At 71.5% G+C, this 358317-nt stretch carries 319 protein-coding genes, 1 pseudogene and 1 riboswitch (2 of these 321 cut by a window edge); of the genes and pseudogenes, 150 read left to right on the top strand and 170 right to left on the bottom strand.

Going from position 1 to position 358317, the window contains the following annotated elements:
* From AC3IF1_RS03740 to metB, 3 genes are all read left to right on the top strand, one after another.
* Positions 1-1091: the 3' portion of a putative bifunctional diguanylate cyclase/phosphodiesterase gene (locus tag AC3IF1_RS03740; protein ID WP_489215951.1), read on the top strand. It extends 634 nt beyond the left edge of the window; the window shows 1091 of its 1725 coding nt (coding positions 635-1725); its start codon lies beyond the left edge, outside the window; the stop codon is at positions 1089-1091.
* A 24-nt stretch (positions 1092-1115) separates the two neighbouring features.
* Complete coding sequence (locus AC3IF1_RS03735; RefSeq protein ID WP_489215949.1) at positions 1116-1946, top strand: BLUF domain-containing protein; 831 nt, start codon at positions 1116-1118, stop codon at positions 1944-1946.
* Positions 1947-2401: 455 nt separating this feature from the next.
* Entirely contained in the window at positions 2402-3562 is a 1161-nt protein-coding gene (gene metB / locus AC3IF1_RS03730; protein WP_489215947.1) for a cystathionine gamma-synthase, read from the top strand.
* Between the two features lie 72 nt (positions 3563-3634).
* Here the strand turns inward: metB and AC3IF1_RS03725 are convergent, their stop codons facing one another.
* From AC3IF1_RS03725 to AC3IF1_RS03705, 5 genes are all read right to left on the bottom strand, one after another.
* On the bottom strand, positions 3635-4402 hold the full coding sequence (locus AC3IF1_RS03725; RefSeq protein ID WP_489215945.1) for a hypothetical protein: 768 nt from the start codon (positions 4400-4402) through the stop codon (positions 3635-3637).
* Between the two features lie 421 nt (positions 4403-4823).
* Positions 4824-5234 (bottom strand): response regulator, encoded by a 411-nt coding sequence (locus AC3IF1_RS03720; protein WP_489215943.1) that lies wholly within the window; start codon positions 5232-5234, stop codon positions 4824-4826.
* A gap of 66 nt (positions 5235-5300) precedes the next feature.
* A complete protein-coding gene (locus AC3IF1_RS03715) occupies positions 5301-5744 on the bottom strand; it encodes a hypothetical protein (protein ID WP_489215942.1) in 444 nt (147 codons plus the stop codon).
* Positions 5745-5781: 37 nt separating this feature from the next.
* Positions 5782-6276: a hypothetical protein gene (locus tag AC3IF1_RS03710; protein ID WP_243965210.1), complete on the bottom strand. Its 495-nt coding sequence runs from the start codon at positions 6274-6276 to the stop codon at positions 5782-5784.
* Between the two features lie 30 nt (positions 6277-6306).
* Positions 6307-7845 (bottom strand): chromosome partitioning protein ParA, encoded by a 1539-nt coding sequence (locus tag AC3IF1_RS03705; protein ID WP_243965209.1) that lies wholly within the window; start codon positions 7843-7845, stop codon positions 6307-6309.
* Between the two features lie 477 nt (positions 7846-8322).
* Here AC3IF1_RS03705 and AC3IF1_RS03700 point away from each other — a divergent pair, with 477 nt between their 5' ends.
* Positions 8323-8976, top strand: a complete 654-nt coding sequence (locus AC3IF1_RS03700) for a peptidase inhibitor family I36 protein (protein ID WP_489215939.1) — start codon at positions 8323-8325, stop codon at positions 8974-8976.
* Positions 8977-9142: 166 nt separating this feature from the next.
* On the opposite strand, the gene AC3IF1_RS03695 is transcribed toward AC3IF1_RS03700, so the two are convergent.
* Positions 9143-9436 (bottom strand): hypothetical protein, encoded by a 294-nt coding sequence (locus AC3IF1_RS03695; RefSeq protein WP_243965206.1) that lies wholly within the window; start codon positions 9434-9436, stop codon positions 9143-9145.
* 418 nt (positions 9437-9854) lie between these two features.
* On the opposite strand from AC3IF1_RS03695, the gene AC3IF1_RS03690 reads away from it, so the two are divergent.
* Positions 9855-10061, top strand: a complete 207-nt coding sequence (locus tag AC3IF1_RS03690) for a hypothetical protein (protein WP_489215937.1) — start codon at positions 9855-9857, stop codon at positions 10059-10061.
* A 93-nt stretch (positions 10062-10154) separates the two neighbouring features.
* Here the strand turns inward: AC3IF1_RS03690 and AC3IF1_RS03685 are convergent, their stop codons facing one another.
* From AC3IF1_RS03685 to AC3IF1_RS03660, 6 genes are all read right to left on the bottom strand, one after another.
* Positions 10155-10559 carry a response regulator gene (locus tag AC3IF1_RS03685; RefSeq protein ID WP_489215935.1) on the bottom strand — a complete coding sequence of 135 codons (405 nt, stop codon included), beginning with the start codon at positions 10557-10559 and terminating at the stop codon, positions 10155-10157.
* A 135-nt stretch (positions 10560-10694) separates the two neighbouring features.
* Complete coding sequence (gene paoC, locus AC3IF1_RS03680; protein WP_489215933.1) at positions 10695-12914, bottom strand: aldehyde oxidoreductase molybdenum-binding subunit PaoC; 2220 nt, start codon at positions 12912-12914, stop codon at positions 10695-10697.
* A gap of 3 nt (positions 12915-12917) precedes the next feature.
* Positions 12918-13868, bottom strand: a complete 951-nt coding sequence (locus tag AC3IF1_RS03675) for an FAD binding domain-containing protein (RefSeq protein ID WP_489215931.1) — start codon at positions 13866-13868, stop codon at positions 12918-12920.
* A complete protein-coding gene (gene paoA, locus AC3IF1_RS03670) occupies positions 13865-14467 on the bottom strand; it encodes an aldehyde dehydrogenase iron-sulfur subunit PaoA (protein ID WP_489215929.1) in 603 nt (200 codons plus the stop codon). Before paoA ends, AC3IF1_RS03675 begins: the two co-directional genes overlap by 4 nt.
* Positions 14468-14734: 267 nt before the next feature.
* Positions 14735-14935 carry a hypothetical protein gene (locus AC3IF1_RS03665; protein WP_489215927.1) on the bottom strand — a complete coding sequence of 67 codons (201 nt, stop codon included), beginning with the start codon at positions 14933-14935 and terminating at the stop codon, positions 14735-14737.
* Positions 14936-15111: 176 nt separating this feature from the next.
* On the bottom strand, positions 15112-15516 hold the full coding sequence (locus tag AC3IF1_RS03660) for an NUDIX hydrolase (RefSeq protein WP_313900818.1): 405 nt from the start codon (positions 15514-15516) through the stop codon (positions 15112-15114).
* A gap of 299 nt (positions 15517-15815) precedes the next feature.
* Between AC3IF1_RS03660 and AC3IF1_RS03655 the strand changes: the two genes are divergently transcribed.
* Positions 15816-16376 carry a CYTH domain-containing protein gene (locus AC3IF1_RS03655; protein ID WP_489215924.1) on the top strand — a complete coding sequence of 187 codons (561 nt, stop codon included), beginning with the start codon at positions 15816-15818 and terminating at the stop codon, positions 16374-16376.
* A gap of 25 nt (positions 16377-16401) precedes the next feature.
* Here the strand turns inward: AC3IF1_RS03655 and AC3IF1_RS03650 are convergent, their stop codons facing one another.
* Together AC3IF1_RS03650 and AC3IF1_RS03645 are read right to left on the bottom strand one after the other, a co-directional pair.
* A complete protein-coding gene (locus tag AC3IF1_RS03650; RefSeq protein WP_489215922.1) occupies positions 16402-16941 on the bottom strand; it encodes a hypothetical protein in 540 nt (179 codons plus the stop codon).
* Between the two features lie 168 nt (positions 16942-17109).
* Positions 17110-17349 (bottom strand): hypothetical protein, encoded by a 240-nt coding sequence (locus tag AC3IF1_RS03645; protein WP_489215920.1) that lies wholly within the window; start codon positions 17347-17349, stop codon positions 17110-17112.
* Between the two features lie 352 nt (positions 17350-17701).
* On the opposite strand from AC3IF1_RS03645, the gene AC3IF1_RS03640 reads away from it, so the two are divergent.
* Both AC3IF1_RS03640 and AC3IF1_RS03635 read left to right on the top strand, forming a co-directional pair.
* A complete protein-coding gene (locus tag AC3IF1_RS03640) occupies positions 17702-19273 on the top strand; it encodes an ABC transporter substrate-binding protein (protein WP_489215918.1) in 1572 nt (523 codons plus the stop codon).
* 542 nt (positions 19274-19815) lie between these two features.
* Positions 19816-21153, top strand: coding sequence for an MFS transporter (locus tag AC3IF1_RS03635; RefSeq protein WP_489215916.1), 1338 nt, complete (start codon positions 19816-19818; stop codon positions 21151-21153).
* Between the two features lie 233 nt (positions 21154-21386).
* Here the strand turns inward: AC3IF1_RS03635 and AC3IF1_RS03630 are convergent, their stop codons facing one another.
* Positions 21387-22229, bottom strand: coding sequence for an outer membrane protein (locus AC3IF1_RS03630; protein WP_489215914.1), 843 nt, complete (start codon positions 22227-22229; stop codon positions 21387-21389).
* A 427-nt stretch (positions 22230-22656) separates the two neighbouring features.
* Between AC3IF1_RS03630 and AC3IF1_RS03625 the strand changes: the two genes are divergently transcribed.
* The 5 genes from AC3IF1_RS03625 (at position 22657) to AC3IF1_RS03605 (ending at position 25492) form a co-directional block, all read left to right on the top strand.
* Positions 22657-23208: a GAF domain-containing protein gene (locus AC3IF1_RS03625; RefSeq protein WP_489220310.1), complete on the top strand. Its 552-nt coding sequence runs from the start codon at positions 22657-22659 to the stop codon at positions 23206-23208.
* A 93-nt stretch (positions 23209-23301) separates the two neighbouring features.
* A complete protein-coding gene (locus AC3IF1_RS03620) occupies positions 23302-23451 on the top strand; it encodes a hypothetical protein (protein ID WP_243964725.1) in 150 nt (49 codons plus the stop codon).
* A 185-nt stretch (positions 23452-23636) separates the two neighbouring features.
* Positions 23637-24017 (top strand): hypothetical protein, encoded by a 381-nt coding sequence (locus AC3IF1_RS03615; protein WP_243964724.1) that lies wholly within the window; start codon positions 23637-23639, stop codon positions 24015-24017.
* A gap of 147 nt (positions 24018-24164) precedes the next feature.
* Positions 24165-24800, top strand: a complete 636-nt coding sequence (locus tag AC3IF1_RS03610) for a hypothetical protein (protein ID WP_489215911.1) — start codon at positions 24165-24167, stop codon at positions 24798-24800.
* A 206-nt stretch (positions 24801-25006) separates the two neighbouring features.
* Positions 25007-25492 carry a Ros/MucR family transcriptional regulator gene (locus AC3IF1_RS03605; RefSeq protein ID WP_489215909.1) on the top strand — a complete coding sequence of 162 codons (486 nt, stop codon included), beginning with the start codon at positions 25007-25009 and terminating at the stop codon, positions 25490-25492.
* Positions 25493-25561: 69 nt separating this feature from the next.
* Here AC3IF1_RS03605 and AC3IF1_RS03600 read toward each other — a convergent pair whose 3' ends face one another.
* On the bottom strand, positions 25562-25816 hold the full coding sequence (locus tag AC3IF1_RS03600) for a hypothetical protein (RefSeq protein WP_489215907.1): 255 nt from the start codon (positions 25814-25816) through the stop codon (positions 25562-25564).
* Positions 25817-25938: 122 nt separating this feature from the next.
* Between AC3IF1_RS03600 and AC3IF1_RS03595 the strand changes: the two genes are divergently transcribed.
* Positions 25939-26187: a DUF6894 family protein gene (locus tag AC3IF1_RS03595; protein WP_243972885.1), complete on the top strand. Its 249-nt coding sequence runs from the start codon at positions 25939-25941 to the stop codon at positions 26185-26187.
* A 41-nt stretch (positions 26188-26228) separates the two neighbouring features.
* A complete protein-coding gene (locus AC3IF1_RS03590; protein ID WP_243972883.1) occupies positions 26229-26507 on the top strand; it encodes an adenylosuccinate synthase in 279 nt (92 codons plus the stop codon).
* A 9-nt stretch (positions 26508-26516) separates the two neighbouring features.
* Here AC3IF1_RS03590 and AC3IF1_RS03585 read toward each other — a convergent pair whose 3' ends face one another.
* Complete coding sequence (locus tag AC3IF1_RS03585; RefSeq protein WP_279598635.1) at positions 26517-26645, bottom strand: hypothetical protein; 129 nt, start codon at positions 26643-26645, stop codon at positions 26517-26519.
* 328 nt (positions 26646-26973) lie between these two features.
* The gene (locus AC3IF1_RS03580; RefSeq protein ID WP_489215904.1) at positions 26974-32052 is read right to left on the bottom strand and encodes a S8 family serine peptidase; all 5079 of its coding nucleotides are present in this window, start codon (positions 32050-32052) and stop codon (positions 26974-26976) included.
* A 526-nt stretch (positions 32053-32578) separates the two neighbouring features.
* Here AC3IF1_RS03580 and AC3IF1_RS03575 point away from each other — a divergent pair.
* The 6 genes from AC3IF1_RS03575 to AC3IF1_RS03550 all read left to right on the top strand — a co-directional run bounded on the left by AC3IF1_RS03575 (position 32579) and on the right by AC3IF1_RS03550 (position 39035).
* Entirely contained in the window at positions 32579-33505 is a 927-nt protein-coding gene (locus AC3IF1_RS03575) for a cupin domain-containing protein (RefSeq protein ID WP_489215902.1), read from the top strand.
* A gap of 171 nt (positions 33506-33676) precedes the next feature.
* Entirely contained in the window at positions 33677-34921 is a 1245-nt protein-coding gene (locus AC3IF1_RS03570) for a metallophosphoesterase family protein (protein ID WP_489215900.1), read from the top strand.
* Between the two features lie 58 nt (positions 34922-34979).
* Positions 34980-36248 (top strand): arsenic transporter, encoded by a 1269-nt coding sequence (locus AC3IF1_RS03565; protein ID WP_489215898.1) that lies wholly within the window; start codon positions 34980-34982, stop codon positions 36246-36248.
* A gap of 30 nt (positions 36249-36278) precedes the next feature.
* Positions 36279-37199 (top strand): DMT family transporter, encoded by a 921-nt coding sequence (locus AC3IF1_RS03560; RefSeq protein ID WP_489215896.1) that lies wholly within the window; start codon positions 36279-36281, stop codon positions 37197-37199.
* Positions 37200-37211: 12 nt separating this feature from the next.
* A complete protein-coding gene (locus tag AC3IF1_RS03555; RefSeq protein ID WP_489215894.1) occupies positions 37212-38600 on the top strand; it encodes a TAXI family TRAP transporter solute-binding subunit in 1389 nt (462 codons plus the stop codon).
* Positions 38601-38798: 198 nt separating this feature from the next.
* Entirely contained in the window at positions 38799-39035 is a 237-nt protein-coding gene (locus AC3IF1_RS03550; RefSeq protein ID WP_489215892.1) for a hypothetical protein, read from the top strand.
* Positions 39036-39125: 90 nt separating this feature from the next.
* Here AC3IF1_RS03550 and AC3IF1_RS03545 read toward each other — a convergent pair whose 3' ends face one another.
* The 8 genes from AC3IF1_RS03545 to AC3IF1_RS03510 form a co-directional block, all read right to left on the bottom strand.
* Entirely contained in the window at positions 39126-39734 is a 609-nt protein-coding gene (locus AC3IF1_RS03545) for a M15 family metallopeptidase (protein ID WP_489215890.1), read from the bottom strand.
* A 655-nt stretch (positions 39735-40389) separates the two neighbouring features.
* Positions 40390-41529 (bottom strand): amidohydrolase/deacetylase family metallohydrolase, encoded by a 1140-nt coding sequence (locus tag AC3IF1_RS03540; protein ID WP_489215888.1) that lies wholly within the window; start codon positions 41527-41529, stop codon positions 40390-40392.
* A 17-nt stretch (positions 41530-41546) separates the two neighbouring features.
* Positions 41547-42545, bottom strand: coding sequence for an ABC transporter ATP-binding protein (locus tag AC3IF1_RS03535; RefSeq protein ID WP_489215886.1), 999 nt, complete (start codon positions 42543-42545; stop codon positions 41547-41549).
* Positions 42546-42792: 247 nt separating this feature from the next.
* Entirely contained in the window at positions 42793-43803 is a 1011-nt protein-coding gene (locus tag AC3IF1_RS03530; RefSeq protein ID WP_489215884.1) for an ABC transporter ATP-binding protein, read from the bottom strand.
* Positions 43803-44657 carry an ABC transporter permease gene (locus AC3IF1_RS03525; protein ID WP_489220309.1) on the bottom strand — a complete coding sequence of 285 codons (855 nt, stop codon included), beginning with the start codon at positions 44655-44657 and terminating at the stop codon, positions 43803-43805. Before AC3IF1_RS03525 ends, AC3IF1_RS03530 begins: the two co-directional genes overlap by 1 nt.
* Positions 44658-44773: 116 nt before the next feature.
* Positions 44774-45715 (bottom strand): ABC transporter permease, encoded by a 942-nt coding sequence (locus AC3IF1_RS03520; RefSeq protein WP_243972853.1) that lies wholly within the window; start codon positions 45713-45715, stop codon positions 44774-44776.
* 263 nt (positions 45716-45978) lie between these two features.
* Positions 45979-47565 carry an ABC transporter substrate-binding protein gene (locus AC3IF1_RS03515; protein ID WP_489215882.1) on the bottom strand — a complete coding sequence of 529 codons (1587 nt, stop codon included), beginning with the start codon at positions 47563-47565 and terminating at the stop codon, positions 45979-45981.
* A 419-nt stretch (positions 47566-47984) separates the two neighbouring features.
* A complete protein-coding gene (locus tag AC3IF1_RS03510) occupies positions 47985-49262 on the bottom strand; it encodes a polyhydroxyalkanoate depolymerase (protein ID WP_489220308.1) in 1278 nt (425 codons plus the stop codon).
* Between the two features lie 261 nt (positions 49263-49523).
* On the opposite strand from AC3IF1_RS03510, the gene AC3IF1_RS03505 reads away from it, so the two are divergent.
* The 5 genes from AC3IF1_RS03505 to purQ all read left to right on the top strand — a co-directional run bounded on the left by AC3IF1_RS03505 (position 49524) and on the right by purQ (position 52979).
* On the top strand, positions 49524-50909 hold the full coding sequence (locus AC3IF1_RS03505) for an ActS/PrrB/RegB family redox-sensitive histidine kinase (RefSeq protein WP_243972849.1): 1386 nt from the start codon (positions 49524-49526) through the stop codon (positions 50907-50909).
* Positions 50910-50955: 46 nt separating this feature from the next.
* The gene (locus tag AC3IF1_RS03500) at positions 50956-51555 is read left to right on the top strand and encodes an ActR/PrrA/RegA family redox response regulator transcription factor (RefSeq protein WP_243972847.1); all 600 of its coding nucleotides are present in this window, start codon (positions 50956-50958) and stop codon (positions 51553-51555) included.
* A 103-nt stretch (positions 51556-51658) separates the two neighbouring features.
* Complete coding sequence (locus AC3IF1_RS03495; RefSeq protein WP_243972890.1) at positions 51659-51898, top strand: hypothetical protein; 240 nt, start codon at positions 51659-51661, stop codon at positions 51896-51898.
* A 161-nt stretch (positions 51899-52059) separates the two neighbouring features.
* Positions 52060-52299 carry a phosphoribosylformylglycinamidine synthase subunit PurS gene (gene purS, locus AC3IF1_RS03490; protein ID WP_243972845.1) on the top strand — a complete coding sequence of 80 codons (240 nt, stop codon included), beginning with the start codon at positions 52060-52062 and terminating at the stop codon, positions 52297-52299.
* The gene (purQ, locus tag AC3IF1_RS03485) at positions 52299-52979 is read left to right on the top strand and encodes a phosphoribosylformylglycinamidine synthase subunit PurQ (RefSeq protein WP_489215879.1); all 681 of its coding nucleotides are present in this window, start codon (positions 52299-52301) and stop codon (positions 52977-52979) included. The genes purS and purQ overlap by 1 nt, the downstream gene beginning before the upstream one ends.
* A gap of 401 nt (positions 52980-53380) precedes the next feature.
* Here purQ and AC3IF1_RS03480 read toward each other — a convergent pair whose 3' ends face one another.
* From AC3IF1_RS03480 to AC3IF1_RS03460, 5 genes are all read right to left on the bottom strand, one after another.
* Positions 53381-55813, bottom strand: coding sequence for a penicillin-binding protein 1A (locus tag AC3IF1_RS03480; RefSeq protein WP_243972841.1), 2433 nt, complete (start codon positions 55811-55813; stop codon positions 53381-53383).
* A gap of 169 nt (positions 55814-55982) precedes the next feature.
* Positions 55983-57254 carry an N-acetylmuramoyl-L-alanine amidase gene (locus AC3IF1_RS03475; protein WP_489215877.1) on the bottom strand — a complete coding sequence of 424 codons (1272 nt, stop codon included), beginning with the start codon at positions 57252-57254 and terminating at the stop codon, positions 55983-55985.
* Positions 57255-57383: 129 nt separating this feature from the next.
* Positions 57384-57950, bottom strand: a complete 567-nt coding sequence (locus AC3IF1_RS03470) for a hypothetical protein (RefSeq protein ID WP_489215875.1) — start codon at positions 57948-57950, stop codon at positions 57384-57386.
* Between the two features lie 179 nt (positions 57951-58129).
* A complete protein-coding gene (locus AC3IF1_RS03465) occupies positions 58130-58483 on the bottom strand; it encodes a phasin (protein WP_243972837.1) in 354 nt (117 codons plus the stop codon).
* Between the two features lie 314 nt (positions 58484-58797).
* On the bottom strand, positions 58798-60066 hold the full coding sequence (locus AC3IF1_RS03460) for a glycosyltransferase (protein WP_489215873.1): 1269 nt from the start codon (positions 60064-60066) through the stop codon (positions 58798-58800).
* Positions 60067-60183: 117 nt separating this feature from the next.
* Between AC3IF1_RS03460 and AC3IF1_RS03455 the strand changes: the two genes are divergently transcribed.
* Positions 60184-61452 carry a glycosyltransferase family 4 protein gene (locus AC3IF1_RS03455; protein ID WP_489215871.1) on the top strand — a complete coding sequence of 423 codons (1269 nt, stop codon included), beginning with the start codon at positions 60184-60186 and terminating at the stop codon, positions 61450-61452.
* Positions 61453-61552: 100 nt separating this feature from the next.
* Positions 61553-61729 carry a hypothetical protein gene (locus AC3IF1_RS03450; RefSeq protein WP_243972834.1) on the top strand — a complete coding sequence of 59 codons (177 nt, stop codon included), beginning with the start codon at positions 61553-61555 and terminating at the stop codon, positions 61727-61729.
* Positions 61730-61915: 186 nt separating this feature from the next.
* On the opposite strand, the gene AC3IF1_RS03445 is transcribed toward AC3IF1_RS03450, so the two are convergent.
* The 4 genes from AC3IF1_RS03445 to AC3IF1_RS03430 all read right to left on the bottom strand — a co-directional run bounded on the left by AC3IF1_RS03445 (position 61916) and on the right by AC3IF1_RS03430 (position 66839).
* A complete protein-coding gene (locus AC3IF1_RS03445) occupies positions 61916-63598 on the bottom strand; it encodes an acyl-CoA dehydrogenase family protein (protein ID WP_489215869.1) in 1683 nt (560 codons plus the stop codon).
* Between the two features lie 412 nt (positions 63599-64010).
* Positions 64011-64217 (bottom strand): hypothetical protein, encoded by a 207-nt coding sequence (locus AC3IF1_RS03440; RefSeq protein ID WP_243972396.1) that lies wholly within the window; start codon positions 64215-64217, stop codon positions 64011-64013.
* 78 nt (positions 64218-64295) lie between these two features.
* Positions 64296-65846, bottom strand: a complete 1551-nt coding sequence (locus AC3IF1_RS03435; RefSeq protein WP_489215866.1) for an FAD-dependent oxidoreductase — start codon at positions 65844-65846, stop codon at positions 64296-64298.
* 102 nt (positions 65847-65948) lie between these two features.
* Positions 65949-66839 carry a DMT family transporter gene (locus tag AC3IF1_RS03430; RefSeq protein WP_489215864.1) on the bottom strand — a complete coding sequence of 297 codons (891 nt, stop codon included), beginning with the start codon at positions 66837-66839 and terminating at the stop codon, positions 65949-65951.
* Positions 66840-67051: 212 nt separating this feature from the next.
* Between AC3IF1_RS03430 and AC3IF1_RS03425 the strand changes: the two genes are divergently transcribed.
* The 6 genes and pseudogenes from AC3IF1_RS03425 to AC3IF1_RS03400 all read left to right on the top strand — a co-directional run bounded on the left by AC3IF1_RS03425 (position 67052) and on the right by AC3IF1_RS03400 (position 71556).
* The gene (locus AC3IF1_RS03425) at positions 67052-67924 is read left to right on the top strand and encodes a YihY/virulence factor BrkB family protein (RefSeq protein ID WP_243972392.1); all 873 of its coding nucleotides are present in this window, start codon (positions 67052-67054) and stop codon (positions 67922-67924) included.
* Positions 67903-68775 (top strand): alpha/beta fold hydrolase, encoded by an 873-nt coding sequence (locus AC3IF1_RS03420; protein ID WP_489215862.1) that lies wholly within the window; start codon positions 67903-67905, stop codon positions 68773-68775. Before AC3IF1_RS03425 ends, AC3IF1_RS03420 begins: the two co-directional genes overlap by 22 nt.
* A 176-nt stretch (positions 68776-68951) precedes the next feature.
* Positions 68952-69464: an Hsp20 family protein gene (locus AC3IF1_RS03415; protein ID WP_489215860.1), complete on the top strand. Its 513-nt coding sequence runs from the start codon at positions 68952-68954 to the stop codon at positions 69462-69464.
* Positions 69465-69564: 100 nt separating this feature from the next.
* Positions 69565-70086, top strand: a pseudogene (locus AC3IF1_RS03410) (Hsp20/alpha crystallin family protein); the annotation flags it as partial.
* Between the two features lie 586 nt (positions 70087-70672).
* Positions 70673-71017: a hypothetical protein gene (locus AC3IF1_RS03405; protein ID WP_489215858.1), complete on the top strand. Its 345-nt coding sequence runs from the start codon at positions 70673-70675 to the stop codon at positions 71015-71017.
* A 140-nt stretch (positions 71018-71157) separates the two neighbouring features.
* Entirely contained in the window at positions 71158-71556 is a 399-nt protein-coding gene (locus AC3IF1_RS03400) for a hypothetical protein (protein ID WP_489215856.1), read from the top strand.
* A 35-nt stretch (positions 71557-71591) separates the two neighbouring features.
* Here AC3IF1_RS03400 and AC3IF1_RS03395 read toward each other — a convergent pair whose 3' ends face one another.
* The gene (locus tag AC3IF1_RS03395) at positions 71592-72656 is read right to left on the bottom strand and encodes an aldose epimerase family protein (RefSeq protein ID WP_489215854.1); all 1065 of its coding nucleotides are present in this window, start codon (positions 72654-72656) and stop codon (positions 71592-71594) included.
* A gap of 573 nt (positions 72657-73229) precedes the next feature.
* Here AC3IF1_RS03395 and AC3IF1_RS03390 point away from each other — a divergent pair.
* Complete coding sequence (locus AC3IF1_RS03390; protein WP_243972378.1) at positions 73230-74012, top strand: YfdX family protein; 783 nt, start codon at positions 73230-73232, stop codon at positions 74010-74012.
* A gap of 315 nt (positions 74013-74327) precedes the next feature.
* Here AC3IF1_RS03390 and AC3IF1_RS03385 read toward each other — a convergent pair whose 3' ends face one another.
* Positions 74328-75626, bottom strand: coding sequence for a nuclease (locus tag AC3IF1_RS03385; protein WP_489215852.1), 1299 nt, complete (start codon positions 75624-75626; stop codon positions 74328-74330).
* A gap of 177 nt (positions 75627-75803) precedes the next feature.
* Entirely contained in the window at positions 75804-76694 is an 891-nt protein-coding gene (locus AC3IF1_RS03380; RefSeq protein ID WP_489215850.1) for a hypothetical protein, read from the bottom strand.
* 309 nt (positions 76695-77003) lie between these two features.
* On the opposite strand from AC3IF1_RS03380, the gene AC3IF1_RS03375 reads away from it, so the two are divergent.
* The 3 genes from AC3IF1_RS03375 (at position 77004) to AC3IF1_RS03365 (ending at position 79506) form a co-directional block, all read left to right on the top strand.
* Entirely contained in the window at positions 77004-77957 is a 954-nt protein-coding gene (locus AC3IF1_RS03375) for a lipid kinase (protein WP_243972375.1), read from the top strand.
* A complete protein-coding gene (locus tag AC3IF1_RS03370; RefSeq protein WP_489215847.1) occupies positions 77954-78721 on the top strand; it encodes a TerC family protein in 768 nt (255 codons plus the stop codon). The genes AC3IF1_RS03375 and AC3IF1_RS03370 overlap by 4 nt, the downstream gene beginning before the upstream one ends.
* Before the next feature lie 65 nt (positions 78722-78786).
* Positions 78787-79506, top strand: a complete 720-nt coding sequence (locus AC3IF1_RS03365; protein WP_489215845.1) for an ABC transporter substrate-binding protein — start codon at positions 78787-78789, stop codon at positions 79504-79506.
* A 46-nt stretch (positions 79507-79552) separates the two neighbouring features.
* On the opposite strand, the gene AC3IF1_RS03360 is transcribed toward AC3IF1_RS03365, so the two are convergent.
* From AC3IF1_RS03360 to leuS, 3 genes are all read right to left on the bottom strand, one after another.
* Positions 79553-79834 (bottom strand): helix-turn-helix domain-containing protein, encoded by a 282-nt coding sequence (locus AC3IF1_RS03360; protein WP_489215843.1) that lies wholly within the window; start codon positions 79832-79834, stop codon positions 79553-79555.
* A 27-nt stretch (positions 79835-79861) separates the two neighbouring features.
* Positions 79862-80059: a DUF2283 domain-containing protein gene (locus AC3IF1_RS03355; protein WP_313900882.1), complete on the bottom strand. Its 198-nt coding sequence runs from the start codon at positions 80057-80059 to the stop codon at positions 79862-79864.
* A gap of 325 nt (positions 80060-80384) precedes the next feature.
* On the bottom strand, positions 80385-82970 hold the full coding sequence (leuS, locus tag AC3IF1_RS03350; RefSeq protein ID WP_489215841.1) for a leucine--tRNA ligase: 2586 nt from the start codon (positions 82968-82970) through the stop codon (positions 80385-80387).
* 434 nt (positions 82971-83404) lie between these two features.
* Here leuS and AC3IF1_RS03345 point away from each other — a divergent pair, with 434 nt between their 5' ends.
* The 3 genes from AC3IF1_RS03345 (at position 83405) to AC3IF1_RS03335 (ending at position 84903) form a co-directional block, all read left to right on the top strand.
* The gene (locus AC3IF1_RS03345) at positions 83405-84112 is read left to right on the top strand and encodes a YggS family pyridoxal phosphate-dependent enzyme (protein WP_489220307.1); all 708 of its coding nucleotides are present in this window, start codon (positions 83405-83407) and stop codon (positions 84110-84112) included.
* A 108-nt stretch (positions 84113-84220) separates the two neighbouring features.
* Complete coding sequence (locus AC3IF1_RS03340) at positions 84221-84619, top strand: type II toxin-antitoxin system RelE/ParE family toxin (RefSeq protein ID WP_489215839.1); 399 nt, start codon at positions 84221-84223, stop codon at positions 84617-84619.
* Positions 84616-84903, top strand: a complete 288-nt coding sequence (locus AC3IF1_RS03335) for a helix-turn-helix domain-containing protein (protein WP_489215837.1) — start codon at positions 84616-84618, stop codon at positions 84901-84903. The genes AC3IF1_RS03340 and AC3IF1_RS03335 overlap by 4 nt, the downstream gene beginning before the upstream one ends.
* Positions 84904-84912: 9 nt before the next feature.
* Here AC3IF1_RS03335 and AC3IF1_RS03330 read toward each other — a convergent pair whose 3' ends face one another.
* The gene (locus AC3IF1_RS03330) at positions 84913-85479 is read right to left on the bottom strand and encodes a L,D-transpeptidase family protein (protein WP_489215835.1); all 567 of its coding nucleotides are present in this window, start codon (positions 85477-85479) and stop codon (positions 84913-84915) included.
* A gap of 393 nt (positions 85480-85872) precedes the next feature.
* Here AC3IF1_RS03330 and AC3IF1_RS03325 point away from each other — a divergent pair, with 393 nt between their 5' ends.
* From AC3IF1_RS03325 to holA, 10 genes are all read left to right on the top strand, one after another.
* Complete coding sequence (locus tag AC3IF1_RS03325) at positions 85873-86559, top strand: response regulator transcription factor (protein WP_243965259.1); 687 nt, start codon at positions 85873-85875, stop codon at positions 86557-86559.
* A gap of 65 nt (positions 86560-86624) precedes the next feature.
* Positions 86625-87116, top strand: coding sequence for a cyclic nucleotide-binding domain-containing protein (locus AC3IF1_RS03320; protein WP_243965258.1), 492 nt, complete (start codon positions 86625-86627; stop codon positions 87114-87116).
* A gap of 35 nt (positions 87117-87151) precedes the next feature.
* Positions 87152-88027: a 2,3,4,5-tetrahydropyridine-2,6-dicarboxylate N-succinyltransferase gene (gene dapD / locus AC3IF1_RS03315; protein WP_489215832.1), complete on the top strand. Its 876-nt coding sequence runs from the start codon at positions 87152-87154 to the stop codon at positions 88025-88027.
* 88 nt (positions 88028-88115) lie between these two features.
* On the top strand, positions 88116-88970 hold the full coding sequence (locus AC3IF1_RS03310; RefSeq protein ID WP_489220306.1) for an alpha/beta fold hydrolase: 855 nt from the start codon (positions 88116-88118) through the stop codon (positions 88968-88970).
* 406 nt (positions 88971-89376) lie between these two features.
* Positions 89377-89562 carry a hypothetical protein gene (locus AC3IF1_RS03305; protein WP_489215830.1) on the top strand — a complete coding sequence of 62 codons (186 nt, stop codon included), beginning with the start codon at positions 89377-89379 and terminating at the stop codon, positions 89560-89562.
* 69 nt (positions 89563-89631) lie between these two features.
* Positions 89632-90477 (top strand): acid phosphatase, encoded by an 846-nt coding sequence (locus AC3IF1_RS03300; RefSeq protein WP_489215828.1) that lies wholly within the window; start codon positions 89632-89634, stop codon positions 90475-90477.
* Positions 90478-90608: 131 nt separating this feature from the next.
* Positions 90609-92849, top strand: a complete 2241-nt coding sequence (locus AC3IF1_RS03295; protein WP_489215826.1) for a TonB-dependent siderophore receptor — start codon at positions 90609-90611, stop codon at positions 92847-92849.
* Positions 92850-92956: 107 nt separating this feature from the next.
* Positions 92957-93910, top strand: coding sequence for an AEC family transporter (locus AC3IF1_RS03290; protein ID WP_489215824.1), 954 nt, complete (start codon positions 92957-92959; stop codon positions 93908-93910).
* 134 nt (positions 93911-94044) lie between these two features.
* On the top strand, positions 94045-94590 hold the full coding sequence (locus tag AC3IF1_RS03285) for an LPS assembly lipoprotein LptE (RefSeq protein ID WP_243965251.1): 546 nt from the start codon (positions 94045-94047) through the stop codon (positions 94588-94590).
* A gap of 7 nt (positions 94591-94597) precedes the next feature.
* Positions 94598-95641, top strand: a complete 1044-nt coding sequence (gene holA / locus AC3IF1_RS03280) for a DNA polymerase III subunit delta (RefSeq protein WP_489215822.1) — start codon at positions 94598-94600, stop codon at positions 95639-95641.
* Between the two features lie 94 nt (positions 95642-95735).
* On the opposite strand, the gene AC3IF1_RS03275 is transcribed toward holA, so the two are convergent.
* From AC3IF1_RS03275 to mnmG, 4 genes are all read right to left on the bottom strand, one after another.
* Positions 95736-96629, bottom strand: a complete 894-nt coding sequence (locus tag AC3IF1_RS03275; protein WP_243965272.1) for a ParB/RepB/Spo0J family partition protein — start codon at positions 96627-96629, stop codon at positions 95736-95738.
* A 90-nt stretch (positions 96630-96719) separates the two neighbouring features.
* Positions 96720-97577 (bottom strand): ParA family protein, encoded by an 858-nt coding sequence (locus AC3IF1_RS03270; RefSeq protein WP_243965247.1) that lies wholly within the window; start codon positions 97575-97577, stop codon positions 96720-96722.
* Positions 97574-98209, bottom strand: coding sequence for a 16S rRNA (guanine(527)-N(7))-methyltransferase RsmG (gene rsmG, locus AC3IF1_RS03265; RefSeq protein WP_489215819.1), 636 nt, complete (start codon positions 98207-98209; stop codon positions 97574-97576). Before rsmG ends, AC3IF1_RS03270 begins: the two co-directional genes overlap by 4 nt.
* Before the next feature lie 232 nt (positions 98210-98441).
* Positions 98442-100328: a tRNA uridine-5-carboxymethylaminomethyl(34) synthesis enzyme MnmG gene (gene mnmG, locus AC3IF1_RS03260; protein ID WP_489215817.1), complete on the bottom strand. Its 1887-nt coding sequence runs from the start codon at positions 100326-100328 to the stop codon at positions 98442-98444.
* A 373-nt stretch (positions 100329-100701) separates the two neighbouring features.
* On the opposite strand from mnmG, the gene AC3IF1_RS03255 reads away from it, so the two are divergent.
* Entirely contained in the window at positions 100702-100851 is a 150-nt protein-coding gene (locus tag AC3IF1_RS03255; protein WP_243965237.1) for a hypothetical protein, read from the top strand.
* A 15-nt stretch (positions 100852-100866) separates the two neighbouring features.
* Here the strand turns inward: AC3IF1_RS03255 and AC3IF1_RS03250 are convergent, their stop codons facing one another.
* Positions 100867-101088 carry a heavy-metal-associated domain-containing protein gene (locus tag AC3IF1_RS03250; protein WP_243965235.1) on the bottom strand — a complete coding sequence of 74 codons (222 nt, stop codon included), beginning with the start codon at positions 101086-101088 and terminating at the stop codon, positions 100867-100869.
* A gap of 64 nt (positions 101089-101152) precedes the next feature.
* Positions 101153-102025, bottom strand: coding sequence for a MipA/OmpV family protein (locus AC3IF1_RS03245; RefSeq protein ID WP_489215814.1), 873 nt, complete (start codon positions 102023-102025; stop codon positions 101153-101155).
* Positions 102026-102310: 285 nt separating this feature from the next.
* On the opposite strand from AC3IF1_RS03245, the gene AC3IF1_RS03240 reads away from it, so the two are divergent.
* Positions 102311-103726: an EAL domain-containing protein gene (locus tag AC3IF1_RS03240; protein ID WP_489215812.1), complete on the top strand. Its 1416-nt coding sequence runs from the start codon at positions 102311-102313 to the stop codon at positions 103724-103726.
* Between the two features lie 24 nt (positions 103727-103750).
* Here AC3IF1_RS03240 and AC3IF1_RS03235 read toward each other — a convergent pair whose 3' ends face one another.
* The 5 genes from AC3IF1_RS03235 to bla form a co-directional block, all read right to left on the bottom strand.
* Positions 103751-105034, bottom strand: a complete 1284-nt coding sequence (locus AC3IF1_RS03235) for an OprO/OprP family phosphate-selective porin (RefSeq protein WP_489215810.1) — start codon at positions 105032-105034, stop codon at positions 103751-103753.
* A gap of 253 nt (positions 105035-105287) precedes the next feature.
* Positions 105288-106136, bottom strand: coding sequence for a pantoate--beta-alanine ligase (panC, locus tag AC3IF1_RS03230; protein ID WP_313900819.1), 849 nt, complete (start codon positions 106134-106136; stop codon positions 105288-105290).
* An 81-nt stretch (positions 106137-106217) separates the two neighbouring features.
* Positions 106218-106586, bottom strand: a complete 369-nt coding sequence (locus AC3IF1_RS03225) for a hypothetical protein (RefSeq protein WP_489215807.1) — start codon at positions 106584-106586, stop codon at positions 106218-106220.
* Between the two features lie 292 nt (positions 106587-106878).
* A complete protein-coding gene (locus AC3IF1_RS03220; protein ID WP_489215805.1) occupies positions 106879-107367 on the bottom strand; it encodes a YbaK/EbsC family protein in 489 nt (162 codons plus the stop codon).
* A 21-nt stretch (positions 107368-107388) separates the two neighbouring features.
* The gene (gene bla / locus AC3IF1_RS03215; protein ID WP_489215803.1) at positions 107389-108267 is read right to left on the bottom strand and encodes a class A beta-lactamase; all 879 of its coding nucleotides are present in this window, start codon (positions 108265-108267) and stop codon (positions 107389-107391) included.
* Positions 108268-108408: 141 nt separating this feature from the next.
* On the opposite strand from bla, the gene mnmE reads away from it, so the two are divergent.
* Positions 108409-109734 (top strand): tRNA uridine-5-carboxymethylaminomethyl(34) synthesis GTPase MnmE, encoded by a 1326-nt coding sequence (mnmE, locus tag AC3IF1_RS03210; protein WP_489215801.1) that lies wholly within the window; start codon positions 108409-108411, stop codon positions 109732-109734.
* 162 nt (positions 109735-109896) lie between these two features.
* On the opposite strand, the gene AC3IF1_RS03205 is transcribed toward mnmE, so the two are convergent.
* The gene (locus tag AC3IF1_RS03205; RefSeq protein ID WP_489215799.1) at positions 109897-110376 is read right to left on the bottom strand and encodes a hypothetical protein; all 480 of its coding nucleotides are present in this window, start codon (positions 110374-110376) and stop codon (positions 109897-109899) included.
* Positions 110377-110525: 149 nt separating this feature from the next.
* The gene (locus tag AC3IF1_RS03200) at positions 110526-112148 is read right to left on the bottom strand and encodes an ABC-F family ATP-binding cassette domain-containing protein (RefSeq protein ID WP_243965224.1); all 1623 of its coding nucleotides are present in this window, start codon (positions 112146-112148) and stop codon (positions 110526-110528) included.
* Positions 112149-112380: 232 nt separating this feature from the next.
* Here AC3IF1_RS03200 and AC3IF1_RS03195 point away from each other — a divergent pair, with 232 nt between their 5' ends.
* Complete coding sequence (locus AC3IF1_RS03195; protein WP_243965223.1) at positions 112381-112641, top strand: hypothetical protein; 261 nt, start codon at positions 112381-112383, stop codon at positions 112639-112641.
* A 38-nt stretch (positions 112642-112679) separates the two neighbouring features.
* Here the strand turns inward: AC3IF1_RS03195 and AC3IF1_RS03190 are convergent, their stop codons facing one another.
* The 4 genes from AC3IF1_RS03190 to AC3IF1_RS03175 all read right to left on the bottom strand — a co-directional run bounded on the left by AC3IF1_RS03190 (position 112680) and on the right by AC3IF1_RS03175 (position 115455).
* Positions 112680-113078 (bottom strand): type II toxin-antitoxin system VapC family toxin, encoded by a 399-nt coding sequence (locus AC3IF1_RS03190; RefSeq protein ID WP_489215796.1) that lies wholly within the window; start codon positions 113076-113078, stop codon positions 112680-112682.
* Positions 113075-113341, bottom strand: a complete 267-nt coding sequence (locus AC3IF1_RS03185; RefSeq protein ID WP_489215794.1) for an AbrB/MazE/SpoVT family DNA-binding domain-containing protein — start codon at positions 113339-113341, stop codon at positions 113075-113077. Before AC3IF1_RS03185 ends, AC3IF1_RS03190 begins: the two co-directional genes overlap by 4 nt.
* 204 nt (positions 113342-113545) lie before the next feature.
* Entirely contained in the window at positions 113546-114457 is a 912-nt protein-coding gene (ypfJ, locus tag AC3IF1_RS03180; RefSeq protein ID WP_243965266.1) for a KPN_02809 family neutral zinc metallopeptidase, read from the bottom strand.
* A 128-nt stretch (positions 114458-114585) separates the two neighbouring features.
* Complete coding sequence (locus AC3IF1_RS03175; protein ID WP_243965219.1) at positions 114586-115455, bottom strand: uracil-DNA glycosylase; 870 nt, start codon at positions 115453-115455, stop codon at positions 114586-114588.
* A 264-nt stretch (positions 115456-115719) separates the two neighbouring features.
* Here AC3IF1_RS03175 and AC3IF1_RS03170 point away from each other — a divergent pair, with 264 nt between their 5' ends.
* From AC3IF1_RS03170 to AC3IF1_RS03155, 4 genes are all read left to right on the top strand, one after another.
* Entirely contained in the window at positions 115720-117393 is a 1674-nt protein-coding gene (locus tag AC3IF1_RS03170; protein ID WP_243965218.1) for an electron transfer flavoprotein-ubiquinone oxidoreductase, read from the top strand.
* A 102-nt stretch (positions 117394-117495) separates the two neighbouring features.
* Positions 117496-118152, top strand: coding sequence for an antitoxin Xre/MbcA/ParS-like domain-containing protein (locus AC3IF1_RS03165; RefSeq protein ID WP_489215791.1), 657 nt, complete (start codon positions 117496-117498; stop codon positions 118150-118152).
* The gene (locus tag AC3IF1_RS03160; RefSeq protein ID WP_489215789.1) at positions 118139-118735 is read left to right on the top strand and encodes an RES family NAD+ phosphorylase; all 597 of its coding nucleotides are present in this window, start codon (positions 118139-118141) and stop codon (positions 118733-118735) included. The genes AC3IF1_RS03165 and AC3IF1_RS03160 overlap by 14 nt, the downstream gene beginning before the upstream one ends.
* A gap of 143 nt (positions 118736-118878) precedes the next feature.
* On the top strand, positions 118879-120747 hold the full coding sequence (locus AC3IF1_RS03155) for a tetratricopeptide repeat protein (protein ID WP_489215787.1): 1869 nt from the start codon (positions 118879-118881) through the stop codon (positions 120745-120747).
* Positions 120748-120890: 143 nt separating this feature from the next.
* On the opposite strand, the gene AC3IF1_RS03150 is transcribed toward AC3IF1_RS03155, so the two are convergent.
* Positions 120891-121211 (bottom strand): GIY-YIG nuclease family protein, encoded by a 321-nt coding sequence (locus AC3IF1_RS03150; protein ID WP_243967544.1) that lies wholly within the window; start codon positions 121209-121211, stop codon positions 120891-120893.
* Positions 121212-121607: 396 nt separating this feature from the next.
* Between AC3IF1_RS03150 and AC3IF1_RS03145 the strand changes: the two genes are divergently transcribed.
* Entirely contained in the window at positions 121608-123281 is a 1674-nt protein-coding gene (locus AC3IF1_RS03145; protein WP_489215785.1) for a formate--tetrahydrofolate ligase, read from the top strand.
* Positions 123282-123353: 72 nt separating this feature from the next.
* Here AC3IF1_RS03145 and AC3IF1_RS03140 read toward each other — a convergent pair whose 3' ends face one another.
* A complete protein-coding gene (locus tag AC3IF1_RS03140) occupies positions 123354-123566 on the bottom strand; it encodes a hypothetical protein (protein WP_489215783.1) in 213 nt (70 codons plus the stop codon).
* 370 nt (positions 123567-123936) lie between these two features.
* Positions 123937-125301, bottom strand: coding sequence for an 8-oxoguanine deaminase (locus AC3IF1_RS03135; protein ID WP_489215781.1), 1365 nt, complete (start codon positions 125299-125301; stop codon positions 123937-123939).
* A gap of 269 nt (positions 125302-125570) precedes the next feature.
* Here AC3IF1_RS03135 and AC3IF1_RS03130 point away from each other — a divergent pair, with 269 nt between their 5' ends.
* Together AC3IF1_RS03130 and AC3IF1_RS03125 are read left to right on the top strand one after the other, a co-directional pair.
* On the top strand, positions 125571-126095 hold the full coding sequence (locus tag AC3IF1_RS03130) for a MarR family winged helix-turn-helix transcriptional regulator (protein ID WP_489215779.1): 525 nt from the start codon (positions 125571-125573) through the stop codon (positions 126093-126095).
* On the top strand, positions 126092-126799 hold the full coding sequence (locus AC3IF1_RS03125; protein WP_243967540.1) for a response regulator: 708 nt from the start codon (positions 126092-126094) through the stop codon (positions 126797-126799). Before AC3IF1_RS03130 ends, AC3IF1_RS03125 begins: the two co-directional genes overlap by 4 nt.
* A 22-nt stretch (positions 126800-126821) precedes the next feature.
* Here the strand turns inward: AC3IF1_RS03125 and AC3IF1_RS03120 are convergent, their stop codons facing one another.
* From AC3IF1_RS03120 to rho, 10 genes are all read right to left on the bottom strand, one after another.
* Positions 126822-127058 carry a hypothetical protein gene (locus tag AC3IF1_RS03120; RefSeq protein WP_489215777.1) on the bottom strand — a complete coding sequence of 79 codons (237 nt, stop codon included), beginning with the start codon at positions 127056-127058 and terminating at the stop codon, positions 126822-126824.
* Between the two features lie 286 nt (positions 127059-127344).
* Positions 127345-128226 (bottom strand): TIGR01459 family HAD-type hydrolase, encoded by an 882-nt coding sequence (locus AC3IF1_RS03115; protein WP_489215775.1) that lies wholly within the window; start codon positions 128224-128226, stop codon positions 127345-127347.
* 133 nt (positions 128227-128359) lie between these two features.
* Positions 128360-129583, bottom strand: a complete 1224-nt coding sequence (locus AC3IF1_RS03110; protein WP_489215773.1) for an extracellular catalytic domain type 1 short-chain-length polyhydroxyalkanoate depolymerase — start codon at positions 129581-129583, stop codon at positions 128360-128362.
* Positions 129584-129771: 188 nt separating this feature from the next.
* The gene (dnaQ, locus tag AC3IF1_RS03105; RefSeq protein WP_489215771.1) at positions 129772-130494 is read right to left on the bottom strand and encodes a DNA polymerase III subunit epsilon; all 723 of its coding nucleotides are present in this window, start codon (positions 130492-130494) and stop codon (positions 129772-129774) included.
* A 77-nt stretch (positions 130495-130571) separates the two neighbouring features.
* On the bottom strand, positions 130572-130760 hold the full coding sequence (locus tag AC3IF1_RS03100; RefSeq protein ID WP_489215769.1) for a hypothetical protein: 189 nt from the start codon (positions 130758-130760) through the stop codon (positions 130572-130574).
* A gap of 87 nt (positions 130761-130847) precedes the next feature.
* On the bottom strand, positions 130848-131501 hold the full coding sequence (coaE, locus tag AC3IF1_RS03095; RefSeq protein WP_489215767.1) for a dephospho-CoA kinase: 654 nt from the start codon (positions 131499-131501) through the stop codon (positions 130848-130850).
* Entirely contained in the window at positions 131498-132349 is an 852-nt protein-coding gene (locus AC3IF1_RS03090; RefSeq protein ID WP_489215765.1) for a shikimate dehydrogenase, read from the bottom strand. Before AC3IF1_RS03090 ends, coaE begins: the two co-directional genes overlap by 4 nt.
* Positions 132346-133347: a cation diffusion facilitator family transporter gene (locus tag AC3IF1_RS03085; protein WP_489215763.1), complete on the bottom strand. Its 1002-nt coding sequence runs from the start codon at positions 133345-133347 to the stop codon at positions 132346-132348. Before AC3IF1_RS03085 ends, AC3IF1_RS03090 begins: the two co-directional genes overlap by 4 nt.
* Positions 133348-133500: 153 nt before the next feature.
* On the bottom strand, positions 133501-134112 hold the full coding sequence (locus tag AC3IF1_RS03080) for a Maf family nucleotide pyrophosphatase (RefSeq protein ID WP_489215761.1): 612 nt from the start codon (positions 134110-134112) through the stop codon (positions 133501-133503).
* Between the two features lie 499 nt (positions 134113-134611).
* Positions 134612-135964, bottom strand: coding sequence for a transcription termination factor Rho (rho, locus tag AC3IF1_RS03075; RefSeq protein WP_243967529.1), 1353 nt, complete (start codon positions 135962-135964; stop codon positions 134612-134614).
* Between the two features lie 380 nt (positions 135965-136344).
* On the opposite strand from rho, the gene AC3IF1_RS03070 reads away from it, so the two are divergent.
* The gene (locus AC3IF1_RS03070) at positions 136345-136848 is read left to right on the top strand and encodes a DUF3429 domain-containing protein (protein WP_243973004.1); all 504 of its coding nucleotides are present in this window, start codon (positions 136345-136347) and stop codon (positions 136846-136848) included.
* 283 nt (positions 136849-137131) lie between these two features.
* Here AC3IF1_RS03070 and AC3IF1_RS03065 read toward each other — a convergent pair whose 3' ends face one another.
* Positions 137132-137842, bottom strand: coding sequence for an MgtC/SapB family protein (locus AC3IF1_RS03065; protein ID WP_243973005.1), 711 nt, complete (start codon positions 137840-137842; stop codon positions 137132-137134).
* Between the two features lie 300 nt (positions 137843-138142).
* Here AC3IF1_RS03065 and AC3IF1_RS03060 point away from each other — a divergent pair, with 300 nt between their 5' ends.
* From AC3IF1_RS03060 to crcB, 10 genes are all read left to right on the top strand, one after another.
* Positions 138143-139144 (top strand): AAA family ATPase, encoded by a 1002-nt coding sequence (locus AC3IF1_RS03060; protein WP_243973006.1) that lies wholly within the window; start codon positions 138143-138145, stop codon positions 139142-139144.
* Between the two features lie 263 nt (positions 139145-139407).
* Positions 139408-140283, top strand: a complete 876-nt coding sequence (locus AC3IF1_RS03055) for a DUF58 domain-containing protein (protein WP_489220305.1) — start codon at positions 139408-139410, stop codon at positions 140281-140283.
* Between the two features lie 24 nt (positions 140284-140307).
* On the top strand, positions 140308-140784 hold the full coding sequence (locus AC3IF1_RS03050) for a DUF4381 family protein (protein ID WP_489215757.1): 477 nt from the start codon (positions 140308-140310) through the stop codon (positions 140782-140784).
* A 20-nt stretch (positions 140785-140804) separates the two neighbouring features.
* Positions 140805-141821: a VWA domain-containing protein gene (locus tag AC3IF1_RS03045; RefSeq protein ID WP_489220304.1), complete on the top strand. Its 1017-nt coding sequence runs from the start codon at positions 140805-140807 to the stop codon at positions 141819-141821.
* 289 nt (positions 141822-142110) lie between these two features.
* Positions 142111-143040 (top strand): VWA domain-containing protein, encoded by a 930-nt coding sequence (locus AC3IF1_RS03040; protein ID WP_243973008.1) that lies wholly within the window; start codon positions 142111-142113, stop codon positions 143038-143040.
* The gene (locus tag AC3IF1_RS03035; RefSeq protein ID WP_489215755.1) at positions 143040-143960 is read left to right on the top strand and encodes a tetratricopeptide repeat protein; all 921 of its coding nucleotides are present in this window, start codon (positions 143040-143042) and stop codon (positions 143958-143960) included. The genes AC3IF1_RS03040 and AC3IF1_RS03035 overlap by 1 nt, the downstream gene beginning before the upstream one ends.
* A 113-nt stretch (positions 143961-144073) precedes the next feature.
* Positions 144074-145423, top strand: a complete 1350-nt coding sequence (locus AC3IF1_RS03030; RefSeq protein WP_489215753.1) for a hypothetical protein — start codon at positions 144074-144076, stop codon at positions 145421-145423.
* A 94-nt stretch (positions 145424-145517) separates the two neighbouring features.
* Positions 145518-145937 carry a lanmodulin LanM gene (gene lanM, locus AC3IF1_RS03025; protein ID WP_489215751.1) on the top strand — a complete coding sequence of 140 codons (420 nt, stop codon included), beginning with the start codon at positions 145518-145520 and terminating at the stop codon, positions 145935-145937.
* 177 nt (positions 145938-146114) lie between these two features.
* A complete protein-coding gene (locus tag AC3IF1_RS03020; protein WP_489215749.1) occupies positions 146115-146624 on the top strand; it encodes a hypothetical protein in 510 nt (169 codons plus the stop codon).
* Between the two features lie 55 nt (positions 146625-146679).
* Positions 146680-146758: riboswitch (Fluoride riboswitch) on the top strand.
* A gap of 84 nt (positions 146759-146842) precedes the next feature.
* On the top strand, positions 146843-147232 hold the full coding sequence (crcB, locus tag AC3IF1_RS03015) for a fluoride efflux transporter CrcB (RefSeq protein WP_243973022.1): 390 nt from the start codon (positions 146843-146845) through the stop codon (positions 147230-147232).
* A gap of 130 nt (positions 147233-147362) precedes the next feature.
* On the opposite strand, the gene AC3IF1_RS03010 is transcribed toward crcB, so the two are convergent.
* Positions 147363-148193 (bottom strand): pyruvate, water dikinase regulatory protein, encoded by an 831-nt coding sequence (locus AC3IF1_RS03010; RefSeq protein ID WP_243973028.1) that lies wholly within the window; start codon positions 148191-148193, stop codon positions 147363-147365.
* 462 nt (positions 148194-148655) lie between these two features.
* On the opposite strand from AC3IF1_RS03010, the gene AC3IF1_RS03005 reads away from it, so the two are divergent.
* The 3 genes from AC3IF1_RS03005 to AC3IF1_RS02995 all read left to right on the top strand — a co-directional run bounded on the left by AC3IF1_RS03005 (position 148656) and on the right by AC3IF1_RS02995 (position 150657).
* A complete protein-coding gene (locus tag AC3IF1_RS03005) occupies positions 148656-149789 on the top strand; it encodes a uroporphyrinogen decarboxylase (RefSeq protein WP_489215746.1) in 1134 nt (377 codons plus the stop codon).
* 4 nt (positions 149790-149793) lie between these two features.
* Positions 149794-150225 (top strand): protoporphyrinogen oxidase HemJ, encoded by a 432-nt coding sequence (gene hemJ / locus AC3IF1_RS03000; protein ID WP_489215744.1) that lies wholly within the window; start codon positions 149794-149796, stop codon positions 150223-150225.
* An 84-nt stretch (positions 150226-150309) separates the two neighbouring features.
* Positions 150310-150657 (top strand): lysozyme inhibitor LprI family protein, encoded by a 348-nt coding sequence (locus tag AC3IF1_RS02995; RefSeq protein ID WP_489215742.1) that lies wholly within the window; start codon positions 150310-150312, stop codon positions 150655-150657.
* Positions 150658-150664: 7 nt separating this feature from the next.
* Here the strand turns inward: AC3IF1_RS02995 and AC3IF1_RS02990 are convergent, their stop codons facing one another.
* The 3 genes from AC3IF1_RS02990 to AC3IF1_RS02980 all read right to left on the bottom strand — a co-directional run bounded on the left by AC3IF1_RS02990 (position 150665) and on the right by AC3IF1_RS02980 (position 154053).
* Entirely contained in the window at positions 150665-151315 is a 651-nt protein-coding gene (locus AC3IF1_RS02990; RefSeq protein ID WP_489215740.1) for a hypothetical protein, read from the bottom strand.
* 618 nt (positions 151316-151933) lie between these two features.
* Complete coding sequence (hisG, locus tag AC3IF1_RS02985; RefSeq protein ID WP_243973036.1) at positions 151934-152917, bottom strand: ATP phosphoribosyltransferase; 984 nt, start codon at positions 152915-152917, stop codon at positions 151934-151936.
* The gene (locus AC3IF1_RS02980; RefSeq protein ID WP_489215738.1) at positions 152914-154053 is read right to left on the bottom strand and encodes an ATP phosphoribosyltransferase regulatory subunit; all 1140 of its coding nucleotides are present in this window, start codon (positions 154051-154053) and stop codon (positions 152914-152916) included. The genes hisG and AC3IF1_RS02980 overlap by 4 nt, the downstream gene beginning before the upstream one ends.
* A 186-nt stretch (positions 154054-154239) precedes the next feature.
* On the opposite strand from AC3IF1_RS02980, the gene AC3IF1_RS02975 reads away from it, so the two are divergent.
* The gene (locus tag AC3IF1_RS02975) at positions 154240-155928 is read left to right on the top strand and encodes a methyl-accepting chemotaxis protein (RefSeq protein ID WP_489215736.1); all 1689 of its coding nucleotides are present in this window, start codon (positions 154240-154242) and stop codon (positions 155926-155928) included.
* A 48-nt stretch (positions 155929-155976) separates the two neighbouring features.
* A complete protein-coding gene (locus AC3IF1_RS02970; protein WP_489215734.1) occupies positions 155977-157287 on the top strand; it encodes a histidine-type phosphatase in 1311 nt (436 codons plus the stop codon).
* Positions 157288-157439: 152 nt separating this feature from the next.
* Here AC3IF1_RS02970 and AC3IF1_RS02965 read toward each other — a convergent pair whose 3' ends face one another.
* Both AC3IF1_RS02965 and hisS read right to left on the bottom strand, forming a co-directional pair.
* Positions 157440-157694, bottom strand: coding sequence for a hypothetical protein (locus tag AC3IF1_RS02965; RefSeq protein WP_489215732.1), 255 nt, complete (start codon positions 157692-157694; stop codon positions 157440-157442).
* A 68-nt stretch (positions 157695-157762) separates the two neighbouring features.
* Positions 157763-159286 (bottom strand): histidine--tRNA ligase, encoded by a 1524-nt coding sequence (gene hisS / locus AC3IF1_RS02960; RefSeq protein WP_489215730.1) that lies wholly within the window; start codon positions 159284-159286, stop codon positions 157763-157765.
* 494 nt (positions 159287-159780) lie between these two features.
* Between hisS and AC3IF1_RS02955 the strand changes: the two genes are divergently transcribed.
* On the top strand, positions 159781-160467 hold the full coding sequence (locus AC3IF1_RS02955; protein WP_489215728.1) for an SDR family oxidoreductase: 687 nt from the start codon (positions 159781-159783) through the stop codon (positions 160465-160467).
* Between the two features lie 13 nt (positions 160468-160480).
* On the opposite strand, the gene AC3IF1_RS02950 is transcribed toward AC3IF1_RS02955, so the two are convergent.
* Positions 160481-160813, bottom strand: coding sequence for a hypothetical protein (locus AC3IF1_RS02950; protein WP_243973051.1), 333 nt, complete (start codon positions 160811-160813; stop codon positions 160481-160483).
* Positions 160814-161265: 452 nt separating this feature from the next.
* Between AC3IF1_RS02950 and AC3IF1_RS02945 the strand changes: the two genes are divergently transcribed.
* The 4 genes from AC3IF1_RS02945 to rnhA all read left to right on the top strand — a co-directional run bounded on the left by AC3IF1_RS02945 (position 161266) and on the right by rnhA (position 164942).
* Positions 161266-162111: a C40 family peptidase gene (locus tag AC3IF1_RS02945; protein ID WP_489215726.1), complete on the top strand. Its 846-nt coding sequence runs from the start codon at positions 161266-161268 to the stop codon at positions 162109-162111.
* 130 nt (positions 162112-162241) lie between these two features.
* Complete coding sequence (gene ispH / locus AC3IF1_RS02940) at positions 162242-163243, top strand: 4-hydroxy-3-methylbut-2-enyl diphosphate reductase (protein ID WP_489215724.1); 1002 nt, start codon at positions 162242-162244, stop codon at positions 163241-163243.
* Positions 163244-163483: 240 nt separating this feature from the next.
* Complete coding sequence (locus AC3IF1_RS02935) at positions 163484-164449, top strand: homoserine kinase (protein ID WP_489215722.1); 966 nt, start codon at positions 163484-163486, stop codon at positions 164447-164449.
* A 7-nt stretch (positions 164450-164456) separates the two neighbouring features.
* The gene (rnhA, locus tag AC3IF1_RS02930) at positions 164457-164942 is read left to right on the top strand and encodes a ribonuclease HI (RefSeq protein WP_489215720.1); all 486 of its coding nucleotides are present in this window, start codon (positions 164457-164459) and stop codon (positions 164940-164942) included.
* Positions 164943-165303: 361 nt separating this feature from the next.
* On the opposite strand, the gene zwf is transcribed toward rnhA, so the two are convergent.
* From zwf to AC3IF1_RS02895, 7 genes are all read right to left on the bottom strand, one after another.
* Positions 165304-166830: a glucose-6-phosphate dehydrogenase gene (zwf, locus tag AC3IF1_RS02925; RefSeq protein WP_489215718.1), complete on the bottom strand. Its 1527-nt coding sequence runs from the start codon at positions 166828-166830 to the stop codon at positions 165304-165306.
* A gap of 100 nt (positions 166831-166930) precedes the next feature.
* Positions 166931-168481 carry an efflux transporter outer membrane subunit gene (locus AC3IF1_RS02920; protein ID WP_489220303.1) on the bottom strand — a complete coding sequence of 517 codons (1551 nt, stop codon included), beginning with the start codon at positions 168479-168481 and terminating at the stop codon, positions 166931-166933.
* Between the two features lie 176 nt (positions 168482-168657).
* The gene (locus AC3IF1_RS02915) at positions 168658-172122 is read right to left on the bottom strand and encodes an efflux RND transporter permease subunit (RefSeq protein WP_489215716.1); all 3465 of its coding nucleotides are present in this window, start codon (positions 172120-172122) and stop codon (positions 168658-168660) included.
* A complete protein-coding gene (locus tag AC3IF1_RS02910; RefSeq protein ID WP_489215714.1) occupies positions 172119-172754 on the bottom strand; it encodes an endonuclease domain-containing protein in 636 nt (211 codons plus the stop codon). Before AC3IF1_RS02910 ends, AC3IF1_RS02915 begins: the two co-directional genes overlap by 4 nt.
* 224 nt (positions 172755-172978) lie before the next feature.
* Positions 172979-176104, bottom strand: a complete 3126-nt coding sequence (locus AC3IF1_RS02905) for an MdtB/MuxB family multidrug efflux RND transporter permease subunit (RefSeq protein ID WP_489215712.1) — start codon at positions 176102-176104, stop codon at positions 172979-172981.
* A gap of 220 nt (positions 176105-176324) precedes the next feature.
* Entirely contained in the window at positions 176325-177683 is a 1359-nt protein-coding gene (locus AC3IF1_RS02900) for an MdtA/MuxA family multidrug efflux RND transporter periplasmic adaptor subunit (RefSeq protein WP_489215710.1), read from the bottom strand.
* A gap of 324 nt (positions 177684-178007) precedes the next feature.
* The gene (locus AC3IF1_RS02895; protein WP_489215708.1) at positions 178008-178166 is read right to left on the bottom strand and encodes a hypothetical protein; all 159 of its coding nucleotides are present in this window, start codon (positions 178164-178166) and stop codon (positions 178008-178010) included.
* Between the two features lie 558 nt (positions 178167-178724).
* Here AC3IF1_RS02895 and AC3IF1_RS02890 point away from each other — a divergent pair.
* The 3 genes from AC3IF1_RS02890 to AC3IF1_RS02880 all read left to right on the top strand — a co-directional run bounded on the left by AC3IF1_RS02890 (position 178725) and on the right by AC3IF1_RS02880 (position 181496).
* Positions 178725-179219: a DUF4112 domain-containing protein gene (locus AC3IF1_RS02890; protein WP_243973068.1), complete on the top strand. Its 495-nt coding sequence runs from the start codon at positions 178725-178727 to the stop codon at positions 179217-179219.
* Positions 179220-179328: 109 nt separating this feature from the next.
* Positions 179329-180540 carry an ABC transporter permease gene (locus AC3IF1_RS02885; RefSeq protein ID WP_243973070.1) on the top strand — a complete coding sequence of 404 codons (1212 nt, stop codon included), beginning with the start codon at positions 179329-179331 and terminating at the stop codon, positions 180538-180540.
* 431 nt (positions 180541-180971) lie between these two features.
* On the top strand, positions 180972-181496 hold the full coding sequence (locus tag AC3IF1_RS02880; RefSeq protein WP_243973072.1) for a Ros/MucR family transcriptional regulator: 525 nt from the start codon (positions 180972-180974) through the stop codon (positions 181494-181496).
* Positions 181497-181562: 66 nt separating this feature from the next.
* Here AC3IF1_RS02880 and AC3IF1_RS02875 read toward each other — a convergent pair whose 3' ends face one another.
* Positions 181563-182996 carry an FAD-linked oxidase C-terminal domain-containing protein gene (locus AC3IF1_RS02875; protein ID WP_489215704.1) on the bottom strand — a complete coding sequence of 478 codons (1434 nt, stop codon included), beginning with the start codon at positions 182994-182996 and terminating at the stop codon, positions 181563-181565.
* 217 nt (positions 182997-183213) lie between these two features.
* On the opposite strand from AC3IF1_RS02875, the gene AC3IF1_RS02870 reads away from it, so the two are divergent.
* Positions 183214-184239: a KpsF/GutQ family sugar-phosphate isomerase gene (locus AC3IF1_RS02870; protein WP_489215702.1), complete on the top strand. Its 1026-nt coding sequence runs from the start codon at positions 183214-183216 to the stop codon at positions 184237-184239.
* Between the two features lie 82 nt (positions 184240-184321).
* Here the strand turns inward: AC3IF1_RS02870 and AC3IF1_RS02865 are convergent, their stop codons facing one another.
* From AC3IF1_RS02865 to AC3IF1_RS02855, 3 genes are all read right to left on the bottom strand, one after another.
* Complete coding sequence (locus AC3IF1_RS02865) at positions 184322-185071, bottom strand: SHOCT domain-containing protein (protein WP_489215700.1); 750 nt, start codon at positions 185069-185071, stop codon at positions 184322-184324.
* 101 nt (positions 185072-185172) lie between these two features.
* Positions 185173-185772 carry a nitroreductase family protein gene (locus AC3IF1_RS02860; protein ID WP_243973080.1) on the bottom strand — a complete coding sequence of 200 codons (600 nt, stop codon included), beginning with the start codon at positions 185770-185772 and terminating at the stop codon, positions 185173-185175.
* Between the two features lie 74 nt (positions 185773-185846).
* The gene (locus AC3IF1_RS02855; protein ID WP_243973082.1) at positions 185847-186914 is read right to left on the bottom strand and encodes a GSCFA domain-containing protein; all 1068 of its coding nucleotides are present in this window, start codon (positions 186912-186914) and stop codon (positions 185847-185849) included.
* Between the two features lie 73 nt (positions 186915-186987).
* Between AC3IF1_RS02855 and AC3IF1_RS02850 the strand changes: the two genes are divergently transcribed.
* Complete coding sequence (locus tag AC3IF1_RS02850; protein ID WP_489215697.1) at positions 186988-188025, top strand: WcbI family polysaccharide biosynthesis putative acetyltransferase; 1038 nt, start codon at positions 186988-186990, stop codon at positions 188023-188025.
* Positions 188026-188031: 6 nt separating this feature from the next.
* On the opposite strand, the gene AC3IF1_RS02845 is transcribed toward AC3IF1_RS02850, so the two are convergent.
* Positions 188032-188427, bottom strand: coding sequence for a response regulator (locus tag AC3IF1_RS02845; protein WP_243973086.1), 396 nt, complete (start codon positions 188425-188427; stop codon positions 188032-188034).
* 322 nt (positions 188428-188749) lie between these two features.
* Between AC3IF1_RS02845 and pal the strand changes: the two genes are divergently transcribed.
* The 6 genes from pal to glmM all read left to right on the top strand — a co-directional run bounded on the left by pal (position 188750) and on the right by glmM (position 196120).
* Positions 188750-189244, top strand: coding sequence for a peptidoglycan-associated lipoprotein Pal (gene pal / locus AC3IF1_RS02840; protein WP_489215695.1), 495 nt, complete (start codon positions 188750-188752; stop codon positions 189242-189244).
* A 257-nt stretch (positions 189245-189501) separates the two neighbouring features.
* Positions 189502-190548, top strand: a complete 1047-nt coding sequence (gene ybgF / locus AC3IF1_RS02835) for a tol-pal system protein YbgF (protein WP_489215693.1) — start codon at positions 189502-189504, stop codon at positions 190546-190548.
* Complete coding sequence (tilS, locus tag AC3IF1_RS02830; protein ID WP_243973093.1) at positions 190545-191720, top strand: tRNA lysidine(34) synthetase TilS; 1176 nt, start codon at positions 190545-190547, stop codon at positions 191718-191720. Before ybgF ends, tilS begins: the two co-directional genes overlap by 4 nt.
* Before the next feature lie 3 nt (positions 191721-191723).
* Entirely contained in the window at positions 191724-193646 is a 1923-nt protein-coding gene (gene ftsH, locus AC3IF1_RS02825; RefSeq protein WP_243973094.1) for an ATP-dependent zinc metalloprotease FtsH, read from the top strand.
* A 224-nt stretch (positions 193647-193870) separates the two neighbouring features.
* The gene (locus AC3IF1_RS02820) at positions 193871-194617 is read left to right on the top strand and encodes a sulfite exporter TauE/SafE family protein (protein WP_489215690.1); all 747 of its coding nucleotides are present in this window, start codon (positions 193871-193873) and stop codon (positions 194615-194617) included.
* Positions 194618-194779: 162 nt separating this feature from the next.
* On the top strand, positions 194780-196120 hold the full coding sequence (gene glmM, locus AC3IF1_RS02815; RefSeq protein ID WP_243973125.1) for a phosphoglucosamine mutase: 1341 nt from the start codon (positions 194780-194782) through the stop codon (positions 196118-196120).
* 124 nt (positions 196121-196244) lie between these two features.
* On the opposite strand, the gene AC3IF1_RS02810 is transcribed toward glmM, so the two are convergent.
* A complete protein-coding gene (locus tag AC3IF1_RS02810; RefSeq protein ID WP_243973127.1) occupies positions 196245-196577 on the bottom strand; it encodes an MmcQ/YjbR family DNA-binding protein in 333 nt (110 codons plus the stop codon).
* Between the two features lie 288 nt (positions 196578-196865).
* Between AC3IF1_RS02810 and AC3IF1_RS02805 the strand changes: the two genes are divergently transcribed.
* From AC3IF1_RS02805 to AC3IF1_RS02785, 5 genes are all read left to right on the top strand, one after another.
* Positions 196866-197852 (top strand): outer membrane protein, encoded by a 987-nt coding sequence (locus tag AC3IF1_RS02805; RefSeq protein WP_243973096.1) that lies wholly within the window; start codon positions 196866-196868, stop codon positions 197850-197852.
* Positions 197853-198117: 265 nt separating this feature from the next.
* The gene (locus tag AC3IF1_RS02800; RefSeq protein ID WP_243973097.1) at positions 198118-199023 is read left to right on the top strand and encodes an outer membrane protein; all 906 of its coding nucleotides are present in this window, start codon (positions 198118-198120) and stop codon (positions 199021-199023) included.
* 41 nt (positions 199024-199064) lie between these two features.
* Positions 199065-199298: a hypothetical protein gene (locus tag AC3IF1_RS02795; RefSeq protein ID WP_243973098.1), complete on the top strand. Its 234-nt coding sequence runs from the start codon at positions 199065-199067 to the stop codon at positions 199296-199298.
* Positions 199299-199899: 601 nt separating this feature from the next.
* On the top strand, positions 199900-200244 hold the full coding sequence (locus AC3IF1_RS02790) for a type II toxin-antitoxin system Phd/YefM family antitoxin (RefSeq protein ID WP_243973100.1): 345 nt from the start codon (positions 199900-199902) through the stop codon (positions 200242-200244).
* A 2-nt stretch (positions 200245-200246) separates the two neighbouring features.
* Positions 200247-200876 (top strand): hypothetical protein, encoded by a 630-nt coding sequence (locus AC3IF1_RS02785; protein ID WP_489215686.1) that lies wholly within the window; start codon positions 200247-200249, stop codon positions 200874-200876.
* Here AC3IF1_RS02785 and AC3IF1_RS02780 read toward each other — a convergent pair.
* Entirely contained in the window at positions 200873-201088 is a 216-nt protein-coding gene (locus tag AC3IF1_RS02780; protein WP_489215684.1) for a hypothetical protein, read from the bottom strand. The genes AC3IF1_RS02785 and AC3IF1_RS02780 overlap by 4 nt on opposite strands.
* Positions 201089-201259: 171 nt before the next feature.
* On the bottom strand, positions 201260-201808 hold the full coding sequence (locus AC3IF1_RS02775; protein ID WP_243973106.1) for an HNH endonuclease: 549 nt from the start codon (positions 201806-201808) through the stop codon (positions 201260-201262).
* A 541-nt stretch (positions 201809-202349) separates the two neighbouring features.
* On the opposite strand from AC3IF1_RS02775, the gene AC3IF1_RS02770 reads away from it, so the two are divergent.
* Both AC3IF1_RS02770 and AC3IF1_RS02765 read left to right on the top strand, forming a co-directional pair.
* Complete coding sequence (locus AC3IF1_RS02770; RefSeq protein WP_489215681.1) at positions 202350-205094, top strand: DUF3772 domain-containing protein; 2745 nt, start codon at positions 202350-202352, stop codon at positions 205092-205094.
* Positions 205095-205174: 80 nt separating this feature from the next.
* Positions 205175-205684 (top strand): CAP domain-containing protein, encoded by a 510-nt coding sequence (locus AC3IF1_RS02765; protein WP_489215679.1) that lies wholly within the window; start codon positions 205175-205177, stop codon positions 205682-205684.
* Positions 205685-205697: 13 nt separating this feature from the next.
* On the opposite strand, the gene AC3IF1_RS02760 is transcribed toward AC3IF1_RS02765, so the two are convergent.
* Both AC3IF1_RS02760 and AC3IF1_RS02755 read right to left on the bottom strand, forming a co-directional pair.
* Entirely contained in the window at positions 205698-206531 is an 834-nt protein-coding gene (locus tag AC3IF1_RS02760) for an OmpA/MotB family protein (protein WP_243973112.1), read from the bottom strand.
* Between the two features lie 17 nt (positions 206532-206548).
* Positions 206549-207322 carry a motility protein A gene (locus AC3IF1_RS02755; RefSeq protein WP_243973114.1) on the bottom strand — a complete coding sequence of 258 codons (774 nt, stop codon included), beginning with the start codon at positions 207320-207322 and terminating at the stop codon, positions 206549-206551.
* 277 nt (positions 207323-207599) lie between these two features.
* Here AC3IF1_RS02755 and AC3IF1_RS02750 point away from each other — a divergent pair, with 277 nt between their 5' ends.
* A complete protein-coding gene (locus AC3IF1_RS02750; RefSeq protein ID WP_243973116.1) occupies positions 207600-209375 on the top strand; it encodes a glucan ABC transporter ATP-binding protein/ permease in 1776 nt (591 codons plus the stop codon).
* 78 nt (positions 209376-209453) lie between these two features.
* Here AC3IF1_RS02750 and AC3IF1_RS02745 read toward each other — a convergent pair whose 3' ends face one another.
* Positions 209454-212126, bottom strand: a complete 2673-nt coding sequence (locus AC3IF1_RS02745; protein ID WP_489215676.1) for a DNA translocase FtsK — start codon at positions 212124-212126, stop codon at positions 209454-209456.
* A 147-nt stretch (positions 212127-212273) separates the two neighbouring features.
* On the opposite strand from AC3IF1_RS02745, the gene mtnA reads away from it, so the two are divergent.
* A complete protein-coding gene (gene mtnA, locus AC3IF1_RS02740) occupies positions 212274-213371 on the top strand; it encodes an S-methyl-5-thioribose-1-phosphate isomerase (protein WP_243967184.1) in 1098 nt (365 codons plus the stop codon).
* Between the two features lie 257 nt (positions 213372-213628).
* Here the strand turns inward: mtnA and bchE are convergent, their stop codons facing one another.
* The 10 genes from bchE to pth form a co-directional block, all read right to left on the bottom strand.
* Positions 213629-215179 (bottom strand): magnesium-protoporphyrin IX monomethyl ester anaerobic oxidative cyclase, encoded by a 1551-nt coding sequence (gene bchE / locus AC3IF1_RS02735; protein ID WP_489215673.1) that lies wholly within the window; start codon positions 215177-215179, stop codon positions 213629-213631.
* Positions 215180-215382: 203 nt separating this feature from the next.
* Entirely contained in the window at positions 215383-216765 is a 1383-nt protein-coding gene (locus tag AC3IF1_RS02730; RefSeq protein ID WP_489215671.1) for an SDR family NAD(P)-dependent oxidoreductase, read from the bottom strand.
* Positions 216766-216774: 9 nt separating this feature from the next.
* Positions 216775-217059, bottom strand: a complete 285-nt coding sequence (locus tag AC3IF1_RS02725) for an acyl carrier protein (protein ID WP_489215669.1) — start codon at positions 217057-217059, stop codon at positions 216775-216777.
* Positions 217056-218993 (bottom strand): HAD-IIIC family phosphatase, encoded by a 1938-nt coding sequence (locus AC3IF1_RS02720; RefSeq protein WP_489215667.1) that lies wholly within the window; start codon positions 218991-218993, stop codon positions 217056-217058. Before AC3IF1_RS02720 ends, AC3IF1_RS02725 begins: the two co-directional genes overlap by 4 nt.
* A 16-nt stretch (positions 218994-219009) precedes the next feature.
* Entirely contained in the window at positions 219010-219837 is an 828-nt protein-coding gene (locus AC3IF1_RS02715; protein ID WP_489215665.1) for a WcbI family polysaccharide biosynthesis putative acetyltransferase, read from the bottom strand.
* Between the two features lie 306 nt (positions 219838-220143).
* Positions 220144-221133, bottom strand: a complete 990-nt coding sequence (locus AC3IF1_RS02710; protein ID WP_489215663.1) for a MaoC/PaaZ C-terminal domain-containing protein — start codon at positions 221131-221133, stop codon at positions 220144-220146.
* Between the two features lie 21 nt (positions 221134-221154).
* The gene (ychF, locus tag AC3IF1_RS02705) at positions 221155-222252 is read right to left on the bottom strand and encodes a redox-regulated ATPase YchF (RefSeq protein ID WP_489215661.1); all 1098 of its coding nucleotides are present in this window, start codon (positions 222250-222252) and stop codon (positions 221155-221157) included.
* 4 nt (positions 222253-222256) lie between these two features.
* Positions 222257-222712, bottom strand: a complete 456-nt coding sequence (locus AC3IF1_RS02700) for a PIN domain-containing protein (protein WP_489215659.1) — start codon at positions 222710-222712, stop codon at positions 222257-222259.
* Complete coding sequence (locus AC3IF1_RS02695; RefSeq protein WP_489215657.1) at positions 222696-222923, bottom strand: hypothetical protein; 228 nt, start codon at positions 222921-222923, stop codon at positions 222696-222698. Before AC3IF1_RS02695 ends, AC3IF1_RS02700 begins: the two co-directional genes overlap by 17 nt.
* Positions 222924-222968: 45 nt before the next feature.
* Complete coding sequence (gene pth, locus AC3IF1_RS02690) at positions 222969-223577, bottom strand: aminoacyl-tRNA hydrolase (protein WP_243964606.1); 609 nt, start codon at positions 223575-223577, stop codon at positions 222969-222971.
* Between the two features lie 297 nt (positions 223578-223874).
* Between pth and AC3IF1_RS02685 the strand changes: the two genes are divergently transcribed.
* The gene (locus tag AC3IF1_RS02685) at positions 223875-224102 is read left to right on the top strand and encodes a hypothetical protein (RefSeq protein WP_243964607.1); all 228 of its coding nucleotides are present in this window, start codon (positions 223875-223877) and stop codon (positions 224100-224102) included.
* Between the two features lie 55 nt (positions 224103-224157).
* Here AC3IF1_RS02685 and AC3IF1_RS02680 read toward each other — a convergent pair whose 3' ends face one another.
* Positions 224158-226314, bottom strand: coding sequence for an FUSC family protein (locus AC3IF1_RS02680; protein WP_243964609.1), 2157 nt, complete (start codon positions 226312-226314; stop codon positions 224158-224160).
* Positions 226315-226724: 410 nt separating this feature from the next.
* On the opposite strand from AC3IF1_RS02680, the gene AC3IF1_RS02675 reads away from it, so the two are divergent.
* Positions 226725-227489 carry a CDP-diacylglycerol diphosphatase gene (locus tag AC3IF1_RS02675; protein WP_489215654.1) on the top strand — a complete coding sequence of 255 codons (765 nt, stop codon included), beginning with the start codon at positions 226725-226727 and terminating at the stop codon, positions 227487-227489.
* A gap of 19 nt (positions 227490-227508) precedes the next feature.
* Here AC3IF1_RS02675 and AC3IF1_RS02670 read toward each other — a convergent pair whose 3' ends face one another.
* On the bottom strand, positions 227509-228414 hold the full coding sequence (locus AC3IF1_RS02670; RefSeq protein ID WP_243964611.1) for a LysR family transcriptional regulator: 906 nt from the start codon (positions 228412-228414) through the stop codon (positions 227509-227511).
* A gap of 170 nt (positions 228415-228584) precedes the next feature.
* Between AC3IF1_RS02670 and AC3IF1_RS02665 the strand changes: the two genes are divergently transcribed.
* The 6 genes from AC3IF1_RS02665 (at position 228585) to AC3IF1_RS02640 (ending at position 235868) form a co-directional block, all read left to right on the top strand.
* Positions 228585-230117: an ABC transporter substrate-binding protein gene (locus AC3IF1_RS02665; RefSeq protein ID WP_489215652.1), complete on the top strand. Its 1533-nt coding sequence runs from the start codon at positions 228585-228587 to the stop codon at positions 230115-230117.
* 256 nt (positions 230118-230373) lie between these two features.
* The gene (locus AC3IF1_RS02660; RefSeq protein WP_243967710.1) at positions 230374-231291 is read left to right on the top strand and encodes an ABC transporter permease; all 918 of its coding nucleotides are present in this window, start codon (positions 230374-230376) and stop codon (positions 231289-231291) included.
* A 7-nt stretch (positions 231292-231298) separates the two neighbouring features.
* Positions 231299-232234 carry an ABC transporter permease gene (locus AC3IF1_RS02655; protein ID WP_243967709.1) on the top strand — a complete coding sequence of 312 codons (936 nt, stop codon included), beginning with the start codon at positions 231299-231301 and terminating at the stop codon, positions 232232-232234.
* 46 nt (positions 232235-232280) lie between these two features.
* Positions 232281-233702 (top strand): M20 family metallopeptidase, encoded by a 1422-nt coding sequence (locus tag AC3IF1_RS02650; RefSeq protein WP_489215649.1) that lies wholly within the window; start codon positions 232281-232283, stop codon positions 233700-233702.
* A 3-nt stretch (positions 233703-233705) separates the two neighbouring features.
* Positions 233706-235310 (top strand): ABC transporter ATP-binding protein, encoded by a 1605-nt coding sequence (locus AC3IF1_RS02645; protein ID WP_489215647.1) that lies wholly within the window; start codon positions 233706-233708, stop codon positions 235308-235310.
* A 189-nt stretch (positions 235311-235499) separates the two neighbouring features.
* The gene (locus tag AC3IF1_RS02640; RefSeq protein WP_489215645.1) at positions 235500-235868 is read left to right on the top strand and encodes a hypothetical protein; all 369 of its coding nucleotides are present in this window, start codon (positions 235500-235502) and stop codon (positions 235866-235868) included.
* Here AC3IF1_RS02640 and AC3IF1_RS02635 read toward each other — a convergent pair.
* The 3 genes from AC3IF1_RS02635 to AC3IF1_RS02625 form a co-directional block, all read right to left on the bottom strand.
* Entirely contained in the window at positions 235841-236290 is a 450-nt protein-coding gene (locus AC3IF1_RS02635) for a Ros/MucR family transcriptional regulator (RefSeq protein WP_489215643.1), read from the bottom strand. The two genes, AC3IF1_RS02640 and AC3IF1_RS02635, sit on opposite strands and share 28 nt — an antisense overlap.
* A gap of 437 nt (positions 236291-236727) precedes the next feature.
* Positions 236728-237669: an ABC transporter permease gene (locus AC3IF1_RS02630; protein WP_489215641.1), complete on the bottom strand. Its 942-nt coding sequence runs from the start codon at positions 237667-237669 to the stop codon at positions 236728-236730.
* Positions 237662-238432: an ABC transporter ATP-binding protein gene (locus AC3IF1_RS02625; RefSeq protein ID WP_489215639.1), complete on the bottom strand. Its 771-nt coding sequence runs from the start codon at positions 238430-238432 to the stop codon at positions 237662-237664. The genes AC3IF1_RS02630 and AC3IF1_RS02625 overlap by 8 nt, the downstream gene beginning before the upstream one ends.
* 405 nt (positions 238433-238837) lie before the next feature.
* Between AC3IF1_RS02625 and AC3IF1_RS02620 the strand changes: the two genes are divergently transcribed.
* From AC3IF1_RS02620 to AC3IF1_RS02610, 3 genes are all read left to right on the top strand, one after another.
* Positions 238838-240529, top strand: coding sequence for a methyl-accepting chemotaxis protein (locus AC3IF1_RS02620; RefSeq protein ID WP_489215637.1), 1692 nt, complete (start codon positions 238838-238840; stop codon positions 240527-240529).
* A gap of 498 nt (positions 240530-241027) precedes the next feature.
* On the top strand, positions 241028-243064 hold the full coding sequence (locus tag AC3IF1_RS02615; RefSeq protein WP_489215635.1) for a molybdopterin-containing oxidoreductase family protein: 2037 nt from the start codon (positions 241028-241030) through the stop codon (positions 243062-243064).
* A 172-nt stretch (positions 243065-243236) separates the two neighbouring features.
* Complete coding sequence (locus AC3IF1_RS02610) at positions 243237-243455, top strand: hypothetical protein (protein ID WP_489215633.1); 219 nt, start codon at positions 243237-243239, stop codon at positions 243453-243455.
* 38 nt (positions 243456-243493) lie between these two features.
* Here AC3IF1_RS02610 and wrbA read toward each other — a convergent pair whose 3' ends face one another.
* The 3 genes from wrbA to AC3IF1_RS02595 form a co-directional block, all read right to left on the bottom strand.
* A complete protein-coding gene (wrbA, locus tag AC3IF1_RS02605) occupies positions 243494-244159 on the bottom strand; it encodes an NAD(P)H:quinone oxidoreductase (RefSeq protein WP_243965394.1) in 666 nt (221 codons plus the stop codon).
* Positions 244160-244168: 9 nt separating this feature from the next.
* Positions 244169-244462: a flagellar basal body-associated FliL family protein gene (locus tag AC3IF1_RS02600; RefSeq protein WP_243965392.1), complete on the bottom strand. Its 294-nt coding sequence runs from the start codon at positions 244460-244462 to the stop codon at positions 244169-244171.
* A gap of 96 nt (positions 244463-244558) precedes the next feature.
* Positions 244559-245752 (bottom strand): alpha/beta hydrolase, encoded by a 1194-nt coding sequence (locus tag AC3IF1_RS02595; protein ID WP_489215630.1) that lies wholly within the window; start codon positions 245750-245752, stop codon positions 244559-244561.
* Between the two features lie 370 nt (positions 245753-246122).
* Here AC3IF1_RS02595 and AC3IF1_RS02590 point away from each other — a divergent pair, with 370 nt between their 5' ends.
* Positions 246123-246332, top strand: coding sequence for a cold-shock protein (locus AC3IF1_RS02590; protein ID WP_243965387.1), 210 nt, complete (start codon positions 246123-246125; stop codon positions 246330-246332).
* Positions 246333-246516: 184 nt separating this feature from the next.
* Here the strand turns inward: AC3IF1_RS02590 and AC3IF1_RS02585 are convergent, their stop codons facing one another.
* From AC3IF1_RS02585 to tauA, 5 genes are all read right to left on the bottom strand, one after another.
* The gene (locus tag AC3IF1_RS02585) at positions 246517-248925 is read right to left on the bottom strand and encodes a GAF domain-containing protein (protein ID WP_489215628.1); all 2409 of its coding nucleotides are present in this window, start codon (positions 248923-248925) and stop codon (positions 246517-246519) included.
* Entirely contained in the window at positions 248925-249773 is an 849-nt protein-coding gene (locus AC3IF1_RS02580; RefSeq protein ID WP_409564769.1) for a Crp/Fnr family transcriptional regulator, read from the bottom strand. Before AC3IF1_RS02580 ends, AC3IF1_RS02585 begins: the two co-directional genes overlap by 1 nt.
* Before the next feature lie 240 nt (positions 249774-250013).
* A complete protein-coding gene (locus tag AC3IF1_RS02575; protein ID WP_243965385.1) occupies positions 250014-250814 on the bottom strand; it encodes an ABC transporter permease subunit in 801 nt (266 codons plus the stop codon).
* A complete protein-coding gene (locus AC3IF1_RS02570; protein WP_243965382.1) occupies positions 250811-251602 on the bottom strand; it encodes a taurine ABC transporter ATP-binding protein in 792 nt (263 codons plus the stop codon). The genes AC3IF1_RS02575 and AC3IF1_RS02570 overlap by 4 nt, the downstream gene beginning before the upstream one ends.
* Positions 251603-251666: 64 nt before the next feature.
* The gene (gene tauA / locus AC3IF1_RS02565) at positions 251667-252689 is read right to left on the bottom strand and encodes a taurine ABC transporter substrate-binding protein (protein WP_489215624.1); all 1023 of its coding nucleotides are present in this window, start codon (positions 252687-252689) and stop codon (positions 251667-251669) included.
* A 633-nt stretch (positions 252690-253322) separates the two neighbouring features.
* Between tauA and AC3IF1_RS02560 the strand changes: the two genes are divergently transcribed.
* Positions 253323-254327, top strand: coding sequence for a DUF2891 domain-containing protein (locus AC3IF1_RS02560; protein WP_489215622.1), 1005 nt, complete (start codon positions 253323-253325; stop codon positions 254325-254327).
* 697 nt (positions 254328-255024) lie between these two features.
* On the opposite strand, the gene AC3IF1_RS02555 is transcribed toward AC3IF1_RS02560, so the two are convergent.
* On the bottom strand, positions 255025-257835 hold the full coding sequence (locus tag AC3IF1_RS02555; protein WP_489215620.1) for a PAS domain-containing protein: 2811 nt from the start codon (positions 257833-257835) through the stop codon (positions 255025-255027).
* 351 nt (positions 257836-258186) lie between these two features.
* Between AC3IF1_RS02555 and AC3IF1_RS02550 the strand changes: the two genes are divergently transcribed.
* Both AC3IF1_RS02550 and AC3IF1_RS02545 read left to right on the top strand, forming a co-directional pair.
* Positions 258187-261480: a DEAD/DEAH box helicase gene (locus tag AC3IF1_RS02550; RefSeq protein WP_489215618.1), complete on the top strand. Its 3294-nt coding sequence runs from the start codon at positions 258187-258189 to the stop codon at positions 261478-261480.
* 64 nt (positions 261481-261544) lie between these two features.
* The gene (locus AC3IF1_RS02545) at positions 261545-261979 is read left to right on the top strand and encodes a GlcG/HbpS family heme-binding protein (RefSeq protein WP_489215616.1); all 435 of its coding nucleotides are present in this window, start codon (positions 261545-261547) and stop codon (positions 261977-261979) included.
* Between the two features lie 48 nt (positions 261980-262027).
* Here the strand turns inward: AC3IF1_RS02545 and AC3IF1_RS02540 are convergent, their stop codons facing one another.
* Positions 262028-262579 (bottom strand): PAS domain-containing protein, encoded by a 552-nt coding sequence (locus AC3IF1_RS02540; protein ID WP_489215614.1) that lies wholly within the window; start codon positions 262577-262579, stop codon positions 262028-262030.
* A gap of 350 nt (positions 262580-262929) precedes the next feature.
* Between AC3IF1_RS02540 and AC3IF1_RS02535 the strand changes: the two genes are divergently transcribed.
* The 3 genes from AC3IF1_RS02535 (at position 262930) to AC3IF1_RS02525 (ending at position 265067) form a co-directional block, all read left to right on the top strand.
* Positions 262930-264192, top strand: coding sequence for an allantoate amidohydrolase (locus AC3IF1_RS02535; RefSeq protein ID WP_489220302.1), 1263 nt, complete (start codon positions 262930-262932; stop codon positions 264190-264192).
* Between the two features lie 15 nt (positions 264193-264207).
* Positions 264208-264519, top strand: a complete 312-nt coding sequence (locus AC3IF1_RS02530; protein WP_489215612.1) for a hypothetical protein — start codon at positions 264208-264210, stop codon at positions 264517-264519.
* A gap of 92 nt (positions 264520-264611) precedes the next feature.
* On the top strand, positions 264612-265067 hold the full coding sequence (locus AC3IF1_RS02525) for an SRPBCC family protein (protein WP_489215610.1): 456 nt from the start codon (positions 264612-264614) through the stop codon (positions 265065-265067).
* A gap of 36 nt (positions 265068-265103) precedes the next feature.
* On the opposite strand, the gene AC3IF1_RS02520 is transcribed toward AC3IF1_RS02525, so the two are convergent.
* A complete protein-coding gene (locus tag AC3IF1_RS02520; RefSeq protein ID WP_243968946.1) occupies positions 265104-265355 on the bottom strand; it encodes a hypothetical protein in 252 nt (83 codons plus the stop codon).
* Between the two features lie 225 nt (positions 265356-265580).
* On the opposite strand from AC3IF1_RS02520, the gene AC3IF1_RS02515 reads away from it, so the two are divergent.
* The 5 genes from AC3IF1_RS02515 (at position 265581) to AC3IF1_RS02495 (ending at position 275549) form a co-directional block, all read left to right on the top strand.
* Positions 265581-266303: a spermidine synthase gene (locus tag AC3IF1_RS02515; protein WP_243968944.1), complete on the top strand. Its 723-nt coding sequence runs from the start codon at positions 265581-265583 to the stop codon at positions 266301-266303.
* A gap of 67 nt (positions 266304-266370) precedes the next feature.
* On the top strand, positions 266371-266577 hold the full coding sequence (locus tag AC3IF1_RS02510; RefSeq protein ID WP_243968942.1) for a hypothetical protein: 207 nt from the start codon (positions 266371-266373) through the stop codon (positions 266575-266577).
* Between the two features lie 93 nt (positions 266578-266670).
* Positions 266671-269016: an Orn/Lys/Arg family decarboxylase gene (locus AC3IF1_RS02505; protein ID WP_489215607.1), complete on the top strand. Its 2346-nt coding sequence runs from the start codon at positions 266671-266673 to the stop codon at positions 269014-269016.
* The gene (locus AC3IF1_RS02500) at positions 269016-269597 is read left to right on the top strand and encodes a GNAT family N-acetyltransferase (RefSeq protein ID WP_243968938.1); all 582 of its coding nucleotides are present in this window, start codon (positions 269016-269018) and stop codon (positions 269595-269597) included. The genes AC3IF1_RS02505 and AC3IF1_RS02500 overlap by 1 nt, the downstream gene beginning before the upstream one ends.
* A gap of 675 nt (positions 269598-270272) precedes the next feature.
* On the top strand, positions 270273-275549 hold the full coding sequence (locus AC3IF1_RS02495) for a S8 family serine peptidase (protein WP_489215604.1): 5277 nt from the start codon (positions 270273-270275) through the stop codon (positions 275547-275549).
* Positions 275550-275597: 48 nt separating this feature from the next.
* Here the strand turns inward: AC3IF1_RS02495 and AC3IF1_RS02490 are convergent, their stop codons facing one another.
* Positions 275598-276206, bottom strand: a complete 609-nt coding sequence (locus tag AC3IF1_RS02490; RefSeq protein WP_243968936.1) for a YceI family protein — start codon at positions 276204-276206, stop codon at positions 275598-275600.
* 101 nt (positions 276207-276307) lie between these two features.
* Here AC3IF1_RS02490 and AC3IF1_RS02485 point away from each other — a divergent pair, with 101 nt between their 5' ends.
* Positions 276308-277294: a LysR family transcriptional regulator gene (locus AC3IF1_RS02485; protein WP_243968934.1), complete on the top strand. Its 987-nt coding sequence runs from the start codon at positions 276308-276310 to the stop codon at positions 277292-277294.
* A 143-nt stretch (positions 277295-277437) separates the two neighbouring features.
* A complete protein-coding gene (locus AC3IF1_RS02480) occupies positions 277438-277800 on the top strand; it encodes a cupredoxin domain-containing protein (protein ID WP_243968931.1) in 363 nt (120 codons plus the stop codon).
* Between the two features lie 476 nt (positions 277801-278276).
* Here AC3IF1_RS02480 and AC3IF1_RS02475 read toward each other — a convergent pair whose 3' ends face one another.
* On the bottom strand, positions 278277-279269 hold the full coding sequence (locus AC3IF1_RS02475; RefSeq protein WP_243968929.1) for a hydroxyacid dehydrogenase: 993 nt from the start codon (positions 279267-279269) through the stop codon (positions 278277-278279).
* A gap of 510 nt (positions 279270-279779) precedes the next feature.
* On the opposite strand from AC3IF1_RS02475, the gene AC3IF1_RS02470 reads away from it, so the two are divergent.
* On the top strand, positions 279780-281123 hold the full coding sequence (locus tag AC3IF1_RS02470; RefSeq protein ID WP_243968927.1) for an LLM class flavin-dependent oxidoreductase: 1344 nt from the start codon (positions 279780-279782) through the stop codon (positions 281121-281123).
* Positions 281124-281186: 63 nt separating this feature from the next.
* Here AC3IF1_RS02470 and AC3IF1_RS02465 read toward each other — a convergent pair whose 3' ends face one another.
* The 4 genes from AC3IF1_RS02465 to AC3IF1_RS02450 all read right to left on the bottom strand — a co-directional run bounded on the left by AC3IF1_RS02465 (position 281187) and on the right by AC3IF1_RS02450 (position 286041).
* Complete coding sequence (locus AC3IF1_RS02465) at positions 281187-283163, bottom strand: family 2A encapsulin nanocompartment cargo protein cysteine desulfurase (RefSeq protein WP_489215599.1); 1977 nt, start codon at positions 283161-283163, stop codon at positions 281187-281189.
* Positions 283150-284541 carry a family 2B encapsulin nanocompartment shell protein gene (locus AC3IF1_RS02460; RefSeq protein WP_489215597.1) on the bottom strand — a complete coding sequence of 464 codons (1392 nt, stop codon included), beginning with the start codon at positions 284539-284541 and terminating at the stop codon, positions 283150-283152. The genes AC3IF1_RS02465 and AC3IF1_RS02460 overlap by 14 nt, the downstream gene beginning before the upstream one ends.
* 422 nt (positions 284542-284963) lie before the next feature.
* Positions 284964-285809, bottom strand: coding sequence for a serine O-acetyltransferase (gene cysE / locus AC3IF1_RS02455; protein ID WP_489215595.1), 846 nt, complete (start codon positions 285807-285809; stop codon positions 284964-284966).
* 25 nt (positions 285810-285834) lie between these two features.
* Positions 285835-286041, bottom strand: a complete 207-nt coding sequence (locus AC3IF1_RS02450) for a hypothetical protein (protein WP_243968922.1) — start codon at positions 286039-286041, stop codon at positions 285835-285837.
* Between the two features lie 291 nt (positions 286042-286332).
* Here AC3IF1_RS02450 and AC3IF1_RS02445 point away from each other — a divergent pair, with 291 nt between their 5' ends.
* Together AC3IF1_RS02445 and AC3IF1_RS02440 are read left to right on the top strand one after the other, a co-directional pair.
* The gene (locus tag AC3IF1_RS02445; RefSeq protein WP_489215593.1) at positions 286333-286743 is read left to right on the top strand and encodes a YeeE/YedE family protein; all 411 of its coding nucleotides are present in this window, start codon (positions 286333-286335) and stop codon (positions 286741-286743) included.
* Positions 286740-287195 (top strand): DUF6691 family protein, encoded by a 456-nt coding sequence (locus AC3IF1_RS02440; RefSeq protein ID WP_489215591.1) that lies wholly within the window; start codon positions 286740-286742, stop codon positions 287193-287195. Before AC3IF1_RS02445 ends, AC3IF1_RS02440 begins: the two co-directional genes overlap by 4 nt.
* A 25-nt stretch (positions 287196-287220) precedes the next feature.
* On the opposite strand, the gene AC3IF1_RS02435 is transcribed toward AC3IF1_RS02440, so the two are convergent.
* Genes AC3IF1_RS02435 through AC3IF1_RS02425 form a run of 3 tightly spaced genes read right to left on the bottom strand, consistent with a single transcriptional unit; the run spans position 287221 to position 290626 of the window.
* On the bottom strand, positions 287221-288561 hold the full coding sequence (locus AC3IF1_RS02435; RefSeq protein ID WP_489215589.1) for an LLM class flavin-dependent oxidoreductase: 1341 nt from the start codon (positions 288559-288561) through the stop codon (positions 287221-287223).
* A 14-nt stretch (positions 288562-288575) separates the two neighbouring features.
* Complete coding sequence (locus AC3IF1_RS02430; RefSeq protein ID WP_489215587.1) at positions 288576-289622, bottom strand: LLM class flavin-dependent oxidoreductase; 1047 nt, start codon at positions 289620-289622, stop codon at positions 288576-288578.
* Between the two features lie 14 nt (positions 289623-289636).
* The gene (locus AC3IF1_RS02425) at positions 289637-290626 is read right to left on the bottom strand and encodes an ABC transporter substrate-binding protein (protein ID WP_489215585.1); all 990 of its coding nucleotides are present in this window, start codon (positions 290624-290626) and stop codon (positions 289637-289639) included.
* Positions 290627-291121: 495 nt separating this feature from the next.
* Here AC3IF1_RS02425 and AC3IF1_RS02420 point away from each other — a divergent pair, with 495 nt between their 5' ends.
* The 3 genes from AC3IF1_RS02420 (at position 291122) to AC3IF1_RS02410 (ending at position 294344) form a co-directional block, all read left to right on the top strand.
* The gene (locus AC3IF1_RS02420) at positions 291122-292345 is read left to right on the top strand and encodes an acyl-CoA dehydrogenase family protein (protein ID WP_489215583.1); all 1224 of its coding nucleotides are present in this window, start codon (positions 291122-291124) and stop codon (positions 292343-292345) included.
* A gap of 321 nt (positions 292346-292666) precedes the next feature.
* On the top strand, positions 292667-293158 hold the full coding sequence (gene tssJ, locus AC3IF1_RS02415) for a type VI secretion system lipoprotein TssJ (protein WP_489215581.1): 492 nt from the start codon (positions 292667-292669) through the stop codon (positions 293156-293158).
* A gap of 127 nt (positions 293159-293285) precedes the next feature.
* The gene (locus AC3IF1_RS02410) at positions 293286-294344 is read left to right on the top strand and encodes a serine/threonine-protein kinase (protein ID WP_489215579.1); all 1059 of its coding nucleotides are present in this window, start codon (positions 293286-293288) and stop codon (positions 294342-294344) included.
* On the opposite strand, the gene AC3IF1_RS02405 is transcribed toward AC3IF1_RS02410, so the two are convergent.
* The 23 genes from AC3IF1_RS02405 to AC3IF1_RS02295 all read right to left on the bottom strand — a co-directional run bounded on the left by AC3IF1_RS02405 (position 294320) and on the right by AC3IF1_RS02295 (position 326111).
* Entirely contained in the window at positions 294320-295102 is a 783-nt protein-coding gene (locus AC3IF1_RS02405) for a tyrosine-protein kinase family protein (protein WP_489215577.1), read from the bottom strand. The two genes, AC3IF1_RS02410 and AC3IF1_RS02405, sit on opposite strands and share 25 nt — an antisense overlap.
* A 13-nt stretch (positions 295103-295115) precedes the next feature.
* The gene (gene tssK, locus AC3IF1_RS02400) at positions 295116-296450 is read right to left on the bottom strand and encodes a type VI secretion system baseplate subunit TssK (RefSeq protein ID WP_489215575.1); all 1335 of its coding nucleotides are present in this window, start codon (positions 296448-296450) and stop codon (positions 295116-295118) included.
* Positions 296447-297547, bottom strand: a complete 1101-nt coding sequence (locus AC3IF1_RS02395) for an FHA domain-containing protein (protein ID WP_489215573.1) — start codon at positions 297545-297547, stop codon at positions 296447-296449. The genes tssK and AC3IF1_RS02395 overlap by 4 nt, the downstream gene beginning before the upstream one ends.
* Complete coding sequence (locus AC3IF1_RS02390) at positions 297544-298134, bottom strand: DUF6931 family protein (protein WP_489215571.1); 591 nt, start codon at positions 298132-298134, stop codon at positions 297544-297546. The genes AC3IF1_RS02395 and AC3IF1_RS02390 overlap by 4 nt, the downstream gene beginning before the upstream one ends.
* Positions 298135-298142: 8 nt before the next feature.
* Positions 298143-300095, bottom strand: coding sequence for a type VI secretion system Vgr family protein (locus tag AC3IF1_RS02385; protein ID WP_489215569.1), 1953 nt, complete (start codon positions 300093-300095; stop codon positions 298143-298145).
* Positions 300096-300333: 238 nt separating this feature from the next.
* The gene (locus AC3IF1_RS02380) at positions 300334-302454 is read right to left on the bottom strand and encodes a hypothetical protein (protein WP_489215567.1); all 2121 of its coding nucleotides are present in this window, start codon (positions 302452-302454) and stop codon (positions 300334-300336) included.
* Positions 302455-302641: 187 nt separating this feature from the next.
* Complete coding sequence (locus AC3IF1_RS02375; RefSeq protein ID WP_489215565.1) at positions 302642-303118, bottom strand: Hcp family type VI secretion system effector; 477 nt, start codon at positions 303116-303118, stop codon at positions 302642-302644.
* Between the two features lie 369 nt (positions 303119-303487).
* Positions 303488-305038 carry a methyltransferase regulatory domain-containing protein gene (locus AC3IF1_RS02370; protein ID WP_489215563.1) on the bottom strand — a complete coding sequence of 517 codons (1551 nt, stop codon included), beginning with the start codon at positions 305036-305038 and terminating at the stop codon, positions 303488-303490.
* A 13-nt stretch (positions 305039-305051) separates the two neighbouring features.
* Positions 305052-306089, bottom strand: a complete 1038-nt coding sequence (tssG, locus tag AC3IF1_RS02365; RefSeq protein WP_489215561.1) for a type VI secretion system baseplate subunit TssG — start codon at positions 306087-306089, stop codon at positions 305052-305054.
* Entirely contained in the window at positions 306086-307915 is a 1830-nt protein-coding gene (tssF, locus tag AC3IF1_RS02360; RefSeq protein ID WP_489215559.1) for a type VI secretion system baseplate subunit TssF, read from the bottom strand. Before tssF ends, tssG begins: the two co-directional genes overlap by 4 nt.
* Positions 307912-308364: a type VI secretion system baseplate subunit TssE gene (gene tssE, locus AC3IF1_RS02355; protein ID WP_489215557.1), complete on the bottom strand. Its 453-nt coding sequence runs from the start codon at positions 308362-308364 to the stop codon at positions 307912-307914. The genes tssF and tssE overlap by 4 nt, the downstream gene beginning before the upstream one ends.
* Positions 308364-309197: a type VI secretion system accessory protein TagJ gene (locus AC3IF1_RS02350; RefSeq protein WP_489215555.1), complete on the bottom strand. Its 834-nt coding sequence runs from the start codon at positions 309195-309197 to the stop codon at positions 308364-308366. Before AC3IF1_RS02350 ends, tssE begins: the two co-directional genes overlap by 1 nt.
* Positions 309194-310783, bottom strand: coding sequence for a type VI secretion system contractile sheath large subunit (gene tssC, locus AC3IF1_RS02345; RefSeq protein ID WP_489215553.1), 1590 nt, complete (start codon positions 310781-310783; stop codon positions 309194-309196). The genes AC3IF1_RS02350 and tssC (AC3IF1_RS02345) overlap by 4 nt, the downstream gene beginning before the upstream one ends.
* A 181-nt stretch (positions 310784-310964) precedes the next feature.
* A complete protein-coding gene (tssC, locus tag AC3IF1_RS02340; RefSeq protein WP_489215551.1) occupies positions 310965-312452 on the bottom strand; it encodes a type VI secretion system contractile sheath large subunit in 1488 nt (495 codons plus the stop codon).
* Positions 312452-312964 carry a type VI secretion system contractile sheath small subunit gene (gene tssB, locus AC3IF1_RS02335; protein WP_489215549.1) on the bottom strand — a complete coding sequence of 171 codons (513 nt, stop codon included), beginning with the start codon at positions 312962-312964 and terminating at the stop codon, positions 312452-312454. The genes tssC (AC3IF1_RS02340) and tssB overlap by 1 nt, the downstream gene beginning before the upstream one ends.
* A gap of 68 nt (positions 312965-313032) precedes the next feature.
* Positions 313033-314160, bottom strand: a complete 1128-nt coding sequence (gene tssA, locus AC3IF1_RS02330; RefSeq protein ID WP_489215547.1) for a type VI secretion system protein TssA — start codon at positions 314158-314160, stop codon at positions 313033-313035.
* A 127-nt stretch (positions 314161-314287) separates the two neighbouring features.
* Positions 314288-317794 (bottom strand): type VI secretion system membrane subunit TssM, encoded by a 3507-nt coding sequence (gene tssM, locus AC3IF1_RS02325; RefSeq protein WP_489215545.1) that lies wholly within the window; start codon positions 317792-317794, stop codon positions 314288-314290.
* The gene (gene icmH / locus AC3IF1_RS02320) at positions 317791-319293 is read right to left on the bottom strand and encodes a type IVB secretion system protein IcmH/DotU (protein WP_489215543.1); all 1503 of its coding nucleotides are present in this window, start codon (positions 319291-319293) and stop codon (positions 317791-317793) included. The genes tssM and icmH overlap by 4 nt, the downstream gene beginning before the upstream one ends.
* 384 nt (positions 319294-319677) lie before the next feature.
* Positions 319678-320715, bottom strand: coding sequence for a methyltransferase domain-containing protein (locus tag AC3IF1_RS02315; RefSeq protein WP_489215541.1), 1038 nt, complete (start codon positions 320713-320715; stop codon positions 319678-319680).
* A 4-nt stretch (positions 320716-320719) separates the two neighbouring features.
* The gene (locus AC3IF1_RS02310) at positions 320720-321103 is read right to left on the bottom strand and encodes a PAAR domain-containing protein (protein ID WP_489215539.1); all 384 of its coding nucleotides are present in this window, start codon (positions 321101-321103) and stop codon (positions 320720-320722) included.
* A gap of 23 nt (positions 321104-321126) precedes the next feature.
* Positions 321127-323754 (bottom strand): type VI secretion system ATPase TssH, encoded by a 2628-nt coding sequence (gene tssH / locus AC3IF1_RS02305; RefSeq protein WP_489215537.1) that lies wholly within the window; start codon positions 323752-323754, stop codon positions 321127-321129.
* 569 nt (positions 323755-324323) lie between these two features.
* Positions 324324-325724 carry a DUF2254 family protein gene (locus AC3IF1_RS02300; protein WP_489215535.1) on the bottom strand — a complete coding sequence of 467 codons (1401 nt, stop codon included), beginning with the start codon at positions 325722-325724 and terminating at the stop codon, positions 324324-324326.
* Positions 325725-325847: 123 nt separating this feature from the next.
* On the bottom strand, positions 325848-326111 hold the full coding sequence (locus AC3IF1_RS02295) for a hypothetical protein (RefSeq protein ID WP_489215533.1): 264 nt from the start codon (positions 326109-326111) through the stop codon (positions 325848-325850).
* 743 nt (positions 326112-326854) lie between these two features.
* Between AC3IF1_RS02295 and AC3IF1_RS02290 the strand changes: the two genes are divergently transcribed.
* Entirely contained in the window at positions 326855-327670 is an 816-nt protein-coding gene (locus AC3IF1_RS02290) for a DUF3658 domain-containing protein (protein ID WP_489215531.1), read from the top strand.
* Positions 327671-327830: 160 nt separating this feature from the next.
* On the opposite strand, the gene senB is transcribed toward AC3IF1_RS02290, so the two are convergent.
* Entirely contained in the window at positions 327831-328790 is a 960-nt protein-coding gene (gene senB, locus AC3IF1_RS02285) for a selenoneine biosynthesis selenosugar synthase SenB (RefSeq protein ID WP_489215529.1), read from the bottom strand.
* Positions 328791-328817: 27 nt separating this feature from the next.
* Here senB and senA point away from each other — a divergent pair, with 27 nt between their 5' ends.
* Positions 328818-330122, top strand: a complete 1305-nt coding sequence (gene senA / locus AC3IF1_RS02280; RefSeq protein WP_243968896.1) for a selenoneine synthase SenA — start codon at positions 328818-328820, stop codon at positions 330120-330122.
* A 39-nt stretch (positions 330123-330161) separates the two neighbouring features.
* Here the strand turns inward: senA and selD are convergent, their stop codons facing one another.
* A complete protein-coding gene (gene selD / locus AC3IF1_RS02275; RefSeq protein ID WP_489215526.1) occupies positions 330162-331211 on the bottom strand; it encodes a selenide, water dikinase SelD in 1050 nt (349 codons plus the stop codon).
* A 322-nt stretch (positions 331212-331533) separates the two neighbouring features.
* Here selD and AC3IF1_RS02270 point away from each other — a divergent pair, with 322 nt between their 5' ends.
* From AC3IF1_RS02270 to AC3IF1_RS02260, 3 genes are read left to right on the top strand one after another with little or no spacing between them, the layout of a single operon-like run.
* Positions 331534-332421 carry a putative selenate ABC transporter substrate-binding protein gene (locus AC3IF1_RS02270; RefSeq protein WP_489215524.1) on the top strand — a complete coding sequence of 296 codons (888 nt, stop codon included), beginning with the start codon at positions 331534-331536 and terminating at the stop codon, positions 332419-332421.
* Between the two features lie 15 nt (positions 332422-332436).
* On the top strand, positions 332437-333117 hold the full coding sequence (locus AC3IF1_RS02265; RefSeq protein WP_489215522.1) for an ATP-binding cassette domain-containing protein: 681 nt from the start codon (positions 332437-332439) through the stop codon (positions 333115-333117).
* Positions 333114-334673 carry a PhnE/PtxC family ABC transporter permease gene (locus AC3IF1_RS02260; RefSeq protein WP_489215520.1) on the top strand — a complete coding sequence of 520 codons (1560 nt, stop codon included), beginning with the start codon at positions 333114-333116 and terminating at the stop codon, positions 334671-334673. The genes AC3IF1_RS02265 and AC3IF1_RS02260 overlap by 4 nt, the downstream gene beginning before the upstream one ends.
* Before the next feature lie 143 nt (positions 334674-334816).
* Here AC3IF1_RS02260 and pdxA read toward each other — a convergent pair whose 3' ends face one another.
* The 5 genes from pdxA to AC3IF1_RS02235 all read right to left on the bottom strand — a co-directional run bounded on the left by pdxA (position 334817) and on the right by AC3IF1_RS02235 (position 338018).
* Positions 334817-335845 (bottom strand): 4-hydroxythreonine-4-phosphate dehydrogenase PdxA, encoded by a 1029-nt coding sequence (gene pdxA / locus AC3IF1_RS02255; protein WP_489215518.1) that lies wholly within the window; start codon positions 335843-335845, stop codon positions 334817-334819.
* Entirely contained in the window at positions 335842-336945 is a 1104-nt protein-coding gene (locus AC3IF1_RS02250) for a four-carbon acid sugar kinase family protein (protein ID WP_489215516.1), read from the bottom strand. Before AC3IF1_RS02250 ends, pdxA begins: the two co-directional genes overlap by 4 nt.
* A gap of 276 nt (positions 336946-337221) precedes the next feature.
* Positions 337222-337425 (bottom strand): DUF6883 domain-containing protein, encoded by a 204-nt coding sequence (locus AC3IF1_RS02245; protein WP_489215514.1) that lies wholly within the window; start codon positions 337423-337425, stop codon positions 337222-337224.
* 3 nt (positions 337426-337428) lie between these two features.
* Positions 337429-337563 carry a hypothetical protein gene (locus tag AC3IF1_RS02240; RefSeq protein ID WP_489215512.1) on the bottom strand — a complete coding sequence of 45 codons (135 nt, stop codon included), beginning with the start codon at positions 337561-337563 and terminating at the stop codon, positions 337429-337431.
* Positions 337560-338018, bottom strand: coding sequence for a hypothetical protein (locus tag AC3IF1_RS02235; protein WP_489215510.1), 459 nt, complete (start codon positions 338016-338018; stop codon positions 337560-337562). Before AC3IF1_RS02235 ends, AC3IF1_RS02240 begins: the two co-directional genes overlap by 4 nt.
* Positions 338019-338202: 184 nt before the next feature.
* Here AC3IF1_RS02235 and AC3IF1_RS02230 point away from each other — a divergent pair, with 184 nt between their 5' ends.
* From AC3IF1_RS02230 to uraD, 6 genes are all read left to right on the top strand, one after another.
* A complete protein-coding gene (locus AC3IF1_RS02230; RefSeq protein ID WP_489215508.1) occupies positions 338203-339213 on the top strand; it encodes a 2-keto-3-deoxygluconate permease in 1011 nt (336 codons plus the stop codon).
* Between the two features lie 119 nt (positions 339214-339332).
* Entirely contained in the window at positions 339333-339503 is a 171-nt protein-coding gene (locus AC3IF1_RS02225) for a DUF3606 domain-containing protein (protein ID WP_243970073.1), read from the top strand.
* Positions 339504-339597: 94 nt separating this feature from the next.
* Positions 339598-339798, top strand: coding sequence for a DUF2934 domain-containing protein (locus AC3IF1_RS02220; RefSeq protein ID WP_243970075.1), 201 nt, complete (start codon positions 339598-339600; stop codon positions 339796-339798).
* A gap of 197 nt (positions 339799-339995) precedes the next feature.
* Entirely contained in the window at positions 339996-340511 is a 516-nt protein-coding gene (gene uraH, locus AC3IF1_RS02215) for a hydroxyisourate hydrolase (RefSeq protein ID WP_489215505.1), read from the top strand.
* Between the two features lie 32 nt (positions 340512-340543).
* Entirely contained in the window at positions 340544-340897 is a 354-nt protein-coding gene (uraH, locus tag AC3IF1_RS02210; protein WP_243970078.1) for a hydroxyisourate hydrolase, read from the top strand.
* Positions 340898-340901: 4 nt separating this feature from the next.
* Positions 340902-341411 carry a 2-oxo-4-hydroxy-4-carboxy-5-ureidoimidazoline decarboxylase gene (gene uraD / locus AC3IF1_RS02205; protein WP_489215502.1) on the top strand — a complete coding sequence of 170 codons (510 nt, stop codon included), beginning with the start codon at positions 340902-340904 and terminating at the stop codon, positions 341409-341411.
* A gap of 9 nt (positions 341412-341420) precedes the next feature.
* On the opposite strand, the gene AC3IF1_RS02200 is transcribed toward uraD, so the two are convergent.
* The 6 genes from AC3IF1_RS02200 to AC3IF1_RS02175 form a co-directional block, all read right to left on the bottom strand.
* A complete protein-coding gene (locus tag AC3IF1_RS02200; protein ID WP_489215500.1) occupies positions 341421-342674 on the bottom strand; it encodes a methyl-accepting chemotaxis protein in 1254 nt (417 codons plus the stop codon).
* A gap of 161 nt (positions 342675-342835) precedes the next feature.
* Positions 342836-345934, bottom strand: coding sequence for an Rne/Rng family ribonuclease (locus AC3IF1_RS02195; RefSeq protein WP_489215498.1), 3099 nt, complete (start codon positions 345932-345934; stop codon positions 342836-342838).
* A gap of 619 nt (positions 345935-346553) precedes the next feature.
* On the bottom strand, positions 346554-347882 hold the full coding sequence (gene glcF, locus AC3IF1_RS02190) for a glycolate oxidase subunit GlcF (protein ID WP_243970086.1): 1329 nt from the start codon (positions 347880-347882) through the stop codon (positions 346554-346556).
* Between the two features lie 134 nt (positions 347883-348016).
* Complete coding sequence (locus AC3IF1_RS02185; protein WP_489215495.1) at positions 348017-349204, bottom strand: FAD-binding protein; 1188 nt, start codon at positions 349202-349204, stop codon at positions 348017-348019.
* A gap of 137 nt (positions 349205-349341) precedes the next feature.
* Positions 349342-350784, bottom strand: coding sequence for a lipopolysaccharide biosynthesis protein (locus tag AC3IF1_RS02180; RefSeq protein WP_489215493.1), 1443 nt, complete (start codon positions 350782-350784; stop codon positions 349342-349344).
* Positions 350785-350910: 126 nt separating this feature from the next.
* Positions 350911-352974: a methyl-accepting chemotaxis protein gene (locus tag AC3IF1_RS02175; protein ID WP_243970091.1), complete on the bottom strand. Its 2064-nt coding sequence runs from the start codon at positions 352972-352974 to the stop codon at positions 350911-350913.
* Between the two features lie 358 nt (positions 352975-353332).
* Between AC3IF1_RS02175 and AC3IF1_RS02170 the strand changes: the two genes are divergently transcribed.
* Positions 353333-353569 (top strand): hypothetical protein, encoded by a 237-nt coding sequence (locus AC3IF1_RS02170; protein WP_489215490.1) that lies wholly within the window; start codon positions 353333-353335, stop codon positions 353567-353569.
* Here the strand turns inward: AC3IF1_RS02170 and AC3IF1_RS02165 are convergent.
* On the bottom strand, positions 353551-354057 hold the full coding sequence (locus AC3IF1_RS02165) for a GNAT family N-acetyltransferase (protein WP_243970094.1): 507 nt from the start codon (positions 354055-354057) through the stop codon (positions 353551-353553). The genes AC3IF1_RS02170 and AC3IF1_RS02165 overlap by 19 nt on opposite strands.
* Positions 354058-354764: 707 nt before the next feature.
* Here AC3IF1_RS02165 and AC3IF1_RS02160 point away from each other — a divergent pair.
* The 4 genes from AC3IF1_RS02160 to dgcA form a co-directional block, all read left to right on the top strand.
* Entirely contained in the window at positions 354765-355931 is a 1167-nt protein-coding gene (locus AC3IF1_RS02160) for a type III PLP-dependent enzyme (RefSeq protein WP_489215488.1), read from the top strand.
* 226 nt (positions 355932-356157) lie between these two features.
* The gene (locus AC3IF1_RS02155) at positions 356158-356709 is read left to right on the top strand and encodes a GNAT family N-acetyltransferase (RefSeq protein WP_243970098.1); all 552 of its coding nucleotides are present in this window, start codon (positions 356158-356160) and stop codon (positions 356707-356709) included.
* A gap of 203 nt (positions 356710-356912) precedes the next feature.
* Positions 356913-357926, top strand: coding sequence for an N-acetyltransferase DgcN (dgcN, locus tag AC3IF1_RS02150; protein WP_489215485.1), 1014 nt, complete (start codon positions 356913-356915; stop codon positions 357924-357926).
* 1 nt (position 357927) lies between these two features.
* Positions 357928-358317 carry the start of an N-acetyl-D-Glu racemase DgcA gene (gene dgcA / locus AC3IF1_RS02145; protein WP_489215483.1) on the top strand. 594 nt of this gene lie beyond the right edge of the window, so only the first 390 of its 984 coding nucleotides appear in the window; it begins with the start codon at positions 357928-357930; its stop codon lies off the right edge, out of view.

Below are 358317 nucleotides of genomic sequence, written 5' to 3'. Positions count from 1 at the left end.
CCGACCGCCTGCGCTCGACGATCCGCCCCGCCGACACGGTGGCGCGGATCGGCGGCGACGAGTTCGTCATCCTGCAGGCCGGCATCCGCGACGCCGCGGGCACCCAGGCGCTCGCCCGAAGGATCGTCGACCTGATCGGCCGCACCTACATGGTCGAGGGCCATCTCCTGACCATCGGGGCGAGCGTCGGCGTGGCGCTGGCCCCCGCGGACGGGACCGATGCCGACCGGCTCCTGAAGAACGCCGACCTGGCCCTCTACCGGGCCAAGCTCGACGGGCGCGGCACCTACCGGTTCTTCGAGCCGGAGATGGATGCGCGCATGCAGGCCCGGCGGAAGCTCGAACTCGACATGCGCCAGGCCCTGGCCCGCCGCGAATTCCAGCTGCACTACCAGCCGCAATTGCAGCTCCAGAGCGGGACGCTGATCGGCTGCGAGGCCCTGATCCGCTGGCGCCATCCCGACCGGGGGCTGGTCTCCCCCCTCGACTTCATCCCGCTGGCCGAGGAGATCGGGCTGATCGTCCCCATCGGCGAATGGGTCATCCGCCAGGCCTGCCGCGACGCGATGACCTGGCCGGCCCACATGTCGGTGGCGGTGAACGTCTCGCCCGCGCAGTTCAAGAGCGACCGGCTGGTGGAGACGATCATCTCGGCGCTCGCGAGTTCGGGGCTGCCCGCCCGGCGGCTGGAGGTGGAGATCACCGAGGGCGTTCTCCTGCAGGAGAACGAGAAGACGCTCCAGACCCTGCACCGGCTCCGGGAACTCGGCGTGCGCGTCTCGATGGACGATTTCGGCACCGGCTACGCGTCGCTCAGCTACCTGCGCAGCTTCCCCTTCGACAAGATCAAGATCGACCGCTCGTTCGTGAAGGACCTTGCCACCAAGCCCGACGGCGAGGCGATCATCCGCGCCATCGCGGGCCTGGGCAAGAGCCTGGGGATGACCACGGTCGCCGAGGGGGTCGAGACCCCGGAGCAGATGCAGCGCATCCGCCTGGAGGGCTGCACCGACGTGCAGGGCTACTTCATCAGCCGCCCCGTCCCCACCGAGGACCTGCTCCCGATCTTCGCCGCCTATCCGCAGGTCTGATCCCATCCCCCCGGACGCCCCGCCATGACCGATCTGTACCGCCTCGTCTACGCCAGCAAGAACCTGGTCCAGGGCCCCGAGTCCGAGGTGACCGCCCAGGTCCGCCAGATCCTCGACGCCTCCCAGCGCAACAATCGCGATGTCGGCGTCACCGGCGCGCTGATGTTCAACGCGGGGGCCTTCGCGCAGGTGCTGGAAGGCCCCCGCGCCGGGGTCGAGGCGACCTTCGAGCGGATCCAGCGCGACCTGCGCCACAGCGACGTGACGGTCCTGCAATGCGGTCCCGCGGAGAGCCGCGGCTTCGCGACCTGGTCGATGGCCTTCGTGGGCCAGGCTCCCGGCGGGCAGGCCCGGTTCAGCGGCCTCGCCGCCGAGAGCGGGTTCGATCTCAGCCGCCTCGACGGCGACCGGGTCTTCTCCATGCTGCACGATCTGGTGATCGAGGAGGAGGGCATCCCGGTCCCGGCGATCGCGCCGTCGACGGGCGCGGTCGCCGGGCTCGACGTGGTGCAGGTCCGCGCGGAACTCGCCGCATTGCAGCCGGACAGCCCCGCGCCGGTCAGCCCCGCGGGCCGTGCCGCTCCGGCCCGGGGGGCGGCCGAGACCGCCCTCTGCGTGCTCAAGGCGGCGCTGGCGAGCGAGCGGGCACGCACCACCGAATTGCGGGCGGAGATCGACGCCCTCCGGATCGCCCTGGCCTCCGCCGAGGCGCAGGCCGGTGCCCTGCGCGACGCCCGGGACCTCTGGGCCGGGCGGGCGCGGCGCCTCGCGCAGGCGGTGGTGCGGGAGGCCGACGGTCTCGACGCCGACGCGCCGGCCCGGGAGCCGCAGGCGGCGCACCCGGTCGCCGCCTGATCGCGGCCCCGGTCCCCGGATCACGCCTCCGGTCGCGGGGCACCGGCCCACCGGAATCACGATCCTCGGTTGGGGAAACGGACCGTCATCGCCGCGCCTGTCGCGTCGCCCGCGGCGGGCTTGCGGCGTCGCAGAGTCGCGTGCGGATCTCGTCCCCGGTGGCCAATGCCCCGGTTCATGCGCTGGTGCGTGGCCGGTCCCGACCCGCGTGTCCCGTCGAATCGCCGCGGGAAACATCCCTCCGCCCGAGAGGCATGCCTGTAAAACCCCTTGCCGGAGGATCGACCTTACGGTTGGCTGCGCCAGGGGGCCATGACGGCACAACGGGCATCGCCGCCACCGGCGCGGGATGGGCCGGACCCGGAGATCGTTCTCTTGAAAGTCTGATCCGTTCTCCATAAAGAACGCGTCGGGATTCGGCCGGACGATCCGGCACCGGCGCGGAGGGAGAATCGATGTCAGAGGGATTTGCGGCACGCACCGTCGCGGCGGCCAACGGCGTGGCCCAGGACACGTCCTTCGGGGCGGTGATCGCGCCGATCCACCTGTCGACAACCTTCAAGTTCCCCGCCTTCGAGCAGGCCGGGCCCTACGACTATTCACGCCTCGGCAACCCGACCCGCGAGGCGCTCGCCGACACGATCGCCAAGCTCGAGGGCGGTGCCCGCGCCGTCATGGTGGCGAGCGGCATGGCGGCCCTGGACCTCGCCCTGTCGAGCCTGCGGCCCGGCGACCTGCTGGTCGCCCCGCACGATTGCTACGGCGGCACGCATCGCCTGCTCAGCCTCCGCAGCGCCCGGGGCCATTACCGCGTGGCCTTCGTCGACCAGACCGACCCGGCCGCCCTGGCGGCGGCCCTGGCCGAGGGGCCGAAGGTCGTGATGATCGAGACGCCGAGCAACCCGCTGATGCGGGTGGTCGACATCCGGCGGATCACCGCCGACGCGAAGGCCGCTGGGGCGCTCGCGGTCGTCGACAACACCTTCCTGTCGCCCGCCCTGCAGCGGCCGATCGCCCTGGGGGCGGACCTCGTCGTCCACTCCACCACCAAGTTCCTCAACGGCCATTCCGACGTGATCGGCGGGGCCGTGATCGCCGCCGAGGCGGCGGTGGGCGAGGACCTCGCCGCCTGGGCGAACACGATCGGCGTCACCGGCTCGCCGCTGGACGCCTATTTGACGCTCCGGGGCCTGCGCACCCTGTTCGTGCGTGTCGAGCAGCAGCAGCGGACCGCGGGCCGGCTGGCCGCCTTCCTGGAGGGGCACCCGGCGGTGAGCCGCGTCCATTATCCGGGTCTGCCGTCCCATCCCGGCCACGCCCTGGCCAGGACGCAGCAGGCGGGCTTCGGCGCCATGCTGAGCTTCGAACTGGCCGGCGGGCGCGACGCGGTGCGGGCCTTCGTGGAGGTTCTGCGGGTCTTCACCCTGGCCGAGTCCCTGGGCGGGGTCGAGAGCCTGATCGCCCACCCGCCGACCATGACCCATGCGGCGATGGATCCGGAGGCGCGGGCGATCGCCGGCATCACGGACGGGCTGCTGCGTCTCTCGGTCGGCCTGGAAGCCGAGGACGACCTCCTGGCCGACCTGTCCCACGGCCTCGCGGTTCTGGGCGGCTGAACTCTTGGCCGGCTGAACTCCTGGCCGGCTGAACTCCTGGCCGGCTGACTCCTGGGCGGCTGAACCCGCCGCTCAGGCCTCCTCGATCACGCTGAACCCGGATTCGTCCTCGACCACCCGGAACCGGGACAGCCGCAGGGTCTGGGAGCGCTCGGCCGCCTCGTCCCGGCATTTGAGGACATGGGCGGCCCGGTTGACCACCTGCAGGTTCGGCGCCCCCCAATAGGCGAGCAGTTCCGGCCAGGGCCGGGCGCGGTGCTCCCGCCAGACCTGATAGAGCGGCAGCGCGTGATCGACCTCGGCGGTCCGGAGCAGCCGCTTCCCCGAGGCCGCGCAGCGGTGCCGCTGACGGAGCTTCAGGACCCGGATCTGCGCGTGCGGGGCGAGCCAGAACTTCCAGGCGGCAACACAGGCCGCGTGCCAGCCGGCATTGCCGTTGGGCACGCCGCGGCCCCAGAGGTCCCGGTGCCAGCCGAACCGGTAGACCGGCTGGCCGCAGATGCAGCAGGCGCCGCGGCCGCGGGCGAAGGCGGGGTCGCGATAGGGGGCGGGCGGCATCCGGAAGCTGCCGGCGCGGGCCTCACCCGGTCCCTCGGGGCCGATCTGCCAGGTCCAGCCCTCCGGCGTGCCGGAGCGGGCCGCCAGGGCCCGGGCGAGCCGGTCCGCCCGGAGGATGTGGCTGCGCCAGTAGCTCTCGACGGCGCGCCGCGGCGTCGGCGGGATCAGGGCCCGCGCCAGGGCGTGCCGGAGGACCGGCACGGGGAAGACCGGCGGCAGGGCCCGCTCCAGCCGGGCCCGGGCCTTCGCGTTGCGGAGATCGCGCCAGCTCGCTGTCGTCATGCCCCTCCGCTGCTACCAGGCGCGGGCCCGGGCGGCGATGACGCCGCCGCCACAGGGCCGTGCCGTCGTCCCGGGGCGCGCTGTGTTTCCCGTGAAACATCGGCGTTCGGTCCGGCGGCGGACGAGCCCGGTGGGCGTCCCCTGAAGAGCGACCGGATTCACGCCTGTCCGACGAACGAGGGCAGCGGGCCGGACACCGATGCACCTCCCTCACCCCCTCTGGGGGCTACCGGATTCACACGTCTCTGGCTGACACGACCATCTCGAAACGGAGGCGCCGTTCCCCTCCCCGCAAGCGCGCGCGATCCCGGGCAAGCCCGGGACCGCCAGGGGAGGAGAGCGCGTCGCGCCTCGCAGCAAGTGATGCGCGGATCCCTCCGCCGCGGCCGGGCGGGGACCGCCGAAGGGGTCGGGAACGGCCCTACTGACGCAGCGGCTCCGGCTTCTGGCCGTCGGGGAGAATCGCGCGCAGGTGATCGTGGACCATGTCGGCCGTGAACGGCTTGCCGATGAAGCGGGCGCCCTCGGGCATGTCGCCCGGCCCCGGCTGCACCTGTCCGGACGCGACCACGATGGCGATGTGCGGCCATTGGCTGGCGGTCTCGCGCGCGACCGCGAAGCCGTCCCGCGAACCGGGCATCTGCACATCGGTGAACAGCAGCACGATCAGCGCCTGCTCCCGGGCGAGCAGGGCCATCGCCGCATCCCCGTCGCTGGCCTCGAAGGTGCGGAACCCGGCCTCCGCCAGGATGTCCATCGCGTCCATGCGGATGAGGCCGTCATCGTCGACGACGAGGGCGTAGGGTGCCGGCGGCGGGACTGAATCGTTCATCCCCCACCAAGTCCGAACACGCGCGAAAGGTCCGCGGCGCGCCCCGGGGATCGACATCCGCCGGTGTCATTTCGGGTATGCGACCTCGGTGCCCTCGCCGACCCGGGCGAGCAGATCGTCCAGGCGGAACGCGCACATCTCGGCCAGGGAGGCCCTGTGCTCGGCCTGGATGACGCGGAACTCGGCCTCCATGCAGCGCACGACGATCCGTTCGTAATCCGAGGAGATCTCCGCGAGGGCGCGCTCAAGGTCGGCGTTCCGGCGATCCATCCGCGACAGGTGGGATTCGAGCTCCCGGATCGTCTCGTTCTTGAGGGTGCGGTCCTCGTAGACGCGCCGGAACAGCCCGGTCGCCCGCCGCTGGACCATGTCGCGCCACGACCAGAACCCCCGGATCTGATCCCCGGCCTGCTGGATGAGCGCCAGCGTCCGGACCGGATCGACGACGCGGAAGGCGGCGTGCGAACCCTGCGCCTGAGGGATCGCCCCGCCGATCTCGTCGGATTCCATGGTCGTCGGCCGCGCCATCGTCGCAGGGGGACCGCGGCTACTCGGCGTCTTCGGCGGGGCTGGCCACCGGCGCGAGCTTGACGCGGGATCCGAAGGCCTCGACCGCGGCATCGTGGAGACGCACGAGCCATTCCTCGGCCTCCGTCGCCCGCGCCTCCGCCAGCCGGGCCCGCTCCTCGGACCGTGCCAGGTTCTGCGCCCCCGTGGCGATCTCCTGCTCCAGGCGCCGGATCTCGAGATCGGCCTGCGCCACGACCTGGGCCAGCTGCGCCTCCAGCTCGGACGCCCGCTCCTCGCCGACCCGGATCGCCTCGCTGGCCTCGCGGATCAGGTCGACCGCCGAGGCCCATTCGCGGGTGGGGATGCCGACCGCGTTCGGGCTGTCGGTGGTGACGACCGCCCCGTTCCGGCTCTCGAGACCCAGGAAGCTCACCACCTTCTCGGGGGACGCATCCGCCTTCGCCTGCCACGCGCGCATCATCACATTCGGGCTTCCGTTGTAGGACGCGTCGATCGGGGCCCTATCGCTCATCGTTCGAACCTCTCACAGGACCGCATCGGATCAGCCGGCCGTGCCGGGCGATGTGAACGGGTGCACATTGCTCGACGCCTCGGGTTCCGGCTGCGCGGCGAAGTCCTGCCCCGACGGCAGGCCTTCGCCCGCCCCGTCCGGCTTGCGCCATCCGCGACCGGAGCGCTTGAGCGCCTCGTACTGCTTCTGAAGCGTCGTCCGGGTCTCGCGGGCGATGTCGAGGGCGCCCTGGACCAGGGCGCGCTCGGAGCGCTCGTTCTGCAGATCCTCGGAGAGGCGCCGATTGGCGGCCTCGAACTCGATCCGCGCGGCCTCCTGCCGGTGGGTCAGCTGCTCGATCCGCTCGGTCAGGGCGGCGTTGCGGGCCGCCGCCTGCTCCAGGGCGGCGTCCTTGGCAGCGAGCGCCTTGCCGAGCATTTCGCAGCGCGAATCGAGGTCGCTGCGGGCGCGCTGCATCTCGACGAAGCGCTCCGTCTGCCGGGACAGGTCGTCCTGGATGGTCTCGAGCCGCCGCTCCGCCGTGACGCGGGCGATGTTGGTTTCCTTGAAGGTGCGTTCCGCGAGCCGGTGCGCCTCGTCCCGCTCACGCAGCTGCGCCCGGGCCTGGCCGAGCAGCTGCTCGTTCGAATCCGCCCGGTTGGCGGCGGCCTCCAGCTTCATCGCGAGGGCCGAGCGCTCGGTGCGCAGGGCGGTGGCATCTGCCTCGAACTGAGCCTCGATGCGGACGCGGGCCGAGGTCTCGGCGGCGAGCTGGCCTTCGGCGGCGCGCGCCTTCTGGCGCTCGGTCTCGACCGCGGCCTCGACGGTCCGGCACCGGGCCTCCACCTCGCCGAGGCGCAGGGACTGCTCCTCGTTCTGGGCCCGGAGCCGCCGGTTGTCCTGTTCGAAGGCCGCCAGGGTCTCGCGCGCCTCCAGCCGGTCGTGCTCCGAGCGCGTGAGGGCGCTGTCGGCGGCCTGGGCCTCCGCCCGCAGGGCCTTGCCCTCGGCGACCAGGGCCTTGCTCTGCTCGATCTCGGCGGCGAGGCGGCGCTCCAGATTCTCGGAGGCCAGCACCCTGTCCCGCAGCTCGACCCCCTGGGCGGCCAGGGCGGCCTCCCGGGCGTGCAGCAGCTCCTCCGCCCGGGCCACCCGCGCCGTGGCATCGGAGAATTCGTTCGTCAGGATCGAGATGCGGGCCGAGAGTTCGGCGGCCTCCAGCCGGACCGCCTTGCCGGTCTGGAATTCCTGGGCCAGCGAGGTCTCCAGCTCGGCGATGCGCATGCTCGCCCGCGGAAGCTCGTCGCTGATGCTGACGATGGGCTCCAGGATCGAGACGAAGTCGTCCTGGAGGGAGCGGATGTCCTCCAGCCGGTCGACCATGGCGTCGATGCGCTGGCGCAGCATCTCGTCGCGCTTGCCGATCGCGTCGAGGGAGGAATGGGATCGGTCGGCCAGGGAGGCGCGCTGGCCCGGCGCCTCGGCGGTCGTGCGCACCCGCGCCTGGGGCATCGCCGGCTCGGCCGCCGGCGGCAGCGGCTCGGGCGTGCCGTCCGGCGCGGAAAGCATGTTACGGAAAGATGACCACGCCATTAAACAAACTCTCCCGCGCCCTCAATCCGAGGAAATTAACTAATCTTAAACCTGTTAGACTGTCGAGTCGGTTTTTGCATTTTACTTCGTACTGCACAGGGTGAGACTAGAGCATCGTGCCGGTTCCGGTTCCCGGAACCATGGGCTCGGGCGCAACTGCATAGGGATCGCGGGCGGGCGAAGGCCTCCAGCGGGCGGACCGCGCCGCACGATCCGAGAGCCATGCGCCGGGACAGCCGCGGGCGCCTGCGGTTTCGGGAGAAGCTCCAAGGCGCACCACGTCGAGCCTTCCTGATCGCGCAGACCCGGCCCCGGATCGGCCTGTTAACGCGTCATTAACGATTTACCGGACGTTAATAAACCGGTCCATGGCTCGATAACTGAGAAACCGTGGATCGTGGCCGTCCTGTTCAACCGCCGCGCGACGGAACCTGTGTTCAGGGCCACGGGCCGTTCGAAGAGGGGTAGGAGGGTGCGGTGACGGCGATAGTCTTGGCGGCGCTGGCCGCCGAACCCCAGCGCGAGGACCGGCGGCGCTACGCGCCCCAGCTCCTCCTGGCCCTGGGCTGGTTCGGCCTGTTCGCCTATTGCGCCACCTACCTGACCGAGGACATGCCGTTCCGGACTTCGGCGACGCCGGCCATCGGGGAACCGCTGCTGGATCAGCCGGAGGACCTGCCGCGCCGCGTGATCGCCTTCGCTCCGCCGGAACAGCCGGCCAGCGCGCCGTCGACGCTCGCGGCCCCCGCGGCGGCACCGGCGACCGAACCGGCGGCCCCGGCCGTCACAGTGCAGCCCGCCGCGGCGCCGGCATCCCCCCGCCCGGCCCCGGCCGGCGCCGATTATGTCGGGACCTGGGGACCGGCCACCGAGGCCTGCAGCGCCCCGTCGCGCCGCCACGGCTACCTGCAGGCGACGATCACCCCCGAGCGCGCCAGGGCCGGCGACACCGTCTGCAATTTCCGCGACGCACACCGCACCGGCAACGCCTGGTCGATGGCGGCTGATTGCGCGGATCGCGACCGGCGCTGGTCCTCCCATGTCCGTCTCGTGGTCGACGGCGACCGCCTGACCTGGACGAGCGCCTGGGGCACCTCCGCCTATATCCGCTGCAACCGCCGCGCCGGCTGAGGGGCGGCCGGCCCCGCCGGGGCGGCGCCGGCTCCCGTTTTGCGGGCTTGCGGAGTCACCCGCCGCTTCCGGATACAGGCGATGGCCGGACCGTCGCGCGCCGCCAGTCAGGCTCGGACCATGGCCCCGTCGTACGGCCGGCCTGCGCGGGTCCGCCGGATCGCTCTCAGCCGCCGCCGCCGTTACCGCCGGAGCCGCCGCTGCCCGTGGAGCCGACGCGCGACGGCTGATCTTCGTTGCCTGCGGCGGCCGAATCCGTCTCGATCCCGTCGGCGGCGCGGCCGGTGGGCGAGTATGTGAAGGCGTCCTGGTCGCCGGTCGAATTGCTCTGACGCGTCACGATTCCGGGGGCCCCGGGCGGCACGATGACCTGGGTGCTGGTCGGCGTCTCGATGACCTGCGCGAAGGCAGGCGTCGCCAGGGCCGCGAGGGCCGCCGTGGCGAGGATGAATCGGGTCACGCAAATCTCCTGATGCGTCGGACGTGCCGGAAAGCTCCGGATGCCTCGACCAACCCGATCCGGGCACCTCGGATCCGCGGACGGTATGCAAGCGTGTACAGAACGTGCGCCTTCGCACGTGATTTACATATGGATACATCGTGTCCATCGGGGAATTATTGATTTACGTCCAATTTTACGCCCAATCCCCCTTGAAAGATCTTTCTCAACACAGGCCGGGGACGCGGGTTGTTCCAGACGCGCGGCGAAGCTGAGCCATCCCGCCCTGGGACGACCCCGCCGCGGCCCCCGATACGGCCGGCTAACCGGCGGGCGTCATGCTCCGGCCCGGGTCGCCCCGCGGGGCGGCTCATGCGGGTGAAGTCGGACGTCCGCCCTCCTCCGGGCGGGGCGGACGCATGCGTCGAGGAGGCGCCCGATGTCGGATCCGAACGGACAGCAACTCTCGGACGAGGAACTCGACCGGCTGGCACGCAAGCTGTTCGCGGAAGTCCGGGCCGAGAGTCCCGAGGCGAAGGCGGGACGCGCCCTGGAAACCGCCGGTGCGGTGGCCGGCGAGGTGATCCCCGGCCTCCCCGACTGGCTCCTGTCGGCGGGCGGCGACGCGGATGAGACCGACGGCTGATCGAGGCGCGTCTCCCCGGGCGCCCGTCCGGCTAGCCACGAACCAGTCAAGACCCGCGCCGCCGAGCCGGCGCTCATCGGTCAGGACGGTGCGTCAACCGCCCGGACTGTCCAGGCCCCGCGCCGTGAGCACGGACCGGAGGGCCTTCGCGAGCCCGTCCGCGGTGAAGGGCTTGCGCAGAAAGCCCGCCCCCATCGGCATCGCGCCCTCCTCCGGCCACGCCAATCCGGACACGATCAGGATGGCGCGCTCCGGCCAGCGCGCCGCCACGGCCTTGGCCAGGGTGAAGCCGCTCAGCGGCTCGCCCGGAAGGTCGACATCCGCCACTAGGGCGATGAGTTCGGGCCGGGCCACCAAATGGGCTTGCGCGGCCTCGACGGTGGCGGCCTCGGCGACCGCGAAGCCCGCATCGCGCAGGGAAGCGGCCGCCTCCATGAGCTGCACGGGGTCGTCCTCGACCAGCAGCACGGCGGGCTGCGGTGCAAACGCGTCCGCCATTGAGAATCTCCCTGCGACCGGTGCCGCATCAACGCGGCCGGGCCCGATTGGCCCACGCGCGTCCGGTCACGTTGCCGTGGCGGTCCGGCGGACACGGCGCGCCCGAGCCGGGTACGCCGTGCCCGCCCGCGCCGGTCAGGCTGCGTCCGGCATGCGGTCGAGGAGCTTGTCCAGGGTGATCGGATAGTCCCGGACGCGGATGCCGGTGGCGTTGTAGACCGCGTTCGCCACCGCGGCGGCGATCCCCGAGATGCCGAGTTCACCCACGCCCTTCGCCTTCATGGGCGAGGACATCGGATCGACCTCGTCGAGGAAGATCACCTCCTGGTGCGGGATGTCGGCGTGGACCGGCACCTCGTAGCCGGCGAGATCGTGGTTGGCGAAGAAGCCGCGCTTGGCGTCGACCGCCAGCTCCTCCATCAGGGCCGCGCCTGTGCCCATGACCATCCCGCCGATCACCTGGCTGCGGGCCGATTTCGGGTTGAGGATCCGGCCGGCCGCGCAGACCGCCAGCATCCGCCGGACCCGGACCTCCGCGGTATAGAGGTCCACGCCGACCTCGACGAAATGGGCGCCGAAGGTCGATTGCTGCTGCACCTTGGAGATGTCGCCGAACTCGATCGTATCCTCGGCCACCAGCTCGCCGCCGGCGGCGGCCGCGGCGAGCGGGATCGCGCGGTTGCCCGACCGAACCTCGCCGTCCTCGAACACCGCGTCGGTGGCGTTGAAGCCGAGCTTCTGCGCCACCGCCTCCCGGAGCTTCACACAGGCCGCGTAGACGCCGGCGGTGGACGAGTTGGCGCCGAACTGCCCGCCCGAACCGGAGGAGGTCGGGAAGTCCGAATCGCCCAGCCGCGCCACCACCCGGTCGAGGGGCACGCCCATCATCTCGGCGGCGGTCTGGGCGATGATCGTGTAGCTGCCGGTGCCGACATCGGTCATGTCGGTCTCGACCGTGACGGTGCCGCTGGCATCGAGGCGCACCCGGGCGCCCGACTTCATCACCATGTTGTTGCGGAACGCCGCTGCCATGCCGATGCCGACCAGCCACTGCCCGTCTCGCACCTGCCCGGGCTTCGGATTGCGCTTGCCCCAGCCGAACCGCTCCGCGCCGAGCTTGAGACAGCCGACGAGGTCGCGGTGCGAGAAGCGGCGGTCCGGCTGGTTCGGATCGACCTGGGTGTCGTTGCGGATGCGGAACTCCACCGGATCGAGGCCGAGTTTCTCCGCCATCTCGTCCATGGCGATTTCGAGCACCGCCAGGCCCGGGGCCTCGCCGGGGGCCCGCATGGCGTTGCCCTCGGGCAAATCGAGATGGGCGAGCTTCATGGCGGTCAGGCGGTTCGCCCCCGCGTAGAGGAGCTTGGTCTGGTTCACCGCCGTCTCGGGATCGCCGTCGGGCAGGTTGCCCGAAATGCTCTCGTGGGCGATGGCCGTGATGGTGCCGTCCTGCGTGGCGCCGATCCGCACGCGCTGGATCGTGGCCGGCCGGTGGGTGGTGTTGTTGGCGATCAGGGGACGCGTCAGCGCCACCTTCACGGGCCGCCCCGCCGCCTTGGAGGCGAGGGCCGCCAGCACCGCGTCGGCGCGCACGAACAGCTTGCCGCCGAAGCCGCCGCCGACATAGGGCGCATCGAGCCGGACCTTCGCCTTGGGCAGATCCAGCATCTTGGCGATGCTGCCATGCCCCCAGCCGATCATCTGGTTGGCGGTCCAGAGCGTGACCCGGTCGCCGTCCCAGGCCGCCACGGTGGCGTGCGGCTCCATCATCGCGTGGCTCTCGTCGGCGGTCGTGTAGGCCGCGTCGAGGGTCACGGGGGCCTGCGCGAAGGCGCCCTCGAAATCCCCGACCCGCTCCTCGCCGTCGCCGCCGCTGCCCTCGCCGCTCTCGGCCGGGACCGGCTCGGCCCCCGCCGCCTCGGCGGCGAGGTCGAACTTGCCCGCCTCGGGGGCGTACTCGACCTGGACCAGGAAGGACGCCGCCCGGGCCTGCTCGAAGGTCTCGGCCACCACCACGGCGATCGCCTGGTGGTAGTGCTGGATCACGTCGCCGCCGAACAGGTAGGCGACGTTCATGACGCCGCGCTCGACCCGGGGCGTGTCGAGGGTGGTGACGATCGCGATCACGCCGGGGGCCTGCCGGGCCGAAGCGGTGTCGATGCGGCGCACGCGGCCCTTGGCGATGCCGGCGCCGAGCACGTAGCCGTAGGCGGCGTCGGGCGCGACGTCGTGGCGCTCGTAGGCGTAGGGGGCGGTGCCGGTGGTCTTGTACTTGCCGTCGATGCGGTCGGTGGGCTGGCCCACGACCTTGAGCCGGTCGATGGGGTTCTGGCCGGCGGGGGTGTCGAATTTCATGGCTCAGGCCCTCGCTTGGTTGAGCGCGGCGCCGAGGGTTCGCTCGGCGAGCTTCAGCTTGTAGGCGTTCTCGTGGGTAGGCCCAGCCTCGGCGAAGACCCGGTCGGTCACGGCCTTGGCGCCCTTGGGCAGATCGGCCTCGGCCGCCTCGACCCGCCAGGGCTTGGGGGCGACGCCGCCGAAGGCGACGTGACCGCTGCCGTCCTTGCGCAGGATCGCCGCCACCGAGACCAGGGCGTAGGCGTAGGAGGCCCGGTCGCGGACCTTGCGGTAGATATGCGTGCCCGCCACCGGCTCGGGCAAGGTCACCGCGGTGATCAGCTCGCCGGGCTTCAGGGTCGTGTCGCGCTGGGGTTCGTCGCCGGGCAGGCGGTGGAACTCGGCGATTGGGATTTTTCGCGCGGTGCCCTCGGCATCGATGGTCTCGACCGTGGCGTCGAGCACGCGCATGGCCACCGCCATGTCGCCGGGATGCGTGGCGATGCAGGCCGCGCTCCCGCCGATCACCGCGAGCTGGCGGCTCACGCCGTCGAGCGCCGAGCAGCCGGAGCCCGGCTGGCGTTTGTTGCAGGCCTGGGCGGTGTCGTAGAAATACGGGCAGCGCGTGCGCTGGAGCAGGTTGCCGGCGGTGGTCGCCTTGTTGCGCAGCTGCCCCGAGGCGCCCGCGAGCAGCGCCCGGGCGAGCACCCCGTAATCCCGGCGCACCCGCGGATGGGCGGCGAGGTCGGTGTTGCGCACCAGGGCGCCGACGCGCAGGCCGCCCTCCGCGGTCGGCTCGACCGTGTCGAGGCCGAGCCCGTTCACGTCGACGAGGTGGCGCGGGGTCTCGATCTGCAGCTTCATCAGGTCGAGGAGATTCGTGCCCCCGGCGATGAACTTGGCCTCCGGCGTGCCGACGACGGCGGCGGCCGCCGCGGCGGGGGAGTCCGGGCGCTCGTAGGTGAAGGACTTCATGCCGACCTCCCGGCAACCTCGGTCATCGCCTCGACGATGTTGGAATAGGCGCCGCAGCGGCAGATGTTGCCGCTCATGCGCTCGCGGATCTCGGCCTCGGTGACCGTGAGCGCGGCCTCGAGGTCGGCGGTCACGTGGCTCGGGATGCCGGCCCGGATCTCGTCGAGGACGGCCACCCCCGAGCAGATCTGGCCCGGGGTGCAGTAGCCGCACTGGTAGCCGTCGTGCTTCACGAAGGCGGCCTGCATCGGGTGCAGGGCGTCGGGCTGCCCGAGACCCTCGATCGTGGTGATCTCGGCGCCCTGGTGCATGACCGCCAGGGTCAGGCAGGCGTTGATGCGCCGCCCGTCCACGATCATCGTGCAGGCGCCGCACTGGCCGTGGTCGCAGCCCTTCTTGGAGCCGGTCAGGTGCAGGTGCTCGCGCGCCGCGTCGAGCAGGCTGGTGCGGGTGTCGAGTTCGAGGTCCCGGCGCTGGCCGTTCACCGTGAAGGTGACCTTGGCCAGGACCGGCGCGTCGGTCGGTGCAGGTGTCCGTGCGGACGTGTCCGTGGCCCTGGCGCCGGCGCCCTCGGGCGCGGCGGCGGTAGCTCCCAGCATCAAGTCTCTCCGGTTCAGATCGCGATGGCGCGGGCGGCGCAGCTCCCGCACCCGCGCGCAGGGCGGGATGCGCGGGGAAACCCCCGATACCCTGGATTTGCTCCAAGGTAGGGGATACCGGCGCCGCGATCAGGGGTCAGGGTCCGCCTGGGCCCATCCGTCGCGCCCATGATGCGCCGGGCGCAAGGCGGCGCCGGGATGCGCGGCGGCCAAACGAAAGGGGCCGGCCCGAAGGCCGGCCCCGAGGGCGGGATCGCCGGGGGGCGGTTACTCGGCCGCCGTCATCTCGGGGGTGTAGTGGCCGCACCAATCGGCAGAGGCGACCACCGGCCACAGGCCCTTCGACTCGGGCGCGGGCTGGCTGACGGGCGGGTTGAAGCGGCACAGGCCGGCATCGTTCTGAGCGACGCCCCCGTTGCCCTTGTGCTCGTCGAAGAAACGGCAGGTCTCACACTTCGCGTTCATCATCAGGCTCCCGTGAGGCCGGCGGCCTGGGGCCGCCCGGTCCGGCATTCCGAGGACCGCTCTAAATTTAGAAACGATCCAATCTGATCAACCAACGGCGGAACGCACCGCCGGTTCCCAGAGGCCGGTCAGGGCGGGCGGTGGACGGCGTGCCGGGGCGGGAGCGGGCGGGCGGCCGATCAGGCGCGGCCGTCGCAGGGCTCCGCGGCGAAGCCCGCGAGGAGCTGCTGGAGTTCGTCCTCCTGGACGAGGCGGGCCGCGTCCTCCGGAGCGAACCAGCGCAGGGTCCGCTGGTCCTGCTCCGGCCAGCGCGCGTGCTGGGCCTCCACCCGCAGCGGGTAGACGCGCACCTTGCAGGGCAGCGCGCGGCCGTCGGCGAGGCGCTTCTCGTAGCGATACCAGCCGACCGGATCCGCCGCGATCTGCCCGATCAGGCCGGCCTCTTCGAACGCCTCCCGCTCGGCGGCCCGATGCGCCTTGCGGCCGGACATCGGCCAGCCCTTGGGGATGATCCAGCGTCCGGTATCCCGCGAGGTGATCAGCAGCACTTCGATCTGACCGTCCGGACCGACACGGAACGGCAATGCCGCAACCTGCTTGAGCGGTTTGGCCCGCGCCTTCCGGAGCAGCCTTCTCAGACCGGACTGTTTCGATGCCGTCTTCAGCGCGGACCTCAAGGATGTGAACGCGTGGATTTGCTAACGCCGATTGTGCATTCTATCGACGTTTGGCATGTTTACATAGATAAAGATTTTGGCTTTACATCTATGTCCGGTCGTTAGGGAGCCATGTCCGTAACGCCGAGCGCGAAGCCAGGACCGCCCCTTGCCGTGCGGCGGTTTGTCCGCGAAAGCTCTCGCCCCCAACGACACCGAGTCACGGCATGGCTGTCGAGATCGAGCGCAAATTCATCGCGAGTCCGGCCGTCCTGCCGCTCTGCGAGTCGGGAACGCCGTTCGTTCAGGGCTATCTCTTCACCGACGCCGCCAACACCATCCGCATCCGCAAGGCGGGCGAGCGCATGCTGGTCACGTGGAAGAGCCCGCGGCGGGGCGCCTGCCGCGAAGAGGTCGAGTTCGCCATCGCGCCGACGGACGGCGCGACGCTGCTGGCCCGCGTGCCGGCCGACCGGCGCCTGGAGAAGACCCGCTTCCGGGTCGAGCATGCCGGGGCCACCTGGGACGTCGACGTCTTCGGCGGCGCGCTCTCGGGTCTGATCCTGGCGGAGATCGAACTCGAACGCGAGGACCAGCCCGTGGTGCTGCCGCCCTGGGTCGAGCGGGAGGTCACGGGCGACGCACGCTACCGCAACTCGCGCCTGGCCGGGGGCACGATGCCGGACCGGCCGGCCGCCGAGTCTCGAGTGATCGAGTCTCCGGTCATCGAGTCTCCGGCGAGCGAAGAACCCGGCGGCCCCGTTCCGACGGGATGCCGCGGGGCCTGATCACCGGTGATCCGACCGCGTCCGCTCAGCGGGCGTAGGGCGGGAGACGGCGCTTCCAGCGCTCGCCGAGCCTGAGTTCCTTCGTCCGGCGCCAGGGCGCGGGACGCGGCATCAGCTCCTGGGCGGGTCCGGCCGGATCCGTGAGTCCGGGCAGCGCGGCGATCGGGTCGAGCCGGATGGCGGCCGGGCGATCCTCCGGCACCGGCTGCGCCGCGGGGATCTCCCGGGCGGGCTGCGCCAGCGCAGGGGCCTGTTCGCGCCGCGTCCGGGGCCGGCGCGGGCGGGGCGTCGGTTCGACTTCGATCGGCGGTTCGGCCGTGTTCTCGAACATGGGGACGAGGCTCGGCAGGACGCGGCGGGCCGGTGCCTCCGGCTCCTTCGGCTCCGGCCGCGGGGCCGGCGCCGCCTCGAAGGGCGGCCGCACCGGCTTCGTCTCGGCCTGGACCAGTTCGTGCCACAGAACCTTGGCCGGCCGCGTCTGCGGATCGGCGTCGGTCGGTGCTGTGCGTTGGGTCCGGGCGTGCTTGACTTCGACCATAAATGGCCGCGCGCTACGGCGCTTCATGTATAACGATCCTTGGAAGCATTCGAGCCGCGACGTCGGCGGCACGAACACACTTAGGTTAAGCCTGATCTCGGGAGATGTCCAGAAAGACGAATCCGTATCCGTTGGATTTCTTTGTTCGGACAACCAGAGCGGCGGCGGCGGTGGACCGCCGCGCGTCCGGATCGATCAGGCGGCGCGCATCGCCGTCGAATCCGCCCGGGCCTGCACCGGCCCGGGGAGACCGGCGGCGAACAGGGATTGATACAAAGCCGCCGGCGACCGGGCCCGGCCGCTCCCGTCGGTGATCGTCACCTCGGCCATGCCGGCCGCGATCAGACTCATGCCCTGGTCGAGGGCGTTGAGGACGGAGGCGTGCTGATAGGCGAACCGGCGCGCGGCGAGGCGTGCGGAGACCGTGAAATTCATGGCGCTGCGTGATCCTGGGAACCCCGTCCGGTCACCGGACCGGATGGCAGCGGCGATTTGCCGGCCGGGATCGCGTCCGAGGGACGTCCAGACCGTCGGGCTCGACCGCTCCGACCCCATGAGCGCAAATAAAGTCTTTCTGTTGACAAAACATTGTCCTAACCGCCAACGGCGCGCGAAAGTCGATCTTATCGGGACCAATAAAGTGTTTGTGTTCTTCCGACCGGCCGCACGGGGCACGGGCCGCGGCGGAGGGGGGTCGTCGCGATGCGACACCGTGTACCGTGGGGCGCGTCCCCTGGCCCGGTGCGTGCTACGATCCGGCGGACCTCACCGGGGCGGACAGGCGGGCATGCTCAACAGACGATCCTTCATGGCCCTGTCGGGCGCGGCGCTGGCCGCCCCGGCGCTGGCGCAGGGCACGGCCGCGCGGGTGCTCAAGTTCATCCCGCAGGCCGATCTGACGGTGCTCGATCCGATCTGGACCACCGCCTACGTGACCCGGAACCACGGGCTCGCGGTGTTCGACACGCTCTACGGCACGGATGCCGCCTACGCGGCCCAGCCGCAGATGGTCGCCGGCCACACGGTCGAGACCGACGGCCGGCTCTGGCGCCTGACGCTGCGGCCCGGGCTGATCTTCCACGACGGCACCCCCGTGCTCGCCCGGGACTGCGTGGCCAGCATCGCCCGCTGGGGCAAGCGCGACGCCATGGGCCAGACGCTCATGGCCTATACGGACGAACTCTCGGCCCCCGACGACCGGACGATCCAGTTCCGGCTCAAGAAGCCCTTCGCGCTGCTGCCGGACGCGCTCGGCAAGATCGGCTCCTCGATCTGCGCCATCATGCCGGAGCGGCTGGCCAGGACCGACCCGTTCACCCAGGTGACCGAGATGGTCGGCAGCGGCCCGTTCCGCTTCAAGGCCGACGAGCGGGTGGTCGGCGCCCGGGTCGTCTACGAGCGCTTCGACAAATACGTCCCCCGCGAGGGCGGCACGCCGCAATGGACCTCCGGCCCCAAGCGCGCCTTCGTCGACCGGGTCGAGTGGCAGGTCATCCCCGACCAGGCCACCGCCGCCTCGGCCATGCAGACCGGCGAGATGGACTGGTGGGAGCAGCCGCCGGCCGATCTCGTGCCCACCCTCGGGAGCCTGACGACGCGCATCATCGATCCGACCGGCCTGATCGGCTGCCTGCGGATGAACCAGCTCCAGCCGCCCTTCGACAATCCGGCGATCCGGCAGGTGCTGCTGAAGGTGCTCGACCAGACCGACTTCATGCAGGCGGTGACCGGCACCGACCCCAAGCTGATCCACGTGCCGACCGGCTTCTTCTGCCCCCGGCTGCCGATGGCGAGCGAGGTCGGCCTCGACGCGCTGACGCGCCCGCGCGACGACGCGGCCGCCAAGGCGGCGCTCGCGGCGGCCGGCTACAAGGGCGAGAAGGTGGTGCTGATGGGCGCCTCCGACTTCCCGAGCCTGAAGGCGCTCGCCGACGTGGCGGACGACATGCTCACCCGGGCCGGCTTCAACGTCGACTACCAGATCATGGATTGGGGCTCGGTGGTGCAGCGGCGCGCCAAGAGGGACCCGGTCGCCCAGGGCGGCTGGAGCGCCTTCTGCACCTTCTGGGCGGGGCTCGACCAGGCCAACCCGGCGGTGAGCGCCTTCCTGCGCGGCACCGGCGCGAGCGCCGCGATCGGCTGGCCGACCAGCGCGACGATCGAGGCGCTGCGGGACCGGTGGCTCGACGCCCCCGACACCGCCGCGCGCAAGGCCCTCGCCGACGACCTGCAGCGTCAGGCCTTCGCCGACCTGCCCTACCTGCCGCTCGGGCAGTACTTCAACCAGACCTCGTACAAGCCGTCGCTGACCGGGGTGCTCGACGGCGTGCCGGTGTTCTGGAACGTGAAGAAGGGCTGAGGTGGGACGGCCCGGGCGTCCATCCGGGATCGGACGATCCCGGTGGCGAGGGGCCCGTGACGTCTTACGGGCGTAGGGGGGCCTATAGACGCTCAGGTCAGCCTCGAAACGGCTCGGAAACGCCGCGCGCCCGATGACGGGGCGGGGCGGGGGCGGACAGGTCGAGCGCCGAACACCGTGAGAGGGCTGGGCATGCCGCCCTCTGGACACCCACGATCGCGCGTCGATGGGTGACGGTGTCCGCGTGGGGACCCGATAAGCGGCGCGCGCGTCGTCGACGGTGATGTCGGCGCTCGAAGACGCCGCATCGGACCGGAAGCGTCTCACGGGACTCCCGCCGCGCGCTTCCCAGCCACACCGGGACCGGGTTAAGCAGGACCGGCACAGGTCACCGCCAGAGCTGACCGGCCCGCGAGGAAGCCCCAGACGGGCCCGCCGCTCCCGCCGTCTCCGCGGTGGTGGTGGGCACCCTCCGAGCCTGCGCGGGCCCGGCCGTGATCTGGATCGGTCCGGACCCACCACGCGCGACGAGGACAGGCCCCATGACCGGCCCCATCACAGGCTCCCTGGACGAGACCGCCCTGGAACGCGCGGCGATGCGCCGGATCGGCTGGCGGCTCGTGCCGTTCCTGATCCTCGCCTACTTCGTCTCCTTCCTGGACCGGGTGAATGTCGGCTTCGCGGCGATCCAGATGAACCACGCGGTCGGCCTGACGGCCACGGTGTTCGGCTGGGGCGCCGGGATCTTCTTCCTCGGCTATTTCCTGATGGAGATCCCCAGCAACCTGATGCTGGAGCGCTTCGGGGCGCGGCTCTGGATCGCCCGGATCATGGCGACCTGGGGGGTGATCTCCGCCGCCATGGCCCTGGTGCAGGGCCCGTGGTCCTTCGTCGGCCTGCGCTTCCTGCTCGGCGTGGCCGAGGCCGGGTTCTTCCCCGGCGTGATCCTCTACCTGACCTACTGGTTCCCCTCCGCCTACCGGGCGCGGATCATCGGGATCTTCATGATCTCGATCCCGATCTCGTCGTTCCTCGGCTCGCCGATTTCCGGGGCGCTGCTCAACGTCAACGGTCTGGGTCTCGCCGGCTGGCAGTGGCTGTTCATCCTCGAAGGCGTTCCGGCGTTGCTGATGGCCGTCGCGGTCCTGCGGCTGCTGCCGGACGGGCCGCGGGACGCGGCCTGGCTCCCGGCCGAGGAGCGCGACTGGCTGGAGCGGCGGCTCCAGGCCGAGGCGGCGCGCAACACCCGGGACGGACAGGCGGCGAAGCCACCGCTCCGGGAGGTGCTCCGCGACCGGCGGCTCGCCCTGTTCGCGGCGATCTATTTCGGATCGACGGCGAGCAGCTACGGGCTGTCGTTCTGGACGCCGCAGATCGTGAAGAGCTTCGGCCTCGGCAATGTCGAGACCGGCCTCCTGAACAGCATCCCGTACGGCTTCGCCTCGGTGGCCATGATCCTCTGGGGCCGCCACAGCGACAAGACGGCCGAGCGGCGCTGGCACCTCGCCGTCTCGTTCCTGATCCTGGCGCTGGGGCTCGCGGGCGGCACTTTCCTCACGGGGCTCGGCCCGGTGGTGGCGGCGCTGACCGTGGCGGCGGTCGGCGTCTACATGCTCAAGGGTCCGTTCTGGGCATTGGCCACGGAGCAGATGCCGCCCGCCACGGCGGCGGCGAGCATCGCGGCGATCAACGCGGTCGGCAATCTCGGCGGTTTCCTCGGCCCCTACCTGATCGGCGCGATCAAGGACGGGACCGGCAGCTTCACCCTGAGCCTCCTGCCCCTGGTGGTGTTCGCCCTGCTCTCCGCCGGCCTGTCGCTGGTGCCCGGCCGTACCGCCCGGCCGGAGGAGCCCGGCCTGCGGCGCCCGTCGGCCGCCTGACCGGTCGCGCCGGGCCGCAACCGGACAGGATCCGGCCGGAACGCGCCCTCGCCCCTCTGCGGGGGAGGACAGCCGCGGTGTCTCCGACGTGACGTCTCGAATGCGAAGCTTGAATCCGGAGGCCCAATAGCAGCGCGGCCGCCCCCTCTCGGGAACGGCCGCGCTGACGGTCACGTCGATCGGGGGCCCGACGGGGCGGAGGAGATCCGCCCCGTCGGGCCGTCCGGATGCCCTTAGTACGAGCCGAACTTGTAGTTCAGGCCGGCGCGGACGACGGCGAACTCGTCGGAGCGGCGGCCGATGCCGCTGCTGTAGACGGCGGGGAAGTTGCTGGCGGCATTGATGACGAACGCGCCCTGGTTGCGGGTGTTGCGGTCGAGGTTGACGTACAGGCCTTCGACCTTGAGCGTCACGGCCGAGGAGCGGAAGAAGTTCAGGAACGAGTCGGTGGGGAGCGCGTACTCGACGCCGCCGCCGACCGCGTAGCCGGTGCGGAAGCTGTCGTTGCCGGCGTAGCCGCCGAAGGAGCGGTCGGCGCTGCCCGAGCCGTAGGCGAAGCCGCCGGTGCCGTACACGAGGGTGCGGTCGAAGGCGTAGCCGAGGCGGCCGCGCACGGTGCCGAAGTAGTCGAGGCTCGACAGGCCGCGCGGGTCGGTGACGTAGTAGCCGGGGGCGAGGGCGCCGTTGATGAAGGCGTTGTTCCGGCTGCGGCCGAAGTCGAGGTACTGGGCATCGGCCTCGATGCCGACGACCACGCCCGAGCCCGGGGTGAACTGGTAGTTGTAGCCGATCTGGGCGCCGCCGGAGAAGCCGTCCTGGCTGCGGTTGCCGAAGGTGGCGGTGGTGCCGGCGGCGGCGTAGGGGGCCGGGACGCCGAAGGTGGAGTTGTTGTTGCTGCGGCTGGAGGCGTCGAACGCGTAGCCGGCGTTGATACCGAAGTAGGCGCCCGTCCAGGTGAACACCGGCACGGGGGTGAACACCGGCGGCGGGGCGGCGCGGCGGGGCAGGTCGGCGGCCGAGGCGGCACCGGTCAGGAGGGCCGTGGCGGCGCTCGCGAGAAGAAGCTTCTTGATCATCTGGTCCTCTGTCTCCCGTTTGACGGGATGTGTGCCGGACGACAGGACGTCAGGACGCCATCTGGCGATAGTGCAAGGATGCAACAGCCCCTGCGGAGGTCCGGAACCCCACAGCAGGAAGGTGCGCTAGAACACATCTTCACGTCGTTCTGATTGGTCCATCGGGAACTATTAAGGAATCTCTGCTGCGGCACTCTGTCTTTATAGGCAGTCAATATGCCGGGGCGCGCAATCACCTGACGGCGCCGGTCCGATACCGGAGCCGAACGGGGCACGGCCTGGTGAACCCTATTGCAAGTTGTCGCGACCGCCAGTTCTGACGCGCAGAGCGGGAATCCTCCGGCACCGTCGCCCGCCATCCGCGGGCACCCCGTCGCGCGAAGGCGGCGTCGTGGACGCAGGACGGCGCGTCCGCTATCCCGGCGGCATGGCCGAGACGCATTTTCGCCCCGAGCCGGGCCTGGCGCTGGCCATCGACTCGCTGGAGGCCGCCGCCTCCCTGGAGGCCGCCGCCTCCCTGGAGGAGGTCGTGTCCGTCCTCCGCAGATCCGCGCGGGCGATCGTCGGCTCCGACGGGATCGCGGTGATCCTGCGCGAGGGCGACAGCGCCTACTACGCCGCCGAGGACGCCATCGAGCCGCTCTGGCGGGGACGCCGGTTCCGGCTGACCGAGTGCGTCTCGGGCTGGGCCATGCTCCACGGACAGGCCGCCATCGTGCCGGACATCGAGGACGATCCCCGGGTGCCGGTCGCAGCCTACCGGACCACTTCGATGCGCAGCCTCGTGGTGGTGCCGATCGGCGCGCCTGTCCCGGTCGCCGCGCTCGGCGCCTATTGGTGCGCGTCCGTCATCCCGGATGACGCGACCGTCCGCAGGCTCGAGGCGCTGGCCCGGCGGGCCGCAGCGGCTCTGGCGCGGGTGCGGCGTCCGGCCGAGGCGGCCCGGTCCCGGGAGCCGGCGCAGCCCTCCGGGCGGTGACGGTCGCGGCCGCCGGTGGAATCGCCGGGGATCGATCCGCCGCTTCGGCGGTTCCTCGGCCTCCGCGCTTCCATTGGAAACCCCTGCCTCCTCATGAAGCGCTCCCTCCTCGTCGGCATCTTCGTCGCCCTGCTGGGCGCCATCATCCTGATCGCGGCCACATGGTCGAAGGTCACCCCCGTGAGTCCGGCCGTGTCCCCGGACACCGCAGCGACGCCCAATCCCACCAGCCAGCGGAAGTGACGCTGGACAGCCGTAGGGGACGGCACGGGATCGATCGGCCGGCGGCGCGCACCGGGCCGGCATCATCGAGAGAACAATCTCGACTATAAGCCGGCGAATAAGCCGAGCATTACAAATTCTTGAATTTTGGAACGTACTGCTCCGACAAAAGATTGTGGTTCCGCAACGATCGACGGAGCCCAATCATGCGTATATCTCTCGCTCTTGTCCTCGCGACCCTGCTCGGATCGAGCGCCGTCGCTCAGACCACGGTCACGGGCACACCGGCCGCCCCTGACGCCAAGACGAGCCAGAAATCCGGCGGTCAGGACAGCGTGACGCGGCCGAACACCGACAAGATGACGCCGAACGGCACCGGCACCGTCACGGGCGGCACCGTCCAGCTCGAGAAGGGCGCCAACAGCTTCACGGAGGGCGAGGTCCGCTCGCGTCTCGCGAAGGCCGGCTACGCCGACGCCAAGGATCTCAAGAAGGATCCCGACGGCATCTGGCGCGGCACCGCCATGCACGGGGGCCAGTCCGTCGCCGTCGGCCTCGATTTCAAGGGCAACGTCGCGGCGCGGTAAGCCGTCGGACGCTGACCAGATCCCGCTGATCCCGACCCTCGGTCGGGCCCAGCGAGATCCGGCGGACCAATGCCGCCGCGCCATCGCGCGGGCGGACCTCGATCGCGTCACGCTCATCGCGGTCCGGTATCAAACAGGAGACATCTCATGGCCCAGCAGACCATTACGGCCCTCTACGACCGCTACGAGGAGGCCAGCGCCGCCGTTAGCGAGCTCGAGGGCAACGGCATCCCGCACGGCGACGTGAGCCTCGTGAGCAACAACGAGAAGGACCAGCATGCCGGCCTCCTCGGGGGCGGACATGCGAGCACCGACACCCGCGAGAAGGCCAAGGACGGCACCGGTGCGGGGGCGACCCTCGGTACCCTGGCGGGCGGCGCCGCTGGTCTCCTGGCCGGGCTCGGGCTGATCGCGATCCCCGGGGTCGGGCCGGTGGTGGCCGCCGGCTGGCTCGTCGCCACCCTGACGGGGGCCGGGATCGGGGCCGCCGCGGGCGGCCTCGCCGGAGCACTGACGGGCGCCGGCGTCAGCGAGGGCGACGCGCATACCTACGGCGAGGGCGTGCGGCGGGGCGGGACCCTCGTCACGGTCCGCATCGATCCGGCGCGGACCGGTCTGGCCGAGACGGTGACGGCGGTGCTGGAGCGGCACGGCGCGGTCGACCTCGACGAGAAGGCCAGCGCCTGGCGCGCGGATGGCTGGACGGCCCCGCAGGCGACTGTCGCCGGGACCGCCGCGGGACAGGGCCGGGTCCGGACCTATCCCACGACCACCGGCCTGTGATCGATCGGCGCCCGGCAGATGCGCGTTCCGTGCAGGCCGGCCGGGCGCCTGTCCAGGACTGACGAAGTGGTTCGCCGCGCCTCGCCGAGGGTGAGGCGCGGGCGAAACCGAGCCTATTCGTTAAGTGTTCTGCTTAAATTTACTTCGTTTAAACCCTTGAAGGCTCCAAACGATAAGGAGACGAAGCGCGATCTGAAGGACCCCTCATGAACGACACATACGACAAGGCCGCCGATACCTTCGCCGTGGTCACGGCCGGGCTCGTCGCCGCCTACGTGTCGAACAACCCCGTGCCGGCCGCGGAGCTGCCGGCCCTGATCGCGCGGGTGCACGGAGCCGTCGCCGGCCTCGCCGCGGGTACCCTGCGGCCGGAGACGGGAGCGGCCGCCCAGCAGGCCGATCCGGACCGGCCGAGCGCGGCCCAGATCCGCAAGTCGGTCCGGCCCGACGGGATCGTCAGCTTCATCGACGGCAAGACCTACAAGACGCTCAAGCGCCACCTGACCAGCCACGGGCTCGATCCGCGCGGCTACCGCGACCGCTACGGCCTGCCGGCCGATTACCCCATGGTCGCCCCGAGCTACGCCGAGCAGCGCTCCGCCCTGGCCAAGGCGATCGGCCTCGGACAGCCCGGCGCCATGGCCGAGCGCGAGATCGCCGCGCGCGCCCGAAAGGGTCACGGCACCGCCTGAACGGGATTTCTCCGGCCTGGGCCGGCGGCGGCGAGATCCGGAACGCGGGCCTCCCGACCACCGCCGCCCCTATGGCCGATCCGGACGGGGCGGCACCGCGGCCCCACCCGCCCCCGTCCAGCCGCGGGCATAGCCGCGGGAGATCAAGTCGTCCTGCCGGGCCATGCGCCGCTCCGCCGCATCGAGATCGGCGAGGGCATCCGCGATGGCGGCCACGAGGGCCTCCCAGGCGTTGCCCCGGGCGGCCCGGTGATAGGCGTAGGCGATCACCTCCGCCTCCCGGGGACGGATCTCCACAGGCACCTCGTTAGGATCTGCGTGCATCGCGGTTCGATTCCATCTAGAACATTCCATGAACAAAGCGCATCGGCCGGCCCGGTTCAACCCTCGGTCGGTGGTGGTTCCGGATTGCGGTGGAACGCTGTGGATGGATCGGGGAAACGCCAATGCCGATGCGGCTTTACCGCTTCCACTGCACGGACGGCCACGCGCTGGTGACCGATCTCGGGGGCAGCCGGCTCCCGAACGCCGCGCAGATGCGGGTCCAGGCCGAACGCGTGGCGCTCGCCCTGATGGAGCGGGTCGTCGAGCGGTTCGACTGGTCGCGCTGGCAGGTCGAGGTCTACGACGCGCGGGGGCGGCGGGTCTGGATCAAGGCCTTCTCCGACGTGAACGTCGATGCGCGGGCCGCGTGAGCGGCGCGGCCGCTGGGCCGGGACAGAGAGGGACGAGCAGAATGGCCTTCACGCCGAAATCCGCCGCGCAGACGAAAGCGCGGGATCTGGGCCTCGCCCTCGCCCGGATCGCCGAGGGCGAGGGATTGCCGGCGGTCATCGCGGTAGACCGGCTGCGGCAGGCGAGCCCGCGTCTGACACCGCTCGCGGTCGGCCAGATGGTCCGCAAGGAGCGGGAGACCGTCGCGGCGACCCTGGCCGAACGCGGCCTGACCCTCGCCGACTATTCCGACCACGGCCCGGGCCGCGGCATGACCTTCACGATCGACGCGTCGGAGTGAGCGTTCCGATCAGGCGGCGGCCGGGCGGCTGCGCAGCAGGCGCGCGGCGAGGCGGAACGGCATGAGCGGCAGCTTGAACAGGGCCGTGACCATCAGGACCGCGAGGACCGTCAGGAGGGCCAGGAAGGAGTTGATCATGGGGTCTTCGCCTGCAACCGGGTTGCCCCCGTGGGGCTGATGGCGCCAGGGGGCGCTTGGAACACGGCGAGACTATGAACGTGGCCGGTCCGTCCGGTCGCAGGGGGGGCCGGACGCGCGCTCGACCGCATCGATGGTTCGCCGAAGAAACCGTGCGCATCCCGTCATCTCGGATCGGGACATTCTGGTTTCAGAAGGTCCGTGACCCTGCCGTCGCGCGGGATTGGCTCAGGCGCGCTGATCCCGCGACCCGCGCTCGGCCCAACCCCTTGAAGGGGCCGGGCTCGCAGCCCCTTGGAAACCCAGGACCCGGCGTCGCCGGCTTCCGTCACCAGCGCGCCTGCAACCCGGCGGAGACCACCTGTGCGGTGGCGCCGGGGCGCAGGTCACCCGTGTAGCTCAGCGACAGCATCACGTCCTCGGCCACCGGACCGGTCAGGCTCGCGCCCAGCACCGCCCCGTCCCGGCCCAGCGCGCTGGTCCGACCCGCGAACGGCACGCCGAACAGGCTGGAGCGCACAGGGGCGCCGGTATCGGCCAGCTCGTGCGCCCAGTAGGCCCGGCCCTCCAGGCGCAGGCCCGCCGTGCCGTCCAGCGCCAGGCTCGCCAGCCGCCCGCCCAGGAGGAGGCGCGCCGCATCGAGGGCGCCCGTGGCGAAGCCCTGGCTCGCCAGGCCGCCGCGCTCGGTCGCCCGGGTCCGGGTCAGCCGGTCGTAGCTGAACCCGACCTCCGGCACGAACTCCACCGGCAGCCCCGTTGCCAGCGCGCTGCCGGCGAAGCCCGACACCCCGGCGTCCCAGCCCGAGGCCAGCCCGCTCGCCCGCGACAATGCGGAGCCCAGCGCCACAGTCCGGTCGATCCGCCCGTCCGCGTAGGAGCCGCCCGCCGTACCCCGCAGGATCACGGCACCGAGCCGCGCGCCGGCGTAGAGGGTGCCGCCGTAGCTGTCGGTGGTCGAGCGGCCGAGGCCGAAGCCCGCCCCCCGCGACGCGCCGGTCTCGCGCAGGTAGCTGAACGCCCCGCCCACCCGCGTGTCGGCTCCGACCTGCCGGTCGACGCCGAGCAGCAGCCCGCCCGCGTCGAGATCCGCCCCCGCGGCCGCCCGGTCGCCGGCGCGCGACCCGAACCCGTAGAGCGCGTCCGCCCAGATCCGGCCCTCGCCCGCGGCCAGCGGCTGGTCCGGGCCCCCCGCGCCCCCGCGCAGCTGCAGCGCCGAGCGGTTCGGGCCGAGCCCCGGATCACCGGCGCTGAACGCCGCCGCCCCGCCGCCCTGCCCGCGCAGATGCCGGTCGATCGTGTCGGCGACCAGGCGGCGGGCCGCGAGATCCGCCATCACGGCGTCGCCGTAGGCCTGGCCCGACAGGCTCGCCAGCCCCCCCGGCAGGGAGGCCGGGCCGGCCGCGTAGAGCGGGTCGAACACCCGCGCCCGGGTCGCGTCCGGCCGGGTGCCGGCGGCCGGACGGGCGACGTCCAGGGCCGCGCCCACCGCCCGGGCGTTGCCGGTCTGGGACAGGCCGAGGCCGGCGAGGGTGCCGTAGGCGGCCGGCGTGACCACGAGGTCGAGGCCGGTCGGGGCATAGAGCGCGTCGAAGCGTGTGCCGGCCGCCAGGCCGGAGGCCGGCTGGGCGAGCCCGGCGAAGGCGCCGGTCAGCCCGGCCTGCGCGGTGAGCACGGCGAAGCGCTGGCCCAGAGCCGGGGTGAAGCGGTTGCCGGCATTGCCGGTGATGCCGCGCAACTCCGGTACCAGGGTGCCGTCGGCCGCGACGCCGCCGCTCGGGCCGAGCGCCAGCAGGCGGGCGTAGCTGCCCGCGCCGGTGCCGATGCCGGGCCCGTCGATGTCGAGCCCGAAGCGGCTCCCGGGGGCGAAGGCGACCGGGCCGAGCACCGTGAGCGTGCCGGGGGAATTGCCCGGCCGCAGGGCGCCCGCCACCGTCACCGGCGCGGCCACGGTGCCGATGCCGCGCAGCGTCCCGGCGGCCGCCACCGTCACGGGCGAGGCCCAGAATCCGTTGAGCGCGAGCGTGCCGGCCTGGACCGTGGTCGGCCCGGAGAAGCGGCCGGGGCCCGTGAGCAGGAGGCTGCCGGATCCGGCCTTGGTCAGGCTGGTGGGGCTGGCGCTCTCCAGGATCGCGCCCGCATAGGTCGCGCTGGCCGAGCCCGTGACCGTGATCGAACCGTTGCCGATCACGCCGCCGGCCGGCCCCGAGAGGCTGGCGACCGTGAGCGCGCCGCCGCCAAGGTCGAGCGGGCCGGCATTGGTCAGGCTGGTCAGCCCGGCGAGCGGTCCGGTGACCTGAAGCGATCCGGCGTTGATCAGAGCGCCGTTGAGCTGGCCGGAGAGGCGCGCGGTGCCGGCGTTGGTCAGGTCGGTGTCGAGGACGCCGTCGCTGGCGACCAGCCCGGCATTGGCGAGGCCCGCGGGGGCCGCGAGGCGGGCGGTCTGGGCGACCGCGACGGTCCCGGCATTGGTCAGCGGCCCGGCGAGGCTGTAGGCGCCCGCGCCGGTGACCGCCAGGGTGGCGCCCGCCGCGTTGGCGAGGGGGCCGTCGCTGGCGACCGGCCCGGAGACCGCGAGGGTCCCGGCCTGGTTGCGGATGGTGCCGTCGATCCGGCCGGCGCCGGCCAGCACGGTACCGGTGTTGGTCAGCCCGCCCGCGATCGTCCCGCCGGTGATCAGGCTGCCGGTGATCAGGCTGCCGGTGTTGCTCGCCCCGCCCGTGATGGCGCCGCCGTTGAACGCCAGCCCGGCATTGGCGAGGCCGCCCGCGATCGTCCCGCTCGTCACCAGCGTGCCGGCGTTCGACACCCCGCCCGCGATCGTCCCGCCGGTGATCAGGCTGCCGGTGTTGCTCGCCCCGCCCGTGATGGCGCCGCCGTTGAACGCCAGCCCGGCATTGGCGAGGCTGCCGGAGATCGTCCCGCGCGTCGTCAGTGCGCCGGTATTGGTCACGGCACCGGTGATCGTGCCGCCATTGGTCAGGAGGCCGGCATTGCTCAGGCCCGCCGGGGCCGAGAGGCCGGCGGTCTGGGCCACCGCGACGGTCCCGGCATTGGTCAACACGCCGGCGAGGCTGTAGCGGCCGGTCCCCGTCACTGCCAGGACGGCGCCCGGCGCGTTGGCCAGGGTGCCGCCGCTGGCCACCGGCCCGGAGACGGCGAGGAGCCCGGCCTGGTTGCTAACGGACCCGTCGATCCGGCCGGCGATGGCCAGCACGGTTCCGGCGTTGGTCAGGCCACCCGTGATGGTGCCGCTGGTGGTCAGGCTGCCGGTGTTGATCGCCCCGCCCGCGATGGCGCCGCCGTTGAACGCCAGCCCGGCATTGGCCAGGCCGCCCGCGATGGCGCCGCTGCTGGTCAGGGTGCCGCGGTTGTCCACGCCGCCGGCGGCGAGGCCGGCATTGGCGAAGGTGGCGGTGGAGCCGACGAAGACCGGCGCGACGAGGCTGCCGGTCGCGGTCAGCGCCAGGGTACCGCCCGTCACGCGGGTGCCGCCCGTATAGGTGTTGGCCGCCGACAGGATCGCGGTGCCGGATCCGGACTTCTCCAGCGTCCCGGACTGGGCGCCGTCGGCCATTGCGCCCGCGAAGGTCGCGCGCCCCTGGTCGATGCCGAGCCTGCCGAGGCCGTCCAGGGTGACCGGCCGCCCGGTGGTGAATCCGTCGGCCAGGACCCGCAGGCCGCCACCGTTGCCGAGGGTGAGCCCGGTGCCCGCCGCGCCGAGATTGGCGTCGCGCGACACCGCCAGGGCGCCGCCGTAGACCGCGGTGCCGCCGGTGTAGGTGTTGGCCGCCGTGAGTGCGAGGGTGCCGGGGCCGGTCTTCCAAAGCGTACCGGACCGGGCGCCGTCGGCGACCAGGCCCGAGACGGTCGCCGTGCCCTGGTCGATGCCGAGCACGCCCAGGCCGTCCAGGGTGACCGGCCGCGCGGTCGCGAACCCGTCCTGCCGCACCCGCAGCCGGCCGCCATCCCCGAGGGTGAGCCCGGTGCCGTCCGCGCCGAGATTGGTGTCGCGCCACACCACCAGGGTCCCGCCATAGACCGCGGTGCCGCCCTGGTAGCTGTTGGTGCCGGTGAGTTCGAGGGTGCCGAGCCCGGTCTTGGTCAGGCCGCCGACGCCGGAGATGGCGTTGGCGAAGACACCGTAAGAGGCTTGGCCGTCGGAGGTGGTGTTGACCGTCCAGGTCGCGGTGAACTGACCCGGACCGTCGATCGCCTTGCCGAGGTTCAGGAGGCCCCAGCCGTAGGTCGCGTTCGGGGCGTCGGCGGGACCGTCACCGAGATGGGTGGCGGTGGTGAACATCGTCTGGGCGATCTGCGGCGCGGTCAGGAACGGGAGGGCTTGGCGCAGCACCGCGGCCGCACCGGCCACGTGCGGTGCCGCCATCGACGTGCCGCTGATCGTATAATAGCCGTCCGTTGTCTGACGGCGCGGATGGAGGTTTCGAGGCCAGGTCGAATAGATGTCCGTACCCGGAGCGGCAATGCACCAGGACGCCGCGACGCCGCACAGGTTACTCGAATCGTTTGGATCATTGTCTTGGTCGATATTCACCACCGCGACGACGTAACCTGACACGGACGAAAAATCTGCCTCCCGCCGCTCGATGCCGTTCTGGTCGATGAGCCGATAAACATTCCGATCGGCATTCTCAGGGCGCATATAGGGAATCAGCGAGGAGCTTGAAGCGTTATTCCAATTGTAAAGATTTCGAGAAACGTGGTTGTTGCCGGAAGCGAAGACCAGGAGCGTATCCTTGTCGGCCGCCCGCTTGATCGCCTCGTACTCCGCGTCGAGTGCCTCGTAGCTGTACGTTTGATAAACGTTCGAGTCCCTGAAAGAATACCCGTAACTTCCATTGATGACGCGCGCGCCGTGCTGAACGGCGTAATCGATTGCCGCATGGGTATTGCCGATGAGTTGGGTCGTGGGCTCATTATAGGTGTTGCTATCGCTCGTCCCGACGATAGACCGAAGGGCCAGGATCGTGCTCTCGAACGCGACACCCATCATGCCCCTGGGATCACCGTCGCGCGCAGCGCCGATGGTCCCGGATACGTGCGTGCCATGGCCATCCCTGTCCACGATGGAGGGCATGGCGAACGGAACAGGCGTTTGTGGGAGCCAAGCGTAAAAGTCGGCCGAGTCCGGGGAGATCCGCGTTCCACCGGGGTTCGCCAGGTCGCGGAACTCCGGATGTCCGGCATCGATGCCGGTGTCGACCACACCCACCAGGATGCCGCGTCCGGTGAAGCCCCGGGCGTAGGCGGTCGCGGCGTTGATCGCCCCGAGGCCCCAATCGTTCCGGTACTCGGGCGTCTCGAAGTCCTGTTGCGTCAGACCGACCGTCGAGGGCGAGTGCAGCGGCGCCAGATCCTCGGCCAGCGCCGGCCCCAGGGCCGCGACCAACGCGACGAGCGAGCAGCCGATACATAAAGTCCTACGCGCCGATTCCGCTCGATTTGTTCCGTAACTATCGTTTTCAGGCAAATTCCAAAATTTATTGGGACAATCCGCGATATTGTGTCGATTAATCATCGGATCGCCCTCGATCTTTGCTCTGGCGCTATTGAATTTTGCTCTAGGCGAGTCGCATTCAACCGTCTGTTACCTTGCCGCAACAGACAGCTCGGCGGTCGTCCATTTGGACGACGATCCCCCTTTCTGGAACGGATGGACCCCTCGCTCAGCGGGACCGCAGGGTCGCGCGACGCCGCGCTTCGATATTGTCCGCGCAGAAACGCACGCCGCCGGCACCGGGAAGGGTATCGATTCGGTCTTCGCCGGGGCGCAGTCGCCGACAATGCACATCGCCCCGACCGCCATAGGGCCCCAACGATCCCGCCGCAGACTACCGCCTCGATGTTCTACAGGATCTCGGCGCTATACTGTGTTTATCATCGATCGAAACTGGGACGCGCGTCAGGCTCCAGCCATGTCTTCTGATCAGAGAGCGCCGAACTCCGATGCGCGCCCGCCCGTCGGCGGGGTCGCCTGCCTGCGCTTCGGACCGCCGCAGGATCCGGACTCGGTGGGCCGGGCCCGGCAGGACCATCTCGCGGCGATCTTCGCCGTGAGCTTCCGGCCCGAGACCGACCTGACGGTCCCGATCGCCATGCGCAGCTACCACCTCGGCGACCTGCTGGTCGGCGACGTGATCGCCCCGGCCCACGCCCTGGGGCGGTCGCCGCAGATGGTCAGCCAGCAGGGCCTCGACCACATCCTGCTGCAGTTCTACCGCCGGGGGCAGAGCCGCGTGGAGACCGACCAGGGCCCCGGCACCGGCGCCGCGGTCCAGTGCGTCGTGTTCGACCTGGCCCAGCCCGTGCGCATCGTCGCGGGGCCGGTCGACGCCACCAACGTCGTGATCCCCCGCGCCCAGCTGGAGCGGCAGGGCTGCCACCCGGACGCCCTGCACGGCCGCGCCCTCGACCATGACGGCGATCCGTTCGGGCGCCGGGTCCACAATTTCGTGGCAAACGTCGTCGCCTGCGGCGACCTCCTCGACCGGCGCGAGGCCCTCGCGGCCTCGGCGGCGATCACCCAGCTCTGCGCGAGCTGGCTGCGCGGGCAGGCGGGGGCCGGGCCGGTCCGACGCACCGCACCGCCCGGATCACACCCCCGGCGCGGTCCTGCATCGCTGGATCGAGAGTCTCTGACCGGCCGGATTCTGCCGCGCCCGCCGCGACAGGGCCCTGGGCCGAGGACCGGCAATCCTCGTGGCGCCGCGGCAAGCATCGGCCGACCGGGCCCTGTCGTCCCGACGGCCGGGCATGTGTCCACCAAGCAGACACAAGGCGTCCGATTTCACGACACTTTGCGGGATCTATCCGGGGCGCCGACGGCGATCACGAAAAATTAGGTTCCCCCGCGGCCACGCTCGGGCCCGATGCCGGAACTCGGCCGCATCCGGGGCGTCGGGCCGGTCACGACTGTCGCGGTGGATGGTCGGGGCCCATCCGGAGAGTGCGATGGCGGACGGGACATTCAGGGTGATCGGACGGGGGGCGGGCCGCCGCCACGCGGGCGCCCCATGAGCGGGGTCCGCGACGTGTTCGCCTTCGCGCATATCGGCGACCTGCACCTGGAATGCGCGGGCGACCGCAACGCCGAGGACCTGCGGGCGATCCTGCGTGAGGTCGACGGCCTCCACGGGCGGGGTCTCGTCGACTTCGCCTATCTGCCGGGGGACCTCGCCGAGGACGGGAAGGCGGAGCAGTACGCGATCCTGACGGAGGCCCTGGCGGCGCATCCGGACCTCCCGATCCGCCTGATCCCCGGCGACCACGACCGCCAGCACGGCGCGATGGCGGCCTTCGACGCGCTGTTCGCCGCGGTGGCGCAGGGCGCGCGGGGCGGCGCGCACGTGCCACGGCACCACGACCTGCCCCGCCCCGAGCAGCCGACCCGGATCGCGCATTACTACTTCGCCGAGACGATCGCGGGGGTGCGCTGCATGTTCCTCGACATGGTCAGCCCCGGCTACGGCCGGAAGGGATTCGGCCTCGACTTCCGGCTCGGGCCCTTCCAGCTCGCCTGGTTCGAGGAGGAACTCGCGGACGCCACCCGGAACGGCCTGCCCTGCGCGGTCTTCATCCACACCTATCCGGACGACCTGCAGCACCACGCGGAGAAAACGGCCCTCGCCGGCCTGATCCGGGGGCACGCGGTGCGCCTCGTCGAGATGGGCCACACCCACTACAACGAACTCGCCCATGACGGGCGCACGCTCTACGCCTCGGCCCGCTCGGTCGGCCAGAACGAGGACGGCTCTGTGGGCTACGCGGTCGCGGCGATCGACGGCGCGGTGACGAGTTGGCGCTTCAAGCCCCTCGACCGGGCCCTGCCCTTCGCGATGATCACGGGCCCCGCCGACCGGCGCCTCGCCACCGCGGCCCTCGACGCCGCGGACGGGGCGATCACGGTGCGGGCCCTGGTGCTCTCGGACGCCCCCCAGGCGGAGTGGCGCTGCCACGCCCGCGTCGACCACGGGCCGCCGCACCCGATGAACCCGGCCGGCCCGCGCATCGTCGAGGCGCGGATCCCCTGGCCGGACGGGTCGCGCCGCCTCTCGGTCACGGTGACGGACGGCACGCTGGACCCCCGCACGGGTGCGGCGAACGCCGACACCGACACGATCGAGCCGGTGGCGCGCGGCTTCACGCCGCCCCCCGCCCCGGACCGCCCCGGCAGCGACGCGCTCCGGACATCGGCCTGGCCGGAGAAGGGCATCCGCGGCGACCAGCTCGGCCCCAACCGCTTCGGCCGGCACTGGTAACCGGCTCTCTACCCGAGCCAGACCTTCGAACTTCACGACCTGAGGAAGACCGGACCCGATGGGCGCGCTGACGCTGACACCCAACCTCGCCACCTGGGCCATCGCGGCGCTCGCGACCCTCGGGGTGATCGTGCGGCCCTTCTCCTGGCCGGAGGCGATCTGGGCCGTGCTCGGCGCCGGCGCCCTGGTCGCCCTCGGGCTGCTCGCCCCCGCCACCGCCTGGGAGGGCGTGCTCAAGGGCACCGACGTCTACCTGTTCCTGGTCGGCATGATGCTGATGTCGGAGGTGGCCCGGAAGGAGGGCCTGTTCGACTGGCTCGCCTCGATCGCCGTGCGGGCCGCCAAGGGCTCGGCCACGCGGCTGTTCACCCTGGTCTACCTCGTCGGCACCGTCGTCACGGTGTTCCTGTCGAACGACGCCTGCGCGGTGGTGCTGACGCCGGCCGTCTACGCGGCCACCAAGGCCGCCAAGGTGGAGAACCCCCTCCCCTACCTGTTCATCTGCGCCTTCATCGCCAACGCGGCGAGCTTCGTGCTGCCGATCTCGAACCCGGCCAACCTCGTGGTCTTCGCCGAGCACATGCCGCCGCTCGTGCGCTGGCTCGGCCTGTTCGCCCTGCCCTCGCTGCTCGCCATCGCCACCACCTACGCGGTGCTGCGCCTGACCCAGGCCGGGACGCTGCGCGGCCAGAGCGTGGCCACCGATGTCGAGGCGGCGACCCTGTCGCGCACCGGCCTCGTGGCGGGGATCGGCATCGTGGCCACCGGCGGCGTGCTGATCGGGGCCTCGGCGCTCGGCCTCGATCTCGGCCTGCCGACCTTCGTGGCGGGGCTCGCCACCACCCTGGTGGTGCTGCTGCTCAAGCGCGGCGGCTTCGTCGAGGTCGCCAAGGACGTGTCGTGGAGCGTGCTGCCCCTGGTCGCCGGCCTGTTCGTGCTGGTGCAGGCCCTGGAAAAGACCGGCGTGCTGGCCACGCTGGCGGACCTCCTCAAGGGCTACGCCCACGCCGCCCCGACGGAGACCGCCTGGGGCGCGGGCGCGCTCGTCGCGGTGCTGTGCAACCTCGTCAACAACCTGCCAGCCGGCCTGATCGCGGGCGCCGCCGTGCACGCGGCGGATGTCCCCGAGAAGGTGGCGGGCGCGATCCTGATCGGCGTCGATCTGGGCCCGAACCTCTCGGTGACGGGCTCGCTCGCCACGATCCTGTGGCTCACCGCCATCCGCCGCGAGGGCCAGGATGTCGGCGCCTGGACCTTCCTGAAGCTCGGCCTGCTGGTGATGCCGCCGGCCCTGGTGCTGGCGCTCGCCAGCCTGCTCCTCGTCTGATCCCTTCCCGGAAACCCAAGGTCTGCGCGCGTGACGGCTGCCCTCCTCTATCCCTTCATCCTCGTGGCGGGCGCGCTGCAGGCCCTCGGCAACGCCATGAACGCGCAGCTGCGCGGCAGGCTGGTCAATCCCTGGCTCGCCGCGACCGTGTCGTTCCTGCCGATCGTCTTCGTGTTCACGACCCTGTTCTTCACGATGCCGACGCCGCTGCCGAGCCTCGACTCCCTGAGCAAGATGCCCTGGTACGCGCCGCTCGGGGGCGTCGCCGGCGCGGTGGCGGTGTTCGGCGGCCTCGCCTTCATCGACAAGGTCGGCGCCGGGCCGTTCAACGGCCTGACGCTCACCGCCAACATCCTCACCTCCCTGGCGATGGACGCGCTCGGCCTGTTCGGCCTGCAGGCCGCGGGCTTCAAGCCGATGCCCTGGCTCGGCGGCCTGCTGATGGCGGTCGGCGTGACCTTCATCGCCCGGTCCGGCGGCAAGAGCGAGGGCGGCGAGGCGGGCGTCGGCGGCAAGCTGCTCTATCCGTTCATCCTCGTGGCCGGCGCCCTCATGGCGATCGGCGTGGTCTGGAACGCGCAGCTGCGCGGCGCCCTGGAGAATCCCTGGCTCGCCGCGGCGGTGTCGTTCGTGCCCGTCGTGTTCGTGTTCGCGCTGGTGTTCCTGCTGCGGCCCTCGCCCCTGCCGAGCCGGGCGGACATCGCGGGCGTCCGCTGGTGGATGCCGCTCGCCGGGATCACCGGGGCGGTGGCGGTGTTCGCCGGGCTGCTGTTCGTCGACAAGGTCGGGGCCGGGGCCTTCAACGGCCTCTTGATCACCGCCAACCTGATCACCTCGGTGGCGCTCGACCATTTCGGCTGGTTCGGCATGAAGCAGGTCAAGGCCGGTCCGCCGCGCCTGATCGGCGCCGCCCTGATGGTCGGCGGCATCGTCCTGATCTCGCTGTTCTGAGCGTCCGGGGCGATGTGGAGCCTCCCCGCCTGGCTGCTGCGTCGGGAGGTTCTGCTCCTGGCGGGCGCCGCCCTCCTGGGCGCGGGCGGGGTCGCGGCGTGGTACCTCCTGCAGGCGACCGTCCTGACCATCGCGGTGGCCCCCCGCGACGGCACCGAGCCGGAGCTGATCAAAGCCTATGCCGACGCCCTGGAGGCCGGCCGCGGCAACGTCCGGCTGAAGATCCTGCCCTTCGACGACGTGCGCGAGAGCGCCGCCGCCCTGCAGGACGGGCGCGCCGACCTCGCGGTGGTCCGCCCCGACGTGCTGCTGCCGACCAACGGGCTCACCCTGGCGATCCTGCGCGATCAGGCGATGATCATCGCCTCGCCGGACCCGGGCGGGATCACCAGCTTCCCGAAGCTCGCCGGCAGGCGGCTCGGCATCGCGGCCCACCGGGACGCCGATCTCTGGCTGCTGCGCAACCTCCTCGGCTATTACGGCCTCACCCTGGAGGAGACGGCCGGGCCGGGCCGGGACTCCGCGGTCCTGCTGGTCCCGGTCGATCAGGAGGCGGTGGCAGAGGCATTCCGCGCCAAGCGGATCGACGCCTTCGTGAGCATCATCGCCCCCTCCGCCCCCAAGGCGCTGGCCCTGGTCGGGGCCGTGCAGTCGGTCGCCCGCGGCGGCAAGGTCGCCTTCGTCGCCGTGGAGGACGACGATGCGGTGATCGAGCGCTTCCCGCGGCTCCAGGCGGTGACCGTCCCGGCGGGCCTGTTCGGCGGTCGCCCGAAGCTGCCGGCCGAGGACGTCAAGACGGTCGGCGCCTCCTACCGCCTGATGGCGCGCGCCTCCCTGAGCCGCGTGGTGGCGGCCGACGTGGCCCAGCTGCTGTTCGAGAAGCGCACCGCCGCCGCGCAGGTGACGGACGCCGCCGAATACGTCCAGGCCCCGGCCTACGACACGACCGTGGCGGCCACCAGCGCCCGCATCCCGATCCATCCCGGGGCGATCGACTATTTCGAGCGCGACCAGCACGGCTTCATCGAGCGCTACGGCGACACGCTCTATCTCCTGGGCGCCCTCGCCGGCGGCCTCGTCTCGGTCCTGGCCTGGATCCGGCAGCGTCTCGCCAGCCTGCGCCGGGAGCGCATCGACGAGATCATGGACCGGCTCCTGGAGATCGCCGGGCAGGCCCGGGCGCTGCAGGATCCGGCGGCGATCGACGCCCTCACCGTCGAGGTCGACGCGCTGGCCATGGACGTGGTCCGCTACGCCCGGGAGCGGGAGCCGGATCAGCGGACCCTGGCGGCGGCCGCCGTGGCGATCGATACGGCCCGGGCGACCCTTGCGGATGACCGCATGCGTGCGGCGGATGCCGGCGCCCGGATCGGGCGACCGGTCCGGCTGCAGGGCGGCTGAGGGGACGCCCAGGCGGGTCCGGCGGAGGATCACCCCCAGCGCCGGGACGGAGATTCGCCGCGCTTCGGCCTCGGCCCGACCGATGAGAAGAAGCTGTTCGTCTCGCCACGCAGGGAGAGAACAAGAGTCTCTTGGCCCAGGGAAATACGAAAGACGCGTCCATTGCGGACGGGGCGCCCGGAGGCAACATTCCACCCTATGCGTACCGCCCCGGAAACCCAGCCGACAGCCTTCGATCCGTTCGGCGAACCCGTCGCGGACGGCGTCGCGCGCGCCTGCCCGGAGGCCGCCGGCGACCGGACGGCCCGCCGCTTCGCCGGCGCCGTGTTCTGGACCCTCGCCCTGGCGATCCTGGCCGGGCGGATCTATACCTACGACCTGCCGGCAGTGCACGACGTCGCCGCCCACGCGGTCCAGGTTCTGGCCCTGCGCTAGAACCCCGACCCGCTTCTGGTTCCCGGGAGGCCGTTTGCCCACCGTCGAGCCGCCGGCGATGGCCGGGCTCGCGCGGGGCGATCGGCCGCGTTAGGCGACCAGATCGACGTCCTGGTAGCCCATCTCCGCGATGTAGTCGGCCGCGGCCACCAGCTCTCCGCCCGGGGGAGGTCCGACATCGATCTGATCGATGACGTTCCAGCTCACCTCGAAGTGCATCGCATCCTTCTTGCCGGAAAATCCCGCCCCCCAATACCAGCCAGCGGCCCTGAACGTCTCGTAGATGTACAGGAATCCGAGCTGTGTCTTGTTCACTCCGAACGGCACGACATCGGCCCCGAAATACAGGTCGATCGCGCAGCCCCAGCTGTGGTTCGAGAATTTCGACGGATCGGACTTGTTTTCCCGGACACACAGCATTCCGGCGGTATGGATCTGGGCGTACACGTCCGGATGATCCCCTCCAATGCCGGCGAAAATCTTCGTCAGGGAATCGATCGCGAAGTTCATCCCGGTCGCTCGGAAGGGGCCGACCGATGCAGTCTTGATCAAGCTCTTTCTGGGTCCCGTATAGGGCGAACACTTTGCGGCCAGATTACCCGGACTGCCGAATTTCTGCATCAGCACCGACGCCGGACAAGCGGTCAGACCAGCATTAAGACCGGCCGGAATATCGACGACATCCGAAAGAGAGGCCATGGCGCATCTCCCTATTCGCACCGAATCAATTAATATCAATATTATATGTTTTTGTCCACAAACTTCAGATCTGTGATCGAAAATTGAATACATTCAATATTCTAAGGATTTAACCCAGCGTCTTCACGCGGAGGACCAGATGTTCTCAAGGTGGAGACGCTCCGAATCGAGCATCCCCGCCGGTGGCCCAAGGACATCCGACGTCGAGAGGCAATCGTCCCGTTGGGTAGAGGCGCGGACCACCATCCGGGTCGATGCGGCGGCCGACGGCGCCCGATACGGCTTCTCCACGCAGTCCGCGACATGCGGGCGGCGCAGGTCCGGATTCTGGCTGAAGCGTGATCGTGGAACAGGCTCGCTCATGGACGGCACGGCGTCTCGATGGCGCGGCGTGGCCAAGAAACCGGACGGTCGACGCTGAAGCCTGTTCGTTGGTCCTTCCGCGCTCAACCACATCCTGGGGCGCTGAAGCGGAGCGTAGGCCTCCTTCGCGATTGCTGCGCAGCACCTCAGGATGCGGAGAAGATCGGGATACGCGTCAGTCAAAACCGTCACGCGGCGGCAATGGCGCCGTCAAACCGGCGCTCATGGGCGAGCAGCCATGTGTTGCAGTCTTAGACAGCCACGGGCGGTTGCGTGTCCCGGTCCCGCACCCTCACATCGGGTGCCACCACTTTCCCCGCAGCACCACGCCCTCGGCAAGGATCCGCTGGGCGCCGGTCATGTGCTCGCCCCGCGTGTCGACATAGTCGAACGCCCCGTCCCGGACGGCCAGCACGGTGGCGTCGCCGAGCGACCCGACCTTCAGGCTCCCGTATTCCATCCGCTTCACCGCCACGGCGGCGTTCACCGTGGACGCCGCGATGACGTCGCGGAGGCTCATGCCGAGGCAGAGCATCTTCGACATCGTGGTGACCTGATCGAAGGCCGGCCCGTCAATGCAGAGCTGGTGGACATCGGACGAGATCGTATCCGGCAAAAAACCGCCCGCCATCATGGCCCGGGCGGTCTTGAACGCGAACGAGCCCTTGCCGTGGCCGATGTCGAACAGCACGCCCCGGGCCCGGGCCTCGCGCAGGGCCGGCTTCACCGCACCCTGGGCGGTCACGGGGGAATTGGGGAACGGCCGGAAGGCATGGGTCAGCACGTCGCCGGGGCGGAGCATCGCCAGCACCTCCTCGTAGCTCGGCGGCGGCTCGTCGATATGGGCCATCAGCGGCAGGCCGGTCTCCTCCGCCACCTGAAGCGCGATGCCGAGCGGCGCGGTGCCCTGGTCCCCGGAGGAATTGCGCCCGACCCGGACCTTGATGCCGATGATCACGTCCCGGTTGGCCTCGGCGACCTCCACGGCCTCGCGGGGCGCCATCAGCCGCGGATCCTGGCTCTCGCCGACCATGATCGTCTTGGAGAAGGCGTAGATGCCGGCGAACGACACGTGGAGATAGGCGAGGATCCGCGCCTCTGATCGGTCGATGACGTGCTTGCGGAATCCGGCAAAGTTGCCGGGCCCGGCGCTGCCGGTATCGACCGACGTGGTCACCCCGGAGGTCCGGCAGAATTCGTCGGCGTCGATGCCGATCGAGGTGCCGCCCCAGTAGACGTGGGTGTGCAGGTCGATCAGGCCCGGGGTCACGATCGCGCCAGCCATGTCGCGCACCTGCGTGCCCGGGCCGACGGGCAGGTCGCGGCCGAAGCCCGAGACCCGGCCCTCCGCGAAGGCGACGTCGCAGATCCCGTCATGGTCCTGCGACGGGTCGATGACCCGCGCGCCCTTCAGGAGGAGGTCGTGCTGCACAGCTGTCTCCGGATCGGTCAGGCCGCGACCGCCGGTGCGGCGGCGTCGTTGAGGTGGCAGGCGGCGAAGTGGCCGGCGCCGACGCGGTCGAGCCCGGGCACCTCGACCCGGCAGCGGTCGAAGGCCTGCGGGCAGCGGGTGTGGAAGCGGCAGCCCGCGGGCGGGTTGATCGGGCTCGGCACGTCGCCCTTGAGCACGATGCGGGTGCGCCCGGCCCCGGGCTCGGGGATCGGCACCGCCGAGAGCAGCGCCTGGGTGTAGGGGTGCTTGGGCGCCAGGAACAGGTCGCGGCGGGGGCCGATCTCGACGATCTTGCCGAGATACATCACCGCCACCCGGTGGGTCATGTGCTCGACGATGGCGAGGTCGTGGGAGATGAACAGCATCGCGAGGTCGAGCTCGCGCTGGAGATCGCGCAGCAGGTTGACGATCTGCGCCTTCACGGAGACGTCGAGCGCCGAGACCGCCTCGTCGCAGATGATCAGGTCCGGCTCGGCGGCGAGCGCCCGGGCGATGCCGATGCGCTGGCGCTGGCCGCCCGAGAATTCGTGGGGCCAGCGTCCCAGCGCCTCCCGGGGCAGGCCGACCCGCTCCATCAGGGAGGCGAGCTTCGCCTCGAGATCGGCCGAGCCCCTGGCCAGCCCGAAATTGCGGATCGGCTCGGCCAGGATCGCCCGCACCCGCATCCGCGGGTTGAGCGACGAGAACGGGTCCTGGAACACCATCTGGATGTGGCGCCGCAGGGGCCGGAGCGCCCCGGCCGAGAGGTCGTCGATCCGCCGGCCGTCGAGCACCACCTGGCCGGCGGTGGGGGCGTAGAGGCGCATCAGCGCCTTGGCGACCGTGGACTTGCCGCAGCCGGATTCGCCGACGAGCGACAGGGTCTCGCCCCGGGCGACCGTGAAGGACAGGCCGTCCACCGCCTTGAGCACGCGGTTCGACCGGCCGAACAGGCCGCCGCCGAGGGCGAAGTGCTTCTTGAGGTCGTTGACCTCCAGCAGGGTGCGGCCGGTCACGGGCACAGCTCCGTATGAAGGTTGAGCGCGGCGATGCCCGCGTCCTCCCTCCCCCCTCTGCGGGGGAGGGTGGCCCCCGAAGGGGGTCGGGAGAGGGGAACGCGGCTTCCGAAAAGGACGCGACCGTCATGAGGGCCGAGCCGATATCTGCACCGGCGCTCCCCTCTCCCCCCCTGCTGCGCAGGGTACCCTCCCCCGCAGAGGGGGGAGGGAGGGCGTGTGGGTTTGCCGGTCCGTCCCAAAAGACTCATGCCGCCAGCGCCTCCTTCGGCGCGTAGTGGCAGGCGGCGAGGTGGCCCGGCGCCTTCGGCTCGAGCGCCGGGGCGTAGGTGCGGCACACATCGGTCACGTCCGGGCAGCGCCCGGCGAAGACGCAGCCCTCGATCCGGCCCTTCAGGCTCGGGACCATGCCGGGAATCTCGGCGAGCCGCGCGTCGCCGCCGTGCTCCAGGGCGCCGAGCTTGGGCACCGCCCCCATCAGGCCCCGCGTGTAGGGATGGCGCGGCGCCCGGAACAGGTCGCGGACCGACGCTTCCTCGACCTTGCGGCCGGCATACATCACCACCACCCGGTCGGCGACCTCGGCCACCACCCCGAGATCGTGGGTGATCAGCATGATCGCGGCGCCGACCCGGGCCTTCAGGTCGCGCATCAGGTCGAGGATCTGGGCCTGGATGGTCACGTCGAGCGCCGTGGTCGGCTCGTCGGCGATCAGGAGCTTGGGCGAGCAGGCGAGCGCGATGGCGATCATGACCCGCTGGCGCATGCCCCCCGAGAGCTGGTGCGGGTATTCCCGGACCCGGCGCCGCGGCTCGGGGATGCCGACCAGCGTCAGCATCTCCACCGCCCGGTCCTCGGCGGCGCGCCGGCTCAGGCCCTGGTGCAGGCGCAGCGTCTCGCCGATCTGGCGGCCCACCGTCAGCACCGGGTTCAGGCTGGTCATCGGCTCCTGGAAGATCACGCTGATGTCGTTGCCGCGGATCTTGCGCATGGCGCCGTTGGGCAGGTCGAGGAGGTTTTTGCCCTCGAACTTGATCGCGCCGGCGATGCGGGCCGGCGGCTCGGGCAGGAGCCGCAGGATCGACATGGAGGTCACCGACTTGCCGCAGCCGGATTCGCCGACGATCGCCAGGGTCTCGCCGGACTGGATCGCGAACGAGACCCCGTCGACCGCCCGGTTGACCCCGTCGGGGGTGCGGAAATGGACCTGCAGGTTCTCGATCGACAGGAGGGGTGTGCCGCTCATGCCGGTGCTCATCAGACGTCTTTCGCCATGCGGGGGTCGAGGGCGTCGCGCAGGCCGTCGCCGACGAGGTTCACCGCCAGAACGGTCATCGACAGGAAGACCGCCGGGAACAGGATGATGTAGAACTTCACCTGCCAGAGCGCCCGGCCCTCGGCCATGATGTTGCCCCAGGAGGGAGTGGCCGGCGGCACGCCCGCGCCGATGAACGACAGGATCGCCTCGGTGATCATCGCGGAGGCGCAGATATAGGTCGCCTGCACGGTCATGGGCGCCAGCGTGTTGGGCAGGATGTGGCGCCAGATGATCGCCGGCATGCGCGTGCCCGTGGTCACCGCCGCCTCGACATAGGGCTGCTCGCGCAGGGACAGGACCACGCCGCGCACGAGGCGCGCCACGCGCGGGATCTCCGCGATGGTGATCGCCACGATCACGTTCTGGACGGAGCCGCGGGTCAGCGCCATCAGCGCGATGGCGAGCAGGATCGGCGGGATCGACATCATGCCGTCGACGACCCGCATGACGATCCCGTCGAGCCAGCGGACCATGCCGGAGACGAGCCCGACCGCGAGGCCGGCGATCGAGGCGAGGAACGCCACCGAGAAGCCGACCAGCAGCGACACCCGGGCGCCGTAGACGACCCGCGAATAGACGTCGCGGCCGAGCATGTCGGTGCCGAACCAATACTGGGCGGAGGGCACCCGGGTGCGCTTGGCCGGCGCCAGGGCGGTCGGGTCGACGGTGCCGAGCCAGGGCGCCAGCAGCGCCATCAGGAACACGACGAGGAGCAGGACGCCGCCGGCCACGATGGTCGGGTTGCGGCGCATGTAGGTCCAGACCGGGCCGCGGTGCTTGCGGGCCGGGATCACGTCCGGCAGGGGCGCCGCGACGGCGAGGCCGGGGGGCGGCGCTGCCTTGGGGACGGCCTCCTCGGGCGGGAGCCCGGCGGGCGGGGCGTGATCGGGGAAGGGCGCGACGGTCGCGGTCAATAGCGGATCCTCGGGTCGAGCACGGTGTAGAAGAGGTCGATGGCGAGGTTCACAAGCACGTAGACGAAGCTGAACAGCAGCACGACGCCCTGGATCACCGGATAGTCGCGCCGCAGGATCGCATCGACGGTGAGGCGCCCGAGGCCGGGTATCGCGAAGACCGTCTCGGTCACCACCGCGCCGCCGATCAGCAGGGCGATGCCGATGCCGATCACGGTGACGATCGGCACCGCGGCGTTCTTGAGGGCGTGGATGAACAGCACCGGCCCCTGCGACAGGCCCTTCGCCCGGGCGGTGCGGATGTAATCCTGCTGCAGCACGTCGAGCATGGTCGCCCGGGTCACCCGGGCGATCAGCGCGATGTAGACGAGGCCCAGCGTCACCGCCGGCAGGATCAGGTTGGACAGCCAGGGCCACAGCCCCTGCTCGATCGGCGTGTAGCCCTGCACCGGCAGCCAGCCGAGTTCGAGGGCGAAGACGTAGGCGAGCACGTAGCCGACCACGAAGACCGGCACCGAGAAGCCCAGCACGGCGATCCCCATGACCAGCCGGTCGATCAGGCTGCCGGCCTTCCAGGCCGCGACGACGCCGAGGGGCACCGCCACCACGATGGCGAAGATCAGGGTGACCAGCATCAGCGAGACGGTGGGCTGGACCCGCTGGCCGATCATGGTGGTGACCGGCAGGTTGGTGAAGATCGAGGTGCCGAGATCCCCGTGGAGGATCTGCCAGGACCATTCCCCGAACCGGACCAGGAACGGCCGGTCGAGGCCCAGCGAGGCGCGGATCCGGGCGACGTCGTCGGGGGTCGCCTGGTCGCCCGCGATGATCGCCGCCGGATCGCCGGGGGCGAAGTAGAGGAGGCTGAAGACGAACAACCCGACCACCGCCATGACCGGGATGGTGGCCAGGATGCGCCTGCCGATATAGCCGAGCATGGGGCCTCGCTATGCGGTGGGCCGGAGGGCGCGGCCGGCGCCGCGGATCCCCCTCCCCCCTCTGCGGGGGAGGGTGGCCCCTGCGTCAGCAGGGGTCGGGAGAGGGGAGCCCGGGTTCAGGATAGGGTAGAACAAATGTGACGGACTCAGCCTCGTTCTGTACCGTCGCTCCCCTCTCCCGACCCCCTTCGGGGGCCACCCTCCCCCGCAGAGGGGGGAGGGAGCGCGTGCGGCGCGTACCGGCATGATGACCACCCGCTCCATCACGCCTTCGAAACCCCCCAGGTGAAGGGGATCGGCCCCTTCACGATGCCCGAGACATTCTTGCGCCACGCCTGGTAGCCCAGGAAGAACCCGGTCGGGACGTAGACCACGCCCGCGCAGGCCGCCGCGTTGACCTTGTCGATGGCGGCCTTCTCGGCAGCCGGGTCGGCGGCGTCGAACCACTCGGCGATGGCGGTCTCCACCGGCGGGATGTTCGGCCAGCCGAACCAGGCCGTGTCGCCGCTCGCCCGCACCGCCGGATAGCCCGCCGGGTTGATGGTGTCGGCCCCCGCGTGCCAGGTGTGGAACATGTTCCAGCCGCCCTGGGCAGGGGGCGCCTTGGAGGCCCGACGGGTGCCGGTGGTGCCCCAGTCGGTGGCGACGAAATCGACGTCGAAGCCCATCTGCTTCAGCAGGTCGGCGGTGATGTCCCCCTGGGCCTTGGTGATCGCCTGGTCCTGGGCGACGACGCAGACCACCTTCTCGCCCTTGTAGCCCGCCTCCTTGAGCAGCTTCTGGCCGAGCTTGATGTCGCCCGTGCCGACCTTGCCCCCGCCGGCCTCGCTGTAGAGGGGTGTCCCGGGGGTAAAGAAGCCCGGCAGCTTCTTCCACAGGCCATCGTCGTCCCCGACGATCGCCCGCATGTAATCCTCCTGGCTCATCGCGGTCATGACCGCCTGGCGGATCTTCGGGTTGTCGAAGGGCGGATACAGGTGGTTCATCCGGAACGACCCGATGTTGCCCAGCGGGTCGGCGATGTCGACGGTGAGGCTCGCGTTCTTGCGCAGGAGCGGCACGAGGTCGGAGATCGGGTTCTCCCACCAGTCGACCTCGCCGTTCTGCAGCGCCGCCGAGGCGGTGGCCGCATCCGGCATGATCACCCACTCGACCCGGTCGACCAGGATGCGCTTGCCGCCGGCGAGCCAGGAATTCGGCTCGTCGCGGGGCTTGTAGCCGGCAAATTTCTCGAACACCGCCCGGGCGCCCGGCACCCACTCGTTCCGGACGAATTTCATCGGGCCGGAGCCAACATACTCGGTGATCTGCGTGAACGGGTCGGTCTTGGCGATCCGTTCCGGCATGATCAGCGCCATCGGGGCGTTGGTCTTGCCGAGGGCGAACAGCAGCTTCGGGAACGGCTTCTTCAGGCGCCAGCGGAAGGTCCTGTCGTCGGTCGCGGCCAGCTCGTCCTGGATCCCGCGGATCATCACGCCCATCGGGTCCCGGGCCATCCAGCGGGTGAGGCTCGCCACCACGTCCTTGGCCCGCACCGGCTCGCCGTCGTGGAAGGTCAGGCCGGGGCGGAGCCGGAAGGTCCAGGTCAGGTGGTCGCCCGAGACCTCCTCGGACTCGACCATCTGGCGCTGCGGCTTCAATTGCTGATCGACGCCGTAGAGCATGTCCCAGACGAGGGTGCCGGCGTTGCGCACCACGTACTGGGTCCCCCAGATCGGGTCGAAATTGGCGAGGTTGGCCTGGGGCACGAAGCGCAGCACCTTGGCGCCCTGCGCCAGGGCCGGCCTCGCGATCTGCGGGGCGGCCAGCCCGAGCGCGGCCGAGCCCTTGAGGAAGGTCCTGCGGTCCATCGTGATCTCCCTGGCGGCGCGGATCTCAGGCCCGAAGTGTCGGCCTACACCCTGTGGGCGAGTTTGCGCGGTTCTCGAGCAACGACGCAATGGCCCGGCGTGACACCGGGGCACGGGCCGGCACGCCCCTGGCCGCCGGGCGCGGCGCGGGGGGACGGAGGCAGGCGGGATCGGCGCTGATCGAACTCACGCCCAGCGCCTCGCAAGCCCCGCGCCAGCCCGGCCGGAGATGCGTTATGTATTCAGAATCTGGGGGGTCTCACCGGGGCGGGCCGGCCGGCCTGTACGGGATCCGGTCGACGGGTATGGCAGTCGGAGCCGCCGCGCGCGCTTCCTCCCCTCTCTGCGGGGGCGGGCGGGCGGGCGGGCGGCGGCGGCGAGACCGGATCGGTCCCGTCCAGCCCCCGGATCCGGGCGTCTCAGCCCACCTGCCGCAGGTGGCCGCCGCGTGTGCCCGGGACCGCCCGCATGGCGCGGATGAAGGCCGCGATCCGCGGAGCGATCACCGCCCGGTAGCGGGAGCCGTTGAACACGCCGTAATGCCCGACCCCCGCCTGGAGGTGATAGGCCTTGCGCGCGTCGGGCAGGTTCGGCGTCAGGTCGAGCGCCGCCTTGGTCTGCCCGACCCCGGAGATGTCGTCGTTCTCGCCCTCGACCGCCAGGATCGCGCAGCGGCGGATCGCCCCGAGATCGACCGGCGTGCCGCGGTGCGCCATCCGGCCCTGCGGCAGGGCGTGATCGACGAACACGGTCTGCACCGTCTGGAGGTAGTACTCGGCGGTGAGGTCCATCACCGCGAGATACTCGTCGTAGAACTCCCGGTGCTTCTCGGCCGAGTCGCCGTCGCCCTTCACCAGGTGGTCGAACATGTCGGTATGCGCGGTGACGTGCCGGTCCAGGTTCATCGCCATGAAGCCCGAGAGCTGCAGGAAGCCCGGATAGACCCGGCGCCACGCCCCCGGATAGAGCGGCGGCACCAGGCTGATCGTGTTGCGCTCGAACCAGGTCTGGCCGCGCTCCTGCGCCAGGCAGTTCACCGCGGTGGGCGAGCGGCGCGTGTCGATCGGGCCACCCATCAGGGTCATCGAGGCCGGGACCGCCGGCTCGTCGGCCGCCTCCATCAGCGCCACCGCGGCGATCACCGGCACCGCCGGCTGGCACACGGCCATGACGTGCAGGTCCGGGCCGAGGACGGCGAAGATCTCCTGGAGGTAGTCGATGTAGTCGTCGAGGTCGAAGCGCCCGGCGAGCAGCGGCACCATCCGCGCGTCGGTCCAGTCGGTGACGAACACCCGGTGGTTCGGCAGCATCGCCTCCACGGTGCCGCGCAGCAGCGTCGCGTAATGCCCCGACATCGGCGCGACGATGAGCAGCTTCGGCTGCGGCTCGGCGGGCGGGGTCCCGAAGGCCCGATCGAAGGCGACCAGGCGGCAGAACGGCCGCTCCCAGACCACCCGCTCGGTGACCGGCACGGACACGCCGTCGACCACCGTCTCGCCGAACCCGAAGGCGGGCTTGCCGTACTGGCGGGTGGCGCGCTCAAACATCTCGCAGCCGGCGCTGACCGCCCGCGCGTAGGGGCCGTAGGCCAGGGGATTGCCGGGGATCTGGAGCCCGTAGCGGGTGAGGTCGGCGGCGATCCGGGCCGGCGTCATCAGGGCGCGGGCGCCCTCGTATAGCGAGTAGGCCAGGAGCATCGTCACCTCACGGATCCCCATCCGGCCGCCGACGCTCCAGCGTCTGCCGGCATGGAACTCTCAACGCATCGCGTTGCCAGGATAATGGTCTTCCCTGAACGATAATGGAACATCCCCCATTCAGGCGGACTTGCCTGTGACCACATCGCCCGCGACGATTCGGCCCGGACCGCTTGCCGGCCCCCCTGCCTCCGCGCCATCGCCGGGGCTCCGCGAAAAGCCGCCCGGGCCGATCTCTCCGGCGGCCCAATGAAGCAGCGCATGCCCGATACCGACCTCAGCGGCCTCGGCCGCGACGCCCGACACCTGCGGCTCGACACCTTCGTGCGCCTGCGCTGGCTCGCGATCACCGGCCAGAGCGCCGCCGTGGTCGGGGCGCAGTTCGGCCTCGGCCTGCCCCTGCCCTTCGGCTGGTGCTTCCTGGTGATCGCCACCTCGTCCTGGCTGAACCTGGCGCTGCGCATCCGCTTCCCGGCGAGCTACCGGCTGAGCGACGATTCCGCCGCCCTGCTGCTCGCCTTCGACATCGTGCAGCTCGCCGCCCTGCTGTTCCTCACCGGCGGCCTCCAGAACCCGTTCTCGCTGCTGTTCCTCGCCCCCGTGCTGATCTCGGCCACCGCGCTGCCGCCCGAGCGGACGCTGGCGCTCGGGCTGCTGGCGGTGGGACTCGCGACCCTGCTGGCCCTGGTCCACCGCCCCCTGCCCTGGTTCGCCGACGGGCGGATCGAGCTGCCGTTCCTGTACGTGTCGGGGGTCTGGACCGCGATCCTGCTCGGCACCGCCTTCACGGGCGTCTACGCGTGGCGGGTGGCGGAGGAGACCCGGCTGCTCGCCCAGGCGCTCGCCGCCACCGAGCTGGTGCTCGCCCGGGAGCAGCACCTGTCACAGCTCGACGGGCTCGCGGCCGCGGCGGCCCACGAATTGGGCACGCCCCTCGGCACCATCATGGTGGTCACCAAGGAGCTGATCCGCCAGCTCGGGCCCACCGCGTCCCCCGCCGTGGCGGAGGATCTCACCCTGCTGCGCGAGCAGGTCGACCGCTGCCGCGGCATCCTCGGCAAGCTCACCTCGCTGGACGGGGACGGCGCGGGCTTCCTGGAGACGGTGACGTTCAGCCACCTCGTCGAGGAGCTGGTGGCGCCGCAGCGGGCGCTGGGCACCGCCCTCGACATCAGCAGCCTCGGGGACGGCCCCGAACCGGCCTGCCGCCGCAACCCGGGGGTGATGTTCGGGCTCGCCAACATCCTCGACAACGCCGTCGACTTCGCCGAGGCGCGGGTCTCGATCGAGGGGCGCTGGAACCCGGAGCGGGTCTGGATCGAGATCCGCGACGACGGCCCGGGCTTTTCCAGCGAGGTGCTGCTGCGGGCGGGCGAGCCCTACGTGACCACCCGCAGCCAGGATCGGCCGCAATCGGGCGGGACCGTGGGGGCCGGGCTCGGCCTCGGCCTGTTCATCGCCAAGACCCTGATCGAGCGCTCGGGCGCCCAGCTCGTCCTGATGAACGTGCCCATCCCGGACTCCCACGGGGCGGTCGTGCGCGTCTCCTGGGCCCGGCACATCTTCGAACGGGGGGCGGTGCCGCGCCATTCGCCGGAATTCAATATCCGCCACCCCCTGCCGCCGCGCGATGTCGTCCCTATATGAAAGACAGATCAAGAACCCGACCCCGAAAACTCGAAAGGAAAGCCGGATGCTGACGCAGCCCGGGACCACGCCGGCGACCGACGCTGCCGTGATCAACGACGCCGATCCGCTCGCCGCCTTCTCCGACCGCAGCCTGCTGATCGTGGACGACGACAAGCCCTTCCAGACGCGCCTCGCCCGCGCCATGGAGAGCCGCGGCTACCATGTGCAGGTCGCCGACAGCGTCGCGGACGGTGTCTCCGCCGTCGAGGCGCGGGCCCCCGCCTTCGCGGTGATCGACATGCGCCTCGGCGACGGCAACGGCCTCGACGTGATCGCCCGGCTCAAGGAGCGCCGCCCCGAGGCCCGGGGCGTGATCCTGACCGGCTATGGCAACATCGCCACCGCGGTCACCGCAGTGAAGCTCGGCGCCTTCGACTACCTCGCCAAGCCCGCCGACGCCGACGAGATCCACGGCACGCTCATGGCCCAGCCCGGCGAGCGGGCCGACCCGCCGGAGAACCCGATGTCGGCGGACCGGGTCCGCTGGGAGCATATCCAGCGGGTCTACGAACTGTGCAGCCGCAACGTCAGCGAGACCGCCCGGCGCCTGAACATGCACCGGCGCACGCTGCAGCGGATCCTGGCCAAGCGCGCGCCGCGCTGAACCGTTTCCATGCGGTCGGTTGCCTAGGCTGGCCCCGGTGGGCTAGCAGCACGGGTCTCGGACGGTTCCGTCCGAGACCCGAATCGTTTCGAGGGTGGATCTCGTGAACGGGCGCAACGCCATCACCATCGTGAGCATGATGGTCCTCGTCGGCACCGAGGTGTTCGCCGTGGCCATCGCGGCCGGCTGGGCCCTGGCGGGCCTGTTCGATCTCGGGGATCGGGTCGGCCACGTCTTGATGGGCCTCTTCAGCCTGTTCGCGGCCTGGATCATGCTCCAGTTGTGGCGCCGGGCGACCAGCATCGAGCCCCTGCGCGCCGGGTCCCCCGCCGCCCATCGGTGAACGGCGTGGCCGGTGCGCTTGCGCTCCACGCGGGTCGGCCCGTACTCCGGGTTCCGGCGTTAGACAGGCCGGTTCCCCGCCTGCTAACAACGACCCGCGGCGTGCGTGACGACGCCGCAGGCGATATCCCCGATCCGGCCGCGCACGAGACCTGAAGATCCATGAAAGCCCGTATCATCGTCACCCTGAAACCCGGCGTGCTGGACCCGCAGGGCAAGGCGATAGAAGCCGCGCTCAAGTCGCTCGCCGTCGACGGGGTCGAGGGTGTCCGGCAGGGCAAGGTCTTCGACATCGAGATGGCGACCACCGACGGCGCCGTCGCCGAGGTGACGTTGCGCACGGCCTGCGAGAAGCTCCTGGCCAACACGGTGGTCGAGAACTACGCGATCGAGATCCTCTGATGCACGCCGCGGTCGTCGTCTTCCCCGGCTCCAACCGCGAGACCGACGTGGTGCGGGCCCTGCGCCGCTCGGGGGCGCGGGTCAGCCTCGTCTGGCACGCGGACCACGACCTCCCGGCCGGGACTGACCTCGCCGTCCTCCCGGGGGGCTTCTCCTACGGCGACTACCTCCGCTGCGGCGCGATCGCCGGGCGGGCGGCCGCCATGGACGCGGTGCGGGCCCATGCGGCGCGGGGCGGCCTCGTGCTCGGCATCTGCAACGGCTTCCAGATCCTGTGCGAATCCGGCCTGCTGCCCGGCGTGCTGATGCGCAACGTCGACCGCCGCTTCCTATGCCACCGGCAGACGCTCCGGGTCGAGCGCACCGACACACGCTTCACCAGCGCCTACAGGCCGGGTCAGGTCATCGACGTCTGCATCGCCCACGGGGAGGGCAACTACTTCGCCGATCCCGAGACCCTGGCGCGGATCGAGGCCGAGGGCCGGGTGGCCTTCCGCTACTGCGACGCGGACGGCGCCGTGACCGTGGAGGCCAACCGCAACGGCTCCCTCAACGCGATCGCGGGCATCCTGTCGGAGACCCGCACCGTGCTCGGCATGATGCCGCACCCGGAAAACTTCGTCGAGGATCTGATCGGCGGGACCGACGGGCGCGGGCTGTTCGACAGCCTGGCGGCGTGATCGTTTGCGAAGACTGTATTTACTGACCGTTAAGGTTCTTGAGTCATAAAGAGGCATCCAGAGATCTGGATGTGGAGTTGGATCTTCTCGTCCGCTCTGTTTGATGCCTCCCTGAAGACTCCTCGAAGCCGCTCCCTCCGGGGCGGCTTTTTTCTGTCGCGGCGCTGGGAAACGGATTCGCGACGACCCCTCCCCCTCTGCGGGGGAGGGTGGCCCCTGCGTCAGCAGGGGTCGGGAGAGGGGAGCGACGCTTCAGGCAAGGGCGCGGCGCCTTCACACAGCCCAGAGCTTCGTTCTGCACCGTCGCTCCCCTCTCCCGACCCCCTTCGGGGGCCACCCTCCCCCGCAGAGGGGGGAGGGAGGGCGCGGATCCTGTTCTCCGTCTCGTGGGAGAAGCCGAATCAGTACAGCCCGCCGGCCTGCGCGGCCCGGTCGGCATCGGGCGGCACGGCCGCCGCCGCGGGGGCCGGCGCCTGGCCGCCGCCAGACGGCGCCACGTAGGAATCCGGCGGCGCGGTGCCGGGCTTGAACGCCTCCAGGATCGTTCCGGCGCCCTCCCCCGAACCGGCGCGGGTGCCGCTGGCCAGGTTGATGCGGATCAGCTTGATCCCCGGCGGCACCCGGAACGGGGTCGGCGGCTTGTCCTTGAGGGCGGTCTTCAGGAACTCCAGGGCGATCGGCGCCGCCAGCCCGCCGCCGGTGGCCCGGTCGCCGAGCGAGCGCGGCTTGTCGAAGCCCATATAGATCCCGACCGCGAGGTCCGGCGAGAAGCCCACGAACCACGCGTCCTTGGCGTCGTTGGTCGTGCCGGTCTTGCCGGCCAGCGGCTTGCCGATCTGCTTGAGCAGGGTCGCGGTGCCGCGCTGGACCACGCCCTCCATGATCGAGACCATCTGGTAGGCGGTGAGCGGATCGAGCACCTGCTCGGAATCGTCCACCAGCTTCGGCTCGTCCTGGCCCGACCACTTCTCGGCGTCGCAGCCGATGCACTTGCGGTTGTCGTGGCGGTAGATCGTCTCGCCGGTGCGGTCCTGGATCCGGTCGATCAGGGTCGGCCGGATGCGCCGGCCGCCATTGGCCAGCATCGAGTAGGCGGTGACCATGCGCATCACCGTGGTCTCGCCGGCGCCGAGCGACATCGGCAGCACCGGCAGCATGTCGTCGTAGACGCCGAAGCGGCGGGCGTACTCGGCGATGAGCGGCATGCCGACATCCTTGGCGAGCCGGACCGTCATCAGGTTCTTCGAGTGCTCGATCCCGTAGCGCAGGGTGTGCGGGCCGCCGGACTTGCCGTCGTAGTTCGAGGGCGTCCAGGCTTCCTGGCCGGGGCCGGCCTCGATGGTGATCGGGGTGTCCTGGATGATCGAGGCCGGGGTGTAGCCGTTGTCCAGCGCCGCCGAGTAGACGATCGGCTTGAACGACGAGCCGGGCTGGCGCATCGCCTGGGTGGCGCGGTTGAACTCGGATTCGTCGTAGGAGAAGCCGCCGACCATGGCGTGGACGCGGCCCGTATTCGGGTCCATGGCCACGATGGCGCCCGAGACCTCGGGCTTCTGGCGCAGGCGGAACTGACCCTTCCCGCCCTCGCTCGCCTCGACATAGACCATGTCGCCCGCCTGGAGGTTCGGGCGTCCGGCCCAGCGCATCCCGTCCGGGGTGATCACGCCGGTCTCGCGGTCCTTGCCCACCTGCCCCGAGGCCTCGCGCCTCGGCTGGAGGCCGACCTGCACGCCGCCGGCGCCGTTGCCCAGCACCACGGCGAGCCGCCAGGGCGCCACGTCGCCGAGCGCCGGAACCTCGGAGGCCGCCATGCCCCAGTCGCGGCCGGTCAGGTCGACCTTGGTGACGGGCCCGCGCCAGCCATGGGCCTGGTCGTAGCGCACGAGGCCGTCGACCAGCGCCTTGCGGGCCCAGCCCTGCATCTTCGGATCGAGGGTGGCGCGCACCGAGAGGCCGCCCTCGTAGAGCTTCTTCTCGCCGTAGCGCTCGGAGATCTCGCGGCGGACCTCCTCGGTGAAGTAGTTGGCGTTGGCGGCGTTCGGGAAGGCGACCCGCGGGTTGACCCCGAGCGGCATCTTCTTGGCGGCCTCCGCCTCCTCCTTGGTGATGTAGCCGTTCTCCGCCATCAGGCGGATGATCTCGTTGCGGCGGTCCAAAGCCGCCTGAGTCTTGCGGTAGGGGTGGTAGTTGTTCGGCCCCTTCGGCAGGGCGGCGAGATAGGCCGCCTCGTTGATGGTCAGCTCGTGGACCGACTTGCCGAAATAATCGAGCGCGGCTGCCGCGACCCCGTGCAGGTTACGCCCGGGGACGATCGTGCCCAAGAAGATCTCGTTGAGATAGAGTTCGAGGATCTTGTCCTTGGAGTAGGCCGCCTCGATGCGCAGCGCCAGCAGCGCCTCCTTGATCTTGCGGTCATAGGTCTGCTCGGACGACAGCAGGAAATTCTTGGCGACCTGCTGGGTGATGGTCGAGGCGCCCTGGCGCTTGCCCGACTTGGCGTTGGTCAGGAAGGCGCGCACGATCCCCTCGGGGTCGATGCCGCCGTGCTTGTAGAAGTTCTTGTCCTCGGCCGACAGGAAGGCCGCGACCACGATCTTGGGCATCGCCTGGATCGGCAGGTACAGCCGGCGCTCGCGGGCATATTCGGCGAGCAGCGAGCCGTCGGCCGCGTGGACGCGGGTCATCACCGGCGGCTCGTAGGTGGCGAGCGCCGCGTGGTCGGGCAGGTCCTGGCTGTACTTCCAGTAGAAGTAGCCGCCCGCCGCCGCCCCGATCACGAACAGCACCGCGGCGGCGCTGAACAGGATCCCGAAGAAACGAAGGATCAGACGCATCCGGTGTTCCGCTCGTCGCTGGCCCGGCCGATGCCGGAATCGGCTCACCCGGCGCGTGGGTCCGCTCTCGATGCGGTCGGCCCCCGGATGTTCCCGTGAGGCCCCCTCGGATTGCCGGTTTCGACGGCGGTGCGACGGGGCGTTCGGATGCCCCGTATCGACACGTACTCTATGGTAAAACTGGGGCGACGGCGGCCGAACGGCGCGTCGGGGCCGGTCGGCTCAGGGTCGCACGATTGGTAAAGAACAGATCGATGGCCTTGGCCATGGATCCGGTGACGCCGGCGCGCCACTCCGGCGATTGCAGCATCTCCAGGTCGTGCTTGCTCGACAGGTAACCCAGCTCGACCAGCACGCTCGGCACGTCGGGGGAGCGCAGCACCACGAAGCGGGCCTCGCGGTGCGGCTTCCCGCTCATCTCCATCACGGGGCTAAGCTGGCCCATCAGGGTCCGGGCGAAGCCCGAGGAGAAGCCGCGCGTCTCCCGCAGGGTCAGCTCCTGCAGGATGTCGGCGATGTCCGGGGGCGCCTCGGCGGCGTCGACCCCGGCGGCGGCATCGGCCCGGTTCTCGCGCTCGGCGAGCTTGGCGGATTCGACGTCGGTGGCCTTTTCGGAATTGGTGTAGATCGTGGCGCCGCGCACCTGGGGGGCGGCCGAGATCGAATCCGCGTGGATCGATACGAACAGGTCGGCCTTGGCCTCGCGGGCGAGGCGCACGCGGTCGGCCAGCGGCACGAACACGTCCCGGTCGCGGGTCATCCGGACCCGGTAGCGGCCGCCCGCTTCGAGCTTCTCCACCAGGGCCTGGGCGAAGCCGAACACGATGTCCTTCTCGAACACGCCGCCCACCGCGATGGCGCCGGGATCGGTCCCGCCATGGCCGGCATCGACCATGATCAGCGGGCGCTGGTCGGCGGGTTCGGGCGGGGTGCTGCGGGCCTGGGCCGGGGCGGGGTCAGCGGTGGCGGCGGCCTTGCGGAACGCCTCGCGGTCGGCGCGCTGGAGCGGGACCGTGAGCAGCACGGCACCGTCGCGGGGCCGCGTCACCGTCTCGATCCGCCCGATCGTCGCCGGCGCCCCGAGATCGATGACGATGCGGGAGCGGCCGGGGGCGAACAGGCCGTAGCGGAAGGATTGCACGAGGCCGTCCCGGCGGCTGCCGGTCCCGGATTCGAGCTGGAAGTTGACCTCGGGCAGGTCGATCACCGCCCGGTCGGGCCGCTCCATCACGAAGCCGCGGGCCTCCACCGGCCGGGACAGGGTCAGGGTGAGGCGGGTGGTGCCGCCCTGGCTGGCGAGGTCCGCCCCGATGGCGACAGCGGGCCCGGCAGCGGGCTTGTCGCCGGTCTGCGCGGGCGCGGGCAGACCCGCCAGCGCCGGGACGAGCGCCAGGGCGAGGCGAAGACAGGCGGAACGGATCAGGCGCGCGCAGCTCGGCATCGGTCCGGTGTCGTTTCCCGTCCCCTCCGTCAAGGGATGCCGCCGGCATGGTTAACGGAGCGTTGTCGCCGGTTCGTTCCGGGCGCCCGTCTTGTCAAGGGGCGACACCGGGTGCCCGGTGCCCCGGCGTCAGCGGAACGCGACGAGGCGGCTCGCCTTGCCGAGCACCGTGACCCAGCAGGACAGGGAGGCGTCTGCGGCGCGCTGGACCTCGCCGACCTGCAGGCGGATCAGATCGGCCGGCGTGCGCGCGTCCGTCAGGGCCCGGACATGGGCCAAGGCGGCCTCGCCCTCGCCGCGCATGTAGCGGGCGATGGTCGAGCCGATCTCGACCATGTCGAAGCGGTCGGGCGCCAACGCGACGGGATCCTGCATCGGCGCAGGGACTTCCTGGCGATCCGGCTCGACCGTCGCGGTCGTCGGCGCCGGTGCGCGGATCTCGGCCGGCGCGGGGGCCGGATCGTCCGACGGCGCGGCGACGGACACGTGCGATATGATGTCCGAGGCGATGGCTTCGACCCCCGCCGGGGCCGGGACGACGTCCGGCATTTCGGCCGGCACCTGGGCCGGGATCGCGTTCGGGGTCTCGACCGACGGCGTCACGAGGGCGTCCGACAGGGCGGTCCCCTCCGGATCCAGCGGCGGTCTCGCTTCCCAGGCCGGGCGATCCCCGCGCGGTCGACGCTGCTTTCCCATGGCGCGCTCTCCTCCTGTCCGCGTCCACCCATCCCGGCGCGGTTCGCCCGCTTGCCGTATCGGGATCGGACCTGTGCGACGCCCGGGCGTCGGATCGTGGGGACCGGCCCGCCTGGTGCGGCCGGATCCCGGGGGCGGCGTCCCGCGATCCGCGCGGATCGGGGGACGGGCGGTCGACCTCAGCGGGCGACGGTCTGGGCGAAGGCGCCGTAATCCTTGGCCTGGGCCTGGAGCGCGGCGAACTGGCTGCGGACGAACTCGGACTGGAGCTCGAACGCCTCGCGCAGGTCCTTCGTGCGCACCAGCTTCTGGGCGAAGTCGAAGGTCGCGTTGGCGTTGGCCTGGGCGTGGTCGAACCCCTTCGCGATCACCGCGCTGAAGGTCGACTGGAAGGTCTGGCCGGAAGCCTGGGCCTGCTCGGCGGCCTTGACGGCGTTCGTCATCATGGTGCCGACGGCGGTCCGGGCCTGGTCGACGCTCTTCTCGGCGAAATCGCGCATCTCGGTCGGCATCTCGAAATTCGGGTTCTGCATGGCTGTCTCCAGGATGATCCTTCGCGCGGGACGCCGGCTGCGTCCGCCGTGACGCGGCTCTATATGTTGCACTGCAACAAGAAGTCAAGTGCAGAATCCGGTGCGAGACCGGGCCAGAAATCCTCGATAAAATGCCGATTCCATGATCTCGGACAGTCACCGCTCACGGGCTATCGGATTCGGCAGGCTCGTTACCAAGCTAAGCCGTTTATCCAGGTCGCTTCGACCGCTACAGGCGATGGCCGGGGAGGTGACAAAATTTCTTTCCGTTGTCCAGGGGGCCCCGCGCGACGGATAAAATCTATTTTGCATCCTCAGGACGGCTCCAGCCCCGATCCGTGCGCTCCGCCCCTCGGATATTGCAACGCAACAGAGGCGGATCCGAGCAGCCCGGCATAGAGCGCCCGAAGCGCGGCCGCGTGGGCCGCGAGGCTCATGGGCCGGGCGTGGAACTCGGCCCGGGCCCGGGCCCCGAGCTGTCCGGCCAGGGCGTCGTCCCGCAGGGCCGTGAAGGCCGCCGCCAGCGGCCCGACCTCCGGGGCGACCACGAAGCCGGTCTGCCCGTGGCGGACCTTCTCGGCGGCCCCGGACCGTTCGGAGGCCACCACCGGGATCCCGGCCGCCAGCGCCTCGTAGACGGTGAGCGGACCGGTCTCGTACCAGCGCGACGGCGCGGCCAGCGCCCGGGCCCGGGTCCGCAGCAACGCCCAGACGGCCTCGGGCGCCTGCCAGCCGATCACCGTGACGCCGTCCCGGGCGCGCAGCTCCGCCTCCAGGGGGCCGGCGCCGATGAACAGGGCGGGCAGGCCGGCGGCGCGGGCGGCCTCGGCCACGAGGTCGGCGCCCTTCTCCCGGGTCAGGCGCCCGACATAGGCGATCGCGTCGCCGCGGGCGGGCTCCGCCGCGGGCCCGCCCGCCACCCGGACGGGGTTGTCGATCCGGTGGTGCGTGACGCCGGGGCCGCCGAGCCGGTCGCCCAGGCGCCGCCGGCTGGCGTCGCAGACATGGACGAGGTGGAGCGGCCGCCCCCGCAGCGCCTGCCGCAGGGACAGGCTGCGGGCGACGCGCACGAGCTTGTGCGCGCGGCTGCGGGGATCGCAGGGCGCCGCGATGCAGGCCGCCGACAGGGGCGCGAGCCCGCAGGGCTCGGCCCGGTCGAAGCGGTAGTAGACGCCGTTCGGGCAGGCCAGGGCGTAGTCGTGCAGGGTCACGACCAGGGGCACGCCGACCCTCGACAGGACCGGGAAGACCGAAGGCGACAGGGCGCGGGTCCATTGGTGCAGATGGAGGCAGTCCGGCGGCTCCGGGAGGGCGGCCAAGGCCGCCGCGAGCCGGCGCGCCGCGGCGGCGTGCCAGATCCCCGCCGCCGCCGCCCTGGCGCCCCCCAGGGTCCAGATGTCGGGCAGGCCGAGCACGACCCGCCGGATCCGGCCATGGTCGAGCAACGGGTCGACCGGGCCCGGGACCGCCTGGATGTAGGTGACGGCGAGGCCGGCCTCGGCGAGGCCGCGGGCCGATTCCAGCGCGACCTTCTCGGCCCCGCCGCTGGCGGCCGCGAACTCGGCCAGGATGACGACATGCATGGACGGGATCTCGGGGCGCGCCTCACGCCGACGAGGATGACGGAAACCGGTTTACGCGGGATCAACCGGGGACGGGTACAGATCGCCGTCCCGGATCGGAGCGGCGGAGTTCCTGACGTGCACGTCGTCCTCGTCGCAGACCACGCCGCGATCAACGGCGGCCAGGCCAAGGTTGCGATCGAATCCGCCCTGGGCCTCGCCGCCCGCGGATTCCGCGTGAGCCTGTTCGCCGCCGTCGGCCCGGTGGATCCGCGGCTGGAGGCCGCCGGCATCCGCGTCGTCTGCCTGGGGCAGGACGACGTCTCCACGGCGCGCAGCAAGCTGGCCTTCGCCGCCCAGGCGATCTGGAACCGGACGGCGGCCCGGGCGCTCGCCCGGGAACTCGCCGCCTGCGATCCCCACGACACCCTGGTCCACGTCCACGCCTTCGCCAAGGCACTGTCGCCGTCGATCGGCCCGGCGCTCCGGGCCTCGGGCCTGCCCTGCCTCTACACGATGCACGAGTTCTTCCTGGTCTGCCCGACCGGCGGCTTCTACGCCTACCCGGAGCAGGCAATCTGCCACCGCACGCCGATGTCGGCCGCCTGCATCGTGGCGAATTGCGACGCGCGCAGCTACCCGCGCAAGGTCGCCCGGATGGTCCGCCATGTCGGGCTCGCGCAGGTGGCCCGGCTGCCGGACCTGTTCGCCCACGTCATCACGATCAGCGACCTCCAGGAGGGCGTCGTGCGGCCGCTGATGCCCCAGGGAACCGTCTTTCACCGGGTCGACAACCCGATCGCGGTGGCGCAGGCGCCGCTGCACGACGGCGCGCCGGGCGACTTCCTGTTCGTCGGGCGGATCTCCACCGAGAAGGGCGCGCCGATCTTCGCCGAGGCGGCGCGGCTTGCGGGGGCGCGGGCGGTCTTCGTCGGCGACGGGCCCGAGCGGGCCGAACTCGCGGCGCGCTACCCGGAGGCCGTCATGCTCGGCTGGCGCGAGGCCGCCGCCGTGCAGGCGCTGATGCGGCAGGCGCGCGCGCTGGTCTTCCCGAGCGTCTGGTACGAGGGCCAGCCGCTCACCGTCTACGAGGCGCTGGCCTGCGGCACCCCGGTGATCGTCAGCGACGCTTGCGCGGGGCGCGAGGCGGTGGTGGACGGCGCGACCGGGTTCTGGTTCCGCTCCGGCGATCCGGAGGCGCTCGCCGTGCATCTGCGCCGCCTGTCCGACGACGGGCTCGCCGCCCGGATGGGCCAGGCCGCCTACGACCGCTACTGGGCGGCACCGCTGAGCCTGGACGCGCATCTCGACCGCCTCGGAGGAGTCTACGAGACGGTCATGCGCGGGGCCGATGCCCGCGGGCCGGTCGCCGCGGCGGCCGGGCACCCGGTCGCGACCGCCGGGTGACGCGGGGGCCGCGCGCGGAAAGATCGGAAACACCCGCCCTCCCTCGCGTTGATCCGCATCGGCACCTTCAGCGTGCCTCCGTCACGGACGAGCGAGCGACATGGCCGACGAGCAGAAGCAGAACGCGACCAAGCCGGGCTTCCAGCAGGGCAGCGCCAAGCCGGGCGATGACAAGCACCCCGAGAACAAGCAGGAGAAGCTCAGCGAGCGCCTGGACGACGCCCTGGAGGAGACTTTTCCGTCGAGCGATCCGGTCTCGGTGAAGATCACCAAGTAGATATCCGGTCGGGAAAACCCGCGGGGCGGTGTCCGTGCTTCGGAACCGCGCTCTCCCTCCCCCCTCTGCGGGGGAGGGAGAGCGTGTGGGAGATCTGGACTGCTAAACCGATCGACCGGACAACGATCCCGAACCCGATTGTCAACCCGCAAGCCTCTGCGGGCGGCCTTCAGCCGCCCGGTCGTCTCACGCGGCTTCGAGCAGCCGCCGGGCGATCACCTGGGCCTGGATCTCGGCCGCGCCCTCGAAGATCGACAGGATGCGGGCGTCGCACAGGATCCGGCTCACCGGGTATTCCAGCGCGAAGCCGTTGCCGCCGTGGATCTGGAGGGCGTTGTCGGCGGCCGACCAGGCGACGCGGGCGCCCAGCAGCTTGGCCATCCCGGCCTCCAGGTCGCAGCGCTTGCCGGCATCCTTCTCGCGGGCCGAGAAGTAGGTGAGCTGGCGGGCGATGTTGATCTCCACCGCCATCATGGCGAGCTTGTCGGCGACCCGGGGGAAGCTGACCAGCGGCTTGCCGAACTGGACCCGCTCCTCGGCGTAGCGCAGGCCGACATCGAGGGCCGACTGGGCGACGCCGATGGCCCGCGCGGCGGTCTGAATGCGGGCCGATTCGAAGGTCTGCATGAGCTGGGCGAAGCCCTTGCCCTCGACCTCGCCGAGGAGGTTCGCGGCCGGCACCTCGAAGCCCTCGAAGGCGAGCTCGTATTCCTTCATGCCCCGGTAGCCGAGCACCTCGATCTCGCCGCCCGACAGGCCCTGGACCGGGAACGGCTCTTCATCGGTGCCGCGGGGCTTCTCGGCGATCAGCATCGAGAGGCCGCGATGGCCCTTCTCCTCGGGCTTGGTCCGGACCAGCACGGTCATGATGTCGGCCCGGACCGGATGGGTGATCCAGGTCTTGTTGCCGGTTATTTTCCACACATCGCCGTCCTTGACGGCCTTTGTGCGCAGGCTCGCGAGGTCGGACCCTGTGTTCGGCTCAGTGAAGACGGCGGTCGGCAAAATGTCGCCGCTGGCGATCTTGGGCAGGAAGCGGTGCTTCTGCTCCTCGGTGCCGCCGCACAGGATCAGCTCCGCGGCGATCTCCGAGCGGGTGCCGAGCGAGCCGACGCCGATATAGGCCCGGGACAATTCCTCCGAGACCACGCACATGGCGGTCTTGGGCAGGCCCATGCCGCCGTATTCCTCGGGGATCGTCAGGCCGAAGACGCCGAGCTCGGCCATCTTGGTGACGATCTCCATCGGGATATAGGCGTTCTGCAGGTGCCATTCGTGCGCCTGCTCGACCACCTCGGCCTTGCCGAAGCGGCGCATCTCGGAGCGGATCGCCTCCATGTCCTCGTCGAGGCCCGAGGCGCCGACCGTGGCCGAGCCGCCGCCGTCGCGCATCAGCGCCACCAGGGCGGCGCGGTTCTCGGGGGTGTTGCCCTCGGCGATCAGGGTCTCGACCGCGTCGGTGCGGTATTGTGCCACCTCCTTGGCGGTGAGGCCGAGGGAGCCGGTGAGGCGGACCATCTCGCCCTGGCTCATCGGGATGCCGGAGAACAGCTGGTCGAGATACTCGCCGGCGCCGATCCGGACGAGGAGCGCCTCGGTCTCGCCGAACCGGCCCTCGGCCTGGAGGCGCTCGGCATAGCCGCCGAGTTCGCTGACCGCCTCGGCGTAGGTGGCCAACCACGCGAGCCCGTGGGCGGCGTGCTGCTGGCCCTCGAGCTTGCCCGCGTCGATCCGCCCGTCCGCGCCGAGGATCCGTGTCCGCACCCGGCGGGTGGCATCGGCCACGAGGGCCTTGGCGATCTCGCCGACGGCCCTGGCGAGGGCGGCGATATCCTGCGGCTCGGTCTGGATGGCGGGGGATGCGGACATGGTTCTGACTCGCCTGGCGTTTTCTTGGATCGTGCCTTTTAACCTGTCCGCGGCGCAAGCCGAAGCAGATTTCGTTTGCGGCGTCTTGAACTCAAGTTGAAGACCGGGGACGTGGCAGACGTCGGCTCGACTTGGAATGCCGGATCACATCTGGATTCGAGCGTCCGTTCTCGGGCAACGCTATTTGCCCGAGCGGCGCGTATCCCTCCCCCCTCTGCGGGGGAGGGTGGCCCCTGCGTCAGCAGGGGTCGGGAGAGGGGAGCGACGGTGCAGAACAGGGCGTAGGCCTTCATGGAGCCTGAGACCAATCCGGAAGCCGGGTTCCCCTCTCCCGACCCCCTTCGGGGGCCACCCTCCCCCGCAGAGGGGGGAGGGAGCCCCGCGGAACCGCTTGCGGGCGCGCTCTACAACCTCAGTGCTTCTGCTCGCAGCGGGTCTTCACGTAGGCGCCGTCCTCGCCCCGGAAGCCGGAATTGGCCGCGAGGACCGGCCCCTGGATCAGGCATTCCTGCAAGGTGTGGGCGGGGCCGGTGACCACGTCGATGGCGGTGTCGCGGGAGCAGTCCGGGGCCTGGACCGAGGCGGCGCAGATGAGGGCGACGACGAGGATCTGGTTCATGGGGCCTCCCGGAGCGGCCCGGCTTCTCGGAGGGCGGGCACCAGCAAGCGAAAGGCGCGGGTGCCTGTCAGGGTTCCATCACGCCAGTGCGGCAAGGTCGGCACCGCCCTCGATCGCCTCCGGGCTCGGCACCCGGCCCTCGCCGAGGAGGTGCAGGAACGCCGTGAACGGCGCGTTGCGGCCGATGCTGCAGGCCGCCACCGCGCGGCCCTCCCGGACGTAATAGGCGATGAAGTCCAGCGCCTCCGGATCGCCCTGCACGATGATCCGCTCGAAATCCGGCGCGTAGCCGCCGTAATCGAGGCGTTTGTCGCCCTGGTTGCTCCAGAAGAACGGCGCGCCGGAGAAATCGCCTGCGCCGCCGAGTATCGCCCGGGCGACGTGCGTCCCGTGCTGCTGGGCCAGGCGCCAGTGCTCGATCCGGGCGGTGACCCCGCTGCCGTGCTCCGGGAAGGCCGCGATGTCGCCGGCAATCCAAACGCGGTCGGCGAGCCGCAGGTCGGCCCCCACGGGGATCCCTCCGGTCTCGTCCGGTTCCACGCCGGCGACGATCCCGGTCTCCGGCGCAGCCCCGGCGCCGATCAGGACGAGATCGGCCGGCAGGCTCCCGCCCGCCTCGGTCTCGACGGCGGCGACCCGGCCAGTCCCGGCGATCCGGGCGACGCTCCCGGTCACGAAGGTCACGCCGTTGCCGGCATGGTAGCGCTTCAGGGCCGCCCCCACGGCCTCGCCGAAGCGCTTGGCGAAGGGGATGTCCTCCCGGGACAGGACCGTCACGGCGAGGCCGCGCTTGGTCAGGAAGGCCGCGGCCTCCAGGCCGATGAAGCCCGCCCCGATCACCACCACGCGCTTGGCGGACTCGGCGGCCGCGCTGAGCCGCACGGCGTCGTCGAGGCTGCGGAGGGTCATCACGCCGTCGAGGTCCTTGCCCTCGAAATCCGGCACCACGGCGCGGCTGCCGGTGGCGATCAGCAGGGCATCGCCCGTGATCGTGCGCCCGTCCGCCAGGGTGACGCGGCGGGCGTCCGGCTCGATCCGGGTGGCCTCGGCCGCGATCCGCTCCACCCCGTGGGCCGCGGAAAAGTCCGGCTCCAGCAGGGTCTTCTCCGCCGGGGTGGGCTTGGCCAGGAACTGCTTGGACAGCTTGGTCCGGTCGTAGGGCGGGTGGGCCTCGCGGCCGACCATAGTGATCGCCCCGGAAAACCCCTCGCGCCGCAGCGTGGTGACGCAGGCGACCGCGGCCGCGCCGGTGCCGACGATGAGGACGCGGGCGACGGGCGTGTCGGCGCGCTTGGCCGGCGCGGGCTCCGGGGTCAGGGTCGCCACGGCCTCGCCGCCCTCGATCCGGACGGGATAGCGCGTGAGCCCGTCCAGCGCCGGCGGCTCCTCCAGGCTGCCGTCGGCGACCGCGAAGGCCGCCTTGTGCCAGGGGCAGTAGAGCCGGCCGCCGCAGATCTCGCCCTTGGCAAGCGGCGCCCCCAGATGCGGGCACTTGGCCTGGAAGGCGCGCACGCCGTCGGCGTCGCGCACGAACAGGACCGCGTCCTCGCCCGCCTTGCCCTCGGCCTTGCCGCCGAGGGGGATGGCATCGAGGGCGATCCGGATCTCGCGGGGCTTGTCCTGGTCCATGCTCGCCTCGCTCGATGCCCGCCCGGGCCGCCGCGGCCCCGCGCACCAAACCGCGAGGCCGCCCGGGGTTTCCGGGGCGCGGGGTCGCAGGCCGGCGCGGGCTCAGCCCCGGTTGGCCACCGCGACCCCGAGGGCGGCCAGCGCCATCCCGGCGCCCTGGAGCGGCGTCAGCACCTCGCCGAACAGCAGGTAGCCGAGCACGGCCGCCACCGGCGGCACCAGGAAGAACAGGGCCGCCACCCCCGCCACCGCGCCCCGCCGGATCAGCGCCAGGAGCAGCAGGATGCCGGCCACCGAATTGACCAGGACCGCCCAGGCGAGCCCCAGCCACAGGGGCGCCACCGGCTCGAACGACGCGCGGCCGAAGGCGAGCGCCAGGGGAATCGCGCAGGCCATGCCGCCGACGAACTGGAGCGTCGCCCCGGCGAGCAGATCGATCCGGCCGCCGGTACGCTTCTGCCAGAGGGTGCCGAGCGTCAGCGCCAGGACCGCCAGGAGGCTGACGGCGAGGGCCCAGGGCGGGATCCCGGACGGGTCGGTGGCGCCGAGTTTCGGGGCGAGCACCAGCCCGGCCCCGGCGAAACCCATCAGGATGCCGAGGGCCCGCCGGCCGCTGACCCGCTCGCCGAGCAGCGGCCGCGCCAGCAGCGCGGTCAGGAGCGGCTGGAGGCTGCCGACCAGCGCGGCGATCCCGGCGGGCAGCCCGTGGCTCACCGCCCAGAACACCCCCGACAGGTAGATCCCCTGCATCAGGAAGCCCGCGACGAAGGGATCGCGCCAGCCGGCCCAATCCCCCGGCCAGCGCACCCGGGAAACCGCGGCGATCCCGGCCAGCACCAGGGCGACGGCGGTGAACCGGAGTGCCGTGAAGGCCAGCGGATCGGCGTGCGGCACCACCGCCCGGGCGGAGACGAAGCCCGTCGCCCAGATCGGCACGAACAGGGCCGGAAGGGCGCCGGCGGCGCGCGTCGAGGGTCGCGGAGCGTTAAGCATGGCCGTATCTTAAGGCGCCTCCGGGCCGCGAGTCGCAACGGCGATCCGATGCGCCGGTCCGGCGTGGCGCGGGCGCGTCACCGCTTCGTGTTCGGGACCGGATCGCGTCGTCCGCGTTGACGGGCCGGCCCCGGCACCGTTCATCGGCGTGCCGCGCCGTTCCCGAGGATCGTTGTACACCCGTGAAACCTCTCCGCAGCGGATTACAGGTCATGGGCGTCGCCGCGCAGCGCTTCGTCTCCCATGACGGCTGGGCGATCGCCAGCCACATCGCGCTCTCGACCCTGACCTCCCTGTTCCCGTTCCTGATCCTGCTCGCGGCGCTCGCCGGCCTGTTCGGCACGCAGTCGCTCGCCGACGAGGCCGGGGTGCTGATCTTCGACGCCTGGCCCCGGGAGATCGCCAAGCCGATCGTCGGCGAGGTCCACCGGGTGCTCACCGAGCAGCGCAGCGGCGTGCTGACGCTGGGCGCCCTGTTCGCCCTGTACTTCTCGTCCTCGGGGGTCGAGAGCCTGCGGGTCGGGCTGAACCGGGCCTACGGGCTGCGCGAGAGCCGGCCCTGGTGGCTGACCCGGCTCGAATCGATCGGCTACGTGGTCTGCGGCGCCTTCGCCATGCTGGCCTTCGCGCTGCTCGTGGTGCTGGGCCCGCTGATCTGGCGCAACGTCGTGCTGGTGGCGCCGGGGCTGGAACCCCTGAGCCTGACGGTGGCGATCGGGCGGATCGCGGTCACGGCCCTGCTGCTGAGCGTGATCCTGGTCATCGCCCACAAGTTCGTGGCCGCCGGGCGCCGCTCGATCCTGTCGGTGCTGCCGGGGATCGGGGTGACGCTGGTCCTGTGGTTCTTCGCGGGCCTCGGCTTCGGCTTCTACCTCGACCGGTTCTCGAACGCCTACGCGTCGACCTACGGGGGCTTGGCCACCGCGATGGTGTTCCTGGTGTTCCTGTACTGGCTCGCCGCCATGTTCCTGTTCGGCGGCGAGATCAACGGCACGGTGATCGCCGCCCGCCGCAGCCGCCTGCAGGCGAAGATGCTGGCGCGGCGCGCCGAGATGGAGGGACGATGGACGGGATCGAGCACCTGAGGATCCGCGCGAACGGCGCGGACCTGCACGTCGCGCGCTGCGGCACGGGGGCGCCGCTGCTGCTGCTCCACGGCTGGCCGGAATTCTGGCTGACCTGGGAGCCCGTGATGGAACGGCTCGCGGCCCGCCACACCCTGATCGCCCCGGACCTGCGCGGCTTCGGCGACAGCGACAAGCCCGAAGGCCCGTTCGGGGCGGCCGATCAGGCCGCCGACATGGTCGCCCTGCTCGACGCCCTCGGGATCGCGCGCGCCGGCATCGTCGGCCACGATGTCGGCGGGGCGGTGATCCAGGCGCTCGCCCGCGCCCATCCGGAGCGCTGCGCCGGCCTGGTCCTGTTCGACTTCGTCTATCCGGGCATCGGCCCCCGCCTCGGGGCACCCGACCGCCTGAACGAGATCTGGTACCAGTCCTTCAACCAGATGGACCTGGCGGTGCAGCTGGTCGGCGCCAGCCGGGCGAGTTGCGCCGCCTATATCGGCCATTTCCTGCGGCATTGGTCGCACCGGAAGGACGCGTTCGACGGGGTGCTCGACGCCTTCGTGGACAATTTCCGGAAACCCGGAAACCTCGCGGGCGGCTTCGCGCATTACCGGGCGGCCCATGCCGGCCGGATCGCGATGCTCGAGGGCGAGGCCCCGCCCCTGCCGCCGATCCCCGTGCCAACCTGCGTGCGCTGGGCCGAGCACGACCCGATCTTCCCCTCCGCCTGGACCGACCGGCTGGGCGAGACCTTCTCAGATCTCGATCTGGCGCTGTTCCCCGGCGTCGGCCACTTCCCCCACCGGGAGGATCCGGACCGGGCGGCGGAGGCGATCGCGGGGTTCTTCGCGCGGATCGGGTGGGTGTGAGGCATCGCGCGTCCCGGCCGCGCCCCGAAGGCCCCAAAACATCTCCGTTCGCCGCGGAACCCGGCCGCAATCGGGACGTTACGCGCGGGCGAGGCCCGGAAACGGGCTCGCGGGAGGGCGCCGGGCACGGTGTCCGGCGTCGCTTGTAGTCACGTTGCTCATCGGAGGATGTGGTTATGAGGACTTACGACGTTTCGCCCCTGTTCCGGTCGTCCGTCGGGTTCGACCGGCTGTTCGAGTTGCTCAACCAGGCCGAGCGGGTCGAGCCTTCGGCCGCCTGGCCGCCCTACAACATCGAGAAGGTCGCCGAGGACCAGTACCGCATCACCATGGCGGTGGCGGGCTTCACCCCCGACGAGATCGAGCTGACGCAGCAGGACACCACGCTCCTGGTCACCGGCCAGAAGGCGGCCCCGGAGGGCGAGAAGCACTATCTCCACCGCGGGATCGCGGCGCGCGGCTTCCGGCAGACGTTCAACCTGGCCGAGCACGTGAAGGTGGTGGGCGCGACCCTGGAGAACGGGCTGCTCACCGTCGCGCTGCGGCGCGCGGTGCCGGAGGCCCTGAAGCCCCGGCGCATCGCCATCGGCGGCGTCTCGACGCCCTCCGGGCAGGACAATGCCCCGGCGCAGATCGCACCCGAGCGGCCGGTTCACGGCGAAGCCCGCCGCGACGCCAAGGCGGCCTGATCCCGGTCACCTCCTGGACCGGGAAACGACACCTCCGCGCGGGTCCCCGGACCCCGGGGCCCGCTTCCGCAACGGCACCCCTTGCGATGGCGTGACAACCATGAGCGTGAGAGATCTGATTCCCTGGACCCGCAGCACCGGCGCCCCGGCAGCGGGCGGGTTGGCATCGGGCGGGTTGGCATCGGGCGGGTTGGCATCGGGCGGCTTGGCACCGGGCGGCTTGGCGACCGAGCCGGCGAGCCCGTTCCTGACGCTGCACCGCGAAATGAGCCGCCTGTTCGACGACGTGTTCGGCGGGTTCGGCGGCGCCCCGAGCCTGCCCGGCCGGAGCTTCGGCTGGCCGAATCTCGCGGTGGCGGACGCGGAGGGCGCGCTGCGCGTCTCCGCCGAGCTGCTGGGCCTCGACGAGACCGACGTCGAGCTCCTCATCGCGGACGGCGTGCTCACCCTGAGGGGCGGGAAGCGCGCCGAAACCTTCGACACGGCGCGCGGCTGCTCGGAGCACAGCGACGGCCGCTTCGAGCGGTCGATCGCCCTGCCCGTCGCGGTGCAGGAGGACAAAGCCGAGGCGACCTTCCGCAACGGCGTCCTCACCGTGACACTGCCCCGCGCGGCCGCGGCGCCGCATCCCGATCAACGGCACCGGCGGCGCGACGGCGACGCACTGAGCGCCAGAGCTCCGGCCGGCTTCGGGCCGAACGCAGGACGCGGCGGCCGGCGCGGACCGACGGACCGTGCCGGCCGCCCCAACCTTTGCGCGAATGTGGAGGATTCCATGCAGCAGAGCGACACCACTTCCACCCGGTCCGGCCGGGTCCGGCCCGGGATCGAGCGCCTCGGCCCGATGGCGGCGGCCCATCTCCGGGCGGCCGCGGTCGACCCCTTCGCGGCCTTCGTGGCGCCGGGCGACGTCTTCCGGCACCCCTGCGAGGTGCTGGCCTATCCCGGCCTGTCGCCCGGCGAGAAGCGGGCGATCCTGGCCTCCTGGGCCTCCGACGCCCGGGCGATCGAGGCCTGCCCGACCCTGCGCTGCCTGCCGGGCTGCCGGGCCGAGCCCGTCCCGGTCGACGCGGTCCTGGCGGCGCTCCAGGCCCTGGACCAGGGCCCGGCCGCGCCGGCCCCGCGCCGGCCATCAATCCGGGCGGCCGTCACCCGCCGCGGGCGGACGGCGCCCGAACCCGTCCTGAACTGAACCCGGAGGGCCTTCGATGACGACATTCGACCTGAAGGATCGGCACCCCGTCCCGAGCCACCTGTGGCGGGCCTGGGCCCGCGCCCCGGCGGGCGAGACGAACCGGACCGTGCTGGGCGGCTGGCTCCTGTCCGCCCTGCTGTGCCTGGCCCTGGCGGCGCCCTGCCCGCCGCCGGCCCTGCCCTGGGTCGCGGCAGGATTGCTGAGCCTGTCGGGCTTGGCGTGGCTCGCCGTCGCCCTCGTCCGGGGCGGGCCGCCGGCGGCGTCCCCGAACCTGACCGCCTGGGACGCCGCCCTGCTGTCCTTCGCGGCGAGCTTCGGCGTGCAGGCGGCCGCGCGGCTCGGGCTCCTCGGCGCCTGACCCGCGCCGGCAAATCCCCAAGACACACCGCGCCCCGGAACGCGCGCACCGGCTCCCGGGACGAGGCCGAGCCGGGGCTCGGGCGCACCGGCCCGGCTCCGGTTTCCGATACGAGGCCGAGATCGGTTTGGGAGGTCCCCATGGAGGAACGGACAATCGGATTGGACCACAACACCCGCCCCCGGCACCCGGTCCCCCGGATCGCCGGAACCGGACGGCCGGGGCGGGCGGGCCCGCCGGATCTGCCGGACCTGGAGCGGGCCCTGGTCAACCCGGCGGCGGTGTTCGCCTCCCCCGCGGAGGTGCTCGCCCGTCGGCGGCTGCTGCGCGCCTGCAAGCGGGAAATCCTGCGGCGCTGGGCCTGGGACGAGTACCTCAAGGAGGTGGCCGCCGCCGAGGGCATGGCAGAGGGCGAGCCGTCGCTGCTCGACGCCGTGAAGGCCGCCCTCCTGGCGCTCGGCGAGACCGGGCACCCCCACCCCGCGGCCCCGGCCGCGGCGATCCCCGCATCCTGGGAGGCCGCGCGCGCCGCCGCGTGAGGGATGGTGAAAGGTCTGGGCCCGCGCCCGGGCCGTCAGCCCCCGGTTCCGGGCTCCGGGGCGGGGCACGAGAACCGGAACTCCGTGGCCGCCGTGAAGGTCTCCCCTGGCCGGAGCACCGCCGAGGGGAAGTCCGGCTGGTTCGGGGCGTCGGGAAACGCCTGCGTCTCGAAGCAGACCCCGTCGCCGGAGCGGTAGAGGCGTCCGGACGGGCCGGTCAGCGTGCCGTCGAGGTTGTTGCCGCTGTAGAGCTGCAGCGCCGGCTGCGTGGTCCACACGTCGAGCCGGCGCCCGCTGCCGGGATCCAGGCAGGTGGCGGCCGGCCGCAGGGTCCCGGCGGGCCCGCGCAGGGCGAAGGTGTGGTCGTAGCCCTTGGCGTAGGCGAGTTGCGGATCCCCGTCGCGGATCCGCGCCTCCAGGGGGCGCGGCGTGCGGAAATCGAACGGGGTGCCGTCCACCGGCCGGAGCGCGCCGGTGGGGATCTGGGTCGCGTCCGTGGGCGCGAACGCATCCGCCTCGACCTGCACGACGTGGCCGAGGACGCTGCCCGCCCCCTCCCCGGCGAGGTTGAAATAGCTGTGGTTGGTGAGGTTCAGGACCGTCGGCCGGTCGGTCACGGCGGCGTAATCGATCCGCAGCACGCCGTCCCCCGGCAGGCTGTAGGTCACGCGGACGTCGAGGGTGCCCGGAAACCCCGCCTCCCCGTCCGGGGAGCGGCGACTCAGGACGAGGCGCGTCGCGTCGGACGATTCCACCCGCCACAGGCGCCGGCCGAAATTCTCCGGGCCGCCGTGCAGGGTGTTGGGCCCCTCGTTGATCGGGAGCCGGTAGCTGTGCCCGTCGAGGCTGAAGCGCCCGCCGGCGATGCGGTTGGCGTAGCGGCCGACGATCGCGCCGAAGCTCGGACTCACGGTCTCATAGCCCGCCAGGGTGTCGAGGCCGAGGACGACGTTGGCCGAACGGCCGGCCCGGTCCGGCACCTCGATCGCCGTGACGACCGCGCCGAACGCGATCACGGCGACGCGCAGGCTCTCCCGCACCAGCACGTGCCGGTCGACCGCCTGCCCGTCCGCTGTGCGCCCGAAACATTCACCCGCCATGCGGTCTCCTCCACGCTCCACCCGCGCTGAACGACCCGCCGCCGCGGCGCAGACCGGTCCGGCGTGACGGCTGTATCAAGGATTTGCAGCCGTTGCCGAATGCACCGGGATCGGCGACGCGCCGAGGATGTAGACCTCGATGACCCAGTTCCTCCGTCGAGAGGCGGCTCGCGACCCGTTGCGGGCCCCGGGAATGTCGGCTGAAAGACAATGGCAAATCGGCTGCGCCCAACTCGGAAGCTGACGTTGAGCGATCGAGTTCTTATCGAAGCTCGGCCTGCGCTGGTCGAGGTGCTTCGGTTTTTTCGATGTCTACGAGTCATACGCCAATCATACGGGATGATTTTTAGATCACCTGTTTAGCGGTGTTGGCTAATGGCGCAGTCACCCTCGAGCCTCGCAGGTGAGACCGCTGCGCCTCTCCTGCCTTTGATGCGGCGCCATTGTCTCCATTGCTGATTTTTAATCAAGCAGTCATGAGATAAAAAGACCCAAACTATATTATAGGCACATGGGATTGATCGTACCAATAAGGTCAAAGATCCCACTTCTAGCTCAAATGGAACAATACCGATGGCTCACCAGAGATCACTCGCCGCGGCACTCGTGCTCACGACCCTCCTCGGTGGCACCGCATTCGCTGCCGAGCAAGCGGCCCAGGCGAACGCCGCGCAGACCAGTATGGTCGGCAAGGATGTCGGCAAGCTCTCGAAGGACGGCGCGCAGGGCTTCAGAGACCTCCAGCTCACGCGCCTCGCCATCTTCGAGGCGAACCCCGCCCAGGCCAAGGACTTGATCGGCAAGACGCAGGCGGCCTTCGCCAAAGCGAAGACCGACGATGCGCAGTTCAACAAGGCGGAGGCCGATCTCAGGACACAAGCCGACCTCGCGGGCCACAAGGCCACGACCCCGGCCACGACCCCGGCCACGACGACCGAGGCCAAGCCGGCCTCTCAGGAACAGATCGCCTGGGTGCCGGTCGATGCACAGTTGACCCTGGGTGACGACTTCGTTGCCACGCCCGAGAAGGCCTCTGCGGTGACCGAAGCGAATAAGAACCTCGCCCAGGGCGACCAGAAGGGCGCACTGGAGAAGCTCAAGCTCGCCCATGTCGACGTGAACTTCACGATGGCCGTCCTGCCGCTGAACAAGACCATCTCCGATGTCGATCAGGCGGCCACGCTGATCGGCCAGGGCAAGTATTACGAAGCCAACGCAGTCCTGAAGACGGCCCAGGACAGAGTCCGCTTCGATATGATCGATGCCATCGCGCTCCCGCAGAAGGGTAACGCCGCCGCGAACACCGACGCGTCGCAGGCGCATGGCTCCGCCGCGGGCGCTAAAGCCGGCAAGTAGCAGCATTCTGGTCGTCCGGCGCATCGCAGGGTGCGCCGGTCGGTCCGCCTACGGGGCGCTGCCAACCTGCCTGCACCTTCGCGGCGCCGACCTTCCGATCCACCCCTCCGCCGGGCCTCAGAGCAGAGGCGGGCGCGAGGCTGCATGTCGGTTTCCGAGCAGCCACTCAGGACGGCTTTCGGGAAGTGCTGATAGCGGCCGGCGTGTCCGACAGGGTTCGGATCCGGAATGCCCGCATCAGGGCGATGGATCAGGGTCCGCTCTCCACCCCAACCCGCCCCCGCGCGTGAGCCCTCACGCGCCGTCGTGCGACAGCTACCGCTTCCACACGCCGAGCCGCTCGCTCCGGGCGTGGTCCTCGGCCGCGACCAGTTCGGGACTCGCCTCCGGGGAGGCGCGGCCGCCGCCGTTGAACAGCACCACCTCGGAGATGTCGCGCCCGTCGACGAGGCAGTTCAGGGTCGCGCTGCCCGGCGCCGGCTGACAGGTCACCGGCCGGGTACCGATGTAGCGGGCCAGCTCGTCCGCCTGGCCGCCCCGCACCCACTCGACGCCGAACAGGTGCACGACCTTGCCGCCGACCTTGAGGGTCGCGGTGTCGATCACCTGGGCCTGCCCGGTCACCGCGTTCGGCGGCAGCGGCGCGTCGGGCTCGGGATCGCCGGCGGTCTCGGGGGGCGGCGTCACGGTATCGGGGGCGGCAGGGGCAGGCGAGGCAGGGGCAGGTGAGGCGGTGGGCGGCACGCTCGGGGCGGCACCGTTCGCCGTGTCCGTCCGGGCCGGAGCCGCAGGGCGCGCGGAGTCGGGGGTTTGGCCCTCCAGGACGAGCCCCGCGGCGATCACCGCCGCCAGGGTGCCCGCGCCCGCGCCCAGGAGCCAGCGGCGCTGCCGGCGCGCGCCGTCGTCCATCGGGGCCCCGCCGAAGCCGAGCCGATCGCGCAGGTGGTCCAGGCCGTCGCGGACCGTCTCCCCGAACCGGCCGGGCCCGGCATTCCAGGCCGCCGCCGGATCCGGCTCTCGGGGGGCTCCTTGGGGACTTTCCTGGGGCGCGCCGCCGGCCGCGTCGGCGCTGGCGGGGGGGCGGCCGAACCGGCCGCGCAGGCGCGTCCCCAGGGTCGCGAACCGGCCGGCGGCGCTCTGGGCCAGCACCCGGCCCTGCTCGGAGGAGCGCTCCGCGAGGGAGCGGGCCCGCTCGGACTGGGTCCCGACGAACCGCGCGGTGGCGGCCGTCATCTCGTAGGCGCCGCTCAGCAGGGCCGAATCCCGGGCCTCCTCGGCGGTGGCCGGAACCGGCTCCGCCTCGGGGGGCAGGAACAGGGCGGGATGCCGCTCGCGCAGCTCCGCGACCAGATCGGCCAGGGTCATCGGCTCGGCGGTGTCACCCCGCAGGCGCACGGCGCCCTGCCGGTCGAGCACGCGGATACCGGTGCCCGCCGCATCGGGGACGCTCGCGGCCTCGGCCAGGAGTTCGAGGGTCCGGATGGCCACGGGGCGCGGACGGGCATGGGCAACCGCGGCCCGGATCGCCGCGCGCAGGGCGCTCCGGTCGGGACCGTCGAGCACCGGACGGGCCGGGTCCGCCTCCTGTTTCGCCACAACCGTTGAAGACGTCATGCACCCGATCCCGGCCTCACCGGCGCGCGGCCCGGAGCCCGCCCGACGGGGCCCAACCGGGAGCGCCTCACGCAACGTCCGAGCGCCGGGATCTATCCCTTAGCGCATCGTCCCGGACGCCGGAACCGGGGGCGGCTCCGGCCCGTCCCGCGGCGGCGGGATGGTGCCGGGGGACTCTCACGCCTTGCCGGGGGAGGCGGCCAGGGTCCCGGCCTGGATGCTCCGCCGCAGGACGCGCCCGGTCTCGCCCAGGATGTAGGGCCGCGTCCCCGCGAAGCCCACCTCCAGGATCAGCTCGGCCTCGCCGCTGGAGACGGCGCCGCGCCCCGGATTGGCCGTGCGGAAGGCGACGAGGGTGCGGATCGTGCAGGTCTCGGCATCGCAGGCGGTGCGCATCGCCCGCGGCTCGTAGCGCCGCTCGGGCCAGCGCTGGACGAAGCTGCGCTTCTCGGCCACGAGCGCCGCCGTCGTGACCGGCCGGCCGTAGAAGCGCACGCGGGTCGCGTAGAACTGGGTCGCGGCGCCGACCATGGTGTCGTTGGAACCCGAGACGGTGGCGAGGTAGCTCGCCGTCAGCGCCCGGGCCGCGGCGGCGCGCTCGGCGGACGCCCCCGGCGCCGGGGCGAAGGCGGCCGGCGTCTCCGCGAGCCGGTGCGGATGACCGGCATGGCGGCGCAGGGTCTCCCGGACCGGCGGACGCTCCAGGGCGGCGGCCCGCCTCGGACCCGGCGCCCGCGTCGCCGCGGCCTTCGGCAGGGCGTCCTCGGACGGTTCCGGCGTGGCGGCCTGACGGACCGGCCCGGCCCGGCCCGGACCCTCGGTCTGGGCCTTCACCGGCGCCCTGCCGGAATCCGGCGGATTGGCCGCCGCCTTCATCGGCTCCCGTGCGGGTTCCTGCGCGGGCCCCTGCGCGGCACCCGGCGCCGGCGCGGCGGCCCGGGGCGGCGGGTCGACCCAGGCCGCCCGGGGCGCCGTGCCCTGCTGGGCCGCGGCGGCGCCGGCAAAGGCGAGCGGCAGGACCAGGCCGAGGGCCAGGGCCGGGGTTCGGGCGGGGCGTGTGGCGGACATCGGTGTCTTCCTGGCGGCCGGGGCGGGCCTCATCGGGAACGCGCCCGTGTGGGGGAGGGGTTCCACGATCGTCCCGGGCGCGCCACACATCCTGCCAGATTGCGCGGCGGCGACCAGCCCTGGATTGCGGGGATGATGGGGTTGCGTTCGCGCGTTTGGGTACCAAGTCGGGGACAAATCCGGCCTTGGCCGTCTGGCCTGGGCCGCACGCAGGTTCCCATCCCGCCCGCCCCCGCCGCCGCGCCCCGAGGATCCTGTGGCCCGATCCGAACTCCAGGCCCGCCCGACCCCGCGATCCGGGGGCCCCCGATGAGCGCCGCACCGCGCCGGGCCCTGCTGATCTGCAACGCCAAGGCCCGCAACGGCGGCCTCGACCTCGAGGCCGTGCGCGCGATTCTGCGCGCGGGCGGGATCGAGCCGGAAGAGCCGCCGCCGGACGCCGATTGCCGCGATACGATCCGCAACCGGGCCGGTTCGGTCGATCTGGTCATCCTCGGCGGCGGCGACGGCACCATGAATTTCGCCGCCCCGGCCCTGGTGGAGAGCGGCCTGCCGCTGGCCATCCTGCCGCTCGGCACGGCCAACGATCTCGCCCGCTCCCTCGACCTGCCCCTCGATCCCCTGGCGGCGGCCCGCTTCATCCCGACCGCTGCGGCGCGGCCGGTGGATCTCGGCTGGGTCAACGGCCATTATTATTTCAACGTGGCGAGCGTCGGCTTCTCGGCCGAACTCGCGGGGGAGCTCACGGCCAAATCGAAGAAGACCTGGGGGGTGCTCGGCTACGCGGTGGCGGCGGTGCGGGTGCTGCGCCGGGTCCGGCCCTTCACGGTGACGATCGAGCACGACGGCACGGTGGAGAAGGTCACGACCATCCAGGTGTCGGTGGGCAACGGCCGGCACTACGGCGGCGGCATGACCGTGGCCGAGACCGCGGCGGTGGATGACGGCAAGCTCGACTTCTACAGCCTGGAGATCGACCATTGGTGGCGGCTGATCGCCCTGCTGCCGGCCCTCCGGCGCGGCACCCATGGCCGGGCCGCCGACGTGCGCGCCTTCCACGCCCAGGAGATCCGGATCTCGACCCGCAGGCCCCGGCCGGTGAACACCGACGGCGAATTGACCACCCACACGCCGGCCCATTTCAAGGTCGTCCCGAAGATCCTGCAGGTCTTCGCACCGGAGCCCGTGCGCCGCGCCCCCGGCTTCGACCTCGCCGCCCTCGGCGACCGCCTGTTCCCGACCAGCGAGGCCCCCAAGCCGTGACCGACCTGATCCACCTCGCCAGTCAGCCCGCGATCTGGGCCGCCCTCGCGACCCTCGTGGTGATGGAGGTGGTGCTCGGCATCGACAACCTGATCTTCATCTCGATCCTGACCAACAGGCTGCCGCCCGAACAGCAGACCCGGGCGCGGCGGATCGGGATCGGCCTGGCGCTGGTGCTGCGGCTGGGGCTCCTCGGCACCGTGGCGTTCATCGTGCACCTGACCGAGCCGGTCGTCTCGGTCCTCGGCCAGGACTTCTCCTGGCGCGACCTGATCCTGATCGGCGGCGGCCTGTTCCTGCTGTGGAAGGCCACCAAGGAGATCCACCACAGCGTCGATCCCGAGCCCGAGGCGGAGGAATCCGGCGGCGGCCTCGGCTTCGGCGCGGCGATCGGCCAGATCCTGCTCCTCGACCTCGTCTTCTCGATCGACTCGATCATCACGGCGGTGGGCATGACCGCGCACGTGCCGGTGATGATGGTGGCGGTGATCGTCGCCGTGACGGTGATGCTGGTCGCCGCCGAGCCGCTCTCGGCCTTCATCGCCCGGAACCCCACGGTGGTGATGCTGGCGCTGGGCTTCCTGATCATGATCGGCATGGTGTTGATCGCCGAGGGGTTCGGGGCGCACGTGCCGAAGGGCTACATCTACACGGCCATGGCGTTCTCGGCCGGCGTCGAGGGGCTCAACATGCTGGCCCGGCGGCGGCGGCGGGGCGCCAGGGGCGAGGCTCGGGCGCAGGCCAGTCAGGTCGGGCGTGCCTGATGCGGATCCGCGCGGCGCTCTGCCTGCTCGTCCTGTCCGCCCCGGCGCGTGCGGAGCCGCAACCGATGCCCCCCGATCCCACGATCCTGCACGACCTCGCCCCCACCGGCACGCTCCGGGCGGCGATCAATCTCGGCAACCCGGTGCTGGCGCAGGGCGGCGCGGAGGCTCCGGCGGGCGTGTCGGTCGACCTGGCCCGGGCGCTGGCGCAGAAACTCGGCGTGCCGGTGGCGTTCGTGACCTTCCCGGGGGCGGGGGCCGTCTCGGGCTCGGCGGGGTCCGGCACCTGGGACATCTGCTTCCTGGCGATCGACCCGAAACGGGCCGAGGGCATCGCCTTCACGGACCCCTACGTGCTGATCACCGGCCGCTACCTCGTGCCGGCCGCCTCGCCGATCCGGACCCTGGAGGCGGTCGACCGCCCGGGCGTGCGGGTCTCGGTCGGCCGCGGCAGCGCCTACGACCTGTTCCTGAGCCGGAGCCTGCAACACGCGACCCTGGTGCGGGCGCCGACCTCGGCCGAGGCGGTCACGGCCTTCGCGCGGGACGGGCTGGAGGTGGCGGCCGGGGTCGCGCAGCCGCTCGCCGCCTACGCCGCCAGCCATCCGGAGGTGCGGCTGCTGCCCGGGGATTTCATGGCCATCCCGCAGGCGATGGGCCTGCCGGTCGGGCGCCCCGCCGGGGCGGCCTACCTTGCGGATTTCCTGGCCCAGGCCAAGCGCGACGGGCTCGTCCGGCAGGGCCTGGAGGCCAGCGGGCAGGATCCGGGGCTGGCGGCGCCGTAGGTCGGGGCTGGCGCATCATCCTGAGAGTCGGATGCGGGCTTTCCCGTCACGCCGCCTCGATCAGCTGGATTCGCACCGTGAAGCCGGCCGGACCGGCGATGTTCACGAGGGCATCCAGCGAGAATTTGTCGAGTTTTCCGCGCATCAAGTCGTTGAGGCGCGGACGCGTCAGGCCGAGCTGAGCAGCCGCTCGGTCCTGCGATATATTCCATGTTCGAACCCGCTCGCGGATCGCGAGCATCAGGTCGGCACGGGCCGTCATGTTGGCAGCCTCAATGGGCGTATCGGTCAAAGCTTCGAACACGCTGACGAAGGTTTGTGCGGTCATGTCCGAGCGTTCCAATGCCTGCGGGCTTCAGGCGGCGGCCAAATGTGCCAAATCCGCGCCCGCCGAGAGACGCTCCTTGGTATCGAGAATCTCGATGGCAACAACGCGGCCCTCTACGTCGAAATCTAGAATGATGCCGGGTCGGACCTCCTCACTCTCACGCACCACAGTATCGGCGAAGCGGAGATACAGGGCGTCAGCCTCTAGATCGTATCGACCTTTCACATCTGCGCCTTCAGCCGCGATCGAGGAAGAGCGAGCGCGTGCGAGACGTCAACGCCGGTTTTTCCAACATGCGCCCTGCGCTGAGCCCTCACCACCGAGGCACCCCTGCCATTTCCAATCCTCCACCTCATCCTGAGGTGCCGAAGCGCAGCGGAGGCCTCGAAGGAGCCCTCCAGGGATCGCAGCGCCTTCTGGAGCCCTCCTTCGAGGCCCGCTTCGCGGGCACCTCAGGATGAGGCCGAGGATTGGAGAAACGCTTTCTGAACGGCTCTCTGAGTCGGCACGGAGCGGACTCCTGCATCGAACCTCGGCCGGGGTAGAATCTTCAAACCACCAGATTCACGATCCGCCCCGGCACCACGATCACCTTCCGCGGCGCCTTGCCCTCCAGCACCCGCTGGACCGCCTCCAGGGCCAGCGTCGCCGCCTCGACGGCCTTGGCGTCGGCGTCGCGCGGCACGGTCACGTCCGCCCGCTTCTTGCCGTTGATCTGGACCGGCAGGGTGATCTCGTCCTCGACGAGCAGCCCGGCCTCCGCCTCCGGCCAGGGCGCCTGCGCGGCGAGCCCCGGGCGCCCCAGAACCAGCCAGCACTCCTCCGCCAGATGCGGCATCATCGGCGCGATGAGCTGGACCAGGATGCCGGCCGCCTCCCGGGCCGCAGCCGGCGAGACCGGGCCGCGCAGGCCATCCTCCAGGGCGTTGGCCAGGGTGTAGATGTGGGCGACGCACCGGTTGAAGCGCAGGCGCTCGATATCGTCCTGCACGGAGGCCAAGGCCCGGTGGGCGGCCTTGCGCAGGGGCAGATCGGCGGCGCCGTCTCCCGTCGCCTGTCCGGCGGCGTTCACCAACCGCCAGACCTTCTGGACGAACCGGGCGGCGCCCTGCACCCCCTCCTCGGTCCAGATCACGTCGCGCTCCGGCGGCGAATCGGACAGCATGAACCAGCGCGCCGTGTCGGCCCCGTAGCTCGCGATGATGTCGTCCGGGTCGACCACGTTCTTCTTGGACTTCGACATCTTCTCGATCGGGCCGATCGCGATCGGCGCCTGAGTTTTCACGTGAAACGCGCGGCGCTCGCCCTCCTCGGTGGTGAAGCGGATCTCGGCCGGGGGCACCCAGGCGCCGGCGGCGTCCTTGTAGGTCTCGTGGACGACCATCCCTTGCGTGAACAGCCCGGCGAAGGGCTCGGACACCCCGGACCAGCCGGTCTCGCGCATCGCCCGCATGAAGAACCGGGCGTAGAGCAGGTGCAGGATCGCGTGCTCGATGCCGCCGATATACTGGTCCACCGCCAGCCAATGGTCGACCACGGCCCGGTCGGTGGGGGCGTCGGTGAGCCAGGGCGCGGTGAAGCGGGCATAGTACCAGGACGAATCGACGAACGTGTCCATCGTGTCGGTCTCGCGCCGGGCCGGGGCGCCGCAACGCGGGCAGGGCACGTCGCGCCAGGCCCGGTCGCGCTCCAGCGGATTGCCGGGCTGGTCGAAGGAGACTTCGTCCGGCAGCTTCACCGGCAGGTCGGCCACCGGCACCGGCACCGGGCCGCAGGACTCGCAATGGATGATCGGGATCGGGCAGCCCCAGTAGCGCTGGCGCGAGACGCCCCAGTCGCGCAGGCGGAACTGGACCTTGCGGGTCGCGACCCCCTCCCCTTCGAGCCGCCGGGCCACGGCCTCGAAGGCCTCGTCGGTGCTCAAGCCATCGAGGAAGCGCGAATGGATCATCCGCCCATCCTCGACATAGGCGGTGTCAGTGATGACGAACGTCGCCGGGTCCTGGCCCTCGGGGCAGACCACCGGGGTGTTGCCGAGCCCGTACTTGTTGGCGAAGTCGAGGTCGCGCTGGTCGTGGGCCGGGCAGCCGAACACCGCGCCGGTGCCGTATTCCATCAGCACGAAATTCGCCACGTAGACCGGCAGCTCCCAGGACGGGTCGAGGGGGTGGCGGACGGTCAGGCCGGTGTCGAAGCCGTGCTTCTCGGCGGTGTCGATCGCGGCCTGCGCGGTGCCGGTGCGGCGGCATTCCTCAATGAAGGCCTGGAGCGCCGGACGATCCGCGGCGAGCGCGGCGGCGAGCGGGTGGTCGGCGGCGATCGCCAGGAACTTGGCGCCGAACAGCGTGTCGGGCCGGGTCGTGTAGACGGTGACCGAATCGGAGGCGCCGGCCACCGGACGGGCCAGGGCGAACCGGACTTCCAGCCCCTCGGAGCGGCCGATCCAGTTCTTCTGCATCAGCCGGACCTTTTCCGGCCAGCGGTCTAGACCGTCGAGGGCGGTCAGCAGATCCTCGGCGAAGTCGGTGATCCTGAAGAACCACTGGGTCAGCTCGCGCTGCTCGACCAGGGCGCCGGAGCGCCAGCCGCGCCCGTCGATCACCTGCTCGTTGGCCAGCACCGTGTGGTCCACCGGGTCCCAATTCACCTTAGCGGTGCGGCGGGTGACGAGGCCCTTGTCCAGGAAGTCCAGGAACATGCGCTGCTGGTGCTTGTAATAGTCGGGGTCGCAGGTGGCGATCTCCCGGCTCCAGTCCAGCGACAGGCCCATGGCCTTCAGCTGGTCGCGCATCGACGCGATGTTGGCGTAGGTCCAGTCCCGCGGGTTGACCTTGCGCTCCATGGCGGCGTTCTCGGCCGGCAGGCCGAAGGCGTCCCAGCCCATCGGGTGGAGCACGTTGAAGCCCCGGGCGCGCTTGTAGCGGGCGACCACGTCGCCCATGGCGTAGTTTCGGACATGGCCCATGTGGATGCGCCCCGACGGGTAGGGGAACATCTCCAGCACGTAGTATTTCGGCCGGCCGTCGGCATTGTCGGTCTCGAACAGGCGCCGCTCGGCCCAGGCCTCCTGCCAGCGCGGCTCGGCATCCTTGGCGTTGTAGCGCTCGACGGGCTGGGGGGCGGCAGTGCTGGTCATGGATCCGGCGGAATGAGGGGCTCGTCGGTCATTCCGGGGAACACCGACGGCACGGTGGAGCCGCGATAGCATATCTGCGCCGGAGCCGGTCAACGCAGGGCGCGATTCGGGCTTGCGCGGGGCGCGCCAGCGCATAGGTCGATGAATAACACGATACACGAGGGCGGCCGTCTCCGGCCTGTTCCAACCCAACCCCCCTCATCCTGAGGTGCCCGCGAAGCGGGCCTCGAAGGAGCCCTCCAGGGATCGCGCAGCTGGCTGGAGGGCTCCTTCGAGGCCTCCGCTACGCTCCGGCACCTCAGGATGAGGGGATGGGTTGGACAGCTGGTCGCGGGAGGGCGCCGCATCGTCATCGTGTCGGCTTCCGGCAGCGTTAGGACAAACCCATCATGGACGACGCGATCACCGCCCCGAACGCCCTGCCCACGGACGGGATGGGTCACCCGACCGAGAAACTCCCGGTGGGACAGGCCGACGTGGCGGCCGGGCTCGCCGAGGTGCGGGCCGCCATCGCCCAGGCGGCCGAGGATTCGGAACGCGACCCGGCGACGGTGCAGCTGGTCGCCGTCTCCAAGACCGTGCCGGCCGCGGGCATCCTGCCGGCGCTCGAGGCGGGGCAGCGGGTCTTCGGGGAGAATTACGTCCAGGAATCCACCGCGAAATGGCCCGACCTGCGGGCCCGCTACCCGGATGTCGAGCTGCATCTCGTCGGCCCCTTGCAATCCAACAAGGCCCGGGAGGCGGTCGCCCTGTTCGACGTGATCCACGCCCTCGACCGCCCGTCGCTGGCCGCCGCCCTCGCCAAGGAGATCGCCCGGTCCGGCCGCACGCCGAAGCTGCTGATCCAGGTCAATACCGGCGCCGAGCCGCAGAAGGGCGGCGTCCTGCCCGACCAGCTCGCCACCCTGCTGTCCGAATGCCGCGAGACCCACGGGCTGGCCATCCAGGGCCTGATGTGCATCCCCCCGGCGGAGGACCCGCCCTCGGCCCATTTCGCCCTGCTGGCCCGGCTCGCGCAGGCGCACGACCTGCCGATCCTCTCGATGGGCATGAGCGCGGATTTCCCGGCGGCGATCCAGCTCGGCGCGACCCATGTCCGGGTCGGCACCGCGATCTTCGGCGCGCGGACCCGGAAGGCCTGAGGGTCACCCGATTCGGGCGATAGGCTGCCGACGTGCCGACCGGGCTATCCGATGCCGTGATCCGTGATATGCTTTTTCACGCATATCTTGAGTCGCGATCGGACACCGATGGGCTCCAGCAAGAAGCCGCCACAAGGTGCGGTATCGCGTATTGCGGACGATCCCCAGGGGGCGTGGTCGGTATCGTTTCTCGACGCGACTGTCGTCAATGAGGTCGATGCCTGGCCGGTCAGGCTGCGCGCCGCCTTGGACCGCATCGTCGCGCGGATCGAAACACGCGGCCTGATGAGTCTCACCGAGGAGCATGCCAAGCACATACGCGGGCGGATCTGGGAACTGAGACCCCGGACCGACAGCATGGCCGGCCGAGCCCTCTATGTCACGGTGACCGGCCGGCGTGTGATCATCGTTCTCTGCGCGATCAAGAAGACACAGGCGACGCCCAAGAGATGGATCGATCTGGCCGAAGCTCGGGCTCGCAACATCGACACAGGAGAAACGGCATGACGATTCCTTTCAAGGCCGTCCGGGAACGGTGGAACGCGGATCCCGCCTATCGCGCGGCGCACGCGGCGATCGGACCCGAGATGGAAATCGGCTTCTCCATGGGCGAGGCGCGGGCGCGGGCAAAGCTGACCCAGGAAGAGGTCGCCCAGCGCATGCAGACGTCCCAGGGACAGATCGCCCGGTGGGAGCGCGGCCAGGTCATGCCGTCGACGGCCTCGCTACGGCGCTACGCCGAGGCCGTCGGCGCCCGTCTGCGGATCCAGTTCGAGGCCGCGGAGACCTGACGGCCGCGCTCATCCGATCCGCAGATAGGTCCGCGGCCCGAGCCGCCGGAGCAGGCGCAGCAGGTCGGCCCGGGCCAGGGCGACGCAGCCCTCCGTGGGGCGGTAGCCGTCCCGGGCGACGTGCAGGAAGATCGCCGAGCCCCGCCCCTTCCGGATCGGCGCGCGGTTGTAGTCGAGGTCGATCACGACGTCGTAGAGCCCGTCGCCCCGCCACAGCGCCTCGGCGCTCACGCCGGGGGCCGGGAGGCGGATCGGCCGGTTGTAGCGGCGGTCCCGGCGATCGTCGCACCAGCCGTCGTCGGGCCGGGTCGGGCGCAGGGGCAGCGCGGTGCGCGGACGGATGCCGAGATGGTCGGGCCGGTAGGCGCCGCCGCGCAGTCGGAACCGCCCGCGGGGCGAGCCGCCGTCGCCCTCGCGCTTGTCGCTGACGATGCCCCCGGCCCCGAGGGCGCAGGGGATGACCGCCGGCCCGACCAGCAGCTGGCCCCGGCATCGGTCGCCGACCACCGCCCGTACCCGGATCTCCCGGACCGACTGCCGGACACCATCAGCCTGCCCGCTCGGCCGTCGCCCCATCGTCGCCCTCCCCCTTCGCCGCGGACCGGACGGGCCGGCGCGGCGCGATTTATGCCCGATCTCCGCACCCGGTCCGATAAAAATTGCGCACAAGGCAATTTCCGGCCACAAAGGCTGCCCTATCCTTGGCCGGAACCCGGGCAGCCAAGCCGGGATTCGGGGGGATCGGCCCGGCGCCCGCGCCGTGGCGACGGAGGCCTTCGAATTCCAGCGCGTCCCGCCCCGTAGCAGCCCCCTTCGCCGGGGCGGTCCCCGCTCCGGCGGGGACAATGATGTGGAAACGAAAGCCTCCGCAGAATCGCCGCGCGATCCTGCCAACAACCGCGAGTCATCGCACGCCGCCGCCCGGGAGGATCACCCTCCCCGCCGGCAGCCTGCCCTGGGACCTGGACGATGCCGAATGCCTACCGCCTGCTGATCTGCGACGACGACGCGATCCTGCGCGACACCCTCACCGAGCAGCTCGATCACGACGAGGAATTCTCGGTGCTCACCGAGGCGAACGCCGCCGACGCGATCCGGCGGGTGGCCGCCGAGCGCATCGACCTCGCGGTGATGGATGTCGGCCTGCCCGATCTCGACGGGCGCGAGGCCGTGCGCCGGATGCGGGCCGGGGGGTTCCGCGGCCCGGTGATCATGCTCACCGCCCAGGATTCCGAGGCGGACCATGTCGAGGGCCTGGAGGCCGGCGCCAACGACTACGTCACCAAGCCGTTCAAGTTCGGCATCCTGCTGGCCCGGATCCGCGCGCACCTGCGCAGCCACGAGGCTTCCGAGGACGCGGTGTTCCAGATCGGCCCCTACACGTTCCGGCCCGGCGCCAAGCTGCTGGTCGGCGAGCGCGGCTCGAAGCTCAAGCTCACCGAGAAGGAGACCGCGATCCTGCGCTTCCTCTACCGGGCGGGCCGGGCGGTGGTGAACCGGGACACGCTGCTGGCCGAGGTCTGGGGCTACAACGCCCACGTCACCACCCACACCCTGGAGACGCATATCTACCGGCTGCGCCAGAAGATCGAGCCGAACCCCGCCACCGCCGCGATCCTCGTCACGGAGGGCGGCGGATACAAGTTGCTGCCCTGACGAAAAGAAGTTTTACGTATAGGCGAACCGGTGGGTTCGCGTATGCGCAGGGTGGTGAGGCGTTCTTGGGGCTCGACGACGATATCGCGATCCTCGCGGCCGCGCCGCTGTTCGGCTTCCTCGACCGGGACGCCCTGCGCCTGCTGACCTTCGCGGCCGAGCGGCGGGACCTCGCGGAGGGCGACCTGCTGTTCGACCGCGGCGATCCGGCCGATGGCGGCTTCGTCGTGATGGCCGGGACGATCCGGCTCGAACCCCGGGACGCCAGGACCGAGCCGGTGCGGGCCGGCCGCTCCGCTCTGATCGGACAGCTCGCCCTGTTCGTGCGCGGCACCCGGCCGACCGCGGCCCGGGCCGTGGAGGATGCCGCGGTCATGCGGATCACCCCGACGCTGATGCGCCGGGTGCTGGAGGAGTTCCCCGAGGCCGCCCAGGCCGTCCACGACACCCTGGCCGACGACCTCGCCGGCCTGGTGGCCGATCTCGATCACGTGCGCGGGCTTCTCGACGTCATCGACGGCATCTCCTCAGGTGACAGCCCCGGTGGCCGCTTGTAAGCACGGGCCTCCCGCCACGAGAGTTCCGATCCTTCATGTCCCAGGCCGGCACGCCTCCTTCCGATCCCGCCCAGTCCGATCTTGCCCGTACCATCGAGGCCGCCTGGGAGGACCGCGCCGGCATCTCGACCGCCACACGGGGTGCCGTGCGCGAGGCGGTGGAGGCGGCCCTGGAGCTGCTCGATTCCGGCAAGGCCCGGGTCGCCGAGAAGAGCGGCAACCACGATTGGGTGGTCAACCAGTGGCTCAAGAAGGCGGTGCTGCTGTCCTTCCGCCTCAACGACATGGCGGCGATCGAGGGCGGCCCCGGCGGCGCGCCCTGGTGGGACAAGGTCGCGTCGAAATTCGCCGGCTGGGGCGAGGCCGAGTTCCGGGCCGCCGGCCTGCGCGCCGTGCCGGGCTGCTTCGTCCGCCGCGGCGCCTACATCGCGCCGGGCGCCGTGCTCATGCCGAGCTTCGTCAATCTCGGCGCCCATGTCGGTGCGGGCACGATGGTCGACACCTGGGTGACGATCGGCTCCTGCGCGCAGGTGGGCAAGAACTGCCACATCTCCGGCGGCGCCGGCATCGCGGGCGTGCTGGAGCCGCTCCAGGCCAACCCGGTGATCATCGAGGACGATTGCTTCATCGGCGCCCGCGCCGAGGTGGCCGAGGGCGTGATCGTCGGCCAGGGCAGCGTCCTGTCGATGGGCGTCTATATCGGCGCCTCCACCAAGATCGTCGACCGCACCACCGGCGAGGTGATGTACGGTCGCGTGCCGCCCTACTCGGTGGTGGTCTCCGGCACGATGCCCGGCAAGGCCCTGCCCGACGGCTCCCCCGGCCCGGGCCTGTACTGCGCGGTGATCGTCAAGCGCGTCGATGCCGGCACCCGGTCCAAGACCGCCATCAACGAGCTGCTGCGCACCTGAAGCGCCGTCTGCTGCGCGCCAGGGCTTTGCCCTGGCAACCCACCAAGGGGCATGGCCCTTTGGGATCCCCGATCGGGTGGACCGCCGGATGGACACGCAGGCGCTGAACCTCACGGTGGCGGGCCGGCCGGTGCCGACCCCGTGTGACCTGATCGGGCAGGGGCCGGAGGCGCTGCTGCTCCCGGCCCTGTCGACCATCTCGGCGCGGGCCGAGATGCAGGCCCTCGCCCGCGCCCTCGGGTCCGACTATCGCTGCCGCATCCCCGACTGGCCGGGCTTCGGCGCCCGGCCGCGGGCGCGGATGCCGCTGGAACCCGCGACCTTCCACGCCTTCCTCGACGCACTGCTCGACGCCGCCCCGGGCCCCTACGCCCTCGGGGTCGCGGCCGGCCACGCCGCCGGCTATCTGGTCGCGGCGGCGCGGCGCCACCCCAAAACCTTCGCCCGGCTGGTTCTGGTGGCGCCGACCTGGCGGGGGCCGCTGCCCACCGCGATGCCGGGCCGTGCCCACTGGTTCCCGCGCATCCGCCGGGCCGTGGAGGCGCCGCTCCTCGGCGAGGCGCTCTACCGGATCAACATCAGCCCGCCGATCATCGGCCGGATGATGCGCGCCCATGTCTATGCCGATGCCGGCCGGGTGACCCCGGCCCTGATCCGCGACAAGCACGCGATCACCCGCCAGCGCAACGGCCGGTTCGGCACCGCCGCCTTCGTCACCGGCGGCCTCGACCCGGTGGGGAGCCGCGCGGCGTTCCTGGCCCTGTTCGACGACGGCCTGCCGCCGACCCTGGTGCTGCGGCCCGGGAACGCCCCGCGCCGCTCCGGCGCCGAGATGGACGCGCTGATCGCCGGCGGCCGGGTGACGGGCGCCGCGATCCCGGGGGCGCTCAGTCCGCACGAGGAATTCCCCGCCGCGGTCGCGGCGGCGATCCAGGGAGGTTAGCCGGCGAAGTTATGGTTTCACGAGGTCCGTGACCGTTTGCGGGTGCAGGGCGAGCCTTGCTGCCGCGCGGCGCCGTCCGCTCCGACAGGGCCAGCCCTTGGGACGCCCGGGTTCAATGCGCCGGGGCGGGGCGCTGCGGGCATCGTGATCACGCCGCGGTGGTCGGGGAAGCGGGCGCGCTGAAGCGGATCCGGCCCGGTGAAGTGCAGCCGCGTCCGGAACGACACCGGGCTGACGCAGGGCAGGTCGCCCCGCAGGGCCCTGTCGTCGGGCACGAACAGGGCGGTGGCGAGACAGCGGCTCTCGGCCCGGATCCAGAGGGGGATCGGCAGGCCCCAGCGCCGGGCCAGAAGCGCCCCGGCATCAGCGCACCGCCGCCGTAGGGGGCGAGTTCGACGAAACGCCCGTGCTCGGCGCGGTCGGCGCCGAGCGCATCGAGGGCCTCGCGGAGGCGGTCGCGGTCGAGCGGCTGAGCCATGCCCGGTTGGGCGGGACGCGGACACGCGGCGTTCGCGCGGTTGGGCCCCCGGTCAACGCCACCGCACAGGCAGGGCGCCCCCTGGACAGCGCGGAGGGCCTGTGCACGGACTGAACCGGCCGGCCGTGCCGTTCGTCTTTGGAGGCGGGGCCCGTCCCTCCGTTCGAAACCGCCACGGATCCGATGCTGCGCACCCTGTCCCTGTCGGCCCTCGCCGTCCTACTCGCCGCCGCGCCGGTGCGCGCCGAGGATCCGCCCCCCGCCGCGCCGTCCCTCGGGTCCGACACGCTCAAGCCCGGCAGGCCGGCGGTGAAGCCCTATCTGGCGGACACCGCGCTCCCCGACGCCGTCCGGATCCTGCCGCCGCCGCCGGCCCACAACGCCCCCCTCGACATGGCCGACCGGGCGGCCTTCGCCAACACCCGCGCCCTCAAGGGCAGCCCGCGCTGGGAGATCGCCGCCAACGACGTGGCCGAGGGGGCGGCCGCGGTGCTGGAGAACTTCGCCTGCGTGCTCGGCACCCGGATCGACCAGGCCCGGGTGCCGGCGGTGATCGCCCTGCTGGAGCGCGCCCGGCTCGACCTCGCCCACGCGACCCGGGGCCCGAAGGTCCATTACCGCCGGCTGCGCCCGTTCGTGGGCAACGAGGCGCCGATCTGCGTCCAGCGGACCCAGGCGCTCGCCGACAGCTTCAGCTACCCGTCCGGCCACGCGACCCAGGGCTGGGCCTACGCGCTGATCCTGGCGTCCCTGGTTCCCGAGAAGGCGACCGCGATCCTGGCGCGGGGCCGGGCCTATGGCGAGAGCCGGGTCGTGTGCGGGGTCCATTGGCTCAGCGACGTGGCGGCCGGGCGCCTCACCGGCACGACGGTCTTCGCCGCGCTGATGGGCGATCCGGGCTTCCGGGCCGATCTCGACAGGGCGCGGGCCGAGCTCCGGGGGGCCCTGTCGGGGGGCGGCTCAGCCCCCGACCAAGCCGTCTGCACCCGGGAGTCCGAGGCCCTGCGGGAGCCGCCGCTGGAGTTCTGAATCTCGAACAATTCCAGGTTTGAACACTTCTAAGTGTGTGATTTGCAACACGTTTTCGGCTTGATCAAGACCTCGTGAACGGACGATCCTGAGGTTGCGCGCCACCGTCGCGATGCATCCGAGGATTCGACATGTCCCCACGTTCCACCCCCCTCGGGCCGCTTCTCGCCGCCGCGGCCCTGTCTGCCGCCGCCGCGCCGCACGCCGCCGCGCAGGGCGCGCGCGTACAGCTCGACCAGATCTCCGTGGAGGCCGCCGGCCCCGGACCCGCGATCCCGGCCGGTTCCGGCCTGGGGGGCGCCAATGTCAGCGGCGGCGACGGCGGCACGTCGGCCACCAGCGGCGGCGGCGGCGGCCCCTCGGGGATCACCGGCTACGTCGCCCGCGTCAGCCCCACCGCCACCAAGACCAACACGGCGCTGATCGAGGCGCCGCAATCGATCTCCGTGGTCACCCGGGAGCAGCTCAACGACCGCAACGTCCAGAGCCTCAACGAGGCGCTGGCCTACACGCCGGGGGTGTCGAGTAACGTGTTCGGCTTCGACCCGCGCGCGGACTCGTTCTACATCCGCGGCTTCGCCGAGACCTACGACGGTATCTACCGCGATGGCCTGCGGCAGACGGGCGTCGGCTTCGCTGTCCCCCGTATTGAGCCCTACGGTGCCGAGGCACTCACCATCCTGCGCGGGCCGGCCTCCGGCCTCTACGGCCTGGGTTCCCCGGGCGGCATCGTCGACGTGACCAGCAAGCGTCCGGTGTTCGCCCAGTTCGGTGAGGTCTGGTTCCAGGGTGGCAGCTTCGACCGCTACCAGGGCAATTTCGACATCGGCGGCCCGGTCGAGGGATCGGACGGGACGATGGCCTACCGGCTCACCGGCGTCGCGCGCCAGTCCGACACGTTCCTGCCCGGACCCGGCGTCCGGGATGATCGGTTCACCATCGCCCCCGCCTTCACGTGGCGGCCCTCGGCGGACACGACCTTCACGCTGCTCACCGAATTCCAGGAGTCGAACGTCCCGGGCAATGCCAGCTTCTACAACTTCCCGGGCTTCCGCGTGTCACGGATCTATTCGGGCGACGGCGCGCTCAACACCTATCGGACAGATCAGCACCGGGTCGGCTACGCCTTCGAGCACGTGTTCTCGCCGGACCTGATCCTGCGGCAGAACTTCCGCTATTCGGCCGCCGACGCCAACTTCTCGTATACGCAGATCGACTCGGTGACGGGCCTCAGCGCGCAGCGGTCCACCGGCCTGTTCAAGCAGTCTCTCGCCTCCGTTGCGGTCGATACCCAGCTTGAGGGTCACCTCCAGACCGGACCGATCGCTCACACGCTGCTGACTGGCGTTGACTATTATCACTACGACTTCTCGAGCATCGCGGGTTTCGGCGTGGCGCCCGACCTCAACCTGCTCACCTTGAACTATGGCCGCCAACCGATCACCCGGCCGACCATCGACCGCTCGTCGCGTCAGGCTCAGGATCAGGTCGGCATCTATGTCCAGGAACAGGCGAAGTGGGGCAAATTCGTCCTGACGCTGACCGGACGGCAGGACTGGGTCGCCTCCGACACGGCGAGCGTGACCCGGGGCGTCGTCGCCGGGCCGCAGAGCCAGAACGACAGCGCCTTCACGTACCGCGCCGGCCTGAACTACGAGCTCGCGCCCGGCCTCGTACCCTACGCGAGCTACGCCACGACCTTTACCCCACAGGTCGGTGTCAATGTCGTCACTGGCCGTCCCTACAAGGCCGCCACCGGCGATCAGATCGAAGCCGGCGTGAAGTACCTGATCCCGGGTACCAACATCAGCGCCGCCATCGCGGGCTTCGATATCAACCAGACCAGCATCCTGCGCCAGGATCCCACGAACTTCGCCAACCAAGTGGCGACCGGTGAGGTCAACTCGCGCGGCTTCGAGATGGAGGCGACGGCGAACTTCGCGCCGGGGACCAACCTGACCGTCGCCTACACCCACCTCGACTTCCGCTTCGTCAAGCAGACCTCGGTCGTCACCGGTGCGCCGATCGACGGGAATCGCCTCTCGGGTATCCCGGGCGACACCTTCGCGTCGTTCCTGACCTACCTCTTCCCGTCCTCCTCCGCCCTGCGCGGATTGACGCTCGGCGGCGGCATCCGGTTCAACGCCAACAGCTTCGCCGACGACGAGAATACGGTGCGCAACCCGACTGTCACCCTCTTCGACGCGCTGGTGGCCTACGACTTCGCGGCGCTGGATCCGAAGTACAAAGGCGTCCGGGCGCAGATCAACGCGTTCAACATCTTCAACCGGGATTACGCCACCTGCCAGGCGGGCTTCTGCTACCGCGGCGCCCCGGCGACCGTGATCGGCAGCCTGATCTACCGCTGGTAGCGGGCCCCCGGGGTCGGGGGAGCATGGCAGGCCCCCGCCCCCGGCACTGGAGGTCGGCGCGCAATCCGTCCTAAGGCCGGGGCCTCCTCGTCCGACCCGGGCCGCCCATGCTCTCGACCCTCCCGGTCGTGCTGCCGATCTTCGCGCTGATCCTCGCGGGCTGGCTGGCCCGGCGGATCGGCGTGCTCGGCGCCGCCGCGACCACGGAACTCAACCGCTTCGTGGTCTTCCTGGCCCTGCCGGCCCTGCTGTTCGACGTCACCGCCCACGCCCATTGGAGTGCCCTCTGGAAGCCCGGCTTCATCGGCGCCTTCGGGTTGAGCAGCCTCGCGGTCTTCGCACTCACCGTCCTGCTCCGGTGCGGGGCCGGGCGCCCCCTGGCCGACGCCGCCGTGGACGGGCTCAATGCCGGCTACGCCAATACCGGCTTCATGGGCTTCCCCCTGGCGCTCGCCGCCTTCGGGCCGGAGGCGCTCGCCCCCACCACGGTGGCGGTGATCCTCACGGTCTGCGCGGTGTTCGCGGTGGCGATCGTGCTGATCGAGACCGGGCTCCGGCGGGGGGCGGCGGCGGGCGGGCCGGACGGTCCGCGCGTGCCCGTCTGGCTCGCGGTCGGCCGCTCGCTGGTGCGCAACCCGCTCCTGGTGGCGCCCGCCCTGGGGGCCCTGGTGCCGAGCCTCGGCCTCACCCTGCCGGCGCCCGTGGAGACGTTCCTCAAGCTCCTCGGGGGCGCGGCCTCGCCCTGCGCCCTGGTGGCGCTCGGCCTGTTCCTGGCGCAGACGCGTCGGCGCCGGGAGGCGCAGGGGCGGATCGCCGCGCTGCTGGTCGGGCTGAAGCTCGCCGCCCATCCCCTGCTCGCCTACGGGCTCGGCCGCTACGTGTTCGCCCTGCCGCCGCTCCTGCTCCACCTCGCCGTACTGATGGCCGCGCTGCCCACCGGCACCGGCCCGTTCATGCTGGCGGAGTTCTACCGGCGCGAGGCCGATCTCACCGCCACGGTGGTCCTGGTCTCCACCGTGCTGGCGGTGCTGACGGTCTCGGGCTACCTGGCGACACTCTGAGAAACCGGGCGACCATGCTCCCGCCGCAGAGACCCTGTTAACCGGAAATCGGAACACGCGGCCTCGCGCGTCGTGGCGCCGCACGCCATGTCCGCGCTAGAACAGGTCGGTGAAGCGGGGCGGAACGACGGCTGATGGTGGGTTCGGGCGTATCGGTTGTGGGGCGGATCGCACGCCTCGCCTGCGTGGGCGGTCTGGGCTTGAGCCTGTCGGCCTGTTTCCGCCCGCTCTACGGGCCGACCGCCTCCGGCGTGCCGGTCCAGGCGCTGCTGGCCTCCGTGCAGGTCGACGACGTGGCGATGGCCCAGGGCCAGGAGCGGCTCGGGCATTACCTGCGCAGCGAATTGGTCTTCGACCTCGACGGGTCGGGCCAGCCGGCGACCAAGACCTACCGGCTGAAGCTCTCGGGCTCCGAGATCGTGCAGACCCCGATCGTGTCCTCGACCACGGGCCGGGCCGAGGCGGGCACGCTGGTGGCCAACATCAAGTACAGCCTGGAGGACATGGCGGGCACCAAGGTCTACAGCGAGGGGGTCGCCACCTCGACCGCGACCTACGACCGCTCGGTCCAGCGCTTCGCCAGCCAGCGGGCGGCCCGGGACGCCGAGATCCGGCTCGCCAGCGTGCTCTCTGACCAGATCAAGGGCCGCCTCGCCGCCGTCCTCTCGACCAAGCCGTGAGCCGGCCTTGACGGCCGTCAAGGCGGGCGAGATCGAGGGGCTGATCCGGCGCGGGCCCGATCCGCGCATCCCGGTGATCCTGGTCTACGGTCCCGATACCGGCCTCGTGACCGAGCGGGCCCGCAAGCTCGCCGAGGATTTCGTCCCCGACCCGGCCGATCCCTTCGCCCTGGTGCGGATCGATGGCGACGCCCTGGCGTCCGATCCGGGCCGCCTCTGCGACGAAGCCGGGACGATGGGCCTGTTCGGCGGGCGCCGGTCGATCTGGGTCCGGCCCGGGACGCGCAACTACGCGCCGGCCGTCGAGGCGGTGCTCGGCGCCGCGATCGCCGATGCGCGCATCGTCGTGGAGGGCGGCGACCTCGCCAAGAACAATCCGCTGCGCACCCTGTGCGAGCGCTCGACCCGGGCGCTGGCGATCCCCTGCTACGCGGACGACGAGCGGACGCTCGCCGAGCTGATCGACCGCACCCTCCAGGAGCGGGGCCTGCGGATCGACCGCGCCGCCCGGGAGGTCCTGGCCCGCAGCCTCGGCGGCGACCGCCGGGCGAGCCTGATGGAGATCGAGAAGCTCGCCCTCTACGCGGCCGGGGCGGGGCAGGGGGACACGGTCGTGACGCTGGATCACGTGGAGGCCATCACCAGCGATGTGGCCGCGAGCGTGCTCAACACCTTGATCGACGCCGCCTTCGACGGCCGCCGCGACGTGGTGGAGCGGGATTACCGGCGCTTCCGGCACGAGGGGCTGGACCCGGGCGTGGTGCTCGGATCGGCCCTGCGGCACGCCCTGACCCTGCTGACGACCCGCCTGGACAATCCCGAGAAGACGCCGGCCCTGATGGTGGCGACGTGGCGGGGCTTGCATTTCAAGCGCAGGGCGAGCCTGGAGGGGCAGCTCGGCACCTGGGGGCCCGGCACCCTGCGTCAGGCCGTGGCGGCCCTCCAGGAGGCGATCCTCGCCTGCCGGCGGGCCGAGCCGGACCTGGCCCACGCGCTGGCCTCCGCGGCTCTGCTGCGGGTCGCGGAGGCGGGGGCGCGCCGGCGGCGGTAAGAGGTCCGGATCCGCGCGTCTCCCTCCCCCCTCTGCGGGGGAGGGAGAGACTCGGAACGGGCTTCCTACTTTCCTTTGGGAACCCCGACTTCGCTCAGCCGTCCGACACCTTGAACCGGTTGAGCAGACCCTGCAGCTCGTCCGGGGTCTCGTAGCGGATCCGGATCTCGCCGGAGGCCTCGTCCTTGGGCCGGTAGGACACCTCGACGCCCAGGGCGCGGCGGATCCGCAATTCCAGGTCGCGGACCGGCGCGGCGCGCTCGGCCGAGAGGCGCGGGCGGCCGGGGCGGGGGGTGTCGGCGGGCTCGGCCTCGGCCGACGCGATCGCCTCCACCTGCCGCACCGACAGGCCCTCGACCACCACCCGGCGGGCCAGGGCCTCCGGATCCTTCACCGGCAGCAGCGCCCGGGCGTGGCCGGCGGTGAGTTCGCCCGCCGACAGCCGGTCCTGCACGGAGGGCGGCAGGTTGAGCAGGCGCAGGGTGTTGGCGAGATGGCTACGGCTCTTGCCTAGGATCTCGGCTAGGTCCTTCTGGGTGTAGGCGAAATCCTGCATCAGGCGCTCGTAGCCCGTCGCCTCCTCGATCGGGTTGAGGTCGCTGCGCTGGACATTCTCCAGGATGGCGAATTCCAGGGAGGCCCGGTCGTCGATCTCGACCACCACCACCGGCACCTCGTCGAGCCCGGCCCGCTGGGCCGCCCGCCAGCGGCGCTCGCCGGCGACGATCTCGAACGTCCCCGGCACGTCGCCGATCGGGCGGACCACGATCGGCTGGATCAGGCCGCGCTGGGTGATCGAGGTCGCCAGTTCCGCCAGTTCCACCTCGCCAAAGCTGCGCCGCGGGTTGCGCGGGTTCGGCCGCAGGAACTCGATGGCGACCTTGCGCTGTCCCTCGACCTTGGCCGGAGCCGGCCCGGCATCGCCGAAATCGCCGATCAGCGCGGCGAGACCGCGCCCCAGCCGGGGTCTTGCCCCCTCCTCCGCCATGCTTGCCACCCGTGTCACGCTCCACACTCACCCCCCGCTCCGGGGGGCTCACCGGGGACCGCCGAACCGCGTTCGGCGCCCCATTCAGGCTCAGGCCGCCGCCGGCACCCGGCCCTCGCGCTGGATCACCTCGGAGGCCAGGCGCAGATAGGCCTGGCTGCCGGCGCATTTCAGGTCGTACAGCAGGGCCGGCTTGCCGTGCGAGGGCGCCTCGGAGATCCGGACGTTGCGCGGAATCACCGTCTCGTAGACCTTGTCGCCCATGAAGCCGCGGACATCCGCCACCACCTGGGCGGAGAGGTTGTTGCGCGGATCGTACATGGTCAGCACGATCCCCTGGATCGTCAGCTTCGGGTTGAGCGCCCCGCGGACCTGCTCGACGGTGCGCAGGAGCTGGCTCAAGCCCTCCAGGGCGAAGAACTCGCATTGCAGCGGCACCAGCACCGCGTCGGCTGCCGCCAGGGCGTTGATGGTCAGCAGGTTGAGCGAGGGCGGGCAGTCGATCAGCACGTAGCTGATCCGGCTCAGGCTCGGGGCCTGGGTCAGGCTCTTGAGCATGCTGCGCAGCCGGTGCGCCCGGTCGGGCAGGGTGGCCAGCTCCAGCTCCAGCCCGAGGAGATCCATGGTCGAGGGCGCGATCGACAGCCGCGGCACCGCCGTGGGGATCACCGCCTGGGCGAGGGACGCCTCCCCGGCCATGACCTCGTAGGTGGAGACCCGCCGGTTCGCCCGGTCGATCCCCAGCCCCGTGGAGGCGTTGCCCTGCGGATCGAGATCGATGACCAGAACGTCCTCGCCGATCGCCGCGAGCGCGGTGCCGAGGTTGATCGCCGTCGTAGTCTTGCCGACGCCGCCCTTCTGGTTGGCGAGCGCCAGCACGCGCAGGGGACGACGCACGGACGAGTCCAGGGACCGGTCGGCAGGCTCGCCGAGGAGGGCTTCGCTCATCGATGACTCGGGGCGGCGAGGGCGGTGACGCGCACGATTCGGGCTTCGGAATCGGTCCGGCTCGGCACGAGGTCGTTAACGACTCTCCACTGCGCGGCCGCCTGGGTCAATTCGGCTTGCGCGTCCCTGCCCTTCGGAAACAAGCCGGTGGTGCCCGTTTTCAACAGCGGCTCGGTCCAGGCGAGGAGCTGGGCGAGGGGCGCCAGGGCCCGGGCGCAGACGATCTCGGTCCCCGCATAGTCGCCGATCACCGCCTCGATCCGGGCGTTGCGCACCCGGACCGGGGCGCCGGTGAGCCGGGCGGTCTCGGTGAGGAAGGCGCATTTGCGCGCGTTGCTCTCCACCAGATCGACCCGGATGCCCCGCTCCGCCCCGGCGATGGCGAGGATCAGCCCCGGGATCCCGGCCCCGGAACCCAGATCAAGCCAGGTCCGGGCGTCCGGCGCCAGATCGAGGAGCTGGAGGGCGTCGTCGACGTGCCGGCTCCAGACCTCCGCCAGGGTGGCCGGGCCGACGAGGTTCTTGATCGGTTGCCAGCGCCGGAGCTGGGCCACGTAGAGGTCGAGGCGCTCGGCTGTTTCACGTGAAACATTCGCGGCCGCGAGGACACGCGCGCGGTCGGGGTCGGTCATGGGTGGGTTGAGACCTTGGCCATGCCGACTATCGTCCCGGGCGATCCCATCCTCGACCTCATCCTGAGGTGCGGCGAAGCCGCCTCGAAGGAGGGCTCCAGGGATCGCAGTGGTTTCTGGAGGGCTCCTTCGAGGCCTCCGCTCCGCTCCGGCACCTGAGGATAAGGTAGAGGGTGGGATGACGCGGACCTAGTTCCGGGGTCGGCGGGTATCCCCGCCCTGCTCAACCGCATCACCGGCCCACCGTGGCAACGCGCTCGCCCCGCCTTGCATGCGCAGCCAGCAGCGTCAGCGCGGCGGGCGTCACGCCCTCGATCCGCGCCGCCTGCCCCAGGGTGCCGGGACGCACGGTCTCCAGCTTCGTGCGCATCTCGTTCGACAGGCCGCTGATCGCCGCGTAGTCCAGGCCCGCCGGCAGGCGCACGGCCTCGTCCCGGCGGAAGGTCGCGATGTCGGCGTTCTGCCGGTCGAGATAGACCGCGTAGGTCGCGTCGGTCTTGAGCCGGTCGGCGATGCGCGGCGCCACGGATGCGAGATCCGGCCAGATCGCCGCGAGGTCCCGCCATTCGATCTCCGGATAGGCGAGCAGCTGGAACGCCGTCCGGCGGATGCCGTCGCGGTTCAGGCTGATCCCGTGCCCGGCCGCCTGGCTCGGCGTCAGGGTCAGGGCGTCCAGCCGGGCGCGGGCCCCGGCGAGCGCCCCGTGGGACGCGGCGAAATGGGCCGCGCGGGCCGAGCCGACACAGCCCAGATCAATCCCGCGCGGGGTCAGCCGGGCATCGGCGTTGTCGACCCGCAGGGACAGCCGGTACTCCGAGCGCGAGGTGAACATCCGGTAGGGCTCGCTGACCCCGTGAGTCACGAGGTCGTCGATCATGACGCCGAGATAGGATTCGGCCCGGTCGAAGGTCGCGACGTCGAGGCCGCCGGCGTGGCGCGCGGCGTTCAGGCCCGCCACCAGCCCCTGCCCCGCCGCCTCCTCGTAGCCGGTGGTGCCGTTGATCTGCCCGGCCAGGAACAGGCCGGGCCGGCGCTTCACCTGCAGGCCCGTGTCGAGTTCCCGGGGGTCGACGTAATCGTACTCGATGGCGTAGCCCGGCCGCAGGATCTCGACCCGTTCCAGGCCCGGGATCAGCCGGACGAGGTCGTGCTGCACCGCCTCGGGCAGGGCCGTGGAGATGCCGTTCGGGTAGATGGTGGGATCCTCGAGTCCTTCCGGTTCCAAGAAGATCTGGTGGCCCTCCCGGTCGCCGAAGCGCACCACCTTGTCCTCGATCGACGGGCAATAGCGCGGCCCCCGGCTGGCGATGCCGCCGGAATACATCGGCGAGCGGTGCAGGTTAGCGCGGATCAGGTCGTGGACCGCCCGGGTGGTCCGGGTGATGCCGCAGCGGATCTGTGGATTGGTGATCGCCTCGGTGAGCGTCGAGAACGGCACCGGCTCGGCATCGGCCTCCTGCATCTCCAGCCCGGCCCAGTCGATGGTCCGGCCGTCGAGGCGCGGCGGCGTCCCGGTCTTCAGGCGCCCGAGGCGCAGGTCGAGGCGGTCGAGGGTCCGGGCCAGCCCGAGGGCGGGCGCCTCGCCGACCCGGCCGGCCGGGATCTGGCGCTCGCCGATATGGATCAGGCCGCGCAGGAAGGTGCCGGTGGTCAGCACCACCGCGCCGCAGGCGAGGCTGCGCCCATCCGCCAGGACGAGGCCCCGGATGTGTCCCTCCGCATCCAGGGCGAGATCCTCGCAGGCGCCCGCCACCACGGTCAGGCCCGCGGTCCCGGCGACGGCGGCCTGCATGGCAGCGGCGTAGAGCTTCCGGTCCGCCTGGGTCCGGGGCCCGCGCACGGCCGGGCCCTTCCGGCGGTTGAGCAGGCGGAACTGGATGCCGGCGGCGTCCGCGACCCGGCCCATCAGCCCGTCCAGGGCATCGACCTCGCGCACCAGGTGGCCCTTGCCGAGCCCCCCGATGGCGGGGTTGCACGACATCGCCCCGATCGTCGCCGGATCGTGCGTGACCAGCACGGTGCGGGCGCCGCAGCGCGCCGCGGCGGCGGCGGCCTCGACGCCGGCATGGCCGCCACCGACGACCGCGACGTCGAACCGGTCGGGGGAGGGAATGGGCATCGGGTGACGAACAGCCTCGGGCAGGGGGTGCCGCGCCGAGCCGGCGGGCGGGGTAGGGCAGGGTGCGGGCCGGTCTAGCGCATCGCCCCGGAAACCGGAACCGGGCCGATGCGCGGGCGCCACGGCATCCCCGGGCGCCCCGCCTCGCCGGCGAAGACAGTCTTTTCCGCGATCGAGACCTGCGGCCGGGTCATGCGCCGCCGCTATACTGTCCTCGGGCGGGTGAGGACTTGCGGGACCGCGCTTGCCAGCCGGTTCGCCCCGTGCAAATCTTGCGCTGTCCCCGATTCCTGCGCGGACGCCGGTGTTCGGCAGGCACCCGGGAGACCTCGCTTCGCGGCGTCGCAGGGCGGCGCGCGATGGGGAGACCACGATGTCGTCGCTCGCCATCGGCCTGGGCGCCACCTGTTGCGCGGCCGGCGCCGCCGCCCATTTCCTCGACACCACCCGGCGCCAGGAGGGCCTGTTCGGCCTCGCGGGTTTCGGCCTGCTGCTGACCGGGATGTACCTGACCCGCGCCTAGGGCCGGGCGCCCGTATCAGCCGGTCATGGCCGTGGCCGTGTAGCCCGCCCTGGTCAGGGCCTCGGCGACGACGAGCGCCTGCGCGTCCGTGCGGATCGCCACGCGCCCCGCATCCCGATCCACCTGAATCTCGGCCCCGGGATCGAGGCGCTTCACCGTGCGGGTCACCGCGGCGGCACAGCCGTCGCAGGTCATGCCCTCGACCCGCATCAGCAGATCGGCGCGCGTCGTATCCATTCGAGCCTCCGTGAACCGTGTGGCCGGAATGTCGGGGCCCGGTGCGACCCGCGCAAGTCGCGGCTCAGAACAGGGCCGGCATCCGGAACGCGTAGTCGATCCGCAGGCCGAACTGATACTGGTTCGGATCGCCGAACGGCCGGCGCACCAGCGGGCTGTTGCCGGAGGCGCCGAGGATCCGGTTGTAGCCGGCATAGGCCGTGTAGGCCCAGGTCTCGCTCTGCGTGTAGGTCACGGCGCCGAGCACGCCCGCCGAATAGAAGCTGCGCGGGTCGTAGGCGGTGACACGCCCGTTCAGCGTCGCCTCGACCGGGGAGACGCCGAAATACTTCCGGGCGTAGCTGCCGTCGCCGATGTTGAACCGCGGCCCCAGGGAGAACAGGAACTTCTCCGTCGGGATCAGGTAATCGGCCGCCAGGGAGCTCACCGTGCCGTGATGCCCGTAGACGCCCTGCCGGACCTCCACGCGGGTGCGGATGAAGGAGACCGGGTAGAACTCCACGAACACCCCGGGCTCGACCGCGAAGCGCGCGTCGCGGAAGCCGAACAGGTGGCGCCGGTCGTCGCTGTAGTAGCGCCCCGGCACGAAGCGCGCGGTCGGTCCGATCCGGAACATCTCGTTGTCGTAGAGGGCCAGGCTGAAGCCGTCATCCGGCGTCGAGAAGCGGCGCGGCTCGCCGACCTTGCGGATGTCGATCGAGGGATAGCCCACCGCCGTGTAGTCGCTGGCCCCGGGATAGCGCGGGATCGCCTGGATCGAGGCGCCCAGCGTGACGATCCAGGTGGTGGGATCGACCATCGCGAAGGTCGGGGTCTGGCGGGGAAGATCAGGGGTGAGATCCGCCGCCCGGGATGCGGTCGTGCCGCCGACGGCGAGGAGCGCACCTGCGGCGAGAACGGCGCGGAGACGGAGATTACGCGGGGGTACGGGCGTCATGGCCCCGCTTTATGGCGCCTTTTGCTTGCCGGCGCATTTGCAAGACGCGCAACCCGCCCCGGACCAGCGCGCAAACGGGCGGGCCGTGACGATTCAGCAACGTTTCGGGCGGCGGCGGCGTCACACTCCGCGGAATTCACACGGGTCGGGCCGCCATCGCCTTTCCTCAGCCTTGCCGCGCCGGTCGCACCGGGCCAATGATCCGAGGATTCGGATCGCGCCCGGCGGGGCTTCGCCCGGGACCTCCCCGGCGACCGGTGCGTGACCCCGGCAGGTGTTCAGACGATGGTCCCGGTCCTCGGCCGGTACGCGGGGCTGTTGACGGTCGCCCTCCTCGGGCTCGTCGTGTTCGGGCCGCTCGCCGTGTTCCTGCCGCTCTGGAGCGCCCTGACCCTCGGCGCCGTGGCGGCCGGGGTGTCCGGCCTCGCCCTCACGCGCATCGCCACCCTGAAGGCACGCTGCGAGAAGCTGTCGGGCGAGGTCGATCTCCTGTCCCGGCGCCTGCTCAAGGTCGAGACCACCGCCGTGCCCGCGCCGCCGCTTTCCGAGCCGGGCGAGACGGCGGCGCTCCGGGCCCAGTTCGAGGAGCTGAGCGTCGAGCTCGGCCTCCTCAGCGGTATCGTGCGCGACCTCACCGGGGTGGTGAGCACGCAGGATGCCGAGATCGCGGGCCTGAAAGCCCGGCCGGCGCCGCCCCCCCCGGCGGTACCGGTCGCAGCGGCGCTGGAGCCGGTTCCGCCGCGGGTGGCGGCGACGCCCCCGCCCGTCCCCGGGCCGCCGGCGGCCGCGCCGATCCCGGCGCGCCCGATCCCCCCGGTCCCAAGTCAGCCCCGGCCGATCCCCCCCACGCCGCCCAGATGGGACCCGGAGAGCGAGGCCGCGATCCTCCGGGCGTTCGAGGGGGAGGGGCTGGAGATCCACCTGCAGCCGGTCGTCAGCCTGCCCCAGCGCAAGGTCGTGGCCTACGAGGCGCTGGCCCGGTTGCGGATCGGTGACCCCGGCGCTCCGGCGGTGGAGCCCGAGGCGTTCCTCCCGGTGCTGGAGCGGTACGGCCGCACCACCGAACTCGACCGCCGCATGCTCCAGCGGGCCGCCCTCGTGGTCCGCCACCTCGCCCGCCGGGGCAGCGACACCATGCTCACCTACGGCCTCTCGCCGCTGTCGCTGTTCGAGCCCGGCCTGCTGCGCGAGCTGGCCCGCACGGCCGCGGACGATCCGGCGCTGGCCGGGCTGGTGATCGCCCTGCCCCAGGCGAGCTGGCGGAGCCTCGACGCCGGCCAGCGCGGCCTTCTGGCGCCGCTGCGCGGCCGGATCGGGTTCAGCCTCGACCGCCCGGACGATCTGCGCTTCGACCCGGCGGACTGCGCCGCCCTCGGCATCGGCCAGGTCAAGGTCCCGGTCGAGATGCTGCTGCGGCCGGACGCCGCCGGGGGCAGCCTCTCGGATATCGCCGTAGAGGACACGGCACCGGCCCTGGCGCGGGCCGGGATCCGCCTCGTCGCCACCGGCGTCTCGGACGAGGCGGACGTCCCCGACCTGATCGACCTCGACGTGCCCTTCGCCCAGGGCGGGGCCTTCGCGACGCCGCGCCCCGTGCGGGCCGAGGTCCTGGCCGCCCTGCCGCCCGACACGCCCGCGCCCCCCACCGAGCCGGCCCCCGAGCGGCGCCCGTTCCGCTCCGTCCTGCGCCGGGCCGTCTGACCGCCCGGGGCGGCCGGCCTCCGTTCACCAGTAGATCTGCAGGCGCCCCACGACGGTGTCGACCGAGAACGGCGCCGTGCCGAAGGCCGCGGCCTGGGACTCGCCCGGCCGGACCCGTCCGTGGACGTAGTTCGCGATGAGGCGGAGATTCGGCTCCGGGTACCAGCTCAGGCCGAGGGTCGCGTCCTGCTCGGTGCCGCCGCGGAAGCCCCGGGCGTTCAGGTCGATGGCACTGTAGCGGGCGGCCAGCTCGAACACGCCGGCGCCCCCCCGGGAGACGCGCTGCCCCTCCGCCACCTGCACCCCCTTGAAGGTCGCGTAGGTGGTGCCGCCCTGGGGCGTCAGCGCGTAGGCGCGGCCCTCCCCGTTCAGCACCCAGGCGGCCTCCACGTAGCCGCCCTGGAAGCCGAGGCCGGCGGCGGGCACGCCGGGCCCGCCGAACGGCTGGAGCTCGGTGCGGAGATATTCCGCCTGGAGCAGGAACGGGCCGGTCCGGTAGGCGAATTCGGCCCCGATCCGGGTGACACTCGCCGCGTCGGGGAGATCGCCGGTATCGACCAAGGGCCGCGCGAACAGGGCCGTGCCCGCCGGGCTGGAGAAGCTGAACGGGCCGTCGTCCCGGGACCGGCGGCGATAGATCGCCGCGAGCCCCAGATGCAGGGTCTCGCGCTCCTCCAGGATCGGCGCCAGGGTGGCGCGGGCCGCCACCGCAACGCCGTCCCCCGCGATGCCGTTGCTGGCGGCGTTGCCGAACACCCCGGCCACGGCGGTCCAGTCCTGCCCGTGCCGCCCGATCGCGGCGCCGAACCGGCGCTCCGGCACGAGGGCGTTGGCCACCGAGCGCTCGACGAACAGGGTGTTGTTGTTGCTCTGCAGCCATTCCAGGCTGAACGGCACCTTCATGTTGCCGAGCGTCACGATCGTGTCCGGCACCCCCTTCCAGGCGACGAAGGCGTCGTTGATCGGCAGCATGGGATCGCTGAAATCGTACTGGAAGGCGATCACCCAGTCCCGGCCGATCGTCAGCGTCGGCTCGATCCAGGCGCGGCGCACCGCGACGGTGTCGGGAAACGCGCGGGACAGGTCGAGCCCGCCGGCCGAGGCCCCGCCGGCATCGATGTGGAGCCGCCCCCCGATCTGCAGGGTCACGTCGGGTTCGGGAAAGGTCAGGCTCAGACCCTTGGCGTCGTAGCGCAGGCGCTCCCCGTAGGGCCCGGCCATGCCCTCGAACCCGTCATCCCCGGCGCTGGCCGGGGCCGACAGGGCGAGGGAGGCGGCGAGGAGGGCCGGGGCACGGGTTCTGATCACCGGGGCAGCAGAGAGCAGGTTCGCGCCGAGACGCCAGCATCCTGGATCAGCCGAGCCCGAAAATCCCGGGGGCGTGATCCGGCCGCCACGGCTTTGGATCATGCGGGTTTCGGAAGGTCCGGGACCGTTCGCGGGGCAGGGCGCCCCCTGCGAGATCCCCGGGGCTCCGCCCCGGGACCCCGCCAGAGGGATGATCCCTCTGGGATCCACCCGATGGCGTCGCCGTGCGATCCTGCGCGGCAACGGGCGCGCTTCAGACCGGGAGATTGTCGATGAGCCGGGTCCGGCCCAGATAGGCGGCGGCGAGGACCCGGGCGGGGCCCTCGACCCGCTCGACCGGCGCCAGGGTCCGGGCATCGCAGACGGTGAGGTACTGAACCCGGAAGCCCGCCGCCTCCAGGGCGGCCCGCCCGGCGGCGATCCGCCCGGCGACGCCGGTGCCGTTGCGCGAGGCGAGGGCGATATCGGCCAGCACCGCGTGGAGTTTTGGCGCGGCGGCGCGCTCCTCCGGCGTCAGGTAGCGGTTGCGCGACGACAGGGCGAGGCCGTCAGGGTCGCGCAGGGTCGGAACGCCGCGGATCTCCACCGGGAGGTCGAGGTCGGCCACCGCCTGCTGGATCACCCGGAGCTGCTGGAAATCCTTCTCGCCGAACAGCGCGACGTCCGGCCGAACCTGGTTGAGCAGCTTGGTCACCACGGTGGCGACCCCGGCGAAGTGGCCGGGCCGGAACGGGCCGCACAGCCCCTCGGACAGCCCCGCCACCTCGATCCGCGTGGCGAAGCCCGGCGGGTACATGGTCTCGACATCGGGCGTCCAGGCGGCATCGGCCCCGGCCTCGGCCAGCAGGGCCAGGTCGGCCTCCAGATCCCGCGGGTACCGGGCGAAATCCTCGTTGGGTCCGAACTGGGTCGGATTCACGAAGATGCTCGCCACGACGCGCCGGCCGATCCGCCGGGCCTCCGCCAGCAGGGCGAGATGCCCGGCATGCAGGGCCCCCATGGTCGGGACCAGGACGACGCGCTCGCCCGCCGCGCGCCACCCGGCCACGCACCGGTGCAGGGCAGCGCGATCGCTGAAGCGCTGAGGGACCGAATCGGACACGGGACGGGCTCCGGAGGGGCGGGACCGTCCGTCTAGAACATGGGGCGGGGGAGGGGAATCCGGGTCCCGGGGGATGGCGGCTCAGGGACAATAGGGCAGCAGGGAGCGCCCGTTGGGATCGTCCACCCCCAGGGGCGGCGTGAACCCGTAATAGCTCGGATGCGACAGGCCGTATTCGGAGCCGACATAGCTGGGATCGTCCGGCGCGTTGGTGGGCACGGGCACCCGCCTCGGCGTGCATCCCGCCGGCACCGGGCGGGTCCGGATGGCGTAGACCGGGGGGCGGTCGACGCCGTCGCTGCGCGGGAAGAAGCGCAGGCGGGCACTGACCTCCGGTCCGTAGGGGCCGGGGACGGGGCCGCGTACGGCGAGGTCGGCGGCCGCGCCGGGGCCGGCGAGCAGCAGGGCGAACCCGAGCGCCATCGTCCCCCTGCGCCCGATCATCCGCATGCCGTTCCCATTTCCGTCGCAGGCCAGCACCGTGGCGAAGCAAGGTAAACGGGGGCTTACCTGGCGGCTTGAGCCACATCCGATCGCGTCCCCGGCGGAACGGCGCTGTGGGGCGGCCTTTTCGGATGATCCCATCCCATTCCCTCATCCTGAGGTGACCGCGTCAGCGGACCTCGAAGGAGAGCTCCAGGAATCGCGCGGCTGGCTGGAGGGCTCCTTCGAGGCGGCTCCCGCCGCACCTCAGGATGAGGGGGTTGGATGGGAAGTCCGTTCGACATGATGCTTTCGGCCCTCAGGTCAGCGGCACGACCAGCGCCTTCAGCACGGCGACGAGATCCCCCTCGATCAGGCGGATCTGCAGGCCCCGTCCGCCGCCGTTGACGTGGATCTCGGCCCCCGGATCGCCGAGGGAGCCGGCGTCGATCGCGGTCGGAACGGGGCGCTTCTGGCCCAGCGGGCTGATGCCGCCGACATGGTAGCCGGTCAGCCGCTCGGCGTCGGCGGGCTTGAGCATCGCGGCGGCCTTGCCCGAGAAGGCGGCCGCGACCCGCTTCATCGAGACCTCCCGGTCGGAGGCGACCAGCAGGCAGACCGTGCGCCCATCGACCGCCGCCATCAGGGTCTTCAGCACGCGGCCGGGCGGCACGCCCAGCGCCTCCGCGGCCTGGAGGCCGATGCGCGGGGCATCGGGATCGTAATCGTAGGCGTGAAGGCTGTAGCGCAGGCCGGCCTGGTCGAGGGCGTGGGTCGCCCGGGTGGTCTTCGGGGCTGATTTGGCCATGGCGTCGTCGGGGAATCGGCCTCAGGCGGTGACCCGCGCGGCGATGAGGCGGCCGATCTCGGCATGGGCCGATTCGATCGCCGCCGCGGGCATCGGGGAGCCGGTGATGTACACGGCCGCGATCACCGGCGCACGCCCCGGCGGCCGCAGGATCGCCACGTCGTTGACTGTGCCGTTGACGCCGGTTCCGGTCTTGTCGCCGACGGTCCAGTCCTGGGGCAGGCCCGCCCGGAGCCGCTTCAACCCGGTCTGGCCCCCGACCATCCAGCCCTCCAGCCGTTCGCGGGACGGCGGTGTCAGGACCGAGCCGAGCAGGATCCGGCCGAGGGTCGCGTGCATCGCCGCAGGGGTTATGGTGTCGCGCGGGTCGCCGGGGCGGGCGCTGTTCAGGTCCGGTTCGTTGCGATCGAGCCGGGTGGTGGGATCGCCGATGCGCCGCAGCCATGCGGTCAGGCCTTCGGGACCGCCGAGGCGCGCGAGCAGCAGGTTGGCCGCTGTGTTGTCGCTCCATTCGACCGCTGCGGCGCAGAGGTCGTTCATGGAGAGCCGCCCGGTGCCGCGGCTCGCCTCCAGGGCCTTCCGGGTCACCGGGGCGTAGCTCAAGAGGTCGCCCGCGCCGTACGACACCATCGCGGCGAGGGTCTCGGTGCCGGCCTCGACCCGCGCCAGCACCGCCGCGACGGCCAGAACCTTGAAGGTGCTGCACATCGGGAAGCGCTCATCCGCCCGGTGGCGCAGCAGGATCCGATCCGCCGATCCGGCCGCGACGCCGATCCGGCCGCCGACGCGGTGCTCGATTGTCCCGATCTCCGGTTCGGCCCCGGCCAGCGCGCTCCGCCTCGGCAGGATCAACGGGGCGGCGAGCAGGCTGCGGCAGAGCGTGCGGCGCGTCGGGTGCATCCTGGCCTCCATCGGCTTTCGACGGTTCTGCGTCCAACGGGATCGGCCCGGCCTCGGGATGGGGTATAGGGGGCCGGCCTGTTTCACGTGAAACACCCGCCCGCGACCTGAAAAAGGCAGAGCTTGCGCGACGCTGCAGCCATGACCGAAACCGAAACCCTGTTCGCCCCCGCCACCGGCTTCGGCCGGGCGGCCGTCGCGGTGATCCGCATCAGCGGACCGGCCGCGCGGGATGTCGTGACGACCCTGTGCGGCGGCCTGCCGTCCCCCCGCCGGCTGTCCCTGCGGACGCTCCGGGATCCGGTCGACGGGACCGAGCTCGACCGGGCGCTCGTCGCCTGGTTCCCCGGGCTGGACACCTATAGCGGCGAGGACATGGCCGAGCTGCACCTGCATGGCGGCGTGGCAGTCCGGATGGGCGTGCTCGCCGCCCTCGCCCGGATGCCGGGGTGCCGGGCGGCCGGTCCGGGCGCCTTCACCCGCCGGGCGGTGCTCAACGGCCGGATGGACCTGGCCGAGGCCGAGGCGGTGGCCGACCTGATCGACGCCGAGACCGAGGGCCAGCGCCGCCAAGCCCTGCGCCAGCTCGACGGCACTTTGAGCCGCCAGGTCGCGGCGTGGCGGGCCGAGGCGATCGACTGCCTCGCCGCCGCCGAGGCCGCCCTCGACTTCGCCGATGAGGGCGATGTCGACGAGGCCGGGCTCGACGCGGCCCTGTTCGACCGGGCGGCGGCCCTGCACCGGGACATCGCCACGGCACTCCACGACGGCCGCCGGGGCGAGCGCCTGCGCGAGGGGTTCGTCGTGGTCCTGGCCGGCGCGCCCAATGCCGGCAAGTCCACCTTGCTTAACGCCCTGAGCCGCCGGGAGGTCGCTATCGTGTCGGACGTGCCCGGCACCACCCGGGACGCCCTCGAAGTGCGGCTCGATCTCGGCGGCCTGCCGGTCCTCCTGGTGGATACCGCGGGCCTGCGCGCCACCGCCGAACCGGTCGAGGCCGAGGGGATCCTGCGCAGCCGTGCGCGGATCGCGGCGGCGGATCTCGTCCTGGCCCTGGTGCCCCCGGATGGGACCGGGCCGGATCTCGGCGAGTCCGGGATCCGGACCCTGACCGTGCTCACGAAGGCCGATCTGTTTGCCGGCTCCTTATCGAGAGTCCCCCCCGGCGCGCTGGCGGTCTCCGCCCGGACCGGGGCCGGCCTGGACGCGCTCGTCGACGCGATCCAGGGCGCAGCGGAAGCCGGCCTCGGCGTCGGCGACGCCCTGATCACCCGGGCGCGCCATCGGGCCGCGCTGGAGGCCTGCCTGGCTCATCTCGACCGGCTGCTCGCGGGGGTCGGGGTCCTGCCGGAACTCGCCGCGGAGGATCTCCGGCTGGCCGTCCGGTCCCTGGGCGAAGTCGGCGGCCATGTCGGCGTCGAGGACGTGCTCGACAGGCTGTTCGCCGGGTTCTGCATCGGCAAATAGTTTCGTTAGCCGGCGCATTGATGAGACGAAGACGGGCATCGGCGACACGGGTGAGGCAGGCTTCCGTGGCGCAGAGGGCACCGTCACGCGCGATCCTGCACACCCCCACCCCTGGTCCCCGCAGAGGGAAGACGCCCTCGACCGAGCGCCACGAACCCTGCCTTAGGTCGGGATCCGCAAGACCCGCGGCCGCCAGATCCCCAGCGCGACGTTGGCGGCGGAGACGGCGAGCAGGACCCAGAGCGTCCCGCGCTCCCCGGGCAGCGAGACCGCCAGCACGGCGGGATCGACCAGGCCGGCGAGCGCCCGGGCGCTCTGTTCGGCCTCCCGCCGCATCGGCCCCTGCACGTAGACCAGCCCGCCCTCGAACATCAGCACGCCGGTGGCGAGCTTGATCCAGGCCCAGCCGGCGCCCACGAAGGCGCGGTTGAGCGCCATGGCCAGCAGGCCGGACATCAGGCACAGGGCGAGGGACGGCAGGAACACCCAGGTGGCGACGGCCCCCATGGCGCCCCGCACGGCCGCGTAGCCGGGCAGGGCCGCCGGTGCCGGGGCGACGCCGAGCATGGCCACCAGGGCCGCCATCGCCCCCAGCACGCCCGCCGCGCCCATCGTGTGGAGGAATTTCAGCAGGCGTCGCACGACGTCTCACGCAGGGCCGTTTCGGCGCAGCCTAGCGCGGGCCCATGCCCGGCGATAGCGGCATGCCCGCCGCAGGGCGTCCGGTCGGGGGACGCCGCGCGCGCCCGGCGCAGCGACAGCGATGCGGATCCAGCCGGGACCGGGAATCCTCAGCTGCGCAGGCCCGGCGCCTCCTGGCCGGTGCGGGCCACGTACTCGGTGTAGCCGCCGCCGTACTGGTGGATGCCCTCCGGGGTCACCTCCAGCACCCGGTTCGACAGGGCCGCGAGGAAATGCCGATCGTGGGAGACGAACAGCATCGTGCCCTCGTAGGCGCCCAGCGCCGCGATCAGCATCTCCTTGGTGCCCATGTCGAGGTGGTTGGTCGGCTCGTCGAGCACCAGGAAATTCGGCGGGTCGTAGAGCATCAGGGCCATGACCAGCCGGGCCTTCTCGCCGCCCGAGAGCACCCGGCAGCGCTTCTCGACGTCGTCGCCCGAGAAGCCGAAGCAGCCGGCCAGCGCCCGCAGCGAGCCCTGGCCCGCCTGCGGGAACGCCTCCTCCAGGGTCTGGAACACCGTGCGGTCGCCGTCGAGCAGGTCCATGGCGTGCTGGGCGAAGTAGCCGAGCTTGACGCTGCCGCCGACCGTGACCGAGCCGTCATCCGGCGCGGTGGTGCCGGTGACGAGCTTCAGGAGCGTCGACTTGCCGGCGCCGTTGATGCCCATCACGCACCAGCGCTCCCGGCGGCGCACCGAGAAGTCGAGGCCTTCGTAGATCGTGCGGCTGCCGTAGCGCTTGTGCACGCCCTTCAGCATCACGACGTCGTCGCCGGAGCGCGGCGCCGGCTGGAACTCGAAGGCCACGGATTGCCGCCGCCGGGGCGGCTCGACGCGCTCGATCTTGTCGAGCTTCTTCACCCGGCTCTGGACCTGGGCGGCGTGGGAGGCCCGGGCCTTGAACCGCTCGATGAAGGCGATCTCCTTGGCGAGCATCGCCTGCTGGCGATCGAACTGCGCCTGGGCTTGCGCCTCGTTGAGCTTCCGCTGGCCCTCGTAGAAGGCGTAGTCGCCCGAGAAGGTGGTGAGCGCGCCGCCGTCGATCTCGATCACCTTGGTGACGATCCGGTTCATGAACTCGCGGTCGTGCGAGGTCATCAGCAGGGCGCCGTCATAGGCCTTCAGGAACGATTCGAGCCAGATCAGGCTCTCGAGATCCAGGTGGTTGGACGGCTCGTCCAGCAGCATCACGTCCGGGCGCATCAGCAGGATGCGGGCCAGCGCCACGCGCATCTTCCAGCCCCCCGAGAGGGCGCCGACATCGCCCTCCATCATCGCCTGGCTGAAGCTGAGGCCGTCGAGCACCTCCCGGGCCCGGCCCTCCAGGGCGTAGCCGTCGAGCTCCTCGAACCGGGCCTGGACCTCGCCGTAGCGCTCGATCAGCGCCTCCATCTCGTCGGCCCGGTCCGGGTCGGCCAGCGCCGCGCCGAGTTCGGCGAGTTCCGCCGCCACCGCGCTCACCGGCCCGGCACCGTCCATCACCTCGGTGACGACGCTGCGGCCGGCCATCTCGCCGACATCCTGGCTGAAATACCCGATGGTGATGCCCCGGTCGGCGGAGACCTGGCCCTCGTCGGGCTGCTCCTGGCCGATTATCATCCGGAACAGGGTGGTCTTGCCGGCCCCGTTGGGACCCACGAGCCCGATCTTCTCGCCCCGCTGGAGGGCGGCCGAGGCCTCGATGAAGACGAGCTGCCGCCCGTTCTGCTTGGTGATCTTGTCCAGGCGTATCATGAAGGCCGTATCCGGGGGAGGTCGCTCCGGGCCGCTTACGGCATGGACCGAGACGGCGCAAAGACGAAGCCGGGGTCGGACGGCCGGATGCCTCACGCAAGCGTGGTCGGCTCTCGGGAGCCAAGTCCAGGCTGCGCCGTTGTGCCCCGCGCTACGCCTTTGGTTGGGCATCATCTTTTTCTAAATGAAGGCGCATACCTTTCGGGCCGATGCCCTTGGGACGAGGACCACGATGCTGTTCGGTTGGTGGAAGACGAGCCTCGACATGGCCATGCTGGGCTTCGAGGCCCAGGGGGTGATCGTCCAGCGCATGGCGATGTTCGCGGTGGGCGGCCCGGCCGCGCAGATCGAGGCGCAGCGCATGGTGACGGAGAAGATCATGGCGGCGAGCGAGGCGGCCCTGATGGTCGCCTCGGGCGCCTCGAACGGCAAGGTGATCCGCAACTACCGCCGGAAGGTCCAGGCCAACGCCAAGCGGCTGAGCAGGGGCTGATCTCTCCCAGGTCGGAGGTTCTCCGACCGGCTCCGCACTCAGGAAAGAAGCCGCGCCGCTTCTCCTTGCCGAGACAGCAGCACTACAGCCGCCCGGTCGAACGAGACAAAGGTCTCGCCGCCGAGACAGCGGCCTTCATGGGCGATGACACCGTCGGCGAAGTCGCCGCCGGCCTCGAGCAACCCGAGCCCGGCTTCTACGGCGGGCCGGTTCATGGTGAGGTTCCCGGTCTCGAGCAACGCGCGCAGCGCGGATGCCACATCCGCGGTCGCGAGCTCGGCCCCGCGCCGGAGGATCCAGACCAGCTCGCACAGGCACGGCAACGGGATCGCGATCGTGGTCGCATCCGTGAGCAGCTTCCGCGCCGTGCGGCCCTGCTCAGGATCGTCCATCAGAATCGCCCGGGCCAACAGGTTGGTATCGACGGCGATGTTCATGCGTCGTCCGGCGCGCCGGACCAGCCCGCTTCAGCAATGGCGTTCATCGCCTCGATCGTCAGCGGCTTATCCAGCGTCACTTTTCCATCGAGGGCATGGAGGAACTTGTCGATCGTGCCGGACGGTCGGGCCGCCCGCACGCGCAACTCACCACCGGGCAGTTTCTCGAAGTCGATTCGCTCCCCGGGCTTGATGCCGAGGTGTCGTAGCAGGTCACGTTTCAGGGTGACCTGTCCTTTCGCCGTCACGGCGAGGGACGCCATCGCGCACTCCATGAGTCGGACTGGATCGAACGGGAATGCGAAATGACATGCCCGTCAAGCCGGCAGCCCTGTCGCCAGGATGCCGGAGGGGGGCCAGAAGGTTCCGGCCGAGCCCTTCGCTGGAGCCGCTGGTGAAAGATGACGCTGGACGGGGAGCTTTTGCCGTCCTCGCTTCGCTACGCTCGCGGAAGCCCTGAGCCAGCCTCAGTTGTCCGCCGTCCGGAACGTGTCGCAGGCCTTGGTCTGGCCGCTCTTGTAGCCGGCCGAGAACCAGCGCTGGCGCTGGGCCGAGGAGCCGTGGGTGAAGGAATCCGGCACCACGTAACCCTGGGACCGCTTCTGCAACGCGTCGTCGCCGATCTGGGCGGCGGCGTTCAGGGCCTCGTCGATGTCGCCCTGGTCGAGTTCGGCGTATTTGTCGTTGGAGTTCTTGGCCCAGACGCCGGCGAGGCAATCGGCCATCAATTCGATCCGCACCGACAGGGCGTTCGCCTCGGTCTTGCTCGACGCCTGCTGCTGGCGGGCCTGGACCTTGCCGAGGATGCCGAGCACGTCCTGGACGTGGTGGCCGACCTCGTGGGCGATCACGTAGGCATAGGCGAAATCGCCCTTCACGCCGAACTTCGAGGCCATCTCCTTGAAGAAGCCGGTGTCGAGATAGACCTTCTTGTCGAGCGGGCAGTAGAACGGGCCCATCGCGGCCTGGGCCGAGCCGCAGCCCGAGCGGGTGCCGCCGGTGTAGAGCACGAGCGTCGTCGGGGTGTATTGCTTGCCGGTCTGCTGCGGCAGGATCTGGCTCCAGACGTCCTCGGTGTTGCCCAGGATCTTGGAGGCGAACTTGCCGCTCTCGTCGGTGGGCGCCTGGCGGCGCCGGGCCTGGCTCTGCGGATCCGCCGGCTGCTCCTGCTGGCCGCCGCCACCGCCGATCCGCTCGGCGCCGCCGATCAGGATCGCCGGGTTGATGCCCGTGAAGTAGCTGACGATCAGCAGCACCACGATGGTGCCGATGCCGAGGCCTCCGGCGCCGCCGCCGGGAAAGCCCATGCCGCCCCCGCCGCCGCCCTCGCCCCGGCGATCCTCGACATTGTCGGAGCTGCGTAGATCTTCCCAGCGCATGGTCGGGCCCGCCATCGGTGCTGCGCCGGCCGTCACGGGCCGGCGAGAATCTGCTGTGCGTCGCTCTGTCCCGCCGGCGGGACCGAAGCTCTAATGGCGGGAGGGGAGAGCCGGTTCCGCGTCCGCGGTCAAGCTTTCCCGTCGAGCAGGGCGCGCAGGGCGCGGAAATCCCGCCAGGCCAGGCGCTTCTGCACCGGCTGGCGCAGCAGGAAGGCCGGGTGGAGGGTGGCGAGGAGCTTCACCTCGCGGGTCGGCAGCGTGTACGGGAACAGCCGCCCGCGGGTCCGCAGGATGCCGTCCTTGGTGCCGGTGAGCGTCTGGGTCGCGGGCGCGCCGAGGCAGACGATGATGTCCGGGTCAACCAGCTCGATCTGGCGCTCCACGAAGGGCCGGCACACCGCGACCTCCTGGGGGGTCGGGTTGCGGTTGCCCGGGGGCCGCCAGGGCACGATGTTGCCGATATAGGCGCTCGACCGGTCGAGCCCGACCGCCTTCATCATCTTGTCGAGGAGTTGGCCCGAGCGGCCCATGAACGGCTTGCCGATCCGGTCCTCGTCGGCCCCCGGCGCCTCCCCGAGAAACATCACCCGGGCCTCCGGATTGCCGTCGGCGAAGACCAGGTTCTTGGCGGTGAAGCGCAGCGGGCAGGCGTCGAACTCCGCCAGGATCTTTTCGAGCTCGTCGAGGCTCCGGGCCCCGCGCGCCCGGGCCCGGGCATCGCTCGCCGCCTCGTCGGGCTGGGCGCTGGCGGCCCGGCCGAAGGTCCGCGGCGCCACGGCGGGGGGCGGCGAACCGGGGGGCGGCACCAGCGGCCTGGGCTGGTCGTCCGGCCGGGGTGCGGGCGCCGGGCGCGCCACCCTGCGCAGGGTCGGCGCCGGCGCGTCGGCCTCGCCGAAGCGGTCATGCGGCCGCTCGTCCAGAACCGCGTCGGCCCCGGCCTCCACGTGGAAATCGAGATAGGCGATCAGGTCGGCTTGCGCGTCGGTGGGGCTCGGCATGGGGACACTCATGTGGGGTGGCCGGGCCCTGTGGACAACTCTCGAAACGCCCCGGCCGCCAAGGACTTGCGTGACCGAACGGCGCGGTGCCGGCGTCCCCGGACACGGATCGTCCCATCCACCCCTCCGGTGCGGCAAAGGGAACTTTGCCGTAAGTCTGCGCGTCGGCAACTTGCCTTTCCAGCTTGGAATCGCTTGAGACGGCAGCACGAAAGCCGGCCCGACGGAAGATCGGGCGCGTGGAGAAGAAAAGGAGAGGCGCGGATGGCGCTGCCCGAACGCGAGAGCATGGATTTCGACGTGGTCGTGGTCGGTGCCGGCCCGGCCGGCCTCGCCACCGCGATCCGCCTGAAGCAGCGCGCCGCCGAGATCGGCGAGGAGATCGCCGTCGTCGTGGTGGAAAAGGGCTCGGAGGTCGGCGCCCACATCCTGTCGGGCGCGGTGATCGACCCGAGCGGCCTCGACCGGCTGCTGCCGGATTGGCGCGCGGATCCGGAGCGGCCGCTCAAGACCGAGGTCCGACGCGACGAGTTCATGATGCTCACCAAGAACAGCGGCATCACCCTGCCGAACGTGTTCTTCCCGCGTCTCATGTCGAACCACGGCAATTTCGTCGGCTCGCTCTCGAACGTGTGCAAATACCTGGGCGCCCAGGCCGAGGCGCTGGGCGTCGAGATCTATCCGGGCTTCCCGGCCTCCGAGGTGCTGTTCGACGATAACGGTGCGGTGGCGGGCATCGCCACGGGGGATCTCGGCATCGGCCGGTCGGGGGAGCCGCGGGAGGACTACACCCGCGGCATGGAGCTGCGGGCCAAGTATACGGTGTTCGGCGAGGGCGCGCGCGGCAACCTGACCAAGGGGCTGATCCAGCGGTTCTCGCTCAACCGGCACAGCGACCACTTCAAGTACGGGCTCGGCGTGAAGGAGCTCTGGCAATTGCCGGATTCGACCTTCGAGCCGGGGCTGGTGCGCCACACCATGGGCTGGCCCCTGCCCAACAAGGCCGGGGGCGGCTCCTGGCTCTACCATTTCGACGACAACCTGCTCTCGGTCGGCTTCGTCACCCACCTGAACTACGAGAACCCGACCCTGTCGCCGTTCGAGGAGTTCCAGCGCTTCAAGACCCATCCGCTGATCGCCGAGACCTTCGCGGGGGCCAAGCGGATCGGCTACGGGGCGCGGGCCATCATGGAGGGCGGCTGGCAATCGGTGCCCAAGCTGGTCTTCCCGGGCGGCTGCCTGGTCGGTTGCGCGGCGGGGTTCGTGAACGTGCCGCGGATCAAGGGCTCGCACAACGCGGTGCTGTCCGGGATGCAGGCGGCCGACGCCATCGCGGACGCCCTGAAGGCGGGCCGGGCCGGGGACGAGCTCACCGCCTACGAGGTTGGCTGGCGCGACAGCCCGATCGGGCAGGACCTGAAGGCGGTGCGCAACGTCAAGCCGCTCTGGTCCAGATACGGCACCCTGGTGGGCGTCGGCCTCGGCGGCATCGACATGTGGGCGACGAGCCTGCTCGGTGCCTCGCCGTTCGGGACGCTCGGCCACGGCAAGCCCGACCATGCCTGCCTCAAGCCGCTCTCCGAGGTGACGCCGATCACCTACCCGAAACCCGACGGCAAGCTGACCTTCGACCGGCTCTCCTCGGTCTACCTGTCGAACACCAACCATGAGGAGGACCAGCCGCCCCACCTGAAGGTCCGGGACCTGGAACTCCAGAAGCACTCCGAGCACGACGTCTACGGCGGCCCCTCGTCCCGCTACTGCCCGGCCGGCGTCTACGAATGGGTGGCGGACGCGGCCGCCTCGGACGGGGTGCGCTACCAGATCAACGCGCAGAACTGCGTCCACTGCAAGACCTGCGATATCAAGGACCCGAACCAGAACATCGACTGGGTGACGCCGGAGGGGCCGGGCGGGCCGAATTATCCGAACATGTGAGGGGGATCGTCTCGACCGATCTGGACAATCCGCACAATCCGCACGAGATTGTGCGGATCGGGGGCTGCCGCCCTGACACGGGACTCCGCGACCGGCTGGGACATGCTCGACATCCGGTCCGACGACCTGCTGGCCGTGCTTCAGAGGCGCAATCCGGCGGCGGAGCCGGCCACGTTGGAGCACGCGGCGGGTGTCATGGCTGCCGTCGGCCGGGCGGTCGAGCAGGGCGATGCCGTCCGGGCCATGCACGCCCTGCTGGACCATCTGGAGGCCGAAGGTCCGCGTTCGGGATCGGCCGGCGCCGCGCCGCCACGCGCGATCATCCTGAACCCGTGTAGCCCTGTCGAAGTGAGCCACGGCGCGGCGACGGGCGGGACCATCGATCGCCAGCACGGCTTGAAGCGGCTGGCGGCCTCTGTCCGTCCCCTGACGCTGGAAGACTGGGCCGGCCCCCTCGCGGGCGCGGGCGAACTCGCCGCCCGCCTCGGGATCGCGCGATCCACCCTCCAGGATTGGCGGCGCAGCGGCGCGGTCGTGGGCCTCCTGACGGGGACGCGCAAGCACCTGTTCCCCCTCGCCCAGTTCGTCGACGGTCGGCCGGCCGCCGGGCTCGCCGCGGTGCTGGCGATCATCGGCGAGCCGCGCACCGCCTGGCTCTGGCTGGTCGAGCCGTATGCGCGCGGCGGATCGCCGCTCGACGACCTGAAACGGGGACGGGTCGCGTCCGTCATCGACGCGGCCCGCGATGACTTCGCGTGAGCTGCGTCTGGACTTGGCGGTCCTCGCCAGCCTGGCGATCGCCTTTCAGCCGGTCGGCTACCACCGCGTGACGCCCCTGGCCTACCGCTCGACGCCCCTCGGCATGGGGTTCGGCCGGTCGCGCTTCTCCAGTCCCGACGACGGTTTCAAAGTCCTCTACCTCGCCGTGGACCTGGCGACGGGCATAGCCGAGACGCTGATCCGCGACCGGTTCGAGAATCGCCGCCGGCGCCGGATCGGCGCGGCGGAGATCGCGCGCTGGGGCGTGACGCGGGTGAGCGCGGCCCGGCCGTTGACCGTGATCGACCTGCGGACCACCGGCCTCCTCCGCCTCGGCATCTCCACGGATGCCGGCCGCGCCAAGGTCCATCGCGACGGTCCGCGTCTCAGCCGCGCAATCCACGCGACGAGCGATGCCAACGGCATCCTGTACGGCTCGCGGTTGACCGGTGCGGCCTGCTGCGCCGTCTATGACCGGGCGGTCGCGACGCTGCGGGCGGAGCCCGTCACGGAAGTGCTGCAGGAGGCGTCCCTGGCGAGCGTGCTCGGCAGCCTGGCCGTCGAGCTGGTGATCTCCGCCTGAGACCGGGCGGCCCCCGCGCCATCCTTTCGCCTTGCGGGGCTGGCGGGATGGGTTCAGTGTCCCCAGCGATTTTTCGGGGACGCCCCGCCATTCCCGCGCCCGGCCCTCGGAGGGGCCCGGCGCCCAGGAGCCGCGATCGGTTCATGATGACAACACGCGCCCGCCGGAGCGTCTCGGCGCTCGCCCTGCTGCTCGCCGCAGGGCTCCCGCAGATCGCGCTCGCCGCCCAGCCGCGGGAATCGAGCCCGGTGCTCGATTACGAGCCCGCGGATTCGCTCGAGGGCAACTTCCTCTCCGCCTACATCGCGGGCGCCGCCCGGGACACGGCGGCGGCGGCGACCTTCTACCGCGAGGCGGTCAAGGCCGATCCGCGCAACGCCGAGCTGGTCGAGCGCGCCTTCATTTCGCTGCTCGCCGACGGCGCCCTGCCGGACGCGTTCCGGGCCGCCGAGAAGCTGATCGCCCGCGATCCGACCAACGGGCTCGCCAACCTCTCCCTCGGGGTGCGCCAGATCAAGGCCGGCCAATGGGCCGCCGCCCGCCAGAACTTCTCCCGCAGCGGCCGGGGCGCGGCGACCGACCTCACCGCGACCCTGCTCACCGCCTGGTCGTATGCCGGGGCCGGCGACGGCAAGAAGGCGCTGGAGACGGTCAACAAGCTCCGGGGCGAGCGCTACTACAACACGTTCCGCGATTACCACGCGGGCCTGATCGCGTCGGTCACCGGCGACAATGCCGAGGCCGAGCGACGCCTCAAGGCCGCCTACGAGGCCGACCGCAACACCCTGCGCATCGTCGACGCCTATGCCCGGATGGAGGCGAGCCTCGGCCGCACCGACCTGGCGATCCAAGCCTATTCCGACTTCGACCAGCTCTCGCCCCGGCACCCGCTGGTCCGCGACGCCCTGGACAAGCTCAAGGACGGCAAGCCGCTGGCCCGGCTGATCGGCAACGCCCAGGAGGGCGCCGCCGAGGTGCTGTACGGGCTGGGCTCGGCGGGCTCGACGCAGGGCGACGAATTGCCCGCGGTGATCTACCTGCGGCTGGCGCTCTACCTCGCCCCCGACCACGCCCTCGCCCGGCTGACGCTCGCCGATACCCTCGACCGGATGAAGCAGCCGGAGCGCGCCAACGAGGCCTACGCGCAGATCCCGGCCAGTTCCCCGCTCAAGCTCAACGCCGACATCCAGATCGGCCTGAACCTGGAGCAGATGGGCAAGGCCGACGAGGCGCTGGCGCATCTCGACGCGACCATGAAGGCCCATCCGGACGACATCGACGTGATCACGGCACTGGGCAACGTCCAGCGGGCGCGCAAGAAGTACGAGGAGGCCGCCGCCACCTATACCCGCGCCATCGACCTGATCGGCGACCGGCCGCAGGCGAATTACTGGACGACCTACTACTTCCGCGGCACCGCCTACGAGCGCGCCAAGCAATGGCCGAAGGCCGAGGCCGACCTGAAGAAGGCCCTCGCCCTGGTGCCGGCCAGCCAGCCGGCCGCCAAGGCCCAGGTGATGAACTACCTCGGCTATTCCTGGGTCGACCAGAACACCAACATCGACGCGGCGTTCAAGCTGCTGCAGCAGGCGGTCGACGCCAGCCCGCGCGACGGCATGATCGTCGACAGCTTGGGGTGGGCCTATTACCGCCTCGGCCGCTGGGACGACGCGGTGCGCGAATTGGAGAAGGCGGTCGAGCTGAAGCCCGGCGACCCGACCATCAACGACCACCTGGGCGACGCCTACTGGCGCGCGGGCCGGCGGCTGGAGGGCAAGTTCCAGTGGCAGCACGCCAAGGACCTGAACCCCGAGCCGGACGACCTCGCGCAGATCAACGCGAAGCTCAAGGACGGGCTGCCGGAGATCGAGAAGCCCACCGCCACCGCCGAGACCACGCCGGCCCCGGTGGCCGCCCCGCACAACGCCGAGAACCCGGAACTGCCCAAGGGCGCGCCCCAGCCGCACGAGGCGCCGGGTGCGGCCGATAAGGCCAAGAAGTCGGGGGGGTGAGAGCCCCGGTCGCGCGACGGGCGATCATCCAAACAATCGCCCTCATCCTGAGGTGCCCGCGTCAGCGGGCCTCGAAGGCGCCCTCCAGAAGACACTGTGACCTCTAGAGGTCTCCTTCGAGGCCTCCGCTACGCTCCGGCACCTCAGGATGAGGGGGATTGTTTGGATGGCGGCTGCGCGGTCGGGCGTTTCGCCAGCTGCTGCAAGGCGTCCCAATCCTCTCGGATCAACGCCTCCTTCTTGGCCCGGCCCCAGCCCTTAATGCGCCGCTCGGCCGCGATGGCATCGGTGATGCGGTCGAACTGTTCAGCATAGACCAGCGTCACAGGCCGGCGCCGACTGGTATAACCGGGATACATGCCGGCCTGATGCTCGCTCAGCCGCTTGTCCAGGCTCTCGCCGCGAGCAGAACCGACATAGTAACTGCCGTCGGAGCAGCGCAACATATACACAAAGGCTGCCACGACCCGATTCGTCCCGGCGGAGGAGGAAAAGCCTAGCAGGATCGAAGATCCAGCGCTCACTCCTCATCCTGAGGTGCCGGAGCGCAGCGGAGGCCTCGAAGGAGACCTCCAGCCGGCCGCGCGATCCCTGGAGGCCTCCTTGAGGCCCGCTGACGCGGGCACCTCAGGATGAGGGTAAGGGAAGGAAAGCCAGTCCGGCACCGCCCTGCGGGCCCACTGCGAAGCTGCGAACCAAAAAACTTGTTTTGTCCGCCACCTCATAAAAATCGACGCGCTTTTCCCCTCCGTTTGACGCACACTGCGCAGCCGTTCGCGGGCGGCCGCCTGCAGGGCTGGACATCCGCACGGCAACAGCCGGCGGCGGGCCGAGAGCCCGTGACTCAGGGAGGAACGCCCATGCCGTCAGATATCGAGATCGCCCGCGCCGCGACCCTGAAGCCAATCGCGCAGGTCGCCGAGACGCTCGGCATCCCGGATGACGCGCTCCACAATTACGGCAAGCACATCGCCAAGCTCGACCACGGCTACATCGCCGGGCTCGAGGGCAGGACACCCGGCAAGCTCGTGCTGGTGACGGCGATCTCCCCGACGCCGGCGGGCGAGGGCAAGACCACCACCACGGTGGGCCTGGGCGACGCCCTGAACCGCATCGGCCAGAAGACCATGATCTGCCTGCGCGAGCCGTCCCTCGGGCCGTGCTTCGGCATGAAGGGCGGGGCGGCCGGCGGCGGCAAGGCGCAGGTCGTGCCGATGGAGCAGATCAACCTGCACTTCACCGGCGACTTCCACGCCATCACGTCGGCCCACAGCCTCGCGGCCGCGCTGATCGACAACCACGTCTACTGGGCCAACGAACTCAACATCGACGTGCGCCGGATCCACTGGCGCCGGGTGGTCGACATGAACGACCGGGCCCTGCGCCAGATCACGCAGTCGCTCGGCGGCGTCGCCAACGGGTTTCCGCGGGAGGACGGGTTCGACATCACGGTGGCCTCCGAGGTGATGGCGGTGTTCTGCCTGGCCAAGGACCTCGCCGACCTGGAGGAGCGCCTCGGCCGGATCGTCATCGCCGAGACCCGGGACCGCAAGCTCGTCACCCTCAAGGACGTGAAGGCGACCGGCGCCATGACGGTGCTGCTCAAGGACGCCCTGCAGCCCAACCTCGTGCAGACCCTGGAGGGCAACCCGGCCCTGATCCACGGCGGCCCCTTCGCCAACATCGCCCATGGCTGCAACTCGGTGATCGCCACCCGGGCGGGCCTGCGGCTGGCCGACTACACGGTGACGGAGGCCGGCTTCGGCGCCGATCTCGGCGCGGAGAAGTTTTTGGACATCAAGTGCCGGCAGGCGGGCCTGACCCCCTCGGCGGTGGTGGTGGTGGCGACGATCCGCGCCCTCAAGATGCATGGCGGCGTCGACAAGAAGAGCCTCGGATCCGAGAACATCGGCGCCCTGGAGAAGGGTTTTGCGAATCTCGCCCGGCACGTCACCAACCTGCGCGGTTTCGGCCTGCCGGTGGTGGTCGGCGTCAACCATTTCTACGCCGACACCGATGCTGAGCATGCCAGGCTCAAGGAGCTGTGCCGCGAAAAGCTCGACGTGGAGGCGATCACCTGCCGCCACTGGGCCGAGGGCGGCGCCGGCGCCGAGGAGCTGGCCCGCGCCGTGGTGACGCTCAGCGAGGCCGAGCCGGCGCCGATCCGCCACGCCTACGAGACCGAGGCGCCGCTCGCGGAAAAGATCCGGGCCATCGCCACCAAGCTCTACGGCGCCGCCGACATCCAGATCGAGACCAAGGCGGCCCAGAAGCTCGCCGCCTTCGAGAAGGATGGCTACGGCAACCTGCCGATCTGCATGGCCAAGACCCAGTACTCGTTCTCCACGGATCCCGGCCTGATGGGTGCGCCCGAGGGGCATATCGTGGGGGTGCGCGACGTCCGGCTCTCCGCCGGGGCCGGGTTCGTGGTGGCGATCTGCGGGGAGATCATGACCATGCCGGGCCTCCCCCGGGTGCCCGCCGCCGACACGATCCGGCTGGACGCCGACGGGCAGATCGACGGGCTGTTCTGAGGATCAGCGGGCGGCCGCGAGCCGCCTTCCTCCGAAGGCCAGATCAAGGCTGCGCGGAGGCGTCCCAGGGGGTCAGGACAGATCGGCCGCCCTGGGCCGATCGCTGGAACGCGGAAACGTGATCTCGACATCTTCGACGCCGGCCGGCAACCCCAAGGCCTCCACGAGGCCGTGCAGGCCGTGGCCAGGCTTGCCGCTATCCGTGATGCACACAGGTGCCGCTGCCGTCTTGGCGCGTCCGATATCCTGATCGGGCTCCGGGCCGGTGAGTCTGGTGATCGTCATGCTCGAAATCCCTTATCGGATTCGGATGTCTTGCCCAACCGTCCGCAGGGCTCTGCCCGGCACCCGCAAAAGGTCACAGACCAGCCCTTTCAAGGTGTTTGATCGGGTCGCGATCGGGACGTTTTGCCAAGCGGATTCATACGGCTTCACGTGACGCCAACGCTTTAAAAAAATCGGCGCTTTCCCCTCCCCCGTGCGGGGAGGGGTCAGGGGTGGGGGTGGTCCAGGATGAGGCGTACCGGTGCCGTCTGAACCACCCCCACCTCCAACTCCTCCCCGCAAGGGGGGAGGAGAGCGCGGCCCGTCTCACCCAAATCGCTGCGCCGAACACCTTAAAAGGGCTGGGTCCCGGACCTTTTGAAACCGGGACCTACGCGTCCCCGAACAGCTCCGTCGCCAGCCGCGAATGATCTTCCCGCAGGCGGCCGAGATCGACCCCGAGCGGCTGCCCGTCGATCACCCGCCAGCGTCCCGCCACCATCACCCGGTCGGCCCGGGTGGCGCCGCACAGGACCAGCGCCGCCAGCGGGTCGTGGGCGCCGGAGAAGCGCAGCTCCTCCAGGGTGAACAGGGCGAGGTCGGCCTCCCGGCCCGGTTCGATCCGGCCGATATCGGTGCGGCCGAGGCAGGCGGCCGAACCCTCCGTGGCCCAGCGCAGCGCGTCGCGATGCGTCACCGCCTCAGCCCCGTAGGTGAGCCGGCTCAGCATCAGCGCGTGGCGCACTCCCTCCATCAGGTTCGAGCTGTCGTTCGAGGCCGAGCCGTCGACCCCGAGCCCCACGGGGGAGCCCGCCGCCTCCAGCTCGCAGGTGCGGCAGCGCCCCGACGCCAGGGTCATGTTCGAGGTCGGGCAATGGCACACGCCGACCCCCGCCTTGCCCAGCCGGGCGACCTCGGCGTCGTTGAAATGGATGCCGTGGGCGAGCCAGACCCGGTCGTTCAGCCAGCCGACCTGTTCCAGATACTCCACCGGCCGGCAGCCGAACATCGACAGGCAATAGGCGTCCTCGTCGAGCGTCTCGCCGAGATGGGTGTGCAGGCGGCAGCCGTGGCGGGCGGCGAGGGTCGCGCTCTCGCGCATCAGGCGCTGGGTCACCGCGAAGGGCGAGCAGGGGGCCAGCCCGATCTGGACCATCGCCCCCGGGGCCGGATCGTGGAACAGGTTCAGCACCCGCTCGCAATCCGCAAGGATCGTGTCGTCGTCCTGCGTCAGCGCCGCGGGGGGCAGGCCGCCCTCCCGGTCGGACAGGCTCATGGAGCCGCGGGTGATCGCCGCGCGGATTCCGAGCGCCCGGGCCTCGTCGACCTGGACGTCGACCGAATCCTCCAGCCCCTTCGGGAACAGGTAATGGTGGTCGCCCGCCGTGGTGCAGCCGGAGAGCAGCAGCTCGGTATAGGCGACCCGGGTGGCGAGCCGGAACGCCTCGGGGGTGATCCGCCCCCAGATCGTGTAGAGCGCCTTCAGCCAGGGGAAGAGCGGTTTGTTGATCGCGATCGGATGGGCGCGGGTCAGGGTCTGGAAGGCGTGGTGATGGGTGTTGATCAGCCCGGGGATGACCACGTGGCGCGCGGCGTCGAAGGTCTCGTCCACCGGGGCGGCCGGCCGGGCGCCCGCCGCCACGAGCTCGACGATCCGGCTGCCCGCCACGACGATCCCGCCCCCCGCGCCCGCCGCCAGGATGGCGCGCGGATCGCGGATCCAGAGGCGGCGTCCCGATTCGACTGCTTCGGCCATGTCTTCCACCGCTCCCTCTGCCCGACCCGGGATGCGTAGCGGAGCGGTCGGACGGTCCGCAAGCGGGCCGGTCCGGGGAGCACCGTCCCGGGGACCGCGCGGACCGGGGGCGGTACGAACAGGCTCCGTTCCGTCGCGGCGGGTCCGGGCCCTGGCCCCGACGGCGGCCGGGTGGCGGGCCCGGGTTGACCGGACAGGGTTGACGGGCCTCGGCCCGCTTGGGAAACGTCACGGGGACTGACCTATCACCCGTTGGGAGCGGCCGCGCCGTGACACGGACAGCCCCGGGCGCGGAAACCTTCGCGGCGCCCCCCGTCCCGGCCACCCTCGGCAGCGACGACCTGATCGAACTCCTGTTCTTCGCCTATCGCGATTTCGTGGGCGATCCCGACCGGATCCTGGCGGCCTACGGCTTCGGCCGGGCGCATCACCGGGTGCTGCACTTCGTCGACCGCTATCCGGGCCTGACCATCGCCGAACTCCTCGACATCCTGCGCATCACCAAGCAGAGCCTCAACCGGGTGCTCAAGGACCTGATCGGCCAGGGCTACGTCGCCCAGAAGCCCGGCCCGAGCGACCGGCGCCAGCGCCTGCTCTACTGCACGCCGTCCGGCGCGGAGCTGGCCGCCGACCTGACCCGGGTCCAGGCGCGCCGCCTCGCCCGGGCGCTGGCCGCGCCGGACGCGCGGGGCTCGCCGGAGGATTTCTTGATGGCGATGATCGAGCCGGAGGACAGGGCGGCGGTCCGGAGCCTGATGGCCCGGCGCGTGGCCCATGCGGGCGGCGGCGCGTGACGGCGGCTCCCCGGGCCGACCTGCCCGACGAGGCGCCGCACGTCCTGGTGGTCGACGACGACCGCCGCCTGCGCGAACTCCTCGCCCGCTACCTCACCGACCAGGGGTTTCGCGTCACCGCGGCGGCGAGCGCCGCCGAGGCCCGGGCCCGGGCCCAGAGCGTCGTGTTCGACGCGATGGTGCTCGACGTGATGATGCCCGGCGAGAACGGCTTCGATTACGCCCGGAGCGTGCGCGAGACCTCCCGGGTGCCGATCCTGATGCTCACCGCGCGCTCCAACCCCAACGACCGGGTGATGGGCCTGGAGATCGGCGCGGACGACTACCTGCCCAAGCCGTTCGAGCCGCGGGAGCTGACGCTGCGGCTCACCAACATCATCAAGCGCAGCCCGCGCCCCCGGGAGGCCGCGGCCGAGGCCGTGACCTTTGGGCCGTTCGCGTTCCGGATCGACCGGGGCGAGCTGCGCCGGGACGACGCGCTGATCCGCATCACCGAGCGCGAGCGCGAGATCCTGACGATCCTGGCCATGGCCGGCGGCGCCAACGTGGAGCGCGAGCAGCTCGCCGGACCCGGGGGCGCCGCGGCGGAGCGGACCGTCGACGTGCAGATCAACCGCCTGCGCCGCAAGACGGAGGTCGATCCGGCCAACCCGGTCTTCCTGCAGACCGTCCGGGGCGTCGGCTACCGGCTCGCGGTGGATTGACGGGCTTGGCGGCCGATCCGCGTCACACCGGGCGCGGCTCGTCGGGCTTCAGCTTGAGGGCCTTCGCCACCCGGGTGGACAGGCTGCCCACGAGGGCGACGGAAGCCGGCGCCTCGGCCAGGTTGCGCACCGCCGCCAGGGCCTCCTCGGCGCTGGACTTCATCACCGCGTAGACCCGGGGGCTCGACGCCTTGCCGGACCGCTCCGGCGTTACGGAGACGAGGAAGGTCGTGTAGCGTCTCCGCGCGCGTCCGGGCATGGTTTTGCATGTGACAGGGCGGCTAACTATCGCCAAGGCCTGAATTCCGCCCCGGGTCCGGGACGAGGCCCGCGACCGGCGCGATCACCCGTCCCGGCCGCATCGGCTCCGCGCCGCGTGGCGGGGTGATCGTTAGCCGACACATCAACGCGGTGACCGAACCGCCACACATGCTCTTTCCGTATCCACACGCGTCCCCCTTTCCCCTCTGCGCGAGAGGGAGGGCGCGCGGCAGCACGAACGGATCCGTCTGTCCAGCCGGACCATCGGCGGCGGCCCGGGCGCGCTACCAGACCAGCCGCTCGATCACCGCGTCGGGATGCACCGCCTGCCGGCTGAGCCAGTCCGCCACGTCGCCCAGCCGGTGGTGCTCGGCCGTGACGCCGAGTTCCTCCGCGTGGATGCCCCGGGCGACCAGCAGGCTCGCGAGGCCGAAGCCGCGGGCGCCGGCGATGTCGGTGCGGATCGCGTCGCCGATCGCCAGGACCCGGGCCGGGTCCACCGGGGCGCCGGTGAGGGCGGCACCCTTGGCCAGGGCCGCCGCGTAGACCGGCCGGTGCGGCTTGCCGGCATAGACCACGGCGCCGCCGAGCTCCGCATAGGCCGCCGCCAGCAGGCCCGCGCAGGGGATCAGGCGGTTGCCGCTCTCGACCACGAGGTCGGGATTGGCGCAGATCAGGGTCAGCCCGCGGGCGGCGAGGCGCGTCAGTTCGGGCCGGTAATCGTCCGCGGTCTCGCTGCGGTCGTCGAACAGGCCCGTGCAGACGACGAGATCGGCCTCCGCCTCCGGGACGAGGCTGAGGTCGAGCCCCTGGAAGATGCCGAGGTCCCGCTCCGGCCCGAGGTGGCGGATCCGGGCGCCGGGGCGCGCCGCGATGAGGTCGCGGGTGAGGTCGCCCGAGGTCAGGATCGCGTCGTAGGCCGCCCGCGGCACGCCGAACCGGTCGAGGATGCGGCCCACCCCGTCCCCGGGCCGGGGGGCGTTCGACACCAGGACCACCCGGCGCGGCCGCGGTCCCGGCAGGTCGCGGAAGCGGATCAGCGCCGCGCCGGCGGCGGCGTGGGCCGTCTGGCCGTCGTGCAGGACGCCCCAGACATCGCAGAGGATCAGGTCGTAGCGCTCCGCCACCTGGGCGAGGCCGTCGAGGGTCGGGATCGATGCAGGCATGGAAAGTCCTGGTTTCAGAAGGTCCGGGACCTTTTGCGGGTGCAGGGCAGGGCCCTGCAAGCGGGCGGAGCCCGTCTCGGGCCGGGGCTCCGCCCTGGCGACCCGCCAAAGGGCACAGCCCTTTGGGAACCCCTTACCGGCCTTGCGGGCCGAGCCGGTGCTCGGCGAAGAAGTCGAGCATCGCCCGGGAGGCATCGGGACCCTCGCGATCCGTGTAGCTGCCCTCGGGGCGGCCGCCCGACCAGGCGTGGCCGGCGCCGCGCACCCGCCAATCCTCCACCACCACCCGGCCGGACCCGTCCCGGTAGCGGGTGCGGGTGAAGGGATGGCCGCGGCCCTCGATGGTCTCGGACCGCCCGGTCAGCCCCGCCACGTTGGCCTGCGCCAGCACCTGATCGGCGTTGCGCACGCTCACCGTCCCGTCATCCTCGCCGTGGAAGACGATCGTGGGCACGCGCGTCGCCGGGGCGGGTGCCCCGAACGGCGTCGTGGTGCCGAGGCCCGGCGCGCCGACCTGCATGGCCATCAGGGCCGAGCCGAGGTCGCGGGCGCAGCCGGCCGCGAGGCCCGAATGCACGCCCACGGCGGCGAACAGGTCCGGATAGGCCCGGGCGATGTTCAGGGCGGCCGCGCCCCCCGCCGACAGGCCGGCGATGTAGACCCGGGCCGGGTCGATGGGATGGTCGGCCATCACCGCCCGGGTGAGACCGGCGATGATCGCCGGCTCGCCGGATCCGCGGGCCTGGTCGCGGGGGTCGTACCAGTTCCAGCAGCGCTGGGCATGGGCCTGACGGCTCTGTGCCGGATAGGCGACGAACACGCCCGCCCGCTCGGCCAGGGCGTTCATGCCGGTCCCGGCGGCGAAATCGTCCGGGTTCTGCGTACAGCCGTGCAGCATGACGACCAGAGGCGCGGGGGTCTCCGGACGGCTCGGGACGAACAGCCTGTAGTCGCGGCTGCCGGCGGCCTCCGCGTGGCTCAGGGACAGGAAGCTGCCCCCCGCCGGGGTACCGGGCTGATCGGGGGGCGGTGCGGGCTGCCGCAGGGGCTTGCCCAGCCCTTTCAGCACGGGGCCGAGGCCGCGCATGACCTGACCGACCACCTCGCGCACCCGCGTGACGGATTCGGCTGCCGGATCCTGCGCTGTCCCGGGCCCGGCCGCATCCGGGCGCGGGGGCGAATCGCCCCGGGGCGGCGCCGCGGCGTCCGCGCCGCGGAAGCTGCGCTGGATCAGCGCGGTGGCCTCGTCCAGGCGGCCGAGCCCGGTCAGCCGGGTGGCCTCGATCATGTCGGCGAAGGGCGAGGCGCCGATCCTGGGGTCGCGCTCCCCGTCGCGGCGGCCGGGATCGTCGGTCATGCCTGCGCGCCTCACTGCCTCAGCGTTGCTGTCGCGGCCGGGAGCTGTGCGCCGATGCCACCGCATGGACCATCCTCACCACCGGACCCGATGGAACGCCGACCTCGATTGTGCATCGCAATAAACGCCGCTGTGCGCCGCGGCAACACCCGGCACCGCGGGTCAGCCCGGCGCACGGGACCGGCGGGTCAGGCCGGCTCGTCCGTCCCGATGTACTCGGCCCAGATCGCGGCAGGACCGAGGCTCGCCCGGAAGCCGTCATGGCGGGCGCGCTCCGCGTCGGTCAGGCGGCTGCGGTAGGGCCGGGGCGCCGCCGGGACGGCCGCGGGGGCGCGCGGCCCGGCGCCCGGCGCGGCGGTCCCCGCATCCAGCAATCCCAGGCTGGTCTGCTTGCCGCCGAGCAGCTCGACATAGACCTCGGCCAGGATCTGCGCGTCGAGGAGCGCCCCGTGCTTGGTGCGCTTGGTGTTGTCGATGCCGTAGCGGGCGCAGAGGGCGTCGAGGTTGTTGGCCGCCCCCGGGTGCTTGCGCCGGGCCATGGGCAGGGTGTCGACCACCTCCTCCAGCCGGATCGGCGGCGGGGCGTCGGCCCCGAGCCGGGCGTATTCCATGTTGAGGAAGCCGACATCGAAGGGCGCGTTGTGGATCACGAGGCGCCCGTCGCCCAGGAAGGCCAGCAGCTCGCCGACGATCCCGGCGAAGAGCGGCTTGTCGGCGAGGAACGCGTCCGACAGGCCGTGGACCTTGAAGGCGCCCTCGGAGACCGCCCGCTGCGGGTTGCAGTAGCGGTGGAAGCTGCGCCCGGTGGGGATGTGGTTGAGCAGCTCGACCGCGCCGATCTCGATCAGCCGGTCGCCGCCCTTCGCCTCCGTGCCGGTGGTCTCGGTGTCGAGGACGATCTCGCGCAGCATGGGGCGACTCGGCATGTTTTAGGGGACCGGACCCTAACGGGATAAGCCGGCGCGGTTAACCTGCCGTACCCGACTGCCTAGCGCGACATGTTGCGGTAGACGCAGACACGCCCCTGGTCCTCGTACCCGCCCGGGCAGGCGGTGACGCAGGCGCCGGCCGCGATCTTCTTCGGGGGCGGGCAGGCGGCGGCGTCCTGGGCCCGGGCCGGCATGGCAGCCGCCCCCAGCAGGGTGAGCACCGTCACGGCCAGGATTCGTCCGGTCATTGCGAGATACCGCACCATCACGTCCACCAAGCGGCCGGAACGCCCCGGGGAGAGCTGCAACCACAGATATGCAGCGGCGCGGATGCGTCACCCTCCGGCCCGGTGTGGCGGCGCACGCCCCTCGGTGAGCCGGGCCACGATCCGCGCCACCTCGGCCTCGGCCGCCGGAAAACCCCCGCCCGTGTCGATCACGAAATCCGCCCGGGCGCGCTTCTCGGCATCGGGCATCTGCTTGGCCAGGATCGCCGCGAAAGCCGCCTCATTCATGCCGGGGCGGGCGAGCACCCGGGCGCGCTGGACCTCCGGGGGGGCGCTGACCACCGCGACCGCGTCGCAGCGGGTCTCGCCCCCGGTCTCGTAGAGGAGCGGGATGTCGAGGACGACCAGCGGCGCCGCCGCGTGCCGCGCCAGGAAGGCGGTGCTGGCCGCCCGGACCAGCGGGTGGACGAGGGCCTCGAGGGCGGCCATCCGATCGGGATCGCCCAGCACCGCGTCGCGCAGGCGGGCGCGGTCGACGCCGCCGCGCGGATCGCGCACCCCCGGAAAGGCCGCCCCGATCGCCGCGGCCGCCTCGCCGCCGGGCCCGTAGAGGGCGTGGACGGCGGCGTCGGCGTCGTGGACCGGGACGCCGAGCGCCGCGAACATCCCGGCGGTGGCCGACTTGCCCATGCCGATCGAGCCGGTCAGGCCCAAGATGATGGGACCGATGACGGGACCGCTGACGGGACCGCCCGGCCTCATCCGGCGAGGTCCGCCACGATCTTGGCGCGCAACGCGGGGGTGACGGTGGGGCGCGGGCCGAACCAGGCCTCGAAGCCCGGCACCGCCTGGTGCAGCAGCATGCCGAGCCCGTCCACCGCCGCGAGCCCGCGCCGGCGTGCCGCCGCCAGCAGCGCCGTCTCCAGCGGGGCGTAGACGATGTCGGCCACCGCCGCGGAGGCCGGCAGCGGCGCGAGGTCGAGGTCGAGGGGCGGCTGGCCCCGCATGCCCAGCGAGGTGGTGTTGACCAGGAGCCCCGCCCCGGCAAGCGCCGCCGGCAGATCGTCCCAGGCGAGGGCCGCGCCGATGCCCGGCGCCAGGGCGGCCACGCCCTCGGCCCGGGCCGGGGTGCGGTTGGCCACGAGGATCCGGCGCAGGCCCCGCTCGGCCAGCCCGACCACGATCGCCCGGGCCGCGCCGCCGGCGCCCAGCACCACGGCGGTCCCGCCCGCGCGCCCCGGCCAGCCTTCGCCCAGGCTGTGGTCCAGATGGGCGCAGAAGCCCGGCGCGTCGGTGTTGTCGCCGCCGATCCGGCCGTCCGGCCCGACCACCAGGGTGTTGACCGCGCCGATCTTTTCCGCCCGCGGCGTGAGGGTGTCGGCCAGCGCGAAGGCCGCCTCCTTGTGGGGGATCGTGACGTTGCCGCCCCGGAAGCCCGAGTCCGGCAGCGAACGGAGGAAGGCCGGAAACGCCGCCGGCGCCACGTCCAGGCGCTCGTAGGAGCCCGGGAGGCCGTGGGCGGCCAGCCAGTGGCCGTGGATCAGCGGCGAGCGCGAATGGGCGATCGGGTGTCCGACCACGAAGGCCCGGGGGATCGGGGCTCCGGTCACGCCGCGCACGCCTCGGCGAGGCGGCAGGCCGGGCCGCCGGCCGCCTCGATCTGCAGGGTGGCGTGGCCGATGCCGAAGCGGGCGCGCAGGCCCTCGGCGGTCTCGGTGAGGAAGCCGTTGCCGGGTGTCCGATGCTCCGGATGGTCCTCGGCGATCACCAGATGGACCGTGAGGGCGACGCTGGTGGTGCTCATGGGCCAGATGTGCAGGTCGTGCAGATCGACCACCCCGGGCCGGTCGCGCAGGAAGCCGGTCACCGCATCCGGGGAGATCTCCGGGGGCACGGCGTCGAGGGACATGGCCACGCTGTCGCGCAGGAGGCCCCAGGTCGCCCAGACCACCAGGGCCGCGATGACGAGGCTGACCGCGGGATCGAGCCAGGCATAGCCGGTGAGCTGGATCACGAGGCCCGCGACCACGACCCCGGCCGAGACGGCGGCGTCGGCCGCCATGTGCAGGAAGGCGCCACGGATGTTGATGTCGCCCTTGGCGCCGCTGGCGAACAGCCACGCGGTCAGGCCGTTGACCAGGATCCCGACGGCCGCCACCACCATCACGATGGTCCCGGCGACCGGTTCCGGATGGACCAAGCGGACCAGCGCCTCCCAGATCACCGCCCCCATGGCGATCAGCAGGAACACGGCGTTGAACAGGGCGGCCAGGATCGAGGAGCCGCGATACCCGTAGGTGAAGCGGGCGCTGGCGCGGCGGCGCACCAGGATGGCGGCGATCCAGGCGGCCGCGAGGCCCAGAACGTCCGAGAGGTTGTGGCCAGCATCGGCCACGAGCGACATGGAGTTGGCGAGATAGCCGTAGGCCGCCTCGATCACCACGAATCCGGTGTTGAGCACGATGCCGATGGCGAAGGCCGGCCCGAAATTTTTTGGCGCATGGGCGTGGCCGCCATGACCTCCGTGCCCGTGACCTCCGTGCCCGTGACCTCCGTGCCCATGGCCACCATGCGCGTGGGATCCGTGGGAATGATCGTGCCCGGCCAAGACGATGCTCCGTTCGATCGTTGGGACAAGTCAGGGTTTCAAGAGGTCCGGGACCTTTTGCGGGTCCAGGGCGGAGCCCGGGTGTCTCGGACGTGGCTCCGGCCCCCAGAAGGGCTGAGCCCTCCGGACACCCGTTCCTTCCGCCCGGCGCCGTCAGAAGTCCAGGCAACCGGTGGCGCGCAGGCGGGCGAGGAGCGGCAGCAGCGGCAGGCCCAGCACGGTACTGTGGTCGCCGACGACCGATTCGAACAGGTGGATCCCCGGCCCTTCGAGCTGGTAGCCGCCGACGCTCGCCCGTACCCGTTCCGCGCCCGCGCAGTCCACATAGGCCGCGATCGCCCGGTCATCGAGGGGCCGCAGGGTCAGCCGGGCGGTCTCCACGAAGGCGTCCTCCACGGTTCCGGCCAGCACGACGGCGGCATGCAGGGCGTGGGTGCGGCCGGCGAGCCGGGCGAGCTGCGCCCGGGCCGCGGCGGCATCGGCGGGCTTGTGGAACACCGTGCCGTCGAGGTCGAGCACCTGATCGGCGCCGATGACGAGCCGCCCGGGGAACCGGGCCGCCACCGAAGCCGCCTTGGCGCGGGCGAGCGTCAGGGCGAGGTCGGGGGGGGACAGGGTCCGGCTCGCCGCCTCCAGGGCGCGCTCGTCCACGTCGGGGGCGGCGGTCTCGACCGGCAGGGCGGCGCTCTCCAGCAGGAGGCGCCGTGTCGGGCTGGTCGAGGCGAGGAGGAGCGGGTCCGGACGGAGCCAGGGCGAGCGCGGCATCGCGCCAGTGTCACGGATCCGGGGGCGGGCGCAAGGCAGCCCGCAAAACAGCCCGCACACGGGGGGCTGCGACGAGCCCCGCCGCCGGGATGAACCGGCCGGCGGGGCTGTCGCGGGGCCGATACGCAACCTGGCGCCCGATGCAGACCTTGGCAGGGATCGGTTAGGGGAAGGTCAACGGCCCGGTTGCGCGGTCTGGCCTATCCGTGCCGTGGCGGGACAGGGCGGATGGCGCGATGGCATCCGGAAGCGTCTCTCCCTCCCCCTTGCGGCGACGGGCGACACAGGTTCAAGGCACGCGGATCACGACCCAGCGCGACAGGGCCCCCTCTCACGCACGGGAGAGGGGGGCCGAGCCCCGCCGATCTGACCGGCGAGCTCGCTGAGACCTCAAACCTGTGTCGCCCGTCGCCCCTTGCGGGGCGGAGAGCGCGCCTCGGCCAGAGATGAGTGAATACAGGAGTCCGAGAGGGGGAAGGGAGACGCGCCCGGACGCGCCTCAGGTGTTCATCGAGTCGAAGAAGTCGCCGTTGCTCTTGGTCTGGCGGAGCTTGTCCATCAGGAACTCGATCGCGTCGGTGACGCCCATCGGGTTGAGGATGCGGCGCAGCACGTAGGTCTTCTTGAGGGCGTCCGGCGGGACCAGCAGCTCCTCCTTGCGGGTGCCGGAGCGGGTGATGTCGATCGCCGGGAAGATGCGCTTGTCCGAGACCTTGCGGTCCAGGATGATCTCCGAGTTGCCGGTGCCCTTGAACTCCTCGAAGATCACCTCGTCCATGCGCGAGCCGGTGTCGATCAGCGCGGTGGCGATGATCGAGAGCGAGCCGCCCTCCTCGATGTTGCGGGCGGCGCCGAAGAAGCGCTTGGGCCGCTGCAGGGCGTTGGCGTCGACGCCGCCGGTGAGCACCTTGCCGGAGGACGGCACCACGGTGTTGTAGGCGCGGCCGAGCCGGGTGATCGAATCGAGCAGGATCACGACGTCGCGGCCGTGCTCCACGAGGCGCTTGGCCTTCTCGATCACCATCTCGGCGACCTGCACGTGGCGGGTGGCCGGCTCGTCGAAGGTCGAGGCGATGACCTCGCCCTTCACCGAGCGCTGCATGTCGGTGACCTCCTCGGGCCGCTCGTCGATGAGCAGCACGATCAGGTAGCACTCGGGGTGGTTGAGGGTGATCGACTGGGCGATGTTCTGCATCAGCACGGTCTTGCCCGTGCGCGGCGGCGCCACGATCAGGGCGCGCTGGCCCTTGCCGATCGGCGCCACGATGTCGATGATCCGCGGCGAGAAATCCTTCTTGGTCGGGTTGTCCAGTTCGAGCTTGAAGCGCTTCGTCGGGAAGAGCGGCGTCAGGTTGTCGAAATGGACCTTGTGCTTGATCTTTTCCGGGTTCTCGAAGTTGATGGTGTTGACTTTGAGAAGAGCAAAATAACGCTCGCCGTCCTTGGGGCCGCGGATCGGGCCCTCGACGGTGTCGCCGGTGCGCAGGCCGAAGCGGCGGATCTGGGTCGGCGAGATGTAGATGTCGTCGGGGCCCGGCAGGTAGTTCGAGTCGGAGGAGCGCAGGAAGCCGAAGCCGTCCTGCAGCACCTCGACGGTGCCCGAGCCGATGATCTCGACCTCCTTGGCAGCGAGCTGCTTCAGGATCGCGAACATCAACTCCTGCTTGCGCATGGTCGAGGCGTTCTCGACCTCGACCTCCTCGGCGAAGGCCGTCAGATCGGTCGGCGTCTTCGACTTGAGGTCCTGGAGCTTGACCTCGCGGACGCCTTCGAGGGCGGCGGGCATGGTCGGCAGATCATCGGCCGGCTCCGCGGTCTCGAGATCGGCGAGGGCGTCGGGATGTGGCGTCATGGGGTGTCTTGCAACCGACGGAGAAGGTGGGAGGGCCGGTTCTGTGCCAAGCACCCGGGGGACGGGCGCCGAAGGGCGGGCCGCGCTGCGGCGAGGGGCCCGTGGATCAGGGTGGCGAAACCGTTTTGGCAGGACCCTCGCGGCTCACGGGCGCGCTGTGGCGCTGACCTTGTGACGAGGGCGATGAAGAGATAACGCGTTTCGCCCCCGCACTCAAGGCCCCCATTCGAGGCCCCCATTCAAGGCCCTCGCGGACGGGACGCGCCGGGGTTAGAGAGGCGGCGCGGCGGACCGGCCCGGAACCGGGCCCGCACGGGAGGGTTCACCGTCCCGGCGCTGCGGTGCAGCAGATCCCCAACCCGAGAGCCCCTCTGACCGCCATGCGCGACGACGCCACCGGACGCACCCTCACCGCGCACGAGCCGCGCCGGATCCCGTGGCTCGACCTCGTCTTCGGCTTCGGCCCGATGGTGCCGATCGCCGTCGGCGCCGCCGCGGCGTGGTGGCTGAACGGCCAGCCCCTCGACTACCTCGTGGCCCTGTTCACCCTGCTCTACGCCGCCTCGATCCTGCTGTTCCTGGCCGGCGTGCACCGGGGCGTCAGCTTCCGGACCGAGGGCGGCCCGCGCCTGTCGCAATTGGTCACGATGCTGGTTCTGTACGGGCTGGGGCTGTTCAGCCTGTTCGCCGCCGTGATGGGCAAGGCGGTGCCGGCGCTGGCGATGCTGATCCTCGGCTACGCCCTCGTGGGGATCCTCGATCCGATCGCGGCGCGCACCGGCGCAGTGCCCCTGGCGCATGCCCGCCTGCGCCCGATCCAGATGCCGATCGCCGTGGTGAGCCTCGCGGTCCTGCTCTGGCTCAAGCTGACGGCGCCGTACTGAGCCGTCGTCTTGCCTGTGCTCACGCCTGTCGCCGCGCAGGACCGCACGGCGACCCGATCCCGCGGATTCCCAAGGGATCATCCCTTGGGCGGGGTCCTGGGGCGGAGCCCCGAGGATCTCGCAAGCGGCGCCCTGCACCCGTAAAAGGTCCCGGACCCTTCGAAACCATCACCGGTCAGCGACGGGATCCGTCCGTCAGGATCGAAGGATCAGGATCACGCCAGAACAGGCCCTGGCGCATCGTCGTCTCCGAAAGCCGGCAGCCCCCTCGCGGGCGGATGCGCTAGTCGGCGGTCTGGATCGACCAGGTGGCGTGGCGGATGCCCGGGAGGCGGGCGAGGTCGTTGGTCACGGCGTCGAGTTCCTCCGCCTTCACGGCGCTCGCCGTCAGCGTCGCCACCACGTCGACTGCGCTCTCGCCGCGTTCCTCCACCTCGACGTTGCTGACCGGATAATTGGCCGCCTCCAGGCGCTCCACCAGCAGGTCCTGCGCCGGGCCGGCCTCGCCGGGCGCGGTGGTCACCTGGACCTCGTAGGTCGCCTCGGTGGCCGATTCACGGATCGGCGCGCGGTTGATGGCGTTCACCAGCGGCCGCAGCGCCGTGTTGCAGGCCAGCACCGTCACCATCACGAAGACCGCCTCCAGGGGCAGGTCGGCGCCGCAGAACGCCCCCACGGCGGCCGAGCACCACAGGGTGGCGGCGGTGTTGAGGCCGCGGACGTTCATCCCCTCCTTCATGATCACGCCGGCCCCGAGGAAGCCGATGCCGGAGATCACGTAGGCCACGGTGCGGACCCCCCCGTCCGGGCCGGTCAGCCGCATGCCGAGATCCACGAACGCGCAGGCGCCCACCGCCACCAGCACCGCCGTGCGCAGGCCCGCGGTGCGCTGCCGGTACTGGCGCTCGGCCCCAATCACCGTGCCCAGCACGAAGGCCACGAGCAGGCCCAGGGCGGATTTCAACTCCTCGGGGAGGGACGCGTAGGTGGTCATCGGCGGTCCTCGGTCATCGGCAGTCCTTGGGCGGGGCGGTTCTCGGGCGGGGCCGTTCTCGGGCGGGGCGGTCCTTGGGCGGGGCGGTCCTTGGGCGCGCGTGGTGACGAAACCGTGACACCGTGGACCGGCCGCGACCCCGGCGCGGGCCGGGACCGGGATTGACGGCCGCACCGGGCAACGGGCACACCGGCAAGAGACTGAGGATCCCTTAAGAATTCGGGACCCGGCCGAGGAGACGGACAGGATGCAGGACAGGGCCCACGCGGCGGAATCGGTCCGCGCCGGAATTTTCCCCGCATGAGCGGCGCCCTCGCCGAACGCCGGCCCGACATCGTCCCGGACGAGGGCCTGCACGGCCGCGTCATGGCGCTCCGCGCGGGGCTGGAGCGCGGCCTGATCGGCAGCGCCGGCCTGGTCGAGCGCCTGCTGATCGGGCTCCTGACCGGCGGCCACCTGCTGATCGAGGGCGCCCCGGGCCTCGCCAAGACCCGCGCGGTCAAGCGCCTCGCCGACGGCCTCGACGGCTCCTTCGCGCGCATCCAATGCACCCCGGACCTGATGCCGGCCGATCTCACCGGCACCACCGTGTGGCGCCAGGACAGCGGCACCTTCGAATTCCTGCACGGTCCCCTGTTCCACGCCCTGGTGCTGGTGGACGAGGTCAACCGCGCGCCCCCGAAGGTGCAGTCGGCGCTCCTCGAATCCATGGCCGAGGGGCAGGTCACGGTCTCGGGGACCACGCACGCCCTGTCCGACCCGTTCATGGTCGTGGCGACCCAGAACCCGATCGAGCATGCCGGGACCTTCCCGCTGCCGGAGGCGCAGCTCGACCGCTTCCTCCTGCACGTCGTGGTCGACATGCCCGACGAGGCCACCGAGCGGGCGATCCTCGATCTCGTGGAGGGCGAGATCACCCACCACGTCGAGGCGATGCCCGTGCGCCTGTCGCTGGCGGATGTCCGGGCCGCCCGGGAGGCGGCGCTGGCCACCTACGTGTCGCCGGCGCTCAAGGACTACCTCGTCCGGCTGGTGGCGGCGACCCGCACCGACGCGGCCGCCCCGGACCTGCGCGCGCTGATCGAGCACCCGGCCTCGCCGCGGGGTACGCTCGCGCTGATGATGGCCGGCAAGGCCCGGGCCTGGCTGCACGGCCGGGACCACGTCACCCCCGAGGACATCACCGCGCTGGCCCGGGACGCCCTGTCCCACCGCATCGGCCTGACCTGGCGGGCCGCCGCCGAGGGCAGGACCGCCCGCGGGCTCGTGGGCGAGCTCGTGCAGCGGGTGCGGGCCCTCTGACGATGTTCGGGTTCGCGCGGCGCAGATTCCCTCCCCCCTCTGCGGGGGCGGGTGGCCCCCGGAGGGGGTCGGGAGAGGGGCGCGACGGTGCAGGATCGAACGCCGGCCTTCAGGACGGTCGCGCCGCTTCCGGAAGCCGGGTTCCCCTCTTGCGGGACTACATCCCGACCCGATCCCTGCTGACGCAGGGGCCTCCCGCCCCCGCAGAGGGGGGCGGGAGGGGCGGTGCCGACAGCGGCATCCACCTCTCGGGCGAGGCCCTGATGGGCCTGCGCCACCTCGCCCGGCGGGGCTCGGCGCCAGGGACCCGGACGCTGGCGGGCCTGCCCGGCGGCATCGTCACGCGGCGGCGCGGGCGCGGCTCCGAGCCGGAGGACGTCCGGCTCTGGTCGGAGGGCGACGACCGCCGCTTCATCGACCGCAACGCCACCGCGCGCACCGGGCAGCTGCATGTCCGCACCCACCACGACGAGCGCGACCGGGCCGTGGTGCTGCTCGCCGATTTCCGACCCGCGATGCTGTTCGGAACCCGCCGGACCCTGCGCTCCGTGGCGGCCGCCGAGGCCCTGGCGCTGCTCGGCTGGCGGGTCGCGGCCGATGGCGGCCGGGTCGGCCTCGCGGTGGCGTCCGCCGGGGCCCCCACGGTGCTGCGGCCCGCGGGCGGGGAGCGCGCCATGATCGCCGTGACCGGCGCCCTCGCCCAGGCCCACGCGCAGGCCCTGGAGGCCCTGCCCGGAATCCGGTCCGAGGCGGAGCCGCCGCTGGAGGCGACGCTGGGCCTCGCCCGCAGCCTGCTGCCCGCCGGCGGCCACCTCGTCGTCGCCAGCGCCCTCGACGCCCCGGGCCCGGGCTTCGACGAGCTCCTGACCCTGCTGGCCGAGCGGATCGCCATCCGGCTGATCCTGGTGAGCGACGCCTTCGAGCGCGCCCGGCCGCCGGGCTACTATCCCTTCGCCCTGGCGGATGGGAGCCGCGGCACCGCGCTGCCGACGGCGAGGCCGGCCGGCGGGTCGGACGGGTCCGCCGAGGCGCGGCTCGCCGATTACGCCCGCCGCGGCATCACGGGTGTGCGCCTCGACGTCGAGGCGGGACCCGAGGCCTACGCGCCGCTGATGGAGCGCCTCGATGCGGTGCTGTGAGGCCGGGCCCGGCGGGGTGCCGCGATGATGCCCGCCGAGACCGCGCTCGGCCTGGACCAGCTCCGCGGCCTGCACCTGCCCGGGGGCGCCGCCGGCGCCGTGCAGGGCGAGATCCTCGCGGCCGCTCTCCTGGGCTTCCTGGCCGCCCTGCTGGTCGGGCTCGCGCGCGCCCTGCGCGGCCGGTCCCGGGCCGGCCTCCGCCGGGCGGCGCTGGCCGAACTCGCCCGCAGCCGCGGCCTCGATCCGCAGGCGCGGCTCGTGGCCCAGGCCCGGCTGCTGCGCCGCCTCGACCGGACGCTGGGCGGCGATTCCGGGCCCCGGACCGCGGGCGCGGATTGGGGCCGGCGCCTCGACGCCCTCTTCCGGACCGACTTCTTCACCCGGGGGGCGGGCCGCGTCCTCGCCGACGGGCTGTACCGCCGCCAGGCTCCAGATCTCGACGCCCTGGACGCCGAACTCGGCCGCCTGATCGGACGGGTGCGGAGCGGGGCGCGCTCGTGAGCGGTCTGGTGAGCGACCTCCTGCCCGCCTGGCTCAGCGCGCTCCTGTCGGCCTTCGACCTCGCCGCACCCTGGGCGCTGCTGGCCCTGCCCCTGCCCCTGCTCGCCGGCCGCCTGATCCCGGCCGAGCCGGAGGGCGGCAGCGGTGCCCTCCGGGTGCCCGGCACCCTGGTCGGCGCGGGCCGGGCCGGCGCGGACCGCGCGGCCCGCGGGCGCCGCCGGACCGCCCTCGCCTGGACGCTCTGGCTCGCCCTGGTGGTCGCCCTCGCCGGGCCCCGCCTGGTCATGCCGGCCGCCGCGCTCCCCGCCTCCGGCCGCGAGATCATGATCGCCATGGACCTGTCGGGCTCCATGGAGCGGCGCGACTTCGCCCTCGACGGCGAGACCGTGACCCGGCTCGCCGCGGTCAAGCGCGTCGGCGCCGACTTCATCCGGCGCCGGGCCGGGGACCGAATCGGCCTCGTGATCTTCGCCGACCAGGCCTACGTGGCGGCGGCGCCGAGCTTCGACACCGCCGCGGTCGCCCGGGCGCTGGACGAGGCGACGATCGGCATCAGCGGCCGCTCCACCGGCATCGGCGACGGCCTCGGGCTGGCCCTGCGCCGCCTGGACCCCCGGGATGCCGGGGCCGCGGCCGAACCCGGCGCCGCGAAACCCGCGAAGGCCGTGATCCTGCTCTCGGACGGCGCCAACAATGCCGGCCAGACCGCCCCCAAGGACGTGGCGGAGCTCGCCAAGGACCTGGGCATCCGGATCTACACGATCGCGCTCGGCCCCCGGGACATGGCCGACGCCGACGGCGAGCAGGACGTGGTCGACACCGAGACCCTGCGCGACATGGCGCAGACGAGCGGCGGCGAGGCATTCCGGGTGCGCACCACCGCGGATCTGGTCCGGGTCGCCGAGGCCATCGACCGGCTGGAGGGCGGCCGCGCCCTGGCGCCGCCCCTGCCGCTGCGCCGGGACCTCTGGCCCTGGCCGGGCGCCCTGGCGCTGCTGGCCGCCGCCGCGTTGCTCGCCAGCCGGAGGGGGGCGTGATGGGTGCGGTGTCTGAGGTCTCGGCCCCAACGCGTCGCTGGATGGATAAGGGCGGCGATCCAAGCCGCGCGCCCCTCCTCCCCCCCTCTGCGGGGGAGGGGGCCCCAAGGGGCGCCCCCTGCGTCAGCGGGGGCCGGGAGAGGGGGGCGCGGCGTCCGAAAAGGGCTGAGCCGACGGGCCGGCCAACGCCTTATCCTGCACCGTCGCGCCCCTCTCCCCCCCTGCTTCGCAGGGTATTCTCCCCCGCAGGGGGGGGAGGGAGAGCGTGCGCCCTCTCCGGTTCAGCCCGATGAGCGCCCTCGACGCCGTCGCCCTCCTGCGCCCCTGGTGGTTCCTGGCGATCCCGGTCATCGCCCTCCTGGCCCTGCGCGCCGCGTGGCGCTCGGCCCCCCTCGGCGACTGGGCCCGGGCGGTGGATCCGGCGCTGATGGCCCACCTCGCCCGGGCCGGCGCGGTGCTCGGCGGACGGCGGCAGGCGAATCTCGCCGCCGCCCTGGCGGCCGGGCTGATCGCCCTTGCGCTGACCGGCCCCGCCGTGGAGCGGGCGGACGGGCGGACGTTCCGCAATCTCGACGAGACGGTGATCGTCCTCGACCTCTCCCGCTCGGTCACCGAGGGGGGCAACCTCCAGGGGGTCCGCCAGGCCGCCGCCGCCGTGGCCGAGGCCGCCGGCACCCGGGCCGTGGCGCTGGTGGTCTACGCGGGGGACGCCTATCTGGCCGCCTCCCCCACCACCGACCGCGACAGCCTCGGCACCACCCTGTTCGCCCTCGACGCCGACACGGTGCCCGACCGCGGCTCCCATCCCGAGCGGGGCCTGGCGCTCGCCCGCCGCACCCTGGCGGAGGCGGACGTGGTCGCCGCCGACGTGGTGCTGATCAGCGACGGCGACGGCGTCGGCGAGGCCGCGACCCGTGAGGCCGGGGCGATCGCCCGGCAGGGCTGGCGCCTGCAGGCCCTGTTCGTCCCCGCCGAAAGGCCGCTCCCGCCCGGCGCGCCGAGGCCCGACCGGGCGGCCCTCGACGCCCTGGCCCGGGCCGGGGGCGGCACCGCCGCCGACATCGCGGCCCCCGGGCCGGTGCTCGACGCGGTCGGCGCCGGGCTCAGTCAGCACCTTGCGGCGGGGGGCTACGGGGTGCTGGCCTACGCGGATCTCGGGCGCTGGCTGCTGCTGCTGGCGGCCCTGCCGGCCCTGGTCCTGTTCCGCAGGAGCGCGTGATGCGGCTGAGCCTGCCGGATACGGGTCTCGCCGCGCCGCTCCGGGCCGGCCTGCCGCCGCGCTGGCGGCGCCGCGCCCGGCTCGCCGGCCTCGCGCTGGCGGGCGCGGGCCTGCTGGCGCTGCTCGCGGTCTCGCAGCCCCGCACCGGGTTCGGGCGGCTGCTGATGGGCCTCGGCCTGCCGGGTCTGGCCGCCGACGTCTTCGCCGATCCGGCCTGGCGCGCCGCCGCCCTCTACGAGGCCGGCCGCTACGACGCGGCGATCGCCCTGTTCCGCGCCGGCGGCCGCCGGGCGAGCTACAATCTCGGCAACGCCCTGGCGCGCGCCGGCGACCTCCCCGGCGCGCTCGCGGCCTACGACGAGGCCCTGCGCTTCGACCCCCGGGACGCCGACGCCCAGGCCAACCGCTCGCTGATCGCCCGGATGCAGGCCGAGGTGATCGACCGCGGCCCCGGCGGCGGCATCGCCAACGGCACCGCCCAGTACGGCGCCCGCTACAACAACACCGCCAATCAGGACCAGACCGACGAGATCAACGCCGCCTCCAGTGGCGAGGGTCTGGCCGGCAACAAGGAATCCAACGCCAGCGCGTCGCTGCCCGGCAACAGCAAGGTCGCCCGCCGGGGCAGGGCCGAGCAGCAGTCGATCGACGCCGGCAAGGGCCAAGCCCGGGGCTCGGCCGGCGACGCCGCGGGCCGCGGGCGCATGGGCGGCGGCGCCGCCATGGTGGCCGAGGCCCCCGAGCGCGAGGTCCGCCGGGTGACCAAGAGCTTTGAGGCCCACGAGATCCGCCCGGACCGGCTCTGGCTCCAGACCCTGCCGGACGATCCGGGCCGCTATCTCAAGCTGCGCCTGCGCGCCGAGCAGACCCGCCGGATCGAGGCCGGCACCGCGATACCCGCCGGGAGCAACCCGTGGTGATGCTCTTGAGTCTTCCGCGATGCGCGATTGCCCGCCCCCCTCTGCGGGGGCGGGCGGCCCCCGGAGGGGGGCGGGGGAGGGGAGCCCGGCCTCCGGAGCGGGCTGAGCCCGTCATGGCGGGCGCGACCCTGCTTGAAGCGGCGCTCCCCTCTCCCCCCCTGCTCCGCGGGGTACCCGCCCCCGCAGCGGGGGGAGGGCGGGGGCGCATCCGGGCGGCCCTTGTTGTCACCCTCCTCGCCCCTCTGCTCACCCCTCTCCCCGCCCGGGCCGAGATCGAGCCCGGCGACCTCACCCTGACGGTGACGGCGGACTTCAACGGCCACAGCGCCCCCTTCGCCCGTGAGATGGTGCTGCTGAAGATCCACGGGGTCTACAAGCAGCCGATCCTGCTGGAGGAGGTGGTCCAGCCCTCGCTGGCGAACTTTTCCTGGACGCAGCTCGGCCGCGACCATTGGAGCAAGGCCAAGCTCCCGGACGGCCAGAGCGCCATCGCGTTCGACCGCACCGTGGCGGTCTTCCCGCACCATGCCGGGCCGTTCACCATCGAGCCGTTCACCCACAAGCTGACGGTCAACGATGTCGGCGAGCGCCGGACCGTCGAGGTGCGCTCAGCCCCGATCCCCTTCCCCGTCGAACCATGGACCGCCGCCACCGGCGGCCCCGACGCCAAGGAGCCCTGGTGGCTGCCCGCCCGGGACGTCACCATCACGGATTCCTGGAGCCCGGACCCCGAGACCATCAAGGTCGGCGAGACCGCCCGGCGGATCGTCACCCTGGAGGCGCAGGGCATGGTCGCCGAGGGCCTGCCGCCCCGGCCGGTGATGCGCACCCGCGGCATCATCACCTTCGCGGGCCCGGTCACCCGCGAGACCCTGCTGACGCCCTCCGGTCCCGTGGCCCGGGCCACCTACCAGTGGGACGTGAAGCCCGGCGTGCCGGAGATCATCCCCCTCGACGCCATCGCGATCCCGTGGTTCGACACCGGAACCCGCACGATGCGCGAGGCCGAGATCCCGGCCCGGCAGATCGGCGGCGGCCTGCCCGACCGGGAGACCGACCGGGCGCCCCCGCCGGTCCCCGCGCCGCTCGCGGCCGCCGCCGCGGCGCTCGCCGCCTTCGGGCTCGGGCTGGCCCTGATCGGCTTCGGCCTCGGGCGGCCGCGCCTGCGCCTCTCCGGCCCTTCCCGGCGCGCCCTGCGCGCGGCGGCCCGGACGGGCGATCCGGCCCGGTTCCACACGGCCCTGGAGGCGGCGCTGCGGGAGGCGCCGGATCTGGCCCGGATCTGGCGGTCCCGGCCCGCGCTCGTCGACGCCTTCGCGGCCCTCGACCGGTCGGTGTTCGGGCCCCCGGGCGCGGCCGGGCCGGACCTGCCGGGGCTCGCCCGCGCCCTGTCGCGCCCCGAACCGGTCGCCGCCGCGCCCGGGCCGGACCGTCTGGCACCCCTCGACGGCCCGGCCCGCTGACCCGCGGCGGGGGATGATCGTCGCCTTGTGAAGGAACGGCCCGCGCGGCCGCGGCTTGGGCTGCCGGCACCGATCGCCACCGGAGACGTCATCCATGCCCGCAACCCTGACCCGAACCGCCCTCGCCGCGCCGCTCGCCGCCGCCCTTCTCCTGCCGGCGACGCTCCCGGCCGCCGCGCGCTCCGCCGGCACCGAGCGCACGCTGAAGATGGTCGACACCGACAAGGACGGCACCATCGATCTGGCCGAGGCCCAGGCCGCCGCCGGCAAGACCTTCGACGCCGCCGAGACGGACAAGGACGGCACCGTCGACGCCAAGGAGCTGAAGGGCCGGATCAGCAAGAAGGACCTGAAGGCCGCCGACGCCGATTCCGACGGCACCCTCGACCGCAAGGAATACCTCGCCCTGGTGGAGAGCCGCTTCAAGGCGGCCGATCCCGACGGCGACGGCAAGCTCGACGCCAAGGAGCTCAAGACCCCGGCCGGCCGGAGCCTGCTGCAGCTCCTGAAGTAACGGCGGATCCCGGTCCGTCGCCGTTGCACAGTCGATAAGCAAGTATTATTCCTGTGCAACGGCTCAAGATCTGAGCAGGCATCAATATGTTGCACGATCTTGCAGCATTCGAATCGGTCTCGTAGGCTCCTTCCACCGAGCGACACAGCGTCGGATCGACATCCAGGGAGGAGCGCGATGGCCCGCGCGAACGACGTCAAGGACAGGTTCCGCACCCGGCTTCAGGAGGCCGATGCCCGGAGCAACGACTTCCGCAGGAAGCTCCTGGCGGAGGGCGCCCGGGCGCTGGAGCCGGTCGTCGGCGTCCTGAACCTCATGGCCGAGGTGCTCAACGAGGCGGACAACGTCCACGGCAGCATCACCGGCCTCGAAGCCAGGATCGATCAGGACAACTTCATCAGCCTCTGCGCGCAGCTGCGCGGGACCGAGGCGGAGCAGAAGATCAAGATCACCTACGGGCCGGAACTCGGCGGCAGCAACTTCATCGCGGTCTCGGGCCTCAACCAGCGCTACAACGAGCGCCTGGTCCCCGGGGCGGCGCGCGGCGCCAGCGGCCGGACGGTGGGCAGCGACATCCAGCTCGACGAGAACCGGGGCGGCGAGCTGGCCGAGGTGGTCCGCGAGGTCGTCGAGGATTTCTACGCCGCCCAGATCGAGCAGCGCAGCCACTTCGCCTCCGCCCGCTGACCCGCAGGGGCGTTCGAAAACCCGATTCCCCCACGCGCCGTCCTGCGCTAAGCTTCTCCCCGATGGGGATGGAGCTCCCCGACAACCGCCCGGCATCGTGACCGCCATGCCGGGCTGATGGCTCCTACCGAACGGGCGCGCCTTTCGCCGTCCGCGGTGGGGCCCTGCGCCGAAGCCGCGACGCGGGGAGGCCGCCCGACCGAACAGGAAGGGCAGGCATGATCAACACCCTCATCGTCATCCTCGGGGCCGGGCTCGGGGGGGGCGCCCGGCACGGCGTCAACGTCGCGGTGTCGCGGCTGCTGCCGGGCCTCGGCTTTCCCCTGGCCACCCTGATCATCAACGTGCTGGGCTCGTTCCTGATGGGCGTGCTCGCCGAGGGTTTCGCCCTGCGCGGCGCGGCGGGCCACCCGGCCCGGCTGTTCCTGACCACCGGTGTGCTCGGGGGCTTCACCACCTTCTCGACCTTCTCGCTCGACGCGATCAGCCTGTACGAGCGGGGCGAGACGGGCCTGGCCGCCCTCTACGTGCTGGGCTCGGTCGCGGCCGGGCTCGTGGGCCTGCTGGCGGGCCTCGCCCTGGTGCGGGCGGTCCTGAGCGGAAGCTGAACGTCACGGTTTTGAAAGGTCTTCGACCGTTCGCGGGTCCAGGGCGGAGCCCTGGTGTCGGGCGAGGCCCGCGTCTCAGGGGCTCCGCCCCTGAACCCCGCCAAAGGGCTCGCCCTTTGGGAACCCCGTTTCAATCCGCGATGAACTTCAGGCGGTGGTCGCGGTAGAGGTCGACGATCGCGGCCGCGGTCTCCTCGATGGAGCGGCGGGTCACGTCGATGGTCGGCCAGCGGTTCTTGGTGAACAGCCGCCGCGAGGCCGTGATCTCGTCGGCCACCGCCGAGCGGTCGACATACATCGAGGATTCGTCGGCGTTCAGGCTCGACAGCCGGTTCTGGCGGATCTGCACGATCCGCTCGGGCGAGGCGAACAGGCCGACCACCAGGGGTTTCCGGGCGCGCTCGATCGCCGGCGGCAGCGGCATGCCCGGCACCAGGGGCAGGTTGGTGGTCTTGAGGCCGCGATTGGCGAGGTAGATCGAGGTCGGCGTCTTCGAGGTCCGGCTGACCCCGAGCAGGATCACGTCGGCATCCTCCAGGTCCTCCGGCAGGTTGCCGTCGTCGTGGGCCAGCGTGAAGTTCATCGCGTCGATGCGCTTGAAGTACTCGGCGTTGAGCATGTGCTGGGCGCCCGGCCGGGCGGTCGTCTCGGCGCCGAGATAGGCGCGCAGCAGGTCGTGGACCGGCCGCAGCACCGACAGGCAGGGGGAGCCGGTCTCCCGGGCGACCTCCTCCAGCCGCTCGCCGAGGTCACCGCCCACCAGGGTGTAGAGCACGAGGCCCGGCGCCGCCCGGATCTCGGAGATCACCCGGTCGAGCTGCGCTGCCGAGCGCACCAGCGGATAGACGTGCTCGATCGCCGAGACGCCCTCGTACTGGGCGGCCGCCGCCCGGCCGACATTGATCAGCGTCTCGCCGGTGGAGTCGGAGACGAGGTGAAGGTGGAAGTAGCTGCGGCCCATCCTGTCGCCTTCGTCTCGCCGGGCGTTATCCACCGCCGGCCGCCAGGGGAGTCGATCAGTGTGGATAGGATGCGGCTTCGGGCAGGTCCAGGGCGCGGAGGCCCCGTCTTATCGACTCCGCCGTTCACAGCTACGCCATCGGGACGCGCGGAATCCGGGCGCCTGGGAGAATCCGGGACGCACGAGGAGTGCGTACCGGACTCGGCGTTCGCAAGCCGCTGTCGGACTTGGCCGTTCTCGCAACATGGAGCGAATCCTTTAAAGCCTCGTTAACGGCGCGGCGTCGGGGACGGCCTGTGGACCCGCTTGCGACCCCGAACTTCGCCCCCCCAAGAGAAAAAACAGAGTCTTAGAATCTCTCTTTTCTTTTCGAAGGGGCCTGTGTGGGGATCGGCGCGTCGCGACTCGACAGGAGCAGCGCCGACGGGCATGCGGAAGGGGCTAAGCGGGGTGGGAGCGCAGATGACGACGGGGACACCGCCGGTGAAACGCACGATGCTGCGTGTCCTCGAAGGGGAGGCGATCGGGCCGCCCCCCGCCTGGATGATGCGCCAGGCCGGCCGCTACCTGCCGGAATACCGGGCGACCCGGGCCGAGGCCGGCTCGTTCCTCGACCTCTGCTACAGCCCGGACTTCGCCGTCGAGGTGACGCTCCAGCCGATCCGCCGGTTCGGCTTCGACGCCGCGATCCTGTTCTCCGACATCCTCGTCGTGCCCCACGCGCTCGGCCAAGACGTGCGCTTCGTGGAGGGCGAGGGACCCCGCCTCGACCCGCTTGACGGCCGGGATGCGTTTTCGCGCCTGCGCAAGGCCGGCGACCCGGCGGTCATGACGCACCTCGCCCCGGTCTTCGAGGCGGTGACGCGGCTGCGCGCCGAACTGCCGGACGCGACGACGCTGCTCGGCTTCTGCGGCGCCCCCTGGACGGTGGCGAGCTACATGATCGGCGGCCGCGGCACCCCCGACCTCGCCCCGGCCCGGGCGCTCGCGGAGGGCGACACGGCCCTGGTCGACACCCTGATCGACCGCCTCGTCACCGTGCAGACCGACTACCTCGTGCGCCAGCTCGAGGCCGGCGCCGACGCCGTGCAGATCTTCGAATCCCATGCCGGCACCCTGCCGGCGGCGTTACCGCCCTCGGCCGGCCTCGTGGAGCCGGTGGGCGACGTGGCCGAGAGCGCTTTGCCCGACGGGACGGCCATGGACGCGCTGACCCGCTGGTCCCTGCGCCCGATCGCCCGGATGATCGCGGGGGTCCGCGAACGGGTGCCCCACGCGAAGATCATCGTGTTCGCCCGCGGCTCGGGGCTCGACGGCCATGCCCGGGTCGTGCCCGAGACCGGCGCCGACGCGGTCGGGGTCGATTGGGGGGTGGACCTCAAGGCCCTGCGCGCCCGGGTCCCGGCCGCGACGGTCACGCAGGGCAACCTGCATCCGGAAACGCTGATCGCGGGCGGCGCGGCCCTCGACGCGGCGGTGGACGGGGTGCTGGCGGCGACCACGGGCCTGCCGCACATCTTCAACCTCGGCCACGGCATCACGCCGCAGACGCCGGTCGCCCATGTCGAGCGCATGCTCGCGCGGCTGCGCGGGTAGGCCCGTGCTCTACGACTGGATCAAGGCCGGGCACGTCGTCAGCCTGATCGCCTGGATGGCCGGCATGCTCTACTTGCCCCGGCTGTTCGTCTACCACGCGGGCCTGGAGCCGGGCTCGGGGGCGCAGGCCGCCACCTTCAAGGTGATGGAGCGCCGCCTGCTCAAGGCGATCATGACCCCCGCCATGATCGCCACCTGGGCGTTCGGTCTGACGCTCGCCTGGATGAGCGGGTTCTACGCAAGCCCCTGGCTGCAGGCGAAATTCGCGCTGGTGCTGGCGATGTCGGGCATCCACGGCTGGCTCGCCCGGATGGTCAAGGATTTCGCCGCCGACCGGAACACCCGCGCGCCCCGGTTCTACCGGGTGCTCAACGAGGTGCCGACGCTGCTGATGATCGGCATCGTCATCCTGGCGATCGTCAAGCCGGGCCTCTGATCCCGGGATCCTGTGATCCCGGGCGAGGTTTACCGGGCCGCCATGCCGGGCGGAGCCTTTCGCCCGCCGGCTCGTTCTCCGGCCATGTCCAAGTCGTTCCCCGCCGCTTTGGTCCTGGCCACCCTGGCGCTCGGCCCCTCCGCCCACGCGGCGAGCTTCCCCTGCGAGAAGGCCGAGGCCCCCGACGAGACGGCGATCTGCGCGCATCTCGCCCTCAACGACAGGGATGTCGAGATGGCGACCCGGTTCGAGATCCTGAAGGCGGTGCTGCCGATGGGCGGCCAGACCAAGCTCCGCGACGACCAGGAAGCGTGGCTGCAGGAACGCCGGACCTGCGGCGCCGACGTCGCCTGCCTGCGCGCCGCCTACGACACCCGCCTCACCGTGCTGCGCGGGGTTTTGGGGGAGTTCGCCAAGCAGGGACCGCAGTAGAGTATGCCTATTTCGGTACAAAGCATGGATTCATAGCGATTAAAATGTCGATAATCTTGTAACGACTAACCTTATTCCTAAGGGCGGCATCATCCACGTTTGTCCCGTGACTTCCTAGCGAGAGATAGTAATATTTTTTGCTATCTTCCTTCTCGAAGACAATCCATTCACCAGTAAGCTCGTTCCGATCGCTGCGATCACGATACGCATCGATTGTGAGGTTATATGCCAAGAAACCAGAAAAATCTTCTACTTTTAACGCCAAGTGTTTCTTGATTGCCTTATCGAACGAGTGTCTGAGTTCGTTCTTGAGATTTTTTCCCATAAAACACGGCTGAAAGTGATGTTTATGCCATAGCCCAAGCAAGGGCGGTTTTTTGAATGGCTTTGCTTCCTTTGTACGGCTCGGCCGTGGATCGGTTCCCTCCAGAATACCGATCTCGCCGTAGATGATATGAACGTGGTAGAGACGGGCTGCCATATGATAGGCGAGTTCGAATGCCAAGCCGAACGTGTAGCGCCCGGTGCCCATCTTCAAATCAAGCCAGTCACAGACATCCTGTATGATCTCGGGTGTGACGGCTACTTGTCGGGGGTGCCGTTTCTGTCCTTCTCCGTCACTCGACATCTGACTTCCCTGCGTAGCAAGCGCGGTCAAGATTGGCGGACCTCGACGACAGCATGGATTTCGAGCATCTGCTGGGCCTACACACCGGCTTGTGCCGTGAGCCACTTCCGATCGCCGACATTGATCCCGTCATAGCCCAAGCACTTGGTGCTCAGACGCGCCGTGTTCTTCTATCGGCTGAAACGATCCAAAAACAATTGCGGCGGCATGCAGACTTGCCGATCAGCGCCTATCGCTGCGCAGGACCTTGTCTCAGACGGGGTTCGTATCGACAGGATAGCCCTCGGTCTGCAGTAGTCCTGTACACGGATCAGAGCATCTTCGGCGCCCATTTTCGGGCCTACATCAAGGCGACGCAGGCCGGACACGAACTCTACCTCGTCTCGTTCCTGATGATGCGCGAACGGTACCTCCGGCGAGAGCTGCGGAAGCCCTACCCGGTCCTTCAGCCTGGGTTCTGAAAATGCGAAAGGAGGCCGGAGCCTCCTGACGCTGTGGGGCGGGGCCTGCCGGAACCCCGCATGGCGCTCCCGTCATCCGCGAGGGACGACAGTGCTACGGCAGGCAGAATGTCACCGTGTCGCCCACACCGGAGAAGATACACCTTGGCCCGGAAGTTTTCCAGCTTTCCGGCATCGGGGCGCCCCCTCACAGCCGCGCCAGCAGCCGCTCCGCCAGCGGATTTTCCGCCGCGAAGGCGTAGTCGACCCGCCGCACCGTCACGGCCCGCGCCCCGGCCTGGACCAGGGCGTCGGCCAGCTCGAACACCGCGCCCTCCGGGCAGCGCAGGACGATCTCGCCCTCCGGTCCAAGCGGGGCGCCGTAGGGCAGTTCGGCCTCGTGCAGGCCCGCCAGGGTGGCGAGGTCGATCGCGCCGCTCTCCGGCAGGGCGGCGCGGACCTCGCGGGTGGTGCGGGCGCGCTCCTCGGCGGCGATCCGGCCGAGCACCGTGCGCAAGGCCGCCCGCTGGCCCGCGCCCCACGGGGCCTTCAGCGAGGCCACCAAGTTGGCCTCGGAGCGCAGGATGATCCCGTCCTCCAGCACCTTCAGGGCGTTGGCGGAGAGCGTCGCCCCCGTGGTGGTGATGTCGACCACGATCTCGGCCGAGCCCGCGGCGGGCGCGCCCTCGGTGGCGCCGAGGCTCTCGACGATCCGGTAATCGGCGACGCCCTTCTCGGCGAAGAACCGGCGGGTCAGGTTCACGTATTTGGTGGCCACCCGCAGGCGCCGGCCATGGCGGGCGCGCATCCCGGCCGCGACCTCGTCGAGGTCGGACATGTCCCGGACGTCGATCCAGGCCTGGGGCACCGCCACCACCACGGTGGCGTTGCCGAAGCCCAGCGGCGTCAGCAGCTCCACCTGGCCGCGCACGTCCGGCAGGGTCTCGCGGATCAGGTCCTCGCCGGTGATGCCGAGATGGGCCGCGCCGGAGGCGAGCTGCGCGGCGATCTCCGAGGCCGAGAGGTAGCGCACCTCGACGTCGGGGACGCCGACGAGCCGGCCCCGGTAATCGCGGGCGCCCGCTCCCTGAGCGAGCTTCAGCCCGGCCCGGCCGAAGAACGCGCTGGCGTTCTCCTGCAGGCGGCCCTTGGACGGGACGGCGAGGATCAGCATGGTCTCGGAAGCGCTCATCGTCCGGCTCCCGCCACGCGCTCGATCCAGAAGGTGCAGCCGACCGCGGGCAGCGGGACCGGGCTGCCGAGATGGCCGAGCAGGCCGTCGTAGCGGCCGCCGCCGACCAGGATCGGACCGTCGCCCTCGGTCACCTCGAAGATGAAGCCGGTGTAGTAGTCGAGGTTGCGGGCGAAGCCGCCCTGGAAGCGGAACCGCTCGATCGGCAGGCCGCGGGCCGCGATGAAGCCGATGCGCTCCTCGAACAGGTCGAGGGCGGCCGCGAGGGCGTCGTGGCGGACCTGCGCGTCGGCGACGAGCGCCCGCAGGTCGCGGGCCGCCGCGTCCGGATGGCCGGCGATCGCCCGGTAGCGGTCGAGCACGGCGCGGTTCTCGGCGTTGAGCCCGGCCCCGCCATGGGCCTGGGCTGCCGCCTTGGCGAGGAAGCGCTCGGCGATCTCCCCGGCGCTGCGGCCGCCCACCGCCGAGATCCCGGCGATGGCCAGCACGTCCTCCACGAAGGCGCGCACGCCCCGCGGGTCCTGGCCCTGGATCGCCGCCAGCAGGCCGGCATGGGGATCCTCGGGGCGCGCCCCCGCGCCGTTGGTCACGGCATCGAGGGACCGCCCGGCGGCGAGCGCCCGGAGCGTCCGCCTTTTGGCCGCCGGCGGGACCGCGAGGCCGTCGAGGAGCGCCACGGTCAGGCCCATGTCGCCGAGCCGCACGGCCGGATCGGAGCGGCCGAACAGGGCCAGCCCCTCGAGCGCGAGGCCCAGCACCTCGGCATCGGCCGCGGGCGTGTCGGTGCGCCCGATCGACTCGATCCCGGCCTGGAAGAACTCGTCGGGCTCGTCGGCGGCCAGCCGGAAGACCGGGCCGCAATAGCTGTAATCGGCCGCCTGCCCGTCGGCCTGCGCCCGGTGCAGGCGGCAGACGGGAATGGTGAATTCCGGCCGCAGGCACAGTTCGGCCCCGCCCGCGTCCTGGGTCACGAAGATCCGGCGGCGGATATCCTCGCCCGACAGTTCCAGGAACGGCTCCAGCGGCTGCAGCACCGGCGGCGTCACCGGCCGGTAGCCCGCCGCCGCCAGATGGGCGGAGAGCCGCGTGCGCGCCGCGTCCCCCGCCCCCGTCTCACCCGCCTCCGGTCGTGTCATCGTATCCACCTCGCGGGCGCTCTGTAGCAACCGCGCCCGGGCTTGGCGACAGCGGGCGCGGGCGTGCCGGCCCGATGCGCCCCGCAGGATCGCGCGCGGCGCGGTCCGAGGCGCGATAACCTTTACGGACCTGCAACAGCCATCGGATACACCTGCCGCTCCCGGCCCGTCATCGGTGAACGACCCGTGCATCTCCCCTTCCGCCTCAGAACCCAGTTCCTGGTGCTCGCCGGCCTCAGCGGGATGATCGTCATCGCGGTCGGCACCCAGGCCGCCCTGCGCGTCTGGCAGAGCACCGCGACCACCGAGGAGATCGGCGACCGGCTGTTGCCGGCCGTCGACCTCCTGGGCGATCTGCGCGCGACCATGACCCGCGTGCGCCTGGGGGCGACCCGGGTGCTCGACGAGACCGAACCCGGCGCCCTCGCCCAGGCCCGGGACCGCAACGACGCCCGGATCGCCGAGATGCAGGGCCTGATCCGGGACGTCGCCGCCCTGCTGTCGGCGAGCCCCGACACGGCCGCATCCATGACCGCCTTCACCGGGCAATGGCAGGCCTATCTGGAGGCGCAGCGCGGGGCCTTCGCCCTGGCGGCCGGAGGCGAGGCCGCCCGGGCCCGGGCGGCCTTCAACGGTCCGGCCAACCGGCTGTACGACACCGCCTGGAAGAGCCTCGATGGCCTGAAGGGATCCGCGAGCCGGGCGGCCCGGGCTGCCACCGGGGCGGCCCGGGCCGCCAGCGCGACGGCGGTGACGACGATCCTGGCGGGCACCGGCCTCGGCACGGTCCTGGCGCTGGCCCTGATGGCGTGGCTCGCCCGGGACATCGCCGGGCGCGCCCTGCGGGTCGCCGCCGCCATGACGGAACTGGCCGCCGGCAACGCCGCGGTCGCCGTGCCCTGCACCGAGCGGCGCGACGAGATCGCCGAGATCGCCCGGGCCGCCCTCGGTTTCCGGGCGAGCCTGGAGCGCAACCAAGCCCTCGAGGCCGAGACCGTGCTGGCCCGGGCGGGCGCGGAGGCCCAGCGCCGGGCGGCGATGCAGAGCATGGCCGTGGCCTTCGAGGGCAGCGTCGGCGGGGTGATCGTCGCGGTGACGGACGCCGTCGCCCAGCTCCAGACCACGGCCGGAGGCATGAGCGCGATCGCCGCCCGGGCCTCGGCCCGGTCGGGGGGCGTTGCCCGGGCGGCCGAGGACGCCGCCGGCAATGTCGGCACGGTGGCGGCCGCCGCCGAGCAGCTCGGCGCCTCGGTCCAGGAGATCGGCCGGCAGGTCCAGGCTTCGGCCAGCATGGCGCAGGGGGCGGTCGCGGAATCCGGCCAGACCGCGGCCCTCGTGGAGGACCTCAGCGCCGCCGCGTCCCGGATCGGCGACGTGGTCGCGCTCATCTCCGGCATCGCGGCCCAGACCAACCTCCTGGCCCTCAACGCGACCATCGAGGCGGCCCGGGCCGGGTCCGCCGGCCGGGGCTTCGCCGTGGTCGCCTCCGAGGTGAAGGCGCTCGCCGAGCAGACCACCCGGGCCACCGCGGAGATCACCGGCCAGATCGGCCGGATCCAGGCCTCCACCGGCCAGGCCGTCGGGGCGATCGGCTCGATCACCGCCCGCATCCAGGAGATCAGCGGCGTGGCGACCTCGATCGCCGCCGCCGTGGAGCAGCAGGGTGCGGCCACCCAGGAAATCGTCCGCAACGTGTCGGAGGCCGCGGCCGGGACCAGCGCGGTGACCGGCAACGTCGCGGGCCTGGCGGGCGCCGCCGACGAGACCGGTGCCGCCGCCGCCCAGGTCCTGGCCTCGGCGCAGGCCCTGTCGCGGGAATCGGGGCAGCTCGGCGCCGCCGTGGGGCAGTTCCTGTCCGGCCTGCGGGCGGCCTGAGCCCGGGCCGCCGCGGATCATGCCAGGCGGGGACGGGCGCGAACCGTGATGGCGCGGAGGATCCCGCAGGCGCCCGGCCGGGGGCGGGGCCCGAGCGGCGCATTCCTGTGCACCGTGTCCGTTTGCGTCGCCCTCGCGATCCTCCTGTCGGCGCAGGCTCCCCTCCGGGCCGAGCCCCGGCTGGAGCGGGTGGTGACGGTCTCCCGCCACGGGGTGCGTGCACCGACCGCCGCGCCGGCCGCGCTGGAGGCTCGGACCGGCCGGCCCTGGCCGGCCTTTCCCGTCGAGCCGGGCGAAATGACGCCGCACGGCGCCGAGGCGCTGTCCCGGATGGGGGCCTACCTGCGGAGCGTCTATGCCCGGGCGGAGCTTCTGCCCGAGACCGGTTGCCCGCCGCCCAACGCCGTGCAGGTCTGGGCGGACGGCGCCACGAACCGCACCCTCCGGAGCGGGCAGGTCCTGGCCGAGGCCGTCGCGCCGGGTTGCGGCCTCGTCGCCCGTCACGGGCCGGTGGGCGCCTCCGATCCGGTGTTCGACGGCGGTCGCGTCTGTCTTTTGGATCCGGCCGCGGCCCTGGCGGCGGTGCAGGCGCGGACGGCCGGGGGGACCGCCGTGACCGACAGGGCGTCCGAGAAGGCCATCGCGGCGCTGAAGCGGATCCTGGGACCTGCTGCCTGCAAGGCGGTCCCGGCGGCCTGCCTCGACGGCCCGAGCACGCTGGGGGCCACGCCCACCGGGCCGAAGATCGAGGGTCCGCTGGCGCTGGCCGCCGCCGTGTCGGAGAACCTGCTCCTGGAATACGCCCAGGGCCTGCCGGCCGATCAGGTGGCCTGGGGGCAGGGCACGCCCGAGACCCTGGCGGCACTGCTGCCCGCGCATCGGCGGGCAGCCGATCTCCTGCACCGGACACCCGGGATCGCCGCGTTCCACGGGGCGACGCTGCTGCGGATGCTCGCGGACCTGCTGCAGGGCGTGGCGCCCCGGGGACTCGGCGTGCCGCAGCTCGGGGCGAGCGCGCGCCTCGTCGTGCTGGCCGGCCACGACACCACCCTGTCGACCCTGTCGGGCGCCCTCGGCCTCGGCTGGTCGCTCCCGGGGCAGCCGGACCCGACGGCCCCCGGCGCCACCCTCGCCTTCGAGGTCTGGCGCAGTCCGGAGACCGGCGGGCGGACGATCCGGGTCCGGATCTACGCCCAGACCCTCGACCAGCTGCGCTCGGCCCGGCCGCTCGGTCCCCTCGACCCGCCGGTCTCGCTGCCGCTGACGATCGGGATCTGCCCGGCGCGGGACGGCGGCTGCGATCTGGAGACGTTCGTCGCCAAGGTCCGCGCCGCGCTGCCGCCCGTGTGCGTCCGGTAACGCATCGTCCGGGTTTCGAAAGGGCGAGTCCTTTCGCAGGTCCAGGGCAGGGCCCTGGTCTCGGGCGAAGCCCGAATTTCAGGGGCTCCGCCCCCGAACCCCTGCCCACGGGCTCGCCCTTGGGAAACCCCGGATCTTCGCCGGCCCGACTTTCAGAGCGGGCGGATGCTTCCGAGCCGCGCTCCGCGGGGCCGACGGCCGGGCTTGCGCCGGGTCAGCGCGCTGAGCGCGGGGCCGGCGGCGACGCCGGTGCTGAGGATGGGGGCGCTGCCGGTCCCCGGCGTCGCAACCGCCACGGCGCTGGGCAGCGGGTCAGGGGTCGGGCGGGCCGCCGAGGCCGGCGCCGCGCAGGCGATGAGCAGGGCGGCCGACAGGATCAGGGGCTTGACCGTCGTCTTGGCACGCATCCCCGGGGTCTCCCTGCCGACAGGGTCGCGGCATCGACAGGGAACAACGCCGTCGAAGCTCGGGCGTTTCAACCCGTGGTCGAGGGAAAGTGCCGAGCCAGCACGGCGCGGACCTGCGCCACCAGATCGGCCTCCGGGCAGGAGACCTGAGCCGGCCGGGCCGCCTTCCACTCGGCGTTGCTGGCGATGGACTCCGCCGCCCGGGCGCCCTCGATCAGGTCCTTGATCTGGACCTCGCCGGCCAGCCGCTCGTTCGAGCCCTGGATGACCGCCACCGGGGCGCGGCGGCGGTCGGCGTATTTCATCTGCGCCTTCATGCCGGCGGCGCCGAGATAGAGCTCGGCCCGGATCCCGTCCGCCCGCAGGAGCGCCACCAGCCGCTGGTAATCGGCCATGTTCTCCCGGTCGAGGACCAGCACCACCACCGGCCCGGGGGTCTCGGCGCCGGCGAGCAGGGGGCTGCCCACCAGCTGCAGGGCCGAGAACAGGCGCGAGACCCCGATCGAGAAGCCGGCGGCCGGCACCGGCTCGGCCCGGAAGCGGCCGACCAGCCCGTCGTAGCGTCCGCCGCCCGCCACCGAGCCGAAGCGCACGGTCTGGCCGTCCTCGTTGGTGACCGGGAAGGTCAGCTCGGCCTCGTAGACCGGGCCCGTGTAGTATTCGAGCCCGCGCACCACGCTCGGATCGGCCCGGATCACCTCGTGCCCGTAGCCGGCGGCGGCGCAGAGGCGCATGATCGCGTGCAGCTCGGCGATGCCCTCCCGGCCAGTCTCCGAATCGCCGACCGCGTCGTGCCAGCCCGCGAAGAACTTTTCCCAGAACGCCACCTTGTCGGCGCCGTCCCCGGCATCGGCCTGGAACGACACGTAGGCCAGGATCCGCCCGATCGCCGCCGCGTCGAGGCCCGCGCCCCTGGTGAAGTCGCCGCTCTCGTCCTTGCGGCCGGCGCCGAGCAGGTCGCGCACCCCGTCGACGCCCAGCCGGTCGAGCTTGTCGATCGCCCGCAGCACGGTCAGGCGCTGGCCGGCGCGGTCGTCGCCCGCGAGCCCCGCGGCCTCCATCACGCCGTCGAGCACCTTGCGGTTGTTGACCTTGACCACGTACCGGCCGCCGAGCCCGAGCCGGTCGAGGGTGTCGGCCATCAGCATGCAGATCTCGGCATCGGCCGCGACGCTGCCGGCGCCGACGATGTCGGCGTCGAACTGCATGAACTGGCGGAAGCGGCCCGGCCCCGGCTTCTCGTTGCGGAACACGTAGCCGGCCCGGAAGCTGCGGTAGGGTTTCGGCAGGGCGTCGAAATGCTCGGCCACGAACCGGGCCAGCGGCGCCGTGAGGTCGTAGCGGAGCGACAGCCACGCCTCGTCGTCGTCCTGGAACGAGAACACCCCCGCGTTCGGGCGATCGAGATCGGGCAGGAACTTGCCGAGCGCCTCGGTGTACTCGACGAAGGGGGTCTCCAGGGCCTCGAACCCGTAGAGCTCGAAGCTCTTGCGGATCGTCTCCAGCATCCGGTGCTGCGCGGCGATCTCGTCGGCGCGCCGGTCGACGAAGCCGCGCGGCAGGCGGGGTTTCAGGGTCTCAGGCTTGGACATGGGATCGTGTTCGCTTCCCGTGGACCCGGAGCCCGGATCCGGTGTGAGTCGTCCCCGGCACGGCGGAGATCCTGGGGCCGGGCTCTACAGCATCGGGCCGGATACCGGAACCGGCACCGGGCGCTAGCTTTTTGACGGACATCGTCTTTTTCCGAAGGCCGGCAGCCACCGTGCGGGACGAGGTGCCGGAGCGTGTTTCCGCGTGTTCCCGGTCCTTCGATCAGGACGGATCCTGTCCTTAGCCAGTGATCCTCGGCCCGTGATGGTTTCGAACGGTCCCGGACATTTCGCGGGTGCGGGGCGCAAACCCTGCGAAAGCCTCGGGGCTCTGCCCCGGGACCCCGCCAAAGGGATGATCCCTCTGGAATCCACGGGGTTGGGTCGACGTGCAAGCCTGGCCGGCCGGCTATCGCGCTCCCCGCCCTCGTCCTTGGGGGATTGGGCGAACCTTCGCGGGCGCGGCCGGTTGATCCGGCCGGATCGTCGAGGACACCATGAACCCATCGCAGAAGAGCGCGCTGATCGTCGGGGCCTCCCGGGGCCTGGGGCTCGGCCTCGTCGAGACCTTCCTGGGGCGCGGCTGGCGGGTCACCGCCACCCAGCGCACGCCGTCCCCCGACTTGGCGCGGCTGGATTCCGAGGCGCTGCGCGTCGAGACCGCTGATATCGACGACGATGCCGGCGTCGCCGCCCTGCACGACCGCCTGGCCTCGGAGCGCTTCGACCTGATCTTCGTGGTGGCCGGCGTCGCCACGCAGGCCCACGACCCGCTGCACGCGGTGCCCCGGGATGTCGCCGCGCAGGTCTATCTCACGAATGCCGTCAGCCCGATCCGCTTCGCGGAGGCGTTCCGCGACCGCCTCGCCCCCGGCGGCAGCCTCGCCCTGATGAGCTCGATCCTCGGCAGCGTCAGCCTGAACGAGACGGGCGGCTGGGAGACGTACCGGGCCAGCAAGGCGGCGCTGAACACCCTTGCGCGCAGCTTCGAGATCCGCCACCGGGCCGAGAACCTGTCGGTGCTGATCCTGCACCCCGGCTGGGTCCGCACCGAGATGGGCGGGACGGAGGCCGATCTCGACGTGGCCACGAGCGTCACCGGCCTCGCCGACGTGATCGCGGCGGCGCTCGGCCGGCCGGGCGCCCACTATCTCGACTACCGGGGCGAGACACTGCCCTGGTGAGGACCGGATCGGCTCAGCGGCGCGGGTCCATCGGGCGGATGCGCCGCTCGATCACCACGGTCGGCCGGGTGCGCCGCTCGACCACGACGGTGCGCGGCGCCCGGCTCGGGCTCGCATGCGTCAGGATCCGCTCCGGCACGCGCTCCGGCTTCGCCGTCTTGGCTGCCAGGACGTGGGGGCGGACCTCATCGGCCGGGAGGCCGATCAGGCCCGCGGCGATCTCGACCTGCTGCTCGACATCGTCGGCGAGGTCCTGGGCGGCCGCGACCGCCTCGTTGATCGTGGGCGGCTCGCGGCGCACCCGGATCGGTGGCAGGTCGGCGAAGCTCTTCTGCGTCTTCTTCACGGGGCGACTCGCAGTCTTCATGGGACAGACATAGCGCCTTCCGGGTCGGTTGTGCAGTGCATCAAAAGCCTGTGACCGGCATTCCGGGCACATGGCTGACGGACCGTTGCCGCCGCGATGGGCACCGGGGCGCCGCCGCTGTCGAGCCCGTGGGCACGATCGCGCCGAATCGCCCCGGCGGGGGGCGGTTGCGACATAGGAGCGCAGGGCCAGCGGCGCAACGGTTCCGCCCTGCGACGGCGATCTCCCGAGGGATCCCGCAGGCCCCCCCGGGGTCCGGCCTCCCGCCCGGACCAGGGCTATCGGCCTCCGGGACGAGACGATGCGCCCCGGAGATTGAGCGTATCGTCCGGTTCCCGGGTCGAGAACGACGCCCGCGGCCTCCGGCGCGCATCGACTTTTTTTCCGGACGGCGGACACCAGCATTCAGGATGATGCCCTAGGATGGCCGCATGCCAGAGACCCTCGATCCCCGCCTGACGCCGGCCCGGGCCGACATCGCCGCCCTGCACCTGCGCGGCCGGGTCACCGCGGAGCGCTTCGTCGCCGGCACGCCGCGCCGGGTCATCGCCCCCGCGGCCCCCCTGCGGCGCGCCCCCGCCCCGGACGCCGGGCTGGACACCGAGGCGCTGCTCGGCGACGCCGTCGACCTCTACGCCGCGGCGGACGGCTTCGCCTTCGTGCAGCTCGCCCGCGACGGCTATGTCGGCTACCTGCCCGCCGACAGCCTCGGGCCGGCGGGGCCGGAGCCGACCCACCGGGTCACGGCGCTGCGCACCTTCCTGTACCCGGAGCCCGACCTGAAACGGCCGATCCGCGCCCATCTGAGCCTCGGGGCGCGGCTGGTGGTGACCGGCGAGGCGGGGGCGTATCTGGAGACCCCCGGCGGCTACGTGTTCGCCCGCCACTGCGCCCCGGTCGAGGAGCGCGCGCCCGACTATGCGGCCACGGCCCTGCGCCTGGTGGGCACCCCGTATCTCTGGGGCGGCCGGACGACGCTGGGGCTCGACTGTTCCGGCCTCGTGCAGCTCTGCCTCGACGCCGCGGGGCTCGCCTGCCCGCGCGACGCCGACCTGCAGGCGCGGGATCTCGGGCAGGCCCTGCCCCTCGACGACGCGGCCCTGCGCCGGGGCGATCTCGTGTTCTGGCGCGGCCATGTCGGCCTGATGCTCGACCCCGAGACCCTGATCCATGCCAACGGCCACCACATGGCGGTGGCGGTGGAGCCCCTGGCCGAGGCGGTCGCCCGGATCCAGGCCCACAGCTTCGGCCCGGTGACCGGCCTCCGGCGCCTCTGAGGGGCCGGGTCCAAACCCGCGGCAATCGTGCTACAGGAGGGCCCCGCCGCGACCGTCCGGCCCGGTTCCTGGACCTGTTCCGGGACTTGGCCTGTTGACAGGACGGCCCCGCCCTCGCCACATCCCCCGCATGACCGTCGAACCCGCGCCCCTCGAGCCCGCCCAGGGCAATGCCGGCAAGCCGCCGCTGGAAATCCTGCTCTGCGCCCCCCGGGGCTTCTGCGCCGGCGTGGTGCGGGCCATCGACGTGGTCGAGCGGGCGCTCGCCCTCTACGGACCGCCCGTCTACGTCCGTCACGAGATCGTGCACAACAAGTACGTGGTCGAGAGCCTGAAGCGGAAGGGCGCCGTGTTCGTGCGCGAGCTCGACGAGGTGCCCGACGGGGCCGCCCCGGTGATTTTCTCCGCCCACGGCGTCGCCAAGACGGTCCCGGCCAACGCCGATTCGCGCGGCCTCACCACCATTGACGCCACCTGCCCGCTGGTGACCAAGGTCCACCGCGAGGCCGAGATCCACCACAAGCGCGGCCGCCACGTGCTGCTGGTCGGCCATTCCGGCCATCCCGAGGTGGTCGGCACCATGGGCCAATTGCCCAAGGGCTCGATCACCCTGGTGGAGGATCTCGACCAGATCCAGGCCCTGACCCCCGAGAACCCCGACAACCTCGCCTGGGTCACCCAGACGACCCTGTCGGTGGACGACACCCGCCACATCGTCGAGGCACTCAAGAAGAAGTTCCCGACCATCACCGGGCCGCACAAGGACGACATCTGCTACGCCACCACCAACCGCCAGGAGGCGGTGAAGCAGGTGGCGCCGCTGGTCGACGCCCTGATCGTGGTCGGCTCCTCCAACTCCTCGAACTCCCAGCGCCTGCGCGAGGTCGCCGAGCGGGTCGGCTGCCCGATCACCCGCCTCGTGCTGCGCGCCGAGGAGATCGACTGGCCGGCCTTCGAGGGGATCCGCAAGCTCGGACTCACCGCCGGCGCCTCGGCCCCCGAGGTGCTGGTCGAGGAGATCATCGAGGCCTTCGCGGCCCGCTACGACGTGATCGTCGACACGGTCTCGACGGTGGTGGAGGACATGGTCTTCCCGCTGCCGCGCGAATTGCGCAGCGAAGCCGCCGAGTAGGCCGCTCGGGATCCAGCCTCCGACGAGAGGGACCCAATCCCGTCCAAACCCCTCATCCGGAGGGGCCGAAGCGCAGCGCAGGCCTCGAAGGCGCCCTCCGGGGACCGCTGCGATATCCGGAGGCCTCCCTCGCGGCCGCTGCGCAGCACCTCAGGATGAGGGGGTGGGTCGGAAGACCGGGACCGTCCGGCTCATCGGCGATCCCAAATCCCAGAAGAACCCCAACCCGAGCGCGAACACGTGGCCGTCTACACCGAGGTATCCGACGCGGCGCTCGCTGAGTTCCTGTCCGCCTACGCGATCGGCGGCCTGCTCTCCTACAAGGGCATCGCCGAGGGCGTCGAGAACTCGAACTTCTTCCTGCACACCACCCAGGGTTCCTACATCCTGACCCTCTACGAGAAGCGGGTCCGGGAGCAGGACCTGCCGTTCTTCATCGGGCTGATGGAGCACCTCTCGGCCCGCGGCCTCGCCTGCCCGCAGCCGGTGCGCGACCGGGCCGGCACGGCGCTGGGACGCCTGTGCGGCCGGCCCGCCGCGATCGTCAGCTTCCTGGAGGGCGTCTCGGTCAAGGCACCCGGCGTCGAGCATTGCCGGGAACTCGGCCGGGCCCTGGCCGAGCTCCACGCCGCCGGCCGGGATTTCGCGATGGTGCGGGAGAACAGCCTCTCGGTGTCGTCCTGGCGCCCGCTCTTCGCCCAGGCCGAGGCCCAGGCCGATTCCGTCGCCCCGGGGCTGGCGGCGCGCACCCGAGCCGACCTCGCCTTCCTCGAGACGCACTGGCCCCGGACGCTGCCGGGCGGGGTGATCCACGCCGACCTGTTCACCGACAACGTGTTCTTCATCGGCGACGCCCTGTCGGGCCTGATCGACTTCTACTTCGCCTGCACGGACGCCTTCGCGTACGACCTCGCGGTGTGCCTCAATGCGTGGTGCTTCGACCCGGACGGCACCGTCCACCGGGACATGGCGGCGGCCCTGATCGCCGGCTACGAGGCCGTGCGCCCCCTGGCGCCGGACGAGGTCGCGGCCCTGCCGATCCTGTGCCGGGGCGCCGCGCTCCGCTTCATGCTGACCCGGCTGGTCGACTGGCTGAACGTGCCCCCGGGGGCGCTGGTCAAGCCGAAGGACCCGCGGGAATTCGATCGCCGGCTCACCTTCCACCGGCAGGCGCGGGACGCCCGGGATTACGGGCGGCAGGGTTGAGGGCCGGATGAGCACCGACGTGACCGGCCCCGCCGGCGAGGCCGCGGCCGCGCCGATGCGGGTGAAGATCTATACGGACGGCGCCTGCTCGGGGAATCCCGGGCCGGGGGGCTGGGGGGCGATCCTGATCTTTGGCGAGACGCGGAAGGAGCTCTCGGGGGGCGAGGCGCATACCACCAACAACCGGATGGAGATCCTGGCGGCGATCGAGGCCCTGGAGGCGCTCACGCGCCCCTGCCGGGTCGATCTGTTCACGGACTCGCAGTATCTGCGCCAGGGCATCACCGCCTGGATCCACAATTGGAAGGCGCGGGGCTGGCGCACCGCCGACAAGAAGCCGGTGAAGAACGAGGACCTCTGGCGCCGCATCGACGTCGCCCGCGACCGCCACGAGGTCGCTTGGCACTGGGTCAAGGGCCATGCCAGCGACCCGCTCAACAACCGGGTCGACGCGCTGGCGGTAGCGGCGATGCTGCCGTTCAAGCGGCGCTGAGCGGGAATCCGTGACTGTGTGACCTCGGTTCCGCGCCGGTCGCACCGATCGGACAACCAACCCTGGCCCGCATCCTGAGGCGCCGAAGCGTAGCGGAGGCCTCGAAGGAGCCCTCCAGCCGGCCGCGCGATCCCGGGAGCCCGCCTTCGCGGCGGCTTCGCCGCAGCTCAGGATGAGGGGGTGGATTGGGGCGATCGGGACATCTCGGCCTTGAGCGTCGCGCCGCCGTCGCGGCTCGGTACGCTTGGCTGCGAACCGAGCCGCGACCAATTCCGTGCCGAGCAGGCGGCCGGCTCGCGCCCCATCGCGTCCCGTTCAGGGTCGGGGATGAAACCGTCTGGTCGTTCGATCGCCCGGGCTCTCAATCCGTCTCGCCGTCGAGGCCCAGCCAGTGGCGGCCGTCCCGGGCCAGGAGATCGTCCGCCGCCTTCGGCCCGGCGCTTCCGGCCGGGTAGGGGGCCACGTCCTGCTGCGGCCAGCCCTGGAGCAGCGGGTCGACCGCGGCCCAGCCCGCCTCGATATTGTCGGCCCGCTGGAACAGGGTCGCGTCGCCGGTCATGCAATCGTAGAGCAGCGTCTCGTAGCCGACATTCGGCGTGTCGGCGAAGAAATCCTTGTAGCGGAAGCCCGAGCGGACCCGGCCGATCTTCATCTGCGGCCCCGGCACCTTCACGTTGAACTCGCTGCTGACCCCGTGATCCGGATCGATCAGGATCCGCATCACGGTCGGCCCGAGATTGGCGTTGGGCGTGTCCTCGAACATCTTGAACGGGGCCGGCTTGAACAGGACCGCGATCTCGGTGCGCCGCCCGGTCATGCGCTTGCCGGTGCGGATGTAGAACGGCACCCCGGCCCAGCGCCAGTTCTCGATATGGAGCTTCAGGGCGATGTAGGTTTCGGTGACCGAATCCTTGGCGACGTGCGGCTCGTCCCGGTAGGCCGGGACATCGCGGCCCTCCGAGGTGCCGGCCGTGTACTGGCCGCGCACCGCATCCTCCGGCGGGATCGGCCGCACCGCCTCGGCGAGCTTGGCCTTCTCGGTGCGCACGGCCTCCGCCGCGAAGGAGTTCGGCGGCTCCATGCCGACCATGCACAGGAGCTGGAACATGTGGTTCGGCACCATGTCGCGCAGCGCCCCGGTGGGTTCGTAGAACCCGCCGCGCTCCTCGACGCCGACCGTCTCGGCCGCCGTGATCTGGATGCTGTCGATGTATTCCCGCCGCCAGACCGGCTCCAGCAGCCCGTTGGCGAAGCGGAACGCCATGATCGACTGGACCGTGTCCTTCCCCAGGAAGTGATCGATCCGGTAGAACTGGCTCTCGTCGGCCTGCTTCAGGATCCGGGCGTTGAGTTCCCGGGCCGAGGCCAGGTCCGAACCGAACGGCTTCTCGATCACGACCCGGCGGAAATCGCCGTTCTCCTGCTTGAGCAGGCCGGCCTGGCCGAGGCCGTCCACGATCGTCCCGAAGAACCGGGCCGCCACCGCACAGTAGAACACCGCGCTGCCGGTGATCCGGCTGCCGATCGCGGAAAACGTCTCGGGCTTCTCGAAATCGCCCTTCAGGTAGTGCAGCCGGTCGCGAATGAAGCCCCAGCTCGTGGCGTCGATATGGTCGGCGTGGAACTCCGAGGTCGGGTCCTTGCTGAACGCCTCCAGAGTCTTGGTGAGGGTGTCGCGCAGGGACTCGTCCGTGCCGTCGGAATGGTCGACGCCCAGGATCGAGAACCCTTCGGGCAGGAGCCCCGCCCCGGCGAGGTTGTAGAGGGAGGGCATCAGCAGGCGCTTAGTCAGGTCGCCCCCGGCGCCGAAGATCACCAGCGTGCAGGGCGGCGCCGGCTCGGTGCCGCAGGCGGCGTCGTCCTTGAGGGCTGTCTTCTGCTCGACCATTCCCGATTCCCGTCCGATTGCGGCGCAGCAAGCCGCCTGACAACCCGCCGCACCGGGGGGCCGTTCCGGCGCCCGCGCACGCGGCCGGGCGGCGCGCCTCCTACTCGTCCGGGCGGACCGCCTGGCCGCCCCGGTCGATCGGCAGGCTCGGGCCCTTCAGCTCGGAATCGCTCGGCAGGGAGCGCACGTCCCAGCCGCCGCCCAGCGCCCGGATCAGCGTCACCGCCGCGGTGAAGCGGCTGAGCCGCACCTGGAGGGCATTGATCTCGTTGGTCACGAGCAGCCCCTGCGCGGTCACCACGGTGGTGAAGTTCTGGGTGCCGGCCCGGTACTCGTTCAAGGTGATCTCCACCGCCTTGCGCGACAGGTCGACCGCCTTGTCCTGGGCCCCCTGCTGCTGGGCGAGGATGCGCAAGGCCGCCATCTGGTTCTCGACCTCGGCGAAGGCGGCGAGAACCACCTGCCGGTAATTGGCCACCTGGGCGTCGTAGCCGGCCTCGGCCGAGCGGACGGCCGCCGTGCGGGCGCCGCCGTCGAATAGGGTCTCGCTGCCGGAGGCCGCCACCGACCAGACCTGGTTGGCCGCCGAGAACAGGCCGTTGCGGGTCAGCCCCGAGACGCCGCCCTGCGCCGAGATCGTGACCGTGGGGAAGAAGGCCGCCACCGCCACGCCGATGCGCTCGCTCTGCGCCTGGACGAGGCGCTCGGCCTGGGCCACGTCCGGCCGCCGTTCCAGCAGGTCGCCGGGGATTCCCACCGGCACGCCCGGGGGATTCTTGGCGATGCCGGAGACCGGGATCGACACCTCCGACGGGGGGCGCCCGATCAGGGTGGCGATGGCGTTGACGTATTGCACCCGGGTCAGCCGCACCGCGATGGCCTGGGCCTCGATGGTCTGGACCTGCGTCTGCGCGGTGATGACGTCCGACCGGGCCGCGACGCCCGCGGCGTACTGGTTCTCGGTGATCGCCGCGGTCTTCTTGAAGTTCTCGATATTCTCGTCGAGCACCTTCTGGAGCGAATCGGCGTAGCGCACGGTCAGGTAATCGGCCGCGACCTCGGCCTGGATGGTCAGGCGGGTCAGCGCGATCGTGGCGGCGTCGGATTGGGCGAGCGCCGCCTCGCTCTCGATGGTCCGGCGGGTACCGCCGAACAGGTCGAGTTGCCAGCTGGCTTCGCCGAGGAGCGCCGCGCTGGTGCGCACGGTCCCGGTGCTGCCGCCGCCGCTGCCGGTGCGGGTGATGCTCGGCGCGCCGATCACCGTCGGGTACAGGGCGGCCTGCGCGGAGGCGACCAGCGCCCGGGCCTGCCGGTAATTGGCCACCGCCTGCCGGAGCGACTGGTTGTCGACATCGACGAGGCGGATCAGCCGGTCGAGGGTCGGGTCCTTGAACACCCGCCACCAGTCGCCGCGCTCGACGGCATCGTTGGGCCGGGCCTCGCGAAACCCCGTCTTCCGCGCGGCGACATAGGCCGGGCTGTCCTCCCGGACGCCACCGTTCCTGTAGCCGAGCGGCGTTTCCACGGAGGGCCGGGAGTAATCGGGGCCGACCACGCAGCCGGTCATGAGGGGGGCGGCGAAGAGGAGGGCCGCGAGCGTGCGGGACGCTCTCCCGCCCCCCGCTGCGGGGGAGGGTGGCCCCTGCGTCAGCAGGGGTCGGGAGAGGGGAGCGACGGTGCCGGAGATGTCGCGACGATCGCTCCATCCTGAATCGTCGCGCTGCCCCTCTCCCCCCCTGCTGTGCAGGGTACCCTCCCCCGCAGAGGGGAGAGGGCGTGTCGCGCGCACGACCGCGGCCGCCGATGTTTCACGTGAAACCTTAACCATCACTCTCCGGCCGGCAGCGCCGCTTCTCCGCCCCGCCCGGCGCGCCTGCGGCGGTCGAGCACCCTGTGCCGGAGGCGATCCAGGGTGAGGTAGACGACGGGGGTGGTGTAGAGGGTCAGGATCTGGCTCACGATCAATCCGCCCACGATGGCGATGCCCAGGGGCCGGCGCAGCTCCGCGCCCTCGCCGTTGGCGAGGATCAGCGGCACGGCGCCGAGCATCGCCGCCAGCGTCGTCATCATGATCGGCCGGAAGCGCAGGAGACAGGCCTCCCGGATCGCGTCCACGGGATTCGCGCCCCGGGTCCGCTCCGCGTCGATCGCCACGTCGATCATCATGATGGCGTTCTTCTTCACGATGCCGATCAGCAGGAACACCGCGATCAGCGCGATGATCGTGAAGTCGGTGCCGGTGACCAGCAGGGCCAGCACCGCGCCGACGCCGGCCGAGGGCAGGGTCGAGAGGATCGTCAGCGGGTGGACGAAGCTCTCGTACAGGATTCCCAGCACCGCGTAGACCGCCAGGATGGCGGCCAGGATCAGCAGCGGCTGGCGCGAGGCCGAGGCGACGTAGTTCTTGGCCGCCCCGGCATATTCGCCGTGGATCGTCGCCGGCAGGTGCAGGGACGCCATGGCCCGGTCGATGGCGTCGGTGGCGTCCGACAGGCTCTTGCCCGGGGCGAGGTTGAACGAGATCGTGGTGGCCACGAACAGGCCCTGATGGCTCACCTGGACCGGGGCGCTGCCGGGCTCGATCCGGGCGAAGGCCGAGAGCGGCACCATCGTTTCCTTGGCGGCCGAGACCGGGGCGCTGGACGAGGCGCCGCCCTTCGAGGCCGCGATGGCGTTGGACGAGGCGTTGCGGGCCGAATCGGACGCGATGGCGGCGGCGTTCGAGGCGGTGTCGGCCGTGCTGGCCGAGGCGGCGGCCGCCGCGACCGCGCCGGTGCTGCCCGTGCTGCCGCCCACCGCCCCGGTGCCGGCGGCGGCGCCGGTCGCGGTCGACGCGGCGGACGCGCTGCCCGGGCTGCTGGTGCCGGTCGCCGCGTTGGTGTTGACGCCCCCCGCCGCCGCCACGGTGCCGGCCACCGCATTGGTGGTGGCCGAGCCGGCCGCGTTGCCCCCGGAGGTGGAGACGTAGATCTGCTTGAGCGTCTCCGGCGTCTCCAGGTAGCGCGGGGCGATCTCCATCACGACGTGGTACTGGTTCAGCGGGTTGTAGATGGTCGAGACCTGGCGCTGGCCGAAGGCGTCGTAGAGGGTGTTGTCGATCTTGTTCGGGGTGATGCCGTAGCGGAAGGCCGTGTTGCGGTCGATCACCACCCGGCTCTCCAGCCCGCCCTCCTGCTGGTCGGAGGTGACGTCCGCGAAGACCGGGTCCTTCTGCAGGGCCGTCACCAGCTTCGGCGCGGCGGAAAACAGCTCCTCGGCGGTGTCCCCCTGGAGGGTGTACTGGTACTGGGCGAAGCTCTGGCGGCCGCCCATCTGGAGGTCCTGCCGGGGGAAGACGTAGAGGCGCGCCCCCGCCACCTGGGCGAGCTTCGGCCGCAGCCGCGCCATCACGGCGGAGATCGGCGCCCGCGTGTTGAGCGGCTTCAGGCCCACGAACACGTTGGCCGAGTTGGTGCCGCGCCCCCCGGTGAAGCCGACGACGCTCTCCACCGCCGGATCGGCGCCGACGATCGCCGTCGCCTGCTTGAGCTTCTGCTCCATGGACTGGAACGAGATGCGCTGGTCGGCCTGGATGCCGCCCATCATCTGGCCGGTATCCTGCTCGGGGAAGAAGCCCTTCGGGACGATCACGTAGAGGTAGACGTTGAGCCCGACCGTGGCGAGGAGGCTCAGCAGCACGATCCGCGGATGGGCGAGCGCCACCGCCAGCGTCCGCGCGTAGGCGTCGAGCAGCCGGGAGAAGCCCCCCTCCAGGATCCGGATCACCCAGTTCGGCTGGCGCCCGGGGGCCGGTCCCCCGTCGGGGCCATGGCCCTCGGCCCGGAGCAGCCGGGCGCACATCATCGGCGTGGTCGTGAGCGACAACACCAGGGATATCAGGATCGACAGGGACAGGGTGACGGAGAATTCCTGGAAGATCCGGCCGACGAGGCCGCCCATCAGCAGGATAGGCAGGAACACCGCGATCAGCGACAGGCTCATCGAGATCACCGTGAACCCGACCTCCCGGGCGCCAATCAGCGCCGCCTGGAGCCGGGACTTGCCGTCCTCGATGTGCCGTTGGACGTTCTCCAGCACCACGATGGCGTCGTCGACCACGAAGCCGGTGCCGATGATCAGCGCGGTCAGCGACAGGATGTTGAGCGAGTAGTTCAGCAGGTACATCGCCGAGAAGGTGCCGATGATCGAGATCGGCACGGCGACCGCCGGGATCAGGGTGGCCCGCCAGGAGCGCAGGAAGCCGAACACCACCAGGATCACGAGGCCGACCGCCACCAGCAGCGTCTCCTCGGTGGCCTCCAGGGAGGCGCGGATCGTGGCGCTGCGGTCGCCGGTGAGCTTGATGTCGATGCCCCCGGGGAGCGCCGCGATGATCTGCGGCAGGGCGTCCTTCACGGCCTGGATGGTCTCGACCACGTTGGCGCCGGGCTGCTTGTAGACGAACAGCAGCACGCCAGACTGGCCGTTGACGATGCCGAGGTTGCGCTTGTCCTCGACGCCGTCGAGCACCTGGCCGACATCGGTGAGCTTCACCGCGGCGCCGTTGCGGTAGGCCACGATGATGTCGCGGTAATCGGCGGCCTTGTTGCCCTGGTCGTTGGCGTAGAGCTGGTAGCGGCGTCCGCCGGCGTCGATCTCGCCCTTGGGCGAGTTGGCGTTGGCCGAGGCCAAAGCCGCCCGGATGCCCTCCAGGCCGATGCCGTAGTTGAACAGGGCGGTGGGATCGAGCTCCACCCGCACCGCCGGCAGGGACGAGCCGCCGATATCGACATTGCCGACGCCCGGCAGCTGCGACAGCTTCTGCTGCACCACCGTGGCGGCGGAATCGTAGACCTGGCCACGGGTGAGCGTGTCCGAGATCATGCCGAGGATGATGATCGGCGTGTCGGCGGGGTTGAACTTCCGGTAGGTCGGGTTCTGCCGGAGCGCGGTCGGCAGGTCGGCGCGGGCCGCGTTGATCGCCGCCTGGACGTCGCGGGCCGCGCCGTCGATGTCCCGGTTCAGGCCGAACAGCAGCACGATCCGGGTGGAGCCGAGCGCGTTCGTGGAGGTCATCTCGTTGACGTCCGCGATGGCGCCGAGCCGCCGTTCGAGGGGCGCCGCCACGGTGGTGGCCATGGTCTCCGGCGAGGCGCCGGGCATCTGCGCCTGGACCAGGATGACCGGGAAGTCGATCTGCGGCAGCGGCGCCACCGGCAGCCTCAGGAACGCGAACAGGCCGGCCAGCAGCACGCCGATCGTGAGCAGCGTGGTCGCGACCGGCCGCCGGATAAACGGCTCGGAAATGTTCACGGGCTGGCGCTCCCGTGGTCTTCCAACGAGGCGCAGCCGGATCCGCTTCTCTCCCTCCCCCCTCTGCGGGGGAGGGTGGCTCCTGCGTCAGCAGGGGTCGGGCCGGGACGTAGTCCCGCAAGAGGGGACGCGGGTTCCGGATAAGGCGCGACTGACGGGACGGGCAATGCCTCATCCTGCGCCGTCGCTCCCCTCTCCCCCCCTGCTGCGCAGGGTACCCTCCCCCGCAGAGGGGGGAGGGGGGAGCCATGTCCGGATTGCGTCGCGATGGCTGCTTTCACCGTATTGAGCACAGCGTCCAGATTGCTCAACACACGCTCGTTCGGGAAGCGCAGAACCGTGAAGCCCTGGCTCTTCAGCCAAGCATCGCGCTTCGCATCGCGCAGTCGCCGGGCCTCGGTCTCGTGCGGCTCACCGTCGAGCTCGACGATCAGGCGCGCGGAGGCACAGAGGAAATCCGCGATGTACGGCGGGATCGGAACCTGCCGCCGGAACTTCAGCCCGTGGACGCGTCCGCCGCGCACCTGCTGCCAGACGGCGTCCTCGGCGCGCGTGTAGGACCGCCGCTGCTCGCGGGCGAAGGCGCGCAGGCGTGGATCGGGCCTGCCAGGATGCCGGTCGTTCCGAGGCATGCCTGAGCCGGAACTGCCATGCGCTCTCCCTCCCCCCTCTGCGGGGGAGGGTGGCCCCCGAAGGGGGTCGGGAGAGGGGAACCCGGCTTCCGGAAGGGGCGCAGCCCTCATGAAGGTCACCGCCTCGTCCTGCACCGGCGCTCCCCTCTCCCGACCCCTGCTGACGCAGGGGCCACCCTCCCCCGCAGAGGGGGGAGGGGGTGCGTTGGGATCGTCCCGCCGCATCATGGCAGGACCTCGCCGCTCTCAAGCTCAGGCCCCCGCCGCCCCGCGATCCGCCGCTCCAGACGGTCGAACGCCAGGTAGATCACCGGGGTCGTGAACAGGGTCAGCACCTGGCTGACGATCAACCCGCCGGCGATGCAGATGCCCAGCGGCTGGCGCAGCTCCGACCCCTCGCCGGTGCCGAGGATCAGCGGCACCGCGGCGAAGAGCGCCGCCAGCGTCGTCATCAGGATCGGCCGGAAGCGCAGCAGGCAGGCCTGGAAGATGGCCTCCCGGGGCTCCAGCCCGTCCTCGCGCTCGGCCTGGAGCGCGAAGTCGATCATCATGATCGCGTTCTTCTTCACGATGCCGATCAGGAGCACGATGCCGATCACCGCGATGATGTCGAGCGACAGCCCGAACAGCATCAGGCCGAGCAGCGCCCCGATCCCCGCGGACGGCAACGTCGAGAGGATGGTGATCGGGTGGATGAAACTCTCGTAGAGCACGCCGAGCACGATGTAGACGGTGACGATCGCCGCCAGCACCAGGAACAGCTCGTTGCTGAGCGCCGCCTGGAAGGCGAAGACCGAGCCCTGCGGCACCACCCGGAACGAGGCCGGCAGGCCGATCGCGGCCTTGGCCTGGTCGATCGCCTCCACCGCCTGGCCCAGCGCCGCGCCGGGGGCGAGGTTGAACGACACGGTGGTGGCCGGGAACTGGCCGAGATGCGAGATCAGCAGCGGCGCCCGCCGCTCGCTGATCCGCGCCACCGCGGAGAGCGGCACCTGCCCGTTGGTGGCCGTGGAGGAGGGCAGGTAGATCGTCTCCAGGCTGCGCAGGGTCGTGTGCAGGCTCGGGTCCGCCTCCAGGATCACCCGGTACTGGTTGGACTGGGTGAAGATCGTCGAGATGATCCGCTGGCCGAAGGCGTCGTAGAGGGCGTTGTCGATGGTGGCCGGGGTGATGCCGTAGCGGCCGGCGGTGGGCCGGTCGATGGTCACGTAGGCGGCGAGCCCCTGGCCCTGGTGATCGCTGGCCACGTCCCTGACCACGGGCGATTTGGCCAGCGCCTCGGTGAAGCGCGGCACCCAGGTCTCGAAATCGTCGATGTTCGGGCTCTCCAGGATGACCTGGTACTGGGTCGCCGAGACCGCGGTGTCGATGGTCAGGTCCTGGACCGGCTGCATGTAGAGCCGCGTGCCGGGCTCCCCCGCGGCCGCCGCCGAGATCCGCCGGATGATCGCGCTGGCGGAATCGGTCCGCGCCTCCCGGGGTTTCAGGTTGATCAGCATCCGGCCGGAATTGAGGGTGACGTTCTGGCCGTCGACCCCGATGAACGACGACAGGCTGGCGACATCCGGGTCCTTCAGGACGATCTCGGCCATCCGCTGCTGGCGCTCGGCCATGGCCGCAAAGGAGACCGACTGCTCGGCCTGGGTGATGCCCTGGATCACGCCGGTGTCCTGGACCGGGAAGAAGCCCTTGGGGATGACCACGAACAGGTAGGCGGTGAGCGCCAGCGTCCCCAGGGCCACCAGCAGGGTCAGGCCCTGATGGTCGAGGACGACCCGCAGGGCGCGGCCGTAGGCCTCGATCGTGCCGTCGATGGCGCGCCGGCCGAGGCGGGACAGGGCGCCCTCCCGGCGGCGGACCTGCGATTCCGGCACGTGCTTCAGGAGCCGGGCGCACAGCATCGGCACCAGGGTCAGCGACACCACCGCCGAGATCACGATCGTGGCCGCCAGCGTGATGGCGAATTCGTGGAACAGGCGCCCGACCACGTCGCCCATGAACAGGAGCGGGATCAGCACCGCGATCAGCGAGACGGTGAGCGAGATGATGGTGAAGCCGATCTCGCGGGAGCCCTTGAGCGCCGCCTCGAGGGGCGAATCGCCGGCCTCGACGTGCCGGGCGATGTTCTCGATCACCACGATGGCGTCGTCGACCACGAAGCCGGTGGCGATGGTCAGCGCCATCAGCGACAGGTTGTCGAGGGAGAAGCCGTAGAGGTCCATCACCGACAGGGCGCCGACCAGCGACAGGGGCACCGACAGGCTCGGGATCAGGGTCGCCGACAGGCTGCGCAGGAACAGGAAGATCACCAGCACCACCAGGGCGATGGCGAGGCCGAGCTCGAACTGCACGTCGTCCACGGAGGCGCGGATCGTGGTGGTGCGGTCGGTGAGCGGCGCCACCGCGACGGCGGCCGGCAGGCTCGCCTGGAGCTGCGGCAGCAGGGATTTGATCTTGTCGACGGTGGCGATGACGTTGGCGCCCGGCTGGCGCTGGATGTTGAGGATCACCGCCGGCGTCGTGTCGGCCCAGGCGCCGAGCTTGGTGTTCTCCGGCCCCTCGACCACGTCGGCCACCTCCGAGAGCATCACCGGGGCGCCGTTGCGATAGGCGATGATCGCCGCGTTGTAGGCCTTGGGATCGCGGATCTGGTCGTTGGCGTCGATCGCGTAGGACTGCTTCGGCCCGTCGATCGTGCCCTTGGGCGTGTTGACGTTCAGGTTGGTGATGGTCGTGCGCAGGTCGTCGATGTTGAGCCCGTAGGCGGCGAGCGCCCGGGCGTTGAACCGCACCCGCACGGAGGGGCGCTGCCCCCCTGAGATGCTCACGAGGCCGACGCCCGCCACCTGGCTGATCTTCTGGGCCAGGCGCGACTCGGCGAGGTCGCGCACCTGGGTCAGTGGCAGGGTTTTCGATGTCAGCGCCAGGGTCAGGACCGGGGCATCGGCCGGGTTGACCTTGGCGTAGATCGGCGGCGCCGGCAGGTCCGAAGGCAACAGGTTGCCGGCGGCGTTGATCGCCGCCTGGACCTGCTGCTCGGCGATGTCCAGCGACAGGTCCAGGCTGAACTGCAGGGTGATGACCGAGGCCCCCGCGGAGGATTGCGAGGTCATCTGGTTGAGGTTGGCGAGCTGCCCGAACTGCCGCTCCAGGGGCGCGGTCACCGAGGAGGTCATCACCTCGGGGCTGGCACCGGGATAGAAGGTCTGGATCTGGATCGTCGGATAGTCGACGGCCGGCAGCGCCGAGACCGGCAGGTTCAGGTACGAGACGCCGCCGACGATCAGGATCGCCAGCATCAAGAGCGTCGTGGCGACCGGGCGCAGGATGAACAGGCGGGACGGGTTCATGACGCGCGCGCCTTCTCCCTCCCCCCTCTGCGGGGGAGGGTACCCTGCGAAGCAGGGGGGGAGAGGGGAGCGACGGTGCAGGAGAGAGCGCTGGCCCTCATGAAGGCTGCGACCAATTCGGAAGCGTCGCGCCCCTCACCCGACCCCTGCTGACGCAGGGGCCACCCTCCCCCGCAGAGGGGGGAGGGGGTGAAGCGGCTGTCGCCCGCCAACCCCGAACTCACTGCGCCTGACGGCGCCGGTGCCGACGACCGCCCTCCGCTGTCCCCTGGGCGTCCGCCGCCGCAGCCTCGGCCGGCTTCGCCTCCGCGGCCTTGCCGTCGCCCGCGGCCGCCTGCGCGCCCTCGGTGATCCGGACCGGGGCGCCGTCCTTCAGCCGGTCGGTGCCGTCGGTGACGACCCGGTCCCCCGGGTTCAGCCCGGAGGCCACGACGGTGTTGGTCCCGTCGGTCTCGCCGGTCTTGATCGGCCGGACCGTGACCTTGTTGTCCCCGTCCATCAGGTAGACGTAGGTGCCGGGCGTGCCCTGGAGCAGGCTCGCGTTCGGCACCAGGGTGGCGTTCCGCACCGTGTCGACGGTCAGCTTGGCGTTGACGAACTGGTTCGGGAACAGCTCCTCGTCGCCGTTGTCGAACAGGGCGCGCAGCTTCACCGTGCCGGTGGTCGTGTCGATCTGGTTGTCGACCGTGTCGAGGGTGCCGGTGGCGATCTGGTGGGCGTCGCCGCGGTCGTAGGCGCGCACGGCGAGCTTGGCGCCGGCCCGGACCTGGCGCATCACCCGGGCCACGTCGTCCTCCGGCAGGGTGAAGATCACCGAGATCGGGTGGAGCTGGGTCACCACCACGATCGCCGTCGAGGCGGCCGAGATGTAGTTGCCCTGATCGACCTGCCGCAGGCCGACCCGTCCGTCCACGGGCGAGGTGATGTGGGTGTAAGCGATGTTGAGCTTCTGCTGGTCGACCAGCGCCTGGTCGGCCGCGACCGTGCCCTCGTTCTGCTTCACCAGGGCGGCCTGGGTGTCGACGTTCTGCTTCGAGATCGAATCCTGCCGGTTCAGGGTCTGGTAGCGCTGCAGGTCGAGCTTCGAGTTCTGCAGCAGCGCCTGGTCGCGGGCGAGCTGGCCCTGGTACTGGGCCAGCAGCGCCTCGTAGGGGCGGGAATCGATCTCGGCGAGTTCGTCGCCCGCCTTCACGGCCTGGCCCTCGCGGAACTTCACCAGGGTGAGATAGCCGCTGATCTGCGATTTCACCGTCACGGTGGCCAGCGGCGTCACCGTGCCGAGGCCCTGGAGCACCACCGGCATGTCGCCGGTGGTCGCGGTGGCGATGCCCACCGCCTGGGGCATGTCGCCGCCGCCGCCGTGCCGGCCGCCGCCCCGATGCGCCGTCGCGGGCTCGGCCGCCTTGTCGGTGCGCGCCTCGTACCAGCGATGGCCGATCGCCCCGGCGCCGGCGAGCAGCACCAGGATCACGAGCCAGCGGATCGGCCGGAACCGCCGCGTGCGGACCTCGCGTGCGGGCGCCTCGCCGGGCTGATAGGCGCGGGCAGTGTCGGTCCGGATCGGTGAACTCTCGTTCATGCCTGATTAGAGCCCATGCCGGCCGCCTGCGCGACCGCCGGTGCCCTATCCTTTCGCTGTCCAAACCCCCCGACCGGTCCCGGAGGTGCCGCATCCCGCCGCGCCCCGGAGACCGCCGCCGGAGATCGATGCCGTGCCGTGACACGGCGGCCTCGACTCCCGCATGCGCGAGCGTAAGCCCATAAAGCTCTCCGGGGCCAGAACGGCTCCTTGCCGCGGCGATAGGGTTCATCGCGGCGCCATGACGAGCGCGGCGACAGGGCCGTCGCGCCGGCAGGGCCTACAGGTGACCGGCCAATGCGCCGTCACTAGGGCGGCGACGTTTCATTCGTGTTGCTGGTCTTCCCCGGCGCCGGGGCCCGGGGTCGCGTAGGCCCGCAGGACGGTGTGGAACGCGGCATCCACGGGGGTGACCGGCAGGGCGCGGCGCAGGGTCAGGCCGAGGCCCGCGATCAGCAGGGCCAAGAGGAGGCAGCGCGTCATCGTCCGCATCGTCGCATCCGAGGTCGCCCGGTCCCGGACATGACGAAAGGGCCACCGACCCGCAAGTCGATGGCCCTTCGAGAGGACCGGAGCGGCACCCCGCTGACGGGGCGAGGGGGCAAAGCCCCACCGGCGTGAGCGCCGCTCCAGCCGTGATGGCAACCTACGATACGAGTGATGAAAGTCAACATTCGTCAGTCGGTTGTTTCGGGCGCGGAACCGGGTCTGTGCGGCCGCGCACATTCCGCACCGGTCCGGAGCCGTGCTACAGGCGGACATGCCCCGACGCCCGCCCGCCCCAACCGCGGTCCGCCCCGCATGAACCCGGTCCTCGCCGCGCCGGGGCGACCGCATTCCTCGTCCCCGCGACCCGCGGCCTGGCGGCGACCCCGGTGAGCGCAGTCTGCCGCGACGCGTCCCGACGCCCCTGCTTCGCCGGGCCCGCCGGGACGGATCTCGCCGGGACGGCTGGCGTGAGACGCGCGGGCGCAAGGCCGGCCGGGATCCGGCCGGGGGGGCACGCCGTTGTGGAGGATGTCCTCCCCACGGATCCCGACCATGACTGTCACCCAGGCTTCCCCGGCCGGGCGCTTCGCCCGCGCCGAGACCTTTCCCGGCGGCGAGGCCCGTCCCGGCGGCCGGCCGCAATTCCTGTCGGCGGATCTCGGCCCCGAGGCGAGCCTCGCCCGGCTGGAGACGCTGGCCCACCTGATGGACACGGCCTTCGTGATCCCGGGGATCAACCGGCGGGTCGGGTTCGACGCGCTGATCGGCCTCGTCCCGGTGATCGGCGACGTGGCCGGCATGGTGATCTCCTCCTACATCGTCTACGAGGCCCGGCGCCTCGGGGCGCCGCGCTGGCTGGTGACCCGGATGGGGCTCAACGTCGCCTTCGACGGGCTGATCGGGGCGGTGCCGGTGGCGGGCGACCTGTTCGACGCCGCCTTCAAGGCCAACCGCCGGAACGTGCGCCTGCTGCGCCGCTGGATGGAGCGCAGCGGCGGCCTGCGCCCGGCCGAGATCGACGGCACCGCGACCCGGATCGACGGCTGAACGCCCCCGGGGCGGCCGAGCCCGGACGCCGCCTGCGCGCCAGCCCCCTGGCGCGGCGGGCGGCGGGGCCGGGATCCCCACCGCCGGTCCGCCGCGGGAGGGTGCTGCGATGAACGAGGTCGCCCGTCCCGGCGAAAGCGAGGTCGTGCCCGCGCCGATGCCCGGCGCCCAGCCGATCGTCCTGCGGCCGGACGAGGGGGCGCCCCCGCCGCCCGTCCCGGCCCAGCGCCGGGGCTTGTCGCCGCTCAACCGCCGCCGCCTCGACAATTTCCGCCGCAACCGGCTCGGCTACGGGTCGTTCCTGATCTTCACGATCCTGTTCGTCACCAGCCTCTTTGCCGAGTTCATCGCCAACGACCGGCCGATCCTCCTGTCCTACAAGGGGGATTGGCTGGTGCCGGTGCTGGTCGATTATCCGGAGGAGACGTTCGGGGGCTTCCTCGCCCAGACCGACTACCGTTCCCCCGAGATCCGCCGGGAGATCGCGCAGAACGGCTGGGCGCTCTGGCCGCCGATCCCGTTCTCCTACGACACGATCAACGAGGACCTGCCGACCCCCTCGCCGTCGCCCCCGACCTGGATGCTATCGGATGCCCAGTGCCGGCCGGTGGCGGAAAAGCTCGGCGGCACGACCTGCGCCGACATCCCCTGGCACTGGCTCGGCACCGACAACACCACCCGGGACGTGCTGGCGCGGGTGATCTACGGGTTCCGCATCTCGGTGCTGTTCGGCCTGATCCTGGCGGCGATCTCCTCGGCCATCGGCGTCGTGGCCGGGGCCGTGCAGGGCTATTTCGGCGGCTGGGTCGACCTCGCCTTCCAGCGCTTCATCGAGGTCTGGGGCGGCATCCCGACCCTCTACCTGATCATCATCATCTCGGCCTTCATCGCCCCCGGCTTCTTCGTGCTGCTCGGGATCATGCTGCTGTTCTCCTGGGTGTCGCTGGTGAGCGTGGTCCGGGCCGAGTTCCTGCGCGCCCGGAACTTCGAATACGTCCGCGCCGCCCGGGCGCTGGGCCTGTCGAATATTCGGATCATGACCGTCCACCTGCTGCCGAACGCCATGGTGGCGACGCTGACCTTCCTGCCGTTCATCCTGAACGGGTCGATCACGACGCTGACCTCCCTGGACTTCCTCGGCTTCGGCCTGCCGCCGGGCTCGCCCTCGCTCGGCGAACTCCTCGCCCAGGGCAAGGACAACCTGACGGCGCCCTGGCTCGGGCTGACCGGCTTCCTGGTCATCGCCGTGATGCTGAGCCTGCTCGTCTTCGCCGGCGAGGCGGTGCGCGACGCGTTCGACCCGCGCAAGACCTTCGCCTGACGGGAACCTGAGGTTTTCAGGTGCCGCCTGAGCCTCCGGAGCCGCGCCGCGGGCCCCGGACATCCGGCCGAGTCGCGAAAACTTTCGCAAACCGTGCGCGAATTTTTCGCAACGCCGACGAACGGGGATGAACCGCCGTCGAGGACGGTCCAAGACGGCCACTCATCTCGGGTGTAAAGGTCTCTGTTCTCTACGAAAACCCGTCTTGCGGATCGGCGCAGCATTCACAGGTCAGGGTGCGGTAAAGAGCTCCGCAAGTGCCCTCCAAATGCCGCCAATGCAACCTGACCCTGTAGCCATCACGGGTTGATGCATACTTAGACTTTTGGCTGATCACAGAGAACGAAGTCGATCGCCTTGCTTTTTTTGGCTGGTGTCTTAACTCGCGAACAGAGGAGACCTCATCAAGCTTCGAAGCAAGGAAAGAGAGAATGTCTGACGCTGCGCCGACATCGCAACTGGATTACATCGAACGGACCGTGGACGTCGTCGCGGCCTACGTCTCCAACAACTCGCTCCCGTCGGCTGAATTGCCGGCGCTGATCGCGAGCATCCACGATGCGCTGAACACCATCGGTTCCGGCCCGTCGGCGCCGGCCACCGAGACTGTCGAGCGGCCGACGCCGGCCCAGATCCGCAAGTCGATCCGCCCCGACGGCCTGGTCAGCTTCATCGACGGCAAGTCGTACAAGACGCTGAAGCGCCACCTGACCAAGCACGGGATGGATCCGCAGAGCTACCGCGAGCGCTACGGTCTGCCGGCCGATTACCCGACCACCTCGGCGAATTACTCCGCGCAGCGCTCGGCCCTCGCCAAGAGCCTGGGCCTCGGTCAGCCCGGCCGCGCCCAGCAGGCCGAGGCCGAGGCCGCCGAGGAGCCGGCTCCGAGCCGCGCCCAGGGTCGCCGCAAGGGGGCAGCCACCGCCGGCAAGGGCCGCAAGGTCGAAGCCGCCTGAACGGACCGGCCTCGACCGACCGGGGACGGTGGCGCACCGTTCCCGGTCAGGGGCTCGCGGCCCCGGTCAGGCCGCGAGCCGCCCGTCCAGGGGGAAGACCTTGGCGGGGTTCAGCATCCAGTCCGGATCGAACACCGCCTTGACCCGCATCTGCTGCTCGAGATCGACCTGATCGTACTGGAAGCGCATCAACTCGCGCTTCTCGATGCCGACCCCGTGCTCGCCGGTCAGGCAGCCGCCGACCTCGACGCAGAGCTTCAGGATCTCGTCGCCCGCCGCCTCGGCCTTCTGCAATTCGCCGGGCTTGTTGATGTCGAACAGGATCAGCGGGTGCAGGTTGCCGTCGCCGGCATGAAACACGTTGGCGACCCGCAGGCCCTGCTCGGCGCAGATCGCCCCGATCCGCTCCAGCACCGGGCCGAGCTGCCCGGTGGGGATCGTGCCGTCCATGCAGATGTAGTCGGAGATCCGGCCCGTGGCGCCGAAGGCCGATTTGCGGCCCTTCCAGATCGCGGCGGATTCCGCCTCCGAGCGCGAGACCCGCAGGCTGGTCGGCCGGAAGTCCCGGGCGATCGCCTCGATCCGCGCCAGCATCCCGTCGCACTCGGCGTCCGAGCCCTCGACCTCGATGATCAGCATCGCCTCGGCGTCGCGGGGATAGCCGGCTTTCGCGAAGTCCTCGGTGATCAGGATCGCCTCGCGGTCCATGTACTCGATCGCCACCGGGATGATGCCGGCCGCGATGATCGCCGCGACGCAGTCGCCCGCATCCTCAACCTTCGAGAAGCCGACCAGCACCGGGCGCGCGCCTTCGGCCGCCCGCAGGATCCGCACCGTCGCCTCGGTGACGATGCCGAGCTGCCCCTCCGAGCCGCAGACGAGGCCGAGCAGGTCGTAGCCGGGGCTGTCGAGGTGCTGGCCGCCGATCTCCACCACGGTGCCGTCGTTGAGCACCAGGGTGACGCCCAGGAGGTTGTTGGTGGTCACGCCGTATTTCAGGCAGTGCGCGCCGCCGGAATTCATCGCGATGTTGCCCGCGATGGTGCAGGCGAGCTGACTCGACGGGTCGGGGGCGTAGAAGAAGCCCTCGTGGGTCACCGCCCCGGAGATCGCCAGGTTGGTGATGCCGCTCTGGACCCGGGCGGTGCGGTTGGCGAAATCGAGGTCGAGCACCTTGGTCATCTTGCCGACGCCCAGGATGATCGCGTCGGCCTGCGCGATGGCGCCCCCGGCCAGCGAGGTCCCGGCGCCGCGCGGGACCACCCGGACGCCGTTGGCGTGGCAATAGGCCATCACGGCGGCCACCTCCGCGGTGGTGGAGGGCAGGACCACGGCGAGCGGCATCTGCCGGTAGGCGGTGAGCCCGTCGGTCTCGAAGGCCCGGCGCTCGTCCTCGCTCACCACCAGCGCCTCCGGCGCCACGAGCGGCGCGAGGCCGGCCAGGATTGCCTCGCGCCGGGCGAGGATGGCGGGATCGGGATCGGGGAAGCGGATGGTCATGGGGCTTAAGCCCTCCTTCGGACCCGCAGCGCGGGCTGGCGTCAGACCAGCATGGACCCGCGCGGGCGCGGCTTCAACCGGGGCCGCGCCGACCACGCTGCGTCGCTGCGTCGTCCCCGCGTCACATTTCAACCATGACGGCTGCCTAGCGTCGCCGGACCTGCGCCGCGCCGCCGTCCGGCCCGCGGATCCGGCCGGACGGTCCAGAACGGAAACGATGAACGCTCCCGCCTCCAGCGCCCTGCGCGACGACCGCTACGAAGCGCCGTCGGCGCACCTCGCAACCACCCGGGACCTCGGGATGCGCAGCCTGCAACTGGGCATCGCCGCCCTTCAGGAGACGAGCGCGGCGTTCCAGGGCCGGCTCGGCGCGGCCTTCGAGGAGGCGGTGCAGACGATCCTGCAGAGCAAGGGCCGGGTCATCGTCAGCGGCATCGGCAAGAGCGGCCATGTCGGGCGCAAGATCGCCGCGACCCTGGCCTCCACCGGCACCCACGCCTTCTTCGTCCATCCCACCGAGGCGAGCCACGGCGACCTCGGGATGATCGCCCGGGACGACGTGATCGTCGCCCTGTCGTGGTCGGGGGAGACCGCCGAGCTGTCCGACCTCGTCGGCTTCAGCCGCCGGTTCTCGATCCCCCTGGTGGCCATCACCCGCAACGGCGAGAGCACGCTCGGCCGCGCCGCCGACGTGCTGCTGGAGCTGCCCCGGGTGCGGGAATCCTGCCCGCACGACCTCGCGCCGACCTCCTCCAGCCTGATCCAGCTGGCGCTCGGCGACGCCCTGGCGGTGGCGCTGCTGGAGCGGCGCGGCTTCACCTCGGCCCGGTTCCACACCCTGCATCCCGGCGGCACGCTGGCCGCCCGGCTCAAGACCGTGCAGCAGGTGATGCACGGCCCCCAGGACATGCCGCTGGTCCACGAGACCGCGCTGATGTCCGAGGTGCTGATCGAGATCGCGGCCCGGCGCTACGGCTGCGTTGGGGTGACCGACGGGGCCGGGCGCCTCGTCGGCATCGTCACGGACGGCGACCTGCGCCGCCACATGGGCCCGGCGCTGCTCGACACGCCGGTCTCGGCGGTGATGACCCGGGACCCGGTCACCGTGGAGCCGCACAAGCTCGCCCAGGCCGCCCTGGAGGTGATGAACCGCCGGCTCATCACCGCGGTCTTCGCCGTCACGGACGGACGGCCCGTGGGCATCGTGCACGTCCACGACCTGCTGCGGGCCGGCATCGCCTGAGCGGCCAGGGGCCGGTCGGCGGCGGGGAAAACTTCGCCCCCTCGCCCGCATCCCCTCAGGGAGGCCGGCAGCCCTGGGAAAATCACAGCCGCGCCAGCAGCTCCGCCTTCTTGTCGGAGAATTCCCGCTCCGTGAGCACGCCCCGGGCGTGCAGCTCCGCCAGCCGCTCGATCGTCGCCAGCACGTCGGTCGCGGGTGAGGGCGCCGGTGCGGCTGGCGTTTCGGCCGGATCGGCCTGCCGTGGAGCCGCCGTCTCCGCCTCGATCCGGCGCAGGCGGTCGAGGGCGACGGCGCCCCGCGGGCCGGTGAAGTCGAGGCTGCCATTCGCCTGCGACACCCCGGAGATGTGGTGCTCGCCGGTATCGTAGAGGGCGACGCCGGAGCCCGATTCGACGGCCAGCCGCCGCGTCTCCGGGAAATAGGCGTAGCGCAGCCCGTTCTGCGAGCCGGTGCTGGCCGGGGATCCGAGGCCGGCGGGCCACCACGCGCCGCCGCTCCCATGGGATACGGGTTCCGATCCGGAAAAACCCCCCGCCGGCAGCGCCGACGCCAGCTCGGTGCAGAGGCCGCCGACCCGCGCCTTCAGCGCGTCGTCGAACATCCGGCCGACCATCACCATGCCGCCGGAGAACCATTGGCCCATCCCGCCGAGATCGGGATGGTCGAACTGCGCCATGGTGCCGTGGCCGCGCTCCAGCGCCCGCATGAGGTGGCGCACCGCCTCGAGGCTGACCCCGTGGCGGTCGGCGACGCTCTGCAGCCCTGAGGCGTGGTCGAACCGTCCGTCATCGAGGAACCCGGCGGCCGCTTCGGCCTTGTCGGACGGATCCATGAGCCAGCTCCCGATTCGTCGCAGGGCGGACCGGATCGATCCGGGACCGGCGTTGCGCTGCGGACACAATCCCCGGTCGAAGGCGCCGGTTCCGCGTCGCCTCAACCTGCGGCGGCCGGGAACGGCCCCGCGAGGGTGAAGTCGGTGATCGGCCGGCGGCCGTTCGGCGTCTCGCGGGGCCGCTGCTCCTCGGCGAGTTCCGCCTCGGGTGTCTTGCGCCCCACCGCGAAGGCGGCCTCGATCCGGTGGTTCTCGGGCAGGCGCAGCACCTCCGGGGCCCGGACATGGTCGAACCCGACCATGCCGTGGGCGTGCCAGCCCTGGTGGATCGCCTGGAGCTGGAATGCGAGCGAGGCGCTGCCGGCATCGAAGGAGTGGCTGTAGGACGGTTTCAGCGCGTCGCCGACCTTCATGAGCCCGTTCGAGACCAGGAACAGGATCGCGCCGGTGCCCGAGGCCCAGGTCTGGTTGGCGGATACCAGCAGGCCAAGGAAGGTGTCCCAGTGGGCGTCGCCCCGGAGCGCGTAGAGGAAGCGCCAGGGCTGCGAGTTGTAGGCCGAGGGCGACCAGCGCGCCGCCTCGATCATCCGCATCAGCTCGGATTCGGGCACGGCCTCGCCCGTGAAGGCGCGGGGCGAGTGCCGCGCGACGAAGACCGGATCGATGGCGTGATCGGCGTGGCGGGGCGGGGGCAGGCTCAAGGGATTCGTCTCCGGAATAGCGCGTGTGGCCGAGCTTGCCCGAAACGCCCGCCCGAAGGCAAACCTGACCGGACCTACGCCACGCTGCGCTCGATCTCCTCCTCGTCGCAGATCACGCCGGCATTGCCCTCGAACTCCGCCGCGAGGTCCACGGGGGCGTGGGTCGGGGCCGCAGCGGCCCGGTCGCGGGCGAAGGTCGCCAGGAACAGGCGCATCACGTGGCGCACGCCCGCGTCGTTGATGGTGCGCTGGTCCTCGTTGTAGTAGCGCCCGGCATTCACATTGCTCGTGACGATGTCGTAGGCCGGGAAATACACCGCCCGCGGATCGCCCCGGCCGACCACCTCGCCGGCCGCCACCCGCAGCACCGACTTGGAATAGCTGTTCGATTCCATCACGTGCCGGTCCATGTAGGTGGCGATCATCGGCACCGGCGAGACCGTGAAGATCACCCGGGCCTTGGGGTTCACGCTCCAGAGCCGGTCGAGGAAGCCGTTGAGGTCGCCCAGCACCTCGCCGGCGCCGGCATTGACGCACTCATACAGATCCGGATCGAAGGTGCCGCCCGCGACCCCGGGGGCCAGCGGCAGGGCGGCACCGTCGGCCCGCCAGCGCCAGCCCTCGGTGAGGCCCAAGGTCAGCACGAACACGTCCAGGGTCTCGAACAGGCGGCGCACCTCGGCCAGATGCGCGTCGCGGGCCGCGATCACCTCGGCCTCGCTGGCGAATCCGGCCGGCTCGACGGTGGGGCGGAACGGATCGACGTAGCGGCCGTCGTCGCGCAGCCACGCCTTCAGCTCCGGCTCGAACCGGCCGTAGGCCCGGTCGAACAGCTGCACGAACTGGCGCGTGTAGTAGAGATTGCCGTACCGGGCCGAGAAGGTGCCGAACTGGCGGGCATTGGCCTCCTCGGCGCTCATCCCGGGGGTCGGCGGCTCGGTCAGGTAGTAGTTGAACCCGGCGCCGCGCACCGCCTCGGCCACCCGTTGCGCGAAGCAGGAGCCGCCGGTGGCGACCTTGTCGGTCGGCGCGATCACGAACGTGTCCTTCGGGTGCGGATTGACCGCGAAGGGCGGCACGTTGGTCACGACCTTGCGCCAGAATCGCTCGGCCGGTAGACCCGTATACGGATTCAACGCCATCCTCGAACCCTCTTCTTCACGACGGCGACCGCCCTCGGGGGCGTCGCGCCGTCCGCGGACACCGGCACGCGACGTGGCCCTGAACGACCTGCCCCGGCGCGCCCGCAGCGCGTTTTCCCTGTCGACGCCCAGTTGGGCGACACCATGGCGGAACCGGTCGCGCGCGGCCACCACCCGCGACGGGCCGTCCATCGCGGTGCTGGGCAATTGCCAGGCCCGGGGGGTCGCCCAGGCGATGCGCCTGCTCGCGCCGAAGAGTCCCGTGCGCTACCTGCCCATGGGCTCGCTGAAGCGCGACCACGGCCATGTCGACGGCCTGATCAGGACGCTGCGCACCCACGACCACGTCTTCTCGCAGACCTTCCCGGCCGGTTTGATCCCGGGGGGCGATGCCGCCACCCTGCGCGCCGCCGACCCCCGTCTCAGGCTGTTTCCGTCGATCGTGTTCTCGGCCTTCCATCCCGACATGATCTATGCCGGCCAGGCCTCGGACCTCGCCGCGCTGAAGCTCGCGCCCTCGCCCCTGGGGCAGTACCACTCGGCGATCGCGCTGACTGCCCACCGGCTCGGCCTCGCCATCGGGCACACCGCCGGCCTGTTCCGCGAGGACGTGTTCCGGCGGCTCGGCTATCTCGACCATTGGGATCCGGCCGTGCGCGAGCTGGTCTCGTCCGCCGAGGCCCTGGGCTTCGGCCTGGAGCGGGAGCTGACCCGCTGGGCGCGCCGCGGCGCCTTCATGCACCTGATGAACCACCCGAAGGTGCACGTCATCGGCGACATCGCCCGCCGCCTGCTCACGGAGAGCGGCCTCACCCCGGAGCCCGTGGCGATCGAGGATTACCTCGGCGACGCGCTGACCCAGGACGTGATCTGGCCGATCTACCCCCCGATCGCCGAGCTGTTCGGGCTGACCGGCTCGTACCTGTTCAAGAGCAAGGCGTTCAAGTCCAAGGTGCTGGGCGACGAGTTCCCGGTGCTCTACGACCTGCCGGGCTTCATCGCGGCGAGCTTTTCCCTCTACGACGCGATGCCCGCCGGCGACCTCACCGCGTCGCGGGTCGAATCCTGGCTCGCCGCCCCGGAGATCGCGGCCCTGTTCCGGGCGGGCTGAACCCCCTCAGCCCGCCGCGCTGAGCGGCATCGCCGCGCCGGGGCCCTCGACCATCATCCGGACCAGCCGGTTGACCTCCTGCACCTGGAACGGCTTGCGCAGGAACAGGCTGCCGGGCACGCCGCCGCGCCGGTTCGCATCGGTCGAGGTGTAGACCACCGGCCGGTCGGCGTGGAGCGCCCGGTAGGCGTGCGCCACCGTCCAGCCGTCGATCAGCCCGGGCAGATGGATGTCGGTGAACAGCCAGTCGATCTCGCCGCCCCGGGCCCGCAGGAGCGTCAGCGCCGCCTCGCCGCTCGACGCCTCGATGACCCGGATGCCCTGCGCTTCGCACAGGCTCGCGATGATCTCGAGCAGCAGATAGCTGTCCTCGACGATGAGAACACACGGGGCGGGGCGCATGAACGATATCCGGTGGTCGGCACGACCATTCAAGGATCGATAGGGTTGACGATATCTTAAAGACCGGCCCGGGACGCATCCCTGTGGCATCGCCGCAACCGGCGCGGCGGAAATCGCCTGCTCGGACGGGCCGCCCCGCCGCCGCCGCATTCCGGGTGCGACAGCGCACGCCACCGCCCGGCACGGGCCGTCACCACGGCCCCGCCCCGCGCGGCGGAACCGTCGCTTAACCATCCGCGCCTACGAACGGCATCCAGGACGACGCGGACCCGCCTCGAAGACCCGCAGCCGGCCTTCGGCACCGCTCGAGGAGTTTGAACCCATGCCCCAGCGTTTCCGCGCCGCCGCCCTCGGCCTCGCATTCGTCGCCGCCCTCGGTCTCGGCGCCTGCAGCAACGACAAGGACCTCGCCGACGCTTCCGCGTTCGGTGCGGGCGCCGCGACCCCGGGCAGCGCGCAGGACTTCGTCGTTAATATCGGCGACCGGGTCTTCTTCGAGTCGGATTCCACCGACCTGACCCCCACCGCCACCGCGACCCTCGACAAGCAGGCCGCGTGGCTGCAGCGCTACCCGCGCTACACCTTCATCATCGAGGGCCATGCCGACGAGCGCGGCACCCGCGAGTACAACTTCTCCCTGGGCGCCCGCCGGGCTCAGTCGGTCAACGACTACCTGGCCACCCGGGGCATCGCGGCCAACCGGATGCGCACGGTCTCCTACGGCAAGGAGCGGCCGGTGGCGGTGTGCAACGACATCTCCTGCTGGTCGCAGAACCGCCGGGCGGTGATCGTGCTCGACCGCGGCGCCGGGGCGTAAGGCTCCGCCGGTCCGGGCGGCCGTTGCGGCCCGGGCGACGCGGAGTCACGCATCGCGTCCGGACACAGGCAATGGCCGGTCCCAGGCACGTCTCCCTCCCCCTCTGCGGGGGAGGGGGCGGGTATGGCAGGCCTCGGCTACCGTCGTGGAACGGCCGCGCAGCCCGCACGGGACGGGATCCGCCGCCCCGCCGCAGTTTTGCCGCGGACCGGCGCATCTGATAGGGGCTCGCGCCGCCACTGGACCGCAGCCGCCTCATGCCCGCCCGCCTTCGCACCCGCCTCGCGCTCGTCACCGCCCTGGCCACCGCGCTCCTCGGCCATCCGGCCGTGGCGCAGGATGCCTCCGAGCTGGTGGTGCGCCTCGGGCGCATCGAGAACCAGTCCCGGATGATGGCCGGGCAGATCGAGACCCTCCAGTACGAGAACCGCCAGCTCAAGGAGCAGCTGCGCAAGTTCCAGGAGGATGTCGAGTTCCGGCTGAGCGAGGGCAAAGGTGAGGGCAAGGGTGGCGGCAGGCCTGCGCCCGCGGCCGCGCCGCCCGCCGCGGGTCCGGCCGGCGGCGTCAACGGCGTCAATCCGGGCTCCGGACGGCCGGGCAAGCGCGGCGACGCCTTCGACCCCGGGCAGGCCCCCGGGGCGCCGGGCGCGCCGATGCAGCTCGGCAGCACCCAGCCCTCCGCGCCGCTGCCGCCCCGGGAGGCCGTCGAGACGGCCGCGCCCCGGCCGCAGCGCCTGCCCCAAGGGGCGATCAACGGGGCGCTCGACGGGGTGACCGAGGGGGCGACCGAGGACGAGGATGCGGACACCGCCGCCCCCGGCTCCGACGAGCCGGTGGACCTGCGACCGCCGGCCCGGACCGGCGCGATCCCGGCCCGGCCCTCCGAGAGCGAGAGCGTCGCCGCCACCCGGCCCGGCGACCCGGCGGCGGATTACGACGCCGCGGTGGAGCTGTTCCGCGCCAAGCAGTACGAGCAGGCCGAGATGGGCCTGCGCCAGTTCATCCAGTCCCATCCCCGCGACAACCGCGTCGCCGGCGCCACCTACTGGCTCGGGGAGAGCTACCTCGCCCGCGGCCGCAACCGCGAGGCCGCCGAGCAGTTCTTGAAAGTCTCCACCGACTACGCCCGCTCCGCCCAGGCCCCCGACGCCATGCTCAAGCTCGGCGTCACCCTCGCCGCCCTGGGCGCCCGCGAGCAGGCCTGCGCGACCCTGGCCGAGCTCGACCGGAAGTTCCCGAATGCCGGGACGGGCGTCCGCCAGGGCGTGGCGCGCGAGCAGAAGCGCGTCCGCTGCGGCGCTTGAGCGGATCGGACGACCCGGTCCGCGACGCCCTCGCGCCCTGGCTCGACCGCGCCGTGCGCGATGGCTGCGGCCTCCTCCTCGCCGTCTCGGGCGGACCCGATTCGACCAGCCTGATGCACGCCACCGCGCACCTAGCTGCGCACCTGCGTGCGGGGCGCGGCGCCCCGGCCGTGCAGGTCGCCACGGTGGATCACGGCCTGCGCCCGGAGTCCCGCGCGGAGGCCGAGGCGGTCGGCCGCGCGGCCCGGGCCCTCGGCCTGCCGCACGCGATCCTCGCCTGGGCGGGGCCGAAGCCCGGGACCGGCCTGCAGGCGGCGGCCCGGGCCGCCCGCTACGGGCTGCTCACCGCCGAGGCCCGGCGGGTCGGCGCCGGCCTCGTGCTCACCGGCCATACCCGGGACGATCAGGCCGAGACGGTGCTGATGCGCCTCGCCGCCGGCAGCGGCCCCGCGGGGCTCGCCGGCATGCGGGCCGCGCGGGCGCTGGCGCCCGGGATCGGGCTGGGGCGGCCGTTCCTGACCCTGCCGAAATCCGCCCTGGTGGCGTGGTGCGAGGCCCGCGGCATCCCCTACCTGCGCGACCCCGGCAACGCCGACCCGCGCTTCGCCCGCGGGCGCCTGCGCGCGGCCTGGCCGATCCTGGAGCGGGAGGGCCTGACCCCGGCGCGCCTCGCCCGCCTCGCCGCGCGCGCCGCCCGCGACGGGGCCGCGCTGCGAATCGCCGCCGCGCAGGCCCTCGACGCGGTGCGGCTGCCGGAGACCGAGGGACGCATCCGCCTCGACGGGACCGCGCTCGCGGCCCTGCCGGAGGCCGTGGCCCTGCGGTGCGTCGACCTCGCCCTGACCCGGGCGGGCGCGGCGCCCCGCCGCCTCGAACGCCTCGAAGCCCTCGTCCTCGAATCGCTGCTGCCGGCCCTGCGCGGCCGCTCGGCGATCCGGCGCACGCTGGCGGGGATTCTGGTCTCCACCGACGGGGCCGCCACCCTGTGTCTCGCCCCCGCACCCCCGCGCCGGCGGGCGGCGGATCGGGCCCCGGATGCTGCCCTCGCCGCAGGGGCCCCCGAATTACTTGGCAAGGGAGAGCCCCCCGCCTACATTGGCGGGGTGTGCACGGATGGACCGGAACTGCCGAGGGACGCGTCCGTCTTGGGGGTCGCACACGCCAAGGATTGATCGATGAACCCGAATTTTCGCAACTTTGCCTTGTGGGTCGTCATCTTCCTGCTGGTGCTGGCCCTCGTCACCCTGTTCCAAAACCCCGGCCACCGGGGCGGCGGCAGCGAGATCGCCTACAGCCAGCTCCTCAACGACGCCGATTCCGGCAAGATCCAATCGGTGGTGATTTCCGGGCAGGACGTGTCCGGCACCTATGTCGGCGGCGGCAACTTCACGAGCTACGCCCCCAACGACCCGAGCCTGGTCTCCAAGCTCCAGGGCAAGGGCGTGCAGATCACCGCCCGTCCGCCGTCGGACAACACCCCCTGGTTCATCCAGCTGCTCGTGAGCTGGCTGCCGATCCTCGTCTTCATCGGCGCCTGGATCTTCCTGTCGCGCCAGATGCAATCCGGTGCCGGCCGGGCCATGGGCTTCGGCAAGTCGAAGGCGAAGCTCCTGAACGAGGCCCACGGGCGCGTCTCCTTCGATGACGTCGCCGGCGTCGAGGAGGCCAAGGAAGACCTCCAGGAGATCGTGGAATTCCTCCGCGACCCGCAGAAATTCCAGCGGCTCGGCGGCCGGATCCCCCGCGGCGTGCTGCTCGTCGGCCCGCCCGGCACCGGTAAGACCCTGATCGCCCGGGCGGTCGCGGGCGAGGCCAACGTGCCGTTCTTCACCATCTCGGGCTCCGACTTCGTGGAGATGTTCGTGGGCGTCGGCGCCAGCCGCGTGCGCGACATGTTCGAGCAGGCCAAGAAGAACGCCCCCTGCATCATCTTCATCGACGAGATCGACGCGGTCGGCCGCCATCGCGGCGCCGGGCTCGGCGGCGGCAACGACGAGCGCGAGCAGACCCTCAACCAGCTCCTCGTCGAGATGGACGGGTTCGAGGCCAACGAGGGCGTCATCATCATCGCGGCGACCAACCGCCCCGACGTGCTCGACCCGGCGCTGCTGCGTCCGGGCCGGTTCGACCGCCAGATCATGGTGCCGAACCCGGACGTCACTGGCCGCGAGCGGATCCTGCGGGTCCACGTCCGCAAGGTGCCGCTGGCCCCCGATGTCGATCTCAAGGTGATCGCCCGCGGCACCCCCGGCTTCTCGGGCGCCGACCTGATGAACCTCGTGAACGAATCCGCGCTGCTGGCCGCCCGTCGCGGCAAGCGCATCGTGACGATGCACGAGTTCGAGGACGCCAAGGACAAGGTCATGATGGGCGCCGAGCGGCGCACCCTGGTGATGACCGAGGACGAGAAGCGGCTCACCGCCTATCACGAGGGCGGCCACGCCATCGTGGCGTTCAACGTCCCGGCCACCGACCCGGTGCACAAGGCGACGATCATCCCCCGCGGCCGGGCGCTCGGCATGGTCATGCAGCTGCCCGAGCGCGACAAGCTGTCCATGAGCTTCGAGCAGATGACCTCCCGGCTGGCGATCATGATGGGCGGCCGCATCGCCGAGGAGATGACCTTCGGCCAGGACAAGGTGACCTCGGGGGCGCAGTCGGACATCGAGCAGGCGACCCGGCTCGCCAAGATGATGGTGACCCGCTGGGGCTTCTCCCCCGAGCTCGGCACCGTGGCCTATGGCGAGAACAACGACGAGGTCTTCCTCGGCATGTCGATGGGCCGGCAGCAATCGGTCTCGGAATCGACCGCCCAAAAGATCGACGCCGAGGTCCGCCGCCTGGTCGAGACCGGCCTGGAGGAGGCCCGCCGCATCCTGGCCGAGCACAAGGACGATCTGGAGGCCCTGGCCCAGGGGCTCCTCGAATACGAGACCCTCTCGGGCGAGGAGATCCGCAACCTCCTGAAGGGCCAGCCGCCGATCCGCGACGGCGGCGACGTGCCCCCGACCCCCGCCCGGGGCTCCTCGGTCCCCTCGGCCGGCCGCGGCCGGCCGAAGGAGAGCGACGGCGGGCTTGAGCCGCAGCCGCAGGCGTGAATTCAGGCAACGCAACGAGAAGGGCGCCGCGAGGCGCCCTTTTTTGTTGGGTTCTACGCGCCGGGCCTGTTTCGGAATGCATTGGCTAAGCCGAGCCTCCCGCTGGCCAGCATGACAATCCGCCCCGCCTGTCCGTGAACACCGCGCGAAAGCTCGGCCGGAGGCTCGGATCGGGCGAGCGAATTGGAAAGACCAGGGTTGGATCTCTTCGAGCCACGTCACTGATGCCGTTGTCCGTGTATCTCGTCGTCGGCCTCGGGGCCGCGGTCGCCGGGTTCGTGCAGGGACTGTCGGGCTTCGCCTTCGGCCTCGTGGCCCTGTCGTTCTGGGCCTGGGTGATCGACCCGCAACTGGCCGCGATCCTGGCGGTGGCCGGATCCCTGACCGGGCAGATCGTCGCCGCCGTCACGGTCCGGCGCGGCTTCGACCGGGCCCGCCTCGCCCCGTTCCTGCTGGGCGGGCTGGCCGGTGTCCCCCTGGGGGTGCTCCTGCTGCCGCATCTCAACGCCGATTGGTTCAAGCTGGTGCTGGGCGCCCTGCTGGTCCTGTGGTGCCCGGCCATGCTGCTGGCCAGGGACCTGCCGCGCATCGATGCGGGCGGGCGGCTGGCGGATGCCGCGGTCGGCCTGAGCGGCGGCCTGCTCGGCGGTCTCGGCGGCTTCACCGGCGCGCTGCCGACCCTGTGGTGCGTCCTGCGCGGCTACGAGCGCGACACGCAGCGCGCGATCATCCAGAACTTCAACCTCGCGATGCTGGCCGTCACGATGACCGTCTATCTCGGCTCCGGCCTGGTCACCCGGGCCGCGCTGCCGATGCTGGCCGTGGTGCTGCCCGCCATGCTGATCCCGGTCCTGCTGGGCACCCGGGCCTATGTCGGCCTGAGCGAGACGGGCTTCCGCCGGCTGGTGCTCGGCCTCCTGACCGTCTCGGGGATCACCCTGCTGGCGGCGGCACTGCCGCGGCTGCTGTAGGGCCCGGGTCGGACGGCGCCGCATTTCGACCGCCTTTGTCGCGGAGCACCCGGGTCACCCCGCCGGCGCGAGCCCCCGGCAACTGCCCAATCTGCTAAGTTCTGTCGGGCTAGACTGTCGGTATGTCGGCCGGCGGCGAGCCCGGCACCGGAGATCGTGATGGTGCGCAAGTATTTCGGAACCGACGGCATCCGCGGCCGGGCCAACGGGGTGATCACCCCGGAACTCGCCCTCAAGGTGGGCCAAGCGGCGGGCCTCGTGTTCCAGCGCGGCGACCACCGCCACCGGGTGGTGATCGGCAAGGACACCCGCCTCTCCGGCTACATGATCGAGACCGCCCTGGTGGCGGGCTTCACCTCGGTGGGCATGGACGTGCTGCTGCTCGGGCCGGTGCCGACGCCCGCGGTGGCGATGCTGACCCGGTCCATGCGGGCCGATCTCGGGGTGATGATCTCGGCCTCGCACAACCCGTTCGAGGATAATGGCATCAAGCTGTTCGGCCCCGACGGGTTCAAGCTCAACGACGCGATCGAGCACGAGATCGAGGGGCTGATCGACGCCGACATGCACAAGCGCCTGTCCGCCTCGAACGATCTCGGCCGGGCCAAGCGCATCGAGAGCGTGCATGCCCGCTACATCGAGTTCGCCAAGCGCACCCTGCCGCGGCACGTGACGCTCGACGGGCTGCGCGTGGTGGTCGACTGCGCCAACGGCGCCGCCTATCGGGTCGCCCCCGAGACCCTGTGGGAACTCGGCGCCGAGGTGATCGCCATCGGCACCGAGCCGGACGGGTTCAACATCAACCGCGATGTCGGCTCAACCGCCCCGGCGGCGCTGATCGCGAAGGTGCGCGAGCGCCGGGCCGATATCGGCATCGCGCTGGACGGCGACGCCGACCGGGTGCTGATCGTCGACGAGAAGGGCCACGTGGTCGACGGCGACCAGCTGATGGCGGTGGTGGCGCGGTCCTGGCAGGAGGACGAGCGCCTCACCCAGCCGGGGCTGGTCGCCACGATCATGTCGAATCTCGGCCTGGAGCGCTACCTCGGCGGCCTCGGGCTGACGCTCGCCCGCACCGCGGTGGGCGACCGCTACGTCCTCGAGCACATGCGCGAGCACGGCTACAATCTCGGCGGCGAGCAGTCCGGCCACATCATCATGTCGGACTACACCACCACCGGGGACGGCCTCGTGGCGGCGCTCCAGCTGCTCAGCGTCGTGCAGCGGCAGGAGCGGCCGGTGAGCGAGGTCTGCCACTGTTTCGAGCCGCTGCCGCAGATCCTCAAGAACGTCCGCTACAGGACCGGCGAGCCGCTCCGCCAGGACAGCGTGGTCAGCGCCATCGCGCATGCCCGCCAGCGGCTGGGCAATGGCGGCCGCCTGGTGATCCGCCCCTCCGGCACCGAGCCGGTGATCCGCGTGATGGCCGAGGGCGACGACCGCAGCCTCGTCAACGACGTGGTCGACGAGGTGGTCGACGCCGTCACCCGCGCCGCGGCCTAAAGTTCGGGATTCCAAAGGGCGAGCCCTTTGGCGGGGTTCGGGGGCGGAGCCCCTGATATCTCCACCAGGGCTCCGCCCTGGACCCGCGAAAGGTCTCGACCTTTCGAAACCAGGACCTGGGCGCTCAGTCGTAGGCGGCGCGCAGGTCCGGCGGCGCCGTCATCCGCCACGCCGCCAGGAGGGCGGTGCGAAGCACCTCCTCCTCGCAGGGGTCGAGGTCGAGATTGGTCCAACCGCGCCGGCCCCAGGCCCCGTCGAGGGGCGTGAACAGGTCCGGCTCGGCCGCGCACAGGTCGGCCTGATCCGCGGGGGCGAGCCGCAGCACGACCCGCGCCTCCTCGACCCACAGGGTCGCGAACACCCGGCCGCCGACGCGGAAATCCGGGTTGCCGCTATGGGCGCCCGAGACCGCCTCGGGCAGCATCAGCGCCAGGATGCGCACGTCCTCGGGCAGCATCGGCTCACGCCGCCGCGCCGGGCCGGAACCGGCCACGCGGGGATGCGCGGAGCGGGCGGCTCATGCAGTCTTCCTCACGTACGGTTCGATCCTCGGGGGCGTGGAGACGCTCCGCATTGGACAGGGACCAATATTTGCGGAGCAACGGTTTGCGCAGGCCAGGCGAAAACATGCAAGCCTAAGACTTAACGTTAAGCCGGATTTAAGACGTTGCCCGCATTCTTCACAGGGTAAACCAAGAGCACGCACGCCGAGCGTCGGGCTCACGAATCCAGTAAAGGAATTCTTATGGCCCGCTCCAAGCTCAACGCTTTGGTGCGTAGCCTGACGCTCGCGGCGAGCGTCGGCGCGCCCTGCCTCGCCGTTGCGGCGGATCTGCTGCCTCCGCCCCCGCCGCCGCCCGAACCGATCGAGGTCGGCGGCGGCTGGTACCTGCGCGGCGACGTGGGCGCCAGCGTCTACAACCGCCCGAAATACAGCACGGCCTACGACTACACCGGCTACCCGGACGCCAACCGCTCCTTCGGCAACGAGATCGGCGGCGGCGGCTTCGCGGGCGTCGGCGTCGGCTACCAGTTCACCCCGTTCTTCCGCGGCGACATCACCGGCGAGTACCGCTACGCCACCGGCCTGCGCGGCAGCGAATACTACCGCGGCCCGGATTACGACGACGGCCTCGGCTCCTACGGGGTCAACAAGTCGAGCGGCAACTTCGATTCCGCGGTGGTGCTCGCCAACGCGTATTTCGATCTCGGCACGTGGTACGGCATCACGCCGTTCATCGGCGGCGGCGTCGGCTACGCCTTCAACCACATCTCGTCCTACTCGACCAACCAGCAGTTCACCAGCCCGACCTACGGCTACGATTACGGCAACCCGAACTACGATTGCAGCTGCGGCCAGGCGTCCTACAACTACAAGCCGGTCTACGACTCGAACGGCAACCCGGTCTACAACACCAACAGCGGCAGCAAGTTCTACAAGGACAAGTCCTACGGCAGCTTCGCCTGGGCGCTCCATGCTGGTCTCGCCTACAACGTGACCGACGCGCTGAAGATCGAGCTGGCCTACCGCTACCTGAACCTCGGCAAGGCCGAGACCGGCGCCGGCTACGTGCCGTGCTGCACCGGCAGCCTGCAGGCGATCAAGGTGAAGGACATCGAGGCGCACGACGTGAAGATCGGCCTGCGCTACTACCTCGGCGGCGTCGTGTCGGCCCCCCTGCCGCCGCTGATGCCGGAGCCGGTCCCCGGCCCGCTGGTGCGCAAGTACTGATCGCACCCCGATCTCACCACCGGACGGCGACGGCGCGGATGACCTCCGCGCCGTTTCGCGTTCCGGGGCCGCCGCGCGAGCACCGGATGCAACCGGAGACATCTTCGATCACGATCGATGTCATCCGAGCGAGGGTCGAAAACAGCGCTTGAGCAGCATTGCGACATGGAAATTCATATCGGGCAACGGATGATTAAGGTTACTCGACTATCACTGAGTCGAGGCTCGATCCGCCGTTCGTCACGTCAGTCCCAGGACGATCCCGATGCGTACCGTCACCTTTCCGCTGCTGGCGGTTCTCGGTCTCTGCGGCGCCAACACCGCCCGGGCCGCCGACCTGGACTACGATTATCTGCGCGGCGCCGAGTACGATCCGGTCCCGGCTTCGGTTCGGGTGATCGACTGGAGCGGCGTGTATGTCGGCGGTCACGGCGGCTACACCTCGGCGACGCTGGGCACCAAGGGTGCGCTGCAGCCCCTGATCTATCGGGACTCGCACGATACGACGGGCGAGTCCGACTTCAGGGCCTCGACCCTCCTCAACCCGTCGTCGAAGCGTGTCGGCGATGTGAGCTTCGGCGCCTTCGCGGGCTACAACGTCCAGTTCGACCAGTTCGTCTTCGGCGTCGAGGCCGATTACACCTATTTCGGCCGGATGGGTGTTTCGAGCGACGGGCTCGGCCGCAGCCAGACCAGTGCCGCCGGCACCTACGAAGTCGTGAGCCTGAACGGGTCCACCGCCACCCGGGTCAACGATTACGGCACGCTGCGCGCGCGGATCGGCTACGCGTTCGAGAACTTCATGCCCTACGTGACCGGCGGCGTGGCGATCGGGCGGGCGCGCATCGCCGATTCGACATCCTACCAGAATTACGGGTTCAACCTGACCGCCTACAACGCCAACTTGGGCGGGACGCCGACCTACGTGAACAATTTCGGCTATACGGCCTTCAACCCCAGCGCGCCCTATAACGGGACACCGTTCACCGCGCTCCAGGCGCAGTCGAAGACCAAGGTCGTCGCCGGCGCGGCGGCGGGGGCCGGCATCGAGTACGCGATCACCCCGAACATCCTGCTCCGCGCCGAATACCAATATGTCCTGTTCAGCGACTTCGACGGGCACAAGGTCAACCTGAACACCGTCCGCGCCGGCGCGGCGATCAAGTTCTGATGCGGCACGGTCCGATATTGCCTGCCGGCGGGAGCCTGTCCATGCGCGTTCGTCGCTGTCTCGCAGTCGCCGCGGCCCTGCTCGCCGCGGGGCCCGTCCTGGCGTCCCCCGCGCCCTGGCCCGGGGACCGGCCCGAGCCGCGCGTCATCCGCCACAGGGGTCTGGTGCGGATCGTCCCGTTCGTCCCGCCGCCCGTGCTGGTGCGGGACTACCTGCCGCGCAACCACAACGTCCCGATGTACAACGCGCCGCCGCGCTCCGCGCCGGCTTGGTGAGGATTCCACCCCATCCGGCCCTGCGCGTCGATCAGGTTCGCGGCCTCCGTGGTTGCCGCCGCGTGTCCCGGTAGAGATCGCCGACCCTGCACGAGCGGCCAGCCGACGGGATCTCCAGCGCGTCGTCGGGACCCGTCAAGGCTTGGACCACCGCACGCTGGACGCGAGGTCGCCGCGGTGCCGCGCCCACATAGCGTCCTGGTGCGCGCGCTCCGGCTCAGAGATGCCCGTGTGGCGCACCCCATAAAGACGGACTCGCGGACTGCTCAGTGACTGATCGGCGGCAGGTGTCGGCCTCGTAAGGGCGTGTCGTTCCACCCGGTAAGCACGTCATGTCCAGGGGGGCGCAGCCCCATAAGGGTGTTACGGTCATCTCAGGGGCCTGGACTCGCGACCCTGCAGACCGCTGCATCCGCCCGAGGCCCCCATCCCGATGCCGTAATGGGCTGGGGCGAGAGGACTCCTGTGCGTAGCGACCGACCATCGCCATGGCACGGTCGCCGCACGGTCTCCTGCAGTAGAGGAGGAAGCGGGGCACATCCTGATTGCACAATCACGTAAAACACGTGATTGTGTATCTTGGCCTCCGAGAGGTTCTTCGATGCAAGCCTTTACATCCCTCGATCTGCAGCAGCGGACGGGCGACGTTCAGCGCGCAGCCGCATCGGACGTCGTCGTTATCACCAGCCATGGAAAGCCGCGTTCCGTGATGATGTCGGTCGACGAGTTCGTCCGGCTCAAACGTGCGTCGGGGGAACCGGTGTCATTGCCCAGGAGCCGTCCGGTCGTGCGCCGCGGACTTCCCGTCGATCCACTGGGATACGACACGTCCGACCTACGAGCCTGTGCGCTCGCCATGGCCGACGATGCGTTGAACAACCGTAACCAAGACGCGGTCGAGGCCGAGATCCGCGCCGTGGAGAGGCGTTTCGGGTCTCGTTCATGAGGGTGGGCGCTGAGCATCGTGACGAGCGCGTCCCACGCCTCCTCATCCCGGATAACACGCCCCTCTCGCTGTTGGGTTGGATCGGCGGCGATGCCTTGGATTGGTTGTTCGTCGTCGGCGCGGAAGTCTGGGTAACCGACATGGTGAAGGAGGAAGCCTTGCGCGATCCTGATCCCGGGGACGACCCCCGATCAGGACATCGCGCTGGCATCGCGGCATGGTTCGAACGAAACGCGTACCGCATCCATGTCCAGCCGACCGGGGTAGGAACGGCCTATAGGAACGCCATGGACCTCTGGGAGCTCTCGGGCCGTCCGCCGGACAAGAAGCCAGTTTGGAAGGATCTCGGAGAACAGAGCATCCTACAGGTGCTCGATGGAGTGGAAGCCGTCGTCGGGGACGGACAAGCTGTCGTGACCATCGTGGACGACAGGAAAGCGCGGGCGGCTATCCAACTGGTCGAGCATATCGACATTGACCTGATGGGTACGCGGTCCTTCCTGTTGTGGGTCGAGCGGCAATTTGGCGTGAAACAGGCGGCGACCGCTTGGATGACCATCACGATGGCCGCCGCAGGAAACGTCCCGAAAGACGCCGTGGAAGATCCGATCTATGTCAGGTCGCCTTTCTAGAGATCGCCTTGCGGGCCGTGGGCGAGGCCGTTCATGCCAGCAGGGGCGCGCTCACGCGAACCGCTGCGGTGCACGGCGTTCGCCAGGCGGTGATCAGGGCCGCAATCGACTGCGTCGAACCCGCGTTCGGCGGCCAGGCCTTCTCTGCTGTGCGCGTCCGACGGGCAGGCGACCTTTCCGCTGCCGCCCTCACGTTTCAACGGATCGGACACCGCCTGATCCCAGAATGAAAGGCGGTGATGCCGACTGATGCCGGCAAGCCTGGAAAAGAAACGCCCTCGGGCGATCAGGAAAACCCGGCCTCCCGAGGGACGTGACGCGCTTATAGCGGTGTTTTACGTGCTTATCGGGTCCACGACAGCCCGGTATGCGATGCGCCGGCCTCAGCTCTCCAGCTCGCTATCCCAGTACAGGTAGTCGAGCCAGGTGTGGTGGTACTGGCGGTGGTCGAATTCGGGCTGCCGGTGGTGCAGCTCGTAGCGGGTCGGCCGGCGCGGCTCGGTCATGAGGGGCATGTCCGCCTCGGCCGGGGTCCGGTTGGCCTTGCGCAGGTTGCAGGGCGAGCAGGCCGCCACGACGTTCTCCCAGCTCGACAGGCCGCCCCGGGAGCGCGGCACCACGTGGTCGAAGGTCAGGCCGCCCGCGGGCAGCCGCAGGCCGCAATATTGGCAGCTGAATCCGTCGCGCAGGTAGATGTTGTAGCGGGTGAAGGCCGGGCTGCGGGCGAGGGCCACGTAGTTCTTCAGCGCCACGACGCTGGGCACCCGCAGGGAGCGCGAGGGCGAGCGCGCCTCGACGTCGTAGCTCGCCACCAGGGTGACCCGGTCGAGGAACAGAGCCGTGAAGGCGTCCTTCCAGGACCAGAGGGAGAGCGGATTATAGGAGAGCGGCCGATAATCCGCGTTGAGGACGAGGGTTTGAAGATCCATCATCGGCGCGACTCTTCAGACTGACTCTGACGCGGATAACGCGCGGGACCAGGCCGACGCCGCACGGGCCCGTCCGAACCGGCCCGGGGCCGATGCGGGCCGGGGCGCGGGGCGTCGGCCTGGGGGGAGAGGCGGAGGAACAACAGGGCTGCGGGCCGGCGCGCGGGGGCGCCAGTCGAGGCGGTCAGATCCGGAACGCGGCCGGGCCGGGCCGGCGCGATCACCGGCCATACCCTTCCGCGTGATGACGAAAAGGCCCTGTCCATAGGATGTTCATCTAATCCCAGCGTGACACCCTTGTGAAGCTTTTCCGGCCGGGCCCAGAGACGCACCCACAGGACGCACCCACAGGACGCACCCACAGGATGCCGCCCCGGGCGGAGGCCGCGCCGAATCCGGCACGGGATGGGCAGGAGCACGGTTTCGCCCCATTGCTCGCCCAGAGCGCCGGGTCTCCAGGAGGCCCGCCCGGTCCCCTGTCGCCGCCGATTCGCCGATGCCGGAGCCCGACCGCGCGTCCGGCACGCCCGACGAGAGGTCGCCCATGACTCGTGCGCAGATCCATGCGCAAGCGCGCAGCCGGAAGCCGGAGGGCGGCGCGCGCCGGTCGCGCCTCCCCGCCCTGCTCGCCGCGCTGATGCTCGGCCTCCCGGCGGCCGCGCCCCTGTCGGCCTTCGCCCAGGCGCCGGTCCAAGCCCCGGTCCAAGCCCCGGCCCAAGTCCCGGTCCAGGCGCCCGCGCAAAACCATGCCCCGGCCCCGGCAGGCAAACCCGCCGAGAGCAAGCCTGCGGAGACCAAGGCCGCCCCGGCGCAGGCTGAGCTCCCCGAGCAGTTCAAGGCGGTGCGGGCCAAGCTCGACGCCGCCAAGGCCGAGCTCGACGCCCGCGAGAAGCAGCTCGGGCATACCGACCTGACCGTGACCGACCTCACCGCCATCCGCGACAGCGCCGCCACGGTCACCGACGAGATCCGCACCCTGGTGACGCGGCTCGACGCGCCCCTCGAGGCCGCCCGCGAGCGGCTGGCCCAGCTCGGGCCGAAGCCCAAGGACACCCAGGAGAGCGCCGACGTCGCCGAGCAGCGCGCCGAGCGCGAGGCCGCCGTCACCCGGATCGACGAGACCCAGCGCCTGGCCCGCTCCCTGGTGGTCCAGGGCGACCAGATCGTCGACCGGGTCTCGAACCGCCGGCGCGAATCCTTCACCCGCGACCTGTTCCAGCGCTCCCAGCCGCTGATCGGCCCGGGCCTCTGGGCCAAGGTGATGGCCGACATCCCCCGGGACACGCGCGCCCTGCAGAGCGCGGTCTCCGATATCGGCCTGCTGTTCTCCCGCAACGGCAGCCTCGCCAACCTGCTGTTCCTGGGGCTCGCCTTCGGGATCTCGATCGCGCTGTATTTCGGGCGGCGCAACATCGCCCCCCGGGGCGCCCGCCGGGATTCCGGCCGGACCGACCCGTCGCGGCGGGCCACGCTGCTCGCCGCCTGGCGGGTGATCCTGCTCGGCACGGTGCCGGCGGTGGCCGGGTCCTACGCGGTCTACTACGCGCTGGACGCCACCAACCTCCTGCCGTCCCGGCTCCTGCCGGTGGCCGCCGCGATCGCCGGGGGGCTCGCCTTCATCGCCTTCGTGGAGGCGCTCTGCGACGGGCTGCTCAGCCCCGAGAAGCCCGCCTGGCGCCCCGCCCCCGTCGGTGACGCCGCGGCCACGCGCCTGACCCGGCTGGCGGTCGGCATCGCCACGGTGATCACCGTGGTGAAGTCCGTGGAGGCGCTCAATTCCGGGATCTCGGCCGCCCTGCCGATCTCCATCGCCACCCGGGGGCTGGGCGCCGTGGCGACCGCCCTGATCCTGGCGGTCGGCCTGCACCGCTTCGCCGACACCGAGCAGGAGGAGGAGGCCTGCTTCGGCCCCTACGTGCCAACCAAGTCGACCACGGGCATCGGCGGGCCGGCCCGCCTCATCGGCTGGGCCGCCGTGGCGGTGATCGGGCTGGGGGCGCTGGTCGGCTACGTCGCCTTCGCGACCTTCCTGATCGACCAGCTGATCTGGGCCGGGGGCGTGCTGGTGCTGCTCTACCTGCTGGTCCAGAGCGTCGACATCTTCGTGGGCCGCGCGCTGAGCGACGAGACCCGGCTCGCCACCGCGCTCCAGGCCAATACCGGCCTGCGCAAGCGCTCGCTGAACCAGATCTCGGTCCTGGCGACCGGCGCCGCCCGGGTCGTCCTGTTCCTCGTGGCCGCGCTCCTGGTGCTGGCGCCCTGGGGGCTCGATTCCACCGACATCGTGTCGTCGGTCCGCCAGGCCTTCTTCGGCTTCAAGGTCGGCGACGTGACAATCTCGCTGTCGAGCATCGCGCTGGGGATCGGCATCCTGGTGCTCGGCGTGTTCATCACCCGCGGGGTGCAGCGCTGGCTGGAGAACACCTACCTGCCGGCCACCGACCTCGATGCCGGCCTGCGCAACTCGATCACCACGGTGGCGGGCTATTGCGGCTTCCTGCTCGCCCTGGCGCTGGCCTTCTCGTATCTGGGCTTGAGCCTCGAAAAACTCACCCTCGTGGCCGGCGCCCTGTCGGTGGGGATCGGGTTCGGCCTGCAATCGATCGTCAACAACTTCGTCTCCGGCCTGCTGCTCCTGTGGGAGCGCCCGATCCGGGTCGGCGACCAGGTGGTGATCGGCGATTCCGAGGGGATCGTGAAGCGGATCTCGGTGCGCTCCACGGAGATCCAGACCTTCGACCGCTCGGCCGTGATCGTGCCGAACTCGAACCTGATCTCCGGGGTGGTCAAGAACCGGGTGCGGGGCGACCGCACCGGCCGGGTGAGCATCACGGTCAGCGTCCTGCGCAACCAGGACCCGGTGCGGGCCGCCGAGATGATCACGGCCTGCGCGCAGGCCCATCCCGACGTGCTGAAGGAGCCGCCGCCCCGGGTGGTGTTCAGGAAGATCGGCGACCCGTTCCTCGAATTCGAGCTGCTCGTCTGGATCGTCGATGTCAGCCTCGGCCTCAAGGTGCAGACCGACCTGAACTTCTCCGTGTTCTCGACCCTGTCGGGGGCGGGGTTCATCCCGCCGCTCGGCCCCGGCGCCAGCATCGTCACCGTGCAGGGCCTCGATACGATGCAGAGCGCCATGGGCGAGATCGCCAGCCGCTTCGGGCTGTCGGCGCCGGCCCCCGATGCCAAGGCCCCGGAAGCCAAGGCCCCCGAAGCCCCGGCCTCCGCGGAGTCCGCGGCGCCCCCGGTCCAGCCGCAGCGCGACCGCGGCCTGCGCAGCGCGGGGGGGTGAGGCAGCCCATGCGAACCGGCCCGGCCGCACCTATATGCCGAGGCATCCAAGCCGGTTGTCGCAGCAGGGACCTCAGAGACGTGGGCGGACGAAACGCGAGACGGGGTCTGCGGCTGGCAGGCACATTCCTGGTTCCGGCCCTGCTCGGCGCCTGCGCCGCCCAGGCGCCGGCCCCGACCGGGCTGCCGAGCATCTACCTGCCGCTGGCGAGCAACAACGCCCATATCGACGTCGATGCGGCCCGCGACATGATCTCGGCCTACCGCCGCAACCGCGGCGCGCCGCCGCTGGCGGTCGATCCGGAGCTGCAGCGGCTGGCGGAGGCCGAGGCCGCCGCGATGGCGCTGGCCGACCGGCCGAGCCAGGCGCAGACCGTCAAGGCCGCGGTCCAGCGGCTCGGCTACGCGGACGTGAACGCCAACCTCTCGGCCGGCTACCACACCCTGGCCGAAGCCTTCTCCGGCTGGCGCGAGAGCGCGCCGCACGATGCCGCGATGGTCGATCCCCGGGCGACCAAGATGGGCATCGCCACCGCCTACGCGCCGGGCTCGAAGTACAAGGTCTACTGGGCGCTGCTCACCGCGCGGTAGGGGTGCGGGGCCCCTACGGCAGCCCCTTCACGTTCGGCACCGGCGGCGCCTCCCTGAGCAGCGTGATGGTCACCCGGCGGTTGGCCGGCATGTAGGGGTTGTCGGGGAACATCGGCTGGGTGTCGGCCTTGCCGGTGACCGAGGCGAACCGGTCGTCCGGGATCCCCGAACGGGCCAGGATCTCCCGGACGCTGACGGCCCGGCCCGACGACAGCTCCCAGGGCGGCGCCGCCGGGCGCTGGCCGGGCCGGTCGGTGGCGGTGAAGCCGGTGACGGCGATGCGGTTCGGCATCTGGCGGAGCGCCGGACCGAGCCGCTCCAGGAGGCGCCGCGTGCGCTCGTTCGGGCGGGTCGAGCCCTCCGGGAACATCGAGCGCCCGTCCTGGTCGACGACCGACACGTCGAGGCCCTGCTCGGTCCGGGCGATGACGATGTTCTTCGACAGTTCGGCGAAGTCCGGCATGCTCTGCAGGGCCTGCCGCAGGGAGGCCGCCGCGAGGCCGAAATTCTCCGGTTCGCCCATGTCGGGCATGCCGAACGCGCTGCTCTTGTCGAGCTGCGGCGGCGTGGTCCGGTCGGTGGCCTCATCCGGGGGAATGTCGCGCCGGAACTTCACGTGGTCGGCGGCCGGCAGGCCCTCCGATTCGATGATGCCGGCGAACTTCGAGTCCTTGTTGACGCCGAAGGCGTCGCGCATGGAGCCCGCCACCAGCTGCATCTTCTTCTGGTCCTGCGTCGAATACGCCGCGACCATCACGAAGAAGCTCATCAGCAGGGCCATCAGGTCGGCGAAGGTCACGAACCAGCCGTGACCGCCATGGGCGCCGCCGCGCTTCCGCCGAGCCATCTCAAGATTTCGCCATCTCAGGCCGCCTGCTCCATCAGCGCGTCGCGATGGTTGTGCGGCAGGTAGGCGACCAGCATCTCGCGCACGAGGGTCGGGCTCTTCTGGTCGCGGATCATCAGGATGCCGTCGATGATCAGCGAGCGGGACACGTCCTCCTCCTCGAGCTTCACGTGCAGCTTGTCGGCGAGCGGCAGGGTGATCAGGTTGGCGATCACGGCGCCGTACAGGGTGGCGAGCAGCGCGGTCGCCATGGCCGGCCCGAGCTTCGAGGGATCGGACATGTTGGCGAACATCGCCACCATGCCGAGGATGGTGCCGATCATGCCCCAGGCCGGGGCGCAGTCGCCGTAGGCCCGGTAGACCTTCGAGCCCTCGTCGAGATGCATCAGGAAGTTGTCGCGGTCCCGCTCCATCGTGTCGCGGATGAACTCGCGGTCGTAGCCGTCGGCGATGTAGCGCGCGCCCTGCGCCAGGAACGGGTCGGAGATCTCCATGTTCTCCAGCGCGATCGGCCCGCTCTTGCGGACCACGTCGGCGATCTTGGTGATCTCCTCGATCAGTTCCTGGGGCTTCACCGAGCGCATCATGAAGGCGAAGCGCAGGCCCATGGGCAGGCCGTGCATGATCACCGAGAACGGGAAGCGGATCATCGTGGCCGCGGTGGCGCCGCCGAACACCACGACCAGGGCGTGCTCGGACAGGTAGGCGCCGAAATGGCCGCCATCGAGCATGATCAGCCCGATCACGACCCCGAGGCCCGAGAGCAGGCCGAGTGCGGTGGCGAGATCCATGAGGCGGGTGCCCGATGCCGAATCGTTCTAGGGAACCCGGGGGCCGCAAACGGCTGGGTAGCCCACAGGGTTAGGAAACCCGGCTGAACGAACGGTAAAGACGCCCGTTTCCGGCCTGTGTCGGCCCGTCATCGCCCGTTCAGGCGGAGCCTGGCATAGCCCTGTCGTATGAGGGGTTTGCGGGGAATCGGCGAGGGCGCCGGCCGCGCCGGCCCCTGAGGTCGAGGCGCAGGACCCGGGTCACACGGGCCGCGCCAGGGGTGGCGGAGCGGTCGTGATGGTTCGTCTGTACGGGCGGGTCCTGGGTTTCCTGAAGGCGGAGCGGCGGCTGGCCATCGGCTTGGCGCTGACCAACGTCGTGCTGGCGGTGGCGGCCTTCGCCGAGCCCCTGCTGATGGGCCGGATCATCGACCAGCTCACCCATCTCAAGCGCGGCGGCGACGCCATGACCACCATGCTGCCCCTGCTGGCGGCCTGGGTGGCGTTCGGCTTCTTCACCATCGCGGCGGGCGTGTTCATCGCGCTCCACGCCGACCGGCTGGCCCACCGCAACCGCCTGTCGTCGATGGCGAGCTACTTCGAGCACGTCCTCGACCTGCCGCTCGCCTTCCACTCGGCCAACCATTCCGGCCGCGTCCTGAAGGCGATGCTGGAGGGCACCAACGGCATGGCCTGGCTGTGGCTCGGCTTCTTCCGGGACCACCTCGTCGCCCTGGTCTCGCTGGTCGTGCTCCTGCCGATGACCCTGTTCATCAACTGGCAGCTCGGCTCGATCCTGGTGGTGCTGGTGCTCGCCTTCACGGTTCTGACCACCTTCGTGATGCGCCGGACCGAGGCGCTCCAGGGCCAGGTCGAGGAATTCAATTCGGGGCTGGCCGCCCACGCGTCCGACGCCCTCGGCAACGTCGCGGTGATCCAGTCCTTCACCCGCGCCAAGGCCGAGAAGGACGCGATGCGCGGCATCATCACCAACCTGCTCGCCGCGCAGATCCCGGTCCTGTCCTGGTGGGCGCTGGCCAACGTGGCGACCCGGGCCTCGGCGACCATCACCATGACGGCGATCTTCGTCACCGGCATCTGGCTCTACCAGGCCGGCACCACCACGGTGGGCGAGGTCGTGGCCTTCATGAGCCTGGCCACCGCCTTCGTGGCGCGCCTCGACCACGTGGTCGGCTTCGTCAACGGCCTGTTCCAGCAGGCGCCCAAGATCGCCGAGTTCTTCGAGATCTACGACACCGTCCCGTCGGTGGCCGACCGGCCGCACGCCCGTCAGGTCGCGCGGTTCGAAGGCGAGGTCACCTTCGAGGATGTCGCCTTCTCGTATGATGGCCGGCGCAAGGCGCTGGACGGCGTCTCGTTCTCGGCCCGTCCGGGCGAGACGATCGCCCTGGTCGGCACCACCGGCTCGGGCAAGTCCACGACGCTGGGCCTCCTGCACCGCAGCTTCGATCCGGCCTCCGGGTCGATCCGGATCGACGACATCGACGTGCGCGACATCGGCCTCTCCTCGCTGCGCCACAACATCGGCGTGGTGTTCCAGGAACCGATGCTGTTCGCCCGCTCGATCCGCGAGAACCTCCAGGTCGGCCGCCCCGACGCCACCGATGCCGAGATGCTCGACGCCCTGGAGCGGGCCCAGGCCGGCTGCTTCATGGCGCGCCAGCCGGACGGGCTCGACACGGTGATCGGCGAGCGCGGCCGGTCGCTCTCCGGCGGCGAGCGCCAGCGGCTCTCGATCGCCCGGGCGCTCCTGAAGAACCCGCCGATCCTGATCCTCGACGAGGCGACCTCGGCGCTGGACGCCGCCACCGAGCGCAAGCTCCAGGGCGCCCTCGAAGCCGTCATGGAGGGGCGGACCACCTTCGTGATCGCCCACCGGCTCGCCACGATCCGCGACGCCGACCGCATCCTGGTCTTCCACGAGGGCCGGATCGTCGAGGCCGGCACCTTCGACGCGCTGGTCGCCCAGAACGGCCGCTTCGCCGAACTCGCCCGGGCCCAGTTCATGGCGGCCGAGGCCGACGCGGAGGAGGGGCTGGCGCTGGCGGCGTGAGGGGCTGCCGAGCGTATCTCGCACGGTTCGGGAGGATGCGCGGGCCTCTGCGGGGGCGGGGACCCTGGAGAGCCCCCGTCAGCCGACCGCATCCTCCACCAGGATCTCGCGCTTGCCGGCGTGGTTGGCCGGACCGACGATCCCCTCGACCTCCATCCGCTCCATGAGCGAGGCGGCGCGGTTGTAGCCGATCTGCAGGCGGCGCTGGATGTAGCTGGTCGAGGCCTTCTGGTCGCGCAGGACCACCTGCACGGCCTGCTCGTAGAGGTCGCCGCTGGCCTCGCCGAAGGAGCCCTGGTCGAACACCGCGCCGTCGAGTTCCAGTTCCGCCGCGCCGGCCTTGCCCTTCCCGCCCTTCTCGGGCGCGCCCTCCTCGTCGTCCGCCGTGACGGCGTCGAGGTAGCTGGGGCGGCCCTGGCGCTTGAGATGGGCGACCACGGTCTCGACCTCGCTGTCCGAGCAGAACGGCCCGTGCACCCGGGTCGTGCGCCCGCCCCCGGCCATGAACAGCATGTCGCCCTGACCGAGCAGCTGCTCGGCGCCCATCTCGCCCAGGATCGTGCGCGAGTCGATCTTGCTGGTCACCTGGAAGCTGATCCGGGTCGGGAAGTTCGCCTTGATCGTGCCGGTGATCACGTCCACCGACGGGCGCTGGGTCGCCATGATCAGGTGGATGCCGGCCGCCCGGGCCATCTGGGCGAGCCGCTGGATCGCCCCCTCGATGTCCTTGCCGGCCACCATCATCAGGTCGGCCATCTCGTCGACCACGATCACGATGTAGGGGAGGGGGGCGAGGTCCATGGCCTCGTCCTCGTAGACCGCCTCGCCGGTGTGCCGGTCGAAGCCGGTCTGCACGGTCCGGGTCAGCACCTCGCCGCGGGCGGCGGCCTCGGCGACCCGGGCGTTGTAGCCGTCGATGTTGCGCACCGCGATCTTGGCCATCTTCTTGTAGCGCTCCTCCATCTCGCGCACGGCCCATTTGAGGGCGATCACCGCCTTCTTCGGGTCGGTGACCACGGGGGAGAGCAGGTGCGGGATGCCGTCGTACACGGACAGCTCCAGCATCTTCGGGTCGACCATGATCAGGCGGCATTCTTCCGGCTTCAGCCGGTAGAGCAGGCTGAGGATCATGGTGTTGATCGCCACCGACTTGCCCGAGCCGGTGGTGCCGGCGACCAGCAGGTGCGGCATGCGCGCGAGGTCGGCGATGATCGGCTCACCGCCGATATTCTTGCCCAGGCACAGGGCCAGCTTGTGCTTGCTCTCGACGAAGTCCGTGGAGGCCAGGAGCTCGCGCAGGTACACGGTCTCGCGCTTGGCGTTCGGCAGTTCGATGCCGATGGCATTGCGGCCGGGCACCACGGCGACGCGGGCCGAGACCGCCGACATCGACCGGGCGATGTCGTCGGCGAGCGCGATCACGCGGCTCGATTTGGTGCCGGGGGCGGGCTCGAGCTCGTAGAGGGTCACGACCGGACCGGGCCGCACCGCCAGGATGTCGCCGCGCACGCCGAAATCGCCGAGCGTCGCTTCGAGCATCGTGGCGTTCTGCTCCAGGGCGTCCGCCGAGACCAGGCTCGCCTGGGACGGCCCGCGGGGGGCCGCGAGCAGGTCGAGGGCCGGCAGGGCGTAATCCTCGGGCCGGATCGGGGCCGCCGGCGTCCGGCGGGCGGCCACGGGCGCGGCGGCCGGCGGCGCGACCCGGGACGCGGCCGGCTCGGGCTGCGCCGGCAGGGGCCGCGGCGCCGGGGTGCGCGGGGGCAGGGGGGACTCGGGGACCTCGAATCCCTCGGCCGAGTCCTGCGGCATCCCCGGATGGGCGGGGGCGTCCGGGTCCGGGGCCTCGTCCTGCAGGTCGAAGACGGGCTCGCGCCGGCCCGGGCCCGGCTGGGCGCCCTCGGGCAGATGGTCGGCCCAGGGCAGGTCCGCATCCGTGAAGGCGCGCCGGGCCGCCAGGGCCGGCGAGGCGCCGTCGAAGGGCTCGGCCCGGCCCGACCGCCAGGAGGCCAGCCGGTCGGCCGCCGCGAGGCGGAGCCGCATCAGGCCCTGCGCCAGGGCGCCGACGCCCACGAGGCCCAGGCCCGGCTCGTCGGCATCCTCGCGCTCGTCGCGGCCGGACGCGTGCCCCCGCATCGGCGGGCGCCGGGCGGGATAGGGCTCGTCGTAGGCCGGCTCCTCCTCGACGGCGCCGAACCGGCAGGCCCCGGTGAGGCTGAGGATCGCCACGGCGGCGTAGACGAACCCGACCAGGTGGGCGGCGGCCGACGAGACCGCCCCGACGATCACCCGCGCCAGGGACAGGAGCCCGTCGCCGGCGACGCCGCCGAGCCCGGTGGGCAGCGGCCAGCGCGCCGTGGGCGGCAGGGCGCTCGCTACCGCGCTCGCCGCGCAGAAGCCGATGATCCAGAGGGCGATGCGCAGGCCGCCCTCGGGCAGGTCGCGCTCGCGCATCAGCCGCACCCCCCAGAGGGCCGGGGGCAGCACGAAGGCCAGGGATCCGAGGCCGAGGATCTGCATGGCGAGGTCGGCCACCACGGCGCCCGGCTGGCCGAGCACGTTGTGGGCGGGATGGTCGGTGGCGTGGTTCAGGCTCGGGTCGTCGATCGACCACGTGGCCAGGGCCACGGTCAGCGCCACGGCGCCGGTAAACAGCACGAACCCGCCGAGTTCCGTCAGGCGCTTGCCCAGGAACGGGCGGACGCTGTCGACGAAGGTGTCGTAGGGCGATGCGGGACGGCGAAGCGAGCGCATGCGGGACCGGACGCAGAACGGGGACTCTCGCCCGAGGCTAGGCATGGCGCCCTTAACGAGCCGCTAAGGTTGAGGAAGGCTCACCGCCGCCCGGCCGCTCCGCTCGGGAGGGTGCAAAATCCGCTCCGCTGTGGCACAGGACCGGCCATGAATATCGACGGCCAGCCCTACCGCACGATCTTCCCGGACCCGGACGGCGTCAGCGTCCAGGTGATCGACCAGACCCGCCTGCCCTTCGCCTTCGTGCTGACGCGTCTCGCCACGCTGGAGGACGCCGCCCTGGCGATCCGCACCATGATCGTGCGCGGGGCGCCGCTGATCGGCGTCACCGCGGCCTACGGGCTGGCGCTGGCTATGCGGGCGGATCCGTCGACGGCGGGGATCGACCGGGCGGTGGCCACCCTCGCCGCGACGCGGCCCACGGCGATCAACCTGCGCTGGGCGCTGGACCGGGTCGCCGCCAACCTGCGGCAGGTTCAGCCGGAGGAGCGCTTCGCCCGCGCCTACGCGGAGGCCGGCCGCATCGCCGAGGAGGACGTGGCGAGCTGCCGCGCCATCGGCGTCCATGGCGGCCGGATCATCGCCGACCGGCACGCCGCGACCGGGCGGCCGGTCACGGTGCTGACCCATTGCAACGCCGGGTGGCTCGCCACGGTGGATTGGGGCACGGCGCTGGCGCCGATCTACGCCGCCCACGCGCAGGGCGTGCCGGTGCATGTCCTGGTCGACGAGACCCGCCCGCGCAACCAGGGCGCGGCGCTCACCGCCTTCGAACTCCACGGCCACGGCGTGCCCCACACGGTGATCGCCGACAATGCCGGCGGGCACCTGATGCAGCACGGGACGGTCGACCTGTGCATCGTCGGCTCGGACCGGACCACGGCGCGCGGGGACGTGTGCAACAAGATCGGCACCTACCTGAAGGCGCTGGCGGCCCACGACAACCGCGTGCCGTTCTACGCGGCGCTGCCGTTCTCGACCATCGACTGGACGCTGGACGACGGCGTGCGCGAGATCCCGATCGAGGAGCGCGACGGCCGCGAGGTCACCCACATGACCGGGCGGCTCGCCGACGGCGGCTTCGCCACGATCGAGGTGGTCTCCCCCGGCAGCCCGGTGGCCAACCCCGCCTTCGACGTGACCCCGGCCCGGCTGGTGACCGGCATCATCACCGAGCGCGGTGTCTGCACGGCGAGCGCCGAGGGACTGTACGGGCTCTATCCGGAGCGCCGAACCGCGGCGTGAGGGCGCGCCGGGGAGCCCCTGCGCGAACCGGGCGAACGGTGGTCACCGGCTTTCAGACACGGACGCTGCGCGCCTGACGAGGACGGCCTGAACGCGATCGGCTGGACCGGGATCAGGTCGGCGACGGGTGGATTTCAGCTGGTCTGCTCTCGGAGAAGCGATCTAAAAAAGCAGTCATCTATTTCTGTAGGCGAACGCGCCGATCTATCCCCCTCAATGGCGTGAGCAAGACGAATTTGCCAACACGTTGGGCTTGATCAAGGGGCACCGACAGCGCTTCGCATTGTGGTATCGCCCAGATTACGCTTCGACGAGCGGGCCAAACTCAAAGCCTCTTCTTCATGGTCCTGTGCTGCTCCGAGATGGTCAAGCACTGTTTGACCGTCAGCACGTACACGGTCGTGTAATATAAAATTGCAAATTTCGTGGATCCATACTCGGCGTCCCATGCGATAGTACCAGCGGATCGCATGCCGTATTTTCGGATCTGCATGCCAGATCCACCGCATGAGCGCCTTCGGGCGAAGCTGCGCAGCTGCCTCAATCAGCTTGACCCAAACAAAGAGACGGATTGGTGACATCCGAGTCATTCCCAAGACTTGGTGTTTGTAATCCCACTTCGTTGGATCTTGCTGTACAACAAGGCGGCCTTTGGCGAGCCTGTAGTACGGCGTCCAGCGATGTGGCGTTACATACAATGCCTGGATCTGATCTGCGTCGTAAGAGATTAGCTGGCGAAGCCCGCGCAAAAGATCTGAGTCGGTCTGATCATCGAAGCCTGCGACCCACGTTGCCATCGAAAGGATGCCATGCTGCCGCAGGAGGCGAATGGCCTCGCGGTCACTGGCTATTGCGCCACCCTTCCGGATCAGTCTCAGTGTCGCCTCATCGGTATTTTCCATGCCCATGAGGAAGCGTTCAAAACCGGCCTTCTTATAAAGATGGAGAATGTCGGCATCACGTACGATGTCGTCGGCGCGGGTAGAGCCTACCAAAGTGATAGAGATATTTTCTTCTATCAGGGCTTCGAGGAAGGCACGCCAGGGCTTGCGACCGGCGCTTGGATTTTCATCGGCGAAATTAAAAACCTCGACACCATATTCACGATGCAGGCGCGCTATTTCTTTCGCAAGCCGCACAGGGTCGCGATGACGCCAACGCGTCCAGAAGCCACGTTGACCACAGTAGTTGCATAGATGCGGACAGCCGCGAGAAAACTGGATTACAACGGCGCGCTTGCCACCCCAATAGCTATAATTCGCATGATCTATGAGCTCCCATCCGATCCGATAGGCATCAAGGTCGGTGATGACGCTTGCAGCACGGGTCGCAACAGGCTCTCCGTCGCAGATGTACGCGATACCATCGATGTCATACAGATCATGACCTAGATCAATAGCTCTTATGAGACGTCTTATAGTCTCTTCGCCTTCTCCTCGTACGATTGCACACACATGTGGCTCGCGCGTGAGGATCTCTCGCCAAAAATAGGTCGGATGAACGCCGCCGTAGATGATCGCGACATCGGGCAGAGCTTGAGCAACAATTGCGGAAATTTGAGCGATGATAGGGTGGCCCGACGACGAACCCGAATGACCGAACAAGACCGCATCCGGTCTGCGCGCGATAATCGTCGCGGTGAGGTCCTCCAGAGCCATCGGACCCAGCTCCGCATCGATCAGCTCAACAGCGTGGCCGTCATCTATCAGTGGGCCACCGACGCAGAGTAGGCCTAATGGAGGTAGCTGCTCCTTGGGGATGCGGCTGCCGGTGGCCGGATGTGGCACGTTTGCCAGGACGATCTTCAAGCTTGGGCCCTTTGGCAGACTCCGTCGATCGACCATCGACGATGAACCGGAAAGAAAGGGCAAACGGTCCGCAACACGCACCTCTCAGCCCTGTCATAGGGGGTGGGCGAGCGGCTGCTTTCGGAATTTCCCACAAGCCCAGTGAGCGTCCGACTTGGGTCGAAACCAGCCGCCTGACGCGCGCACTGATCGAGTCCACGCCCCTAGCGCAGCGTCCCGGGTCCGATATCCGGCGCAGTCGGCTGGACGCTGTGGATCGCCGCCAGCATCTCGTCGATCGCCGATCCGGTCTCCACCGGCTGCACGCTGGCCGTCTGGTCCGTCTGCAGGCGCGGCAGGCGCCGGACATGGGCCCGCACGCCCTTGAGCAGCCGCGGCAGGTCGGCGCACAGCACCTCGCCGGCGGCCTTGGCCATCGCGTACTCGGTGAGACCGGCCGGCCGCGCCGCGACGGCGACGCTCGACGGGTAGAACACGTCGATGGCGTGCGGCCCGGTATCGCGCAGGGCGGCGCAGGTCTCGTAGAAGGCGTGGACGTAGAACGCCGTCATCGTGTCGAGCAGGGCGGCGTCGAGCGCCCTGCCTCGCTTGCCGAAGATGGACGGCGTCGCGAAATAGTAGAGCTGGTCGAAGACCCGGCCCGCGGGCAAGTGTCCGGCGATGGGCCGCTGCCGCACGTCGAGCCTGAGAACCTCGCAGCGGCCGCCGGCCGCGCGGATCTCCTCGGCGACGCGGCCGGCCTCGCCGTCGCCGACCGCGTAGGTGATCGTCACGGCGGCCCCGCCGAGCGCCAGCAGCTTCGCGGTCAGTTCCCCGAGGCCGCGCGAACCGCCGACCACCAGGGCCCGGCGCCCGGCGAACGCCTCCGGCTGGACGCGCCCGCGCAGGGCGTCGATGCCGGGCTGAGCCGTCGGCGGCGGGCGCCGGAACGCGTCGACCTGCCCGCTCAGGCCGGTGCCGTCCACCCGCAGGCTGACGAGGTTGAAGCGCGTGTCGTCGCGCAGCACGGAAAACCGCATCTCGGCGCCGACCGCCGCCCCCGCCCCGCGGGCCACCGAGAAGCCGCGGAAGATCGAGTGCAGGCCCGGGCAGACCATCCCGACGAGCTTCGACAGCCCGACGAGGTCGACCAGGGTGGCGAGGCCGAGCGCGGCCGCGGCGCGGGGGAACGCCGCCGCGACCTCGGCCCCGCGCGGCTCCAGGGCCAATGTCCGCGCGTCGGACGAAGCGGGCGGCGGCGGCCGGTCGGCTGCGGGCAAGAGGCCGATGCGGGTGACCGCGACATCGTCGACGACGATCTCCAGATGCGTGCCCTCGGCGCCCCGTCGGCCGCGCCGGAGCCGGCACAGGTCGCCGACATAGATCATCCGGTCGAACTGCACCGTCAGGGCCTCGGCCCCGGCCGGCAGTTCGGCGGCGGCCTCGATCGCCCACAGCACCGCATGGATTCCATGCACCACCGGCCGCCCGGCCTGCAGGCGCCGCGCCGCCTGGGCGTCCATGTGCATCGGGTTGTGGTCGCCCGACATCGCCGCGAAGGCGCGCTGGTCGTCGGGGGTGAAGCGGCGCTCGGCCAGGCTGTCCAAGGCGGCCCCTCAGCTCTGTGCGACCTTGGCCTGGGTCTTGGCTTGAGTCTTCGCCTGGGTTTTGGCCTGGATCAGGTCGGCGAGGGCGCCGACGCGCGTCAGCCTCTCGATCTCGGCGCTCGACATCCGGATGCCGAAATGCTCCTCGGCCGCCAGGAGGATGTTGATGTGGCTCGCGGAATCCCACCCCTCGACGTCGTCGGCGGTGGTCTCGGGGTGCAACTCGATCCCGTCGTCGGCCAGGACGTCCCGGAAGATCTGCGTCAGCCCGGCATAGATGGCGTCCTGGGTCATCGGATGGTCTCCACAATCGTCAGGGGAAGCTCGGGCCGCCCGGGACCCGGCAGGTCGAGGCGCCAGCGCGTCGCGCCGCCCTCCCCGACGCCGTCCGGCATGAACCCGAGCTGCCGGTAATGGTCGGCGACCATCCCGTTCTTCGGGGTCGGCCGGTACGTGCCGACGAGGGCCCGGGCCCCCAGGCGGGCGGCCTCGGCGGCGAGCACGTCCAGCGTCGCCTCCTCGACCCGGCGCTTCAGGACCCGGCAGCTCATCAGCCAGGTGTCGATCACGAGGTCGGTGCCGCGCCGGAGACCGATGACGACCGCGATGAGGCCGTTGTCGCCGAAGCGGTCCCGGAGGCGCAGGTGCAGCCCGACCGCGCCCGGATCGGCCATGAGTGCGCGGATCTCGTCCTCGGCGTAGCGCGTCGTCGTCAGGTTGAACTGGTTGGTCTTGTTGATCAGCTGCACGATCCGCGGCAGGTTGGTCGCGTCGAACCGCGACCAGTCCAGGACCATCTGCAGGCCCCGGAGATACGATCCCAGGTCGGTCGCGCCCGCGAGGGCGGCGTCCCGTTCCGCGTTCTGCCGGTACTGCGTGGCGCGGTTGCGATCGTCGGCGGTGAGGACGACCCCCTCGAAATAGCCCGCCTCCGCCAAGCTCTGCGGGACCAGCGCGGGATCCTCCGGCAGCTCCGGGACCGCGACCATCGGCAGCTCGGTCCGGACGAGGTCGCGCTCGAACGGGTTGTCGTCGACGAAGACGAGGCTGTCGAGGCCGATATTGAGCTGCCGGGCGATCGCCCGGAGGTTGGTGGCCTTGTCGTCCCAGTTGGCGACGAAGCAGGCGATGTCCTTCGACCGCAGGAGCATGTCGGGGTGGCTCTCGAACGGCGCGCGGGCGTTGGCCGGGTCGTTCTTGGAGCAGACCGCCAGCAGGATGCCGCGCCGGGCCTGATCGAGCCCGAACTGCTGGACGGCCAGGAAGGCCTCGCCCTGGGCGTCGCCGTGGCCGAGGACGATGCCGTCGAGGCCGTCATCCCCGATCACGCCGCCCCAGAGGGTGTTGTCGAGGTCGAACACCAGGCCCTTGGCCGTCAGGCCCTGCCGGGCGGCCAGGACCCGGGCCACCAGCTCGCCGTAGAGCGGCGACACCGTCGGCGAGACCTCCTGCTTGGCGCGGTGCCACAGCACGGGGTTGTGCCAGGCGCCGATCCCGTGCCGTGCGGCGGCATCATCGACGGCGACCAGGTCGACCCCGGCGGCGTCGGCACGCGCGCGGAGCCCCGCGTTCAGGCGCGCGACGAACCGGTGCCGGGAGCCGGGCATGCGGTGCTCGTTGCTGCCGAACAGGGCCGGGAAGACCGGCAGCACCGTCTGCTGCAGGACCCGGCAGCCGAGCCGCTCCTGCGCCGCCGTCCAGCAGCCCGCCAGCCGGTCCGCCAGCCGGTCCGCCAGCCGGTCGACGGCCGCGTCGGCTTCCCGGAGGTCGGCCAGGTCCCGCGCGCCCTGGGTGAGGTGGTGGGCGTCGAGGGCGAACAGGACGGTGTCGGCCCCGAACGCGCGCAGCTCCGGGCCCGGCGCCTCGAGTTCCTGCAGGTACTGGCCGTAGCCGGGCTCGTGCAGCCCCAGCCAGATGCCGCGGCGCAGGGCCGCGACCCGGAGGGCCGCGAACAGATGCGTCTGCGTCGCCGAGCCGAGCACGGCGAGGCGCACCGGCTTCGTCGTCAGGTGCGCGGGCGGCCCGTCGGGGAAGCGCCGGGACAGGCCGGCCTGGACGCGGGTGGTCTGCACGAAGTCGAGATTCGTCCGGGCCAGGGCGGTGAGGCTCGCCCAGGCGCCGGCCGGATCCGGATCGGCCAGGGCCCCCGCGAGGCGCTCGCGCCAGTCATCGGGCGGCGCGGGGAGCCACGGGAGGCCGGGGGCCTTCGGGAGGTCCGGAGATGTCACGCCGCTCTCCTTCCGCTCAGCCGAGATGCCGGATGTAGGCCCGCGTGAACGCCTCCCAGGTGACCTGGCCCATCGGCGCGTAGTGGTATGTCCGACCGGGCTGGGCCCATTCCAGGCCGAGCTGCTCGGCCACCGCCGGATGCACCGGCACCTGCATGGTGCCCCAGGCATCGAGGGCGGAGGGGTCCGGGAGCTCGGGCGCGATGCCGAGCTTCCCGCAGCAATAGGCCATCAACTCCCGATAGAGGATGCCGCTCGGGTGGCCGAGCCAGTGGAAGAGCTGCCGCGTTCTGTCGTTGTCGTGGATGAACGCCCCGAGATCGCAGCGATAGGTCGCGTCGAGCGCGCCGAGGGTCTCGTTCTCCATCTCGAGGAAGCGGGCGAAGTTCTTGACGAGGCCGGGCACCGCGAGGTCGCGATAGGCGGCGAACCGCGCCTCGGGATCCGGGACGTCGTCGCGCAGCCTGGCCAGGAGGCCGTCCGGGAAGCGCACGAGGCCACCCTGGGCGGCATCCGCCTCGGCCAGCCTGTCCCGGCCGTAGATGAGGCCGTCGAACGGCCAGAACGCACGCCGCAGCAGGTTCGGATATCCGAGCCGGGCGACACCCGGCGGAACCGATTCCCGCTCGTACCGCTCGGCTTCGGCGATGCCCTGGATGAAGACGGCGTGGGCGCTGTCGACGATCGCCTGCACGTCAGGGGACGGGGTCGGGGTGATGTGGAGGGCGAGCGGGTGAAATTCGAAATCGTCCTTCAAGGACGTTATTTGAGAAAAGAACGAAACCAGATCGGTAGCATTGCAATTCCCGACGAATACGATATTTTTTATTTGAGATGCTGACATCAATATCTCGCGCCCCGCAACGCGTGCGACACCCAGTCGATCGATCGGGTTGTCTTATATCGCGGCTACCGATCCGTCGATGGCTCCGGAACGCGAGCCCTATCCGCGGCTTCATCCGCAGAGTTTTCACGAGGGGCAAAATTGAAGAGCAATTAAATTTTTTCTGCTTATCAATATAAGATGTATTTATAAATCCGGAAGAATTTGTCCTTCAAAGTCAGTATTCATCGATGTGGGGTGCCCACGTGCTGCGTTCTCCCGGATCCGTGGGCCCGGTCCGGGCAGCATCCTCTGGAGCCGCCGCGCTCACGGCTCCCAGCGGTGGAACACGGCGCTGTCGAAGGAAAAGACCGGCTCGCCGCGCTGGTTCACCCCCGTATTGCGGGCGAAGGCCAGCCCCCAGCCGGGGCGGGACGCGGAGGCGCGCTTGTCGGTGAGCCTGGCGCTGAACCGGACGATGTCGCCCGCGTAGACGGGCTTGAGCCAGCGCAGGTTCTTGAAGCCCGGCGAGGGGCCCGCCTCGGGGACCGGGCCGCGGGTCGCCGTGTAGGCGGCGTCGCGGGCGCGGGTCGTGAGCAGCCGGTTCATGTAGGCGGCGGCCGTGTGCCAGCCGGAGGCGCAGAGCCCGCCGAAATGGCTGCGCCGCGCCGCCTCGGGGTCGAGGTGGAAGGCCTGCGGATCGTAGGCGCGCGCGAAGGCGACGATCGCCTCGGCGCTGAACGCGTAGGCGCCCAGCTCGCGCACGGCACCGATCGCGGCGTCGCGCAGGAACGGCAGGATCTCGGCATCCTCCGGCTCGGCGACGGGCCCCGGCACGCCGGTCTCCACGGGCCGCGGGGGCAGGGGATCGGTGCCGCGCCGGGCCAGCATGAAGGTGAAGCGCTGGGTCAGCACCGTTTCGCCGCGCGGGTTGTCGAGGGCGACCTCGGCGGTGACGAAGCCGAGCCCCGGCTTGGACGCCGAATCCCGGATCCCGACCACCCGGAAGGTCAGCGTCAGGGCATCCCCCGGCAGGACCGGCACGAGCCAGCGCAATTCGTCGATCCCCGGCGCCCCGAGGGACGAGCCGCCCCGGAACGGCCCCTGCTGCAGCATCCGCATGCCCAGCGCCGCTGTGTGCCAGCCCGAGCCGATCAGCCGGCCCGCGAAGGTCGCCTCCGCCGCCGCCGCGTCGAGGTGGAAGGGCTGGAAGTCGAACTGCCTGGCGAAATCCACGATGGCGTCGCGGGTGACGACCAAAGGCGCGCCGACGATCACGTCGCCGACCGTGAAATCCTCGAGGGCGGGATCCGGCATGGCGGGCTCGTCCGGGGTCGATCAGTTGGCGAAGCGGAAATGCAGCACGTCGCCGTCCTGCACGACGTAGTCCTTGCCCTCCAGCCGCAGCTTGCCGGCGTCCCGGGCCCCGGCCTCGCCGTTGAGCGTGGTGTAGTCCGTGAACGCGATGGTCTCGGCGCGGATGAAGCCCTTCTCGAAATCCGAGTGGATCACGCCGGCGGCCCCCGGCGCGCGGGTGCCCTTGGTGATCGTCCAGGCCCGGGCCTCCTTGGGGCCGACCGTGAAGTAGGTGACGAGGCCGAGCAGGTCGTAGCCTGCACGGATCACCCGGTTGAGGCCGGGCTCTGTGAGCCCCACGGCGTCCAGGAACTCGGCCTGGTCGGCGTCCGCCATCACGGCGATCTCGCTCTCGATCTTGGCCGAGACCACCACCGCGATGGCGCCCTCCGCCTTGGCGCGGGCGAAGACCGCCTCCGAATAGGCGTTGCCCTTGTCGGCATCGCTCTCGTCGACGTTGCAGACGTAGAGCACCGGCTTGGCGGTCATCAGCCCGAGGGACTGGAACAGTTTTTCCTCCTCGGGCTTGCGCTCGACCAGCCGCGCCGGCTTGCCCTCGCGCAGGAGCGGCAGGGCGCGGTTGACGAGGTCGAGGCTCTCCTTGGCCTCCTTGTCGGCACCCTTGGCCTTCTTCTCCAGGGCCACAGCCCGGCGCTCCAGGCTGTCGAGATCGGCCAGCATCAGCTCGGTCTCGATCGTCTCGATGTCGGCCGCCGGATCGACCTTGCCCTCGACATGGGTGACGTCGCCGTCCGTGAAGCAGCGGACCACGTGGGCGATGGCGTCGACCTCGCGGATATTGGCCAGGAACTGGTTACCCAGGCCCTCGCCCTTGGAGGCGCCGCGCACCAGCCCGGCGATGTCCACGAAGGTCAGCCGCGTCGGGATTTTTTCCTTCGAGCTCGCGATCCGGACGAGGTCGTCCAGGCGTGGATCCGGCACCGCCACCTCGCCGACATTCGGCTCGATGGTGCAGAACGGATAGTTCGCCGCCTGCGCGGCCGCCGTCTGCGTCAGCGCGTTGAACAGGGTCGACTTGCCGACGTTCGGCAGGCCGACGATGCCGCATTTGAAGCCCATGGACTCAGTTCCGTTGAAGCACGTCGCCGGGCGACGCGCGGAAAGGGTTGATGAGGGTCAGGCCCTCGAACACGGCGCCGTGTGCCATATCCTCGGTCAGGAAGTATCGGCATCCGGCGAGCTGGGCCGCGGCCACGAGGAGGCAGTCGAACCACTGATAGCCGAGATTCTTGCGGACGAGCCATGCCAGTTCGGTGTCATCTTGATCGATCGGGCGCGCTCCCCAGGCTCCGATCGTCTCGACTTCATCCTGAACGTCGCGCAGCGAGCGTCCCGACTCGTTCTTGAGGATCCAGCGCGTCAGTTCGTTGAGGACCTGCAGATTGGTGCGAGCGCAGTCCAAATCGGTGATGGCAGCCAGCCACGCACGTGCGCGCTCGCGCTTATCGGCGTTTCGTTCGTCGCGTGCGTAGATCAGCACATTCGTGTCGATGAAGATCGGCTCAATCGTAAAGTTCATCGCGCGACGGTGCTTTGCCGTTCTCGTCCGTCAGATTCATGAGAGGACCGGCCAGGAAGCGTTCGAGCGCCTCCCGCTGCGTCAGCGGCCGGCCGACGCGCTGCTCCACGGCTTCGGCGACGAAACGCGACAGGCTCTTGCCGTCGCGCGCGGCGGCGACGCGCGCCCGCTGCAGCAAAGTCTCGCTCATCGTCACAGTGACGTTCTTCATGGCGGCCTCCGAGGCCGATCTATATCGTGTCCTCGTGTTTTCGTGTCAATTTCGGGCGCCCAGCGTCTTCACGTCGTCCCAGCCGCGGCCCGCCATGGCGAGGTGGACCTTGTTCTGGAAGCTCGCATCCTCGCCCGCCGCCAGCAGCGCGGCGTGGTCGGCGACCGCGTGGCAGAGATCCTCGACCCAGGGCTGCTCGGCCTTGCCGAAATCGTTGAGCACGTAGGCGTGCACCAGGGCCTTGTCGCCGGGATGACCGATGCCGAGGCGGACCCGGCGATAGTCGTTGCCGCATTGGGCGGTGATCGAGCGCAGGCCGTTATGGCCGGCATTGCCGCCGCCGAGCTTCACCCGGAGCTTGGCCGGGGCGAGGTCGAGTTCGTCGTGGAGCACGATCACGTCGGCGAGCGGGATCTTGTAGAAGCGCTGCGCCTCCGCGACCGCGCGGCCGGACTCATTCATGAAGGTCGAGGGCTTGAGCAGGATCGCCCGCTCGGTGCCCAGCACCAATTCGGCGGCCTCGCCCTGGAACCGGTGCCGGAACGGGCTCGCCCGGTGTTGCCGGGCGATCGCGTCAACGGCCAGGAAGCCGATATTGTGCCGGTTGTTCGCGTAGCGCGAACCCGGGTTTCCGAGGCCGACGATCAGCCGCATGGTGGTGCATCCCTTTCAGGCCGCGGTCTGTGGCACGCTTCCGCGCAGGACGCATCCCCGCCCGCGCCGGACCGTCCCGCCCGGGGCCGCGGCGTTCCGGGCCGCACCCCGTGCGCCAGCGCACGGCATCGGCCGAACCGGAGGCAGAGTATCCCGGTTGAGAGATCACATTCGGCCAAGCAAAGCCGGAGTGATCGAGACCGCCGACCCGTATACCGTGCCGACGATCGTCCTTACCCGACTCGGTTGACCGGATGACGTCCCGTCGACGTCATACCAAGACACCAGGAGATCATCATGACGATCCGTATCCTCGCCGCCGCCGCCCTCCTCGCCGCCGCCACGCCCGCCCTCGCCCAGGGCCTGGATTCGAAGCATTCGCCCTATCCGGCCTCGGCCTATTCGGGCTGGGTCGGCCACGGCCCCCTCCTGCGGCAGGACGATGTCCGCGCCGAGCGGGCGCCCGCCTATCGCTACAGCGGACCGCATGCCGGCGGCCCGGCGAACGCCCTGGCGCGGTTCTGACGCGGGCCGGGGCCCCGGGCGATCCGGGGCCCCGCATCGACTCCGCTATCGCGCCTCAGGGCGCCGGGACGGACAGGCCGAGCCCGGGATCCACGTCCCCGGTCGGCGGCACCGCCCGGATCTCCCCCGGGCGCAGGGTTCCGACCAGGAGATCGACCTGGCTCACGAGCCGGATGAGCGATTGCCCCCGGTCGAGGGCGGGTCGCTCCGGCAGCGGCCGGTCCTCGGCCAAAGCCGCCAGGGTGGCGGCGATCCAGCCCCGCCAGGTCTCGGCCCTCGGATCCACCGCCTCGGGGGCGTGGCGCAGCACCGTGAGCCGGGCGCTGATCCGGCGCAGGGTCGCGTCCGCCACCAGGGCGGATTCCACCTCGGGATGATGGCCGGCCCGGGGCTGCTGCAGGGCGCGCGACAGGGCCGCCTCCAGGTCGTTGAGGGCGAGGCCGGCGGCGCGGTTCTGCGCCAGGATCGCGGCCTCGCGGGCCTCGCCGGGGGGGCCGAGCAGCACCGCCTCGGCGAGGCCGGCATGGCCCTTGAGCGCGCGGCGCAGCTCCTGGCGGACCTGATCCGGCTCCCAGATCGGCCACAGCACCAGGCAGCTCGCCACCGCGATCAGCCCGCCCAGCACCGTGAAGCCGCCGCGCATGGCGACGATCTCCCAGGAACTGTGGCCGGGCTCCAGCAGCTCGACCAGCAGCACCACGAGGGGCGTCAGGCAGGCGACGAAGAAGCCGTAGGAGATCTGGCGGGCCGCGAAGCCGACGATGCTGAGCACCAGGATCAGCCCGGCCTCGCTGAGCGGGGTCGTGGCGTAGTAGGCGAGCACCGCCCCCGCCAGGCCGCCCAGCACCGTCCCGCCGATCCGCTCCAGCGCCCGCTGCCAGGTCGCCGCGTAGAAGGGCTGCATGGTCAGCACCACGGTCATCACCAGCCAATGCGTGAAGGCGCCCGCATAGGTCAGGGTCGCGGCCAGCGCCGGGGCCGAGACCGCGCTCGCCCGCAGGGCGTGCCGCAGGTTCGGCGAGGCCAGGGTGAAGTTCTGCCGCAGCGGCCCGGCATAGCGGGTCCAGCGGTCGAGGCGGCCCCCCTCCGTGAGGGTGCCCCCGGGGCGGTAGCCCTCCGGGGTCGACAGCTTGGCGCCGATCCGCACCCGCCCGACGATCCGCTCGGCCAGGCGCGCCAGGGTCGGATCCTCCGCCAGGCCCTCAGCCGTCCGGGCGATCGAGTGCTCCAGGCGGGCGAGGTCGAGGTCGACATCGTCGCGGATCGCCCGGGCGATGGTCACCAGCAGGGGGCGCAGGCGGCGCAGGAACAGTTTTGCGAGGGCGCGGCGGCGGGCGTCGGGCCGGCTGTCGATCAGCTCGCCCACGGCGATCAAAGCCGAAAAAATCTGCTCGGCGCTCTCCAGGCGCAGCAGCGCCTGGGCGGTGCGGTCCGAGACCCGCTCGCGGGAGCGGGCGAGGTCGAGGATCATGGTCCGGGCGGTCTCGATGCTCGCCCGCACGCCGCGCCGGTGACCCCTGGCATGGCCGTCGAAGGCCTCGGCGTCGGGCTCCGGCAGGGCGACGAGCCGCTCCAGGTCGCCGCAGAGCCGCGCGAGGTCGCGCCAGACCTCCGCCACCGCCCGGTGGGCCGGCCGGTAGGGATGCAGCCGCCAGATCACGAGGGCCAGGAAGGTCGCCCAGAGACCGCCCGCGGCGAACATCAGCACGGTGACGGCCGCCTGCTCGGGGCTCAGGGGCCGGTCGAGGGCGATGCACAGGACGACCACCAGCACGTTGCCGGCCGATTGCGCCTGCACGCTCCAGACCCGCGCGTAGGAGCAGGCGAAGATCAGCGCGCAGGCCACCGGGACGACCACCGGGAGCCCCAGGGGCTGGATCAGGCCGAGCCCGCCCCAGAGCAGGCCACCGAGGATCGAGAAGGCGGTGAGCACCCGCAGGCGCGCCCGCATCGGGCCGCCATTGTCGCAGAAACAGGCGAGGTTGGCGGCGAGCGCCATGGTCAGCAGCGGCGGCCACTGCACCCAGAGGTTGATCAGGATGACGACGCCGAACGCGAAGGCGGCGCGCACGCCCTCCACGAGGCGCACGTTCCGGAGGTCGAGGCCGGTCGGCAGCCGCCGGAGATCCGCGCCGGGCCGGTTCAGGCTGCCCCGGCCCGCGGCGATGCGGCGGCGCGCGGGCGGCGGTGCTGTGGGACTCGGCGCGGGCAAGCTCGGTCTCCGGACGGGGCGCGGCGCCCCGGCATGAACCGGAACCCGGCCTGTCCGGATCCGCCCGGCTGCGCAAGTCCTTTCGGGTTCGCAAGTCCTCTCGGATTCGCGGGGGCGTTCCGCGCGCGGCCGCGCGGGGCGGTCCGGAGCGGTGCCGGCGACGCATCCGGTTGATCGCGTTCGGATCTTTCGCGCGGCGGTTCATGCCTCGGCTCTCGCGGTGGTGCGGGCACCCCCGCGCCGCGTCCGGAGATGTGGAACCATCGTCGCCCGCAGAGGGGGGGAGGGCGCGCCAGCGCTGGCGGGCGCCGGACCGGCCGTCAGGGCCGCCGGACCTTTGCCGGGGCGGGGGGCGATCGGCTATCGCGGAGGCGTGGGCCGCCGCCCCGATGGCCCGCCCGGGAGCCTCCATGCGCCGCACGTTGCTCGCCGCCCTCCTCGTCGCCGTCGCGATGCCGGCCCCGACGGGCGCCTCGGCCGCGTCCGATCCCAGCCGCGACGTCCTGTGGGCGGCGCTGAAGACCTGCGTCCTCGCCAAGCGGCTCGCCAACCGGACCTTCCCGTGCCTGTCGGTCGATCTGGGCGACGGGGAGCGGCCCGGCTCGGCGGTCCTGCGCGCGCCGGGTGAGCCGACCCACAGCGTGGTCATGCCCACCGACACCGTGGCGGGCCTCGAAGCGCCGATCCTGCGCGGCCCGCGCGGGGCCGCCTACTGGCGGGCGGCGCTCGCGGCGCGGCCCCTCGTGTCGGAGGCGCTACAGGGGAAACTGCCGCCCGAGGCCGTGGGCCTGGCGGTGAACTCGGCCCGGGGCCGCAGCCAGGACCAGCTCCACATCCATCTCGACTGCCTCAAGCCGAGCGTGCTCGCGGCCCTGCGGGCCCATGGCCGCCAGATCCGCAGGACCTGGACCCGCTTCCCGCAGCCGCTCGCCGGCGACCGCTATTCCGCCCTGCGCGTGCCGGAGGCGGAGGCCGCGCGGTTCAACCCGTTCGCCGCCCTGCGCACCCTGCCGGGCGCCCGGCCGGACCTGCACCGGACGAGCTTCGCCGCGGTGGCGACGCCGCCGGGGGATCCCGAGCCGGGCTTCATCCTGCTGGCCTACCGGGCGCCGAGCGCAAGCGCCGAGGACGTTCTGGACCACAGCTGCGCCGCCGCGTCGGGCCGGGGCCTGTGAGCGGGCCCCGGGCGCGACCCTATCGGTCCGCCAGCGGCGGCGGCAGCGCGTCGAGCAGCCGGCGCAGGAACGCCCGCACCGCCCGGGGCAGGCGCCGGTCGCGCATGGCCTGGACCTGGATGCCGCGGGCGAGGCTCGCCCGGGAGCGGATCGGCAGGCTGACCAGCTCGTTCAGGCGCAGGGGCGTCGTCACCGAGAGCGCCGACATCAGCGCCAGCCCGCGCGAGCGCCGCACGAAGGGCAGGAGCGCCGAGAGCGTGTTGGCGGTCAGCACCGGCTCGACCGCGATGCCCTCCTGCGCGCAGGCGGCATCGAAGACGTGCCGCAGGGTCGTGTCCCGGGTCGGCAGGGCGACCGGGTAGGCGCGCAGGTCAACGAGGGTCAGGGCCGGCGCCCGGGCCAGGGGATGGTCGGGGGCGGCGAGTGCCAGCATGTCCACCTCCCCGGCGTACAAGGTCTCGACCTGCGTGGCCGGCGTCAGCGCGAAGGTGATGCCGAGATCGACATCCCCCACCGCCACCGTCTGGGTCACGAGGGCGGGGGGCAGCACCGTCACCTCGAAGCGGATCCCGGGATGATCCCCGTGGAAGGCCGCGATGGTGTTGGGGACGATGTCGAGGGCGAAACCCTCCGAACAGGCCACCCGGATCAGCCCCCGGGCCAGGCCTTCGAGCTCCCGGATCTCCGTCACCACCTGCTCGGAGCGGATCAGGACCTGCTGGGCGTGCTGGGCCAGCAGCTCCCCGGCCGGGCTCGGCACCATGCCCCGGGGGCGCCGCTCGAACAGCACGCAGTCGAGCTCGGCCTCCAGATTGGCGATCTGCCGGCTGATCGCCGAGGCCGCCACGTTGAGCTGGGCCGAGGCCGCCGCGATCGAGCCGGTGCGGGCCACGGCCAGGAAGTAGCGCAGGCTCGTCGTCTGCAATATCGTGCCTCGGTCCGCTTATTCTGCGCTCTCCGTTGCCGAAACGGCAAGGCACCGCTCGCCAAATTCTACTTGTTGCGATCCCAGATGCACAACATCATCGCAGGGTGAAAAAGGCGGCAGTCGCGGAACCATCCGCCGGGCTCGTCCGCCGCGCCGTCGGAGCCTGCATGCCGCTACGGACCCTCACCCTGGGCGCCACCTTGGCCGCCGCGTTCGCGACCCTGATCGCCGCGCCCCCGGCGCTCGCCGGCAAGGCCGACGACACCCTGGTCTACGCCTCCGACAGCGAGCCCGAGAACGTCAGCCCGTATCACAACAGCGCCCGGGAGGGCGTGATCCTGGCCCGGAACTGCTGGGACACGCTGCTGTACCGGGACCCCAAGGACGGCACCTACAAGCCGATGCTGGCGACCGCCTGGACCTGGGCGGACGACACGACCCTCGACCTGACGATCCGCGAGGGCGTGACCTTCCACAACGGCGACCCGCTCGGGCCCGAGGACGTGGCCTTCACCTTCAACTACGTGCTGACGCCGGAGGCCCGCACGGTCACCCGCCAGAACGTCGACTGGATGAAGTCGGTGGAGGTGACCGGCCCGCATAGCGTCCGCATCCACCTCAAGGCGCCGTTTCCGGCGGCGCTGGAATACCTCGCCGGCCCGACCCCGATCTTCCCGGCGGCCTACTTCAAAAAGGTCGGGCTCGACGGCTTCGCCCGGGCGCCGGTCGGCAGCGGACCGTACAGAATCACCAAGGTCGACAGCGGCCGCGGCGTCTCCATGGAGCGGTTCGACAAGTACTGGGCGGGCAGCCCACTCGGAAAACCGAAGATCGGCAAGCTGCAATTCCGGGTCATTCCGGACGGCGAGAGTCGGATGGCCGAATTGATGACCGGCGGCGTCGACTGGATCTGGCGGGTGCCGAGCGACCAGGCCGACCAGCTGCGCGCCGCGCCCAATATCACGGTGCTCAACGCCGAGACGATGCGGGTCGGCTTCCTGCAGTTCGATACCCTGGGCCGGGCGAAGGAGAACTCGCCGCTCAAGGACGTGCGCGTCCGGCAGGCGATCAGCTACGCCATCGACCGCAAGGCGATGGTCGACAACCTCGTGCGCGGCGCCTCCCGGGTGATGAACGCGCTTTGCTTCGTCGACCAGTTCGGCTGCACCGACCAGGGGGTGATGCGCTACCCCTACGATCCGGCCAAGGCCAGGGCCCTGCTCAAGGAAGCCGGCTACGGAAACGGCTTCGAGATCGACCTCGGCGCCTATCGCGAGCGGGACTACGCCGAGGCGGTGATCGGCTATCTGGGCGCCGTCGGCATCAAGGTGCGGCTCAACTACCTGCGCTACGCGGCCTTCCGGGATTCCCTGCGGGCCGGCAAGATCTCGATCGGCTACCAGACCTGGGGCTCGTTCTCGGTCCTGGACGTCTCGGCCTTCGACGGGGTGTATTTCCGCGGCGGCGAGGAGGATCTGACCAAGGACCCGCAGGTGATCGCCGACCTCCAGGCGGGCGACGGCTCCACCGATCCGGAGACGCGCAAGGCCGCCTATGCCCGGGCGCTCCAGCGGATCGCGGCCCAGGCCTACGCCCTGCCGATGTTCTCCTACGCGACCAACTACGCCTTCACGGCGGACCTGAACTTCACCGCCCAGCCCGACGAGGTCGCGCGGTTCTATGCGGCGTCGTGGAAGTGACTGCGGTGACCGTGGCGCGAGCGTCCCCTCCCCCCTCTGCGGGGGAGGGTAGCCCCTGCGTCAGCAGGGGTCGGGCCGGGACGAAGTCCCGCAAGAGGGGAGCGCGGCTTCAGGATCGGGCGCGACCGTCATGAAGACCATCGGTTTATCCTGCACCGTCGCTCCCCTCTCCCGACCCCCTTCGGGGGCCACCCTCCCCCGCAGAGGGGGGAGGGAGAGCCGGCGCGATCTGCCTCGCCAGGAAGGAGCCTGACGCATGCTGACCTTCACCCTCCGGCGCGTCCTGGTCGCCCTGGCGGTGGCCTTCACGGTCTCGGTGGCGAGCTTCCTGCTCCTCCACCTCTCGGGCGACCTCGCCACCGCCATCGCCGGCCCCGAATCCACGGGCCCGCAGATCGAGGCGATCCGGCGGGAATACGGCCTGGACCAGCCCCTGCTCACCCAGTTCCTCACCTGGGCCTGGCGGGCGCTGCACCTCGATTTCGGCAATTCCTTCTACTTCCGCGAGCGGGTGATCGACCTGCTGGCCGCCCGCCTGCCGATCACGCTGTATCTCGGGTTCATCGCGCTCGGCGTGGCCCTGTTCGTGGCGATCCCGCTCGGCGTCATCGCCGCCGTGAAGCGCGACACCTGGATCGACCGGCTGGCGCTCGCCGTCTCGGTGCTCGGCCAGGCGATGCCGAGCTTCTGGTTCGGCCTGACCCTGATCCTGGTTTTTTCCGTCAACCTCCGCTGGCTGCCGGTCTCGGGCAACGCCACCTGGAAGAACTTCGTCCTGCCCGCGGTGGCGCTCGGCTACTACGCGATGCCCGCCGTGATGCGGCTGACCCGCAATGGCATGCTGGAGGTGCTGGCCTCCGACTACGTCCGCACCGCCCGGGCCAAGGGGCTGCCGCCCCGCAAGATCCTGGTGCGGCATGCCCTGCGCAACGCCGTGATCCCGGTGATCGCCCTGTCGGCGGTCCAGTTCGGCTTCATGCTCGGCGGCTCGATCGTGATCGAGGCGGTGTTCTCGCTCCAGGGACTCGGGCAACTCGCCTGGGAATCCATCGCCCGCAACGACTTCCCCGTCGTCCAGGCGATCGTGCTGGTGCTGGCCATGATCTATATCGGCCTGACGCTGGCGGCCGATCTGCTGAACGCCTTCCTCGATCCGCGCCTGCGCCAAGCCTGAGGTCGCGATGAGCCTGCCCCCCGACACGGCGGCGCTCGCCGCCCCCGCCCTCCCGCCGGACGCGCCGATCGCCCTGGCGCCGGTCCCGTCCCCCACAGGGATCGTCCTGCGGCGGGGCCTGCGCCACGGCGGGTTCCTGATCGGCGCCGGAATCCTCGGCCTGATCGTGCTGGCGTCCCTCGCCGCGCCGCTGATCGCCCCGCACGACCCCTACGCGCAGGACGTCTCCCGCCGCCTGATCCCGCCGATCTGGCAGGCCAAGGGGAGCTGGGACCATATCCTCGGCACCGACAAGCTCGGGCGCGACTACCTCAGCCGCCTGCTCTACGGCGGCCAGATCTCCCTGCTGATCGGGGTCTCGGCGGCGCTGATCTCCGGGTTGATCGGCACCGTTCTCGGATTGTGTGCCGGCTATTTCGGCGGCTGGGTCGACGCGGTGGTGAGCTACGTGGTGACCACCCGGCTGGCCATGCCGGTGGTGCTGGTGGCGCTGGCCATGGCGGCCCTGGTCGGCGGCTCCCTGAAGGTCGTGGTTCTGGTCCTGGGCTTCCTGCTCTGGGACCGCTTCGCCGTGGTGACCCGGGCCGCCACTCAGCAGATCCGCGACCGGGATTTCGTCAGTGCGGCCCGCGCCGCCGGGCTCACCGACCTGCGCATCGTCCTGCAGGAGATCCTGCCCAACATCATGAACGCGCTGATCGTGGTGGCGACCCTGGAGATGGCCCACGCGATCCTGCTGGAGGCGGCCCTGTCGTTCCTCGGCCTCGGGGTCCAGCCGCCCCTGCCGTCCTGGGGCCTGATGATCGCCGAGGGCAAGCAGTACATGTTCTTCCAGCCCTGGGTGATCACCATCCCGGGCGTGGCGCTGCTCCTCCTCGTGCTAGCGATCAATCTCCTAGGGGATGGCCTGCGGGACATCACCGCCCCCGAGGCGCGTCACTGACGTGGCCGGCCGGCACGGCACCAAAATGTTTCACGGGAAACACACCATGACGCGAGACGCCGCCATCGCGCGCGCCACTGAGGCCTTCGACTCGGGCGCGTTCCTCGCGCTCCTGCGGGAGGCGGTGGCGATGCCCACCGAGAGCCAGGCCCCCGGGCAGGAGGCGGCTTTGCGCGCCTATCTCGACGCCTTCGTCACGCCCTTGGTAGAACGCCTGGGCTTCGAGCCCCCGAAAACATTCGACAACCCGGACGGGGTGCACGGGCCGTTCCTGATCGCCGAGCGGCACGAGGGTTCGGGCCTGCCCACCGTCCTGATCTACGGCCACGGCGACACGGTGCGGGGCTATCCCGAGCAGTGGCGCGCGGGGCTCGGCCCCTGGGAGATCGTGGTCGAGGGCGACCGCTGGTACGGCCGCGGCACCGCCGACAACAAGGGTCAGCACGTCCTCAACCTCGCCGCCCTGGAGCAGGTGATCGCGGCCCGCGACGGCCGCCTCGGCTTCAACGTCAAGCTGCTGATCGAGATGGGCGAGGAATCCGGATCCCCGGGCCTGCGGCCGTTCTGCCGGGCGCAGGCCGAGGCCCTCCGCGCCGACGTGCTGATCGCCTCGGACGGGCCGCGGCTCAATGCCGAGCGTCCGACCCTGTTCCTGGGGTCCCGCGGCGCCTACAATTTCGAACTGTCGCTGAACCTGCGCGAGGGCCCCCACCATTCCGGCAATTGGGGCGGGCTGCTGCGCAACCCCGGCACGGTGCTGGCCTCGGCCATCGCCTCGATGGTGGATGCAAGCGGCGCCATCCGGGTGGAGGCCCTGCGGCCGCCGCCGATCCCCGAGGGCGTGCGCGCGGCGCTTCGTGACATCCGGGTCGGCGAGGACCCGAGCGCACCGACGATCGATGCCGACTGGGGCGAGCCGGGGCTGACCCCCGCCGAGCGGGTCTTCGCCTGGAACACCCTGGAGGTGCTGGCCTTCAAGACCGGCGATCCGGACGGGCCGCTCAACGCCGTGCCGCCCCACGCCAAGGCGACCCTGCAGCTGCGCTTCGTGGTCGGCACCGACTGGCAGAACCTCATCGCGAACGTGCGCGCCCATCTCGACGCGCACGGCTTCCCAATGATCGCGGTCCGGCCGGCCCGCGCCGCGGAGGTCTTCCAGGCGACGCGGCTGCCCGTTGAGGATCCGTGGGTCGAATGGGCCCTGGAGTCGATCGAGGCAAGTTCCGGAAAAAAGCCGGCGCTGCTGCCCAATCTCGGCGGCTCGCTGCCGAACGACGCCTTCTCGGAGATCCTGGGCCTGCCGACCCTCTGGGTGCCGCATTCCTACCCGGCCTGCCGCCAACACGGGCCGGACGAGCACATGCTCGCCGCCAGCACCCGCGAGGGTCTGGCGATCATGGCCGGGCTGTTCTGGGATCTCGGTGAGGCCGGGCCCGACATCCTCCGCCGCCGCACCGCGAGGGCCTGAACCATGAGCGAGCCGGTCGTCCGCATCCGCGATCTGACGATCGCGCTCCCGAAAGGTGCCGACCGGCCCCACGCGGTCGAGGGCCTGAACCTCGACCTGGAAGCCGGAAAGATCCTCTGCGTGGTCGGGGAATCGGGCTCGGGCAAGTCGATGAGCGCCTACGCGCTCACCGGCCTCCTGCCCCGGGCCCTGAAGCCGACCGCCGGTTCGATCCTGTTCGAGGGCCGGGACCTCCTGACCCTCGACGAGCCCGCCTGGCGGCGCCTACGGGGCCGGCGCATCGCCATGGTGTTCCAGGAGCCGATGACGGCCCTGAACCCGGTGATGCGGATCGGCGACCAGATCGCCGAGATGTTCGAGGCGCACAACCTGCTCACCCGGGCCGAGCGGCAGGCCAAGGCGGTGGCGCTCGCCACCGAGGTCGGGCTGCCGAACCCCGCGGAGGCTGTGCGGGCCTACCCGCACCAGCTCTCCGGCGGGCAGCGGCAGCGGGCGATGATCGCCATGGCGCTGGCCCTGGAGCCCTCCGTCCTGGTCGCCGACGAACCGACCACGGCGCTCGACGTCACCACCCAGGCCCAGATCCTCCGGCTGATCCGCGACCTGCAGCGCGAGCGCGGGATGAGCGTCCTGTTCATCACCCACGATTTCGGCGTGGTCGCCGAGATCGCCGACCACGTGGCGGTGCTCCAGCGCGGACGCCTCGTAGAATCGGGCCCCGCAGACTCGGTGCTGCGCGACCCGCAGGCGCCCTACACGCGGGCGCTGCTCACCGCGGTCCCGAGCCTGACCCCGCCGCCGCGGCCGCCCCTGGGGGAGGCCCCCGTCGCCCTGTCGGTGCGCGGCCTCGCCAAGACCTATTCCACGAAGGGCCGCCTGTTCGGCAAGCCGCGGGTCGTGGCGGCGGTCCAGGATGTCACCTTCGACGTGCGCCGGGGCGAGACCCTGGGGCTGGTGGGGGAATCGGGCTCGGGCAAGTCGACCACCGCGCGGCTGGCGATCCGCCTGATCGAGCCCGATGGCGGCACGGTCCGGCTGGGGGCGCTCGACTACACGGCCCTCGGGAAGGCCGCGCTGCGGGACAAGCGCAGCCGCATCCAGATGATCTTCCAGGACCCGTTCGCGTCCCTGAACCCCCGGCGCACCGTCGAGCAGATCATCACGGCGGGCCCGATCGCCCACGGGGTGCCGGCCGCGGAGGCCCGGGCGCGGGCGCGAAACCTCCTCGACCTCGTCGGCCTCGATCCCAAGGCCGCCGCCCGCTACCCGAACGCCTTCTCGGGCGGCCAGCGCCAGCGCATCGGCATCGCCCGGGCGCTGGCCATGGAGCCGGACGTGCTGGTGGCCGACGAGGCGGTCTCGGCGCTCGACGTCTCGGTCCAGCGGCAGGTGCTGGACCTGCTGGAGGACCTGAAGCAGCGCTTGTCGCTCGCCATGCTGTTCATCACCCACGACCTGCGGGTGGCGGCCACGATCTGCGACCGGATCGCCGTGATGCACCGGGGGGCCGTCGTGGAGATCCGGGGCACCGCCGAGCTGTTCGCCGCGCCGGAGCACGCCTACACGCGCAGCCTGCTGGCGGCGGTGCCCGGCGCCGGCGTCGCCTGACGGCGGCCCGGGCCTGGATCGGGCGCATCTGGGACGCTGAGACAAGTTTTTTGGACGGACTTGCCCTGTCCCGCTTCGGACGTTTCGGTAGGATGCGCCGTGTCGAGGGTCGAGCACCCCGGCGGATCCACGGCTGAACCCGCTATCCGTCCTCGCTCGCAGCTCGAACGCGGACGGGAATATTGCAGCGTGTCGATCTCAGACCAGCCCGACGATATCCGGCGCAACGCCAAGCGCTCCGTGCCGACGGTGACGCCGGCGCAGCGCCGCGGGCCCGAGAAGCGGATCGCGCGCTGGATCGGCGCGAGCCAGCGCAAGCCGGGTCGGCCCGGCGCCGACGCCGCGTTCGGGGTCCCGGCGGGCGAGGGTCCGGCGGGCCAAGTGATCAAGCTGAGCTGGGCCGATACCTTCGGCCGGCCCGCACGCCCCGATCTCGGGGGCTCGCTCCGAACCGCGCCGGAGACCGCGCAGGTGCTGCCGTTCCAGGGCCCCGCGGACCGGACAGCGTCCGCGCCGCGCCGCGGCGGCGATCAGCCGTCCGTGCCGGTCCTGCGCTGATCGACCCGGCCGCCGGGGACGCCGAGGCCGATCGCCTTGGCGAGCGCCGAGCGTTGCGCGGCGTAGCCCGGGGCCGTCATCGGGTAATCCTCCGGTAGGCCGTAGCGCTCGCGATACTGATCCGGCGACAGGCCGTGGGCGGTGAGGTGCCGCTTCAGGGTCTTGTAGGACCGGCCGTCGATGAAGCTGACGATGCCGTCCTGCTGGACCGACTTGCGGATCTGCGCCGGCGTCGGCTGCTCGACCGGCGGCGCGGCCTCGACCGGGGGCGTCCCGTCCAGATTGTTCAGCGCCGAATGGACGCCCGCCATCAGCTCCGGCAGGGCGGCCGGGGGGACGGAGTTGTTCGCGACGTAGGCAGCGACGATCTCTGCCGCCAGCTTGACGCGCTCGAGGGCGCGCTCTGGATTTTTTTCGGGCACTGGGCGAGTCCACTCAAAGCTTTCGAGGATGGCGTCGTCGGTTCCAAAGCAAAAACCATCCAGGTGTCAAGATGGTTTTCGCGGCGCGTCGCGTCTGAAAAGCGCATTTTGATGCAGACTGGCCGAGGATCGGCTCCGGACGGGGCCGTTCACCTGCACACGAGCGCCGGTTCGCCGAGGTTTACAGGGTTCACAGGGTACAAGGTGCGGTCAATACCGCGCCGCGCGCCGCGCTGATCGATGCCGGAAGCGCGGGGATTGCCCGTGGCGCGAGCCGGTCGCAGGGCGGCGGGCCGGTGCGGCGAATCAGCGGCCGATCGGTGCGGAGGGCGGCCGCGCCGGGATGCGCGCCGGGTCGGATCGGCTCCCCGGGCGCGCAGGATGCGGAGGATCACCGCCCGGAGCCGAGGGATCGCCGCCTAGCCCGGCCGACGGTGTCAGGTCTGCATGCCCCAGCGCTGGATGGTGCGGCGCTCGATGGTCTGGAAGATGAGGTTCTCGACGACGAGGCCGATCAGGATGACGGTGAGCAGGCCGGCGAAGACGTTGGGGATGTCGAGCATGTTCTTGTTCTCGAAGATGAACCAGCCCAGGCCCCCCGAGCCCGACGACACCCCGAACACCAGCTCGGCCGCGATCAGGGTCCGCCACGCGAACGCCCAGCCGACCTTCAGGCCGGTCAGGATCGCCGGGAAGGCGGCCGGGATCAGGATCTGCGCGATCAGGCGCGGGCCCGACAGGCCGTAATTGCGCCCGACCATGGTCAGGGTGCGGCTCACCGACAGGAAGCCCGAATGGGTGTTGAGCGCGATCGCCCAGGTCACCGAGTGGACCAGCACGAAGATCAGGCTGCCGTTGCCCAGGCCGAACCAGATCAGCGCCAGCGGCAGGAGCGCGATCGCCGGCAGCGGGTTGAACATCGCGGTCAGCGTCTCGAGCACGTCCGTGCCCACCCGCGAGGCGATGGCCACGCCGGTGAGCAGGCTCGCCAGCCCGACCCCGGCGGCGTAGCCCATCAGCAGCACCTTCAGCGAGGCCCAGGCCCGGGCCGGCAGCGTGCCGTCGGCGATCCCGCGGGCGAAGGCCGCCACGGTGTCCGAGAAGGTCGGGAACAGCAGGTCGTTGTCGAGGTAGCGCCCGTAGGCCTCCCAGAGCCCGGCCAGCACCAGCAGGATCACGAGCTTGCGCAGCCAGGCCTGGTTGTAGAGCCGCTCGGCCACCGACAGCGGCTTCTCCACCACCGGAGCGGCCGCCGCGTCCCGGGCCCGGCCGGTGTCGTGCACGATCTCCGGGCGGCCCGGCGGGGCTTCCGCACGGGATGCGCCGACCGGCGGGTGGCCGCGCGTGGAGCTGTCGGTCAGGGCTGGGGCGCTAGACATTCTCGGCCTCCCGGATCTCTTCCGCGAACAGCATCTGCTGGATGCGGCTCTCCAGGCGCAGCGCCGCCTCCGGCGTGGCGGCGCTGTCGAGTTCGGCCTTGACCTCGCCCGGATGGGGCGAGAGCAGCAGGATGCGCGTGCCGACCTTGATCGCCTCGGGGATCGAGTGGGTGACGAACAGGACCGTGAAGTGCGTCTCCTCCCAGAGCATCAGCAGCTCGTCCTGCATGCGCCGGCGCGTCAGCGCGTCGAGCGCCGCGAACGGCTCGTCCATCAGCAGGATGTCGGGCTCCATGGCCATGCCGCGGGCGATGGCCACCCGCTGCTTCATGCCCCCCGAGAGCGTGTGCGGGTAGCTGTCGGCGAACCGCGTCAGGTTGACCTTGTCGATGTACAGGTCCGCCCGCTCGCGCGCCGCCCGGCCCTTGAGCCGGCCCGAGGCCTCCAGGGCGAAGACCACGTTCTGGCGGACCGTCTTCCAGGGCAGGAGCTGGTCGAACTCCTGGAACACCATCATCCGGTCCGGCCCCGGCTGGGTCACGGGCCGGCCCTTCAGGCGGATCTCCCCCTCGGTGGGGGCCATGTAGCCGCCCACCGCCTTCAGCAGCGTCGACTTCCCGCAGCCCGACGGGCCGAGCAGCACGAACCGGTCCCCCGGCCAGACCCGCAAGCTCACCCGGTAGGTCGCCGTCACCAGATGCGCCGGCGTCTTGTACCGGAGCGTGACGCCGTCCACCTCCAGCAGAGGCTGACCCGTATCCATCCATCCTCCCCGCGCCGCGGCTTGGGCCGCGTTCGCCGACGGCCCGGAGATGGTCCGGACTTCACGGGAAAGTGTAGGGCCGCCGCAGGGCGGCTGTAAAGAACCGTCTGGGCGGCGCTTCAGGATTTAAGTCCTTCCGACGATTGGCTATACAAGTGCGCGGGGAAATATCGATGCCGCAATACGATGGTTCCGGCTGTGATGTTCTGCGAATATAAATATCCGTATAAGAAGTCTGATACAGATCTCGATCGGCGAATAGTCAGATCCGAGGCTCGCGGAATCGTGTGAATTGAGGAATCGCTTCGGTGATTTCCTTAACCGCGCCGAAACAAGACGCGGCGATGAGATATGGGCCGGTCATTTACTTGGCCGGTCGTATCCCTGGCCTCCGGAGCTGTCCAAATGCGGTTGCCTCTTTCCATCAAGGCCGCGTTGATGGGCGCTTTCGGCTGCTTTGCCCTCATCGCCGCCGGGCAGGGCGCGCTGTCCCTGATCAAGCTCAGAGACATCCGGCACGCGGTCCATGAAGTCGCCACGAACTGGCTGCCCTCCGTGGTGATCCTCGACGCGATCCGGACCGACGTCGCCGACGTCCGCATCAAGCAGTTCCGCCTGGTCTCCCTGTCCGACACGCCGGAGCAGCACGCGGCCAACGCGGCGCAGTATACCGCTGCCCGCGCCAAGGTCGCGGCGGACCGGAAGATCTACGAGCCGATGATCGCCTTCCCGGAGGAGCAGGCGCTCTACGACGGCTTCGCCACGCTCTGGACCGCCTATGAGGCCTCCGGGAGCGAGGCCGCGCGGCTGGTCTCGGCCGGCCGGGCCTCGGAAGGCCTGGCCCTGATCGGCAGCCGGGACGAACTCGCACTCTACACCCGGATGGGCGAAACCCTGGCGCGCGATGCGGACCTGAACAGTCGTTCCGCGCAGCAGGAGGCCGAGACCGCCCTGACCTTGGCGGATTCGGCCGTCCTTGCCACCGAGGCGGCGGTGCTCCTCGCCGTCGCGGCGGCGCTGGCCGCCTCCGTCTTCGGGTTCCTGCGGATCTCGCGGCCGATCCAGCGGATGACCGCGGCGATGGCGGTCCTGGCCGGCGGCGACGCCGGGGCGGAGGTGCCGTTCCGGGATCGCCGCGACGAGGTCGGCGCGATGGCGGGCGCCGTGCAGGTGTTCAAGGACAACCTGCTCCGCAGCCGCGCGCTGGAGGCCGAAACGGCCCTCGCCCGCGCCTCGGCCGAGGCGCAGCGCCGCGCCGGCATGCAGCATATGGCGGACCGGTTCGAGGCCGCGGTCGGCGGCATCGTCGGGCAGGTCTCGGCCTCCGCCACCGAATTGCAGGCCACGGCCGGGGCGATGTCGTCCATGGCCAGCCAGACCTCCGCCCAGTCCACCGCCGTGGCCGCCGCCGCCGAGGAGGCCTCCAGCAACGTCAACACAGTCGCGGCGGCGGCCGAGGAGCTCGGCACCTCGGTCCGGGAGATCGGCCGTCAGGTCGAGGGTTCGGCGGACCTCGCGAAGGCCGCGGCCGACCAGGTCGACCAGACCGGCGCCCTGGTGCAGGAGCTGAACAGCGCCGTCAGCCGGATCGGCGACGTGGTCGGGCTGATCTCGTCGATCGCCGGCCAGACCAACCTGCTGGCGCTCAACGCCACGATCGAGGCGGCCCGCGCCGGCGCGGCGGGCCGCGGCTTCGCGGTGGTCGCCTCCGAGGTGAAGGCGCTGGCCGAGCAGACCGCCAAGGCCACCGGGGAGATCTCCGGCCAGATCGGCCGGGTCCAGGCGTCCACGGGTCAGGCGGTCACCGCGATCCGCACGATCACCGTGCGCATCCGCGAGATCGACACCGTGGCGACCTCGATCGCGGCGGCGGTGGAGGAGCAGGGCGCGGCCACCCAGGAGATCGTGCGCAACGTCGGCCAGGCGGCGCAGGGCACCGGCGCGGTGACCAGCAACATCGTGGGCGTCGCCGGGACCGCCGAGGAGACCGGCCGGGCGGCGGGCCAGGTCCTCGACGCCGCCTCGGCGCTGTCGCGCCAGTCCGAGTACCTCACCGCCGAGATCGGCCGCTTCCTGGCCAACATCCGGGCCGCCTGAATTGACAGATCGCCGCCGAAGGAAGGCAATGGCCGGCCCCGGGCGTCTCCCCCCTCTGCGGGCTCCGATGTTCACGTATCGCCTGCTGCACGGCGCGACGCGCGCTCCTCCCCTGGCGATCCCGGGCTTGCCGGGGATCGCTCGCGCCTGCGGGGAGGGGAAAAGCGCCTTCCTCTCAAGATGTTGGTCTCAGCCTGAGACGTGTGAATCCGGGAACCCCGCAGAGCGGGGAGGGAGGGCGTGTGGCCGTTTCGGACGGCCTGCCCGTCAACCCGGCGACGATCTCGAACGCGATCTCTGAATCCGCGAGCCCGCACGGCAGGGGCGGCCCGGACCTCGTTCCGCGAAGCCGGCATCATCGTCGCGCGAGTCAGATCGGCGCGAACCGGGCCGATCGCACGATCCCCGGAAGCCTCCAGGACCCCGTCCGCCCGCGCCGGCGCCTCAAAAACGCACGGCCTTTGCATCATCCTGGCCGGCGCCACGGGAGTTCGTCGCTTGGTCCGCACCGTCTGCCCACACGATTGCCCCTCCGCCTGCAGCCTCGACGTGCAGGTGGCGGACGGCCGCGTCGTCTCGGTCCGCGGGGGCGACAACCCCTACACGGCGGGGGTGATCTGCGCGAAGGTCAGCCGCTACGGGGCGCGCGTCCACCACCCGGACCGGATCCTCCACCCGTTGGAGCGGGTCGGCCCGAAGGGCAGCGGACAGTGGCGGCGGATCGCCTGGGACGCGGCCCTCGACCGGGTGGCCGCGTCCTTCTCGGAGGCGGCGGAGCGCTGGGGCCCGGAGGCGGTCTGGCCGTACAATTCGGGCGGGACCATGGGCCTCGTCCAGCGCGACGGCATCCACCGCCTGACGCATGTGATGGGCTACTCCCGGCGCGCGCGCACCATCTGCACGGCGGTGGCGACCGCCGGCTGGAGCGCCGGGGTCGGCCGGATCGCCGGGCCGGATCCCCGCGAGATGGCGCTCTCCGACCTGATCGTGGTCTGGGGCGGCAACCCGGTGAGCACCCAGGTCAACGCGATGGGCCATATCAGCCGTGCCCGAAAGACGCGGGGCGCCAAGCTGGTGGTGATCGACCCCTACCGGACCGGCACCGCGGCGGCGGCCGACCTGCACCTCGCGCCCCGGCCGGGCACCGACGGGGCCCTGGCCTGCGCCGTCCTCCACGTCCTGTTCCGCGACGGCCACGCGGACCGGGCCTATCTCGCCGCACACGCCGAGGACACGGCGGCGCTGGAGGCCCATCTCGCGGCGCGCACCCCGGACTGGGCGGCGGCGATCACCGGCCTCGACCCCGCTTCGATCGAGGCCTTCGCGACCCTCTACGGCACGACGGCGCGCAGCTACATCCGCTGCGGCTTCGGCTTCACCCGCACCCGCAACGGCGCCGTCAATCTCCACGCGGTCACCTGCCTGCCGACCGTCACCGGCGCCTGGCAGCACGAGGGCGGCGGCGCCCTCTGGCAGCACGCGGCGATCTTCAACTGGGACAAGACCCTGACGGAGGGGCTCGACGCCAGGGCGCCGGGGGTGCGTGCCCTCGACATGAGCCGGATCGGCGCCGTGCTGGCCGACGATCCCGACGCCCTGCAGGGCGGTCCGCCGGTCCGCGCCATGCTGATCCAGTCGGCCAATCCCGCCGTCTCCGCCCCCGACAGCACCCGGGTGCGCGCCGGCCTGGCGCGGCCGGACGTGTTCGTGGCGGTCCACGAGCAGTTCATGACCGAGACCGCCGCCCTCGCCGATATCGTGCTGCCGGCCACCACCTTCCTGGAGCACGACGACATCTACGGGGCCGGCGGCCACAGCCACATCCAGGCGGGGCCCGCGATCCTGGAGCCGCCGGGGGAATGCCGGTCGAACCACGCGCTGCTCGGGGCCCTCGCCGGCCGCCTCGGCGCCGACCATGCGGGCTTCCGCCTGAGCGCCCGGGAACTGGCCGACGCCACCCTGGCCCGCTCGGGCTGGGGCGGCCTCGACCGGCTGGAGGCCGCGGGCTGGATCGACGCGCAGCCGGACTTCGCCGAGAGCCACTTCCTGAACGGGTTCGGCCATCCGGACGGGCGCTTCCGCTTCGCCCCCGATTGGGCGTCGCTCGGCCCCCGCGCGGCCGGGATGCCGGGCCTGCCCGACCATTGGCCGGTGGCCGAGCCCGCTGCGGCGGAGCACCCGTTCCGCATGATCGCCCCGCCGGCCCGCCAGTTCCTGAACACGACCTTCAACAACCAGCCCGAGTCGCTCCGCCGCGAGGGGCGGCCGACCTGCCTGATCCATCCGGCGGACGGGGCCCGGCTCGGGATCGGCACCGGCGATGCGGTGGAGATCGGGAACGACCGCGGCCGGGTGCGGCTGCACGCCCACCTCGCCGAGGGGCAGCAGCGGGGCGTCGTCGTGGTCGAGGGGCTGTGGCCGAGCGCGGCGTTCGGCGGCGGCCAGGGGATCAACGCGCTGATCGGCGCCGCGCCGGCGGCGCCCAACGGTGGCGCCGCCTTCCACGACACCGCGGTGTGGGTGCGGGCCGCCTAGGACCCGCCCCTGCACCGGACCGCCGCACCGGGGGATGACACGCCGCCCGGATCGCGGCGGACCGCCCCCGCCCGGCCGCGCGCGGTGCGGTCCCCCATTCGCGGGATGCGCCGCCGGCGGGCGGGCTCTAGCCTTCCCACCGGCGCCCCCCGCGCCGCTCGGGAGAACACCGATGGCCGCTGCCCTGCTCCCCGCGCTCCGGCGCAACCTCGGGCTTTTCGTTCTCGCCCTCGCCGCCGCCAGCCTGGCGTTCGGCACCGTCATGCTGACGGCGCCACCGACCAGCCAGGCCGCCGGCCCGAGCCTCACGGACGACGGCATCCTCCCGCCGGTCACCGATTGCGAGGTCCTGCCGACCGGCGACGTCAACAGCTGCACCGTCTACCGGTGAGCGCGCGGCCCAGCCGCACCGAGCCGGGCCGCCGGGGGTCATCCCGCCACGGCCGCGGCCTTCCTCCGGCTCGGCATCTCGCCGGCCGCGATCAGGGCGCCAGCGATGGCCACCATCCGCCGGCCCTGATGGCGCGCCGCGTCGAGATCCTCCGTCCGCGGCGGCCGGTTCTCCGCCCCGACGATCGCGGACGCCCCATAGGGTGAGCCCGCTTCGAGCATCGCGGGATCGGTGTAGCCAGTCGGCAGGATCACCATGCCCAGATGCGCCATCGGGGCATACAGCGCGAGCGTGACGACCTCGGAACCGCCATGGGGCCAGGACGCCGTCGCGAAGGCGCCGCCGACCTTGCCCGCCAGGGCGCCCCGCTTCCACTGCGGACCGAGCTGGTCGACGAAGTTCTTCAGCTCGGTCGCCATGGCGCCGAAGTAGCAGGGCGTGCCGAACAGGATCGCGTCGGCCCATTCCGCGTCGTCGTGCGAGGGCGCCGCGTACAGGGCGTTCTGCCGGGCCGCGCCCTCGGTCCAGCCCTCGACCTTCGCCATGGCGGCGGCGTCGACGACCTCGCGGGGCCGGCGCATCCGGACCTCCGCGCCCGCCTCCCGGGCGGCCTCGGCGGCGGCACCCGCGAGGCGTTCGACGCTGCCGCTGCGCGAGTAGTAGACGATCAGCAGGCGGGTCGGATCGGATGTGCGGTCGGCCACGGCGTCCCCCTACGGATTGGCGCTGCGGGCCGCCGGCTGCGGGTAGGACGGGTTGCCGCCCGGGACGGCGGTGCTGTTGGACGACGACGTCGCGCCGCCCTGACCGCTCTCGGTTCCCGTGATCTGCTTGCGCGATGCGGCCTGGCTCTGGCTCGCGTAATCGGGCGGCGCGCTTCCGCCCTGCCAGACCATCAGCCCGGCGAACGCGGCCAGCATCAGGCCGACGCTGACAATGAGGACGTAGAGCGCCGGCTTGCCGCGCTTGCCTTGCCGCCCGTCCTGCCCGGAGAGTTGTTCCGCCACCGCTAAACCTCGCTCGCCCGCGGGTGCAGACGTGAACCGGCAACGGGCTGTCGGTCCGATCGCTCCAGCCCTGTGGCGCTATGGCTCTCGGGTCCTTCACCGCGGCGCGGCGCGCGTCGTCGCTTCGATCCAGGCGATGATCGCATCGGCGACCTGAGCGTTGTTCGCCTCCAGCATCATCATGTGGCCGTTGCCGTGGATGCCGTGCTCGGCCAGCCTCAACCGGTCGGGCTTGGCCCCGGCCTGGTCCAGGAAGGCGCCGGTGCAATCGTCCATGGTGGCCCGGAACGAGGCCTCGCCGGTGACGATCACCGCGGGCACCCGGGCGAGGTTCGGGAGCTTGCGCGCTGGTTCGGCCTGAAGCCAGCAGCGGATCTGGCCCTCCCGCAGCGGCTTGTCGGCCTGGGCCACGGTCAGGTCGGCGGGCGTCGCCACCGGCGGCTCGAAATGCAGCGGCACCCGGGTGAGACCGTAGGGCCGGGCCCGCGCCTCGCCGACGCGCTCGTACCAGTCGGCGCCGCCCTTGAAGCGGATGTCGTAGAACGTCGGGCCGTTCGGCTCCACGGCGACATGGGCCTTCACGAGGTCGGGGCGCTGGTCCGACACCGCCCAGCCGAACACGCCGGCCTGCGAGTGCGTCAGCAGGATCGCGGGCCCGATCTTCTCCAGGAGGGCGACCAGCGCCGGGTCGACGAGTTCCTCGGTCCGGACCCCGCTGGCGATGTAGGGCACCTGCGAGAGGTAGAACTGATCGAAGGCGGCATTGCCGCGGACACCCGGTCCCCCCGGCCACTGCGTGTGCAGCTTCGCCTCGGGATAGAGCCCGGCGGTCTCCTGCCCCGTATAGACGGTCTCCAGCTCCCCCGGAGTGATCCGCGCGTAGGGGCCGTAGGCCTCCGGATCCGGCCCGGAGCGTCCCCGCCCGACCTGATCGACGACGTAGACGACGAAGCCCTTCTCGACGAAGCGGGCGGCCCAGCCCGGACGGCCGTCGGGGGTGCCGAGGAAGTTGGTGCCGGTCTGTGCGGTGCCGTGCACCATCACGACGGGATAGGGCTGGGTGACCTGGGCCGGGGCCCGATACGCGACGAACATCTGCCCGGCGGCGGCCTCCTTCCCGGCCACGGTCGCGTAGCCGCCGCCGACGAAGAAGTAGCCCTCGGGCCGCGCGGGCCTGAAGACGGCCGCCGCTTCGCTGGCGGCCGGGGGCGTTTCCCCGGCGGCCGGGGGCGCCGCGCCCGCGATCAGACACAGGAGCGCGCAAGCGCCGGTCCCGCCGAGCTTCGTCATGGTCGTCCTCCCGAACAGCGTCTGGTGCGCTTGGTCGGGAGCGTAGCGCATCGTCCCAGGAACCGGAATCGGCACGCCGTCACGAGCGCACGGATGCGCATCGCCCTGTTTCGAAGGCCGGCCGCCCCCGTTCGGGACGATGCGCGCGACCGGATTGCGGATGCCCGTCCGGTCGGGGACATCCGCCTGCGCGGTGCCAGGACCGTCCCCGGCGCCGGGTGCGCCGCATCCGAATCGGGCCGCGTCAGGCCCCTCCGGGCGACCGGCTCGGATCGGGTTGAGCGGCTTTTTTGGAACAGCTGGCTGTGTTCCCCGTTCGAGCTGGGCGGCTCGCCGTTTCAGCGATGCCGGCTACGTTCGGGACATTCCTATGGCTACAGGTACTGTGAAGTGGTTCAACGAGACCAAGGGTTACGGCTTCATCCAGCCGGATGACGGCGGCAAGGACGTGTTCGTCCACATCTCGGCCGTCGAGCGCGCCGGGATGCGCAACCTCGTCGAGGGGCAGAAGATCTCCTACGACGTCGAGGCCGACCGCCGCAGCGGCAAGGAGAGCGCCGGCAATCTGAAGGGCGCCTGAGCCTCTTTCAGGGCCGAGGCGGGCGCGCGTCGTCCTGCCTCGGCGCAGGGTACCGGCGCCCCGGCGTCGGCGCCCCTCCGCAGGGCAGAGGGCTGCCCCGGCCCGCCCGCGCGACGGCGCGGCGGCCTTCGCCCGCCGGACCTCGCCGATCGCGACCATGGGTCGGGGTCGGCGGGACATGGTCCTACGCGGGAACCTCGAACCCTTTGAGGGGCGCGATCAGCTCGCAGACCGCCCCCTCGACCGGGTAGCCCAGCCGAACCGCGCCGCCGACCGCGCCGGCCAGGCCCCGTTCGATCAGGCGTGAGCCGAATCCCTTCCGGCTCGGCGCGGCCACCGGCGGTCCGCCGCTCTCGCGCCACCCCAATCGGACGGTCTCGGCCCCGGCGGCGCCCGTGATCGACCAATCGATCCGCACCGTCCCGTGCGGCGTGCTCAGGGCGCCGTACTTGATGGCGTTGGTCGCCAGCTCGTGCACCATCAGCGACAGCGACAGGGCCGCCTTCTCGTTGATGCGCAGGGGCGGACCGTCCAGGTGGAACCGCCGCTGCTGCTGATCCTCGTGCAGCTGCAGGGCCCCGTCCACGACGGCGCGCAGGTCGGCGCTCTCCCCCTGTCCGGTCAGCAGGATGTCGTGCGCCTTGCCGAGGGCGATCAGCCGCGCGCTGAGCGCCTCCTTGGCGGCCTCGATGTCGGGCGCGTTGCGCATGGTCTGGGTGGCAATGGCCTGGACGATCGCCAGGGTGTTCTTCATCCGGTGGCTGAGCTCCCGGTTGAGGATCGCCTGATGCTCGGCGGCCCGGACCCGCTCGGTGATGTTGTTGAGCAGGATGGCCACCTGTCGCCGCTCGACGGGCTCGACCCGGTTGGCGGTGACCTCGATGTATCCGCCCGCGCGGCCGAACGCGCGCTCCACGTGCACCGGCTGTCCCGTGCGCAGCACCTCCCCGTAGAGCGCCACCCAACCGTCCGCCTCGTCGGGGGCCACCGCGCGGATCGTCCGCCCGACGACGTCCGCGAGGCCGGTCTGGCGCGCGTAGGCCGGGTTGGCCTCGACGTGCCGATAGTCGCTGAGCGGACCCTCCGGCCCGTCGAAGAACTCGATGACGCAGAAGCCCTCGTCGATGGTCTCGAACAGGGAGCGGTAGCGCGCCTCGCTCTCGGCCAGCCGCTCGCCCGCCACGCGCTGCTCGGTGCGGTCGCGCAGGATCTTCACGAAGCCGATGACCCCGCCCGCATCCCCGCGCAGGGCCATCATCTCGCCGTTGGCCCAGAAGTGCTCGCCGCTCTTGCGCAGGTGCCAGCGCTCGTCGACCCCCCGCCCCGCGGTCAGGGCGCCGCGCATCTCCTGCGCCGGGATCGCCGCGGCGCGGTCCGCGGCCGTGAAGAACATGTCGGCCGGCTTGCCGATCACCTCGTCGGGCGTCCAGCCGAGGATGCGCGTGGCCCCCGCGTTCCAGTTCGTGATCAGGCCGCCGAGATCCATCACCACGATGGCGTAGTCGGTCGCGCTCTCGAAGATCGCCCGGTAGCGGATCTCGCTCGTCTGGATGGCGCGCTGGGCGGCGGCCTCGCGGGCCTCGGTCAGGCCGGTCGAGGCGGCGCCCGCGAACAGGCGCGCCGCCTGCAGGTTCATCTCGGTGAACGCGCCGGGCCGGCTCGATTGCAGCTTCAGCACGCCGATGGTCCGGCGGCCGCGGAAGACCGGGACGGTCACGCACGCGCGCAGCTTCATCCGCGCGGCGAGGGCCTGGTTGACGCGCCTGTCGCCCCGCACGTCCGACACCATCATCGGCGCGCCGGACCGGAAGCACGCGCCCGACAGGCTTCCCTTGAGGGCGACCCGCCGTCCGGCGAAGGCGTCCAGGGTGCCGGCGACCGCCCGGTATTCCAGCTCCCCGTCGGCGATCAGCTCGATGGCGCAGCCGTCCGCCTCCGGCGTCGCCTCCATGGCCCCGGCCACGATGGTGTTCAGGATGACGCCGAGGTCGCCCTGGGCTTCCGAGATCGCGCCCTGGACGCAGTGGAGCGCGTCGCGGGCGCGCTGCATCCCGTCCTGATCGGCCAGCAGCGCGTCGCGCCCGGCCAGGGCCCGCTTGAGTTCGAGCTGGCTCATCACCTGGCGGGCGAGCGCCCGCAGGTTGCCGGCCTGATCGGCCGTCAGACCCTCGGGCCGCGGCACCAGATCGATGACGCACAGGCTGCCGATGACCTCCGCCCCGGACGTGCGCAGCGGCGCACCGGCATAGAAGCGGATATGGGGATCGCCCGTGACGAGCGGGTTCGCCCGGGTGCGGGGATCGGCCGTGAGATCCGGGATGACCAGCAGGTCCGGCGCCGACAGGGCGTGGGCGCAGACCGAGGCGTTCAGATCGGTCGCGCAGAGCGGAAACCCGATCCGCGCCTTGAACCACTGGCGGTCGGCGGTCACGAGGCTGATCAGCGCCACCGGCGCCCGGCACAGCTGGGACGCCAGCAGCACGATGTCGTCGAAGCCCTCTTCGGGGGGCGTATCGAGGATCCCGTAGCGCTCGAGGGCCGCGAGCCGGTGCGCGTCGGCCGCCGCGGCCGGGATGTCGGAGGGCTTGCGCATCACGGCTCGGGGATCTTGGGAGACGGCGCCGCCTTCAGGGACGCCGCGAGGGTGGGCGGCTGCAGGCTCCCCGGGCGCCCTGCGCCGAGCGCCACGATCTCGCCCGAGCGCCCGTAGACGGCCCCCAGCACCTCCTGGAAATGCCGCCGCACGCTGGCGTGGCACTCGCAGGCGGCCCGTTCGGCGCGGGTGCGATCGATGAACTTGAGCCGACCGCGGCCGATGCGGATCAGCCCGTCGCGCTGCATCTCGCCCAGCACCTTGGTCAGGTAGGCGCGGCGCACGCCCATCATCTCGGCGAGCATCTCGTGCGTGACCGGCAGATCGTCGGTTCCCAGGCGATCCTGCATCGTCAGCAGCCAGCGCAGGCAGCGCTGCTCGATCGGATGGACCGCGTTGCAGGCGACCGATTGCAGCAATTGCGCGATCAGGCAATCGGCATAGCGCACGAAGAGATCGTGGATCGCGGGCGACGCCTGCTTGGCCTCGTTCAGGCGTTCCGCCTCGATGCGCAGGACGGATCCGCCGACTTGGACCACCGCCTGGCTGAAGGCGGGCAGGTAGCCGTGGCTGACCACGCCGCCGATCGCGCCCTCGTGGCCGACGGTGGCGGTCTCGACCGATTTGCCCTCGCGCAGGGGCAGAACGAAGGTGATGACGGTCCGGCTCAGGGGAAAGGTGACGTGCGAGACGTCGTCGCCGACACGGAACAGGATGTCGCCGCGCAGGAACGCGGCGGGCTGGAGATACGGGGCGACGCGCGCGCGGTCGCTTTCGGTCAGGGCCTGGAGCAGCAGATTACTGGCGAACGGAACCTGCGCGGCCAGCGCAGGAGCTGGCATGGTCATCGCGGCCTCCTGACGGAAACTGCTTAGCCTACAGACCGGCGAATGTCAGTCCATTAGCTGACAGAGACGGCGATTTCTGCGGTTCTTGCAGCAGGTTGATGAGCGTGCGCCGGATCCTGGGTTTCCAGAGGGCTCGGCCCTTTGGCGGGGTCCGGGGGCGCCGCCCCTGAGACGCGGCAGGGGTCCATCCTGCACCCGCACACGGTCCCGGACCTTTTGAAGCACCGTCGATCAGTAACGCTACTGTTTGCCCTTCCAGGGCACCAGCGCACGTTCGAGCCGGCGCAGGGCGAACTCGAACAGGGTCGCGAACAGGCCGATCAGCAGGATTCCCATCACCACCACGTCGGTGCGCAGGAAGTTGGAGGCGTTGAGGACGAGCTGGCCAAGCCCGGCCTGGGCCGCCACCATCTCGGCGGCCACCAGGGTGGTCCAGCCCACGCCCATGCCGATCCGCAGGCCGATCAGGATCTCCGGCAGTGCCGCCGGCAGAACCACGTAGCGGAGCACCTGCCCGCGGCTCGCCCCGAGGGCGCGGGCCGCGTTGATCTGGTCGGCGGAGGCCGAAAGCACCCCCGAGCGGGTCGCCAGCGCCACCGGGGCGAAGCAGGCGAGGACGATCAGCAGCACCTTCGACAGCTCGCCGATCCCGAACCAGATGATCATCAGCGGCAGGTAGGCCAAAGGCGGCAGCGGCCGGTAGAACTCGATCAGCGGGTCGAGGATGCCGCGGGCGATCCGGCTGGTCCCCATGGCGAGCCCCGCCGGGATCCCGGCGGCGGCGGCCAGGAGGAAGGCGCCCAGCACCCGCAGGAGGCTGTCCCGGACGTGGATGCCCAGGGGGGCGCCGTCGAGCTCGCCGGTCCAGGCCTGCCCGAAGGCGGTCAGGATCGCCTCGGGCGGCGGCAGGAACAGCGGCTTGATCCAGCCGCTCCGGGTCGCGGCCGCCCAGAGGCCGAGGCAGGCCAGGACGGTCGCGGCGCTGACGACCGGCACCAGGGCCCCGCCGCGGCGCGACCTGGCGCGGGGGCGGCCGCTCATCGGAGCGCCCCGGGGGCCGGTTCGGAGCGGTGATGGATCCGCCCGAGCACGCGCTCGCGCACGGCGATGAAGGCGGGATCCGACTTGACCGCGCGGGCCTCGCGCCCGGCCACGACCGCGCGCGAGAACGGCAGGTCGATCGCCTCGACGATGCGGCCCGGGCGCGGGCTCATGATCAGGAGCCGGGTGGCGAGGAACACCGCCTCCTCGACGTCGTGGGTGATGAAGAAGGCCATCTTGCCGGTCCGGTGCCAGATCCGGAGGATCAGCTCCTGGACCTGCGCGCGGGTGAAGGCGTCGAGGGCGCCCAGCGGCTCGTCCATCAGCAGGGCGCGCGGGTCGCCGGCCAGCGCCCGGGCGAGGCCGACCCGCTGCTGCATGCCGCCGGAGAGCTCGTAGACCTTCCGGTCGGCGAACTCGGCGAGGCCGACGAGGTCCAGCATGTCCAGGGCGATCCGGCGCCGCTCCGCCCTGGGGACGCCGCGCATCTTGGGACCGAAGGCCACGTTCTCGGCGACATCCAGCCAGGGCATCAGGGCGTGGCGCTGGAACACCACCCCCCTGTCGGCCCCCGGCCCCCGGACCGGCGCCCCGTCCAGCAGGATGCTGCCCTCGGTCGGTTCGAGGAAGCCCGCGATGGCCGAGAGCAGGGTGGTTTTGCCGCAGCCGGAGGCGCCGAGCGCCACCACGAACTCCCCGGGCCGGATCGTCAGGTTCACCTGCGACAGGGCGACGATCCCGGCCTCGCCCTCCCCGTAATGGACGCTGAGGTTGCGGATCTCGATCATGGGCCTCTCCGAAGGCGCCGCCGGCTTTTATCGCGCGCCGCAGGCTTTTTTCGCGCGCCGCCGGCTATTTCCGGGCCGCCGCCACGTAATCCCCGGTGACGAAGCGGCCGTAATCCGGCGCCAGCGCCTGCACCCGCCCCTGCGCCTTCAGGAAGTCGGCGGTCTCGGTCAGGGCCTTGGCGGCGCCGCCGCCGAGCCAGGCCGGGGAGGCCTGCGCGTCGAGGGTCGGGAAGCGGTAGGCCGCCAGGCTCGCCGGCACCTCCGCGGGGGCCGAACCGGTGATCCGGGCCACCGCCGTCACCTCCGGCGCATCGGGCGCCCAGGGCCTGGCCGCGTAGGCGGCGTCCTGGGCGGCGATCAGCTTCACCAGCGTGACCAGGAAATCCCGGTTCTGCGCCGCCCAGGCCCGGTCCACCACGAGGCCGTCGAAGGTCGCCTTGCCCTGGCGGGCGATGTCGCCGGCCGAGATCACCACCGTGCCGGATTTCTTCACCCGGGCCAGCACCGGATCCCAGATGAAAGTCGCGTCGATGTCGCCGCGCTCCCAGGCGGCGGCGATCTCAGGCGGCCGCATGTTGAGGATGGTCACGTCCCTCTGGCTCAGCCCGGCCGCCGCCAGGGCGGCGATCAGCTGGTAATGCGACGTCGAGACGAACGGCACCGCCACGGTCTTGCCGCGCAGGTGGGCCACGCTTTTGATGCCGCTGCCGTTGCGGGCGACGAGCTGCTCGGCATCGGCGATCGCGTCCAGGATCCAGAACAGCTGGATGTCGAGCCCCTGCGAGGCCGCCGCGGCGATCGGGCTCGATCCCGCCTCCCCGATCTGGACGTTGCCCGACGCCATGGCGCGGATCACGTCGCCGCCGCCGCCGAACTTGCGCCAGGTCACCGTGTAGCCGGTGGCCTTCTCGATCGCCCCCGAGGCCATCAGCGCCCGGAACGGCACCACCATGTCCTGGTGGGCGAAGGTGACCGACCTCTCGGCGGCGCGGACCCGGCCGGGCGCGGGGATTCCGAGGACGAGCGGCGCCAGGGCGGCCAGCGTCGCCAGGGCGGTCCGCCGAGACCGTGATCGGGATCCTGTCATGATTCTCGTCCCCCTCCGGCATCCCGAATCGGTTCCGATCGGCGTGCCGGTACCATGGTCCGACACGGCATGCGCCCTGCACAAGGGGGCAGGCCGGGACGAACCGGTCCGGCCGGCTCCGCTGGGATCCGCGGGGGCTACGGCCGAAGGCAGGGGCGCGTCCCAGCAGAGACGACCATGTTCACCGATCTCCGGACGCAGCGCGGGTCCCGTCTGCCCGCAGGCGGGGCGGGGGGATGCCCGCATCAACGCACGAACCGAAGCCTAGCGCATCGTACCGGATACCGGGACCGGCACGATGCGCTCGCTGTCGGATCAGCCTCGTCTTTTTCCGAGAGCCGGAGGCCACGGTTCGGGACGATGCCCTAGGCCGCCGCTCAGAAGGTCCGAAGGCGATCCGTGAATCCGCCGGCCCCTGCGGGGGAGGGCGCGTGGCCGCACTGGAGCGGGCCCCCTAGCCGCGGACGATCTGGAGATCGATGTGGGAATCCGGTAGCCCGCAGAGGGGGAGGGATGCGCTCGTCCCGGACAGTCCCGTCCCCCTCACCCTCTCTCCAGGAGCGGGAATCCGAGCCACGTCCTGCGAAGCCGGCATCCGTGGCGTATCCTAGGTTTCGGAACCGGAGCCCCGCGATGGCGCCCGCACTCACCCCGGACATGGCCGCCCGCTTCGCGGCGGTCGCCCTCGGTCACGTCACCCGCCCATACCCGAACAAGCCGGGGCACGTGCTGGCGGGGCCGGAGGACGCCCGCACCCCCGTCGACCTGCATCCGGTCTTCCACGGCAGCTACGATTGGCATTCCTGCGTCCACGCCTACTGGCTGCTCGCCCGGATCCTGCGGTCGTTCCCGGACGGCCGGGAGGCCGGGGCGATCCGCGCCCGGTTCGACGCGCAGCTGACGCCCGGGAAGGTCGCGGGGGAATGCGCCTATTTCCGCCAGCCGACCGCCCGGGGCTTCGAGCGGCCCTACGGCTGGGGCTGGCTCCTGAAGCTCGCCGACGAACTCGCCCGCCTGCCGGAGCCCCGCTGGTCCGAGGCCCTGGCGCCGCTCGCCGGGATCGTGGTCCGGCGGTTCCGGGACTTCCTGCCCCTGGCCGCCTATCCCGTGCGGGTCGGGACCCATTTCAACACCGCCTTCGCGCTGCGGCTCGCGACCGACTACGCCGAGGGGGCGGGGGATGCGGCGCTCCGGGCCCTGCTGCAGCAGAAGGCGGAGCGCTGGTACGAGGCGGATGCGGATTGTCCCGCCTGGGGCGAGCCGGGCGGGGACGACTTCCTGTCCTCCACGCTGATCGAGGCCGAGTGCATGCGCCGCCTCCTGCCGCCGGAGCGGTTCCGGCCCTGGTTCGACCGGTTCCTGCCCGATCTCGCCGCGGGCCAGCCCGCCACCCTGTTCCGCCCCGCCGCGGTCACCGATCGCAGCGACGGCAAGATCGCCCATCTCGACGGCCTGAACCTCAGCCGCGCCTGGTGCTTCCGGGCGCTCGCCGCCGCCCTCGGTCCGGCCGACCCCCGCCGGCCGCTCCTCGTGGCGGCCGCGGAGGTCCACCTCGCCGCCGGGCTCCCGCACGTGACCGGCGACTACATGGGCGAGCACTGGCTCGCGACCTTCGCCCTGCTCGCCCTCGACGCGTGAGCCGGGTCTCGGCGTCCCAAGACGAATAAGCGTCTTCCGAGAACGTGTCGGCGCGGGCCGCGTTGACCGCGGCAGGCCAAAAAAAAGGACCGCCCTCAAGGAGCGGTCCGAAGTCTTGGGAGGAAACGCCCACGAAGGGCATGCCGCACAGCGACGCCGTCGCCGTGCTGCACTGCATCAACCCGAGCGGGTGGACCTTGTTCCGGGAACTCCCCGGGGCGGCGGCGCGGTCATGCCGTGGGTGCAGAAGGCGAGCGGCGCCTGTCCCGGGCGGGCTTGCGGATGCACAGATCGCGGTGTGATCCCTCGCCCGGCCGACGGGTCCGGCTGTCCAGAACGGCCATGCGCCCACCCGCCCCCCTCTGCGGGCTCCGAATGTTCACACATCTCCTGCTGCACGGGGCGACGCGCGCTCCGCCCCTGGCGATCCCGGGCTGGCCCGGGAGCGCTCGCGCTTGCGGGGCGGCGTTGCAGGTGGTGCAGGATCGAACGGTGCGGTGCCGTCTGCACCACCCCCAACCCTGACCCCTCCCCGCAAGGGGGAGGGGAAAGCGCCTCCCTTTCAAGATGGGGGTGTCAGCCCGAGGCGTGTGAATCCGGTAGCCGCTGCGGGGGAGGGGGACGCGCGCCCTCGCTGGAGGGGGCAGGCCGTCCCAAACAGCTCCGATCGGGATGCCGGCGGTCCGATCGAGGGCCGTCAATCCAGGACCGCACCATAGTCCGGCCGGCCGCGCCGCTTGGCCGTCTCGTAGAGCACCTGGGCGAGCTGCTCGGCCGAGTAGGGCTTGCGCACCAGGGCGAATCCGTGCGCGTCGTCCGTGGCCAGGACGTGGCTGTAGCCGGAGGTCAGCACCACCGGCAGGTCGGGGCGGGTGACCTGCAGGTGGCGCGCGAGGGCGAAGCCGCCCATGCCCGGCATGACCACGTCCGAGAAGACCACGTCGAACCGGTTCGGCGTGCTGTCGAGTTCGGCCAGCGCCTCCTCGGCGGATTTCGCCCACACGGGGGCATGGCCCAGATCCTCCAGGATCTGCGTGCAGAAGCGGCCGACCCCGAGATTGTCCTCCACGACCAGGATGCACAGGCCCCGCTGCGGCGCCGGTGCCCGCTGCGCGTCGCGGCCGGCCTCGGCCGCCGCGGCGGGCGCCGCGACCTGCGGCAGGTAGAGGGTGAAGGTGGTGCCGCCGCCCAGCGCGCTCGCCACGTCGATGTCGCCGCCCGATTGCTTGGCGAAGCCGATCACCTGGCTGAGGCCGAGCCCGGTCCCCTTGCCGACCTCCTTGGTGGTGAAGAACGGCTCGAAGATCCGCCCCAGGTCCGGGGCCGGGATGCCGGCGCCCGTGTCGGAGACCCGCACGGCCACGAACGGCCCCCGCGCGCCGGCATGCCCGCGGATCGCCGGCATCGGGCTGTCGCCGTCGAGGCGCAGGGTCAGGCCGCCTTCCCCGTCCATCGCGTCCCGGGCGTTGACCGCCATGTTGATCAGCGCCGTCTCGAACTGGCTCTCGTCCGCGCGCACGAACCGGGGCGTGTCCGGCAGGTCGATGGCGACGCGGATCCGCGCGCCGGTGACCGAATCGAGCATGTCGGCGATGCTGCGCAGCCGCGCGCAGACGTCGAAGACCTGCGGCGTGAGCGCCTGGCGCCGGGCGAAGGCGAGGAGCTGTCCGGTGAGCTTGGCCGCGCGGTCGACCGTGTCGGAGACCGCGTCGAGGTAGCGCCGCCGGCGCTCCTCCGCGAGCTCGGGCCGGCGCAGGAACTCGACCGAGGAGCGGATGATCGTCAGCAGGTTGTTGAAGTCGTGCGCCACGCCGCCGGTGAGCTGGCCGATCGCCTCGAGCTTCTGCGATTGCCGCAGGGCCTCCTCGGCCTGGCGCTGCTCGGTGATGTCGCGCCCGAACCCGTAGAACATCCCGTCCTCCGGGACGACGGTCCAGAGCACGCGCCGCTGGTCGCCGGCACGGGTCACGCAGGACAGCTCCACATCCTCGACCCGCCGGTCCTCGCAGAGCGGCCGGAGGGCGGCCTGCGCCGCCGCACGCTCCGGGGCCGCCACGAATTCCAGGGCGGTCCGGCCCAGGGTCTCCGCCTCGGACCAGCCGAGCGCCCGGCTCCAGGAGGGGTTCACCGCCTGGACCTGCCCGTCCCGGTCCGCGACGAGCTTCAGCACCGGCGAGAGCGTCCAGACCCGGTCGCGGTCCCGGGTCTGCGCGGCGACCTGCGCCTCCAGGTGCTCCGCCCGCGACCGGAGGAGTTCCTCGATCCGCTTCCGCTCGGAGATGTCGTGCGCGAAGACGTAGAACCCGTCGACCGCGCCGTCCGGCCCGCGCCGGGGCAGGTAGCGGGTGTCGGCGGTCCGGCTCTCGCCGTTGGGGAAGGTCCAGGTCCATTCGTGCCGGGCCTCCTCCCCGGCAAGCGTCCGCGCGATGGCGTGGCGCCGGGCCTCGAAGGCCTCGGGACCGAGGAGGTCGGCCACGGTCCGCCCCACGACATCGGCGGCGGAGAGGCCCGTCCAGGTCTCGTAGGCGGCGTTGGCGAACTGGTAGACGAGGTTCCGGTCGATGAAGGCGATCAGCACCGGCATCGCGTCCGCGACGAGGCGCAGCTCGGCCTCCCGCGCCAGGAGCGCCATCTCGCTCCGGCGGCGCTCGGTGATGTCGTTGAACAGGATGGCGACGCGGTTCCGCATCGGCCCGTCGACCCGGTAGGCGTGCACATCGTACCAGCGCCCGAGGCCCGCGGCCGGCTGCTCGAACCGGACCGGCTCCCCGGTCCGCGCGACCTGGCCGTAGAGGTCGAACCAGCGCTGCTCGTGGTCGGGCACGAGCTCGCGCATCCGCCGTCCGACCACCTCCGTCAGGCCGGTCTGCCGCTCGAAGGCGGCGTTGACCTCCAGGAAGCGGTAATCGACCGCGCGCCCGCCCTCCGCGAAGATCGGCTCCACGAGGCAGAAACCGGCATCGATAAACGCGAACAGCGAGCGGCAGCGCTCCTCGTTCCGGCGCAGGGCGGCCTCGGTGCAGCGGGACTCGAGCTGCGTCATCACCGCCCGGGCGAGCGCCTCGAGGACGAAGACCTGCTGGTCGGTGAGCGTGCGCGGCGCGTGGTCGAGGACGCACAGGGTCCCGACGACCCAGCCGTCGGGCGTCACCAGGGCGACGCCCGCGTAGAAGCGCAGGTGCGGCGGTCCGCCGACGAGGGCGTTGGCGGCGCGGTCCGGCTCCGCCGCCAGGTCCGGCAGGATCAGGACGCCGTCCGCACCCATGGCCTCGGTGCAGAACCCGAGATCGAGGGGCATCACCCGCGCCGTGTGGCCCACCGCGGCCTTGATCCATTGCCGGTCGGCGTCGATGAAGTTGATATGCGCCATCGGCGTGCCGCAGGCCTGGGCGGCCATCTCGGCGATCTCGTCGAAGGCGCGCTCCGGGGGCGTGTCGAGGATGGCGTAGGCGTGCAGGGCGGCCAGCCGCCGGGGATGCTCTGACTCGAAACCCGACCGGCGGGGCATTGTCTGGTTCGGCGACACGGGGCCGTCATAGCCTACGCCTTCGACCCCCCCAAGGGGTTCGATGCGACGGCGCGCCCCCGACAGGGCCAACGACGGGTTGCCGGGACCGCCCGCTCGCGCGGCGGGCGGCTATCTGCAATTGCAGATTGCACGCTCAGGTCCGCATCGCCGGCGGCATCCCCGGCCGGTCCTGCGGCGCTCGGGGGGCGATCACGAGTTCGTGTTCCGGTCCGTTCCGCGAGGGGTCGCGCCGGCGGGGCGGATCAGGGCTGTGGATTGGATCGCCGCGCCAGGGAGCCGCGGCGGCCCATGCCGCGTTGGCCAGCGCTGAGGACACGGATTCGGACGGGCATGGCCAATCGCAGGTTGAAGCCGGGTACACAGCCGGGCGTCGAGGACGCGCCGCTGATGCCCACGGGGGCGCTGGCGGTGGCACTCCTGGGCTTCGCCGCGGGCGCCGGCCCCGTGGTCCACGTCGCCCGGGACGGCCGCCGCCTGGAGGATCTCGCCGCGACCCTTCGGGCCCTCGACCCCGAGATCCGGGTCGCGGTCTTCCCGGAATGGGACTGCCTGCCCTTCGACCACGCCTCGCCGTCCCGGGCCACGATGGGGGCCCGGGCCGCCGTGATGCGCTGGCTGACCGACCGCGCCGCCCTGCCGGATTTCGTGCTGACCACGGCGCCGGCCCTGGTCCAGCGGGTGCCCCCGCCGGAGACCTGGGCCTCGGCCCGGGTGACCCTGCGGGTCGGCGACCCGCTCGACGTCGCCGCGGCGACCGCCGACCTCAAGCGCCTCGGCTACATCCTCGACGAGCGCGTCGACGAGCCCGGCGAGATCGCCGTCCGCGGGCGGACCGTGGAGGTGTTCCCCGCCGCCGCGCCGCGCCCCTGCCGGATCGAGCACGCGGAGGGCCGCGTCGCCGCGATCCGCTCCTACGATCCGATCTCGCAGCGCTCGGTGGCGGAGGCGGACGAACTGGTGATCGATCCCGCCACCGAGATCGTCCTGGAACCGGGCTCCGGACAGAGTTTCGAGCCCTTCACGGGCCAGGAGCACCGGCTGGACCGCTACTATCCGCGCCTCGTCACGCTCCTCGACTACCTGCCCGAGCCGCGCCTCGTGGTCGAGGACGGCACGGAGGCCCGGATCGACGCCTTCTTCGAGCAGATGGAGGAGGCGCGGGGCCGGTTGAAGGCCCGCGACGGAAGGGGCACGGCGGGGGCGGGCCTCTACCTCACCCCTGCGGGATGGCGGGAGATCGTGGCCGAACGGGGCCAGCTCGCCGCCACAGAGGCGGCCGGCGAGCCGCTGACGCTCCCGTCCTTCGCCCGGGAGCGCCGGCCGGGGACGGCCTTCGCCAAGGCGCTGCGCGCGCGGCTGAAGGCCGGCGACATCGTCGTCCTGGCAGGCACCCGCCAGCCCCTGCGGCGCCTCGTGCGCCAGGCCGGCCGGACCGCCGAGCGCCCGATCCGCCTGATCGACGCCTGGTCCGACGTCGCCGCGGCGGCACCGGGCGACGTCCTGGCCCTGGAGGCGCCGCTGGCGGCCGGGTTCCGGGTGCCCGGCCAGGGCGCCACCGTGATCGCCGCCGCGGACCTGTTCGGACCGGAGGCCGCGGTGGCCGGGGGCGTCCGGGCGATCCTGCCGATGGGCGAGGTCGACCTGCGCCCGGGCGACGTCGCCGTCGACCGCGACCGCGGCCTGTGCGTGTTCGAGGGGCTCGAGCCCGTCGCCACGCCGGGCGGCGAGCCCTCCGAGGCCCTGCGCCTGCGCTTTGCCGGCGGCGGGATCCTGATGGTGCCGGTGGCCCAGGCGGACCGGATCTGGCGCTACGGGCCGGAGCCCGACGCGGTCACCCTGGACAAGCTCGACGGCGGCACCTGGCCCCGGCGCCGGCTGGAGGCCGAGGCCACGATGGCCCGGACCGCCCGACTCATGCTGGAGGCCGCCCGGGCCCGCCGGGAGACCGAGGCGCCGGTGCTGGCGCCCCCGCCCCAGGACATGGAGCGCTTCGCCGCCGGCTTCGGCTTCGCGCCGACCCCGGATCAGGCCGCCGCCGTCGACGCGCTGATGGCCGATCTCGCCTCCGGCCGGCCGATGGACCGGCTCGTCTGCGGCGATGTCGGCTTCGGCAAGACCGAGGTGGCCCTGCGCGCCCTGGCGGCCACGATCTTCTCGGGGAAGCAGGCCGCGCTGATCGCCCCCACCACCGTCCTGGCGCGCCAGCACGCCGAGACCCTGCGCCGCCGCTTCGGCCGCTTCGGCGTGGAGGTGGCGCAGCTCTCGCGCCTGGTGGCCCCGGCCGAGGCCCGGCGGGTCAAGGCGGGGCTCGCCGACGGCACGATCCGGCTCGTGGTCGGCACCCATGCGCTGGCCGGCAGCAGCGTGCGCTTCGCCGATCTCGGCCTGACGGTGATCGACGAGGAGCAGCGCTTCGGCGCCCGGATGAAGGCCGACCTGCGCCGCCTCTCGGCGGGCGGCCACGTGCTGACGCTCACCGCCACGCCGATCCCGCGCACCCTCCAGGCGGCCCTGGTCGGGCTCCAGAGCCTCAGCGTGCTGGCCACGCCCCCGGCGCTCCGCCAGCCGGTCCGAACCGTGGTGGCGCCCTTCGACGCCGAGGCGGTCCGCGAGGCCCTGATCCGCGAGCACCGGCGGGGCGGCCAGAGCTTCGTGGTCTGCCCGCGCATCGAGGACATCGCCCCCATGGCCGAGCGCCTGCGCGGCCTTGTGCCGGGCCTCGACGTGCTGGTGGCGCACGGGGACCTGAAGCCCGCGGCCATGGACGAGGTCATGGTCCGGTTCGCCGACGGGGACGGCGACATCCTGCTGGCCACCGCCATCGTGGAGAGCGGGCTCGACGTGCCCCGGGCCAACACCATGCTGGTCTGGGAGGCCGCCCGGTTCGGCCTGGCGCAGCTCCACCAGCTGCGCGGCCGGGTCGGCCGCGGCCAGCGGCGCGGCGTCGTCCACCTGCTCAGCGACCCGGCCGCGCCGCCCCCGCCGGCAGCCCTGCAGCGCCTGCGCGCCCTGGAGGCCCTGGACCGGCTCGGCGCCGGCTTCGCGGTCAGCGCCCGGGACCTCGACCTGCGCGGCGCCGGCGACCTCGTCGGCGAGGACCAGGCCGGCCACGCCAAGCTGGTCGGGCTCGGCCTCTATCAGCACCTGCTGCAACTGGCGCTGACCGCCGCCAAGGGCGGCCGCGCCGAGGATTGGAGCCCGGAGATCGAGCTCGGGCTTCCGAGCCGGATCCCCGAGGATTACGTGCCGGAGCCTGAGATCCGCCTGAGCCTCTACACGCGCCTCCTGCGCCTGCGTGAGGCCGAGGCGATCGAGGCGCTGGCCGGCGAGGTCGAGGACCGGTTCGGGGCGCCGCCGGCGCCGATGCTCGCCCTGTTCGATCTCGCGCGGCTACGCGCGGCCTGCTGTGAGCTCGGCGTAGCCCGGCTCCGGGGCGGGCCGCAGGGCGTCGCGGCCGATCTGAGGCCGGACCGTCCGCTCGCCGCGATGGCGGTGGCGGACGGGATCGTCCTGCGCGAGGGCCGCGTCGTCTGGAAGCGGCCCTGTCCCGATGCGGCGGCCTGCGCGGCCCTGGCGGCCGACCTCCTCGACCGCGTCCGCGCCGCCCGGGAGCGGGCCGGCTGAGCTTGCGCCGGACGCTTCAAAGGGTCACAGGCGGTCGCGCAGGCAACGCGAGAGGGAATGTCCCATGCATGTCACGATTGAGCAGGCCGACCGCGCCATCGCCGCCGCCCGGGCGAAGGCGGTGGAACTCGGCACCCAGATGTGCATCGCGGTGGTCGATTCCGGTGGCAACCTGAAGGCGTTCCACCGCATGGACGACGCCTGGGTCGGCTCCATCGACATCGCCCAGAAGAAGGCCAAAACGTCGGTGTTCTTCGGCATGATGACCGGCCAGATCGGCCAGCTGTCGCAGCCCGGCGGCCCGCTCTATGGAATCGAGCACTCGAACGACGGGCTGATCACCTTCCCGGGCGGGATCCCGATCGTCGATGCCGAGGGCGTGATGTCGGGGGCGATCGGCGTCAGCGGCTCCACCGTGGAGAACGACCACACGGTCGCGGAGGCCGGCGCCAAGGCCATCGGCCGCACCGAATTGCCGGCCCATCCCTGGCGGACCTGAGCCGACGGCCTCGTCCCAGCGGGCGGCCGCCGCGCCGGGGACGGGGGCTCAGGAGGCGCGCCGCGCCAGGGCGCGGCCGATGCCGAGCAGCAGCATCCCCGAGAGCAGGTGCAGGGCGGCGTCGCCGTGGTGCCCCAGGGCGGTATGGACCTCCATGCAATGATCGGCCGCCGCGTCGAGATGCTCCAGCGGCGCCGGACGGCCCTCCCGCCGCGGCGCCGACGCGCCGTGCAGGTCGGTGATGTCGATATAGGCGCCGCGCCCGTGCAGGTTGCCGGTCTCGTCGGGTGCCAGCAGACCCCGGTTGAGGATCCAGCGGGTCTCGCCCGCCCCGGTCAGGATGCGGAACTCGAGGGAGACCGGTCCGCCCGTCCGCCGGAGGTTCCGGATCGTATCGAAGACCCAGGCGCGATCCTCCGGATGGATCCGCCCGAGGGCCACGGCGAGGGGCACGGGCTTGCCCGCCAGCTCGGAATCGCCCGCGAGCAGGGATGCGGCGCCCCGGTCGAGCACGGATCGGCTGGCGGCGACATCCGTATCCCAAGTGCCGACGAACCCCGCGGCCTGCAGGGCCGTGGCTGTCGTGGAAGCCAGAAGCATCGGAACTCCTCAAACCCGCATTCGGCCGACGATCGCTCCGCGGTTCGAGCAACCATCCGACCGGCGGTCTGTGACGTCAATGTCCGGACACGGCAGGCGCAGCAGACCTTTCGAGGTACCGAACACGGTGTCACGAAATACTACATGAATCAAATTTCGATCCGATTCCGGAAATTGCGGGACCTGTCAGGACGTCGGAAGATCCGGATCGGCCGAGGCGGTCGACTGTTCCAGCGATACGCCGGGGCGTGCGGCGGGTCGATGCCCGGGGCCGGATTCCAGGGCCGCCGCGTCCCTGGTGCGGATCCCGATCGCGGCCTAACCTCGTGCCTTCCGCAAAGGGGCATCGCATCGTGGATCGCACCAACCTCCCGCTCTCGCAGGATCGGCTCTGGGACAGCCTCATGGAACTCGCCCGGATCGGGGCGCTGCCCAACGGCGGCAACGATCGCCAGACCCTGACCGACCGCGACGCCGAGGGCCGCGCCCTGTTCCGGCGCTGGGGCGAGGCGGTGGGGCTGACCCTCACCGTGGACAGGATCGGCAACATGATCTTCCGCCGGCCCGGGCGGGATCCGGACGCGGCCCCCGTGGCCATCGGCAGCCACCTCGACACGCAGCCCACCGGGGGCAAGTTCGACGGGCCGCTCGGCGTGCTCGCCGGCCTGGAGATCATGCGCGCCCTGCACGAGGCCGGGATCGAGACCGAGGCGCCGCTCCTGCTGATCAACTGGTGCAACGAGGAGGGCGCGCGCTTCGCGCCGCCCATGAGCGGCAGCGGCGTCGCCATGGGCATCGTCCCGGAGGCCGACGTGATGGCGACCCGGGACCTCGCCGGCGCCGTCTTCGGCGACGAGCTCCGGCGGATCGGCTGGCAGGGCGCGGCGGATCCGGCGGCCCTACGCGGGCTCGGCGCCTATTTCGAGCTGCATATCGAGCAGGGCAAGCGCCTGGAGGATGCGGGCCTGACCATCGGGGTGGTCGACCGGGCGCTGGCCCAGATCTGGTACGAGATCACCGTTTTGGGCGAGGAGGCCCATGCCGGCAGCCCCATGGCCGGGCGCCGCGACGCCATGATGGCCGCGGCGGCACTGATCGCGTCGCTCGAAGCGATCGCCCACGACGCGGTCGGCGAGGGCGGCGAGCGCGGCCGGGCCACCGTGGGGGTCCTGACCGCGGAGCCTTCGAGCCGCAACATCACCCCGGGCCGGGTCTGGTTCAGCCTCGACACGCGCCACGGCGACACGGCGCAGCTCGAAGCGATGCGGGCGCGGATCCTGGCCCGGGCCGACGCGCTGGCGGCGGAGCGCGGCGTGACGATCCGCGTCGCGGAGTTCTGGCGCGCGCCGCCGACCGCCTTCGATCCGGTTCTGATCGACCGGGTCCAGGCGGCCGCCGAGACGCGGGGCCATGCCTGGACGCGCATGCCGACGGCGATCTACCACGACGCCGTCTATTGCGCCCGCGCGGTCCCCGCGGCCCTGGTGTTCTGCCCCTGCCACGGCGGCATCAGCCACAACGAGGCCGAGAGCATCACGCCGGCCTGGGCCGGAGCCGGGATGGAGGTTCTGGCCGACGCGGTTCTGGCCACCGCCCGGATCGTGCGCAGCTGAGGGAACGGTTCCGCCATGCCCGACGACAACGTCATCCGCCCGGCCTTCGGGGCCGTGCGCCGGCCCGCGCCGGCCGGCCAGGCCGAGGCCGACCCGCCGCCCCTGCGCGTCTTCGGCACGGGGGCCGGCCACCGGGTCGGCCTGATCCGGGACCGGGCGGCCGCGGAGGGCGACGTGTTCCGGATCGTGGTCGGGCCGGAGGACGCGCCGTTCGTCGAGACCGTGGCGCTGCTGCCGGCCACCGCCGAGGCGGAGGCGGAGGCCGAGGCCGAGCGGATCGGCTTCGCGATCCTCCGGACCCTGGAGGTGGTCGAGGGCGCGCCCTAGCCGCAGCCGGTCCCCGCGGCGGCGGTCTGCGCGGGGGGCAGGACGGGATGCCAGCCGGGCCCGGACGGGCACCGGCGCGCCGGGAGGGACGCATGCGTGAGGGCAGGGTCAGCAGCACGGAGATCGCGATCCCGGCCCGGGCCGGGATGGTCTGGTCGGTGCTGACCGACCTGGACGCCTACCCGGCCTGGAACCCGTTCATCCGCCGGGCGGAGGGCCCGCTGCGGGCGGGCGCGCGCTGGCGCCTGGAGCTGACCCTGAACGGCCGCACCTACCGGACGGTGCGGGTGCAGGTCACCGCTTGGGAGCCCGGCCGGCGGCTGACCTGGCGCGGTGGCATCCCGATGCCGCCGCTGATCACCGGCACGCACGATTTCCGGATCACCGAGACCCGGCAGGGCGTCGGCCTTGTCCAGGCGGAGACCTTCGCGGGCTGGCTCGCCCCCGTCCTGTTCCCGTGGCTGCGGGCCCGCACGCAGGCCCGGTTCGCCGAGATGAACGCCGCCCTGCGGGACGAGGTCGCCCGCCGGCTGGCCGAGACCGCCTGACCGCGCCCCGTCCGCCCCGGACGGGGCGCGGTCCGGTCACTCGATCGGCTTGGGCTTGATCACGGGCGAGCGGGTCAGGCTCTGGATCTCGCGGCCCGGCCGCCCGGACTTGCGGGCGATCTCCTCCTCCTGCTCGGCGATGAGCTGGCGGGCCGGCTCGTCACCGTCCAGGCCGCCCAGGATCTCGACCGGCACCCGCCGATTCGAGGCCCGGGAGCCATCGGTGTAGACGATATCGAACAGAACAAAGCCCCGCTCCTGCGGTCTCGACTTGATGCGCTTGGCCATAGGTGCTGATACGCCGCCGGAATCGGTCGCGGCAAGCCGCAGCGGCGGGCGGGGGTTGCGCGGTGCGCACATGCCGCGCCCGGTGCGCCCTGGCCGATCCGCAGTGATCCCCCGCGCCGTCCCGCACGAAGGCCGCCGGCCTTCGGTTCGGGACGGCGCGGCCCAGAAAACCGGAATCCCGGCCCCGATCCGGGCCGGGCCCCAAGCCAACCGAGGACGCCGTCCGTGATACCCTGGGTTCATCTCGATACCGGATCCGTGCCCGGCGGCGGCACCGACCTGCGCCTGATGCGGCGCGGCGAGGAGTTCGCGATCCTGGCCGACACGATCGAGCTGATGAACAACCGCCGCAGCGGCTCCGAGGTGGCGCTCGCGGCGCTGACCTGCGCGCGGCTGGCGGACCGGCCCCGGGCCCGGATCCTGATCGGCGGCCTCGGCATGGGCTTCACCCTGCGGGCGGCCCTGGAGAATCTCGGCCCCGAGGCGCGGGTGGTGGTGGCCGAGCTGGTACCGGCGGTGATCGCCTGGGCCCGGGGCCCGCTGGCCCACGTCTTCGCCGGCTGCCTGGACGATCCCCGGGTCGACCTGCAGGAGGCCGACGTGAACCGCCTGATCCAGGCGGCGCCGGCGCGCTACGACGCGATCCTGCTCGACGTCGACAACGGCCCGGAGGGCCTGATGCGCCGCTCCAACGACCGGCTCTACGACAGCTGGGGCCTCAAGCGGGCCCATTGGGCGCTGCGGCCGGGGGGCATCCTGGGGGTCTGGTCGGGGGCCCCGGACCGGAAGTTCAAGAGCCGGATGCAGCGCTCCGGCTTCGACGTGGACGAGCGGCGCGTCCATGCCAGCGGCCGCGGCAGCGGTCCCAAGCACGTGGTCTGGCTCGGGACGCGGGGCGCGGCGCCGGGGGCTCCGGCCGTCCCCGGCCGGCCGGAGAAAACCCGCTGATCCGGCGCGCTGCCGCTCACGGTCGCACCCCCTATCCCGGCACCGCGAGGTTCCGCACATTCCCCCCATGGGTGCGAATGACGGGCCTCTCTACACGGTCGAGGTCAGGCCGAGCCGGCACGATCCGGGCCGCTTCACCTGGGCGATCCGCGACCGCGGCAAGCTGGTCCGGGGGTCGTACCGCCCGCACGCCTCCGAGCACGCCGCCCGCGCCGTCGCCCTGGCCGAAGTCGAGCGGCTGATCGGGCATGACGGGCGGTCGGGGAGCGCCTGACACCCCCGCGCCCGTCCCGGCCCGGGCGCTGTCATCCAATCGTCGCAGACGGGCCAGAAAGGCACTCGCTGCAGCCGAGGCAGAGAGGGCTCCATGGACTTCCACCGTCGCTTCACGGTCCTGATGTGCGCCCCGGCCTTCGATCCGGACGACCTGGAGGGCGCGCGCGTCGCCCAGATCGTGGCGGCGGTCGAGCATCGCGGCTTCGAGGTGGTGCGCGCCCGGCGGGTCGAGGACGCGGCCATCGCCGTGCAGACCGACGCGGCGGTGGGCTGCCTCGTGGTCGACTGGGGCAAGCGCGGCCTCGACGGCAAGGCCGCCGCGCTGATCGACATGATGCGCAAGCGCGGCCTGGAGATGCCGATCGTCATCATGGTCCGCCGCAAGCGGCTGGAGGACATCCCGGTCGAATTGCTCGACTTCATCGACGGCTACATCTTCCTGGCGGAAGAGACCCCCGAATTCATCGCCCGCGGCCTGGTCAGCCGGGTCACGCAATACGCCCAGACCCTGAAGACGCCGTTCTTCGGCGCGCTGGTCGACTATGCCGAGAAGGGCAACCAGCTCTGGACCTGCCCGGGCCACAACGGCGGCATCTTCTACAACCGGTCGCCGATCGGCCGGATCTTCGTCGAGCATCTCGGCGAGGCGATCTTTCGCGACGACCTCGACAATTCGGTTCTGGATCTCGGCGACCTGCTGACCCACGAGGGTCCGGCGCTCAAGGCCCAGAAGGAGGCCGCCAAGATCTTCGGGGCCGAAAAAACCTACTTCGTCCTCAACGGCACCTCGGCCTCCAACAAGATCGTGCTGTCCTCCCTGGTGGCCGAGGACGACCTGGTCCTGTTCGACCGCAACAACCACAAGGCGGCCCATCACGGCGCCCTGTTCCTCGGCGGCGGCATCCCGATTTTTTTGGAAACGGACCGGAACGCCTACGGCTTGATCGGTCCGATCTATCATGAGGCCCTGGACGAGACGCGTATCCGCGAGAAGATCCGCCGCAACCCGCTGGTGACCGACCCGGAGGCCTGGCGCCGGGAGCGGCCGTTCCGGGTCGCGGTGATCGAGCAATGCACCTACGACGGCACGATCTACGACGCGCAGGTGATCCTGGAGAAGATCGGCCACCTCTGCGACTACATCCTGTTCGACGAGGCCTGGGCGGGCTTCATGAAGTTCCACCCGCTCTACGCAAGGCGCTTCGCCATGGGGCTGACCGGCCTCGACGAGACCTCGCCGGGCATCGTCGCCACGCAATCGACCCACAAGCAGCTCGCGAGCTTCTCCCAGGCCTCGCAGATCCACACGCGGGACGGGCATATCCGCGGCCAGACCCGGCGGGTCGAGCACAAGCGGCTCAACGAGAGTTTTCTGGTCCACGCCTCGACCTCGCCGTTCTACCCGCTCTTCGCCTCCCTCGATGTCGGCGCCCAGATGATGAAGGGGCGCTCGGGCATGATCCTGTGGGACGACACGATCCGGCTCGGGATCGAGTGGCGCAAGAAGGTCCGGGCGATCCGGCGGGAATTCGAGGAGCACGAGCGCGACCCGGCCCGGCGCTGGTTCTTCGACCCGTTCGTGCCGGACGTGACCGTGAACGCCGACGGGGCCGAGGTGCCCTGGGAGAGCGTGGCGACCGACGAGCTCGCCGCCACCCCCCGGCACTGGGAGCTGAAGCCGGGCGCGCGCTGGCACGGCTTCACCCACGTGGCCCCGGGCTACGCCATCACCGACCCGAACAAGCTGACCGTGCTGACCCCGGGCTTCGACCGGAAGACCGGCGCCTATGCCGATCACGGCGTGCCGGCGCCGATCGTGGCCCAGTACCTGCGTGAGAACCGGATCGTCGCCGAGAAGAACGACCTGAACTCGCTGCTCTTCCTGCTGACCCCGGGGGTCGAATCCTCCAAGGCCGGCACGCTGATCTCGGGCCTCGTCGCCTTCAAGCGGCTCCACGACGACAACGTCCCGCTGGAGGAGGCCATGCCCGAATTCGTGGCGCGCCGGCCGAACCGCTACCGCGGGGTGCGCCTGCGCGAGCTCTGCGGCGAGTTCCACGCCTTCCACCGGGAGGCCGGCACCTCGGCGCTGCAGCGGCGCCAATTCGCCCCCGAGCACCTGCCCGAGATGGTGATGGCGCCCAAGCGCGCCGCCCAGATGCTGACCCGCAACAAAGTCGATTACGTGCCGATCGCCGAGGCCGAGGGGCGGATCGCCACCACCCTGATGCTGGTCTACCCCCCGGGCATCGGCACGGTCCTGCCCGGCGAGCGCCTGGACGAGCGGGCCAAGCCGATGCTCGACTATTTCAAGATGTTCGAGGCCTCCGCCAACCTGTTCCCGGGCTTCGAGGCCGAGATCCAGGGCGTCTACCGGGAGGTCGACCCGGACGGGCGGATCCGCTTTCACACCTACGTGGTCCGAGAGGGCGCCTGATGGAGATCGAGGTCGAGACCCCCGGCCCGCCGGTCGCGCAACCCTGCCCGGACATCGTCATCCGCGCCTCCTCGGACGCCGATGTCGAGGCGATGGTGGCGATCTACGAGCACCACATCAGCAAGGGCGTGAGCGATGTCGGCGTCGCCGAGGAGGACCGCCTGCTCCCCGACGATCTGAAGCGGCGGCGCAAGACCATGCGCAAGAAGCGCCTGCCCCACCTCGTGGCCGAGCGCGCCGGCCAGGTCGCGGGCTACGCCTACGCGGTGCCGTTCCGGAAGCGCCCGGCCTACCGTTACACCCTCAAGCACTCGATCTACGTGCATCCCGACCACCTGCACGCCGGGATCGGGCGCCGCCTCCTGCCGGCCCTGATCGAGGCCTGCGCGGCCGGCGGCTACCGCCAGATGATCGGCTACATCGACGCCGAGAACGCCGCCTCCCTGCGCCTCCACGAGGCCTGCGGCTTCGTCCAGGCGGGCTATCTGCGGGCGGTGGCGTTCAAGTACGGCCACTGGTCGGACAGCGTGATGGTCCAGCGGGCGCTCGGCACGGGATCCGAGGACCGGCCCGGGGCGTAGCCCACCGGCGCCCGGCCTGCCCGGAAAGCGGGCAGATGCGGCTTGGTTCGACACACGCGATAACGGCCGCGCGCGACGGAGCGCAGGGCCGATGTCGGGCGCCACAACAGGTGTCCGCTTCCTGAGTCGCGCCCACCCGGCAGCCGCCGGGGACGAGGCCCTTTCCCGGGCCGGAGACCCGGTCCCCGGATCCCTCGCGGAACGTCCGCTGCCGCGTGTCGCCGCCGAAGGCGGGCTTCCGTCGATCGGGCGTCTCGCGGCAATCCCCCATCGGTTCACGGCCCGATCGGGCGCGTTGCGTAAATGCAACGGCGTCGGCGGAATCGTGCGCGTCGAGGGCGGTGGAAGCGGCCGGCGCCCGGCAGAGCACACGATAAGATATGCAAGGAATATGCCATTTAAAAGGATTGCCGGCTGCAAGTCCAGATCCGGTACGGGCCCGGGCAGACAATACTTATTCTCAGTCGAAAACATTGTTCGAGTAAAACAGAAATCTTTCTGCTGACGTTTGTCGTTGATTCCGGAAAAACATCCGCGCACGCTCCAGCCTGTGGTGTTCAGGCCGGCACTTTTTGTACCGGCCATGCCTCGATCCTGTCGGGCAATACGGACACAGGTCAGAGGCAGCGGATCCCGGGGCGAAACATCGTGCGCAGACCAGATCGTCGCGAAAATATGGCCCGGACCGGTGCGAGCCCGCGGAAAGCATCCGTCGCACGGTGGTCGACCCTCGGGCTGGCCGCACTAAGCGCGAGTATCTCGCATCATGCCCTCGCCCAGAGTCTCGCGCGGACCGATCCCGCCTCTTGGCGCAGCCAGGAATACCAAGCCGATTGGGGCCTCGAGGCCATACGCGCCGCCGACGCCTACGCGGCCGGCTACACCGGTCTGGGGGTCACTGTCGGCGTCGTCGATTCAGGTATCGACAGCGCGCACCCGGAATTCGCGGACGGCCGCGTCAAGCCGCTCACCATCACCGGAACCTACGGATCGGATGGGTTCTATCTGATGGATTCGTCCGGCAATCCGGAAGCCGGCTCTCCGTCGTGGAGCTTCTTCAGCAAAGGCCAGTCTTATACGATCCCGGGAACGTACAATCCGATCTACAACGATCCGCACGGCACCCACGTCAGCGGGACGATCGCGGCCGCGCGCGATGGCAGCGGCATGCACGGCGTCGCGTTCGACGCCAATGCCTATGTCGTCGATACCGGCAGCATCGATTTCTCGAGGCACGGGGCCAATATCGACTACAGTTATTTCAAGAACGCCTACGAAACCCTGGTACGCGCCGGGGTGCGTGCGATCAACACATCCTGGGGCGATCCACCGTTGCAGGACAATTACAACAGTGTCGGCGGCATGATGACCGCCTACGCGACGTTCTCGGGAAAGAAGACGCTCCTCGACGCAATGGATGAGGTGACGCGGAAGTACGACGTCATCCAGGTCGTGATTGCCGGCAACACGGGTTTCAACAACTCCGACATGCGGGCGTCGCTACCGTATTTCCGGCCCGATTTAGAGAAGCGCTGGCTCGCCGTCGGTGCCGCGGCCCAGACGGATTCTCATGATTATAGTCCAGACAGCCTAATGTTGGACAGCTATTCCAACCGCGCGGGTGTCGACAAATACTGGTATGTTGTTGCGCCCGGAAGCAAGATTTTCAGCGCCGTGCCGCCGTACACACCAGGCGCGCCCTGGGATCCGGGGGACTGGCAGATCGATCCCAATAATCAGACGGGATACACACTCGTGTCCGGCACCTCGATGGCGGCCCCGCATGCCACGGGGGCGCTGGCCGTAATCATGCAGCGCTATCCCTACATGACCAACGAGCAGGCGCGGGACGTCCTGCTCACCACCGCCTATCACCGCAACGCGGTCGACGGCGTCGCGGATGCCAACCCCAACGCCCCCAACGCCGTCTGGGGCTGGGGCGTGATCGACCTCGCCAAGGCCATGCGGGGACCGGGGCAGTTCCTCGGTCCCGTCGCGGCGAACCTCCCGACCGGCACGAACGACACCTGGTCCAACGACATCTCCGAGGACGCCCTGGTCCAGCGCAAGCGGGAGAACGACGCCGAGGCTGCGGCATGGCCGACCCTCAAGGCTGCGCAGGCCCGACAACTCACCGCCGCCGGCGCCCAGGAGGCCGAATCGACCGTGAGGCAGGTCTTGAACGATCTGCTGACCGGTCTGAACACCAGCGATTATCGGGCCGCGGTGGAGGCGGCTTGGCGCGCCGCGGACCAGAACCTGATCGTGAGTTCGATCCTGACAAGGCTCACGTCGGAAAACCCATATTGGGGCTATATTTCCGACGATGGGTACAGGCCATATGCAATCTCCGCCCTGAATCAGCAGATCGCCGCTCTCGACGCGGCGAGCATCGCGCAAGCGCAGGCGGCGGCCAGCGCCGTGTGGCCGGACTATGTGGCCGTCAACGAAACCCGCATCGCCGCCTTCGCCGGCATCCCGACCCGGGGCAGCCTGATCAAGCTGGGCGCGGGCACGCTGACGCTGGCCGGGACCAACAGCTATTCCGGCGGCACGACCGTGGCGGGCGGGACCCTGTCGGTGTCGCGCGAGGCCAATCTCGGCGCCGCCGGGGCGCCCCTGACCTTCGACGGCGGCGTCCTCCAGATCACCGGCACCGGCTTCACCGCCACGGCGCGGCCGATCACCTGGGGCCGGAACGGCGGCGGCCTCGATATCGCCGACCCGGCCAACAGCTTCACCCTCGCCCAGGCGCTCGCCGGATCGGGCGGGCTGGCCAAGCTCGGGGCCGGCACCCTCACGCTCGCCGGCACCAACACCTACACGGGCGCCACCACCGTCGCGGCCGGGACCCTCCTGGCCCGCGGCGGCCAGGCGATCGGCGATCGCAGCGCCGTCACGGTCGCGTCCGGCGCGACCCTGGCGCTGGCCGACGCCGAGACCGTCGGCTCGCTCGCCGGGCAGGGCCGCGTCGCCCTCGGCGCCGCCCGCCTCACCGCCGGCGGCGACGACAGCTCCACCACCTTCGCCGGCACGCTGGACGGCACCGGCGGCCTGACCAAGGCCGGGGCCGGGACCCTGACGCTCGCCGGGGCCAACGCCTATACCGGCGGCACCACCATCGCGGCCGGGACCCTCCAGGTCGGGGCCGGCGGCACCGCGGGCAGCCTCACGGGCGACGTCGCCGATGCCGGGATCCTGGCGTTCGACCGGGCCGACGACACCACCTTCGCGGGAGCCGTCTCCGGGCCCGGGGCCGTGATCAAGCGCGGCGCCGGGACCCTGACGCTCACCGCCGCCCACGGCTTCACCGGCCCGGCCACCGTCGCGGCCGGCGGCCTCGCCCTCACCGCCTCCGCCAGCCTGGCCGCGCCGGTGGTCACCCTGGCCGGCACCACGCTCACCCAGGCCGGGACGCTGTCGGGCGGCCTGACCAATGCCGGCACCGCCATCGCCAGCGGCGCGATCGCCGGCGGCCTGACCAACACCGGCACGGCCATCACCAGCGGCACGGTCGCCGGCGGGGTGACCAACACCGGAGCGCTCACCGCCACGGCGGGCGCCCTCAACGGGCCGATCCGCAACGCCGGGCAAGTCGCCGTCACCGGGCCGGTCTCCTCCGATGCCGGCTTCGCCAACGCCGCCCAGGCCAGCCTGACCGTCACCGGCCGCTACGGCCTCGCCGGGGGGCTCGACAATGCCGGCACCGTCGCGGTCGCGGAGGGCGGCCGCCTCCTGGCCGGGCGCATCGCCAATGCCGGGCTGCTCACCGTCGCCGCCCAGGGCAGCGTCGTCGACGACCTCGTCAACACCGGCCGCCTGGTCAATGCCGGCGCCTACACGGCCGACGCCGTCAACGCCGCCGGGGCGACGCTCGTCAACACCGGCACGTTCGCCACCGTCTCGGCGCCCTTCGCCAACGCCGGCACCCTGGTCACCACCGGCAGCCTCACCGGCGGGCTGACCAATACCGGCTTCGTCCAGGCCGCGGGCGTGCTCGCCGGGCCGGTCGCCAACGCCCCGGGGGCGATGGTCGCGCTCACGGGCCCGACCGCCGGCCTCACCCGGCTGACCAACGACGGCGCGTTCGACCTCGGCGGCACCGCGCTCACCGTCGGCGCGCTCGCCGGCACGACGGCGGCCGCGACCCTCGGCAACGGCCAGCTCACGGTCGGCACCGACGGCAGCTCGACCGGCTACGCCGGGCAGATCGTCGACGGCGCCGGCCCGACCAGCCTGACCAAGCTCGGCGCCGGCACCCTGACGCTCACGGGCGCCAACAGCCTCTCCGGCCCGGTCAGCGTGTACGGCGGCGAACTCGCCGTCACCGGCGGCCTGCCCAACGCCGCCGTGTCGCTCGGCGCCGGCAGCCGGCTCACCGGCGCGGGCTGGTTCGGCAGCCTCGCCCTGGGCGCGGGCAGCGCCCTCGCCCCGGGGGCCGGGCCGGGGGCGCTCGGCCGGATCGCCGTCGCCGGCAGCCTGACCCTGGCGCCGGGATCGGTCTACCGGGTCGACGCCACCCCGGACGGCCGCTCCGACCGGGTCGCGGTCGGCGGCACCGCCACGGTGGCGGGCGCCCGGGTCGAGGCGGTGGCCGGCAGCGGGCTCTACGCGCCGCGCACGCGCTACACGATCCTGAGTGCCGCCGGCGGCGTGCAGGGCCGGTTCGCCGGGGTGTCGAGCACCTTCGCGTTCCTGACCCCGTTCCTGGCCTACGCCCCGGACGCGGTCGTCCTGACGCTGGCGCGCAACGACCTGGACTTCGCCGCGGTGGCGCGGACCCGCGACCAGCGCGCGGCCGCCGGGGCGGTTCAGGCCGGGGCGGTCGGCTCGGTCCTCTACGACGCGGTGGCGGTGCTGTCGGCGCCCCAGGCCCGGGCGGCGTTCGCGGCCCTGTCGGGGGACGGCCATGCCAGCCTGGCCGCGACCGCCTTCGCCGGGGCCGGGCTGGTGCGCGAGGCGGTGCTCGACCGGCTGCGCTGGGACGGCGCCCCGGCGGCGCGGGAGTACGGCAGCCTGCCGGCGACCGACGCGGCCGACCGGCCCGGGCCGCCGGTGCCGGGGGTGGTCCCGGTGCGGCGCGCGCAACCGGAGCCGGTGAGCCTGTGGGGCCAGGGGCTGGGCAGCCTCGGCCACGCCCGGGCCGACGGCAACGCCGCCGGGCTGTCGCGCCAGAGCGCGGGCTTCGTGATCGGGGTCGACGCCCGCCTGGACGGGCTGGGCGCCGACGGCCTGGGCTCCGAGGGCCTGCGGCTGGGGGCGGTCGGGGGCCATGTCGAGACCAGCTTCGCCAGCCCCGGCCAGGTCCAGACCGGGACGCTGGCGAGCACGTTCGGGGGCGTCTACGGCAGCCTCGGGGCGGGCCCGGCGGTGCTGCGGTTCGGGGCCCTGGCGGCGGACGAGCCGGCGCGGCTGCGGCGGGTGGTGGCGTTCCCGGGGTTGACCGACACGCCGACCGCCCGCACCGGCGGGCGCAGCGTCCAGGGCTTCGGCGAGGCCGGCTACCGGATCGCGCTCGGCGCCGGGGCGGCGCTGGAGCCGTTCGTGGGCGCCGGCGCGGTGGCGCTGGGCCGCGACCGCTTCGCCGAGCAGGGCGGGGCGGCCGCGCTGACGGGGGCGGCACGCGGGAGCCTGCTGCCGACCGCCACCGCGGGCCTGCGCGCCGAGGCCCGGCTCGATCCGGAGGCGGCGCTGCCGGTGTCGGTGCACGCGCTGGCCGGCTACCGGCGGACCTTCGGCGACGGGGTTCCCGCGGCGGCGCTGGCGTTCCGGGGCACCGGCGCCCGGTTCGTGAGCGCCGGCCTGCCGATCGACCGCGACGCGCTGGTCGCCGAGGCCGGCCTGGCGGTGCTGATCTCCCCCGCCGCCTCGCTGGGCCTGTCCTACACCGGCCAGATCGGCGCCCGTGCCCAGGACCACGCCGCACAGGGCTCCTTCACGTACAGGTTCTGAACGGGCGCGGGCCGTACCGATCTCCCGGCACGGCCCGTACCGGTCCGGTCAGTCCCGGCGCTCGAAGGCGCCCGCGATGGTGAGGTGCAGGTCGTCGCCGATTAGCGGCTCGTAGGTCGTCACCCCGAACGCGGAGCGCTTGAGCGTGCCGGTGGCGTCGAAGCCGACCGTGACCTTCTTGCTCAGCGGGTTGACGCCGGCCCCGACCAGGGTGACGTCGAGCGTCACCGGCTTGGTCACGCCGTGGAACGTGAGGTTGCCGGTCACCTTCGCCCTGTCCTTGCCCTCGGGGGCGACCTTGGTCGAGACGAAGGTGATGTCGGGGAACTTGGCCGCGTCGAGCCATTGGTCGCCCTTCAGCTCGGCGGTGAGCTTGGCGCTGGTGGTGGCCACCGAGGCGACCGGGATCCTGATCGAGAGCTTGGCGGCCGTCAGGTCCTTCGGCTGCAGGTCGAGGGTGCCGGACACGTCCGAGAAGCCGCCGGCATAGTTCGAGAAGCCCATATGGGAGACCCGCCAGCCGACCTGGGTGTGGTCGGGATCGGCCACGTAGGCGCCGGCCTGGACCTGGGCCGGATCGCGGGTCGCGGGGGTCTGGGCCAGGGCCGGGTCGGCGACGAGGAGGGCCAGAAGGCCGGAGGCGAGAAGCGACTTCACTGCAAACTCCCATGGGCGCGGCGGTACGGGCCGATTCGGCACGCCGCAGGGCTCCTGTAGCGCCGTTCACGGCCACGGTTGAGCCTGCTATCCGGAACCCCATGGTTGCGAGAACGGAAACCTTCCGGGGCGGACTCGACGACGTGCGCGCCTTCTGCGCGGTCGTCGATCTCGGCACGGTCACGGCCGCCGCGGCGAGCCTGCGGCAGACGAAGGGCAGCGTCAGCCGGCGGGTCTCCCGCCTGGAGCGGGCGCTCGGCGCCCGGCTGATGGCGCGCACCTCGCGGGCCGTCTCGCCGACCGCGGAGGGGCTCGCCTTCTACGCCAAGGCGCAGGAGAGCCTGGCGCTCCTCGACGAGGCCGCCGAGACCGTCCGCGATGCGCAGACGGTGCCGGCCGGGCACCTGCGGATCACCACCTCCATCGATTTCGGCATCGAGGTGATGCCCGAGATCGTCGCGAGCTTCCGGACCGCCTATCCGCAGATCACCGTGGAGATGCTGAACACCGACGCGCGCCTCGACCTGGCGGCCAACCGGATCGACCTCGCCCTGCGGCTCGGCGGCGCCGAGGAGACCGGCTACCACGCCGCGGTCCTGGCGACCCTGGCGGTGGGCCTCTACGCCGCCCCGGCCTACCTGCGGCGGCGGCCGGCCCCGGCGACCGTCACCGCGCTGCGCGACCACGACCTGATCCTCGCCCGCGAGCGATTCGGTGCGGCGGCGCTGGCCCTGACCGACGGCAGGGGCCGCACCGAGCCCCTGTCGGTGACCCCGGCGATCCGGGTCAGCGACTTCGCGACCGCGCACCGGCTGACCCTGGCGGGGGCCGGGATCGGCCATCTTCCCACCCTGGTCGCCGCCCGGGCGGTGGAGTCGGGCCAGCTCCAGCGCGTGCTGGCGCCCTGGGCGACCCGCGGCGCGGCCCTGCGCGCCGTCACGCTGGCCGGGCGCGTGTTGCCGGCCCGGGTCCAGGTGTTCCGCGCGCATGTGCGCGACGCGCTGGCGGCCCGCGACGGTGCGCACGAGGCTGAGGATTTAGAGGCGAATACAGTTGAAATTCAGATGGTTGCAGTAGATCGATCGTAGATATTGCCAGATCGATAAAATTCTAACGCGCTGCTTATCGATCCGGTGAGGGGCCTCGGCCACGATGCGGTGCAGCAGATCCTGGACCGCCCGGCGACCGATCCCGGTGGTCCGGGACGCGTCGAACCCGTGTGGACGCCGTCATGCCCCCTCGCAGCAGGAGCCTGCGCTCCCTTCTCCTCATCGGGACGCTCGCGCTGGTCGGGTCGGGGGCCGCGCTGGAGACGGCCCGGGCGACGCTGTCGAGCGGGGCCCGGATCGTGCTGCAGAAGGGGCGCCAGTACCTGCCCACCGACCTGTACCTGCGCCGGGGCGACACGGTCACCCTGCGCAACGGCGACGAGAGCCTGACCCACCACGCCTTCATCGAGGCGGACCGGTTCGCGTTCGATGCCGGCGACCAGGAGCCCGGCACCGAGACGCGGCTGACGCTGGCCGAGCCGGGGGATTTCGTGATCCAGTGCGGCATTCACCCGAAGATGAAGCTGACCCTCCACGTCGAGTAGGCGCCGGGTCCCGACGGGAAAACCGGGGCGTCGACGCCGCGCCGCCGGCCCCACCGCCCGCGGCACCGCGAGATCGCGCGGTTCCGTGCAGGTCGGATCCGCCGCCGCGGCCATGCCGGACAGACAACCTGCCGAAAGAAAAAAGGCCACTCCCGAAGGAGCGGCCCGAAGTCTAGGGAGGAAACGCCCAAGAAGGGCAACGGGATCGCGACGCCATCGCCATCCCGCAACGCACAGATAGGATATCGCATTGCGGCACGCAACGGTCTGAAGGCCGTTCAGGCATGCATAGGTGGCGGATCTATAGCCATAACCCATGTCTTCATCGCATGGCACTGCGGCCGTCCGCGGGATCGGCATCGGAACGTCCGGTACGCGGGCCGTGCTTCGGGCCGCGCCCTCTCCGACGGTGTCCGCTGCGGTGCAGCAGGACGGGCCGGCCGGTGTTTCGGGCCGTGGCCGTTCCGGTCCCGCGTTCATCGCGCGCCTGACGGCCCGCGCCGGTGCGGCCAGACCTCCGGATTGACCAGCCCGCCCGGCTGCCGGCCGGCCAGGACATCGACGACGCGGCCCGCGGCGGTCTCGGCGGTGCGGATCAGGGCCGCCTCGGTGGAGCCGCCGACATGGGGCGTCAGGATCGCGCGCTCCTGGCGGGCCAGGGGGTGGCCGGACGGCAGCGGCTCCTGCGCGAAGACGTCGAGCCCCGCCCCCGCGATCGTGCCGGCCTCCAGGGCCTCCACCAGGGCGGCCTCGTCGATGAGCCCGCCGCGGCTGGTGTTGATCAGGAACGCGCCCCGCTTCATCCGGGCGAGCTGGTCCCGGCCGATCAGGCCGCGGGTGCCCTGGGTCAGCGGCAGGTGCAGCGAGACGATGTCGGCCTCCGCCAGGAGGGCGTCGACCGAGGCGGTGCGCAGGGCGCCGGCCTCGGTGAAATCGGTCTCCGGGCGGCTCGGCCCGTAGGCCAGCACCCGCAGGCCCAAAGCGGCGCCGAGCCGGGCGGTCGCCTGACCGATTGCCCCGAAGCCGATCAGGCCGAGCGTCAGCCCGGCGAGCTCGATCAGCCGGGTGGTGAACTTGAAGCTGTCGTCACCCCGCCGGACCGACCGGTCGGCGGCGGGCAGGGCTTTCGCCAGGGCGAAGATCAGCGCCAGCGTCTGCTCGGCCACCGAGACGGCGTTGGCCCCGGGCGTGTTGACCACCACGATCCCCGCCTCGGTCGCCGCCGCCTTGGCCACGTGGTCGGTGCCGGTCCCGTGCACGCCGATCACCCGCAGGTCCGGCGCCGCCGCGATGGCCTGGGCCGGGAAACCGGTGTTGCGGGTGATGACGGCGACGCAGCCGGCGACGTCGCGGGCCAGGCTCTCGGCGTCGGTGCCGCCGGCCGGGCGCGGCTCCAGCCCGGCCGCGCGCAGCCGGTCGAGGCCCGCCGCGTGGATCGGCTGAACGATGAGGCAGGGACCGGTGATCACGGGAGAGGCAGCCTCTGCGGACGGGCGAGCGGGGGACGGCAAGTCGTTTGCCGCGCGCGTCTTGGGCGCTCCGCGCCGGGGTGGCAACCGGTTCGATGGCAGTGGATCTCCGAGCCGCCGCGCGCCGACGGGGCAAACCCATCCGCGGGGCGCGGGGCCGGACGCGAGAGGCCGGGAGCACCGTGATCCTCTCGGAGGGGAAGCCCGGTCCGATCCGCGCGTCTCCCTCCCCGCGGAGGGGGAGGGCGCGTGACGGTTCCGGACCGCCACACCCGTCGACCGGGCGACGATCGCAAACGCCGATAAGCAGCGCTTTCGCCGACCGAGCGCGGACGCGTTACATTCCGCCCCCCCCGATCCGGAGACGAAGGTTCTCATTCCCGGGGCCGTGCCCAGCTTGCGGTTGCGTCCCGCCGTCCAGCCTGTTTCACATCATCGAATCCGCGACAGCGGGACCACGGGGCCGGTGCGCGTCCTGCCGGTCCCGCCCGCCACGAGTGCCATCGGTCCATGAGACACGACACCCTGCGCCTCGGCGCCTTCTTCTACGCCACCGGGCACCATGTGGCCGGCTGGCGCCACCCGTCGAGCGAGGCGGATGGCGGCCTCGTGCTCGACCGCTATGTCGACTGGGCGCGCAAAGCCGAGGCGGCGAAGTTCGACCTCGTGTTCCTGGAGGACGGGACCGGCATCCGCGACGGCAACCTGCGCTCCAGCGAGCGGACGGCCCGCTCGACCCATTTCGAGCCGGTGACCCTGCTCTCGGCGCTCGCGGCCGTGACCCGCCGGATCGGGCTGGTGGCGACGACCTCCACGAGCTTCAACGAGCCCTACAACGTCGCCCGCCGCTTCGCCTCCCTCGATCACCTCAGCGGCGGCCGCGCCGGCTGGAACCTCGTGACCTCGACCACGGACGCGGAGGCCGCCAATTTCGGCGCCGACGCGATCGCCCGGCACGGCGACCGCTACGCGCGCGCGGAAGAATTCGTCGACGTCGTCCTCGGCCTGTGGAACACCTGGGACGACGGGGCGGTGATCATCGACAAGGCCTCCGGCCAGTTCTCGAAGCCGGACGGTTTTCGCCCGCTGAACCATCGCGGCACGCATTTCGAGGTGCGGGGCCCGCTCAACATCTCGCGCACGCCGCAGGGCCAGCCGGTGCTGGTCCAGGCCGGCGCCTCGGGGCCCGGCAAGGACCTCGCGGCGCGCACCGCCGAGATCGTGTTCACCGCCAACCAGACGCTCGCCGAGGCGACCGAATTCTACGGCGACCTGAAGGACCGGATGGGCCGCTTCGGGCGCGACCGCGACGACCTGAAGGTGATGCCCGGCCTCTTCCCGGTCGTGGGGCACAGCGAGGCGGAGGCGCGGGCGAAGTTCGAGGCGCTCCAGGACCTGATCGACCCGGTGGTCGGCCTCGCCCTGCTGGAGCGGATGATCGGCGGCTTCGACCTGTCGGGCTACGATCCGGACGGGCCCGTGCCGGAACTGCCCGAGGCCAACGGCGCCAAGTCCCGCCAGCAGCTGATGTTCGACCTCGCCCGTCGGGAGGGTCTGACCCTGCGCCAGCTCTACCTGCGGATCGCGGGCGCCCGGGGCCATTCGCAGATCGTCGGGACCCCCGCCCAGATCGCCGACGAGATGGAGGAGCGGTTCCGGGCGCAGGGCGCCGACGGGTTCAACATCATGCCGGCGACCCTGCCCGGCGGCCTCGACGACTTCATCGCCCTGGTGCTGCCGGAACTGCGCCGCCGGGGCCTGGTCCGCGACGATTACGCGGGGTCGACCCTGCGCGCGAATCTCGGCACCCGCCCCCCGCCCCGGAATGCGGCCCGGCCGTCGCCCGAGGCGTGACGCGGCAACCGGGATGGGACCGGCCGGTTTCCCGCCCGTGTCCCATCCCGATCGTCCGGGCCCTCAGGGCCGCGGCAGCGTGTGCAGCGCCCGGAGGAAGGTGTCGACCTCCGCGCGGGTGTTGTAGAAGGCGAGCGAGGCCCGGACCGACTGATCGACCCCGAAGCGGCGCAGGGCCGGCAGGGCGCAGTGATGGCCCGAGCGCACTGCGATGCCGTGGCAATCGAGGTGGCGGGCGACCGCCGCGTTCTCCTGGCCCGCGAGGGTGAAGGACATCACGCTCGCCTTCTCCCGCGCCGTGCCGATCAGGCGCAGGCCCTTCACCTCGGCCAAGCCCGCCTGCGCGTAGTCCAGCAGGTCGTGCTCGTAGGCGGCGATCGCCGGCAGGCCGATGCGCTCCAGGTAGTCGAGGGCCGCCCCCAGGCCGACCGCGCCCGCGATGTCCGGCGTGCCCGCCTCGAACTTCTCCGGGGCGCCCTTGTAGACCGTCCGGGTGAAGGTGACGTCCTCGATCATGTGGCCGCCGCCCTGCCAGGGCGGCATCGCTTCGAGCAGGGCGGTCTTGCCGTAGAGGGCGCCGATTCCCGTCGGCCCGAACACCTTGTGGCCGGAGAAGACCAGGAAGTCGGCGTCGAGCGCCTGCACGTCGAGGGGCATGTGCGGCGAGGATTGCGCCGCATCGACCAGCACCGGCACCCCGTAGGCGTGGGCGAGCGCGATGATCTCCCGCACCGGGTTCACCGTCCCGATGGCGTTGGCGACATGCGTCACCGAGACGATCTTGGTGCGGCCCGAGAGCAGGGCCGCGTATTGCTCGAAGATGATCTCGCCGCGATCGTTGACCGGGATCACCCGGATCGTCGCCCCGGTGGCCTGGGCGAGCAATTGCCAGGGCACGATGTTGGCGTGGTGCTCGATGGTCGAGAGGATGATCTCGTCGCCCGGGCCGATATGGGCCCGCCCGTAGGAATTGGCGACGAGGTTGATCGCCTCCGTGGTGCCGCGCAGGAAGACGATGTCGTCCTTCGAGGACGCGTTGAGGAAGCGGCGCACGGCCTCGCGGCCGCCCTCGAACAGGTCGGTGGCGCGCGCCGCCAGGGTGTGGGCGGCCCGGTGGATGTTCGAGTTGTGCCGCCCGTAGAACGCACTCGTCGCGTCGATCACGGCCTGCGGCTTGTGGGTGGTGGCGGCGTTGTCGAGCCAGACCAGCGGGTGGCCGTTGACGCTCTGGTGCAGGGCCGGGAAGTCCCGGCGGATATGCTCCACGTCGAACGGCGCCTCCACCGGGCTCGACCCCTGCGCGGTGAGCCGCGGCGGCGGGCCCGGCTGGCGGGCCGGCTCGACCCGGGGGTGCGCCGGCGCCCGGCAGGCCGGGACGCCGAGGTTCAGGAAGTAGTAGTCGCCCGCCGGCGCCTCATCCCCGCCGGCCTTCGACGGGGCGGCGGGGACGTGATGCGGGGCCAGCGCCTGCGCGAAGGCGTTGGCGCGGGGATGGTCCGCGGCGATCTGCCGGTGCAGCTCCGGACCGCCCGGGAGGAAGGCCGCCGGCGCCGGGGCGCCGGGGAAGGCGAAGTCCGGCAGGACGGGGCGCGGACTCGCCGGGTGGACCGGCGGGATCGCCGCGACATCGGCGAAGGCCGGGCTCGCAGGACGGTGTGACTGGGCGAGGTTCGGGACGGTCGGGCCGGTGAGGCCCGGCGCGCCGACCGGCGGTGCCCCGAACGACCGGGCGCCGAGGGCCGCGACGTCGGGTTGGTAGCCGTAGGGCAGTCCACCGGTCGGCGCCGAGGGGACGCCGATGGAACCGCTCGGCAGCGGCGCGCCGCCGGGACCCTGCGGCAGCCCCTCGACGCCCTGCGGCCCCGCCGGGATCGTCGGCGCGAAGGGCCGGCTCGCCGCCTGCCCCGGCCCGTAGATCTCGCGGGCGAGCCGCCCGACGAGATCCGCGTGGGCGAACTCGGGATGGGCGAACTCGGGATGGGCGAACTCGGCCGGGTTCGCCGCGGGCGTTCCGAAGGCCGGCGCCTCACGCGTAGTCATGGTAATTGCCGAGCAGGACGTTATCGAGGCGGGCGATCGCGTCCTCGACCAGCACGGCGGCCGAGAAGTAGCGGGTCACGAGGTGCGAGGCGATCGAATGGTCGTTGGTGCCCATGTAGCGCACCGACAGGCCGGGCTCGATCTCGCCGGTCACCCCGGATTTCTGGAGGCCGACCACGCCCTGCTCGCCCTCGCCGACGCGCAGGAGCAGGATCGCGGTGGTCTGGGCGCCGGTCACCGGATCGATGTCGATCGGCAGCTTGTCGCTCGGCACCAGCGGCACGCCCCGCCAGGTGATGAACGGCGCGCCGAACAGGTGCACCACCACCGGCGGCACGCCCCGGCGGGTCGCCTCCCGGCCGAAGGCCGCGATGGCGCGCGGGTGCGCCACGAAGAAGGCGGGCTTCTTCCAGACCAGGGTCAGCAGCTCGTCGAGATCGTCCGGGGTCGGCGGGCCGCCGCGGGTCGGGATGCGCTGGCGCGGGCCGACCTCGCCCAGCAGGCCGAACTGCGAATTGTTCAGGAGCTCCCACTCCTCGCGCTCCTTCACCGCGTCGACGGTGAGGCGGATCTGCTCGCGGAGCTGGTCGATCTCGTTGGAGTAGAGGTCGGTGACGCGGGTATGGGTGTTGAGGATCGTCTGGATGGTCGAGAGGTGGTACTCGCGCGGATCGACCTCGTAATCCACGAAGGTCGTCGGCAGGCGCGGCTCGCCGGCATGCACCGCCAGGAGCTCGATGCCCTGCTCGCCGTAGGCATTGGAGTGGCCCTTCAGCCGGTCGCGCTCCTCCCGGTCCTGACCGATCCGGGTGCGGATCGCCTCGTCCTCGATCGCGGCGCGGTCGAGGGTTAGCAGGGTCACCGCCGAGAGCGCCTTCACCGCCGGAGCGGGCGCGGCCTCGTCCGCGAGGTCGCCGTCGCCGAAATAGTCGCCCTTCGTGGCGAGCCCCTGGCGCAGGCGGCCCTTGTAGGGGCCGGAGAGGGTCAGTTCGACGGTGCCGTCGGCGACCACGACGAGGCTGCGCTCGGCCGCGCCTTCCTCGCGGATGACCTCGCCGGCCTGGTGCCGGCTCTCGGTGAACTTGCCCGCGAGCGTGGCGAGCTCGCCGTCGCCGAGCCGGCTGAACAGCGGCACCGCGCGCAGGGAGGCGGCCCGGATCGCCCGGCCCTCGGCCTCGGCGGCGAACTCGACCCGGCCGGGGCGCGCCAGCACCACGGCGCGGCGGTTGACCCGGTAGACGCCGCCGGCAACGTCGACGAACGGCAGGAGCCGCAGGAGCCAGCGCGGGGTGTTGGCCGCGTTCTGGACCGATGTGACGGTGGCGGTCGCTAGATTGCGTGCCGCCGTCGCGCTGACGCTCAAACCCGGTCCGCTCATCGGTCATCGTCTCCCAAGCCAAGATTTCGGGCACGCCGCATCCACCCGCGCCACGGCGGGCTGTCCCGCGGCCATGGCGGGTGCGGCGCAAGTGTTCACAAGATCGGATCGGCCATTATCGCCGGGTCCGGTCGCATCGGATCAAGTTTTTTCGCGGTGATCCACGATCAGGAGCCGCGACCGTGCCGGACTCGATTGCGAGTCCCTTCGGCACGATCTGAGTAAGCTTGGCGTCCGGCCTCGGTCAATAAAAAGATCTTCTCTTTATCTTGATGTCAAAGAAGACCGTGTCGCCGTGCTGACCATCCGTAGAACAAGATGATGCGCACGGCCGCCGCACGGAGAAGATCGTTCCCCGAGCCCGGACCCAGGCGGGCGCCGGTCGACGGCATTGTTTTGAAGGACGGATTTTTCAGCCCGGCCTAGATCCCGTCGCCGTGCCCGAAGGACTGGTCCATGCTCTGCGCCGGCTCCTCCTCCGGGCGCAGGCGCGAGACGACCCGGGCGGGCACGCCCGCCACGGTGGTGTGCGGGGGCACGTCGGACAGGACCACCGCGGCGGCGGCGACCTTGGCGCCCTCGCCGACGCGGACGTTGCCGAGCACCTTGGCGCCGACGCTGAGCAGCACGCCGCGCTCGATCTTGGGATGGCGGTCGCCGCTCTGCTTGCCGTTGCCGCCCAGCGTCACGGACTGGAGGATCGACACGTCGTCGGCCACCACCGTGGTCTCGCCGATCACCACCCCGGTGGCGTGGTCGATGAACACCCCCGAGCCGATTCGCGCGGCCGGGTGGATGTCGCAGCCGAACACCTCGGAGATCCGGCTCTGGACGTGCAGCGCCAGGGTCGCCCGCCCCCGGTGCCACAGCCAGTGGCCGGCCCGGTAGGCCTCGAGCGCCGCGAAGCCCTTGTAGAACAGGAAGGGGTCCAGATAGCGCCGGCAGGTCGGGTCGCGCTCGCGGATGGCGACGAGGTCGCGCACGGCGTGGGCGCCCGCCTTCGGATCCGCCTCGAAGGCGGAGAGGCAGAGGTCGCGCATCGACAGGCGGGCGAGGTCGCCGTCGCCGAGCCGGTGGGCGAGGCGGTAGGCCAGCGCCTGGGCGAGGCTGCGCTGGTCGAGGATCGTCGCCTGGATGATGCCGGCGTAGAGCGGCTCCTCGATCAGGGCGGCTTCGGCCTCGGCCCGCAGATCCGTCCAGACCTCGTCCTCCGCGGTGCTGCGGCTGAGGGCGCGCAGGGGCGGTTGAAGGGTGGCGAGGGCCGTCATGGCCGGCGTGTCCGCGGGATCGCCATCACTGCACCCGCCGGAACAGGTCCGGCAGGTAATGCCGCAGCGTCTCGTGGCCCTCGAACTTCACGTCGATCGTGGCCGGCCGGCCGCCCCGGCCGTGGATGTCGACGATTCGCCCCCGGGCGTTGCGCCAGATCCCGAGGGCCTCGGCGAGGTCGAGCCGTTCGAACACCACCTGATCGCCCCGCCTGATCGTTGCCGAACCCATCGCGTCCTCCTCATGGCGCGGGCCGATTCCGCCGGCCCGATTCCGCGCTCCGGACCCGCTGTGCCGGGCCGGCGCCCCATCCCGGGAAAGCCCTTCTGCCGCCCCCGGAACGGGAGAGAACGTTTGGTTCGCGGCGGGCCCGGAAAGGAGCATGTTTTTCACTAAGCCATTGACGTAGCTTAATAATTATAGACGGGGCGGCGTTTGGCAAGGCTTGTCCCCGCCGGCCGCCGGCGATATCCCGGTCGCGGTTAGCCCGGCGCCGGGGCCGTTGCAGCGGGGACACCATCGATGGACGCGTATCTTCAGGCCCTCGGGGGCGGCCTGCTGATCGGCCTGTCCGCGGCGACGCTGCTGCTGCTCAACGGCCGCATCGCCGGCATCAGCGGGCTCGTCGCCGGGCTCGGCAGGCCCGGGGCGCGGCGGCGCGCCGATGCCGCCTTCCTGCTCGGTCTCGTCCTCGGGCCGCCGCTCTTCACGGCGCTGGCCGGGCACGGGCCCCGGATGCGGATCGAGGCGGGGCTGCCGGTCCTGGCGCTGGCCGGGCTGCTCGTCGGCTTCGGCACGCGGCTCGGCTCCGGCTGCACCTCGGGCCACGGGGTCTGCGGGCTCGCCCGGCTCTCGCCACGCTCGATCGTCGCGGTTTTGGTGTTCCTCGCCACCGGCATGCTGACGGTGGCCCTGGTCCGGGTGGCGTCGTGACCGGCTCGGCGCGCGTCCTCGCGGCGCTGACCGCGGGGCTCCTCTTCGGGCTCGGCCTCAGCCTGTCGGGGATGCTCGATCCGGCCCGCGTGCGCGGCTTCCTCGACGTCGCCGGGGCCTGGGACCCGAGCCTCGTCTTCGTCCTCGGCGGGGCCGTGACGGTGTCGGGCCTCGGCTACGCCCTGTCCCGCCGGTTCGGCCACCCGGTCCTGGCCGACAGGTTCGACCTGCCGCAGCGGCGGCGGATCGATGCCCCTCTGGTGCTCGGCGCGGCCCTGTTCGGGATCGGCTGGGGCCTGTCGGGCTTCTGCCCCGGGCCGGCGGTGGCGGCGCTCTCCACCGGCGCGCGGCCGGTTCTCGTCTTCGTCGCCGCCCTGCTGGTCGGCATGGCGGCCCACGACCTTCTGCGCAACCGCGAAGGCGCCGGGACCGAAGCGCCCGCGGAGCCTTGAAGGCTCACCGGCCCCGGGGCCGGCCTCAGGCGGAGCGCGAGGCCCGCGGCGGGGCGGCGTAGCGGCTGGGGGGCCGCGCCAGGCCGAGATGGTCGCGCAGGGTGGCACCCGCATAGGCGCGCCGGAACAGGCCGCGCCGCTGGAGGAGCGGCACGACCGCGTCCACGAAGGTCTCCAGCCCGTCCGGGAGCACGTCCGGCATCAGGTTGAAGCCGTCCGCGGCCCCGGCCCGGAACCAGGCTTCGATGTCGTCGGCGATCGCCTCCGGGGTGCCCGCGACGATCCGGTGGCCGACCCCGCCGCCCAGCGCCCGCAGGAGCTGGCGCACCGTCAGCCCGTCCCGGCGGGCGAGGGCGACCGTGCCCAGGAACATCGTGTGGTTGGCGTCCGGCGGCAGGGGCAGCGGGTCCGGCAGCGGCTTGTCGAAGTCGAGGCGGGCGGGGTCGATCCGCAGCGTCCCGGCGAGGCGGGCGAGGCTGTAGTCCAGCGGGACGAGGTCCCAGAGTTCGTCCTGACGGCGGCGCGCCTCGGCCTCGGTGGAGCCGATCACCGTGGCGAGGCCCGGCAGGATGACCAGGGCGTCCGGCCCGCGCCCGTAACGCGCCGCCCGCGCCCGCAGGTCCCGGGCATAGGCCACCCCGTCGTCGATGGTCTGGGCCAGGGAGAACACCGCGTCGGCGGTGGCGGCGGCGAGCTCGCGCCCGTCCTCGGAGCCGCCGGCCTGGAAGGTCACCGGACGGCCCTGCGGCCCCCGCGGCACCGTGAGCGGCCCCGCCACGGAATAGTACGCGCCGCGATGGTCGACCGCGTGGACCTTGCCCGTGTCGACGAACCGCCCGCTCGCCTTGTCGCCCAGGAAGGCGTCGTCCTCCCAACTGTCCCACAGGGCGTGGACCACGTCTGTGAATTCCCGGGCCCGGGCGTAGCGCCCCCCGTGCTCGGCGGCGCCCACGAAGCCGAAATTGCGCCCGGCGGCGGCATCGGCGGTGGTCACCACGTTCCAGCCGGCCCGGCCGCGGCTGACGAGGTCGAGGGTCGCGAACCGGCGGGCCAGGTTGTAGGGCTCGTTGTAGGTGGTCGAGGCGGTGGCGATCAGGCCGATATGGCGCGTCACCGCCGCCACGCTGGCCAGCACGACCGTCGGTTCGAGGGCGTTGAACGGCCGGTAGTCGATCCGGTCGTTGATCGCCGGGGTGTCGGCCAGGAAGATCGCGTCGAGCTTGCCGCGCTCGGCGACGCGGGCGACGCGCACGACATGGTCGATGTCGATGAACGCGTCCGGCCGGCTGTCCGGCAGCCGCCACGCCGACGGGTAGACCCCGGAATGCAGCAGGTTGACGTTGAGATGCAGGGTGCGGCTGCTCATCGAACGCCTCCGGATCAGCGCACGCGCGGCACGATCTGCGCGGCGAAGCGGCGCATCTCGGCCTCGAACGGCTGGAACTGCAGCATGAACAGGTCGATGCCGGCCGCGTGGAAGGCGCGGATCCGCGCCGCCACGGTGTCGTAGCTGCCGACCAATCCGGCCGCGGTGCCGCCGTTGGTGCCGACATGCCGGGCGGCCGCCGCGTCGGTCTTAGCGAACATCACGCTGGCCTGGTCGGTGCGGGCGCGGGTGTCGGCGCGCAGGTCCGCGTCCCGCCGCGCCAGGGCGAGCAGCCGGGCGTGCTCCCCGTGCGCCTCCGCGTCGGTGGCGCGGGCGATCACGAAGGCCGAGAGACCGTAGCGCAGCGGGCCGTGGGCGGCGGGGCGACGGGACACGTCGGCGATCAGGGCGGCGACGTCCTCCAGCGGCTGGCCGTTGATGAACCAGACATCGGCATGGTCGGCGGCCAGCGCCCGGGCCGGCTCCGACTCGCCGCCGAGATAGATCCTCGGCCGCGGCCGGAACGTGCCGGCGGGGCGGAGCCGGTACTCCGCGACCTGGAAATGCGCCCCCGCGACGGTCACGGTCTCCCCGCGCATCAGCCGTTCCACGAGGGCGATCCATTCCCGGCCGTAGGCGTAGCGGTCGTCATGCGCCGGGAAGGGCAGGCCGGCCTGCTCGAACTCGGCCCGGTTCCAGGCATTCACGAGGTTCAGGGCGAAGCGGCCGCCGCTGATATGCTCGATCTGGAGCGCCATCTTGGCCAGTACCACCGGGTGGTAGAGCCCCGGCTTGATCGCCGCGATGATCTCGATGCGCCGGGTCAGCGCCGCCAGCGCCGCCGCCCCCGTCCAGGCCTCGAGCTGGTCGCGCTCCGGGTCGTAGGGGTTCATCGTGTGCTGGGCGACCAGCACCGAATCGAAGCCCAGGGCCTCGGCCTCCAGCACCAGGGCGCGGTTGCGCGCCCAGGTCGCGTCGTCCGGCTCGTCGGGGTCGTGATGGGCGGCCCGGGAGCCGTGGACGGCGGCCCAGATGCCGAAGCGGGGCGGTGCGGCGGCCATGGCCTCAGCCCCGCTCAACCCCGCCCCGCCGGCGGCTGCCAGATCGGGACGTCGGTGGCGTCGATCCGGCGTGGGATCAGCTTGGCCTCGTAGAACACGTCGGCGATGGCCTGCTGCTCGCCGAGCTGGCCGCGCTCCACCGGCTCGACCGCGTAGGTCCGGCGGCTGTTGGCGGCGGCCACGACCGCGGGGGGCAGGTCGCCCCAGATCGGGGCCAGCAGCGCCACGGCCTCCTCCGGGTTCGCCTTCACCCAGGCCCCGGCCTCCACGAGGGCGCGATACACGGTCGCCACCACCTCCGGCTGCGCGGCGACGAAGCTGTCGTTGACCAGGTAGTAGCGGTGGTAGCTGGTCAGGCCGCTGCCGTCGGCGATGACCCGCACCGGGCGCTTGGCCTCGGCGAAGGCCAGGAACGGGTCCCAGATCGACCACGCGTCCAGGCTGCCCTGCTCGAAGGCGGCCGCGCCCTCCGGCGCCTGGAGATAGGCCGGCTTGATGTCGGCGAAGGTCAGCCCGGCGCGCTTCAGGGCGGCGGCGAGCACGTAGTGGCTGCCCGAGCCCCGGGACACGCCGACCGTGCGGCCCTTCAGATCCGCGACGGTGCGGACCGGCGACTCGGCCGGCACGATGATCGCCTCCGCGGCCGGCGCCCCGCGCTCGCGGGCGTAGAAGGTCAGGGGCGCCCGGGCGGCCTGCGTGAAGATCGGCACCGCGTCGGCGACATCGGCGTGGATGTCGACCGCGCCCGCCGTCATGGGCTCGAGCACGCTGGTGAACAGGTGCCAGGTCGGGGCGAAGCCGAGCGGGGCGAGGCGCTCGGCGAGGGTGCCCTTCACCTTCAGCACGGTGAACAGCACCGACGAGCGCTGCATGCTGATCGTCACCGTGCGCGGGGCCGCGCGCACGGCCGGCGCGCCGAGCGCCACGGCGGCGGCCCCGCCGAGGCCTGCCCGCAGGAGGCTGCGGCGGCTCGGGGCCGTCCGGCCCACGCTATCGTCGATCATCGCGCTCTCCGGATCGTGCGGCCGGCCCGACGGCCGGCCGTCGGCGCGGCGACGGTCCTTCAAGGACTCGCGCCGCCTGTCATCGCGGTCTCTATTGAAGGCCAAAGTCGATCGCGGGATCAAGGAAACGGTCTTCCGATCTCGCCGACCCGCGTGAAAGTCCATTCTTCGCAGCGGCGCGATATCGGGGATCCTGTTCCTGTCTCTCCGGCGCGGAGCGGCCCGCACCGCCGCCGCGCGCGCCCACCGTTCCGATGCGCGGCCGGGCGGCGCGGGGTATGGACCGGGTGCAGGCGGCATCGCGCGGGTTTCGGCGCGAAATGGTCTTTCGCGTCGGGCCTGTCTCGCGGGATGAACCTGTTCTCGTTGCGGCTTCTTCGAAACGAGACTTCCAAAGGATCGGAGATCTCGCCGTTTCGGCTTGAGATCAGGGTACAACTCCTCGATTCCAGGCGATGCCCTCGGGGCGATGGCCGGGATCGGGGATTCGAAACCATGTCGCAGGTGGATGCGGGCTGGGGCGCGGGCCCGAGCGAACGCTACGAGGCTCTGGCGGATCGCTTCCGCCCGGTCTTCGCCGAGATCCGCGCCACGGCGGTCGCGCGGGACCGCACCCGCGGCCTGCCCCATGCCGAGATCGGCTGGCTGCGCGAGGCCACTTTCACCACCCTGCGCCTCGCACCCGACGAGGGCGGCCACGGCGCCAGCCTGCCCGAGCTGTTCGCGCTGCTGATCGAGCTGTCCCAGGCCGATTCCAACGTCACCAATGCGCTGCGCGCGCATTTCGGCTTCACCGAGGACGCGCTCTGCGCATCGTCGGCCGAATGGCGCGCCCAGTGGATCGCTCGGATCGGCGCCGGCGCGACGATCGGCAGCGGCGTCTCGGAGACCGGGCCGGCCAAGGTCGGCGCCTTCGACACGGTGGTGCGCCGCCGCGACGGGGACCTGGTGGTCGAGGGCCGGAAATTCTACACCACCGGCTCATTGTTTGCCGACTACATTCACCTCTCGGCCGAGGACGAGGCGGGCGGGGCGGTGACGGCGGCGGTGCCGGTCCGGGCACCGGGCGTGACCATCGTCGACGATTGGGACGGGTTCGGGCAGGAGCTGACCGCCAGCGGCACCGCGACCTTCGAGGGCGTGGTGCTGGATCCCGCGCTGATCAAGCCCGATCCGGCCCGCTTCCCCTACGCCATGGCGTTCTTCCAGCTCGTGCATCTCGCGACGCTGGCCGGCATCGGCCGGGCGGCGGCCGAGGACGTGGCCCGGCTGGTGGCCGCGCGCACCCGGGTCTACAGCCACGGCAATGCCGGCCGCACCGCGGAGGATCCGCAGATCCTGGCGGTGGTGGGCCGGGTGCGCGGCAACGCCTACGCGGCCGGCGCGGTGGTGCTCAAGGCGGCCGAGGCGCTCCAGCGGGCCTATGCGGCCCATCGGGCCGGCGACGGAGCGGCGGCGGACCGGGCCACGACGCTCGCCGATGTCGAGGTCAACCAGGCGGTGAGCGTGGTCACCGACCTCGTGCTGGAGGCGACCACGAACCTGTTCGACGCGCTCGGCGCCTCCGCGGTGAAGGCGGATCTCGGCCTCGACCGGTACTGGCGCAACGCCCGCACCATCGCGTCCCACAACCCGCGGATCTACCGGGACCGGATCGTCGGGGCCTTCGCGGTCACAGGCGCCCCGCCGCCCCGGCAGTACCGCGTCGGATCGGCGTGAGGCGGCGGCCCGGCCGCGGTGCCGGGCGCCCTGTCCGACGTCGTTCGTCGTCAGTCACGGCGCGCCACGTGCGGCGTAAATCGAGTATAGATGCACGATGATTCTGATTTAGGTGCAATAAAATATAGCATAATCCGGCAGTCTGTCCCGTAATAATAACTTTCGATGGATGAAAATCCCCCGGGTTGTCCGGGGTCGCACGTGTTATGGTTTTTTCACGACCTTGCTGTTCTAGTGGTTGACGGTCGTCGCGTGACCGAACGACTTTGAAACGGTGGCGCCGTGACATCGAGACCCGTGTTGTCGACAGGATCGCTCGGATTGCGCAGTCCGGTCAGCCGGAGGGGGGCACTGATCGCCGGCCTGTCGACGCTCGCCGGCTGCACCACGCTGTTGCCGCCCAAGGAGACGAAGCTCACCGTGAAGATCGGGACTGCGGCGACCGTGAATCCGTCGGCCGCGGATGTGTCGTCGCCGCTGCTGTTTCGCGTCTACACCCTGCGGGCCGATACCAAGTTCCTTCAGAGCGATACCCAGTCCCTCTACGATGCGGATGCCGCCACCCTCGGCACCGATCTGCTGAGCAAGCACGAATTCCTGCTGGCGCCCTCCGCCGAGGACGGCTTCACCGCGACGGTGCCGGCCGAGGCCGCCTTCGTCGCCGTGGTGGCCGGCTTCCGGCAGCTCGACGTGGCGCAGTGGCGGGCCGCGGCGCCGATCAAGGTCGCCCAGATCAACACCGCGTTGATCTGGGCAACCGGTCTCGACATGACGCTCACCGTCCAGGCGGAGCCCAAGGCCTGGCCCCTGTGACCGCGGGGTGCCGCGACGTTCGGAGCGATGCCCCCCCGCGGGGGAGCACGCCGTCCGATCGCCGGCCGACCGCGTCGTCGCGCGTTTCGCCTCCGGCCACCTCTCCTTCGCGGACGCCGCGCGGGCGTTGAGGAGCGGGGAACCGCCGGTCCGGGCGGACGCCGCGCTGGCGGCGCTGCAGCGCGCCATCGACGGCCGCCTGCTGCCTTTTCGGCTCGCGTGCCTGCTGTACGACGCGGTCGCGGCGCCGGCCCCCGCCGCCGACCGAGGCGCGATCGCGGACCGCATCGGCGCGGCCGATCTCGACCGCCTGATCGCGCGGCTGCGGGCGCAGCTGTCCCCGCCCGGAGCCCCCGCCGGGCGGGGAGGGCCCCGCATCGGTCAGGTGTTGCGCGACCGCTTCGTCCTGGATGCCGAGATCGGGCAGGGCGGCATGGGTGCGGTCTACCGCGCCATCGATCGCCGCCGCCAGGAGCTCGACACGCTGTCGCCCTTCGTGGCGATCAAGATGCTGGCGCCCCGCTGGGCGGGGGACAGGACGGCGATGCGGGCGCTGGAGGCGGAGGCACGCCATACGCAGGCGCTGCGGCATCCCAACATCGTCGCGGTCCACGACTTCGACCGCGACGGCGCCGACGCCTTCATCGTGATGGAAAACCTCGTCGGCCACGCGCTCGACGTGATGCTGGACCGCTATCCGGGCTTCGCCGGCAGCGCGCTGGCCCGGGCGACCCTGACCCAGCTCCTGGACGGCCTGGCCGCGGCGCATGCCCGCGGCGTCATCCACGCGGACCTGAAACCCTCCAACCTGTTCATCTGCACCGACGGGGACCTGAAGATCCTGGATTTCGGCATCGCGGCGATCCTGTGGGAGGGCGGCGCCGACAGCGCGATCGGGCGGGCCATCACCCCGGCCTATGCGAGCCCCGAGCGCCTGTCCGGCCAGCCCCAGACCCTGCGCGACGATGTCTATGCCCTGGGCTGCCTGATCCATCTGTTCCTGACCGGTCGGCATCCCTTCGCCCGCCTCGACGCGCGCGAGGCGCGGCGGAGGGGGTGCGTGCCCATGCCGATCACGGGCGTGTCCGACGCCATCAACGCCCTCGTGGCGCGCGCCCTGTCCTTCGATCCGGCCGCGCGGCCCATCAACGCGTGCGAGGTTCAGGCCGGCATCCGCTTCCCGTGAGACCCGGCCGACGGCCGCCCCTCCGTGATGAGGGCCGCGATCCGGTGCAGGCCGGCGGCGAAGGCGGTCCAGGCGGGGGACTGGCCCGGGCGCGGGCTGCGGCCCGGCGGCCCGATCCCGTCGCAGCGGGGCAGGATGGCGGCGACCGGCCGGCGGCAGGACGCCGCCATCGCGTCGGCGCAGGCCTGGACGTCGAGCCCCGGCTCGGCCTGATTGCCGACGATCAGCATCCGGGCGGGTTCGAGCCGCTCCAGCAGCGTCAGGTCCAGGCCGGCGTGCCGCTGCGGCTCGGTGGGCAGCAGGACGAGCAGGCAATCGGCCAGGGCGGCGGCCAGAACGGCGTCGTCACCGAACCCCGCCGGCGCGTCGAGGATCAGCAGGTCGAGGGCCAGCACCTCCACCGCCTGGCGCAGGCCGCGGGCGAGCCGGCCGGGATCGAGTCCGTCGTTCAGCAGGCGGGCGATCTCCCCGGGGGCCGGGCTGGCCGGCAGCAGGTACAACCCGGCCCCGGCCGGCAGCGGCCCGGACAGGTCGCCCCCGAGGTCCAGGGCCGCCTCGGCGATCCCGCAGCGGTGCCAGAGGAAGTCGTTGAGGCAGGCCGTGGCGGCCACGCCGAACAGCGCGTGCAGGTCCGGCGCCCGCAGGCAGCAATCCGCGACGCCGACCCGCCGCCCGCCGCGGGCCGCCTGCACCGCGAGATGGCCGGCGAGCGTGGTCGTGCCGACGCCGCCGCGCGGGCTGTGGACGGTGACGATCACCGGCCCGGAATCCTCAGCGCCGGATCGCCCAGAGTTCCATATGCGCGTCCGGGAAGTCCCCCGACAGATGGACGGCGACGCCGCCGGAGGTGGCGAGACTCGCCCAGAGCGGACTGTCCGGCTTGAGCTCGAAATAGACCGCGCCGGAATGGTAGGGGAGCTGGCGCGGCGCCACCGCCAGCGGCTGTACCGGGATGCCGGGCAATTGCACGTTGACCAGCTCGCGGATCTGCTCCACCGGGCCGATCTTGATCAGCGCCGGCAGCGCCCGGCGGATCGTTTCCTCCGGCAGGGCCGCCTTCACCACCAGCACGAAGCCCGCGGTGGTCAGCAGGGTCTTGTCCGGGATGAGTCCGACGCGGATGCCGTATTTGCGGTCCTGCAGCGGGATCTGGATCGCCGATTGCTCGATCACGGCGCTGAGCGAGCGCCGCAGCGCCAGCATCACACCGGCGAAGACGTGCTCCAGATCCTCGTGCTGATAGGCGACGAATTCGTCCGGGCGCTTGCGCGGCGCGGTGAACGTCGCGAGGTCGCCCGCGAGGTCGAGGAAGGTGGCGTAGAGCCGCTCCGGATGCATGGTCGGCAGCCGGGCCAGATGGGCCAGCACGGGCTCGGCCCGGTTCACGACCTGGAGCAGCAGGAAGTCCGCGATCTCGGCGACGCCGTGACTCGCGGCGCCGCTCACCCGCGGCGCCAGGGCCTCGCCGCGGTGATGCAGCATCGCCAGCACCTCCCTGGCGAAGCCGGTCAGCGCGTCGGAGGCCGCCATCGCCATCACCGGCGGGATGTAATCCGGGTCGAGCCGCGCCCGCTTGTCGGCGCCGACCTCGGCGATGCGGGCGAGGCCGAGGCTGTGATAGCCGCTGCGGTCGTCGCTCCCGAGCATCAGGCTCAGCCGCAGGCTCGCGGCGCGGATACGGGCGCTCGCTTGCGAGCCGTTGATCGTGTCGACCACCTCGATGTCGCCCGCCGCGTAACGGGCCGAGGAGGCGAAGGCGCTCCCGATCTCGATCTCCGCCGCGCCGGGATGCTGCACCGGCAGGCAGAGGTAGATCACCGTCTCGGTCAGCCCGACCGGGAGATCGAGCGGGCCCGGATGCGGCAGGTCCACCGGGATGTCGAACGGCGTGCCGTCCTCGAACACGCCGCCGCACCGCTCGATCGAGACCTTGCCGAGGTCGAGCAGGGCCCGGTTGAGGGTCAGGTGGCGCAGGCCCCAGGGGAACGGGGCGAGGCCCTCGGCCCGCTGGCGCACGAGGCGCTCGGTGTAGCGGTCCTGCTGCTGGAAATGCTGCGGCCGCAGGAACATGCCCTCGGACCAGACGACCTTGCCGGTGGTGCTCATGCGTCGTGATCTCGCGGCGGCGCGGTATCGGCGCAGGCCTGCGGACCCGCCGTCCGATCCTGCGAGGCGTCTGGCGATGGCGCCCGGGACGGCACCTCGATGCGTTCCGCCGCCCGCTCGGCGATCAACGTGATGGCGCGCTGGGCCAGGGCCGGCTCGGTCGCGCGCAGGCGCCGCAAGGTCGTCTCGGGCGGACCCTGCATCAGGCCCGAATCCGGTCCGAGGAGCGCGCGCTCGATTCGCGCGAGGGCCGTGACCAGGGCGAGCACGAGGGCGTCGTCGCCGGGCAGGGCCGGCCGCGGGACGCCCGGGCTCGGCAGATCCGGCGACCGGTCGACCCAGTCGGGGGGGATCACCGGGTCCGTGCCGATCCCGGGCGGCGCCTCGAGATCCCAATCGTCGGGGATCACCGGCGGACCCGGCAGCGCGGTGGGGAAGGCCTGATGCTCGGGCTCGCTCCGGTCGCCCTGCGCCAGGCGCGACCAGGGGAGCGGGGCCGCTGCCCCGGCTGCAGGATCGAGCCGCGGTCCCTCGGCCCAGGAGAAGGGGCCGCCGTCGAGGGCGGAGGCCGCGAGGTTCAGGGACGCGAAGGACGCGGCCTCGAACGGCGCGCTTCCCCCGGTGGCCTCGGGCAGGGCGATGTCGTCGAGCAGGTTCGCCCCCCATGGCCCCGCGGGCCGGTCGTCGCGGGGCGCGCCGCCGCCGGCCGCCGGCGGGGCGGTGTCCTGCCGCGGCGGCAGGACCGCCCGGAACGCGTCGTGGGCGTCGCGGTCCTCGGCCAGGGCGACCGCGAGGGTCAGGCCCGGGAAGCGCAGGCGGTCGCCGTCGCTGAGGATGCGGCTGTTGCCCCGGCCGATCGGCTGGGCCGCATCGTTGTGGAACACGCCGTTGGCCGAGGTATCGATGACGACGTAGACGCCGCCCCGGAACGCGATGGTGCAATGGTGGCGCGACATCCGCCGCGCGGCGTCGGTGAGGATCCAGTCGTTGTCGTCCTCGCGCCCGATGCGCAGGGCGGTTCCGGTGACCGCGCGGACCCGGTCGCGCGCGGGGATGTCGTCCGGTTCGGTGACGGTCAGGCGCAGCGTCGGGGTCACGATGCGGCATCCGTGAGGCCGCTGCCGCCCCGGGCGATGTCGAAGCCGGCCTCCAGGGCCAGCCTGTGCCGGTCGGCGATGGTTCTGGCCTCCCCCGGCACGCAGCAGAACATCACCGCGGCGCCGACCGCGCTGCCGGAGAGCCCGTCCCCCGGCGGGATGTGCTGGCCCGTCTCCGGCGGCGCGAGGCTGCCGCCGGACCAGAACGCGGCGAGCGCCGCGTAGGCGCCCGCGGTCTCGAACTTCAGCCCCTCGGCATGGCCGTAGGTCGCCTGCCGGTTCGGCTCGCTGGGCTCGTAGACCCAGGCCTCCACCGCCCGCCAGGCCGCCTGCTCCGGCTCGGTCTCGGCGGCGGGCAGCCTGCGGCGCGCGGCGCAGGCCCACCAGACCGCCTCCCGGTGCGGCAGCGCGACCGCGAGGTAGCGGATCGCGTCGACCAGCAGCCCGGACGCCGTCAGGGCCGCGATATACGCCGCCGCGCCCGGGTGCGGCTCGGCGACCGCGCCGGCCTCCTCGCCGGGCGCCAGAACGGCGTGGAGTTCCTCAGTGGCGCCGAAGCGGAGCTTGGGGAAGGAGACGGACACCATGGGTCTTCTCAGTTGATCGTCACCAGGCCGCCCGTGACCTTCACGATGCCGCTGCCGTCGACGTTCACCATCGCGCCGTTGGCCTGGATCTTCGCGTCGGCCTTCAGGGTGATCTGCAGCGCGGTCAGCTTGATCCCGCTCTGGTCGACCGTGATGGCGTTGCCGCCGACCTTGAGGGTGATCGACTTGGCCGCTTGAAGGGTGATGCTGCCGGCCTCGCACTGATGCGTCGCATTGCCGGCGCTCAGTTTGACCGTGTAGTTGCCGCGCGTGACCTCGGTCGTGTCGTTCCCGTCGACCGTGAGCGTGCGGTTCCCCTTCGAGACCGTGACCTTCTCGTTGCCGTCCTGGACCGTCTCGGTGCGATTGTTCTTGATGGTCAGGGTCTGATCATGCTGCACGGTGAGCGTGTCGTCGTTCACCACCGCGCGGGTGAAGTCCTTCTGGGCGTGCATGTAGACCAGCTCGCTGCCCTTCTTGTCCTCGAAGCGCAGCTCGTTGAAGGTCTTCGCGCTGCCCTGGCTGCTGGAGCGGGTCTTGATCCCGCTCTGGGTCTTGTTGTCGGGCAGCGTGTAGGGCGGCATGTTCTGGCCGTTATAGACCGTGCCGACGACGAGCGGCCGGTCGGGGTCGCCGTCGAGGAACACGACGATCACCTCCATGCCGACCCGGGGGACGAACTGGCTGCCCCAGGTGGCGCCGGCGATCCACTGGCCGACCCGGATCCAGCAGGAACTGGTCTCGTCGTTCTTGCCGAGCCGGTCCCAGGGGAACTGGACCCGGATGCGGCCGTACTTGTCGCAGTAGATCTCCTCGCCCGAGGGGCCGACGACGGTGGCGGTCTGCGGCCCCGGGATCAGCGGCCGGCGCAGCACCGGGGGCGGCCGGAACGGGGTGGCGGCGGGCAGGGCCGTGAACCGGTTGCGGTAGAAGGCGGGCTGCTCCTGCCGCCCGAGATGAGTCCGGTCCTCGGCCTCGTGATGCACCTGCGCCAGCACGTAGGACTGGCCCTGCTCGGCGGCGACCTCGTGCTTGGCCATGGTGATCTTGGTGCCGGGCATGAAGCCGCGATAGGTCGCGCGGCCCTCCGCCAGCCTGTAGCGGGCCTCCACCTCCTCCATGCGGGTGCGCGACAGCGTCGTGCCGTCGCCCTTCCGGATGTAGTCGCCCGGATAGTCGAACAGCTCCCACGCCTTAAAGGCGGCGTTGCTCAGCACCGTGGTGGTGGTGGCGGTGAGATCGGTGGTCGGCTGCTCGAAATTGGTGTCGCGCAGGGTGACCTTGCCCGACGAGAAATGGTCGGCGACGCGCCATTGCTGCACGGCGATCGTGTCGGAGGCGTCGGGGGGCGCGTGCTGCACCGCCTTGTCGAGGCAGTCGCCATAGCCCGCGGTGCTGTCGCTGAGGACCAGCGTGTGCTGACCATCCTGGTGCTCGAAGTAGAAGTAGATACCCTCCTCCGCCCACAGCCGGGCGAGGAAATCGCAATCGGTCTCGCGGTACTGGACGCAGTAGTCCCGGGCGGAATGCGTACCGTTCAGGCCGCGCTTCTTGATGTCCGTGACGCCGCCCTCCGACAGCAGGGTGTCGGCGATCTGCGGCACGGTCTGGTTCTGGAAGATCCGGCAATCGATGGTGCGGGTGAGCAGCCACAGCTTCGGCCGCAGCACCAGCCGGTAGCGCCGCATCCCGTCCACCGTCCGGTCCCCGGCCGCGAAGGCGGCGACGATCCCGTTGACGATCCGCGGATCCGCGTCCGGGCGCCGGATCTTCAGCGTCACGCCCTTGCCGAGCAGCCGGTCCGCGGCGAGGCCGGTGTCGGTCGAGACCGCCTCGAGGGTGAAGGCGAACAGCTCCGAGAGCCCCTCCGTGCCCTCCAGCGCCGTCGGGATCAGCACGTCCTTCCCGAGGGGCGTCGTCAGCGACAACAGGCGGCCGGTCTGGACGGGGGCGGTGCTCATCGGCGGCCGGATCCTGGCGAGGTTCTGTGCGCGCGGCTGTCAGTCATCGGCCGGGACACCGTCATCGATCCGCGCGCCCGCGCAGCGCTTGCGTCACGACGGCTCTTTAATCCCGTCCGTGCAGAAAAGACATCTCTGCCCAATGTTGATCCGAGGCGTTGTGATTTTACGAGATAGAACCGCGACAGAGTAAAAACTTTACCGATAATCTGTCTGCTGCGCGAGTTGACAAATAAAATCATGCCCATGCCGTGGAAGATATAGTCATGCAGACTTTTCTAAGATCTTTCACCGTTTCCTGCCAGCTGTAGAATCCCAGCGAAATTTTGCCGACGTCCAACGTGAACGCCACCACGGTGCAGAATGTGATCAGCATGGCGCGTTCGGTGTTGGACGGGCTGAAGGACCAGCGCATCTTGCCTGTGCCAGCAAGATCCCTTTTCTTCTCGACGGTTACCTGACCGAGCCAGTCGCCCCTGTACCGCTGGATAAATTCGGCGTCCTCGATGAGTTTGACGTAGTAATCCGGGATCTCCGTTGCGTCCGTCGTCGGTTTGATATTGCGAAAGAATTTCCGGACGCTGCTGCTCTGAATTTTTATCTTGGAATCATTCAGCGCGTGATTGACGATCAATTGCGAGCCGATAAAAAGCTTCCACATCTGCTCGAAATCTCGGTCGGAGAGAAACCCATTGTTGCCCTTCACCATGGCGGTCTCGATATCGGCCGTCAGTGCGCTCTTGAGGGCGAGGAAATAGTTCTCCGCTTTGGCGACAAACGTCGGAAGCTTTTGAAGATCGTCCAGAGCGCCAAAGTTTTTGATCAAAACACCCCGTTTGGACGTCATGCTCCGTGCGACATCGAGAGCCGTGCGCGCGCTCGTACCCAGCTGGTCAACCGGCAGGGTAGAAAGCCCGGTCTTGGTCCGTAACAGACCCAGCATTTGCTTGTTGCGTTGGATGTCGCCTTCCGTTGTGCGCATATCATTCTGTATGCGTTCGATGACGTCGAATTTTTTCAGGAGTTCGGGATCTCTGGTTATATCGCCGCCGTAAAAGTGATCCCAGGTGCGCATGCCTGTACTGCGCAGGGCGACCTCCAGATTTCTGCTCTGCCGAAGGTGTGCCTGCTCGGATCGATCGAGATCGGCTTCGTGCCGACTGATATCGCTCGCACGTTGCGTCGCCCGGCTGTCGTCCCAGTCCTTGGAATAGAAGTAACCCAGTATCAGCAGGGCAATTTTTTGATGCTTGGTGTGGAATGCCGGCGTCCTGAGCCGCGCTATCGGTTCTTCAAAGGAGCCAATCAGGCCAGAATTCATAATTTTGACCAGCATAGAGTAAAAATCTCTAAACATATCTGCGGTCATCGTCTTGAAGGTTTCGAGCGTCGCCTCCTCACGAAGGTATTTTTCCGTACGATTTGGATCGGCGGCCAGCGATCTGGGCATCTCGATGTTGAGCCGCCCGAGCGAATTGATGCAGCTCGCGGCGACCTGATTCTGGCTGAAGGTCGTGCCGCCTATCAGTTTAGCGAACGACTTATCAGTGCTGTCCGCCATCTTGAGGATCTTGTCGTCGTTCTTCCTGATCGCGATCTTGAGGCCGGTGACGATCAGGCTCGCCACGCCCTTCTGGGCGGCTAGCTTGGCGAAGGTTCCCTTCGGATCGGCGACGGCCATCGCACCCGCGATGCCGCTGCCGACGGCCTTACCGGTGTTCACGGCCGCATCGGCCCGATCCTGCCGCGCCGCGTCGGAGTTGATCGTGGTTTTCTGTTGGGCTTTCATGTCGGCATTGCCGCCGACGAACAACAGCGAGTTGTCCCCGAGCCCGATCGCCGCGCCCGTCATCGCGCCGGTGGCCAATGTGCTGAGCGCGCTGCCGATACCTTGGGACAGGGGAACGAGAAACGGACCCGCGACTGGGATGAACGACAACCCCGCCGTGATCGACATGTCGGCGACGGCGAGAAGGACACCTTCTATCTTGTTCGGGGGCTCTTTCACCCCCGCAAGAACCCTGCCGAGGCTGCTTCCGAAGTTGTCCTTGAGGTGGCAAAGCGCCCCCATGGAACTGACCGCCCCGTTGGTCGCGTCCAGCGGAACGGCGGCAATTCTGTCGGACAGCTGTTGCACGGCGGCTAAGAATTTATCGTCTCCGCTGTATTGATCGTACAGATCCTGTGCTTTTTTCTGTGCCCGTTCCTTCAGGATTTTGTTTGTCAACGGGCCGTAGAGTTCGCTAAGCTGTGTCGACGGGCGCGACAGGCAGGCGGTGAGTTGGTCCATGCCGCCGGCTGCGGTGGCAGCCTTCCGCATGGTGTTTTCGAGAAGAGCCGTAAATTCTTCAACGGTCATGCCGCCCTCCGCCGCACGCTCCGCGCGGTGTCCTCGAAGCGTTGTGCTGTAAAGTCGATCGCTTGCGCGCCGGTCGACGCTGCAAGTGCAATGAAGCCGTGCTCAAGGACCTGCGGAGGCTTTGATCCGACGGACCTCGTGAGCCGGTGGCGTGGGCGATGCGCAGCGCCGCCGGTTCCACAAAGGCTTACGCGCTCTTGGTCGTCGAGAGATCGTACGAGACCGTGACCGGGGTGCCGGCCTTGTTCTTGTCGTCGTAAGGCGTGAACTTGAATTCGAGCTTGGTGAAGCTGATCGAGACCGATTCGGTCGGGCGGTCGCCGCCGGTGGAGACCGAGTAGGACGAGATCAGGGCGTTGGTCAGCGTGTAGGTGCAGTAGGTCGCGCCTGGGCTTCCGGTGGTCGTCAGGTCGATCTTGACGGTCTTGCCGGCATTGCCCGTGCAGGCCTCGGTGAACAGCTTGGGCGAACTGCTGTCGAACGCCTTGACGATCGAGACCTCGCTCACCGACGGCTCGGAGGCCTCGCGGTTGTTGGTCGACCCCGACACCGTCGAGATCCCGCGGCCCACACCCCAGGACAGCGACATCACGTCGATCCACTTGGTGTGATTCTGCTGCGTCGCTTCGCCCGGGATCCCATCATAATTGAGATAAATTGCCATTCAACTTCTCCATCCGTCCGATAGTCTGCAACCAGTGCCGTTACAGACTTTGACGGAGCGCGCATTATAGGCGACGCGTCATCGATTGAAATAACAAAACGATGAAATTTCAAAAATTTGCATACAAGCAGCGGTGACGGCTGAAGAATTCAAATTTGTACAACAATGGTCTGATTGATATTCGAGATGCGCGCGTTTTATTCGACGCCATCGTCGGCGGTTGCTTCCAATGTTCAGGCATCGGTAGGGGGGCGATCGGCCGTGCCGATCGTGTCGGCCCTGCGGCCGATGCGTCCGCCGGATGCGCGAACGGGCCCCCGTGAATCGGCGGCCCCCGTCATCGGGAGGCCGGTCCGGCCCGGCGCATCCTCACAGGATACCGAGCCGGCGCCAGAGCGGCAGGCGATGGGCGAGACACCAGGCGACGCCCTCATCGACACGGTGGCGCAACGCCTCCGGGCTGCCGATCGGCGCGCCGTCGTCCCCCACCAGGGCGTCCGGCGGCAGGCTTCCGTCGAGATGCGCGGTCAGGGCGTCGCGCTCCGCCGCGATACCGTCGGCGAGGGCGGCGTAGATCAGCGCCTCCAGGGTCGTGAGGGTCATGCCCGAGCCGGAACCGGGCGCCGCCACGAAGGCCGTCGCCGCATGACGGTTCACCACCGGCGCGACCGCGGCGCGGTTCAGGGCGCGGGCCCCGGGCGCCGCCTTTTGATCGAGGCCCCAGGGGAGGGGCAGCGCCTGGCCGCTGCCGACCAGGATGCTGGCGATCTCGACCATCGAAGGGGCCCCCGCCAGCGTGCGCAGGGCTGGCAGGGCGGCGAGTTCGCCGAGGGTGTGCGGGCGCTCCGCCAGGGCGTCGAAGATCGGCCGGTAATGGTGCTCCGGCAGCGCCGCCTTGCCGGCCGGCACGTCGAGTTCGAATCGCACTTCGGGCCGCGGCACGCTCAGCGCCAGGCCGATCCCGGCGAGATGGCGGTCGCGGTCGCGGTCGGGCATCCCCCGCCGGCCACGGACGAACACGTCGCGGCGGAACGGCCGGGGCGCCAGGAAGTCCTTCAGCGTCTCCCGGTGCGGGCCGGCCGGCACCTCGGCCAGCAGGTCGCGCTGTGCCGGGTTCAGCTGCAGGTCGGGGAAGTTGTCCGTCAGCGTCGCCGAGCCGGCATAGGTCAGCTTGGCGCCGGAGAGGAGCCGGGCCGTGTCGGCGTGATAGAGCGGCTGCCAGTTCTCGTTGAGGTACTCGTGCGCGAGGTAGACCGCCCGATCGCCGGTGCCGGCCTTGCCGCCGGCCAGCAGCCGGTCGAGCAGGGCCCCGTCGCCCAGCACGCCGGAGCCCGCCGCCTGCATCCGCCGGACGAAGGCCAAGCCCTGAAGGACCCGCTCGTCGCTCCGGCCGTGGCCGAGGCGCGCCTGCTCCAGCAGCAGGCGCTGCAGTGGGATCATCGCGGTCCAGCCCGGCATGGCGTTGTAGCTGACCGCCGCGAGGCCCCCGGGCCGAAGCGCCCGGGCGAGGAACCCCGTGATGTCGAGCCGGTCCTTGTGGGCGATCCACGACCACACGCCGTGCAGCGACACCATGTCGAAGTCGCACAGGCCCGGCTCGCCCGCGAGGTCGGCGAAGCTGCGTTCGCGGAACTCGACGTTGGTCACCCCCGCCTCCGCCGCGTCGCGACGCGCCCGGGCGATGTGGGCCGGGTTGAAGTCGATCGCCACCACATGGGCGCGCGGGTTGGCGGCGGCGATCACCGCCGCGGTGACCCCCTGGCCGCAGCCGAGTTCGCAGTAGCGGAACGCCGCGCCGCATTCCGGCGGCTCGACGCCGTTGACCAGGCAGGCGAGCAGCAGATGCCCCGGCGTCTGCTCCAGGTGGAAGCCCGGGAGATACGCGACGTCGCTGACGTAGCCGTCGGACCAGAGGGACATGGGATCGGACACCTTATGAGGGGGCGAGGGCGAACAGAGCCTCGTCCCGGTCGATCGGGCTGGACGCGGTGAGAAGCCAGGCGGTCACGCCGAGCCGCACGGCGCCCGCATCGTCCCCGGCCGGGGCGAGGCGCGCGCGCGGGACCGCGGCGGCCTGGATCACGAGATTGAGGTCGACCTCGTATTCGAGGCCGCCATACAGGCCGACGAGGTCGGCGACCTTCACGGCGTCGTGCCCGCCCGGCAGCAGCGGCCCGATCCGCTCGGCGCCGATCGGGCCGACCACGACGCGGACGTTGCTCTGCACGCTCCAGGTGCGCGTCCCGACCACGGCGCTGGCCCCGAGCACGGCGTGCTGGCCCGGGCCGCGCTGACCCGCGCCGCCGCCGATGCGGGTCTGCTCGCTGTCGACCAGCGTCAGCCAGCGGCCGATCAGGGGCACGACCCGGACCGGCGCGTCCAGGGCATCGGCCAGGATGGTCTCCAGCCCGGCGACGGTGCGCGCCTTGCTGGCGAACAGACCGGCGAAGTGGAGGATGGTCTCGTCCGGCACTTCGAGCCGTCCCCGCAGGGATGGGAGGCCGAGGCCGGTCAGGTGCGCGAGGGCTTCGCCGTAGCGGTCGACCGCGCCCCGCAGCTTCCGGTCGTAGTTGATGACAATGCGGTACTTGCTCGCGGCGCCGTAGAACAGCGTCACGGCCCGGTGCTGGAAGAGATCGAGGAAGGCCTTCAGCCCCGGATTGTTGGCGTGCAGGCTGTCCGCCACCAGGGCGGTGTAGCTGTAGGGCAGCACGCCGACCGGACCCAGCAGGCCGAATCCCGAGACCGTGACACGCAGGACCGCGCCGTCGAAGCGGGCCGCCGTCAGGGTGGCGTGGGGATAGCGCAGGCGCGTCTCGGTCACGAAGCGCGCGCTCGGCCGCCCGCCGCCCGGGTGGGCGTCCCCGGGCGCGGCGGGATCCGCCTGGCCGAGGCCGAACCTCGCCTCGATGAGGCGCAGCGCCTGAACGAAATCGAAGGCGTGCGGCCGCTCGGTCAGATGCGCGATCACAGGACCTGCCGGTCGCCGGCGCGGGCCGGCCATGCGCGGAGGATCCCCGGCTGCCCCCGCACGGTCGCGGTCAGCCGGGTGAAGGCATTGATGCTCGCGTACAGGGCCAGGAAGTGGTCGAGCACCAGGGCGAACAGGAACAGGCTGCCGCCGACGAAATGCGCCGGATCGAAGGTGACGCCGACGTCGATGCCCCGGCAGAGGGCGTCGGCCCAGGGCGGATCCGACGGTCGTCTCGGGGCCCGCGCCGTGCCGCGCCGGGCGGACAGGCCGACGAGGCCGTCGATTTGGCGCAGGGTCTCGGCCGAGTTGCGGAAGTCGTAGAGCCGCAGGATGTCCTTGAGCGCCTCCAGGCCCCGCTCACCGGTGAGCGACAGGTGGTTGAGGCTCAGGTGGCAGAGCAGGCTCCAGCGATGACTGTCCGGGGGGCGGGTGTGGAGCGGTGCCGTCGGCGGCACCACGCAGTCGAGGCCCGCGACGGCGCTCGATCCGTCGATCAGGCTCAGCCGCGGGTGGCCGCCCCCGTAGGGCAGCCGGGTCGGCAGGTCGCGGTTGCAGCACAGGGTGTCGAGGGTCACCGTCCATTCCGCATAGGCGGCCGTGGCATCGGTCAGGTCGCTCCCCGTGAAGGAGAGGAACAGGTCGGTCCCGCGCCGGCCCCCCTGGGCCGGACGGCGCGCCCCGTGCCAGAACAGGCCCGGGGCGTTCGCGGCCCGGCGATTGGCGTAGAAGGGCAGGACGTCCCGCTGCTGGCCGGCGGCGTTGCTCACCGACGCGGCGACGACGGAATGCACCTCCAGGACGCTCTCGCGTCGACAATCCGGGACGAGCCTGTGCTCGAAGCGGTTGGCCGCCATCAGGATCGGCTCAGCCCGCTGGGGGAACAGGTTGACGACCGGCGTGCAGCCGAGGGCGAACAGGCTCTTCGTCACCGCCCGTTCGAGGCTGGCGTCGCGCGTCCGGAAATAGAGGACGATGCGCAGCTCGCGCCCGGCCCGGGCCAGGACCTTCTGGAGGATCTCCACGTCGAAGAACAGGAACTTCTCTGGGAAGACGAAGAACTCGGTGAGGATGCGGTAGGCCCCCTGCGAGCGGGCCGGATAGGGCAGCAGCGCCTCGTCCGGGGCGAAGCCCACGGCCGTCACCGCGCCGGGCGGCACGATCACCGGATGCGGATCGGTGGCGCTGTCGGCCAGGGCCACCGAGACGGTGTCGTTCAGGATCATCTGGTGCAGGGTGTAGACCTGGGAGGCAGGCCCGCGCAGGTAGAAGCGCAGCCGCTCCGGCTGCAGCTCCGAGAAGGTCATCCCGTCCGGCAGGCAGCGCAGCGTCAGGCTGAGCGCGGCGCTGGCCCCCTCGGCCTCCGGGTTGGCCGGCGCCGCCAGCGGCTGGCCGAGCATGGCGGCCTCGGTCAGCTCGATCGGCCAGAGGGTCACCGGGTAACAGGTGCGGAACCGGCAGGCCTCGCCCTCGACCGTCTCGGTCTCCAGCATGCTGCCGCTCGGGATCAGGTGCGGCCCGGTCACCTCGGCCGCGGGCCTGAACCGCACCACCGACATCGACGGGATCGGCGCGAGGTAGTGCGGGTAGAGCACCTCCAGCAGCGTGTCGACGAGTTCGGGGAACTCGTCGTCGAGCTTGCGGGCGGTGCGGGCATTGAGGAACGCCACGCCCTGCATCAGCCGGAGGACGTGGGGATCGTCCATCGCGTCGCCGCTGAGCCGCAGATGCCCGGCGATCCGCGGATGGGCGGCCGCGAAGTCCTGCGACATCCGGCGGAGGACTTCGAGCTCGCGGTTGTAATACGGGAGCAGCTCGTCGCTCATCGCGCGTTGACCAGGGCCACGGTGTTGGTGAGCGGATCGATGATGGTGTCGAAGACCATGGGCTCGGGCGACGGTTCGAGCAGGATCGACGCCTCGATCCGGATGCGCAGCGCCCGGTCGGTGGGATCGGCGTTGGGCAGGGCGACGGCGTGCAGGTTGGCGAGGCGCGGCTCCCATTCGCGCACGATCTCGCCGATGATCGTCACCACCGCCGCGCGCCGCTCTTCGGTCGCGAGATTGACGGTGGCGAGATCCATGATGCCGAAGCTCAAGAGCGAATGATCCAGCTCGGTCAGGTGGGCGGGCCATCGGCGCACCCGGGGATTGGCGTTCAGCAGATCCTCGAGATCCCGGCGCAGGCCGTCGCGCAGCACCGTGAGGGCGCTCTGCTCGGGGGCGAGCAGCCGGTCGAGGATCGACAGGCGGATCCCCCGGCCCGTCGGGCCCATCACGGGGCCTCGAACGACAGCGTGCCGAGATCGTGGATCGCCACGCTCGCGTCCCCGACCAGGAAGCAGCGCAGGCCGCGACCGCTGACCCATCCGCCCGGCCGCTCGATCCAGTCGGTCCTGCGGCCGATCCGGATCGCGTCGTCCGCCTCCCGATCCGCCGCCTCGCCCGCCGCCTCGTCCGCCTCCGCCGGGGCGGGGTAGATCGCCGGCACCACGACCTGACCGGCCGGGCCGTCCTTGACGGACAGCTCCAGGGTGCACCAGGCGGCGTCGATCGGACGGCGGGGCGGCTCCACGGCGAGCTCGAACACCTGCTCCAGCGCCACCCAGAAATACTTGCCGGTCGGGGTCATCACCTCGAGCACGCCGCCGATCAGGTCGTCCATGTCGCGCCAATCGTCGAAGGGCTGCCCATCGCGGGTGCCCGCCACCGCGGGCCGCGCCGCCTCGGCCTCGGCGAGGCGCAGGGCCGCCCGCTCGGCCTCGCCCCGGCGCAGGTCGACCAGCGCCTCCAGGCGCAGGCGGAGGTGATCGGGGGCCGGGCCGACCAGCTCGGGGGCGCGGCCGTTCCGCCAGACCTCGCGGCGGGCGAGGCCGGCCCGCACGAACTGGCGCAACGCGCTCACCCGCGGCGCCGTCATCGGGGCCTGGGTCGCGATCGTGTCGAACTGCCGTTCGGCCCGCTCCAGCGCGTCGGCGAGGCACAGGAACTCGGCGAGTTCGCTGCGCAGCCGGATGTCCTGCGGGGCGGCCTTGACCTGCTCGGTCGCGACCGCCAGCGCCGCCTCCAGGCGGCCGGCCGCGAACAGCGTGAGGGCGGTGTCGGTCATGATCGGCTCCCGAAGGTCGGACCCTGGGCCGGCGCGCGGCCTGTGAGCGATAGGTCGGTGACCAGCTTGAAGGTGGTCGAGATCCGGTCGAGCTGGAAATGCGGCCGCAACTGCATGATGCAGGCGTAGGCGCCCGGGCGGCCCGGGATCTCCCGCACCTCGACCCGCGCCTCGCGCAGGGGATAGCGGGCCTTCACCTCGGGCGCGGCATCGTCGTTGCCGATGGAGTAGGCGTGCAGCCAGAGCTGGAGGGCGGCTTCGCAGGCCTTGGGCGTGGCGTAGCTGCCGACCCGATCGCGCACCTGCACTTTGACGTAATGGGCGAAGCGCGACACGCACAGCATGTACCGCAGCATCGCCGAGACCCGGGCGTTGACCACCGCCGGGGTGGGGGCGCCCTGGGGCACCGCCCCGATCGAGACGCCCGAGCGGAAGATCAGGTAGGGCGTGTCCTTGCAGGCATTCAGGTTTATCAGACCGAGCTGCCAGAGGTCGGCCTCGACAGGGGCCGGGATCACGATCTCGCAGCCGAGACGCTGGACCACCTCCGGCGCGTCCGGCTCGGTCGACGGGGCGGGGACGCCGGTGACGAGGCCGTGGTCGATCTCGTCCGGACGGGCGCCGCAGATGTCGGCGAACCACCCGTGCTGATCGAAGGCGCGGATCAGCACCTCGCCGAAGGCATAGACCGCGTTGCCCCAGCACAGGTCGTCCCGGTCGAGGCCGCGGCGATCCTCGCGGTAGCGGAACGGCATCGGCACGTCCGCATAGGGGGCCCGCATCAGGATGCGCGGCAGCACGAGGGCGAGGAAACGGGTATCCTCCTGCTGCCGCAGCCGCTCGTAGCGGTGGTATTCGTCGCCGCGAAACAGCTGCGCGAGGCCGTGCAGGCGGTCGAGGTCGGCGAAATCGTCGAGGCCCAGGAGGTGCGGCGACGCCCCCAGCACCGCGGGCGCGAAGGCCGCCGCGGCGACGCCCGCGAGGCTGGCCAGCACCGAGATGTCGTCGGTCGGGTGGGACGGCAGGGGCCGGTGGCGGATCTCGTAGTCGCACAGCAGCACGCCGTAGGGCTGACCGCCGGGCATGCCGAACTCGGCATTGTAGATCTTCTCGAACAGCGCGCTCCGTTCGACGTCCTCCGCCCGTTCGAAGTCATGGGCGAGGTCCGTCCAGCTGACGTTGAGCGCCTTGATCCTGACGGCGGGCGCGGAGGCGCCGCAGCGGCAGAGGTAATCGAGGCCGCGCCAGGACGCCTCCAGCGCCCGGAAGCGGGGATGATGCAGGATGGCGTTGAGCTGGTCGGTCAGCATCGTGTCGAGCATCGCGATGTCGCGGTCGAGGGCGTCGGCGACCGACCGGGCCCCGAGGCGCGCCAGATCGTCCCCGAACCACGCGCGCAGCGCCGAGATCGGGTCGGCGGCGGCCTGGAAGCGGTCGAGCGTGTCCGCCGGCAGCCGTCCCAGCGCCAGGTCGGCGGCGCGCCGCCGCAGCGGCGCGGGGCCGGTGGCCGTCCCTGCGGGGCCGGTGGCCGTCCCCGCGGGGACGGGGGCCGCCTCTGCGCGGACGGCGCCCGGGGCAGCGGACATGCCGACGGATGTCGGGGATGGGATCGACACGGGGTCCTTCGGACAGCGCGGGGTATCGGGTGGGGGAACGGTGTCCGCGGCGCGGCACGGCGGGGCGCGCTCCGTCGCCGAAGCGCGCGGCCGTCCCGGCCCGCTCGATCGAGACCGAACGGGCCGGCGAATGTGGATCAGGCCGCGGTGCTCACGAGGCGCTCGGGATCCGGGCGACCATCCGCATCGAGGTCGTCAGCTCCTCGAGCTGGAGCCAGGGCCGCAGCCAGGCGACGGCGTTGTAGGAGCCCGGCCGCCCGGGGATCTCCCGAACCTCGATCTTCGCCTCGGCGAGCGGATACTTCGCCTTCATGTCCTGGCCGGCATCCGGGTTGCCGTTGACGTAGTTGATGATCCACCGGTTGAGCCAGTCCTCGCAATCCTTCGCCTCCATGAAGGAGCCGATCTTGTCGCGGGCCATGATCTTGAGGAAATGGGCGAAGCGGGCCGTGGCCATCATGTACGGCAGGCGGGCCGAGATCGCCGCGTTGGCGGTCGCCTCCGGACGATCGTACTTCTTGGGTTTCTGGGTGGTCTGGGCGCCGAAGAACACGGCGTAATCGGTGCCTTTGTAATGGCACAGCGGCAGGAAGCCGAGCTTGGACAGTTCCGCCTCGCGCCGGTCGGTGATGCCGATCTCGGTCGGGCATTGCTGGTCGGTGTCGCCGTCGTCGGAGACGAAGACGTGGCTCGGCAGGTTCTCGACCTTGCCGCCGCCCTCCGCGCCCCGGATGGCGGTGCACCAGCCGTGCTGGGCGAAGGCGTCGGTCAGACGCGCGCCCAGCACGTAGGCGGAGTTCATCCAGCAATATTCGTCGTGGACCATCCCGTGGGCGACGCCGTCCTGGATGTTGCCTTCCTCGTAGTCGAATTCCTCGATCGGCTTGGTCGCGGCCCCGTAGGGGAGGCGGGCCAGGGTCCGGGGCAGCGTCAGGGTGATGAAGCGGCTGTCCTCGGATTCGCGGAAGCTGCGCCACTTGGCGTACTCGACCGTATCGAAGATCTTCTCGAGGTCGCGCGGCTTCGAGAGTTCGGTATAGCCGTCGAAACCGAACAGCTTCGGGCTGGCGGCGGCGATGAACGGCGCGAAGGACGCCGCCGCCACGTTCGACATGAGGCTCAAGAGCTCCACGTCTTCGGGATGGTTCGTGAACTCGTAGTCGCCGATCAGGCACCCATAGGGTTCGCCGCCGGCGCTGCCGAATTCCGACTCGTAGATCTTCTTGAAGATGGTGCTCTGATCGAATTCGGAGGCCTTCGTCAGGCTCTTGTAGAGTTCGCGCTTGGTGCAGTTCAGGGCCCGGATCCGCAGGCTGGTGCCCGTCTCCGAGTTCATCACGAGATGGTTCAGCCCGCGCCAGGTCCCCTCCAGCTTCTGGAAGTCCGGGTGATGGAGGATGGCGTTGAGCTGGGTCGAGAGCTTCTGGTCGATGCTCGTGATCGCGGCGGTGATGGTCTGCGTCAGGTTCTTCGAATAGGTGACGGTGCCCGACATGGCCTCGCGGGTCAGGGTCCGCAGCAGCTCGGTGGTCCGGTCGGGATCGGTCTGCTTGGTGGCGGCGATGGCCTGGTCGAGGAACGACAGGTCGGCGGTGCCGGCTTGCGCCTCGGCGGTCTCGGGCGCGGCTTCCGTGCTCATCAGTGGGCGTCCTCTTCCGTGCCGACGCCGAGCTGTTCGCCCAGCGACTTCAGATCGGTCTCGTTCGATAGGATCTGTTCGAGCAGGGTCTCCAGATCCTCCGACCGGTCGGCTTTCGACAGGAGGTCGCGGAGCTGGTTGCGCGCCTCGAGCAGCTTGCGCAGCGGCTCGACGCGCGCCACGACGGCGGCCGGATCGAAGTCGGACATCGACTTGAAGGCGAGTTCGACCGACATCTGACTGCCGTCATTGGTCAGCGTGTTCTCGACCTTCATCTTCAGGCCGGGGGTCATGCGCGCCAGGACCTGATCGAAATTGTCCCGGTCGATCTGAATGAACTTGCGGTCGTTGAGCGGTTTGAGCGGCTCGCTCGGATCGGCCGAGAAGTCGCCGAGCACGCCGACGACGAACGGAAGCTCCTTCTGGACGACGGCCCCCTCGGTCTCGACGTCGTAGGTGATGTGCACCCGCGGTTTGCGGACCCGGTTCAGCTTTTCGTGGATACTTGCCATGGATCAACACCTCGAAGATTGATATTTTGCGATTCGCATCGGCGCGCGCCGAGCCTGCGTCGGTGACGTCACTCCACCTCTTCTTTGGGCTTCACCCCCGACGCGATGAAGAAGAACCGGCGTGCGTCGGGATCCATGATCAACTCGTCGAGCAGTTGCGGCAGCGGCAGCCGGCCGCGGCGGACCACGTCCTCGAGCGAGTATGAAATCGGCGAGTGCGGCTCGGTCGCGCGGAAGAAGGCCGCGATCTGCAGCAGCTGGCGGAACGCGTCCTCGCGCCCGGCCGGTTTGCCGGGCGCCGGGACCCTGCCGTCCGGGGCACCGGCTTCGTCCGCGGAGGCCGCGGCCCCGCCGCCCGGCATCTCCGCGGTGGCGACCGCGCCCGGATCGGGGGGCGCCTGGAGCAGCTTGTCGGCCGCGGCGACGCGCACGGCGTCCTCCAGGTCCTGCAGGATCCCGCGCAGGCCGCCGGCGGGGGGCGCCTCGCGTCCGACCCGGGCCGCGAAGGCGTCCGAGAGGGCGTCGAGGGATCGGCGTGCCTCGGCGACGTCGTCGAGGAGGTTGGCGTAGAAGGCGGCCGGGGTCTCCCGAAGCGCCTCCAGGAACTCCTCCATGCTCAGGGCGCCGCCCGCGAGGCGGCTCGCCCGCTTGCCCTCGTCGGCGAGGGCCTCGATCTCCCGCGCCTGCTCGTACTGCCACAGGGCGTAGCCGGCGCCCCCCGTCAGGGGCAGCTTGCGCAGCGCCTGGGTCAGCGTTCCGTCGCCGCCGCTGCCGTTGAGGGCGATGAACGGCGAGAGACGCGGCTCCTGGCCTTCCTCGTCGGGCCGCGGATGCACCTCGTCCCAGAACTGCTCGACCAGCCCCTGGGCCACCGTCAGGCCGGTGAACAGGCCGGGCAGGCCGTCGAGCCGCAGCAGGGCCTCGATGAGCCAGGCGGCGATCTCCAGATCCTTGCCGTCCTCGGACAGCACGAGGCAGGCGTTCTGCGCGACCTCCGACCAGTCCTCCGTCGGCGGAGCCGCGTCGGCGTCGATGTCGAGGGCCCGCTCCTTCCGGCGCGCGCTGGCCCGGGCGTCCTTGATCAGCAGAAAGCGCGAGGCCGGCGACAGGTCGGCCCGCGGATCCTGTCCGGCCGGGCTCGCGCCGTCGAACGGGGCGAGCAGGGTCTGCGGGTCGAGGGTCGGTGGACTGATCATCGCGGCTCCGGTCGGCAGCGTCCCGAGGCCCGGAGGCCGCAAGGCCGGCGCATCCGGGCTTCCCCCGGGAACAGGTCGGGCGCCGTGCCGCGCTCCGTCGCGCCCGGTCCCGTGTCGCGGCGGGGCGTCATGACGACGAGGACCCGGAGACCAGCGACGGCAGGCACCGGAAGCCGCTCATCAGGTTCGTGCCGAAGGGATTGTCGACCGTGGCGGGCTGCAGCGAGAAACCGGCGGTCCGGCTGCCGAGCTGGACGGTGAAGCTGAAGCTGTTGCCCCCGGTCACCCGGAGGGATCGGTCCGCGAGGAAGCGGAACAGCGCCCAGGGCCCTTTGACGGTGATGAAGGACGGCTCGCCCGGATCGTTCACCCCGAAGCCCACCCGCACGCCGCTGTGCGTGCCGGGCCACTGCATGGCGACGCTCTGCTGCGGCCCGTACTGGTACGTGAGCGACTGTCCGTCGATGTCGAGGGTCACGCGCATCGCGCCGGGATCGAGATCGGTCGGCGTCACCGCGAACGGGACGAGCGGGGCCGCCGCCCCGCCGGGGAAGAACACGGTGCGGATCCGGCTCGCCTGCTCGAACAGGCGCAGGGCCTCCGGGGTGACGTCGAGCCGGGCGCCGGCGATGGCCGGGAGCTTCCACGGGCTCGCGCTGGTGTCGACGAAGGGCTTGAGCTGGCGGGTGAAGAACTGATCCAGCAGGCCGCCGGGGGCGAACATCCGCCTGAAATCCGCCAGCGCCACGTCGGCCGCGGCGGTGTCGAACGGATAGCGCCCGCCGATGGCGGATTGGCAGAACGGCAGCACCTGCGCCTTCCAGGCGGCGTCGAGATCGGACCGGACACTGGTGTTGGCGATCGCCGAGGTCCGGCGCACCAGGGTGCGGATCGAATCGGACACCGGCGGCGGTGCGCTCATCACGCTGAGCTGGAGCTGGCTCAGGGTCTGGGCGAAGGCCGGATTGGACGTCATCTCGGTGGCCAGGGCCGGAACCGCGCGACCCGCGCTGGCCACCGGGCCGAGCAGGGCCCGGAGCTGGTTGATCTGGGCCAGCAGCCCGTCGAGGGCGCTCGGCGCGCCCGCGACGAAGCGGTGCAGCACGGCGAAATGATCGGTGACGGCCTGAGCCGGGGCCACCGAAGCGGCGGGCGCCGCGCTCAGATCCTGCTTGACGCCGTCGGGCGTCGGCTCGCCGCCCGGCGGCTTCTGGCCGGCCAGGGCGGTGTTCTGCGCCACCGCCTGCAGGAGGGCGGCGTAGGGCGAGGGCGGTCCCGAGAGGGCCTGGAGCACCCCGAAGGCATCGGTGAAGTTCGCGAAGGGCGCGATGTCGATGGCGTTGAGCAACTGCTCCCAGCGCGAGACGTACTCGCCGATGTAGAGATCGACGATCTCCCGATACAGATTGTCGATCAGGATGGGATTGCGGCCGCGTTCGGACTTCGGATAGCGGACCCAATCCGCGTTGATGACGCGCTTGGCGACCTCGCCGATCTTCGGCAGCACCGCCGTCGCGAAGGCGGCACGGGTGTAGAGACCCGGGATCGTTTCGCTCAACTGTTGGCCGGACGAGCGCCGGACGAGACCGTAGGAGGCGAGCGGCCCGGTGACGTTCGTCAGCTGCCAGGGCGGCAGGCTCGTGATCTCGTCCGCCGCCTTGAGCAGGGCCAGGCCATACAGGGCCGGGGACAGGGCGTTGAGGGCGGTGCGGGCCTGGGCCACCAGGGCGGCGTTCAGCGCGATCGGCTCGAACCCGACCTCGAGGAGGTTCTGCACCTGGCCCTGGAAGTCGCCGCAGAGCTGGTTGTGCAACGGTTCGGGATAGAGCGCGCGGCACCGCTGGTTCATCCAGCCCAGGACGACGTCGTCCTCGACCGCGTGCTCGCCGCCGAGCATCAGATAGACCATCAGGGCGCCGTAGAGGTCGTTCGGCCTGTTCAGGCTGGCCTGGATCCGCGTCTCGAGCTTCAGGGCGAGGCGGGGCAGGAAGATCTGCTGCAGGGCCTGCACATACTCGCCGCGGGTCGCCGCGGCGATCACGCCGTGCTGGGACAGGCCCCCCTGCTCCTCGAGCGGCACCGCGTCGGACCGGGAATTCCAGCCCTCCGGCAGGGCCTGGAGCCGCTTCAGGGCCGCCAGCAACGACGCGAGGTCGACCGCCGTGTTCGCGCGGCCTTCGGTGTCGGCGATCAGGGCGAGGCTCGAGCGGACCTTGGGCACCTGGGCGCGGACCGTGTCGATCAGCCGTGCGTTGCCGAGGAAGCTCACCGACCACCACGCCACCAGGGCGACGGCCGCCGCGGTGGTGGTCCCGAGGAGGGCGGCGCGCAGGGTCAGGGCGGTCCGGCTCGCCCTGGCGTTGAGGCCGGCGAGGCCGGATTCGGGCAGGATCACCTTGTCGATCAGGTCGCGGATGAACAGGCCGGGTTCCGCCGCCGGCCCCGCCGCCGGCCCCGCCGCCGGCCTCCCCGCCGGCCCCTCGGCCGGCCCTCCCGGCAGCGCGAGGTGGCCGGCATCGGGCCGCGCGCTGGTGAAATAGACGCCGCGCAGGAGCAGCGGCTCCTCGAACTGGCTCGGCCTGAACACCTCGGCGATGACATCGCCCAGCCGGGACTTCAGGGCGGCGAATTCCGGCAGGAACATGAAGGCGTCGAACCGCGACGCCGCCTCGCCCTCCGCGTTCATCAGCTCCAGGGTCCGCGGCGTGTGCCACTGCACCAGTTCGTCGAAGCCGCGGCCGAACACGGTGGCCACGTCGTCGGGATCGGCGCCCCCGTGCGACCCGTCGAGGAGCGGCAGGGTGAAGCCGAGGACGCCGTCGCGGGGGAAGGCCGATGCCCCGCCGAAGAAGGCGCGAAAGCCCGGCAGCGCGTCGAGCTTGGTGAAGACGAGATAGACCGGCAGCCGCACGCCGAGGCGGCTCACCATCTCGCCGAGCTGGTGACGGAGATCGTCGCCCAGGGCCAGGGTCTGGGCGGGAACGGCCGCGCGGAACTCCGGCAGGCTCAGGGTCAGGATCACGCCGTTGGCCGGCTGCTGGCGGCGGAACCGCTTCAGCAGGCCGAGGAAGTAGCTCCAGCCGCGCCGGTCGAGCTGGCTGCCGAGGGCGCTCGCGCTGTCCACGAACACCGCCCGGTCCGTCAGCGACAGGGTGTAGGCGGGGCCTGCCGCGACGGTGTTGCTCTGTCGGTCGCCGCCGCCGAACCGCAGGCCCGAAGCCTGGACCAGGGCGGTCTTGCCGGCGCCCGCGGGGCCGGTGACGAGGTACCAGGGCAGGGCGTAGGCATGGGAGCGGCCGCGCCAGCCGGTCCCGGGCAGCTGGCGCAGCATCCGCATCATCCGCTGCATCGAGCGGTCGAGGGCCCGGCTCTGCCGGCCGTAATCGTCGGCCGCCGGGGTCTCGGCGGAGGCCCGGGCCGGACCCCGGCGCAGGAGCAGCGCCAGGGCCGCGATGACCCCGAGCAGGAGGATGACCAGCGTCACGAACAGCCGCAGGGCCGGGTCGGCCAGCATCGGCTGATTGCCGATCCTGAGGTCGGGACCGAGGAACCACGTCGCCGCCGCCAGGCCGAAGCAGGCGATCGCCAGCAGCAGCCACGGCCAATAGGCGAGGATCTGCTTCGGACGCGTCATCGCTCGCCCCGCGGCGCGGGCGCGGGCGCGGGGGCGCTGGGCCGGGGCGCCCGCGCCGGGCTCGGCGGGGGCGTGAACCGGACTTCGACCCGCCGGTTGGCCCTGCGCCCCTGCGGCGTCGTGTTGGGGGCGATCGGGTCCGCCGCGCCGAGGCCCGTGAAGGCGACGCGGCTTGGATCCGTGAGATTCGCCATGAGCTGGTCGGCCACGACCTCGGCCCGGGCCCGCGACAGGCTGACGTTGTCCGGATACGCGGCGGTGCGGATCGGGACGCTGTCCGTGTAGCCGACGACCTGGATGAGTCCGGGCCTGGATTCGAGCGCCCCGGCGATCGCCTGGATCGTCTCGGGATAGGGGTCGCGCAGGACGATCGAGCCCGAGGCGAACAGGTCGCGCGTCGTGGTGACGACCGTGGCGTCGCCGCGCTCGGACACGGTCAGCAGGCCGGCCTGCTCCTGCGGCGCCAGAAGGCTCGCGATGCTCGGCGGCGGCGGAGGCGGGGTGACGATGGCCGGCGCGACCGGCGGGGCCGGGGGCGGCGGGGCCGGGACGGGATCGGGCGGGGTGAGCACCAGCGTGCTGATCTCGTCGGCCGCCCGCGTGGCGTTCCGGTGCAGCAGGGTGCTCAGGACGATGAAGATGCAGGCCGCCGCCAGGACGATGCCCAGGCCGGCGAGCCAGTACGGCATCAGGCCGCGGAACCGGTCGCGCGCCACGACCAGGCCCCGCCAGGCCGGCGACAGGTCGGCCGGCGGCGCGCCACGCAGCTCGCGCAGGAACAGGTACAATTCCTCGCGGATCCGCCCGCGCTCCGCCGCGCCCTGCGGCTCCAACCGGTAGCGCCCCTCGAACCCGAACTGCAGGCAGTGGTAATAGACTTCGATCTCGCGCGCGAACGAGCGCGACGTCGCCATCATCTGGCTCAGCAGCACGTAGAACCGCTCACCGCCCCAGGTTTCGCGGAAGAACATCGAGATCATGCTCTTGTGGGCCCAGGGGCTGTCGCCACCCCAGGCGGTCTTGAGCACGATGTCGTCGACCGTGGCGGCGAGCCCGTAGAGCAGGATCCTGATATGGACCGGCGTGAGGCCGCGATGGGCGGCCTGAACCTCGAAATTCTTGAGCGCCGCGACCAGATATTGGTGCAGCGAATCGACATCGATCTCTGTGGCGTACTGAATCCTGAACAGCCAATCGAAGATCGGCGCCGCGAGGGCGAGTCCGACATTGTCGCCGTAGACGTCGACGACCGTCGGGAGGCCGGCGCTGTGCTCGGACAGGGGCAGCGTGGTCCGGACCATGTCGGTTCCGGTCCGCAGCGGCGGTTCGACCGCGGACGACCGCGGCGGCCGCAGGGCGCTCGGGGCTGCATCCGGCAGCGGCGCGACGCGGGCTGGCGGCTCGCTCGCGATCGGCCTCATCCGGGACGACGGGATGGTCTGGCCGCCGGGCGAAAAAATCGTGGGGTCGTTGTGAGCCGTCGCAGTGCTCGAGGCCATCGTATATTCCCCAATCGATCGACTTATTTGATAATAAATCTCCCGAATAAGACATCCGGAGTCTGTGATTTATATCGACTCGTATGTTGAGTTATGATGTCCAGCGCGGCCCGTGGACCATAGGGAAAGACTTTAAAAAAGCAATGCGATTTTCCGAGAGTGAGAATAATTTTCTGTGAACTCTTTAGTCTGCAAAGATTCAAGATCCATCTTCGTCGTTCCGTCGACTCGATCCCTGAGATCTTAAGCTTCATATCGTCGAAGACGACGTATTGAAACTCTATGCCGCGCCAGAACTATTACTGCGCGGGAATACGTGCGCTTTCGCGGGAGGGACTCGAAGTGCGGCTGCGAGGCGCGGACCCATCGGCGTCGACGACGCGCTCAACCGGCCGCGGCCGTCAGGGTCACCAACCGGGATCGATAGGTGACGGTGGCGTTGTCGTGCAGCCGGACGGACCAGGGCAGGTCGAGGGGCGGTCCGGTCGGCACCAGGGGCTTGGCGTCGGGGACGCCCCGATCGGCCAGCGCGATCATCGCCGCGAGGGCCTCCGGGCTGTCGAGCCAGGCGGCGGACGGGGTGGCGTGGGAGGCCCAGTCGAGGGGCGTCGCGACGGCGACGTCACCCCCCGGCCGCGTCACCCGGCCGATCTCGGCGACGAGGCGCGCCGGGTCCGGCACGCAGTCGAGCACGTTCAGCGCCAGGACGCGCTGGAACGTGTCTCCGGCGAAGGGCAGGGACAGGGCGTCGGCGATCCAGAAATCCACCCGCTTGGCCTCCGGCGGGGAGAAGGGGGTTTCCCGGCGCTCGTAGCGGTTGCCGAGACGCCGGAGCGGGTAACGCAGCAGGCCGCGATCGAGGATGCCCCGGCCGATGCGGAGCAGGGGCCAGTTCAGGTCGATGCCGAGCACGGGTTCGTCGCACTGCGCCGCCAGGTCGAGGCTGGTCCGCCCGGCGGCGCAGCCGATATCGAGCCGCGGGCCGCCGCCCCCGGCGCCCAGGCGCCGCAGGGCCTGATCCAGGCAGCGGCGCACGCTGCCGGGCGGCGTCGTGGCGTCCGGCTCCCCCGCGAACAGGTCGCCGTAGTGATCGTGGGCGTAACTCGATTGCTGGTGCCGGGCGATGCTGAAGGCCGAATCCGGCCCGACCGCGGCCCCGATCACGGCCTCCACCGCCGCGTCCTCGACGTCGCCCGCCAGGACGAGGTGGAGATTCGCCGCCAGCCATCCGGCGAGGTCCGGGACCAGTACCGGAACGCCCGCGATGATCGGGAAGCGCTGGCCGCACGCCGCGTCGCAGCAGCGCAAGACCCCGAACACGATCGCGTCGCCCGTCGCCTCCGCCCCCGGCTCCGGGATCAGGCGGCCCCGGCGGCAGGCCGGGCAGAGGGGCTTCAGGGCGTCGAAATGCAGACGGCGCATCCGGTCACCCGCCAATGATCACGGTGGCGCAGCCCGGCGGCAGAATCTTGCCGGACGGACTGGGAATCGGTGCCACGCAACTCGCGTGGAGGGTCGCGTCGCCGGCGCGCGCCGCCGGCATCTTGCCGATCAGCACCGTGGACGAACCCTTGGCGATCATGCCGGGACCGGCCGGAACGCAGCCGATCAGGAGGCAGGGCATGGTCGTGTCGGTGGCCCGTGCCGCCGGCATCTTGCCGATCAGGACCGTCGGGCAGCCCTTGATGATGGCGAGCGGCATGGCCGGATGCGGCACCGGCGTCGGCACCGGGGCGGGGGGGTGGATCGGCGCGTGACAATGGGGCGCCGTCTGCAGGACGAGGTCCCCGATGCGAGCGGCCGGCGGCATGGGCGGGGCTCCGGTCGGCGCGTTCAGCGCACCGTGTAGACGAAGCCGCCATCGCGATCGATGCCGGCATGGACATGCTGGATGGGCGCGCCGCCGGCCAGATGTTCGAGGACGCGGACCGAGAGCTCGGGGAGCAGGGTCCGCGACAGGATGTTCTCGACGTTGCGGGCCCCCGACGCGCTCTCGGTGCAGCGTTTGGCGATGGTCTCGATCAGGTCGGGATCGTAGTCGAACGTCGCCTTCTGCGTGTCGGCAAAGCGCCGGCGGATCCGCTCCAGCTGCAGCACGACGATGCGGCGCAGGGTCTCGTCGCTGAGCGGCAGGTACGGCACCAGGGTGACCCGGCCGAGGAACGCGTCCTTGAAGACCTTGCCGAGTTCCGGCCGCAGGGCCGCCGCCAGGGCGGCCGGATCCGGCATCGTCTCCGGGTCGGCGCAGAGCTTGGCGATCAGATCGGAGGCCGCGTTCGAGGTCATGATGATGACCGTGTTCTTGAAGTCGATGTCGCGGCCCTCGCCGTCCCGCATCTGGCCCTTGTCGAACACTTGGTAGAACACGTCCTGGACGCCGGGATGGGCCTTCTCCATCTCGTCGAGCAGGATCACGCTGTAGGGCCGGCGCCGGACCGCCTCGGTCAGGATGCCGCCCTCGCCGTACCCGACATAGCCGGGCGGGCTGCCCATCAGCAGGCTGACCTTATGCTCCTCCTTGAACTCGGTCATCGTGAGGGTGGTGAGGCTCTGCGCGCCGCCATAGAGCAGGTCGGTGAGGGTCAGGGCGGTCTCGGTCTTGCCGACGCCCGAGGGGCCGACCATCAGGAACACGCCGAGGGGCTTGCGCGGGTCGGTCAGGCCGGCCCGGGACGTGACGATCGCCTGCACCACGGCCTCGAGCGCGTGATTCTGGCCGATGACCCGCTCCGCCATCGCGGCCCGCAGGGTCAGGACCGAGCGGATCTCCGTCGACTGCATGCGTCCGGCGGGGATGCCGGTCCAGTTCTGGACCACTTCGGCGATGGCCTGCGCGTCGACCAGCGGGAAGACCAGCGGCGCCTCGCCCTGGAGCGCCCTCAGTTCGTCCGAGGCGGCCGTGAACGCCGCCGACAGGTCCGCCGATGGATCGTCGCTCTCCGCCGCCTCGATCTCCGCCCGCAGCGCGCCCAGGCGGGCGACCAGCGCCTTTTCCCGATCCCAGCGCGTCGTCAGGGCGTCGAGCTCCCCGGCGAGGACGGCCCGCTCCTGCGCCAGGGTGGCGAGGCGCGCCCCGCCCTGACCGTCGGTCCGCGTCTCGCGCGTCAGCATCGCCGTCTCGGTCTCGATCGCGTCGAGCCGGTGCCGGCGGTCCTCGATCGCGCCGGGCAACGTCGTCTGGCTCACCGCCACGCGCGCGCAGGCGGTGTCCAGCAGGGAGACGGATTTGTCGGGGAGCTGGCGCGCGGGGATGAAGCGCGCGGCGAGCCGCACCGAGGCCCCCACCGCCTCGTCGAGGATGCGGACCTTGTGGTAACGCTCCAGGGTCGCCACGAGGCCGCGCATCATGGTGATCGCGACGGGCTCGGACGGCTCGTCGATCTTGACGATCTGGAAGCGGCGCGTCAGCGCCGCGTCGCTCTCGAAATACTTCTTGTACTCGGCCCAGGTGGTGGCCGCGACGGTGCGCAGCTCGCCGCGCGCCAGGGCGGGCTTGAGCAGGTTTGCGGCATCGCCCTTGCCGGCGGCGGCCCCCGCCCCGACGAGGGTGTGGGCCTCGTCGATGAACAGGATGATCGGCTTGGGCGACGCCTTCACCGAGTCGATGACCTCGCGCAGCCGGCGCTCGAACTCGCCGCGCATGCTGGCGCCGGCCTGGAGCAGGCCGAGGTCCAGGGAGCGCAGGGTGACGTCCTTCAGGGCCGGGGGCACGTCGCCGGCGACGATCCGGAGGGCGAGACCCTCCACCACCGCGGTCTTGCCGACGCCGGCCTCGCCCGCCAGGATCGGGTTGTTCTGGCGCCGGCGGATCAGGATGTCGATGCAGCGCCGGATCTCCGCGTCGCGACCGAGAATCGGGTCGATCTTCCCCGCGCGGGCCTGCGCGGTCAGATCGACGGTGAACTGCTCCAGGGCCCCGCCGGGCCCCGGCGGGAGGCCCCCGGCCGAATCGGGGGCCGCGCTGCCCTGCGCGGTCGGCGCGGCCTCGGCGCTCGCCGCCGTCAGGGCGGCGAAGTCCCGCTTCACACCCTCGGCCGACAGGCGATGGAGGTCGTCCGCGATCTGCCCGAGGCGCCGCGCCGACGCCTCGTCGGCCAGCATCGCCCACAGGATGTGGCCGGAGCGGACCGAGGTCGCGCCGGCCTCGACCGACGCCAGGAGCCAGGCCTGCTTGATCAGCGCCACCACGTCCGGGGCGAAGCCCGGCGGCCGGCCGTTGCCGCTGCGCAGCCCGTCGAGGATGCGGTCGAGACCGGCGATCAGGCGCCCCCGATCGATGCCGACCTGATCCAGCATCATGGCCACGTCCGACCGGGGATGCTCCACGAGGCGGCGCAGCCAGTGCTCGATCTCGATGTTGTAGTGCGCGCGGGTCAGCGCGAGACCGGCCGCAGCCTCGAGCTCCTGTCGGCACACGTCGTTCAGGCGGCGAACGAGCAGACGCAAATCAACCGACACCATCTGAACGCTTCCTGTGGCCGCCTGGTCGCACCCTCTAAGCTTAACTTTGCGGATTGGCGAGTGTTCATTGTCAAAAAACCCGCTTCGCGAGGTCTGGGGATTATAGAAGCCGACAAAAAGATCGAAGTTAAAGGCGTAAATAGGGAAAATTATTATAGAGATGCTCGATTTTAAAAAGTATTTTTCGTTACGTTCTAGATTCATAATTCATATTGACTGCCTTTCGCGGAAAGGATCTGGGCGGCGTCAGCGCGGACCGGTCGCGAGGCCCGAGCGGCAGGGCCTGGGAGCGTCCAGCCGCAGGAGCCGGCCCTGTTCGCGCCGGAACGCGTCCCGAAGCGCGACATCGGACGCGATGCAGGCACGTTCCACGGCTTCCCGGTCTTGCACCGCCGGGCTTCGAGATTGGCCGCCGGCACCGTCCGGCTGAAAGCTGGGGCGCTGTCCCGGGCGGGCGGGGGACCGCGGCGAGGCGGTTCGAGGCCGCCGCTGCGCTCCGGCACGTGAGGATGAGGGCCCGGGTGGGTGGTTCTCCGCCGAGCGGCGTTTCATCGATCCTGCGACGGTTCTCAGGCCGCCGTGGGCACGCGGGTCCCGCGCGAGTTCAGGACGCCGATACTCGCCGCCAGCCCATCGGCCGCCTCCTGGATCGCTCCGGCGACCTGAGCTTCGCCCCGGCCGGTCAGGGCGCGCCGGCATCGGCCCAGCTCCTGTTCCAGATCGGAGGTCAGCACATGGTCGCCGAGGGACGACAGCAGCCGGCGGACCGTGTCCGTCAAGGCCGGCAATTGCGCGGCGGGCACATCGGCGATCAGCGTCGCGAGGGTCCGCCAGACTTCGGCGGCGAGGGTGTTCTGCATGCTCTCCGACGCGACGACACCGATCGCGGCGATCGCCAGGATCGCGTCGTCCACCGCCTTGTCCCGGTAGATGACCCGTGACGCGGCGCGTTCCGGGATCGGCCCGGCGCAGCTCCAGCGCGCGATGATGTCCCGCAGGCCGTGGCAGACCAGAATCGCCGGCTGCGGGTTCTGCTTCGATGTCGACGCGGTGGTCCAGGCGATCGAGGAGAGCTGCTCGATGCCGAAGCCGGCATCCCTGTCGATGGTCCGCCGGGATTCGATCCTGATGGCCGCGCCGACCGCCTCTTCGAGGGCAGCCCGGGCGTCCGCCGTCAGGGGCCGGGGGGCATGCAGGCGGTAGAGGGGATCCCGGAAGGCCACGTGGGTTCCGATCCGGGCGATGATCTCGATGTCGGTGTCGTGATGCGCCGCGGACAGCTCGATGGCCGGCACGTCCAGGTCGCAGACCACGCCATAGGCGTCTGTGCGGACGATCTGCGACCACGGCAGGCCCTCGCGCGGCGTCCGGCGCGTGGCCTCGATCAGGGGCCGCTCCGCCGCGCGGGCCTTCAACGTGTGGCCATGGATCGCGGTGACGACCGAGTGGGGCCGCATCTGATCGATGGTGCTGTAGATCAGGATGACCACCAGGCACAGCGCGGCCCCGGTCATCAGGAGCGACAGCAGGGCCCCGAAGATCGGTTTGTGCTCGGGGCTGGCGCTGCCCAGCGTCAGCAGGACGAACACGCTGAGCCCGACGAAGAAGCCGAAGCTGACCTTGTTCGAGCGCCGCTGAATGAACTGGTCGTAGACATCCGTGGAGAGCGTCGCGGCTGTCTGCTGCACGGCGATCAGCAGGAGCGAGAAGGTGATCGAGGTCACCGTGATCATGCCGGACGCGACCGTGCCGAGGAGGCTCGCGATCGCGGCAGTGTCGCCGAGCAGGTGAGCCAGCCACGGCAACGGGGCGGGACCGGGCCCGCCCCAGAGGATGTCATCGAGGACGTAGGTCAGCGCGAAGAGGCCGAAGAACCCGGCGATGACGATGAGCGGCAGGCCGATGAACTCGCGCAGCGACCGCCTTGCGAGCGCCAGGAGCCGATCGACGACGTGGCTTGCGATCCTCATCGGGCGACGGCGGGCAGGCTTCCGGATCGGTGTGTCACGCCGATGCCCCGGTCGGGACCGCGCGGTGCGGGCCGGTCCCGACCAGCGCCGCTCGACGCTCGACCGCGTGCACCGGCCACCCGATCAGCGACGCATGTCCGTGGGCAGGTGCTGGATCGGATCGACCGTGCCGCCGTTTCCCGCGCCCTGCACCGACCCCCCCGACGTCATCACATCGGTGGACGAACTGATGGCGCTGGGCGGCGCGACGCGACCCGTCGACTGGTCGGCCGGCGCCACCGGACTGTCGGACCGATGGGTCCCCGGAGGAAGGGTCGCGGGCGTGGGTTGGTCGATCCGGCTCCCCGCCGACTGCGCTTGCACCGCGCTCGACATCGCCAGGATCATGAGTCCGAGACCGCCGACGGTTCCCAGACAGGCCGAAAAGGCACGCGCAGATCGCTTGAACAATGGAGTGTCCTTGAAGGAGTAAGCCTCGGTCCCCGGCCGTGCGCGGCGAGCCGCGCGTGGCCGGGGTTGCGGATGGCCGATGCGCGGTCGAGCCGCTCCGGCGCCGCGCTCGACCGGACTTGCGCGCCCTACTTGACGCCGCTCGGCTGGCCGGTTGGCCCCATACCGATTCCGCGGCCGTTCGGCGCCGACGCGGAGGCCGTCCCAGCCCCCTTCCGCATCATGTGCCGCCGATGCGTCGTCGCGCGGTTCCGGGTCATCCGAGCCCAGCTTGTCGGAGCGCCGTTCAATCCCGCGACCCGATCGCCGCCGCGAGCGGTCGCCGGTGTGGCCAGGCTCGTGGCAACGATCATGAAGCCTGCGGCCAATCCCATGAACCTGAGTGACATGATCGTTACACCCCTCCTGGAATTATAGAAACAATCTGGAAACAGAGATCCGAACTCTAGGTGGGCTGAATAGTTCCGCGGCCAGAGACGCGTCATCCATTCCGCGAAACGATCCCCGGGCGGAACGACCGCTCTCAAGCGCAGCCCCGACAGGCGTCACGGCAGCGTCGGGCCAGACGCGGGGCGACCGCCCGGCCTGATCCCGCCTCGGACCGATCCGCTCGGGGATACGGGCATCGGTGCCGCTGCCCGGGAGACGTCGCAGGGGAGACAGCGCAGGGGAGACGTCGCATGACGGAAGGTGCCCGGATCGTCCATGTCGTGTTCGGCCGGTCGGTCGCCGCCACGCTGCGCGACGCCCTGGCGTCGCTCGGCATCCCGGAGCCCGTGATCGGCCTGCCCGACAGCCTCAGCGTCGGTTCCATCGACCCGGCCGATGCGGATACCCGGCAGGCCTGGGACAGGTCCGTCCTGCGGTCGGGGTCCGCGCTGCGGGATGAACGCGACGACGACCTGATCGACGCGGAACAGGCCTGGGCCACAGCGACCGCGCCCGGCACCGCGCCGGTGTTCTGGGCGTGCCTGCGCGCGCCGGCGGAGCACGCCTGCTTTCTGGCCTTCGCCGCCCGGATGCACGGGAGGCCCTTCGATTTCGTCGACGCGACCGACCTCGACATCACGACGGCGGACGGGATCCGGAGCCCCTGGTCCCTCGGTATGCTGCGGCGGCAGGACATCGTCGCGTCCAACCTCTACGCGCGCCGGCGTCCGCTCTCGCCCGACGCGCGTCGGGCGGCGTCGGATGCGTGGTCGCGCCTGCAGCGCGAGAACGCGCCGTTCCGGATCGTGCGGGCCGGGCGCTTGGTGTCGGCACCGCTCACGCATTACGACGCCCTGCTGGTCGGGCAGGCCGGCCCGGACCGGGAGATCGCCGCGCGCCTGATCGGCCGGGCGATGGCGACGTTCTGGGACGCGCCGAGCGGCGACGGCACGGGGGACGCCGTCCTGTTCGGGCGCATGCTGGCGCTGGGGGAGGCCGGCGCCCTCGAGATCGCCGGTCCCGGACCGGGCCTGCGCGCCTATCAGGTCCGCCGTCCGGCCGGGTGAGAGGCGACCCGACGGGATGCGGTGCCCGCACCCCATCCCGGGCGATCCGACCTGCTGTCCGGCCATGCCGGCGCGCTTGCCGCGCCCGATCCGCTGCGCCAGCGGGGGCCGGCGCCCGGCAAACCTGTCGCCGGCCGGCAGGCCGTGCCGGGGCGGCGTGCTACGCCCTGCAGCGCGCGACGACCTGGCGGAGGGACTCGCGCTCCTGGGCCGGCGCGAAGCGATCCGCGCGCTCTGTACAGAAGGCGCCGAGGGCGCTCAGGAACCCGGGCTCCTCTTCGGCCCGCAGGAGCAGGTCGGCCAGGGCCGCGTCGTCGCCGACCGGGAAATAGCCGGGATAGGTCGGTCCCAGCAGGCCGCGGGTGCCCGGAATGTCGGAGGCGATCACCGGCAGGCCGGCCACGACGGCCTCCGACACCACGTTGGCCCCGCCCTCCTGGTGGGAACTGAGGACCATGACACGCCCGCGGGTCAGCCAGCGCCGCACCAGGGATCCGGGCCGGTCCCCGAGCCACAGGTAGCGCGGATTCTCGGCCATCTCGGCGTGCGCCCGGGCCGCCCAGACCGCCTCGTGGGCCCCGCCGAGATGGACGACGCGCAAGCGCGACCGGGCCGGAAGCCGCCGGGCGGCGCGGGCGGCGCGGAACGGGTCCTTCTCGGCGCGCAGGTGCCCGACGACCAGGACCTCGAATGCCTCCGCGGAGGCCGGCCAGCGCTGGCGACGGGGCAGGGCGGACTGGAACACGACATCGACCTTGGCGCGGTGACGCTCCGGAAGGGCGGCGGGGATCAGGTCGTGCAGGCCGATCAGCCGGTCGGCCAGGTCGAGCGAGCGCAGCGTCGGCTCCGGGTCGGCCGCGAGATAGTGGTAGACGTCGGTGCCGGTCAGGGCGACGATGAGCGGCCGCTCCGGGTGGCGCGCCTTGAACCGCGCGATGGACGCGGCGCTGCGCCAGGCGTGCAGCGCCAGCATCAGGTCGGCCTCGCTCTCCGGATCGTAGGTCGTCGCCACGTCGACTTGATGGCCGAGATCGCCGAGGATGCGGGCCCAGCGCATCGCCGTCGTCCGGTTCCCAGCGCGCGACCGCTTCGCCGCCGGCGTGATGAGGCTGATCTTCATGATTGCGACAGGCTTCCAGGACGTCTGATGACCGCACAGGTTTCCGCCGCCGATCTCGTGGCGATGCTGCAGGACTCCCGGGCGCGAACGCTCGAACTCGTGGCAGGCCTCGACCGTGCGCAACGCATGGGGCCACAGCACGACATCGTGAACCCCCTCCTCTGGGAAATTGGGCATCTCGCCTGGTTCCACGAACAATTCATCCTGCGCGGCCCCGACGGACATCCGCCCCTGATGGACGGGGCCGATGCGCTCTACGATTCCGCGCGGGTGCCCCACGCGACGCGCTGGTCGATCCCGCTGCCGGCGCTGCCCGAGACCCTCGCCTACATGGCCCGCGTCCACGCGGCCCTGATCCGGCGTCTCGCCGATCGCGAGCCCACACCCGAGGAGGCCGACCTCTACCAGCTCGTGATCTTCCACGAGGACATGCACGACGAGGCCTTCACCTACACGCGCCAGACCCTCGGCTACCCCGCGCCCGCCTTCGCCGCATCGGCCTCCGCCCGGCCTGCGGGAACCGGTCCCTGGCCCGGCGACGTCGCCGTGGGCGGCGGGACCTGGCGGCTCGGGGCGGAGCCCGGCGGCGGCTTCGTCTTCGACAACGAGAAATGGGCGCATCCCGTCTCCGTCGCGCCGTTCCGCATCGCCCGCGCGCCGGTGACCAACGCCGAGTTCGCGGCCTTCGTGGCGGATGGCGGCTACCGGGAGGCCGCCTACTGGGACGCGGAGGGCGCGCGCTGGCGCGACGGCTGCGGCGCCGAGCACCCAATCTACTGGACGCGTCGCGGCACGCGGGACTGGACCGTTCGCAGGTTCGACCGGGACGCGCCGCTGGCCCCCGACCAGCCGGTCGTCCACGTCAGCTGGCATGAGGCCAACGCCTATTGCCGCTGGGCGGGACGGCGCCTGCCCACGGAGGCGGAGTGGGAGGCCGCCGCCGCCGGTGCCCCGGCCCGCGACGGGACCCTCGACACGGCCAAGCGCCCCTACCCCTGGGGCGAGGCGGCGCCCACCCCCGAGCGCGCCAATCTCGACGGCGGCCATCTCGGCTGCGTCGACGTCGCCGCCTACCCCGCGGGCGACAGCGCCTGGGGCTGCCGGCAGATGCTCGGCAACGTCTGGGAATGGACGGCGAGCCCGTTCCTGCCCTTCCCCGGCTTCGCGCCCGATGCCTACAAGGAGTATTCGGAGCCCGCCTTCGGGACCCGCAAGGTGCTGCGCGGCGGCGCCTGGGCGACCCGCGCGCGCATGGTCGACACCGCCTATCGCAACTTCTTCGGCCCGGACCGCCGCGACGTCTTCGCCGGCTTCCGCACCGTGGCGCTCTAGCCGCGCGCAGCAGGCGCACGAGGCGGGATCGAACCCGCCTCAGGCCTCGACCCGGATGCCGGGGGGGCCGGCCTCGAACCGACCGACGATGGCGGCCTGCGCGAAGCCCGCGGCGCGGACCTGGGCCAGGATCGCCGCGGCCCGACCGGGCGCGCAGGTCACGAGCAGGCCGCCGGAGGTCTGGGGATCGGTCAGGATGTGGCGGCGCCAGTCCGGCAGACCCTCGGGCAGGGTCACGTGGTCGCCGAAGCTCGCCCAGTTGCGGTGCGAGGCCCCGGTGACGAAGCCGTCCCGCGCGAGCGCCTCGGCCCGGGGCAGGAGCGGGATCGCGCCGCCCGCGACGACGAAGGTCAGGCCGGCGCCGCGCGCGAGTTCGAGGCCGTGGCCGAGGAGGCCGAAGCCGGTGATGTCGGTGATGGCGTGGACCTCCGCGTCGCCCGCGAGATCCGCCCCGACCCTGTTGAGGCGCGTCGTGGTGGCGACGAAATCGGCATAGCCCGCGGCATCGAGGGCCTCGCGCTTGATCGCGGCGGAGTAGATCCCGACGCCGAGGGGCTTGGTCAGGATGGCCACGTCGCCGGCCCGGGCGTCGGCGTTGCGCCGGACGCGGGCCCGGTCGCACAGGCCGATCACCGCGAGGCCGTAGATCGGCTCCGGCGTGTCGATGGAGTGGCCGCCCGCGATGGGGATGCCCGCCTCCGCGCAGGTCGCGGCGCCGCCCTTCAGGATCCGGGCGACGACCTCGGGGGCGATCTTGCCCACCGGCATGCCCAGGATGGCGAGCGCGAGGATCGGCTTGCCGCCCATGGCGTAGACGTCGGAGATCGCGTTGGTGGCGGCGATCCGGCCGAAATCGTGGGGATCGTCCACCATCGGCGTGAAGAAGTCCGTGGTGGCGATCAGGCAGGTCCCGTCATCCAGCGCCCAGACCGCCGCGTCGTCGGCCGTCTCGTTGCCGACGAGCAGGCGCTCGAACGGGCCGGCCACCGGCTGGTCGGCCAGCAGCGTGCGCAGCACCGCGGGGTCGAGCTTGCAGCCGCATCCCCCGCCATGGGCGAGGCTGGTGAGGCGAACCGGGGGCGTGTCCATGGCTGATTCCTGTGGCATCGGGGGCTGTGACGGGCGCGGGTTGGGCCGGTCCTACCAGACAAGGGCCCGCTGCCGCGATCGCGCGGCATCGCCCGGCGAAATCCATCCGCGACACGGGGTCGCCCGGCGTGGCGAACCCGCGCCGGCACGCGCGCATCGTCCCGGGAGGCGGGTTCCGGCTTTCGGGAAAAGACGATGCGGATCAGAAAATTAGCGTCGCGTCCCGGTTCCGGTTTCCGCGACGATGCGCTAGCCGTCAAGGGACGGGTCCATCGGCCTCTGCCTGCGGGCGTCGAATGTCGGAACACGGCTGGGAGCGGCGATGCTGAGACGGACGTTGAACGGTGCGTTGCTGGCGGGGCTGGGAAGTCTCGTCGTGTCCGGTCCCGCGGGCGCGCAGGAGCGCGCCAAGCCGGCCTTCGTCTTCACCGGCATTCCCGACCAGGACGAGAGCCGCCTCGTGGAGCGCTTCGGCAAGGTCGCGACCTATCTCGAGGACAAGCTCGGCGTGCCCGTGACGTACATCCCCGTGAAGAGCTACCCGGCGGCGGTGACGGCCTTCACCAACGGCCAGGTCCAGCTCGCGTGGTTCGGCGGATTCACCGGGGTGCAGGCGCGCAAGGCCTCCCCCGGCGCGCAGGCGATCGCGCAGGGCGCGGAGGACGCGGCCTTCAAGACCTACCTCATCGCCAACACCAAGACCGGCCTGACGAAGGCGGCCGACTTCCCGAAGGCGATCGCCGGCAGGACGTTCACGTTCGGCTCCCGCGCCTCGACCTCGGGGCGCCTGATGCCGGAATACTTCATCCGCGAGGCGTTCCCGGGCAAGACTCCGGACGAGGTGTTCGCCCGCGTGGGCTTCTCCGGGGACCACAGCCGCACCATCCAGCTCGTCCAGTCCGGGGCCTTCGAGGTCGGGGCGGTCGACTACTCGGTCTGGGACCTCGACAGCAAGGCCGGCAAGGTCGATCCGAAGGACGTCGGCATCATCTGGGAGAGCCCGCCCTTTCCCGACTACCAGTGGACCGTGCGGGGCGATGTCGACGCGATCTACGGCGCCGGCTTCACGGACAAGCTGAGGGCGGCGCTCGTCGGCATCACCGATCCGGCCATCCTCGCGCCCTTCGCCCGCTCGAAGTTCATCCCCGTGACCAATGCCGCCTACGCGCCGATCGAGCGGGTGGCGAAATCCACGGGCCTGCTGGACTGACGCGGGCGCAGCGCGGTGACCGTACCCCGACCCGAGCCGGAGATCGTCCTGTCGGGCGCCCGGGCGGCCTATGACGGCAAGCCCGTCCTGTTCGGGGTCGACCTGACCATCCGGGCCGGCGAGCGGGTCGCCCTGATGGGACGCTCGGGGGCGGGGAAGTCGACCCTGCTCGGGTTGATCCACGCCCAGGCGCGGGCCCGCACCGCGCTGATCCCCCAGGCGGCGGCCCTGGTGCGGACCCTGTCGGTCTTCCACAACGTCTATATGGGCCGGCTCGACCGGCGCTCGACCCTGCACAACCTGCGCACCCTGGCGTTCCCGGCCCGGGCCGACCTGTCGGAGATCCGGGACGTGCTCGGGGAGGTCGGGCTCGCCGGCGAGCTGCGCGCCAAGGCCGGCGCCCTGTCGGGGGGGCAGCAGCAGCGCGTCTCCGTGGCGCGCGCGCTCTATGACGGGCGCCCGATCCTGATCGGCGACGAACCGGTCTCAGCCCTGGACCGCGCGCAGGGCGGCCGCGTCCTGGAGCGGCTCTCCGCCCGCCACGAGACCCTGGTGCTGGCCCTCCACGACATCGCCCTGGCGCTCGCGCATACCGACCGGATCGTCGTCCTCGATGCCGGGCGCATCGTGCTCGACGCCCCCGCCCGCGATCTCGACGAAGCGGCCCTGGTCCCGTTCTACGGGCAGGCGGCGTGAGCGTCCTCCGCCGGATCCCGGGCTGGGGCTACGCGGCGGTGACGCGCTGGTTCGCGGCCGGCGCGCTGGCCGCGCTCCTGGCGGCCGATCTCGCCGTCACCAGCCTCCATCCCTGGGCCGACCTGCGGCGCCTGCTCGGCGGCCTGCTCCATCCGGACTTCCCGGCGGTGGAGGTCTGGAGCGTCGTCTACACCGTCGCCTTCGCGATCCTCGGGGTGACGCTGGGGGCCGGGGCCGGCTTCGTCCTCGCCATACCCTTCGCCCGGGCCCGGAGCGTGCGCCTCGTCTGCGCCGGCCTGCGCTCCGTGCACGAGCTGTTCTGGGCGCTGCTCCTGATGCAGGTGTTCGGCCTGTCGGCCACCACCGGCATCCTCGCCATCGCGCTGCCCTATGCGGGCATCTGCGCCAAGGTCTATTCCGAGATCATGGAGGAGGCCGACCTCGCGGCCCTGCGGGTGCTGCCCGCGGGAACCGGTGCCGTCTCGGCCTTCGTCTACGGCCGCCTGCCGGATGTAGCCGCCGCCTTCCGGCACTACACGCTCTACCGGTTCGAATGCGCCATGCGCTCGACCCTGGTGCTCGGCTTCATCGGCCTGCCGACCATGGGCTTCTACCTCGAATCCGCCTTCCGGCAGGGCCGCTACACCGAGGCCGGGGCCCTGCTCCTCGTGTTCTACGCCCTGATCGGTTCGCGCCGGCTGTGGATGCGGCTCGCGACCCTGCCGGTCCTCCTCGTCGCCAGCGTCCTCGCCCTGCCGCGGACCGTCGGGACGACGCACTGGCTCGCGAGCCTGGGACGGTTCGTGACGCACGACATCGTCCCGAGCCCGCTCCGGTCCGGCGCGCTCCTCGACCCGACGACCTGGAGCCGGCTCGGGCTCTGGTTCCAGCCGATCCTCACCCAGCAGATCCTGCCCGGCGCGGTCCAGACCCTGGTGCTCGCTCAGGTCGCGCTGGTCGCCACCGCGCTGGGCGCCCTGCTCCTGTTCCCCCTGGCCTCCCGCCGGTTCGCCGGTCCGATCGGCCAGCCATTCGGGCGCGTCCTCCTCGTCGTCGTGCGCTCGACGCCGGAATACATGCTCGCCTACGTGCTGCTGCAGCTGCTCGGACCCTCGATGCTGCCGGCGATCCTGGCGCTGACGATCCACAATGCCGGCATCGTCGGCTATCTGATGGGGCGCCATGCCGACGATCTCCCCTACCGGGCCGACGCCCCGACGGGCTTGAACCTCTACAGCTACGAGACGGTGCCGCGGCTCTACGGGCAGTTCCTGGCCTACCTGCTCTACCGCTGGGAACTGATCCTGCGCGAGAGCGCGATCTTCGGCATCCTCGGCGTCGCGACGCTGGGCTTCTACGTCGACGCCGCGATCTCGGAGCTGCGCCTGGACGTCGCCGTGCTGCTGATCGGGGCGACCGCCCTCCTGACCATGCTGGTGGACGCCCTGTCACGGACCCTGCGCCGATCCCTGCGCCTCACCGAGCTGCCGATCCGCCTGTCCGAGCCCCGGCACGGATCCGCCCCGAACCCGCCCCTCCGGACGGCCTGCTCCTGACGGGCCCGCGCCCCTTCACCGACCCGTGGCTGTGCCCGTGGCGTCCAGTCCGATCTGCGAGCTCTCCGGGCGAGGGGCCGGGCGAGGCGCGGGACGCGTGCGGGTGAGATCCGGACCGCGGTCGCCTCGCGGCTCGGCCGCGCTCACGCGGCCTGGCGGTTGGCGGCGAGCCGCTCGGCATACTCGATCGCCTCGATCAGGCTGCGCTCGTTGGCGATCCCCTGGCCGGCGATGTCGAAGGCGGTGCCGTGATCGACCGAGGTGCGGATGATCGGCAGCCCGAGGGTGATGTTCACCCCCGACAGGTCCATCCACTTGCCGGTGGCGGGATCGATCTCGAACCCCAGGAGCTTCACCGGGATGTGCCCCTGGTCGTGGTACATCGCGACCACCGCGTCGTATTGGCCGGCGCGCAGCTTCACGAACACCGTATCGCCTGGCACCGGGCCGTGGATGTTCAGCCCGTCGGCATTGGCCTGCGCGATCACCGGGGTGCTGACATCGATGTCCTGGCGCCCGAACAGGCCGCCCTCGCCGGCATGGGGGTTCAGCGCGGCGACCGCGATCTTGGGCGCGGCGAAGCCCAGGCCCTTCAGGGCTTTGTCGGTGAGGTCGATCACGAGGCGCAGGCGCTCCGGCGTCAGGCGCTTGGGCACGTCCTCCAAGGCGACGTGGGTGGTGACGTGGGAGACCCGCATGTTGCCGTGGGCCAGCATCATCACCGAGCCGCGAACCCCGGTGAGTTCAGCCAGCATCTCGGTGTGGCCGGCATAGTGGTAGCCGGCCTTGTTCAGCGCTTCCTTGTTGAGCGGCGCCGTGACGATGCCGCCGATCCGGCCCGCCAGGGCGAGGCGCACCCCGGATTCGATCGCCTTGTAGGCGAAGCGACCGCCATCGGCCGAGAGCCGGCCGGGCTCGATCGGGGCGCCCTCGGCGTCCGCCTGGAGGCAGCAGAGGGCCGGCCAGGCGCCGTCCTCGGTCACCTCCGGGATCGGCTCGGGCAGGAGGCCGAGCGCCGCCTCGGCCCGGTGCAGGGCCGGATTGCTGCCGATCACGACAAGCCGCAGATCACCGACAGCGATCCGGTCCTTCAGCCGGGCGGCGGCCTTGACGATGATCTCCGGGCCGATCCCGGCCGGATCGCCCATGGTGATCGCGAGGTGGGGGGTCATGGGTCGCTCCTGTCGGGCGTGAAGCCGTTCCGATGAAGTAGATCCCGCCAGACGCCCTCCGTTCCGAAGGCGCCGGATTTCGACACCACCGCGAGCCCGTCCCAGCGGCCGCCCCGCAGGGTCGAGCGGGGCAGGCCCGGGGCGATCTGGCCGGTGACGTCGAGGCGTTCGACCTGCAGGGCGAGGCAGAGCGCCTTCAGGGTCTCGCCGCCCGCCACCAGCAGCGTGCCGGGCTGCGGGATCCGGTCGACGAGACCCGCGAAGGCCCCGGCGATCCGCGCGGCGGCGGCCTCCCGGGCGGTGCCCTCCGGGAGCGCCAGGCTCGCCAGGGCGACGCCGTCCCGATCGAGGCGCGCGCTCACCGATCCGGCATGGTCGGTATCGTCCGGTGCCAGGACCAGCCGGTGGCGGCCGCAGGCCGCGAGCTGCGCAGCGGTCTCGGGCCGGTCGGAGCCGAACAGGCCGAGCACCGGCCCGACGAGGCGGTCGTCGCCCGGCGCCGCCGTGCCCCGCGCCAGCGCCGCCGCGAGGCCGCCGCTGCCGCACCACAGGACCGGGCCGCCGCGGCCGAGATCCGCGACCCGGGCGAGATCGGCGTCTGACGCCGCGTCGTAGACCGCCACGCCGGGCACGGGGCCCTCCGCCACGGCGGCCCGCCGCGCCGGCAGCCCGGCGGCCCGCAGCGCCGCGGCGATGTCGCCGGAGACCGGCCCCCAGCCCCCGTCGCCCCGGGCGTGCTGGCGCCCGTCCACCGTGCGGCGCCCCTGGTAGGGGAAGGCCGGCGCGACGATGCAGCGGTCCCAGGCGCCGATCCGCATCACCGCCGCGAGCTCCGCCGCCCAGGGGCCGCGCAGCAGGCTGTCGACCTTCTTGAAGGCGATGTCGGCCCCGCGGAGGCGGGGCGCCACGGCCCCGACGGTCCGCTCGGCCGGCGCGGCCGCCCGTTCGCGGGTGCCGGAATCGATCGCCAGGCACCCGGACCCGGCGTCGGTCAGGATCTCCGGCCACGCCACCGGGATCGGCCCGCACAGGCCGGTGAAGCCGGCCGCGGTGTCGAGGGTGCCGGTCAGGTCGTCGGCGATGAGGCGCAGGCGGGTCATGGCAGGCGGGTCATGGCAGGCGGGTCATGGCAGGCGGGTCATGGCAGGCGGGTCATGGCAGGCGCGTCTTGGCAGGGGCGAGGCGCTCACGGCGTTTGCCCGATGGCGGCGTGGTCGCCGCCAGCACCGGCGCGCCGCGCGCGAAGGCCTGCTCCGGCGCTCATCCCTGGCTTTCCCGCGATCGGCAACCACAGCGTGTTGTGACGGTGTCCGCCGGATACGCCCGTCCTGCGCGGCGGGTCAAGGAATGCCGCGGAGACGGCGCGGAGCGGTTCCTCACCGTGTCCGCGGGATGGCGGTGATGAGACGCCACGCAACGCCGTCGGAGAGCTGCCACACCGTTCGCACGGTCGGGCTGCGCCCGTCGGGGGCGACGATCGGGCCCTCGCAGATCAGGCGTCTTCGTCCCGCGACGTCCGTTTCCTGAATCCGCAGGCCGGTCGCGGTCCGCTGGGCCAGCAGCGCCTCCGCCAACTGCATGGGTCAGGACGGATCGAAGCCGAAGGTCAGGAAAGACCGGGCTTTTGGACCGTCTTTCGGATGGTTCACGTTCAGCAGGTAATGGACGATCTTGTCTTCGGGAACCTCGAAAAGCGGTTCCCGATCCCGGTCGATCAAGGCACCGAGCGCCCGATCCGCGCGATGCACGCCGCTTCCACCGTCGCCAGAGCGCCCATCGGTTCCGGAAACTCGACCTCGAACGCGTCACCCAAACCCCAGACGGCGACCACCGTCCCCTCGCGACCGGCGGGGATCGTGTCCCCATCGAGGGTCACGACGTCCGAAAGCAGGCGCACGTCGTCGAGCTCCCGGATGGCGCAGCCGGGCTGGTCCTTCCTCAACAGATACACGGCTTCGACCGACATGCCCGCATTCTGCCGCGCCTTCGACCGGGCCGCAAGGCATCCCCGGGGCCTCTCGCGGCCGGTGAGATCGTACTCGCTGGGCAGGCGCGCCTGCGCCGCGTCGGTCCCGTCGGCGATTCCCGTGCGGGCCGCGTGGTAGATGCCGTCGGCCGAGGCGCTGACGGGGGTCTCCGCCGGACCGGCAGGCGCCTCGGCCGGGCCGGACAAGGCTGACGACATCCGGTACCGCCTTCGCGCGCAACAACGGCCAAGTCGGCGATTGGGCAGCCGGGTTGTCGACACGTTGGCGGTTCACCCCTGTGTTGCACGCACTTATCGAAAGGTTGTAGCTGGCGCCGGGGGGATGTGCGGGTGCCGGCCTCGGGACAGGGGCCGCACCGGAGGGCGGCCCATGCAGATTCCGATCAAGCGCGCGCTGGAGCGCGTCCCCGGCGGCCTGATGGTGGTGCCGCTCTTCCTCGGGGCGATCCTCCACACGCTGTTCCCGAACACCGCGACCTTCTTCGGCTCGTTCACCGGGGCGCTGTTCAACGGCGCGCTGCCGATCCTGGCCGTGTTCTTCGTCTGCATGGGCGCGGGCATCGACTTCCGCGCCACCCCGGCGATCGCCCGCAAGGGCGGCGTCCTGCTGGCCACCAAGGTCGGCGTCGCGGCGATCCTGGGCGTGGTCTTCGGCCAAGTCCTGGGTGAGGCGCCCATCGTGGGCGGGGCCTTCGCGGGGCTCTCGACCCTGGCGATCGTCGCCGCCATGAACGACACCAATGGCGGGCTGTACCTCGCCCTGATGGGCCAGTTCGGCCGCCCGAAGGACGCGGGCGCCTACGCGATCATGAGCCTCGAATCCGGCCCGTTCCTGACCATGGTGACCCTCGGGCTCGCGGGCCTCTCCGCCTTCCCGTGGCCGACGCTGGTGGGCAGCATCCTGCCGCTGGTGGTCGGCATGGTGCTGGGCAACCTCGACCGCGACATGCGCGCCTTCCTGTCGGGGGCCGCCCCGGTGATGATCCCGTTCTTCGCCTTCGCGCTCGGGTTCGGGCTGGACCTCGGCAAGATCTGGCAGGCGGGCCTGCTCGGGATCGGCCTCGGCGCGGCGGTGGTCGCGGTCACGGGCGCGGTCCTGTTCGTCGCCGACCGGCTCACCGGGGGCAACGGGGTCGCCGGGGTGGCGGCCGCCTCCACGGCCGGCAACGCCGCCGCGGTGCCGGCGATCATCGCGGCCGCCAACCCCGCCTACGCGGAGGCCGCCGGCCCCGCCACCGTGCTGGTGGCGGCGAGCGTCGTCGTCTCGGCGCTGCTGGTGCCGCTGCTGACCGCCTTCGTGGCCGCCCGGGTCGGGCCGGAGGCGGAGCCGTCCGAGCCCCGGCGCGCGCCCGTCCCGCGGCCGGCGACGCCCGGGCCCTGATCCGTCCACAGGCCCGCATCGACCCGGGCCCGGCTCGGCAACCGAAGGCGGTGACGCTCGGTTGTCTCAGCAGATGGCCCGGCACCGCCGCGGCGCAGGCACAGATCAGGACGCGCAGCATGTCCACCGAACCCAGAGGCAAGACGCATATCGACATCTACGACCGCGCCATGCGCGAGGCCTGGGCCCAGCGCTTCGGCGTGAGCGAGGAGCGCCTGCGCAAGGCCGTCACGATGGTCGGGAGCCGGATCACCAGCGTGGCCGCCTATCTCGACAAGCCGGCCATGTGAGGAGGCCGGCGGCGTCGCCGTGACGTCCGACGTTCATCCGCCTCCGGGGCCCTCGGCTCCGGAGCACCCGCCTCACGCCTCGGGTTCATCGTCCGTGTCCGACGACAAGACCGCGTCTCCCCCGGCCCCGGCGCCGGACACCATCCCCTTCGAGCAGATCCGCGAGCGCGCCTACGAATTGTGGGAGCGCAACCACCGGCCGGAGGGATTCGAGATCGAGTTCTGGCTCCTGGCCGAGCGGGAACTGCGCAAGGAGCGCGCGCGGCGCGCCGCCGCGAACGGGCCGGGGGCTTAGGGCTACGCCGTATCGCGGGGCCAGCCCGAACCCTTGTTCCGGGCGGTTGCACGTCCCGCGATGCCGTGACCCGTGACCTGCGATGCGCCCCCCCCAAGATCCGCCCCCTGGCGCCGTGCCGATCCTGGCGTGTCCCTTGCCTCCCGGAGCTCCGTGAGCGATCGTCGGCGCGGCCGGCGGCGTGACGGGAGCCCGCCGTGGAGACACCTGCTCTGACACGCCGCCACTTCGCCGGCCTCGGCCTCGGAGGGGCCGCGGCCGCCGCGTCCGGCGGCGCGCTGGCCCAGGCCGGCCCGGCGCCCGCGTCTCCGGGCCAGCCCGGCCCGCTCGCCGTCGCGCCGGTCTCGCAGGCCGGTCTCGGCCCGCGCCTGACGCTGCACGCCATCGACAATTTCCACGGGACGCCGGCCGCCGGCATGGTCTGCGACCTCGCCTGGCGGGAGGGCGACACCCTCACGCCGATCAAGAGCGTGGTCACGGGCGCCAACGGCCGGCCGGCGGAGCCGCTCCTCGCCGATGCCGCGCTGCGGGTCGGCCAGTACGAGGTGCTGATGCATGTCGCGGCCTATTTCGCCGCCCGCGGCGTGAGCCTGCCGAGCCCGAACTTCCTCGACCGCGTGCCGATCCGCTTCCGGATCCGCGACGCGGGCCAGCGCCACCATCTGCCGGTGCTGTTCACGCCCTGGGGCTATTCCTACTATCGCGGCAGCTGACCTCGATCCCCCGACCGTCAGGACATCGACTTATGGCCGGCATCTCGACCCACGTCCTCGACACCGATCGCGGCCGCCCCGCCGCGGGGATCCGCATCGATTTCTCCGTCCTGGAGGGCGAGACGTGGCGGCTCGTGAAGAGCGTCGTGACGAACGCGGACGGCCGCACCGACCAGCCGATCCTGGCGCCCGAGGAGGCCCGGGTCGGCCAGTATCAGCTGGCCTTCCACGTCGAGGATTATTTCCGGCGCCGGCCCGGCACCGCGCAGGCCGACATCTTCATCGACGACCCCGTGGTGCGCTTCGCGATCTTCGACCCGGCCCAGCATTACCATGTGCCGATGCTGTGCGCGCCCGGGAGCTTCACCACCTATCGCGGCAGCTGAGGCCGTGATCGACCTCGCCGCCGTCAACCGGATGGATGCGGGCGCCTTCGAAGCCCGCCTCGGGGGCGTGTTCGAGCACGCGGCCTGGGTGGCGCGGGACGCCTGGGCCGCGCGGCCCTTCGCCAGCGTCGCCGACCTGCACGCGGCGATGATGCGGGCGGTGCGGTCCGCCCCCGCGGCGGCGCAGCTCGCCTTCCTCAACGGCCATCCGGAACTCGCCGGCCCGGAGGCGCGGGCACGCAGCCTGACGGACGACTCGGCGCGCGAGCAGGACGGCGCCGGCCTCGCCCGGATGAGCGAGGCCGAGGCGGCGGCCTTCGACCGCCTGAACGCCGCCTATCGCGCCCGGTTCGGCATCCCGTTCATCATCGCGGTGCGCGGGCGCGGACGGGCCGAGATCCTGGCCGCGTTCGAGGCCCGCCTCGGCCGGGATCGGGCGGCCGAGATGGAGACCGCCCTGGAGGAGGTCGCGCAGATCACCCGCCTGCGGCTCGATCGCCTGATCGACGGCTGAGCTGCCGCGTCAGGCCGCGGCGACCGCTTTCCCCACGTCCTTGATGGCCGCCTCGAAGGCGATGAAGGCCGCGGTCGCCTCGTCCCAGGCTTGGGCGCGCACGTGGCGGATCATCGCCGCGGCCTGCTCCCGGGCCTGCGCCAGGGGCACCTCCACGGCGGCCGGCCGGGCCGGATCGGCGGGAACGGCCGCCGGCGGCGTGTCCGCCGGGCGCATCCCCACCAGGGTCGCCGCGATGGCGCGGCGCCACAGGGCGCAGTCGGCCGGGAGGCGGATCACGCGCGCCTCCGTCCCTTGCTCCGCCCCTTGCCGGGTCTGCTGATCGAGCAGGGTGCGGCCGAGATCCTCGATCTGCTCGAGCTGGCCGAGGGCGTCGCCGATCTCCCGGCGCGCCTTGTCGGTGCCCTCCGCGATCTGGCCGACGGTGCGGGCGATGTCGCCGGTGGCCTGGATCTGCTGGTTCAGGATCTCGGCGGCCTCGCGCATCTGCGCCGCGACGTTGGCGACGGCGCCGCTCTCGGCCTCGACGCGGGCATTGGCCCGCATCATGGCGCCGGACCCGGCCTCGACCGCGTTGCGGCTGCGGGTGACCGCGGCCTGCATCGCCGCCATCTCCTCGCGCAGGCCGGCCACGCGGGCGCGGATCTCGTCGGTCGCGCGGGCCGTCTGCGCCGACAGCGTCTTCACCTCGGCGGCGACCACGGCAAAGCCCCGCCCGGCCTCGCCCGCCCGGGCCGCCTCGATCGTGGCGTTCAGCGCCAGCAGGTTGGTCTGGGCCGAGATCGCCGCGATGGTGCCGGCCATCTCCTCGATCCGCAGGGCCGCGGTCGAGAAGCTGTCGAGCCGGCTGCCGATCTCCTCGGTGCCTTCCTCGATGCCGCGCATCCCCTCGGTGGCGCGCTGCAGGTCGCCGACGCAGGTGGCGATGCCGGCGCGGGCCGTCTCGGCGGTCTCGGCGGCCGAGGTGGAGCGGGCGGCGATCTCCCCCGTGGTGGCGGCGAGTTCCTCGCTCGCGGCCGCGATCAGCCGCGTCTGCTCGGCGGTGCCGGTGGCATCGTTGGTCATCCAGCCGATCGAGGTCCCGGCATCCGAGGCCGCGGCCGACATCCGCGCCAGGAGGGCCTGCCAGTCCCGACTCACGGAGAACTCCGGTTCCGGGCGCGGATCCGGCGCGGCCGGCGCCGCGGCGACGATCACCGCCGGGCCGGCCTCCGCTACGGCAGGAAGCCCCGCACCTCGGCGTTTGAGGCGCAAATTGAACATGAAACGCGCTCCGGCAATCGAATCGGTGCGCAGAATGGCATCAAATCTTCAAATTGGCCTTAAGATTATCGGGTCGGCTGGCGCTGCGGCGCGCCTGTCCGGCGCCGAAGTCGGCCCGGTGCCGCGCCCCCGGACCGAAACCGATCCGGGGGCGCGGGTGCTCATTCGCCCGTCAGCGCGGCCTTGGTGCGGGACCACCAGCCGGCGCGCTTGGGCCGGTCCGGGTCGGCCGGCGGCGTCAGCACGACCGCGACCGGCTCGGGCGCGTATTCAACCGCGGCCTCGGGGGCCGGCTCGGCGGCCCCGTTCGCCGCAGGGTGTTCGGCGGCGTCCGGCTCCGGCGCCGCGGCCACCGGCAGATCCACCGCGGTCTCGCCGCGGGCGGCTGCGGGCGCGGCCTCCACGACCTCGGCCACGGCCCGGTCGCTCACCGGCTCCTCCGCCGACAGGGCGACGACGTCCTCGGCGGAGGTCGGGGCGTCCTCCGTCTCGGCGGCCTCGCGGGTGCGGCCCTCGCCGCGCCCGCGTCCGCCCCGGCGTCCGCGGCGACGGCGACGGCCGCCCTCGTCCTCGGCCGGGACGGCCTCGTCCTGGCCCGCGGCGGTCTCGTCGGCGGTCCCGCTCCCGGCCGCGACGGCGGCCTCGGCCGTCTCGCCGACGGGCTCCTCGGTCCGGGCCGGCTCTTCGCCGTCCCAGTCCTCGTCCCGGCCGTCCTCGTCCGGACGCGCCCCGTCCTGTTGCTCCTCCTCGGACCGGCCGTCCTCCGCGCGGCCGTCCGCGCGGCCGCCACGCCGGCGGCGGCGGCGACGGCGGCGGCGGCCGTCCCCCTCGTCGCGGGTCCCGTCCTCCCGCGCCTCGGTGCGGCCCTCCTCGGCGTCGCCCTCGGGCTCCGCCTCGGCCTCGACCCCGACCTCGGCCTCGGCCTCGTCGATCTCCTCTTCCTCGTCCTCGAGCTCCGTCGTGGGCGAGATCGCCTGGGCGCGCACCCCCGTGACGGGGCCCTCCGCCCGCTGGGCCGTCTCCCCCCGGTCGAGCTGGAACGCCGCGGTGGCGGCCAACCGCTCGTCGGCCGCGATCGTGATGGTCACGCCGAAGCGGACCTCAAGCTCACGCAGGTGCCCGCGCTTCTGGTTGAGGATGTAGAGGGCGACCTCGGTGCGGGTGCGCAGCACGAGGTTGTGCGAGGCCGACTTGAGCAGCGCCTCCTCGATCGAGCGCAGGATGTGCAACGCCACCGAGGCGGTGGCGCGCACGTAGCCCGAGCCGCCGCAATGCACGCACGGGATCGAGGACGATTCGAGCACGCCGGTGCGGATGCGCTGGCGGCTCATCTCCATCAGGCCGAAGGGCGAGATCCGGCCGACCTGGATGCGGGCGCGGTCGTTCTTCAGGCAGTCGTTGAGCTTCTTCTCGACGGCGCGGTTGTTGCGCTTCTCCTCCATGTCGATGAAGTCGATGACGATCAGGCCCGCGAGGTCGCGCAGGCGCAGCTGGCGGGCGACCTCCTCGGCCGCCTCCAGGTTCGTCCGCAGCGCGGTGTCCTCGATGTCGTGCTCGCGGGTCGAGCGGCCCGAGTTCACGTCGATCGAGACCAGCGCCTCGGTCGGGTTGATCACCAGGTAGCCGCCGGATTTCAGCGAGACGTGGGTCGAGAACATCGCGTCGAGCTGCTGCTCGACCCCGAAGCGGGCGAAGATCGGGGTCGAATCGCGATAGGGCTTCACGACCTTGGACTGGCCGGGCATCAGCATCCGCATGAAGTCCTTGGCCTCGGCGTAGGCCTCCTCGCCGGCGACCAGAACCTCATCCAGATCCTTGTTGAACAGATCGCGGATCGCCCGCTTGATCAGCGAGCCCTCCTCGTAGACCAGGGCGGGGGCCATCGAGGTGAGCGTCAGCTCCCGGACCGATTCCCACAGGCGCATCAGGTACTCGAAGTCCCGGGCGATCTCGGGCTTGGAGCGCGAGGCGCCGGCGGTGCGCAGGATCACGCCCATCCCCTCCGGCACCTCCAGGTCCGCCACGACCTCCTTGAGGCGCTTGCGGTCGGCCGCCGAGGTGATCTTGCGGGAGATGCCGCCGCCCCGGCCGGTATTGGGCATCAGCACCGAGTAGCGGCCGGCCAGCGACAGGTAGGTGGTGAGCGCCGCGCCCTTCGTGCCGCGCTCCTCCTTGACGACCTGCACCAGGATGATCTGGCGGCGCTTGATCACCTCCTGGATCTTGTACTGGCGGCGGTAGTGGCGGGGCCGCTCGGGGATCTCGGCCAGCGCATCGCCGTTGCCGCCGATCTGGGCGATCCGCGGCTCGGCGTCGGGATCGTCCGACTCCTCGTCAGACTCCTCGTCCGAATCCTCATCCTCGTCGGACTCGTCCTCGTCGTCCTCCGAGTCGTCCTCGTCCTCGTCGTCTTCGTCCTCCTCGGGCTCGTCCTCGTCGGACAGCTCGTCGGCCTCGCCGGTGGCCGGACCGCTGCGGCCCGACGCCTCCGCGGCATCCTCCGCCACGGTCTCGGCCGGCGCGTCGGCCACGGTCAGCGCCTCCGCGACGGCGATCCGGGCCTCGGGCTCGACCGCGTCGTCGGGCTCGGCCGCGGAGTGCTCGGGCCGCGCTTCGGCGGCCGGATCGGCGGCGTGCTCCGCCCGTGTCTCCGGGAGGTCCCCGGCCTCGGTCTCAGAGGCGAGCGCCTCCTGCACCGCCTCGGGGTTCTCGGCGAGGGCGTCGGGCATGCCGGCGGGGGCGATCCCGGCCTCGGCGGGGGTCTCGGCGGGGGTCTCGGAATGGTCCGCCCCGTGATCCGCGTCATGACCCTGGCCGTGATCCGCCCCGTGATCCTCGGCCGGATGCGCCGCGTGCGGATCCTCGGCACTCACCGTCTCGTCGGTGCCGCGGACGCGGGCCTCCGCGCGGCGGCCCCGGGAGCGGCGCGGCGACCGGCGGCGGCGCTCCTCGCGCTCGCGGTGCTCCTCGGCGTCGCGCGCCTCCTCCTCCAGCAGCGCCTGCCGGTCGGCGAGGGGGATCTGGTAGTAGTCGGGGTGGATCTCGTTGAAGGCCAGGAAGCCGTGGCGGTTGCCGCCATACTCCACGAAGGCCGCCTGGAGCGACGGCTCCACGCGGGTGACCTTGGCGAGATAGATGTTGCCGCGCAGCTGGCGCCGGTTGGCGGCCTCGAAGTCGAATTCCTCGACCCTAGACCCTTGGACCGTGACGACCCGGGTCTCTTCCGGGTGCATCGCGTCGATCAGCATTTTGTTGGCCATGTCGGACTCTCGGCATGGCGGCCGACGTCGTTCTCCGTGCCCGTGGTCCCGGCGGCGCCTCGCACGACCGGAATGCGGTCGCCGATGGCGCCGGCCTCGTCGCCGAGGCGGCTGGGTTCGAGGGGAAATTGCCGTCAACCGCCGTTCGGCGCCCTGGGCGCCTGGGGTTGAAACAGGCCGGGTGGGCGGACGGACCGGTGCGACGCAGGTCCTGCGCCTCCGGGGCACGCGCAGCGCCATGCTGGGCCGTGCTTCCGTCCATCCTGGTTCCGACCTCGCGAAACAATCTCGGCCGGATCGGGACCGGCCGTGAATTCCTGGGGTGCGACGGAGGATCTCCGCCGCGTCGTGCGACACCTGCCCGATCGGGGGCGAGACCCGTCGCCGCCAGACGGGACGACAGGGCCCGCCGCGACGCCGCGGCCGTTTTCGCGAGGAATTCGGCCACGTCCGCGGGCCGTTGCGGCGACCGGCGGGACCGGAGAGGGGTCGGTATCATTACAGACCGCCGCGCGGATTTGGCAAGGGTCAAGCGTGAATAGATGTCACGGGGCTGTCACGGGCGATGGGCCCGCGCGGAGGTGGGCTTAGGTCGGCGCGCGCGTCGTTCGCCGATGCGTTACTCCGCCGCCGCGAGCCGCGGCGCCACCCCGGCGAGCGCCGCCGGCTTCGGGCCGCCGGTCGCCCAGTCGAGCAGTTCCACCGTGTGGACGATCGGGATGCCGGTACCCTTCCCGATCTGCGTGGCGCAGCCGATATTGCCGGTGGCGATCACGTCGGGGCGGATGCGCTCGATGTTGGCGACCTTGCGGGCGCGCAGCTTCCCGGCGAGTTCCGGCTGCAGGATGTTGTAGGTCCCGGCCGAGCCGCAGCAGATATGGCCCTCCGGCACGTCCTTCACGGTGAAGCCGGCGCGCTTGAGCAGGGTCTTGGGCTCCAGGCGGATGCCCTGGCCGTGCTGCATCGAGCAGGCCGAGTGGTAGGCAACCACGAGGTCGTTCTCGACGACCGGCGCGAGGTCGAGCAGGGCCACGTACTCGGTGACGTCCTTGGCCAGCGCCGAGACCCGCCGCGCCTTCTCGGCATAGGCCGGGTCGTCGCGGAACATGAAGCCGTAATCCTTGATGGTCGTGCCGCAGCCCGAGGCCGTGACCAGGATCGCGTCGAGGCCCTTGGCGATCTCCGCGTCCCAGGCGTCGATCGTCTGCTTGGCGTGGGCGTGGGCCGAGGCCTCCTTGCCCATGTGGTGGGTCAGCGCCCCGCAGCAGCCCTCCTGGGCATGGACCACCTCGATCCCGTGGCGGTTGAGCAGGCGGATCGCCGCCGCGTTGAAGTCCGGCCGCAGCACGCTCTGGGCGCAGCCGCGCAGCAGGGCGACGCGCCGTCCCGCCGTCCCGGTCGTCGCCGGGAACCGGCCGGGCCGGTTGGTCGGCTCCCGGGGCGGCCTCCCGGCCGGGGCGAGGTCGAGCATGGCGGCGAGCCGGTTGCCGACCCGGGGCAGCCGCGCCACGAGACCACGGAACGGGGCGCCGAGCTTGGCGGCGATCAGCGCCAGGCGGAATCGCCCCGGGTAGGGCAGGACCTGCGCCAGCACGGCGCGCAGGAACCGGTCATCCGCCGGGCGCGCGAAGGTCGTCTCGATATGGGCGCGGGCATGGTCGACCAGGTGCATGTAATGCACCCCCGACGGGCAGGTGGTCATGCAGGACAGGCAGGAGAGGCAGCGGTCGACATGCTTGACCACCTCCTGCGAGGCGGGCTTGCCGCCCTCCAGCATGTCCTTGATCAGGTAGATCCGGCCCCGCGGGGAATCGAGCTCGTCGCCGAGCAGCAGGTAGGTCGGGCAGGTGGCCGTGCAGAAGCCGCAATGCACGCAGGTCCGCAGGATTTTTTCCGAGGCCGCCATGGCGGGGTCGGCGAGCTGGGCGGGGGCGAAGTTGGTTTGCACGGTCTCTTCCTGCCTGCTCTCCTCCCCCTTGCGGGGAGGAGTGGGAGGTGGGGGTGGCTCAGGATCGAGCGCTGCGGTGCCTCCTGCACCACCCCCACCCCTGGCCCCTCCCCGCAGGGGGGAGGGGATGAACCTCACACCTGCGCGTACATCCGGCCCGGGTTGAGCACGCCGGCGGGATCGTGCGCGGCCTTGATCCCCGCGCCGAGCCGCATCAACGGCTCGGCGAGCGGCTGGAACACCGGCACGGCGGCGCGCACCGCGTCGGGGGCGCGCACCAGCGTGGCGTGGCCGCCCTGGGCCTGCACCGCCTTCCGCACCGGCCCGGCGCCGGCATCGCCGTCGGCGCCGGTGGCGAGCCAGATCAGGCCGCCGCCCCAGTCGTAGAACCAGCGCGCGTCCCGCTCGGCCGCGACCGCCGCCGCCAGGGTCGGCCCGCGCGTCGGCGCCGTCGAGATCCGCCACAGGGCGGCGTCCCGGGGCTCGGCGAGCGGGTCGACGTCGCGCACGGAGCGCCAGAGGGCGGCGCCGGCCGCGCCGTCCACGATCTCCGGCTGGCCGTAGCGCTTGAGCAGGCGGCGCAGCTCCCCCGTCCGGTACGCGATGGAGTCGGAAAACCCCTCGCAGCGCATCAGCGTCCGCGCCTCCGGGGCGCCGATCCCCGCGGGCAGGTGCGCCGCCCCGGTCAGCTCGAAGGGCGAGCCCAGCGCCTCCGACAGCGCCGTCACCGCGCGGGTATCGTCGAGGCCGGAGAACACCAGGGTGGCGACCCGCTCGCTCACCGGCAGGACCTTGAAGGTCACCTCGGTGAGCAGCCCCAGCGTCCCGTGGGCGCCGGCCATCAGCTTCACGAGGTCGAGCCCGGTGACGTTCTTCATCACCCGCCCGCCCGACTTGATCGCCTCGCCCCGGCCGTTGACGAAGCGCACGCCGATCAGGCTGTCCCGGGCCGCCCCGGCATTGATCCGGCGCGGGCCGGCATTGTTGATCGCCGCCACGGCGCCGAGGGTCGGTTCGCCGCCGGTGCCGTAGAGGCCGCGAAAATCCATAGGCTCGAACGGCAGCATCTGGCCCCGGGAGGCGAGCAGCGCCTCGACCTCGGCGAGGGGCGTCCCGGCGCGGGCGGCCACCACCATCTCGGCGGGCTCGTAGAGCGTGACGCCGGTCAGCGCCCGGGCGGAGAGGGTGTCGCTGTCCTGCGCGGGCCGGCCGAGCCCCGCCGCGGTGCCGCCGCCTTCGAGCCGCAGGCGCGCGCCCCGCCCGGCGGCGTCGCGCACGATCGCCCCGGCCTGCGCCTCGGTCTCGGGCTCGTAGACGCCCATCGTTTCCGTCCCGGTGCTGTTTGTATCCGTTCCAGGACGGGTGTCGCCGGAACGGCGACCGGATTCAAGCGGGGGCGGCGTCGCGGGGCCGGCCGGGGCTTTCAGCGGCGGGCTTTTCTCCGCGGCGGCCGGGACGGCTATTCCGCCGCCACCGCCCGCGCCGGATGCAGGCGCGCGCCGACCTGGCGGCGCAGGCCCGCGATGTCGAAGATCCAGACCAGCGCCCCGTAGAGGGCCATCCCAGCCGGGACCAGCACCGCCAGGGCGGTGGCCGGGGGCAGGTGGCGGAACGGCGCTAGCGTCAGGCCCATCGCGGCGCAGGCCAGCGACGCCGCCCCGATCCCGCCCCAGGGCAGGCGGATGCGCTGCGGGCCCGTGAGCGCCCGCCCGCCGAGCCAAAGCGCGGCGGCGGCGAGGCCGGCGGTCTGCGCCAGGGCGACCCCGATCCCGCCCATCCGGTCGGGCAGGACCAGCAGGCCGGCGCCGTTGACCGCGAGCCCGACCAGGGCCGCGGCGATCACCGGCAGGGTCCGGCGGCGGATCTGGAAGACCGGGTTGAGGGCGTAGAACATCATCGTCAGGCAGAACAGGCCCGGCATCAGCGCGACGCTGTAGCTCTCGAACGGGCCGCGATAGGCGTCCGGCACCACCAGCGCCTGGAGCGCCGGGAGCACGGCCCAGAAGCCGACCGCGCAGGGCGCCAGCAGCGCGAACACCATGCCGGCATTCCCGGCGACCTGCGCCTCGGCGGCGGCGCGCCCGTGCCGCTCCTCGGCCTGGACGGCGAGCTGGAACAGCAGCAGGTCGAGGGCGGTGCCGAGCGTCATAAGGGCGCGGGCGGTGACGTCGGCCGCCAGGGCGAAGTAGCCGGCCTCCGCGAAGCCGGCCTGGCCCGCGACGGCGCCCCGGTTGACGAAGGCGAGGCACTGATAGGCGGTGTTGGCGGCGATCAGCGGCAGGCCGTAGCGGGCGAAGACCCCCCAGGTCGCCGACAGGCGCGGCCGCTCGAACGGCGTGCGCGGGTCGCGCAGCGGGTGGCGCAGCAGGAGAACCGCGAGGAACTGGCTGAGCCCGGCCGCGGCCAGCACCCAGGCGGGCTGCGGCAGCCACCATGCGGCCGCCGCCATCAGGGCGAAGGCGAGGACGTTCTTGACCGCGACGAGGCCGAGATAGAGCTTCCCGTCGAACCGCGCCCGGGCGAGGGCCGCGTGATAGTCGAAGACGCCGATGCCGAGGGCGGCCAGCCCGGTGCCGCACAGCACCGCCGCGTGCCCGTCCGCGCCGTCGCCGAGACCGAGGGCCCCGCACAGGGCGGCGGCGGCGAAGAGCAGCAGGCCGATGCGCAGATAGGCCCGGTCGAGCCCGTGGCGGATCCAGGGCTCGTCGACCCGCACCCGCCCCGAGTAGAAGCGCGTCGCCGAGAGCCGCAGCCACTCGAACAGCACCGTGTTGAGCACGGTCGCCCCGGTGGTCGCCAGGGCGAACCGGCCGAAATCGGCCGGCCCGAGCAGCTTGGCGATCAGCAGGCCGAGGACGAAGTTGAGCCCGGCATTGATGATGAAGGCGGCGATCACGGCCATGGACGGCAACTCATGAGCGTCGAGGGGCTTCGGGACGGTGTCGGCACGGTAGGGCCGGACGTGTAAGACTCCTTTAACGGGGCGGGAACGGGGCGGGGGCCGGTCGGCCCGGCGCCCGCGTGCCGGTCAGGCGGCCCGGACGGTGTCGAGGAAGCGGGCGACCTCGGCCTCGAGGTGCTCGGACTGGCGCGACAGCGCCGAGGCGGCGTCGAGGACCTGGCCCGCCGCCCGGCCGGTCTCCTCGGCGGTCCCGGCGACGCCCACGATGGTGCTGGTCACCGCGCCGGTGCCCTGCGCCGCCTGGCCGACGTTGCGCACGATCTCCTGGGTGGCCGCGCCCTGCTCCTCCACCGCCGCCGCGATCGAGGTCGCCACGCCGTTGATCTCCTGGATGCGGGTCGTGATCGCGCCGATCGCCGACACGGCCTGGGCCGTCGAGCCCTGGACCCGGGCGATCTGCCCGGCGATCTCCCCGGTGGCCTTGGCGGTCTGCTCGGCCAGCGCCTTCACCTCGGAGGCGACCACCGCGAAGCCGCGGCCCGCCGCGCCGGCGCGGGCCGCCTCGATCGTGGCGTTGAGCGCCAGCAGGTTGGTCTGGCCGGCGATCGACGAGATCAGCCCGACCACGTCGCCGATCCGGCTGACGGCGCTGTTCAGCTCCTGCACCAGGGCGCCGGTCTGGTCGACCTGGTCGGCCGCGGCCTTCGCGAGGTCCGCCGAACCCTCGACCTGACGGCCGATCTCCCGGACCGAGGTGCCGAGCTCCTCGGCCGCCGCCGCGACTGTGTTGACGTTGCTGGAGGCTTGCTCGGCGGCGGCCGCCACCGTGGTGGACCGGCTGGCGGTCTCGGCCGCGACGCCGCTCATGGTCCGCGCCGTCGCCTGCAGCGCGGTGGCCGCGTCGGCGACGCGGCCGATGATGCTCCCGATCGTCCGCTGAAAGCCCTCGGCCATCTCGCGCATCCCGGCCTTGCGCTGCGCGTCGGTGGCCCGCCGCGCCTGCTCGGCCTGCGCCTCCAGGGCACGGGTGCGAAGCAGGTTGTCCTTGAAGACCTGGACGGCCGCGGCCATCGCGCCGATCTCGTCGCGGCGGTCCCGGAAGGGCACCTCGGCGGTGGCGTCCCCGTCCGCCAGCGCCCGCATCGTCGCGGTCATCCGTCCGATCGGCCGCAGAACCCCGCGGAAGACCGCGAGCAGGCCCAGGCCGACGAGCAGGAGCGAGGCGAGCAACGCCCCGGCATTGCGCAGCAGCGCCGCTTCGGCCTGGCCTTGGAGCGTGCCGGCGCGGGTGATCAGCTCGTCGAGGGCGACAGAGGCGAGGTCCACGATCGTCTGCTGGTCGGCGGTGTTGCGCGTCCGCGATTCCAAGAGGGTGATGCCGGGCGGCGTGTGCTGACTGAACGCATCGAACAAGGCCTGACGGCGCGCCAGGGTCGGCCCCTCGAAATTATGGGCCTTGGCGCTCTGCATCGCGGCCCGGACGGTCTCGGAGATCTCCGACGCACTTGCGGCCACGCGCTGCCACGCCGCCTCCATCCGGCCGAGTTCCCTGGACGCGGCCATGGACTCGGCCAGGGACCACGACGTGCCGGCCGCGAGGGTCGACTGGATGCGCGTGCCGACATCCCCGCTCGCCATGCGCAGCGCCCAGGCGGCGCGCTTGATCGTGAGGTTCCGGCGCAGGACCGGGTCGGACAGGGGAATCGCGGCATCGACGGCGTCGGCGGTGGCGCCGAGGGCGTCGAGCATCGCCTGCCAGGCCGTCCGGGTATCGGCCGGCAGGGCCGCCGCGCGCTGCGCCTTGGGGAGGCGGATGCCCTGGGCGAGGCGGGGGCGCAGGGCCGCGAGCGCCGCCCGGGCCGCCTGGAGCTCGCCGAGCGGTACCGTGACGGAGGGCAGATCCTGGTCCCGCAGGAGCGTCGCGATGTGCACGACGGCGCTGTCGACCCGCTGGTCATTCGTCTCGAAGTCGGACACCGACGCGGCATCGAGGGGCGTTTCGCTGGCGTTGCCCTGAAGGGCGATGCCGCGCGCGAGGCGCGTCGCCAGCAGACCCTGGAGCGCGGTGCGGCTCACCTGCGTCAGGGTCCCGACCCTGGCCGCCTCCCGGGCTTGTCCATGCACCTCCATCAGCGCGATCGTCGCGTAGCTCAGCACGATGAGGCCCATCGCGCTCAGGACGAGGCACATCGTCGTGCGGATCGAAACTCCTTTTGGAAGACGCATGTTCAGACCTCGACGCAAGGGCGCATTGAAATTGAATTCGGCACTCTGTTAGCACACAGTGGTTGTCGCTTCGTTCATATTGTGCAAAGAGTTGAAATACCAGCGTAGCACGATGTCTAAACAAAGCATAGCGTTTTGCGTTCTGATCGTAAATTGCAGTACATACTTCAAGTATCCGGAATTTATATTGATATCCAGCAATTGAGATCAGTATTATTGATCCAAAGCCCTTTGCATCCGTAAGGCGGCGGATGTTCCGCCCTTCCGCGGATGAACAATCCTGCAGCGTCCGTGCCGCGCCGTGGTGGCGGCCGAGGTGAAGATGCTGGCCGAACAGACCGCGAAGGCCACGCACGACAGCGCCGCCCGGGTCGCCGGGATCCGGGAGGGCACGCGGCGCGCGGTCGGCGCCAACGAGACGGTGTCCGGCCTGATGGCGGCGATCCTGACGGCGGCCGCCGGCGCGATCGCCCGCAGCGGGCTCGCCATTGCGCGCACTGTGCGTTCCCAGGCGCCGGAGATCGACGCGCGGACCCGGTGCTACAGCGCGCGCTCGTAGCGCCACGCCTCCATGCCGTCCTCGTAATAGTCGGGACGCACCGCGAAGCGGACATAGCCCCGGCGCTCGTAGAGGCGGATGCCGGCGCCGTTGTCGGCCCGTACTTCCAGCCGCAGGCGGTCGCAGCCATGGGCCCGGGCCTGCGCCTCGGCGGCGTCGAGGATCTTTCCGCCGAGCCCGAGGCCGCCGCGGTTCGGCGCGACCGCGATCGAGGCCAGGCGGGCGATGCGGCTGCCGCGCCGCCGCTCCAGCACCGCGGCGCCGACGAGCACCGGATCCGGGGCGCCGTCCGGCACGTCGAGCAGGGCCGCCAGGACGTCCATGGTCGGCGACAGGATCGCGTGGCGGATCGCCCGGCGCTCGGCCCGGTCGGTGGCGAAGGCGGCGTGTTCCAGGGCGACGAGGGCGTCGAGGTCGGCGAGCGTGGCGGCGCGGATCACCGGCTCCGGGAGATCGACGGCGACCGCGTGGCGGATCGGGGCGCTCACGCCCGCGCCGTCGCGGTGGATCTGCTCGCCCCGCCCATCGCTCACCCGCCTGCATACGCCACGCTCGCCGTCAGATGCCCGCTTCCGCCCCGCTTGGGAAGCCCGCCCGGCCCCCCGGGATGCGCCGTTTTTGCAACGGGCGGCCCGGGGGGTGGATTTCCGGCTGAAAAGCGGCTGCTGCAGGTTGTATTGCCCTTGCCGATACGGGGGCGGCCCCGTATATGCCGCTTGCCCAATTTCGCACGTGCCTGTGGCCGCGTGTCGGTTGGTGGGCATCCGGTCAACTGCCGGACAGCCGCCAGGGGTCTTAAAGGATCGATGGTCGCAAGGGTGGATCCCTACGGCCGGCATCCAGGTGGCAACACCGGACCCCGACAACAACCGGCAGCCGGAGGCGAAACCGGCGAACCCCGCTCTCCACGGGGGACGCAGCTTAAAGCAACGACGAACGGGCTTTTTTGGTCTCGTCGGCCCTCCAAAGGCCGGCACCGAAGAGGCTTGTTTCTCTTTGCCCGGCGTGCGGTGGGGGTCCTCCCTTCCAATCCACGGCAGCTTCCGGGTGCCCTGCGCCCGCACGGATGCACGCGTCTCCACACCGCGTGAGTCTGCGCGACGCTTCGCCCCCTGACGCCGGCGGCCTGTCAGGCCGTCACCTTCGACAGCGCGCCCCGCGAAGGGCGCACGCGAACCCGTGCCGGGAGACGACCATGACCGACCGCATCCGTGACTACCTGCGCGTGCGCCGCGACCTCGGTCAGGACGAGGGGCCCGTGATGGTCCTCGACCTCGATGTCGTGCGCGACAACTACACCGCCTTCGCCCGCGCCCTGCCGGATACCCGCGTGTTCTACGCCGTGAAGGCGAACCCGGCCCCCGAGGTGCTGCGCCTGCTCGCCGAGATGGGCTCCTGCTTCGACACCGCCTCGGTGGCCGAGATGGAGATGGTGCTCGCCGCCGGCGCCACCGCCGACCGGATCTCCTTCGGCAACACCATCAAGAAGGAGCGCTGCATCGGCCGCGCCCTCGCGCTCGGCATCCGCCTGTTCGCGGTCGATTGCCAGGCCGAGGTCGAGAAGATCGCCCGGGCCGCCGAGACCGTGGGCGTGCCGGCCGCCGAGGTGCGGGTGTTCTGCCGCATCCTGTGCGACGGCGCCGGCGCCGACTGGCCGCTGTCGCGCAAGTTCGGCTGCGTGCCCGAGATGGCCGCGGACGTGCTGGAGCACGCCCATCGCCAGGGGCTCGAGGCCTACGGCATCTCGTTCCACGTCGGCTCGCAGCAGGGCAACACCGAGGCCTGGGACGGGGCGCTCGGCTCCGCGGCGGCGGTGTTCCACGAGTGCGCGGAGCGCGGCATCGGCCTGTCGATGGTCAATCTCGGCGGCGGCTTCCCCACCCAGTATCTCAAGGCGGTCCCGGGGGTGGAGAGCTACGGCGAGGCGATCTTCCGCGGCCTGACCAAGCATTTCGGCAACCGGATCCCCGAGACGATCATCGAGCCGGGCCGCGGCATGGTCGGCAATGCCGGCCTGATCGAGGCCGAGGTGGTGCTGGTGTCGAAGAAGTCCGCGCAGGCCGACGAGGTGCGCTGGGTCTATCTCGACATCGGCAAGTTCGGCGGGCTGGCCGAGACCATGGACGAGGCGATCCGCTACCCGATCCGCACCGCGCGGGACGGGGAGCAGACCGAGCCCTGCGTCATCGCCGGGCCGACCTGCGACTCGGTGGACGTGCTCTACGAGCGGCAGCTCTACCCGCTGCCGGTCTCGCTCTCGATCGGCGACAAGGTGCTGATCGAGGGGGCAGGCGCCTACACCACCACCTACGCGGCGGTGGCCTTCAACGGCTTCCCGCCCCTCCAGCAGATCGTGATCTGATCGCGCCGGCCGCCCGGGATGCTCCGGGCGGCCTCCATCCAGGACCGTTCCCGGTGGGTGGGCCGCGGCAGGGTGTGGACGCACGGATTCCGTTCGTCCGGAACCATCCTGCGGTCATGCGGCGTTAAGGGCCGCCGTCGCTTCTCAGGACGCGACGGCCAGGCCCGATGGCCTGCCGAGACGATCCATCGCTTCTCCCGCATGCCGGCCCGGGGAGGGCACAGCCATGATCGAGATCCGCGCGGAGCACGGCCACGACGTCCCGGCGCGTGAGCGCCTGCTCGACGCGTGCTTTGCCGGCAATCGACGTGCCAAGACTTCGGAGCGTCTGCGCGAGGGACGGCTGCCGGCCCGCGGCCTCGCCTTCGCGGCGACCCGCGCCGGCCGGCTCGTCGGCACCCTGCGGCTGTGGCATGTCGAGGCCGGGCTCGCCCGGCCGGCGCTGCTGCTCGGGCCGCTCGCGGTCGATCCGGCGATCCAGGGCCAGGGGCTCGGCTCGGTGATGATGCAGGCCGCGCTGGGCCGGGCGGAGGCCCTCGGCCACGGCGCCGTGCTGCTGGTCGGCGATGCGCCCTACTACGCCCGCTTCGGCTTCGCGGGGGCGCTGGCGGAGGCGCTGACCCTGCCGGGGCCGTTCGAGCGCGCGCGCTTCCTCGGGCTCGAACTGCGTCCGGGTGCGCTGGCGGGGGCCGAGGGCATGGTCCGGCCGACGGGCGTCCTCGCCCCGGTCGAGCGGGTGGCGGACGAGGCCGCGGCCGGGCGACGACGCGCCGCCTGAGCGAGGCGTCCGCCTGCCGCCGGGATGAGGGCGGTCCGCCCGAGCGCGACCGCATCCCCAGCGGGGTCTCCGGCTCGGGCGCGGTGCCGGCATGCGCCGAATGGCGGCCCGGTCCACCGTCCTGGCCGCCATCGTGCATTGCGCCGGACGGGCCAGATCCCGCATAGACGGGGCGCCGGCCTCCCGAGAAGGTGTCCCGTCCGATGCAGATCGCCACGCCCTACCTGATGTTCCTGGGTGACGTGCCCGACACGCTGGCGGCCAAGACCGCCTACGGCATCAAGGACTGGCGCCCGGACTGGTGCATCGGCCAGATGCGGCTCCCGGGCTGCGCCGCCGATCTCGGCATCCCCGACATGACCCTGCCGGAGGCCCTGGCCAAGGGCTGCCGGACCCTGGTGATCGGCGTCGTCAACGCCGGCGGCGTGCTGCCCGACCATTGGGTAAAGGAGATCGTCGCGGCGATCGAGGCCGGCCTCGACGTGGCGAGCGGCCTGCACGTCAAGCTCGGCGCGGTGCCGGCCATCGCCGAGGCGGCGGCCCGGCGCGGCCGCCAGCTCCACGACGTGCGCCACACCGACGAGCGCTTCCCCACCGGCAAGGGCACGAAACGCGCGGGCCGGCGCCTGCTGACCGTGGGCACCGACTGCTCGGTGGGCAAGAAATACACCGTGCTGGCCCTGGAGCGGGGCATGCGCGAGCGCGGCCTCGACGCGGATTTCCGCGCCACCGGCCAGACCGGCGTGTTCATCTCCGGCCGGGGCGTGGCCATCGATGCCGTGGTGGCCGACTTCATCTCCGGCGCGGTCGAGACGATCTCGCCGGAGGCCGCCCCGCATCACTGGGACCTGATCGAGGGGCAGGGCTCGCTGTTCCACCCGTCCTTCGCGGGCGTGAGTCTCGGCCTGCTGCACGGCGCCCAGGCCGACGCCTTCGTGGTCTGCCACGAGCCGACCCGCACGACGATGCGCGGCGTGCAGCATCCGCTGCCGACGATCCGGCAGGTCATCGACCTCACCGTGCAGCTCGGCAGCCTGACCAACCCGGGGATCAAGCCGGTGGGCATCGCGGTGAACACGCAGGCGCTCGCCGAGGACGAGGCCCGGGCCCTCCTGGACACGCTCGGGTCCGAGCACGGCCTGCCCGCCACCGACCCGGTGCGCTTCGGCGTCGCCGGGCTGGTCGACCGGATCGTCGCCGACTTCCCGGAGGCCTGACATGGGCCGCCGCCTGAGCCTCTCGGTGGAGCGTTTCCCGATCGCCGGCGCCTTCACGATCTCCCGCGGCAGCCGCACCGAGATCGCCGTGGTGGTGGCCACCATCACGGACGAGAACGGCGTCGGGCGCGGGGAATGCGTGCCCTATCCCCGCTATGGCGAGAGCGTCGAGAGCGTGGTCGCGCTGATCGAGGGGCAGGGGGAAGCCATCGCGGCCGGGATCGGCCGGGACGAGCTGATGACGCGGATGAAGGCGGGGGCGGCGCGCAACGCCCTCGACTGCGCGCTGTTCGACCTGGAAGCCAAGCTCCAGGGCCGCCCGGCCTGGGCCATCGCCGGGCTGCCCGAACCCCGGCCGGCGATCACCGCCTACACGCTGAGCCTCGGCACG

The sequence above is a fragment of the Methylobacterium sp. E-012 genome (genome assembly GCF_057836545.1).
This window is presented reverse-complemented; position numbering and strand designations above follow the sequence as displayed.

Bases quoted from the DNA above. Each gene is read 5' to 3' on its own strand.
- AC3IF1_RS03735 (WP_489215949.1), top strand. From the start codon at position 1,116: ATGACCGATCTGTACCGCCTCGTCTACGCCAGCAAGAACCTGGTCCAG.
- metB (WP_489215947.1), top strand. From the start codon at position 2,402: ATGTCAGAGGGATTTGCGGCACGCACCGTCGCGGCGGCCAACGGCGTG.
- AC3IF1_RS03725 (WP_489215945.1), bottom strand. From the start codon at position 4,402: ATGACGACAGCGAGCTGGCGCGATCTCCGCAACGCGAAGGCCCGGGCC.
- AC3IF1_RS03720 (WP_489215943.1), bottom strand. From the start codon at position 5,234: ATGAACGATTCAGTCCCGCCGCCGGCACCCTACGCCCTCGTCGTCGAC.
- AC3IF1_RS03715 (WP_489215942.1), bottom strand. From the start codon at position 5,744: ATGGAATCCGACGAGATCGGCGGGGCGATCCCTCAGGCGCAGGGTTCG.
- AC3IF1_RS03710 (WP_243965210.1), bottom strand. From the start codon at position 6,276: ATGAGCGATAGGGCCCCGATCGACGCGTCCTACAACGGAAGCCCGAAT.
- AC3IF1_RS03705 (WP_243965209.1), bottom strand. From the start codon at position 7,845: ATGGCGTGGTCATCTTTCCGTAACATGCTTTCCGCGCCGGACGGCACG.
- AC3IF1_RS03690 (WP_489215937.1), top strand. From the start codon at position 9,855: ATGTCGGATCCGAACGGACAGCAACTCTCGGACGAGGAACTCGACCGG.
- AC3IF1_RS03685 (WP_489215935.1), bottom strand. From the start codon at position 10,559: ATGGCGGACGCGTTTGCACCGCAGCCCGCCGTGCTGCTGGTCGAGGAC.
- paoC (WP_489215933.1), bottom strand. From the start codon at position 12,914: ATGAAATTCGACACCCCCGCCGGCCAGAACCCCATCGACCGGCTCAAG.
- AC3IF1_RS03675 (WP_489215931.1), bottom strand. From the start codon at position 13,868: ATGAAGTCCTTCACCTACGAGCGCCCGGACTCCCCCGCCGCGGCGGCC.
- paoA (WP_489215929.1), bottom strand. From the start codon at position 14,467: ATGCTGGGAGCTACCGCCGCCGCGCCCGAGGGCGCCGGCGCCAGGGCC.
- AC3IF1_RS03665 (WP_489215927.1), bottom strand. From the start codon at position 14,935: ATGATGAACGCGAAGTGTGAGACCTGCCGTTTCTTCGACGAGCACAAG.
- AC3IF1_RS03655 (WP_489215924.1), top strand. From the start codon at position 15,816: ATGGCTGTCGAGATCGAGCGCAAATTCATCGCGAGTCCGGCCGTCCTG.
- AC3IF1_RS03650 (WP_489215922.1), bottom strand. From the start codon at position 16,941: ATGAAGCGCCGTAGCGCGCGGCCATTTATGGTCGAAGTCAAGCACGCC.
- AC3IF1_RS03645 (WP_489215920.1), bottom strand. From the start codon at position 17,349: ATGAATTTCACGGTCTCCGCACGCCTCGCCGCGCGCCGGTTCGCCTAT.
- AC3IF1_RS03640 (WP_489215918.1), top strand. From the start codon at position 17,702: ATGCTCAACAGACGATCCTTCATGGCCCTGTCGGGCGCGGCGCTGGCC.
- AC3IF1_RS03635 (WP_489215916.1), top strand. From the start codon at position 19,816: ATGACCGGCCCCATCACAGGCTCCCTGGACGAGACCGCCCTGGAACGC.
- AC3IF1_RS03630 (WP_489215914.1), bottom strand. From the start codon at position 22,229: ATGATCAAGAAGCTTCTTCTCGCGAGCGCCGCCACGGCCCTCCTGACC.
- AC3IF1_RS03625 (WP_489220310.1), top strand. From the start codon at position 22,657: ATGGCCGAGACGCATTTTCGCCCCGAGCCGGGCCTGGCGCTGGCCATC.
- AC3IF1_RS03620 (WP_243964725.1), top strand. From the start codon at position 23,302: ATGAAGCGCTCCCTCCTCGTCGGCATCTTCGTCGCCCTGCTGGGCGCC.
- AC3IF1_RS03615 (WP_243964724.1), top strand. From the start codon at position 23,637: ATGCGTATATCTCTCGCTCTTGTCCTCGCGACCCTGCTCGGATCGAGC.
- AC3IF1_RS03610 (WP_489215911.1), top strand. From the start codon at position 24,165: ATGGCCCAGCAGACCATTACGGCCCTCTACGACCGCTACGAGGAGGCC.
- AC3IF1_RS03605 (WP_489215909.1), top strand. From the start codon at position 25,007: ATGAACGACACATACGACAAGGCCGCCGATACCTTCGCCGTGGTCACG.
- AC3IF1_RS03600 (WP_489215907.1), bottom strand. From the start codon at position 25,816: ATGCACGCAGATCCTAACGAGGTGCCTGTGGAGATCCGTCCCCGGGAG.
- AC3IF1_RS03595 (WP_243972885.1), top strand. From the start codon at position 25,939: ATGCCGATGCGGCTTTACCGCTTCCACTGCACGGACGGCCACGCGCTG.
- AC3IF1_RS03590 (WP_243972883.1), top strand. From the start codon at position 26,229: ATGGCCTTCACGCCGAAATCCGCCGCGCAGACGAAAGCGCGGGATCTG.
- AC3IF1_RS03585 (WP_279598635.1), bottom strand. From the start codon at position 26,645: ATGATCAACTCCTTCCTGGCCCTCCTGACGGTCCTCGCGGTCCTGATG.
- AC3IF1_RS03575 (WP_489215902.1), top strand. From the start codon at position 32,579: ATGTCTTCTGATCAGAGAGCGCCGAACTCCGATGCGCGCCCGCCCGTC.
- AC3IF1_RS03570 (WP_489215900.1), top strand. From the start codon at position 33,677: ATGAGCGGGGTCCGCGACGTGTTCGCCTTCGCGCATATCGGCGACCTG.
- AC3IF1_RS03565 (WP_489215898.1), top strand. From the start codon at position 34,980: ATGGGCGCGCTGACGCTGACACCCAACCTCGCCACCTGGGCCATCGCG.
- AC3IF1_RS03555 (WP_489215894.1), top strand. From the start codon at position 37,212: ATGTGGAGCCTCCCCGCCTGGCTGCTGCGTCGGGAGGTTCTGCTCCTG.
- AC3IF1_RS03550 (WP_489215892.1), top strand. From the start codon at position 38,799: ATGCGTACCGCCCCGGAAACCCAGCCGACAGCCTTCGATCCGTTCGGC.
- AC3IF1_RS03545 (WP_489215890.1), bottom strand. From the start codon at position 39,734: ATGGCCTCTCTTTCGGATGTCGTCGATATTCCGGCCGGTCTTAATGCT.
- AC3IF1_RS03530 (WP_489215884.1), bottom strand. From the start codon at position 43,803: ATGAGCACCGGCATGAGCGGCACACCCCTCCTGTCGATCGAGAACCTG.
- AC3IF1_RS03520 (WP_243972853.1), bottom strand. From the start codon at position 45,715: ATGCTCGGCTATATCGGCAGGCGCATCCTGGCCACCATCCCGGTCATG.
- AC3IF1_RS03515 (WP_489215882.1), bottom strand. From the start codon at position 47,565: ATGGACCGCAGGACCTTCCTCAAGGGCTCGGCCGCGCTCGGGCTGGCC.
- AC3IF1_RS03510 (WP_489220308.1), bottom strand. From the start codon at position 49,262: ATGCTCCTGGCCTACTCGCTATACGAGGGCGCCCGCGCCCTGATGACG.
- AC3IF1_RS03505 (WP_243972849.1), top strand. From the start codon at position 49,524: ATGCCCGATACCGACCTCAGCGGCCTCGGCCGCGACGCCCGACACCTG.
- AC3IF1_RS03500 (WP_243972847.1), top strand. From the start codon at position 50,956: ATGCTGACGCAGCCCGGGACCACGCCGGCGACCGACGCTGCCGTGATC.
- purS (WP_243972845.1), top strand. From the start codon at position 52,060: ATGAAAGCCCGTATCATCGTCACCCTGAAACCCGGCGTGCTGGACCCG.
- purQ (WP_489215879.1), top strand. From the start codon at position 52,299: ATGCACGCCGCGGTCGTCGTCTTCCCCGGCTCCAACCGCGAGACCGAC.
- AC3IF1_RS03480 (WP_243972841.1), bottom strand. From the start codon at position 55,813: ATGCGTCTGATCCTTCGTTTCTTCGGGATCCTGTTCAGCGCCGCCGCG.
- AC3IF1_RS03475 (WP_489215877.1), bottom strand. From the start codon at position 57,254: ATGCCGAGCTGCGCGCGCCTGATCCGTTCCGCCTGTCTTCGCCTCGCC.
- AC3IF1_RS03470 (WP_489215875.1), bottom strand. From the start codon at position 57,950: ATGGGAAAGCAGCGTCGACCGCGCGGGGATCGCCCGGCCTGGGAAGCG.
- AC3IF1_RS03465 (WP_243972837.1), bottom strand. From the start codon at position 58,483: ATGCAGAACCCGAATTTCGAGATGCCGACCGAGATGCGCGATTTCGCC.
- AC3IF1_RS03460 (WP_489215873.1), bottom strand. From the start codon at position 60,066: ATGCATGTCGTCATCCTGGCCGAGTTCGCGGCCGCCAGCGGCGGGGCC.
- AC3IF1_RS03450 (WP_243972834.1), top strand. From the start codon at position 61,553: ATGGCCGACGAGCAGAAGCAGAACGCGACCAAGCCGGGCTTCCAGCAG.
- AC3IF1_RS03445 (WP_489215869.1), bottom strand. From the start codon at position 63,598: ATGTCCGCATCCCCCGCCATCCAGACCGAGCCGCAGGATATCGCCGCC.
- AC3IF1_RS03440 (WP_243972396.1), bottom strand. From the start codon at position 64,217: ATGAACCAGATCCTCGTCGTCGCCCTCATCTGCGCCGCCTCGGTCCAG.
- AC3IF1_RS03435 (WP_489215866.1), bottom strand. From the start codon at position 65,846: ATGGACCAGGACAAGCCCCGCGAGATCCGGATCGCCCTCGATGCCATC.
- AC3IF1_RS03430 (WP_489215864.1), bottom strand. From the start codon at position 66,839: ATGCTTAACGCTCCGCGACCCTCGACGCGCGCCGCCGGCGCCCTTCCG.
- AC3IF1_RS03425 (WP_243972392.1), top strand. From the start codon at position 67,052: ATGGGCGTCGCCGCGCAGCGCTTCGTCTCCCATGACGGCTGGGCGATC.
- AC3IF1_RS03420 (WP_489215862.1), top strand. From the start codon at position 67,903: ATGGACGGGATCGAGCACCTGAGGATCCGCGCGAACGGCGCGGACCTG.
- AC3IF1_RS03415 (WP_489215860.1), top strand. From the start codon at position 68,952: ATGAGGACTTACGACGTTTCGCCCCTGTTCCGGTCGTCCGTCGGGTTC.
- AC3IF1_RS03405 (WP_489215858.1), top strand. From the start codon at position 70,673: ATGACGACATTCGACCTGAAGGATCGGCACCCCGTCCCGAGCCACCTG.
- AC3IF1_RS03400 (WP_489215856.1), top strand. From the start codon at position 71,158: ATGGAGGAACGGACAATCGGATTGGACCACAACACCCGCCCCCGGCAC.
- AC3IF1_RS03395 (WP_489215854.1), bottom strand. From the start codon at position 72,656: ATGGCGGGTGAATGTTTCGGGCGCACAGCGGACGGGCAGGCGGTCGAC.
- AC3IF1_RS03390 (WP_243972378.1), top strand. From the start codon at position 73,230: ATGGCTCACCAGAGATCACTCGCCGCGGCACTCGTGCTCACGACCCTC.
- AC3IF1_RS03385 (WP_489215852.1), bottom strand. From the start codon at position 75,626: ATGACGTCTTCAACGGTTGTGGCGAAACAGGAGGCGGACCCGGCCCGT.
- AC3IF1_RS03380 (WP_489215850.1), bottom strand. From the start codon at position 76,694: ATGTCCGCCACACGCCCCGCCCGAACCCCGGCCCTGGCCCTCGGCCTG.
- AC3IF1_RS03375 (WP_243972375.1), top strand. From the start codon at position 77,004: ATGAGCGCCGCACCGCGCCGGGCCCTGCTGATCTGCAACGCCAAGGCC.
- AC3IF1_RS03365 (WP_489215845.1), top strand. From the start codon at position 78,787: ATGCCCCCCGATCCCACGATCCTGCACGACCTCGCCCCCACCGGCACG.
- AC3IF1_RS03360 (WP_489215843.1), bottom strand. From the start codon at position 79,834: ATGACCGCACAAACCTTCGTCAGCGTGTTCGAAGCTTTGACCGATACG.
- leuS (WP_489215841.1), bottom strand. From the start codon at position 82,970: ATGACCAGCACTGCCGCCCCCCAGCCCGTCGAGCGCTACAACGCCAAG.
- AC3IF1_RS03345 (WP_489220307.1), top strand. From the start codon at position 83,405: ATGGGTCACCCGACCGAGAAACTCCCGGTGGGACAGGCCGACGTGGCG.
- AC3IF1_RS03340 (WP_489215839.1), top strand. From the start codon at position 84,221: ATGGGCTCCAGCAAGAAGCCGCCACAAGGTGCGGTATCGCGTATTGCG.
- AC3IF1_RS03335 (WP_489215837.1), top strand. From the start codon at position 84,616: ATGACGATTCCTTTCAAGGCCGTCCGGGAACGGTGGAACGCGGATCCC.
- AC3IF1_RS03330 (WP_489215835.1), bottom strand. From the start codon at position 85,479: ATGGGGCGACGGCCGAGCGGGCAGGCTGATGGTGTCCGGCAGTCGGTC.
- AC3IF1_RS03325 (WP_243965259.1), top strand. From the start codon at position 85,873: ATGCCGAATGCCTACCGCCTGCTGATCTGCGACGACGACGCGATCCTG.
- dapD (WP_489215832.1), top strand. From the start codon at position 87,152: ATGTCCCAGGCCGGCACGCCTCCTTCCGATCCCGCCCAGTCCGATCTT.
- AC3IF1_RS03310 (WP_489220306.1), top strand. From the start codon at position 88,116: ATGGACACGCAGGCGCTGAACCTCACGGTGGCGGGCCGGCCGGTGCCG.
- AC3IF1_RS03300 (WP_489215828.1), top strand. From the start codon at position 89,632: ATGCTGCGCACCCTGTCCCTGTCGGCCCTCGCCGTCCTACTCGCCGCC.
- AC3IF1_RS03295 (WP_489215826.1), top strand. From the start codon at position 90,609: ATGTCCCCACGTTCCACCCCCCTCGGGCCGCTTCTCGCCGCCGCGGCC.
- AC3IF1_RS03290 (WP_489215824.1), top strand. From the start codon at position 92,957: ATGCTCTCGACCCTCCCGGTCGTGCTGCCGATCTTCGCGCTGATCCTC.
- AC3IF1_RS03285 (WP_243965251.1), top strand. From the start codon at position 94,045: ATGGTGGGTTCGGGCGTATCGGTTGTGGGGCGGATCGCACGCCTCGCC.
- AC3IF1_RS03275 (WP_243965272.1), bottom strand. From the start codon at position 96,629: ATGGCGGAGGAGGGGGCAAGACCCCGGCTGGGGCGCGGTCTCGCCGCG.
- AC3IF1_RS03270 (WP_243965247.1), bottom strand. From the start codon at position 97,577: ATGAGCGAAGCCCTCCTCGGCGAGCCTGCCGACCGGTCCCTGGACTCG.
- rsmG (WP_489215819.1), bottom strand. From the start codon at position 98,209: ATGACCGACCCCGACCGCGCGCGTGTCCTCGCGGCCGCGAATGTTTCA.
- mnmG (WP_489215817.1), bottom strand. From the start codon at position 100,328: ATGCCCATTCCCTCCCCCGACCGGTTCGACGTCGCGGTCGTCGGTGGC.
- AC3IF1_RS03255 (WP_243965237.1), top strand. From the start codon at position 100,702: ATGTCGTCGCTCGCCATCGGCCTGGGCGCCACCTGTTGCGCGGCCGGC.
- AC3IF1_RS03250 (WP_243965235.1), bottom strand. From the start codon at position 101,088: ATGGATACGACGCGCGCCGATCTGCTGATGCGGGTCGAGGGCATGACC.
- AC3IF1_RS03245 (WP_489215814.1), bottom strand. From the start codon at position 102,025: ATGACGCCCGTACCCCCGCGTAATCTCCGTCTCCGCGCCGTTCTCGCC.
- AC3IF1_RS03240 (WP_489215812.1), top strand. From the start codon at position 102,311: ATGGTCCCGGTCCTCGGCCGGTACGCGGGGCTGTTGACGGTCGCCCTC.
- AC3IF1_RS03225 (WP_489215807.1), bottom strand. From the start codon at position 106,586: ATGCGGATGATCGGGCGCAGGGGGACGATGGCGCTCGGGTTCGCCCTG.
- AC3IF1_RS03220 (WP_489215805.1), bottom strand. From the start codon at position 107,367: ATGGCCAAATCAGCCCCGAAGACCACCCGGGCGACCCACGCCCTCGAC.
- bla (WP_489215803.1), bottom strand. From the start codon at position 108,267: ATGCACCCGACGCGCCGCACGCTCTGCCGCAGCCTGCTCGCCGCCCCG.
- mnmE (WP_489215801.1), top strand. From the start codon at position 108,409: ATGACCGAAACCGAAACCCTGTTCGCCCCCGCCACCGGCTTCGGCCGG.
- AC3IF1_RS03200 (WP_243965224.1), bottom strand. From the start codon at position 112,148: ATGATACGCCTGGACAAGATCACCAAGCAGAACGGGCGGCAGCTCGTC.
- AC3IF1_RS03195 (WP_243965223.1), top strand. From the start codon at position 112,381: ATGCTGTTCGGTTGGTGGAAGACGAGCCTCGACATGGCCATGCTGGGC.
- AC3IF1_RS03190 (WP_489215796.1), bottom strand. From the start codon at position 113,078: ATGAACATCGCCGTCGATACCAACCTGTTGGCCCGGGCGATTCTGATG.
- AC3IF1_RS03185 (WP_489215794.1), bottom strand. From the start codon at position 113,341: ATGGCGTCCCTCGCCGTGACGGCGAAAGGACAGGTCACCCTGAAACGT.
- ypfJ (WP_243965266.1), bottom strand. From the start codon at position 114,457: ATGCGCTGGGAAGATCTACGCAGCTCCGACAATGTCGAGGATCGCCGG.
- AC3IF1_RS03175 (WP_243965219.1), bottom strand. From the start codon at position 115,455: ATGCCGAGCCCCACCGACGCGCAAGCCGACCTGATCGCCTATCTCGAT.
- AC3IF1_RS03170 (WP_243965218.1), top strand. From the start codon at position 115,720: ATGGCGCTGCCCGAACGCGAGAGCATGGATTTCGACGTGGTCGTGGTC.
- AC3IF1_RS03165 (WP_489215791.1), top strand. From the start codon at position 117,496: ATGCTCGACATCCGGTCCGACGACCTGCTGGCCGTGCTTCAGAGGCGC.
- AC3IF1_RS03160 (WP_489215789.1), top strand. From the start codon at position 118,139: ATGACTTCGCGTGAGCTGCGTCTGGACTTGGCGGTCCTCGCCAGCCTG.
- AC3IF1_RS03155 (WP_489215787.1), top strand. From the start codon at position 118,879: ATGATGACAACACGCGCCCGCCGGAGCGTCTCGGCGCTCGCCCTGCTG.
- AC3IF1_RS03145 (WP_489215785.1), top strand. From the start codon at position 121,608: ATGCCGTCAGATATCGAGATCGCCCGCGCCGCGACCCTGAAGCCAATC.
- AC3IF1_RS03140 (WP_489215783.1), bottom strand. From the start codon at position 123,566: ATGACGATCACCAGACTCACCGGCCCGGAGCCCGATCAGGATATCGGA.
- AC3IF1_RS03135 (WP_489215781.1), bottom strand. From the start codon at position 125,301: ATGGCCGAAGCAGTCGAATCGGGACGCCGCCTCTGGATCCGCGATCCG.
- AC3IF1_RS03120 (WP_489215777.1), bottom strand. From the start codon at position 127,058: ATGCCCGGACGCGCGCGGAGACGCTACACGACCTTCCTCGTCTCCGTA.
- AC3IF1_RS03115 (WP_489215775.1), bottom strand. From the start codon at position 128,226: ATGCCTGCATCGATCCCGACCCTCGACGGCCTCGCCCAGGTGGCGGAG.
- AC3IF1_RS03110 (WP_489215773.1), bottom strand. From the start codon at position 129,583: ATGACCGACGATCCCGGCCGCCGCGACGGGGAGCGCGACCCCAGGATC.
- dnaQ (WP_489215771.1), bottom strand. From the start codon at position 130,494: ATGCTGCGCGAGATCGTCCTCGACACCGAGACCACCGGCACGGAGGCG.
- AC3IF1_RS03100 (WP_489215769.1), bottom strand. From the start codon at position 130,760: ATGACCGGACGAATCCTGGCCGTGACGGTGCTCACCCTGCTGGGGGCG.
- coaE (WP_489215767.1), bottom strand. From the start codon at position 131,501: ATGAGGCCGGGCGGTCCCGTCAGCGGTCCCGTCATCGGTCCCATCATC.
- AC3IF1_RS03080 (WP_489215761.1), bottom strand. From the start codon at position 134,112: ATGCCGCGCTCGCCCTGGCTCCGTCCGGACCCGCTCCTCCTCGCCTCG.
- rho (WP_243967529.1), bottom strand. From the start codon at position 135,964: ATGACGCCACATCCCGACGCCCTCGCCGATCTCGAGACCGCGGAGCCG.
- AC3IF1_RS03070 (WP_243973004.1), top strand. From the start codon at position 136,345: ATGCGCGACGACGCCACCGGACGCACCCTCACCGCGCACGAGCCGCGC.
- AC3IF1_RS03065 (WP_243973005.1), bottom strand. From the start codon at position 137,842: ATGACCACCTACGCGTCCCTCCCCGAGGAGTTGAAATCCGCCCTGGGC.
- AC3IF1_RS03060 (WP_243973006.1), top strand. From the start codon at position 138,143: ATGAGCGGCGCCCTCGCCGAACGCCGGCCCGACATCGTCCCGGACGAG.
- AC3IF1_RS03055 (WP_489220305.1), top strand. From the start codon at position 139,408: ATGGGCCTGCGCCACCTCGCCCGGCGGGGCTCGGCGCCAGGGACCCGG.
- AC3IF1_RS03050 (WP_489215757.1), top strand. From the start codon at position 140,308: ATGATGCCCGCCGAGACCGCGCTCGGCCTGGACCAGCTCCGCGGCCTG.
- AC3IF1_RS03040 (WP_243973008.1), top strand. From the start codon at position 142,111: ATGAGCGCCCTCGACGCCGTCGCCCTCCTGCGCCCCTGGTGGTTCCTG.
- AC3IF1_RS03035 (WP_489215755.1), top strand. From the start codon at position 143,040: ATGCGGCTGAGCCTGCCGGATACGGGTCTCGCCGCGCCGCTCCGGGCC.
- AC3IF1_RS03030 (WP_489215753.1), top strand. From the start codon at position 144,074: ATGGCGGGCGCGACCCTGCTTGAAGCGGCGCTCCCCTCTCCCCCCCTG.
- lanM (WP_489215751.1), top strand. From the start codon at position 145,518: ATGCCCGCAACCCTGACCCGAACCGCCCTCGCCGCGCCGCTCGCCGCC.
- AC3IF1_RS03020 (WP_489215749.1), top strand. From the start codon at position 146,115: ATGGCCCGCGCGAACGACGTCAAGGACAGGTTCCGCACCCGGCTTCAG.
- crcB (WP_243973022.1), top strand. From the start codon at position 146,843: ATGATCAACACCCTCATCGTCATCCTCGGGGCCGGGCTCGGGGGGGGC.
- AC3IF1_RS03010 (WP_243973028.1), bottom strand. From the start codon at position 148,193: ATGGGCCGCAGCTACTTCCACCTTCACCTCGTCTCCGACTCCACCGGC.
- AC3IF1_RS03005 (WP_489215746.1), top strand. From the start codon at position 148,656: ATGACGACGGGGACACCGCCGGTGAAACGCACGATGCTGCGTGTCCTC.
- AC3IF1_RS02995 (WP_489215742.1), top strand. From the start codon at position 150,310: ATGTCCAAGTCGTTCCCCGCCGCTTTGGTCCTGGCCACCCTGGCGCTC.
- hisG (WP_243973036.1), bottom strand. From the start codon at position 152,917: ATGAGCGCTTCCGAGACCATGCTGATCCTCGCCGTCCCGTCCAAGGGC.
- AC3IF1_RS02980 (WP_489215738.1), bottom strand. From the start codon at position 154,053: ATGACACGACCGGAGGCGGGTGAGACGGGGGCGGGGGACGCGGCGCGC.
- AC3IF1_RS02970 (WP_489215734.1), top strand. From the start codon at position 155,977: ATGGCGCGGAGGATCCCGCAGGCGCCCGGCCGGGGGCGGGGCCCGAGC.
- AC3IF1_RS02965 (WP_489215732.1), bottom strand. From the start codon at position 157,694: ATGCGTGCCAAGACGACGGTCAAGCCCCTGATCCTGTCGGCCGCCCTG.
- hisS (WP_489215730.1), bottom strand. From the start codon at position 159,286: ATGTCCAAGCCTGAGACCCTGAAACCCCGCCTGCCGCGCGGCTTCGTC.
- AC3IF1_RS02955 (WP_489215728.1), top strand. From the start codon at position 159,781: ATGAACCCATCGCAGAAGAGCGCGCTGATCGTCGGGGCCTCCCGGGGC.
- AC3IF1_RS02945 (WP_489215726.1), top strand. From the start codon at position 161,266: ATGCCAGAGACCCTCGATCCCCGCCTGACGCCGGCCCGGGCCGACATC.
- ispH (WP_489215724.1), top strand. From the start codon at position 162,242: ATGACCGTCGAACCCGCGCCCCTCGAGCCCGCCCAGGGCAATGCCGGC.
- rnhA (WP_489215720.1), top strand. From the start codon at position 164,457: ATGAGCACCGACGTGACCGGCCCCGCCGGCGAGGCCGCGGCCGCGCCG.
- zwf (WP_489215718.1), bottom strand. From the start codon at position 166,830: ATGGTCGAGCAGAAGACAGCCCTCAAGGACGACGCCGCCTGCGGCACC.
- AC3IF1_RS02910 (WP_489215714.1), bottom strand. From the start codon at position 172,754: ATGCCTCGGAACGACCGGCATCCTGGCAGGCCCGATCCACGCCTGCGC.
- AC3IF1_RS02905 (WP_489215712.1), bottom strand. From the start codon at position 176,104: ATGAACCCGTCCCGCCTGTTCATCCTGCGCCCGGTCGCCACGACGCTC.
- AC3IF1_RS02900 (WP_489215710.1), bottom strand. From the start codon at position 177,683: ATGAACGAGAGTTCACCGATCCGGACCGACACTGCCCGCGCCTATCAG.
- AC3IF1_RS02895 (WP_489215708.1), bottom strand. From the start codon at position 178,166: ATGACGCGCTGCCTCCTCTTGGCCCTGCTGATCGCGGGCCTCGGCCTG.
- AC3IF1_RS02890 (WP_243973068.1), top strand. From the start codon at position 178,725: ATGACTGTCACCCAGGCTTCCCCGGCCGGGCGCTTCGCCCGCGCCGAG.
- AC3IF1_RS02885 (WP_243973070.1), top strand. From the start codon at position 179,329: ATGAACGAGGTCGCCCGTCCCGGCGAAAGCGAGGTCGTGCCCGCGCCG.
- AC3IF1_RS02880 (WP_243973072.1), top strand. From the start codon at position 180,972: ATGTCTGACGCTGCGCCGACATCGCAACTGGATTACATCGAACGGACC.
- AC3IF1_RS02875 (WP_489215704.1), bottom strand. From the start codon at position 182,996: ATGACCATCCGCTTCCCCGATCCCGATCCCGCCATCCTCGCCCGGCGC.
- AC3IF1_RS02870 (WP_489215702.1), top strand. From the start codon at position 183,214: ATGAACGCTCCCGCCTCCAGCGCCCTGCGCGACGACCGCTACGAAGCG.
- AC3IF1_RS02865 (WP_489215700.1), bottom strand. From the start codon at position 185,071: ATGGATCCGTCCGACAAGGCCGAAGCGGCCGCCGGGTTCCTCGATGAC.
- AC3IF1_RS02855 (WP_243973082.1), bottom strand. From the start codon at position 186,914: ATGGCGTTGAATCCGTATACGGGTCTACCGGCCGAGCGATTCTGGCGC.
- AC3IF1_RS02845 (WP_243973086.1), bottom strand. From the start codon at position 188,427: ATGCGCCCCGCCCCGTGTGTTCTCATCGTCGAGGACAGCTATCTGCTG.
- pal (WP_489215695.1), top strand. From the start codon at position 188,750: ATGCCCCAGCGTTTCCGCGCCGCCGCCCTCGGCCTCGCATTCGTCGCC.
- ybgF (WP_489215693.1), top strand. From the start codon at position 189,502: ATGCCCGCCCGCCTTCGCACCCGCCTCGCGCTCGTCACCGCCCTGGCC.
- ftsH (WP_243973094.1), top strand. From the start codon at position 191,724: ATGAACCCGAATTTTCGCAACTTTGCCTTGTGGGTCGTCATCTTCCTG.
- AC3IF1_RS02820 (WP_489215690.1), top strand. From the start codon at position 193,871: ATGCCGTTGTCCGTGTATCTCGTCGTCGGCCTCGGGGCCGCGGTCGCC.
- AC3IF1_RS02810 (WP_243973127.1), bottom strand. From the start codon at position 196,577: ATGCTGCCCGAGGACGTGCGCATCCTGGCGCTGATGCTGCCCGAGGCG.
- AC3IF1_RS02805 (WP_243973096.1), top strand. From the start codon at position 196,866: ATGGCCCGCTCCAAGCTCAACGCTTTGGTGCGTAGCCTGACGCTCGCG.
- AC3IF1_RS02800 (WP_243973097.1), top strand. From the start codon at position 198,118: ATGCGTACCGTCACCTTTCCGCTGCTGGCGGTTCTCGGTCTCTGCGGC.
- AC3IF1_RS02795 (WP_243973098.1), top strand. From the start codon at position 199,065: ATGCGCGTTCGTCGCTGTCTCGCAGTCGCCGCGGCCCTGCTCGCCGCG.
- AC3IF1_RS02790 (WP_243973100.1), top strand. From the start codon at position 199,900: ATGCAAGCCTTTACATCCCTCGATCTGCAGCAGCGGACGGGCGACGTT.
- AC3IF1_RS02775 (WP_243973106.1), bottom strand. From the start codon at position 201,808: ATGATGGATCTTCAAACCCTCGTCCTCAACGCGGATTATCGGCCGCTC.
- AC3IF1_RS02770 (WP_489215681.1), top strand. From the start codon at position 202,350: ATGACTCGTGCGCAGATCCATGCGCAAGCGCGCAGCCGGAAGCCGGAG.
- AC3IF1_RS02760 (WP_243973112.1), bottom strand. From the start codon at position 206,531: ATGGCTCGGCGGAAGCGCGGCGGCGCCCATGGCGGTCACGGCTGGTTC.
- AC3IF1_RS02755 (WP_243973114.1), bottom strand. From the start codon at position 207,322: ATGGATCTCGCCACCGCACTCGGCCTGCTCTCGGGCCTCGGGGTCGTG.
- AC3IF1_RS02750 (WP_243973116.1), top strand. From the start codon at position 207,600: ATGGTTCGTCTGTACGGGCGGGTCCTGGGTTTCCTGAAGGCGGAGCGG.
- AC3IF1_RS02745 (WP_489215676.1), bottom strand. From the start codon at position 212,126: ATGCGCTCGCTTCGCCGTCCCGCATCGCCCTACGACACCTTCGTCGAC.
- mtnA (WP_243967184.1), top strand. From the start codon at position 212,274: ATGAATATCGACGGCCAGCCCTACCGCACGATCTTCCCGGACCCGGAC.
- AC3IF1_RS02725 (WP_489215669.1), bottom strand. From the start codon at position 217,059: ATGACCCAGGACGCCATCTATGCCGGGCTGACGCAGATCTTCCGGGAC.
- AC3IF1_RS02715 (WP_489215665.1), bottom strand. From the start codon at position 219,837: ATGTCAGCATCTCAAATAAAAAATATCGTATTCGTCGGGAATTGCAAT.
- AC3IF1_RS02710 (WP_489215663.1), bottom strand. From the start codon at position 221,133: ATGCCGGATCCCGCCCTCGAGGATTTCACGGTCGGCGACGTGATCGTC.
- ychF (WP_489215661.1), bottom strand. From the start codon at position 222,252: ATGGGCTTCAAATGCGGCATCGTCGGCCTGCCGAACGTCGGCAAGTCG.
- AC3IF1_RS02700 (WP_489215659.1), bottom strand. From the start codon at position 222,712: ATGAACTTTACGATTGAGCCGATCTTCATCGACACGAATGTGCTGATC.
- AC3IF1_RS02695 (WP_489215657.1), bottom strand. From the start codon at position 222,923: ATGAAGAACGTCACTGTGACGATGAGCGAGACTTTGCTGCAGCGGGCG.
- pth (WP_243964606.1), bottom strand. From the start codon at position 223,577: ATGCGGCTGATCGTCGGCCTCGGAAACCCGGGTTCGCGCTACGCGAAC.
- AC3IF1_RS02685 (WP_243964607.1), top strand. From the start codon at position 223,875: ATGACGATCCGTATCCTCGCCGCCGCCGCCCTCCTCGCCGCCGCCACG.
- AC3IF1_RS02675 (WP_489215654.1), top strand. From the start codon at position 226,725: ATGCGCCGCACGTTGCTCGCCGCCCTCCTCGTCGCCGTCGCGATGCCG.
- AC3IF1_RS02665 (WP_489215652.1), top strand. From the start codon at position 228,585: ATGCCGCTACGGACCCTCACCCTGGGCGCCACCTTGGCCGCCGCGTTC.
- AC3IF1_RS02660 (WP_243967710.1), top strand. From the start codon at position 230,374: ATGCTGACCTTCACCCTCCGGCGCGTCCTGGTCGCCCTGGCGGTGGCC.
- AC3IF1_RS02655 (WP_243967709.1), top strand. From the start codon at position 231,299: ATGAGCCTGCCCCCCGACACGGCGGCGCTCGCCGCCCCCGCCCTCCCG.
- AC3IF1_RS02650 (WP_489215649.1), top strand. From the start codon at position 232,281: ATGACGCGAGACGCCGCCATCGCGCGCGCCACTGAGGCCTTCGACTCG.
- AC3IF1_RS02645 (WP_489215647.1), top strand. From the start codon at position 233,706: ATGAGCGAGCCGGTCGTCCGCATCCGCGATCTGACGATCGCGCTCCCG.
- AC3IF1_RS02630 (WP_489215641.1), bottom strand. From the start codon at position 237,669: ATGTCTAGCGCCCCAGCCCTGACCGACAGCTCCACGCGCGGCCACCCG.
- AC3IF1_RS02625 (WP_489215639.1), bottom strand. From the start codon at position 238,432: ATGGATACGGGTCAGCCTCTGCTGGAGGTGGACGGCGTCACGCTCCGG.
- AC3IF1_RS02620 (WP_489215637.1), top strand. From the start codon at position 238,838: ATGCGGTTGCCTCTTTCCATCAAGGCCGCGTTGATGGGCGCTTTCGGC.
- AC3IF1_RS02610 (WP_489215633.1), top strand. From the start codon at position 243,237: ATGGCCGCTGCCCTGCTCCCCGCGCTCCGGCGCAACCTCGGGCTTTTC.
- AC3IF1_RS02595 (WP_489215630.1), bottom strand. From the start codon at position 245,752: ATGACGAAGCTCGGCGGGACCGGCGCTTGCGCGCTCCTGTGTCTGATC.
- AC3IF1_RS02590 (WP_243965387.1), top strand. From the start codon at position 246,123: ATGGCTACAGGTACTGTGAAGTGGTTCAACGAGACCAAGGGTTACGGC.
- AC3IF1_RS02585 (WP_489215628.1), bottom strand. From the start codon at position 248,925: ATGCGCAAGCCCTCCGACATCCCGGCCGCGGCGGCCGACGCGCACCGG.
- AC3IF1_RS02580 (WP_409564769.1), bottom strand. From the start codon at position 249,773: ATGACCATGCCAGCTCCTGCGCTGGCCGCGCAGGTTCCGTTCGCCAGT.
- AC3IF1_RS02575 (WP_243965385.1), bottom strand. From the start codon at position 250,814: ATGAGCGGCCGCCCCCGCGCCAGGTCGCGCCGCGGCGGGGCCCTGGTG.
- AC3IF1_RS02570 (WP_243965382.1), bottom strand. From the start codon at position 251,602: ATGATCGAGATCCGCAACCTCAGCGTCCATTACGGGGAGGGCGAGGCC.
- tauA (WP_489215624.1), bottom strand. From the start codon at position 252,689: ATGACAGGATCCCGATCACGGTCTCGGCGGACCGCCCTGGCGACGCTG.
- AC3IF1_RS02560 (WP_489215622.1), top strand. From the start codon at position 253,323: ATGGCGCCCGCACTCACCCCGGACATGGCCGCCCGCTTCGCGGCGGTC.
- AC3IF1_RS02555 (WP_489215620.1), bottom strand. From the start codon at position 257,835: ATGCCCCGCCGGTCGGGTTTCGAGTCAGAGCATCCCCGGCGGCTGGCC.
- AC3IF1_RS02550 (WP_489215618.1), top strand. From the start codon at position 258,187: ATGGCCAATCGCAGGTTGAAGCCGGGTACACAGCCGGGCGTCGAGGAC.
- AC3IF1_RS02545 (WP_489215616.1), top strand. From the start codon at position 261,545: ATGCATGTCACGATTGAGCAGGCCGACCGCGCCATCGCCGCCGCCCGG.
- AC3IF1_RS02540 (WP_489215614.1), bottom strand. From the start codon at position 262,579: ATGCTTCTGGCTTCCACGACAGCCACGGCCCTGCAGGCCGCGGGGTTC.
- AC3IF1_RS02530 (WP_489215612.1), top strand. From the start codon at position 264,208: ATGCCCGACGACAACGTCATCCGCCCGGCCTTCGGGGCCGTGCGCCGG.
- AC3IF1_RS02525 (WP_489215610.1), top strand. From the start codon at position 264,612: ATGCGTGAGGGCAGGGTCAGCAGCACGGAGATCGCGATCCCGGCCCGG.
- AC3IF1_RS02520 (WP_243968946.1), bottom strand. From the start codon at position 265,355: ATGGCCAAGCGCATCAAGTCGAGACCGCAGGAGCGGGGCTTTGTTCTG.
- AC3IF1_RS02510 (WP_243968942.1), top strand. From the start codon at position 266,371: ATGGGTGCGAATGACGGGCCTCTCTACACGGTCGAGGTCAGGCCGAGC.
- AC3IF1_RS02505 (WP_489215607.1), top strand. From the start codon at position 266,671: ATGGACTTCCACCGTCGCTTCACGGTCCTGATGTGCGCCCCGGCCTTC.
- AC3IF1_RS02500 (WP_243968938.1), top strand. From the start codon at position 269,016: ATGGAGATCGAGGTCGAGACCCCCGGCCCGCCGGTCGCGCAACCCTGC.
- AC3IF1_RS02495 (WP_489215604.1), top strand. From the start codon at position 270,273: ATGGCCCGGACCGGTGCGAGCCCGCGGAAAGCATCCGTCGCACGGTGG.
- AC3IF1_RS02485 (WP_243968934.1), top strand. From the start codon at position 276,308: ATGGTTGCGAGAACGGAAACCTTCCGGGGCGGACTCGACGACGTGCGC.
- AC3IF1_RS02480 (WP_243968931.1), top strand. From the start codon at position 277,438: ATGCCCCCTCGCAGCAGGAGCCTGCGCTCCCTTCTCCTCATCGGGACG.
- AC3IF1_RS02470 (WP_243968927.1), top strand. From the start codon at position 279,780: ATGAGACACGACACCCTGCGCCTCGGCGCCTTCTTCTACGCCACCGGG.
- AC3IF1_RS02465 (WP_489215599.1), bottom strand. From the start codon at position 283,163: ATGACTACGCGTGAGGCGCCGGCCTTCGGAACGCCCGCGGCGAACCCG.
- AC3IF1_RS02460 (WP_489215597.1), bottom strand. From the start codon at position 284,541: ATGAGCGGACCGGGTTTGAGCGTCAGCGCGACGGCGGCACGCAATCTA.
- cysE (WP_489215595.1), bottom strand. From the start codon at position 285,809: ATGACGGCCCTCGCCACCCTTCAACCGCCCCTGCGCGCCCTCAGCCGC.
- AC3IF1_RS02450 (WP_243968922.1), bottom strand. From the start codon at position 286,041: ATGGGTTCGGCAACGATCAGGCGGGGCGATCAGGTGGTGTTCGAACGG.
- AC3IF1_RS02445 (WP_489215593.1), top strand. From the start codon at position 286,333: ATGGACGCGTATCTTCAGGCCCTCGGGGGCGGCCTGCTGATCGGCCTG.
- AC3IF1_RS02435 (WP_489215589.1), bottom strand. From the start codon at position 288,561: ATGAGCAGCCGCACCCTGCATCTCAACGTCAACCTGCTGCATTCCGGG.
- AC3IF1_RS02430 (WP_489215587.1), bottom strand. From the start codon at position 289,622: ATGGCCGCCGCACCGCCCCGCTTCGGCATCTGGGCCGCCGTCCACGGC.
- AC3IF1_RS02425 (WP_489215585.1), bottom strand. From the start codon at position 290,626: ATGATCGACGATAGCGTGGGCCGGACGGCCCCGAGCCGCCGCAGCCTC.
- AC3IF1_RS02420 (WP_489215583.1), top strand. From the start codon at position 291,122: ATGTCGCAGGTGGATGCGGGCTGGGGCGCGGGCCCGAGCGAACGCTAC.
- tssK (WP_489215575.1), bottom strand. From the start codon at position 296,450: ATGAGCACCACCGGCAAGGTCGTCTGGTCCGAGGGCATGTTCCTGCGG.
- AC3IF1_RS02390 (WP_489215571.1), bottom strand. From the start codon at position 298,134: ATGGTGTCCGTCTCCTTCCCCAAGCTCCGCTTCGGCGCCACTGAGGAA.
- AC3IF1_RS02385 (WP_489215569.1), bottom strand. From the start codon at position 300,095: ATGAGCACCGCCCCCGTCCAGACCGGCCGCCTGTTGTCGCTGACGACG.
- AC3IF1_RS02380 (WP_489215567.1), bottom strand. From the start codon at position 302,454: ATGACCGTTGAAGAATTTACGGCTCTTCTCGAAAACACCATGCGGAAG.
- AC3IF1_RS02375 (WP_489215565.1), bottom strand. From the start codon at position 303,118: ATGGCAATTTATCTCAATTATGATGGGATCCCGGGCGAAGCGACGCAG.
- AC3IF1_RS02370 (WP_489215563.1), bottom strand. From the start codon at position 305,038: ATGTCCCTCTGGTCCGACGGCTACGTCAGCGACGTCGCGTATCTCCCG.
- tssF (WP_489215559.1), bottom strand. From the start codon at position 307,915: ATGAGCGACGAGCTGCTCCCGTATTACAACCGCGAGCTCGAAGTCCTC.
- tssE (WP_489215557.1), bottom strand. From the start codon at position 308,364: ATGGGCCCGACGGGCCGGGGGATCCGCCTGTCGATCCTCGACCGGCTG.
- AC3IF1_RS02350 (WP_489215555.1), bottom strand. From the start codon at position 309,197: ATGACCGACACCGCCCTCACGCTGTTCGCGGCCGGCCGCCTGGAGGCG.
- tssC (WP_489215553.1), bottom strand. From the start codon at position 310,783: ATGTCCGCTGCCCCGGGCGCCGTCCGCGCAGAGGCGGCCCCCGTCCCC.
- tssC (WP_489215551.1), bottom strand. From the start codon at position 312,452: ATGAGCACGGAAGCCGCGCCCGAGACCGCCGAGGCGCAAGCCGGCACC.
- tssB (WP_489215549.1), bottom strand. From the start codon at position 312,964: ATGGCAAGTATCCACGAAAAGCTGAACCGGGTCCGCAAACCGCGGGTG.
- tssA (WP_489215547.1), bottom strand. From the start codon at position 314,160: ATGATCAGTCCACCGACCCTCGACCCGCAGACCCTGCTCGCCCCGTTC.
- tssM (WP_489215545.1), bottom strand. From the start codon at position 317,794: ATGACGCGTCCGAAGCAGATCCTCGCCTATTGGCCGTGGCTGCTGCTG.
- icmH (WP_489215543.1), bottom strand. From the start codon at position 319,293: ATGGCCTCGAGCACTGCGACGGCTCACAACGACCCCACGATTTTTTCG.
- AC3IF1_RS02315 (WP_489215541.1), bottom strand. From the start codon at position 320,715: ATGCGCCGTCTGCATTTCGACGCCCTGAAGCCCCTCTGCCCGGCCTGC.
- AC3IF1_RS02310 (WP_489215539.1), bottom strand. From the start codon at position 321,103: ATGCCGCCGGCCGCTCGCATCGGGGACCTCGTCCTGCAGACGGCGCCC.
- tssH (WP_489215537.1), bottom strand. From the start codon at position 323,754: ATGGTGTCGGTTGATTTGCGTCTGCTCGTTCGCCGCCTGAACGACGTG.
- AC3IF1_RS02300 (WP_489215535.1), bottom strand. From the start codon at position 325,724: ATGAGGATCGCAAGCCACGTCGTCGATCGGCTCCTGGCGCTCGCAAGG.
- AC3IF1_RS02295 (WP_489215533.1), bottom strand. From the start codon at position 326,111: ATGATCCTGGCGATGTCGAGCGCGGTGCAAGCGCAGTCGGCGGGGAGC.
- AC3IF1_RS02290 (WP_489215531.1), top strand. From the start codon at position 326,855: ATGACGGAAGGTGCCCGGATCGTCCATGTCGTGTTCGGCCGGTCGGTC.
- senB (WP_489215529.1), bottom strand. From the start codon at position 328,790: ATGAAGATCAGCCTCATCACGCCGGCGGCGAAGCGGTCGCGCGCTGGG.
- senA (WP_243968896.1), top strand. From the start codon at position 328,818: ATGACCGCACAGGTTTCCGCCGCCGATCTCGTGGCGATGCTGCAGGAC.
- selD (WP_489215526.1), bottom strand. From the start codon at position 331,211: ATGGACACGCCCCCGGTTCGCCTCACCAGCCTCGCCCATGGCGGGGGA.
- AC3IF1_RS02270 (WP_489215524.1), top strand. From the start codon at position 331,534: ATGCTGAGACGGACGTTGAACGGTGCGTTGCTGGCGGGGCTGGGAAGT.
- pdxA (WP_489215518.1), bottom strand. From the start codon at position 335,845: ATGACCCCCCACCTCGCGATCACCATGGGCGATCCGGCCGGGATCGGC.
- AC3IF1_RS02250 (WP_489215516.1), bottom strand. From the start codon at position 336,945: ATGACCCGCCTGCGCCTCATCGCCGACGACCTGACCGGCACCCTCGAC.
- AC3IF1_RS02245 (WP_489215514.1), bottom strand. From the start codon at position 337,425: ATGCAGTTGGCGGAGGCGCTGCTGGCCCAGCGGACCGCGACCGGCCTG.
- AC3IF1_RS02230 (WP_489215508.1), top strand. From the start codon at position 338,203: ATGCAGATTCCGATCAAGCGCGCGCTGGAGCGCGTCCCCGGCGGCCTG.
- AC3IF1_RS02225 (WP_243970073.1), top strand. From the start codon at position 339,333: ATGTCCACCGAACCCAGAGGCAAGACGCATATCGACATCTACGACCGC.
- uraH (WP_243970078.1), top strand. From the start codon at position 340,544: ATGGCCGGCATCTCGACCCACGTCCTCGACACCGATCGCGGCCGCCCC.
- AC3IF1_RS02200 (WP_489215500.1), bottom strand. From the start codon at position 342,674: ATGTTCAATTTGCGCCTCAAACGCCGAGGTGCGGGGCTTCCTGCCGTA.
- AC3IF1_RS02195 (WP_489215498.1), bottom strand. From the start codon at position 345,934: ATGGCCAACAAAATGCTGATCGACGCGATGCACCCGGAAGAGACCCGG.
- AC3IF1_RS02185 (WP_489215495.1), bottom strand. From the start codon at position 349,204: ATGGGCGTCTACGAGCCCGAGACCGAGGCGCAGGCCGGGGCGATCGTG.
- AC3IF1_RS02180 (WP_489215493.1), bottom strand. From the start codon at position 350,784: ATGGCCGTGATCGCCGCCTTCATCATCAATGCCGGGCTCAACTTCGTC.
- AC3IF1_RS02175 (WP_243970091.1), bottom strand. From the start codon at position 352,974: ATGTGCCTCGTCCTGAGCGCGATGGGCCTCATCGTGCTGAGCTACGCG.
- AC3IF1_RS02170 (WP_489215490.1), top strand. From the start codon at position 353,333: ATGCTGGCCGAACAGACCGCGAAGGCCACGCACGACAGCGCCGCCCGG.
- AC3IF1_RS02160 (WP_489215488.1), top strand. From the start codon at position 354,765: ATGACCGACCGCATCCGTGACTACCTGCGCGTGCGCCGCGACCTCGGT.
- AC3IF1_RS02155 (WP_243970098.1), top strand. From the start codon at position 356,158: ATGATCGAGATCCGCGCGGAGCACGGCCACGACGTCCCGGCGCGTGAG.
- dgcN (WP_489215485.1), top strand. From the start codon at position 356,913: ATGCAGATCGCCACGCCCTACCTGATGTTCCTGGGTGACGTGCCCGAC.